Raw genomic sequence first — 448,995 nt, forward strand, 5'->3', positions numbered from 1 at the left:
CAAGAACTTATCCACACCGTGAGCCACCAGGCTCGCAAAGAGGGTGGGTCAATATTGGATGGAAATGCCGGGTCAGGATTGCATGGAACTCAACAGTCTCGCTCTCGCACCGTCGATCGAGATCGCTCGATCGTTGCGACCATTGCGGCGCCCACTACATTCAAGAATCACGCAGAGCTTACCGCGTGTCACCATGGCGTACAGGCGACCCTGCGTTTGCAGAAGCCAAGCACTTTCCGATTGCGCTCGCATATCCGCATCTGTGGTGGGATGGCATACGGGTATTGATCCAAGTGCTCTCACGCCGCCGAGTAGCGAAGAAACTATTGAACGCAGAACTTCCGCAAGTGGCGCGCGACGCGCTCGAACTGAGTTCTGCCAGTCGGTGTGAATTTGATTCGCAAGGAATTCAATATCGTCATGGGATGCTCGCTGCGATTGACTCGTTGCTCAATGAATGGCCCAAGCGCTTCGTCTCAGTGATGTCGAATGCTCGAATTACATTGTCCGACTTTCATGCCTGCGAAGTGTCCAGCCCCTACTGGTTGAGTGTGGTCTGCCGCACCGCGCTTGACCGAAAGGCATACCGCGTCAGCGCAATCGAAGTTGATGCAGCTGCTCGCGTTGCTACCGTGGGTGATTCCAATCCGTCGAAAGTTGCCGTCAAACGAGTATTGGGCGTTACTGAAGCCGTGACTCTGGACCGCGCGTTTCCGAGCTCGAACCGCCAACTGACCGACGCCCAGCTCATGACGATCGCGGAGATGCTTGATGCGGACATCGGATGCGCATCGGAGCGGCGCGATCATCGCGCAAGTCTTGTTCGCGATGCAGTTGTTATCGCTGCCGCAACCCAGCTACAGATCTCTTTCAGAAGAGCATGTCAACTCGAACTCAAAGACGGCAGTACTCTCTTGGCAAACTGGCGCGCGAGTGCTCCGATAGGGTGTTCGCGAGCCACTCTCTACGCAAATTGGTTGGACGAATACATTGACCGCACCCGAGTTCGCTTTGAAAGATTTGGCCGTCCGCAGAGAGCCTTGTTTCTCTCTAGGTTTGGCGAGCCCCTCCGCGGATCTAGTGTCGTGCCACGATTTGCAGATCTTCTTCGCCGCACGGGCGTGCAGCAGTGGGGGCGGGGGGCGAGGTTGCTGCAACCGCCCATCGGGACACAGGGTCGACGCATCGTAGGCTCTGAATTCAATCTATGTGGGCCGCAAGGAGGCGCGGATGGCAAAGACTTCAGTTTCCAAGGACAAGAGGGCCAAGCTCATCATGAGCGGAAGCAGCCAAGCCGTGCGCTTGCCCAAACAGTTTCAATTCGATGTTGATGAGATCTACGTCCGTCGCGACAAGAGCACAGGCGATGTCATTCTCTCTACTCGACCCGGTAGCAGCTGGCGTAGGTTCATGGAGCTTCGAGCAAAGCTCGGAGAGGCACCCCAGGACTTCGGAAGCGATCGCAAGCAAGGGGAAGCGCTACGCGACCCATTCGAGGGCTGGAAGGACCGTCTAGATGCTGAAGACATCTCCGCCAGCGCGAGCCCGTACGTCGCGGCACGCAGTTCGAATCTGCATCATCGCCGCGAACGGATTGAAGCGAACGACATGATCACGCCTCCCGAAGCGGCGCAACTCATCGGCACAAGCAGCGCCATGGTCAGATCATGGATCGACGTTGGCCGTTGCATCGGTGTGCCAAGTCTTGGTGGCGCCTTCAAGTTGCCTCGTTGGCAATTCGACCCGGCAATCTGGTCTGTCGTCGCACTCCTTGCGAAGGTCCTAGGTACTACTGACGGATGGCAGCTGCTGACGTTCTTCGAGTCACCCGCACCTGCGCTAGGCGGCGAGGCGCCCCGTGTCGCGTTGGAGCGCGGCGTGCCGGTCGAACGCATATTGGCATTGGCTGCTGCTTGGGCGCACTGAGTTCCAAGTTGTCGGCTTTGGCCCAGTCCTTGGCTCTTTCTCTCATGAGCTGTCGTTTCCCCTTGCGCCTGCAGACTGAGCGATTTGACGTTTTGACGCGCCGAGCATGCGGCGGTCTCTGTCGGCCTGAAGCAGCCGCTCCTTACCGACGGAATTCGTCGTCCGTTGAGCTAGTTTGACGGAAGTAGGCCGTGTGTTGCACGCTGAGGCATGTACCCACGAAAGCCCCTCCCGCACCGCGAGCAGCTAGCGCGCCTGAAAACCTACCTGGGACGCGCACGTACTGAACTGCGACGAAAGTACGACGAGTTTTTCAGCGCCACCAAAGGACGCCGCGACTGCCCGCTCGAGGTGCAGATCAGAAATCGCGCGATCGACAACGCTCTGATCACAGTGAAACTCCTGGAGGCCTGCGTTCAGGAAGTGCAGCGGCAGGAGGCGATGTTCTACGCCCCGTTCAAGCCTGGCGACCGCATCGAGGTCGAGCGTCATGAAGGAGGAGCATTTGAGGCCTATCTTGTCGTCGACGTTCTGCCAGACAAGAAGACCCTGTACTCCTACGAATGTGTCGCGTTGACGAAGAACGGCGCCATGTACAAGAGGGGCGGCAGCGCCAGGATCTGGCCAAGAGCATCTTCGACGATCCGAGCCTCAGAGGCGCCGCTGAATGCCGAGGGCATGTGGGAATCCGAGTATTTTCGGAGGTGCGCTGAAACGTCTCGCATCCTTGCCATGCGCAGGGGGGACGTGAGCCTTTTTGAAGCCCGAAAAACGCCTTTAGGGGTGATTCAGTATAGGAGGAAGGACTTCTTGGATCCGCCTCCTTCAGATTTTGGGGGCGAGTAGGTGAGAGCTCTGCCCCGTGGATGCTGGATCCATTGATAAAACGGTGTCCCGTCACTAGGCTGAGCAAACATTCCATGTGCGACGAGTGCGCGCTCTTCGTGTCATCGTTGTAGGGAAGGAAGTGCTGCAGTTATTCCTGTCATGGCGGTTGAGCCTTTGCAGGCCGATCGAGCGGAGCCTATTTGCAACCCTCGTGCGGAAGCACTTGGCCTATCACTTGCACCGGCCCGTGCAGAAGCACCTCCCACACGGGGTTGCCGAGCCCGGGTAGATCCGTGGGACCCGACTCGCCACGCCAGTAGTAGTGCACGAGCTGCGAGATGCGCACGCCCGAGGAGTCGCAGTGCAGCAAGCTCATGTTCGCCACGAACGCGTCGTGGGCCTGCACTTCGTAGATGGGCATCGAGGTGACGCCGCCGGGTTGAGCCGCGGCAAAGGTGCGCGCCTCCTCCAAGGTGCGCCAAGCGAAGGTGGACACTAGGCGCGAGGGTTGGTCGGGAAAGCAGCTGCGCCGCGCGAATTCCCAAATGAGCTCTTTCACGCGATCGGCCCATGGCGTGTTCGATCCCGGCGCAGTGAAATAGCGATGGCCATGGTCTGACAAGCCTGCGGGAAAGAGTTCGTCCAGGTGCGTGGCCAGGTCGACGGGCAGCTGCGACGCGGGCGGCAGGAGCCCGAGACGCTGCCCTGCTTCAAGGCGTTTGCGCCGATCGACGTGGAAGAACGTAGGCATAAGAAGGCTGGCAGTGAGATTGCAGCGATCCTACTCAATAGCTATGCAAAAAAATCTCGCGTCTCCGGGCGACGGCCTCCGGCGCACGCACGCGACGCATGCGCTCCTGGGACGTTCTTCAACCGAGACGTTTGGCCTTAAGGGTAACGCCGAGATGTTCGCAGAGTGGAGATGGACGGGTAATCTCAATTGGGCCGAATGTAGCCGGTCACCGCGATGCTGTCTGGTTCAGCAACTTTGATTGAAGGTGGGGGTCCGCGCAACAATTTTGATCAGCTCCGCCCAACTTCGGGTCAGAGTTGGTGCCCAAGTGCGTGATGGAGTTGAGGACACGCGATCAACAAATTTGACTCCCCACACAGGTCGCGCGCTACCAAGGGCGGCTGAGCGGCCCGCTGCTGGACCGCATCGACCTGCACATCGAAGTGCCCGCGATCCCCCCGCAGGAACTGCTGGAGGCGCCTGCGGGCGAGGCCAGCGCCGCCGTGCGCGAACGGGTAGCACGCGCGCGCCAGCGGGCCATCGAACGGCAGGGCCAGGCCAACCATGGCCTGGCCGGCTCGCAGATCGACCGCCATGCCGCGCTGGATGCGGCGGCAAGCCAACTGCTGCACAAGGCCGCATCCAAATTCGGCTGGTCGGCGCGAAGCACGCATCGCACGCTCAAGGTGGCGCGCACGATCGCCGACATGGCGGACAGCCCGGCCGTGGGCGCGACTCATGTGGCAGAGGCGATGCAGTACCGGCGTGCGCTGGCGGCCACGGCCTGAACGGCGATCCGGGCGGGCGCTGCAGGCGGCCCCGACTCAAAGCAGCTTTACCAGCCCCACGCAGACCGCGAGCAGCAGCACGACGTTGAGCACCATGCCCAGGATGTGGAGCTGGCGGAAGCGGTGGATCTGGTCGGCATCCGTGGCCGTCATCGTCGCGCGCAGCGCGTCCATGCGCGAAAGGATGTTGCGCCGGCTGAAGAAGGTGATCAGCACGATGGCCGCCATGCTGATGGCGATGCCCGGCCGGCCCGCCACGGCATTGGCCAGCGCGCCGGCCGACGCAGTGACCAGCACCGCCTTGTAGTAGATGTCGAACAGCCCGCGGATGAAGCGCGCGTCCAGCGGCGTGTCGTGCTTGAGGATCATCAGCGGCAGCGAGCTGAACATGAAGAAGCCCATCCATACCAGCAGGATCACGATGGTGGCGAAGGGGGCGATGACGTTGGTGAACATGGGCTTTTCTTTTTGATGGCCTGGCCCGGATCGATGCCGGTCGATCGCGCGGCAGGGCGAATGGTGTCACGCCGTCAGACGTCCTCCAATGGGGGTCAACCTGAGCGTCCGACCGCAGCCGCGGGAGGCCCGTCACACGGCCGTCATGCGCAGGCGCAAGGATCTTGCCGCGCCGGGCCCGCACGGGGCCTGAACACGGCCGACCGACCAGGCAGCCGCGCGCGAAAAAAACAGAAACGTACGGGGAGAAATCATGTCGACCCATCTCCGGTCCCTACAGGGCCTGGCTGCGTGCGCTTGCGCGCTTTTCATCTCCGCCTGCGGTGGCGGCTCGGACGCACCGGCGGCGCCGCCCGCCAGCCCGGCTTCCATGCCGACGGCGGCAGCCGCACCGCCGCCGCCAACACCTTTGCGCAAGGTGCTGGTCATCGGCCATCGGGGCGAGCCGGCAGCGCGGCCCGAACACACCCTGGCGTCCTATCGGCAGGCCATCGAGAGCGGCGCGGACTTCGTCGAACCCGACTTGGTGCCGACCAAGGACGGCGCCCTCGTCGCCAGGCACGAGAACGCCATCGCCATCGTCGACGCGAATGGCTTGGTCACCGAGGCCACCACCAACGTCGCCGAGGTGGCGAAGTTCGCGGACCGCAAGACCACCAGGACGATCGACGGCCGCTCGATCACCGGCTGGTTCACCGAGGACTTCACGCTGGCCGAGCTCAAGGAACTGCGGGCACGCGAACGCATACCCAGGATTCGACCGGCCAACGTCGCCTACGACGATCAGTTCGAGGTGCCGACCCTGGACGAGATCCTCCAGTTGGTCCAGGACGAATCGGGCCGAAGGGGCCGCGTGATCGGCATCTATCCCGAGACCAAGCACCCCACGTACTTCAAGTCGATCGGCCTGGCACTTGAAGACCGCCTGCTCGACACCCTGCAGAAGTGGGGGATGAACAGCGCCGAGTCACCGGTGTTCGTGCAGTCCTTCGAAACGGGCAATCTCCAGGAGATCCGCCGCAAGAGCCAGGTCCGGATCATCCAGCTGATCGACGGACAGGGCGCGCCCTACGACCTCGTCGTGCAGGGCGACAAGCGAAGCTATGCGGACCTGGTCAAGCCCGAGGGCCTGGCGCAGATCGCCACCTACGCGCAGGGCATCGGTCCGGCCAAGGGGCGCGTGGTGCCGGTGGCCGACGGCAAGCTGGCGGCACCGACCCCGCTGGTCCAGGACGCGCATGCCAAGAAGCTCCTCGTCCACGTCTTCACGCTGCGGCCCGAGAACAACTTCCTGCCCGACAGCCTGAAAAAGCCGCCCGTCACCGATCCGACCGTCCGCGGCGACACCGCGGCGGAAATCCGGGCCTTCCTGGACGCCGGCATCGACGGCTTCTTCGCAGACAGCGCCACCACCGCGGTGCCCGTCGTGCGCGACTACCTGGCCGCTGCTTCGCGCTGAGGCGGCTGCGACTGCAGCGTCGGCACTACCAGCTGCGCGAGCCAGTTCAGCATCGCCTGCACCCGCGGCGGCAGTTGGTGCCGGTGCGCGTACAGCAGCGACACGGGCAGCGCCGGTGCCTGGTAGCCGGGCAGCACCGCCACCAGCGCGCCCGCGTCGATCAGCGGCTGCACGCCGCGCAACGGCGCCTGGATGATGCCCAGCCCTGCCACGCAGGCGGCCTGGAAGGCGTCGGCGCTGTTGACGACGAGGGCGCTGCGCATCGGGTGCACCCGGCGCTCGCCGTCCTGCACGTACTCCAGCCCCGCGCCCTGCGTGTTTAAGCGTCCGGAGTAGTGCACGACGCGGTGCTGCGCCAGGTCGGCCAGCGTCAGCGGCGTGCCGTGCGCCTGCAGGTAGGCCGGGCTGGCCACGTTGGCCATCGCCATCTGCCCGAGCGGCCGCACGATCAGTTCCGAATCGGCCAGCGCACCCACGCGCAGCACGCAGTCGAAGCCCTCCTGCACGATGTCGACGAAGCGGTCGGTGGTGCTGATGGCCACCTCCAGCTGCGGATGGGCCGAGAGGAATTCCGGCAGCCGGGGAATGACCAGCTCGCGCGCCAGCGTGTTGGGCAGGTCGATGCGCAGGCGCCCGCGCAGGCCGCTGGCGGCCGGCTGGAACATGGACTGCAGCTGCTCGGCATCGGCCAGCAGCTCCCTGGCGCGGGCCAGGAACTGCTCGCCGTCGGAGGTGAGACGCACGCTGCGTGTGGTGCGCTGCAGAAGGCGCGTGCCCAACCGCGCTTCCAGCTGCTGGACGGCCGCCGAGACCCGGCCTTTCATCAGGCCCAGCTGCTCGGCTGCACGGGTGAAGCTGGCCAGCTCGGCGACGCGGACGAAGATGCGCAGGTCTTCCAGTTGCATGGGGGCATTGTCCGATCAGAAAGAACAGTTCGGATGATTCTCGGTGATTTATCTCCAACGCGAGAACAAACAAACTCCAGCCATCCCATCCAGACACGCAAGGAGTTCCCCATGACCGCCACCGCATCCCGCAACCGCATCGCCCTCGTTACCGGCGCCAGCCGGGGCCTCGGACGCCACAGCGCCCTGAAGCTGGCCGAAGAAGGCATCGACCTCATCCTCACCTACCAGCGCGGCGAAGCGCAGGCGCAGGAGGTGGTCCGCCAGGCCGAGGCCCTGGGCCGCCGCGCCCTCGCCCTGCAGTTGGACGTGGGCGACAGCCGCAGCTTCGACGCCTTCGCCGCCCGCGTGAAGAGCGCGCTCGCCAGCCACTGGCAGCGCCAGCAGTTCGACTACCTGGTGAACAACGCCGGCACCGGCCTGCATGCCAGCATCGCCGAGACCACCGAAGAACAATTCGACGCGCTGTTGAACATCCACCTCAAGGGCACCTTCTTCCTCACGCAGAAGCTGCTGCCGCTCATTGCCGACGGCGGCCGCATCCTCAACACCTCGTCCGGCCTGGCGCGCTTCAGCTTCCCGGGCTATGCGGCCTATGCCGCGATGAAGGGCGGCGTGGAAGTGCTGACCCGCTACCTGGCCAAGGAACTGGGCCCGCGCGGCATCAGCGTGAACACCGTGGCCCCGGGCGCCATCGCGACCGACTTCAACGGCGGCGCGGTGCGCGACACGGCGCAGGTCAATGCGCAGATTGCCGGCGTCACGGCGCTGGGCCGCGTGGGCCTGCCCGACGACATCGGCGCGGCGGTGGCTTCGCTGCTGGCCGAAGGCAACGGCTGGATCAACGGCCAGCGTATCGAGGTGTCCGGCGGGATGATGCTCTAGGCGGCCGCCTTGGCCGCAGCCGCGCCGGCGGCGGCGCGCTGCTGGTTCATCACCTGTGCGATGTCGCGCACGCCGGTGCCCCACTTGGCCATGGCGCTGAAGGCCTGCGTGAAGGGCACGTCGACGATGTGCACGCGCTGCGGCGGCATCAGCAGCACCGTGCCCGAGAAGGGCGTGGGCGAAGACGGCATGAAGACGGTGTAGTTGCCGTCCGCGTGCTCCTCCACCACGTAGCCCAGCGCGGTGTTGTCGTCGAACTCGATAAAGGCGACCTTGAACTCGGCCGACTTGTCGCCGAAGGTGCGCCCCAGCAGGCTGCGCATGAAGGTGTAGCCGGGGATGCGGTCCAGCAGGCCCTTGTCCAGCCAGCGCCCGAGCGGACGGCCGGGCCAGGTCTGCACCGCCAGGCCCACGACGAAGCAGGCGATGACCACCAGCGCCAGCGCGACGATGGCCTGGTGCTCCAGCCCCACCGGCAGCATGGCCACCAAGGGCTTGACCAACTGCGTCAGGCCCTTGATGCCCTTGGCGATCAGCAGGATCGCCAGGTAGGCCGGCAGCAGCACCAGAAGGCCGCCGATGAGGGTGCTCGAGATGAATTTCCAGATCGCCTTCATGTCGCCTCTCCTCCCGCAATGAACGAAAGACCCGGGTGGCTAGCTCAGCAGGCCCCGCTGCGCCAGGTTGCGCATCAGCGCGCCGATGCCGAAGCTCCAGCGCGCGGCCTGGTCCGAATGCAGCACGCGGTTGACCAGCGCCCCCAGTTCGGGCGCGGCGATCAGCACCTCGTCGCCCACCTCGTGGGTGAAGCCCTGGCCGGGGCCGTGGCGGTCCTGCGTGGGCGCGAACATGGTGCCCAGGAAGAGCATCAGCCCGTCCGGATAGTCGTGGTGCGCGCCGATGGCATGCGAGACGATGTCCAGCGGATCGCGGCTGATCTTGGTGAGCGAACTGGCGCCCTGCAGCGTGAAGCCATCGGTGCCGCGCACCGTCAGGCCCACCGTGATGCGCCGCACCTGGTCGATGCCGAAGTGCTCGTCGAACAGGCGGATGAAGGGGCCGATGGCGCACGAGGCGTTGTTGTCCTTCGCCTTGCCCAGCAGCAGCGCGCTGCGGCCCTCGAAGTCGCGCAGGTTGACGTCGTTGCCCAGCGCCGCGCCCACCGTCTTCCCACGGCTGTTCACGGCCAGCACCACCTCGGGCTCGGGGTTGTTCCACACCGACTTGGCATGGATGCCGATGTCCGCGCCCGTGCCCACGGACGAGAGCACCGGGCACTTGGTGAAGATCTCGGCGTCGGGGCCGATGCCCACCTCCAGGTACTGCGACCAGGCGCCCTGGGCGATCAGCACCTCCTTGACCTTCGTCGCCTGCGGCGAGCCGGGCACGATGCCCGCGAGGTTGTCGCCCAGCACGCCAGAGAGAGCCGCGCGGATCGACTCGGCCTTGGAGGCGTCGCCGCGGGCCTGCTCCTCGATCACCCGCTCCAGCAGGCTCTCGACGAAGGTGACGCCGCTGGCCTTGATGGCCTGCAGGTCGCAGGGCGCCAGCAGCCAGGCCTTGGCCTCGTCGCGGATGTCCTCCTGGCTGTTGGCCAGTGCGGCATCGAGCGCAGCGATGCGCGGTGCGCTGCCGTCGGCCAGCGCGGCACGCACGCGCGCTGCGACGTCGTCCAGTTCGAGCAGCTCGCTCGCGGTGGGCGCCATGCGCGACAGGTCGTGCAGGCCGCCGTGGTGCACAGCCACCAGCGTGGGGCCCACGCCCGGCTGCCACAGGCGTCCGACGAGGGTGGCGCGCTCGGCGTCGCGCGGAAGGGTCTTGGCAGGCGTGAGAAGGGTCGCGTCCATGGTGTCTCCGATGAAGGTCCGGCAGCGCGCATGGATCCACGGCGCGCCGCGAGCGAGGCGCCATCGTACGGGATGGCCGTGACGGCGTCCGGGGCGACGGGCGTTGCTGACACCACGTTGTCAGCAGCTGGCAACCATCATCCGTGCCACTCCTTGCCGACGAAAGAGGCGACCCCATGCCCGAATCCACCACCCCGGCCTACGAAGGCGGCTGCCAATGCGGCGCGGTGCGCTACCGGGCCAGCGGCGCGCCGCTGATGACCGCCATCTGCCACTGCCGCATGTGCCGCCGCGCGCACGCGGCGCCGGCCGTGGCCTGGGCCATGTTTTCCGAGGAGCAGGTGCGCATGGGCGGCGAGACCCAGGTCTATCCCTCGTCGGCCGAAGGGCGTCGCGGCTTCTGCCCGCGATGCGGCACGCAGATCTTCTTCCGGGCCGACTACATCCCGGGGCTGGTGGACCTCACCATCGGCAGCCTGGACCAGCCCGACACGCTGCCGCCGCAGTTCCACTACTGGCATGCGGAGCATCTGTCGTGGGTGGAATTCGCGGACGGCTTGCCGCGGCATGCGGCGTTCCCGCCGCAGGGCTGACGCGGCTCAGCGCGCCGCGTTCGCCGAATGCGAGCGCGCCTCGCGCACCTTCTGCGGCAGGTCCGTCCATGCCGGCTCCTGCGGCGCGAAGCGTGCGCGCATGTACTGCGCCAGCTCGGCGATCTGCCGGTCGTCCAGTGCATCGGCGAAAGACGGCATGAAGCCGATGTCCTTCGATGCCGGTTCGCGCACGCCTTCGAGGATGGTGCGCAGCAGGTTGTCGGGCCGGGCGCTCGTCAACTGGCTGTTGAGGGCCAGCGGCGTGTTCACGCCCAGCAGCGTGGGTCCGTTGCCGTCGTGGTGGCAGGCGGCGCAGGCGCCGTCGAAAAGGCGCTGCGCCATGCCGGGCTGCGGCTGCTTGAGTTGGGCGTGCGCGACGACGCGGCGCGCCTGCTCGTCGGCCTGCGCCTCGCTGGTCTCGCCCTGGAAGGACGAGAGATAGCGGGCCATGGCGCGGATGTCCGCGTCCGGCACCTGCCCCAGTTCGCGCACCACCTCCGCCATGGGTCCGCCGGCGATGCCGTGGCGCGGGCTGTGGCCGTTGCGCAGGTATTGGTAGAGCGACTCGGCGGTCCACGGCACGGCTGACTTGGCTGCTAGACCCGTGAGCGCCGGCGCTTCCCAGCCTTCGACCATCGCGCCCGACAGGTAGGCCGGCCCGCCCTGCTCCGCGCCCAGCGCATTGCGCGGCGTGTGGCAGGCGCCGCAATGACCCAGGCCATTGACCAGGTAGGCGCCGCGGTTCCATTCGGCGCTGCGCGCGGCGTCAGGCTGGTAGGGCACGGGATCGTGGAAGAGCGCGTTCCAGCCGGCCATGAGAGGACGCAGGCCGAAGGGGAACTTCATCTGCGGCTCTGGTGTGGCCGCATGCACCGCGGGCTGCGACATCAGGTAGGCGTAGAGCGCGTTCAGGTCGTCGTCGCTCACCTTGGCGAAGGCGGTGTACGGAAAGGCCGGGTACAGCCGATGCCCGTCGCGCGAGATGCCCTCGCGCATGGCGCGCTGGAAGGCGCTGAATGACCAGCGGCCCAGGCCAGTTTCCGCATCAGGGGTGAGATTGGTCGTGTAGACCGTGCCGAAGGGCGTCTCCATGGCCAGGCCGCCGGCATTGCGCGCGCCGCCCGGCGCGGTGTGGCACACGGCGCAGTCGCCCAGCGCAGCCAGTTGCCGGCCGCGCTCGATGGTGGCTTCGCTGTAGACCGGCGCGCTGCTGAGGTTCACCGGCGCGATGGCGGACCTCGCACCCATCAGCCCCGCGACGGCGCCGAGGCCACCGACCAGCAGCGCCGCGCCGGTCGCCCACAGCCCGCGGCGCCGCCGGGGCCACGGTGCGTCGGGCGGCGGGCGGCGCATGGCCAGGTCGCCGGCTCCCGCAGCGCCACCGGCATCGGCATCGGCAACGCCAGCCAACCCGCTAGGCGGCGGCAGCGGATTCAGCGCCGCCCGCACCACCTCCGGCGTGAAGGGCGGCGCGCGAAAGCGCACGCCCGTCGCATCGAAGATCGCGTTGGCGATGGCCGCGGTGCCGGGCACCGAGGCCGACTCGCCCGCGCCCATCGGCGCCTCGCCGGGGCGCGGCATCTGCAGCACCTCGATCACCGGCACTTCGCGGAAGTTGAGGATGGGGTAGCTGCCCCATTCGCGGCTGGCCACCACGCCGGCCGGACGCACGCCGGGCAGGTTCTGCGCCTGTTCCGCCTGCATCTGCGGCTGCGGCGCGAACTGCACCTTCTCCTTCAACGCCCGGCTGGTGGCCTGCAGAACGTTGCCGTGCACCTGGTGCGCCACGCCCGCCGGGTTGATGACCAGGCCGGCGTCATGCCCCACCACCACGCGGCGCACATGCACCTCGCCGGTCTTCGTGTTGACCTCTACGTCGGCCACCCACGCGGCCCAGGCGGCCCCGAAGCCCGGCCACTTGCTGTGCACGTAGCGGGCGTAGGCGAAGCCCTGGCCGAAGAGGATGTCGCCGCCCGGTCCCAGGCCGCCGTCCGCGTTCTCCTGCGGACCGCTGCGCATGCGCCAGCCGGCCTTCTGCGCGGTGGCCTGCACCAGTTCGACGGCACGCGGGTCGTGCAGGTGGCGCAGGCGGAAGGCGACCGGGTCTTCGCCGGCAGCGGTGGCCAGTTCGTCGATGTAGGACTCGTGCGCGAAGGCGTTGGGCAGCGCCGACACGCCGCGCAGCCACGAGGCGCGCACGATGGGCGCCATGTCGTTGACCTTGACCCGCAGGTTGTCGAAGTCGTAGGGCGGTCGCGCGGTGCGGTCGCCCATCTCGTAGGCCTGGGCGGAAGGCTCCACCGTTCGCGTCAGCAGCAGCGCCAGCGTGGGCGCGCCGTTGGACGGATAGGAGGTCTCGAAGTCGTAGGCGGCGACACTCCCGTCGGCCTGCAGCCCGCCCTGCACCTGCATCAGCTGCGCGGCGCCCTTGGGCTCCCAGGCGTGTTCCTGCTCGCGCGTGAGCTGCACCCGCACAGGCGCGCCGACGGCGCGCGAGAGCAGTGCGGCATCTGCCGCCACGTCGTCCGCGCCGTTGCGGCCGTAGCAGCCGGCGGCTTCCATGCGGACCACATCGACGGCCAGCTCGTCCAGCTCGGTCAGTTGCGCCAGGTCGCGGCGCAGGACGTGCGGGTTCTGCGTGCCGGCCCAGACGCGTAGTCGTGTGCCCCCACGCTCCCCCACTTCGTGTGGGTCGCTGCCCCCCGAGGGGGCGCTCGCCCTGGACCCCGGCGAAGCCGGGGCGGCCGGCCCCTCGGGCCGGGGGCTCGGAGCGGGGCTTTCATCCGGCGCCCAATGCGCCACCGCGCACGATGGCCCGATGGACGCATGCATCTGGTAGGGCCACACATAGGTGCGCGGCATGGGCTGGGCCATGGCCTGCAGCGCGCCGTCGACATCGCCCTCGTCCACCAGCAGGCGCTGCGTGGCGGGGTTGTCGCGCAGCGCGCCTTCCAGGTCCTCGACCGAGGGCATGCCGGGCCAGGGCTTCCAGCGCACGCGCAGTGCGCGCATGGCCTGCTCTGCCTCTTCCTCGCGCTCGGCCACCACGCCGACGAAGTCGCGCAGCACCACCACTGCGCGCACGCCGGGGATGTGGGCGATGGAGCTTTCATCCACCGATTCCAGCGTGTTGCCGATGAACTCGCCATGGTCCGCGCCCGCATAGGGCGGGCGCACCACTCGGCCATGCAGCATGCCGGGCAGGCGCATGTCGTGCACGAAGACCAGCTCGCCCGAGAGCTTGGCCGGAATGTCCACCCGCGGCACCGACTGGCCGACGATGCGGTAGTCCTGCGATGCCTTCAGAGGCGCATCGTGCGCCAGCTGCAGCACGGTGCGCGCACCGGCCACCAGGCGACCGAACTCGATCGAATGGCCCTCCCCCGCATGGATGCGCCCGTCGCGCACCTCCAGTAGCGAAGGCACCACGCCGAAGTGTTCCGCCGCCTGCGCCACCAGCCAGGCGCGCGCCTGCGCCGCCGCCCGGCGCAGCGGCGCCGAATGGATCTGGATGGAAGCGCTGGCGATGGTCGCGCCCTGGTTGGGCACGCGTGCGGTGTCGCCCAGCACCATGCGCACCTGCGACAGCGGCGCGTCCAGTTCCTCGGCCACGATCTGCGAGAGCGCGGTCGCCAGGCCGGTGCCCAGGTCCACGTGGCCGTTGAGGCCGGTGACGCCGCCGTCGTCCCACACCGCCAGCAGGATTTCCGAGCCTTCCGCAGGATTGCCCGGGACGGCCGCCGGCTGGCCCGGCACCGGGGGCGCCGCGGGCGGCGTTTCGCGCACCACCAGCAGCACGCCGTCGGCCGCGAGGAAGTCGGCGCGGGTCAGGGTCGCGTGGTCGCGGCGCGTGCTCACGCCGCCTCGTCCTTCCCGGTCGCCTGCGATGCGGCCAGCCGCACGGCTTCCAGGATCTCCACGTGCGTGCCGCAACGGCAGAGGTTGCCCGAGAGCTCGTCGCGGATGCGTTCTTCCGATGGATGCGGCTCGCGCGCCAGCAGCGCCGCGGCCTGCATCACCATGCCATTGAGGCAATAGCCGCACTGCGCCGCCTGCGCCTGCGCGAAGGCCTTCTGAACCGGATGCCAGCGCTCTCGCGGCGGCGCTGGGCCGCCCCGAGGCGCAGCAGGGCCCTCGGGGCGAAGCGAGGACACGAACGTGCCGAGCGCGGGGGCCACGTCCGCCAGCCCTTCGAGCGTGGTGATGCTGCGGCCGGCCACGCCATGCGCGGGAATCACGCAGGCCCGTGCCGCCATGCCATCCACCCACACGGTGCAGGCACCGCACTGGCCCAGGCCGCAGCCGTACTTGGGGCCGTTGAGCTGCAGGTCGTTGCGCAGCAGGTGCAGCAGGCTCGCCTCGCGCGGAATGTCGAGCTGGACTTCTCGCGCGTTGACGGTGAGCGCCAGTGCCGGCATCTGTGCGGTCGTGTGCCAGCTCAGGCGATGTCGGAGGACTGGATGCGCTTGACGCCCTTGGCGCTCATCTGCTTCCAGGCGGCGGCCAGCGAGCCGTTGAGGTCGATGGCGCGGGTGGCGTCCTCGATCACGTAGACCTGGAAGCCCAGCTTGCGCGCGTCCATTGCGGTCCAGGCCACGCAGAAGTCGGTGGCCAGGCCAGTGACATACACGGTGTTGATGCCGCGCTGCTTGAGGTAGCCCGCCAGGCCCGTGGGCGTCTTGCGGTCGGCTTCCTCGAAGGCCGAGTAGCTGTCGACGTCCTTGTGGAAGCCCTTGCGGATGATGACCTGCGCGGTGGGCAGCTTCAGGTCCTTGTGCAGGGCCGCGTCGTCCGAGCCCTGCACGCAGTGGTCGGGCCACAGCACCTGGTTGCCGTACTTCAGCTTGGTGGTCTCGAAGGGCTTCTTGCCGGCGTAGGTGCTGGCGAAGGAAGCATGGCCGGCCGTGTGCCAGTCCTGCGTGACCACGATGTTCTCGAAGGCGCCGGCCAGCTTGTTGATGACCGGCACCACGTCGGCGCCGCCCTTCACCGGCAGCGTGCCGCCGTCGATGAAGCAGTTCTGCACGTCCACCACGATGAGCGCCGACTTGGCGCCCGGCTTGACCTTGGCCTGCGCGAAGGCGCTGGGCGTGAGGCCCAGGCCGCCCATCATTCCCAGGGCGGCGCTGGCTTGGAGGAGGGAACGGCGTTGCAGTTGGCGCATGGTGGACTCCAGGTTTTGATTGAAAGAGTGAAAGGAATCAGACGCTCAGGTAGTTGCGGCGAACTTCGTCGTTGGCGGCCAGTTCGGCCATCGAGGCCTGGTAGCGGATCTGGCCTTTTTCCAGCACATAGGCGCGGTCCGACACCAGCTCGGCGAAGTGCATGTTCTGCTCCGACAGCAGGATGCTCACGCCCTGCGCCTTGAGCTCGATGATCATGTTGGCCATCTGCTCGACGATGACCGGCGCCACGCCCTCGGAGGGCTCGTCCAGCAGCACCAGGTAGGGGTTGCCCATCAGCGTGCGGGCCACCGTCAGCATCTGCTGCTCGCCGCCGCTCATGCGGCCGCCCGTCCGGTTGGGCATCTCGCCCAGGTTGGGAAAGAGCTTGTAGAGGCGCTCGGCCGTCCACAGCGGCGCGTCGCTGCCGTCGCTCCACTTGCGCGCGGCCTGGCGGCCCACTTCCAGGTTCTCGGTGACGGTCAGGTCGGTGAACACGCGCCGGTCCTCGGGCACGAAGCCCAGGCCCAGGCGCGCGGCCACGTGCGGCTCGCTTTTGCTGATGTCGTGGCCCAGGAAGCGCACCGCGCCGCGGCGCTTGGTGAGCATGCCGATGATGGCCTTGAGCGTGGTGGACTTGCCCGCGCCGTTGCGGCCCATCAGCGCCACCACCTCGCCGCGCCGCACCTGCAGGTCCACGTCATAGAGGATCTGCGCTGCGCCGTACCAGGCGCACAGGGCCTTGGTTTCCAGGAGGGTGTCCTGCTGCATCGTGCTGCTCATGCGGCGGCTCCTGCCTTTTCCTTGTCTTTCTCGAAAGTCTTGCCGGTGCCGAAGTAGACCTCCTGCACCTTGGGATGGTCGCGGATCTCCAGCGGCTTGCCCTGCGCGATGAGACGGCCGCGGGCCAGCACGATCATGCGGTCGGCATAGGCGAAGACCACGTCCATGCTGTGCTCGGTGAAGAGCACCGCCATGCCGCGGTCGATGACCAGCTGCTTGGTCAGCGCCATCAGCGAATTGCGCTCCTTGGGCGCCATGCCGGCGGTGGGCTCGTCCATGAGCAGCAGCTTGGGGCTGTTGGCCATGGCGATGGCCAGTTCCACCCGCTTGACGTCGCCGTAGGCCAGCACGCTGCAGGGCCGGTCGGCCTGCGACTTCATGCCGACCTGGTCGAGCAGCGCCAGTGCTTCGTCGCGCTTGTGGTCGGCCGCGCGGCGCCAGGTCGAGAACAGCAGGTGATCGTGCGAGAGCAGCGCCATCTGCACGTTCTCCACCACGGTAAGCGAAGCGAAGGTCTCGGCGATCTGGAAGGTGCGGCCCACGCCCTTGCGCCAGATCTCGCGCGGCTTCCTGCCGATGAGCTCGTCGCCCGAGAGCCTGATCGATCCCTGGTCCGCCCTCAGCTGGCCGTTGACCATGTTGAAGGTGGTGGACTTGCCCGCGCCGTTGGGCCCGATGAGGGCCAGCAGTTCGCCGGGCGCGAGGTCGAAGCTGATGCCGTCCACGGCCTTCACGCCGCCGAAGGACTTGCCCAGGTTGCTGACCTGCAAGAGAGGCGCACTAACGCTCATGGCGTCACCTCCTTCTGCGCGGCAGCGACGGCAGGCACGGCCGTGGTCTCCTTCAAATCGCGCTTGTAGCGCCGGTCGAAGAGCTGCTTGACGAAGCCGGCGATGCCCTGCGGGAACAGCAGCACCAGGATCAGGATGATGGCGCCCAGCATGGCGCGCCAGTAGTCGGTGTTGCGCGCTACCGCGTCGTGCAGCCAGGTGAAGGTGACCGCACCCACCACCGGGCCGGCCAGGGTCTGGATGCCGCCCAGCAGCACCATCACCAGGCCGTCGACCGACTTGCCCACGCTCAGCGACTCGGGCGAGATGCTGCCCTTGGAGAATGCGAAGAGCGCACCCGCCAGACCCGCCGCGATGCCGGCGATGACGAAGGCGGCCCACTGCATGCGCTTGACGTCGATGCCGATCGCGTCCGCGCGCAGGAAGGAATCGCGCCCCGCCCGCAGCGTGTAGCCGAAGGGCGAGAACAGGATGCGCCGCAGCCAAACGATGCCCACGATGACCAGCACCAGCGTCAGGTAGTAGTAGTTGGCCTTGTCCGAAAGCCACTGCGCGGGCCACACACCGGTGAGGCCGTTGCTGCCGCCGGTGAAGCTGTCCCACTGGTAGGTGACGGCCCAGGTGATCTGAGCGAAGGCCAGCGTGAGCATGGCCAGGTACACGCCCGAGAGCCGCACCGCGAACCAGCCGAAGACGATGGCGCCCACGGCCGCCACCAGCGGCGCCACGATGAGCGACAGCTCCATCGGCACCCCGGCGGCGCGCACCAGCAGCGCCGCGCCGTAGGCCCCCAGCCCGAAGTACGCCGCGTGGCCGAAGGAATGCATGCCCGCCGGGCCCATGATGAAGTGCAGGCTGGCGGCGAACAAGGCCGCGATCATCAGGTCGATGGCCAGCACCACGGTGTAGGGCGAATCGGCGGTGAAGGTCGGCAGCGCCACCAGCACCAGGGCCAGCACGGCGGCGGCGATGACATAGCCCCGGCTGGCCTTGCGCAACGGCTCCTCCTGCATGCCGACATACCGGCTGGGCGCCTGCGGCTTGCCGAACAGGCCCCAGGGCCGCACCACCAGCACCACCGCCATCACCAGGAATTCGACCACCAGCGTGAGCTTGGAAAAGGAGATGGCGATGCCGAAGACCTCCACCACGCCCAGCCAGATGCACAGCGCCTTGATCTCGGCGATGAGCAGCGCGGCCGCATACGCGCCGGGAATGGAGCCCATGCCGCCCACCACCACCACCACGAAGGCGGCGCCGATGGTGTTGAGGTCCATCTCCAGCGTGGCGGGTTCCCGCGGCAGCTGCAGCGCGCCGCCCAGTCCCGCCAGCAGCGCGCCCAGCGCGAACACCGCCGTGAAGAGCCAGGCCTGGTTCACGCCCAGGGCGCTGACCATTTCGCGGTCCTGCGTGGCGGCACGCACCAGGGTGCCGAAGCGGGTGCGCGTGAGCAGCATCCACAACAGGCCCAGCACCACCGGGCCCACCACGATCAGGAACAGGTCGTAGGCCGGGAACTGCCGCCCCAGGATCAGCACCGAGCCCGACAGCCCGGGCGCGCGCGGGCCCAGCAGCTCGTCCGGGCCCCAGAAATAAAGCACCCCGTCCTTGATGACCAGGACCAGCGCGAAGGTGGCCAGCAGCTGGAACAGCTCCGGCGCCTTGTAGATGCGGCGCAGCAGCACCATCTCGATCAGCGCACCCAGCACGCCCACCGCCACCGCCGCCAGCAGCAGGGCGGGCCAGAAGCCCAGCCCCGTGCCCAGCCGCTCGACCAGCGAGTAGGCGACGTAGATGCCGACCATGAAGAAGGAGCCGTGCGCGAAGTTGACGATGCGCGTCACGCCGAAGATCAGCGACAGCCCCGCCGCCACCAGGAACATCGACGATGCGCCGGCCAGCCCGTTGAGCAGCTGAACGATAAAGCCCGAGAAACTCACTGACGATCCTTCAAGAAAAGTGCGGCGCTGCGTTCGAAGGCGTGGCACGCGCAGCAAGCAGCGCGGCCAGATCGTGGGCACCCGCGGCACCGGCCCTGCCGGCCCGCCGGATGCGCCCCGGTATCGGGGCCAGAGGCTGCGGTTCGAGGTCCATGCCTTTCACCGCAGCGCAGGAGCTACATGAATGAAGAGAGCAGCGGCCGGACTCAGTCCGCGCGGCCCTTCTTGATCTCGGCTTCGCTCGGCTGGAACTTGGCGCCGTCCAGGTAGACGTAGTCGACCATCACGCCCTTGCCGTTGTCGTTCTTGGTCTTGCCCACGAAGGCGCCCATGGTGGACTGGTGGTCCTGGGCGCGGTATGTGATCTTGCCGAAGGGGGTGTCGACCTGCAGGCCCTTGAAGGCTTCGACCAGCTTGGCCGTGTCGGTGCTCTTGGCCTTGGCCGCGCCGGCGGCCACCGACTTGATCATGCTGTAGCCCACCACCGAGCCCAGGCGCGGGTAGTCCTTGAACTTCTCGTGGTAGGCCAGGAAGAAGGCCTTGTGCTCGGGCGTCTGGATGCCGTACCAGGGGTAGCCGGTCACGATCCAGCCGTTGGGCGTCTCGTCCTTGAGCGGGTCCAGGTACTCGGGCTCGCCGGTCAGCACGCTCACCACGGCGCGGTCCTTGAAGAGGCCCCGGGTGTTGCCTTCGCGCACGAACTTGGACAGGTCGGCGCCGAAGAGCACGTTGAAGATCGCGTCGGGCTTGGCATCGGCCAGGGCCTGCGCCACCGCGCCGGCATCGACCTTGCCCAGCGGCGGCGCCTGCTCCGCGACGAACTCCACGTCGGGCTGCGCCTGCTTGAGCAGCTGCTTGAAGGCCGCCACGGCCGACTGGCCGTATTCGTAGTTGGGGTACACGATCGCCCAGCGCTTGGCCTTGAGCTTGGCCGCCTCGGGCACCAGCATGGCGGCCTGCATGTAGGTGCCGGGGCGCAGGCGGTAGGTGTAGGCGTTGCCGCCCTGCCAGGTCATCTTGTCGGTGAGCGGCTCGCCGGCCAGGAAGAAGAACTTCTTCTGCTTGGCGAAGTCGGCCACCGCCAGGCCGGTGTTCGAGAGGAAGGTGCCGGTGAGCACGTCGATCTTCTCGCGCGCCACCAGCTCCTCGGCCACGCGCACCGCGTCGCCGGGGTTGGCGTTGTCGTCGCGCGTGATGAGCTCGAGCTTCTTGCCGTTGATGCCGCCCTTGGCGTTGATCTCCTCGACCGCCAGCTCCATGCCCTTCTTGTAGGGCTCCAGGAAGGCGGGCTGCGCCTTGTAGCTGTTGATCTCGCCGATCTTGATGACGCCCTGCGCATGGGCGACGGGCACGAGGGCGGCGGAAAGCGATGCGAGCGCGGCCGCACTGTAGACGACTTGACGCAGGTGCTTCATCGAAGGACTCCTAGGGTTCGAACTGGAAGAGTGGATCGGGGGTTTTTCAACGCGTGGCGGCGAAGAGGGCCATTGTCAGCGCAAGCCGTCTTCGCCCTTGATCTCGGAAACCTGCAGGCCGCCGATGCGCGGCAGCGGCCGGCCGCTGTCGGTGACGGCCACGGCCACGACGATCTCGTTGGCGCGCGGCGCGTCGGACACGCGGGCCTCGACGGCGTCGAAGTGGCTGCGCACGAAGGCGGCGTCCTTGTGGCCCAGCGGCACGTCGATGGCGGTGCCCAGCGTGCCGCGCTTCTTGGCCGAAGGCACCAGCGCGGCGCCCCTCTCCACCGCCACGCGCAGCGGCGCGCCCAGCTTGGGGTGCAGGATGGCGGCGGCATGCTCCAGCTCGCCGGCCTCGCCTACGATGGCGGCCTTGCCGTAGCTCTGTGCCTGGCCGGGCTCGATGCCGAGCGCAGCCACGCACTTCTGGCCGAGCAGGCCGCCGAGTTCCTCGCCGATGGCGATGAGATCGTCCAGCGACTCGCTGTAGCGGCCCGCGTAGGGGTTCTCGATGACCGCGATGGCCACCGCGCGGCGGGTGGGCGGATCGATGGCCTTACCCATTTCCTTGCGGGTCTCGTCGACCTGCACGATCAGCTTGCGGATGTTGGCGCTCATGGTGTGTGTTCCGTTGTCGATTCGTCGTTTTTGGATGCGCCAGATCAACGCAGCCCGTCCCACTTGGAAATGTTCTCGGCGCGCAGGCCGCCCACGCGCTCGTGCACGCGGTAGCCGGTGCTCATGGCGAGGATGAACACGATCTCGTCCGCGGCCGGTGCGCCGGGCACGCGCACCTCGATGGCATCGAACTGGCCGCGCACGTAGCTGGCGTTGATGTTGGTGAGCGGCACGTCCAGCGTGCTGCCCGCCGCGCCCACCTTCTTGGTGGAGGGCACGATGGACAGCGCATTGCCGGGCTGCCCCGTCTTCTCCTCGGCCTTGCCCTGGCGGTAGGCGTTGCGGTCGCCCTTCCAGCCCAGCAGCTCGCGCATGGCGTAGCCGCCCGGCACGTGCCACAGCGCACCGTGCTCCAGCTCGCCGGCGGCGCCGACGATGGCGCCCTTGCCGTAGGTGCTGATGTCTTCCACCGGCACGTCCATGGCGGCGCGCAGGCGCTGTGCCATCTCCAGGCCCACCGGGTCGAGCAGCGACATCATCGGAAGGATGTCGGCTTCGTAGCGGCCCGCGAAGGGATTGGTGAGCACCGCGCCGATGGCGCCGCGCACCAGCGGCTTCTCCGGCCGCGGCCCGAACTCGTGAAAGATGTGTTCGACCTGGGTGAACACGCGGCGTATGTCGATCATGGACTCTTCTTGCCTTGCTGCGTTTCGTTAAGCAAATACTGAACCAGTTGCGTGGCCCTGCATAGGCCTGGGCGGCAATGCCGCGCGATCGGCCGCAGGCAGGGAGCTTAGCGGCTGGACGATGCGCCATTGCCCCTGGCAAACGAGGGCCACAGACCAGATGAGGCCGGCGCGCTGCAGCACGCCGGCACGCAACGCGCCCGCGGCCAGTGCGTGCTGCACCTGCGTTGGCGCGAGCACTGCGACGTCGACGGTGACGGGCAGATCGCCCAGGTCGCTGTCGTCCTTGCATTCGCTTGCCGGCCGGCGCTGGATGGCCGCGTCTTCCACGTTGACCGCGTTGGCGATCAGCGTGGCGGCAGCGTCGGCCTGCGCGGCCGTTTGCGCCAGCACGGTGACGCTGTCGGCAATGCCCAGCGAGAAGCTGCGGCCGCGCCAGCCGCTGGTGGCGATGCCGCGCACGGGCGTCGATGCATGCACATCGAACTGGCCGTCGGTTTCCAGCGGGGCCTCGTGCTGCATCGGGTCGAAGCGCGCGAGGTCGGCGAACACGCCCACGCGCGCCGAGCGGCCGGGCGCCAGGTGCAGCGCGATGTCGCCGCCGTTGTTGACCCAGGCGCGCTCGATGCCGGGGCGCCTGTAGAAAGCAATGAGTTCCTGCGCCACCGAGCCGGCCACCGCCGCCATCGGCGTGATGAAGGGCGATCCGCAGGCGAGGCTGGCCTGCTCGCAGGCATTCCGCATGCGCTGCGCGATCTGCCCCTTCAATGTGTGCGCCGCCGAGACCGGCTGGCGCAGTCCGCGCAACTCGCCCACCAGCTCGTCGAGGATGCCGGCAAAGCGCTGCCAGGCGGCCTCGTGCGCCTGCGCGAGCACCGATGCATCGCCCTCGGCCTGCACCACGATGTCGATCGGGCCGTGCTGGAAATGCCAGCGGCCGCCGTCGAGTGGGGTGCGTTGTGCCGCCATGGTGGTGCTCAGCCCAGCATGGGCGCGTGGCCGATGGGCCAGGGATTGGCCGGGTCCAAGGCTTCCCAGCGGCGTGCCTGAGGCGCGCCGTCGTTGTGCCACGCGCCACGCTTGAGTGCCTCTTCCAGCGAGAAGACCTGCTCCGTGTGGCCGCCCAGCGCCGCGAAGTCGCTGGCCCGCATCGTGAACTCGATGGGCGCGACGATCGCCGGCGTGGGCACGGTGCCGAAGCTCATGTCGGGCATGCGCATGACGTCGGCCATCACCGTGATGCCGCCGCCCGGCCACACGTAGGCCGGCGCACCGCCCAGCGTGACGTTGACCAGCGCATTCTTGATGGCGCGCGTGAGCAGCACCGGGTTCTCGGTGACGCCGGCGCGCAGCGAGCCGCCCGCACCACCGAGGAACAGCACCGTGCACAGCGAGGGCTCGCAGTTCTCGCCGATGCGCTCGACCACGCGGCGCACCTCGGCGGGCATGTCCTGCTCCACCGGCTGCAGCGAATCGTCGAGCACGAACCACTGCGCGTGCTCGCCGGTGGTGGAGGTCATCAGCATGCGCAGGCCGGGCCGGGCCACGCCCTCTTCCCAGCCCTCGATGATCGACAGCGGATCGGCGATGTCGGTGCCACCCCAGCCGGTACCGGGGTTGGCCACCTGGAAGTAGCGCCCCGGCGTGGACTTGCGCCCGCGCATCTGGATGCCCGAGGGGCCCATGCCCAGGCAGCGGCCAGCCTGGTGCTCGGTGAGCACGCCGGTGATGTGGTCGTCCACCACCACCACCTCGTCGCACAGGTCGCGCAGCTGGCGCGCGAAGATGCCGATGGTCGCCGAGCCGCAGCCCACGCGCATGCGTTGCTCTTCCACGCCGCCGACGATGGGCGCCTTGCCGGCTTGCACCACCACGGTGGAGCCGCCGTCGATGGTGCATTCGGCCGGCTTCTTGTTGCCCAGGAGCTGCATCACCTCCAGCGTCATGCGCCCTTCCTTCTTGCTGCCGCCGGTGAGGTGGTGCACGCCGCCCAGCGAGAGCATCTGCGAACCGTACTCGGCCGTGGTGACGTGGCCCACCACCTCGCCCTTGTAGCGCACGTTGGCCTGCTCGGGGCCCAGGAAGCGGTCGGTGTCGATCTTCACCTTCAGGCTGCAGTAGCTGAAGATGCCCTCGGTGACCACGGTGACCATGTCCACGCCCTGCGCCTTGGAAGCCACGATGAAGGGCGCGGGCTTGTAGTCGGGGTAGGTGGTGGAGGCGCCCAGGCCGGTGACGAAGACCTCGTCGGCCAGCAGCAGGTCGCCGTTCCAGTCGGGCTGGGGCTCGGCCGCCGCTTCGGCGCCCGCGTCGGCGCCCTTGTCCGCGAAGGCCACCAGCGCAGGCTGTCCACCGGCCAGCTCGCGGCGCAGCAGCACCACCGGGTCGACGCGCACCAGCGCGCCGTTGCGGTTGGCGTAGCGGTCGCACGCGCCCGTGCGGCCGTCGGAGATCTGGCACAGCACCGGGCAGGCGTTGCACTCGATCTTGGCGGTGCTCATGCGCTCGCTGCGCGGCGCGCTTCGCAATTGCGCGTCGGCCAGCACCGGCATGTCGATGCCAGGCAGGCCGTCCGTCTTGGTGTGTTCGGTCATCGGGGCGATCTCGAAAAGGAACTCGATCCGCAGGCTTGCAAGAAGCAGGCCTCGCATGTAGCATTCGCTACACTTTCATGTTGCGTTCACTACATGAAATCAATGTAGCAAAGGGAGCGAGGCCTTGCAATGGTGTTTTTCCGACCTGTGGGCGAAGCGGCGACAATAGAGGGCTGGGGCCCGGTTCTCCGGGCGCCGGATGCGCTTCGCAGCCCACCGCCAGTCGAGCGCACCTTTTGCGGGCACGCAGCACGCGGCATGCGTCTTGCACCCGCCCATCCACCAACCGAATCGAGTTTCGTATGAGTGCATTCAGCGAAGAGCGTGTTCTCTCCGTCCACCACTGGACGGACCGCCTGTTCACCTTTACCACCACGCGCGACCCGGCGCTGCGTTTTTCCAACGGCCACTTCACCATGATCGGGCTGAAGGTCAACAACAAGCCATTGCTGCGCGCCTACAGCATCGTCAGCCCCAACTACGAGGAACACCTGGAATTCCTCTCGATCAAGGTGGAGGAAGGCCCCCTCACCTCGAGGCTGCAGCACATCCAGGTGGGCGACACCATCATCGTGGGCCGCAAGCCCACCGGCACGCTGCTCATCGACTACCTGCTGCCGGCCAAGCGCCTGTACCTGTTCGGCACCGGCACCGGCATGGCGCCCTTCATGAGCATCATCCGCGACCCGGAAACGTACGAGAAGTACGAGCAGGTCATCCTCGCGCACGGCGTGCGCCAGGTGGACGAGCTGGCCTACCACGACCTGGTGGTGGACCACCTGCCCAAGCACGAGATCCTGGGCGAGATGATCGAGAAGCAGCTGCTGTACTACCCCACGGTCACGCGTGAGGAGTTCCGCAACATGGGCCGCATCACCGACCTCATCTCCACCGACAAGCTCACCAACGACCTGGGCCTGCCCCCCATCAATCCCGAGGAAGACCGCGTGATGCTGTGCGGCAGCCCGGGGCTGCTGGTGGACCTGAAGCACATCCTGGAGGCGCGCGGCTTCAAGGAAGGCAACACGAGCACGCCAGGCGAATTTGTCGTAGAGCGCGCCTTCGCCGAAAAGTAAGCGGGGCATCCAGCACAAGATGGCCGAGGGCAAGTCCTCACGCGGCACGACGACCAAGGCGCCCACGCGCCGCACCGGCGTGCGCGAGGCGGCTGCCCAGGCCACCCGCGACAGCATCCTCAAGGCGGCGACCAAGGTGTTCGCCCGCTACGGCTACGACGGCGGCAGCGTCGAGAAGATCTCGAAGGCGGCCAACTCGTACGACCGGATGATCTACTACTACTTCGGCAGCAAGGAAGGCCTGTTCATCGCGGTGCTGGAAGGCATCTACCGCCGCATGGACGAGGCCGAGGCCGCCATCGAGCTGGACGAGACGCGGCCGGTGGAAGCGCTCACCGCCGTGATCCGCTTCGTGCTGGGCTACTACAGGCGCAACCCCGAGTTCGTCACGCTGCTCAACAGCGAGAACCTGCACAAGGGCAAGCACATCTCCAAGTCGCTGCGGGCGCGCGAGTATTCGTCGCATGCCATCGAGATCCTGCAGCGCATCGTCGAGGCCGGCGTCCAGCAGGGCCTGTTCCGCCCCGACGTGTCGGCGCGCGATCTCTACTTGCTGATCGCGGCCACCGGTTACTTCTACACCTCGAACCGCTACACGCTCAGTGCATTCCTGGGCGAGCCGCTCGAGAACCAGGACGCCGTCGCGCACTGGGAAGACTTCGTGATCGAGACGGTGCTGCGCACGGTGGACGTGGCCGGCAGCGCCGCCAACGACCCGCCACACAAAGACAGCAGATCCACCCACGAGGAACAGAAGTCATGGCAGAAGCAGCAGCAGCCGGCGGCAAGTCGGGCAAGGTAGTCATCCGCAACATCGGTCTTCTTCTTTCGGGCGACATCGACAAGCCCATCCTGGAAGCCGACACCATCGTGGTGAACGACGGGCTGATCGTGCAGGTCGGCAAGGAGAAGGACTGCAACACCGAGGGCGCCAAGACCGTCATCGACGCGAAGAAGACCTGCGTCGCCCCCGGCCTGATCGACAGCCACGTGCACCCGGTGGCCGGCGACTGGACGCCGCGCCAGAGCCAGCTCAACTGGATCGAGTCCAGCATGAACGGCGGCGTGACCACCATGATCTCCGCCGGCGAGGTGCACTACCCCGGCCGGCCCAAGGACATCGTGGGCCTGAAGGCGCTGGCCATCACCGCGCAGCGGGCCTTCGACGCCTTCCGTCCTGGCGGCGTGAAGGTGCTGGCAGGCGCGCCGGTGATCGAGAAGGGCATGGTCGAGAACGACTTCAAGGAGCTGGCCGAGGCCGGCGTGGGCCTGCTGGGCGAGGTGGGCCTGGGCTCGGTAAAGGCCGGCTACGAGGCCAAGGAGATGGTGGCCTGGGCACGCAAGTACGGCATCCAGAGCACCATCCACACTGGCGGCCCGTCGGTGCCGGGCTCGGGCTACATCGACAAGGACACGGTGCTGGAGGCGGACGCCGACATCATCGGCCACATCAACGGCGGCCACACCTCGCTGCCGCTCAAGCACGTGTGCGAGTTGTGCGAGCAGAGCACGCGCGGCATCGAGATCGTGCACAACGGCAACGAGAAGGTCGCGATCGGCGCGGCGCGCGCGGCGATCGAGCTCAAGTGCCCGCACCGCGTGATCCTGGGCACCGACGGGCCGGCCGGCTCGGGCGTGCAGCCGCTGGGCATCCTGCGCATGGTCTCGCTGATCTCGGCGCTGGCGGACATCCCGGCCGAGACCGTGTTCTGCTTCGCCACCGGCAACACGGCGCGCCTGCGCAAGCTCAACTGCGGCTTGATCGAAGCGGGCCGCGACGCCGACTTCGTCTTCATGGACAAGGCGCAGCACACGGCCGGCAAGACGCTGCTGGAGAGCGTGCAGTTGGGCGACATCCCCGGCGTGGGCATGGTGATGATCGACGGCATCGTGCGCTGCGGGCGCAGCAGGAATACGCCGCCGGCGACGGAGGTGGCGGTGGTGGTTTCGGGCGCGGCGCATTGACGCGCGCGCCAGCGCCCTACTTCGCCGCCGCCGCCTCCAGCTTCGCCACCATCGCCCCATAGCCGCGCGAGCGTGCGAGCTGCAGGGGCGTCTTGCCGTCCCGGTCGGCCAGTTGCGTGTTCGCCTTCGCATCCACCAGCAGCGCCAGCGTCTGCTGGTGCCGCGTGCCACCGTCGCCCAGCACGATGGATTCGATCAGCGCCGTCCAGTGCAGGTTGTTCACGTGGTCCAGCGGCGCACCGGCGGCGATCAGCTGGCGCACCACCTCGACATGGCCCAGGTGGGCGGCTGCGATGAGCGCGGTTCCGTCGTACGGGCTGGTGGTTTGCTTGGCACTGGCGCCGAGGGACAGGAGCAACGCCAGCGTTTCCGGATCGTCGGCCACCGAGGCGATGGTGACGGCGTCGTAGCGCTGCGAATCCATGGCGTCGAGCTTGGCGCCCGCACGCGCCAGCCGGCGGATCGCCTCGCGCTGCTTCGCATAGGTGGCGATCTGCAGGGGCGTGCGGCCGTGCGGATCGCGCACTTCCAGGTCCGCTTTGCTGCCTTGGGTCAGCAGCTTGTCCAGTGCCGGCAGGTCGCCGCGCCAGGCGGCCTGCTGCAGGCCTATGTAAGCGCGTTGCTCCGAAGCTGAAGGCATCTGCTGGGCGGATGCACCGTGAGCGCACAGAGCGGCAAGCGCCAATGCAGCGACGGCACCAAGCGGATGACGAAGAAGACGAGGCATGGCAAGGGCTCCTGCAGGTCGCACGGGCGGCGACTCTCTTGCCTGCACTCTAGGGCGCCGGCGGTCTTCGAACCATCCGGTCGATTGCGGCGGCACTCCGTAGTCCTACGGAGTCCGGCGCCCGACAATGCGCCGATGAGCATCGATGTCCCTGCCCCGCTGCTGGAAGCCCTGCGCTCCGCCCGCCGCATCGTCGCCTTCACCGGCGCCGGCATGTCGGCCGAGAGCGGCATCCCCACTTTCCGCGACCGAGGCACGGGCCTGTGGTCACGCTTCGACCCACAGACGCTGGCGACGCCCGAGGCCTTCATGCGCGACCCGGAGATGGTCTGGGCCTGGTACGAATGGCGGCGCAGGAAGGTCGCGCACGCCCGGCCGAACGCCGGGCACGAGGCACTGGCCCAACTCGCGGCCGCGCCACAGGTCGAGCGCCTGTCGATCGTGACCCAGAACGTGGATAACCTGCACGAGCGCGCCGGCTCGGCTTCAGTCGTGCACCTGCACGGCAGCATCTTCTCGCCGCGCTGCTTCGATTGCTCGGCCCCCTTTACCTTGCAGTCCGTTGGCGACTTCGACCCGCAACAACCGCCGGTCGAACGACTGGCACCACCACGCTGCCCGCATTGCGGCGGCCCCATCCGCCCCGGCGTGGTGTGGTTCGGCGAAATGCTCCCGGAGCAGGCCTGGACTGAGGCGCTTCAACTGGCGGCTGAGGCCGACCTGATGCTGGTGATCGGCACCTCCGGCCTGGTGCAGCCCGCGGCGAGCCTGCCAGCGGCGACGCGCGCGGAAGGGGGGCGCGTGGCGGTGATCAATCCCGATCCGGACGCACATGCCCATGCATCGGACCTGTACTGGCCAGTGACGGCCGCGACGGGCCTGCCGGCCCTGCTCACGCCAGCAGCTTCCCATTGAGCGCAATTTGCAGGGTGCGCAGCGTCAGCACCGCAAGCGCCAGGCTCAGCAGGCCCAGAAGCACCGCCGCGAGGCCCAGAAGCACCGCACTCTGCCGGAACTGCGCGTACTTCAGCGCGGCATTGACCAGTGCAGCCATGGGAAAGCCGATCGCCCACCACGCCGCAGAAAAGCTGGCGCCCCGGCGGAACACCTTCGGGGCGACCACTGCGAACATGAAGAGCGCAAAGTAGAAAAGCAATGCGGCGAAGCGATCGATACCGCCGGCGATGTTGACGTACGCGAGGAAGCCCACGGCAAATGGCGCGACGAGGATCATCAGGGACGGGGTCATCGCAGGCGCGAGCGGATCGCGATGCACCAGCCGGCTCACGATCATGGCGAACAGCACCAGTGCCAGCACCGCGCCGACCGCGCCCGCGAACAGGTTGATTTCCATGGCCCATTGCATCGGCATGTGGCCGCCGGTCACGGCGATGTCGAATGTCGCAACGCCCGGGATGAGCCACGCCGGCACCGCATGCGACGCATCCACCTGGCCCTTGAGCAGGCGCGAGACGGCGACGAAGCTGAGCGGGAAGGTCGTTGCCACGCCCAGCGTCCAGAGGGCGCGTGCCGCAGGCGCGCTATAGGGCTCGACGACGGCAGACAGCAGAAGCAGCGAGATCACGATGGTGCCGAAGAAGTTGCCGGCCACCGGATGAAGGAACTCCGCGCGCACGGCCTGCGGGTGCTTCGCCAGCTTCGCGAGATAGCCCAGTGAGACGAGCACGAAGACGGCCAGCGCGAACGCGGCGATCGCCTCGCCGACAAGAGAGGGTGCGCCCAGGCTGCCATGTGCAAGGCGCCACGCCAGTGCCAGCCCCGAAAGGCCCATGACCGAGGCGAACAGATTGACGGGCAGGTTGCGGATGGATGCTTGTGCGCGATGAGGCGCCCTCGAGGGGGACGGGGTCAGGGAAAGGCTTTGCATCGGTTTTGGCAGAATTTGCAGCTCGGGATAGTTTCTGCCAAGCTCGCCATCCTGTCTGCGACTCCTTGCGGCGATTTCTGCCAACTATCGGATCTTGTCAGCCATGCGCATCGCCATCCTCGCCTTCCCCCGCGTCCAGTCGCTCGACGTGGCCGGCCCCGCTGATGTGTTTGCCGAGGCATCACGCCAGCTGGGCGACCGGCGTGCGTACACGGTGCAGCTCGTCGGCACCCAGGAAGGCCTGCTCAAGTGCAGCAACGGCTTGTGCCTGGCGGTCGACACGACGATAGCGGCCTGCAGGGGTCCGATCGACACCCTGCTCGTGGCCGGCAGCCCCGGCATCGACAGGATGGCGATCGATGGAACGGTGCACGACTGGCTGCGACGCCAGGCTGGCAAGGTGCGGCGCTACGGCTCGGTGTGCAGCGGGGCCTTCGTGCTGGCGGCCGCCGGGCTTCTGGACGGAAAACGGGTGACCACGCACTGGAATTCCACCGGCCGCCTCGCGGCGTCGTATCCGAGTGCGTGCGTCGAGCCCGATGCCATCTACGTGAAGGACGGCAAGCTCTTCACTTCGGCCGGCGTCACTGCGGGCATGGACCTGGCCCTCGCGATGGTGGAGGAAGACCACGGCCGCGAACTCGCGCTGCGGGTGGCGCGCGAACTGGTCATGTTCCTCAAGCGTCCCGGCGGCCAGAGCCAGTTCAGTGCCCACCTGGCGGCGCAGACGGCCGATCGCTCCAGCATGCGCCTGGTTCAGGACCATGTCCTGGCGCATCTCAAGGACGACCTGTCGGTGCCGGCGCTGGCGTCGCGCGCCGGCATGAGTGAAAGAAGTTTTGCCCGGATCTTCCGCGGCGAGACTGGCACGACGCCTGCGGAGTTCGTCGAGAACGCGAGGATCGACGCCGCCCGACGCCTGGCCGAAGAGTCGGAGCTACCGGCCAAGCGGCTGGCCGATGCAGTGGGCTATGCCAGCGTGGACGGCTTCCGCCGTGCGTTCGCCCGCCGCCTCGGAGTCAGCCTGGTGGAGTACCGGCGCCGCTTCGCGCGCTAGGGCTTGGGACTTCGCGCGCCGCGACCGGCGTTCGTTGACTACAGGTTCGGCGCCAGCAAGCGCTCCAGCTCCGACTCGCTCGCACCACGCCGCGTGGCCTGGTCCATCAACTGGTCGTGCCCAATCTTGCCGACGTTGAAGTAGGTCGATTCCGGGTGGCTCAAGTAGAAGCCGCTCACGCTGGCGGCCGGCGTCATCGCCAGGCTTTCGGTGATGCCCATGCCGATCTCGTCGCACTGCAGCACCTCGAACATGGCGCGCTTCACGCTGTGGTCGGGGCAGGCGGGATAGCCGGGCGCGGGGCGGATGCCCTTGTACTTCTCGCCGATCATGTCTTCGTTGGAGAGCGCCTCGTCGGGCACGTAGCCCCACAGGTCGGTGCGCACGCGCTGGTGCATGGCTTCCGCGAAGGCCTCGGCCAGGCGGTCGGCCAGGGCCTTGAGCATGATCGCGGAGTAGTCGTCCAGGTCATCGAGGAAGAACTTCTCCTTCTTCTCCACGCCGATGCCGGCAGTGACGGCGAACATGCCCACGTAGTCCTTCAGGCCCGACTCGCGCGGCGCGACGAAGTCGGCCAGGCAGCGGCTGGGGCGCGTCACGCCGTCGATGACGTGCTTCTCGGTCTGCTGGCGCATGCCCCACCAGGTCAGCAGCTTGTGCTCGCGCGACTCGTCGGTGTAGAGCGTGATGTCGTCGTCGTTCTCGGTGTTGGCCGGCCAGAAGCCGATCACGCCGCTGGCGGTGAGCCAGCGGCCCTCGATCAGGCGCTTGAGCATGCGCTGGCCGTCGCCGAATACGCGCACCGCCTCGCTGCCCACCACCTCGTCCTTGAGGATGGCCGGGAAGGGGCCGGCCAGGTCCCAGGTCTGGAAGAAGGGACCCCAGTCGATGTACTTGGCCAGCTCGGCCAGGTCGTAGTTGCGGAACACGCGGCGGCCGATGAACTTGGGCGCCGGCGGCTGGTAGCCGGTCCAGTCGATGGGCGTCTTGTTGGCACGTGCCTTGGCCAGCGGCCACAGGGGGACCTGCTTCTTGTTGGCGTGCTGGTGGCGCACCTTCTCGTAGTCGGCGTTGATCTCGTCGATGTACTTCGCCGCCTGCTCGCTCAGCAGGCTCTGCGCCACGCTCACGCTGCGCGAGGCATCGGGCACGTAGACGACAGGGCCCTCGTAGTGCGGTGCGATCTTCACGGCGGTGTGCACGCGGCTGGTGGTGGCGCCGCCGATGAGCAGCGGGATCTTGCGCAGGCGGAAATGCTCGTCCTTCTGCATCTCGCCGGCCACGTACTGCATCTCTTCCAGGCTAGGCGTGATCAGGCCCGACAGGCCCACGATGTCCGCGCCCTCGACCTTGGCGCGCGCCAGGATCTCGTGGCAGGGCACCATCACGCCCATGTTCACCACTTCGAAGTTGTTGCACTGGAGCACGACGGTGACGATGTTCTTGCCGATGTCGTGCACGTCGCCCTTCACGGTGGCGATGATGATCTTGCCCTTGCTGCGCACGTCGCGGCCCGCGGCCTCGTCCTGGCGCTTCTCTTCCTCGATGTAGGGAATGAGGTGGGCCACGGCCTGCTTCATCACGCGGGCCGACTTCACCACCTGCGGCAGGAACATCTTGCCCTGGCCGAACAGGTCGCCCACGACGTTCATGCCGTCCATGAGCGGGCCTTCGATCACGTTGATCGGCCGGCCGCCGCCGGCGATGATGGCCTGGTAGGCCTCCTCGGTGTCCGGCACGATGAAGTCGGTGATGCCGTGCACCAGCGCATGCGCCAGGCGCTGGCCCACCGACACCGGCGCCTCGGGCGTGCCGCGCCAGTCGTTCTTGCGGCTGTCGTCCTTGGCCGCGCCCTTGGCCGATTCGGCCACTTCCACCAGGCGCTCGCCGGCATCGGGACGGCGGTTGAGCACCACGTCTTCCACCCGCTCGCGCAGGGTGGGCTCCAGGTCGTCGTACACGCCGACCATGCCGGCATTGACGATACCCATGTCCATGCCCGCCTGGATCGCGTGGTACAGGAACACGGTGTGGATGGCCTCGCGCACCGGGTCGTTGCCGCGGAAGGAAAAGCTCACGTTGCTGACACCGCCCGACACCTTGGCGCCCGGCAGGTTCTTCTTGATCCAGCCCGTGGCCTCGATGAAGTCCACGGCGTAGTTGTTGTGCTCCTCGATGCCGGTGGCCACCGCGAAGATGTTGGGGTCGAAGATGATGTCCTCGGGCGGGAAGCCCACCTCGTCGACCAGGATGCGATAGGCGCGCTCGCAGATCTCGATCTTGCGCGCGTAGGTGTCGGCCTGGCCCTGCTCGTCGAAGGCCATGACCACGGCGGCGGCGCCGTAGCGGCGAACCAGCGCGGCCTCGTGCTTGAACTTCTCGACGCCTTCCTTCATCGAGATGGAGTTGACGATGCCCTTGCCCTGCACGCAGCGCAGGCCGGCCTCGATCACCTCCCACTTGGAGCTGTCGATCATGATCGGCACGCGGGCGATGTCGGGCTCGCTGGCGATCAGGTTCAGAAAGCGCACCATGGCCGCCTTGCTGTCGAGCATGGCCTCGTCCATGTTCACGTCGATCACCTGCGCGCCGTTTTCCACCTGCTGCCGCGCCACGGCCAAGGCTTCCTCGAACTGGCCGTTGAGGATCATGCGGGCGAAGGCTTTGGAACCGGTGACGTTGGTGCGCTCCCCGATGTTCACGAAGAGCGTGCCCTCGCCGATGCGAACCGGCTCGAGGCCGGACAGCTTCATGGGAGGGACGGAGTGTTGGGTGTCGGACATGGGCTCACCTGCGAAGGCACGTACAGGCGAGCGTCGTTGCAAAAAAGCTGAGGCCCCAAGCCTGACGCTGCGCCGCCAGATGTGTGTGGCGGCGAGCGCTGCAACGCTCCTTGGGGAGGAGAATTTTACTCGACCAGCTATTCCCTGACAGGTCTCCAGCCAGACCGCAGGCTATTGCCGCTTGAGGTTCTTCAGCTTGGCTTCGGCGAGCAGGACGAGCTGTGAAGTCTGCATTCCCAACGCGGCGGCGAGTTTCGCAGCGCTGTACACGGTCAGGTTCCGCTGCCCCCGCTCAAGCAGGCTGACGTAGCTCACGCTCAGGTCGCAGGCTTCCGCCAGCATTTCCTGGCTGACCGCGAGTTCGTTGCGACGCTCGACGATCGCCTCGGCGAACGCACGCCTCAAGTCCTTCTGGGCGGGAGGATTAAGGCGGGAACTCTGCATCCACGAAGTGTTCGTGGACGTACCATAGTACGTCAGAGACTATAGTATGTGCATGCATCAATGTCGAAGCCAGCCTATGCGTCCGATGCGCGGCCTACTGAATCACCTGGGCCGCCTTTCCTTGGATGGGCAAGGCCAGTTCGACCTGAGTGCGTGCGAGGCGCCAGTTCTCGAGGCGATCGTTGAGGACGCCGAAACGACTCTGGCCGCCATCCACTCAGGCCTGAGCGCTATTGGTCATCTCCTCGCCCACTCTGCGGTCGTCATCGAAGATGGAACCGTCGGTGCGGACAGTCTGGAGAGCCTGGGCTTCCGTCCGTAAACGCGGTCGCACCTCACTATTGAAGAACGAAGGTGTAGACAAGGACACAGTGCAGCGGACCAAGCCAAGACCGGCCCAATGACACCCTCAGAGAAATCGGTCTTTGGCTGCTCGGGCCCCGTCGTGTCAAATCCCGGTGTCTGCTACTTCCAGGTTGCACTGCGCGAACGGTGCCTCTGATGAAACGCCTCTTGAAATCTTTGACGTGGTCGCTCGCTGCATTGACTGCGGCCGCGTGGCTCACGCGACTGGGAATGCAATCGATCATTCCCTTGCCGGTCAGCGATTCAATGCTCGAATGGGCGCTTGTCTTCTATCGCGCGCAGGACCAGGAAGAGGTCACCGACCTGCTCGCCGTGCTCGGGTTGCTGGTCTGGACACCAGTCGTGGCGCTCCTCCTGTGGGGCCTTCTGCGAGTCCGGCATGCGCGCTGCCGGGGCAGCGCTTCAAGCTAGGCCGGCTTCAGCGACGACGCCGGCAGCCCGAAAACAGCGTCGAACACCCAGTTGAACACGAAGGTGTAGACCAGGAAGAACACCACCAGGCCCAGGTCCATCAGCAGCGCGGCCCACAGCGACACGTCCAGCCACCAGGCCACCAGTGGCACCAGCATCAGCACCAGGCCGCCCTCGAAGCCCATGGCATGCGCCACGCGGCGGCCGACGCTGCGGCCCTTGACCGCCTGGCGCGACTCCCACATCTCGAACAGGTTGTTGAAGATCAGGTTCCAGCCCACCGCGATGACCGAGGCGGCCACCGACAGCGGCGCAGCGTGGCTGAGTTCCTGGCCCGACATGGCGGCAAAGCCGAAGCTGGCCACAACGATGGCGATGGCTTCGTACAGACCGACGTAGACGACTTTGCGCTTGATACCTTGCATGACCTTCCTTGGGGAGCCAAAACTGATTGCTTGACCTGGACTTTATGTGTTGTTGTCTGATATATAAAGTCATCTTCTTTCAGTTTTATTGAAAGGTCGGTCGCCCATGGGCCTTTCCAGCGACAACCTGCAGGTCTTCCTGGCCGTTCTTGATCACGGCTCCTTCTCGGCCGCCGCGCGGGCGCTCCGGCGCGTGCCGTCGGCGGTGAGCATGGCCATCGCCAACCTGGAAGCGGACCTGGACCTGCCGCTCTTCGACCGCAGCGGGCGCGAGCCCAAGCCGACCGCTGCCGCGCGCTCGCTGGAGCCACAGGCTCGGCTGGTGGATGCACAACTCAAGGCCCTGCAGGTGCAGGCGCTGGGACTCACGCAGGGCCTGGAATCGCGCCTGACGCTGGCGGTGGCGCCGGAACTGCTGGCGGCACCCTGGAGCAATGTGCTGGCCACCCTGGCGGCCGAGCATCCACTGCTGGAGTGCGAGGTGCTGGCCGCGCCGCAGGCCGACGCGCTGAGCATGCTGCACACCGGCCGGGCCCAACTCGCGCTGGTCTTCGAACGGCCCAGCCTGGACGGGCGCGAGGGCTTCCAGGAGGTAACGACCGAGACCCTGGCGATGATGGTCGCGCCCACGCACCCGGTGCTCCAGTCGGCGCGAAACGGCAAGCTGCGCGAGGAACACCTGCACAACACGCGGCAGATCGTGGTGGCCGGCCGCGACCGGGCCACCACCGACTCGCGCCTGGTCTTCGGCCGCCACACCTGGCGCACCGACAACGCGCTGGCGGCCCTGAGCATGATCAGCGCCGGCCTGGGCTGGGGCTGGCTGCCACGCAACCTGGCGCGGCCGCACGTTGCGGCCGGCACGCTGGTGGAGATCGTGTTCGAGAACCTCTCGAACGAACTGGACCTGTGGGTGGACGTGGTCTGGTCGAAGGAGCGCCCCCTGGGACTGGGGGCGCAGCGCTTCGTGGCGCTGATGGGCCGTCGCTAGCTGCGGCCGCCTGGTCCGCCCTGGCCGCCCTGCCCACCGGGCCCGCCACCGCCGCCGCCACCGCCACCCCGGTCCCCGCCACCTCCGCCACCGTGGTTGCCGCGATCGCCTCCGTGATTGCCGCGGTCACCCCCGTGGCTTCCGCGATCGCCCTGCGGGCCCTGCGGCCCGCCTGGCCCGCGACCGCCAGGATGCGCCTGCGGTCCGCCGCCAGGACCCCGGTCGCCCGGGCGCCCCTGGGGACCGCCCTGTCCGCGGCCGCCATGACTGTCCCACTGCCGCCCCTCGCCCAGGTTGGCCGGACGGCTGCTCATCGGTGGTCCTCCCGGAGGCCCGCCAGGCCCCGGCCGCGGTGGCCGCACGCCCGGGTCGTGCGGGGGCCGGACGTTGTTGTCGGGCCAGCCCGGCTGCTGCCAGGCCGGCGGGCGCGGCGGCCGGAAGTTCGGTGGCGGAGGTCCGGGGTGCGGCTGCCATGCGGGCCGTCCCGGGGGCGGCGGCCGCCAGCCCGGCGGCGGTGGTGGGGGCGGCCTTCCGCCCCACCAGCGGGGCTCGCCATACCAGGGCCGATCGCGGTAGTAGCGGCCCCAGTAGTTGCCCACGCTGAAGGTGATGATGGGCACGCCGATCACCGCGCCGTAGCCTGCCAGCGGCACCGGTGTGCCCTGGTAGGGGTACGCCAGTGCGTTGGCAAAGACCCAGCCGCGCAAGCCATCGGGCAGCATCACGTCGCACCAGCCATAGCCTTGGGTGCAGCCCATGACGTCCACCGGCTGGCCCTGGCCCAGCTCGGCCACGGCCGGGTAGCTGTTGCCGGGCCCGGCCATGAGCGTCACGCCGGCGCGGGTGACCGCCTGCTGGGCCATGGCGGCCAGAGGCAGCGCCAGCAGGCCGGCGACGACGGCTTGCCGGATGCGCCAGCGCAGCCACATTCGCGGACCTGCTTGTTGTTCTGTGTTGTTCATCAATGGCTCCGTGTTGTGCTCGACCCATGAGGCCGGCTGGCGCCGCGGCTGTCAATCAGCCAACGTCGCGTGCTCACCCAACGGCGGTGCGGGCTGCCCGGTGCACGGCCCTTACATCGGGTGGTCCGCTTTACCCGGCCTTCATCAAAGCAAAAGGGCGCCGCGGCGCCCCTTCGCACTTCATTGCAAGCACTCACTCAGGCAGCTTCGCGATAGAAGGCCTGGCGCTGCTGCACGCCGCGCGCCGCCACCGGCGACACCGCCGCGCCGATGGCCGCGATGTGGTCCGGCGTGGTGCCGCAGCAGCCGCCCACGATGTTCACGAGTCCTTCGGCCGCGAACTCGTACAGCAGGCGCGAGGTGACGTCAGGCGTCTCGTCGAAGCCCGTGTCGCTCATCGGGTTGGGCAGACCGGCGTTGGGGTAGCAGCTGATGAAGGTGTCTTCCGCCACCTTGGCCAGCTCCTGGATGTAGGGCCGCATCAGCGCCGCGCCCAGCGCGCAGTTCAGGCCAATGGCCAGCGGCTGCGCATGCCGCACGCTGTGCCAGAAGGCAGTGACGGTCTGCCCGCTCAGGATGCGGCCCGAGGCATCGGTGACGGTGCCGCTGATGATGATGGGCAGGCGCTCGCCGCTGTTCTCGAAGTACTCGTCGATGGCGAAGAGCGCAGCCTTGGCGTTGAGGGTGTCGAAGATGGTCTCGACCAGCAGCAGGTCGGCGCCGCCTTCCACCAGGGCTTCCACCTGCTCGTAGTACGAGGCACGCAGCTCCTCGAAGCCCACGTTGCGCGCGCCTGGGTCGTTCACGTCGGGGCTGATGCTGGCCGTCTTGGGCGTCGGGCCCAGGGCGCCGGCCACGAAGCGCGGCTTGTCGGGCGTGCTGTACTTGTCGCAGGCCTCGCGCGCAAGCCTGGCCGATTCGACGTTCATCTCGCGCGCCAGGTCGGCCATCTTGTAGTCCTCCTGCGCGATGCGGGTGGCGCCGAAGGTGTTGGTCTCGACGATGTCGGCGCCGGCCGCGAGGTAGCCCTCATGGATGTCGCGGATCACGTCGGGCCGCGTGAGCGAGAGCAGCTCGTTGTTGCCCTTGACGTCGCGTTCGAAGTCCTTGAAGCGCTCGCCGCGGTACTGCGCTTCGCCCAGCTTGAAGCGCTGGATCATGGTGCCCATGGCGCCATCGAGGATGGCGATGCGATTCGCGAGGATGCCGGGCAGGGCCTGGCCACGGGTGTAGGCGGTGGGCTTCATAAGGCTCGATTCTATGGACCGGCACTCGCGCGCGTTGTGTGCCTGCCTGAACCGCGGCCGACCTTCGGGTCGGTCTGATGCGTCCTCACAGCGCTCAGGGTGTCCTCGCATTGACGAGTGTTAGTAACGTGACTAACATACAGTTCAGGATCGGATTCCAGCCGATTGAAAGGGAACCAATCATGGGACACGCACAAATCAAAACCGTCACGAGCCGAGAGTTCGTGCACAACGTCAGCGCGGCGAAGCGCGTCGCCAGCGAAGGCGGCACAGTGATCATCACCGACCGCGGTGAGCCGTCCTTGGCGCTCATCCCGATCGCCGAGTACCGCCGCCTCACAAAGACAGACAAGAGCCTGGTCGAGCTGCTGCGCATGCCCGACGCCGACGCCATCGAATTCGACTTCGAACCGGTCGCCATCAAGGCAAGAGACATTGACGAATGAGCCCACCGCAGCAGGCAACCGCCAACGTTTTCGCTGTATCGCCAGGCATGGCAGGCGCGTCGTTGATTGGGCCGACTCGTCGGCGCATTGCCCTCATGTGATGAGCGGCGTACTCGTCGGACAGTGCGAGACATCATGATGTTCGTCCTGGACACGAACGTCGTTTCTGAAGCGCGCAAGAGCGCGTGCGACCCGAACGTGAAAGCCTGGCTCAGGGCGCAGGCGACCGACGCCCTCTGTATCTCCTCTATCACCGTACTGGAGCTGCAGCGTGGCATCACCCAGCTGGCGCAACGCGGTGACGAACCGCAGGCGGCGATTCTTGGCCGGTGGCTCGATGAGATGGTGCTGCCAGCGTTCGCAGGGCGAATCCTGCCAGTCGACCACCTGGTAGCACGCAAGGCCGCGAGCTTGCCGTGGTCAGATGCGCGTGACTACCGCGACCCTCTGATCGCTGCCACTTGCCTTGTCCATGGCGCCGCCGTGGTGACGCGCAACGTGCGGCACTTCGAACCGACGGGGGTGCCTTGCATCAACCCCTGGATGGCAAGCTAGTAGAGAAAGACTAGCGAGCTTGCATGGCCTGGTGTCCGACGATGCGCGGCTGATTCGCCGGTTTCAAGTGTTGGGAGCGCTGCTCATTTGCGCTCGACGAATTCCAGCACCGCCTCCAGCATGCGCCGCACATGCGGCTTCACGCCGGCGGCCACTTCGGGCAGGTAGTCGAAGGGCAAGGCCTCCTGCATGTAGCTGCTCTGGGTCATTTCCAGCTGCACCGCGTGCACGCCGGCGGCAGGATTGCCGTGCTGCCGCGTGATGTGGCCGCCCTTGAAGCGGCCGTTGAGCACGCCCGTGTAGCCAGTGGCGTCCTTCGCGATGCCCAGCAGCGTCTGCGCCAACTCCGGGTCGCAGCTGGCACCGTTGGCGGTACCCAGGTTCAGGTCGGGCAGCTTGCCTTCGAAGAAGCGCGGCAGCACCGAGCGGATGGAGTGCGCATCCCACAGCGCAGCGACACCGTGCGCTGCCTTGATGCGCGCCAATTCCTCGGCGAGCTTCGCGTGATAGGGCCGCCAGATGGCATCGCGCCGCCCGGCGATCTCTTCGTCTACCGGCAGGTCCTTTGGATCGGCGTACAGCGGCGTGTCGTCGAAGGTGTCGACGGGGCACAGGCCGGTCACGCTTTGGCCGGGGTACAGGCTCGCGCCATCCGGCGGGCGGTTCAGGTCGATGACGTAGCGCGAATGCGTGGCCACCAGCACCGAGGCGCCCAGTTCGTCGGCGAAGTCGTAGAGCTGCTCCAGGTGCCAGTCAGTGTCGGGCACGTGGCGCGCTTCTTCCGTCAGGCGCGCGGCCAGCGCGGGGGGCACGTGCGTGCCCACGTGCGGCATGGAGATGAGCAGCGGGCGCGTACCCTGGCGAAAGCGGAACGGCGGCTCGGTGGTGCTGAAGGCCATGGTGAAGATCAATCCTTGAGAAGTTGGCTGCGCGCCTGCACGAAGCCGCGCGCAGCCTCGTCGTGCAGTGCGTGGCGGCCGGCCGCGACGCGCGGCTTTCCGCCCACCCACACGGCGTCGATGGCCGAAGTGCGGTGGCTGGCGAAGACGTGGGCCGAGAGCATCTCGGGTGCGCCCAACCCCTGCAGCGCCAGGTGGTCTGCGTCGAGTATCACGAAGTCCGCCTGCTGCCCCGCTTCGAGTCCGCCGACGGCACGGCCGGATGCCTGCGCCCCGCCCTGCACCGCCGCAAGCGTGAGGGCCGTGGCCACCTGCGGCTGCGCGGCGCTCGCGCCCACGTTGCGCTGGCGCGTGGCCAGGCGCTGGCTGTATTCCAGCATCAGCAGTTCCTCGGCCGCATTCACCGTCGCGTGGCTGTCGGAGCCCAAGCCCCACGCGCCATGGTGGCGGCGCCAGCGCGGCAGGTCGAAGATGCCGTCACCCAGGTTGGCCTCGGTGGTGGGGCACAGGCCCGCCACCGCGCCGCTGGCCGCCGCGCGCTGGTATTCGGCGTCGCTCATGTGCGTGGCATGCACCAGGCACCAGCGCGCATCGACGGGCGCATGGTCCAGCAGCCATTCGACCGGGCGGCTGCCGCTCCAGGCGATGCAGTCCTCGACCTCCCGGGTCTGCTCGGCGATGTGGATGTGGATGGGCGCGCTGCGGTCGATGGCGTCGAGCCCGGCGATCGCCTCGCGCAGCGCATCGGGCGGCACGGCGCGCAGCGAATGCGGCGCCAGGCCCAGGCAGGCGCCCTGCGCGTCGCAGCGGGGCTTGAGCGATTCGAGCAGCGCCAGCATCGACTCGGTGGAGCGGATGAAGCGGCGCTGTCCCTCGTTGGGCGGCAGGCCACCGAAGCCGCTGGTTTGATAGAGCACCGGCAGCAGCGTGAAGCCGATGCCCACCTTCTGCGCGGCGCGCAGCAGCGCCAGGCTCAGCGTGGCATCGTCGGCATAGGGCCGGCCATCGTCCTGGTGGTGCACGTACTGGAACTCGCACACGCTGGTGTAGCCCGCCTCCAGCATCTCGGCATAGAGCCAGGTGGCGATGGCTTCCATGTGCTGCGGCGCGAGGCGTCCGGCGAAGCGGTACATCAGCGTTCGCCAGCTCCAGAAGCTGTCCTGCTCGCCGGCGCGGAATTCGGTGAGGCCGGCAAAGCCGCGCTGGAAGGCATGCGAATGCAGGTTGGGCATGCCGGGGACCAGCGGGCCCTTGGCGCTCTGCACGCCGGCAGGCGCGTGCGTACCGGCTTCGATCCGCGTCAGCTGCCCCGCATCGTTCCAGGCCAGCAGTACGTTCTTCGCCCAGCCCTCGGGCAGCAGCGCGTCGGCGGCGAAGAGGCGGCCTGCGGTCATTGGAGTTCCTTCGTGCTTCGCACCGCGGTGCGAGCTTGCTTGGGGCGGCCTGGCGCTGCGATCATGCGGCGGCCCCTGATGCGATGCGGCCCTGGCGGACCACGGTGCGCAGCGGCCGCTGGCCGAACCAGTAGGCCAGCTCGGCGCCCTCGCTCACGTCCCACAGCACGAAGTTCGCGGGCATGCCCGCAGCGATGCGTCCGTGCGTGTCCTGCAGGCCGAGCGCGCGAGCGGCATGCTGCGTGACGCCGGCCAGCGCCTCGGGCACGGTGAGCCTGAACAGCGTGCAAGCCATGTTGACCATCAGCAGCAGGCTCAGCGCGGGCGAGGTGCCCGGGTTGTGGTCGGTGGACACGGCCATCGGCACGCCCGCGGCGCGCAGTGCCTCGATGGGCGGCAGGTGCGTGTCGCGCAGCGTGTAGTAGGCGCCGGGCAGCAGCACGGCCACAGTGCCCGATTGCTTCATCGCGGCGATGCCCTTGGCCGACAGATGCTCGATGTGGTCGCAGGACAGCGCTCCGTAGCGTGCGGCCAGCGCGGCACCGTCCATGTCCGACAGTTGCTCGGCATGCAGCTTCACCGGAAGGCCCAGCGCCTGCGCCGCCTGGAAGACGCGCTCGGTCTCTTCCAGCGTGAAGGCGATGCGCTCGCAGAAGACGTCGACTGCGTCCACCAGGCCTTCGTCGGCGAGCGCGGGCAGCATCTCCTTGCAGACGAGGTCGATGTACTCGCTGTTGCGGCCCGCGTACTCGGGCGGCAGCGCGTGCGCGCCCAGGAAGGTGGTCTTGACTGTGACGCCGAAGGCCTCGCCCAGGCGGCGCGCCACGCGCAGCTGCTTGCGCTCATGCTCCAGCGACAGGCCATAGCCCGACTTGATCTCGATGGCGCATACGCCATCGGCCAGCAGGCTCTGCAGGCGTGCGGCGCCCGATTCGAAGAGTTCGTCCTCGCTGGCTTCGCGCGTGGCCCGCACGGTGGAGACGATGCCGCCGCCCGCCTTGGCCACTTCCTCATAACTCGCGCCGGCCAGGCGCATCGCGAACTCGTTGGCACGACGGCCGCCGTAGACCAGGTGCGTGTGGCAATCGACCAGGCCGGGCGTGACGAGCGCGCCACCGCCCTCGTGCACGTGCAAGCCGGCGAAGGCCGCGGGCACCTCGCTGCGCGCACCCACCCAGCGGATGGTGCCCTGCTGGACCACGATCGCGGCCTCGGCGTGCTCGGAAAGCGAAAGGTCGGGGGCAGCGCCGGAAGCGAGGCGCAAGCCGATCCACAGTCCATCGGCCGGAGGCAATTGCTTTGCGGGTTTCAACATCTCTTCGTTTCTCCTGCGGCTCACGGGTCAGGCCGGCACGATGCGCACGGCGGCCAGCCGCGCTTGCGGGCCGTCCGGCACCGCCTGCCACGCGTGCGGTTCGCCGGCCCAGCAGCGGCCCTCGCCCTCGCGGCAAAGCCCGTCATTGAGCCGCCAAGCACCGCGCAGCGCAAGCAGCACGCCGTGGGGCGCCGCGTCGATGCTCGTGGCATGCGACAGCACCTGCACGTCGGCGCGCCACTTGCCGCGCCGGGTCATCACGTTGAAGTCGTGCGATGCGCCGCCGAGCAGCGTGCAGTCGATGGCCTGGTCGCCGCTGAACGCAAAAGGCTGGTGCGCCACGTCAAGCTGGTGGTCGATGTCGCCATCTGCCGCAAACAGGCGTACACCGTCGCCTTCCAGCAGCATGATGCTCCGATCCACACCCGGGAACGCCGAGAAAGGCCCGGCCGCCGCGATGCAGGCAATGCTCACGCGCCAGCCGAAAGTCTCGATCCCTGCGCCGGGCGGCCAGCTCATGATCTGCTGCGTGGTGCCGCCGCCGTTCTTCCAGGGCGTGACCGGCAACGCGGCGCGCGAGAAGTCCGTCAGGCTCATCGCACCAGCCCGCCTTGGCGCAGCCGTTGCTCGAAGTGGCGCAGCACCAGCGTCATGGTTCCGGTGAGCACGAAGTACACGAGCGCGATGGCCAGGTACACCTCGAGCGAGCGGTACGAGACGCTGATGATCTTCTGGCCCTCGTGCATCACGTCGTGAATGGTCAGCAGGGAGACCAGTGCCGAGTTCTTGATGAGCGCGATGAACTCGTTGCCCAGCGGAGGAATCATCCGCACCACCGCCTGCGGCAGCACGATCTGGCGCATGGCCACCGCCGGCGTCATGCCCAGCGACAACGCGGCCATGGTCTGCCCCTTGTCGATGGACTGGATCGAGCCGCGCACGATCTCCGACACGTAGGCGCCCGAGTACACGCCCAGGCCCAGCACTCCGCAAAGGAAGGCCGGCAGCAGGATGCCGAAGTGCGGCAGCCCGAAGAACAGGATGAACAACTGCACCAGAAGCGGCGTGCCGCGGATGACCGCCACGTAGGCGGTGCAGATCCCGTAGAGCCAGCGCCGCTTGGGATTCAGCCGGCCGATGCCCACCAGCAGGCCAAGCACGCAGCCCAGCGCCAGGGCGCAGGCCGTGATCTCCACCGTGACCAGTGCGCCACGCAGCAGCGCGGACCAGCCGTCCCAGACGGGCGAGAAATCGAGGTCCATCCGTCAGTCCGTCCGGCGGCCGGTCGCCGGGCCGAGCCAAGCCAGTCGCGCCAGCCTGCTGCGTGATGGAGTTCCACGCGCGCAGCGCGTGAAAGGCCGGGGGGTCATCATTGCTTGAACCACTTGCTCACGATCTGGGCGTAGGTGCCGTCGGCCTTGAGCTTCTCGATGGCGCCATTGACTGCCTTGGTCAGTTCGGGCGTGTCCTTGCGGATGGCCATGCCGTATTCCTCCGTGGTGAGCTGCTCGGGCAGCACCTTGAGCCCGCCACGCGTGCGCACGTACTGGTAGGCGGCAGGCTTGCCGGTGACAGCGGCGTCGGCACGGCCGATGTCCACCAGGTTGAACATCTCCTGGTTCTTCTCGACCTCCAACAGTTGCACCTGCGGGAACTTCTCCTTGGTGAAGGCCACCGACTTGGTGCCCACCTGAACGCTGACCTTCTTGCCGTTGATGTCGGCCGGCGCCTTGATGGCGGTGTTGCCATCCTTGACCATGACCACCAGGCCCCCCGCGTAGTAGGGCACGGTGAAGTCCACCACCTTCTTGCGCTCGTCGGTGATGTAGATGCCCGAGACGGCCATGTCGAAGCGCTTGGACACCAGGCCCGGCACCAGGCCCTTGAAGTCGATGTCTATCCACTCGATCTTGCGGCCCAGGGCCTTGCCGACGGCCTCGACCAACTCGACGTCGAAGCCGGTGCGCTTGCCGTTCTCGACGAACTCCATCGGCGGGAAGGTGGCATCGGTGGCAACGCGCAACGGCTCGCCTTGCTGTGCCTGCGCAGCACCGGCAAGACCGAGGAAGGCGAGGCCGGACAGTGCGGCGGCGACGAGGGTGCGACGGGTGGTCATGGGCTAAGGGTCTTCCTTGTGGGTGATTGAGAAGGGGAAAGAAGAAAGCGCGCTACTGCAGTGCGCGCGAGATGCGAGCCGCCGTGACGACGGTCATGTGGAGCAATGCAGCTTCCATGCCTTGGACGCGCGAGAGCGGCGCCATGAGCGTGATGGCGCCTCGCAGCCGGCGGCCGGTGCCGAGCAATGGCGCGCTCACGCCCCATACCCCGGCATCCACCTCGCCTTGCGTGATGGCATGGCCAGCGGCGCGGATGGCGTCGAGTTCGGCGGCACGCCTGGCGCGCAGCGTTGCACTCTCGCGCACGGCGTCGAGCAAGGCATCGCGTTGCTCGGCCGGCATGTGCGCAAGAAGGCACTTGGCGCTGGCACCGTCGCGCGCCGGCACGCTGCGGCCGCGGTCGAAGGAGCAGCGCAGGGACTGCTCGCTGTCGATCATCTCCAGGCACACCACGCGGTCGTTGACGGCAGTGACCAGGGCCACGCTTTCGTGCGACTGCTCGGCCAGCGCGCGCATGTCGGGGCGCGCCGCCATCACCAGGTCGGAGTTGCCATCGAAGCCGCTGGCCAACTGCACGCTGACCGGGCCGGGCGAGTAGCGCCCCTCGGCCTCCATCACGAAACCCCAGCGCCGCAAGGTGGCGATCTGCCGGTACAGCGTGCTCTGCGACAGACCGGTGGCCTCGAGCATCTCGGCTGCCGTCATCGCCGTGCGGCTTTGCGCGAGCACCGACAGCAAGTGCAGCGCACGGTCGTTGTGGGCGGCTTCGGGCGGGGGCGTCATCTGGGCGGTGGTTCGCGCGTCGGAAGGTGGGATTCGGCAGGCAGTATCTGGCCCGCCGTCCCGGTTTCCAAGCAATGATTCCCACTGGGTGGGAATCGCATCGCCTTTCTTCCTTGTTCCTACTTCAGCATGGGCAGGTTCAGGCCCTGCTTCTTCGCCGTGTCGATGGCGATGTCGTAGCCCGCATCGGCATGGCGCATGACGCCGGTGGCCGGGTCGTTCCACAGCACGCGCTCGATGCGCTTGGCGGCCGCGTCGGTGCCGTCGCACACGATCACCACGCCCGAATGCTGCGAATAGCCCATGCCCACGCCGCCGCCATGGTGCAGGCTGACCCACGTGGCGCCGCCGGCGGTGTTCAGCAGCGCGTTGAGCAGCGGCCAGTCGCTCACTGCGTCCGTGCCGTCCTTCATGGACTCGGTCTCGCGGTTGGGGCTGGCCACCGAGCCGGTGTCCAGGTGGTCGCGGCCGATGACGATGGGTGCCTTCAGCTCGCCGCTCTTCACCATTTCGTTGAAGGCCAGGCCGGCCTTGTGGCGCTCGCCCAGGCCCAGCCAGCAGATGCGCGCCGGCAGGCCCTGGAAGGCGATGCGCTCGCGCGCCATGTCCAGCCAGCGATGCGTGTGCTTGTTCTCGGGGAACAGCTCCTTGATCTTGGCGTCGGTCTTGTAGATGTCTTCCGGATCGCCCGACAGCGCCACCCAGCGGAACGGGCCCTTGCCCTCGCAGAACAGCGGGCGGATGTAGGCCGGCACGAAGCCGGGGAAATCGAAGGCGTTCTTCACGCCCTCGTCGAAGGCCACTTGGCGGATGTTGTTGCCGTAGTCCACCGTGGGGATGCCCATGGCCTGGAAGTCCAGCATGGCCTGCACGTGCACCGCGCAGGACTTCGCGGCGGCGGCCTTGAGCTCGGCGTGTTGCGCTTCGTCCTTCATCGCGGCCTGCCACTTGGTCACGCTCCAGCCCATGGGCAGGTAGCCGTTGATCAGGTCGTGCGCCGAAGTCTGGTCGGTCACCAGGTCGGGCTTGAGGCCACCGGCCTTCGCGCGCTTCACCAGTTCCGGCAGGATCTCGGCGGCATTGCCCAGCAGCGCGATCGACACGGCTTCCTTCGCATCGCAGTGCTGCTTGATCAACTCGAAGGCGTGGTCGATGTCGCGCGCCTGCTTGTCCACGTAGCGCGTGCGCAGGCGGAAGTCGATGCTGCTCTGCTGGCATTCGATGTTGAGCGATACGGCGCCCGCCAGCGTGGCGGCCAGCGGCTGCGCGCCACCCATGCCGCCCAGGCCGGCGGTGAGGATCCACTTGCCCGACAGGTCGTTGGCGTAGTGCTGGCGGCCCGCTTCGACGAAGGTCTCGAAGGTGCCCTGCACGATGCCCTGGCTGCCGATGTAGATCCAGCTGCCGGCGGTCATCTGGCCGTACATGAACAGGCCCTTGCGGTCCAGCTCGTTGAAGTGCTCCCAGTTGCCCCACTTGGGCACCAGGTTGGAGTTGGCGATGAGCACGCGCGGCGCGTTCTCGTGCGTCTTGAACACGCCCACCGGCTTGCCCGACTGGATCAAGAGCGACTCGTCGTCGTTCAGTTCCTTCAGCGTCGCCAGGATCTGGTCGTAGCAGGCCCAGTTGCGCGCCGCGCGGCCGATGCCGCCGTACACCACCAGGTCCTGCGGGCGCTCGGCCACCTCGGCGTCCAGGTTGTTCTGCAGCATGCGGAACGGTGCCTCGGTGAGCCAGCTCTTGCAGTTGAGCTGGCTGCCGCGCGGCGCGCGGATCACACGCGTGGGGTCGTGGCGCGGGTCGGCCATCTGGGCGATGAGCTTGTTGTCGGGTGCGTTCATGGGTCAGACCTCCGAGGTGTGGCTGGGCAGGATGTGGAGCAGGACGTCGGGCAGCTGGGCGTTCATGGCCCACTGCCGCATGGATTCGATGTCGGGTGCGAGGTAGCGGTCGCGCTCGACGAAGGCGACCTTCTGGCGGATGGCGGCGAACTCGGCTTCGACCAAGGGCGAGCTTTTCAGGCCGCGCTTGAGCTCGATGCCTTGCGCAGCCGCCATGGCCTCGATGCCGACGACCACCGCCGTGTTGCCCACCATGTCGCCCAGGCGGCGCGCCGCATAGGTGGCCATGGAGACATGGTCCTCCTGGTTGGCCGAGGTGGGCAGGCTGTCCACGCTGCCGGGGTGGGCCAGCGACTTGTTCTCCGAGGCGAGCGCCGCAGCTGTGACCTGCGCGATCATGAAGCCGGAATTGAGTCCACCGTCCTTCACCAGGAAAGGCGGCAGGCCCGACAGGCCCGTGTCCAGCAGCAGCGCGGTGCGGCGCTCCGAGATGGCGCCCACTTCGGAAACCGCCAGCGCGATGATGTCGGCAGCGAAGGCCACCGGCTCGGCGTGGAAGTTGCCGCCCGAGATCACCTCGCCCGTGTCGGTGAAGACCAGCGGGTTGTCCGATGCCGCATTCGCCTCGATCACCAGCACGCGCGCGGCATGCGAGAGGTTGTCCAGGCAGGCGCCCATCACTTGCGGAATGCAGCGCACCGAATACGGGTCCTGCACGCGGCCGCAGTCGGCATGCGAAGGCACGATCTCGCTGCCTTCGAGCAGCGTACGCACCGCGGCGGCCACGGCGATCTGGCCGGGCTGGCCGCGCGCGGCATGGATGCGCGCGTCGAAGGGCTTGATGGAACCCTGGATGGCTTCCAGCGAGAGCGCGCCGGACATCAGCGCCGCCGCGAACACGTTCTCGGCACCGAAGAGTCCAGCCAACGCCAGCGAGGTCGAGACCTGCGTACCGTTGAGCAGCGCCAGCCCTTCCTTGGGGCCGAGCACGAAGGGATCGAGGCCGATGAGCTTCATCGCCTGCGCACCGCTCACCTTTTCGCCTTGGGCCGTGAAAGCCTCGCCTTCGCCGATCAGCACGCAGGCCAGGTGCGCCAGCGGCGCCAGGTCGCCCGAGGCGCCCACCGAGCCCTTGCAGGGAATCGCCGGCGTGATGCCCGCGTTGAAGAGTTGCAGCAACGCATGCGCCAGCGCGGGCCGCACGCCCGAGTGGCCGCGCGCCAGGCTCACCGCCTTGGTGGCCAGCACCAGGCGCACCACGGCGGCATCGAGCGGCGCCCCGGTGCCAACGCTGTGCGAGAGCACGAGGTTGCGCTGCAGTTCTGCCAGGTGGTCGTTGCCGATGCGCGTGCTGGCCAGCTTGCCGAAGCCGGTGTTGATGCCGTAGACCACCTCGTCGTGATCGACGATGCGCTGCACCGCGGCCCGCGCGGCGTCCATGCCGGCGGCGGTGCTGTCGGCCAGCTTCAATGCGATGCCGCCCGCGTGGATGCGGCGCAGCAGGGCCAGGTCCACCTGGCCCGGGTTCAGTGTGACAGTCTTTGTGTTCATGGTTGTAAGTTGTCTATACAAGTAGTTTCGTGCGTACGCTGCGACGGATGTGCCGATTCGTCAGCCGAAGCTGGGGTTGCCGTCCGCGCGGAAGCGGCTGCCTAGCCGGTACCTGGAGGCAGGGTGCAGGCAGCGCACCAGCGTGACCGGCACGCTGCGCGACCAGGTGCGGCGCGTGAGCAGCAGGCAGGGCTCGGCCGCGGGCATGGCCAGGCGCTGCGCCTGCTCGGCGGTCGGCAGCACCGCATCGACCAGGTGCTCGATCTGGTCGAAGGGCACGCTCTTCACGAGGTACTCGCTGGGCGGCGTGACTTTCAGGTTCTGCTCCAGAAAGTCCGGCACCACGCGGGGGTTCACGTAGCGGTCTTCCAGCTGCACCGGCACGCCGTCTTCCAGGTGCAGGCACACGCTGTGGAACACCGACTCGCCTGCGCGCAGGTCCAGCCAGGCGGCCACGTCGGCAGACGCCGCCACGCGCTCGCCCGACACCAGGCGGTAGCCGTAGTCGTGGCCGCGCGCGCGGATCTCGCTGGCGATGTTGGCGATCTGCAGCAGCGTGGACTGCGGCTTGTCCTCCGCCACGAAGCTGCCGACGCCGGCCACGCGCACGACGCGGCCCTGCTCCACCAGCTCGCGCAGCGCGCGGTTGACCGTCATGCGCGAGATGCCGAACTGCGCGACCAGCTCGTGCTCCGACGGCAGGCGGTGCCCCGCGGGCCAGGAGCCGTCCTGGATGCGGCGGGTGATGTGTTCCTTGACCTGCTCGTACAGCGCGAGCGCGGGCATGGCCGGCGCGGGGGCGGCGGCTTTTGCGGTGGTGCGCTTGTGCGGCTGGACGGGGCGGGTCTTGGACATCATCGAGTTCTTCTTCTTCGCGTCAGTGTTCGGCGGCTGCCATGGATTCGGCGCGGATCTCTTCCGTGAGGCGTGCCTTCAGGTCCATGAATTCTGGCGAAGTCTTGATGGTGTAGTGGCGCGGGTGCGGCAGGTCCACCGCGATCTCGCTCTTGATGCGGCCCGGACGCGCACTGAACACCGCCACGCGATTGGCCATGAAGATGGCCTCGTCGATGTCGTGCGTGACGAAGAGCACCGTCTTGCGCTCGGCCTCCCAGATGCCCAGCAGCAGTTCCTGCATGAGCACGCGGGTCTGGTTGTCCAGCGCGCCGAAGGGCTCGTCCATGAGCAGCATCTTCGGGTCGTTGGCCAGCGCGCGGGCGATGGCGGTGCGCTGCTGCATGCCGCCCGAGAGCTGCTTGGGAAAGTGGTGCTCGAAGCCGCGCAGGCCCACCTTGGCGATGAAGTAGGCGGCGCGCTCCTTCTGCTGCGCTTCGCTCACGCCACGCTCGCGCAGGCCGAAGCGGATGTTCTGCTCGATGTTGAGCCAGGGGAACAGGGTGTAGCTCTGGAACACCATGCCGCGGTCGGCACCCGGGCCCTCGACGGCCTGCCCGTCCAGCAGCACCTGGCCACCGGTGGGGTAGTCCAGGCCGGCGACGATGCGCAGCAGCGTGGACTTGCCGCAGCCCGAGGGGCCGAGGATGGTGACGAAGTCGTTCTCGCGCACTTCGAAATCCACCGGCAGCAGGGCCTGGGTCTTCTGGCCGCGCGCGCCTTCGAAGGTGCGCGAGACGCCACGGATCGACAGTTGATTGTTCATAGCGATGCCCACGCGAAGAGACGCTTGTTGATCGCCTTGAAGACGAAGTCGGAGATCAGGCCGATGACGCCGATCACGATGATCCCGAAGATGATCTGGCCGGTGTTCAGCAGCGCCTGGCTGTCGGTGATCATGTGGCCGATGCCCGACGAAGAGCCGATCAGCTCGGCCACGATCACGTAGGTCCAGGCCCAGCCCAGCACCAGGCGCAGCGTCTCCGCGATGCCGGGCGCGGCACCTGGAATGAGCACGCGCCGCACGATGCCGCGGCTGTCGGCACCCAGGGTGTAGGCGGCCTCCACCAGGTCCTTGCGGGCGCTGCCCACGGTGACGGCCACCATCAGGATGATCTGGAACACCGAGCCAATGAAGATCACCAGCAGCTTCTGCGTCTCGCCGATGCCCGCCCACAGGATCAGCAGCGGAATGAAGGCCGAGGCCGGCAGGTAGCGGCAGAAGGAGACGAAGGGCTCCAGGAAGGCCTCGACGGGCTTGTACGCGCCCATCGCGATGCCCAGGGGCACGGCGACGACGGCCGCCAGGATGAAGCCGCCGAACACCCGCCAAACGGTCATGCCGATGTCGTGGATGAAGTTGAACTCGGTGAAGAGCAGCCAGGCTTCCTTCACCATGGTGGCGGGGCTGGCCAGGAAGGTGGGCGACACCAGCCCGCCCAGCGTGACTGCGCCCCACACGAGAACGAAGAGCACGAAGAAGGCAACGCCCAGCACCCAGCGGCTGCGCGGGCTCACGGGCTCCAGCGGGGCCCAGGCGCGCGAGCGGCGCGCGGGCTTGGCAGCAACGGCCGGCAGGGGTGCCGGCGCGGCTGCATTGCGGATCGGGGACGCGGCTTGCATCGTGCTCATCCTGTTGCGCTCTGTGCTGCTGCTTTACTTGATGAAAGAAGCGTCGAATGTCGCGTTCAGGTCATCGGGCGCCTTGCGGATCACACCGGCCTCCAGCAGGATCGGCACCGACTCCCTCATGAACTGCATCAGCTCGCCCGCGAAGAACTTCTGGTTGGCCGCCTTGTCCTGCCAGCGCAGGTACTTCGACGATTCCGCGAACTTCTCGCCCGGCTGCTTCACCGCGGCGCCCATGATCTCGTTGGACTTGGCCGGGTCGGCCTTGATCATCTCCAGCGCCTCGAAGTAGGAGTTGGCCAGTGCCTGCGCGGCCTTGGCATTGGCCTTGAGCCAGGTGGGCGCGCAACCCACGGTGTCCATCACCATCGGGTAATCCAGCGTGGTGGCCAGGATCTTGCCGGCGGTGGGGTTGGAACGCACCGTCGACAGGTAGGGCTCGTAGGTCATGGCGGCGTCGTTCTGGCCGGCCACGAAGGCCTGGGCGGCGGGCTGCGGCTCCAGCGAGACCAGTTTCACGTCCTTCAGGCTCATGCCGTTCTTGCTGAGCATCCAGGCCAGGCCGAAATAGGGTGCGGTGCCTGGGGCGCTCACGCCGATGGCCTTGCCCTTGAGGTCGGCGAAGCCCTTGACGTCGTTGCGCACGGCCAGGCCGTCGGCGCCGTAGGACTTGTCCATCTGGAAGATCTGCGTGATGGGCACGCCGTTGGCGTTCCAGGCCACGTGCGTCTCCACCGTGGTGGCCGCGCACTGGATGGCGCCGGAGGCCAGGGCCAGGTGGCGGTCCTTCTGCGGAATCATCTTCAGTTCCACGTCCAGGCCGTTCTTCTTGAAGATGCCGGCCTTGTCGGCCAGCGTGAGCGGCGCGAACCCGGTCCAGCCGGACATGCCCAGCGCGAGCTTGGTTTCTTGCGCCTGCGCCGCGCCGCTGGCGAGGAGGCCTGCAGCGACGACGGTGGCAACTTGGACGACGAGCTTCTTGACCATGGAGACTCCTGGAGGAACGACAAACGTTTTTGGAAAGTAGGCGAATTTTGTGCGGATGCCTGTGCCTGTCTATACAGGTCAAACCCTGACGAGGCCCATTTCGGTGCGTTTTCCTCGATGGTAGCGCACCAGAATGCTGTCTATACAGGTCAGACTATCCGGGCGATATTGCTTGCAAGGGTCGTGCCAGTTGCTCGAGGGCGCGCTCCAGAAGCAATTCAGTGACGCTTCTGGCGGCGGTCTCGGCGAGGCTGAGACAATTGGAGCCCATGCGCCGCTCCAGGCGCATGCCTACCCTTGTAGCCCACCCGTGTCCGCCCTCCCCCAGCCCGACTCCGCCACCGCCATCCTCACGCACCAGATCCTGCAGGAGGTCTTCGGCTATACGGACTTTCGCGGTCCACAGGCCGGCATCGTCGAGCACGTGGGCGACGGCGGCGACGCGCTGGTGCTGATGCCCACCGGCGGCGGCAAGTCGCTGTGCTACCAGATCCCCGCCATCGCGCGCCAACGCACCGGGCATGGCGTGACGGTGGTGGTGTCGCCGCTCATCGCGCTCATGCACGACCAGGTGGGCGCGCTGCACGAAGCGGGCGTGGATGCGGCCTTCCTCAACTCCACCCTGGACTGGAACGAGACGCTCGACGTCGAGCGCCGCGTCGCGCGCGCCGAGATCACCCTGGTGTACGCAGCGCCCGAGCGCGTGACCACGCCGCGCTTCCTTGAAATGCTCGACGGCCTGCATGCACGCGGCAAGCTGAGCCTGTTCGCCATCGACGAGGCGCATTGCGTGAGCCAGTGGGGCCACGACTTCCGCCCCGAGTACCGCGCCCTCACCGTGCTGCACGAGCGCTTCAGCAGCGTGCCGCGCATCGCGCTCACCGCCACGGCCGATGCACTCACCCGCGCCGACATCGTCGAGCGGCTGCAGCTGCAGGAGGCGCGGCAGTTCGTCAGCAGCTTCGACCGGCCCAACATCCGCTACACCATCGTCGAGAAGAAGGACGCCACCACGCAGCTGCTGCGCTTCATCGAACGCGAGCACGAAGGCGAATCGGGCGTGGTGTACTGCCAGTCGCGCAAGCGCGTGGAAGAGGTGGCGAAGTTGCTGATGGACGCGGGCATCAACGCACTGCCCTACCACGCCGGCCTGGATGCGGCCGTGCGCCAGAAGCACCAGGACCGGTTCCTGCGCGACGAAGAGAGCGCCATCGTGATGGTGGCCACCATCGCTTTCGGCATGGGCATCGACAAGCCCGACGTGCGCTTCGTGGCGCACCTGGACATGCCCAAGAACATCGAAGGCTACTACCAGGAGACCGGCCGCGCCGGCCGCGACGGCCTGGCGGCCGATGCCTGGATGGCCTACGGCTTGCAGGACGTGGTGAACCAGCGCCGCATGATCGACGAGAGCCCCGCCACCGAGGATTTCAAGCAGGTGATGCGCGGCAAGCTCGATGCGCTGCTGGCGCTGGCCGAGGCCATCGATTGCCGGCGGGTGCGGCTGCTGGGCTACTTCGGCGAGAAGAGCACGCCCTGCGGCAACTGCGACAACTGCTTGAATCCACCGCAGGTGTGGGACGGCACGGATGCGGCGCGCAAGCTTCTCTCCACCATCTACCGCGTGCAGCAGCAAAGCGGCATCAGCTTCGGCGCCGGGCACATCATGGACATCCTGCGCGGCAAGAGCACCGAGAAGACCAAGCAGTACGGGCACGAGCGCCTCTCCACCTTCGGCCTGGGCGCGGAGTTCAGCGAGCCGCAGTTGCGTGGCGTGCTGCGCCAGCTCATCGCCACCGGCGCGCTGAGCGTGGATGCGCAGGCTTTCAACACGCTGCAGCTCACCGAAGCTTCGCGCGGCGTGCTGCGTGGCGAGGTGTCGGTGCAGCTGCGCGAGTCGGTCTCGCAGCCGGCATCGTCGCGCAGCGGTTCACGCAAGCGCAGCGGCAGCGGCGGCAGCAGTTCCAAGCCGGCTGCGGCGGCCGCCACGCTGGACGCCCACGGGCAGAAGCGCTTCGAGGCGCTCAAGGCCTGGCGCGCCGAGGTGGCGAAGGAGCACAACCTGCCGGCCTACGTGATCTTCCACGACGCCACGCTCGCCGCCATCGCCGAGCGCGCGCCGGCCACGCTGGACGACCTGCATGGCATCAGCGGCATCGGCGAGAAGAAGCTGCAGGCCTACGGCACCGAGGTGCTGCGGGTGTGCGCCGCCTTCTGAGCTCGACGCCGGCCCGGTGCCGTCTCAGCCTGCCGGCGGCAGCGCGACCGGCACCGGGCGCGTGAGCAGGTCCACGTACAGGTCCAGGAAGCGCGCGTTGTCGAAGCGCTTGACCACCTTCATCTTCTGCAGCTTCACGCCTTCGGGTGGCTGCGCGTAGCCGACCGAGCGGCCGTTCTGCGGATCGCCGGGTTTGGCGATCACGTCCACGTACTCCTCGTCGACCTGGGTGGCATAGCTGGGGTCGAGCAGGTAGGCGATGACCAGCGTGTCCCAGATGTTGCTGGTGTAGTTCGGGTCGCGGGCGAAGCGCCGGCTGAACCACTCCTGCGCATAGACGCGCGTCACGGCCGTGGGCGGGCTGGCCAGCGCGATGCGCTCGAAGGTGGCCTTGTTGAGCTGCACGGTGTTGGTCACGTCAAGCGGCACTACCACCTGCGGGATGGGCTGGCGCAGCACGAACTGCGCCGCCTCGGGGTCGAACCACCAGTTGAATTCCGCCGCCTTGGTGGTGTTGCCGGGCACGTGCACGGCACCGCCCATGTAGATGATCTGCTGGATGAGCGGCACGATCTCCGGGCTCTGGCGAATGGCGAGCGCGATGTTGGTCAGCGGGCCAACGGCCAGGAGGGTGATCTCGTGCGGATGGGCCTTGATGGTCTGGACGATGAAATCCACGGCACCCGTGGGTTGGACCTGGGTGCGCGTCGCAAAACCGTCCGGCGGACGCACCAGGTCAGCCGCGGACCTGGGCTCGGGCGTCTTCCACGCGCCCAGGTAGCCATCACCTCCCGCACCGGCCTTCAGCTCGGCCTGGATGGTGACGTAGTCATGGTTGAGCGGCAGGTTCGCGCCTGCATACACGCCGATGCGATCGCCAGCGCCCAGGCGCTCCATCGACATCAGCGCCTCGGCCACGCCTTGCTGCAGCCACTTGTTGCCCGAGACCACGGTGATGCCCATGACCTGCAGACGGCCCTGCGCCTGCAGCTGCACCGCCATGGCGCCCAGCTGGCCGTCGTCGCTCATGGTGTTGTAGTCGCTGTCGATGATGACCTTGGGTCCGCCCTGCGCCCGGCGCACACCGGCGCAGGCCGCGAGCGCGGCGGCAGACGCGGCCGACAGGAGCCAGGCTCTTCTCTTCATGTTGTGCATCTCCCTCGTGCTGCTTGCAGGATTTCGGTGCGCGCATTGTCACGCACCGATCACGGGGAGTCGTCGGCAGGGGGCGTTCAGACGATGCGGCTGGCGTGCCCCTGCCAGTAGGCGTCGCGCAGGTGCCGCTTGTAGAGCTTGCCGGTGGGCAGGCGCGGCAGCTGCCCGGTGAAGTCGATGGAGCGCGGGCACTTGATGTGCGCCAGGTGCTCGCGGCAGAAGCCGATCAGCTCCGCCTCCAGTTCCGGCGTGTGCGCGATGCCCGGCAGGGGCTGCACCACGGCCTTCACCTCCTCGCCCAGGTCGGCGTTGGGAATGCCGAACACCGCCGCGTCCGCCACCTTGGGATGCGTGATGAGCAGGTTCTCGCATTCCTGCGGGTAGATGTTCATGCCGCCCGAGATGATCATGAAGGTGGAGCGGTCGGTGAGGTGCAGGAAGCCGTCCTCGTCGAGGTAGCCCATGTCGCCCACCGTGGTCATGGTGCCGTCGGGCGAACGCGTGAGCGCGGTGCGCTCGGGGTCGTTGAAATACACGAAGGGCGAACCGGTCTTGAACCAGATCTCGCCGCTCTCGCCCTTGGGCACGGGCTGCATCTGCTCGTCGACGATGTGGATGTCGCCCAGCAGCACGCGGCCCACCGTGCCACGGTGCGCCAGCCACTCCTGGCTGTCGCAGGCGGTGAAGCCCAGGCCCTCGGTGGCGCCGTAGTACTCGTGGATGATCGGGCCCCACCAGTCGATCATCTGCTCCTTGATCTGCACCGGGCATGGCGCGGCGGCATGGATGACGATCTTCAGGCTGGAGGTGTCCGCCTTCGCGCGCTCCTCCGGCTCCAGCTTGAGCATGCGCGTGAACATGGTGGGCACCAACTGCGTGTGCGTGATGCGGTGCCTGGGCAGCAGCGCCAGGTAGTGCTGAGGATCGAAGTGCTCCATGATCACCGCCGTGCCGCCATTGCGGATGACCAGCGACACGTTGGCCAGCGGTGCCGAGTGGTACAGGGGCGCGGGCGAGAGGTACATCATCCCCTCCTCGCACTGCCACAGCTTGTTCAGGAAATGGAAGAGCGGCAGCGGCTCGCCGGGCGGGTTCTCCGGCAGGGGCCGCAGCACGCCCTTGGGGCGGCCGGTGGTGCCCGAGGAATAGAGCATGGCGGTGCCCAGCCACTCGTCGTCCACGGGCGTGTCCGCAAAGGCCGCCACGGCTTCATCGAAGTCGACCAGGCGCGCGGCGCCCGCATGCGCCTCGCCATCGAAGCCACCTGCCACCAGGCACAGCGTCACCTTGGGACACTCGGCCAGCGCCTGCCTCGCCACGGGCAGCTTCGCGATCGAGGTGATGAGCACCTGCGCCTCGCTGTTGTTGATGACGTAGGCCAGTTCCTCGTGCGCGAGGTAGGCGTTGATGCAGGTGTAGTACAGGCCGGTGCGCTCGCCCGCCACGCAGGACTCGATGAAGTGGCGGTTGTTCTCCATGAACACCGCGTAGTGGTCCAGGCGCTTGAGGCCCCGGGCCCGCAGCAGGTGCGCCAGCCGGTTGCTGCGCGCCTCCAGCTGCGCATAGCTCAGGGATTCGCCGCTGGTCGCCATGATGAAGGCGGGGCGGTCGGCATGCTGCTGCGCGTACTTGCCTGGGTACATGGCAGGTCTCCGGATGCTGCGGATGGGTGCTGCATTGTCCCGATTCGGCCCGCGCCGCCACGGCGGGTTTCTACCGGCGACTCCTGGCCGCCGTCATGGCAAAAGACGGAAGCCTCAGGGCCGGTGCGCCAGCATCTGAACCATGAACGCCGCCCACAACCCGGCCAGCAGCACCAGCCCCAAACCATAGGCCGTGAAGCGGTGCAGCACCCGGTTGTAGCTGCAGTGGATGGCGCTGTGCACGTAGCGCAGCAGCACGAAGCACCACGATCCCGCCACCAGCCAATCCGGCACCGGCGCCGTGGCCAGGGCCACGGCGACCAGCGTGTAGAACAGCACCGGCAACTCGAACAGGTTCCTGAAGTTGTCCGCGGCCTGCACCCTGTCCAGGCGCGACGCCACCTTCAGCGAGTCGGCGGCGGCCTGCGGATGGATGCGCTTGGCGCGCATCTCGTCCACGCGCACGGCGAACAGCCGCAGGCCGACGATGGCGACCAGCAGCACCATCGCGGCGCAGGCCGCGACCAGGTGCTGGGCGTTGCTCATCGTCCGCTCATCAGCCGGTCTTGCCGCCGGCCAGGTGGTGAGCCACCAGCGCGTTCGCGTGGCCATGGCCCATGCCGTGCTCGTCCTTCAGCCGCGCCACCATCTCCATGTGCTTGAGGCCCTTCATGCTGCCCAGCAGGCCCAGCCAGTGGGCGATGGGCTGGCCGTACTTCTTCTCGATGGAGGGGAAGTACGAGGCGGGTCCTTTCACTTTTTCTGCATCAGCCATGTCGCGGTTGTCTCCATGCGGTCGTTGTCGATCGAAGCGGAGGCCGACTTTAGAGCACGCGCTCAGGTCTGCGGCTGCATCAGCGGATCGATGCGCTTGATCTCGCGCATCGGATCGCGCCGCAGGTAGGGCGCTTCCACCAGCGTGCCGCCGGCCTTCTGCGAACCCGAGCCCGAGCCGGACGCCGCGGGGCAGGTGCCGCCGGCCCGCAGGTTCAGCGCCGCCGCCAGCCGCGCTTCCTGCGGATCGCCCAGCGCATGCTCGAAGTCGTCGGCCACAGCGCACTTGGGTGCCATGCCGTCGCCGTAGTCACCGAAGCCCTGCGCGTTCACCCCCTGGAAGTTGATGGCGAAATAGGTGGTGCCGCAGTTGCCTTGGGCGAAGAAGCCATAGGGCTTGCCGCAGGTGGTGTTGCCCACCAGGTCGACCTGCACGCCGACACCGCGCAGGCCGTTCACCACCGATTCGCTGGCCGAGCAGGTGTCGGGGCCGCTCAGCACCGTGACCTTGTTCAGTCCCAGGAAGGGCAGCGGCTGGCCGGCCGCCGTCGAATAGCCCAGCGCGGTGGACTGGAAGGGGTAGGTGGACTGCGCCGCGCTCATGCCGTAGGGGTTCTTGTGGTTGGTGACCAGGCGCTCGAAAGTCTTGCCTTGCGTGACGACCGGGCCGGCCACCATGTAGGCCAGTTCGCTGGCGACGCCCAGCAGGCCGCCGCCGTTGTAGCGCATGTCCAGCACCAGGTCGGTGACGCCCAGGGTCTTCAGTTGCTGGAAGGCCGCGACCAGTTGCGATTCAGCCAGCTCGGTGTGGTCGTTGAACTGCAGGTAGCCCACCGTGCTGCCGGCCACCGGCAGCGCCTTCACGTTCATCACCGGCGGCGTGCTGACCGACGCGGCGGTGAGCGTCACGCCGCGCGTGCCGCTGGCCGCGCTGGAGGCGACCATGCTGTGCACCTCGCCGGCGCGCTGCGGTGCCAGGGCGGCGTTGAGCGTCGTGGCGGAACCGGCGGCCACGTCCGCACCGTCGAGCGTCAGCAGCCGGTCGCCACGCGCCAGGCCGGCGAGCGCGGCCGGGCCACCCGGCGTGACGAAGGCCACGCGCACCTCGCGCGGCGGAGCGCTGCGCAGCACCGCCACCTCCATGCCGTAGCCGATGGTGGTCGAATCCGAAACGAAGGACTGGTAGGAGGCGGTGTCCTGCGTGAAGTGGAAGCGGTCCTTGGGCTGGCCCGACGCGGTCTTCGACGGCGTCTTCAGGTCCGCGAAATAGGCCTGGGGCGTGCCGTAGTCGGAAGCCTTCAGATCCGCGGGCACTTCGTCGTACCAGAGGTAGGTGTCGTCGATCCAGGCTCGCACCCACGACTTCTCGGTGTCGAGGCTGCCGGCGCGGTCTGTGAAGGCCCGGCCGGTGGCGGGATCGAGGCCACTGCGCGGGTTGGCGCAGAGACCGGCAACGCTGGCGGCCGAGGCGCCGCCCGAAGGGTTGAGGGGCGAGTTGTCGCTCCCACCGCCCCCGCCGCAGGCGGCGAGCACTGCGCTGGTCAGGGCAATGGAAAGAACACGGCAGGCGGATTTCATGGCCGGGCAGCGTAACAGCCCGCGCCCCGGGCGGTCGTTGCGCCGGCGCGACTCAGTGCATGAAGCCCATGCCGCGCGATTCCCGCACCTCGGGCTTCACGCGGTGCTCGGCCTCGAGCTGGTCCATGAATTCATCGGCCGAGAACTCTGCCGCGAGGATGTCGGTCTGCCGCTTCACCGCGGCGAAGTCGCCGGGGCAAAGCTGATCGAGCCGCGCCAGGCGCGTGCGCAACTCGGCGCCCATCTGCTGCGTGTCCCCCGCCAGGGCTTCGTTGACGAACATGCGCTCGCGCTGCGAGCCGGTGAGCGGCATGAATTTGATCTTGAAGGTGAAGCGGCGCAGCGCTGCCTGGTCGATGCGGTCCAGCAGGTTGGTGGTGCACACGAACACGCCGTTGAAATGCTCCATGCCCTGCAGCATCTCGTTGACCTCGGTCACCTCGTAGGTGCGCTGGGCGCCGCGCCGGTCCTGCAGGAAGCTGTCGGCCTCGTCCAGCAGCAGCACGGCCTTCTCGGCCTCGGCCTCGCGGAACATGGCGGCCATGTTCTGCTCGGTCTCGCCGACGTACTTGCTCATCAGGTCGCTGGCCTGCTTGACCAGCAAGGGCCGGCCGATGGCGCGCGCGATGTGCTCTGCCAATGCGGTCTTGCCGGTACCCGGTGGGCCGTAGAAGCACAGGGTGCCGTGGCCGCGCGCCTTGAGCGCGGTCACGACGCGCGGCACCTCGAAGCGCGTCTCCACGTTCAACATGTCCAGGTCGTAGGTGGTCACGCTTTGGCGCATGCCGCGCTCCTGCGCGAGATTGCCCAGCGCCTGGTCGGCATTGCGCAGCTGGCGCTCGATGAGGCTCTCGACCGAGGCCTCGCCCACTTGCGCCAGCCCTGCGAAGCGCACCGCGGTGCGGATCTGCGCCGGCGTGAGCCCCTTGCGCTCGGCCAGCTTGGCGGCGAAGGCGTCGGACACCGGCACGCCTTCCAGCGTCTTGCGCACCAGCTGCTCGCGCGCGCCGGGCGGCGGCGACTTCAATTCCAGGTGATATGCGAAGCGCCGGCGGAAGGCCGGATCGATCTGCTCGATGCGATTGGTGACCCACAGCGTGGGCACCGCGTTGGATTCGAGGATCTGGTTGACCCAGGCCTTGCCGCTCACGCTGCCGCTGGGTGCGGCGGCGATCTGCTCGGCGCGGGCCATGTACTGCGCGGCCTCGGTGCTGATGGGCGGGAAGACGTCTTCCACCTCGTCGAACAGCAAGGCCGCCTGCGCGCTGCCCTTGAGGAAGACCTGCGCGATCTGCAGCGAGCGATAGCGGTCGCGGCCACTGAGCGAGTTGCCGTCGCGGTCCGCGTATTCGACCTCGAACAGCTCCAGCCCCGCGGCCTGCGCCACCACCTTGGCCAGCTCGGTCTTGCCGGTGCCGGGCGGGCCGTACATCAGCACGTTCACGCCCGGCTCCTTGCGCGCCACGGCGGCGCGCAGCAGGGCGATGAGCATGTCCGCGTCCTCGCGAACGAAGGCGAAGTCCTCCACGCCCAGCGTGGACTTGGCCGAGGGCCGGGTGAACACCGCCATCAGCTCGTTGTGGTCGCGGTATTCGCGCATCAGCACCGGCGGCAGCTTCTCGCTGACCTTCATCAGGTCGGCCAGGTCGGTGATGTTGTGCTCGGAGATGAGGTTCTCCACCAGCCCGATGCGCTCCAGCCGCGAACCGGCGCGCAGCGCCTCGCCCACGTCGGTGGCGCTGACGCCGGCCACCTCGGCGATGGCGGCATAGGCCTCGGGCGCGTTGTTGACCTTGAACTCCACCAGCAGCGAGCGCAGGTCGCGCTGGTAGCGCGCGAGCGTCCCGTACAGCAGCAGCGCGCGCTCGGCCTTGTTGAGCTGCAAGAGGCCCGCCAGCGCATCGATGTTCTTTTCCACCAGCGTGGACTGCTTGCGCAGCGCGTGCGTGAGCCAGTCTCGCGTGACCGAGAGCACCGACAACAGGTCCTTGGGCTGGTCCTTGGCGTATTCGTCCAGGTAGAAGAAGAGCGTGCCTTCCTCATAAGGGCCGCGCCACACGCCGTGGCGCTCCAGCAGGGTGCGCGGCTCATAGCCCTCCACGCCGCTCCACACCTCGTTGCCCACGCAGCGGCGCGAGAGGAATTCACGCAGGCGCATCAGCACCGGCGCGGGCCACACCAGGTGGCGGCCGGTGAGCGAGAGCAGTCCGTTGAGGTCGCGACGCACGTTGAAGCGCGGGCCCTGCTTGGCCGCCAGGGTCAGCACGAAGTGCGAGCACATCAGTTCGAGCACCGGCGCCTCGCGCAGGCCAGGCGAGGGCAGCGACTGCGCCCGCGTGGCACCTGCGATGGGGTCGATCCCGGCGCGCCTGACCATGTTGAACTGCCTCCTCTCGATTGAGACGGCGCCGCATGGGCGCCAGTGGGTCGTATTGAGCGCGACCATAGCGCAGGTTTTTGGCTTCGTGAAGAGTTCGCCAGCGGATTAACCCTAGCGATCGCGCCGAAGCTGCTCCATTGCTGCGACACCGCCACCGCAGCAGTGCATTGCCGCCACAATCCCGCATGGTTTCCATCGAAGACATCCGCCTGGCGCAGGCGCGCATCGGCGGGCAGCTGCTGGCCACGCCCTTTCTCGAATCGCGCACGCTGTCGCAGATCGTGGGGGCGCAGGTCTTCCTCAAGTTCGAGAACCTGCAGTTCACCGCCTCTTTCAAGGAACGCGGCGCCTGCAACATGCTGATGCAACTGGCCCAGCAAGGGGTGCGCGGCGTGATTGCAATGTCGGCCGGCAACCATGCCCAGGGCGTGGCCTATCACGCGCAGCGGCTGGGGCTGGCGGCCACCATCGTCATGCCGCGCTTCACGCCGGCAGTGAAGATCGAGCGCACACGCAGCTTCGGTGCCGAGGTGGTGCTGCACGGCGACACCCTGGATGCCGCACGCGAGCACGCCTTCGAACTCGCGAAAAGCCGCGGCCTGAGCTTCGTGCATCCCTACGACGACGACGCCATCATCGCCGGCCAGGGCACCCTGGCGCTGGAGATGCTGGAAGAAGTCCCCGACCTCGACGCACTCGTGGTCGCGGTCGGCGGCGGGGGCCTGCTGGCCGGCATGGCCGTCGCGGCGCGCGCGATGGCGCCGACCCTGGAGATCGTGGGCGTGCAGACCACGCGCTTTCCGGCCATGTTCAACGCGGTCAAGAAGACGGCCCACGAGCCGGGCAGCAGCACCATTGCCGAAGGCATCGCGGTGGGCACGCCGGGCGTGCGCACGCTGGAAATCATCTCCGGCCTCGTCGACGACATGCTGCTGGTGGACGAGGGCGACATCGAGCAGGCGGTGCTGATGCTGCTGGAGATCGAAAAAACCCTGGTAGAAGGCGCCGGTGCCGCCGGACTGGCCGCGCTCCTGCGCCACCCCGACCGTTTTCGAGGCAAGCGGGTGGGGCTGGTGCTATCGGGCGGCAACATCGACCCGCTGCTCCTGGGCGCCATCATCGAGCGCGGCATGGTGCGGGCCGGCCGGCTCGCCCGGCTGCGCGTGAGCGCCCGCGACGTGCCGGGCATACTGGCCCGCATCACGGCGGTCGTGGCCGAAGCGGGCGCCAACATCGACGAGGTCCACCACCAGCGGGCCTTCACCATGCTGGCGGCGCAGAACGTGGAGATCGAGCTGGTGCTGCAGACCCGCGGACGCGAGCACCTGGCCTCGGTGCTTGCTGCCCTACGCCAAGCCGGGTTCCAGACTGACGGGGAAGCCTGAGGGCCTATATCGCTTGCCCTGAGTCCGCGCCAGGGAGCGCCGGGTAAAATCGTGTTCAGTCGAGACACTTCAGGATCAGAGCAATGTCCCACCCCGCTCCCGCCGATCACGGCCACGCTGCCGGCGTCGAACAAGACACCGTCGAATCGATCGTCCCCTTGATGCCCATCGTGCTGCCCCTGTGCGGCGGAGTGCTGATGCTGCTGCTGGCCTCCATCGCCATCTACCTGGCCTGACGCAGCGCCCCCAACGGCGCCCCCTGAACAGAGGGGCGCCATTTTTTTCTGCGTTCGGCACACTGAAAAAACCCGACAGGAAAGACGTTTTCTCAAACGACACTCGCCGCCCCGCGCGTTCCGAGACTCGTTCGAAAAGACCGTTTTTCAACTTAGGAGTTTTTCGATGAACGCACCCGTGATGAAGGGCCTGACCATTCAGGCGCCCTCGTATGTGAAGAATGCCCGGCTCATTGCCTGGGTGGCCGACATGGCGGCGCTGTGCAAGCCTGAGCGCGTGGAATGGTGCGACGGCAGCCAGGAGGAATACGACCGCCTTTGCCAACTGCTGGTCGACGGCGGCACCTTCAAGAAGCTCGACCCGGCCAAGCGCCCCAACTCCTTCCTCGCCAACTCCGACCCGAGCGACGTCGCCCGCGTGGAAGACCGCACCTTCATCTGCTCCGAGAAGAAGGAAGACGCCGGCCCGACCAACAACTGGGTCGCCCCGGCCGAGATGCGTGCCACCCTGCAGCCCCTGTTCGACGGCTGCATGAAGGGCCGCACCATGTACGTGGTGCCCTTCTCCATGGGGCCGCTGGGCTCGCCCATCGCGCACATCGGCATCGAGCTGTCCGACAGCCCTTACGTGGCGGTCAACATGAAGATCATGACCCGCATGGGCAAGGCGGTGTACGAGGTGCTGGGCACCGACGGCGAGTTCGTGCCCTGCGTGCACACCGTGGGCGCCCCGCTGGCCGCCGGCCAGAAGGACGTCAGCTGGCCCTGCAACAAGACCAAGTACATCGTCCACTACCCCGAGACGCGCGAGATTTGGAGCTACGGCTCGGGCTACGGCGGCAACGCGCTGCTGGGCAAGAAGTGCTTCGCGCTGCGAATCGCCTCGACCATGGGCCGCGACGAAGGCTGGCTGGCCGAGCACATGCTGATCCTGGGCGTGACCTCGCCCGAAGGCAAGAAATACCACGTGGCCGCCGCCTTCCCCTCGGCCTGCGGCAAGACCAACTTCTCGATGCTCGTGCCCCCAGCCGGCTTCGAGGGCTGGAAGGTCACCACCATCGGCGACGACATCGCCTGGATCAAGCCCGGCAAGGATGGCCGCATGTACGCCATCAACCCCGAGGCCGGCTACTTCGGCGTGGCCCCCGGCACCAACCTCAAGACCAATCCCAACTGCCTGCAGAGCCTGGACCGCGACGTGATCTTCACGAACGTGGCCCTGACCGACGACGGCGACGTGTGGTGGGAAGGCCTGGAAGACGACGTGCCCGGCAAGAAGCTGCCCGAGCACCTGATCGACTGGCAGGGCAACGACTGGACGCCGGCCATCGCCAAGGAAAAGGGCACCAAGGCCGCGCACCCGAACTCGCGCTTCACCGTGGCCGCCACCAACAACCCGGCGCTGGACCCGGCCTGGGACGACCCGGCCGGCGTGCCCATCGATGCCTTCATCTTCGGTGGCCGCCGCTCGACCACCGTGCCGCTGGTGACCGAGGGCCGCAACTGGACCGAAGGCGTCTACATGGCCGCCACCATGGGCTCCGAGACCACCGCCGCCATCGTGGGCCAGGTGGGCGTGGTGCGCCGCGACCCCTTCGCCATGCTGGCCTTCGCCGGCTACAACATGGCGGACTACATCCAGCACTGGCTGGACCTGGGCAAGAAGCTGGAGGCCTCGGGCACCAGGCAGCCGCGCATCTACACCACCAACTGGTTCCGCAAGGGCGCCGACGGCAAGTTCGTCTGGCCCGGCTACGGCGAGAACATGCGCGTTCTCAAGTGGATCATCGACCGCATCGAAGGCAAGGCCCAGGGCACGGACCACGTGTTCGGCGTGAGCCCCACCTATGAAGAGCTCAACTGGACCGGCCTGGACTTCAGCGCCGAGCAGTTCAAGAGCGTCTCCAGCATCGACAAGGCCGCCTGGGCGGCCGAGCTGAAGCTGCACGCCGAGCTCTTCGAGCAGCTCAAGGACCACCTGCCCAAGGAAATGCCGGAAACCAAGGACGCCATCGAGCGTCGCCTGGCCGCCTGACCGGCCTTGATCGACCTGCAGCCGCCCCGGCTGCAGGCAAAAAAAGCCGCCCTTGTGGGGCGGCTTTTTAATTGGCGCTGATTGGCTCAGTAGTAGTAGGCCATGCGCACGCGGCGCGTGGATTCGTACAGGCTGGGCAGCTCGGCGGCCAGCTTGCGCTGGGCGGCGACGGCAGCCGGCGCGGCTTCCGGGTTGGCCGACTCGTAGCGGGTGATGGCGGCTTGCAGCTCGTGCATCACGCGGGGGTCGAAGGCAGCGTAGGCCATGAACTGCGCGTCGGCGCGGGCGTTGGCGCGGCGCTCGGCGGCACGTTCCCAGGCGGCGGTCAGGCGGGCACCCAGCGGAAGCAGGGCATTCACACCCACCGACACGGCGACGAAGAACAGGGCGGAGATCACGGCCCACATGGCCAGCATCTCGCCGTCCTGCAGGTTGGCGGCCATGCGGTCCACCACCACCAGGATGGCGCCGACGACGGCGGCCAGCAGCAGGGCGGCCATGCCGCGCGCACCGTTCAGGCGGCCGCGAGCCATGCGCAGTTGGGAAACGACGGCCTCGGCGCGGGCGACGCCGGGGTGTTCGGTAGGTTGTTCGACGTGAACGAAGCTGTTGGTGGTCATGATGTTTTTCTCTCTCTCGATGTACGGCTTGTGGCCTGATGGGATGAATATTAGGGTTCTCCCTGATGTTTAGCAACTTTATCTTTGTGATGCTCGTCATTCACCACGCTTATGTCTGTCAACTTTCGCACGCTTGATCTCAACCTGCTGCGCGTCTTCGACGAGGTCATGGCCGAGCGCAACCTCACCCGGGCGGCGCGCAACCTGTCGATCACCCAGCCGGCGGTCAGCAACGCCCTGCGCCGCCTGCGTGATCTGCTGGGCGATGAACTGGTGCGCCGGGCCGGCAGCGGCGTGGAGCCCACGCCCCGCGCCCTGGCCCTGTGGCCGACGGTGCGCGAGGCCTTGCGCCAGCTGCAGCACACGCTGGCGCCCAGTGCCTTCGATCCGGGGCTGGCCCGGACGACCTTCGTGCTGGCCATGGCCGACGCCACCGCGGCCGAACTGATGCCGGGCCTGGTCCGCATCGGCGAGGCCGAGGCGCCGGGCATCTCGGTGCGCACGGTGCCGCTCACCACCCGCGACCCCCGGCCGCTGCTGGAAGAAGAAGCGGCCGACATGGCCATCGGCTACTTCCCGGCGCTGATGGCCAGCCTCACCGCGGCCGCCCAGTCGGGCGAGGCGCTGCCTTTCGAGTCCCAGCGCCTCTATGTCAGCCAGTACGTGTGCGCCATGCGGCACGACCACCCTCTGGCCCAGGTGCCGCTCACGCTGGACGAGTACTGCGCTGCGCGCCACCTGCTGGTGAGCTTCTCCGGCCGGCCCTTCGGCTTCGTCGACCAGACCCTGGGCGCGCTCGGGCGCGAGCGGCGCATCGTGGCCACGGTCAACCAGTTCTTCACCGCCGGCCGGGTGGTGGCCAGCTCCGACCTGCTGACGGTGCTGCCGCGGCACTTCATCGGCGTCACGGGCTTCCGGGAGCAGCTGGTGCTGCGCGACCTGCCCTTCGAACAGCCGCTGATGCACGTGGATGCGGTCTGGCACCGCCGCGCCCAGTACGGCCATGCCCACGAGTGGCTGCGCGAGGCGCTGGTGCGTTCGGCCGAAATGGCCTTCCCCCGCCCTGCCCGGCCGGACTGACCCGGCGCGCCCAACCCTGCTCACCGACATGGCCCACATTCCCAGCTTCGACCAGCTTCCCTTCCGGCGCCGCATCCAGGCGCTGCGGTGGGTGCGCATCCTCTGGTGGCCGCTGGTCCTGCTCATCGCCTGGGGCCTGCGCGCGCGGCTGGGCGGTGCGGTGCTGGCCCTGCTCTTCTTCGGCGTGGTGGGCTGGGCGGCGCTGTCGGGCTGGCTGGCCAGCCTGCGCCGGCAGTTCCTGCGCGAGGCGCAGCTGCCGTCCTTCCTCGCCGACAAGGTCCGCGAGGCCTATCCGCAGCTTCGGCCGCGCGACGCCGACCTGGTGCTGCACGGGCTGCGCCAGTTCTTCCTGGCCCATTCGCGCAGCAAGCACCAGTTCGTCGCCATGCCCTCGAAAATCGCGGACGCGGCCTGGCACGAGTTCATCCTGCACACGCGCGGCTATGCGCGCTGGTGCGACATCGCCTTCGGCCGCCTGCTGCACCACACGCCGGCCGAGGTGCTGGGCAAGAGCGCCAGGCGCAACGACGGCCTGCGGCGTAGCTGGTACTGGGCCTGCAAGGAAGAGAGCATCGACCCGCGCAAGCCCTCGCGCCTGCCGCTGCTCTTCGCGCTGGATGCCAAGTTCGCCGTGGCCGGCGGCTTTGCCTACGTGGCCGACTGCAGCGCTATCGACAAGGCGGCACGCTCGGACGTCTACTGCGGCAGCAGCTTCGGCAACGAGGGCGGTGGTGGAGGCGGTGGCTGCGGGGGCGACGCGCAGGGCTTCGGCGGCAGCGAGTCCTCGGGCGATGGCGGTGGCGACGGAGACGGCGGCTCGGGCTGTGGCGGCGACTGAGGGAGCGCTGCATCACGGACAGCCGGGCCGCGGCGCGCTTCGTGCTTGAAGCAAAACGTCCACAAACCTAATCTTTCAGACATGACCAAGCTCACCCGCCGCGGCGCCATCTGCGCCCTCGGGGCTGGCGCCGCCAGCCTTGCCTTGCCAGCCTTCGCCGCCTGGCCCGAGCGCCCGATCAAGATCATCGTGAGCTTCCCGGCCGGCGGCGCCAGCGACATCGTCGCCCGCGTGCTGGGCGAGCAGCTCGCGCGCAAGCTGGGGCAGCCGGTGGTGATCGACAACCGGCCCGGCGCCGGCGGCAGCGTGGGCGGGCTGGCGGTGGTGGGAGCGCCGGCCGACGGCTACACGCTGCTGATGGCCAATTCGACGCCGCTGTCCATCGGCCCCTTCGCGCTGGACAAGCAGCCCTACGACCCGGTGGAAGGCTTCACCCACATCGCGATGGTCGGCACGGCGCCTTGCGTGGTCATGGCCAACCCGCAGACTCCGATCAAGACCATGGCAGACATCGAGAAGCAGGCCAAGGCCACCGGCCGGCTGGATTTCGGCTCGGGCGGACCGGCCTCCATCGGTCACATCTATGGCGAGCTGATGCGCAAGGACATGAAGGCCGAGCTGGTGCACGTGCCCTATCGCGGCGGCGCGCCCATGACCACCGACCTGATCGCCGGCACCATTCCGCTGGGCATCGATGTGCTGACGGCCTTCGTGCCGTACTTCAAGGCGGGTCAGATCCGGCCGATCGCGGTCACGTCCAAGACGCGCTCTGCGCTGGTGCCGGACGTTCCGACGGTGGAGGAAGCGGGTTACCCGAAGCTGGTGCTGGAGAACTTCTTCGGCCTGTCGGGCCCGGCAAAGCTGCCGGCCGACGTGGTGGCACGGCTGAACACGGCCACCAACGAGGTGCTGCAGGACGCAGACTTCAAGAAGAAGATGGCGGAGCTGGGCATTGCCACCCTGGCGACCAGTGCGGCCGGCTTCACATCATTCGTGCGCGAACAGGTCACGCAGCTGGCCCCGGTCGTGAAGGGCTCCGGGGTCAAGCTCTAGCCAGCGTCAGTAGGCGCTGACTTCTACCACAACGCTCAGCGGACGACGCTAAGCCAGGCGCTGGCGGCAGCGCGCAGTTCCTGGGCGTGGCGGGCGTCGTAGCCGGCCATGCCGTCGGCTGCTTCCATCAGCGCCGAAGCGTGGCTGGGCTGGGCAGCGGAGGAACGGAAGAAATTCACCACTTGGGCGATCAAGCTAAGCATGATGTTGCGGGTCCTTGAGACCACGCCTCTGAGTTGTCGATGGGTCTACTTTAAGGGTTTTCCCTAGCCCTTGCTTGCCAAGGTTATGCGGGCTGCGCATAACCCGATGAGCGGAACCCTCGGATCTCGGCGTCGACAATGGCCCCATGAAGCTCCAACTCCTATCCGACCTGCACCTGGAATCGCATCCCAAGTTCGAGGTCGGGCCGGCGCCGGGCGCCGACCTGCTGGTGCTGGCCGGGGACATCGGCTCCTACCAGGCGGGCTCGCGGCTGGAGGACACGCTCTTCGGTCTGGAACGCTTCTCACCCAGGCACGGCTGGCCGGTGCCGGTGCTCTACGTGCCGGGCAACCACGAGTACGACAACGACGACTTCGACGCGGTCCACCTGCGCCTGCGCGAGGCCTGCGACGCACTGGGCATCCAGTGGCTGGAGTCGGAAACGCTGCTGATCGATGGCGTGCGCTTCATCGGCAGCACGCTGTGGGCCGACTTCGACGCGCTGGTGGATCCGGCGAAGGACTCGATGACCGAGCAGCTGAAGAAGCGCGGCAAGGCCATGCGCGCGGCCAACTACTACCTCAGGACCTGCGCGACCACGCGCAACGGCCAGCCCTTCCTGGCCGAGGAAGTGCGCGCCCAGAGCCTGGACAGCCAGGCCTGGCTGCGCGAGGCCTTGGCGCAGCCCTTCGACGGAACGACGGTGGTCGTCACGCATTTCGCGCCCAGCCTGGCCAGCGCCGATCCGCGCTACGGCCTCACGCCGGGCACGGCCGGCTTCTGCAATTCGCTGGACGAGCTGCTGCCCCAGGCGCAGCTGTGGCTGCATGGCCACCTGCATTGCGCCTTCGACTACGTCAAGGACGGCTGCCGCGTGGTGGCCAATCCGCTGGGCTATCGCAGCAAGGGCGAGCAGGAAGGCTTCAGGCCGCACTTGCTGATCGAGGTGCCGGCGCCGCGCTGAGCACGGCCAGGGCGCGCAGACTCAGCCCGCCATCACGCCGGCGCGTCCGTCTTCCACGACATAGAGGGCCTGCCGGCCCAGGGGCGCGTCCTTCAGGGCCGGATGTGGCGTGGCGCGGAACTCGCAGCGCGCCGCGCCGCGGTCGATGTCCAGGAAGGCATAGCCGCGCTCGTCGCCGCGGGCATGGGCGATGTCGGGGTTGTCCAGGCGCATCTTGTCCATGGCCGCCCGGCTGGCGCCGCGCGAGGTGACCGAGCCGCCGACGAACTCGCTGGCGACGACGGGCGAATCCGCCTCGTTGGGCCGAACGCGCAGGTCGGCCGCGATGAAGCGGTGCACGTCGCCCCCCAGCGTGACGGCATTGCGCAGCTTCGCATCGGCCATGGCCTGCAGCATGCGCTGGCGGGCCACCGGGTAGCCGTCCCACCCGTCGGTCCAGGTCTGGCGGCCTTGTGCGGTCTCGATGCTGGTGGCGCTGACCTGCGTGGACTGCGCGAGCAGCTTCCAGCGTGCCTTCGACGTGGCCACGCCTTCGGCCAGCCAGCGCTCCTGGGCCGTGCCGAGCATGGTGCGCGCGGGGTCGGCGAGCTCGGCGCAGTTGGTCAGCATGCGGCCGTGGTCCATCTGCGGATCGGCGCAGGCGTGGTGGCTGCGGTACTGGCGGCAGTCCAGGGTCCAGATGTCGGCCAGGTCGCCCCAGGCGAAGCGGTCGTGGATGCGCATGTCGGGGCCCTGCGGCGCCAGCGCCAGCGGCATGTGCTCGAAGTAGGCCCGGTAGGCGGCGGCGCGGCGCCGCAGGAACTGCTCGGTGCCGGTGGGCGCGGGCTCGCGGTCCGAAGCGTAGTCGTTGACCACCTCGTGGTCGTCCCAGGTCAGGATCCAGGGGTGCGCCGCATGCGCGGCCTGCAGGTCCGCATCGCGCTTGTAGTGGGCGTGGCGGGCGCGGTATTCGTCCAGCGTGAGCGGCACCGGCCCGTCGTGGCGGCGCTGCGCCAGCGATGGGCCGATGTGCCCTTCGTAGATGTAGTCGCCCACGAAGACCACTGCGTCGAGATCGCGCCCGGCGATCTCGCGGTGCGCGGCGTAGAAGCCGTATTCGTAGTGCTGGCAGGAAGCCAGCGCCAGCCGCAGGCGCGCCACCGCGGCACCGGCCGCCGGCGCGGTGCGCGTGCGGCCCACCGGGCTCGCTGCGTCGCCGCAGGTGAAGCGATACCAGTAGCTGCGCTGCGGCGCGAGCCCGTTCACCTGCACGTGCACGCTGAAGGCGCGCGCCGCATCGGTCACTTGCTCGCCGGCGGCGACGCGCTGGCGCAGCGCCTCGTCGGCGAAGACTTCCCAGCGCACCTGGCAAGGTGGACGCGCATCGCGCTCGGCGGATTCCTCGCCCAGGGGCGCGAGCCGGGTCCACAGCACCACGCTGCCTTCGCGCGGCATGCCGCTGGCCACGCCCAGCCCGAAGGGATCGCTGCGCCAGCGGGGCGCTTCCTGCCCGTTGGAAGGACGCGGCAGGGCCCACGCACCCAGCGCAATGCAAAGTGCAGCACGGTTCAGCTCTCGGCGATTCAGCATGGCGCGGATTGTGGCGCGGGATAGGCCACACTCCGGGCCCATGAAAGTCATTGTTCTTGGCGCCGGCATCATCGGCGTCAGCACCGCGTGGCATCTTCTGGAGCGCGGTCACGAAGTCACCCTGGTCGATCGACAGCCCGATGCAGCCCTCGAAACCAGCGCCGGCAATGCCGGGCAGATCTCCGTCAGCTACTGCGAGCCCTGGGCCTACAAGGGCGCGCCGCTGCAGATCCTGAAGTGGATGTTCCGCAAGGAAGCGCCCCTGCTGTTCAGGCCGCAGGCCGACTGGCAGCAGTGGCGCTGGGGCCTGGCCTTCCTGGGGCAGTGCAACGACAAGGCCTTCGCGCGCAACGTGGCGCAGCTGGTGGCCCTGGGCGCCTACAGCCACGAGGCACTGCGCGACGTGGTCAGCATGACCGGCATCGAGTACGACCGGATCGAACGCGGCATCGCCCACTACTTCACCAGCCGCAAGTCGCTCGACGAGGCGGCGCAGGCTGTCGAGCTGATGCGCGCGCACGGCGTGCAGCGCCAGGTGCTCACGCGCGACGAACTGCTGGCCATCGAGCCGGCCTTCCGCGGCTGGGGGGAGCAGCACATCGTGGGCGGCACCTACACGGCCAGCGATGAATCGGGCGACGCGCGCAGCTTCACGCAGGCGCTCGCGCGGCACTGCGCGCGGCTGGGCGCGCGCATGCTCTTCGGCCGCACGGTGCACGGCATCGAGGTGGAGGGCAACGAGGTCAAGGCGGTGCACGTGAGCGCGGGCAGCGGCGAGGACTCGGCCAGCAACGACGTCTCGCTGCAGGCCGATGCGGTGGTGGTGGCCTGCGGCTCCTACAGCGCACCGCTGCTGCGCAGCGTGGGCGTGGACCTGCCCATCTACCCCGGCAAGGGCTACTCGGCCACCTTCCGCATCCTGCAGCCCGAGGCCGCGCCCTGGATCAGCACCATCGACGACGAGGTGCAATGCGCCATGACGCGCATGGGCAGCCACCTGCGCGTGGCAGGCACCATCGAGCTGGCCGGCTTCGACACCTCGCTGGACACGCCCCTGGCACGCGCCCGCTGCGATCTGCTCAAGCGCCGCGTCGAAGAGGTGCTGCCCGGCGTGTGCGACACGCGCAGCGAGGCCGAGGGCGGCGAGCCGCACTACTGGACCGGCCTTCGCCCGGCCACGCCGACGAACATCCCCTTCATCGGCCAGACCCGCGTGAGCAAGCTGTGGGTGAACGCCGGCCACGGCACGCTGGGCTGGACCCATGGCGCCGGCTCGGGCAAGGCCATTGCCGCGCTCATCAGCGGCGACCGCCAGCCCATCGAAGGCTTCGGCTTCCTCGGCGCCGCCTGACAAGATCACGCCATGCTGAACGCGCTGTGGCTGGGCTTTTTCATCGCGGCGGCCATCGCCGGCTTCGCGCGCTGGCTGGGCGCGGGCGATGCGACGGTGTTCGCAGCCATGGTCGAGAGCCTCTTCGCGATGGCCAAGCTGGCGGTGGAGGTGATGGTTCTGCTCTTCGGCACGCTCACGCTGTGGCTGGGCTTCCTGCGCATTGCCGAGGCCGCCGGGCTGGTGAGCGCGCTGGCGCGCTGGCTGGGGCCGCTGTTCAAGCGGCTGATGCCTGAAGTGCCCGAGGGCCATCCGGCCCTGGGCCTGATCACGCTCAACTTCGCGGCCAATGCGCTGGGCCTGGACAACGCGGCCACGCCCATCGGCCTGAAGGCGATGCGCGAGCTGCAGGCGCTCAACCCCAGCCCGGTCAGCGCCAGCAACGCGCAGATCCTGTTCCTGGTGCTCAACGCGTCCTCGCTCACGCTGCTGCCGGTGAGCATCTTCATGTACCGCGCGCAGCAGGGCGCGGCCGACCCGACGCTGGTGTTCCTGCCGATCCTGCTGGCCACCAGCGCCTCGACGCTGGTGGGGCTGCTGACGGTGGCGGTGGCGCAGCGCCTGCGCCTGTGGGACCCGGTGGTGCTGGCCTACCTGCTGCCGCTGGCCCTGGGCCTGGGCGCCTTCATGGCCCTGCTGGCCAGCCTGAGCGCGGCGGCCCTGGCCTCGCTGTCCTCGCTGATGGGCAACCTGGTGCTCTTCGGGCTGATCCTGCTCTTCCTCGTGCTCGGCGCCATCAGGAAGGTGGGCGTGTACGAGCGCTTCATCGAGGGCGCGAAGGAAGGCTTCGACGTGGCGAAGAACCTGCTGCCCTACCTGGTGGCCATGCTGTGTGCCATCGGCGTGCTGCGGGCCTCGGGCGCGCTGGACCTGGTGCTGGACGGCATCCGCTGGGCCGTGGCGCAGACCGGCTGGGACACCCGCTTCGTCGACGCTCTGCCAACGGCGCTGGTGAAGCCTTTCTCGGGCAGCGCGGCGCGGGCCATGCTCATCGAGACCATGCAGAGCCACGGCGTGGACAGCTTCCCGGCCCTGGCCGCGGCCACCATCCAGGGCAGCACCGAGACCACCTTCTACGTGCTGGCGGTGTACTTCGGCGCAGTGGGCATCCAGCGCGCGCGGCACGCGGTGACCTGCGCGCTGCTGGCCGAGCTGGCCGGCGTGGTGGCGGCCATCGCCGTGAGCTACTGGTTCTTCGGCTGAGGGGCGCCGGCAAGGCCATGTCGCGCTTGCGCGGCGCGATCGCGCCCGTTCGGCCAGAATAGGCGCCCCGCCCCTGCCGGCGGCAGCACTTCCTGCCTTCCAACGTGAGTCCACCCCAACGGGCGCAAGCGCCCTCCTTCACCAACGACGAGTTCCGCGCCGCGCTGGGCAATTTCGCCACCGGCGTCACCATCGTCACGGCGCGCTCGTCCAACGGCAGCCTGGTGGGGCTCACGGCCAACTCCTTCAACTCGGTCTCGCTGTCGCCGCCGCTGGTGCTGTGGAGCCTGGCACGCAGCGCTGGATCGATGCCCGCATTGCGCACCGGCTCGCACTACGCCATCAACATCCTGGCGGCCAGCCAGAAGGACCTGGCGGAGCGCTTCGCCACCCGCAACGTGGACCGCTGGGCCGACGTGCAGTACAGCACCGGCATCGGCGGCGCGCCGGTGCTGGACGGCTGCGTGGCCAGCTTCGAGTGCTTCAACCGCAGCCGCTACGACGAGGGCGACCACGTCATCTTCGTGGGCGAGGTGGAGCGCTGCACGCACCGCCCGGGCGCGGCGCCGCTGCTGTTCCACGGCGGGCGCTTCTACACCGAGCATCCGCTGTGATGCCGGGCCACCCCATCGGAACCACCGCCTCTTCATGATCGCCCGCAAGGACCACCTCGACACCCTCGCCGTCTCGCTTCTCATCGCCTGCTGCGCCTTCTGGGGGCTTCAGCAGATCCTGATCAAGACCACGGTGGCCGAGGTGCCGCCGCTGTGGCAGGCATCGATCCGCATGTCGGGCGCGGTGGTGCTGCTGTGGGCCTGGTGCATGGCGCGGGGCGTGAAGCTGTTCGAGCGGGACGGCACCCTGTGGAGCGGCCTGCTGGCCGGCGCGCTGTTCGCGGCCGAGTTCACCTGCATCTACATCGGGCTGCAGCACACCAGCGCCTCGCGGCTCACGGTGTTCCTCTACACCTCGCCCTTCGTGGTGGCGCTGCTGCTGCCGCGCTTCGTGCCGGCCGAGCGCCTGCGCGGCGTGCAGTGGGTGGGGCTGGCCATTGCCTTCGCCGGCGTGGTCGTGGCCTTCAGCGAGAGCTTCGGCCACAGCTCCAGCTCGATGCTGCACGGCGACGCGCTGGCCCTGCTGGCCGGCGTGCTGTGGGGGCTGACTACGCTGGCCATCCGCACCACGAAGCTGGCCACGGCCAGCGCGGAGAAGACGCTCTTCTATCAGATCGCCGTCACCGCGGCGGTCTCGCCTTTCCTCTCACTGATGCTGGGCGAAAGCTGGAGCTTCTCGTACTCGGGCTATGCGTGGCTGTCGGTCGGCCTGCAGACCGTCATCGGCGCCTTCGCCAGCTACCTGGCGTGGATGTGGATGCTGCGGCACTACCCGGCCACGCGCATCTCCTCCTTCACCTTCCTCACGCCGCTGTTCGCGCTGGTCTTCGGCGTGGCGCTGCTCAAGGAGCCGCTCACGCTGCAGCTGGTGCTGGCGCTGGGCGGCGTGGGGCTGGGCATCCTGCTGGTGAACCGGCGCGCCTGAGGCGCGGCGTCTCCCTCAGCGCTTGCAAAGGCCCAGCACCATCTCCTGCTCGGTGCAGGCGCCGGTGCGAGGCGGCGTGCTCTGGTCGGCAGCGGCCGAGCTGCGCGGCTGCTGGCCGGCGGCGCAGTTGCGCAAGCGCCTTTCCACCGGCGCGTAGTAGCGCCAGTCGCGGCCCAGCGGCGGCAGCTCCATCTTCACCTGCTTCCACTTGGGATGGCCGCTGGCCTGCAGCTTGTCGAAGTTGGCGCACAGCGAGTCGGCAAAGCGGCCAAGGTTGACCACGGTGGACTGCAGGCCGTAGTCGTAGGTCACCAGGAAGGCCTTCACGGTGAGCGTGGGAATGTCGGCCGTGAGCCACGAGGGATAGCTGCTGGCGCGGATGGTGGCCGGGAAGTAGGTCTTGCGGGCGCGCGCGCTTTCCAGCGCCGACTCGTCCAGCTTGAGGATCTTGATGAACTTGCGCGCGTCGGGCTGCATGTCCGAGAAGAGCTTCGCGGGCTGGCCGGCCACGATGATGGCCACGTCGATGGTCTTGTCCACGGTGAGCTGGATGAGCGCTTCCTCGTTGCTGAGGTACCTGGCGTTCTCGGCGGGAATGGGCTCGTTGAACATCAGCTGGTAGAGCGTGCGTGCGCTCAGCGCGGTGCCGCTGCCGATGGGCCCCACGCTGATCTTCTTGTTCTTGATCTCGTGGATGGAACTCAAGGGCGCGTCTGCCCGCGCGACGAAATAGATCTCCTCGTCGTACAGCGGCATGATCACGCGCAGCGGCTTGATGATCTTGCCGGCCTCGGCGTTGCCGGCCTTGGCCTCGTCCAGGAAGGCCTGGAACACGTCGGACTGCACCAGCGACAGCTTCACGTCGGGCTCGAAGCGCATGCGCCGCACGTTCTCGGCCGATCCCTTGGACTCCAGCACCTCCAGCTCGATGCCCGCGGGCTCGGCCACGATCTTGGCCAGGTCGCGCCCGATCTGGACGTAGGTGCCGGTCTTGGAGGCCGTGACGATCTTGTATTGCACGAGGGGGGCCGCCGGCGCCGCCGCCGCGGGCGCACGGCCAGCGGGTGGGCGGGTGTTCTGCGCGGCCGCGGGTGCACCGAGCAGCGCGGCCACAGCCGCCATCAGCATCAACCGTGTCAGCATCGATCGGATCGGCATGGCAGCTCCTCGCGAGTGGTGGGTCATCGATTGGGGCACAGGGCCATCGCGGCCAGTGCCTCGGGACAGGGGGCCGTGCCCTGGGGCGCGGCGGCGGGTGCAGAAACAGGCCCGGCAACGCCGGGTGCTGATGCGGCAGGAGGCGCCGGCGGGGCCGTTGCGGGCGTCGCCGGAACAGGGCTCGAGATGGCGCTTTCGCGCGGCGCGGATGCCGTGGCGGCTTCCCTGGATGGCGTGGATGCAGCCGTCGTCGCAGCCGGTGCAGGTGCAGGTGCCGATGTCGGTGCCGGTGCCGGTGCCGGTGTTGCGGCGGCAGGTTGCACGTCGGTCGCCTTCACCACATCCCGCGCGGCGCCGCCCTGCTCCTTCCCCACGGCCGCGCGCAGGCGGTCGCGCTCGGCCGTGAGTTCCAGCACGCGGCGGTCGAAAGCCTGGCGCCGGGCTTTCACGTCGGGGTCGTTGGGATTCAGCGCGTCCAGGATGTCGAGCTTGAGCTGTACCTCGTTGAGGTCGCCGCGGGCCAGTGCCGACTCGACCTGCGAAAGTGCAGTACCCAACTCCGCGCGGCGGGTGGATTCGTCCTGTTCGCCGCGGTAGAGGTCGTGCAGCAGGTACGCGGCCAGCACCACCAGCACGACGGCGGCGATGCCCAGGATCCAGCGCGCCGGCGAAATGCCACCGCCCCGCGCCATGCCCGGCGCGAAGGCGGGGTCATCGAAGGGTGGTGACTGGAGAGCGCCCCTTCGCCCGGCCGGCGGCGCGGCCGTGGCGCGCGGCATGAAATCGGGCCCCAGCGAATCGGTGAGCGTGATGACCTCGGCGTCGGGGCTGATCTCCTGCTCGTGCCCGCAGAAGCGGCAGAAGCGGTCGCCTTCCTGCAGGAACTGCCCACAATGGCTGCAGCTCACCAGCGAGGCGGTATCGGAGAAGTCGGCCAGGGTCACCATGCTCTGACTCGCCGCAGATCGGTTCGCGTCGTGCCGCGTTGCCTACCGGGGCCTGAAGGCGCGGGAAGCCGTGCGGGCCCCTTCGCGCCACGCGGGGGGCACGAGACAGCGCCTGGCAAGCCTTGGCGAGTCCGGCTGTTCCTTCGATGCGGCCATCTGCGCTCCTCTCTTGGGCTGCCCTGGCGGCAGGCCCGGGCTTGTTCTGAGGAACATCCTAAGCCCGTCGGCGCGGGCCTGTCGAGGGCGACACCCCCAGGGTCGCGCTTATGGCGTAGGAGAGAAGCCTAGCGCAGGCCTTCCCACCAGTTGCGGTTCTCGCGCGCCTTGCCCACGGTGAGCACCTCGCCGATCTCGGGCGTGGCCAGGTTGATGCCGCGCTCCTTCGCCAGCGCCGCCACGCGCTCCAGCGGGTCGCGCCAGCCGTGGAAGGCCAGGTCGAAGGTGCTGTTGTGCACCAGGTAGAGCTGCCCTGCGCGCAGGTCCTGGAAGGCCTGCACCGTTTCCTCGGGCGTCATGTGCACCATGGGCCAGTAGCTGTCGTAGGCGCCGTTCTCCATCAGGGCCACGTCGATCTTCGGCAGGCGCTCTCCGATGGTCTTGAAGCCGCCGAAGTAGCCCGAGTCGCCCGAGTAGAAGATGTGGTCCTGCCCGCTGCGCAGCGACCAGGAAGCCCACAGGGTGCGGTTGCGGTCCCACAGCGTGCGGCCGGAGAAGTGCTGCGCTGGCGCGGCCGTGATCTTCACGCCGTTCCACTCGCGCTCCTGCCACCAGTCGAACTCCTCGATGCTCTCTGCCGGCACGCCCCAGTCGCGCAGGTGCTGCCCCACCCCCAGCGGCACGAAGTAGCGCTTGACCCGGCCCTTGAGCGCCTCGATGGTGGGCACGTCCAGGTGGTCGTAGTGGTCGTGCGAGAGGATCAGGCCCTCGATGGGCGGCACGTCTTCCAGCGCCAGCGGCGGCGGATGGAAGCGCTTGGGCCCGGCCCAGCTCACCGGCGAGGCGCGCGGGCCGAACACCGGGTCGATCAGCCACCACTTGCCTCGCAGTTTCAGCATGTGCGAGGAATGGCCCAGGCGGATGATGTGGTTGCTGCCGTTGTCCAGGCCGTCGAGCGTGGCCTTGTCCAGCATGCGCACCGGGATCGCATCGACCGGCACGGTGCCTTCCTTGCTCTGGAAGAAGAAGCGCGACCAGATGTCCCAGGTGCCGCGGTTGGGCTTGGCGTCGGGATTGGGCAGGTTCTGGAACCGGTGCTCCTGCACCACGTACTGCGGCGAGCGGGCCAGGTCGTCTTCGGTCACTTCGGCCTGGGCGCCGTTGGGCAGCAGCGCACTGAACAGGGGCAGCAGGCAGCCGCAGGTGAAGCGTTTCATGGCAGGCGACTTTCTTTCGCGCGGGAAGTGGCGGGCGCGAGCATAGTCCCGAACGCCACGGCCTGCGAGCCTGCAGGGGCAATGGCGGAGGGCGCGTGGCACCGTCCGCCATGCCCCGTCGCTTGCGTCAGATCACGTTGCCTTCGCGCAGCGATGCGATGCGCGCCGCATCCAGCCCCATCTCGGCCAGCACCTCGTCGGTGTGTTGACCCAGCGCAGGCGGCGCACGGCGCAGCACGGGCGGGGTGGCCTGCAGCCGCAGCGGGCTGGCCACGCTGCCCAACTGGCCGATGCCGTCGCCGGCGTCGCGCGGCAAGTAGACCGCTAGGCCGCGGGCCTTGACCTGCTCGTCCTCGAAGGCCTGGGCGATGTCGTTGATGGGACCGCAGGGCACGGCCTTGTCTTCCAAGAGCGCGATCCACTCGGCGGTGCTGCGCGTGCGGGTGACTTCCTCCATCAGCGGAATCAGCACCTCGCGGTGGCGAACCCGCAAGGGGTTGGTGAGGAAGCGCGGGTCCTTCGCCCATTCGCCGTGGCCGGCCGCCTCGCAGAAGCGCTCGAACTGGCCGTTGTTGCCGATGGCCAGCAGCACCGAGCCGTCGGCCGTGCGGAAGTCCTGGTAGGGCGCCAGGCTGGGGTGCGTGTTGCCCTGGCGCTGGGGAGCCACGCCGGTGTTGAGGAAGGCGCTGGCCTGGTTGGCCAGGATGGCCATGCCCACGTCGAGCAGGGCCATGTCGATGTGCTGGCCTTCGCCGGTCTGGTGGCGCACGTTGAGCGCGGCCAGGATGGCGCTGCTGGCGTACACGCCGGTGAACAGGTCGGTGAGCGCCACGCCCACCCGCAACGGGCCGCCGCCGGGCTCTTCGTCGGGACGGCCGGTGATGCTCATCATGCCGGTGGTGGCCTGGATCATCAGGTCGTAGCCGGCGCGCTGCGCATGCGGGCCGTCGTGGCCGAAACCAGTGACGCTGCAGTAGATGAGGCGCGGGTTGAGTTCGCGCAGCGACGCGTAGTCCAGCCCGTATTGCTTCAGCCCGCCGGTCTTGAAGTTCTCGACCAGGATGTCGGCCTCCTGCGCCATCTGCCGCAGCAGGGCCTGGCCCTCGGCGCTGGCCATGTCCATCGTCACCGAGCGCTTGTTGCGGTTGCAGCAGCTGAAGTAGCTGGCCTGGTCGGTGTCGCGGCCCTGGTCGTCCTTCAGGAAGGGCGGGCCCCAGTGCCGCGTGTCGTCGCCCACCTCGGGGCGCTCGATCTTGACCACGTCGGCGCCCAGGTCGGCCAGGATCTGGGTGCACCACGGCCCCGCGAGCACGCGGGACAAATCCAGCACCTTGATGCCGTCAAGCGCAGCGCGCGTGGCCATCAGAACGCTGCGATGCCGGTGATGGCGCGGCCCAGGATGAGCGCGTGGATGTCGTGCGTGCCTTCGTAGGTGTTCACCACTTCCAGGTTGACCAGGTGGCGGGCCACGCCGAACTCGTCGCTGATGCCGTTGCCGCCCATCATGTCGCGCGCCAGGCGCGCGATGTCCAGGGCCTTGCCGCAGTTGTTGCGCTTCATGATCGAGGTGACCTCGACCGAGGCGGTGCCCTCGTCCTTCATGCGGCCCAGGCGCAGGCTGCCCTGCAGGCCCAGCGTGATCTCGGTCTGCATGTCGGCCAGCTTCTTCTGGATGAGCTGGTTGGCCGCCAGGGGCTTGCCGAACTGCTTGCGGTCCAGCACGTACTGGCGGGCGCGGTGCCAGCAGTCTTCGGCGGCGCCCATCGCACCCCACGAGATGCCGTAGCGCGCGCTGTTCAGGCAGGTGAAGGGACCTTTCAGGCCCTGCACCTCGGGGAAGGCGTTCTCCTCGGGACAGAAGACGTTGTCCATCACCACCTCACCGGTGATGCTGGCGCGCAGGCCCACCTTGCCGTGGATGGCCGGGGCCGACAGGCCCTTCATGCCCTTTTCCAGCACGAAGCCGCGGATCGGGCCGACGGTGCCGGTCTCGCTCACTTCCTTGGCCCAGACGACGAACACGTCGGCGATCGGGCTGTTGCTGATCCACATCTTGGCGCCGCTGAGCGAGTAGCCGCCCGGCACCTTCTTGGCGCGGGTGACCATGCTGCCGGGGTCGGAGCCGTGGTCGGGCTCGGTCAGGCCGAAGCAGCCGATCCATTCGCCGGTGGCCAGCTTGGGCAGGTACTTCTGCTTCTGCGCCTCGGTGCCGAATTCGTTGATGGGCACCATCACCAGCGAGCTCTGCACGCTGGCCATCGAGCGGTAGCCCGAATCGACGCGCTCGACTTCGCGGGCGATCAGGCCGTAGGCCACGTAGTTCAGGCCGGGGCCGCCGTACTCCTCGGGAATGGTCGGGCCCAGCAGGCCCAGGGCGCCCATTTCGCGGAACACGGCCGGGTCGGTCTCGCCATTGCGAAAGCCCTCGAGCACGCGCGGTGCCAGGCGCTCCTGGCAGTAGGCGTTGGCGGCGTCGCGGATCATGCGCTCGTCGTCGGTGAGCTGCTGGTCGAGCAGGAAGGGGTCGTCCCAATGGAAGGCAGCTTTCTTGGTGGCCATGGCGGTCTCTCGTGTCGAAGTGATGGGGGATGCTGGGGGCGATCGTAGTCCTGCCAGCCGCACCGAGGCAACCGATTGTTCCGCACCCAGACATGCAGTCCAGGCATATCTGGACGGTCGAATTCTGGGAATCGTGCGAGCAAAACGCCCTGGCGAGTCATACACTCTGCGCATACATGCGACGCAAGATCCCGCCCATGCAGACCCTCGTCTGCTTCGACGCCGCTGCCCGGCACGAGAGCTACACCCGCGCCGCGCAGGAGCTGTCGCTGACGCAGAGCGCAGTGTCGCGCCAGATCGGCGCGCTGGAGTCCTTCCTGGGCGTGCCGCTGTTCAGGCGCACGCGCCACGGCGTGGCCCTCACGCAGAGCGGCGCAGCCTACGCGCGGCAGATCTCGCGCCGGCTGGAGGCCATGGAACGCGACACGCTGGATGCCATGGCGCGCCAGGGCGAAGGCGGCTCGCTGTCACTGGCGGCCGTTCCCACCTTCGCCACGCGCTGGCTGGTGCCGCGCCTGCCGGATTTTGCGAAGCGGCATCCCGACGTGGTGGTGCACATCGAGACCCGCACCCGGCCGTTCCTCTTCGCTGACGCCGAATTCGACGCCGCCCTGTACGCCGGCACGCCCGCGCAGGTGCAGAGCTGGGCCGGCACGCGCGCCCTGCTGCTGATGCACGAGGACGTGGTGCCGGTGTGCAGCCCCACCCTGCTGCCGCGCGGCAAGCCGGTGACGCCCGCGGCCGTCGCGAAGCTGCCGCTGCTGCAGCAGAGCACCCGCCCCGATGGCTGGCGCCAGTGGTTCGACGCGCAGCAGGTGGACGCGCCCAATGCCCGCGGCGGGCCGCGCTACGAGCTCTTCTCCATCCTCGCGGCCGCGGCATCGCACGGGCTGGGCGTGGCACTGATGCCCACCATGCTGGTGGAGGACGAACTGGCGCGAGGCGAACTCGTCGTGGCCTGCGCGCGGCCGCTCTCGGGCCGGCGCAACTACTACTTGGTGACGCCGGAGCGCGCCGATGCGGGCGCGCTGCTGCAGCTCTTCAGCGACTGGCTGGCGGCGCAAGCGCGGGCAGGCTGACGCGCCAGGAAACCCACGTCCGGAAATGGCCGACGAGGGCGCGGCTTTGCGGACACACTGGCCGCATGACTTCCGCTTCCGCCCGCGTGGCCGCCCTGCCCTGGCCGCGCATCGAGACCGAGCTGGCCACCCAGGGCTGCGCCACCACCGGGCCGCTCTTCACGCCCGATGAATGCGCCGCGCTCACCGCGCTCTACGGCCAGGACAAGCCCTTCCGCAGCCGCGTCGTGATGCAGCGCCACGGCTTCGGCCAGGGCGAATACAAGTACTTCGACTATCCGCTGCCCGTCACCTTGTCCGATTGGCGCGAAGCGCTCTACGAGCGCCTGGCGCCACTGGCCAATGCCTGGGCGCCCGCGCTGGGCGTGGACGCGCCCTACCCCCTGCGCCACGCCGAGTACATCGCCCGCTGCCACGCGGCAGGACAGACCCGGCCGACGCCACTGCTGCTGCGCTACGAGCCAGGCGACTACAACTGCCTGCACCAGGACCTGTACGGCGAGCTGCAGTTCCCCCTGCAGCTGACGGTGCTGCTGAGCCGCCCCGGCGAGGACTTCGGCGGCGGCGAGTTCGTGCTGACCGAGCAGCGGCCGCGCATGCAGTCGCGCGCCGAGGTGGTGCCGCTGCAGCAGGGCGAGGCGGTGATCTTTGCCGTCAACCAGCGGCCGGTGCAGGGCACGCGCGGCACCTACCGCGTGACCATGCGCCACGGCGTGAGCCGCGTGCGGTCCGGGCGGCGCATGACGCTGGGGTTGATCTTCCACGACGCCGCCTGAACGGCGCGCGCTACCCCGCCCCGCGCACCTCCGCCACCATCTGCTCCAGCTGTTCCACGTCGCACAGCAGCAGCGCCTTGCCCTCCTTGGCCAGCAGGCCGCGCTGCTGCAGCGCATTGAGTTCGCGCGTGACCTGCTCCCGGTTGGTGCTGACGCGGCTGGCCATCTCGGCATGCGTGGGCGCGGGATCCAGCCGCGCGCGGTTGCTCTCGCAGCCGGCCTCGCGTGCCAGGCGCAACAGTTCGGCATGCACGCGGTTCTGCACGCCCAGGGTACTGAGGTCGATGACGCGCTCGGAGATCTGCCGCACCAGGCGGCACAGCCCGCGCATCACGCGCTCGCCCACGCCGGGCTCCTCCTGCAGCAGGCGCAGGAAGTGCGATGCGCCCAGCGAGGCGATGAGGCTGGGGCGCAGCGTCAGCACGTCGGCCGAGCGCGGCTCGCCATCGATGGCGGCCAGCTCGCCGAAGTGGCCACCCGTGCCCACTTCGCGAAAGGTGAGCTGGCGCCCGTTGAGCGCGAAGATGGTCACGCGGATCTCGCCGTTGATGACGAAGTGCACGTCGCTCTCGCGCTCGGCGCGCTGAACCAGCAGGCGCCCGGCCGGCAGGCTGCGCCACTGGCAGGCCTGCGCGAGCGCGTCCAGCCGGTCCGGCGCAAGCCCCTCGAAGAGCTGCACCGAGCGCAGGCCCAGGCTGGAACGCGGCGGCAAGGCGGAGGAAGTCGACATTGGCATGCCCCAGCGCGACTGGCGCGGCCGGGTGCGCCATCGTCGCGAATGTGTGCGAAAGCGCACTGCCGGATCAGACCGGGAAGAGGACAGTCCGTTCCCGTGATGGCGCGATTCCCGCGGCCCACACTGCAAGACAGGAGATTCAATCATGAACCGCAAGCAAGCACTCGGGATCGCCGCGCTGATGTTGTCCGCTGCCGCTTCCGTCTCGGCACAAACCGTTCCGGCCGAACAATGGGTGGGCGCGCCCATCACCTTCAGCAGCAGCCAGAGCCGCGCTGAAGTCACGGCCGGTTACTACGCCTCGCCTTCCAGCGCGCCGCAGGAACTGCGCGTGGGCCCGGCCGATGCCGGCCCCGGCGCGATGGACCGTGCCACCGTGGCTGCCGAACGCAACCTGTGGCTGCGTGCCGGCTTGAACAACTATGGCGAGTACGCCTACATGGACCCGCTGTATTCACAGCGCCTGGCCAACTACAACCGCATGCGCGGCGGCCCCGAGTTCATGGCTGAACTCAATCGCATCGAAGCGGGCAAGTCGCGCAGCACCGCGATGAACGCCAGCGCCGCATCCGGCCAATGAGAGGGGGGGCTCCGAAGGGGGCGCTGCGGCGCCCCCTTTTTTCTTTTCCCGGCCGGCTTCAGCGCGGACCGGGGGCGGCGCGCACCAGCACCAGGTGCACCGTGTAGCCGCCACCCTGCGTGAGCACCGGGTAGGCGGTGTCGTTGATGAACAGCAGCTGTCCGCCCTGCTCCACGCGCGCCGCCACCGTGTAGCGCCTGTTCGGATCGACCTTGGCGGCGTCCACTGCCAGCTCGAAGGGAAGCGGCGGCTGGCGGCCGTCGGTGGTGAAGCGCTGCTCCGACATCACCACCGCCGGTGCATCCATGCGCGACACGTCCTGCAGCCGCACGGTGACGGTGGCGTCGGGCGGCACCGCCATGCGCTCGCGCCAGTTGATGGTGCCGGTGACCCGGGCCGTCTGCATCGTGCCCGGCGTGCTGTCGCCGGTGCCCAGGTTCCACAGCGTGCAGCCGGACAGCAGCAGGGCTGCGCCGGTGGCAACGGAGACGATGCAGGTGCGTCGAACGAGCTTCATGATCTCTCGCCTTCTGTTGGTTGTTGTTGCTGCGCTTTTGCCGCATGGCGCTGCGCGAGTTGCACGTACCAGTCGAGGCAGCCGGGATTGGCCATGGCCTCGCGGTTGACCACGCGCTCCAGCGGCTGGCCCAGGAGCAGCTTCTTGATGGGCAGCTCCTGCTTCTTGCCGGACAGGGTGCGCGGGACTTCCGCCACCTGGAAGATATCGTCTGGAACGAATCTGGGCGAGAGCTGGGTCTTGATGGCCTGGTTGATCTTCGCGCGCAGCGCGTCGTCCAGCACCACCTCCGGGCGCAGCACCACGAACAGCGGCATGTAGCTCGCGCGGCCCAGGTATTCCAGGTCCACCACCATCGAGTCGAGCACTTCGGGCAGGCCCTCGACCGCGCTGTAGATCTCGCTGGTGCCCATGCGCAGCCCCTGGCGGTTGATGGTGGCGTCGCTGCGGCCATAGATGACGCAGCCGCCGTCCTCGCCGACCTTGAGCCAGTCGCCATGCCGCCACACGCCCGGGTAGGTGTCGAAGTAGCTCGACAGGTAGCGCGCGTTGCCCTCGTCGTTCCAGAAGTACAGCGGCATCGAAGGCAGCGGCCGCGTGCAGACCAGCTCCCCCACCTGGCCGGTCACGGCCTGGCCGTTTTCGTCCCAGGCATAGACGGCGGCACCGAGGAAGCGGCATTGCATCTGGCCCGGCACCTCGGGCAGCTCGCGGTTGCCGCCCACGAAGGCGCCGCAGAAGTCGGTGCCGCCCGAGATGTTGCACCACCACACGGGTGCCCCCACGCTCGGCACTGACGTGTCCCCGCTGCCCCGCGAGGGGGCGCTCGCTTGCCTGGCGCGGCCCGGCGCTGCGCTCGGTCCGCGTGCGCCGCTGGCCGCCTGGACCAGGGCGGTCCCCCAGACCTGCACCTCGGCCGCCAGCGGTGAGCCGGTGCTGCCCAGGGTGCGAACGCGCGACAGGTCGCCCACGTCCTGAGCCCGCAGGCCGGCCTTCATGCAGTTGGCGAAGTAGGCGGCACCCGCACCGAAGAAGCTCACGCCGTGGCGCGAGGCGAAGCGCCACAGCACGCCCCAGTCGGGCTGGCCGGTGCTGCCCGCCGGATGGCCGTCGTAGATGCAGACGGTGGTGCCGAAGGCCAGGCCCGCGAGCTGCGCGTTCCACATCACCCAGCCGGTGGAACTGAACCAGTGGAAGCGCTCGCCGAAGTTGTTGGGCAGGTAGCTCGCGCCCAGGTCGTAGTGGATGCCCGAGAGCGCCATGCTCAGCAGGATGCCGCCCTGCCCGTGCACGATGGGCTTGGGCAGGCCGGTGGTGCCGCTGGAATACACGATCCAGATCGGGTGGTCGAAGGGCAGCCACTCGGGCTGGAAGGCCGCCACATCTGCATCGTCCTGCGCCACGGCATCGTGCCACTGCAGCTCGCAGGGCAGCTGCTGCACGGCATGGGGCGTGCGCACCAGCAGCAGCGACTGCACGGTGGGCAGCGCCTCGCGCAACTGCTGCACGACGGCGCTTCGGTCCAGCGCCTTGCCGCCGTAGTACACGCCGTCCACCGCGATCAGCAGCACCGGCTCGATCTGGCGCAGGCGGTCGGCCACCGCCGCCACGCCCATGTCGGGCGCGCACACGCTCCAGACCGCGCCGATGCTCGAGCAGGCCAGAAAGGCCACCATGGTCTCGGGGATGTTGGGCAGGTAGGCGGCCACGCGGTCGCCGCGCTTCACGCCCTGGCGGCGCAAGGCCAGCGCCAGCGAGGCGACCTGCCGACGCAGTTCGGGCCAGGAGGTCTCGCGCACCTCGCCCTGCTCGTTCTCGCTCACGATGGCCGGCAGGCCGGCCGCATGCGCGGCGTCCGCGTGGCGCAGCACCTCGGCGGCATAGTTCACCTGCGCGCCGGGGAACCACTGCGCGCCGGGCATCTTCTCCTGTGCGAGCACGGCGGTGTGCGGCGTGGGCGACTGGATGCCGCAGAAGTCCCAGATGCCCTGCCAGAAGGCATTGAGGTCGCTCACGGACCAGCGCCACAGCGCTTCGTAGCTGTCGAAGCTCAGGCCTCGCTGGTCGCGAAGCCAATCCTGGAAGAGTCGGATGCGGGGAACGTTGGGGGCACGGCTGCTGCTCATGCAGCAAGACTAACGCGCCGGCCTGGCGGGGGTGGCGGGGGATTGCCCGCTTGCCTTGGGCGCCCCGGGCTTCTCGTCGCCCCCGAACAGGCGCTCGACCTGCTGGCCGATGCGCGCGCCGATCGCGGTGCCCACGCCGGGCAGCACGGCCGTGCCCACCGCCGCGCCGGTGAGCGCGCCGCCGGTCATCGACAGCTCGGGCTTGTCCACTGTGCCGGAGACCTTCAAAGGGATGCCCACCACGCCGTCAACCAGGTCGATGGCCAGTTCGCCGTCGAGCTTGCGGCGCAGCAGCCGCACGTTGCCGCTGGCGCTGAGCACGCCCGAGCGTGCGGACAGCTTGGAATAGCGGAACTCCATGCCATTGGGCGTGTTCTGCGTGTCCAGCACGCCGCTGAGCTCGTCCAGCGGCGTCTGGCCGCTGTCGCTGGCGCCGGCGCTGCGCACCGTCTTCATCAGGTCGAAGCGGGTCAGGCGCGCGGGCTTGAGCATGAAGTGCGTGGTCGTATGCAGGCTGCGCAGCAGGCCGGCGGGCGTGCCGGCCTCGGCACTCAGCGTGGTCTTGCCGTTCATGCGGCCCGCCACGGCGCTGCGGCGGTGGAACACGCCCAGCAGCGCATCCACCTCGACGTTCTTCGGCTCCAGTTCGGCGCTCAGCTTGTAGAGCCCCTTGGGCGTACGGTCGAGCCGGGCCTGGCCGTTCCACGTGCCGCCCGGCACGTCGACAAGCACGCGCCAGCGCGGCTCGCTACCCTCACGCTCCAGCCGCAGCTGCGTGGGCGGGCTGCTGCCCGAGCGCATGATGCGCGCGTTTTGCGGCAGGCCGTCGGCATCGAGGTTGATCGATCCCTCATAGTCCAGCTCGATCGCGCGCCGGTCGATCCAGGTCAGCTCCCGGAAGCTCAGGCGCAGGTTGCCCGGCAAGGCGTCGAGGGCAGGCTTGGCGTCCTCCTTACCGCCATCGGGCGCGCGCAGTTGGCGCAGCGAATCCTGGGGCACGACCGCGCCGTCCAGGTGCACTTCGTCGAGTTGCGGCTGGCGGCGCAGCAACGAAGACCAGGTGCCCTGCAGCCGCAGGCTTTTCACCACGATCGGGCTGGCCTGTCGAGTGACCGCGTTGTCGATCACCAGCGTGGGCTGCGGCCACAGCGTCCATCGGACGTGCGCGAAATCCACCTGCACGCCAGTGCGCTCGCGAAAGGCGGTGGCCGCGCGCGTAGCCACTTCCTCCTGCGAGGGCAGCCAGGACCAGGCCACCACCAGCAGGACCACCGCGCCGGCGGCAAGCAGGCCACCCAGGCCATACAGCAGGGGTCGTGCGCGGGACATGGGGCAAGCTTAGGCCTGGCGTAGCCTTTCGCCCTGTAGGCCTCCGCGCCGCGCTCGCGACGGTGCGCCGCGGTTGCCGTCCCCCGTTTTCCACCCTCTTTCGGAGCCTTCCCATGCCCATCTGGCAAAAGCCCATTTCCCTGGACATCCTCAACCAATCTGCCGACACCGCGGTCGGCCACCTTGGCATCGAGTTCACGGAGATCGGCGACGACTACCTGCGCGCCCGTGTGCCGGTGGACCGCCGCACCATCCAGCCCTACGGCCTGCTGCATGGCGGCGTGTCGGTGGTGCTGGCCGAGACGCTGGGTTCCTCCGGCGCGCATTTCAGCTCGCCCGAAGGCCACCGCTGCGTGGGCCTGGACATCAACGCCAACCACCTGCGCGGCGTGACCAGCGGCTGGGTGACGGCCACCGCGCGGCCGGTGCACCGCGGCAAGACCACCCAGGTGTGGCAGATCGACCTCGTCAACGACGCCGGCGAGCTCACCTGCGTGTCGCGGTTGACCATGGCCATGCTCCTGCCACGACAATAGCGCCCGCCCGCCGGGGCATCCATTCCTGGCAACACATAGAAGAAAAGGACGGAGAAGATGAGCGATTCGCGAATGTTTGGATGGGACCTGGTCAAGCCAGCCACCGGCCAGGTGGTGGCCCCCACCGAGCGGCTGCCCTGGGCCCAGACCACCGCCATGGGCGTGCAGCACGTGATCGCGATGTTCGGCGCCACCGTGCTGGCGCCGCTGCTCATGGGCTTCGACCCCAACCTGGCGATCCTCATGAGCGGCATCGGCACGCTCATCTTCTTCGTGGTGACCGGCGGGCGCGTGCCCAGCTACCTGGGCTCCAGCTTCGCCTTCATCGGCGTGGTGATCGCGGCCACCGGCTACGCCGGCAAGGGCCCGAACGCCAACCTGGGCGTGGCGCTGGGCGGCATCATCGCCTGCGGCGCGCTCTACTTCATCATCGGCCTGATCGTCTCGGCCACCAACCGGCAGCAGCACCGCATTTCGCAGCCCGTCAAGGGCATGGAGGTGGACGAGATCGAGGACGGCGTTGCCACCCACTGGATCGAGCGCCTGATGCCCCCGGTGGTCACCGGCTCGGTGGTGGCCGTCATCGGCCTGAACCTGGCGCAGGTGCCCATCAAGAACATGGCGCCCACCGGTTTCGACACCTGGATGCAACTGGTCACCTTCCTCTCGGTGGGCCTGGTGGCGGTGTACACCCGCGGCATGGTGCAGCGCCTCCTGATCCTGGTGGGCCTGATCGTGGCCAGCCTGATCTACGCGCTGCTCACCAACGGCATGGGCCTGGGCAAGCCGATCGACGTGTCGGGCATCGTGGCGGCGCCCTGGTTCGGCCTGCCGGGCTTCGTGGCGCCGGTGTTCAAGGCCGACGCGATGCTGCTGATCGCGCCGGTGGCCATCATCCTGGTGGCCGAGAACCTGGGCCACCTCAAGGCCGTGGGCGCCATGACCGGCACCGACATGAACCCCTACATCGGCCGCGCCTTCATCGGCGACGGCCTGGCCACCATGGTCAGCGGCGCGGCCGGCGGCACGGGCGTGACCACCTATGCCGAGAACATCGGCGTGATGGCGGCCACCAAGATCTACTCCACCGCCATGTTCGTGGTGGCGGCCCTCATCGCCATCGTGCTGGGCTGCAGCCCCAAGTTCGGCGCCGTCATCCAGGCCATTCCGCTGGCGGTGATGGGCGGCGTGAGCATCGTGGTGTTCGGCCTGATCGCCATGGCCGGCGCCAAGATCTGGGTGGACAACCGGGTGGACTTCACCGACAACGCCAACCTGATCGTGGCGGCCATCACGCTGATCCTGGGCACCGGCGACTTCACGCTGAAGTTCGGCGGCCTGGCGCTCTCGGGCATCGGCACTGCCACCTTCGGCGCGATCCTGCTGTACGCGCTGCTGGGGCGACGCAGCTGAGCAGCCTTCGGACGTCCCAAGCGCGTCCCGGAAATCGCAGCGCGGCTTTTTGCATGGCGAACTCGCAGCACCCCTGGTGATGCAACAACATGCAAAAGGCAGTCGCCAGGCGCCTTCGGGAGCACCCGCGCCACGGGAAGAGGCCCCGCGCCCATTAGACTCGGACGCTTTTCGTACGTACGTTTGACATGGCCGAAGCTTCCGCCGCGCGGACCCGAGCGCTTTTCGAGTTCAAGAGCGCCACGCTGCCGCTCATCGCGGTGATCCTCAAGACCACCGACCTCGACCTCCTGGCCGAGGCGCTGGATGCCCAGCTGGCCGACTCGCCCGACTTCTTCGAGCAGGAGCCGGTGGTCATCGACCTCTCCCAGCTGGAAGAAGCCAGTGAAGGCGGTGGTGGCCAAGTGGGCGAGCTCGACTTCGAGCGCCTGCGCCAGTTGCTGGCACGCCACCAGACCCAGCCCATCGCCGTGCGCGGCGGCAGCGACGCGCAGCATGTGGCTGCCCGTGGCGCCGGCCTGTCGATCGCGGCCATGCCCGTGTCCCCGCCCGCCCGTGCGCCCGCACCGGCCGAGGCGCCCAGCCCCGCGCCGCAGATCGTGCGCGAGGTGCCGGTGCCGGCCAGCGGCACGCTGGTCATCGACCGGCCGCTGCGCTCGGGCCAGCAGGTCTACGCCCGCGGCGGCGACGTGATCGTGCTGGACGTGGTGAACTTCGGCGCCGAGGTCATCGCCGACGGCCATGTGCACGTGTACGCACCGCTGCGCGGCAAGGCGATTGCCGGCGCGCGCGGCAACACCGAGGCGCGCGTCTTCAGCACCTGCATGGAGGCGCAGCTGGTGGCCATCGCCGGCATCTACCGCACCTCCGAGGTGGCCCTGCCGGCGGATGTGCAGGGCAAGGCGGCGCAGGTCTGGCTGGACGACCAGAAGCTGGTGTTCGAAGCAATATGACGGCCCCCCGGCTTTGCACTTCGCTCCGCTACGTGTCATTCGCCACCCCCCGGGGGGGCGACCACACCTGCGGCCTGGCAAAGCCAGTTCCGCGGTGTGTGGCTGGCTTCGGTTGCGGGGTGCGGGCGGTGCGCCCTGATCAATGAATCTATTTGGAAAAGAAGGAAACGGACGAATGGCCAAAATTGTGGTGGTGACCTCGGGCAAGGGCGGCGTCGGGAAGACGACGACGAGCGCGAGCTTCGCTTCGGGGCTGGCCCTGGCCGGCAAGAAGACGGCGGTGATCGACTTCGACGTCGGGCTGCGCAACCTGGACCTCATCATGGGCTGCGAGCGGCGCGTGGTGTACGACCTCATCAACGTGATCCAGGGCGAGGCCAACCTGAACCAGGCCCTGATCAAGGACAAGCAGTGCGACAACCTGTTCGTGCTGGCCGCCTCGCAGACGCGCGACAAGGAAGCGCTCACACAGGACGGCGTGGAGAAGGTGCTCAAGGACCTGGCCGACCAGGACTTCGACTACATCGTGTGCGACTCGCCCGCCGGCATCGAGACCGGCGCGATGATGGCCATGCACTTCGCCGACGAGGCGCTGGTGGTGACCAACCCCGAGGTCTCCTCGGTGCGCGACTCCGACCGCATCCTGGGCATGCTCAGCAGCAAGACCAAGCGGGCCAAGGAAGGCGGCGACCCGATCAAGGAACACCTGCTCATCACCCGCTACAACCCCAACCGCGTGGCGGGCGGGCAGATGCTGTCCCTGGAAGACATCCAGGACATCCTGCGCATCAAGCTGATCGGCGTGATCCCCGAGTCGGAGTCGGTGCTGCAGGCTTCCAACCAGGGCATCCCGGCGATCCACGACAAGGACACCGAGGTGGCGCAGGCCTACTCGGACGTGGTGGCGCGCTTCCTGGGCGAGGACAAGCCCATGCGCTTCGTCGACGCGGAGAAGCCCGGCTTCTTCAAGCGCTTCTTCGGCGGGAGGTAAGCCATGTCCTTTTTCTCCTTTCTGCTCGGCGAGAAGAAGAAGACGGCCAGCGTCGCCAAGGAACGGCTGCAGATCATCCTGGCGCACGAGCGCTCGGGCCTGGGCAGCCGCCGGCCCGACTACCTGGCCGACCTGCAGCGCGAGCTGGTGGCGGTGATCGCCAAGTACGTGTCGATCAAGCCCGACGACATCAAGCTGCATCTGGAAAAGCAGGACGACCTGGAGGTGCTCGAAGTGAAGATCGAGCTGCCCGAGGGCATCCCGGCGCGGCCCTGAGCGCCCCTGAGTGCCCCTGAGCGCTCCTGAATGCCAAAGGCCCGGCCACTGCGCCGGGCCTTTTTCATTGGGGCGCTGCCATGGCCCGGGCGCCGCTTGGCGGCGGCAGGGCTTCCGGACGTTCACGAACGGGCCGCGAAGGCGTATCGTCTGCCGGTCTTCAACCCCGTCAGAAGCAAAGGAGACGATCAATGGCAACGAGCAGCAAGACCCCCGCCGGCAAGCAGCCGGCCGCGAAGAAGGCCGGCACGGCGGCAGGCAGCGGCAGCACCCGCGCGGCGGCAGGAAGCGATCCGCTGGAGAACATGCAGAACATGCAGAAGGCCTTCGCCAAGCCGCTGCAGGAGATGGGCGAGCGGCTGCAGAACCTCAACGCCTCGGGCGCGGCCAGCGCCATCGCCGCCAGTGGCCGCAAGGACCTGGAAGCGCTGATGAAGGCCAACCAGAAGAGCTACCAGGGCCTGCAGGCCGTGGTGCAGCGCCAGACCGAGATGCTGCGCGACTCGATCACCGCCTGGCAGGGCACGGTGAAGTCGATGCCTGGCAGCGACGCCAAGGAAGGCATCGCCAAGCTGGACGCGCTGGGCCGCGCCGCCTTCAAGCAGGCACTGGACGACATCCGCGAGCTGGCCGACATGGCGGCCAAGTCGCAGGCCGAGGCCTTCGAGATCGTGCGCGAGCGCATCGCCACGAACGTCGACGACGTCAAGAAGCTGTTGAAGAAGTAAGTTCGCGCGCGGGCGGCGCGGCAGCTACCGGTTCTCCAGCCGGTTGTAGTCCAGCAGGCCCGTCGCCAGCGGCTGCTCGCGCGCGTAGCTTGTGAGCAGCGCGTCGCTGAAGGCCCAGAAGCCGGGGTTGGTGCGGCGCACCGCGAAGCGCTCCGAGAAGGCCGCGTAGTCGGCCTCCGAGGCCAGCTTGCCCAACGCCTGGGTGAAGGCCGGCAGTTCGCCTGCCTGCACCCGGTAGAAGGCATTCGGATAGGCACCCAGCACGCCCGGCACCACGGTGAGCGTGTTCTCGTCGGGCCGCAGCTGCGCCTTCTCGCGCAGGAAGTAGGACACCGAGTTGTGGCCGGTGTCGCGCAGCAGGCTGAACCAGCGCGTGGGCTGGCCGGGCGATTCCACCGCCAGCACGCTGATCTCGTTGCCCCAGGAGAGCGAGGCGCCGCGCACCGCCGCCAGGCGCAGCAGCTGCGCGCGCAGGGCGGCATCGGGCTCTTGCCGCAGGGCTGGATATTGCGCGCTGGACAAGGGCGCCATGCGCTGCGTGAGCATGCCCAGCAGTTCGGTCTTCGCATCCTTGGTGCGGTAGCGGATGCTGCTGTCCTCGTCCAGCCGCGCCGCGCCGCCGTAGACCTGCTGGCGGGTCGAGAGGCTGTCGCCGCGGTACCAGGCGTCGCGCACCGCCTCGCGCTGGTCCTTGGGCAGCAGCACCAGGAAGTTGAACTCGCCTTCCATGCGCAGGAAGTCCATGTACAGGCGTGAGTTGAGCTGGTGGCCGACGTTGCCGTACACGTCGTACAGCGCCACCAGCAGGTAGTGGATGCGCTCGAGCAGCGGATAGCCGATCACCCAGGCCGTCTTGGGCATCTGCTCGCCCACCAGGCCCTTGACCACGCTGGCGCTGTCGAAGTGGCGCATCACGGTGAGGGAGGCATTCGGATTGCGCTCGCTGCCGCCGTCCCAGACCATGTTCAGGTCCAGCCGCCCGCCCGCCTTGGCCCGCTGCGCCAGGGCCTTCGACTTGGCCTCCAGGTAGCCCTTCTCGAGTTCGGCGTAGTGCACCCAGGGCGCGATGAGGCCGGTGTTGCTGCTGCCGGTGGGCAGGCGAAGCAGGTCGGCCTCGCGGGCCAGCTGGTGGGCCATGGCCTCGTCGTAGACTTTGGAGGGCGCCATGAAGAAGACCCAGAAGCGGTCGTCGATCACGTCCAGCGCCATCTGGCCGCGGCACACCGGGCCCTTGATGAAGCCCATGATGGTGAACTCCGCCTCGTCCAGCATGAAGCTGTAGCGCGCCGACACCGGCAGCGCCTCGAAGGTCTTGAAGGGATTGGCCGCGTCCTGCGCCTCGTAGCCGGGCAGGCGTTCCACGGTGTAGGCCGGCTGCAGGAAGAGCGAGCGCCAGCGCGCCATGCGGGCCGTGTCCAGCCGGTAGGGCATATGGGTCTTGGCGACGATGCTCTCGCGCTCGGGCACGAAGCGGTAGTACACGCGCGGCACCCCGGGCTCATCCACAGGGCGGCGCGTGGCGAGGTCGCGCACCGGCTGGCCGGGCGGCGTGCTGGATCGCACCAGCTTGAAGTACTGGCGCTGCGTGTCGTCGCCGAAGTAGAGGTGCGCCAGGAACAGGTGCTCGTAGGCGTAGCGGGCAAAGAGCTGCTCCTTCAGGCTGTCGCCGTTGAAGAAGCGCTCCCACTCCGTCACGCGCTGCAGCACCAGCGACGAGGGGCCGATCTCGGGCTCGGCGGGGGCGCCCTGCTCCAGCCAGCGCGTGAGCGTCTCGTGCTCGGCGCGCGTGAGCCCGGGCAGGCCGAAGGGCATGCCGCCCTGAGGATTGCGCTGCTCATAGGCGTCGATCTCGCCGCCGGCCGGGCAGCTCTGCGCACGCTCGAGGGAGAAGTCCAGCTCGGCCGATGCGGTGCCGCTGGTGGGCATGGGGTGCTGCTGCTTGAGGCTCAGCAGGCGGTGCATCAGCCCGGCCGTGCGGTTGGCCTCGGGCGTCTGGCTGGCCTGCTCGTTGAGCACCGGGAAGAAGCCCTTGTCGCGCCACTGCGAGGCCTTGTCCGCGTCCACGTACAGGCGTGTAGGCTCGCCCGCCCGCAGGCGCGTGGCGTCGTACACCTGCGCCTTGCTCGCGCCGCGCGCGATGCCTTCCCAGCTGGTCGTCTTCAGCTGGCAGGGCGCGTCGTAGCAGGCGTGGCAGACCACGCAGCGCTTGTCCAGGATGGGCTGGACGGCCTGGGTGTAGGAGATATCGTTGGGCGCGGGCGGCCTGCGCTGGTCGAAGCGCGTGGGCTGGGCCGGACCGAAGAGCTCGTCGAACTTGCCGCGGCTGGCCAGGGTGGCGCAGGCGCTCAGGAAAAGGACGATGACGGCAAGAAGGAGGGGCAGGCGTCGGCGCATGGAGGCCGAGTTTGGCATTGCCCATGCATGGGCAGGCCACCAGCCGCCGCCCGGCCGCCAATCGGCGCCGGGCTGTTGCGCGGGCGCCTCAGGGCGGCGTGCCCTGGTGGCCCCCGGCGGGCGGATTCGTGGTGGCGGGACCCAGCCCCAGCTTGCGGCCGATCGAATCGCCCAGATTGCGCACCGGGCGGCTGGCCGCGTCGGCGCCCTTGTTGATGCCGCTGCGCGTGGCCGAGTCGGCGCGCGAGATGCCGCGGCCTGCCGCGTCCGTGCCGTTCTGGATGCTGTTGCCCACGCGGTTCTGCGGCGCGGGCTTGATGGTCTGCGCCGGACGGGTTGTGTTGGGCTTGTCGGTGTTGGGCGCCTGGGCTGCGGCCGTGCTGGCCAGCATCAGCGCCGCGGCCAGCGCGACGCCCGTGCGCAGGAGGATCTTGGTCGTCTTCGTCATGTGGCAAACCTCGTGATGAGATGCGGCCTTCATCTTAGCCAGCCAGGGCCGCGGATGGCGTAGGCCGGGGTCGCCGGATCAGGATTCCTGCTGCTGGCGCGCCATGCGCTCGCTCTTCCAGTACACGTCGTCGCCGCCATCGATGCGGTTGAGCACGCGCGCCAGCACGAACATCAGGTCGCTGAGCCGGTTGAGGTAGCGGCGCGGCGTGTCGTTCACGGCATCGGTGGCGCCCAGCGCCACCACCACGCGCTCGGCGCGGCGCGCCACGGTGCGGCACACATGCGCCTGCGAAGCGGCGCGCGTACCGGCGGGCAGGATGAATTCCGCCAGGCGCGGCAGCGTGGCGTTGTGCTCGGCCAGCGCGTTGTCCAGCTGCAGCAGCGCCTCGGGCTTGAGCAGCGTGTAGCCCGGCATCGAGAGCTCGCCGCCGAGGTTGAAGAGCTGGTGCTGCACATCCACCAGCAGTTCGCGCACCGCGTCGGGCATGCTCTCGCACAGCAGCAGGCCGATGTGCGAATTCAGTTCGTCCACGTCGCCCATGGCGGCGACGCGCAGGTGGTTCTTGGGCACCCGGGTGGTGTCCCCGAGGCCGGTGCTGCCGTCGTCGCCGGTGCGGGTGGCGATCTGGGTGAGGCGGTTGCCCATTTGCATTTGCTCCTTCTTCAGGAGCCGCATTGTGCGCCGCCGAAGAAGCCCGTCAGTCCGGCAGGACCGCCGTCGCCTCGATCTCCACCTTGGCCCGGTCCTCGATCAGCGCCTTCACTTCCACCGCGGTCATGGCCGCGTTGTAGCTGCCGATGATCTCGCGGAAGGCCTGGCCCACCTCGCGGCCGGCGGCGAGGTACTCGCGCTTGTCGGTCACGTACCAGGTCATGCGCACGATGTGCTCGGGCTTGCCGCCGGCTTCGCGCAGCACGTCGGCGATGTTCTGCAGCGCCTGGCGCGCCTGCGCGCCGAAGTCGTCGCTGTGGAACACGCACTGCGCGTCCCAGCCGATCATGCCGGCGATGAACACCTGCGTGCCACGCGCCTTGACGCCGTTGGAATAGCCCTTGGGGCGCGGCCAGCCCTCGGGAAGAAGCACTTGCATTTCGGGGTCTCCTTGTCTTGTCTTGTCTTGTCTTGTCTTGCTGGATCAGTGCGAGGCCGGCGCGTGCGCCTTGAGCATCTCGCGGGCGATGATGAGTTGCTGCACCTCGGTGGCGCCTTCGTAGATGCGCAGCGAGCGGATCTCGCGGTACAGGCGTTCCACGGTCTGCTCGCTCACCACGCCCAGGCCGCCGAACATCTGCACGGCCGCATCGATGACCTGCTGCGCGCCTTCGGTGGCGGCCAGCTTGGCCATGGCGGCTTCGCGCGTGACGTTGCGGCCCTGGTCGCGCTGCCAGGCAGCGCGGTAGACGAGCAGCGCGGACGAGTCGATGGTCAGGGCCATCTGCGCCAGCTTGGTCTGCGTGATCTGGAAGTCGGCCAGCGTCTGGTTGAACATCTTGCGCGTGGTGGCGCGCTCCATCGCGGCGTCCATCGCGCAGCGCGCGAAGCCCAGCGCCGCGGCGGCGACGGAAGTGCGGAACACGTCCAGCGTGCGCATCGCCACCTTGAAGCCCTCGCCCGCCGCGCCCACGCGCTGCGTGAGCGGAATGCGGCAGTTGGAAAAGCGCAGGCGCGCCAGCGGATGCGGCGCGATTACGTTGATGCGCTCGGCGATCTCGAAGCCCGGCGTGCCGGCGTCGACGATGAAGGCCGAGATGCCGCGCGCGCCCGGCGCCTCGCCGCTGCGCGCGAACACCACGTAGAAGTCGGCGATGCCGCCGTTGGAGATCCAGGTCTTCTCGCCGTTGAGCACCACGTGCTCGCCCTCGACCTTCGCGCTGCACTGCATGGCGGCGACATCGGAGCCGGCCTCGGGTTCGGAAAGCGCGAAGGCGCTGATCGCCTCGCCGCGCGTCACGCGCGGCAGGTAGCGCTCGCGCTGCTCGGGCGTGCCGGCCAGGCTGATGGCGCCCGAGCCCAATCCCTGCATCGCGAAGGCGAAGTCGGCCAGGCCGGAATGGCGCCCAAGGGTTTCACGGATGATGCAGATGGCGCGCGTGTCCAGGCGATCGCCCACCGCGTGCTTCAACCATCCACCCTGCCCCAGCTTCTTCACCAGCGACTTGCATTCGGCATCCACGTCGGGGCCGTGGTCGTGCGGCACGTTGTCCTTCGCCCAGGCATCGAGTTCGCGCGCCAGCGTGCGGTGGCGCTCCTCGAAGAAGGGCCAGTCCAGGTATTGGGTGTCGCTCATGGCTTCAGTTCCCTTCGAATTGGGGCTTCTGCTTGGCCACGAAGGCGTGGTAGGCCCGCGAGAAGTCCTCGGTGAGCATGCAGATGGCCTGCGCCTGCGCCTCGGCCTCGATGGCCTGCTCGATGGTCATGGCCCACTCCTGGTGGAGCATGGTCTTGGTGATGCCGTTGGCGAAGGTCGGGCCCTGCGCCAGTTCGGCGGCCCAGGCCTGCGCGTTGGCCAGCAGCTCCTCGGACGCCACGATGCGGTTGTAGAAGCCCCAGCGCTCGCCCTCTTCGCCGCCCATGGCGCGGCCGGTGTAGAGCAGCTCGCTCGCACGCCCCTGGCCGATGATGCGCGGCAGGATGGCGCAGGCGCCCATGTCGCAGCCGGCCAGGCCCACGCGGTTGAACAGGAAGGCCGTCTTGCTGCGCGCGGTGCCCACGCGCAGGTCGGAGGACATGGCCACGATGGCGCCGGCGCCGGCGCACACGCCGTCCACCGCAGCGATGATGGGCTGCGGGCAGGCACGCATCGCCTTCACCAGGTCGCCGGTCATGCGGGTGAAGGCCAGCAGCTCGGGCGCCTTCAGGCGCACCAGCGGGCCGATGATCTCGTGCACGTCGCCGCCGGAGCAGAAGTTGCCGCCGGCGCCGGTGACGACCACCGCCTTCACGTCGCTCGCGTACTTCAGCTGGCCGAAGAAGTCGCGCAGTTCAGCGTACGACTCGAAGGTCAGCGGGTTCTTGCGCTCGGGGCGGTTGAGCGTGATGGTGGCCACGCCGCCTTCGACCTGCAGGGCGAAGTGCGTCGGCTGGTAGCCGGCCACGGTCTTGAAGTTGCCGGCCGCCAGGCCCGGGTCCACGCGCGGCGTGGTGGTGTCGGTGTTGTTGTTGCTCATTCCTTGTCCTGCGTCGCTTGGTCCTGTTGCATCAGGCGAACGCGAAGCTCACCCAGGTGCGCATGCACTTCGTTCATCGCCTTCTCGTCCATGCTGGCGAAGAGCTCGAGGATCCACCGCTCGTGCTCCGCAGCCATGGTCTCGAACAGGCGCCGGCCCTTGGGCGTGAGGCGCACGATCCAGGCGCGGCGGTCGGTGGGGCTGCTCTCGCGGGCCACCAGGCCTTCGCGCGAGAGTTCGTCGGTGAGGCCGGTGACGTTGCCGCCGGTCACCATCAGGTACTTGGACAGCGCGCGCATCTTCATGCCATCGCGTTGGCGGTAGAGCTGCGCCATGTAGTCGAAGCGGGCCAGCGAGATGTCGAACTGGTCGCGCAGGCGCCGGCGGATCTCCGACTCGATCTGCGTGGTGGTGGCCAGCATGCGCAGCCACAGCTTGAGGGCCGCATGGTCGCCGCTGTGGGCGCGGCCCTCGTGGCCGAGCTCCTGCGCCTCGCTCAGCAGCTCGTGTGAAGGATCGTTCTGTTTCATGGTTTTGCCTGTCCTTGTCGATTGGGTCCTCAGACACCCATCGCGCGGTTGGCCTGCTCCAGCGGCGATGCACCGGCGGCCTGCGACGCGATGGCACGCTCGCGCTCCAGGTTGCGCTCCAGCTGCATCTTGGCCGCACGGTACTGCTTGGGCCAGGCGACGTCGGGGAAACCGATCTTGGCCGATTCCATCAGCGTCCAGGCCGGGTTGGCCAGGTGCGGACGGGCCACGGCGCACAGGTCGGCACGGCCGGCGGCGATGATGCTGTTCACATGGTCGGCCTCGGAGATGGCGCCCACCGCGATGGTGGGAATGCCAGCCTCGTTGCGCACGCGGTCGGCAAAGGGCGTCTGGAACATGCGGCCGAAGACGGGCTGTTCCTTCTTGCTCACCTGGCCCGAGGAGCAGTCGATGAGGTCGGCGCCGGCTTCCTTGAAGATGCGCGCGATTTCCACCGCGTCGTCTGGCGTGATGCCGCCTTCGACCCAGTCGTGCGCCGAGATGCGCACCGACATCGGCAGGTCCTGCGGCCAGGCCTCGCGCACCGCGTGGAACACCTCCAGCGGATAGCGCAGGCGGTTGGCCAGCGAGCCGCCGTATTCGTCGGTGCGGCGGTTGGTGAGCGGCGAGATGAAAGAGGACAGCAGGTAGCCGTGCGCGCAGTGCAGCTCCAGCCAGTCGAAGCCGGCCTGCGCCGCGTAGCGGGTGGAGCGCACGAAGTCGTCGCGCACGCGGACCATGTCTTCGCGCGTCATCGCATGCGACCAGTCGCTCACGCCGTCCAGGTACTGCTGCGGCGAGGCCGAGAGCAGCGGCCAGTTGTCCGATGGCAGCGGCTGGTCGATGCCGTCCCAGGCCAGGCGCGTCGAGCCCTTGGCGCCGGCGTGGCCGATCTGCATGCCGATCTTCGCGTCGCTGTTGTCGTGCACGAAGTCGACGATGCGCTTCCAGCCGTCGCGCTGCGCCTCGTTCCACAGGCCCGGGCAGCCGGGGGTGATGCGGGCATCGGGCGAGGTGCAGGTCATCTCGGCCATCACCAGGCCGGCGCCGCCCATGGCGCGTGCGCCCAGGTGCACCAGGTGGTAGTCGGCGGGCAGGCCGTCCTCGCAGGAGTACTGCGCCATCGGCGAGACCACCACGCGGTTCTTCAGCGTGACGCCGCGGAGCCGGAAGGGCGTGAACATGGGCGGCACCGCCTGCTGCGTGCTGCCGCGCTGCGTGCCGGCGCGCCCGGCCAGCCAGTCCTCGAAGTCTTCCACGTAGTGCTTGTCGCGCAGGCGCAGGTTCTCGTGGCTGATGCGCTGGCTGCGCGTGAGCAGCGAATAGGCGAACTGCTCGGGCGGCAGGTTGACGTAGCGGTCCACATGCTCGAACCACTCGGTGGAGTTGCGCGCCGCGTTCTGGATGCGCAGCACTTCCACGCTGCGCACTTCCTCATAGTGCTGCAGGGCCTGCTGGAGATCGCCGGGCGTCTTGCCGATGCAGCGGGCCAGCTCGATGGCGTCTTCCAGCGCGAGCTTGGTGCCCGAGCCGATGGAGAAGTGCGCCGTGTGCGCCGCGTCGCCCATCAGCACCACCGGCGCGTTGCCGTCGTGATGCACCCAGCGCTTGCAGACCACGCGCGGGAAGCGGATCCACTGCGCCGAGCCGCGCAGGTGCGTGGCGTTGGAGACGAGCGGGTTGCCGTCCAGGTACTTGGCGAAGAGCTCCTCGCAGAAGGCGATGGCGTCTTCCTTCTCCATCTTGTCCAGGCCGGCGCGCTCCCACACGGCCTGCGGCGTTTCCACGATGAAGGTGGAGTGCGTGTCGTCGAAGCGGTAGGCATGGGCCTGGAACCAGCCGTGCTCGGTTTCCTCGAAGGCGAAGGTGAAGGCGTCGAAGAGCTTGGTGGTGCCCAGCCAGACGAAGCGGCAGTCGCGCATGTCGATGTCGGGCTGGTAGCTGTCGGCGTACTTGGTGCGCACGCGGCTGTTCAGGCCGTCGCTGGCGATGATCAGGTCGGCGTCGGCGTAGACGGTGTCGTCCTGCACGTCGGTCTCGAAGACCAGCTTCACGCCCACGTCCTCGCAGCGCCTCTGCAGGATGTTGAGCAGGCGCTTGCGGCCGATGCCGCAGAAGCCGTGGCCGCCCGAGGTCATCTTGTGGCCGCGGATGTTGACCTCGATGTCGTCCCAGTGGTTGAAGGCGTCCAGGATCTGGCCGGCGCTCACCGGGTCGGCCTGCTGCAGGTTGCCCAGCGTCTGGTCGGAGAAGACCACGCCCCAGCCGAAGGTGTCGTAGGGGCGGTTGCGCTCCACCACGGTGACCTGGTTGGACGGGTCCTGCTGCTTCATCAACAGGGCGAAATACAGTCCGGACGGGCCGCCGCCAATGCAGACGATGTTCATCGAGTATCTCCAGATGCACGGCGCCCGGGAGCGTCGGACAGTTTGTTAGCGGTTAAATGATTCAGTCCTAAACTATTTTAGCTGGATTGTTCTGGCTGTCCAGTCCCTGCCGTCCACAAAGGGTTTGGGCGACTGCGCCGGGCCCTCCCCCTTCGTAGAATGAAAGATTGCGCCGAACCGCCGCGCCCCCCTACTGGAGACAGCACGATGAACGCCCCCACCGCCGTCACGCACCTGGTGCCCGAATTCCATCAGCGCGAGGTGCCGCAGGCGCTGATCGAGGCGCTGCAGGCGCGCTTCGGCGCCCGGATGTCCACCGCGATGGCGGTGCGCGCGCAGCACGGGCGCGACGAGTCCTCCTTCGATGTGCCGCCGCCCGCCGCGGTCGTCTTTGCAGAAAGCACGCAGGACGTGGCCGATGCGGTGAAGCTGGCCAGCGAGCACGCGGTGCCGGTCATTCCCTTCGGCGTGGGATCCTCGCTGGAAGGCCACCTGCTGGCGGTGCAGGGCGGCATCAGCATCGACGTGTCGCGCATGAACACGGTGGTCTCGGTCAACGCCGACGACCTCACGGTGACGGTGCGGCCGGGCGTGACGCGCAAGCAGCTCAACGACGAGATCAAGAGCACGGGCCTGTTCTTTCCCATCGACCCGGGCGCCGACGCCTCCATCGGCGGCATGACCGCCACCCGCGCCAGCGGCACGAACGCGGTGCGCTACGGCACCATGCGCGAGAACGTGCTGGCGCTCGAAGTGGTGACGGCCAGTGGCGAGGTCATCCGCACGGGCACGCGCGCGAAGAAGTCATCGGCCGGCTACGACCTCACGCGCCTCTTCGTGGGCAGCGAGGGCACGCTGGGCGTGATCACCGAGATCACGCTGCGCATCTACCCGCTGCCCGAGGCGGTGTCGGCCGCGATCTGCTCCTTCCCGAGCATCGAGGACGCGGTGCGCACCACCATCCAGATCATCCAGCTGGGCGTTCCGATCGCGCGCGTGGAACTGATCGACCAGCACACGGTGCGCATGGTCAACGCGCATTCCAAGTTGGGCCTTCGCGAGGAACCCATGTTGCTGATGGAGTTTCACGGCTCCCCGGCCGGCGTGAAGGAGCAGGCCGAGACGGTGCAGGAACTGGCCAGCGAGCACGGCGGCAAGGCCTTCGAATGGGCCAGCACGCCGGAAGAGCGCACGCGCCTGTGGACGGCGCGGCACAACGCCTACTTCGCGGCGGTGCAGTCGCGCCCGGGCTGCCGGGTGATCTCCACCGACACCTGCGTGCCGATCTCGCGCCTGGCCGACTGCCTGCTCGATTCGGTGAAGGAAGCCGACGACAGCGGCATCCCCTACTTCCTGGTGGGCCACGTGGGCGACGGCAACTTCCACTTCGGCTACCTGCTGGACCCCAACGCGCCGGAAGAGCGGGTGAAGGCCGAGCAGCTGAACCACGCACTCGTGTCGCGTGCCCTGGCGCTGGAAGGCACCTGCACCGGCGAGCACGGCGTGGGCCTGCACAAGATGGGCTTCCTGGTGGACGAGGCCGGCGCCGGCGCGGTGGACATGATGCGCACCATCAAGCGCGCGCTCGATCCGAAGAACATCATGAATCCGGGGAAGATCTTCGCACTCTGATCCGCGCGAAGTCCTGGGCGCGTGACCGGCGCGCCCTGGTCGGGCGCCGTGGAAGATTGGACCCGGACAGGGCGGCGCGGCGACTTGATTCGATCCCGCGCAAGCCGCGCGGCTACTTCTTGGTTGTGCCGCCGGAGCTGCCGGTGCTGCTGCGCTTGGCCGGCGCGGCGCCCGGTGCCGAGGTCTGCTGCGGCGGCGCGGAGCCGTCCACCGTCAGGCGGCCACCACCGCCCAGCCCCTGCCCCTGCACCGTCTGCGCCTTGTACTGACGCAGCGATCGGACCATCTGGTTGTAGGCATCCATGAAGGCCGCGGCAATCACCTTGCCCTGCGCCGTGTTGGTGTAGCCGCCGATGCCGCCGGCCGCGCTGCCGCCGAAGGCGGCTCCGAAGGCGCCGAAGTCGGTCTTGGAAGCGCTGCCTTCCGACGCCGCCACCTGCACGCCGGAGCGGTTGTCGATCAGCGTGAGCATCGCTGCCGCCTCCTTGGTCTGCATGTTGCCGCCCACGGCCGAGAGCACGCCGCTGTAGCGCCCGCCCACAAGCCCACCGAGGGCCGCGCCTGCCCCGCCCGCGTTGCTGTTGTTGAACACGATCTCGGGCGACATCCCGTAGTCCGAGGCCACCATCTGTCCGGCGCCGAAGTTGCTGCCCTGGCGCATCTCGCCCGATGCCATCAGCTGGCGCTCGCGGCTCATCGCGTTCATGCCGGCGGCGCCGCGTTCCACGACGACGAAGCAGTTGGACTGCTGGATCAGAAGGCGCAGCAGGTTGGAGGTGGGCGGCAGCTTGTATTCGTTGCGCAGGATGGTGTACCAGCCGGCGCTCTGGTTTTCCACCAGCGAGACCGTGCCCATCGGCGAGGCGCAGCGCTCCAGCTGCGTGCTGGCGTTGTCGGTGGCCTCTCCCGCCGCACTGCCGGTGGCCATGGTCTTGGCCGAAGCGCTGCCCATCTGCATGTCGGTGGTGTTGCAGCCGCCCAGCAGAACCAGGGCGGCACCGGCGGCCGCGGCGAGCGGCAGTCTGGCGAACGAAGGCATGTGGAGCCCCTCCAAAACGAAGTCGTTGGTATTACAAGAACCTCGGGAAGGGTAGCGGCCGGCCGGACGGCCGCCTATCGCCCATGCGCCCAGGCGGCGCCGGCTTGTGGCGCTAGGCCGTTCGGCGGATTCGCTCGATCAGGCCGTTGAGCGCGTCGATCGATCCGAAGTGGATGGCCAGCTCGCCGCTCTCCTCCACCTTGCCGTTGCGGCGGCTTCGCTTCTTGACGCGGACCTCGACCTCGGAGGTGAGCAGGTCGGCCAGTTCTTCCTCGACGCGCAGCAGGTCGCGGGACTTCTCGCCGGCGCCTCGGGCGGCACGCGGGGAGGCGGTCAGGCTGAACTCGGCCGACAGGCGCTTGACCAGCGCCTCGGCCTCGCGCACCGACAGCTTGCGCGCGGCGATCTGGTTGGCAGCGGTGATCTGCGCGGCCTTGTCCAGCGACAGCAGCGCGCGGGCATGGCCCATGTCGATGTCGCCGGCCATGAGCATGTCCTGCGCCGGCGCAGTCAGGTTCAGCAGGCGCAGCAGGTTGCTGGCAGCGCTGCGGGAGCGGCCCACCGACTGGGCGGCCTGCTCGTGCGTGAGGCCGAACTCGTTCACCAGGCGCTGCAGGCCCTGCGCCTCTTCCAGCGGGTTCAGGTCCTCGCGCTGGATGTTCTCGATGAGCGACATCGCAGCGGCCGCTTCGTTGGGCACGTCGCGTACCAGCACCGGCACTTCGGCCAGGCCCGCCAGCCTCGCGGCGCGGAAGCGCCGCTCGCCCGCGATGATCTCGAACTCAGCGTTCTTGGCGCGGGCCGACTCTTCGTCCAGCCGGCGCACGAGGATGGGCTGCATGATGCCCTGCGCCTTGATGCTTTCGGCGAGCTCGTAGAGCGCGCCTTCGTCCATGCGCGTGCGCGGCTGGTAGACGCCGGCCACCATGCGGTCCAGCGCCAGGGTGCTGGGATTGGACGCCGCCTGGGCGCCCTCCTCCGACTTGTCGGCGGCGGCGCTGCCCATGGCCGGGCCCAGCAATGCTTCCAGGCCGCGGCCCAGTCCCTTGGGTTTTTTCGTAACCATCGTCTTCTTAGTCTTTCTTTGGCGTTTCCTGCAGCTCCTGCAGCCAACGGCGTCCATCGGGCCAATCACCCAGTTCGGATTCGGCGTTGATGTGGCCCAGCGGGCCCAGTTCGGTGAAGCGGGCGCCCCAGTCTGCAGCCATCTGCCGCGAGCGGGCGAGTTCGCAGTACGGATCGTTATCGGCGGCGACAAGATGCGCGGCGAACGGCAGGCGCTGGCGGGCGATCGGCGCCCAGCCGGGAATGGCCTGGCGCAGGTCCTCGCGCTCGACGTCGCCCGGCGCCACCAGGAGGGCGCCACGCACCTTGTGCGTGTTCCGTGAGTAGTGCGCCCACCACGCGACCAGGATGCAGCCCAGGCTGTGGGCGGCCAGGACCACGGGGCGGTCGGCCGCGAGCATCGCTTCTTCCAGCTGGATCTGCCAGTCGCCGCGCAGGGGGCGCATCCAGTCGTGCTGCTCGACCCGCTTGTCGCCGTAGCGGGCTTCCCAGCGGCTCTGCCAGTGCTCGGGGCCGCTATTCTGCCAGCCGGGCAGGAGCAGGACTTGGGTTTCGTTCATTCGTTTGCTATGAAATCAATAGCTAGATAGCTCAGCGTGGCAATGGCTGGCGTCTATTCCTGCTTGGCTTCCGCCGGGCCAGCAGCCTGTATAGCCGGGCCGGTGGATTCAACCTCGGCCGCCACCGCGTGAACCTCCGGCGCGGAAGGCGGCTCCGGCGCCGCTGCCGACGCGGGCAATGCCGGCGGCATCTTCCGGATCATTTCCTCGGCAAATGCGACGAAGGCCTGGCTGCCCTTGGCCGGCGGATCGAAGACCACGCCTGGCAATCCGTAGCTGGGCGCTTCGGCCAGGCGCACGTTGCGCGGGATGACGGTGTCGAACACCTTCTCGCCGAAGTGCGCCTTGAGCTGGTCGCTGACCTGCTGCTGCAGGGTGATGCGCGGGTCGAACATGACTCGCAGCAGGCCGATGATCTGCAGGTTCTTGTTGAGGTTGGCGTGCACCTGCTTGATGGTGTTGACCAGGTCGGTCAGGCCTTCGAGTGCGAAGTACTCGCACTGCATGGGCACGATCACGCCGTGGGCGGCGCACAGCCCGTTGAGGGTCAGCAGGCTCAGGCTGGGCGGGCAGTCGATGAGGATGAAGTCGTACTCGGCGCCGACCGCGGCCAGCGCGGTGCGCAGCCGCTTCTCTCGCCGGTCCAGGCTGACCATCTCGACCTCGGCACCCGCCAGCTCGCGGTTGGCGCCCAGGACGTCGTAGGCAAAGCCGCCTTCGGCGAGGCGCTCGGGCTTGACGCGGGCTTCGGCCACCGAGGCCGATTCCAGCAGAACGTCATAGACCGTCACCTCGAGCTGCCGTTTGTCGACGCCCGACCCCATTGTGGCGTTGCCCTGCGGGTCCAGGTCGATCATCAGGACACGCTGGCCCAGCTTGGCCAGGCCCGCGGCCAGATTGACGGTGGTGGTGGTCTTGCCGACGCCGCCTTTCTGGTTGGCGATGCAGAAGATTCTTGCCATGTGCCCCTGTCAGTTGGAGATGGCCAGCTTGACGCCGAAGCCCAGGAGGAAGACACCTGCCAGCTTTTCCAGCGCGCCCGAAAGCTTCGGATTGGCGCGGATGCGCTCGGCCAGGAAGTGCGTCAGCAGCACCATGGTCAGGCAATAGGCAAAGGTGAGCGCAGCGATGGTCAGGGCCATGACGCCGAAGGTGGTCAGGCCCTGGTGCTGCGTCGGACTGATGACGAGCGGGAAAAAGGCCATGTAGAAGACGATGGCCTTGGGGTTCAGCAGGGTGATGAAGAAGGCCTGGCGGAGGTAGTGCCCGGGGCGGATGTTGAGGATGGGCGCGGCACCCGGTTTGGCGCGCATCATCTTGAAGCCCAGCCAGGCCAGGTAGGCGGCGCCCAGCCACTGGACAGCGTGGAAGGCGGCCGGGTAGGCACCCAGCAAGGCGGCCACGCCAGCGACGGCGGCCCACAGAAGGCACTGGTCACCCAGGATCAGGCCCAGCGCGGCGCCCATTCCGCCCCTGATTCCGCCCTTCCCCGTCGAGGTGATCAGCGCCAGGTTGCCCGGACCGGGAATCATGAGAAAGACGATGATGGCGGCCACAAAGGCGCCGTAGTCAGCAATGCCGAACATGGTGGGACCAGGAAATTAGGGAGTGCTTCGAGTCTACGCGAGGCACTCCCCCGCAGGTGGGCTGGGCGCCCGGGAACGGTGGTTCAGGCCGCGCTTTTTCGCGCCCAAACGACGCAGCGTTCGGCGTCCAGGCCCGGAACCTGGAGTTGTTCCACGTGAAACACCGAAGCCAGATCCGCCGGGAGCGCCTCGATCTCTTCGCTTGGCAGCTTGCCCTTCATCGCCATCCACACGCCTTTGGACGCCAGCAACTGACGCGAGCCGACGAAGAAATCTGCCAGCGAGGCAAAGGCCCGGGAGCTGATGACGTCGTAGCTGCCGCCCATGCTTTCCACCCGGGTGTGCATGCCGTTGAGGTTGCGCAGGCCCAGCTCAGCCGACACCTGCCGCAGGAAGGCGGCCTTCTTGGCAACCGCATCCACGCAGGTGACGGACAGTTCCGGCCGCATGATGGCGATCACCGCACCTGGCAGCCCGGCACCCGAACCCACGTCCAGCAAGCGCGTGGCTGCCGGGCATTGGCGCTGCAACGGCGGGACAACGGACAGGCTGTCCAGCAGATGGTGCGTCAGCACCTGCGCCGGATCGCGCAGCGCGGTCAGGTTGTAGACCTTGTTCCACTTCAGGATCAGTTCGCCGTAGGCCAGCAGGGTGTCGCTCTGGGCATCGCTCAGGCTGAGCCCCATCGCCTGCGCGCCCTCACGCAGGATGGCTTCGCGGGCGGCGCTCATTCCGCGGCAGCCGCGGCTGGAGTCTTCTCGGCCGGCGCAGCAAAAGCGCGGTAGCCGCCCTTCCGCAGGTGGATCAGCAGCAGCGAGATGGCCGCAGGCGTGATTCCCGAAATGCGCGACGCCTGGCCCAGCGTTTCCGGCCGATGCTTACTCAGTTTCTGTCGCGCCTCGATGCTCAGCGCCGAAACCTGCGAGTAGTCCAGCTCGGCTGGCAGCTTCAGCGTCTCGAAGTGGGCTGAGCGCTCCACCTCGTCGTGCTGGCGATTGATGTAGCCGGAATACTTGGCGCTGATTTCCAGTTGCTCGACTTCGGTCGGCCCCAAAGCTGCACCCTCCCCGGCCGCGTACTTGCCGCCGTCCAACGACATCAGCGAGCCGTAGCTCACGTCCGGGCGGCGCAGCAGGTCGGCCAGGTTGTATTCGCGCTCGATCACCTTGCCCAACACCCGTTCCGACTCAGCCGCCGGCAGGTTGCGCGGATTCACCCAAATGGATTTGAGCCGCTCTGTTTCACGTGAAACAGCGTCGCGCTTGCGTGAGAAGGCGTCCCAGCGCGCGTCGTCCACAAGGCCCAACTTGCGGCCAATCTCGGTGAGGCGCATATCCGCATTGTCCTCACGCAGCTGCAGCCGGAACTCGGCCCGGCTGGTGAACATGCGGTAGGGCTCCGTCACGCCCTTGGTGATCAGGTCGTCGACCAGCACGCCCAAGTAGGCCTCGTCGCGGCGCGGCAGCCAGGCCTGTTCCCCCCGGCACTGCAACGCCGCATTGATGCCGGCGAACAGGCCCTGCGCCGCCGCCTCTTCATAGCCCGTGGTGCCGTTGATCTGCCCAGCGAAGAACAAGCCCTTGATCACTCGCGTCTCGAAGCTGCTGAGCAGCCCGCGCGGGTCGAAGTAGTCGTACTCGATGGCATAGCCCGGCCGCAGGATGTTCGCGTTCTCCAACCCCGGCATCGAACGCACCAGAGCGTACTGGATGTCGAAAGGCAGGCTCGTGGAGATCCCGTTCGGGTAGTACTCGTTGGTCGTCAGTCCCTCGGGCTCCAGGAAGATCTGGTGGCTGTCCTTGTCCGCGAAGCGATTGATCTTGTCTTCCACGCTGGGGCAGTAACGCGGCCCGACCCCCTCGATCTTGCCCGTGAACATCGGGCTGCGGTCGAAGCCGGAGCGGATGATGTCGTGCGTGCGCTCGTTGGTGTGGGTGATCCAGCACGGCATCTGCTGCGGGTGCATGTCGGCCCGCCCCATGAAGCTGAACACCGGCATGTGCTCCGTCGCGCCGCCCGCCACGCCGTCGCCAGGCTGCTCGGTGCACTTCGAGAAATCGATGGTGCGGCCGTCCAGCCGCGGCGGGGTGCCAGTCTTCAGGCGGCCTTGCGGCAGCTTCAGCTCTTTCAGGCGCGCCGACAGGCTCACCGCCGGCGGATCCCCCGCGCGGCCGGCCTGGTAATTTTCCAGGCCGACATGGATGCGGCCGTCGAGGAAGGTGCCTGCCGTCAGCACGACGGTGCGGGCACGGAAGGAGAGGCCCACCTGCGTGACGGCGCCCACCACCCGATCGCCCTCCACCATCAGGTCATCGACCGCCTGCTGGAAGATCTGCAGATTGGGCTGGTTCTCCAGGCGGCGGCGGATGGCGGCCTTGTAGAGAATACGGTCCGCTTGCGCGCGCGTCGCCCGCACGGCCGGCCCCTTGCTCGAATTGAGGATGCGGAACTGGATGCCCGCCTCGTCGGTGGCAATCGCCATCGCACCGCCCAGTGCGTCGACCTCCTTCACCAGGTGGCCCTTGCCGATGCCACCGATGGAAGGGTTGCAGCTCATCTGACCCAGGGTCTCGATGTTGTGGGTGAGGAGCAGCGTGCGCGCGCCCATGCGCGCCGAGGCCAGGGCGGCCTCGGTGCCGGCATGGCCACCGCCAACGACGATGACATCGAATTCTTCGGGATACAGCATTGGAAAGGGGGCGCAAATGTCGCTTGCGCTGCGGGTCGGGGGTAACCCGCAATTTTAATTGCTACGCGTCAATCGCGCAGCCCCTTTCCCGCTCAACCCCGATGGCCGAAAAGCCTTGCGAAGGCTCGCTGAAGTGCTATTAAAACCATAGCAAACCCGCTCGCGCGCGCCAACCCTCGTCGAACTCAGTCGTTCGCGGCACGGGCGCAGGAGCCGGCGCCCAGTACCTCGCGCGGCTTCTTGCGCCGCCCGCCCGGAACGACCGGCCAGTTCGCCCGCGTGACCTGCAGCACGCGGACCGCGCGCTGGGCCGGCGTCGGCCAGCCCAGGGACACTGCGCTGCGCCCGCCGCTGCGCAACCAGCGAGTGGATAGCGGAGGCATGGTCAGTCGATCGCTTTCTTCACTGCGCCTACGCCCAGGGCGGCAAGCACCAGGAAGATCACGGCCAGCACCAGGAACAGGCCGAACAGGAACTTGGCGATGCCCGCCGAGGCGACGGCCACGCCGGTGAATCCCAGCGCGCCGGCGACGAGCGCGATGACTGCAAAGATGATGGCGTACTTCAGCATGAAAAATCTCCTTTGGGGTGGAGTCGCGGCCCAGCGGCCGGTTTGGATTTCCACGTGCGCACAGCGTAGGCAGGCCTGGTCATGCACCGAATCGGCGCGCCGCCCAAGGCCCCGTAGGACAAGCCCGCGCAGCGAAACCGCTACGATTCGCATGGTTTTTCTTCAGCCCAACCAGGAGATCGAATGAAGCTTTATTACTCCCCCGGCGCGTGCTCGCTGTCACCCCATATCGCCCTGCACGAGGCGGGCCTGGCCTTCGAGCCCGTGCTGGCCAGCACCAAGAGCCACAAGCTTCAGGACGGCACCGACTACTACACGATCAACCCGCTGGGCTACGTGCCGCTGCTGGAACTGGACGACGGCACCCTGCTGCGCGAAGGCCCGGCCATCGTGCAGTACATCGCCGACCTGGCGCCCACCAAGAACCTCGCCCCGGCCGCCGGCACGCTGCAGCGCTATCGCCTGCAGGAGTGGCTGACCTTCATCGGCACCGAGATCCACAAGGGCTTCAGCCCCCTGTTCAACCCGGCCACGCCCGACGAATACAAGACCATTGCCCGCGACAAGCTCGCCTCGCGCCTGAAGTGGCTTGACGGCCAGCTGGAAGGCAAGCAGTACCTGATGGGCGAGCACTTCGGCGTCGCCGACGGCTACCTGTTCACCGTGACCAACTGGGCCAAGCCCACCGGCGTGGACATCAGCGGCCTGCCCAACCTGCTGGCTTATCGCGAACGCGTGGCAGCCCGCCCCGGCGTGCAGGCGGCCATGAAGGCCGAAGGGCTTGCAAAGTAGGTGACAGCGCGGTGACGGTCAAGGGTTTACCCTTAACCTTTCCGTACACCGCACCACTCCCACATGAGCACTCTTTTCGACCCGGTCCAGGCGGGTGACCTCCGCCTGGCCAATCGCATCGTCATGGCCCCCCTCACGCGCAACCGCTCGCCCGAGGCGGTTCCGCAGGAGATGACCGAGACTTACTACGCCCAGCGCGCCACTGCCGGCCTGCTGATCAGCGAAGCCACCGCCATCAGCCACCAGGGCCAGGGCTACGCCGACGTGCCCGGCCTCTACGCGCCCGAGCAGCTGCTCGCCTGGAAGCGGGTGACCGATGCCGTGCACGCCCAGGGCGGCAAGATCGTCACCCAGCTCTGGCACGTGGGCCGCGTATCGCACAACGAACTGCAGCCCGCCGGCGGCCAGCCGGTGGCTCCCTCGGCCATCACCGCGAAGACCAAGACGGTGCTGATCAAGGATGGCGTGCCCACCTTCGTCGACACCTCCGCGCCACGCGCCCTGCAGCTGTCCGAGCTGCCCGGCATCGTGCACGACTACGAGCGTGCCGCCCGCTACGCGGTGCAGAGCGCCGGCTTCGACGGCGTGGAGATCCACGCGGCGAACGGCTACCTTCTGGACCAGTTCCTCAAGACCGGCAGCAACCACCGCGAAGACGCCTACGGCGGCAGCATTGAGAACCGCGCGCGCCTGCTGATCGAGGTGACCCGCGCCGTGGTGCAGGCAGTGGGCGGTGGCCGCACCGGCATCCGCCTCTCGCCCGTCACGCCGGCCAACGACGTGATCGACACGGACCCGCAGCCGCTCTTCGAGTACGTGCTGCGCGAACTGGCTTCGCTGGGCCTGGCCTACGTGCACGTGATCGAGGGCGCCACCGGCGGGCCGCGCGAGATCGCCGAGCGTCCCTTCGACTACCCTGCCCTCAAGGCGGCGTATCGCGAAGCCGGCGGCCAGGGCGCCTGGATGGTGAACAACGGCTACGACAAGGTGCTGGCCGAGAAGGCGCTGGCCGATGGTGCCGACCTGGTGGCCTTCGGCAAGGCCTTCATCTCCAACCCGGACCTGGTGCGCCGCCTGCGCGAGGACGCACCGCTCAACGCCTGGGACAAGACCACCTTCTACGGTGGCGGCGCCAAGGGCTACATCGACTACCCGGCGCTGGCCTGAAGCCAGCCAGTTGGGCGATGTTCGCGGCCGATCGGCCGCGGATGCAAGCGGCGGGACCGGCAACGGTGCCCGCCGCTTTTCTTTGGGCCGCCTCAGCGCTGTGAAGGGCGCCAGCGCCGCAGCAGCAGCGCATTGGCCATCACGCTCACGCTGGACAGCGCCATCGCCGCACCCGCCACCACGGGGCTGAGCAGGCCCATGGCGGCGAGCGGGATGCCGGCCACGTTGTAGGCAAAAGCCCAGAACAGGTTCTGCCGGATCTTGGCCACCGTGCGCGCCGAGACCTCGAAGGCATCGGCCACCAGCGACACGTCGCCACGCATCAGCGTGATGCCGGCGGCTTCCATCGCCACGTCGGTGCCGTGGGCCATGGCGATGCCCACGTCGGCCGCGGCGAGCGCAGGTGCGTCGTTGGCGCCGTCGCCCACCATGGCCACGACGCGGCCCTCGCCGCGCAGGGCCTGCACGGCGGCCGCCTTGTCGCCGGGCAGCACCTCGGCACGCACGTCCTCGGGCGCGATGCCCACGCGCGCGGCCATGGCCTGCGCGGCACGGCGGTTGTCGCCGGAGATCATCACCACTCGCAGGCCGCGCTCGCGCAGCCGGGCGACCGCTCGCGCCGCCTCGGGCTTGGGTTCGTCGGCGAAGGCCAGCAGGGCCATGGCGCGTGCTGCACCGCCTGCGTCTTCCTTGTCGAAGCGCAGCAGGGCCGACAGCGTCGCGCCCTGGGCCTGCAAGGGCTGGAGCGCTGCGGGGTCGATCACCACGCCCAGTTCCTCGCACCAGCGCAGGCTGGCCAACGCCCACAGCCGCCCATCGGCCAGGCGCCCCTGCATGCCGCGGCCGTCGACCGCTCGAAGTTCACGCGCCGCAGCAGCGTCGGGCGCAACGCCCTGTTCGGTGGCGGCATCGAGCACCGCCCGCGCCAGCGGATGTGCGCTGCCGCTCTGCAAGGCGGCTGCGGCGGCCAGCAGTGCGCGTTCATCCCCGCCCATGCCGGACAGCGCGACGAGCCGCGTCAGCGTGGGCTTGCCCACGGTCAGCGTGCCGGTCTTGTCGAAGGCCACGGAGTCGACCTTGTGCGCCACTTCCAGCGCCCGTGCGTCCTTGATCAGGATGCCGCGCCGCGCCGCCACACCGGTGCCCGCCATCACCGCCACCGGCGTCGCCAGGCCCAGGGCGCAGGGGCAGGCGATCACGAGCACGGCCACCGCATGGATGAGCGCAGATTCGATGTCCGACCCCCACGCCAGCCAGCCCAGCAGCGTGGCCAACGCGATCACCAGCACCACCGGCACGAACACGGCGGCCACCCGGTCGACCAGGCGCTGGATCGGCGCCTTGGCCGCCTGCGCGTCTTCCACCAGCCGGATGATCCGCGCGAGCACGCTCTCCGCGCCCACGGCGCGCACCTCCAACAGCAGCCGGCCCTCGCCGTTGACCGAACCGCCGGTCAGGCCCTGCCCTGCTTCCTTGGCCACAGGCAGCGGCTCGCCGGTGAGCATCGATTCGTCGACCGAGGAGCGGCCCTCCAGCACCGTGCCGTCGGCCGGCACCCGCTCGCCCGCGCGCACCGACAGACGGTCGCCCGGCAGCAGTTCGGCCACGGGCACGTCGCTCTCCTTGCCGTTCTTCGCGTCGATCAGGTGGGCGATCTCCGGCCGCAGCGCCTGCAGGGCGCGAATGGCCGAGGTCACCTGCCGCTTGGCGCGCGCCTCCAACCACTTGCCCAACAGGATCAGCGTGATGACCACGGCCGCCGCCTCGAAGTAAAGGTGCGGCGTGTGGCCGGCCGGAGAGCGCCACCACAGCCACAGCGACAAGCCGAAGGCCGCGCTGGTGCCCAGGGCCACCAGCAGGTCCATGTTGCCGGTGCCGGCGCGCAGCGCATGCCAGCCGGCCCGGTAAAAACGCGCGCCCAGCCAGAACTGCACCGGCGCGGCCAGCAGGAACTGCAGCCACGCGGGCAGCATCCAGTGCACGCCGAAAGGCTCCAGCAGCATGGGCGCCACCAGCGGCGCCGACAGCAGCAGGCCCACCGCCACCGGCGTGAAACCGGCCCAGGGCGAGGAGGACTGCGCCGCCTCGGCCGCGGCTTCGCGCGGCTCGTAGCCGGCCTGGCGCACGGCGCGGCGCAGGCGCGCGTCCAGGTCGGGCGCGGGTGCGGCCACGACCCGCGCCGACTCGGTCGCCAGGTTCACCGTGGCCTCGGTCACGCCCGGCACGCGACGCAGGGCGCGCTCCACGCGGTTCACGCAGGAAGCGCAGGTCATGCCACCGACCAGCAGGTCGGTGCTCATGGAAGACGATGGCGTGGTACTGCTCATGGATCAAAGGCTAGGCCTTCACATCATGTGAAGGTCAACCCCTGATTTTCTATGGGTACCGCTTGACCTTGACATGGTGTCATGCGCGAAACTTTTCCCCATCTACCAGGAGCGCATCGTGATCCATCATCAATTCCAGGTCGGCGGCATGAGTTGCGGCCATTGCATCGGCGCCGTCGAGGAAGCCTTGCAGGCGCTGGACCCGCAAGCCAGGGTGCAGGTCGAGCTGGCGCAGGGCAAGGTGCAGGTCGAGAGCGACCAGCCGCGCGAAGCCCTGGCGGCGGCCATCACCGACGCCGGCTACACGGTGCAATGAGCAGCACGGCGGTGCCCGTCAACATCGGCGAGGCGGCGCGCCTGTCGGGCATCTCGGCCCGCATGGTCCGCCACTACGAAAGCCTGGGCCTGCTGGGCGAGGTGCACCGCACCGACAGCGGCTACCGCCAGTACAGCCCGGCCGACGTGCACACCTTGCGCTTCATCAAGCGCTCGCGCGACATGGGCTTCTCGATGGAGCAGGTGGGCGAACTGGTGGGCCTGTGGCACAACCGCCGCCGCACCAGCGCCAGCGTGAAACGCATCGCGAAGAGCCACCTCGAAGAACTGGAGCAGCGCATCGCCGCCATGCAGGGCATGCAGCGCACGCTGGCCCACCTGGTGCATTGCTGCCAGGGCGACCACCGGCCCGACTGCCCCATCCTCGACGACCTGGCCGGGCTGGACGACGACAGCCCGGCCACCCACGCCTGAAGGAACGCGCGATGAGCCTGCGCAACGTCGCCGCCAAGGCCGCCGACCACCTGCTGCCGCTGCCCATGCGCGCGGCATTGCACAGGCGGCGCTTCTTCGGCGCGCGCGAGTGGCGCAATCTCCATTGGGGCGTGTTCGATTCCTTCGAGGCCGCCAACGCCTTTGCGCAGCAGCACGGAGCGCCGCCGCGCTTCGACATGGACCAGCGGCGCTGGCTGTCGGACCGGCAGAAGCTGCTGGCGCACGACTACCCCATGCTCTTCTGGCTGGAGCGCCTGTTCACCTCGGACGAAGGCCGGCAGTTCACGCGGCTGTGCGACCTGGGCGGCAGCGTGGGCGTGTCTTACATGGCGCTCGGCCCCTACCTGAGCCTGCCGCCGCAGCTGCAGTGGGAGGTGTGCGAGCTGCCCGAGGTGGCGGACTTCGGCCGCCAGGTGGCGCGCGAGCGCGAGCTGGGTCCGCAGCTGGGCTTCAGCTCCGACCTGGACGCAGCGCTCGACGGCGCGGATGTGCTCTTCACCGCCGGCGCCATCCAGTACATCGACCGGCCGCTCGAACAGATGCTCGGCAGCGCCGGCCGTGCGCCCCGGCATGTGTTCATCAACCGCCTGCCGCTCACCGGCGGCAGCAGCTTCGTGACGCTGCAGAACAGCGGCCTGGCCATCCACCCCTACCGCATCCGCAACGATGCGCAGTTCGTCGATGCACTGTCAGGCATCGGCTGGGGCGTGGTCGACCGCTGGACCTGCCTGCAGAACTCCACCCACATCCCGCTGCATCCCGAGCGCACGCTGGATCATTTCCACGGCTTCTACCTGCGCCGCGACTGAAGCCGGGCCGATGCGCAGCGCGCTCGCCGCTACCATCGCGTCCATGTCCTTCCAGCAGCAACGCGTCCTGATCGCCGAAGACGAGTCCGGCATCGCGGACACCCTGCAGTACGTGCTCAAGAGCGACGGCTTCGTGCCCGTGTGGTGCGCCACCGCGCAGGAGGCGCTGGCCCAGTTCGCAGCGCAGCCGCCGGCCATCGTCATCCTGGACATCGGCCTGCCCGACATGAACGGCTTCGAGCTGTTCAAGCGCCTGCAGGCGCTCAGCCGCGCCGGCGGCGGACCGGACGTGCCCATGCTCTTCCTGACCGCGCGCAACGACGAGATCGACCGCGTGGTGGGCCTGGAGCTGGGCGCGGACGACTACATCGCCAAGCCCTTCTCGCCGCGCGAGCTGGTGGCGCGGGTGCGCACCATCCTGCGCCGAAGCGGCGCGGTGGCGGTGGCCGCGCCCTCGCCCGCCACCACAGCGGCCGCTGCGCCCGCGACCCGCCAGCCCTTCGCGCTGGACAGCGAGCGCATGCAGATCCGCTACTACGGCCGCCTGCTCGAGCTCTCGCGCTACGAGTACGGCCTGCTGCGCCTCATGGTGCAGCGCCCGGGCCGCGTGTTCACGCGCGAGGAGCTGCTGCAGCTGGTGTGGGACAACGACAGCGAAAGCTTCGACCGCACGGTGGACGCCCACGTGAAGACGCTGCGCGCCAAGCTGCGCGAAGTCGCGCCGCAGGTGGAGGCCATCCGCACCCTGCGCGGCACCGGCTACGCGCTCAACGAAGACCTGCCGCCCGCGCCGCAGCAATGAAAGCCGACCCGCCCGGCGCATCCCGGCGCGCGCGCCAGCCGGCCGGCAACCGGGGCGCCGTCTCGCGCCGCACGCGCATCTTCATCGGCGTGCTGCTGATCTACTTCGCGGGCATCGCCTTCCTGCTGTACCGCGTGGTGGGCGACATCGACCCGCGCTACCGCGAGTCGGCCGAGGAATCGCTGATGGAGATCTCGCAGCTGATGGCCAGCCTGGTGGAGCAGGACGTGATCGCCGGCGCCATCAACACGCAGCGGCTGGAGCCGCTGTTCCGCTCGGTCTATGCACGCGAGTTCTCGGCGCAGATCTACAACCTGCACAAGACGCGGGTCGAGATGCGCGTGTACGTCACCGACGAGCGGGGCCGCGTCATCTTCGACTCCACGGGTCGCGACCTCAATGCCGACTACGCGCGCTGGAGCGACGTGAGCCGCGCGCTGGCCGGCCAGTACGGCGCACGCACCACGCGCGACATCCCGGGCGACCCGCTCACCTCGGTGATGTATGCGGCCGCGCCCATCCGCTGGGGCAGCGAGATCGTCGGCGTGGTCAGCGTGGGCAAGCCGGTGCAGAGCTTCGGCCAGTTCGTGCAGGACGCGCGGGCCCGCACGCTGTGGGTGGGCATGGGCTCGGCGCTGGCCTTGCTGCTGCTGACCGTCATCGTCTCGGTCTGGCTGGTGCGGCCCTTCGGCCTGATGTCGGACTACTGGCGCTGGCTGCGCCAGCAGCGCAGCTGGAGCCTGTCGCGCATGCTGCGCCGCGCGGTCGACACCGTGCGCGGCGGACTGCGCGAGATGCGCGACGCCCTCACCGGGCGCAGCTACGTGGCCGACTACGTTCAGACCTTCACGCACGAGATCAAGAGCCCGCTCTCGGCCATCCGCGGCGCGGCCGAGCTGCTGCAGGAGCCCTCGATGCCGCAGGCCGAGCGAGACCACTTCCTGGCCAACATCGCCGGCGAGACGCAGCGCATCCAGGAGATCGTCGACCGCATGATGGAGCTCACCGCGCTGGAGACGCAGCGCGCGCTGGAGCGCAGCGAGACGGTGTCGCTCGCACCGCTGCTGCACGAGGTGGCGGCCAGCGCCGAGAACGCGGCGGCAGCGCGGCAGGTGCGCCTGCACGTGGGCATCGACAGCAATGCCAGGGTGGAAGGCGACCCCTTCCTGCTGCGGCGCGCGGTGAGCAACCTGCTGGACAACGCGATCGATTTCTCACCGCCCGGCGCCGAGGTGGCGCTGGCCCTGCACGTGGGTCCGCGCGAGGCGCGCATCACGGTGCGCGACCACGGCCAGGGCATTCCGGACTACGCGCGCGAGCAGGTCTTCGAGAAGTTCTACTCGCTGGCGCGGCCGCACAGCCAGAAGAAGAGCACCGGCCTGGGACTGGCCTTCGTGAAGGAAATCGCGGGGCTGCACCGCGGCCGCATCGCGCTGGAGAACGCGCCGCGCGGCGGGGCGATCGCGACCTTGAGCCTGCCGCTGGTGTCGCACTAGGACCGTCGCGCCCGCCCTTCTTGCACGCAGCCTTCAGGCCGCGATCAACGCCTGAACAGATCCAGGATCCAGTTGCGATCCTGCGTCTGCGCGGGCTGCTTCGGCGCCTGCCCCTGCGTTCCTCCCGCCTCCGCAGGTGGGCTGCTGCCGAAGCCCGGGACCGCACCCGCGGGCACGCCACCAGGGGGAATGCTGCCCAGGGCCGGCGCCGTGTCCACGTCCAGCCCGGCGACCGCGGTGCCGGGCGGGTAGTCGTCGTAGTACCACTCGCCTTCGGCCAGCAACACGCCCTTGGGCACGGTGGACTTCTCCACCGGCACGCCCTTGAGAACCTTCTGCATGTAGGCGGTCCACACCGGCAGGCTCAGGCTGCCGCCGGTCTCGCCGCGCACGCCCAGCTGGCGCGGCGTGTCGTAGCCGATCCAGACGATGCCCACGCGGCTGGGCTGGAAGCCGGCGAACCAGGTGTCGTAGGAATCGTTGGTGGTGCCGGTCTTGCCGTAGATGTCGTCGCGGCGCAGCGCCTGGTAGGCGCGCGCTGCCGTGCCGTTCTTCACCACGCTCTGCAGCAGCGTGCGCATCACGTAGGCATTGCGCTCCGGGATGGCGCGCGTGCTGTCGTCCAGCACCGGCGGTGCGGCCTCGAACAGCACCTTGTCGCCGCGCTCCACCACCTTGCTGACCAGCGCGGGCTTGACCAGGTAGCCGCCGTTGGCGAACACGCCGTAGGCGGTGGCCATCTGCATCGGCGTGACCGAGCCGGCGCCCAGCGCCATGGGCAGGTAGGGCGGCTGCTTGTCGGCGTCCAGGCCGAAGCGGCCGGACCATTCCTGCGCGTAGTTGGTGCCGATGGACTGCAGCACGCGGATGGTCACCATGTTCTTGGACTTCTGCAGTGCGGTCCGGATGGTCATGGGGCCTTCGAAGTTGCCGTCGGAATTCTTCGGCTCCCAGGGCTGGCCGCCGGTGGTGCCGCGGTCGAAGAAGAGCGGGCCGTCGTTGACCATGGTGGCGGGCGCAAAGCCCTTCTCCAGTGCCGCCGAGTAGATGAAGGGCTTGAAGCTGGAACCCGGCTGGCGCCAGGCCTGGGTCACGTGGTTGAACTGGTTCTGGCCGAAGTCGAAGCCGCCCACGAGCGACTTGATGGCACCGTCGCGCGGATCCAGGCTGACGAAGGCGCCCTCCACTTCCGGCAGCTGCACGACTTCCCAGGCGCCCTTGGCGTTCTTCGTCACGCGCAGCACCGCGCCGCGCGCCACGCGCTGGCGGGCATCGGCACGCGTGGACAGACCCGTCTGGATCAGGCGCAGGCCATCGCCGCCGAGCTTGATCTCCTCGCCGTCGCGGCCCACGGCCGTCACCTGCTTGGGCGAGGCCTCCAGCACCACCACCGCGAGCACCTCGCCGTCGTCGGGGCGGGTGGCCAGCGCATCGTCGATGGCATCGTCCTGCGCGGCGGCGTCTTCCGGCACCTTCACCGTGGCCTCGGGGCCGCGCCAGGGCTGGCGGCGCTCGTAGTCCAGGATGCCGCGGCGCAGCGCCTGGTAGGCGGCGGCCTGGTCGGCGGCGACCAGGCTGGTGGTCACCGTGAGGCCGCGCACATAGGCGCTGTCGCCGTACTGCGCCACCATCTGCTGGCGCACCATCTCGGCCACGTACTCGGCATGCAGGCGATCGGGGTTGTTCACGCCGCGCAGTGCGAGTTGTTCCTCCTTGGCCTTGCCCACCTGCTCGGCGGTGGCGAAGCCCAGCGACTGCATGCGGTCCAGCACGTAGAGCTGCCGCGCCCGCGCGCGCCGTGGATTGGCCACCGGGTTGTTCGCGCCCGGCGCCTTGGGCAGGCCAGCCAGCATCGCGGCCTCGGCCAGCGTGATGTCCTTGAGCGGCTTGCCGAAGTAGGCCTCCGACGCAGCGGCGAAGCCGTAGGCGCGCTGGCCCAGGTAGATCTGGTTGAGGTAGATCTCCAGGATCTGGTCCTTGGAGAGTTCCTGCTCCAGCCGCAGCGCGATCAACGCCTCCTTCAGCTTGCGGCTGAAGGTGCGCTCTGACGACAGGTACACGTTGCGCGCCACCTGCTGCGTGATGGTGGAGGCGCCCTGGCGCATGCCGTGCATCAGGTTCGAGACCATGGCACGCGTGATGCCGACGGTGTCGAGGCCGCCGTGCTCGTAGAAGCGCGCGTCCTCGACCGCGATGACCGCGTCCTTCATGGACTTCGGTATTTGCGCCAGCGGCACCAGCTGCCGGCGTTCGTCGCCGAACTCGCCGATCACCACGCCATCGGATGTGAGCACACGCAGCGGCAGCTTGGGCTGGTAGTCGGCCAGCTGCTTCACGTCGGGCAGGCTGGGCGCCACCAGCGCCACCGCCACGCCGGCCACCAGCAGCACGGCCAGCACCACGCCGCCCAGCACGAGGGCGGCCCATTTCAAGAGGGCTTTCTTGTTGTTGATCAAGGTCGAATCTTTGGAGTTGGAGTTTTGCCCGGGCACAGCGTGGATCCTCGCCGAATGACGATGGGCTCGATGTTCGCCTGCTGGCCTGAAGCGGGTGTGAAGTCCTGCAACAGCCGGCTTCACATGGACTTCACACAAGGATAAGTCGTTTCAAGAAGCCTTCCTACGGGCTTCGAATCCGCGTTCCAAAGTGGCGTCGCCGCGCAATCCGCGCGGTTTCCATCTCAAGAACAAGAGGACGACGACATGGAACAAGACGAGCGCCGCGCCCGCCGGCTGTGGCTGGGCACCCTGCTGATGGCCAGCCTGTGCTTCCTGATGCTGCTGGCCAACCCGGTAGAGGCGCAGGAGCGACAGCCGCGCCAGAAGACCGAGAGCCCCTATTTCTTCGTCAAGAGCGACGACCCCTCGGTGGACCAGCTGCCGCTCAAGGCCACCGCGGTGGACGTGAAGATCGCCGGCGTGATCGCCGACGTGCGCGTCACCCAGACCTACCGCAACGAAGGCACGCGGCCCATCGAGGCCAGCTACGTCTTCCCGGGCTCCACCCGCGCCGCGGTGAACGGCCTCACGGTGCGCCTGGCCGAGCGCGTGATCGAGGCGCAGATCCGCGAGAAGCAGAAGGCGCGGCAGGAATACGACCAGGCGAAGCAGGAAGGAAAGACCGCGGCCCTGCTGGAGCAGCACCTGCCCAACGTGTTCCAGATGAAGGTGGCCAACATCCTGCCCGGCGACGAGGTGCAGGTGGAGCTGCGCTACAACGAGCTGCTGGTGCCCCAGGCCGGCAGCTACCAGTTCGTCTTCCCGACGGTGGTGGGCCCGCGCTACAACAGCCCGCGCTCGGAACAGGCACAGGCCGCCTGGGTGTCGCAGCCCACGCTGCGCGCCGGCGTGGCATCGAGCGCCGCCTTCTCGATGAAGCTCGCCATCGACACGCCCATCGCCATCCGCGAACTGCGCTCGGCCACGCATGCCATCGACGTCACGCAAGGCGATGAAGGCCGGCATGCGCAGGTCGCGCTGGCCCGCAGCGGCGAGCCGGCCAACGACCGCGACTTCGTGCTGGACTTTCGATTGGCCGGCGAGCACATCGAGTCGGGCCTGATGCTCTACCCGGGCCAGGGCCCGAACGCGGAGAACTTCTTCCTGGCCATGGTGCAGCCGCCGCGCTCGGTACCTGCCGAGGCCGTCTCGCCGCGCGACTACATCTTCGTGGTGGACATCTCCGGCTCCATGCACGGCTTTCCGCTGGACACCGCCAAGGCCATGCTGCAGCGGCTGCTGAGCGGCCTGCGGCCCAGCGATACCTTCAACGTGCTGTTCTTCTCGGGCAGCAACAGGATGCTGTCGCCGCACCCGGTGCCGGCCAGCCGCGCCAACATCGAGCAGGCGCTGGAAGTCATCAAGAGCTATTCGGGCAGCGGCAGCACCGAGCTCATCCCTGCCCTTCGCCGCGTGTACGAGGAGCCCAAAGCGGAGAAGGTCTCCCGCACCGTGGTGGTGGTGACCGACGGCTACGTCACGGTGGAGCGCGAGGCCTTCGAGCTGGTGCGCAGGAACTTGTCGAAGGCCAACCTGTTTGCTTTCGGCATCGGCAGCTCGGTGAATCGCGAGCTCATCGAGGGCCTGGCCCGCGCCGGCATGGGCGAGCCCTTCGTCATCACCGACCCGATGCAGGCCGCGCGCGAGGCGGCTCGCTTTCGCCGCATGATCGAATCGCCGGTGCTCACCCAGGTGCACGCACGCTTCGAGGGCCTCGATGCCTACGACGTGGAGCCCCATGCCCTGCCCGACGTGCTGGGCGAGCGCCCGGTGGTGATCTTCGGAAAGTGGCGCGGCCAGCCCAAGGGCCGCCTGGTGGTGCAAGGGCAGAGCGCCGAAGGCCCGTGGCACCAGGCTTTGCCAGCGGATTCGAAGAGCCTTCGGCCCGACGCCGTGGCGCTGCGCAGCCTCTGGGCGCGCCACCGCATCGCCGCGCTGCAGGACCAGGAATCGCTGGAAGGCAGCGGCTCGCTGCGCGAGGACATCACCGCACTGGGCCTGCGCTACGGCCTGCTCACGCAATACACCAGCTTCATCGCTGTCGACCAGGTGGTGCGCAATACCACGCCGGGCGCCAGCACGCGCGTCGACCAGCCGCAGCCGCTGCCCAAGGGCGTGAGCGAACTCGCGCTGGCCCAGCCGGCGAGCAGCGGCGCCGAGGTGCCCGGCACGCCTGAGCCCGAGACGCTGGGCGCCATCGCGGTGGTGCTGTCGATGCTGGCCATGCTGCGCCGGCGCGCCCGCCGCAACGACGGCCGCCGCCTGACCAGCTGAGCCTTTGACAACGCAACGAAAGAAATCCGACATGACACTCAGCGCACTGGCCCAGCGCCATCCACGGCTGTTCGATGAACTGATCCGCATCGACCGCATTCCCGCCTTCGGCTGGCTCGCGCTGCAGGCCGCGGCGCTCATGCCCACCTGGTGGTGGATGGGCCGCCGGCTGGTGGATGGCTCCGACGATCCGATGGGCGTGCTCGCGCTAGGCGCACTGGCCGTGCTGGTCTGGCAGGTGCGCCACGAACTGCGCTGCGCGCCGCGCCTGGGCTGGCTTGCACTGGCAGGCGCTGGCACCATCCTCGCCACCCTGCTGCGCACCGGCCTCGGACCCATGCACGCGTTGCCACCGCTGCTGGCTTCGCTGGTTGCGCTGCTGGCCCTGGCGGCCAGCCTGGTGGCGCTGATGCCGCGCCGCGTGGCATCGGCGCCGGTGCTGGGTCTGGCGGTGCTGGCCCTGCCCGTCCTGTCCTCGATGCAGTTCTATGCCGGCTATCCGCTGCGTGTGATCACCGCCGAGGCCAGCCGCTGGATGCTTTCGCCCTTCTTCACCGAGGTACAGCGCGAGGCCGCGAGCCTGCTCGTCGACGGCCACCTGGTGATCGTGGATGCGCCCTGCTCCGGCGTGCAGATGGCGTGGTGCGGTTATTTCGTCGCCTGCGTGGTGGCGCTGTGGGTGGGCCGCAGCAATCGCGGCTTTCTCACGCACCTGCCCTGGGTGGGCCTGGTGGTGCTGGGCGCCAACGTACTGCGCAACAGCGTGCTGGTGGCCTTCGAAGGCGCGGGCCTGCCGCTGGGCGATGCATGGCACCAGGCCATCGGCCTCGCGGTGCTGGCGGCTGCTTGCGTGGAAATCGCCTGGCTGATGGCGCCGCTGCGCCGCAATCGCAAGAAGGCCCGGACCGACGCCATGCACATCCACGCCACGCCGGCGCATTGAGAAAGAAGAGAGCCAGTCACCATGAAGCCCTTCCTGCAGTTCTTCGACAACCGCTTCATCAACCGCATCGGCCACAAGTCCGCCTTCGGCGTGGCCATGCTGGCCTGCATCGCCTGGTCGGCCGCGCAGGCCGTGCTCGCGCCGGCCGATGCGCAGCAGTCGCAAGCGCCGCGCTTCCAGGAGTGGCCATCGCAATGGGAAGGCGAGCCGCTGCGGCCGCTGGCGCTCAGCGCGGTGGAGCAACGCTTCGCGCAGCACTTTCCCGGCGCCATCGCACGCCTGACCGACGGCCGGCAGACGTTGGTGCTGCGCCGGGTCGATACGCCCACGCGCATGCTGCATCCGGCCACTGACTGCTACCGCGCACTGGGTTACCGCATCGAGCAGGCCAGGCTCGTGAAGGACGCCGAGCAGCGCATGTGGCGCTGCTTCGTCGCCGCGCGCGGCAGCGAGCCGCAGCTGAAGGTGTGCGAGCGCATCGTCGATGCCCGCGGCAACGCGTTCACCGACAGCTCGGCCTGGTACTGGGCGGCGGTGGCCGGCCAGTCCAGCGGGTCCTGGCAGGCCGTGACGGTGGCGCAGCCGCTTCAGTGAAGCGCAAGGCCGCGTTCAGCGCGGCAGCGCCAGCGTGACCAGCAGCCCGATCAGCGCACACGCACCCAGCAGCGGCATCACGCCCAACTTGAAGCGGAACAGCGCCACCGCTGCAGCGACGGCGATGAGCGCCGCCACCACGTCGAAGCGTCCGCCCGCGCCCTGCGGCCACAGCACGTGCCAGCAGAAGAAGAGCGCCAGGTTGAGGATCACGCCCACCACCGCCGCGGTGATCGCCGACAGCGGCGCGGTGAAGCCCAGCTTGCCGTGCGTGGCCTCCACCAGCGGCCCGCCGATGAGGATGAAGAGGAAGGAGGGCAGGAAAGTGAAGAAGGTCACCACCGTCGCGGCCAGCGCGCCACCGAGGAAGAGCGCGTCCGGCCCCAGCACCTGCTTGATCCAGCCGCCGACGAAGCCGACGAAGGCCACGACCATGATGAGCGGCCCCGGCGTGGTCTCGCCCAGCGCCAGGCCGTCGATCATCTGCGCACCGCTGAGCCAGTGGTGCTGCTCCACCGCGCCCTGGTAGACATAGGGCAGCACGGCATACGCGCCGCCGAAGGTGAGCATCGCCGCCTTGGTGAAGAACCAGCCCATCTGCGTGAGCGTGCCTTGCCAGCCCTGGGCGACCAGCAGCGCGCCCATGGCGGCGCCCCACAGCCCGAGGCCGGCCAGCACCAGCCGCACCAGACGTGCGCGCGAGAAGCGCGCATGCGCCGGCGTGGGCGTGTGGTCGTCGATCAGCGCTGCGCCGTAGCTGGCCTGCCCGTTCGACTTTCCGCCGCCGAGCGCGAACACCTGAGGCGCCCAGCGTGCGCCGAAGAAGCCGATCAGCCCCGCCGCCAGCACGATGGCCGGAAAGGGCAGGTCGAAGGCGAAGATGGCCACGAAGGCCGCCGCCGCGATGCACCACATATAAGCGTTGCGCAGCGCCCGCGTGCCGATGCGGTGCGCCGCATGCAGCACCAGCGCCGTCACGGCCGGCTTGATGCCGTAGAAGATGCCCGCCACCAGCGGCACGTCGCCGAAGCGCAGGTAGATCCACGACAGCGCGATCAGGATGAACAGCGAGGGCAGCACGAACAGCGCCCCCGCCACGATGCCGCCCCAGGTGCGGTGCATGAGCCAGCCGATGTAGGTGGCCAGCTGCTGCGCCTCGGGCCCGGGCAGCAGCATGCAGTAGTTCAGCGCATGCAGGAAGCGCTTCTCGCTGATCCACCGGCGCCGCTCCACCAGTTCGCTGTGCATGATCGCGATCTGCCCCGCCGGTCCGCCGAAGCTGATGAAACCCAGCTTGAGCCAGAAGCGCAAAGCCTCGCCGAATGGCACGGGCTGTGGCGCGCCAGCGGGATCGATGCCCGACGTCGAAGAGTGGGCGGGTGAAGTCGAAGAGTGGGCAGGTGAAGGATCGGCGCGGTCGTTCATGGCCCGAGTATCGCCAGCCGCGATGACCTCCGCATGGCCGGCAGCTCAGGCGTGATCCAGCCCCACGCGCCGCCTGAACTCGCTCGGGCTGCCACCGGTCTCCTGCTTGAACACCCGGCTGAAGTGCGAGAGGTTGTTGAAGCCCGAGGCCATCGCGATGTCGGTGATGCCCAGCCGCGCATGGGCCGGGTCCTGCAGCGCGCGCATGCAGGCCGCCAGGCGCTGGCGCAGGATGTAGGCATTGAGCGTGTCGTCCTCGTCGGCGAAGGCGTTGTGCAGGTGGCGCTTGCTGCAGTGCAGGGCCACGGCGATGCTGTCGATGGACAGCTGCGGGTCGCGCAGGTGCGCGGCCACGTGGGCACGGATGCGGTCCTTCAGTGCCTCGCGTTGCGTCAGCGCCGTCTCCTGCCCCGCCAGCTCCATCAGCGACAGGCGCACCAGCTGCACGATCAGCTCGCCCGCGCCGCGCGCCGCCGCCTCGCTCATGTTGGGCAGCTCCTGGTAGGTGTTGCGCATGGCCTCCAGCGCCACGCGCGAGATGCCGCCGGCGCCACCCACGCGGCGCGCCATCAGGCGGTCCAGCGGCAACCCCGCAGTCGCCAGCTGCGACTTGGGCACCATCACGATCAGGTGGTCGGTGCGCTCGGGGTTGGCCACGGTGTAGGCACCGGTGGTGTCGTAGATGGTCCAGGCACCGTTGCGCACCGCGGCCTCGCGGCCCTTCTGCTCCACCGCGGCGCTGCCCTGCCAGGGCGCCACGATCTTCAGGTAGCCCCCATCGCTGTGGCGCGCCATCTGGTCGCTGCGCAGCACGCGGTGGCGGTTGGCCTCCAGCCGGGTGAGGATCACCTCGCCGGCGCGCGACGCGGCGATGTGGCCATCGAACTCGGTGTCGCCGTACAGGTCGGACTCCAGCCCGCCGAAGTGCTGCCAGACCCACTCGCGCCACTGCGGCGCGCGCTCGCGCGGCGGGACGACATCGGTGCTCAACATGGTGGATGCCGCCATCGGCCCCGACTCCTCTTGGTTCAAGTGCGCGATTGTGTTGCCGCGCCGAATACCCCTTCGGACAGGGTTAACCCCGAGCGCCGTGCGCGCTGGGACAAGCGCTTTGTGCGCCAGCGGCACAGCAGCGCAGGCGGGCCCTTCCTACGATCGCCTCACGCGGCCGCTTGAGCCGCCAACGAGGAGACACGCCATGACCTACCCCACCCGCCGCCGCTGGATCCAGGGCGCCGCCACCACCCTGGGCGCTGCCGCCGTCGCGCCGCAGCTGTTCGCGCAGAGCGGCCCGGTGAAGATCGGCTACGCCATCGCTCGCACGGGACCTTGGGCGGCCGGCGCGCAGGTCAGCCAGGAGCCCAACTACCTCCTGTGGGCCGAGCAGGTGAACGCCGCGGGCGGGCTCGACGTGAAGGGTGCCAAGCGGCAGATCGAGCTGATCGGCTACGACGACCGCAGCGAGACCGAGACCTGCGTGCGCACCTACGAGAAGCTGATGGGCAGCGACAAGGTCGACCTGATCCTGCCGCCCTGGGGCTCGGGCGCCAACTTCGCCATCGCGCCGCTGGCCAACCGCTTCGGCTACCCGCTGCTCGCGCCCACCGCGCTGTCGCGCAAGCTGATCGACATGAACCTGCCCTACTTCTTCTCGCTCTTGCAGCAGCCCGACAAGATGATGGGCGCGCTGGTGGACATGCTGGTGGCCCAGCAGGTGAAGACCGTCGCCATCGTCTACATGGACGACCTGTTCGGCCTGGAGAACTTCGCGGCCATCAACAACGCGCTGAAGAAGACCGGCATCCAGGTGGTGGAGCGCAAGAGCTACCCGTTGGGCGTGAAGGACCTGGCACCGGTGCTGCGCGGCATCAAGGACCTGAACCCCGACGCCTTCATCGGCATCACCTACCCGCCGGACACGCTGCTGGTGAGCCGCCAGTCGCGCGAGATCGGCTTCAACCCCAAGTATTTCTACGCCTCGGTGGGCACCGCCTTCCAGCTCTACAAGAACGTCATGCAGGCCAACACCGAGGGCGTGATCGGCATGGGCTCGTGGAACGTGAAGACCAGCCCCGGCGCCAAGGCCTACTTCGATGCACACGTGAAGAAGTTCAACAAGGAACCCGACCGCTGGGCCAGCGGCCATGCCTGGGCCGGCCTGGAGATCATGCAGCAGGCCGTGGCACGCGCGGGCCTGGACCGCAAGGCGCTGCGCGAGGTGATCGCCAGGAACGAATTCAAGACCATCCTGGGCCCGATCCGCTTCGAGCGTGGCGAGAACGCCTCCATCCCCGGCACCGTGAGCCAGTGGCAGGGCGCGGACTTCGAGGTGGTGTGGCCGCTGGACCGCGCCACCGCCAAGCTGGTCACGCCCAAGCCGGCGTGGAAGTGACGCACTGAACCGAAGGAAGGCATCGCTCCCGTGTCCCTCGTATCCTGGGCCGAGCTGCTGGCAGGCGGTCTCATCACCGGCGGCATCTATGCGCTGGTGGCCATCGGGCTGAACCTGCAGTACGGCCTCATGCGCATCATGAACATCTCGCACGGCGAGTTCCTGATGCTCGGTGCCTTCATCACCTGGTGGGCCCACACCAGCTTCGGCATCTCGCCATTCGTGCTGATGCCGCTGGCCTTCGTGCTGCTCGGCGCCCTGGGCATGCTGATCCACGTGCTGTGTTTCCGCGGGATCGCGGCGCGCGCGCCCAACGTCGACGTGTTCGAGGCGCGCAGCCTCATGGTGGGCTTCGGCCTCATGTTCGCGGTGCAGAACGCGGCCCTGATCATCTGGGGCGGCGACCTGCGCGGCTACGAGTACCTGGCGCAGCCGGTGGAACTCGCGGGCATGCGCTTCACCGAAAACAAGCTGGTGATCTTCGCGGTCGCGCTGGCGCTGAGCCTGGGCTTCGTCGCGCTGCTGAAGTTCACGCTGCTGGGCAAGGCGGTGCGCGCGCTGATGCAGTCGCCCACCGGCGCGCAGCTGGTGGGCATCAACACGAAGCGCCTGCATCCGCTGATGTTCGGCGTGGGCCTGGGCCTGTCGGGCGTGGCCGGTGCGCTGCTGTCGATGACCTACGAGATCACGCCCTCGATGGGCGAGCCCTACACCGTCACCGCGCTCATCGTCATCACCCTGGGCGGCTTCGGCTCCATCGCGGGCAGCCTGGCCGGCGGCCTGCTGCTGGGCCTGGTCGAGGCGCTGGGCATGCACTTCTCCAGCCCCTCGCTGAAGATGCTGCTGTCCTACGGTGTGTTCATCGCCGTGCTGCTTTGGCGGCCCAACGGCCTCTTCTCCCGAAAGTAAAAGTGAAGTCGCGCATCCTCATCGCCGCGGCCGTGCTGCTGGCCGCCGGCGCCGTGCCCTGGGTGGCCTCGGATTTCCTGCAGTCGCTGGCCCTGGCCTGCCTCATGTACATCGCGCTGGCCACCAGCTGGTCGATGTTCTGCGGGGCCACCCGCTACCTCTCGCTGGCCACATCGGCCTTCTTCGGCGTCGGTGCCTATACGAGCGCCGTGCTGCTGGACGTGCTGCCCTGGCCGCTGGTGGTGGCCTGCGGCGCGCTGGTGGCAGCCATCGTCGCCGCCGTGATGGGCGCGGCCGTGCTGCACCTGCGCGGCACCTACTTCGCGGTGCTCACCTTCGGCATGACGGAGCTGATCCGCCACGCCATCACCTATGTCGAGAAGCAGGTCTCGGGCACCGTGGGCCGCGTGCTGGCGGTGGTGCCCGAGAACCATGTCGTCTACCTCACGCTGCTGCTGATCGCCGCCCTGGCCATCGGCACCGCGCTGTGGGTGAAGAAGAGCCGCTTCGGCCTGGCGCTGGCCGGCATCGGCGCGGACGAGCAGCGCGCGCAGACGTTGGGCGTGGACACGCGACGCATGAAGATCTTCGGCTTCGCGCTCTCGGCCCTTTTCGCCGGCGCCGTGGGCGCGGCGATGGCGGTGCGCTGGACCTACATCGAGCCCTCGGCCGTGTTCAATCCCTTCATCGGCTTCCAGACGGTGCTGATCGCGCTGATCGGCGGCGCGGCCAGCCTCGGCGGGCCCATCGCCGCGGCCATCGTCTTCAGCCTGCTGGCCGAGACGCTGCGCCTGCAACTGCCCTACGGCTACATGCTGGTGCTGGGCCTCCTGCTGGTGCTGTGCGTGATGTACCTGCCCAACGGCCTCGCGTCGCTGTGGCAACGCAAGCAAGGGGGAAAGGCATGAACGCACAACGCCTCCTCGATATCCAGCAACTCAGCGTGCGCTTCGGCGGCCTTACCGCCGTCGACTCGGTCAACGCCACGCTCGACGCGGGCGAGCTGGTGGGCATCATCGGTCCCAACGGCGCCGGCAAGACCACCTTCTTCAACGCCATCTCCGGCGTGGTGCTGCCCACCTCGGGCCGCCTGCTGGTGGCGGGCGACGACCTCACCGGCCACGCGCCGCACCACTTCGCCGCGCACGGCATCGCACGCACCTTCCAGACGCCGCGCGTGTTTCCCGACATGAGCGTGGCGGACAACGTGCGCTTCGGCATGCAGTTCGCCGGGCGCCATCGCGAAGGGCCGCAAGGGCTGCGATCGGTCGAGGAGATTCTCTCGATGCTCGGCCTCGAAACGCTCGCGGCGCAGACGGCCGGCGCCATCACGCCCTCGCAACAGCGCCTGCTGGAGATCGGCATGGCGCTGGGCACGCGTCCGCGCGTGCTGCTGCTGGACGAAGTGGCCGCCGGCCTGACCGAGGCGGAGGTCGACGCAATGGCACGCCGCATCCGGCGGCTGCGCGACGAGTGGCAGCTGTCGGTGGTGTGGATCGAGCACGCCGTGGCCACGCTCCTGAAGTACGTGGAGCGCGTGATGGTGCTGCACCAGGGACGCAAGATCGCCGACGGCACACCCGCAGAGGTGGTGCGCGATGCACAGGTCATCGAGGCCTACCTGGGCGACGAGCTGCAGGAGGCCGCGGCATGAGCCCCCGCGCGGCCGCTCCGAAGGGCGCTTCCACCGCAGCCCGAAGGGCGGAGGTATCCGAATGAGCGCACAAGCCCACCTGCAAGTTAAGAGTCTCGGCGCCGGCTACAGCGGCTTCTCCGTGCTGCGCGACATCGACATCGAGGTGCGCCCGGGCATCACCGTCATCCTCGGCCCCAACGGCGCTGGCAAGACCACCCTGCTGCGCGCACTGGCCGGCCTGATGCCGCGCCATGGCGAGGTGCTGCTGGACGGCGCATTGCTGCCCCCGCAGGACGCCACCACCTGCGTGCGCCGCGGCCTCGCACTGGTGGCAGAAGGCCGCCAGCTCTTCCCCCAGATGACGGTGCGCGAGAACCTGGAGCTGGGCGGCTGGCTGGTGCCCGCCGGAGAGCGCCCGCGCCGCCTCGCGCAGGCCTTCGAGGACTTCCCGCGCCTGAAGGAACGCAACCAGCAGCTGGCCGGCACCATGAGCGGCGGCGAGCAGCAGATGGTGGCGGTGGCCCGCGCCATGATGAGCGCCCCGCGCCTGCTGATGCTGGACGAGCCTTCGCTTGGCCTGGCGCCGCGCATGGTCGACGAGCTGCTGGCCATCGTGCAGCGCATCGCGCGCCAGCAGGGCGTGACGGTGCTCATGGTCGAGCAGAACGTGCGCAAGGCGCTCTCGGTGGCCGACCGCGGCTACGTGCTGGAGCGCGGCCGCATCGTCGCCGCCGACGGCGCCAAGGAGCTGCTTGCTTCCGATGCCATCCGCCGCGCCTACCTGGGCACGGCCTGAATCATTTCCTTGTTCCTTCTGGAGAAAACCGCATGACCGCCATTTCGATGCTGATCGACGGCCGCACCGTGGCCGCGCGCGACGGTGCCGTGTTCGAGCGCCGCAACCCGCTGGACGGCAGCGTGGCCACCACCGCGCCCGCCGCCACGCCAGACGATGCACGCGCCGCCGTCGACGCCGCCGCCAAGGCCTTCCCCGCCTGGTCGGCCCTGGGCCCCGGTGCGCGCCGCGCGCTGCTGCTCAAGGCCGCCCATGCGCTGGAGGCCAAGGCCGAGGCGTTCGCCGCCGCCATGGCGCGCGAGACCGGCGCTTCGGGCCTGTGGGCCGGCTTCAACGTGCACCTGGCCGCGGGCATGCTGACCGAGGCCGCCTCGCTCACCACGCAGATCGACGGCCAGGTGATTCCCTCCGACGTGCCCGGCAGCCTGTCGATGGCGATGCGCCAGCCGGCCGGCGTGGTGCTGGGCATCGCGCCGTGGAACGCGCCCGTCATCCTCGGCGTGCGCGCCGTGGCGGTGCCGCTGGCCTGCGGCAACACGGTGGTGCTCAAGGGCTCGGAGATCAGCCCGGCCACGCACGGCCTGATCATCGAGGCGCTGCAGGAAGCCGGCCTGCCGCCGGGCGTCGTCAACTTCGTGACCAACGCGCCGCAGGACGCGGCCGCCGTGGTCGAGGCCATGGTGGCGCACCCTGCCGTGCGCCGGGTCAACTTCACCGGCTCCACCCGCGTGGGCAAGCTGGTCGCGCAGACCTGCGCCACGCACCTCAAGCAGGTGGTGCTCGAACTCGGCGGCAAGGCGCCGCTGATCGTGCTGGACGATGCCGACATCGACGCGGCAGTGAACGGCGCGGCCTTCGGCGCCTTCGCCAACTCGGGGCAGATCTGCATGTCCACCGAGCGCATCGTGGTGGACCACAAGGTCGCCGACGAGTTCGTCGCCCGCCTCGCCTCCAAGGCCTCGGCACTGCCGCTGGGCGATCCGCGCAAGGGCCCGGTGGTGCTGGGCTCGGTGGTCGACATGGCCACGGTGGAGCGCTGCAACGCGCTCATCGACGATGCGCTGGCCAAGGGTGCCAAGCTGGTCATCGGCGGCCGTGCCGACAGCACGCTGATGGCGGCCACCCTGGTCGACCGCGTCACGCCCGAGATGCGCATCTACCACGAGGAAACCTTCGCCCCGGTGAAGGCCATCGTGCGCGTACGTGGCGAGGACGAAGCGGTGCGCGTGGCCAACGACAACGAGTTCGGCCTGTCGGCCGCGGTGTTCGGGCGCGACACGGCGCGCGCCATGAACGTGGCGCGCCGCATCGAATCGGGCATCTGCCATGTCAACGGCCCCACGGTGCACGACGAGGCGCAGATGCCCTTCGGCGGCGTCAAGGGCTCGGGCTGGGGGCGCTTCGGCGGCCGCGCCGGCATCGACGCCTTCACCGAACTGCGCTGGATCACGGTGCAGACCACCGAACGGCACTATCCCTTCTGACATAGCCCTGTAGGAGGCGGGCCAAAAGTCCGCTTTCTGAGGCGCCGGCACAACGCCGCCACCTGCTCGATCGCGCACACTCGGGGCCTGGAAGTTCCGAGGGAGCGATTCTTGAAAGTTGTGCTGCGCTTCGTGCTGTACGTGTTGGCGGCCCTGGGCGTGACGGCCGCCATCGCGATCGCGCTCATCGTCAAGCTGGCGCTGGCGCCGGCGCAGGGGGAGTGGTCGCAGCGCGTCAGCGTCGGCCCGGTCGGCTTCGATGTGGGCGTGCCCACCGTGCTGCGGCTGGTCACCGCCTCCTGGTTCGCGCCGCAGATGGCCGGCCGCACCTTCGACACCCGCTACGGCAAGGTGCGCTTCGGCTGGACCGAAGCCAACGTGCAGGAAGTGAGCTGCGAGCCCTGCAGCCTGAACGTGCCCGAGCTGGGCGACAAGCCGGTGCAGGTGGAGCGCCTGCTGCTCACCGCGCGGCGCGACGTCGATGCCCTGTTCGGCAACCTGCGCATCACCCCCGCCGGCGCCACCGCCAGCGAGCTGCGCGGCCGCTGGAACGGCCGGCTCACGCAGAAGACGCTGAGCCTGTCCGCCGACATCGACGACGCGCCCATCGGCCAGTGGTACCAGGTGCTGGTGCCCGCCCTGCCCGAGCTGCAGCGCGCGCGCATCGGCGGCACCGCTTCCCTGCGCGCCACGCTCATGCTGCCCGAGGGCAGCTTCAGCGTGCAGCCGCGCCTGGTGATGTTCAGCGTCGACGGGCTGGGCGCCGAGGGCCTGCTCGAATCGCGCGCCGGCAGCTGCGGCGTTTCGGCCAGGCTGGCCGGCGACGCCTGGCTCATGCGCGGCGCGGTGGCCGCGCTGGACGCCGACTTCTTCCAGCACGCCGGCTACGAATCCGCCACCCTGGCGCGCAGCCAGGCCCCCGCGACACCCACCGTGGCGCAACCGAGCGGCGTCAAGGCCGAGAAAGTCAGCGCGATGCGCACTCTGGCCACCCCGACGCAGGCCGCGCCCACGCTGAACGAACAGGTGGCCCGCCTGATCCTCCCGCCCCTGCCCCACCCGGCCGCCCAGCAGCTGCGCGACATGCTCTACGCGGTCGAGCTCGAACGCGCGCCCGGCAAGCAGCGCCTGCTGCAGGCCTACCTGGACATGGCACCCTGGGGCGAAGGGCTGTGCGGGGCCGAGGCCGCCGCGCGCCGCTACTTCAAGCGCCCCGCCCGGCAGCTGGAACCCGCCCAGGCGATCTGGATGGCCACGATGCTGCGCGACCCCGACGCCACGCTGCAGAAGTGGCGCGGCGAAGGCCAGATCGACAAGCCCCGCGCCCGCCACGTGGCCGAGCAGGTGCGCGAGATCACCAACGGCCAGCGCGTGGCGCTGCTGCGCGGGGTGGCCAACGCCCGCTTCACGGCGCCGGCCGCGCCATGACGGCCGCGCCGCGGCTGCCAGCCGCGGACACCGAGGCCATCGAGCGCGCCACCTTGCAGGCCGTCGCGCCGCAATGGGTGGAGGCGCTGGAGGCGGGGCACTGGCTGCTGCCCATGGACCCCGGCACGGTCGGCCGTGCCAGGAGCGCCGTGCCGCTGCGCCACGAGGCGCCACGCGACCCGGCCGGCCTGCTCGATCGCATCGCCGAGCGTTATGAAGCCCGCGGCTTGCCGATGCAGTTGCGGGTGGCCGATGCCGCCTGCTTCGACGGCATGGCGGAGGCGATGGCCGCACGCGGGCTGGCCGGCGCCAGGCCGACCCACACCCAGGTCGGCAGCCTGCGCACCATGCGCAGCGTCAGCCAGGGCCAGCCGGCCGAGGTGAGCGCGGCGCCCGATGGCGGCTGGACCGGCGTCTTCCTCGGCCCCGGCTTCGACCCGGTGGATGGCGCCTGCCGCGTCCAGTCGCTGACCCGGGCCAGCGGCAACCTCTTCGCCAGCGTGCGCGACGAGAACGGCGCCACCCTGGCCGCCGGCGCCGTCTCGCTGGGCCACGGATGGGCGGGCGTGCACGGCATGCGCACCGAGCAGTCGGCCCGCGGCCGCGGCCTGGCCGGCCGGGTGCTGGCCGGTCTGGCGCAGGCCGCGCTGGACCGGGGTTACGAGCGCGTCTTCCTCCAGGTGGAGGCCGGCAATGAAGCGGCCCTGGCGCTGTACCGGCGCGCCGGCTTCCAGCCGGCCTGGACCTACCGGTACTGGCAGCCCCGCGCACCGCGCTGAACCCCGCCGCGCACCAGCGAGGTGCGTCGGCGGTGGCACATGTCTTGCGATGCCGTCCCCATGGACGCAGCAGCCAACACCGCGGTCGAGATCGTCGCGCTGACCAAGCAATATTCGGTCGACATTCCGCCCGCCGTCGACCAGATCGACCTGCGCATCGCCAGCGGCAGCTACTGCTGCCTGCTGGGTCCTTCGGGCTGCGGCAAGAGCACCACGCTGCGCATGATCGCCGGGCACGAGACGGTGACGCACGGCGACATCCTGCTGGAAAACCGCAACATCACCCGCCTGGCGGCCGCCGCCCGCGGCACGGCCATGATGTTCCAGAGCTTCGCCCTCTTCCCGCACCTCTCGGCGCTGGACAACGTGGCCTTCAGCCTGAAGATGAAAGGCGTGGCCAAGGCCGAGCGCCACCGCCGCGCGGCCGAGCTGCTGGAGCGCGTGGCCATGGGCCACCTGGCGCAGCGAAAGCCGGGCGAACTGTCCGGCGGCCAACAGCAGCGCGTGGCGCTGGCCCGCGCCCTCATCACCGAGCCCCGGGTCCTGTTGCTGGACGAGCCCCTTTCGGCCCTGGACCCCTTCCTGCGCGTGCAGATGCGCGCCGAGCTGCGCCGCTGGCAGAAGGAGCTGGGCCTGACCTTCATCCACGTCACCCATTCGCAGGAAGAGGCCATGGCACTGGCCGACACCATGGTGGTGATGAACCACGGCCTGATCGAGCAGGTGGGCTCGCCGCACGAGGTCTACAACTTCCCGGGCAGCGAGTTCGTCGCCCGCTTCATGGGCGGCCACAACGTGCTGCAGACGGCCGCCGGCCCGATCGCGGTGCGCAACGACCACATGAAGATCGCGCCCGCCGAGCAGGCCGGCGCCAGCGGCCTTGCCGCCACGATCACCGACGTCGAGTACCAGGGCACCTACGTGCTGCTGGGCCTGCAACTGGCCGAGGCGCCACCCGGGACGAAGTCGGTCGCCGTGCTGCTGCACGAGAGCGACTTCCTGGCCCGTCCCTTCGTGCTGGACCAGCAGGTGCTGCTGTCCTGGGACGAGGCCCACGCGCGCGTGCTTCGCCCCGGTGCGCAGCGCCCGGCACCACGCAAGGCGCAGCCACCCAAAACGCGCCGCGACGAACTGGCCGCCATGGCCGGTTGATTCAAAACCATCACCACAACCCGAACCATCAACCCGAGGGGGCTTCTTCCATGTCCGACGACACCCTTGTTGACCATTCCGGCATCCAGCGCCGCCGCCTGCTGCAGGGCACGGCCGGCATCCTGGCCACCGGCATCGCTCCCTTCGTGCATGCGCAGGAAAAGATCGTGCTGCGCTACCTGGGCACGGCGGTGAACCAGGACAAGGCCATCGCCGACAAGTTCAAGGCCGACACCGGCATCGAGATCCAGTACGTGGCCGTCACCACCGACGACGTCACCAAGCGCGCCGTCACTGCCCCCAACAGCTTCGACCTGATCGACACCGAGTACTTCTCGCTCAAGAAGATCGTGCCCACCGGCAACCTCAAGGGCATCGACACGAAGAAGATCAAGAACGCCGACAAGATCACCCCGCTGTTCACCAAGGGCGAAGTCGCGGGCAAGAAGGTGGGCGACCAGGGCACCGCGCCCAAGAAGGTGATCTTCCTGGAAGGCGAGAAGAGCAAGAAGTTCTCCGCCACGCCCACGCAGTTCATGACGCTGATTCCCACCGTCTACAACGCCGACACGCTGGGCATCCGCCCCGACCTGATCAAGCGCCCGATCAACTCATGGGCCGAGTTGCTCAACCCCGAGTTCAAGGGCAAGACCGCCATCCTGAACATCCCGTCCATCGGCATCATGGACGCGGCCATGGTGGTGGAGGCCAAGGGCATCCACAAGTACGCCGACAAGGGCAACATGACCAAGGCGGAGATCGACCTGACGATCAAGACCCTGATCGAGGCCAAGAAGGCCGGCCAGTTCCGCGCGCTGTGGAAGGACTTCAACGAGTCGGTCAACCTGATGGCCTCGGGCGAGGTGGTGATCCAGTCGATGTGGAGCCCGGCCGTCACCGCCGTGCGCACCAAGGGCATCGACTGCACGTTCCAGCCGCTCAAGGAAGGCTATCGCGCCTGGGCCGCCGGCTTCGGCGTGCCGGCCACGCTGTCGGGCAAGAAGCTGGACGGCGCCTACGAGTTCATCAACTGGTTCCTGGACGGCTGGGCCGGCGCCTACCTCAATCGCCAGGGCTACTACAGCGCCGTGCTCGACACCGCCAAGGCCAAGATGGAAGCCTACGAGTGGGCCTACTGGATGGAAGGCAAGCCGGCCAGCCAGGACATCAAGAGCCCCAACGGCGACCTGCTGGCCAAGGCCGGCGCGGTGCGCGACGGCGGCAGCTACGAGCAGCGCATGGGCGGCATCGCCTGCTGGAACGCGGTGATGGACGAGAACGAGTACATGGTCCGCAAGTGGAATGAGTTCGTAGCGGCTTGAGGACTCCCTTAATCAAGAGCGCTCCGCTTTGCCCATGCCGACTGGGCACGTGGACCCGAGTGCTCTTCTTCGCGGGCCCCCGGATCGGCTGCGCGCTCGATTCTGCGCGGGCTCCTTCCTATTCGCCGCCTCGATACACGACTACGACAACATAGGCGAGAACCAAACCGGCTATAGCAGCAATCCAAATCACGCCCAAGTAGGCTGCAAAGCCTAGCGCCTTTCCCATCGTAAATGGTCGATAGGAAAAGCTCTTGCCGAATATCACGAGGGCCCAAACCGACATTCCCAGCAGAAATAGGAAAAGCTCCGATTCGCCAATGTGGATTTTTTCTTCTCTTGCAAGCCACGCGTCCAACAACGCAAAAACGGGAATCGAGAGAAGCCAAACCCCCACATGGAGAAGCGCGATCGAGATCTTCTTCATCGCAGTGCCTCCCCTTTGAAGTACGCAGCAGGAATCGGCGTCTCCCAGCCTGGTGTCTGGTATTGAGGAGTAGAAATTTCGGGGACGTACCCCATCACGCTTTGCAATAGTCCAGCGATGTACGAACTGCTGTTGTAGGTTCCCTCGACCATGACTTCGCCAACAAGTTTCTTTGGCGCGGAATACGGTAGCGTGAAGCTCGCGAAGTTGTGGGCAGCCTGTATCAGCCTTTGCGCAAACAACTGTTTTGACATGCCGGGCGGCGGCTCCATCGGTATTTGAACAACGACATCCTCGGGCAAGATGTCTCTATAGAAGAGGGTCTTTATTCGGGTCATCCTCGCAATCGAATCGCCAGGCCGCGCGAGATTGATTTGGCTCGCGTCGGTGAAGGTAGGCTGACCGTCGAAACCGAAGATTCCAGAATACACATCGTCTACGACCAACGTGAAGTGCAGATCAGGCTTCCCGCCCCGCCCAAGCTTCCCGACATAACCGACGCTCTTGCCGGCAATGCGCCCCATCAAGGTAACGTTGGATTCCGAATGCTGAATCCTGGCAACTGAACCGACCTGCTGGTTACCCCGCTCAAGGGATGGCCCGCAGTGTTCACCAACTGGATCTGTTCGTTGTACGGTTGGGTCTCGGCGTCGGCCAGGGCTTCCACTGCAAGGAGTACGTTTGCTGGCGCAGCCGTCGCTATCAGCACGGCACCGCATTCTGTGGTGTCGCCTGCACGAGGAACGGGTACACCCCAGTCGCAGACCGTAGAGTCCGCTGTTGAAATCGGAAAGAAATGGGGTTTGCATCGCGGGCAGAATGTTTGATCCCCCAGTCGTGCATTTGCCTTTCCGTCGGCTTTGCTGGAGTGACCCGACGCGCCAATGACGACTCCGCCATGGGAGGTCAGATCTCCCTGGTAAATCTGGCCCCGAGCTGTTCCGTCTTTGCTGTTGACAATGCGTCCAAGATCGCTCATCTCTCCTCCTGTCTTCCAATGGTTCCATGGAATTCTCATCGCGGTAGCGACTAGCAAGAAGGGAACAATTCCGAAAGGTGTTCGGATGGCACGCATGTTGCTCAGGCCAATTCCTCACCGTTCCGAGAAGCGCACTTGAACGCAAATCACCACCCAGCGCCGACATCGACTGGGGATCAGAAGCAGGCTGTCGCGGCCTGGTGGCAGGCCGCGCCCTTCGCGCTGGTGTTCTTCCTCTTCTTCCTGGTTCCGCTGGGGCTGATCGCCATGGTCAGCCTGTGGAACTTCAACGAGTACGAGCTGATTCCCGCGCTCACGCTGCGCAACTACCTGAGCATCTTCGAAGGCTGCTCGCAGCTCACCGACAACGGCGACTTCTGCGTCACGCTGTCGACCTACCTGAGCACGCTCAAGTTCTGCCTGCTGGTGTGGGCCATCACGCTGGTGCTGGGCTTCGCGGTGGCCTACTTCCTGGCCTTCCACATCCGCTCGGCCACGGTGCAGACGGCGCTCTTCGTGCTGTGCACCGTGCCCTTCTGGACCTCCAACGTGATCCGCATGATCTCGTGGGTGCCGCTCCTGGGCCGCAACGGGCTGGTGAACCAGGGGCTGATGGGCGTGGGCCTGGTCGACCAGCCGGTGGAGTGGCTGCTGTTCTCCGACTTCTCGGTGGTGCTGGCCTTCGTGCACCTCTACACCATGTTCATGATCGTGCCGATCTTCAACAGCATGATGCGCATCGACCGCTCGTTGCTCGAAGCGGCCAGCGACGCCGGCGCCAGCGCCTTGCAGACGCTGTGGAGCGTGATCGTGCCCCTGTGCAAGTCGGGCATCGTGATCGGCTCCATCTTCGTCATCACCATCGTCATGGGCGACTTCGTGACCATCGGCGTGATGGGCGGCCAGCAGATCGCCTCGGTGGGCAAGATCATCCAGGTGCAGACCTCCTACCTGCAGTTCCCGCTGGCGGCGGCCAATGCGGTGATCCTGCTGGCGGTGGTGCTGATGATCATCTGGGGACTCACGCGGCTGGTGGACATCCGCAAGGAACTATGAGCCTGCTCAAGCCCCATCACCTGCGCGATCCGCGGCCGGCCGGGTTCTGGCTGCTTGCCATCGTGTTCGGCCTGTTCCTGCTCTTCCTCTACGGGCCGATGATCACCATCGTCGTGCTCAGCTTCCAGGGTCCCGAGGGCGGCCTGACCTTCCCGCTGCGCGGCGTGTCGCTGCACTGGTTCCACAAGCTGGCCGAAGGGCTGGGCACGGTGGACATCGGCGCGGCCTTCAGGCGCTCGCTGATGCTGGGCACGGTGGTGATGGGCTTCACCGTGGTGCTGTCTGTGCTGGCGGGCCTGGCTTTCCGCAAGAAGCTGCGCGGCGGCGATGCGCTCTTCTACATCGCGGTGGCCAGCCTGATCATGCCGTCCATCATCGTGTCGCTGGGCATCGGGCTGCAGTTCCGGCTGATCGACACCGGCATGAAGGAACTGCTGGGCGCGCTCGGCGCCGAGAACCTGCTGGAAGGCTACGGCACCGCGCTGGGGCTGCTCACATCGGCGCTGGGTGCGCACCTCACCTGGACGCTGCCCTTCGGCCTCCTGATCATGTTCGCGGTGTTCAACCGCTTCAACCCGGCGTACGAGGAAGCGGCGCGCGATCTGGGCGCCACGCCCTGGCAAGGCTTTGCGCACGTGGTGCTGCCGCTGATCGGCCCGTCCATCGTGGGCATCGGCATGTTCGGCTTCACGCTCAGCTGGGACGAGATCGCCCGCACCTCGCAGGCCATCGGCGACGTCAACACGCTGCCGCTGGAACTGCAGGGCCTGACCTCCACGGTGACCACGCCGGCCATCTACGCGCTGGGCACGGTCACCACCGTCGTCTCGCTGCTGGTGATGGGACTGGCGCTGGGCACCGCCGCGCTGTTGGGACGGCGCGCCAAGGCGCGACACCACTGAACGGGCCACCGCATGCCGTCGCTGCTGGTCATCAACCCCAACACCTCGGCGTCGATCAGCGCCTTGCTGCAATCAGAGGTGCGCCGGGCCGTGGGCAGTGCGGCACAGGTGCACACGCTGGGCGCGCGCTTCGGCGCCGCCTACATCGCTTCCGAGGCCACTTATGCGGTGGCCCAGCATGCCGTACTCGATGCCTGGGCGGTGGCGCTGTCCAAGGGCGAGCGGCCCGATGCGGTGCTGATCGGCTGCTTCGGCGACCCCGGGCTCTTCGCGCTGCAGGAAGGCGCGGGCGTGCCGGTGGGCGGCCTGGCACAGGCTTCCTTCGAGGCGGCTTCGGCGCACGGCCGCTTTGCCATCGTCACCGGTGGGGAGCGCTGGCGGCCCATGCTCACGCGCCTGGCCGGCGTCCTGGGCCACGGGGAATCGCTGGCCGGCATTCACACGGTGGCACCCAGCGGCGCGGAACTGGCGGCCGATCCACAGGGCGCGCGGGTGCTGCTGGCCCAGGCTTGTCGCGAGGCGGCGGAGCGCTTCGGCGCGCAGGCCGTGGTGCTGGGTGGCGCGGGCCTGGCCGGCATGGCGGCGGACATCGAGGGCCAGGTTCCGGTCCCGCTCGTCGACAGCGTGCAGGCGGGTGCCCGCTGGGCCGTGCAGGCCCTGGGCCAGGCGCCCGGGACGGCTGCTGTGCAGGCACGCTTCGGCGTCGCCTGGGAAAACCTTTCCTGGGAAATGGGCGCCCTGCGCTGATCGGAACCCACGCCGCGGGCGCGGTCGGCCCAACGGTGCCACCATGGCACCCCATGACCAGCCCACACCACCCCACCCACGTCTCGCTTCCCGCCCTGGCGCAGCCGCGCGGCATCGACCACATCGTGGCGGGCGTGTCCACCAGCGACGGCGACGGCGTCAAGCTCACCCGGGTCCTGCAGCAGACGCTGCAGCAGCGCCTGGACCCCTTCCTGATGCTGGACGCCTTCGGCAGCGACAACCCCGGCGACTACATCGGCGGCTTTCCCAACCACCCGCACCGCGGCTTCGAGACGGTGACCTACATGATCGCCGGCCGGATGCGGCACCGCGACAGCGCGGGCCATGAAGGCCTGCTGCAGAACGGCGGCGTGCAGTGGATGACCGCCGGCCGCGGCCTGGTGCACAGCGAGCTGCCCGAGCAGGAGGAGGGCCGCATGGAGGGCTTCCAGCTGTGGCTGAACCTGCCGGCCAGGGACAAGATGCGCGAGCCCTGGTATCGCGACATCCAGAGCGCGGAGATCCCCGAATACGGAACGGAGAACGGCGTGCAGGTTCGCGTGATCGCCGGCAGCAGCAATGGCGTGGCGGGTGCGATGCAGCGCGAGCACACCGAACCGCTGTACCTGGACATCACCCTGCCACCCGGCACCGAGTTCGCGCAGCCGCTTGCGCACGATCGCAACGCGCTGATCTACGTCTTTCGCGAGTCGGTGTTCATCGGCAGCAGCGAGGTGCCCACCAAGCGCATGGCCATCCTGGCCAACGAGCCCGACAGCGACGGCGTGCTGCTGCGCGCGCCGCGCACCAACCACAGCCCGGCGCGGGCGCTGCTCATCGCGGGCAAACCATTGCACGAACCCATCGCGCAATACGGCCCCTTCGTGATGAACACGCGTGAGCAGGTGACCCAGGCGGTGCACGACTTCCAGAGCGGCAAGCTGCGCTAGCAGGCGCGGCGACCGCATGCCGATCCTGGAGGTGCAGGCCTACGACGATGCGGCTTGCACGCCCCTCGCGGCAGGCGGGGGATGCGGTCTAGATTGGGCGGATGCCAACCGTCCGAAAGGGCCAGGCGCCCCCCCATCTGTCGCGCGCCGAATTCCACGAGCGATTCATCGCGTCCTTCCGCGATCCGGCTTTTCACAAGGAAGCGGATGCCCTCTCGCGCATCGAATTGATCGCCTGGGAGGCCTACGAGGACGGTCGCAAGGCGCCCGTCACGCGCCCAGCCGGCGCCGGCTTTGCCGACCCGGGCTACGAGCTCTCGGTGGAATGGCTGGAAAGCCGCGAGCGCATCCGCGCCACGCAAGCCGCCTGGAACGAGCCCGGAACGCCTTCGCGCGTACTTCTCATCAACGGCTCGGCGCGAAATGACGGCACCTGCCCCGGCGAGATCTCCAAGACCTTTCGCCTGACGCAGCTGGCCCGCAAGGAGATCGAGGCGGCCGGCATCCAGGCCGACGTCCTGGACCTGAGCCTGCTGACTTCCAGCTACGAACTGCGAATCCACCCCTGCAAGGCCTGCGTCTCCACCGCCATGCCGCTGTGCCACTGGCCCTGCAGTTGCTACCCCAACCATTCGCTGGGCCAGACCGGCGACTGGATGGCGGAAATCTACGAGCGCTGGGTGGGGGCGCACGGCGTGATCATCCTCACTCCCACGTACTGGTACCAGGCTACCAGCCCGCTCAAGCTGATGATCGACCGCCTGGTCTGCGCCGACGGCGGCAATCCAGACCCCACCTCCACACACGGCAAGAAGGTGGAGGAGGCCAAGGCACTGGAGCTGGAAGGCTGGCCCTACCCCAAGCACCTGCAAGGCCGGGTGTACGGCGTCGCAGTGCATGGCGATGTAGCCGGCGTGGAAGACCTGCGCCGCAACCTGTGCGACTGGCTGGACTGGATGGGCCTCGTCGACGCCGGTGCCCAGGCCCGGCTGGACCGCTACATCGGTTACTACGAGTCTTACGCGAGCAGCCATGAAGTGCTGGATGGCGACACCGGTGTGCAGGAAGAGGTTCGCAACGTGGCCCGCTCGGTGGCCAAGGCGGTACAGCTGCTGCGCGAAGGCCGGCTGACCGTGGCAGACAGCGGCCTGAAGAAGCCGCGGCCCAAATAGAGGCAAGACCGCTGGCCGGCCCTTCACGCATCTTTACGCACGCTCATCGCCCGCTCACAGTCCGTATACGGGAGCACCCCACACTTGCCTTCACCTGCTGCCCATCGGCAGCGGTATTCAAGGAAGGAAGCCTTTTCATGATCTCCACCAAGAAGACCCGCCAGATTGTCTGGGCCGGCCTGCTTGCAGGTGCCGCCTTCGCCGCCTCGGCACAGACGTCGCCACCCCCGGCGCCCAGCGCCCCTGCGGCCGCAAGCGCTCCACGCGCAGAACGCGGCGATCCCGCCAAGCGCTTCGAGCAGATGCAGCAGCGCCGCGCCCAGCGCATGTCCGCGCTCAAGGGCAAGCTGAACCTGGACGCTTCGCAGGAATCGGCCTGGAACAGCTTCACGGCTGCCCAGCAGCCGCCCGCGCCGCCGGCCCAGCGGCCCAGCCGGGATGACATCGCCAAGCTGAGCACCCCGCAGCGCCTGGACCTGATGCAGCAGCACCAGGCCGAACGCTCGGCTGCCTTTGCCAAGCGCGCGGACGCCACACGCACCTTCTATGCGGCGCTCAAGCCCGAGCAGCAGAAGACCTTCGACGCAGAGACCTTGCGCATGGGCCCGCGAGGCGAGCGCCACCACGGTCCGCATTTCGGCCAGCCCCCGGCTCCTGCCAAGAGCTAAGCCTGCGTTCCAGCAAAAAGCCCGCCATCTGGCGGGCTTTTTGTTGCCTGTTCAGGCGCTTACTTGGGAGTGGCCATCTTCCCCACCGGGTTGGTGGGAATGCCGGTCTTCTCGCCAATTTCACCGAACTGCGGCTTCTTCGGCATGACCTCGGCTCGCACTTCCGCGCGCGACTTGTCGCTGGGGGGCACCGGCTGCATGTTCGGCTGGTTGTTGGTCATGGTGCTTGCCTCGCCCGCAGCCGAAGGCACGCTGGTGTTCGCCGTATTGCGGGTCGCGGCGCGAGCCTCTGCCTTCACGGCGTCGCGCGAGTTGGGCATCTGGCCGGTTTCGACCGTCTTGTCCGGCTTCTGGGCCAGGGCGGCGCCGCCACTGACGGTCAGGGCCACGGCCAGCATCAGGCTCTTCAGGCAGGTATCAGACTTCATGACAAGGTTCCTTTCGGTGGTGTCGTTTACGTCTGGATGACGCATGAGTCCATGCTAGGCAGCCAGCGTCCCGGGGGCTGTAGTGGTGGCCTGCCATCGGGCGTAGGAACAGGCCATGGCTGTGCGAAGGGCATGAATGGGAAACTCGGTGCCTGTCCTACAGGCGCAACGCCCGCGGCGCGCCGAGAATTCCAGGGTGCAGAACACCGATGCATCCCCCCTGGCCGCCCCGCGGACCGCCCCTGTCTCACTCAAGGTGATGACGGTCAACACCCACAAGGGATTTGCGGCGCTCAACCGCCGTTTCATCCTGCCTGAGCTGCGCGATGCCGTGCGCACGGTTGGTGCCGACCTAGTCTTCCTGCAGGAGGTGCTGGGGACTCACTCGCGCCACTCGCGCACCATCCAGAACTGGCCGCAGGCGCCGCACTACGAGTTCCTGGCGGACACCATGTGGCCGCAGTTCGCCTACGGGCGCAATGCCGTCTATCCGCGGGGGCACCACGGCAATGCGCTGCTGTCGAAGTTTCCGATCGTGCACTACCGCAACCATGACGTGTCGCTGCATGGCGTGGAAAAGCGCGGCCTGCTGCATTGCGTGCTGAGGCTGCCGGGCCGCGCGGTGGAGGTGCACGCGATCTGCGCTCACCTGGGCCTGTCCGAGATCCAGCGCGACCAGCAGCTCGAACTGCTGTGCCACATCGTTCGCGACGAGGTGCCCAAGGATGCACCCCTGATCGTGGCCGGCGACTTCAACGACTGGCGCGGTCGCGCGCACCGGGTGCTGGAACAAGGCGCCTCGCTGCACGAGGTGTTCGTGCACGCACACGGCCGTGCCGCGCGTACTTTCCCGGCCCGCTTCCCCGTGCTACCGCTGGACCGCATCTACGTGCGCAATGCCGGCGTGCACGCCCCGGTGGTGCTGCCGCGCCGGCCCTGGGCCCATCTTTCTGACCATACCCCGCTGGTAGCGGAGATCCAGCTATGAGCCACTCGACCCGACAGCGCTGGGTGCCCGGCAATGAGATCCACCTGCTGGAAAACGGCGAGGCCTTCTATCCGCGCGTGTTCGAATGCATCGCGAAGGCCGAGCGTGAAGTCATCATCGAGACCTTCATCCTCTTCGAAGATGAAGTGGGCTTGCAGTTGCGCGACGTGCTCGTCGAAGCTGCCGGGCGCGGCGTGCGCGTGGATCTCATGGTGGACGGCTTCGGCTCGCCGAACCTCTCGGACGACTTCGTGCTGTCGCTCACCCGCGTGGGTGTGAAGCTGCGCGTGTTCGATCCGGGCAGACAGGTGTGGGGCCAGCGGATCAACCTGATCCGGCGCATGCACCGCAAGATCATCGTCATCGACGGGCATCGCGCCTTCGTGGGCGGCATCAACTTCTCGCACGACCACATCCGCAGCTTCGGCCCCATGGCCAAGCAGGACTACGCGGTGGAAGTGGTGGGACCGGTGGTACCTCAGATCCATCGCTTCGTGCTGCGCGCCATCGCGCTGGGCAAGAAGGCGCCTGGATGGTTCCGCCACCGGGTGCGCGACTTCGAGCCGCCCTCGGCCCTCGAGGACGTGCGCGGCAGCGCGGAGGTGATGTTCGTCTCGCGCGACAACCGCCGGCACCCGGAAGACATCGAGCGCCACTACCGCGCAGCCATCCGCAGCGCGCGGCACCGCATCGTCATTGCCAACGCCTACTTCTTTCCAGGCTATCGCCTCATCAAGGAGATGCGGCGGGCCGCGCGACGCGGCGTGGACGTGCGTCTCATTCTGCAAGGCGAGCCCGACATGCCCATCGTGAAGACCGCGGCGAGCATGCTCTATCACCACCTGCTGCATGCCGGCGTGAAGATCTACGAATACTGCGAGCGCCCGCTGCACGGCAAGGTCGCGCTGGTGGACGACAGCTGGAGCACGGTGGGATCGAGCAACCTCGACCCGCTGAGCCTGTCGCTGAACCTGGAGGCCAACGTCATCATCCGCGACAAGGCCTTCAACAGCGCGCTGATGGAACGCCTGGATCACCTGATGTGCAAGGCCTGCAAGAAGATCGACACGGCCGAACTCAGCGAATGGAGCGGCTGGCGCCTGGTGCGCAGCTTCTTCGTCTTCCACTTCCTGCGCTGGTACCCGCGCTGGGCCAGCTGGCTGCCGCGCCATGCGCCGCGGCTGCAGCCGGCCGAGACGCTGCTGCAGCACGGTCGAACGCAATTGCCATGACCACCGCCGCCGCCCCCCTCGCCCACCGGCCATGGTGGCCTTGGGCGAAGCGTGCGGTCGTGGTGGTGTTCCTCGGCTGCGTGGCGGCGCTGGTGGTGAAGCAGGCGCGCACCATCGACTGGTCGGAAGTTGTCGATGCGATCCAGGAACTGCCGCGCTGGACCTTGCTCGCCGCGGCGGCCCTGGCCGCTTGCAGCCACCTGCTCTACAGCTGCTACGACCTGCTGGGCCGTCACCTGACGCGGCACAAGCTGGGCACCGGCACGGTGATGGGCGTGACCTTCATCAGCTATGCCTTCAACCTGAACCTGGGCTCGATGGTGGGCGGCTTCGGCTTCCGCTTCCGCCTCTATTCGCGGCTGGGGATCAAGTACGACGACATCACGCGAATCGTCGCCTGCAGCCTGCTCACCAATTGGACCGGCTACCTGCTGGTGGCCGGCGTGGCCTTCATGTTCTGGCCGCCCCAGCTGCCGCCGGACTGGAAGCTGGACAGCGGCGGGCTGCGCGTCGTGGGCGCCATCTGCCTGGCGGCGGCGGCTGGCTACGTGGCCTTCTGCATCTGGGCGCACGAGCGGCGGTGGTCCATCCGGGGGCATCGCATCGAGCCTCCCAAGGCGCGCATGGCGCTTCTGCAACTGGCCATGTCGGGTTTGAACTGGTCGTTGATCGCCGCCGTGATCTGGGTGCTGCTGCAGGGCCGGGTGGACTACCCGCATGTGCTGACCGTGCTCCTGACCTCCGTGATGGCGACACTGATCGTGCGCGTTCCGGGTGGCCTTGGGGTGCTGGAGACGGTGTTCGTCGCCCTGCTGGGCTTCCAGGTGCCCCAGGGGCAGTTGCTGGCCGCCTTGTTGGCCTACCGGGGGCTCTATTACCTGATGCCGCTGCTGCTGGCCGCCGTGGCCTACGCGGTCACCGAGATCCGGGCCCGGCGGCTGCGCGTTCCGACCTCCGGAACGCGTGCCCGTCGGGCAAAGTGCCACGTGTAACGGGCTCTATTCCGACTTGGAATTTATGCTGCAGTGCAGCAAAATCGAAGCTGTCCAGCCCGATTTCTCTTTTGCTCCAGAACGACCACCATGGCTTCCCGCTTCTTCAATCCCCTCGCCCTGTGGACCGACGTGGCCGCCAAGACGGGAAACATGCTCCTGTCGTCCAGCACCGTCGTCCAGATCCGCACCCAGCGCATCTTGAACAGCGCCTTTTCCCCCAGCGAGTCCGATCTGGCGGAACTGGGCCTCATGGGCCAGGAAAAGCTGGCTGCCGTGAGCGAATCGGGCAGCGCCATGGCAAGCCAGATGCATGCCACGCATTTCGCGCTCACCCACCGTGCGATGCGCCAGACGCTACAAACGGTGGATGCGCTGGCCGGATTGATGCTGAGCATCTCGCCGTCGAACACCGCGGCTCAGGCACAGCGGCTGATCAAGGCGGCGAACCGGACGGCCGCCACCGCCAGCCAGCTCTCTTCGGCCTCGGCCCGCATCGCGCAGCGCGGGCTGCGGCCTATCTACGGCCGCGCCACCTCGAATGCCCAGCGGCTGACGCTCACGGAGCGTTTACCAGACGCAGCAGCGTGATCTCGGAGGGGGCACCGAAGCGCTTGGGCGGCCCCCAGTAGCCGGTGCCCCGGCTCACGTAGATCCACATGTCGTGCAGCCGGTGCAGGCCCGCAGTGAAGGGCTGCTGCAGCGGCACGAAAAGATTCCAGGGAAAGAACTGGCCGCCATGCGTGTGGCCGGAGATCTGCAGCTGGTAGCCCGCCTGCGCTGCGGCAATGGCGCTGCGCGGCTGGTGCGCGAGCAGCAGCCGGGTGTGCACCTGCGGCGGGGCGTCGCGCACGGCACCCTCCGGGTCGCTCGCGTGGCTCGCGTCGAAGTGGGCCGCCGTGTAGTCGGTAACGCCGGCCACCACCAGCGAGCTCTCGTGCACTTCCTCGTCGGTCTGCGCACCGCTCACGTTGCGGGTCTGCAGCACCACGTGCTCGTTCATCAGCACCCGCAGGCCCAGCCGGCGAAGTTCATCGACCCAGTCGTGTGCGCCGGCGTAGTACTCATGGTTGCCCGTCACCACGAAGGTTCCGTGGCGCGCCTTCAGCCGTGCCAGCGGCGCGACATGCGAACGAAGCTCGGGCACGGTGCCGTCGACCAGGTCGCCTGTGATAGCCACCATGTCCGCCCCCAGGCGGTTCACCGCGCTCACGATGCGTTCGATGTATCGCACCCGGATTGTCGGACCCACGTGGATGTCGCTGAGCTGCGCAATGGTGAAGCCTTCCAGCTGGCTGGGCAGGCTCGCAATGGGGATGTCCACCCGCCGCACCCGCGCGGTGCGCCGCGCATTGAAGAAGCCCACCAGCGTGATCAGGCTGGCCAGCAGCGGTACCACCAGAGCGCTCGTGGTGCGCCAGGTGGGATCAGCCGCGCTGCCGGCGATGCCTGCCAGCGCCCACTGCACCAGCAGAAGCACATCGCGCAGCACGCTCAGCACGAAGAGCGAGGAGAACCAGCCCATGCTAACCAACCCCACCCACTTCAGCCACGCCGGCACCCGCCAGCTGCGGCGGGAAAGAAAGGGAAGCGGCATGCTCGCCGCGGAAACCACCAGCAGCACGGCCAGCACCGGCCAGGCCGGCGTGCGCTCCGCCAGCGCTGGCAGCAGGCGAAGTGCGAGCAACGCATGCAGCAGCGTGACGAGGGTGGTGAGCGGGAGAAGCGCCATTCACTTGAGTATGCTGCAGCGCATCAAAGAATGCTTGCGAAGCGCATGACAACACCCGTCACAAGGTGTCATCCGTCTCGAAATCGAGCGGGAATTTTCTCGATCAGGAACGGGCGCTCTTCGTGTCGGTGCCCTGCGGCCACTCGAAGACGTTGCGGGTCGACGTGCCGGCACCGCCGACGGTGATCTCGCGCACGATCGCGGCGCCGCCCAGCACGGCTTCCGCAGAGTACTTGCCGGGGTCCAGGCGGGCGACCAGGTAGGGGCCGCTCGCACGGACGTGGTCCAGGACCACCCGACCCTGCGCATCGCGCACCGTGAGCAGCACGTCGGCCGCAAAGGCGGCGCCCTGGCCATCCTTGACCGCGAACTCGAACACCGCGGACCAGCGAGGTTCCACGGTGCGCATCAACTCGGCTTCTTCGGACCCGATACCGCCGCTCATGTACTCGATGCCCTGGGACAAGAGGATGGGCGGGTTGTAGACGGCCGCCTGGGCAGTCATGCACGCCAATGCCAGGATCGCGCCTGCACACAGCGCCGCGGGCCCGGCAGGGGCCTTCCTCGTCATGTCCGGATGGAAGCTCATGGAAGTCCTTTCTAGATCCTGGAGACGTGGCCTGTGCTGCGGATGGAGGCAAGCGCCACGCGAAGGGACTCTGCGCCGGACGCCTTACGAGCTTCTTAAGGCGATGGCGGCGGCGCTACTTCAGCGCTGCCTGCGTCTGGTCCGGCGTGCTCAGGTTCGAAGGCCAGACGAACGTCGCCTTGGCCCCCCTGCCCTGCACCACGACGAGCGGCTGGATCAGCGTCAGGCCATCCAGCGTGGCTTCCACGGTGTAGCTACCCGGCGCAAGCCGCGCCAGCAGGTGCGGCGAATCGGCCATCACGCCCAGCGCCTGGTAGCCGTTGTAGGCGTCCCGAACCACCAGTTTGACGCCTGCCACGCGATTGCGGCCGTTCCCTGATTCGTTCATGGCGAACTGGAAGCTCGCCGCCCAGCGCGGCGACACCATGTCCATGAAAGCAGCCTCGGCCTGGCCGCTGCCGCCGCACATGTATTCCGTGCCTTCCGGCGCCAGGCGGATCGGCGGGTTGGCCAGGACGGCCGCATGGGCCTGCGCGAAGGAAATGCCCAGCAGGAGGGCGAGGCCAAGGGGGCGCAGCGATTTCATGATGGAACTCTGGAACGGCGAAGGCATGGGACTGAAAGGCTCCGACAGGGAAGGAGGTGCTTCATGCGTCCTAGCAAGACTGATGCACACCGGATCCGACCCGTCCGGGGCTGGCCAGGGAGTGCGCTGGACAGGCAGTCCTGGTTTGTAGCCCGCACGGCTCGCATTCCCGAGAGGGCAAACCCCCTGGAACGGCGAGCACTGTTCATCCAGTACCCACTTGCTCGCGGGCGCGGCACCCGTGACGCAACGCATACAGCTGTGGCGTGTTTTCCAAGGCGACAAAACCGGCCCACGGGGCGCGGCTGTTCCTGCTATCTCTTCTTATTTCTTCTATTTCAAATTAGTAGTAGTAGTAGGAGATTGCCTGCACCTGTGGAAAGCCTGCTTTTCTCCATGGCCATCAAGGACTTGCATGCGCTCGACCACTGTGCGCAGCTGCGCTTCGCAACTGCTTCGCCAAACTGAACAAGATCGGCGAATTCGCCCGGCCTGTGGACAAGCACCTTCTTGTGCGAAAAATTTCCCCAGAGTTGTGCTTTGACAGCGAGTCGTCCAAGCGGTAAAGAAAGAATCCGGCGCAAAAAATCGCCTGCCCACTAAATAAGCAGACTGTTGTTTATCCTTTGCAATCAACCACTTGCGACGGCCTTACACAGTAGTCCGAGAGTTGTTCACAGACTTGCCCAAGTTTTCTGGGGAGAAACTTGATGACGCGTTGATGACCAGTACAGCTGGACGGAGTGCGAATTCGCCTGCCTGATTTTTAAGCAGGCAGGGGTCTGGCTGATCACGGACGCCAGAAAGCAAAACGCCACCCGAAGGTGGCGTTTGTGCGAGAAGACGCGAAAGCGTCTCAGACGTCGATATTGGCCGCCCGCAGCGCGTTCTGCTCGATGAATTCCCGTCGCGGTTCGACTTCGTCGCCCATCAGCATGGTGAACACGCGGTCGGCCTCGATGGCGTCGTCGATCTGCACCCTGAGCAGGCGGCGCACGTTCGGGTCCATGGTGGTCTCCCAGAGCTGTTCCGGGTTCATCTCGCCCAGGCCCTTGTAGCGCTGGCGCGCGGTGGCGCTTTCAGCCTGGGCGATGAGCCAGCGCATGGCGGTGCGGAAGTCGCCCACCTTCTCTTCCTTGGCCCGCTCGCCTTCGCCGCGGCGAACCACCGAGTCTTCGGACAGCAGGTTGCGGAAGGTGTTGGCGGCCTCGGCCAGGGCAGCGTAGTCGGCGCCGTGGACGAAGTCCTGCGTCAGCACGCTGCTCTTGATGTTGCCGTGGTGGCGCCGGCTGATGCGCAGCAGCGGCTTGTCGGAACGGGCGTCGAATTCGCTGGCCACCTCGGCCGGAATGCCGGTGGTGTTGAGCTCGCGCAGCTTGGTCTGCAGGGCCACGGCCGAAGCCTCGGCCGATGCGGTGGTGTCCAGGTCCAGCGACACGCCGTCGGCGATGGCGCGAAGTGCCTCGGCGTCCATGAAGCCGCCCAGCCGCGCGATGACCGCCTCGGCCAGCTGGTGCTTGCGGGCCAGCTCGCCCAGCGTCTCGCCGCTGATCACCGTGGGGTTGGTGCCGCCGGTGGAAATGCTTGCGTCCTTGAGGGCCACCTTGAGCAGGAAGGCATCCAGCGCGCCGGCGTCCTTCAGGTACTGCTCTTCCTTGCCGACCTTGACCTTGTACAGCGGCGGCTGCGCGATGTAGATATGGCCGCGCTCCACCAGCTCGGGCATCTGGCGGTAGAAGAAGGTGAGCAGCAGCGTGCGGATGTGCGCGCCGTCCACGTCCGCGTCGGTCATGATGATGATGCGGTGGTAGCGCAGCTTGCTCACGTCGAAGTCGTCCGCACCGGCCACGCCGCTGTCGTTGGCCCGGCCGATGCCGGTGCCCAGGGCGGTGATCATGGTCAGGATTTCGTTGCTGGTCAGCAGCTTCTCGTAGCGCGCCTTCTCCACGTTCAGGATCTTGCCGCGCAGCGGCAGGATGGCCTGGAACTTCCGGTCGCGGCCCTGCTTGGCCGAACCGCCGGCGGAGTCGCCCTCCACCAGGTAGACCTCGCACATGGCCGGGTCCTTCTCCTGGCAGTCCGCCAGCTTGCCCGGCAGGCCCATGCCGTCGAGCACGCCCTTGCGGCGCGTCATCTCGCGGGCCTTGCGGGCCGCTTCGCGGGCGCGGGCGGCCTCGACGATCTTGCCGCAAATGATCTTCGCGTCCTGCGGGCGTTCCTGCAGGTAGTCGCTCAGCAGCCGCCCGACGATGTCTTCCACCGGTGCGCGCACTTCGCTGGAGACCAGCTTGTCCTTGGTCTGGCTGGAGAACTTGGGTTCCGGCACCTTCACGCTCATCACGCAGCACAGGCCTTCGCGCATGTCGTCGCCGGTGACTTCCACCTTGGCCTTCTTGGCCAGTTCGTGTTCTTCGATGTACTTGTTGATGACCCGCGTCATTGCGGCGCGCAGGCCGGTGAGGTGGGTGCCGCCATCACGCTGCGGGATGTTGTTGGTGAAGCACAGCACCTGCTCGTTGTAGCCCGAGTTCCACTGCATCGCCACTTCCACGCCGATGTGCGTGCCGGGGATGCCACCGTAGGTGTCGGCCGGCCGCTCGCCCGAGGCGTAGAACACGTTCGGGTGCAGCACCTGCTTGCCCTTGTTGATGAACTCCACGAAGCCGCGCACGCCGTTCGCGCCCGAGAAGTCGTCTTCCTTGCCGCTGCGCTCGTCCACCAGGCGGATGCGCACGCCGTTGTTCAGGAAGCTCAGCTCGCGCAGGCGCTTGCTGAGGATCTCGTAGTGGAAATCGTTGTTTTCCTTGAAGATCTCGGTGTCGGGCAGGAAGTGCACCTCGGTGCCGCGCTTCTCCGTCTCGCCGGTGATCTTCATCGGCGACACCTCGACGCCGTTCACGTTCTCCACGATGCGGTTCTGCACGAAGCCGCGGCTGAATTCGAGCACGTGCACCTTGCCGTCGCGGCGCACCGTGAGGCGCAGCATCTTCGACAGCGCGTTCACGCAGGACACGCCCACGCCGTGCAGGCCGCCCGAGACCTTGTAGCTGTTCTGGTTGAACTTGCCGCCGGCGTGCAGCTCGGTCAGGGCGATCTCGGCGGCCGAGCGCTTGGGCTCGTGCTTGTCGTCCATCTTGATGCCGGTGGGAATGCCGCGGCCGTTGTCCACCACCGAGATGGAGTTGTCGGTGTGGATGGTGACGACGATGTCGTCGCAGAAGCCCGCCAGCGCCTCGTCGATGGAGTTGTCCACCACCTCGAACACCAGGTGGTGAAGGCCCGTGCCGTCGGAGGTGTCGCCGATGTACATGCCGGGGCGCTTGCGCACCGCCTCCAGGCCTTCGAGGATGGTGATCGACCCTTCGCCGTAGTTGTCGGCCGAGGGCGGCGAGATTTCCACGGGAATGGCGTTGTCGATATCAGCCTCGTAGACCGGTTCGGTGTGCGGTACTTCCGGCTTGATTTCTTCGCTGCTCATCAATTTTCCTCAAACTCTCCGGGGCGAGCCGACAGGGCTGGCGCCGCCATTCATCTCTGCCACGTCTTGCAATCTTGAAAGGCTGCACCGCGGCCCGGGCACCGGCCGCGTGCAGTGGCCCCTGCGCAAGGCAGGGGTGGTGCGGAGCTCAGATCCGCATGGGCATCACGACGTACTTGAAGGTCGCGTTCTCGGGGATGGTGACCAGCGCCGAGCTGTTGGAATCGGCCAGGTCGATGCGCACCATGTCCTGGCCCATGTTGGCCAGGGCTTCGATGAGATAGGTGACGTTGAAGCCGATCTCGATGGCGTCGCCGCCGTAGTCGATGTCCAGTTCGTCCTGCGCCTCTTCCTGCTCCGCGTTGTTGGACGCGATGCGCAGGGTGCCCGGCTCGATGTTCAGCCGCACGCCCTTGAACTTCTCGGACGTCAGGATGGCGGTGCGCTGCAGGCTGGCCAGCAGCGGGGCGCGGCCCAGCGTCACGCTGTTCTTGTGCCCCTTGGGGATCACGCGGTTGTAGTCGGGGAACTTGCCCTCGACCAGCTTGGTGACGAACTCCATGCCGCCGAAGCTGAACTTGGCCTGGTTGTTCGCGAACTGCATCTCGATGGCGCCTTCGGCGTCGGACAGCAGTCGCTGCATCTCCAGCACCGTCTTGCGCGGCAGGATCACTTCCTGGCGCGGCACCTCGACGTCCAGCGTGGCGGAAGCGAAGGCCAGGCGGTGGCCGTCGGTGGCCACCAGGCTCAGCTGCTTGCCCTCGGCCACGAACAGGATGCCGTTGAGGTAGTAGCGGATGTCATGCACCGCCATGGCGAAGGACACCTGCGAGAGCAGGTCCTTCAGGGTCTTCTGCGGCACGCTGAAGGCGGGACCGAAGTTGGCCGATTCCTGCACCAGCGGGAAGTCCTCGGCCGGCAGGCTCTGCAGCGTGAAGCGGCTCTTGCCACCCTTGAGCACCAGCTTGTTCTGGCTCGATTCGAGGCTGACGGTCTGGTCGGCCGGCATGGTCCGCAGGATGTCCACCAGCTTGCGAGCACCCACGGTGGTGGTGAAGGCGCCTTCGTCCCCACCCAGCTCGGCCGTGGTGCGGATCTGGATCTCCAGGTCGCTGGTCGTCAGCTGGATCTGGCCGCCGGCCTTGCGGATCAGCACATTGGCCAGGATCGGAAGCGTATGCCGGCGCTCCACGATGCCTGCCACCGACTGCAGCGCGGCAAGGATTTTGTCTTGTGTTGCCTTCAGGACGATCATGTGTACCTCTTCTCTTCCTTCGGTTTCTTCTTCAGATTCGGTTCAACGGCCGCGCAGCACGACGGCACGCCAGCGCGGACAAACAGGCGACGGTAACGCACGGGCGGGGCAAGCGCATGTCGAGCGGGGCTTGCGCCATCAGCCCTTGAGCGTCTGCTCGAGCACGTGCAGCTGCTGGTTGAGTTCGGTCAGCTGCTGGCGCTCGCCCGAGATCTTGCGCACCGCATGCAGCACGGTGGTGTGGTCGCGCCCGCCGAAGAGCTCGCCGATCTCGGGCAGGCTCTTCTGCGTGAGTTCCTTGGCCAGGTACATCGCGATCTGGCGCGGCCGTGCGATCGAGGCCGGGCGCTTCTTGCTGTACATGTCGGCGACCTTGATCTTGTAGTAGTCGGCCACCGTCTTCTGGATGTTTTCCACCGAGATCTGCCGGTTCTGGATCGACAGCAGGTCGCGCAGGGCCTCGCGCGCCAGCACGATCGAGATCTCTTTCTGGTTGAAGCGCGAATACGCCAGGATCTTGCGCAGCGCGCCTTCGAGTTCGCGCACGTTGGAGCGCACGTTCTTGGCCACGAAGAAAGCCACTTCCTCGGGCATCTCGGTGCCCTCGGCGCGCGCCTTGTTGATCAGGATGGCCACGCGCATCTCCAGCTCGGGCGGCTCGATGGCCACCGTGAGACCGGAGTCGAAGCGCGAGACCAGCCGCTCGTGGATGTCCGCCAGGCCCTTGGGGTAGGTGTCGCTGGTCATCACGATGTGCGACTTCTTGGCCAGCAGGGCTTCGAAGGCGTTGAAGAATTCTTCCTGGGTGCGGTCCTTGTTGGCGAAGAACTGCACGTCGTCGATGAGCAGCAGGTCCAGCGAGTGGTAGCGCTCCTTGAACTCGTCGAAGGTCTTGCGCTGATAGGCCTTGACCACATCCGAGACGAACTGCTCGGCATGGATGTAGAGAACTTTGGCGTCCGACCGGTCGGCGAGCAGGCGGTTACCCACAGCGTGCATCAGGTGGGTCTTGCCCAGACCGACGCCGCCGTAGATGAAAAGCGGGTTGTAAAGGTGCCCCGGCATGCCGGCCACGTGCATGGCCGCGGCACGCGCCATGCGGTTGGCGGTGCCTTCCACCAGGGTATCGAAGGTGAGGCTGGCGTTGAGCCGGTTCTTGAAGCCGGCAGCCGCCGGCTCCTCGCCCAGGCCGCCGACTTCGCGCGGGACGTCGGTTTCCACCAAGGCAGCCACAGGTGCAGGCCGGACGGGAATTTCTCGAGGAGCAAGCGCTAACTCAATGATCACGGGCTGGCCGTAGAGCTTCTCGGCCAGGGCTGCGATCTTGCCGGCGTACTGGGCCCGGATCCAGTCGAGCTTGAAGCGGTTCGCGACGAAGACGGTGACGCGCGAGAGGTCGTCCGCGACCTGTGCGGTCAGCGGCTTGATCCAGGTGTTGAACTGCTGCTCGGACAGTTCCTGCGCGAGCTGGTCGACGCAGGCCTGCCAGAGGCTGTCGCCGATTCCGTCACTCGACATGGGCAGGGGAAACCGGGTGGTGGCGCAGGGTTTGTCCCTCGGTCATTTTCGTTCTGGATTTGTGGATAGTTGCTTGCGCCATGCGCCCGGCATTCTAACTTGTCAAAACCTTATCCACACCGTCCGGCAGGGGGTGGGAAAGCCCGAGAAAAGTGCTGTGCATTGTCTCCCGGGCAAATGTTTGCGATAATCGCGGGTTTCCCTCTAGGCCAGAGTCAGCGGGTGCGCTCGTGGATCACTTTTGACAAGTGGATACCGCCTTCGCACCGGGGCGCCTTGCGCGCAAGGCAAGGCTTGGGGAGAAGAACCGAAGAAATCGGCCAGGCAGCCCGTCCCCGCATGAAGCGGGGGCACGGTCACGCCGCGAGCGGCTGCCGGGGCGTCCTGCTGAATCAAGCCGGGGCCGCGGTCGTCCGCGAGCAAAAGAGCCACGAGATTTGGCAAGGCGTCCGTGCAGTTCATGAACTGGGGCCGTCGCCAAGGCAATCAGGAAAATCATCATGAAACGCACGTATCAAGCATCCAAAGTCCGCCGCGCCCGTACCCACGGCTTTCTGGTCCGCATGAAGACCCGCGGCGGCCGCGCCGTCATCAACGCTCGCCGCGCCAAGGGCCGCAAGCGCCTGGCCGTCTAAGCGGCCCGCCGGGTCCAACGCGACGGATCCACGCACCGACGCTGGCCGCCAGACTGCCAGTTGCCTCGTTGCCGCCGACCGTCGACTTGCGCCCGGACTTCATGCAGCGGCTCCAGACCCGCGCGCAATTCCAGGCTGTTCTTGCAGGCTCCACTGTGGCGCGCACTCCCCACTTCGCGTTGCACCGATGTGCACTCGAAGCGCCTGTGCGCGCCGGTGAAACGCCGGCAACAGCCCTGTTCGAACCGCCGGCCACCTGGCTCGGCGCCATGGTGCCCAAGCGCTGGGCCCGGCGTGCCGTCACCCGCAACGCCATCAAGCGCCAGATCTACACCGTGAGCGCAAGCTTCGAAGGCGGTCTGCCGCAGGCTGCCTACCTGGTGCGCCTGCGTTCGGGCTTCGATCGCAAGGTCTTTCCCAGCGCCACTTCGGTGGCGCTGAAGGCGGCCGTGCGCGCCGAGTTGCTGCGGCTCTTCGAACGCCTGGACGGCCGCAAGGGAGTCGCGTCGTGAGCAGCATGCCGGCCGATGGCGCCGCCACCTCGCCGTCGCTGGCCGCGCGTGCCCTCGTCTTCCTGGTTAAGGGCTACCGCCTGCTGCTGAGCCCCTGGCTGGGCTCGGCCTGCCGCTTCTCGCCCACCTGCTCCGTGTATTCCATCGAGGCCCTGCAGACGCACGGCGCGATGCACGGCAGCTACCTCACCCTTCGCCGCCTGGCGCGCTGCCATCCGTGGTGCGACGGCGGCCACGACCCGGTGCCCGCCAAGGGCCGGAACGGCGCGTCCCCTGCGGGCGGGCTGTTCTCACATCTCTCTTCCGACAAGAAGTCATCTCCATGAACGATATCCGCCGAACCATCCTCTGGGTGATCTTTGGTTTCTCGCTGGTGTTGCTGTGGGACCAGTGGCAGGTCTACAACGGCCGCAAGCCCACCTTCATGCCCTCGGCCCAGGTGGCCCATGAAGACGCCAAGAAGCAGCCGGTGGCGCCGGCGGGCAACGACGTGCCCAGTGCCGCCGCGAGCGGCAGCGGCTCCGCAGGCGCCGCCGCGTCCAGCGTGCCGGCCCAGCCGGCCACTGCCGCACCGGTGGCCCAGAAGGTCGAGGTGAAGACCGACGTCTTCCGCGCGGTCATCAACAGCGACGGCGGCACCCTGTCCCGCCTCGAACTCTCCCAGTACCTGGACCAGACCAGCCAGCACGGCCTGGTGGAATGGTTCAAGCGCCTGATCGGCCAGCCGGTGCCGCCCGCCGAGGAGCGCCCCGTCACACTGATGGAGGACGGCTCGCCCGCCACCCGCTACGTGGCGCAGACCGGCCTGCTCAACCCCGATGACAAGGGCCCGCACTTCCCCACCCACCTCACGCCCATGCGCCTGAAGGAAGGTCCGCTGACCCTGGCCGACGGCCAGGACACGCTGGAGGTGAGCTTCGAGTCCGAGCCGCAGGGCGGCCTGAAGTACGTCAAGACCTACGTGTTCAAGCGCGGCGACTATTCCATCCGCGTGCGCCACCAGGTGGTCAACGTGAGCGACCAGCCCCAGGAGGCGCAGCTGTACCTGCAACTGGTGCGCCACGGCACCGTGCCCGGCACCACCATGTTCGGCACCAACACCTTCACCGGCCCGGCCTTCTATACCAACGAGAAGAAGTTCCACAAGGTCAGCTTCGAGGACATCGCCAAGAAGAAGGCCGAGGTGCCGCCGGCAGCCGACAACGGCTGGGTGGCCATGGTGCAGCACTACTTCGCCTCGGCCTGGCTGCTGAACGTGCCGGGCAGCGAAGACCTCAAGCGCGAGTTCCGCGTCGCCGACCTGGGCAACAACCTGTTCTCGGCGGCCATGGTGGTGAACCTGCCCAAGCTGGCACCGGGCGCGACCAAGGTGCTGGAAAGCAACCTGTTCGCCGGCCCTGAAGAAGAGAAGAAGCTCGAGGCCCTCGCCCCCGGCCTGGACCTGGTCAAGGACTACGGCATCTTCGCCATCATCTCCAAGCCGCTGTACTGGTTGCTCAACAAGCTGCACGGCATCCTGGGCAACTGGGGCTGGTCCATCGTGGCGCTGGTGGTGCTGCTCAAGGCCGCTTTCTACTGGCTCAACGCCAAGGCCTACGGCAGCATGGCCAAGATGAAGGCGATCAATCCCAAGATCATGGAGATGCGCGAGCGCCTGAAGGACAAGCCGCAGGAGATGCAGCAGGAGATGATGCGCATCTACCGCGAGGAGAAGGTCAACCCGATGGGCGGCTGCTTCCCCATCGTGATCCAGATCCCGGTGTTCATCGCCCTGTACTGGGTGCTGCTCTCGTCGGTGGAAATGCGCCACGCGCCCTGGATCCTGTGGATCCACGACCTGTCGGCACCCGACCCGTGGTTCATCCTGCCGGTCATCATGACCGCCACCTCGCTGGTGCAGACCTGGCTGAACCCCACGCCGCCCGATCCGATGCAGGCTCGCCTGATGTGGATCATGCCGCTGGCCTTCAGCGTGATGTTCATCTTCTTCCCGGCCGGCCTGGTGCTGTACTGGATCACGAACAACGCGCTGTCGATCCTGCAGCAGTGGTTCATCAACAAGCGCCTGGGCGTGCTGGGCGAACCGAAGAAGAAGTAAACGCAGCCCCCCGCTGCAGACCAGGGCCGCGAAAGCGGCCCTTTTTGCTGGAAGAATCCCTCATGCTCGCCCGCAACGCCGATCCCATCGTGGCCATCGCAACCGCGCCCGGTCGCGGGGCGGTGGGCATCGTGCGGGTGTCCGGCGCCGACCTGTCGCCGCTGGTGCGGGCGCTGTGCGGGCGCAGCCTGCGTCCGCGCGAGGCGCACTACCTGCCCTTCCTGGATGCCCAGGGCGGTGCGGTGGACCATGGCCTGGCGATCCACTTTCCCTCGCCCAACTCTTTCACCGGCGAGGACGTGCTGGAGTTGCAGGCGCACGGCGGCCCGGTGGTGCTTCAGCTGCTGCTGGCGCGCTGCCTTGAAGCAGCCGCCGAGCCCGATCCCATGACCGGCGCGGCGTGCGTGCCGGACCTGCGCGTGGCGCAGCCGGGCGAGTTCAGCCAGCGCGCCTTCCTCAACGGCAAGATGGACCTGGCGCAGGCCGAAGCCATCGCCGACCTGATCGATGCCAGCACCGAGGCCGCGGCGCGCAGCGCCAGCCGCTCGCTGTCGGGCGAGTTCTCGCGCGAAATCCACGGCCTGCGCGATGCGCTCATCCATCTGCGCATGCTGGTCGAAGCCACGCTGGACTTTCCCGAGGAAGAGATCGATTTCCTGCAGAAGGCCGATGCCGTCGGCCAACTGGCCCGCCTTCGCGACATGCTGGCCGCGGTGCAGCGCCGGGCGCGCCAGGGCGCCTTGTTGCGCGAGGGCATCAAGGTGGTGATCGCCGGGCAGCCCAATGCGGGCAAGAGCTCGCTGCTCAATGCGTTGGCCGGCGCCGAACTGGCCATCGTGAGCAGCGTGGCCGGCACCACGCGCGACGTGGTCGCCCAGACCATCCAGATCCACGGGGTGCCGGTGCACGTGGCCGACACGGCCGGCCTGCGCGACAGCAGCGACGAGGTCGAGAGAATCGGCATCGAACGCGCGTGGGGCCAGATCGAGAGCGCCGACGCGATTCTCTTCCTGCACGACCTTACGCGCGCCCACACCTCCGACTACGCCACCGGCGACGCCGACATTGCCCGCCTGCTGGCGCAAAAGCTGCCAGCCAAGGTGCCGGTGTTGCATATCTGGAACAAGAGCGATGCGGTGCCAGCCGAGCGGCTGGCGGCGCATGCAGGCGACGGCATTGCGCTGTCGGCGAGAAATGGCCAAGGGCTGGAAGCGCTGCGCGACCGGCTGCTGGAACTGGCCGGCTGGCAGTCGGTGCCCGAAGGGGTCTACCTCGCCCGCGCGCGTCATGTGCAAGCGCTGGCGCGGGTCGGCGAGCACCTGGATGGGGCCGCCGCCCACCTGGCCATGCGTGATCAGATGCTGGACTTGCTGGCCGAAGAGTTGCGTTTGGCGCAGATGGCGCTCAACGAAATCACAGGCGAATTCGGGGCCGACGACCTGCTGGGCGTGATTTTTTCCCGTTTCTGTATCGGCAAATAGACAAACGCAATAGCACAATCTGGTTACTGTTGTTGCATTTGTGAGCGTTTACCCTCCGCATCGCTCATACTGGCGGGTCTCGCAAGGAATCCGACATGTCTTCCACGATCCAGGATCTGTGCCGCGCGATCTCGCAAAACACCAGCTACGACGCCTTTGCGCCCTCGCTGAGCGCGCAGCAATGGGAGATGCTGGGCACCTACCTGCAGCCGCTCCCGCTGCCGCCGGGCCAGATGCTGATCGACCAGGGTGCGCAGGACCGCACCGTCTACTTCATTCAAAGCGGCACGCTCAGCGTGCACGTCATCGGCTCATCGGGACAGATGCAGCTGGCCATCCTCAACGCCGGCTCGGTGGTAGGCGAAGGCGCCTTCTTTTCCCGCCTGCCCCGCTCGGCCAACGTGATCGCCACCGGTCCGGCGATGCTCTGGCGCATGACCTCCATCCGTTTTGCCGAGATGGCCAATCGTCAGCCGGCACTCGCGCTGGAGGTCACTTTGGCCCTGGGCGCCGTGATCGCCAAGCGGATGGTGAACAAGCCCAAACGGGTCGCGGTGACCTGAAGGAGAGCGGGCCATGACCGTGCTGTGCGGCGCCTGCAACGCCGAGAACCGCGACGCTGCCAAGTTCTGCAAGGGCTGCGGCCGCAAGATTGCCCAGGCCTGGCCACAGGCCATCACCCCGCTGGCCGTTGGCGCGGCCGACGCCAACATCTTGCTGGGCGCGGCTGCTGCGGCCCCTGTGTCGAAGCCTGCCGCCGCCCCCGCGAGTGCGGTCGAGGAAATCCAGCCCGTACTGGCGTTTGAACGCCCACGCATCGGCAACGGCCGATGGATCGCCGGCCTGGGTCTTGCCGTGGTGCTGCTGGTGCTCGTGGCCGCCTGGTGGGGTCACAAGAACAGGAGCCAGGAAATCGCGGAGCCGTCGTCACCGCCGGCAGCGGCGTCGCCGGCCCCGATTCCAGCGGCGATCCCCGAGACCGAGCTCACGCCCGCTGCCACGCAAGCCATGGCGCCCGCGCCGACGCCTGTGGCAGACGGCGCCCCGCTCATCGAAGGGGCGGATGCATCCCTTCATCCCGCGCCGGCCGCGGATGCCGCCGTGCAGAAGCCGCGCAAGCAGCTTGCCAAGAAGCAGGCTCCAGCGACAGCCCCGGCGCCGGTGGTGGAAGCCGTGGCGCCCATGCCGCCGCCCCCCGCGCCCGAACCCGTGCGCATTCCGACCCCGCAGGAGGCGTGCGCCGGCCGCAACTTCGTCGCCCGGGCGCAGTGCATGGCCGCGCAGTGTGCCCGGCCGGAGGTGGCCGGCCATGCGCAATGCGAGGCGGTGCGCCGCCAGCAGCAGATCGAGGAAGAAAGGCGCAATCCGACGATGTCGGGCGCCGGCTGACGGTTCCCGCCTTCCGGCGCGTCAGCCTTGCTGCAGCCGGTTGATGGCCACTGCCAGCGCGGCGGGCTTGCCGGAGAGCACCAGCGTGTCGCCGTCCGCCAGCAGGGTGTCCTCGGCCAGGTCGCAGCGCTGGCCGTTGCGTCGGCGCAGGCTGGCCACCCGCACGCCCATCGCTTCCAGTTCCAGCATGGCGATGGTGCTCCCCACGGCCTGCGCGTCCTCGCTCAAGGTGAAGCTGTTGAAGCGCTCGTGGTCGATCTCGTCGGCGTGGTCGTCGTCGGCACCGTGGAAATAGCCGCGCAGCAGGTCGTAGCGTGCATCGCGCTGGTCCTGCACCACCCGGATCACCCGCCGCATCGGCACGCCCACCAGCGCCAGCGCGTGGCTGGCCAGCATCAGCGAGCCCTCGATGGCCTCGGGCACCACCTCGGCGGCACCGGCGGCCTGCAGCTTCTCCAGGTCGCGGTCGTCCTGGGTGCGCACGATCACCGGCACCTGCGGCGCATGGGCCCGCGTGTTGGCCAATACCTTGAGCGCGCCGGGAATGTCCAGGTAGGTCACCACCACGGCGCTGGCGCGCGCCAGGCCCGCGGCCATCAGCGCCTGCAGGCGCGCTGCATCGCCGAACACGACCGAGTCGCCGGCTGCGGCTGCCTGGCGGACCCGGTCGGGGTCCAGGTCCAGCGCCATGTAGGGAATGCCTTCGCGCTCCAGGATGCGCGCCAGGTTCTGGCCGCAGCGGCCGTAGCCGCAGATGATCACGTGCTGCGCGGTGTTGATGGTCTTGCGCGCGATGGTGGTCATCTGCAGCGACTGCTGCAGCCAGTCGCTGGCCACCAGCTTGCGCACGATGGCGTTGCTGTACAGGATGATGAAGGGCGTGGCCAGCATCGACAGCACCATCGAGGCCAGCACCGGGTTGATCAGCCACTCGGGCATCAGCATGCCCTTGCCCGCCAGGCTCAGCAGCACGAAGCCGAACTCGCCCGCCTGCGCCAGGTACAGGCCGGTGCGCAATGACACGCCGGCCGTGGCGCCCAGCCCGCGCGCCAGCAGCGTCACCAGCCCCAGCTTGAAGGCCAGCGGCAGGACCAGCAGCACGCCCACCAGGCGCCAGCGCTCCACCACCACGTGCCAGTCCAGCGACATGCCGATGGTGATGAAGAACAGGCCCAGCAGCACGTCGTGGAAGGGGCGGATGTCCGTCTCCACCTGGTGCTTGAACTCGGTCTCCGACACCAGCATGCCGGCGATGAAGGCGCCCAGGGCCAGGCTCAGGCCTGCCAGGTCGGTCAGCCAGGCCAGGCCCAGCGTGATCAGCAGCAGGTTGAGCATGAAGAGCTCCTCGCTGCGTCGGCGCGCCACCAGCGTGAGCCACCAGCGCATCACGCGCGGGCCGCCATAGAGCAGCAGGGTGACCAGCAGGCCGGCCTTCAGCAAGGCCACGCTCAGCGCCTTGAGCAGCTGCTCGGGCGGCGCGCCCAGGGCGGGGATCAGCACCAGCAGCGGCACCACCGCCAGGTCCTGGAACAGCAGCACGCCCATGACGCGCTTGCCGTGTTCGCTCTCGAGTTCCAGGCGGTCGGCCATCAGCTTGACCACGATCGCCGTGCTGCTCATGGTCAATGCGCCCGACAGCGCCAGCGCGGTCTGCCAGGTGAAGCGCCAGTGCGGGGGCAGCAGGCGTGCCAGCAGCAGCGCACCGCCGGTGGCGATCACCATGGTGAGCACCACCTGCAGCAGCCCCAGCCCGAACACGTGGTTGCGCATGGCCCGCAGCTTGGGGAGGTTGAACTCCAGCCCGATGGCGAACATCAGGAAGACCACGCCGAACTCGCCCAGGTGCCGCATCGCCTCCGAGTCCTGCGCCAGGGCCAGCGCGTGCGGGCCGATCAGCACGCCCGCCACCAGGTAGCCGAGCATGGGCGGCAGCTTCAGCGACCGGCAGGCCACCACGCCGATGACCGCGGCCAGCAGGTACAACAGCGTGAGGTCAAAGGACGACATGGTCCGATCCTATTCGAGAGCTCCCATCGTTTCGCCCGGGGTCTACACGAAAAGCGAAGCCCGGCGCGCTCGGGCGCGAAGCGGCGCGCGCCTAAAATCCGCGCGATGAGCACGCCCACGCCCGACACCCCCCCGGCCTTCGAACCCGAAGCGATGCTGGCTCGCGCCCGCGCCACCTTCGACATCGAGGGGCAGGCCGTGCTGGGCCTGAAGGCCCGCGTGGGCGCCAGCTTCGTCGAGGCCGTGCGGCGGATTCTGGTCGTGCGCGGCCGCGTCGTGGTGATGGGCATGGGCAAGAGCGGGCACGTGGGGCGCAAGATCGCCGCCACCCTCGCCTCCACCGGCACGCCGGCCATGTTCGTCCACCCGGCCGAGGCCAGCCACGGCGACCTGGGCATGATCAAGGCGGTCGACCTGGTGCTGGCCATTTCCAACAGCGGCGAGGTCGAGGAACTCACCACCATCCTGCCGGTGGTCAAGCGCCAGGGCGTGCCGCTCATCGCCATGACCGGCCGCACCGATTCCACGCTTGCCCAGCACGCCGACATCGTGCTGGACAGCGGCGTCGAGAAGGAGGCCTGCCCGCTCAACCTCGCGCCCACCGCCAGCACCACCGCCCAGATGGCCATGGGCGATGCGCTGGCCGTTGCGCTGCTGGACGCCCGCGGCTTCGGCACCGAGGACTTCGCGCGCTCGCACCCGGGAGGCGCCCTGGGCCGCAAGCTGCTCACCCACGTGAGCGACGTCATGCGCTCGGACGACCAGGTGCCGCTGGCCACGCCGGCTGCCACGGTGAGCGAGCTGATGCGCGCCATGAGCACCGGCGGCTTCGGCGCCGCCGCCATCGTGGAGCCCGACGGCCATGCCAGCGGCGTCTTCACCGACGGCGACCTGCGCCGCCTGATCGAGGCCGGCGTGGACCTGCGAACCGCCCGGGCGCAGGAAGTGATGCACCGCGGCCTGCGCACCATCCGCGTCGACGCCCTGGCGGTGGAAGCCGCGGAGCTGATGGAGCAGCACGGCATCACGCGGCTGTTCGTGGTGGATGCGAAGGACAAGGTCGTCGGCGCGCTCAACACCAACGACCTGATGCGCGCGAAGGTCATCTGATGGCCGCGCAGCCCTTCAAGACCGAGACCCTGCTGCTCGCGCAGGACCTGCGCGTGGCCTTCTTCGATGTCGACGGCGTCCTGACCGACGGCGGCGTGTACTTCAGCGAGCACGGCGAGACGCTCAAGCGCTTCTCCATCCTCGACGGCTACGGCCTCAAGCTGCTGCGGCGCGCCGGCATCACGCCGGTGGTGATCACCGGGCGCGACTCCAAGCCGCTGCGCGTGCGCCTGGAGGCGCTGGGCCTGGAACATGTTCGCTATGGCACCGAGGACAAACTGCCGGCCGCGCAAGCCCTGCTCGCCCAGTTGGGCCTGGACTGGTCCCAGGCCGCCGCCATCGGCGACGACTGGCCCGACCTGCCGGTGCTGGCGCGCGTGGCGCTGGCGGTGGCACCGCCCAATGCACACCTGGAAGTGCGCAACATCGCCCACCACGTGACCAGCGCGCGCGGCGGCGAGGGCGCGGCGCGCGAGTTCTGCGACCTGCTCCTCACCGCCGGCGGCCACTACCGCCGCATGCTCGATGCCGCACGAGGGCCGCTGACTTGAGTCGCCTGCTGCATTGGCTTCGGATCGGCCTCGATCGCGTCTCGATCTACCTGCCGATCATCCTGGCCGCGGGACTTGCGCTGGGCACCTACTGGCTGGTGCGCAACGCGCCCAAGCTGCTGGAGCCGCGCGCGGCGGTGCCGGTAACCCACGATCCGGATTACTTCATGCGCGACTTCGTGGTGAAGCGATTCTTCCCCAATGGCGAACTGCGCAGCGAACTGCGCGGCAAGGAAGGCCGCCACTATCCGGACACCGACACGCTGGAAGTCGACGAAGTCCGGGTGCGCACCGTGTCGCCGCAAGGCCTGGTGACGCACGCCACCGCCAATCGCGGGCTTTCCAATTCCGATGCCAGCGAGGTCCAGTTGTTCGGCAATGCCATCGTCGTGCGCGACGCGGCCCGCAGCCCGGACGGCGAGGAGACCCCGCGTCTGGAATTCCGGGGCGAATTCCTGCATGCCTTCACCGACAGCGAGCGCGTCACCTCCAACAAGCCGGTGACCCTGACGCGGGGCGAGGACCGCTTCACTGCCGATTCCATGGACTACGACAAGATTTCCGGCGTGGCCAACCTCAAAGGCCGCGTGCGCGGCGTGATCCAGCCGGCCCGCACGACGCCGGCCAAGAAGCCATGAGCGACCGCGCGATTGCGCCGCTGGTGTTCATCACCGGAGCGTCCAGCGGCATCGGCCAGGCGCTGGCAGCGCGCTACTACGCCGCCGGCTATCGCTTGGCGCTGAGTGCGCGGCGCACGAACGAGATCGAGGCCTGGGCGGCAGCGCTCGGGCTGGAGCGCAGCCGCGTGCAGGTCTACGGCGCCGACGTCGCGCAGGTCGACAGTATCGTGAGCGCCGGACGGGACTGCATCGGCAGGCAGGGCGTGCCGGACGTGGTGATTGCCAATGCGGGCATCAGCGTGGGCATGGACACCGAGCAGCGCGAAGACCTGGACGTGATGGCGCAGACCTTTGCGATCAACAACCTGGGACTGGCCGCCACCTTCCACCCTTTCGTGGCGCCCATGCGCACGCGCGGCAGCGGACGTCTTGTGGGCATCGGCAGCGTGGCGGCGATCCGCGGCCTGCCCGGCCACGGTGCCTACTGCGCCAGCAAGGCGGGCGTGGTCAGCTATTGCGAGAGCCTGCGCGGCGAGTTGCGCAGCAGCGGCGTGAAGGTGGTGACGATCTGCCCCGGCTACATCGACACGCCGCTCACGCAAGGCAATCGCTACGGCATGCCCTTCCTTCTGCAACCGGGCGAATTCGCGGACCGGGCCTTCCGCGCCATCGAGGCCGGCAGCAGCTACCGCGTCATTCCCTGGCAGATGGGCGTGGTGGCCAAGCTTCTGCGCATCGTGCCGAATGCCCTGTTCGACAGAGGCGCGCAGGGGCGCGGGCGCAAGAAGCGCCGTGGCGAGCAGTAGGCAAGGCGGTAGACCCCCAATGAAAAAGGCTCCCAAGGGAGCCTTTGTTCATTGATTCTTCAGGAATCAGTAGCCGCTGTTGCCGCCGCTGCCACCGCCGAAGCCGCCGCGACCACCGCCGCCGCCACCACGCGGGCCAGCGCCGTAGGGGCTGCGGAAGCCGCCGTCGTTGCCGCCGCCGCCACTGCGGCCACCGCCGCCGTAGCCGCCGCCACCACCGCCGCCGTAACCGCCGCCACCGCTGCGACCACCGCCACCGCCGCCGTAACCGCCGCCACCACCACCACCGTAGCCGCCACCACCACCGCCGTAGCCGCCGCCACCACTACGGGGCGGGCGTGCTTCCATGGGGCGCGCTTCGTTCACGACAACGCTACGGCCGCCGAGCGGCTGGCCGTTCATGCCGTTGATTGCGGCTTGCGCTTCCGCGTCGCTACCCATCTCGACAAAACCGAAGCCCTTGGAACGGCCAGTATCGCGTTCCATCATGACCTTGGCGCTGGTCACGGAACCAAATTGGCCGAAGGCCTGTTCCAAGTCACCGTCACGCACCGAGTAAGGCAGGTTGCCGACGTAGAGTTTGTTGCCCATCAAGGGACTCCTATAAACACATCAATAAAAGCGATGGAGTCCCGAGAGCGTGACTTTCACCTGGGGTGAAAAGCCTCGAAAAACTGTCCGATCACCGATAGCCGCCCGTGCGAAATTCCGACGGTGGGCTCGCGCATTATGGGTGATTTATAGAAATTGCAAGCGCTTTTTTGACGTTTACGTCACGGTTCATCTGGAAAAAAGACGAAAGTATGTGCTTGCCAACCAGGCGGTTGCGTGGGCAGGAGCGGCTATACTCGAAGGTTGTCATTGGGGAGTAGCCGCCTTCCGATCTGCGAGAAGGGCCCGCGTCAACAGACTTGTCCTGCCCCACCGGGACATGGCGCGTGCAGTGAATACCTGGCGAGACCATTGACTGTGCAACTTCGGGAAGATGGCCGAAGGGTTGCATGGTCAATTGCGTCCTTCGGCCAGGAGCATTTATTTCATGGAAGCATTTTCCGTCGCCACCGGCATCGTCGCCCTGGCGGAGATGGGCGACAAGACCCAACTACTCGCACTCGTTCTTGCCTCTCGCTTTCGCGGCCGTGCCTGGTCCATCGTGGCCGGCATCTTCGTCGCGACGATCGTCAATCACGCACTGGCCGGCGCCGTCGGCAACTACATCACGCATTGGCTCGGTCCGACGGCCCTTCGCTGGATCCTGGGCGGCTCTTTCCTGGCCATGGCGGTGTGGATGATGATCCCCGACAAGCTCGACGAGGAAGACAGCCAGACGCGGGGCCACTTCGGCGTGTTCGGCACCACGGTGCTGGCCTTCTTCCTGGCCGAGATGGGCGACAAGACGCAGATCGCCACCGTGATGCTCGCCGCACGCTTCGTCAACGACTACATCTGGGTCGTGGCCGGTACCACGCTGGGCATGATGCTGGCCAATGCGCCGGTGGTCTTCCTGGGCGAGCGCATCATGCGGCGCGTGCCCATCAAGTGGGTGCATGGCGTCTCGGCCGCGATCTTCGCGGTGCTGGGCGTGCTGATGATCGTCGGCTGAACGTACGGCGGCGCGGGGCTATACTCGTCCCGCGCCGATTTGCTCCAGCTTGCGGGCGCGTAACAAGTTCAGCTAAAGACGGATGCCCGCAACCCGGCTCGTTTTTGGCGAGGCCGGGTTTTTCTTTTTCCACATGTCTTCCTTCGAAGTCACGCCGCAGTCGATGTTCTTCGCAGAGCCCCTGGCCCTGCGAAGCGGCACATCGATTGCCGGCTACTCGCTCGCCTACGAGACCTACGGCACGCTCAACGCCGACCGCAGCAATGCGGTGCTGGTGTGCCACGCGCTCAACGCATCGCACCACGTGGCCGGCACCTACGCGGGCCAGCCCAAGTCGCAGGGCTGGTGGGACAACATGATCGGCCCGGGCAAGCCGGTGGACACCGATCGCTTCTTCGTGATCGGCGTCAACAACCTGGGCTCCTGCTTCGGCTCCACCGGCCCGATGGACGTGAACGCGCAAACCGGGCGGGTGTGGGGCGCGGACTTTCCCGTCGTCACGGTCGAGGACTGGGTCGACGCGCAGGCGCGCCTGCTCGACGCGCTGGGCATCGACACCCTGGCCGCGGTGATGGGCGGCAGCCTGGGCGGCATGCAGGCGCTGTCGTGGACGCTGCAGTTTCCCGATCGCGTGAAGCATGCGGTGGTGGTGGCCAGCGCGCCCAACCTCACGGCAGAGAACATTGCCTTCAACGAGGTGGCGCGCCGCGCCATCGTGACCGATCCCGACTTCCACGGCGGCCACTTCTACGAGCACGGCGTGCTGCCCAAGCGGGGCCTGCGCATCGCCCGCATGATCGGCCACATCACCTACCTCAGCGACGACGTGATGAACGAGAAGTTCGGCCGCCAGTTGCGCGACGCGGCGGCGTCCGGCGCGGCGTACCGCTACTCGACACAGGAGGTCGAGTTCCAGATCGAGAGCTACCTGCGCCACCAGGGCGACAAGTTCAGCGAATACTTCGACGCCAACACCTACCTGCTCATCACCCGCGCGCTCGACTACTTCGACCCGGCGCGCGAGCACGGCGGCAACCTGAGCGTCGCGCTGGCGCAGGCCAAGGCCAAGTTCCTTCTCGTGAGCTTCACCACCGACTGGCGCTTTTCGCCCCAGCGCAGCCGCGAGATCGTCAATGCGCTCTTGGACAACCGCTTCAGCGTGAGCTACGCCGAGATCGACGCGCCGCACGGCCACGACGCCTTCCTGCTGGACGACGTGCGCTACACCGGCGTGGTGCGTTCCTACTTCGAACGCATCGCCCTGGAGCTGGCGCCATGAGCGACGAAAGCACCCAACGCCTGATCGCGAAGCTGGTGCCGCCCGGCTCGCGCGTGCTCGACCTGGGCTGCGGCGACGGCGCCCTGCTGGACCTGCTGCAGCGCGAGCGCGGCTGCACCGGGTACGGCGTGGAGATTGCCGACGGCAACGTGCTCAAGTGCATCCGCCGCGGCGTGGACGTGATCCAGCTCAACCTGGACGAGGGCCTGTCGCTGTTCCAGGACGCCTCCTTCGACGTGGTGCTGCAGATCGACACGCTGCAACACCTGCGCAATGCCGAGGTCATGCTGCGCGAGACGGTGCGCGTGGGCCGCATCGGCATCGTGGCCTTTCCCAACTTCGCGCACTGGCCGAACCGCATCAGCATCGCGCGCGGCCGCATGCCCGTGACGCGACGCCTGCCCTACCAGTGGTACGACACGCCCAACATCCGCGTGGGCACCTTCAAGGACTTCGAGGTGCTCGCGCACAAGAACAGCCTGCGGGTGCTCGATGCCTTCGGCGTGCAAGGCGAGCGCGAGGTGCGCTGGCTGCCCAATGCGCGGGCGGGCACGGCGGTCTTCAAGTTCGAGCGCAACGGCACTTGAGACCCCGGCAGGCCGCGCATGGCCTTCACGCTTGAACGCCCCGTCCACAGCGAGCTCCTGATCAAGAAGAGCCGCTTCATCGGTTGCGTGCAGCCGGTGGCCGGGCGAGCGCAGGCGCAGGCGGTGGTGGATGCACTGCGGGCCGCGCATCCCGGTGCCGCGCACGTGTGCTGGGCGCTCATGGCCGGCGGACAGTCCGCCGCCAACGATGACGGCGAGCCTGGCGGCACTGCTGGCCGCCCCATGCTGGAAGTGCTGCGCCACCAGCAGCTCGAAGGCGTGCTAGCGACCGTGGTCCGCTATTTCGGCGGCGTGAAGCTGGGCGCCGGCGGCCTGGTTCGCGCCTACACCGACGCCGTGGCGCAGGCGCTGGTCGACGCGCCCCTTCAGCAGGTCGTCGCGCGCGCCGAGTTGCGCTGCGCCGTGCCGTATGACGCGGAAGGCATCGTGCGCCGCGAACTCGCCGCCGCGTCCGCGACGCTCGATGAGGTGCGGCATGAATCTCTGGTGCACTTCGTGTTTGGCTTGGCGGCAGATCGGGTGTCCGAATTGAAGCGCCGGATCCAGGACGCGACGCAAGGCCGCGTCGTGTGGCAGGAAGTACGCAATTGATGCTTTCTTCTAGCCGTATTCAGATGAAAGTATGCGAAGTGAGCGAGCCCAGCCTTATTTGGTTACGTCTCTTGCGTAATGAAGTCGGACCCGGCACGCATGCGCTCCTACCATGCCCGTTTTCAGGAGTTCACATTGGCATCTCAGTCACCCTTCTTCGGTAAGCGCGATCGCGAACCCGAATCGCTCACCTCCCGTCCCGCACCGTTGATGGGCGCCGGTACCAATCTCTCCGGATCGCCTGTCAGCAACCCCGCCACCACCACGTCCGTGCCTCCTTCGGTCGCCAACACTGCGGCGAACGCAGCCAAGGAAAGCGGCGCCAAGCTGACCGTCGGTCCCAACATCAAGCTCAAGGGCGTCGAGATCACCGATTGCGACACCCTGGTGGTCGAAGGCCTGGTCGAGGCCACCATGGATTCGCGCGTGATGCAGATTGCCGAAACCGGCGCCTTCAAGGGCTCGGCGGGCATCGACATCGCCGAGATCCGCGGCGTCTTCGACGGCAGCCTGACCGTTCGCGAGAAGCTCGTGATCCACGCCACCGGCAAGGTCAGCGGCAAGATCCGCTACGGCAAGCTGGTGATCGAGGAAGGCGGCCAGTTGTCCGGCGAAGTCAGCGTCGGCACTTCCGGCGAAAAGCCGGCTGCCAAGCCGGCCGCCACGAGTACGCCGCTGCAAGCGGCGGCCTGAGCGCGCCAGGCGCTTTGAGTTTCAGTCGGGCGCCGGCGACCAGCCGAGCCGCTCGAGCAAGGCACCGGCGGCTGCCGGTGCCTTTTCTTTTGCCCCGTTGATGAAAAAGACGAAGGTGTCGCGCTTGGCGGCCCAGGTCTTGGCGCGCTTCGTCCATTCGTCCAGCGACTTGGACGGGTAGCCCGTGGCCTCGTCGGCCTGCGCCATCATCAGCCGCGCATAGGCCACCGGGCCGTCGGGCTCCTCGAAAGACGGGTACTTGTCGGAATCGGTGAAGACGGTGGACACGCCGTGCTTCTTCGCCATCGCCTGGTATTCGGGCACGACGAAGCTCGGATGCCGCACGTCCATCACGTGGCGCAGCACATGGCTGCCCTCCTTCTTGGGCAGCAACTCGAGGAAGGCCTCGAAGTCCTCCGGCTCGAACTTCTTGGTGGGCATGAACTGCCAGACGATGGGGCCCAGGCGGTCGCCCATTTCCGTTGGGCCGCTGTCGATGAAGCGCTTGATCGAATCGCCGGCCGTGGCCAGCAGCTTGCGGTTGGTGGCAAAGCGCGTGGCCTTCATCGAGAACACGAAGCCCTCGGGCGCCTCGCCCGCCCACTTGCGGAAGTGCTCGGGCTTGAAGCCGCTGTAGTAGGTGCCGTTGATCTCGATGGCCGTCAGGTGCCGGGCGGCGTAGGCCAGCTCGCGCGCATGCGCCAGGCCCTTGGGATAGAAGTTGTCGCGCCAGGGCTCGAAGGTCCAGCCGCCCACGCCGACGTGAATGCCGTTCTTGCTGCTCACGAGATGCACCTTTGCTCGAGTTTCGCGCGCACTCTACGCGCGCTGCGCGGCAGGCGCAAAATGTTCGCTTTGACGCCTTTCCCGGAGAACCCACGATGAACGCCCCCCTGCACCGCGAAATCGGCCGCGACGCGCCGGCCGCCTTCCTCGACGCCGAACGTGCCCTGTCCGATGTCACCCGCCAATGGGACGGCGACATCGTGCGCCAGCTCACCGACTACATCGCCATCCCGGCCAAGTCGCCCGGCTTCGACAAGGAATGGGCCGCCAACGGCTACCTGGAGACGGTGCTGCGCAATGCGGCCACCTGGGTCGAGGCGCAGAAGGTGGAGGGCCTCAAGCTGGAGGTCGTGCGCCTGCCCGGCCGCACCCCGGTGCTCTTCTTCGAGGTACCGGCAACGGGTACCGACATGAAGGAAACCGTGCTGATGTACGGCCACCTGGACAAGCAGCCCGAATTCACCGGCTGGCGCAACGACCTGGGCCCCTGGACGCCCAAGTACGAGAACGGCCTGCTCTACGGCCGCGGCGGCGCGGACGACGGCTACGCGGTCTACGCCAGCACGGCGGCCATCCAGGCGCTGAAGGCGCAAGGTGCGTCGCATCCGCGCATCGTGGGCATCGTCGAGACCTGCGAGGAATCGGGCTCCTACGACCTGCTGCCCTATGTCGACGCCCTGCGCGAACGCCTGGGCGACGTCGGCCTGGTGATCTGCCTGGATTCAGGCGCAGGCAACTACGAGCAGCTGTGGCTCACCACCTCGCTGCGCGGCATGGCCAGCGGCACGCTGAAGGTCGAGGTGCTGACCGAGGGCGTGCATTCGGGCGACGCCTCGGGCCTGGTGCCCTCGAGCTTCCGCATCATGCGCCAGGTACTCGACCGCCTCGAAGACAGCAAGACCGGCCGCCTGCTGCCCGAGAGCTTCCATTGCGAGGTGCCGGCCGAGCGCGTCGCGCAGGCCCGGGCCACGGCCGCCATCCTGGGCGAGGAGGTCTACAAGCGCTTCCCCTGGGCCCACTACGACTGCGGCGGTTCCACCAGCTTCGCGTTGCCCGTGACCACCGAGCCGGTCGAGGCCCTGCTCAATCGCACCTGGAAGCCCACGCTGAGCGTGACCGGCGCCGAGGGCTTCCCGGCGCTGAAGGACGCGGGCAACGTGCTGCGCCCCTACACCGCCTTCAAGCTCTCGCTGCGCCTGCCGCCCCTGGTGGATGCGGGCAGCGCGGTGCAGGAACTCAAGACCCTGCTGGAAGACAACGCGCCCTACCAGGCCCGTGTCACCTTCGACTCCAACGGCGGCGCCACGGGCTGGAACGCGCCCACCACCGCGCCGTGGTTCGAGCGCGCGCTCAATGCCGCTTCGCAGGCCCACTTCGGCGCGCCTTGCGGCTACATCGGCCAGGGCGGCACCATCCCGCTCATGAACATGCTCAGCCAGGGCTTTCCCAAGGCGCAGATGATGGTCTGCGGCGTGCTGGGCCCCAAGAGCAACGCGCACGGCCCGAACGAGTTCCTGCACGTGCCGTATGCCAAGAAGCTCACCGCCGCGGTGGCCGAGGTGATCGCCGCCTTGCCGGTGGCGCACGCTGCCGAGCAACAGCAAGCCGCCGCCGCGTGAGTGCGGGCACCAGCCGGACGCTGCGCAGCGCCGGCGGCGAGACGCTGGCCCTTCGCGAATGGTTGGCGACGCCCGCTTCGCCGCGGGGCGTGGTGCACATCACCCACGGCCTGGGCGAGCACGCGGGCCGCTATGCGCACGTGGCGCACAGGCTCAATGCGCTGGGCTTCGCGGTGCGTGCGCACGACCACTTCGGACACGGGCAGTCCAGCGGCGCGCGCGGCGGATTGCCGCACGGCCTGCGGCTGAACGAGGACCTGGCGCTGGTGGTCGACGACGCGCGCGCCGCCTTCCCGGGCCTGCCGCTGGTGCTCCTGGGGCACAGCATGGGCGGCCTGGTGGCGGCCAGCTTCGTCGCACGCGGCGTGCGGCCGGTGGACGCGCTGGTGCTCTCATCGCCGGCCCTGTCACCCACGCTGAGCGCGGCGCAGAAGGGGCTGATTGCGGTGCTCTCTCGTGTCGCGCCCGGCCTGCGCATGGGCAACGGCCTTGACGCGCAGGATCTCTCGCATGACCCCGCAGTGGCCACTGCCTACACCGGCGATCCGCTCAACCATGACCGCATCGGCGCGCGACTGGCGCGCTACCTCGCCGACGAAGGTGCGCAGGTGATGGCGATGGCGCCGCGCTGGCCGGTGCCCACGCTGCTTCTTTATGCGGGGGCCGACCGGCTGGTGCGCCCCGAGGGCAGCCGCGCCTTCGCAGCGGCCTCGGCCTCGAGCGGGCAGGTGCAGGCCGTGGCCTTCGAGCGGCATTTCCACGAGATCTTCAACGAGCTGGATGCACAACCGGTGTTCGAGGCGCTGGAGCGCTGGCTGGGCGAGCGCTTCGGCCTCGGCGGCGACGCGGCTGCCCGCGCCTGAGGCCAGCCGGCCGGGGCAAGTTGCCGGGTCAGGCGACCTTCGGTGCCAGCCGTTGCACGCGTGCCAGCCACAGCAGGCCCGCTGCGGTCAGCGCCACCGGCAGGAGCGAGCCCAGGTTGAGCCATTGCCAGCCCTGGGTCGTGACCAGCACCCCCGAGGCGAGCGAGCTCACAGCCAGCGTGGCGAAGATGCAGAAGTTGAGCGCACCCTGCGCCCGGTCGCGCTCCTGCGCGGTGTAGGCGGTGAGCGAGAGCGTGGTGCTGCCGGTGAAAAGGAAGTTCCAGCCCACGCCCAGGAGGAAGAGCCCGGCCAGGAAGTGGTGCAACTCCACGCCCGACAGCGCCACCAGGATGCAGCCGAGGTTCAGCAAGAGCCCTGCGGCCATCACCGGCAACGCGCCAAAGCGCCGGATCAGGTGCCCGGTGAAGAAGCCCGGCGCGAACATGCCGATGACATGCCATTCCAGCACCCACGCCACATCCTCGAAGGGAAAGCTGCACACCTGCATGGCCAGTGGCGTCGCCGCCATCAGCAGGTTCATCACGCCGAATCCCAGTGCGCCCGCCATCGCAGCGAAGATGAAGACCGGCTGCCGCATGATTTCCGACAGCGGGCGGCCGCCCTGTCCCGCCTGCGCGGAAGGTGGCGGGGGAAAACGGATGAACTGCATCAGCACGGCCGACAGCACCGCAACGGCAGCGAGCGCCACGTAGGCGCCCGCGAAAGGCGCGGCCAGCCACTGTCGTGTGAGCGATGCGAGGTTCGGGCCGGCCACCGCGCCGATGAGGCCACCGGCCATCACCAGCGAGACCGCCTTCTCGCGCCACGAGGGCGCCGCCAGCTCGGCCGCGGCAAAGCGGTAGAGCGTGGCGTTGGCGTTGTAGTAGCCCGCCACCACCGTGGCGGCGCACAGCAGCCAGAAGGCGTGCATCAGCACCGCGGCGGCGCAGGCCAGGGCGGAGACGAAAGCCACCGCCAGCCCGACCTGGAAGGAAACGCGCCGGCCGAAGCGCCGCTGCGTGCGCGCCACCAGGCCAGTGGACAGCGCGCCGCCCACCACGTAGGCCATCACCGGAAAAGTCGCCATCCAGTGCTGCGGCGCCAGCGAGAGGCCCACCAGCCCGTTGATTGCCATGAAGGCGACGTTGTTCGTGAGAACCAGGCCCTGGCAAGCCGTCAGCAGCAGCAGGTGGCGATTCATGCGGTGCTTCGGCGCCTCTCGCTTCGTGGCCGGATCAGCCGCGCAGCAGGCTGCTCAGCGACGCCATCAGGTCCTGCTGGTTGCCTACGCCCTGCTCCGGCACCTTGCCCTGCGGCGTGAGCTGGTTGATCAGCAGCGGCAGCACGCTGGCCAGCAGCGGCAGCAGGGTCTGCGCGTTGATGCCCAGCTTGGAAGCCATGCCGGCGATCGCATCGCTGCCCAGCGCGCCCTGCACCTGGTCCGGCGAGACCTGCTGGTTCTGCCCGGTGCCGACCCAGGAGCCGACCGCGTCGCCCATGCCCGCCTGCTCGAACTTGGAGACCAGGCCGCCCAGGCCACCCATCTGGCCGTCGTTGGCCAGCAGGCCGCCCAGGACGTCGGCCAGGCCGCCGCCTCCCGCTGCACCGCCAGCGGCGCCGGCGTTGCCGGCGTTGCCGCCTCCCAGCAGCGCATCGAGCCCACCCATGCCGGCCAGTGCGCTGAGGCCCTCCAGGCCGCCTGCGCCGCCGCCCGGCTGTTGCTGCGCCTGCGCGCCACCCATGACCTGACCAAGAACCGAATCCAGCAATCCCATGATGTGCTCCTCGAAGTTGAGCTGACCGAGGCGGGCATTGTGCAGGAGCTTCGGCGAAACGAGGGTGAACAAAGGATTCGGCACGCCATGCGCGGCGGGCCTGCCCGAACCGGAATCAGCCCGCGAGCAGCACCAGCGCGGCAAGGGCCGCCGTCTCGGCGCGCAGCACGCGCGTGCCCAGCGTCACCGCGGCGAAGCCTGCCGCGCGCGCCTGCTGGTCTTCCTCGCGGCTCAGGCCTCCTTCCGGGCCACTGAGCACCAGGACGCCTTCATCGACCGGCGCGGCGGCTTGCGCCAATGGGCGTGTGCCTTCCGCCAGGCTCAGCACCAGCCGATGCGGGGCGAAGGAGGATTGCTCCAGCCATTTGGAGAAAGGCATCACCGGATGCACCTCAGGCACACGGTTGCGACCACATTGCTCGCATGCCGCGGCGGCGATGGCTTCCCAGTGCGCGCGCTTCTTGTCGGCGCGCTCGCCGGTCAGGCGGAGCACCGCATGCGCCGTCATCAAGGGCTGGATGCTGGCCACGCCCAGCTCGGTGGCCTTTTCCACCAGCCAGTCCATGCGCTCGTTGGCCGGCATGCCCAGCGCCAGGTGAACGGCGCGCGGCGCCTCGCGCTCGAGGGCTGCGTGTTCCTTGACCGTCACCAGCACGTCGCTGCGGCCCATGCGTTCGACGGTGGCGCGCCACTCGCCGCCCTCGCCATTGAACAGCGTGATGTCGTCGCCTGGCTGCAGCCGCAGCACCTGCACATGGCGCGCGGCGCTTTGTGGCAGGTCCAGCGTGTGTCCGGCCTGCAGGGCGCCGGGGACGTGGAATCGCGGCATGTGCGCGGCTCGGGTCAGACGCGGCCGAAGGCGTAGCCGCTGGCCGCCTGGATGCCTTCGATCTGGTCCGCCGCGCGCAGCAGCGGCGCCAGTTCGCGGTACCGCCCGGCGGTGGCACGGATGTAGCCGATGAAGCGCGGCGCATCGGCCAGGTAGCGCGGCTTGCCGTCGCGCAGGGTCAGGCGCGCGAAGATGCCCGCCACCTTGAGATGGCGCTGCAGGCCCATCCATTCCACCGCGCGGTAGAAGGCGCCGAAGTCCTCGTCCACCGGCAGGCCAGCCTTGCGGGCCTTCTCCCAGTAGCGCACCGTCATGTCGATGACGAACTCTTCCTCCCAGCTGAGGAAGGCGTCGCGCATCAGGCTGGCGATGTCGTAGGTGATGGGGCCATGGACCGCGTCCTGGAAGTCGAGCACGCCCAGGGCGCCGCTGTCCGGATGGACCATGAGGTTGCGCGGCATGAAGTCGCGGTGCACGTACACGCTGGGCGAGGCCAGGTTGTTCTGCACGATCTGATCGAAGCTGCGCGCCAGCGTCTGGGCCAGCGGGCCCTCGATCGCGATGCCGCGGTGCTGGGCCACGTACCAGTCGGGGAACAGGGCCAGTTCGCGGCGCAGCAGGGCTTCGTCATAGGCCGGCAGCACGCCGGCCCTGGAAGAGAGCTGCCAGCGCACCAGGGCGTCGATGGCGGCGTCGTACAGCGGCCGCGCGGCCTCGGGCTGGGCCGGGTCGATCACGTCCAGCATGGTCTGGCGGCCCAGGTCGTCCAGCAGCAGGAAGCCCTGCGCGCGGTCCCACTCCAGCACCTGCGGCGCGCTGACGCCGGCCTGTGCCATCAGCTGGGCCACCTTCACGAAAGGCTCGCTGTTTTCCTTGTCGGGCGGCGCGTCCATCACGATCCGGGTGGTGCCGCCGCTGGCGTCCACGCGGAAGTAGCGCCGGAAGCTGGCGTCGGCCGATGCCAGGCGCACCGTACCGGCTTCAAGACCGTGCAGTGGCGCCACGAGCGCCAGCCAGCCGGCGAAGGCCTGTTCGCGTCGTGCGTCGCTCCAGGAGATGGGGGTGGACGCGGCGGCGCCGGGAGGCAGGGTCGAAGGTGCTGTCATGGATAATCAATTCTACAAATCCGCCCCGTGGGCAGCCCTTCGCAGCAGGCCGCCGGGACCTGCGCAAAGACGCTGGCCCCGGTGCCGAGCCCCTGTTCCGTCGCACATCAAAGTACCCTCACCTGCCGATGCTTGAATTGTCCCGTGCCACTCGGCGTCGGTGCCGCCCGCCTTTGCCGCTGGCGCTGCTCACCATCGCGCTGCTGCACGCGCAAGCCGCCATGGCACAGGATGCGCCTACCGGCGCGGCGCCCGACCCGCTTTCGGGGCCGCTGCAGTTGCGCCCCACGCCCCAGCTGACCGAAGCCCCGCCGCGCGGCGGAAGCGGCGAGCTGCCCAGCTTCATCACCGGCGACAAGATTTCCGGTCGGCCCGACCTCGACACCGTCATCGAAGGCCACGCGCAGCTGCGCAAGGGCGACACCGTCATCAACGCCGACCGCCTCGAATACGACCAGGCCACGGACGTCGCCAAGGCCACGGGCGATGTCCGCATCAACCAGGCCGGCAACGTCTACGAAGGGCCGGCGGTGCAGCTGAAGCTCGAAACCTTCGAGGGCTTCTTCGATCGGGTGCGCTACCAGTTCCTGGCCACCGGAGGCCATGGCGATGCGAGCCGCATCGACTTCATCGACGAGAACATCTCGGTGGCCCACAACGCCACCTACACCACCTGCCGGCGCGAGGACTACCCGGGCTGGACCCCGGACTGGCTGCTCACCGCAGCCACCTTTCGCGCCGACAAGGAAGAAGACGTGGGCACCGCCACCGACGCGCGGCTGAGCTTCATGGGTTTTTCCACGCCGGCCTTCCCGTCGCTGAGCTTTCCGCTGTCGGGCAACCGCAAGAGTGGCCTCCTGCCGCCGATCATCGGCCTGGACAACACCAACGGGCTGGAACTCACGCTGCCCTACTACTGGAACATCGCACCCAACCGCGACCTGACGCTGGTGCCCACGCTGATGAGCAAGCGCGGCGTCAACCTGGGCACCGAGTTCCGCTACCTCGAAGGCACCTACAGCGGCAGCGCACGAGTCGACTTCATGCCCAACGACCGCCTGCGCGATGGCGAGGACCGCTGGGGCATCTGGACGCAGCACCAGCAGAGCTTCGATGCCAAGAGCCTGGGCCTGGACTTCCTCTCGGGCAGCCTGGGCATCAACCGAGTCAGCGACGACAACTACTGGAGCGACTTCAACCGCACGCCCTCCGTCACGCAGCGCCTGCTGGCTTCGGACGCAGCGCTGTACTGGGGCAAGGGCGACTTCTCCGGCAAGGTGCGCGCGCTGTCCTACCAGACGCTGCAGGCGCAGGACTCGATCATCGTGCCGCCGTACGACCGGCTGCCGCAGATGACGATCAACTACACCAAGTACAGCCTGCCGGGCGGATTCGACTTCACCTTCGACGGCGACTACACGCGCTTCCATGGCGACCCGGCGCTGCAGGCCCTGCTGTACCCCGGCCGGCCCCAGCAGCCCGACGCCGAGCGCATCTTCGCGGTGGGGGCGATCAGCCGCCCCTTCCTCACGCCCGGCAGCTTCGTGATTCCGAAGCTGATGCTCAACGGCACCGCCTACCAGTTCGATACCGATTACTTCGGCCGTGCCAGCGCCACCCGGGTCCTTCCCACCTTCAGCCTGGACTCGGGCCTGATCTTCGAGCGCGATACCAGCTTCTTCGGCCGGGCCTTCACCCAGACGCTGGAGCCGCGGGCCTTCTACACCTACACGCCGTTCAAGGACCAGAACCAGCTGCCGATCTACGACACGGCGCAGAACGATTTCAACTTCGCGACGATCTATACCGAGAACGTCTACTCGGGAAATGACCGCATCGCAGACAACAACATGGCCACCGTGGGCGTGACCTCGCGCCTGATCGACCCGGACACCGGCGCAGAAGCGGCGCGGGTGGGCATCGCCCAGCGCATCCGCTTCAAGGACCAGGAAGTGGTGCTGCCCGGCCAGGCGCCCGTCACCGACCGCTTCAGCGACATCCTGCTGGGCGGCTCGATCAACTGGACGCCCCAGTGGAGCACCGAAGGCACGATCCAGTACAACCCCGACACCCAGCGCTCCAACCGCACCACGCTGGGCGGGCGCTACCAGCCGGGGCCCTACCGCTCGCTGTACGCCGCCTACCGCTACCAGGCCGAGAGCACGCCGCAGGCCAATGACGGCAGCAAGTCCATCGACCTCGCATGGCAGTGGCCGCTGAACGACCTTTGGGGCGACAAGGGCCAGGACCTCGGCCCGGGCCGTGGCCAGGGCGGCGGGCGCTGGTATGCCGTTGGCCGGCTGAACTACAGCATGGAGGACAATAAGCTCACGGATGGCATCATCGGGCTGGAATACGATGCATGCTGCTGGATCGGCCGGGTTGTGGTCGAGCGCCTGACCACCGGGCTGGCGACGGCCAACACCCGGATCATGTTCCAACTGGAGTTCGTCGGTTTCGCCGCCGTGGGCACAAGCCCGCTGCGCAGCCTGCAAAGCAACATCCGCGCATACCAGCCACTGCGTCAACGGCTCGAGTCGCCGAGCCGATTCACCCAATACGACTGATTTCTCCCTGAAGAAGGCCAGCCATGAGCCAATCCCGAATTCTCTACAGCGCCATCTTTCTCGCCGCCCTGGGCGCTGCAGGCATTGCACAGGCGCAAAGCAGCACCCGCTCGGGCGCCACCGCGAGCCCGGCGCCCCGCGGCATCACGGACATCATGCGCGCCGGGCCGCAGAAGCAGTTGCCGCCCGCCGTGGCGGCTACACCGGTTCCGACGCCTGCGCCGACCACCACGCCCAGCGGGCAGCGCGTGGCCGAGTACATCGTGGCGCTGGTCAACTCCGAGCCGATCACCAATACCGAGGTGCTCTCGCGCGTGCAACGCGCCCTGCGCCAGGGCGGCTCCGAGGTCGAGCGCGTGCCGCGCCCCGAACTCAACCGCATGGCGCTGGAACGCATCATCGTCGAGAAGGCGCAGCTGCAGCAGGCCAAGGAACTGGGCATCAAGATCGACGACCTCGCGGTCGACCAGGCCGAGGAAGGCGTGGCCCGCCAGAACCAGATGACGGTCACGGAGCTGGGCCGCCGCCTGGCGCAGGAAGGCATCTCGCGCGACGCCTACCGTCAGGAACTGCGCACCCAGATCACGATGATGCGGCTGCGCGAGCGCGAGGTCGAGCCGAGGGTCAAGGTGAGTGACCTGGAGGTGGACCAATACCTGCGCGACCAGCGCAGCAGCTCGGCCGCGAAGGCCGCGCCGGACGTGAACATCGCCCACGTCCTGGTCACCGTGCCCGAGAATGCTTCGGACGCCAAGGTGGCCGAGCTGCAGCAGAAGGCGCAAGGCATCGCGCAGCGCGCGCGTTCCGGCGAGGATTTCAGTGCTCTGGCGCGCGATCTGTCGGACGCGCCTGACCGCCTCAACGGCGGCGCCCTGGGCGTACGCAGCGCCGACCGCTATCCACCCCTGTTCATGGAGGCGACACAGAACACGCCCGTGGGCGGCATCGCCGGGCCGATCCGCTCCGGCGCAGGCTTCCACGTGCTGAAGGTGCTGAGCAAGTCGCAGCCCGGCGAAGCCTCGGCCACCGTCTCTCAGACCAAGGTGCGCCACATCCTGCTGCGCGTGGACGACAAGGCCAACACCGCTCAGGCAGCGCAGAAACTGGCCGAGTTCAAGAAGCAGATCGATGCCGGCACGGCCACCTTCGCGGGCCTGGCGCGCGACAACTCGCAGGACGGCAGCGCCAAGGACGGAGGCGAGCTCGGCTGGTCGCGTCCCGGCATGTTCGTGCCCGAGTTCGAGGAAGCGATGAATCGGCTGCAGCCCGGCCAAGTGAGCGATCCGGTCGTCTCGCGCTTCGGCGTGCACCTGATCCAGGTCGAGGAGCGCCGTGAGGCCAAGCTGTCGCAGGCCGAGCAGCGCGAGGCCGCGCGTGCCGTGCTGCGCGAGAAGCGCATGGAAGAGGCCTACAACACCTGGGCGCAGGAAGTGCGCGGCCGCGCCTACGTCGAATTCCGCGAGGCGCCGCAGTCCTGATGGCTTCCCGCCGGGCCGCAGCGCGGCACGCCGCGCCATGAAGCACATCCCGCGCAAGCGCTTCGGGCAGCATTTCCTCTCGGACGGAGGAATCATCGATGCCATCGTGCAGGCGATCGCGCCGCGACCGGGCGACGCCATGGTGGAAATCGGCCCGGGCCTGGCCGCGCTCACGCAGCCGCTGGTGGAGCGTCTGGGCCGCCTGACCGTGATCGAACTGGACCGCGACCTGGCGGCGCGGCTGCGCAACCACGGGCAGCTGGCCGTCATCGAGTCGGACGTCCTCAAGGTGGATTTCGGCGCGCTGGCGCAGGAACTGGCGCCGGACCAGCCGGCGGCGTTGCGGGTGGTGGGCAACCTCCCCTACAACATCTCCACCCCCATCCTCTTCCACCTGCTGGAGTTCGCCGGCCGCATTGCCGACCAGCACTTCATGCTGCAAAAGGAAGTGATCGACCGCATGGTGGCGCAGCCCGCCACCTCCGACTACGGGCGCCTGAGCGTGATGCTGCAGTGGCGCTACGCCATGGAGAACGTGCTCTTCGTGCCGCCCGAAAGCTTCGATCCGCCGCCGCGGGTGGACAGCGCCGTGGTGCGCATGGTGCCGCGCGCCGAATTCGCGCCTGTCGATGCCAGGCTGTTCGAGCAGTTGGTGCAGACCGCCTTCAGCCAGCGCCGCAAGCTGCTGCGCCACACCCTGGGCAAGTGGCTGGAGGCGATGGCCTTCGACGGCGAATTCGACACCCAGCGGCGCGCCGAGGAGGTGGCCGTCGAGGAATACGTGGCGCTGGCCCTGGCGCTGAAGAAGTAGAAGCAGCCAGCAACCGCCGCAGAAACGAAAAAGACCCGCCGAAGCGGGTCTTTTTTTGTACCGGTCGGCAGGGCCTCAGGCGGCCGCGAGCCAGTAGCCGGCGTTGAAGGGGCTGCTCATTCGCAGCGCCAGGGGCGACACGTCCAGGAGCTTGTCCGTGGGCATCTTCTCGGCGTTCGGATCTTCGGGGACCTCGGTGGCGGGTGCGGCGGCGACCGTGGCGGCGCCGTTGTTAGCCTCGTTCGCCCGTTCTGCTTGGCTGGCTTGTGCAGAACGGGCTACAGAAAAGAATAGAAGCACCGGAAGGGGATCTTGCGATCACCCCAGTAGTCCGAGGTGTCTCGGAAGATGTCCAGCAACTGCTCGCGTGCTTCCTTGTCGAACTTGCCGTTGGCCGGGATCTGCTCGAGCACCACCACGAAGCCGGGCTGCGGGCCCGACTTGTGCAGCGGGTCGGTCATGCAGTCGTACAGCGCGTCGAAGTTCTTGCCGAAGTGCTGCGGGAACATGAACTGCTGGGCGATGAGGTCGAGCACGTCCTGCTTGCTCTGGGCATTGCCCAGGTTGGCATACAGGAAATGCTGCCCCGCCGACTGCGCCGCCTCCTGCAGGTCGCTCACGCGGAATGCGCGGATCGACTGCACGATGTTCGGGCGTACGCCGCGAAAGGTTACGTTCATCTCCGGTGGTCTTTCCATAGTCGTCAACATGTCGTCGTCAGGCGCGTAGGGACGCCTCTCCAATGCCTTTAGTTTCCAGATCCCTGGTTCACGGGACGATGCGGCGAAAGCTCGCATAGTGGTCCGCGCTGTACCAGCAGGTCGAAGGCGCCTTCAGCGCACCACCACACACGATTCGCCGCGCGCCGCGGTTGCGGGCACCTGGGGTGGCGACCGTGTATTCGCGGTAGTGCCCGCGCGCTTCGCGTGGCAGGAGGCGTTCGCGATTGCCGAACACGCTGCCGTCCTTCTCGTACCGAAACGGGCCACCATCGAAAATGGCCTGGTAGGTTCGCTGTCCCTCCGCCGGAAGTTCAGTCAGGGCGACCGTGGTCGCCTGCTGACGGCTCGTGGTCCCGGGCCATTCGAAGCCCTGGGCCCCGGTCGAAAGCGCCGTGAGCACAAGCCCGGTGAGCGCAAGTTTCGAAACGACAGACCTGAGGAAGGCGAACGCCACGATGGGACAACGCGAACTGAAAAAGCGGGAGGGCCAGTGAAGCCCAGTGAACTGGATCCGGCGGAAAACCGGGTTTCGGCAGCGCCGAAAGCCTGGGGTTTACCCTCGAATTCAAGCCCGCCAGTGTGCACCAGACGCGCGCAAATAGCAAGCACCTGCCCAATTTCTGAGCAGGCGCCCCGGAGGCGGTCGCACTTGGAAGTTAGCGGCCGCTTTCTTGCAAAACGTTAACGGTCGGCGTTTGCGTCGGCCACGGTGAGGGCCGTCATGTTGACGATGCGCCGAACCGTCGCGCTGGCGGTCAGGATGTGCACCGGCTTGGCCGCACCCAGCAGGACGGGGCCGATGGCGATGTTGCCACCGGCCGCCGTCTTGAGCAGGTTGTAAGAAATGTTTGCGGCGTCGATGTTGGGGAAGACCAGCAGGTTGGCGTCACCGGCCAGCGCGCTGTGCGGCATGACCTGCGCGCGCTGCTTGCCGTCCAGCGCCACGTCGCCGTGCATCTCGCCGTCCACTTCCAGCCAGGGCGCCTGCTCGCGAAGCAGGGCCAGGACCTCGCGCATCTTCACGGCGCTCGGGTTCTCGCTGCTGCCGAAGTTGGAGTGCGAGAGCAGCGCCGCCTTGGGCTTGAGGCCGAAGCGCATCATCTCCTCGGCCGCCATGGTGGTGATCTCGGCCAGCTCGACCGCGCTGGGGTCGTAGTTGACGTGCGTGTCCACCAGGAAGACCTGGCGGTCGGGCAGCAGCAGGCCGTTCATGCAGGCGTAGATCGGCACGTCCTGCGGCGTGCTGGCGCAGCCGCCGGGGCGCTTGCCGATCACCTGGTCGATGTAGCGCAGGTGAAGCGCGGTGGTGCCCCAGGTGCCACAGATCATGCCGTCCACGTCGCCCTTGTGCAGCAGCATGGAGCCGATCAGCGTCAGGCGCCGGCGCATCTCGATCTTGGCCACCTGCACCGTGATGCCCTTGCGCTCGGTCATGCGGTGGTAGGTCTGCCAGAAGTCGCGGTAGCGGTGGTCGAAATCGGTGTTGACCACGTCGTAGTCCAGCTCCTCGCGCAGGCGCAGGCCGAACTTCTGCACGCGCTGGGCGATGATGGCCGGGCGGCCGATGAGCGTGGGGCGGGCAATGCCTTCGTCGACCACGATCTGCGCGGCCCGCAGCACGCGCTCTTCCTCGCCCTCGCAGTAGGCCACGCGCTTCTTCGGGGCGCGGCGGGCCGCGTCGAAGATCGGCTTCATCGTCGTGCCCGAGGCGTAGACGAAGTTCTGCAGCCTGTCCCGGTAGGCGTCCATGTCCTTGATCGGGCGCAGGGCCACGCCGCTGTCGGCCGCCGCCTGGGCCACCGCCGGCGCGATCTTGATCATCAGGCGCGGGTCGAAGGGCTTGGGGATCAGGTACTCAGGGCCGAAGCTCAGCTTCTCGCCCACGTAGGCGGCAGCCACGCGCTCGCTCTGCTCGGCCTGTGCCAGCTCCGCGATGGCATGCACCGCGGCGATTTCCATCTCGTCGGTGATGGTGGTGGCGCCGGAGTCGAGCGCGCCACGGAAGATGTAGGGGAAGCACAGGACGTTGTTGACCTGGTTCGGGTAGTCGGTGCGGCCAGTGGCCATCACCACGTCCTCGCGCACCGAACGCGCGTCTTCCGGGGTGATTTCCGGGTTCGGGTTGGCCAGGGCGAAGATCACCGGCTTGGCGGCCATCCCGGCCACCATGTCGGGCTTGAGCACGCCGCCAGCCGACAGGCCCAGGAACACGTCCGCGCCTTCCATCACTTCGCCGAGCTTGCGCGCCGAGGTCTTCTGCGCGAAGCGGGCCTTGTCCTCGTCCATCAGCTCGGTGCGGCCTTCGTAGACCACGCCGGCCAGGTCGGTGACGAACACGTTCTCGCGCTTGAGGCCCACCTTGAGCAGCAGGTTCAGGCAGGCCAGCGCGGCGGCGCCGGCGCCCGAGGCCACCAGCTTCACTTCGCCGATGTCCTTGCCCACCACCTTCAGGGCGTTGAGCATGGCGGCAGCCACGGTGATGGCGGTGCCGTGTTGGTCGTCGTGAAAGACCGGGATCTTCATGCGCTTGCGCAACTCGCGCTCGACGTAGAAGCAGTCCGGGGCCTTGATGTCTTCCAGGTTGATGGCGCCGAAGGTGGGCTCCAGCGCGGCGATCACCTCGACCAGCTTGGCCGGGTCCTTCTCGTCGATCTCGATGTCGAACACGTCGACGCCTGCGAACTTCTTGAACAGGACGCCCTTGCCCTCCATCACCGGCTTGGACGCCAGCGCGCCGATGTCGCCCAGCCCCAGCACGGCGGTGCCGTTGGTGATGACGGCCACCAGGTTGCCGCGAGCGGTGTACTTGAAGGCGTTGACCGGGTCCTTGACGATCTCTTCGCAGGGCGCGGCGACCCCGGGCGAGTAGGCCAGCGAGAGGTCGCGCTGGTTGAGCACCTGCTTGGTCGCAGTGATCGCGATCTTCCCGGGAATGGGATGCTCGTGGTACTCCAGCGCGGCGCGTCGCAGTTGTGCTTGCCGGTCTTCGGCGCTCAAGGGACTGGCCGCCGGATTGCTGGTGGGAGTGGGATCGGACATGGACGAGTTGACTCCTGCTGCCGCTGATGCACGTTCGGGCCCACGGCTTCGTTGTAAGGGGCGCCGATTGTAGACCTCGCCTGTGCGGGCCGCCGCGCCATGCCGGGTCGCCGCACTGCGGCGCTATGGCAAACTTCCAGGCGGAGGCCCGAACCACCCGAGCAACACGAGGAGAGAAGCGCCATGGCACTGATGGATTTCATCAAGAAACAGTTCATCGACATCATCCAGTGGACCGAGACCGGCGACGGCACGCTGGCCTGGCGCTTCCCGATGGCGGAGATGGAAATCCAGAACGGGGCCTCGCTCACCGTTCGCGAATCGCAGATGGCGGTCTTCGTCAACGAAGGCCAGGTGGCCGACGTCTTCGGCCCCGGCATGTACAAGCTGACGACGCAGACGCTGCCGGTGCTCACCTACCTGAAGAACTGGGACAAGCTCTTCGAGTCCCCATTCAAGAGCGACGTCTACTTCTTCAGCACCCGCCAGCAGGTGGACCAGAAGTGGGGCACGCCCCAGCCCATCAGCATCCGCGACAAGGACTTCGGCGCGGTGCGCCTGCGTGCCTTCGGCAACTACGCCTATCGCGTCGCCGACCCGAAGAAGTTCCACACCGAGATCTCCGGCACGCGCGACATCTATTCGGTGCAGGACCTGGACGGCCAGCTGCGCGGCCTGGTGCTGCAGAACATCAGCAACGCCATTGCCGCCAGCGGCGTGCCCTTCCTGGACCTGGCGGCCAACCAGATCCAGTTCGCGCAGGCGCTGGCCAGCCAGCTCGCGCCGGAGTTCGCCAAGATCGGGCTGCAGCTGGACGGCATGACGGTGCAGAGCATCTCGCTGCCGGAAGAGCTGCAGAAGATCCTCGACCAGAAGATCGGCATGGGCATGGTCGGCAACGACATGGGCAGGTTCATGCAGTACCAGACGGCGCAGGCCATCCCCAAGTTCGCCGAGGGCGCCTCGCAGGGCGGCGGGGTGGCGGGCGACGCCATGGGCCTGGGCGCCGGCGTGGCGCTGGGCCAGGTGCTGGCGCAGAACCTGGCGCAAGGCCTGCAGGGCAATCCCGGTGGTGCCGGTGCGCCGGCCGCCGCGCCGGCGGTGGCCGCCATCAGCCCGGCGGAGGTCATGGCGACGCTGGAGAAGCTGGGCGAACTCAAGTCCAAGGGCATCCTCACGCAGGAAGAATTCGACGCCAAGAAGACCGAACTGCTCAAGAAGCTGGTCTGAGCCGCGCCGCTTTCCAGATGACGCCGTCGTCGTCGAATGGCTGAGGGCGCCGGCAGCCCCCAGCGTGCCTACCGGGCCCCCTGCCCGGGCTGCGGCGCGCCGGTCGAGTTCCGCTCGGCCCAGTCCACCCATGCCGTCTGCGCCTACTGCCAGAGCACGGTCGTGCGCCAGGGCGACACGCTCTCGCGCATCGGCAAGATGGCCGAGCTCTTCGACGACTTCAGCCCGCTGCAGCTCTTTGCCGCAGGAAGCATGCAGGGGCATGGCTTCACCATCGTCGGGCGGCTGCAGTACCAGTACGAGGGCGGCCACTGGACCGAGTGGATCGCCGCGCTGGACGATGGCCGCATCGGCGTGCTGGCCGAGGACAACGGCGCCTATGTCTTCGCCCTGCCCTACGAGCTGAAGCGTGAAGCGCCCTCCGCGGACACGCTGCGGCTGGGCCTGACCACCGCCATCGACGGGCGGCCCTTCACCGTCAGCTCGAACCAGCAGGTGAGCTTGATCTCGGCGCAGGGCGAGCTGCCGCGCCTGCCCACGCTCGGCCAGCCTTTCACCGTGGTGGAACTGCGCAACGAGCAAGGCCTGGTGCTCAGCCTGGAGTACGAGACCCCGGCGCCCACCGCCTACCTCGGCCGCAGCGCTTCGCTGGACGAGCTGAAGCTCACCGGCCTGCGCAGCGAATCGGCGAAGGAAGAAAAAGGCCGCAGCTTCGCCTGCCCCAATTGCGGCGCGTCGGTGACGCCGGTGCTGGCCGAGAGCAAGTCCATCGCCTGCAAGAGCTGCGGCACCCTCATCGACCTGAGCGAGGGCATCGGCGGCGAACTGAGGCATACCACCCAGGACGAGCCGGTGCGCCCGCTGATCGCGCTGGGCCGCACCGGCCAGTTGCAGGGCGTGTCGTGGCAGGTGGTGGGCTTCCAGCACCGCATGGGCGAGGTGCCGGGCGAGGACGAGCATTTCGGCTGGAGCGAATACCTGCTCTACAACCAGCAGCGTGGCTTTTCCTTCCTGGTGGATTCTGAGGAAGGCTGGAGCCTGGTGCGGCCGCTGACCGGTGGCGCCACCCTGTCCAAGGACGGCCGCTTCGCCACCGCGCAGGGCAAGCAGTACCCGCTGCAGTACAGCTACAACGCGAGCACCAGCTACGTGTCCGGCGAGTTCTACTGGCGCGTCGAGCGCGGCCAGCAGACCTTCAACCGCGACTTCGCAGCGGGCCGCGACCTGCTGTCGCTGGAGCAGTCGCGCAGCGAGCAGACCTGGTCGGGCGGCTCCAAGCTCGACAGCGCCACCGTGGCCGCGGCCTTCAAGCTGGATGACCAGAAGGCGCTCTTCAAGCGCAGCGACGCCGCGCCGCTGAGCACGGCGCCGCGCCTGGGCTGCGGCACGGTGATCCTCATCCTTTTCCTGCTCATCGTGCTGCTCGGCATCCTGAGCACCTGCAGTTCGCGATGCGATCCGCGCTACGAGAACTGCTCTTCCTCTTCCCGCACCTCGGGTGGCTCCTACGGGGGTTATTCGAGCGGCGGCGGCCACAAGTAGAGAATCGTTTCAACAGGAGGTCTGCATCATGGGAATCGAATGGTTGAAGCCGGCGGTCGTGCTGGGCTCCCTGGTCTACGCCCTCATCGGCGTGGTGGTGTTCTGGGTGTGCTTCGTCGTCATCGACAAGCTCACGCCCTACAACCTGTGGAACGAGATCGTCGAGAAGCAGAACCGCGCGCTCGCGCTGGTGGTGGCGGCCATGTGCCTGGGCATCTCCATCATCGTGGCGGCCGCGATCCACTGAGCCCTCGGCCTGCTGAAATGAGCGCGGACTATCGGCCGCGAAGCCTCCCTTGACCTCTGCGATTCCTTCCGAGCCGGCGCTGGCCTCCGAGACGTCCGATGCCGCAGCAGCGCAAGCGCGCCGCCCCGGCCCTGTCGACGTGGCCCTGCTGGCCAGCGTCTTCGTGGTGGCCGCCTGCGGCCTGGTGTACGAACTCAGCGCCGCGGCGCTCAGTTCCTATCTGCTGGGCGACTCGATCCTGCAGTTCAGCACCGTCATCGGCACCTATCTCTTCGCGATGGGGCTGGGCTCCTGGCTGTCGCGCTTCCTGGACCGGCAACTGCCGGCGCACTTCCTGCGCATTGAGCTGCTCGTGGCCTGCATCGGCGGCCTGATGCCGGCACTGCTCTTCCTGGCCAACGCCTGGGTGCCGGGCGCCTTCCGGCTGCTGCTCTACGGCCTGGTGGTCGTGGTGGGCACGCTGGTGGGGCTGGAGATCCCGCTGGTGATGCGCATCCTGCGCCGGCACGTTCAGCTCAAGGAACTCGTCTCGCAGGTGCTCACCTTCGACTACCTGGGCGCGCTGGCGGTGTCGGTGGCCTTCCCGCTGCTGCTGGTGCCGCACCTGGGAATGATCCGCACGGGGCTGCTGTTCGGCTGGATGAATGCGGCGGTGGCGGTCTGGGCGCTGTGGCTGTTCCGGCATGAACTGCGGCGCTTCGCGGCCCATGCCGTGGCCTGCGCCGCGGCCCTGCTGCTGCTGACGCTCGCCTTCGTCGGGGCCGACCGCATCACCAGCGTGGCCGAGGACCGCTTCTACCAGGACCGCATCGTCTTCAGCGCCACCTCGCCCTACCAGCGCATCGTGGTCACGCGCGGCGCCGCAGGCCACCGGCTCTACCTGAACGGCAACCTGCAGTTCGCCGAGCGCGACGAGTACCGCTACCACGAGGCGCTGGTGCACCCGGTGATGGCCGCGCACGGCGCACCGAAGAAGGTGGCGGTGCTCGGTGGCGGCGACGGCATGGCGGTTCGCGAGATCCTCAAGTACCCCTCGGTGGAGCAGGTCACGCTGGTCGAGCTCGATCCCAACATGACGCAGCTCTTCGGCAGCCACGAGACACTGGCGGCGCTGAATGGCCATTCGCTGGGTTCGCCCAAGCTGCGCATCGTCAACACCGATGCCTTCCAGTGGCTGCAGCAGGACCTGGACGAGGTGTACGACGTGATCGTGGTGGACTTCCCCGATCCGACCAACTTCGCCATCGGCAAGCTCTACACGAACTCCTTCTACGCGCTGCTGGACAAGCGTTTGTCGGCCAGTGGCTACGCGGTGGTGCAGACCACCTCGCCGCTGATCGCGCGCAAGAGCTTCTGGACGGTGGCCGCCACCATCGAGTCGGTGGGCCTCAGGGCCACGCCCTACCACGCGCATGTGCCCAGCTTCGGCGAATGGGGCTTCATCGTCGCGAGCCATCGGCCGTGGCGCATGCCAGAGGCCCTGCCGGCCGGGCTGCGATTTCTCACGCCGGAGGCGCTGCCGCTGCTCTTCGCCTTTCCGCCCGACATGGCGAAGGTGCCGGCGCCGGTGAACCGGCTGTCGAACCAGGTGCTGGTCACCACCTACGAGCACGAGTGGGGCAAGCCATGATCGGCCGGCGCCGCTTCCTGGGCGCCGCGGCGGGCAGCCTGGCGCTTGCCGCCTGCGAAGCGCCGTCCGCTGTCTCGCACATCGAGGGCGGCTTCACGGGTGTCGACGTCGAACGGGGCCATGCGCTGCGCGACGGCAGCCTGGCCGGCAAGGCGCCGGATGAGACGCGCCGCACCCGCGTGCTGATCGCCGGCGGCGGCGTGGCCGGCCTCGCGGCGGCGCGTGCGCTGCGGCTGGGCGGGGTGGAGGACTTCGTCCTGTTCGAACTGGAGGACGAGCCGGGCGGCAACAGCCGCGGCACCGCGGTGCAGGGCCTGCCCTGCCCCATGGGCGCCCACTACCTGCCCGTGCCCGGCGACGATGCGCCCGAGGTGCAGGACCTCTTGGAAGAACTGGGCCTGCGCCGGCGCGTGGCCGGCCGCTGGGAATACGACGAGCGCCACCTGTGCCACAGCCCGCAGGAGCGCCTGTTCTTCCAGGGCGAATGGCAGGAGGGCTTGCTGCCGGTCCAGGGCGTGCCGGCGCGCAGCTTCGAACAGTACCGACGTTTCGACGAACGGGTGGACGCGCTGCGCCGGCGCGAACGCTTCACCATTCCCATGGCGCGCAGCACGCCCGGGCCGGAGCAACTGGCGCTGGACGCCCAGACCTTCGACGCCTGGCTGACCGCCCAGGGCCTGGACGATCCGCACCTGCGCTGGTACCTGGACTACTGCTGCCGCGACGACTACGGTGCCGGCAGCGGCGAAGTCTCCGCCTGGGCCGGCATCCACTATTTCGCCAGCCGCCACGGCTTCCACGCGCCCGGCCACGCCGCGGACGACTCGGAGGAGCGCGAGGCGGTGCTGACCTGGCCCGAGGGCAATGGCTGGCTCTCGCGCAAGCTGGCCACGCCCCTGGGCCCGGAGCGACTGCAGGCCGGCCAGGTGGTGACGCGCATCGCGCAGACCCGCGCGGGCGTCGAGCTGGACGCCTTCGACGTCCGCCAGCGCAAGCTGGTGCGCTGGCAGGCGGAGCGCTGCATCGTCGCCCTGCCCGTCTTCGTGGCGGGGCGCGTGGTGCAAAGCCCGCCGGAATTCCTGCGCCGCACCGCCGCCGCGCTGCGGCACGCGCCCTGGCTGGTCGCCAACGTGCACCTTAGCGCCCCCCTGGCCGACCGGCCGGGCGCGGCCCCCAGCTGGGACAACGTGCTCTACGGGACGCGCGGCCTGGGCTACGTGGACGCCGGCCACCAGCGGCTGGACCCGACCCCGCGCGAGACGGTGATCAGTTGGTACCGACCCCTGGGCCCCAGCCGCCACGACGCCGGCATCGACGGCCGCCGCCTGCTGCTGGACCGGGCCTGGACTTTCTGGCGCGACGAACTGCTGGCCGAGCTGTCGGTGGCGCACCCCGACCTCCCGCGGCTGGCGACCCGCATGCAGCTCACCCGCTACGGACATGCCATGGCGATCCCGTCGCCGGGCCTGCTGGCGCAACTGGACGGGGGTCAGAAAGGGGTGCGCGAGGGCCGCCTGGCCTTCGCGCATGCCGACTGGTCGGGCTATTCCATCTTCGAGGAGGCCTTCAGCCGCGGCCACTGGGCCGGTGCGGCCGTCGCCGGCCTGCGGCCCGAGGCGTAGCGCGCGGCCTTTCTCAGGCCTTCATCAGGGCCTCGATCTCGTCGGCCTTCACCGGCACGCCGCGGCTGATGAGCTCGCAACCGGTCTCGGTGACCACAGCGTCGTCCTCGATGCGGATGCCCAGGTTCCAGAATTCCTCGGGCACGCCTTCGGTCGGCCGTACGTAAAGGCCCGGTTCGATGGTCAGCACCATGCCCGGCCGCAGGATGCGGCTGGGGCGGTTGGTGATGGTCTCGCCGGAAAGCGGGTCCTTGCGCTCGCTCGTCTCGCCGACCTGGCTGGGCTCCACGTAGCTGCCGCAGTCGTGCACGTCCATGCCCAGCCAATGGCCGGTGCGATGCATGTAGAAGGGAAAGTAGGCGCGCTGCTCGATCACGTCCTGCGCGCTGCCCGCCTTGGCGGCATCCAGGATCTTCAGGTCCAGCAGCCCCTGCGCAAGTACCGCCACCGTGGCCTCGTGCGGGTCGGTGAAGCGGGCGCCGGCCTTGGTCGCGGCGACTGCTGCATCCTGGCTGGCCAACACCAGGTCGTACAACGCGCGCTGCGGCCCGGTGAACTTGCCGTTCGCCGGGAAGGTCCGCGTGATGTCGCTCGCATAGCCGTCCAGCTCGCAGCCTGCATCGATCAAGACCAGTTCGCCGTCGCGAATCGGCGCCACGTCGGCGCGGTAATGCAGCACGCAGGCGTTCGCGCCAGCTGCCACGATGGACCCATATGCGGGGTATTGCGAACCGTTGAGGCGGAATTCGTGCAGCAACTCGGCATCAAGGTGGTACTCGCGCACGTCGTGGCCTTCGCGCAACATCCTTGCTGACAATTGCATGGCCCGGATGTGCGCCTTGGCACTGATCGCTGCAGCCTTTCGCATTACTTCTAACTCGTGTGCGTCCTTGACAAGCCGCATTTCGTCAAGTGGACCGCACAAATCGCGCTGCTCTTCCGGACAAATTGCGCCATAGCGCGCCCGTGCCCTTACTCGCTGTAACCAGGTGTCTACCTGGGACTCGAGCCCCTTGTGAGTAGCAAAGTTGTACCAGACGGTAGAACGGTTTTCGAGCAGGCGCGGCATTTGCTTTTCAAGCTCATCGACGGACCAGGCTGCGTCGACGCCAAGCGCTTGCGGCGCGGCGTCAGGGCCCAGCCGGTACCCGTCCCAGATCTCGCGCTCGAGATCCTTGGGGGCGCAGAAGAGGGTGCTGCGCCCGTTTCCCTCGAGCACCAGCCACGCGTTGGGCTCGGAGAAGCCTGTCAGATAGAAGAAGTAGCTGTCATGTCGGAACAGGAAGTCGCTGTCACGATTTCTCTGACGTTCCGGGGCAGTGGGGATGACCGCGATGCCACCTGCGCCCAACTGTGCGGCGAGGCGGGCTCTGCGATCAGTGTAAGGGGATGTGTTTGTCATAGGGATCACGATGCCATACGTCTGTAACAGGTGCTTGTTGCAGGCCAACCGACAGTGCAAAGGTTTGAAAGAACATTTGCCTGAGCAGGGACCCAACAGGTCCAATTGGTTATTTCAACCAGAGGATTCGGTCTTGAAAGTTATTAAGAATTCGGCATTACTCACAATGCTGGTGGCGCTGAGCGCCTGTGGTGGTGGCGGTGGTGGAACGAGTGGCCAGGCTACCGGTTCGAACGGTTCCGTTGCCGGAGATTCCAGTCCCGTAGCGCAGGATGATGCCGCATCGCTGGAAAAGCGGTGGGGTCGTCCGTCTGCGCCGGCCCCCGCACCGGCGGCTCCTGCGCCCGCCCCCGCACCGTCCGCCCCGGCACCCGCTCCGGCGGCTCCGGCTCCTGCACCCGCTGCGCCTGCGCCCGCACCCAGTGCTCCGGCACTCGCTCCGGCCCCTGCCACCGTCCCGGTGGGCTCGTCCGGCACCGCCCTCAGCGGTGACGTGGTCGACGCCAGCGGCCGCATCGACCCCGCCGCCTACGTGGCCATGGCCGGCAAGATGAGCAGTGCCGAAGGCATCGCCTACCGCTACGGCGCCGCATCGAGCGCCGCCAAGTCCGGCACCACCTGGCATGCCCGCTCCAACAACGCGCGCATCTACGCCAGCGATGGCGGCGACTGGCAGGTCGGCGGTCCGGACACCCAGGATCCGGGCGACTACTTCGCCAACTTCGGCAATGCGGTCTATGTCCCCGATGCACCCACCACCCGCGTCGGCGTGGCGGACATCCAGGTCATCGCGCAGTCGTTCAACACCTTCACGCAGCGTCCGCAACCCGCGCCGCTGTGGGCTGGCAAGAACCCGAACATGAACAGCTTCGAAGGCCTGGACGACGACCACGGCAACAGCATCGGCGCCCGCAACCCGGTCGCCGCGGCACGTGCCTATGGCCGCCCGGGCTGGGGCCTGGAGTCGGTGGTGGCCTACCAGAACGGCCGCCTGTCGACCGCCGTGGGCAGCAACACCTCCAGCAACTTCGCCAATGCCCAGCTGGGTGCCAACAAGGTGCCCACCGGCATCGTGCAGACCAACAGCGCCGAGTTCGCGCTGGTCACGGTGTGGGACACCGCCGCGCTGAAGGGCCAGATCGCCGTGGTGGCGCTGGCGGGCCTGTGCAACGGCTGCACCACCTCCCAGCCCAACCAGGGCGACGTGGGCTGGGGCGAGTGGAACACGGTGAACCCTGGCCTGGCCAATCGCGGCAACATCGGCTTCATGAAGGTGCTGGGCTACGTGGACCTGCCTGACGGCATGCGCGCACCCACCGAGATCACGGCCACCACCGGCTGGAATCCGTGGACGGGCCGCCCGACCGACGCCTCCGGCAACTTCACCACCGAGTACGCCATGGCGCTGGCGAACGAGACCAACCGCCAGACCTTCATCAGCGGCCGCAACACCGGCTCGTATGCGAAGGGTGGCATGGCCATCGTGGTGTCCAAGTCGGAGAAGCGCGCTGCCTTCGTCGACCTGAAGCCCCTGTTCGACTACTACCGCCGCATGTACTTCGGCGCGCGTGCCGACTTCGACAAGACCACCTCGGTGGGCATGGCCGACAACCAGTGGCCCTTTGCCTTCTCGCAGATGGCCGACAGCGACAAGCCGAGGGTCGTGCAGACCGTCGACCTGGGCGCCAAGCCGACGGCCGTCAAAGCCACCCTGTGGGGCAGCAACCTGCGCGGCTGGGTCGCCACCGAAGACGGCAACATGCGCATCTTCGACCTGGGCGGCTACGGCAACGGCAGCGGCACGGGCTCGCTGAGCCAGGTGGGCAACGTCGCCGTGGGTGCCAACCCCACGAGCATCGCCTACTACCGCGGTTCGGCCAACGACACCGGCAACGCCATCAACGATTCGATCATGGTGCTCTCGCGTGGTGAACGCGCCGTGCGCTGGGTGGACTTCGCGTCCAACCACAACAGCGGCACCGTGCGCCAGGCGGTCCTGACCGACTCGCGACTGGTCGACCCGGTGATGATCGAGGACAACGAGAACCACGGCACCGAAGGCTGGGTGCTGTCGGTGGCCGACTTCGGCGGCAAGGCGATCCGCAACTACCGCTACGGTTCGGTCATCTTCTGGACCAACCAGGGCTCGGGCATGGCCTGCAAGCCGAACGCCGGTTGCGGCCTCGGCCCCAACAACCAGGCGCCTTCGCAGTACCCCTTCGAGTACGGCGGCGACATGAGCCTGCCGGGCAAGCCCTTCATCATCACCAGCGCCAACGTGCCATGATGACCTTCCGGTGAGCCTGGCTCATCCGGAATCCAAGGCCAGCGGTTCATCGCCGCTGGCCTTTTTTGTTTTTCGCGACGGATCAGTTCGAAGCGTTCAGGGCTGCCAGGCGCTCGGGCGTGCCCACGTCGGTCCACGGGCCTTCGTAGAGTTCGGCGCTGACAAGGCCCTGGGCCATGGCGGCTCGCAGCATGGGTGCCAGGGCGGCCTTGATGCCGCCGGCGTTGCCGGGGGCGATGTCGCAGCGCGGCGCAGCGAAGAACGCGGCGCGGTAGAGCGCAACGGTCGAGAAGGTGTAGCTGGGCTGGCTGTCCCCAGGGCGCGAGACCGCGAGCCCCTCTGCGGAGATGCCGAAGTCGCCCTTGGGGTTGTGCGCCGGATTGGGCACCAACCACAGGTGCGCCAGGCGCCCGCTGGACGCGAAGCGGTCCACGGCCTGCTGCGTGAACTCGAACTGCGGTGCGAACACGTCGCCCGCCGCCACCCAGAACACATCCGCCAGGCCCGGCAGCGCGCGGACGACGCCGCCGGCGGTTTCCAGTGCGTCGCCGAAGTCCTGTCCCTCATGCGAATACGACAGTGTCAGCGTGCCGAAGCGATCGCCGAAATGCGCGGGGATCTGCTCGCCCAGCCAGGCGGTGTTCAGCAGCACGTCATGGAAGCCACCGCGCGCGAGCGCCTCCAGCGTCCACTGCATGAGCGGCTTGCCCTGCACCGGAAGCAGCGGCTTGGGCGTGTGGTCGGTGAGCGGGCGCATGCGCTCGCCGCGACCGGCGGCCAGCACCATCGCCTGGGCGGGCGCGTTCATCAGCGTGCGATCGGCGCGGTGGCCGTGTCGTGTTCCGCGGCCAGCGCGCCGCGCTGCAGCGCATGGCGCTCGCTGCGCTGCGGCTCGAAGAGCGACACCAGGCAGTCCATCAGCGCGTGCGCGGCCGGCGAATGATCCGCCCCCACGTTGCACACGTACACGTCGAGCGTCGCGGCGCGCAGCTCGGGCCAGGTGTGCACGCACAGGTGCGACTCGGCCAGCAGTACCGTGGCCGTGACACCCCCGGGGCCGTTGACCGTGGCGGGGAAGCTCTGGAACAGCTCGCCCACCGGCTGCAGCCCCGCGGCGGTCGCGGCCTTGCGGCACACGGCCCCCAGTGCCTTGGCGTCCACGAGCCATTGGCTGGCGCATCGACAGTCGTGCAAATCGGCGGTGAGGTGCAGGCCATGCATAGGCCGTCGACTCTAGCAGTCGGCCATGCCCGTTAAAATTACGGGTTCCCCCCAACCTCTCCCCCCAGAAAGCCACGAAACATGGCCAACCAAGCCTTGATGGCCAACGCGATCCGCGCGCTGGCGATGGACGCCGTTCAACTCGCCAACTCCGGCCACCCGGGCGCGCCGATGGGCATGGCCGACATGGCCGTCGCACTGTGGGGCGACCACCTTCGCCACAACCCGCTGAACCCGCAGTGGTTCGACCGCGACCGTTTCGTGCTCTCCAACGGCCATGCGTCGATGCTGATCTATTCGGTGCTTCACCTCACCGGCTACGACCTGCCCGTCCAGGAACTGAAGAACTTCCGCCAGCTGCACAGCAAGACCGCAGGCCACCCCGAGGCGGGCATCACCCCCGGCGTGGAAACCACCACCGGCCCGCTGGGCCAGGGCATCACCAACGCGGTGGGCTTCGCGCTGGCCGAGAAGCTGATGGCGGCCGAGTTCAACCGTGACGGCCACAGCATCGTCGACCACCACACCTATGTGTTCCTGGGCGACGGCTGCCTCATGGAAGGCATCAGCCACGAGGCCTGCGCCCTGGCCGGCGCCTGGAAGCTCTCCAAGCTGATCGCCCTGTACGACGACAACGGCATCTCCATCGACGGCCCGGTCAAGCCCTGGTTCGTCGACAACACGGCCGAGCGCTTCAAGGCCTACGGCTGGAACGTGATCGGCCCGGTGGACGGGCATGACGCGCCCGAAGTGTCCAAGGCCATCGCCGAAGCCAAGGCGCAGAACGACAAGCCCACGCTGGTCATCTGCAAGACGCAGATCGGCAAGGGCAGCCCCAACCGCGCCAACACCGCCAAGGCCCACGGCGAGCCCCTGGGCGCCGACGAGATCGGCCTGACCCGCAGTGCGCTGAACTGGCCGCACGCCCCCTTCGAGCTGCCCACCGCCGTGTACGACGAGTGGGACGCGAAGAAGGCCGGCGCCAAGACCGAAGCGGCCTGGAACGAGAAGTTCGCCGCCTATGCCAAGGCCTTCCCCGACCTGGCGGCCGAATTCACCCGCCGCATGAAGGGCGAGCTGCCGAAGAACTTCCACCAGACCGCCTTCGACGCGGTGGTGGCAGCCCACACCAAGGCCGAGACCGTGGCCAGCCGCAAGGCCTCGCAGCTGGCGCTGGAAGCCTTCACCGCCGCCCTGCCCGAACTGCTGGGCGGCAGCGCCGACCTGACCGGCTCCAACCTCACCAATACCAAGAGCACGCCCGCGCTGCGCTTCGGCAGCCAGGGCGAGGTGCTGCGCGCCGAGGGCAACGAGCAGAACTCCGACGGCCTCATCGGCCGCCACATCAACTACGGCGTGCGCGAGTTCGGCATGGCCGCCATCATGAACGGCGTGGCGCTGCACGGCGGCTACATCCCCTATGGCGGCACCTTCCTGACCTTCAGCGACTACAGCCGCAATGCCATCCGCATGGCCGCGCTGATGAAGCAGCGCGTGGTGCACGTGTTCACGCACGACTCCATCGGCCTGGGCGAAGACGGCCCCACGCACCAGTCGATCGAGCATGCGGCCTCGCTGCGCCTGATCCCCAATCTGGACGTCTGGCGTCCGGGCGACACGGCCGAGACCGCCGTGTCCTGGGCCGTCGCGCTGCAGAACACCACCCGCCCGACCGCGCTGCTGCTGTCGCGCCAGAACCTGCCCTACTCGCCCAAGAGCGACCTCTCGGACATCAGCAAGGGCGCCTACGTCCTGGCCGAGCCGGAGCGCGTGGGCCTGAAGAACAAGAAGACGGCGGCGGTGATCATCGCCACCGGCTCGGAAGTCCAGCTGGCGCTCAAGGCGCAGGAACTGCTGGCTGCGAAGAAGATCGCGGTGCGCGTGGTCTCCATGCCTTCCACCACCACCTTCGACCGCCAGGACGTGGCCTACAAGAAGAGCGTGCTGCCCAAGGGCATCAAGCGCGTCGCGGTCGAGATGGGCGCCACCGACGGCTGGTGGAAGTACGGCGTCTCGGCGGTGGTGGGCATCGACACCTACGGCGAGTCGGCACCCGCAGGCGTGCTCTTCAAGCACTTCGGCTTCACGGCGGAGAACGTTGCCGCCACGGTGGAAGCGGCGCTCAAGCGCTGAAGCATCCGCCTTCCCAGTTTTTTCAACTATCCCAGGAGCAGACAGATGGCTATCAAGATCGGTATCAACGGCTTCGGCCGCATCGGACGCAACGTGCTGCGCGCCGCCGTGCAGAACTTCAAGAACGAGATCGAGATCGTCGGCATCAACGACCTGCTCGAGCCCGACTACCTGGCCTACATGCTCCAGTACGACTCGGTGCACGGCCGCTTCAAGGGCGAAGTCGCCGTCGACGGCAACACCCTGATCGTCAACGGCAAGCCCATCCGTCTCACGCAGGAACGCGACCCGGCCAACCTCAAGTGGAACGAGATCGGCGCCGACGTGGTGCTGGAATCCACCGGCCTGTTCCTGACCAAGGAAACCTGCGAGAAGCACCTGGCCGCCGGCGCCAGGAAGGTGATCATGTCGGCGCCCTCCAAGGACGACACCCCCATGTTCGTCTACGGCGTGAACGACAAGACCTACAAGGGCGAGGCGATCATCTCCAACGCCAGCTGCACCACCAACTGCCTGGCGCCGCTGGCCAAGGTGCTCAACGACAAGTGGGGCATCAAGCGCGGCCTGATGACCACCGTGCACGCCGCCACCGCCACGCAGAAGACCGTGGACGGCCCGAGCAACAAGGACTGGCGCGGCGGCCGCGGCATCCTCGAGAACATCATCCCCTCCAGCACCGGCGCGGCCAAGGCGGTGGGCGTGGTGATCCCCGAGCTGAACAAGAAGCTGACGGGCATGAGCTTCCGCGTGCCGACCTCCGACGTGTCGGTGGTCGACCTGACGGTCGAGTTGAACAAGGAAGCCAGCTACAAGGAAATCTGTGCCGAGTTCAAGGCGCAAAGCGAAGGCGCGCTCAAGGGCGTGCTGGGCTACACGGAAGACAAGGTGGTGGCCACCGACTTCCGCGGCGACCCGCGCACCTCGATCTTCGATGCCGAAGCCGGCATTGCGCTGGACAGCACCTTCGTCAAGCTGGTGAGCTGGTACGACAACGAGTGGGGCTATTCGAACAAGTGCCTGGAGATGGTCCGCGTCGTCGCCAAGTAAGCGAACGGGCTTTCCCCGAAAGACAAAAGGCGCGCCTCAGGGCGCGCCTTTTTCATTGGGCGGCCGGCGAAAGGCTCAGGCCACCGGCTCCAGCACGTGGATCACGCGGCTGGCCAGCAGGTCCTTGGTCTTCTCGCCATAGGCCTTCATGTGCGGCGCCACCGCGTGGGCCTGCAGGGCAGGCAGCGTGGCCCACTTCTCGACCACCACGAAGGTGTCCTCGCCGAAGGTGCCCTTGGAAGCCGGCATGCCCTTGGCGTCGACCGTGGCCTGGTACTCGATGCAGCCGTCCTCGGCCAGCACGGCCGGAACGTTGGCCTGGAAGGCTTCCAGCACGGCAGCCCGCTGGCCGGGCTTGGCGGTGATGACGGCGACGACATGGATCATGAACAGGTCTCCAGTAAGAGTGGGGTTGGCGAAGGCCCGAGCCTAAGCAATTTGCGGCGGGCCTGCCGTCGCCTGTGCATCAGTCGCCTTCCCGCCCCGCCAGTTGACGTGCCAGCGCGATGGTGCTGCGGTCTTCAAGGAAGGGGCCGATGATCTGCACGCCCAGCGGCAGGCCTTCCGCGTCGCGTGCCATCGGTGCCACGGTGGCGGGCAGCCCGGCCATCGAGGCAATGGTCGACCAGGCGCCCTGTGCGCCGTAAGGGGTGGGCTGGCCGTCGATGAGCAGCGAGCGGCTGTCGAAGTCCGGGTTCTCGTCGTGCGGGAAGGCCGCGCTGCCCGATGGCGGGCACAGCAGCGCGTCGAATTCCTCGAAGAAGGCGCGCCACTGCACGCGGTAGCGGTCGCGCTGGCCCATCAGCCGGATCCAGTCGTGGGCGCTCATCGTGGTGCTGCCGCCCGGCTCCCACGCGCCTAGAAAGGTGGTGACCAGGGTGGTGTAGCCCTCGGCGATGAGCTTCAGGTCGGGCAGCTTGTCGCTGCTGCGCGAGACCTTGGCGCCGGACTGCTCCAGTTGCCGGGCCGACGCCTCCAGCGCGCTGCGCATCGCCGACGAGGTGGCGCAAACGGGGTGCTGGTCCAGCACCAGCACGCGCCAGTCGCGCAGCCGGGCATGGCGAGGCGGCGGCAGCGCGAGCCGGTAGGCCTTCGCATCGGGCTGGTCGGGGCCGGCGATGGCATCCAGCACGCGGTCCAGGTCGTCGGCGCTGCGCGCCAGCGGGCCGATCACGGCGGGCCGGTCGCCGGGCTCCACCTGCGTGCCGGGAAAGTCGTGGCCGCGCGTGGGCAGCACGCCGACGCTGGGCTTGTGGCCGTACAGGCCGCAGAAGTGCGCCGGCACGCGAATCGAGCCGAAGAGGTCCGAGCCCATCTCCAGCGCCACCATGCCAGCGGCCAGTGCCGCGGCGCCGCCACCGCTGGAGCCGCCGGGCGTGCGCGTGGCATCGTTCGGGTTCACCGTGCGGCCGTACACGGGGTTGGCGCTCTGCCAGTCGCCCAGCGCGGCCGCCACGTTGGTCTTGCCCAGGATCACCGCGCCCGCGGCCTTCAGGCGCTGCACCGCGACCGCGTCCTGCGCCGGCCGGAAGTCGCGGAAGGGCGGCAGGCCCCAGGAGGTGGGCAGGCCGGCGACGTTGAAGGATTCCTTCACCGTCATCGGCACCCCCAGCAAGGGCAGACGTTCGCCGCGCGCACGGGCGGCGTCGGCGGCGCGGGCCTGCTCGCGAGCGCGCTCGAAGTCGCGCAGCACCACGGCGTGGATGGCGCCGTCGAGGGACTCGATCCGGCCGATGGCGGCGTCACACAGGTCCAGCGCACTGGCCTGGCCGTCGGCGACGGCTTGGGCGCAGGCGACCGCGCCGCGGGCGATCAGGGCTTCGAGCTCGGGCTGGCTCATCGGGTTCACTCCATGGGAAGGTAAAGCTCGGTGCGCAAGTGGTCGGGCGGCGTGTCGCGCGGGTCGTTCAGGTACAGGTCGAAGCCCGGCACGTCGCGCAGGCGGTAGCCGGTGGCCGGCACCCAGTGGCGGTAGATGGTCTTCCACAGGTCGTGCAGGCCGTCGTAGGCGCCCACGTGGGTGAACACCGCGTAGCGGCCGGCGGGCCAGTGCTGCCAGTGGAGCTGCGCCTGCCGCAGCGGGATGGGCGGGCGCAGCGAGTGTCCCGTCGAGCCGGACAGCGAGAGGCCGAAGATCGCGCCGTTCCACATGCGGCAATGCGGGTCGTCCGGGCCCTGCGGCTCCTCGGGCATGGCGGAGATCAGATGCGTCATCTGCTGCATGAGGCCTGCCTCCTGGAGCGCCGGCAGCAGCCGGCCGAGCCCCTCGCCTGCCGCGCGAACCATGGTGCCGCCCTGCATGCCTTGGCCGGTGGCGCACAACGCGTCGAAGGCGGGCGCCGCGCTCCAGCGCGGGTGCAGCGGCGGGGCGGTCTCGCCGGCGGCGGGGGCGGCATCGGGAATCCTGCGCCGGCGGAAGTAGGCGTCCCAGTCAGGCTCCGCGCCCGCGCGCACGGCGCTGGGCGTGGTGCCCAGTTCGCGCCGCATGGCCTTGGCCAGCGCCTGGGCCGAGGCGAAGCCGACGGACTGGGCCACGTCCAGCACCGGCGCCCCGCCGGGCTCGCCCAGCAGCTCGCAGGCGCGGCGCAGCCGCCGCCAGCCCAGGTAGCCACCCACGGTCAGGCCGAAGTAGGCGTGGAAGATGCGATGGAAATGGTGGCGCGACATGGCCGCGCGCTGCGCGAGTTCCTGCGCGTCGAGTTCGGCATCCAGGTGCGCGTCCACATGGATGGCGGCGCGCGACAGCAGTTCCAGGTAGCGCAGCGGCGAGCGGAGGTGGTGCGGGGTGGCACGCGCATTCATGCCGCCATTCTGTCCAAGCGCTGCGCCGGACGCGTGTCCCGTTGTGCTCGGATGGGTGGATCGAAGGGTGGCGGCGCGGGAAAGGGACAGCCGCCGGCATCGGGGTACCGACCGCGTCGGCCGGCTGCCGAGGCAACCCCTACCAGCGCCGTGCGACTGTCTTGCTGAAGCTTAGTTCGCCTGAATGAACAGAGCGTGACCCGCGCCGGGAAACCTCGGCGCCCGCGCGGGTCAGCCCAGCGTCACGCCGGCGGCAGGCAGCGGCCGTTCCTCGCGGCCGTCGGGATGGCGCGCGAAGCGCTCCGGCTCGCGGCCGTGCACCGGCGCGCCGTCCGGCCAGGGCCAGCCCCCGAACTGCGTGCGGCGGTAGTCGGCCATGGCCTGCGCGATCTCGGCCTGCGTGTTCATCACGAAGGGCCCGTACTGGGCGACCGGCTCGGCGATCGGCCGGCCTTGCAGCACCAGGAATTCGCCGGCCGCGTCACCGTTGACCAGTTCCACGTTCTCGCCGGCCGCCAGTTCGATGGCGGCATGGCCGTCGATGCGGCGGCCACCCACCTGCACAGAAGCGCCCTGGAAGAAATACAGCATCCGTCGCGTGCCCTGGCCGGCGGCTGCGGGCAGCGTCCAGCGCGCGCCGGGCGCCATGCGCAGGGTCCAGATCGCGACGTCGGCGCCGTCCTGGGCGGCCCAGGAGGCGGGCGGCGGAGCCAGCGGCTCCAGCTCGCCGGCGCCCGCGCCCACGCCGGCATCCAGCGGCAGGCGGCCGGCCACGCAGGCCAGCTCGGTCTCGCAGCCCTCGGCGTCCAGCGCGCGCAGGCGCGGAATGTCCTCGGACCAGAACATGGTGAAGTGCGGCGCCGCCATCTTGTTGCGCGCCGGCAGGTTCAGCCAGATCTGGAACAGCTCCAGGGGATTGGCCTCTTGCGACTTCAGCAGCGGGAACATCTCCGAATGCACGATGCCCGCACCGGCGGTGAGCCACTGCACGTCGCCGCCGCCGAAGCGCGCGGCCGCGCCCAGCGAGTCGGAATGATCGATGAGGCCCTGGCGCACGATGGTCACGGTCTCGAAGCCGCGGTGCGGGTGGCCCGGGAAGCCCGGCACGGTCTCGCCGTGGTACATGCTCCAGCCGTCCTGGCGGCTGAAATCCTGGCCGATCTGGCGGCCGGCCAGGAGCGACGCATCCGGGCCCATCTGCGCGTTGCCGCGCGGGTAGGCGTCATCGTGATGGACGCAGAACAGGAAGGGGTCGATGGTGGGCCAGGGGAAGCCCAGGGGCTGGACCTTCAGGACGGGATCGGCGGACACGGCGTGTTTCCTTTCGAGGGCGTTCGCAGGCGATGGGCTGCGATCCATCGCAGATGGGGACGCCGTGCCGGCTTGAAAAGCGCTGCCCGCGCGACAGTGCGGCCCAGCGCTGGAGCGAATGGCCCCGGATGCTTCAGTGGTGGTGGCCGTGCTCGCCGTGCACATGGCGGTGCTCGATCTCCTCGGGCAGCGCGGCGCGCACGCCCGTGACCTTCACGGTGAACTTCAGCGGAATGCCGGCCCAGGGATGGTTGCCGTCCAGAAGCACCTTGTCGCCCTTGATCTTCATCACCCAGAAGATGTGCGGCTGGCCGTCGTCGAGCGTGCCCTGCAGCTGGCCGCCGACCTTCACGCCCGGGGGGAACTCCGACTTGGGGATGGTGCGCGCCAGCGATTCGTCGCGCACGCCGAAGGCGTCTTCCGGCGCCAGCGCCAGGGTGGTCTGGAAGCCCACGGACTGGCCTTCCAGCGCGGCCTCGATCTTGGGCAGCGTGTTCTCGTAGCCGCCGTGCAGGTAGACCATCGGGTCCTTGCTCTGCTCCATCAGCTTGCCGGCGGCATCGGTCACCTTGAACTGCAGGGTGACGACGGTGTCTTTGGTGATTTGCATGATGGGCGCGATTCTCCCAGAGCCGCGCCGGCCGCGCCGATCGAGGCGAAACTACCCGCCGATGTATCGACTGCCCCGCACCGCCACCGCCCCCTTCTGCCCCTCCGAGGTCCGGGGCAGCGTGGCCATCCCGGCCGAATGGCCCTTCTGGCGCAAGCTGATGCGCTACGCCGGCCCGGGCCTGCTGGTGTCGGTGGGCTACATGGACCCGGGCAACTGGGCCACCGACATCGAGTCGGGCTCGCGCTTCGGCTATGGCCTGCTTTTCGTGGTGCTGCTGGCGAGCCTGGCGGCCATGCTGCTGCAGACCCTGTGCGTGCGCCTGGGCGTGGTGGCGAAGAAAGACCTGGCGCAGGGCTGCCGCTCGCACTATTCGCGGGCGATGAGCCGCTTCCTGTGGCTGGGGGCGGAGCTGGCCATCGTGGCCTGCGACCTGGCCGAGGTGCTGGGCAGCGCGTTGGCCATCCACCTGCTCTTCGGCGTGTCCATCACCACCGGCATCGCCATAACAGCCTTCGACACGCTGCTGGTGCTGGGACTGCAGGGCGCCGGCTTCCGGCGGGTGGAGGCCATCGTGCTGGGCCTGGTGGGCACCATCACCGCCTGCTTCGTCGTGGAACTGGCCATGTCGCAGCCGAACTGGCTGGGCGTGGCGGTGGGCTTCGTGCCCAGCCTGGAGCGGCTGCAGCAGCCGGGCGCGCTCTACCTGGCCATCGGCATCGTGGGCGCCACGGTGATGCCGCACAACCTGTACCTGCACTCGTCCATCGTGCAGACGCGGGTGGTGTCCGACACGCCCGCTGGCCGGCGTGAGGCCATCCGCTTCTGCACCATCGACACCGTGGCCTCGCTGTCGCTGGCGCTGCTGGTGAACGCGGCGATCATGATCCTGGCGGCCAGCGCCTTCCACGGCAACGGCCACACCGAGGTGGCCGACATCGCCGATGCCCATCGCCTCATCGAGCCGCTGGTGGGCAGCGCGCTGGCGGCGCTGCTGTTCGGCGTGGCGCTGCTGGCCTCGGGCCAGAGCTCCACCTTCACCGGCACCATTGCGGGCCAGATCATCATGGAAGGCTTCCTCGACCTGAAGATCCCCTGCTGGCAACGCCGCCTGCTCACCCGCGCGCTGGCGCTGGTGCCGGCCTTCGTGGGCGTGTGGATCTTCGGCGACGCGGGCATCGGCAAGATGCTGGTGCTCAGCCAGGTGATCCTGAGCTTCCAGCTGCCCTTCGCGATCTGGCCGCTGCTGCGCTTCACCGGCGACCGCGCGCTGATGGGCGAGTTTGCGACCGGCCCGATCGTGAAGGCGCTCGCGTGGACGCTGTTCGGCGTGATCAGCGCGGCCAACGTGTGGCTGGTGGGCAGCGCACTCTTCGGCTGAGCGGCCGCTTCAGCCGTGCGGCTGCGGCGCCAGGCTCTTGAGATACAGGTAGAGCGCGCGCACGTCGACCTCGTTCATCTCGCGCAGCGAGCCGAAGGGCATCACCTTGATGGCCTGGCCGTCGGGGCGCTCGCCGGTCTTGAACATCTTCGCGAAGCTCTGCGCATCGGGGTAGCGCGGCATGGCCGAACCGGCGCCGGGCGTGAGGTTGGCGGCAGCCGGCCAGTCGGGCGGCCCGCCCGGCACCTTGCCGCCGGCCAGCTTCGCGCCATGGCAGCCCAGGCACATGTTGGCCACGTAGGCGCCATGCTCCAGGGTCACGGCGTCGGGCACCGGCTTCTCGGGCGCCTTCGCGTGGTCGATGCGGCCGGCCGCGTCGTGGATCAGGCCGAAGCCGTACATCGCGCGCACCGGCAGCGGCAGGTCCAGCACCGGGCCACCGCCCTCGGCCGGCGGCATGTGGCGGACGTAGGCCACCAGGGCGGCCAGGTCCTCGTCGGTGAAGCGGTTGTAGTCCTCGCTGGGCATGATCATCAACGCGCGGCCCTGCGGGTTCACGCCGTGGCGGATGGCGCGCACCCAGTCCACCGGCTGGTAGGCTTTCACCACGCTGCCCGGGCCGGGGCTGATGTTGGGGCCGGCGATGCGCATGCCCTTGCCGTCGTCCAGGAACATGTTCCCGTTGCCCTTGGCGCCGTGGCAGTCCACGCAGCCGCGCGAGGAGAACAGGTAGCGCCCGCGCTCGATGGCCGCGGCATCGTCCTTGTAGGCCACGGGCTGCACGGCGATCTCCACGTGCCGCTGCATCTTGCGCCTGGCCAGCTGGTCGCCCGCGAAGATCGCCACGGCGGCCAGTGCAATCAGGACCAGCAGCGCGATGAGGATGCGTCGGGTCCAGCGCCCGGCGCGGCTCATCGCAGTACCTCCGCGCTTCGTGCTGCACTGCAAGCTTGCGCGTGGCGGCCCGGCGCGGCGCTCACGCCCGCTGCGCCGGCCGCCTGCCGGCCCTGCGGCTTGCGCCGACCGAACAGCTTGCGCACCAGCAGGTGCCGCGCCATGTTCAGCTGCAGGCGAAGCCGCGGCTTGTGGCCCCAGCTGCTGGTGAGCTGCGTGTGCTGCACCTGCCAGCCCTGCGGGTCGATGTCGTGCGTGCCGGCGCCGATCTCGAAGTCGAAGCCCGAGGGCGTGGCGCCGTAGAAGGAGAAGGTGCCGTCCGGGTCGGGGTGCTGCCCCAGGCCCAGGCTCATCGGCACCTTGTTGCGCTCGGCCCGCTCGAAGGCGATGCCGATGTCGGCCAGCCGCGCGGCCTGCAGCATGAAGTGATGCATGCGCTTGGGCAGCGGCAGGTCGAACAGCGCAATGGAATGGTGGCGCGCGTTGCAGTGCATGAAGGTGCCGCGCACGTCGATGGGCCCCACGCGCGTGGCCAGCCGCTCGGTCACGCCGAAGCCCAGCACGCCTTCGTAGAAGGCTTCCATGGCCGGCAGGTCGGCCGAGACCAGCACCGCGTGGCCCATGCCCAGCTCGCCGGTGCGAAAGCCTTCGGGAAAAGCCTCGGACGCGAAGGGGCGCTCGGCCTCGTCCGGGTCGACGTACAGCTCCACCGCATTGCCCGCCGGATCGGTGGTGCGCACCAGGCGGTGCACGCGGCGGGCGGTGCACTGGCGCGGATTGCCCTCCTCCAGTTCCAGCCCGGCCTGGCGGATGCGCGCCGCCAACGCCTCCAGCACCTGCTCGCTGGCGCAATGCAGGCCCAGCGCGACCACGTCGTCCGAGGGGCCTTCCTGCACGATCAGGCGCTGGGCCTGGCTGTCCAGCTGCCAGCCGCGGCTCCCGTCGGGGTTGATCAGGGGCGCGGGCAGTCCCAGGGTACGCTGGCAGAAATCGATCCAGCGCTGAAGGCGCCTGGCCTCGAAAACCAGATATCCGAGACGAAGATCGGGGCTTGTCGCATCACGCATGGCTGAACTCATTAAAATTGATGAGAAACTTAAAATTGAACGCGTCACTCAAAAATGGATGTTAGTTTCAAGGCTTTGTCACCGTCAATCGAACCTTTGCCCATAGCGCTTTCGGCCGGCCTGCTCAGCCTGCCGCCCGGCCTGCCCAAGCGCGAGCGCACCCGGGCGCAGCTGGTCGATTCCGCCATCAAGGTGTTCTCGGTGCGCGGCGTGGCCGCCGGCACCATCCAGGAGATCGCCGACGTGGCCGGCATGACCACCGGCACCGTCTACAACCATTTCAAGACCAAGGAAGAAGTGCTGAGCGACGTGGCGCTGCGCTTGGCCACCACGCTGTGCACCCGCATCACCGAGAGCCAGCAAGGCGTGAAGGAAGGCGCCGAGCGCATGGCCATCGGCGGCCGGCGCTACGCCTGGCTGGCCGAGGTGGCGCCGCAGTGGGCCCTGCTGATGCTGGACGTGGCGGCAGCCGCGCCCGAGCTGCTGGTCCACATCCGCGAGTACGTGCTGGCCGACCTGCGCCTGGGCGTGAAGCAGAAGGCCTTCCGCATTGCCAGCGAGGAAGCTGCGATGGACCTGATCAACGGCACCGGCACGCATGCCATGCGCACCATCGCCCTGGGCCTGGCGCCGCCCACGCACGGCGCCGACGTGGCCGCCTGCGTGCTGCGCGGGCTGGGCGTGCCGCACGAGAAGGCCGAGGAGATCGCGCGCCGGCCGCTGCCGGACTTTCCGGCGCCTGGCGTGGCCGCAGCCGCTGCTTCCCGCAAGACGGCGCCCCGGCGCGCACCTTCCGCATGAGCCGCCTGGCCAACATCGACTTCGGCGCCGACGCCCCCGAAGTGGCGCGCCGGCTCATCGGCGTCACCGTGCTCGTGGACGGCGTGGGCGGCGTCATCGTCGAGACCGAGGCCTACGACCGCGCCGACCCGGCCTCGCACACCTTCCCCGGCCCGACCAAGCGCAACGCGGTGATGTTCGGCCCGCCGGCGCGCAGCTACGTGTACCGCTCCTACGGCATCCACTGGTGCCTGAACTTCGTGTGCCGCGAGGACGGGCACGGCGCCGGGGTGCTGATCCGCGCCATCGAGCCCACCGAGGGCCTCGCACGCATGCGCGAGCGCCGGGGCCTGGAAGACCCGCGCCTGCTGTGCTCGGGGCCGGGACGCGTGGGGCAGGCGCTGGGCATCGACGGCAGCTTCGGCGGGCACCGGCTGGACCGGCCGCCTTTCAAGCTGCTCGCGGCGCCCGACGATGAAGAGATCGAGTTGCTGGTCGGTCCCCGCATCGGCATCTCAAAGGCCATGGACCTGCCCTGGCGCTTCGGCCTCAAGGGCTCGCGCTTCCTGAGCAAGCCCTTTCCGATGCTGCAGCGCTAGGCGCGCCCCCTGCTGCCGGGTTCAGTACACGCGCGGCGGCTTCGGCAGCCAGGCGAAGCCGGCAACCCCGGCCGACAACAGCACCGCGATGGTGGCCAGCACGGCGGCGAAGGGGTCGACGCCGTGGGCGGAGGCCATCGAGGCCACCGCGCCGGTGAACCACTGCATGAAGGCCACGCCCAGGAACATGGCCATGGTGAACAGCGCCATGGCGCGCCCGGTCATCTCGGGCGGGTAGGCGCCGCGGGTGTCGGCGTACTGCAGCACGATGAAGCCCGACAGCAGGCCGGTGGCCAGCATCACCGCCACGTCGATGCCCGCGCTGGGCGCAAAAGCCATCAGGAAGAAGCCGGCCGCGACCAGCACGGTGCAGACGGTGATGCGCTGGCGCCGCTTGGCCGGGCCGGGATCGAGGCGGCCGAACAGCGGCGGCCCGAACATGCCCACCACCGAAACGGCCAGCGCGATGTTGCCGCTCTGCACCAGCGAGAAGCCGTGCCGCTCCACCAGCAGCGGCCCCAGCCACAGCCCGCGCAGCGAGATGAAGGAGGCGTAGGTCACCGAGGCCAGCATCAGGATGCCCAGCGTGTGCGGCAGCCGGAACAGCGCGCCGTAGCTGAGCATGGCCTGCCACATCGACAGCTTGGCCTGCGCGCGCGCGGCGCTGCCAGGCTGAGTCGGCTCGTGCACCTTCCAGGCCATCAGCAGCCAGGCGGCAACCGACAGCACGGCCAGCGCGACGAAGCCCGCGCGCCACGAGGCGGCCTCCACCAGCCAGGCCAGCGGCGTGCCGGTGAGCAGCATGCCCACGGAGCCCAGCCCCAGCACCAGCCCCGACACGGGCGCAAAGCGCTCCGGCGGGAAGTGCCGCGCGATGAACACGGTGCACACCAGGAAGGCCGGCGCGCAGCCGATGCCGATCAGCACCTGCCCCACCAGCAGCAGGCCGAACTGCTGCGAGAAGGCCGAGATCAGCGCGCCCGCGACGGCACAGGGAAAGGCGACCAGCACCGTGCGCCGCAGCCCGTACACGTCGATGCCCATGCCCATGAAGAACTGCAGCGCCCCGAAGGCGAAGTGAAAGGCCCCGGCGAACAGGCCCAGCTGCTGGGCCGACAGCGTGAACTCGCGCTGCAGCGGCGGCGCCAGGATGGCCGCCATGGTGCGGAAGGACTGGCTCAGCGCAAAGGCGCTGCAAAGTGCAGCCAGCATCACCCAGGCGGGTGGGCTGCGGCGGGCGCCGAGGGTGGCGCTCACTCCGCCTCGAGCAGGCGCACCTTCACGCTCCTGCCCTTGACCCGGCCGCTGGACAGGCGCCGCAACGCCTCCTGCGCGATGCGCCGGTCGACCGCGACGTAGGTCGAGAATTCGTTGATGTTGATCTTGCCGATCTGGTCCTTGGCGAAACCGGCCTCGCCGGTGAGCGCACCCAGCACGTCGCCGGCGCGGATCTTCTCCTTGCGGCCGCCGGCGATCTGCAGCGTCATCATGGGCGGGCGCAGCGGCTCCCCGCCGGCGCTGGTCAGCTCGGCCAGCGGATGCCAGTCGGACTCGCGGCCCTGCAGCTGCTCGATCTTGCCGACGCTTCCCATCTCGTCCATGGCCGCGAGGTTGAGCGCCAGGCCCTGCGCGTCGCCCCGGCCGGTGCGGCCGATGCGGTGGATGTGCACCTCGGGGTCGGGGCTCACGTCGACGTTGATCACGGCCGCCAGCTGGGCGATGTCCAGCCCGCGCGCCGCCACGTCGGTGGCCACCAGCACGGAACAGCTGCGGTTGGCGAACTGCACCAGCACCTGGTCGCGCTCGCGCTGCTCCAGTTCGCCGAATAGCGCCATCGCGCTGTAGCCCTGGGCGACGAGCACCTGCACCAGGTCGCGGCACTGCTGCTTGGTGTTGCAGAAGGCCAGCGTGCTTTCGGGGCGGAAGTGGTCCAGCAGCTGCGAGACGGCATGCAGGCGCTGCCGCTCGGTGACTTCGTACCAGCGCTGCTCGATCTTGCCCTCGGCGTGCTGCGCCTCCACCGTCACCTGCCGAGGCTCGCGCATGAAGCGCTGGGCCAAAGAGGCGATGCCTTCGGGATAGGTGGCGGAGAACAGCAAGGTCTGGCGCTGCGCCGGGCACTGGCGCAGCACCTGGGCGATGTCCTCGGCGAAGCCCATGTCCAGCATGCGGTCGGCTTCGTCCAGCACCAGGGTGTTCAGGGCGGACAGGTCCAGGTTGCCGCGCTCCAGGTGGTCCAGGATGCGCCCGGGCGTGCCGACCACGATGTGGGCGCCGTGGCCCAGGCTGGCGGTCTGCCCGCGCAGCGCGACGCCGCCGCAGAGGGTGACCAGCTTGATGTTTTCCTCGGCCCGGGCCAGGCGCCGGATCTCGGTGCTGACCTGGTCGGCCAGCTCGCGCGTGGGGCACAGCACCAGCGACTGGACGGCGAAGCGGCGGGAATTGAGATTGGCCAGCAGGGCCAGGGCGAAGGCGGCGGTCTTGCCGCTGCCGGTCTTGGCCTGCGCGATCAGGTCCTTGCCGAGCAAGGCCGCGGGCAGGCTGGCCGCCTGGATGGCCGTCATTCGGACGTAGCCGAGGCTGGCCAGGTTGGCCAGCATCTGGGGCGCCAGCGGCAGCGTCTCGAAGCTGTCGGCTGCCGCGGCGGGGGTTGCGCTCGCGCTCATCGGGCCGACAAGACGAGAGGCTTAGCGGCGCTGCGAGCCGGGAGCCGGGCCCGAGCCGGGCGGACGGCGTTCCAGGTGACGGAAGGTGATGCGACCCTTCGTCAGGTCATAGGGCGAGAGCTCCAGCGACACCTTGTCGCCGGCCAGGATGCGGATGTGGTGCTTGCGCATCTTGCCGCCGCTGTACGCGATCAGCTGGTGACCGTTGTCCAGCGTCACCCGGTAGCGGGAGTCCGGCAGGACTTCCGTCACCGAGCCGCTCATTTCAATCAGTTCTTCCTTTGGCATTCAGTACCTTCTGCGAATTTGGCGGGGCTGCGATGCCCACGCCCGTTGGATTCAATCAAAAACTGGTCGTTCTCGCCGACAGCCGGCCCAGTGTGGGCGCGGCGGTGGACATGGCCATGACAGGCGGCTCGAACGGGACAGGGCCGGCCTGCCCCGGGCCGCGCCTTGGCGTCCAACCCTTCGCAAAATCGCGGTGGCCTGCCACGGCCCCGTCGAAAAGCGAACCCTCGATTGTAACTTGACTGGCATGAGTGTTGCTGTGGGCGGCCAGAAAAGGCTTTCCATGCCAGCGGCGACCAGCGGGGCGCGGCGGGATCGTTGCGAAGCCGAACGCGAAAGTGCACGATCAGGCCTCCGTTGCTGCCGACGGCAAGGAGCGCCCCATGCGAGTCCTCGGTTTCGGTCTTGCGCCGCGTGCGAGGCGCGCATGGCGGGTGCTGCCCATGCTGCTGCTGGCGCTCGCCGTCCTCGGCTCGAGCGGGCGGGCCGAAGCGGCCAACACCGTTCGCAAGCAGGCGCCTTCCAGCAAGGCCCCCGCGGATGCCCCGCCGGCCAGCGACGCCCAGATCGCCGCCCTGCGCCGCGCCCTGAACGCGGTGGTGACCGTGCGCGTCAGCGCCACCGAAGGCGCCCGCACCGCGCGCAGCCTGGGCGAGGAACGCAGCGGCACCGGCGTGGTCATCGACGGCGACGGGCTCATCCTCACCATCGGCTACCTGCTGCTGGAGGCCCAGACCATCGAGGTGGTCACCCAGGACGATCGCCGCATGCCGGCGCGCCAGGTGGCCTACGACCAGGCCACCGGCTTCGGCCTGCTGCAGCCGCTGATTCCGCTGCGCACGCGCATCGAGCCGGTGCCCATGGGCAGCGTGTCGGCGCTGGCGGCAGGCGAGGCGCTGATGGTTTCCAGCGCCGGCAAGAGCGGTGCCGAGGTGGGCGTGGTGCGCCTGGTCGACCGCCGCGCCTTCTCGGGCTATTGGGAATACCACATCGACCAGGCCTTGTTCACCGCGCCGCCGGTGCCCAACCACAGCGGCGCGGCCGTGTTCAACCGCAACGGCGAGTTGCTGGGCATCGGCAGCCTGTTCGTGTCGGATTCGCAGGCCAACGGCGGCGCACTGCCGGGCAACATGTTCGTGCCGGTGGACCTGCTGGCGCCGGTCCTGCCGGAGATGCGCAGCACCGGCAGCACCCGGGCCAGCCACCGGCCCTGGCTGGGCGTGTCCTCGCAGCTGCAGGACGGCAAGGTGCGCATCGTGCGGGTGGAGCGCGACGGCCCGGCGCAGCGCGCTGGCGTCGGCGTGGGCGACGAGGTGCTGGAGGTGGACGGCGCGCCGGTGGATTCGCTCGAGAGCTTCTACAAGAAGGTCTGGACCCGCGCCACGCCCGACGACGAGGTCGAGCTCACCCTGCGCCAGGGCGACGAGGTGCGCAAGCTGCGCGTGCAGGCGATGGACCGCATGGACACCTTGCGCAAGCCGCAGGGCATCTGAGCAGCGAGCTCGCCGCCCATCAGGGCTTCATCTCTTCGCGAAGCACGGCGTACAGCCGCTGGAAGCGCGCATGCCGATCTGCGAATGCGGCGTGCCGCGCCGCATCGGGCTCGAAGCTGTCGGTGAGGGGCGGCGCCACGCAGACCTCGGCCACCGCCTCGCCCGTGCGCGCCAGCCGCGCGAGGCGCGCCGCGCCCAGGGCGGCGCCCACCTCGGAGCCGCTGCGCCGGTCCATCCGCCGGCCCAGCACGTCGGCCAGCAGCTGCGCCCAGTAGGCGCTGCGCGAGCCGCCACCGACCAGCGTCACGCTGTCGATGCGCGCGCCGCCCTGCAGCAGCGCCTGCTGGCCATCGAGGAAGGCCAGCGCCACGCCTTCGAGCACCGCGCGCGCCAGGTGGCCGCGGCCGTGCGCATGCGTGAGGCCGAAGAACACGCCGCTGGCATGCGGGTCGTTGTGCGGCGTGCGCTCGCCCGAGAGGTAGGGCAGGAACATCGGAGTCGCCGCGTCGGGCGGCAGCGCCTGCGCCTCGGCCACCAGTTGCGCCTCGCTGTCGGCGCCGGTCAGGCCGCGCAGCCAGCGCAGGCAGCTGGCGGCCGCCAGCATCACCGTCATCTGGTGCCAGGTGCCCGGGAAGGCGTGGCAGAAGGCATGCACCGCCCCTGCGGGGTTGGGCGAGAAGGCCTCGTTGGCCACGAAGTACACGCCCGAGGTGCCCAGCGAAAGAAAGGCCGTGCCCGGCGCCGCCACCCCGATGCCGGCTGCGCTGGCCGCGTTGTCGCCCCCGCCGCCGGCCACCACCACGTCGCGCGGCAGGCCGAGCAGGTCGGCCACCTCGTCGCGCAGCGTCCCGCCGGGCTGGCTGCCTTCCACCAGCCGCGGCATGTGGCCGGGCGTGAGGTGGGTGGCGGCCAGCATCTCGTCGGACCAGCGGCGCGCGCCCACGTCCAGCCACAGCGTGCCGGAGGCGTCGGACATGTCGGAGACCGCTTCGCCGGTGAGCGTGAGCCGCAGGTGGTCCTTGGGCAGCAGCACCAGCGCGGTCCGGCGGAAGACTTCGGGCTCGTGCTGCTCCACCCACATGAGCTTGGGGGCGGTGAAGCCCGGCATGGCGATGTTGCCGGTGATGCGGCGGCTGTGCGGCGCGCGCTCGCGCTCCAGCTGCTCGCACTGCGCGTGGCTGCGGCCGTCGTTCCAGAGGATGCAGGGGCGCAGCACGCGATGCTGCGCATCGAGCAGGGTGGCGCCGTGCATCTGGCCCGACAGGCCGATGCCGCGCACCGCGCCGTAGGCGGCCCCGTGCTTCTCGCGCAGCTCGCCCAGCGCGGCCTGCGTGCCCTGCCACCAGGCGGCAGGGTCCTGTTCCGACCACAAGGGATGCGGCCGCGATACCGTCAGCGCCCGGCTCGCTTGGCCGAGCACGCGGCCCGCGTCGTCCACCAGCACCACCTTCACTTCCGAGGTGCCCAGGTCGATGCCCACATCCATGTTTCTTCTTCCCTGATTCGTTCGTTGTTGTTCTTGAAAAGCGCCCTCAGCCGATGCCCAGGATTCTCCGGTTGGCCGCGCTGTTCACCCCGCCGCCCGCGAAGTCGTCGAAGGCGCGGTCGGCCACGCGGATGATGTGGTCGGCGATGAAGAGCGCGCCCTCGCGTGCGCCGTCCTCGGGGTGCTTGATGCAGCACTCCCACTCCAGCACCGCCCAGCCCGGGAAGTCGTAGGCCGCCATCTTGGAGAAGATGGCGCCGAAGTCCACCTGCCCATCGCCCAGCGAACGGAAGCGCCCGGCCCGGTTGATCCAGCTCTGGAAGCCGCCGTACACGCCCTGCTTGCCGGTCGGGTTGAACTCGGCGTCCTTCACGTGAAAGATCTTGATGCGCTCGTGGTAGTGGTCGATGTAGGCCAGGTAATCCAGCTGCTGCAGCACGAAGTGGCTCGGGTCGTAGAGCAGGCAGGCGCGCGGATGGTTGTTCACCCGCTCCAGGAACATCTCGTAGCTCACGCCGTCGTGCAGGTCCTCGCCGGGATGGATCTCGTAGCCCACGTCCACGCCCACCTGGTCGAAGGCATCGAGGATGGGCTTCCAGCGCCGCGCCAGCTCGTCGAAGGCTTCCTCGATCAGGCCCGCCGGCCGCGGCGGCCACGAGTACAGGTAGGGCCAGGCCAGCGCGCCCGAGAAGGTCGCATGCGCCGTCAGCCCCAGGTTGGCCGAGGCCTGCGCCGCATAGTGCAGCTGCTGCACCGCCCAGGCCTGCCGCGCGGCCGGGTTGCCGCGCACCTCCGGCGCCGCAAAGCCGTCGAAGCCTGCGTCGTAGGCCGGGTGCACCGCGACCAGCTGGCCCTGCAGGTGGGTGGACAGCTCGGTGATCGACAGGCCGTGCCGTGCCAGCGTGCCCTTGACCTCCTCGCAATAGGTCTTGCTCTCGGCGGCCTTCTTCAGGTCGAAGAGGCGCGCGTCCCAGCTGGGGATCTGCACGCCCTTGTAGCCCAGCCCGGCGGCCCAGCCGCCGATGGCATCGAGCGAGTTGAACGGTGCCTGGTCGCCCGCGAACTGGGCCAGGAAGATGGCCGGGCCGTGGATGGTCTTCATGGTGGGTGTCTCCTGTGGAAGCCGCAATGCTAGTGGTACTTGCGCAACTATGTGGTCCTGTCCGACGCCGTCATTCACCGGCGGTTGCAGCAAGGCGTCGCGCAACGCGCCACAATGTTCCGTCATGTAGGACTTCAGGCGCCGTCCTGTTGGGGCGGGCCCAGCCAGGGATGACACAAACCGTCGCCAACCGCCTCAAGATCGGCCTGTCGGCCTGCTTCCAGCACGCCGACCCCAGCCGCTCGCTGTTCACCAACAAGACGCTGCAGTACGTCGAGCAGTCCATCGCGCACTGGCTCATGTCCTCCGGCGCGCTGGTGGTGATGGTGCCCTGCCCTACGGGCGAGACCGCGCGCGGCGACGCCAACCTGTCGCACTACGCCGAGTGGCTCGATGGGGTGGTCATGCACGGCGGCGCAGACGTCTGGCCCGGCAGCTACGGCGAGATGCCGCTGCGCGAGGCCTGGGTGGGCGACCGCATCCGCGACCTGTACGACCTGGCGCTGGTCGAGGCCTTCGAGCAGGCCGGCAAGCCCATCTTCGGCGTGTGCCGCGGGCTGCAGCTCATCAACGTGGCTTTCGGCGGCACGCTCTACCAGGACATCGCCACGCAGCACCCCAACGCGCTGCAGCACCGCGACCCGGTCAGCTACGACCAGAACTACCACGACATCGTGCTCGTGGAAGGCACGCGGCTTTCGCAGATGTATCCGGAGCTGGTGCATGCGCGGGTCAACAGCATCCACCACCAGGGCATCAAGCACCTGGCGCCGGGCTTCGAGGTGGAGGCCTGGAGCTATCCGGACCGCGTGCCCGAGGCGATCCGCCGCGCGCCCGCGCCGGGGCGCGGCTACATCGCGGCGACGCAGTGGCACCCGGAATTCCACCGCCCCGGCTCACCCATCAACACGGTGGACGACACGGCCATCCTGCACGACTTCCTCGACGCCTGCACGGCCACGCGCGCCCGTTCGCGCCCGCCGGTGCACACCACGCCGGGCAAGATCCGCGACCGCGCCTCGCGCCTGCTGCGCCAGGCCCTGCTGCGCAACTAGGCGCCTAGGCGCCGGCGCCTTCGAGCAGCTGGCCGAAGCGCTTCAGGTCCACGTTGCCGCCGCTCACGATCACGCCGATGCGCTGGCCCGGCTCCGCGAGCCGGCGCGCGGCCGCGAAGGCCAGGCAGCCGGTGGGCTCCACCAGCATCTTCATGCGCTCGGCGAAGAAGCGCATGCCCTCCACCAGCTCACCGTCGGTGGCGGTGAAGACGTCGTCCGCGTCGCGGCGGATGACGGCGAAGGTGTGCTCGCCCAGGTGCTGCGTCTGCGCGCCGTCGGCGATGGTGCGCGGCGTGTCGATGTGCACGATGCGGCCTTCGCGGAAGGACTGCTGGCCGTCGTTGCCGGCCTCGGGCTCCACGCCGTAGACCTTGCATTGCGGCGCCAGGGCCCGTGCCGACAGCGCCGAGCCCGACAGCAGCCCGCCGCCGCCCAGGCAGACGTAGAGCGCGTCCAGCGGCCCGGTGTCCTCCAGCAGCTCCAGCGCGGCGGTGCCCTGCCCGGCGATCACGTGCGGATGGTCGTAGGGCGGAATCAGCGTCATGCCGCGCTTGTCGGCCAGCTCGCGCGCCAGCGCCTCGCGGTCCTGCGTGTAGCGGTCGTAGAGCACCACCTCGCCGCCGTAGCCGCGGGTGGCCGCCACCTTCATCGCCGGCGCGTCCGTGGGCATGAGGATGGTGGCCGGAATGCCCAGGATCTGCGCCGCCAGCGCGATCGCCTGCGCATGGTTGCCCGAGGAAAAGGCCGCCACGCCGGCGCGCCGCTGCGCCGCGTCGAAGTACGACAGCGCATTGAAGGCGCCGCGGAACTTGAAGGCGCCCATGCGCTGGAAGTTCTCGCACTTGAAGAAGAACTGCGCGCCGGTGGCCGCGTCCACGGTGCGCGAGCGCATCACCGGCGTGCGGTGCGCTTGGCCCGCGAGCCTCGCGGCGGCGGCCTTCACATCCTCGAATCCCGGAGTCTGCAAAGCGCTCATCGCCGCGCCTCCTTCTTCAGTTCAACCCAGGTGCTTGCCGACGATGCCGGCCAGCTCGAACATGGTGACCTGGTCCTTGCCGAACACTGGCCGCAGCTTGTCGTCGGCGTTGATCGATCGCTTGTCCTTGGCGTCCTGCAGGCCGTTGGCCTTGATGTAGTCCCACAGCTTCTTCACGACCTCGGTGCGTGCGACCGGATCGCCGCCGATCACCGCGGCCAGTTCGGCGCTGGGCTTGAGGCCGGCGGCCGGCTTGCGCGGTGCCTTGGGCGCCTTGGGCGCGGCCGGGGCCGCGGCCTTCTTGGCCGCAGGCGCCTTCTTTGCGGCGGCCTTCTTCGCCGCGGTCACCGTGGGCGTCTTGGTCGTCGCCAGCGTCTTGCGCGGCGGGAACTTGGAGGTGCGCGGCTCGAACTCGAAAGTCACCTTGCCCTCTTCCTTGTTCCACACCAGGAAGGCCTTGAAGGCCCGGCGCGTGCGCATCGAGACGAACTTGTCCAGCAGGTCGGTCTTGCCTTCCGCCAAAAGCTTTTGCACCTGCTCGGGCGGCACCGGCTGCTGCAGGATGATCTTGCCGGACTTGAAGTCGCAGGTGGGCGTGGTCTGCTCGGCCGTGGGCACCGATTTCTCGCACACGTAGTTGCTGCCGAACTCGAACACGCGGCTGCCGCACTTGGGGCAAGGGCCCAGCGAGGTCTGGCCGCTGAAGTCGACGATCTCGCCGGTCTCTGCCGGGTCCTTCTCGTCGCCGAAGTCGAACTCCAGCTTGTAGTTCTTCGCCTCTTCGTCGTACTTGATCACGATCTCCGAGACGAAGGGCCAGCCCGCCTTGGAGCGGAAGCCCTCCAGCGGGCCGATGTGCTTGTCGCGCAGCAGCGCCTCGGCCTCGGCCACCTCGAAGGTGCGGCCGGCCGGCGACTTGGTGAAGGAGAAGCCGCAGGCGTCGGTGCCGGTGCCGCTCTTGCCGGTGCAGGCATAGCGGCGGTAGTTCTCGCGCACGATGCCGCCGCAGTTGGGGCAGGGCGTGGCCAGGGTGGCGTAGTCGCCGGGCACGGTGTCGCGGTCGTATTCCTTGGCCTTCTTGACGATGTGTTCCGTCATCTGCGCGATCTCGCGCATGAAGGCCTCGCGGCTCAGCTGGCCGTGCTCCATTTGCGAGAGCTTGTATTCCCACTCGCCGGTGAGCTCGGCCTTGGAGAGTTCCTCCACGCCCAGGCCGCGCAGCAGCGTCATGAGCTGGAAGGCCTTGGCGGTGGGAATGAGTTCGCGGCCCTCGCGGTACATGTACTTCTCGGCCAGCAGGCCTTCGATGATGGCCGCGCGCGTGGCTGGCGTGCCCAGGCCCTTTTCCTGCATGGCCTCGCGCAGTTCGTCGTCGTCGATCAGCTTGCCGGCGCCTTCCATGGCGCCCAGCAGCGTGGCTTCGGAATAGCGCGCCGGCGGGCGGGTCTTCAGGCCCTTGGCGTCGCAGGATTCGGTCAGCACCTTCTCGCCGGGCTTCACCGGCACCAGGTTCTTGCCGTCCTTCTCGTCCTCGTCGCTCACCGCTTCCTTGCCGTAGATGGCCAGCCAGCCCGGCCGCACCAGCACCTTGCCGTCGGAGCGGAAGGCGTAGTCCTTGCCTTCTTGCGTGACGGTGCTGATGCGGGTCGTGACCTGGTATTCGGCGCTGGGGAAGAACACCGACAGAAAGCGGCGCACCACGAAGTCGTACAGGCGCTGCTCGGCCTCGGACAGGCCCGTGGGCGCCTGCAGCGTCGGGATGATCGCGAAGTGGTCCGACACCTTGGCGTTGTCGAAGATGCGCTTGCTGGGCTTGACGTAGTTGTTGTCGATGGCCTGCCGCGCGAAGGGCGCCAGGTGCTTCATGCCGCTGTTGGCCAGCATGCCCAGGGTGTCCTTGACCACCGGCAGGTAGTCTTCGGGCAGAGCGCGCGAATCGGTACGCGGGTAGGTCAGCGCCTTGTGGCGCTCGTACAGGCTCTGGGCCAGCGCCAGCGTGGTCTTGGCCGAGTAGCCGAAGCGGCTGTTGGCTTCGCGCTGCAGCGAGGTCAGGTCGAACAGCAGCGGCGAAGCCTGCGTGCTGGGCTTGCTCTCCTCGGTGACGCTGGCGGGCTTGCCGCGCGCCGCGTTGGCGATGGCCAGGGCGTCGCGCTCGTTCCAGACGCGGTCGGCGCGTTGCTCGGCATCGGGCTCGCCGCTGGGCAGCAGGGGCGCGTTGGCCTTCTTCCAGCTGGGGTCGAACCACTTGCCCGGATACTGGCCGGCCTCGGCCTGGAAGCTCGCGTGGATCTCCCAGTAGTCGCGGCTCACGAACTTGCGGATCTGCTCCTCGCGCTCCACCACCACCGACAGGGTGGGCGTCTGCACCCGGCCCACGGTGGTCAGGAAGAAGCCGCCGTCGCGCGAATTGAAGGCGGTCATGGCGCGGGTGCCGTTGATGCCCACCAGCCAGTCGGCCTCCGAGCGCGAGCGTGCCGCGTCGGCCAGGCCCTGCATCTGCTTCTCGCTGCGCAGGCTGCCGAAGCCGTCGCGGATGGCCTGCGGCGTCATCGACTGCAGCCACAGCCGTTGCACCGGCTTGCCCAGCGGCTTGGCGCCGCCGGCGTACTGCTCGATCAGGCGGAAGATCAGTTCGCCCTCGCGCCCCGCGTCGCAGGCGTTCACCAGGGCGGACACGTCCTTGCGCTTGGCCTGCTTGACCACCGCGTTCAGGCGGGTCTTGGTCTTGTCGACCGGCTTGAGGTCGAAGCGCGGCGGAATCACCGGCAGGTTGGCAAAGCTCCACTTGCCGCGCTTCACGTCGAATTCCTCGGGGGCCTGGATCTCCACCAGGTGGCCCACGGCGCTGGTCACGACGTACTTCTCGTTCTCGAAGTGTTCGTCGTGCTTGTCGAACTTGCCGGCCACCGGCGTGAGCGCCCGCACGATGTCCTGAGCCACCGAGGGCTTCTCTGCAATCACCAATGTCTTCGTCATCACGGGTCTCTCTACATACAATCTGGCGCTTCTCACGCGTGCGTACGTACGTACGTGTACGCGCACACACGCGCATGTGTGCCTATTCAAACTAACAGACTTTGGCGATGCCTTCCATTTCAACCCCGATCAGCGGTCGCCGCATCCAGACGCGGCGCTCCGGCGTCCACGGTAACGGCGTGTTCGCCGTGCAGGACATTGCCGAAGGCGAGACCCTGGTCGAATACAAGGGTGAGGTCATCACCTGGAAAGAGGCGCTGCGCCGCCACCCGCACGACCCCTCGCAGCCCAACCATACTTTTTACTTCCACATCGATGACGGGCGCGTGATCGACGGCAGGGTCAACGGCAATTCGGCGCGCTGGATCAACCATTCCTGTGCTCCCAACTGCGAGGCGGACGAGCAGGACGGCCGCGTCTTCATCAAGGCCCTTCGCGACATCAAGGCCGGCGAAGAGCTGAACTACGACTACGGCCTGATCATCGACGAAGAGTACACGCCCAAGCTGCTGTCCGAATTCCCCTGCTGGTGCGGGGCCGAAACCTGCCGCGGCACCCTGCTCACGCCGCGCGACGGCGACGAGGGCGCCAAGGTCAAGAAGTCCAAGAAGAAGAAAAAGAGCAAGAAGGCCAAGGACAAGAAAAAGGGCAAGAAGAAGGATTGAGCGCCGCCATGCCCTCCGGTTCTGCCTGGCCCCTCGCCGAGATCTCCGCGCAACTCGATGCCCTGCTGCCGGGCTGCCGCGTGGAACTGGTGGAGGAGATCGATTCCACCAACACCGAACTCATGCGCCGCGCCCGCGCCGGACGCGCGCACGAGCCGGTGCTGCTGGTGGCCCTGCGCCAGAGCGCCGGCCGCGGACGCCTGGGCCGTCCCTGGCAGAGCCAGCTGGGCGAAGACGACGTGGCCCCCACCCTCACCTTCTCGCTGGGCCTGCCGCTGGCGCCGCGCGACTGGTCCGGCCTGTCGCTGGCCGTGGGCGTCGCGGTGGCCGAGGCACTGGACCCGCAAGCCAGCGCCGGCGTGGGCCTGAAGTGGCCCAACGACCTGTGGCGCCAGGACCGCAAGCTCGCCGGCATCCTGATCGAGACCGCCACCGTGCCAGGCGATGCGCTGCCGGGCCAGCGCTACGTGGTGATCGGCGTGGGCATCAACATCGGGCCGCGCGACGCGCAGGGCATGAACACCCCGCCCGCCCACGTGCGCGAATGGCAGCCTGATGCCACGGCGCCGTGGGCGCTGGCGCAGATTGCGGCGCCTTTGCTTCGCACTGTGCTGGCCTTCGCCGACCAGTGCTTCGCGCCGCTGGTCGAGCGCTTCGCCGCCCGCGACGTGCTGCGCGGGCGCGAGGTGCAGCTGAGCGACGGCACCGCCGGCCTGTGCCAGGGCGTGGGCCCGACGGGCGAACTGCTCGTGCATACTGCGTCGGGCGTAGCCGCCATCACCAGCTCCGAAGTGAGCGTGCGGCCGTGCGCCGGCTAGCTCCCTCACACCAAAGAATCACACCTTGCGCATCCTGCTGCTCGCCCTCGTCCTGGCCAACGGCCTGTACTTCGCCTGGAGCCAGGGCGCGCTGGCGGTGTTCGGGCTGCTGCCGGCCTCCCACAGCGAGCGCGAACCGCAGCGCCTGGCGCAGCAGGTGCGCCCGAACGCCCTGCAGGTCAAGCCGGGCGCTTCTTCCTCGGCTTCGCCTCAAAGCGCACGCTGAAGCGCGAGCCCGGCGGCTTCCTGCCCGGGTGCGCGTCCTCCAGCGAGACGGTGGCGTCGTGCTGGCGCGCGATCTCGATCACGATCGGCAGGCCCAGCCCGGAGCCGTCCGCATCGTTGCCCAGCACGCGGTAGAAGGGCTCGAACACCAGCTCGCGGTCGGCCTCGGAGATGCCGGGCCCCGAGTCCTCCACCTGCAGCACCACCACCTGGCCGAAAGGATCGCCCAGCACCCGCAGTGTGACCACGCCCGGCTTCTCGGCCGACGAGGGCGTGTAGGCGATCGCGTTGTCCAGCAGGTTGCGGATCAGCTCCTTGAGCAGCGTCGGGTAGCCCTCCAGCTGCACGCCCGGCGCGCCGGGCTGGTGGCCGTCGTAGCCCAGGTCGATGCGCTTGTCCATGGCGCGCGGCACCGCCTCGCGCACCACCTCGATGGCCAGGCGCGCGAGGTCGCAGTTCTGCGGCGCCAATGAACCGCCGCCCACCTCGGCCCGCGCCAGGGCGAGCAGCTGGTTCACGGTGTGTGTGGCGCGCATGCTGGAGCGGCGAATCTGCTTGAGCGACTGCTTCAGGTCCTCGGCGTTGGCGCCGTCGCGCTGCGCCAGGTCCGCCTGCATGCGCAGGCCCGCCAGCGGCGTCTTGAGCTGATGCGCCGCATCGGCCAGGAAGCGCTTCTGCGTGGCCAGCGAATCCTTCAGCCGCATCAGCAGCCCATTGACCGAGCCCACCAGCGGCGCCACCTCCACCGGCACGCTGCTGTCGTCCAGCGGGCTCAGGTCGTCCGAACGCCGCTCGCGGATGCGGTCCTCCAGCTCCGACAACGGCTTGATGCCGCGCACCAGTGCCAGCCAGATCAGCAGCACCGCCAGCGGCAGGATGGCGAACTGCGGCAGCAGTACGCCCTTGATGATCTCGGCCGCCAGCAGCTGCTGCTTCTCGCGCGTCTCGGCGATCTGCACCATCACGCGCATGGGCGGCCCGCTGGCCTGCGGAATCTCGATCCAGGTGCTGGCGATGCGCACCGGCAGCCCGCGCAGCTTGTCGTCGCGCAGCAGCACCTCGCCCGGCGGCTCCTCGTCGTCGGGCATGGGCACCTCCGCATCGCCGGCCAGCAGGTGCTTGTTCGCGCCCAGCACCTGGTAGTAGACGCTGTCGGTGCCGTCGGCACGCAGGATCTCGCTAGCCGCCTCGGGCAACTGGAAGTGCAGCTCGCCCTCGCGCATGCCGACCATCTTGGCCAGGGTGCGCGCGTTGAACTCCAGCGCGCGGTCGAAGGGCCGGTTGGCAATGCCCTGCGCCACCAGCCAGGTCACGCCGATGCTCACCGGCACCAGCAGCAGCAGGGGCGTGAGCATCCAGTCGAGGATCTCGCCGAAGAGGGAGCGCTGGCCGCGTTGGAAGAGTCTCAAGGCTTGGGGATCCTGAAGAAGTAAGAATTCCGCTTTTGAAGCGGAATTCTCCGCCGGCTTATGACGAATTCGTCCGCGAGCGGACGCAAGGGTCATCCCTATTCTTCTTGGTTTGCTTCAAACAAGGAGAGAGGGAGTGAGTCCAATGAAGAAATGTGTTTCTCGGGTTAGTGTCGCGCGGGCGTTGGCGGTCGTCGCCGCGGGCGCCTTGTGTGCCGTGCTGACGGCCTGTGGTGGTGGCGGTGGTGGCGAGCCCATTGACGGGAGCGCAGGCGCATCGAGCACGGCGGCTCCGCCGTATGTTCCTCCCGCCACGCCGTCGCAGGTTCCCCCATCCCTGCCACCCAGCACGCCGCGGGCGGATCCTTACGCGCCCGTTGCCGGCAGCGAGCCGCGGCCGGACCTCCTGGCGCCGCAGCCGGGGTCCACCGCTGCGGTGGGCAACGGGAGCGAAGGCATCTATGGGTCGATTGCAGGAGATGTCGCGCTGATCGGCGCCAGTGGCAAGCTCCTTCGAAAATCCTCGGGGGATTGGATCATCGGCTCGATCACCACGACGGGCCTCAACTGGGTGTTCAATCCCGAGACCATCCAATTCATGTTTTCCGACCCGGTGACGGGCTCCGGCACCTTCAGCCCGCTCAAGTCAATGGACGGCACCTTTTCCGCGGGAGGCCGCAGCAGCACTCCCTGGGGCCCATTGACCTATTCGGTGGAAAACGCCCTGGCGGTGAATCAACTCAGCGTGCAGGGCAGCTGGCAGTCGGACGGCGCCGTGGGGCTGTCGCTTGCCATCGATTCCCAGGGCAAGTTCACGGGCACGACGAACGGCTACTCCGTTGGCAACTGCGCCATCACCGGTACGCTGACCCAAGCGGAGCCAAGCACCTCCAAGAACATGTTCGCCGTGCACATCGATGTCCCGAACAACAGTGCGACCCAAGGACAGATGGCATGCACCCTGGGTACTTCGCCTTTGGACGGCCTGGCGGCCATTGTCTTGACGCCTGCGGGCACGTACGTGGGCAATGGCTACTTCCGGTCGATCGTCATGACCGTCTCGTCTCCACAGACCGCCTTCACCGCGGTGCCTGACAAGGTGCGCTAGCGTGTGCGGCAGCCATCGGCCGGGCTCAGTTCTGGATCTTCTCCAGGCAGTACCCCAGCCCGCGCACGGTGGCGATACGGATCGGGCCCTTCTCGATCTTCTTGCGCAGGCGATGGATGTAGACCTCGATGGCGTTGAGGCTCACTTCCTCGCCCCATTCGCACAAGCGCTCCACCAACTGGTCCTTGCTGACCAGCCGGCCGGCGCGCTGCAGCAGCACCTCGAGCAGGCCCAGTTCGCGCGCGGACAGCTCGACCATCTTGCCGTCGATGGTCGCCACGCGGCCGGCCTGGTCGTACAGCAGCGGGCCGTGCTTGATGGCGTTGCTGGTGGCGCCCATGCCGCGGCGCGTGAGGGCGCGCACGCGCGCCTCCAGCTCCTGCAGCGAGAAGGGCTTGGCCATGTAGTCGTCGGCGCCGTAGTCCAGGCCCTTGACCCGCTCGTCCACGCTGTCGGCGGCGGTGAGCACCAGCACCGGCATCTGCTGGCCGCGGGCGCGCAGGCGCTTGAGGATCTCCAGCCCGTGCAGGCCGGGCAGGCCCAGGTCCAGGATCAGCAGGTCGAACTCGCTGTTGGTCATGAGCGCCGTGTCGGCCTGGGTGCCGGTGGCCACGTGATCGACCGCCGCGCCGGAGGTGCGCAGGCTGCGCAGCAGGGCGTCGGCCAGCACCTGGTCGTCTTCGGCAATCAGAATGCGCATCGCGGGTGTCTCCTGGAGGAGATTCTAGGTTTGCGCGGCAACGATCGTGTCTAACCATTGCCTGATCAGGCCGGCCCGGCGGTTTCTCCTGCATAGGCTTCCAGGCCCAGCGCGACCACGGTGGCGACCTCGTTGCCGACCGCCGCGCGGAATTCCCCTTCGGCCTGCGCCACGGCGCGCCGGAAGGCCGCCTGCCAGGCCAGGCCGTCGGCGGTGAACTGCACCTGGCGCGCACGCGCGTCGAGCGGATCGGGGCCGCGCGTCACCAGCCCCCAAGCCTCGCACTGGTCGACCAGCGCGCCCATGGCCTGCTTGCTCATGTCGGCGCGCTCGGCCAGCTCCGTGAGGCGCGAGCCGCCGCGCGCCAGGTGGCGGGTGATGTGGATGTGGGCAGCGCTCACTTGCGCCCGGGCGGCCAGGTTGGACAGGGCCAGCGGCACCTCGGCGTCGTGCGCCATGAGCGAGAGCACGCGTTCGTCGAAGCGGCGCATGGCATGGCCCAGCAGGCGGCCCAGGTGGGTCTGGCGCCAGGCGTCGTCGTCGGGGTGGTCGGGCATGGCGGGAGATGGTAAGGCAAATTGACCAAATAATGACTTTACTGGCTTGTACAGCCCCGTACACTACTGTTCAAGCATCCAGCCTGTGCATCGAGACAGGTGGCCAAGCAACAACCAACCTGTTGAATTTCAAGGAGTTTTCATGGACGCAGTCGTCAAGGGCGCAAACATTGCCGGTTCCGGTGCCAACAGCGAAAAGGCCAAGGCCTTGCAGGCCGCCCTGGCCCAGATCGAGAAGCAGTTCGGCAAGGGCACCATCATGCGTCTGGGCGAAGGCGAGCAGATCGAGGACATCCAGGTCGTCTCCACCGGCTCGCTGGGCCTGGACATCGCCCTGGGCGTCGGCGGCCTGCCGCGCGGCCGCGTCGTGGAAATCTACGGCCCGGAATCCTCCGGCAAGACCACCCTGACCCTGCAGGCCATCGCCAACATGCAGAAGCTGGGCGGCACCTGCGCCTTCGTCGACGCCGAGCATGCCCTGGACGTGCAGTACGCCAGCAAGCTGGGCGTGAACCTGCCCGACCTGCTCATCAGCCAGCCCGACACCGGCGAGCAGGCGCTCGAGATCGTCGACAGCCTGGTTCGCTCCGGCGCGCTGGACCTGATCGTCATCGACTCGGTGGCCGCGCTCACGCCCAAGGCCGAAATCGAAGGCGAAATGGGCGACTCCCTGCCCGGCCTGCAGGCCCGCCTGATGAGCCAGGCGCTGCGCAAGCTCACCGCCACGATCAAGAAGACCAACTGCATGGTCATCTTCATCAACCAGATCCGCATGAAGATCGGCGTGATGTTCGGCTCGCCCGAAACCACCACCGGCGGCAACGCGCTGAAGTTCTACGCCTCGGTGCGCCTGGACATCCGCCGCATCGGCACCATCAAGAAGGGTGAGGAGGCCATCGGCAACGAGACCCGCGTCAAGGTGGTGAAGAACAAGGTCAGCCCGCCCTTCAAGACGGCCGAGTTCGACATCCTGTTCGGCGAGGGCATCTCGCGCGAGGGCGAGATCATCGATCTGGGCGTGAACAACCGCATCGTCGAGAAGTCCGGCGCCTGGTACGCCTACAACGGCGAGAAGATCGGCCAGGGCCGCGACAACTCGCGCGAGTTCCTGCGCGAGAACCCGGAGCTGGCGCGCGAGATCGAGAACAAGGTGCGTGACGCGCTGGGCATCCCGCTGCTGCCGCCTGCCGAGGGCGCCGAGGAAGCGGCTGCGCCGAGCGCCAAGGCATCGAAGGCATCCAAGGTCGAAAAAGCCGACAAGGCCGACAAGGCAATCGAGGGCGACAAGTAGGCCGCTGAGCATCGGCGCCGGGCCGTCGTGATGGTCGGCGGCACCGGCGCAGCTATCCATGGCTTTCGACGCACCTTCCCTCAAGGGCCGGGCCTTGCGCCTGCTCTCCCAGCGCGAGCACTCGCGCCTGGAACTGGAGCGCAAGCTGGCCAAGTACGAGGAAGAACCAGGCACGCTGGCCAAGGCGCTCGATGAACTCACCGCGCGTGACTTCCTGAGCGAAACGCGCGTGGTGCAGTCGGTGCTGCACCAGCGCGCGGGGCGCATGGGCGCCCTGCGGGTCAAGCAGGAACTGCAGCTCAAGGGCATCGGCGCGGAGGCCATCGCCGGTGCCATGGCGCAGCTCAAGAGCACCGAGCTGGAGCGCGCCCGCGAGGTCTGGCGCCGCCGCTTCGGCCAGCCGCCGGCCGACGCGTCCGAACGGGCGAAGCAGACGCGCTTCCTGCTGGCGCGCGGCTTCTCGGGCGAGGTCGTGCGCCGCGTCCTGTCGCTCTCCGACGACTTCTGATTGGGACCCGGCTGAGGTCCGGGCACACCTCTTGCGACGCGGATGATCAAAAATTTTCAGGAAGCGCTTATATTTGTAAGCGCATTTACCTCGAATCCCCGACAGTGCAAGCATCAACCCCCCAGGCCGGCAGCGGCAACACGCTCGTGGCGCGCCGCATCGCGCAGGAGCTGCCGCGCCTGACGCGCGCGCACCAGCGCGTGGCCGACCATGTGCTGGCGCACCCGCTGCAGGTGGCCACCCAGCCGATCGACGAGCTGGCGGCCAGCATCGGGGTGTCGGTGGCCACGGCCAACCGTTTCGCGCGCGCCCTGGGATTCGACGGCTATGCCGCCTTCCGCGCCGAGCTGGTGCGCGGCTTCGAGCCGCTGCTGGCGCCGGTGCAGGAATTGCGCGACAACCTGGCGCAGCCGGGAACCGTGGCGGAGGTCTTCATGTCGGCGCTGGACGAGAGCCAGCGCAACATCGACGCCACCCGCCGCTCGCTGGACCACACGGCCTGCGAGGACGCGGTCCAGCGCGTGCTCGCGGCCCGCACCACCGCCATCGTCGGCTTCGGCGCCAGCGCCTGGCTGGCCGGCCTGCTGCACCACGGGCTGGAGTCGTACTGCGCCGATGTGCGGCTGCTGGCCGGCCCCGGCGGCGTCAGCCAGGCCGCGCGCGCGCTGGCGCGCCGCGGGGCGGACGACCTGCTGATCGTGCTGGGCTTCCCGCGCTACCTCAACGACACCGTCACCCTGGCACGCGAGGCTCGCTCGCGCGGCGTGCAGGTCCTGGCCCTCACCGACCGGCCCAGCTCGCCCCTGGCGCCGCTGGCCGACGTGGTGCTTTATGCCCAGACCGCCACCCGCTACCGCCCCAACTGCGAGACCGGCGCGCTGGCGCTGATCGAAGCCCTGAGCAGCGCCGTCGCCCTGCGCGCACCCGGCGCCTACCAGCTGGCGGGCCGGCTGGTCGACTCGGTGGCGCCCTGGCTGCACGGCGGCCCGGGCCGCCAGCCGCAGGCGCTGGGCGCCGCGTCCACTTCTTCTTCCAAGCGACCCCGATGAGTTCCATTCCTCCCGTCATTGCCATCCACGGCGGCGCCGGCACCATCAGCGCCGCCACGCTCGCGCCCGATGCCGCGCGTGGCTACCACGAGGCGCTGCACGCGATCACGCTGGCCGCACAGAGGCTGCTGCTGTCCGGCGGCTCGGCGCTCGACGCCACCTGCCTGGCAGTGGAGATGCTCGAGGACTGCCCACTCTTCAACGCCGGCCATGGCGCCGTCTTCACCCATGAGGAAACCCACGAGCTGGACGCCGCCGTGATGGATGGCGCCGACCTGCGCGCCGGCGCGGTGGCGGGCCTGAGCCACGTTCGCCGCCCGGTACGCGCCGCCCGCGCCGTGATGGAAGACGGCGCGCATGTGCTGCTGGCCGGCGCCGGCGCCGAGGCCTTCGCGCGCGAGCGCGGCCTGGAAATGGTCGAGCCTGCCTACTTCTCCACCGATGCCCGCCGCGCCCAGCTGCACCGCGTGCGCGATGCGGGCCGGGTGGCGCTGGACCACGACGCCGCCGCCCTCGCCTTCAACTTCCAGCGCGAACAGGCGCCGCTCGACGAGGACAGGAAGATGGGCACCGTCGGCGCCGTCGCGCTCGACATGCACGGCCACCTCGCGGCCGCCACCTCCACCGGCGGCATGACCAACAAGCGCGTCGGCCGGGTGGGCGACTCGCCGCTCATCGGCGCCGGCACCTACGCCGACGACCGCACCGCCGCCGTGTCCTGCACCGGCAGCGGCGAGATGTTCATCCGCGTGGCTGCCGCCTACGATGTGTGCGCGCGCATGCGCTATGCCAACCAGTCGCTGGCCGAAGCCTGCGACGCGGTGGTCATGCACAGCCTGCCGGCCATCGGCGGCAACGGCGGCCTGATCGCCGTCGACCGCCAGGGCCACCTGAGCCTGGCCTTCAACACCGAAGGCATGTACCGTGCACATGCCCGCGGCGCCGAGGCGCCCGTGACCGCCATCCATCGCTGAGCCTTCATGTCTGCCGTCCTGCGAGCGCAAGCCGCCATCTCCCCCGCCGCACTGCAACTGCCCGAGCAGCAGGTGCTGGCCGTCGACGACCTCACCGTGCGCTTCGCCACGTCCGAGCGCACGGTGGATGCCGTGCGCAAGCTCTCCTTCCACGTCGAGCGCGGCGAGACGCTGGCCATCGTGGGCGAGTCGGGCTCGGGCAAGTCGGTCACCTCGCTGTCGGTGATGCGGCTGGTCGAGTGGGGCGGCGGGCGCATACCGGAGGGCCGCATGGTCTTCCGCCGGCGCAGCGGCGAGGTGCTGGACCTGGCCCGGGCATCGAACGCGACCATGCGCAGCATCCGCGGCGCCGACATCGCGATGATCTTCCAGGAGCCGATGACATCGCTCAACCCGGTGTTCACGGCGGGCGACCAGATCGCCGAGGCAGTGTCCATCCACCAGGGCAAGGACCGCAGCGCCGCCCGTGCCGAGGCGCTGCGCATGCTCGAGCTGGTGCGCATCCCCGAGGCGCGCAGCGTGCTGTCGCGCTATCCCCACCAGCTCTCGGGCGGCATGCGACAGCGGGTGATGATCGCCATGGCGCTGTCGTGCCGGCCCTCGCTGCTCATCGCCGACGAGCCGACCACGGCGCTGGACGTCACCATCCAGGCGCAGATCCTGCACCTCATCCGCGAGCTGCAGCGCGAGATGAACATGGGCGTGGTCTTCATCACCCATGACATGGGCGTGGTAGCCGAGGTGGCCGACCGCGTGCTGGTGATGTACCGCGGCAGCCAGGTGGAAGAGGCGCCTTCCGCTCAGATCTTTGCGGCGCCCTCGCATCCCTACACGCGCGCGCTTTTGTCCGCCGTGCCGCGCCTGGGCGCCATGCGCGGCACCGACCTGCCGGCCAAGTTCGAGCTGCTGCGCGTCGATTCGCAGTCGAGCGCTGAAGAAGCCGCGCCGGTGGTCGATACCGTCCGCCGCGACTTGCCGCCGGTGCTGCGCGTGCAGGACCTGGTGACACGCTTTCCCTTGCGCGAGGGCTTCTTCGGTCGCGTGACGCGCGAGGTGCACGCGGTGGAGAAGGTGAGCTTCGAGCTGCGCGCCGGCGAGACGCTGGCGCTGGTGGGCGAATCTGGCTGCGGCAAGTCGACCACCGGGCGCTCGCTGCTTCGCCTGGTCGACAGCCAGCGCGGGCGCATCGAATTCGGTGGCCGCGACATCCTCGCCCTGTCGGAGGGCGAGGTTCGCACCTTGCGGCGCGACATCCAGTTCATCTTCCAGGACCCTTTCGCCTCGCTCGACCCGCGGGTGACGGTGGGCTTCTCGATCATGGAGCCGCTGCTGGTGCACGGCGTGGCCGATGGCGATAAGGCGCGCGAGCGCGTGCGCTGGCTGCTCGACAAGGTGGGCCTGCCGGCGGAGTACGCGCAGCGCTATCCGCACGAGTTCTCCGGCGGCCAGCGCCAGCGCATCGCCATCGCCCGCGCGCTGGCGCTCAACCCGAAGGTGGTGGTGGCGGACGAGTCGGTGTCGGCGCTGGACGTGTCGATCCAGGCCCAGATCGTCAACCTCATGCTGGACCTGCAGCGCGAGCTGGGCGTGGCCTTTCTCTTCATCTCGCACGACATGGCCGTGGTGGAGCGCATCAGCCATCGCGTGGCCGTGATGTACCTGGGGCAGATCGTCGAGATCGGCCCGCGCCGCGCCGTGTTCGAGAACCCGCAGCATGCCTACACGCGCCGCCTGATGGCGGCCGTGCCGGTGGCCGATCCGTCGCGCCGCCACCTGGAACGCACGCTGCTGCAGGGCGAGATCCCCAGTGCGATGCATCCCGCGGGCTACGAGCCCGATCCGCCGCCGCTGGTGGAGGTGGGCCCGGGCCATTTCGTGGCACGGCATGCCATCGCGGGCGGCTTCTGATTTTTCTTTTTCAACGACAACTCACCCAACGACCTCGAAGGAGTCATTGCATGAACAAGCGTCTTACCCGAATCGCCCTGGCGCTCTCGCTGGCCGGCCTCGCCCTCTCGGCCCAGGCGGCCGGCAAGGACCTGGTGGTGGCGGTGCAGTCCAACTTCACCACCACCGACCCGTACGACGCCAACGACACGCTGTCGCAGGCGGTCGCCAAGTCCTTCTACCAGGGCCTGTACGGCTTCGACCACACCATGAAGATGGTGCCGGTGCTGGCCGACAGCTACACCGTGAGCAAGGACGGCCTGGTCTACACCTTCAAGCTCAAGACCGGCATCAAGTTCCATGACGGCACCGACTTCAATGCGCAGGCGGTGAAGGCCAACTTCGACCGCGTCACCAATCCCGACAACAAGCTCAAGCGCTACAACCTCTACAAGAACATCGACAAGACCGAGGCGGTGGACGCGACCACGGTGCGCTTCACGCTGAAGGAGCCCTTCTCGCCCTTCATCAACTCGCTGGCGCACCCCTCGGCGGTGATGATCTCGCCCGCCGCGCTGGCCAAGTTCGGCAGCAAGGGCATCGCCCAGAACCCGGTGGGCACCGGCCCCTACAAGTTCGTCGAGTGGAAGAGCACCGACTACCTGAAGGTCGCCAAGTGGGAAGGCTACTGGCGCAAGGGCTATCCCAAGCTGGACACCATCACCTGGCGCCCCGTGGTGGACAACAACACCCGCGCCGCGATGATGCAGACCAACGAGGCGCATTTCGCCTTCCCGATGCCGCCCGAGGCCGCGCAGACGCTGATGAACAAGCCCAGCCTGGAAGTGACCAGCGCGCCGTCCATCATCCATCGCTACATCTCGATGAACGTGCAGCAGAAGCCCTTCGACAACCCGAAGGTGCGCGAGGCGATCAACTACGCGATCAACAAGGAAGCGCTGGCCAAGGTGGCCTTCTCCGGCTATGCGATTCCCGCCGAGGGCGTGGTGCCCAAGGGCGTGGAATACAACACCAAGCTGGGCCCCTGGCCCTATGACCCGAAGAAGGCGCGCGAGCTGCTCAAGGAAGCGGGCTACCCCAACGGCTTCGAGAGCCAGCTGTGGAGCGCCTACAACTACAGCACCGCGCAGAAGGTGATCCAGTTCGTGCAGCAGCAGCTCGGCCAGGTGGGCATCAAGGTGCAGGTGCAGGCCCTGGAAGCCGGCCAGCGCGTCGAGCGCGTCGAAAGCGCGCCGGACCCGGCCACCGCCCCGGTGCGCATGTACTACGTGGGCTGGTCCTCGTCCACCGGTGAAGCCGACTGGGCGCTGCGCCCGCTGCTGGCTTCCGAGAGCTATCCGCCCAAGCTCTTCAACACGGCCTACTACAAGAACGCCGAGGTCGATGCCGACATCGCCAAGGCGCTGACGGTGACCGACAGCGCCCAGAAGGCCAAGCTCTACGCCGATGCGCAGCAGCGCATCTGGAAGGACGCGCCCTGGGCCTTCCTGGTGACCGAGCAGCTGCTGTCGGTGCGCGCGAAGAACCTGGCCGGCTTCTACGTGATCCCCGACGGCAGCTTCAACTTCGACGAAGCGGACCTCAAGTGATCCTGCGCGCGCGCCAGCCGGCATCGGGCCTTCTTGACCTCGCGGGGTGCCGGGCATGATCCAGTACGTGATCAAGCGCCTGCTGGGCCTGCTGCCCACGCTGCTGATCGTCTCGCTGCTGGTGTTCCTGTTCGTGCACATGCTGCCCGGTGATCCGGCGCGGCTGGCCGCGGGGCCCGAGGCGGGGCCGGAGACGGTGGCGCTGGTGCGCCAGGAGCTGGGGCTGGACAAGCCGCTGCCGCAGCAGTTCCTGAACTTCTTCGGGAACATGCTGCAGGGCGACTTCGGCACCTCGCTGCGCTCGCGCCGGCCGGTGGCCACCGAGATCGCCGACCGCTTCATGCCCACGCTGATGCTCACGATCACCAGCATGGCCTGGGCGGTGCTGTTCGGCATGACCATCGGCATCGTCTCGGCGGTCTATCGCAACCAGTGGCCCGACCGGCTGGGCATGACGCTGGCCGTCTCGGGCATCTCCTTTCCGGCCTTCGCGCTGGGCATGCTGCTGATGCAGCTGTTCTCGGTGCAGCTGGGCTGGCTGCCCACGGTGGGCGCCGACACCTGGAAGCACTACATCCTGCCCTCGCTCACGCTGGGCGCCGCGGTGGCGGCGGTGATGGCGCGCTTCACCCGCGCCTCCTTCGTGGAAGTGATCCAGGAGGATTTCGTGCGCACGGCGCGCGCCAAGGGCGTGTCGGAGAAATGGGTGGTGCTCAAGCACTGCCTGCGCAACGCGCTGATCCCGGTGGTCACCATGATGGGCCTGCAGTTCGGCTTCCTCTTGGGCGGCTCCATCGTGGTGGAGGCGGTGTTCAACTGGCCAGGCCTGGGCCGCCTGCTGGTGGAAGCGGTGGACATGCGCGACTACCCGGTGATCCAGACGCTGGTGCTGCTGTTCTCGCTGGAGTTCATCCTGATCAACCTGGTGGTGGACGTGCTCTACGGCTTCATCAACCCCACCATCCGCTACAGCTGAGTTTTTCCCCGCGATGAACGACGAGACCCTCTCTACCTCGCAAGACGCGCCGGCGCCGGTCGCCCCCGCGCAGGCCGATTCGCGCGTGCGCACGCCGTGGACCGAGTTCTGGCGCAAGTTCCGCATGCAGCACGTGGCGCTGGGCGCCGGCGTGTTCGTGCTGCTGCTGGTGCTGGTGGCGGTGCTGGCGCCATGGATCACGCCCTACGACGCCGAGAATTTCTTCGACTACGACCGCATCAACACGGGGCCCTCGGCGGCGCACTGGTTCGGCGTCGACCCGCTGGGCCGCGACATCTTCAGCCGCATCCTGATGGGCGCCCGCGTCTCGCTCGCGGCCGGCTTCCTGTCCGTGGTGATGGGCGCCATCATCGGCACCGCGCTGGGCCTGCTGGCCGGCTACTACGGCGGCTGGTGGGACCGCATCGTGATGCGCATCTCCGATGTGCTGTTCGCCTTCCCGGGCATCCTGCTGGCGATCGGCGTGGTGGCCATCCTGGGCAGCAGCATGACCAACGTGGTGGTGGCGGTGTCGGTGTTCAGCGTGCCGGCCTTCGCGCGCCTGGTGCGCGGCAACACGCTGGTGCTGAAGAACCTCACCTACATCGAGGCCACGCGCAGCATCGGCGCGCGCGACCGGACCATCCTGCTGCGGCACATCCTGCCGGGCACCATCTCCTCGATCGTCGTGTACTTCACCATGCGGATCGGCACCTCGATCATCACGGCGGCGAGCCTGTCCTTCCTGGGCATGGGCGCGCAGCCGCCCACGCCCGAATGGGGCGCCATGCTCAACGAGGCGCGGGCCGACATGGTCAACGCGCCGCATGTGGCGCTGTTCCCGGCCATCGCCATCTTCCTCACGGTGCTGGCCTTCAACCTGCTGGGCGACGGGCTGCGCGACGCGCTCGATCCCAAGATCGACCGGCTCTGATGCACCCGCTGCCGCCGCGCATCGGCGCGCTGCCTTCCGGTCCGCGCGATGCCATCACCGACCTCGCAGGCGTGTCCGTCGGCCATGCCACGCTGAGCGATGGCGCCGTGCAGACCGGGGTGACGGTGGTGCGTCCGCATGCCGGCGATCCCTACCTGCAGCGCGTCCCAGCGGGCGTGTCGGTGATCAACGGCTTCGGCAAGAGCGTGGGCCTGGTGCAGGTGGAGGAACTCGGCGTGCTCGAAACGCCCATCGCCCTGACCAACACCTTCTCGGTGCCCGAGGTGGCGCGGGCGCAGATCCGCCAGTGCGTCGCGGCGAACCCCGAGTGCGGGCGCGGCCTGCCCACGGTGAACCCGCTGGTCTTCGAGTGCAACGACGGCTACCTCAACGACATCCAGCGCATGGCCGTGCGCGAGGCCGACTACCTTGCCGCGTGGTCCGCGGCCGGCGAGCCGGTGGCGCAGGGCGCGGTGGGCGCGGGGCGCGGCATGTCCTGTTTCGGGCTCAAGGGCGGCATCGGCACGGCCTCGCGGCGCGTGGAGGGCCAGGGCTTCACCGTCGGCGCGCTGGTGCTGGCGAACTTCGGGCGCCTGCCCCAGCTGGTGCTGGCGGGCCGGCCGGTCGGACGCGAGCTGGCCGCGCGCCTCGATGCGGGCAGCGCAGGACCCGAGAAGGGCTCGATCATCGTGCTGGTGGCCACCGATGCGTCGCTGGACGCGCGCCAGCTCGGCAGGCTTGCCGTGCGCGCAGGCGCAGGCATCGCGCGGACCGGGTCGGTGTTCGGCCACGGCAGTGGTGACATCGCGCTGGCCTTTTCCACCGCCTACACCGTGCCGCTGTCTCCCGACGTGCCCATGCCGGCCGTCGCGATGCTGCACGACGCACGCCTGGACGGCCTTTTCCAGGCCGTGGCCGACGGTGTCGAGCAGGCCATCGTGCACGCGCTGTGGCATGCCGAGCCTGTGGCAGGGCGCGACGGCCACGCGCGCCAGGCCCTGCGCGATCTGCTGGCGGATGCCGCCGTCCCCACCAACGACAAACCCACATGAAGATCCTGATTTCCGTCGACATCGAAGGCGTGGCCGGCGTCTATCACGCCCAGCAGGTGCGCGCCGGCAACCCCGAGTACGAGCGCGCCCGTCGCCTGATGACCGAAGAGGCCAATGCGGCCATTGCCGGTGCCTTCGACACCGGCGCCGGCGAGGTGCTGGTGAACGACTCGCACGGCGATTTCCGCAACCTGCTGCCCGACGTGCTCGACCCGCGGGCGCAAGTCATCCAGGGAAAGCCGCGCTACCTGAGCATGGCCGCCGGCGCCGAGCTGGGCGTGGCCGGCATGTGCATGGTGGGCTACCACTCCAGGGCGGGCGGGCGCGGCATCCTGGCGCACACCATCAACAGCTTCGCCTTTGCGCGCATCGAATTCAACGGCGAGCCGATGAGCGAGGCCGGCCTGTACGGTGCCCTGGCCGGCGAATACGGCGTGCCGGTACTCATGGCCAGCGGTGACGACGTGTTCATCGAGGAAAACCGCGCGCTGTTTCCCCAGGCCGTGTTCGTGCAGACCAAGCAGGCCACCGGCCAGAACAGCGGCGTGTCGCTCTCCCCGGCGAAGGCCTGCGAGGCCATCCGCAAGGGCGTGGCCGCGGGCGTCGGCCAGCGTGCGGGAGCGAAGCCATTGCGCATCGAGGCTCCCCTGCAGGTGACGCTGCACACGCAGACGCCGGCCCTGGCCGATCTGTTCTGCCAATGGCCCACGTTCCAGCGCCTGGACGCCATGGTGCTCGGCTTTGGAGCGCCTTCGGTCGAGGCGGCGGTGCGCATGCTCAATTGCTGCTCGGCCATGTCGGCCATGCTGCGCTGACCAGGCGGTGCCCTCAGCCGCCGCGCGGCGACTTCGGATTCTTCTTTCTCTTCAGCAGCACGGCGACCAGCTCTTCCACCACCGCCTGCTGCTCGGCATCCAGCCGTGCAAAGTCCGCGGCCAGTCGCGCCGCGCGTTCCGCCGCGTAGGGTGAGGCGGCCGGCTCGGCAGTCTTCAGCGGAAGCCTGGCGCCCGCAGCCCCGAAAGCTGCCCCTTCGCCGAATCGCAGCCAGTGCGCCGACACCTCCAGCCAGCGGGCGATTTCCTGCAGGTTGTCCTGCGCCGGGATGGCGTCGCCCAGCAGCCACTTGCGCGTCGCATGGACCGTCACCGGCGCGCACTTTGCCCGCGCATTGAATTCGCGCGCCAGTGCCGTGGCGCCGATCGAGCGCCAGCCGGCGGCGTCCAGCGCCGAGCGCAGGCGCTCGCTGAAGGCATGGCGTTCATCGGCCGGGGTCATTCCGGCGATGGTTCCAGGGCGCGTACTGAAAGTCAGTCATAAAAAGTTGACTGTCGGTACGCGCGCCAACAAAATGCCTGCCAAACAGTCCTGGCGCAAATGCGAACGGGGTAGGGAGGATAAAGATGAAGCTGCAAATCTGCGATGCGGCCGTTGGCGCATGGACGCCTGGCATTGCGCCTTGAAATTGGCCGACGCCGCCTGGCACGAGGTGGTCGTCGTCTACACATTGGTGCGCGCCCTGGGCGTGGCGGGATGCGCGCTGGGCGTCGCCGCTGGCCTGCAGGTGGCCCGTTGGGGCCTGTACCTCACGACCGATGAGCCGGACGAGACCGCGGCCCGGCCGCGTGCGCGCCGGGCGGCGCTCGGGCAACTGCTTCAGGTCTGCGGCAGCGCGTTCTGCGCGATCGCCATGGTCGCGCTGGTGCGCCAACTCGTGCGCTGACCAGGAGCGGCCTGGCGCCGGCCGCCAGGCCCGGTGGGCATCAAAGCCCCAGCATCAGCTTCAGGTTCTGCACCGCGGCGCCGCTGGCGCCCTTGCCCAGGTTGTCCAGCCGCGCAATGACGACCGCATGGCGGTGGTCTTCGTTGGGGAACACGCGGATCTCCAGCACGTTGGTGTCGTTCAGGCCCAGCGGGTCGAGCTTGCCGTCTTCCGTGGGCGGCAGCACCTTCACGAACTGCTCGGGCGTGTTGCTCTTGGCATAGTGCGTGGCCAGGGCGTCCTGCAGGTCACCGGCCTTGGGTTTGCCGGGCAGCAGGTCCAGGTGCAGCGGCAGGTTCACCAGCATGCCCTGCTTGAAGTTGCCCACCGAGGGGATGAACACCGGGCGCGTCGTGAGGCCGGTGTACTTCATGATCTCGGGGATGTGCTTGTGCTTCAGGCCCAGCGCGTAGGTCTCGTAAGCCGGAGCACCGCCGGCTTCGTAGGCCTCGATCATGGTGCGGCCGCCGCCCGAGTAACCGCTCACCGAGGGAAGGCTGATCGGGGAGTCGGCCGGCAGGATGCCGGCGTCCACCAGGGGCCGCACGATGGCGATGGCGCCGGTCGCATAGCAGCCGGGGTTGGCCACGCGGGCGGCGGTGGCCACCGACTTCGCATGGCCTTCGACGAGTTCGGGAAAGCCGAAGATCCAGCCCGGTGCCACGCGATGCGCGGTCGATGCATCGATGATCTTGGGCTTCCTGCCTTCCAGTTGGTCGATGAGCGCGACCGACTCGCGCGCCGCATCGTCGTGCAGGCACAGCACCACCAGGTCCACGCCGGCCATCAGCTCGCGCTTGGCATTCACGTCCTTGCGCAGCTCGGGCGCGATGCTCACGAGCTCGACCTCGCCGCGCATCTTCTCGAGACGCTCGCGGATCTGAAGGCCGGTGGTGCCGGCTTCGCCGTCGATGAAGACCTTGGCCATGGCTGTCGCTTTCGTGTGATGTTCGGGCGCGAATCGCTACGTGGTTGCCGCAGCTGCCGCCCTGGGTTGGTGCACCGCAACATGATACAGTCAACGATTGTCCTCCGCCCACGCCCCATCTGCGCAGTGGCCCCGTGGACAACGGCTCAACACCGCTCACCTGTCCAACCTCCGCCCGAGAGAGATTTCCTCATGAAGATTCACGAGTACCAAGGCAAGGAAATTCTTGCCAAGTTCGGCGTGCCCGTTCCGCGTGGCATCCCGGCATTCACGGTTCAGGAGGCGGTCGAGGCCGCCCAGAAGCTCGGCGGCCCCGTGTGGGTCGTCAAGGCCCAGATCCACGCCGGTGGCCGTGGCAAGGGCGGCGGCGTGAAGGTCGCCAAGAGCATCGAGGACGTCAAGAAGCTGGCCGGCGAAATCCTCGGCATGCAGCTCAAGACGCACCAGACCGGCCCCGAAGGCCAGAAGGTCCGCCGCCTGTACATCGAGGACGGCGCCGACATCAAGAACGAACTCTACGTGTCGCTGGTCACCGACCGCGCCACGCAGAAGGTCGCCATGATCGCTTCCAGCGAAGGCGGCATGGACATCGAGGAAGTGGCCCATTCCACGCCCGAGAAGATCATCACCGAGATGATCGATCCGCTGGCCGGCATGACCGCCGAGCAGAGCAAGAAGATCGCTGCCGCCATCGGCCTGTCGGGCGCTTCGGTGGACCAGGCCGTGGACCTGTTCGCCAAGCTCTACAAGTGCTACATGGACACGGACGCCTCGCTGGTCGAGATCAACCCGCTGAACTGCGACTCCAAGGGCAACCTGGTCGCCCTGGACGCGAAGTTCAACTTCGACTCCAACGCCCTCTTCCGCCATCCCGAGATCGTCGCCCTGCGCGACCTGGATGAAGAAGACCCGGCCGAAGTGGAAGCCAGCAAGTTCGACCTGGCCTACATCAGCCTGGACGGCAATATCGGCTGCCTGGTCAACGGTGCGGGCCTGGCCATGGCCACCATGGACACCATCAAGCTGTTCGGCGGCGAGCCGGCCAACTTCCTGGACGTGGGCGGCGGTGCCACCCCCGAGAAGGTCACCGAGGCCTTCAAGATCATGCTGAAGAACAAGAACGTCCAGGGCATCCTGGTCAACATCTTCGGCGGCATCATGAAGTGCGACACCATCGCCACCGGCGTGATCGCAGCCTGCAAGGCGGTGAACCTGAGCGTGCCGCTGGTGGTGCGCATGAAGGGCACCAACGAAGAGCTGGGCAAGAAGATGCTGGCCGAATCGGGCCTGCCAATCATCAGCGCAGACACCATGGCGGAAGCGGCCCAGAAGGTCGTGGCGGCCGTCAAGTAAGGAAGAGTCATGTCGATCTACATCAACAAAGACACCAAGGTCATCACCCAAGGCATCACCGGCAAGACCGGTCAGTTCCACACGGAAAAGTGCCAGGAATACGCGAACGGCAAGAACTGCTTCGTCGCGGGCGTGAACCCGAAGAAGGCCGGCGAGTCGATCTTCAACATCCCGATCTTCGGCTCGGTGAAGGACGCTGCCCAGCAGACCGGCGCCACCGTGTCGGTGATCTACGTGCCGCCGGCAGGCGCTGCCGCCGCGATCTGGGAAGCCGTCGAGGCCGACCTGGACCTGGCCATCTGCATCACCGAAGGCATTCCGGTTCGCGACATGCTGGAAGTGCGCAACAAGATGAAAGCCAAGGAAGCCAAGGGCGGCAAGAAGACGCTGCTGCTGGGCCCCAACTGCCCCGGCCTGATCACGCCCGACGAGATCAAGATCGGCATCATGCCCGGCCACATCCACCGCAAGGGCCGCATCGGCGTCGTGTCCCGCTCGGGCACGCTGACGTATGAAGCCGTGGCGCAACTCACCGAAATCGGCCTGGGCCAGTCCAGCGCCGTGGGCATCGGCGGCGACCCGATCAACGGCCTGAAGCACATCGACGTGATGAAGGCCTTCAACGACGATCCGGACACCGACGCCGTGATCATGATCGGCGAGATCGGCGGCCCCGACGAGGCCGACGCTGCCCGCTGGTGCAAGGACAACATGAAGAAGCCGGTCGTGGGCTTCATCGCCGGCGTCACCGCGCCTCCCGGCAAGCGCATGGGCCACGCCGGCGCGCTGATCTCCGGCGGTGCCGACACGGCCGAGGCCAAGCTGGCCATCATGGAAGAGTGCGGGTTCACCATCACCCGCAACTTCTCCGAGCTGGGCAAACTCCTGAAGTCGCGCCTGTAATCAGGCTCGGCCTCGGCCTCGACAAGAGCGCTCGCACTGAAAGGTCGCGAGCGCTTTTTCGTTCGGCGCCCCGTTTCGATGTAAGCGCCAACCCAATCGCCCAGAAAGTGAGTGCATGGAGCTGCTGCAGAGTCCGCTGTTCTGGATCGGCCTGGCGAAGATCATCTGGATCAACGTCATCCTGTCCGGCGACAACGCGGTCGTGATCGCGCTGTCGGCGCGCTCGCTGCCGTCGCACCAGCAGAAGAAGGCGGTGTTCCTGGGCTCGGCGGCCGCGGTGGTTCTGCGCGTTCTCCTGACGGTGGTAGCGGCCAGGCTGATGGCGCTGCGCTTCGTGCAGATCGTCGGCGGCCTGCTGCTGCTGTGGATCGGCGTGCAGCTGTTCGGCGGCGAAGAGGACGGTGGCGGTTCCGAGGACGAGAAGGCAGGTGGCCTGATGGCCGCCGTGCGCACCATCCTGCTGGCCGACCTGGTCATGAGCCTGGACAACGTCATTGCCGTAGCCGCCGCGGCGCAGGGCGACCTCGTGCTGCTGGTGCTGGGCCTGGCGCTGAGCATCCCGCTGGTCATCTTCGGCAGCGCGCTCATGATCAGGCTCATGGAGCGCTTCCCCATCATCGTGCTGCTGGGCGCGGCGCTGATCGGCTGGGTGGCGGGCGAGACCATCGTGAGCGATGTCTCGCTGGGCGAGGTGCTGGCCGCCCGGCCGTGGCTGCATTACGCTGCCGCCGTGGTCTGTGCGATGCTCGTCGTCCTCCTCGGGCGTCACATGCAGGCCCGCTCCCGGCATTCCTCCACAAACTGAGCCGAAGTAGCGAAGAAGTTCTATGGCAAGCTCTGGAGACACCCTTATTCACACCGGATCCGTCTTGCAGCAGCCCTGGGATTTCGTCGCGCTTTCCGATGCCGGACGCGTCCGCGCCAACAATGAAGATGCCGTCGCCTTCGACGCGCCACTGGGCCTGGCCCTGCTCGCCGACGGAATGGGCGGCTACAACGGCGGCGAAGTCGCCAGCGGCATGGCGATCGCGCTGCTGCAGGCCAACATCGGCCGCTGGCTCGCGCATGCCGGCTCCCAGGCCAACAGCCGGGGCGTGCGCCGTGCCATGCAGGCGGGTGTCGACGAGGCCAACCTGGCCATCCTCGAAGCCGGGGTTGCCAACGAGCAGCTGCAGGGCATGGGCACCACGCTCGTCCTGGCCGTGTTCGGGCCGCAACGCGTGGTGGTGGGACACATCGGCGATTCGCGCTGCTACCGGCTGCGCGGCCAGAACCTGGAGCAACTCACGCGCGACCATTCGCTCCTGCAGGAGCAACTCGACGCGGGCGTGATCACGCTCGAGCAGGCGGCCCGCTCCCCGATCCGCAACCTCGTGACCCGCGCCGTCGGCATCGAGCGCCAGGTTCTTCTTGAAATGCACGAGTACGAGTGCCGTCCCGGCGACCTGTATCTTTTGTGCTCCGACGGCCTCAGCGAGATGGTCCGCGACGAGGACCTTTTCACAGTTTTGTTACAAGATATCGAACTTTCTCAAAAAGCAACACTTTTGGTTTCACTTGCAAACGACAATGGCGGCAAGGACAACATTTCTGTTGTACTTGCGCAAGCCGCTGGAGTTTCAGTGCCTGGCGTTGTAGAAGAGCAGGTTTAGAGTTTCCGGCGACAGCCTTTCCTGAGTCGCCAGGAAACAACAAAAACTACTATCTCGTTGGAATTGAGGAGCGGGTCATGCCCAGATTGATCGTCTCGATTGACGGAGTCGTCATCAAAGAGGTGACGCTCGCGAAGGACCGCACCACGCTCGGGCGGCGGCCTTACAACGACATCGTGATCGACAATCTCGCGGTCAGCGGCGAACATGCCGTGCTGCACATGATCGGCGGCGATGTCTACATCGAGGACCTGCACAGTACCAACGGAACCTACGTCAACGCCACGGCCGTCAAGAAGCAGGCGCTGGAGCACCACGATCTCATCGAGGTCGGCAAGTACAAGATTCGCTACCTGGTGCGCGGCACCTCCAGCGAGCCGGTGGATTCCTCCTACGTCGGCGAGCCGCAGCTCACGCCTTCGGGCAACGTCCCCCTGTCGGTCGCACCCACGGCGCAGATGCCACTGCCAGGCGCCACGGGCGCAGCCGTGCTGCGCGTCCTCTCGGGCGCAGGCGCGGGCCGCGAAGTCGCGCTGCAGAAGGTGGTCACCACCATTGGCAAGCCGGGCGTGGCGGTCGCCGCGGTCACGCGGCGGCTGCAAGGCTACGTGGTGGCGCCGGTGGACGGCGGCACCCTGCTCAACGGCGAGCCGCTGGGCGCCGAGGCCGTCGCGCTGCAGGACGGCGACACGCTCGAGCTGGGCGGCACCCGGATGCAGTTCGTCTACAGCTGAGCGAAAGGCACCATGCCGGCCATGCTGAGGCACTGGCCGCGCATTCTCATCACCTTCGTTCCGGTGGTGCTGATGCTGGTGTACGTGGGCGCCACCACGCGGCGGCCCATGATCGATGGGCTGGATCTCGCCATTTACGACTGGCGCCTGCGTCTTACCCTGCCCGAGCGCTTCGACCCCCGGATCGTCATCGTCGACATCGACGACACCAGCCTGCAGGCCGTGGGCCAATGGCCCTGGAGCCGGGAAAAGCTGGCCCGCATGACCACCGAACTCATGGAGCGCCAGCAGGCGGCCGTGCTGGGCTTCGACATGGTGTTCGCCGAGGAGGACCGCAGCTCCGGCCTGGCGGCGCTGCGCGAACTGGCCAAGGGGCCGCTGCGCGACCAGCCATCCCTGCAGGCCGAACTGGACCGCCTCGCCCCATCGCTGGACAACGACGGCGGATTCGCACGTGCCATGCAGGGGCACCGCGTGGCACTTGGCTTCTACCTGACGCAAAGCGATGCGCCCCTGACCAAGGGACGTCTTCCACCACCGGTGCTTCCGCCCACCGCCCTGCCCGCGGGCGTCGGCATCTACACCACCCACTGGAACGGCTTCGGCGGCAACGTCGAAACACTGGCCAACGCGGCAGCGGGCGCCGGCTTCATCAACGCGGTGATCAGCGCGCGCAGCGACGGCCTTCTGCGTGCCGCGCCCTTGCTGGCCTACTACGAAGGCGCCGAAGGGCAGAACGGCTACTACGAATCGCTGAGCCTGGCGATGTTCAGGCTTGCCGCCGGTTATGACACCCTGAGCCCGGTTCTGGCGAACGCGCCCGGCAACATGGCGCCGCCGGTCGAGGCGCTGATGCTGCGCAAGCCCAATGCGCCCCCGATGCGCGTGCCACTGAGCCTGCGCACCAGCCTGCTCGTGCCCTTCATCGGCACCGGCGGGGCGCAGGCCGGCAACTTCAGGTACATCCCGGCCGTCGATGTTCTCTCCGGCGCCCTGCCACCCGGGGAGCTCAAGGACAAGATCGTGCTCATGGGCACCACGGCACCGGGCCTGCAGGATTTGCGTGCCACGCCGGTGAGCGCCAGCTTTCCGGGCGTCGAAGTGCATGCCAACGTCATCTCCGCCCTGCTCGACCGGCGTTTCATCATCGTGCCGGACTATGTGCCCGGCTACGAGGTCGTCGTGCTGGCGCTCGTGGGCGTCATGCTGGCAGTGGGCCTGTCGCTGCTGCCGGCGCTGCAGGCCACGCTGTTCTTCGGCGCGGTGGGTGCGGCCGTCGTCGGGCTCAACACCTGGCTCTTCAAGGCGCACGGCCTCATGCTGCCGATGGGCTCCGCCCTCATCCTGATGGTCGTTGCCTTCGTGCTCAACATCGGCTGGGGCTACTTCGTCGAGTCGAGCAAGCGCCGGGGCCTCGCCAAGCTTTTCGGCACCTACGTGCCGCCGCAACTGGTCGAGAAGATGCTCGAGGAGCCCGAGCGCTACAGCATGCGCGCGGAAAGCAAGGAGCTCACCGCCCTCTTCTGCGACCTGCGCGGCTTCACGCGCCTGTCGGAGGGACTGGCGCCGCTGGAGCTGCAGGGCTTCCTGAACGACATCTTCAGTCGCCTCACGGAAATCATCAGCTGGCATGGCGGCACGGTGGACAAGTACATGGGGGACAGCGTCATGGCTTTCTGGGGCGCGCCGGTCGACAACCCGCAGCATGCGAGCCACGCCGTGCGCGCCGCGCTGGAAATGAAAGCCTCCATGGAAGCGCTTTGTGACTCCAATCGTGCATCGGGATTGCCTGAAGTGAGCGTTGGCATCGGGTTGAATACCGGTCTCATGAGCGTGGGCGACATGGGCTCGGCCCTGCGCCGCAGCTACACCGTCATTGGCGATGCGGTGAACCTTGCCTCGCGGCTGGAGGGGGTGAGCTCGGTCTATGGGGTGGCCATCGTGGCCAGCGAGGCGACGGCCAGCGCCGCCAGCGAATATGCGTGGCAGGAATTGGACCTCGTGTGCGTCAAGGGACGGCAACAAGCCGTCACCATCTTCACGCCACTGGGGCTGCGCGACAAGCTACAACCCGTCGACGCCGAGATGCTCGAGCGCTGGCGCGCTATCCTGTCGGGCTATCGCGCGCAGCAGGCGGCACAAGTAAAACCTTTGCTGGACGACCTCCTGGCGCAGGATGCCAAAAAAGTCCTTTACCGCCTGTATGCGGAACGTTTAGCCTCGATGACGTCGCACCCATTCGACCCAGAGTGGGACGGCGCCACCCGGTTCGAATCCAAGTAGTCCTCTCAAAGCAGATAGAAAAAAGGGCGCAGCCAAATGCAGGTGCGTGTGTTGGGGTGCTCCGGCGCCATTGCCAAGGATTGCCGGACGACATCCTTTCTCATCGATCACGATCTTTTGGTCGACGCGGGCACGGGCGTGGGCGACCTTTCGCTGCGCGAGATGATCGAGATCGACGACGTGCTGCTCACGCATTCGCATCTGGACCACATCGCCGCCCTGCCCCTGATGCTCGACGCCGTGGCCAGCCGGCGCAGCAAGCCGCTGCGCGTGCATGCCTTGCCGGAGACGATTGCGGCGCTGCGCACCCACGTCTTCAACAACGTGATCTGGCCCGACTTCGCGGCCATCCCGAGCCGTGACGCGCCCTTCGTCGTGTTCCACGAAATCACCATCGGCCAGACCTTGCGGCTGGGCACTCAGAACGCGAAGAACATCGAGGTGCTGCCCGCCTTTCACACCGTGCCAGCCTGCGGCTTTGCCGTCAGCTGCGCCAACGGCAGCCGCCAGTGGGTTTTCAGCGGCGACACCGAGCGCAACCAGCATTTCTGGAACCGCGTCAACCAGCTCGACGTGGGCGCACTGGTCATCGAAACGGCGTTCAGCAACCGCGAACAGGCCCTGGCCCAACGCAGCCGCCACCTGTCTCCCGCCACCTTGCTCGAAGAGCTGGGCCGCATCGAGGCCGACAAGCACTATCCGATCTACATCACGCACACGAAGCCGGCCGAGACGGCGGAGATCATGAGCCAGATCGGCGGCAGCGTGGCCCAGCACGACATCCGTTGGCTGGAAGCCGACGACATCCTGGTCCTGTGATCCGACAATTCGCGCCCCGGGTTGACAAGTTTGGTCACCCGGGTCGACAGAGTTGTAACGGGAAATGTCACCAGCTGTAACCGGAACGTGAACAAGTTTGCACTTAAAGCCGCCTCCAAACGCGATAGCGGGGCTGGCACAGATGGTGCGGTTACATGATCGGCTCCGGGGAGGTTCCCGGGCTTAGCTTCCAACTAAACTGAACCAACCTGGAGTTTTGAAATGAACCGTCGTTCCATCGCACGCAATGTGCAAAAGGGTTTCACCCTGATTGAATTGATGATCGTTGTGGCGATCATCGGTATTCTGGCTGCCGTGGCTCTGCCGGCTTATCAGGACTACACGGTCCGTGCCCGCGTGTCTGAAGCCCTGGTTCTCGCGTCCGGCGCAAAGGCAACGATTTCTGAGAACGCAGCGAATACCGCATCGCAACTCAACGTTGGCGTGGACTCGATCTCGGTCGGCAGTGGCAATACCAAGAACGTTGACAGCATGACGGTTGATGGCGCCAACGGTGCTATCACGATGGTCACTAGCGCTTCGGCTGGTACGGTCACGTTGGTTCTGACGCCGAGTAGCGGTGCCGGGCCGTTGGCCGCAAACACGGTTCCTAGCGGCTCGATCAGCTGGAAGTGCACTGTTGCTGATGCGACGAAATACAAGTTCGTTCCTGCGGAATGCCGCAAGGCCACCTAAGCGCCTTAGCGAAGTGACAAAGCCGCCTGAGGGCGGCTTTTTTCTTCACATTCTCGAAGTACTGAATCGATGAGTCGGCTGTCCCAGATTTCGCTTGCGCCGGTTTGGGTGGCGCTCGCCGCCGCGCTGATCGCATTGTGTTGGTTGCTCCCCAATCATTCGGACCCGTGGACTTCATTTCATTCCGACGCTTGGCTTGCTGCAGTGCTGGCGATCATTGGACTGGTGGTCTTGGTGCGGGGCCGGCAGGACTTCGCCTGGCATGGGCTGGTGCTGCCGGTCGCGCTCTTTCTGCCGTTGCCCTTCCTGCAGAATGCTTTTGGCCTTCTGCCATTCGCCGGTCAAGCCTGGACCGCGACCGCCTACATCCTCGCTTTGTTGTTGGCCATGCTGATCGGTCAGCAATGGCAAGCGTGGCGGCCGAACTGGATGGGCGACATTCTGTTCTCGGGTATCGGCATCGCCGCGTTGGCGTCGGTGGCACTGCAGATTCAGCAATGGCTGGGCTCGGCGGATGCACAAACCTTGAATATCTGGGCTGTCGGCTCGAACGGCGTGCGTCCTGCCGCTAACCTGGCCCAGGCCAATCAACTCGCAACCTTGTTGCTCTGGGGGCTGCTCGCGTGCGGATGGGGCGTGTGGCGCAAGCAGTTGGGGGCTGCAGTGGCCACGCTTGCGGCCGCGTTCCTCTTGCTTGGTCTGGCAATGACGCAGTCCCGATCGGGGATGCTCGGCTTGTTCGTCATGATTCTGGGTGGATGGTGGTGGCGTCGGCTATGGGCGGCAAAGAACGTGGCCTGGCATGTGGGGGGCTTGACAGTCTTCTATGCCTTGGCCGTGATGGCGCTGCCAACCCTTCGCCGGGTGCTGCTGCTCGATGCGCCCGGCTCGATGGTTCGCGGCCTCGGCTATGAGTTGCGCCCCGAGTTGTGGCGTACCCTGATCGATGCGGCATGGCAGAGGCCCTGGTTCGGCTATGGCTGGCAGCAAGTGTTCCCGGCCCAAGTGGCGGCGACAGAGCGGCATGCCCCGCTGCACCATCCCTTCATGCAGTCGCACAACCTGTTCCTCGACTTCGTCCTGTGGTTTGGAATCCCTCTGGGCTTGCTGTTGACGGGCTGCATCCTGGCTTGGCTGATTGCCGCTGCGCGCCGGGTGCGCGGGCCGGCGGACGCTCTGTTCTTCTTGTTCGTGCTGGTGATCGGGGTGCACGCGATGCTGGAGTTTCCGTTGCACTACGGCTACTTCCTATTGCCGACCGGACTGGTGCTGGGAGCCTTGAACTGGCGCCTGAAGATTTGGCCACTAGCGCTGCCATCGCTATTGACTGGACGCCCCATGCTGCTCGGGATCTGGTGCGTCGGGGCCGCACTACTCGGACTAATAGCACGCGACTACTTCCAGGTGGAGGAGCGCTACGTCAGCCTGCAGTTGGAACGGTCCCAGATTCAGGGCAGCCACCCGGCGGAGCCGCCAGACGTGCTTCTTTTGACGCAACTCCGAGAAGCACAGCGCTTCATGAAATACCAGCCCACCGCCGGAGTTGGCGTAGATGAGCTCCAGTGGGCGCGAGACGCAATGCTCGTATGGCCCAGTTCCCGAAGTTTCATGACACTGGCGATAGTGATGGGCCTGAACCACCGCCCCTACGAGGCGCGCGAATGGCTGGTCAAGATGTGCTCCATCGTCCCGCGGGACCAATGCGAAGCGGGCCCGGCCAGATGGGCGCAGGCGCAAAAACTGCATCCGGAACTGACCGCCATCGAATGGCCCCTCGGCGCTGCGGTGCCGAAGCCGCTTCCGTAGTGCTCGTGACCTAGGCGTGCCGTGGCGGTGTAATCCCAACGAAGTCAGCAAAAAAGTGCAAGAGACTATCCTCGCCTGGCCCCGTTCCCGCAAGCAGCTTGTCGTGCTTGGGCTGGATTTCTGTCTGGCGCTGATCGCGACCTGGCTCGCCTTCACGTTGCGGCTCGATACCTGGCATCGGCCTGTGGGGATGGAGTGGGCCGTGTATGTCATCGCACCGGTCCTGGCCATCCCAGTCTTCGTGAAGTTCGGTCTCTATCGAGCGATCTTTCGCTACACCGGCCTCTCCGCGATCCTTGCAACCGGAAAGGCCGTCGCGACGTATGGCCTCCTCTTTCTTCCGGCGGTGATCGTGCTGTACCTGTGGGAAGGCATACCCCGCAGCCTGAGCGTTCTCCAGCCGCTGCTTCTGCTCCTGTTCGTCACCGGCAGCCGGGCGTTGGCCTGGCATTGGCTGGCCGCCAGCATCACCCGAACCACGAGCCGCCTGCTGATCTACGGTGCGGGGAGCGCCGGCGCACAGACGGCCGCCGCCCTTGGCAACGCGCTGCAGTACACCTTGCTGGGCTTCATCGACGACGATGCGCGCAAGGCGGGCCGCACCATCAACCGCCTGCCGGTCATGGCTCCCACCGAAGTGCAGAGCTTTGTCGGCAAGTTCGCTGTCACCGACATCCTGCTGGCACTGCCCAGCGCCAGTCGCCAAAGGCGCAACGAAATCATCGAGCATTTGTCCGCGCTGCCGGTCCGTATTCGCACATTGCCGGGCTTGGCAGACCTGGCCAGTGGCCGGGTCACCGTGCAGGACTTTCGAGACCTTGACGTCGAAGATTTGCTGGGCCGCCCGGCCGTCGCGCCTGATGCGGAGTTGCTGGGACGCAAGCTTGCGAACAAAGTCGTGCTGGTCACGGGTGCAGGCGGAAGCATCGGCAGCGAGCTGTGCCGCCAGATCGTGCTGCAGGGGCCGAGCCGGATCCTGCTCGTGGACCACAGCGAGTTCGCGCTGTATCGAATCCACCAGGAACTCGAGCTTCTCATTGGACGCGGCCGCCTCGCGGTACGCACCGTTCCCCTGCTCGCGAACGTGTGCAACTTCGATCGCATCTCGGATATTTGCCAGACGTACAAGCCCGCCTCGATCTATCACGCTGCCGCCTACAAGCACGTGCCCATCGTCGAATCCAACCCGGGCGAAGGCGTGCTCAACAACGTCTTCGGAACGCTCAGCGTGGCGCGCGCGGCCCTGGCTGCCAACGTCGATCACTTCGTCTTGATCTCCACCGACAAGGCGGTCCGTCCGACCAACGTGATGGGCGCCACAAAACGCGTCGCAGAGCTGGTGCTGCAGGCGTTGGCAGGCTGCGGCGAGGCATTGCTCGACGAGATCCGCAGGGCGGACGGCAGCGCTTCCCTTCCGGCCACCCGTCTGTCGATGGTGCGCTTCGGCAACGTCCTGGGATCGAGCGGGAGCGTCGTGCCGCTCTTCCGTTCCCAGATTGCAGAGAAGGGGCCGGTCACTGTGACTCACCCCGAAGTGACGCGCTACTTCATGACGATCCCGGAAGCCGCCCAACTGGTTCTGCACGCGGGCGCCATGGCGGAGAACGGCGACTTGTTCGTTCTCGACATGGGTTCGCCGGTGAAGATCCTCGATCTCGCAAAACGGATGATCGCCCTGGCTGGATTGACCATCCGCAGCGAGACGCGTCCCACCGGCGACATCGACATCGTATTCACCGGGCTGCGCCCTGGTGAAAAACTGTATGAGGAGCTGCTCATCGGTGAGAATCCGCTTCCCACCAGCCATCCCCGCATCATCCGCGCCCGAGAAGACTTCATGGCCTGGCCCGAACTCAAGGTTCACCTGCAGACATTGATGAGCGCTGCGCGCGACGACAACAGTGCGGCAATGAAGAGTCTCTTGCGCCAGCTGGCGCCGGGGTACTCGCCAGACGCGGCATTGACTGAAAAAACCCCATGAATGCTGCAGAAATCAAACTAGCCATCATCGGACTCGGGTACGTCGGCCTTCCACTGGCCGTGGAATTCGGCAAGCTGATGCCCGTCGTCGGGTTCGACACCAATGCCCGACGCATCGAGGAACTCCAGCGTGGGCACGACAGAACGCTGGAGACCGATCCCGCAGACTTGCGCGACGCGAGCCGGCTGACCTACAGCGCCGATCCGGCCGATATTCGCGGCTGCAATGTTTTCATCGTGACGGTGCCGACACCGGTCGACAGCGCCAACCGCCCTGATCTTGCGCCGTTGCTGAGCGCCAGCGAAACCGTGGCGAAGGCGATGCCTGACGGTGCCGTGGTCATCTACGAATCGACGGTCTATCCAGGCGCAACGGAGGAGGTCTGCGTGCCGGTGCTGGAGAAGTTCTCGGGCAAGACCTTCAACGACACTTTCTTTTGCGGCTACAGCCCGGAGCGGGTGAACCCCGGCGACAAGGTCAACACGCTGACCAGGATCAAGAAGATCACGAGCGGTAGCACTTCCGCGGCGGCAGAGTTGGTTGACGAACTCTACAACCGCATCGTGACGGCGGGCACCTACAGGGCGGGCAGCATCAAGGTGGCCGAGGCGGCGAAGGTGATCGAGAACACGCAGCGCGACCTGAACATCGCGTTGATGAACGAACTTTCAGTCCTGTTCGAGCGGCTGGACATCGACACGATCGAGGTGTTGGAGGCCGCCGGCAGCAAGTGGAACTTTCTACCCTTCAGGCCAGGTCTTGTTGGCGGCCACTGCATTGGCGTCGATCCGTACTACCTGACCTTCAAGGCCGAACAGGTCGGCTACATCCCCCAGATCATCCTGGCGGGCCGCCGAATCAACGACAACATGGCGCGCTACGCGGCGCGCAACACCATCAAGCTGATGCTCCAGGCGGGCATGGACGTTCCGCGTTGCAAGGTGGGCGTGATGGGCATCACCTTCAAGGAGAACTGCCCCGACATCCGCAACAGCAAGGTGGTCGACCTGGTGCGGGAACTCCAGAGCTGGGGCGCTCAGGTGGTGGTGGCGGACCCATGGGCCGATGCCGAAGAGGTCTGGCGCGAATACGGTATCGAGCTGCAGTCCATCGACGAGCGCAATCCGGTCGATTCGCTCGTGGTGGCCGTGGGGCACGCCGAGTACCGCAACCTTTCGCCTGCGGTCCTGCGGCAAAGCTGCCGCCATCCCAGCCCGGTGCTGACGGACGTCAAATCCCTCTATGACCGCCATGAGTCGGCGAGCGCAGGCTTTGCCGTATTCAGGCTCTGACGACGACATGAAGAACTTCGCTTTGATCGGCGCCGCCGGCTACATTGCCCCCAGGCACATGCGCGCCATACGCGACACGGGCAACAACCTTTCGGTGGCCTATGACGTCAACGACTCCGTCGGCGTGATCGACAGCATCGCGCCCGCTGCCGAGTTCTTCACCGAGTTCGAGACTTTCTACGAACGCGGACACCAGCTCAGGCGGGTGGCATCAACGGCACTCGACTACGTGGCGATCTGCTCGCCCAACTATCTTCACCATCCGCACATCGCCGCTGGCTTGCGGCTCGGATGCGACGTGATCTGCGAGAAGCCGCTCGTATCCTCGCCGGATGCACTCGACGAACTGGCACTGATCGAACGCGAGACCGGCAAGCGGGTGTCCACGATCCTGCAGCTGCGGCACCACGACGCAATCCTCACCCTGCGCGAGAAGGTTGCACGCGCGGCGGCTGACACCAAGTTCGACGTCGACCTGACCTACATCACCTCGCGGGGCCGCTGGTATGCCGCGAGCTGGAAGGCCGATCCGCGCAAGGCCTTTGGCGTCGCGACCAACATCGGTGTGCACTTCTTCGACATGCTGGGCTTCATCTTCGGGGATCTGCAGCAAAGCGTTGTGCACTACTCGGCCAACGACAAGGCTGCGGGCTTCCTGGAGTACCAGCGAGCGCGGGTGCGCTGGTTCCTCTCCATCGACGCCGCCGACTTGCCCCCGGACGTCCAAGGCAAGAAGGCGACCTATCGGTCGATCACGGTGAATGGTGAGGAGCTGGAGTTCTCGGAAGGCTTCACCGACCTGCACACGGTGAGCTACCGGGAGATTCTGAATGGCAGAGGCTATGGCCTGGCCGACGCGCGGCCCGCCGTGGAGGCGGTCCACGCCATTCGCACGGCGAGGTCCGACCTGACGCGTGGGGAGCAGCACCCTTTCGTCCGGAGCCTGGTTTCATGAAGGCGGAAGTGCACGACACGGCCATTGTCGACGCCGGCGCCCGCATTGGCGCCGACACCCGGGTGTGGCACTGGGTCCATGTGAGCTCGGGCGCCGAGATTGGAGAGCGCTGTTCGCTGGGGCAGAACGTGTACGTAGGCAACGACGTGCGCATCGGCCACAACGTGAAGATTCAGAACAACGTGAGCGTGTACGACGCGGTCACGCTGGAGGATGACGTGTTCTGCGGCCCCAGCATGGTCTTCACCAACGTGTACAACCCGCGCTCGGCTGTCAACCGCAAGGGCGAGTACCGGCGCACGCTGGTGCGCCAGGGTGCCACGCTGGGCGCCAACTGCACCATCGTGTGTGGGGTGACGGTGGGGCGCTACGCCTTTGTCGGCGCCGGGGCCGTGGTCAACCGCGATGTGCCCGCTTTCGCGCTGATGCTCGGCGTGCCTGCGCGCCAGGCGGGTTGGATGAGCCGGCACGGTGAGCGGCTCGAATTTGCGCAAGGGCGGGCAACTTGCCCTGCCACCGGCGAGAAGTACGTGCTGCGAGGGGACGCTTGCATGCCTGAAAGCGAGATGCCATCGTGAAGGAGAAGATGGAGTTCGTCGATCTCAAGGCGCAGTACCGGTCACTCAAGGCCGGGATTGACGAGCGGATTCACCGGGTGCTGGACCATGGCCAGTACATCATGGGCCCCGAGGTCCGCGAGCTGGAAGAAAAGCTGGCGGCTTATACGGGTGCTCGGCACTGCATCACCGTGGCCAGCGGGACCGAGGCGTTGCTCATCGCGCTGATGGCGATCGACCTCGAGCCGGGCGACGAGGTCATCACCACACCGTTCACTTTCGCAGCCACCGCCGAGATGATCGTGTTGCTGGGCGGTGTGCCGGTGTTCGTGGACATCGAACCAGACACCTGCAATATCGACGCGAGCCTGATCGAGGCCAAGGTGACATCACGCACGCGCGCCGTCATGCCCGTGAGCTTGTACGGCCAATGCGCGGACATGGACGTCATCAATGCCATTGCTGCGCGGCATGGACTGGCCGTCATCGAAGACGCCGCGCAGAGTTTCGGCGCCGCCTACAAAGGCCGCAAGAGCTGCAACCTGAGCACCATCGGCTGCACGAGCTTCTTTCCCAGCAAGCCGCTGGGCTGCTATGGCGATGGGGGGGCGATGTTCACCAACGATGATGCGCTGGCGCAGGCGTGTCGCGAGATCCGGGTGCATGGGCAGAGCGCGAGGTACACGCACACGCGCGTGGGCGTCGGTGGTCGCATGGATACGCTGCAGTGCGCGGTGGTGTTGGCCAAACTGGATCGCTTCGAATGGGAGCTGCAGCGCCGTAGCGAGCTCGGCGCCCGATACGGGATGCTGCTGGCCGGCACGGGTGTCGAACCGCTTGCGGTGCGGACCGGCCGCGAATGCGTGTGGGGCCAGTACACCGTGTTCGTCGACGATCGGGCGGCTCTTCAGGCGTCACTTATCGAGCAGGGTATTCCGACTGCCGTCCACTACCCCCGGCCATTGCATCTGCAACCGGCCTACGCTCAATTCGGCAGCGACGATGGGTGTCCGCTGAGCGTGCGGGCCAGTCAGCGGGTGATGAGCCTGCCCATGAGCGCCGACTTGAGGGACGCGGAGCAGGACCGCGTCGTGAAAGCCTTGGTCGACTCCATTCGGCCATGAGCCCTGGGTCTGCGCACGTGCACGCCCCATCCTTACGCCCACGACCCACCTGAGCGAGATGGCTTCGACCCTGCGCGTAGACACGTTGGCTTACGGCTCGGCCATGCTGGTCGATCGGCTGTTGGGCTTTTTCTTGCTACCCCTGCTCACGCGTGCCATCGTGCCGGCCGACTATGGTGCGTGGACGCAGACGGCCGTGGCCGCCGGTGTGCTGATGCCGTTGGTCTTGTTTGCTTCGTCGACTGCCGTAGTGCGCTACTTCTCGGCTGCGGTGAGCGCGCACGATCGCCGGCGAGCCTTTGCCCAGCTTGGCGGTGTGGCCCTGTTGCTGTTCGCGCTTTGCATTGCATTCGTATGGGCTTTCTCGACCCCGCTGGCCTCTCTTGTCTACGGAGGGCCGGAATACAGGGGCCTGATGCCGGCGCTGCTGGTCCTCCTGGCAGCGGACGCCGTCACCGAGTTCAGCGTCGCCTGGTTGCGGGCAGCCGGACACATCGGGAGGGTGGCCATTGCGTTGGTGATGCGCAGCGCGGTGCGCTACGGGGCTGTGCTGCTGCTGGTGAGTGGTGCTGCCCTGCCGCTGGTCGACTGGCTCGTTCGCTATGCGGCTTCGCAGCTTGCCCTGGCGATGGGCGTGCTGGGTGCGACGCTTTGGGTGTTGTGGCGCACGCCCTCCCCCGCCCGCCCCGTGGCATCGCCGTCGCTGCGTGAACTGCTGGCCTTCTCCGCACCGCTGGTGGCCCTTGCGCTGTTCACGTCCTTGAATGGACTTCTAGATCGCTTCGTGCTGGTGCAGTTGCTGGGGCTCGACGATGTGGCTGTGTACGCCGCCGCTGTGTCCTTGTGCGCCATTCCCGCAGCCTTCTATAGCGTGCTGGGCTTCACCTTGTTTCCTGTGCTGGCGCGACATTGGCAGGCGCCCCGCCTCGATGAGGCGTCGCGCCTGATGACGTTGGCGTTGCGCGTCTTCCTGTTCTTGTGCATCCCGGTCGCCGCACTCCTGGCCGTTGCGGGCCAGTGGGTGTTGCCCCTGCTGACCACTGGCGCCTATGTTGCGCCGACGGCAGTGTTCTTCTTGCTCGGGCTGTCTGTCAGTGCCGCGGGGACCTATCAGATTCTTCTGTACGCTCTTCTTCTTGACGGGCGAAGCCGCCAGGTCCTGGGAATCATCGTTCTGGCGACGGTCATCAACCTGACGCTGAATCTGTGGCTCGCACGCGGCTTGGGCGTGGTGGGCGCTGCCGCTGCGGCGGCGGTATCGAACCTGGTCATGGTCGGCGTGTCCGCGAGGCTGGTGGGCCGTGTGCTGCACTGGAATTTTCCTTGGTCGTGGCTGTGGACGACCGTGGGTCACGCTGTGCTGGCCATGCTGCCGTTGGGTCTGCTTTTGGCATGGGGCGAACTGTCGCTGCCGCTGGCGGCAGCAGCAACGACGTTCGGCGCGCTGGTCTACCTGGCGCTGGACTGGCGTCGCGCAGAATCGATCTTCCGAATTGCGGTCGGCCGCTTGGCCTTGCACGAGAAATCACCCGATGAATCTTCACGCCTTCGATAAGCAGTTCGACATCACTCATCGCGACCATATGGCTGGTCTGGACATGGTGACCTGGTTGCGCCACTACCACGTGGTTCGCGACCTGCTTGCCAGTGCACCCGAGTGCGTTCTGGAGATCGGCTCGGGTGACGGCGTGGTGCGCCGCTGCGCGCAGCCCTTTGTGCCGGCCTATTCGGTATTCGACATCAACGCCCGGCTCCAGCCCGACTACGTGGGCGACCTGAAGGTGGGCGATATCAGCCTGACAGGCCGCTTCGATGCCGTGGTCGCCACGGAGGTCATGGAGCACCTGCCCTTTGCCGACCTCCCGGCATGCCTGGCCAATCTGAGTGGGTGGTTGAAGCCTGGCGGCAGAGCCTTCGTGTCGCTGCCGCATCGAAAGAGCAGCGTCGCTGTGCTGTCGCCGCGACAGAAGCTGAGGACCTGGCGTTTTCCGAACGGTCTGTTGAGCCTGAGCGAAGCGTACAACCGCTTCGTGCGCGGCCGCATCTGGATCGACCCCAACCATTGCTGGGAAATCGGCGACGGCCATGTGACGCGGGCCGATGTGGAGCGGCTGTTTGCTCGGGCAGGACTGACCTCGACCAAGTACTTGGCACTGCCCTACTGTGACTACTGGGTGCTGTCCAAAGCAGGACCGGATTCCGCGTGAGCGAGCGAGCCGCAATGCGGGTACTGATGCTTGCATACTTCTATCCACCCCTTGGCGGCGCGGGAGTGCAGCGCTCGCTCAAGTTCAGCAAGTATCTGCCCGAGTTCGGCATCACGCCCAGCATCATCAGCGCGGACAGCAGTGCCTATACACAGGACAGCAGTCTTCTTGCGGAAGTGCCAGCGGGGTTAGAGGTGCTCCGCTTGCGGCATACGCCGATGATGGCACGACTGCTATCGCTGGCGCGTCGGCACGCTCGCGCACGGGCACCAACTGCGACGCCTGGAGCCGTTAAATCTGGCGGAGGTCCCGCGGCGGGGCGTTGGCGTGACCGGGCGCTCCGAGTAGTTGGCGCACTGCAGTTTCCTGATGACAAGGTTGCGTGGTCGCGCCAGGTTGTGCCCGCGGCGCAGAGCCTGATGCGCCGGGCGCCGATCGACCTTGTGTATTCGAGCGCACCGCCAGTGTCGGCGCATCTTGCCGCGATGAAGGTGGCGCGTCGGGCACGGGTGCCATGGGTGGCGGACTTTCGCGACCTCTGGACGGAGAATCCCGACTACAGCGCACCTCACTGGCGGCGCGTGCTTGACCGCCGCCTCGAAAGTCGACTACTGGCCGCCGCAGATGGCATCGTTACCGTGTCCGAGCAGATGGCAGCCACGTTGGCCGGACGGGTCAGGCCGGGTGTGCCAGTGCTAAGCATACCCAACGGATACGACGAGGCCGACTTCGCGGATGCAACTGCGCGCGAGCGTTCGCCTGGAGAATTCCGCATCGTGCATGCCGGTACCTTCTATGGCAATCGGTCGCCGGACAGTTTCCTCCGCGGTGTGGAGCAGTTGTTCCAGAACGAGCCGCAGGCGCGCCAGCGCTTACGTATCCGGCTCGTCGGCAATGTGGGCTCGCGCTTTGAATCTCTTTTGTCATCCTTCGAAAGTCGACTGCCTGGTGTGTTGGAGCGCACGGGCTACGTCGAGCACCACCGGGCGCTTGCGGAGATCCTGGCCGCTGATGCATTGCTGCTGGTGATTGGCGGGGACAGCGAGGGTGCCGCCGGCGTGATGACCGGCAAGCTCTTCGAGTATCTGCGCGCTGGCCGGCCCATCCTGCTACTGGGTGCGCCTAGTGGTGAAGCAGCGCAGCTGCTTCGAAAGACCGGCGCTGGCGATGCGCTAGACCACAACGAGCCCTCGCAGGTCGCTGCGCTGCTGTCCCGCTGGATGGCCGGTGCCGCGCCGCGTCCCGTGCCGGAATCCGCTGCTGCCTACGAGCGCCGAGCGCTCGCCGGGCGGCTTGGGGAGTTCCTGGGCGCCGTGCATGATCGCTTCCATGGACGAAATTGAACGCATCCAGCGGCGCTACGAAGAGCGCGACGCGAGCGCTGCGCTGACCGGCTTCTGGTCGCTGGGCAGCCCAGCAGTTCTGCATGCCGCGCAGGAGCGCGAGCGCGTTGTCCTGGCCGCGCTGAAGGCACGCGCCATCGACCTGCGCGCGCTGCGCGTACTTGACGTCGGCTGCGGTCTCGGGGTCGAGTTCCCGAACTACCTGCGCTGGGGTTCGGCAGCGGCGAATCTAGTGGGCGTCGATCTGAGCCATGCGCGCTTGCTTCATGCCGCACGCCGCTTCGGCGTTCCGGTGGTGCAAGCCTCGGGCGCAGCATTGCCATTCGCGGATGCCAGCTTCGATCTCGTGGTGCAGAACGTGGTGTTCAGTTCGATCGTGGACGACTCGATGCGCCGAAAAACAGCTGCCGAGATGCTGCGCGTGCTGCGGCCCGGTGGCCATTTGCTGTGGTACGACGCCTTCCGCACCCGCTCGAGCGATCCGCACTTTCGTACTGTGCCGCGCGCCGAGATATGCGGTCTGTTCGAAAGCGTCGACTGGTCGTTCGACACGCTGACCAGTGATCTGGGTATCACCGTCCGTGCGCAGCGCTGGCTGGGCGATTGGTCGCTGCCGCTGCTCGATGGTTGCCGGGTGCTGCGAACTCATCTGCTCGGGCTTGGGGTCAAGCGATGACTCTGCACCTTTGTCTGATCGGCGACGCTGCGAGCATCCACCTGAGGCGCTGGGCTGAGGCCATGGTCGAGCGCGGCTTTCGCGTCAGCGTAGTCAGCACGACGGCGCAGGAGATCGAAGGCGCGCGCGTCATCGCGATGGGACCGGTACGGCACGGCCATCAATGGTTCCTGAGGCTGCCTGCGCTGCGTCGCGTCATTCGTGCACTGGCGCCCGACATCGTGCACGCGCACTACATCACCAGCTACGGCATGTGGGGCGCTGCCTGTGGACGTCGGCCGCTGGTGTTGACAGCCTGGGGTACCGACATTCTCGTGACGCCGCATCGCAACACCGTGTTGAAAGCGCTGACGGGCTGGACGCTGGCGCGTGCCGCGCTCATCACGGCGGACTCTCGTGACGTGCTTGCCGAGATCCGTGGATACAAGCCCCGCGCCGATCTGGAGGAAATCTTCTGGGGTGCCGATACGGAACGCTTCCGCCCGCGCGAACGCTTGCGGGGTCCAGGCTTCCACATCGCGAGCCTGCGTGCCTGGGAGCCCAACTACTGCATCGACGTGGTGGTGCGCGCCTTCGCGCAGTTCGTCGAGGAGCGCCCGGCCAGCGGTGCGATGCTGCACTTGTTTGGCGGGGGCAGCCAGGCGGCGATGTTGCGCGAGCTGGCTTCACATCTGGGAGTCACCGGCCAGGTGATGTGGCACGGCTGGCTTGCGCCGGAGGTTCTGGCCGAACGTCTTGCGGCATGTGATCTGTCGGTGACCGTGCCGGAGAGCGACGCAACGTCGGTGTCGCTCCTCGAGTCCATGGCCTGTGGCCTGCCGGTCATCGCTTCCGATCTTCCCGCCAACCGGCAGTGGGTTGACGCGGGCGGTGGCCATCTTGTGGCGGCCGGCGACGCAGGCGCCTTGGCCATGGCGATGTGCACCGAGTTCGACGACGCATCGATGCGTCGTCGACAGGGAGCGTTCAACCGCATGCGAATCGAAGAACTGGGCTCAACCCGAAGTCAGATGGATCGCATGGCCGAGCTGTACCGCGCGATTCGGAGCGCGCCTTTGCAGACAGTAGCTCTCACCAACACATGAACGTCATCACCATCGTCGGAGCGCGCCCCCAGTTCATCAAGGCTGCTGCCTTGAGTGCCGAACTGCGGCGATCCACGGGCATACAAGAGCGCTTGCTCCATACCGGTCAGCACTTCGACGAAAACATGTCGAATGTCTTCTTTCGAGAGCTTGGGATCCCCGCTCCAGATTGGAACCTCGGCATCAGCGGCGGCCTCCACGGCGCGATGACCGGAGCCCAGCTTGCTGGCATCGAGAAAGTGCTGGCGAGCGAGAAGCCGGATGCCGTCCTCCTGTACGGCGACACCAATTCGACGCTGGCCGGCGCGTTGGCTGCCGCAAAGCTGCACATTCCCGTGGCACATGTCGAAGCAGGCCTGCGCTCGTTCAATCGGCGCATGCCCGAGGAAGTCAACCGTGTGCTGACCGATCACGTGTCGCATTGGTTGTTCGCGCCGACGGCGATGGCCGTGGCCAACCTGGAGCGCGAGGGCATCGCTGGTGGGCAGGTCCACCAGGTGGGAGACGTGATGTACGACGCTGCGCTGTACTTCTGCGCAGTGGCGTCCGCTCGAGGCGAGCGCCCGTTGGCGCTTCGTGCACTTGCTGGGCGTCCGTTCGTGGTGGCGACCATTCACCGTGCGGAGAATACGGACGACCCGGCGCGCCTTCGCGCGATCGCGAGTGCGTTGATGGCCCTGTCCGGCGAGATCGATGTGGTCTTCCCGTGCCATCCGCGCACGAGAGACGTGCTTTCGCGACTCGGCCTGGACGTCAAATCCGCAAGAGGGCTGCACTACGTCGAGCCGCTGGGCTATCTCGACATGATCGAGATGGAGCAATCGGCGCAGATGGTGGTCACTGATTCAGGCGGTGTCCAGAAAGAGGCCTTCTTCTTTTCCAAGCCGTGCGTGACCCTGCGCGATGAGACCGAATGGGTGGAGCTGGTCGAATCGGGCTGGAACAGGCTGGCACCGCCGACGTCGTCCGACAGCTTGCTCAGCGCTTTTCGTACTGCGCTAGGCACGACAGGGGCCCCGATCCAGCCTTACGGGGAAGGAGATGCTGCAGACCGCATTGCTCGAATACTCTCAGGTGCGGGTGCATGAGGATTCTGCTAATCAATCACTATGCCGGCTCGTTGGCGCATGGCATGGAGTACCGACCCTACTACCTGGCCAGGGAATGGGTGCGGCAGGGCCACGATGTGCAGATCGTTGCAGCAACACAGTCGCACGTGCGTACTGTCCAGCCGCGGGCGTCCGGCGGGGCGATGCGCGAGGAGGTCGACGGCATCGACTATCTGTGGCTTTCCACGCCGTCTTATCAGGGAAACGGCGTGGGGCGCGTGCTCAACATCGCTTCCTTTTGCTGTCGCCTCGCGCTGAACGCGCGGCGAATTGCGAGCGAGTTTCGGCCGGACGTGGTGGTCGCATCGAGTACCTATCCGATGGACATCTGGCCGGCTTCCCTTCTGGCGCGTGCAGCCCATGCCAAGCTGGTCCATGAAATTCACGACCTATGGCCGCTGTCACCCATCGAGTTGGGCGGCATGTCGCCCCATCATCCATTCATCCGCCTCTGCCAGGCCGCGGAGAACTTTGCATGCCGGCATGCCGATGTGGTCGTCTCGATGCTGCCACGCGTTCAAGAGCACTTGAGTGCGCATGGCTTGGACCTGCGAAAGCTTCACATCGTGCCGAACGGTGTGCTCACTGAAGAATGGGAGCGCCCCGGCGAGCCCCTGGACCCGGAACTGGCCGGGCACATTGCCGATGCCCGTGGACGCGGATGCTTCGTCGTGGCGTACGCAGGAGCCCACGGCATCGCCAATGCACTCGATTCCCTCCTTGACGCGGCCAAGTGCCTCGCGAATTCGCCCTTCGCCTTCGTGCTGGTGGGAGATGGACCCGAGCGCGCCCGGCTTTTGCGACGCGTGGAAGACGAATCACTGGCCAACGTCCGCATGTTCGGTCCGATTGCCAAGAAACAGATTCCCAGTCTGCTGGCACGTGTCGATGCGGGCTACATCGGATTGCAGCGCGAACCCATCTTTCGTTTTGGCATTGCGCCCAACAAGCTGATGGACTACATGATGGCTGGTTGCCCCGTGCTGAGCGCCATCGAGGCCGGAAATGACCCCGTGAGCGAGGCAGGGTGCGGCGTGACGGTCCAGGCGGAGTCGCCGCTGGCCATTGCCGAGGGGCTTCGCTATCTGGCAAGCCTCTCCCCCGATGAGCGTGCTGCCATGGGAACACGCGGCCGGACATTTGTTCGGGAGCACCACACGTGGCCCGTGCTCGCCGATCGTTTCGTTGCGGCGGTTTCATCATGAGTGAAGATCCAGCAGAACTCGCGTCCATACGGGAGCGCTACCTGCGTCGCCAGGCGCCCTCGGCGGACCGGCGCTATCACATGCTCAATCCTGCGGTCTGGCAATCCGTGCAAGAGCGGCAGCGGGCCATGCTTCGTCTTCTGGCTCGAGAGGCGGCGCGAAGTGATCTCTCCAAGCTGCGATTGGTGGAGGTGGGGTGCGGGAGCGGGGGCAATCTGCTGGAGCTTCTCAGGTTCGGATTCGATGCCACCAATCTAGAGGGCCTCGAGTTGCTGGAAGACCGCTTTCTCCAGGCGAAGCATGCCCTGCCCGCGGAGCTCAAATTGGCGTTGGGCGACGCCAGCGCGGCAGAACTTCCGGCCGGGAGCTTCGATATCGTGTTCCAGTCCACCGTGTTCTCCTCGCTGCTCGACGACGCTTTCCAGCAGCGCCTGGCCGATGCGATGTGGCGCTGGGTCAAGCCGGGCGGGGGCGTTCTCTGGTATGACTTCACCGTGAACAACCCGCGCAATTCCGATGTGCGCGGCGTACCGATGCGTCGGGTCCGTGCGCTTTTTCCCCAAGGGCGTGTCCAGTTCGAGCGCGTCACCCTGGCACCGCCGATCGCGCGGGCGGTTACGCGGCTGCATCCCTCGCTCTACACTTTGTTCAACGCCTTTTCACCGCTTCGCACGCACGTCCTCGCGTGGATTTCCAAACCCTGAAACTCGAACATGTCGACACCCCCGGAGTTCCTGCCATTCGCCTTGCCCGATACGGGCGAGGAAGAGATTGCCGAAGTCACTGCGGCGATCCGCTCGGGCTGGGTGACGACCGGCCCGAGAACAAAACGCTTCGAGGAGGAGTTCGCCCAGTTCCTCGGAGACCCGTCGTTGCATTGCATGGCGGTCAACTCGGCCACGGCGGGTCTGCACCTTGCGCTCGAAGCGCTGGGCATCGGCCCCGGCGATGAAGTCATCACCACAACGCACACGTTCACAGCCACTGCCGAAGTCGTTCGCTATCTGGGGGCTGATGTCGTTCTGGTTGACGCCGACCCGGCGACGCTGTGCATCGACGTGCGAAAGATCGAAGCGGCGATTTCGCCCAGGACCAAGGCAATCATTCCCGTGCACTATGCCGGGCTGGCCGCGGATATGCCGGCGTTGCTGGCGTTGGCAAGTGCGCATGGATTGAAGGTTGTCGAGGATGCCGCGCATGCGTTGCCCACCACCTGCCAGGGCCAGTTGATCGGAACCTTGCAGTCCGAAGCGACGGTATTCAGCTTCTACGCGAACAAGACCATGACGACCGGCGAAGGTGGCATGGTCGTCACGCGGAATCCGGAGTTGGCTGCACGCATCAAGACCATGCGATTGCACGGGATCAACCGTGATGCGTTCGACAGATTTCGGTCGAGAACGCCTGCCTGGTACTACGAGGTCGTTGCGCCGGGCTTCAAGTACAACTTGACAGATATAGCGGCAGCGATGGGGTCCGCGCAGCTTGCCAAGCTTCCGCGGTTCCTGGCGCGGCGGCAGCATTTGGCGTCACGCTACAAGGACGGGCTTTCTTCATTGCCTCTGGTGCTGCCTGTGGATGCGCCGCCTGATGACGTGCACGCGTGGCACCTGTATGTGATCCGCCTGGATCCGTCGGCTCGCTTGACTCGCGACGACCTTATTCAAGAATTGTCGGACCGCGGGATCGGCACCAGCGTTCACTATGTGCCATTGCACCGACAGCCCTATTGGCGTGATCGCTATGGGTTGCGGCCGGAGATGTTCCCCTGTTCCGAATCGGCCTACCAGTCGATGGTGAGCATTCCTCTGTTCACTGCCATGCGTGATTCGGATCAAGACAGGGTCATCCATGCACTGCATGAAATTCTGGATTGAAGGTGCTCAAGCGGTGCTTTGATCTGACGCTTGCCTGCGGCGCGCTGCTGGTACTTGCGCCGGTGATGCTGCTTGCCGCGTTGTGGATCAAGATGGATTCCCGCGGGCCGGTGCTGTTTCGCCAGGATCGTGTTGGCTTGAATGGCCGGTTGTTTGCCATCCTCAAGTTCCGGACCATGGTGGCTGACTCCGAGCCGGCGCGCCCGTCCGGCATCACGGTAGGTGCCGATCCGCGCATTACTCGTGCAGGATCATTGCTGCGCAAGTACAAGCTGGATGAACTGCCCCAGTTCATCAACGTGCTGCGAGGGGACATGAGCGTGGTCGGTCCTCGGCCCGAAGTGCCGCAGTACGTCGCGACGTACCCTCCGGAAACGAGGGATCAAGTCTTGAGTGTCCGTCCTGGCATCACTGACTTGGCCTCGATCGCCTATCGAAACGAGAGCGAGCTGCTCGGCAGCGCTGAAAACCCGGAGGCTTTCTACGTCCAGGAGATTCTTCCGAAGAAGCTCGACTTCTGCTTGCAATACGTTGCCACGCGAAGCCTCTGGCTGGACATGACCATCATCTGGCGCACGGTCCTGGTGATACTCAGTCGCCGGTGAGTAGCGGCGACCCCGGACGAGGCGTTACTGCAGTGGCTTCGTCACCAGGTCCACCGCGGGGAACGAGGCTTCAAAGCTTGCTTCGATTCGCAGTCTCGACTTGACCGGCCGGCCATCGATCTGCCCGGGTTCGAACTGCGCACCCTTGAACGCCGCCCGCGCGGCTTCCTGGAGCGCAGGCGAAAGCGCAGGCTCGCCAGACTCGATGTGCTGAACTCGGCCTTCCTCGTCGATGAACAACGAGAGGACCCCGGTCTGCCGGGTCGCGATCACTTCGCCTGCAGGCGTTTCGAGAACGATGGCCGTGATGGGCTTGGGCCCGATGCTGAGCTGTGGCCTGGGCACGTAGTCACCCCGCTCACCCGGTTGCGGCAGCGGAGCTGCTGCCGCCGGATTGGGTTCCGGCTTCGGCGATGCTTCTGATGCTCTGGCGATCGGTGCCGCTTCCGGTGCCGACGTCCGTCGTGCAGGGCTTGGAGCGGGCAAGCTCGCCCGGGGAAGGCTGGTGGACGGAAGAGTTGTGGAGTCGACGGGCGCCCGCTCCGGGATTTCCGGGCGCGCCATAGCCGCAGGCACGAGTCTCAATTGCAGGGAACGCGCGCCCGAGGCGTCGGTTGCACCGGCCGGGCGACGCTGTGGGGCACTTTCAAGCGTGAGCAATGCCGCATGCATCGCGATCGAAAGCGCTGCGCAAGCCGCCAGCACTGGCCACTGGCGCTCCATGCCGGGCAACTCACGCAGGGACGGCCCACCGGCCAAGATCCCCTGCGTAGCCATGTGCATCAGTCCGCCAACTCTCGCCAGGAGTTCCGGTGGGGGACGCCAGCGCCGCCGCCACCGCCCGGCGGGCGTTCGGCGCGAATCGAGCCGTCGCTGTTCTGGCGCAGGATCCGGGTCTCTCCGTTCTCGAGCTTGACCCAGCTCTGACCCACGATCAGCGAATTGGCACTCCACAGTTCGCCTGCGGGGTTGTCCAGGGCGTTGCCGTTCGAGGCGTTCAAGTAGTAGCGCCAGGACGACCCGCCCGAACTGCAGGCATCCCCGCTCGGGATTGCCGTAGCCAGCGACAGTGTGCCGAACTGCAGGGCCATGTCGGTGTTCACACGCTCACCCGTGTGCGGCAAGTCGACCCACCAACCGTCCTGCGTGGCCCAGTTCACCTGGTTGCTGGAGATCGACGCGCTGTTTCCGGTCACGGTAAAAGTCTGTCGGACCATGGTGTTGCTTGCGCGCGCGTCACCCAGCCCCGTGTTGGTCAGGGGGTCCTTCACCGCGTAGATGCTCTGCTGTGTGCTGTCCTCGACGTCAGCGGTGCCCAGGTAGCGGCCCGTAGCGACGATGACGACGGACTTGCCAGAAATCTCGATGGTCTCGGGACGGACCGTGATCGGCTGCGGCGTCGAAGCGTCGATCTGGAACGTGGCGAGCTTCAAGGCCTGCTGGTGGGGCTCGACCAGATTGTCAACGTCGAAGCGCCACAGGTTGCCCTTGAGGTCGCCACCATAAAAGCGCTTGGACGTATTGTTTGAACTGTCTTCGATCCAGGCGTTGATCTTCGCCATTCCGATCGGATCGCTGGTCGTTCCGGCGGTCGTCGGAATGTCGAGCAGCCTTTCGCCAGTGTTGGCGTTGATGACGAACAGGTGTCCCTTGCCGTCGCCGCCACTGACGTTGTTGTTGTAGCCGGAGCCGAAGACCACCACCCATGTGCCGTCAGCGCGCTTGGTGACGATCGGATTGCCGAAGGTCAGGCCAAGGTTCGAGTCCTTGAATTCCCACAAGGCCTTCGGGTCCTCGGGATTCGTGACATCGAGGGCGTAGTAGGAGCGCCCGCCTTTGTTCATGCCGCCGACCAGAATGGTCTTCCAGGTGGTGCCTACCCGGATGTCGGCGATGACCGGGGCGCCGTCGACGAAGTAGCGGTGCCTGGATTCGTAGCCCTTGTCGGCAAGGCGGTACATCTCCGGCATCGCGTCCGCAGGCACGTAGGCCCACAACTCGGTGCCGCCATCGGCGGTTGCCCCTGAGAAGGCATGCAGCATGCCGTCGTTCGCAGCGACGTACAGCACGGGCTTGCGCGTGCGGTTGCTGGTCACGAACTGGCTGTAACCGGTGTCGGAATAGGTGAAGGGGGGCGAACTGACATAGATCGGTGCGCCGTTGATGATGTCGCCTAGTACGCCAGCACGCGCGCGGTACAGCGGTTGCGTGGTGCTGTCCGCAGCACTGGCGGATTCGAAGGTCCGCACGCCGCGAAGGAAGTTCACCAGGTTGCTTCCGGTGTTGGCGAGGTTGGCCTCGGCAGTCGAGAGATTCGCGCACTGCGTGGGAATCATCGATTTCGAACACAGGTTCGTGAAGTTGCCCCCGTAGCCGTCGGTGTTCAGGTTGTCCCAGTTGAAGGCGCGCAAGGCCACCGTCGCGGGCTGCTTGTAGTAGATCTTTCGATTTGCCGGCACGGTCTGCGTGGTCAGCTTGCTCTGCGCCGACCAGATCTCGCGCGTGCCGATCTCGCCGGTGTCTCCATTCAGGGAGAACGCCTGCAGATCTCCGATCCATTTCTTGGTCGTGTAGCTGGCCTTGTAGACTTGGTTGTTGTCGCCGGCAACCAGTTCCAGCGCGCTGGTGGCTGCTGCCGCTGCCGCACCATCCTTTTCCTCGATCGTGCTGACCACGCTGTTGATGGCCTCGCTCAGGGCGCTGGCGTTGAGCGCGGAGTAGTACTGGCCGCGACCGTTCACGGCGGCATGCCAGAGGTCGTCGATGTTCGTGGCGCCTCGGTCGGAGCCAGGGACAGGCCAATTGGCCGTTCCGGCCTTCAGGTTCGCATAGTCCCCCGCTGACTGGGTCAGGTAGTTGCGGTCGTAGGCCAGGGTTCCGTTCACGCCCAGGCCGATCGTGAACGTGGTCATGTGCTGGTGAGGCGCAGTGTCCAGGCCGCTCGACGGCACGTTGTTGCTGCAGACGTTCTGTTGGGTGCCGGATGCCGTCGAACTGCAGTTGTTCAGCGCGGTCGTGCGCAGGTCGGTCTTGTAGTAGTACTCCGCCACGTCAGCCAGCGAATCGGTAGCGCCCCCCGTCGTTTCAACCGATTCGGTCGAAGCACCGCCAAAGCTCGTCCCCGCGACCGAAGACACAGCCTTGCCGTCGACGGTTGCCGTGCCTTGCGAGCAGTTGTTGGATGCGCCGCCATCGTTTGTCCAGGCGCCCGAGACGAACACCTGCGGCTGGGTATCCACGGAATAGCGGTTGGTGTTGTTGCGTCGGCACGAACCCAGAATCCCGACGGTGTAGTAGTTGCGAGAAACCTTGGTCGTTGTCGCCGTGCCGTCGTACATCGGGCGATCCTCGGTGCCGTCCTGGTTCCCCACGTTGGTGGTGCCATCGAGCTTGTCCGGGCCGTAGCTTGAGGACTCCGATCCGGTGTTCCAGTAGCCGTCCGTGGAGAGCAGCGTGTAGTTGCGCTGGCACGAGTACTGGACGGGATCTGTCTGGCCAGTGAACTGCTTGGCGTAGTAGCGACCTGCCTTCGAGAGAGCGGCTCGCAGCGGCGTACTGCCGTTCGCGGTCGCAGCATAGAGCTTGCTGTAGAGGGTCGTCTTCTGCGACGGGGTGAAATCCGCGACGTCCTGAAATCCGTCCCCGTTCGTCGCGGTTGTCGTGTTGATGGTGGTGAAACCCACGCGGTAGTTGTCGTTCAGCGCGTTGAAGGCGCGGCCGACGGCCGTGCGCATCAGGAATGTGCGCTTGCGATAGAAGGAGTACCAGTTGGCGTATTTCTGCTTGAGGGCTGTGTCTTGGTCCCGGATGTAGACCTTGGTGAAGACGCCGCTGCCGGGCGAACTGCCGATGTCACTCATGCACTCCTGGTAGAAGGTCGTGCCGGTGTTGACGCCCCCGTCGCTGCCGTAGGTCCAGCCCATCGCGGTTTGCCGCGTGGTCGCCGTGTAGGTGTAGTAGTAGCGGGAGCCAACCGTCACCGTCTGTGCGATTGTCCAGCTGTTGTACGTGTTGCTACCGCTGGATGCGCTGACCGTCATGGTCAAGGTCCCTGTGGAGGAGTTCCAGCCGGTCACCGTGCCGGACATGAATCTGCCGGTGTTGCTAGTCGATGTTGCCGTCACCGTGCTGCCGACGACGAAGGTGTCCGTCGCGTTCGTGCCGGAGACCACGAACGATTTCGTGCCGCTGCTGGTGACGGAGTTGCTGGAACTGCTCGAGCGGGTCGTCGTCACCTGTTCGGTGGCGCTCAGATCCACCGAGCCGGTGCCTGCGAAGCCGTCTGACTTGGCTGCTGTGAAGCTGGCCGCGACGAAGGACGTGCCGTCCGCATTAAGCGGCGGATCATATGGCAGCGTCGGGTCGAACGCCGTGCCGTTGCATTGGGATGACCAGTAGCCGTACTTTCCAGTGTACGGCTCGTCCGTCGCGTTCTGCGAGCGGCCCAACTGGTCCGGCATGTAGCTCCAGTTCATCGAGCCGGAGTCATCCAGCACGAAGAGCATGTTCGGCTTGGCCCTGAACTCGGCGGATCGCGTGATCAGCGGTTCATCCAGGATGAACGTGTCGGCGCTGGCCACGGTGGCCCAGCTGGCCAGGCAGGCCGCCAGGCTGCTCGCGAGCGCGACGCCGGTCGAGCCGTGCCGAAGCGCCTGGCCCGATTTCTTCTTCTTGAGTTTTTCTTGCATGGCTGAGGACTCCTGGTGCTGCACGGCGCGCACTATTGGAAATGCATGATGGTTTCGATGAAGGCGGTCGTGTTGCGGGCGCCGAGCACGCGAACGACGATGCGGTAGTAGGGGCCGGTCGCCGCTTCGAAGCGCTTCCCGCCGTAGCCGAGGGAGCCTCGTCCAGACGCGCCGCTTCCGCTTGTCAAGGGTTTGGCGCAGCTGTTGTTGATCTCGTCATTCGAGTCGCCCGCCACGTCGCACAGACGGAAAATGACGTAGCGGGTCCGGTTCCCGTTGATCGTTCCGCCGTCGGCGGTCAGCAAAGCGCAGCTGGCGAACGTGCCTCCGGGCGCGAAGTTGCATTCCGTGTCTCCGTCCCAGTCGATCAGCTTGCGTGAGTTGTTGGTGACCTGCTGCTGCCCCGTGACGTCCACAGGCGTCACGGTGGAGTTCGCGTTGCGCTCCTTGGTGCTGGCGTAGTAGCCGCTGTTGGCAAGGTCGGCGTCCAGTGTCGCGGCGTTGGTCTTGAGCCATTCGATCGCCCGGCGCGTCGCCTGGTCGCCTGCGACTGCCGCGTCTTGCTTGAAGCCAATGTTCCCCATCACGAGCGCACCCGTGTCGATGTTGCGTACCAGTCCTAGCGTGGCCAGCGACAGCGCAACCAATGCAAGGAGCGCAAACAGGAGGGACACGCCGCGCTGATCGCGGCTTGGGCTGATGTGGTTCATGGGGCGGCTGTCGCAGAGTTCCAAAGCACGTTTCGCAACGGGACGATGGTGTCGTAGACCTTGTAGCGGTAATGCTTCCATTCGGGGACGTGGTCGATCTTGATGCGCAGGCATTTGCTTGTTCCGCAGTTTTCGGTTCCTGCAATGGCGGAGCCTGCCCCGACATCCCACAAGGGCGCGGACTGGGTGACTTCGTCCTTTTCGTATTGCCCGCTGCGTGCCACTACCGCGAGGCGAATCGACAGGACCTGCTGCCACTCCAAGGCGTTAGCAGGCGTGGTGGTGTCGTAGGTGTCGACTTGCCCATCTAGGGTCGTGTCCTTCCCGTACATCGCCTGCAGGTTCACGATCTGGGGGTAGAGCGCGGTGGACGCACTGGCGGCGGCGCCTGCGGTGCGGGACATGGCAATGAGGTTGAATGCGCCGTCGACCGAGTACGTGTTGTGGGCCATGGTGCCGAGGTTCAGCAGGTAGCTGTTCTTCTCGTACCTGTCAGGGAAGAGCTCACTGTGATTCCAGGCGCTCGTCCCGGAGGTATGCGGCACGCGCTTCGGCCCCAGCGTCGTGTCCGTTCCGGGCGCTGCAGCCCCGTCGTCCGTCACGCTGAAGACAGTGCACCAGTTGGTCGAACTCCACGCATTGTCCGCAGGAACAACAATCATCAGATCGCCTGCGGCGGCGCCGAATGACGACTTGACGATGAAGAAGTCATTCGTCTTGAGATGCGGGCTCATGACCAACATCGGCGCAGAGAACGAGGACTTGCGGCCCTGCATGATGGTGAGCGTGTCCGGCATGCCGTTCGCGCCGTCCGTGATCACTACGGGCGCGAGCACGGGATTGAACGCGACCCCAGGGGTTTCCTCCGGTACGCCCGGCTCCTTGTACTCGCCCTTGATCGGGCAACCCATGGCACCGGGGTCGTTGATGGCGCCGTAGCCGGACATCTGGATCTCACGCTGGATCGTGTAGAGCGATAGCGAGCCATTCACCTGCGCATCGGTGCCCATGGTGAGAGTCCGCTTCTTGCTATCCGTGAGGACGACCACCTGAGTGATGACCAGGGTGGTCAGCAGGCCCAGCGCCAGGGCGATCATGAGCTCGACGAGGGTGAAGCCTCTTGCGGGGAACGCACGCATATCGGGAAGGCGAAAGGGAAGTGTCGTTTGCATGTCAGCCCGCCGCCTTGGAGAGGATGGTGGTGAGGGTCTGGTACTTGTGGCTCCCCCCCTTGGGCGTGGTCCACGTGAGCGTTATGGAAACGTCGCCCGAGGCTTCATCGACCGTGATTGCGGCGCCGCCGCTCGGCAGGATCTTGGCGACCTTCGCGCGCCACTCGGTGCAGCTGGCGGCGCTGCAGTTGGCGTCGCCGGCGTAGCCCGTCAGGTTGTTCATGTCGGACCACATGCGGCCGACAGCTTCAGTGGCGAGGTAAGCCGCATCCGCGCGGATCTTGGAATCCGTCTGGGTGGCGGTCATCACGCCGTGCAGTCCGATCAGTCCAAGGAGGCCAAGCATGAAGATCAGCAGCGCGACCAAGACTTCGAGCAGCGCCATGCCACGGATGTGCGCCCGTGCGTGACTGGCGCGCGAAGTGACTGGACGGTGTGTGGCAATTGCGCTCATGGCGTCGGGTTGCTGGTGCATTTGCGTGGGTCGTTGCCGTCGGTGATCTTGGGATCGCACATGCGGACGGCGCCTGCTGAGGTGATCTCGACCCAAAGGTTGCGATAGGTCGCATTGGGGTCGGTGCCGGTGACCTGGATCTGCGCGATGGGCGTGGTGTTCGTCACTCGTCCGAAGCCGTTGAAGGTGACGGTATTAGCGGCGGTCGCGCCGTCGGCCTGCAGCCCGCTGACCGCGACCCGGCCGCCGGCATCGTTCAACGTGCGCGTAGCAGTAATCTGGAGTGCACCCACATTGGATGGGGCGGTGGCGCATCTCAGCGCTGGAGAGCTGGCGGCGACGACCCACGACCCGCTGGTGCTGGACAGTGCGCAGCTGTTGTCCATCGCGCCTGGGTTGGTCAGTGAAACCAGGTAGAACGACATCGCCTGGTTCCGCCGTACGGCCTCGGCTCTGGCCATCTGCAAGCCTTCCTGCAGCGCCTGTGCGGTGTTGCGGATGCGCGTGTTGTCCATCCACGTGCCGATGCTGGGCCCGGCGGCCATCAGAATCATCCCGAGGACCGCGAGGGTGACGACAATCTCGATGATTGAGAAGCCGCGTTGCCGTTGCATGCGCATGATGGGCGGCACCTCGTCAGCAGGTGGCGTCTCGGGTGAGCCAGCAGTCTTGCGCAACAGCGTTCCCCCTGAACCGCGTCGTCCTCCGCGAGCCTAGTTGGTTGACGGTGTAGGTATGGCCAACCGCTTGGCCACTGTTGCCTATGGCGGTGAGGGTGTAAGTCTGGGCGTTGTTGGCAGCGACGCATTCGTAGCGAAAATGAGCCGTCGCCGTGAAGTCATGCCAGCTATTGGCGGTTGCGTCGTCCGCGCAGGTCGCGCCGGCGCCGTAATTGCGGTTGTCCTGGTAGTACTGCTCCATCTTCATCCGGAAATCCGCGAGCGCGCTGAACGCCTCCGGCAACTGGCCACGACGAACGTAGTCGGAGTAGGCGGGCACGCCGATGGAAGCCAGGATCGCGATGATCGCGACCACGATCATGACTTCGATCAGGGTGAAACCGCGCGAATGCTGGCCGCGTCGGAGGCTCGCTTTGGCAGGGGCATGGATGGAGCAGAGCATAGGCAAGGTCTTGCAAATTGATACAAATGACTGTTACACATGAGTGACGTTTGGAAACAACCGTCTATCGACGGATTCGGACCGCCGATCGGCGAGATGCCGGCAGATGTGAACTAATGCGTTCGGGGCGCCGCTCGCAGCGTTCGGTGCCGGCTGGCGCCCCGTGCGGGAAACGCTGGTGCGGTCAGTCGCGGGCGACTTCGCGCCACATCACGCGCGTCGGTGCAGTGGAAGCGGGCACCTGTACTCCGAAGGTGCGTGTCCCACCCTCCGAGGTTCTCACCAGAATCTTGGTGCCCCCGCCCGGCAGCCCGATCGGCTGCACCCGGCTCGCCAGCACATCCCCCACATACCGGCTCGCCAGCATGGGAATGGCGCCACCGTTGCTGTAGTTCAGGAAGTACAGGTTGCTGCTGCCCCCCGGCTTGCACGGATCAGCCGAAGGCGTGTTGGTCGTAAAACTCAGCACCCCACCAAACAGCACCGGGCTGGTGGCGCTCCGCTCACCCGACGGCGAAGGCGCGAAATCCAGCACCCACCCCCGCTTGGTGGCGAAGTTCACCGGGTTGGTCGTGATGTTGATCTCGCCGTTGGGCGCCGGCGTGGCGCTCTGGGCCACCAGTTGGCCGCGCAGCGGCGCAGCGATGGGCGCGCCGGACATGTCGTCCATCAGGCCGTAGAAGGACTGCTGCTGCGTCGCGCTGGCGCTGGCACCGGGTGCGCCCGGCACGTCGCTGGGGCCCAGGTAGCGGCCGGTGCCCACGTACACGACGCGCTTGCCGTTCACCACGCCCAGCTCGGGCGCGGCGGTGACGGGCTGGGGCACGCCGCTCTTGTCGACCAGGGTGGCCAGCAGGGTGACGTTCCAGCTTCCGGTGGTCGCGCCCGACAGGTCGAATCTCCACACGTTGCCCAGCAGGTCGCCGCCGTAGACGAAGTCCACCGTGTCGTCGCTGCCGGGGTTGACCAGGAAGGCGCTCATGCGCGCCAGGCCGCTGGGAGTGGTGGGCGTGCCGGCGCTGGTCTGCAGGTCGCGCACGACCTGGCCGTTGGCGGTGTCCAGCACGAACAGGTGGCCTTGCCCGTCGCCGCCCGTGCCGTCGCCATTGTTGTAGCCCGAACTCACCAGCGTGACCCAGCCGGCCGCGCGCGTCTTCACGTTCAGCGGCACGCCGTAGCTGAAGCCGATGTTGTTGCGCGTGGTGGCGCTGGTGCCCGCGTTCGGAAACTCCCACAGCAGCTTGGCGGCCACCTCGGCGTCGTTGCCGGCGGCGGGGTCGGTCACGTTCAGCGCGTAATAGCCGCGCCCGCCCTTGGCCAAGCCGCCCACCAGGAGCGTCGCCCATCGAGGCGAGGGCGGCGCGGGCTGGTTGAGCGCGGTGTTGGACAAATCCACATCGGTGGCCGTCGGCGTGCCATCCACATAGAAGCGGTGCTGGAACAGCCCCTGCTGGGTCAGGCCCACCAGTGCGCTGGTGCCCGGCCGCGCACTCGACAGCGGCGCATCGACCAGCGCGCCCGGCACGTAGGCCCACAGCTCCTCGCCGCTCGCGGCATCGAAGGCGTGCAGCATGCCGTCGTTGGCGCCCTGGTAGACCACCTTGGCACGGCTGGCCGCCGGGCCGGTCTTGAAGTCGCCATAGCCCGGGTCGGTGTAGTTGGCGCGCGGCGCGGTGACGTAGACCGGCTCGGCATCCACCACGTCGCCCAGCACATGGGCGCGGCCGCGGTAGGGCCGCGAGGTGCTGCCGGCGACGGCCTCGCCGCTGCGGTCGCCGCGAAGGTAGGCGATCACCGCGGCGTTGTCCGATGGGCCGGGCGGCACGCCGGGCGAGTTCAGGCGCGCGGCCTTGCCTGCGCCCAGGCCCGTCGCGGTGAAGGGCACCCCGGCTGTGCCGTTGAAGCTGGCGACGTAGCGATTGGCCGACGGCTTCGCATCCAGCCGCGCCTGCGCCGACCACAGCGGCGTGGCCGACAGCACGCCGGTCTGCAGGTCGACCGGAAATGCCTCCAGGTCGCCGAACCAGGCACCCGAGTTGAAGCTGGCGGCAAATGCCAGGTTGTTGCCGGGCAGCAGGCTGGGGTTGCTCACCGACACCGCGCTCGCCGAGCCGGTGCGGTTGACGATGTCGTCCAGGATGCTGCCCAGCGAGGTGCGCAGGCGCTCCGGGTCGGAGGAATTGAAGTACTGCCCGTGGCCGTTCAGTGCCGCATGCCAGAGGTCGTCGATGGCGGTGGCCGTGCCGGGCTGCGGCACGGGCCAGGTGCTACCGGCGGCCGGGGGCGCGCTCAGGGTGCCGGTGGCGCCAAGGCCGATGCTGTACGTGACCATGTGCTGCCAGGTGGCCGGATCGCCCGGCGTGGCCTGCACCTTGCCCGCCGAGTTGCCGGTCATGTCGCGGATCCAGTAGCGCATGGCGACGTCGGCCAGCGAGTCAGAGGTGCCTGTGCCATCGAAGAAGGGCGCAGGAAAGTCCTGCCCGGCCACCAGTGGCACGCCGGCGATCGGGTCGTTGCGGGCAGCGCCGGTCGCCGGGTCGGCGTACACGTTGGCGGGCAGGTCGGGCACCGTACGGTCGGTGTCGCCCACCGACACACTGCCGCGCGAGGTCCAGTAGCCGTCGGTGGACAGGATGGTGTAGTTGGGCGTGCAGCTCAGGGGAACCGTGTCGCTGCGCGACGCGGCACCGGCCGCGCCGGGCATGCTGCCGCTGGTGTAGTAGCGGCCCGCGCGGTCCAGCGCCGGCACCAGGGGCGTGCCACCCGTCGGGCGGATGCCGTAGAGCTGGTCGTACCAGCGCTGCTTCTGGGCGCTGTCGAAATCGGCCAGCGGCACGAAGTTGGCGCCGCTGTCGTTGTCCTGGCCCGCGTTGTTGTTGATGGTCGAGAAGCCCACGCGCGACTTCGCGTCCAGCGCGGAGAAAGCCAGGCCCAGCGCGGTCTTGGCGCTCTGCATGCGGGTGCGGTAGTAGCTGAACCAGTTGGCGAAGTTCTGGCTCTCCTGCGCAAAGCTGCAGCTCGTGGCCGACGCGTTGCCGCAGTCGGTGCGCGTCGCGGCCTTGGGGTAGGTGCTGGTGCTGCTGCGGATCTCGACGCGGTCGTAGTTGCTGTCCGAGTCCTGCGCCGCGCTGCCGTCCTCGGTGCCGACGCCGCGCCAGCGGTAGAAGAAGGAATAGCGCTGGTACTCGGTGTTGCGCACCACGTCGGGCGCGTTGGCGCAACTGCCGTTTTGCGTGAAGTCGCCGGCGTTGAAACGCGGAAGGGCTGGTGGCGTCGAGCTGCTCCAGCACGCTTCGGTCAGGTCGAGCAGCCGCGCATCCAGGTAGGCATCGATGCGTGCCGCGGCGGGCAGGCTGTCGCCCATGGCGGACAGGAAGCCCGGCGCGCCGCCGTCGAACTCCACCGGCGCCAGGTAGGTAATGGCGGGGTTGTAGTACTGCCGGTTGTAGCTGGGCGAATAGTAGGCGCGCCGGTTCTTCGCGCCGGTGGTGCTCCGCATGCCGGGCGACTGCCCCGCGCGCACCGCGTCGTCGTAGGGCGAGGTGTATTCGCCGTGCGCGTCGCTCCCGGTGATGGAGCCCCAGCCCATGCTGCCGGAGTTGTCCAGCGTGAACAGCACGTTCGGCTTGACGCCGGTCTGCACCAGCAGCGGCACGTCGGCCAAGTCGGTCGATGCCGCGTGCGCCCGGAGCGGCTGCAGCAGCATCGCGCCCGATGCGATCAGGACGATGGCTCGCTGGAGGGCCTTGCGCCTGGCGGTCGATTCCTGCTGCATGAGGGCGCTCCTGGTCCGTCCATCAGCCAAATGGCAACTCCACCACCGTCTGCACCGTGCTCGCGGTGTTGCGCGGCCCCTGCACACGCACCGTCACCCGGTAGTGGATGGTGGGCCGCAGCGGCGAGACGCCGCCGGCGCCGCCGAACACATGCGTGGTCTGCGCATGGCTGCTGTTGTCGGCGCCCGCCCCGCCGGCGCTGGCGAAGGGCGCACCCGACACGCACTTGGCCGCCAGCGTCGCAGCCGCCTCGCCCGGCGTGGGCACGACTGTGCACAAGCGCTCGATGACGTACTGCACGCGGTAGCTCGCCGCGTCGGTGCAGGAGACCGGGGTCGCTGTGCCGGTGGCGCCCCAGCACGGCACGCTGGACCAGTCGACCGTGCTGGGCACGCCGTTCGCATCCACCGCCTGCATCAGGCGGTAATACTTGCCCGGCACGTCCGCGTCGGCAGATGCCAGGGCAGGCAGTTCGCTGAAGGCGCGCTCGGCGCCGGTGTCGGCGGCGCCGGTGGTCGCCTGCTTGAAGGCCAGGTTGCCGGCGATCACGCCGGCGGTGTCCGAGGTGCGCAGCAGGGCCAGCGCCGCCAGCGACAGGATCAGCAGCGCGATCAGCGCGATGTAGACGATGAAGCCGCGCTGGGCGGCATGGGAGGGTGCGCGTCTCATGACAGGTTCGCCCACAGCACGTTGCGCAGCGGCACCACCGTCTCGAAGCTGCGATATCGGTAGCAGCGCCAGTCGGGGTCGCTGCTCAGGTCGATGGCCGGGCCGTCCGGCCAGGTCGCGGGTGCGGTGCTGGTGATGTTGCAGGTTCCGGTGGCCGGGTCGGGCCTTTCCCGCAGCGGGCTGCGCACCACCACCGCGAGCCGGATCGCCTTGATGCGCTTGGCATCGGCAGGCGTGGGCAGCGCCCAGTTGCCCGCCGGGCCCAGCGTGGCGCTCACCCACTGTGTCACCACCTGGCTGCCCGCGTCGCTGATGCCGTAGCGCGCCTTCAGCCCCACCACGTGGCTTGCCACCTGCACCAGCGCGCCGTTGCTGAAGCGGTCCTGCGCCATCAGCGACCCGTTGGCCACCCGGTAGCTGCGTTGCATGAGCGCGCCCGCGTCGTGGATGCGCGGGTTGGTGTCGAAGACGGCCGGCCAGGCCAGCGCGCCCATGGCACCGTCCGGGGGGTTGTAGTTGGCCTGCGATGCCGTGCCCGCGACCGGGTCGTGCGAGAGGATCACTGTATCCGGGCTCGCGGGATTGGCCACGCTGGCGGTGATGCGCACCAGCGCGCAGTCGTTGCGGTCGTCGGTCAGCCAGGCGAAGCCCCCGACCGTGGACTGTCCCACCGCGCTCACCGGATAGAGCTTGGCCGGGTCGCCGTTGGGCACGGCGGTCACGGTCTGCAGGAGCGGATTGCGCACGTTGGCGCGCACCGAACTGCCCCACAGCACCACGATGCCGTCCGATGCGCCGGGGGCGCTGCCTCCGTCCACGATGCGAACCGGCGCGCCGGTGAAATCGGGCACCGCGCCGCTGCCCGATCCATCGTCGTAGTAGCTGAAGTAGCGCGCGCAAGGCATCACGTCGGCGGTGGGCATGCCCCAGCCGGCGGCGCGCACGTCGCGCTCGATGGTGGACAGGCTGAACATGCCGTTCTGCTGGATGTCGGCGCCGGCGGTGGTGGTGCGCTTCAGCGCCTCGTTGGTCGACACCACCTGGTAGATGATGATCGCCACCACCAGGCCCACGACCATGCCCACCATGATCTCGACCAGGCTGAAGCCCCGGTGGCAGGCGGCGCGGTAGTGGTGGATGCGTTGCGCGTGCATGGCATGTGCCCGTTCAGCCCTGGATCTGCGTCGTCAGGGTGAAGTTGTGCGGCGCGGCGTCCTGCGGGGCCTGCCAGCACAGGGTGAGGGAGACGGTGTTGTCCGCGCTCACGAGGATCTTCTGCCGCAACTGCGCGGCGCCGGGCAGGGCGCCCGGGTTGTCGGCGCTGCCCAGGCTGTCCAGCCATTCGTTCACCGCCGGGTTGGCGCTGCTGTTGCTGCCTGACGGGCAAGTGCTCGTGACGTCGGCATTGAGCGCATAGGTGGGCACGTTGTAGCGGTCCACCCACATGCGGCCCACCAGTTGGTTGGCGAACAGGCTGGCCTTGGCGCGGTAGTCGGCGTCGCGCACCGCCCGGATGGCGGTGGCCTGCAGCCCCACGATGCCCAGGATGGCGAAGGAGAAGATGGCGATGGCCACCAGCGCCTCGATCAGCATCACGCCGCGCTGGGTCCGCGAAGGGGCATGGCGGCGGCGATTCATGCGCACCCCTGCGGGTTGATGGCAATGGACAGCGCCGGGTCGCACAGCCGGATGTCGCCGCCGGGGTCGAGCACGATGCGCAGCGGCCGTGTCTGGCCCGGGCCGGTGACGTCGATCTGCCGCACCGCTGTTCCGATGCTCAGCCGCCCGATGCCGGTGAAGGCGATGTTCGCCGGGAGGCCGGCACCGGGCGCCGCGCTCGCCGCGCCGGCCGTGCTGCCCACGCCGGCACGGGCCAGCGAACTGCTGGAGTCCTCCTGGCGCGCCTGCACCACCTGGTCGAACACCGTCGGCGTCTCCGGCAGGGCCACCAGCACCGACCAGTCGGTGCCGCCCGGCACGGCGGCGCCATGCAGCGTGTTGTGCAGCCGGAACTCCACCACCTCGTTGCGACGGATCGATTCGGCGCGCGCCAGCTGCAGGCCGCTCATCACCGATTCGGCCGACGCGCGGATCTGGCCGTTCTGGATGAAGCTGGAGAAGCTCGGATAGGCCAGCGTGGCCAGGATGCCGACCAGCACCACGGTCACCATCAGTTCCACCAGCGTGAAGCCGGCGGCGCGCCGGCGCGGGCTCAGGGCTTGCGCAGCACCCAGGTGCCCTGCACGCCGCTGAAGTTCCAGGCGCAGCCGGTGCAGGTGCTGCTGCGGTTGCCCAGCTGGTCGATGCTGTAGGCCAGCCCTGTCACCAGCCGCTGCGCACCCGTGGCCGTGGCGGTGTAGGCCTGGCCGCCGCCCGAGATGCTGCAGCTGTAGCTGAAATACTCCGTCTCCGGGGTCGTCGGCACCGGCACCGCGCAGGCCGCGCCGTTCGCATAGCTGCGGTTGTCGTGGTAGTACTGCTCCATCTTCGCCCGGTAGGCCAGCAACGTTCCCGGCGCCTCCTGCGCATGCCCGCGGCGCAGGTAGTCGGTGTAGCTGGGGTAGGCGATCGTCGACAGGAGCGCCACGATGGCGACCACGATCATCACTTCGACCAGCGTGAAGCCGCGGCTCGCTGCCGCAGCCCGACCGAAGCACCTGGAAACAACTGCCATGCGTCGACATCCCTTGGGGGCGTTGCGAGCGCCATGCACTGACGATTCGCAAAGAATGTCACTGCAGCACCCGTGACTCAACCGCCACTCGGCGAGGGGAGGGGCCCGTTCGTCAGGTGTCGTTGACGTGCGCCCGCTCGAGGGGCCCGGCATCGCTTCAGTCGGCGACGAAACTGCCCGACTTGCCGCCATGCTTTTCCAGCACGCGCACGCCGGTGATGGTCATGCCGCGGTCCACCGCCTTGACCATGTCGTACACCGTGAGCAGGGCGACCTGCACGGCGGTGAGGGCCTCCATTTCTACCCCGGTGGGCCCCACGGTTTCCACCGTGGCCATGCACAGCACCTGCGGCAGCGAGCCGGCCGCCTCGTCGCCGGGCTGGGTCGCGAATTCGATCGCCACGCGGGTCAGCGCCAGGGGGTGGCACAGGGGAATCAGGTCGCTGGTCTTCTTGGCCGCCTGGATGCCCGCGATGCGGGCGACGCCCAGAACATCGCCCTTCTTGGCGCTGCCCGATTCGATCAGGGCAAGGGTATCGGGCAACATCTCGATGCGGCCGGTGGCAATGGCTATGCGGTGGGTGGCGGGCTTGGCCGCGACGTCGACCATGTGGGCCTGGCCGTGTTCGTCAAAGTGGGTGAGGGAACTCATGGATGCGGGATGGACACGAAAGTCGATCATACGTTCCGCAAGGCGGACACTCCCGCCGATGGGCGATGATCCGAACATGCCGCGCACGACCTTGATTTCCTGCTGCAAGACCCTGCTGGCCGCATTGCTGGTGCTCGCCCAGCTGCTGCTGCCGCCCGTGGCGCGCGCCCAGCTTCCCGGCATGGGCGACGGCGGCGAGATGACCATCTCGGCCGAGCGCCAGCTCGGTGATCGCATCGGCCGTGAGCTGTACCGCGACAACGCCTACATCGACGACCCGGTGCTGCAGGAATACGTGCAGTCCATCTTCCAGAAGCTGATGGCTGCCGCCCGCACCCGCGGCGAGCTCTCACCCGAGATGGAGGAGCGCTTTGCCTGGCGCGTGGTGCTGATGCGCGACCGCGACATCAACGCCTTCGCGCTGCCCGGCGGCTACATGGGCATCAACCTGGGCCTGATCGCGGTGGTGGGCAGCCGCGACGAGCTGGCCACCGTGATGGGCCACGAGCTCTCGCACATCACCCAGCGCCATATCGCGCGCATGCTGGACAAGCAGTCGCGCCAGACGCCCTGGATGCTGGCCGGCATGATCCTGGGTGCCATTGCCGCCAGCCGCAGCGGTGGCCGCAGCGGCGGCGACCTGGGCCAGGCCATGATCATGGGCACCCAGGCCTACGCCATGAACTCGCAGCTGAGCTTCTCCCGCGACATGGAGCGCGAGGCCGACCGCGTGGGCTTCGGCGTCATGACGCAGGCAGGCTACGCGCCCCAGGGTGCGGCCGCGATGTTCGAGAAGCTGCAGTACGCCTCGCGCCTGAACGACAACGGCTCCTATCCCTACCTTCGCAGCCACCCGCTGACCTCCGAGCGCATTGCAGACATGCAGGCCCGCTCCCAGCTCGGCGCGGGCAACCATGCCGCGCTTCCGCTGGTCATGGACCACGCCATGATCTCGGCCCGCGCCCGCGTGCTGGCGCGCGGCGGCGTGGACCAGCTTCGGCTGTGGGTCGACGCGGCGGGCAGCACCGACTTCGACAAGGGCTCGCCCGCGCAGCAGGCCGGCACCCTGTATGCGGCGTCCCTGTCGGCGGCGCAGCTGCGCGACTTCGAGCAGGCTCGAGCGCTGGCCGCACGGCTGGTGACCCGCACGAACGGCGATGCGTCCGCCTCTCGCCTGGCACGCCTGCTGTCGGCGGAAGTGGAACTGATCGCCGGAACGCCCGCCCGCGCCACCCCCTGGATCGACACCAAGGCCAAGGAACGCCCAGAGCAGTTCCAGGCCGCACAGTGGGCGGTGGCGACCCGGCAGACCCCGGCGCAGCAGGCCCCGGTCGTGCAGGGCCTGCGCGACCGGGTGGCGCGCGACCCGCGCGACGCCGGCGCCTGGCGCCTGCTGTCCAACCTGTACAACGCGCAGAACGAGCCCTTGCGCGCGCTGCGCGCCGAGGCCGAGTCCAACGTGGCCATGCTCGACTACCCGGCCGCGCGCGACCGCTTCAAGGCCGCCCAGGACCTGGCGCGGCAGATGGCCGAAGGCAAGCCGGGGCTGCCGCCGCTGGATCACTACGAGGCGTCGATCATCGACAGCCGCGAGCGCGAGATCGAGGGCTTGATCCGCCAGCAGATGCAGGACGAGCGCGGCCAGCCCCGATGAGGCCGGCCCGACGGGCGAAGCTCAGCCGGGTGACTTGGACAGCGCCGCGTCGATGATCAGCCCCAGGGCCGAATAGATCAGCGAGCCCAGCAGGGCGGCCCAGAAGCCGTTCACGTGAAAGCCGCTGAGCAGGCCCGAGGCGGACCAGAACATCAGCGCGTTGATCACGAAGAGGAAGAGGCCCAGCGTGACGATGCTCACCGGCAGGGTGAGGATCACGAGCACCGGCCTGAGCACCGCGTTAAGCAGGCCGATGACCGCCGCCGCGATCAGGGCCGAGGTGAAGCTGCTGACCTGCACGCCGCTGTAGACGTAGGCCACCGCGAGCAGCGCGACGGCGCTGAGGAGCCACTTGAGGATGAGTCGCATCGGCGCAGGATAGCACCGGTGCGTGAGCGGCCGGCGTCAGCCGGCCGGGCGCTTCACTCGCCGAACTGCAGCGCCAGCACGAAGAGGGCGCCGATGCCTCCCATGCCGCCCAGCGCGCCTTTCCAGCGCGCCGGTGCGGAGGCGGAAGGGCTGGCTGCCGGCGCCGGCGCCAATGGCTCCAGCGGCACGCCCACCTTGGGCCGGCGGGCATCGACCACCGTGGCGGCCGCGCCGTGGCGCAGCTTGAGTTCGCGGGTCAGCTCGTTCAGCGGGCCCTTGGCCAGCACCGGCGTGACCTGGCTGCCGGCCAGGCTCAGCAGGGGCACGATCTGCTCCTGCGTCTTGGCGAACCACTTGGCACGCCAGTTCTCGCGCGCGCTGTGGCTCACCCACTTGCTGATGCGGTGCGTCATGCGCGGCGCACAGGCGACCAGCACCCAGTGCACCTCGCCGGTCGGCGCCGGGTCGGTCGGCACGTGCTGCCTCAGCTGATCGCGGGCGTAGGCTGCATCGTCGACGAACAGGATGATGGTTTCCAAGGCGTTCTTTCGTTGGCGTGGGGATCAATGCTCGCGCGACGGCTCCTGCGCGGCGGCAGCGGCGATCTGGGCGGGCTCTTCACGCTGCGGCTTCCTGCGCGTGGCCAGCCAGGCCAGACCCAGAACCAGCACGATACAGCCAGCTTCCACTGCGTAGCGCACCATCGTGGCAGGGTTTTCCTTGGTGCCGAACACGTCGGACAGCCAGGGCTCGGACACGATCATCTTGGCAGCCGTGAAGGCCAGCACCGCGGCGCCGATGTACATGATGGCCGGGAAGCGGTCCACCAGCTTGAGCACCATGGAGCTGCCGAACACCACGATCGGCACGCTGATCAGCAGGCCGATCACCACCAGGTCGAAGGCGCCGTGGGCCGCACCGGCCACGCCCAGCACGTTGTCCACACCCATCAGCGCGTCGGCCACGATGATGGTCTTCATGGCGCCCCAGAAGGTGGTGGCGCCCACGCCGTGTTCTTCATGGTCGCCGCCGTCGGCGATGAGCTTGTAGGCGATCCACAGCAGGCCCAGGCCACCCACCAGCAGGAGCCCGGGGACCTTGAGCAGCCAGACGACGCCGATGGTCATCACGGAGCGCACGACGATCGCGCCGACCGTGCCCCAGACGATGGCCTTTTTCTGGAGATGCTTGGGAAGGCTGCGTGCGGCCAGGGCGATGACGATGGCGTTGTCGCCGGCCAGCACCAGGTCGATGAGGATGATGGCCAGAAGGGCAGACCACCAGGGGGCGCTCATGAATTCCATGAAAGAAAACTCCGTTTGTAGTGACTTGACGAGATGCTTTTCGGTTCTGCGCCGGGTCGACTGGAGTGATCGCCGTAAAGCCACCGGATGAAAATTCGGTGGCTTCGAAAGGGCAGCACTTCGACCAAACCTGGCGCAGGTTCAAATCGAAGGTCTCGCTCGGTCTCCCGCCAATGTGCGGCCAACCCAGCAGGCCGGGAGCGCAACGCTCCGTATTGACGACCTGCCGATATCCGTTGCCTTCATGCTCGAAGGCCCCGGACGGGAGCTACTCCCCTTCGGAAGAATGGATTAGAGCATCGGAAAAGCGGGCGCGCAAGAAATAAAATCAGCCGGATTCAAGAAAAAGGCTTTCGAAACCCGCGCCAGCACTGGCATTGCCGCTATTGATTCAGGAGCAACAAGTTTCGGGGCAGCCGCTCGACTTATCATTCGCGCCCAGCTTTTCTTCTCCACATGGCCGCCATCCACATCACCGACATCGAGGCCGCCATCAATTACTGGCGCGAGCGCAAACCCTCGCCCGACGGCGTCACCCTGGCCGCGGAGATCCGCGCATTGGCCGAGGTGTACGCGCTCATGGTCTTCCACCACGAGGACGAGGCCGACGAATCCGGCTTTCCCGCCAAGGCCTGGGAGGCCTGGGAGACCTGGTACCACACCACCCCCGACACGCCCTGCATCGCCATCTGCTCCACCAGCCAGGGCGACGACGAATGCAAGGGTTGCGGCCGCAGCTTCGACGAAGTCCAGCACTGGCCCGCCATGTCGCCCACCGAGAAGCGCGCCACCTGGCGGCGCATCACCATGGAAGACACGGCCTGGCGCTTCAACCGATATGCCGAGCGAGCGCGCGAGTCCGACCGGCTGGGCGCCCAGCCGTCCCCGGACTGAAGGGCATCCCGTGCGGCGACTGGACCAAGCTCCCAACCTGGCGATCGCTACGCTCTGGGCGGATGCGCTGCGCAGCCAGGGCATTGCCGCCTCGGTGCAGCGCGAGTTCCTTGCGGCCGCGGCCGGCCAGCTGCCGCCCGACCAGTGCCTGCCGGAAATCTGGATCGACGATGACGAGCACCTGCCGCAGGCCGAGGCGCTGCTGGCCGAACTGCGCCAGCCGCCCCAGCACCGCTGGCAATGCGCATGCGGCGAACTGGTGGAGGGCGGCTTCGAGCAATGCTGGCACTGCGGCGCCATGATGCCCGCCGACTGAGGCAGGCGCCGGATTACTTCCAGCGCAGCGGTTCGACGTCGATGCTGCGCTGGCCGTTGCCCAGCATCAGCACGCCTTCCTGGATCGTGGCCTGCAGCTGCATGCTGCGCTCGGCCAGCTGGCCCAGGGCCTGCGCGGTTTCGCTGGGCACGCGCCAGACCTGCAGGTTGGACAGGCGCGTGAGCTTGGTCTCGATGCCGCGCCACCACACTTCGGCCGAGTGGCTGAAGGCGTAGAGCAGCACCTCGTCGGCCTTGCGGCAGGCCTTGGTGAGCGGCGTCTCCTCGGGCTGGCCGACCTCGATCCACACCCGCATGCGCTCGGTGAAGTCGCGCAGGAAGACGTCCGGGTCGTCCGGATTCGACAGGCCCGCGCCGAAGCCCAGCGTGCCGTCGCCCGCGCACACGCTCTGCAGCTTGTGCGCGTTGAAGGCCATGGCCACCAGGCGCAGCATCATCCGCTCGTCGGTCTCGCTGGGGTGGCGGGCCAGGGTCAGCGCATGGTCCGCGTAGTAGGCATTGTCGATGTCGGCGACTGCGAGGTTCGCCTTGAAGATGGTGGACTTGAGGGCCATGGGGCGGCAGGGCGTGGCGCCCAAAATGAAAAAGGGAGGAGGGCGCGCGGGCTTTCGCTCGGCGCGCCGCCGTGCAGCTGGCTTAATTCGAGCCGTCGATCCGACGGGCCAGCTCGGCCGCCTTGCCGATGTAGCTGCCCGGCGTCATGGCCAGCAGCCGGTCCTTCTCGGCCTGGGGAATTTCCAGCGAGCGGATCAGCCCGTGCAGCGCCTCGGCCGTCACCCGCTTGCCGCGCGTGACTTCCTTGAGCTGCTCGTAGGCGCCCTGCACGCCGAAGCGGCGCATCACGGTCTGGATGGGCTCGGCCAGCACTTCCCACGAGGCGTCCAGGTCGTCGGCCAGCGCTTCCTGGTTGAGTTCCAGCTTGCCCAGGCCGGTGGCCAGGCTGGCGTAGGCCAGGGTGGCGTAGCCGAAGGCCACGCCGATGTTGCGCAGCACGGTGCTGTCCGTCAGGTCACGCTGCCAGCGGCTGATCGGCAGCTTCTCGCTCAGGTGGCGCAGCACCGCGTTGGCCAGGCCCAGGTTGCCTTCGGCGTTCTCGAAGTCGATCGGGTTGACCTTGTGCGGCATCGTGCTGGAGCCGATCTCGCCCTCCTTCAGGCGCTGCTTGAAGTAGCCCAGGCTCACGTAGCCCCAGATGTCGCGCGAGAAGTCGACCAGGATGGTGTTGGCGCGCGCCACGGCATCGAAGAGCTCGGCCATGTAGTCGTGCGGCTCGATCTGGATGCTGTAGGGCTGGAAAGTCAGGCCCAGGCCTAGCGGCGCGGGCGTCTCGATCACCTTGCGGCTGAAGCCTTCCCAGTCGAAGTCGGGCCAGGCGGCGATGTGGGCGTTGTAGTTGCCCACCGCGCCGTTCATCTTGCCCAGCAGCTGCACCGAGGCGATCTGCTCGCGCGCCTTGGCCAGGCGCACCGCCACGTTGGCGATTTCCTTGCCCACGGTCGTGGGGCTGGCCGTCTGGCCGTGGGTGCGCGAGAGCATGGGCACGGCGGCGAAGTCGCGCGCCATGGTGCGCAGGGTGGCCAGGATGCCGTCCAGCGCGGGCAGGATCACGCTCTCGCGCGCCGCCTTGATCTGCAGGGCGTGGCTGGTGTTGTTGATGTCCTCGCTGGTGCAGGCGAAGTGCACGAACTCGGCCGCCGATTCCAGCTCGGGCCGGGCCTCGAACTTGGACTTGATCCAATACTCCACCGCCTTCACGTCGTGGTTGGTGGTCTTCTCGATCTCCTTGATGGCCTTGGCGTCGGCCTCGGAGAAATTGGCCACCAGGCCCAGCAGGTACTTGCGGGCGCCGCCGGACAAAGGCTTGAACTCGTCGAAGCCGGCGTCGGACAGGGCGATGAACCAGGCCACCTCCACCTGGACCCGACGGTGCATGTAGCCCTGCTCACTCATGAAAGGCCGCAGGGCGGCGAGCTTGGCGGCGTAGCGGCCGTCGAGGGGAGACAGGGCGGAAACAGTGGACAGACTCATCCCCCAATTTTAAGTTGCGGGCCCGGCATCCGGCGTTCCCCCTAGAATCAAAGCGCTAAAGAGACGTACCGGAGAGAAGAGAACCCGCATGAAACTGATCGGATCCACCGCCAGCCCCTATGTACGCAAAGTCCGCGTCGTGATGGCCGAAAAGCGCCTGGACTACCAGTTCATCCTCGAAGACGTCTGGTCCGACGAGACCACCATCGGCCACTCCAACCCGCTGGGCAAGGTGCCATGCCTGGTCATGGAGGGGTCCGAGGCCATGTTCGACTCGCGCGTCATCGTCGAGTACCTGGACACCCTGTCGCCGGTGGGCAAGCTCATTCCCTCCCAGGGCCGCGAGCGCGCCGAGGTCAAGACCTGGGAAGCCCTGGCCGACGGCGTGATGGACGCCGGCATCCTCTGGCGAATGGAAGCCACCTGGCCCAAGCGGGCCGACGGCGAGCGCAGCCAAGCCTGGATCGACCGCCAGCGCGCCAAGGTGCTGGGCGGCATCGGCGCCATGTCCAAGGGATTGGGCGACAAGCCCTTTTGCAGCGGCATCCACCTGAGCCTCTCGGACATCGCCGTGGGCTGCGCCCTGGGCTGGGTCTCGTTCCGCTTCCCGCAGATCGACTGGCGCGAGGAATACCCGAACCTCGGCCGCCTCCACGACAAGCTGCTGCAGCGCCCCAGCTTCGCCGACACCCAGCCGAGCTGAAGCCGTCCGCACGCAAAAAGCAAAAGGCGCCGCAAGGCGCCTTTTTCATTGCCGGCCTATGGAAGGCCATGGATACAAAAGTGCCGCGAAGCGCCCCGAAACGAAGGAGGGAGGGAGGGAGGAGGAGAAGAGTCGCCTCAGGATTTCGACCGGGCGAAAATGGCCCAGAAGACTTCGCGGCACGAAAACCGTGCGCAGACTTGCTGCTTGCTAGTATGAGGCAGCAATCTTTTGACGGTTCCCGATTGGCTGGTAAGCAATTGATACTTGATTGTCAGTTGGCGAATGCTTACTTGCATCCGGTTACTGTGGATTCGCGGCAAGCTGCTTCTGCAAGGTGGCCAGCAGGTCGCGGTCATCCGGCTCGGTCAGGCTGGAATAGGCCGCTACCACCTTGCCGTCGCGGCCCACCATGTACTTGTAGAAGTTCCACTTGGGCGTGGTGCCGGTCTGGCGCGCCAATGCCTGGAACAGCGGGTTGGCGTCGCGCCCTCGGACGGACGATTTGACGAACATCGGAAACTTCACGCCGAAGGTGTTCTCGCAGAAATCCGCCACTTCCTTGTTGCTGCCCGACTCCTGCGAGAAGTCGTTGGACGGAAAGCCCAGCACCACCAGGCCCTTGGCGCGGTATTTCCGGTCCAGGGCTTCCAGCCCCTCGTATTGACGGGTGAAGCCGCAGAAGCTGGCGGTGTTCACCACCAGCAGCACCTTGCCGGCGTACTGACACAGCGACTGCGGCTTCTCGTCCTGCAACCGGTCGTAGCTTTGGCGCAGCAGCGGCGGGCAGCCGGCGGGGTAGGCTGCCGACGAGGCGGCCGGGTTGGCAGGCGAGGCAGGCTGCTGGCCATGAGCCAGGCCTGCGACGCCGGCCAGCCCCACCAGGGAGGCGGCGAGGAAAAGGCGAAATGAAGATCTCATGACTGTGTCTCCTGCCCGTCATGCGCAATGCACCTCAAATTCGGGTGCCCTCTGCAGGCGGGACAAATGCGGCAGTTTAGAATCCGTTGGCTTAAGAAAGAACCAAAATGCTGTACCCGGAACTCTTCAGGCAACTCGAATCCGTCCGTTGGGACATGGATCGGGATATCCCCTGGCAGTCCTTCGACGCCAGCCGCCTGACCGAAGAGCAGGCCCAGACCATCAAGATGAACGCCATCACCGAGTGGGCGGCGCTGCCGGCCACCGAGATGTTCCTGCGCGACAACCGGCACGACAGCGATTTTTCCGCTTTCATGTCCATCTGGTTCTTCGAGGAGCAAAAGCACTCGCTGGTCCTGATGGAATACCTCAAGCGCTTCGCCCCGCAGCATGCGCCCACCGAGCAGGAATTGCACGAGGTGCGCTTTGACTTCGACCCGGCCCCGCCGCTGGAAACGTTGATGCTGCACTTCTGCGGCGAGATCCGCCTGAACCACTGGTACCGCCGGGCGGCCGAATGGCACACCGAGCCGGTCATCAAGCACATCTACACCACGCTGAGCCAGGACGAAGCCCGCCACGGCGGCGCTTACCTGCGCTACATGAAGCGCGCCATGGAGAAGTTCGGCGACGAGGCCCGCGCCGCCTTCACCAAGGTGGGCGTGCTCATGGCCAGCGCCCGCCGCACGGCCCAGGCGCTGCACCCGACCAACCTGCACGTCAACAAGGCGCTGTTCCCCAACGACACGATCCAGAGCCGCATGCCCGACCCCGACTGGCTCGAGCACTGGCTGGACAAGCAGATCAAGTTCGATGCTGTGTGGGAAACCAAGGTCGGCGACCGCATCCTGCACAACCTGAGCCTGCTGATGAACCGCAGCTTCAAGACGGTGCAGGAACTCAATCGCTACCGCAAGGAGATCACGGCGAACCTGGCGCCGAAGACGGCCTACCAGGGCGCCTGATCGCCCGGGGCTTCGTGCCCTGTCACAAAGCGGCATCCCCGGACGTCTTGCACGCATGGATGCCGCCACCCAGACCTTCGATCGCCTGCGCCCACGCCTGATGGGCATCGCCTACCGCATGCTTGGCTCCGTCGCCGAGGCGGAGGAAGTGGTGCAGGACGCCTGGCTGCGCTGGCACGAAAGCGCCACCGACGCGCTGCAGAGTGCCGAGGCCTGGCTGGTCTCGGTGGTCACCCGGCTGTCCATCGACCGGCTGCGCGCGGCCAAGGTGAGGCGCGAACACTACGTCGGCACCTGGCTGCCCGAACCCCTGGTGAGCGACTCGCCGGATTCGCCCGAGCAGCTGCTCGAGCGCGCCGACAACCTGTCGGTCGCCTTTCTCGCGCTCATGGAACGCCTCACGCCCGAGGCGCGCGCCGCCTTCCTGCTGCGCGAGGTCTTCGACGCGGAGTACGACGAGGTCGCGCGCGTGCTGGTCAAGAGCGAGGCCGCCTGCCGCCAGCTGGTGCACCGCGCGAAAGAGCAGCTGCGCGACGAGCGCCCGCGCTTTCCGGTCGACCGCGCGACGCACGAGCGCCTGCTGCAAAGCTTCGCGCAGGCCGCGATGAAGGGCGACCTCAAGGAGATCAAGGCCCTGCTGTCCGAGCAGGTCGAGCTGGTGGGCGACGGCGGCGGCAAGGTGCCCAACTTCGGCAAGGTGCTGCGCGGGCGCGACCGGCTGGCGCACCTCTACTACGCGGTGGCGCGGCGCGCCGAAGGCTCGCTGCAGATGGTGCTGGCCGAGGTCAACGGCGTGCCCGGCCTGCTGCGCTACGTGGACGGCGTGCTCGAATCCGTGCAGTCCTTCGAGACCGACGGGCAGCGCATCCTGCGCATCCACTCGCAGCGAAACCCGGACAAGTTGCTGCACGTCCGGCCGCTCTGAGCCGGCCCGTTGTCACAACGCGCACCGCTGGGCCGTCTTGTGGATGTCAACGAAAGAAAGGACATCCATCATGACCAACGAGATCAACACCAAGGCACGCCTGCCCTGGAACCAGCTGGCCCCGCAGGCCTACAAGGCCATGGGCGGCGTGGCCGCGGCCCTGGCGGATTCGACGCTGGGGAAGAAGCTCATCGACCTGGTACAGCTGCGCGTGTCGCAGATCAACGGCTGCGCCTACTGCGTGGACATGCACGCGCGCGACCTGCTCAAGATGGGCGAGGACCTGCAGCGCGTCAACAGCCTGAGCACCTGGCACGAGGTGGGCCTGTACGACGCGCGCGAGCGCGCCGCGCTGCAGTGGGCCGAGAGCCTCACCCAGGTGGCCGACACCCACGCACCCGACGCCGACTTCGAGCAGCTGAAGGCGCACTTCGACGACCGCGAGATCGCCGAGCTGAGCCTGGTGGTGTCGCTGATGAACGCCTGGAACCGCATGGGCGTGGGCATGCGCATGCCCGTGGTGCCCAGGGCGCTGCAGCCCGCCTGAGCGCGCCGTACGCTTTCAGCGGCGCTCGAGCACCATCGGCGAAAGCTGCAGGCTGGCACGCAGCTGGTCGGCCGTGCCCTGGGCTGCCTCGCGCGACGCGAAGGGCCCGGCCTGCACGCGGTAGAGGCCGCGCTCGTTGAACACCTTGAGCTGCGGGCCGAGCGAGGGCAGGCCGCGCGAGGCCTGCTCGCGCAGGCCGCTGGCACCGGACGGCTGGCTGAAGGCACCCAGCTGCACCCAGAAGCCGGTGCTCGGCAAGTCGCCGGCCGCGCCGGCTTGCGCCGAGGACGCGGCGACGGGTGGGAGCGGTGCGAGCGCTGGCAGGGCCGTGGCCTCTGGCTGCGCTGCGGCCACCACGGGCGCCGTCGACACCGCAGGCACCACCATTGCGCCAGGCACGGCGACCGCGTTGGCGCTCGCGGCGCCTGCACTCGAAGGCATCGGCGCCCCGGTCGACGCGGAAACGGCCCCGTCGTACGCGGCGGCGGAACCGGCACTTGCCACAGGGGCCGGCTGCGCGGGCAGGGGCCGCGGCGCGACGGCGAACACGCTGTCCTGCGATCCGTTGCGCTGCCAGTTGCCGGCGCGGATGTCGTCGTTGGTGAGCCGCTCGATTTCCACCGGCGCCACGCCGCGCAGCAAATCAAGCTTGTAGGCGGCGGCGTAGCTCAGGTCGATGATGCGGCCGTCGTGGAAGGGGCCGCGGTCATTCACCCGCACGATGGCCTCGCGCCCGTTGGCCGGGTTGCGCACGCGCACGTAGCTGGGCAGCGGCAGCGTCTTGTGCGCCGCCGTCATCGCATACATGTCGTAGGGCTCGCCGCTGGCGGTGGACTGGGCGTGGAACTTGGTGCCGTACCAGGAGGCCAGTCCCGCTTCGCGAAACGGTCGGTCGTCGGTGATGGGCACGTAGCTGCGGCCGAGCACCGTGTAGGGCTTGGCGGTGCCGCCGCCGCTGCGCACCGGCTCGACCCGCGGCGTGGCGTCCTGCAATTGGGAAAGATCGGCCGGCGGCTGCGAAGGCCCGCCGTCGCGTCCGCCGCGCGGGCCGCTGGCGCAGCCGGCGAGAAGCACACCCAGCGCGAGCGCGAATCCCGCGGCCGCACCGAGTGCGCGCCCTTCAGCCAAACACGGCCTTCCACAGGGCCAGCATGGCCGCCCGCTCGCTCGCCGCTGCGGCCAGCGGCAGCTGCGTCGATTCCTCGTTGAGCCGCAGGCGGTGCTGCATGCGGCGCAGCTCGCGGTAGGCCGCGCCCGCCTGCCGGCCCACGCCGGCGGGCAGCAGGCCCGCCTGCTCGGCACGCTGCAGCAGCGCGATGTTGCCCACGTTGGGAACGAGCGATGGATGGCTCGCGGACTGCGACAGCACCAGGAACTGCACCGCGAACTCCGCGTCCACCATCCCGCCGGGGCTGTGCTTGACGTCGAAGCGATCGGCTTTCACCGGCCGCGCATCGCGCACCTTCTGGCGCATCGCCACGATCTCGGCCTTGAGCGAATCGACGTCGCGCGGCGCGGTGATGACGGCCTCGCGCACCTTGTCGAAGCGCTCGCCTAGCTGCGGATCGCCCAGCACGAAGCGGGCGCGTGTCATGGCCTGGTGCTCCCAGGTCCACGCGGTGTTGCTGCCGCGGCCCAGCTGGTACTTCTCGTAGGCCTCGAAGCTGGTGGTCAGCAGGCCGGAGTTGCCGTTGGGCCGCAGCGCGGTGTCGATCTCGAAGAGATCGCCCTCGCGCAGCTTCACCGTGAGCCAGTTGATGAGCTTGCGCACGAAGGCCGGGTAGACCTCGGGGGCGCGCTCGTCCTCGTCGTCGTAGACGAAGACGATGTCCAGGTCGCTGCCGTAGCCCAGCTCCTTCCCGCCCAGCTTGCCGTAGCCGATGATGGCGAACTGCGGCGATTCGCGGTGGCGGCTCTTCAGATGCTCCCAGCACCAGCGTGCCGTGACGCGCAGCACCGCATCGGCCAGGGCGCTGAGGTCGTCGGCCACCTCCTCCACCGTGATGCGGCCTTCGACGTCGCGCGCCAGCGTGCGGAACACCTCGGCATGGTGGGCGCGGCGCAGCATGTTCATCTGCTCTTCCTCGTCGGCCTCGTTGGTGCTGTGCAGGGCGCTGCGGCGCTGCTCCAGCTCGGCCTCGAACTCGGCGGCGTTGAAGCGGCTGGTCAGCATCTCGTCGCTGGCCAGCTCGTCGATCACGCCGGGGTGCTTGATGAGATAGCGCGCCGGCCACTTGGCCGCGCCCAGGATGCGCAGCAGCCGCTCCTGCACCGCGGGCCGCTCCACCAGCAAGGCCAGGTAGCTCTCGCGCCGGAACAGCGGCTCGAGCCAGTCGGCCCAGCGCAGCGCAGCGTCCACGTGGTTGGGCGTCTGGCCCTCGGCGTCGCCGTCGGGCTCGGCCAGCCACTGGCCGGTGCGGCGCACCAGTTGGCGCAGCCGTGCCTGCCCTTCCTCGCGCATGGCCAGCACGCGCGGGTGGGTGCACCAGGGCTTGACGCGCTCGGCGAAGGCCGGCGGCAGCTCGTCGAGCAGCTCCGCCAGGTCTTCGGGCGCGGGCGCGCTCTGCCTGCCGCTGCTGCAGCGCTTGCCGCTGCACTTGCCGTTGCTCTTCTCGTTGCCGCCCAGCAGCTTGTCGAACTCCTGCGCCACGAACTCGCGGTGCGTGTCCAGCTGGCTGAGGAAGTCGCAGCAGTCCATGTAGCCCAGGGTGGCGGAGATCCAGTGCTGGTCTTCGTCGCTGACTGGCAGCACGTGCGTCTGCTGGTCGTCCAGGTACTGGATGCGGTGTTCCACGCGGCGCAGGAACACGTAGGCCGCGGCCAGCGCGTCGGCGGTTGCCTGAGGCATGAGGCCGGCGGCTGTGAGTCGCTGCAGCGCGTCGAGCGTGGGGCGGGTGCGCAGCTCGGGGAACTGGCCGCCGCGCACCACCTGCAGCAGCTGCACGATGAACTCGATCTCGCGGATGCCGCCGCGCGAGAGCTTCACGTCGTTGGCCCGCTCGGGCCGGCCGGCGCTGCGGCGCGCGGCCTGGTCGCGGATCTGCCGGTGCAGCGTGCGCAGCGAATCGAACACGCTGTAGTCGAGGTAGCGCCTGAAAACGAAGGGCAGCACCACCGAGCGCAGGCCCTGGGCCGACGCGTCCTTGATGTGGGCCTGCGGCGCCACGATGCGGCTCTTGAGCCAGGCGAAGCGCTCCCACTCGCGGCCTTGCACCTGCAGGTACTCTTCGAGCGCGTCGAGCGACACCACCGGCGGGCCCGAGTTGCCATTGGGCCGCAATGCGAGGTCGACGCGGAACACGAAGCCGTGCTCGGTCGTGTCGCCCACCAGCGCATAGATGCGCTTGACCACCGCGGCGAAGAACTCCTGGTTGCTCACGCGGTTCATGCCGTGCGCGTTGCCCGACGTTTCGCCGCCCTGGTCGAACACGTAGATGAGGTCGATGTCGCTGGACACGTTGAGCTCGCGCGCGCCCAGCTTGCCCATGCCGATGATCCACAGGCGCGCCCGCTGCCCGTCGGCGCCCACGGGTGCGCCGTGCACCGCCTCGAGTTCTTCCTCGGCCTGGCGGCAGGCGACGTCGAGCGCGAACTCGGCCAGGTGCGTGACGGCGCAGGTCACCACCGACAGCGCGGCCTGCCCGTCGCAGTCCAGCGTGACCAGCCGCTCCATGACCAGCTGCCGTGCAATGCGCAGCGCATCGCCCACCGCGTAGCCGCGCTCGCGCAGTGCCGCGTAGGCCTGCTCGATCTGGGGACGTTCGGGCGCGCCGGCCGGCAGCAGGGGCAGCTCGCCGGCGTAGCGCCGGCGCAGCCGCTGGACGAATCGGGAATAGGAGGACAGTGGCGGCGGCGCCTTGCGGGATGCGGATTCGGCGGAACCCGCGGGTGCGCCGCCGGTCATAATTCCAGGCACAGCGCGGTCCTCAATGAATGTCACGGCGTCTCCCCCTTCGCATCTGCTCAAGATCACCGCTGTGACAGCGCGCTGGGCGCTGGGTCTGCTGGTGGCAGCATGGCTGTTGTTCGCACTTGTGGTCCTGGTCCTACACGCTTGGATTGTGCCGCGAATCGGCGAATACCGTGGGGTGCTGGAAGCCCAGGCCTCACGGTCCATCGGGGTAGAGGTTCGCATTGGTTCAATCCATGCGCAGGCTGAGGGTTTTCACGGTCTTTTGTTTCCCACCTTCGAGCTGCGCGATGTGGCGCTGCTCGACGCGCAGAAGCGCGAGGGACTCAAGCTCGCGCGCGTGGTCGCCACCGTCTCGCCGCGCTCGCTGTTCCGCCTGAGCTTCGAGCGGCTGTATGTCGAGCGGCCCGAGGTCGATGTGCGCCTGGATGCGCTGGGCAAGTTCCACGTGGCCGGCCTGTCGATGGGCACGTCCGAGACCAGCGGCGAATCTCGATCGGCCGACTGGGTCTTCTCGCAGCGCGAGGTCGCGATCGAGGGTGGCACGGTACGCTGGACCGACGAGCGCCGCGGCGCGCCGCCGCTGGTGCTGACCGACGTCAACTTCTTCGCCCGCAACAGCGCCCGCCGCCATGCGCTGGGGCTGGACGCGACGCCGCCCGAGGGCTGGGGCGACCGCTTCTCGCTGCGCGGCCAGTTCCGCCAGCCGCTGCTGTCTACCCGCAGCGGCAACTGGCATGAATGGGACGGGCAGGTCTATGCGGACCTGCCGCGCATCGACGTCAGCCGCATCGGCCGCTACGTGTCGCTGGACTTCAGCGTGCGCGAAGGCAATGGCGCGCTGCGTGTCTGGGGCGACGTGAGGAACGGGCAGCTCGTGGGCGGCACGCTGGACATGGGGCTGGACAGCGTGGACGTGACGCTGCAGCCCGCGCTGCAGCCCCTGGTACTGCGATCGCTCACCGGCCGCATCGCGCTGCGCCAGAGCCCGGACGACCGCACGGTGGAGCTGTCCACCACCAAGCTCGCCTTCGAGACGCGCGACGGCGTGATCTGGCCGGGCGGCAACCTGTGGCTGTCGCACACGCCTCCCACCGGCCGCGACGCGGGCCGTGGCGCCATCAAGGCCGACCGCCTGGACCTGGCCATGCTGGCGCAGATCGCAGACCGCCTGCCCCTGGGCGAGAAGCTTCACCAGGCGCTGGCGCGGCGCGCGCCGCAGGGCCTGGTGGACCGGCTGGATGCCGAATGGGACGGGCCCCTGGAGTCTCCGCGCCGCTACCAGGCACGCGGCCGTCTGAGCAAGTTCGCCGTGGCCTCGGAGCCAGCGGCCCAGGCCGACCACGCGGGCGCACCGGGCCTCTCGGGCGCCACCATCGACTTCGACGCCACGCAGGCGGGCGGCTCGGCCAGCATCGGGATCGCACGCGGCACGCTGGATTTCCCGGGCGTGTTCGAAGACCCGCTGGTGCCCATCGACGAACTCACCACCCGTGCCACCTGGAAGATCGACGGCCCGCGCGTCCAGGTGCAGCTGGCCGGCCTGCGCTTCGCCAATGCCGACGCCCAGGGCGACGCGCGCCTGTCCTGGCAGACCAGCGACCCGGCCACCTCCGCGAGCCATAGCCGCTTCCCCGGCGTGCTCGACCTCGAAGGCAAGCTGACCCGCGCCGACGGCACCAAGGTGCATCGCTACCTGCCGCTGCACATCCCCAAGGAGACGCGCGACTACGTGCGCGACGCGGTGACCGCCGGCGTGGCCAGCACCGTGGACTTCAAGGTGAAGGGCGACCTGTGGGACATGCCCTTTCCCGAGGCGAAGCAGGGCGAGTTCCGCATTGCCGCCAAGCTGGCCGACGTGCACTACGCCTACGTGCCGCCGCCGCGTGCCGACCAGCGCCGCGGCACGGGTAGCGGCGTTGCTGCAAGCAGCAGCAGTAGCAGCAGCAGTGCAAGCGGCAACGGCGAGCCCGTCTGGCCTGCCCTGACCGCAACCAGCGGCGAGCTGATCTTCGAGCGCATCGGCATGAAGGTGCGCAATGCGCGCGGCCGCCTGGCCGGCGCGCCCGGCATCGAGATGACGCGCGGCGAGGCCGAGATCGCCGACCTCATGCACCACGCGCCCGTGCTCAAGGTCAATGCGCAGGCGGCGGGCCCGCTGCCCGAGCTGCTGAAGGCGGCGACCCCATTGGCCGGCCCGGCGCGCGATTTCGCGTCGCAGGTGCGCGCCGGCGGCCGCGCCGACTACAAGCTGCAGCTGGAGATGCCGCTGTCGGCGATGGACAAGACCAAGGTGCAGGCCAGCATCGGACTGCTCGACAACGAACTGCAGATCACGCCCGACACGCCGGCCTTCAGCCAGGCGCGCGGCCAGCTCAGCTTCACCGAGAACGGCTTCAGCCTGGCCAACGTGCGCGCCCGCGTGCTCGGTGGCGACACGCGCGTGGAGGGCAAGGGCCGCTACGGGGGCACGGGCCACGACATGAGCTTTCGCGCGCAGGGCGTGATCACGGCAGAGGGCCTGCGCAGCCAGCGGGAGATGGGCTGGCTGGCCGACCTGGGCCGCAGGATGAGCGGCAGCACCGCCTACCAGCTGGACTGGGGCATGCGCGACGGCGTGGCCGAGATGGCGCTGTCAAGCAACCTGCAGGGCCTGGGCATGCAGCTGCCGTCCCCGCTGGCCAAGGCCGCCGAGGACAGCCTGGCCTTCTCGGTGGAGAAGAAGGTGGTGATGCGCGACGCGGCCACCCGGGGCAATGGGGCGCCGCGCATGCAGGACCGCATCGGCATCGGCATGGGCCGCATCGCCACGGCGACCTGGCTGCGCGACATCTCGGGCGCGGAACCCAAGGTGATCAACGGCGGCATCGCCGTGGGGCTGCCCGCGGGCGAGAGCGTGGTGGCGCCCGAGAGCGGCGTGCTGGCCAATCTGAATTTCGGCAAGTTCGACATCGATGCCTGGCAGGCCCTGTTCAAGGATGCCGCCGGCGCGGCGTCGGCAGCGGCACCGGGCACCGGCGGTGCGGCCGAGGCCGAAGCTTCTCCTTACCTCCCCAACGTGATCGCGCTGCGCGCGCAGGAGCTGCGCTTCGGCGGTCGGCGCCTGTCCAACATCGTGCTGGGCGGCAGCCGCGACGGACCGCTGTGGCGCGCCAACGTGGACTCGGACGAGCTCAGCGGCTATGTCGAATACAACCAGGCGCAGGCCGGCCGCGTCATGGCACGCCTGGCGCGCCTGAGGATCGCGCGCAGCGAAGCCAGCGAGGTCGAGTCGCTGCTGGACCAGCAGGCCAGCTCGCTGCCGGCGCTGGACATCGTGGTGGAAGACTTCGAGCTCTACGGGCGGCGCCTGGGCCGCGCCGAGGTCGAAGCCGTGAACCGTGGCAGCGGCGGCACGCGCGAATGGCGGCTCAACCGCCTGAAACTCGTCACGCCCGAAGCCACCTTCGCCGCGCAGGGCAGCTGGGCCGCCCTGCGCGGCGAGACGGGGCGGCGCACCAGCATGAGCTTCAAGCTGGACATCGAAGATGCCGGCGCGCTGCTCAACCGCTTCGGCATGCAGGAGGTGCTGCGGCGCGGCCGCGGCTCGCTGGAAGGCGACGTGGCCTGGCGCGGCTCGCCCTTCTCCATCGACTACCCCAGCATGGACGGCAAGCTGCACCTGGACGTCGCGCAGGGCCAGTTCCTCAAGGCCGAGCCGGGCATTGCCAAGCTGCTGGGCGTGCTGAGCCTGCAGGCGCTGCCGCGCCGCTTCACGCTGGATTTCCGCGACATCTTCAGCCAGGGCTTCGCCTTCGACTTCATCCGCGGCGATGCCAGTATCGCCAAGGGCGTGGCCAGCACCAACAACCTGCAGATGAAGGGCGTGAACGCCGCCGTGCTCATGGACGGCTCGGCCGACCTCGCGCACGAGACCACCAACCTGCGCGTGGTGGTGGTGCCCGAGATCAACGCCGGCACCGCCGCCTTGGTGGCCACCGCCATCAACCCGGCCATCGGCCTGGCCACCTTCCTGGCCCAGTACGCGCTCAGCAAGCCGCTGTCGGCGGCGGCCACGCAGGAGTTCCAGATCGAGGGCAGCTGGGCCGACCCCAAGATCACCAAGGTGCCGCGCCGGCAGGCGCAGACGGAGAACAAGCCATGAAAGTCGCAGCCATCCAGATGGTCTCGGCCGTCGCGCGCGAAGCCAACCTCGCGCGCGCGCACCGCCTGCTGGCCCAGGCGGCGGAGGCGGGCGCCGAGCTGGCGGTGCTGCCCGAGTACTTCTGCGTGATGGGCCAGCGCGACACCGACAAGCTCGCGCTGCGCGAGAGCGCCGAGGGCGGCATGGTGCAGGGCTTCCTGGGCGACGCGGCCCGCGAGTTCGGCATGTGGATCGTGGGCGGCACCCTGCCGCTGGAGAGCGAGGAGGAAGACCATGTCTTCAACAGCTCGCTGGCCTTCTCGCCCGAGGGCGAGTGCGTGGCGCGCTACGACAAGATCCATCTCTTCTACTTCGACAACGGCGTGGAGCGCTACGACGAGCGCCGCGTCATCACGCCCGGCATCCATCCGGTTGTGTTCGAGCTGCCTTCGCGCGACGGCCACACCTGGACCGTGGGGCTGAGCGTCTGCTATGACCTGCGCTTTCCGGAGCTCTACCGCGCATTGGCGCGCCACGGCGCCGAGCTGATGCTGGTGCCCAGCGCCTTCACCCGCACCACCGGCGCCGCGCACTGGGAGGCGCTGCTGCGCGCCCGCGCCATCGAGAACCTCTCGTGGGTGGTGGCGCCGGCGCAGGGCGGCGTGCACGAGAACGGCCGCCAGACCTGGGGCCACTCCATGGTCGTCGACCCCTGGGGCGCCGTGCTGGCACAGCAGGATGTGGGCGAGGGCGTGGTGCTGTGCGAGCTGGACGCCAACCAGATCGAGCGCGTCCGCCAGCAGCTGCCAGCACTGTCTCACCGGGTCCTGTAGCCGACCGACGTGAGCACGCACCAGCCTTCACCCATCGCGCCGCTGCAAGCGGCCGACCACGACGACCTCGATGCGCTGGGCGTGCTGCCGGCGCACCTGGCACGGCCGCTCTCGCGGCTGCGTTCGGCCTGGCAGCGCTGGTTCCTGTGGGTGATCCTGGCGGCGCTGGTGCTGGCACTGGTGGGGACGGTGGTCTGGCTGGCAGGGCGGCACGAGGTGCAGCAGGTGCAGGAGCAGCTGGACCGCGACACCCTCGATGCCGTGGCCGACCTGCGCAACGGCCTGCAGCGCAATGCGCAGAGCCTGCGCGCCCTGCAGGCCGAGCCGCTGGTGCCGGCCCAGTGGGAGGAGCGGGCGCGCGAGCTGCTGCGCGCGCACCGCGAGTGGGTGCGCATCGAGTGGCGCGATCCCAGCATGCGCGTGATGGCCTCGGCCGACACGCCCTACCGCGCGCCCATGTTCGAGAAGATCTCCCGCCTGTCGGTGGACCAGGCCGATGTCACCCTGGCCTGCACCAGCGCACGCAAGCTCAGTGGCGCCGCCTACTCGCCCAGCCACTTCGTGCCGCTGGCCGAGGGCGGCGGCATGGAAGTGGTGGAGATGTGCCTGCAACTGGACAAGGGCGGCTACCTGGTAGCCGCCTATTCGCTGCGCGACACGCTGATCGAGCTGGTCACGCCCAGCCTGCGGCGCGGCCAGGAAGTGGCGCTGATGGAGGTGGACGGCACCCGCCTGGCGGCCGTGGGCGCGCAGCGGCGCAGCGGCACGCGGGTGTTCAGCTCCCTGCAGCCCATCGACCTGCCGGGCTTTGCCGTGATGCTGCGCATCGACGGCTGGCGCGCCGAGCCCGACCTCTTTCCCAACGTGCTCACCGGCCTGGTCACGTTCATCTCGATCGCGCTGGTGTCGGTGCTGATCCTGCTGGCACGCGACACCAAGCGGCGCATCAAGGCCGAGCGCGACCTGGCCGATTCGCTGGCCTTCCGCAAGGCGATGGAAGACTCGGTGGTCACCGGCCTGCGCGCGCGCGACCTCGATGGGCGCATCACCTATGTGAACCCTGCCTTCTGCAAGATGGTGGGCTTCTCCGCCGAGGAGCTGATGGACAGCGACACCGCGCAGGCGCCCTACTGGCCCACCGAGCTGGCGCCCGAGTACCAGCAGCGCCATGCCGCGCGCCTGGCCGGCGGCATACCCTCGCGCGACGGCTTCGAGTCGGTTTTCATGCGCAAGGACGGCACGCGTTTCCCGGTGCTGATCTTCGAAGCGCCGCTCATCGTCGCCGACAAGGTGCAGACCGGCTGGATGAGCGCCTTCGTCGACCTGAGCGAGCAACGACGCATCGAGGAGCAGACGCGCGCCGCGCAGGAGCGGCTGCAGGCCAGCGCGCGCCTGGCGACCGTGGGCGAGATGGCCTCGCTGCTCAGCCATGAGCTCACCCAGCCCCTGGCCGCCATTTCCAGCTATGCCAATGGCTCGCTCAACCTGCTGGAGCAGGACGATGCCGCGCAAGCGTCCGTGGCGGTGCAAAGCCAGGCCCTTGGCGACCTGCGCATGGCGCTGGCGCGCATTGCCGAGCAGGCCGGCCGCGCCGGCCGCGTGATCCGCAGCGTCCACGACGTCGTGCGCCGGCGCGAACGCACCCGCGAAAGCGTGCATGCGCAGGAATTGTTCGATGCGGTGCTGCCGCTGGTGCAGCTGCAGGCGCGCAAGCTGGGCGTGCGCATCGAGCTGCATGTGGCGCCCGGCCTGCCGCCCGTGCAGTGCGACCGCACGCTGGTCGAGCAGGTGCTGCTCAACCTGGCGCGCAATGCCATGCAGTCGATGGATCTGCCGCAGATCACACGCCGCGAACTGACCCTGCGCGCGTCACGCACACCGGCCAGCAAGGTGGCCGCCGGTGCGGAGGCCCGGCGCTGGGTCGAGTTCTCGGTGGCCGACGTGGGCCTGGGCATCGACACCGAGGTGGCCGAGCGCCTGTTCACGCCCTTCTTCACCACCCGCAGCGAAGGCATGGGGCTGGGCCTGAGCCTGTGCCGCACAGTGGTGGAGCAGCATGGGGGCGTGCTGGCCTACGAGCCCAACCGACCGCGCGGCACGCTCTTCCGATTCACCCTGCCGGCCGCGCAAGGCGCAACGGCCCCCTGAACGCCTGACTTCGAACCATGCAACCCCTCATCGACGGCCTGATCTTCATCGTGGACGACGACGCCAGCGTGCGCGAGGCCCTGGCCTGGCTGCTGCGCTCGCGCCGCCTGCAGAGCGAGCATTTCGGCAGCGCCGAGGACTTCGAGGCGCGCCTGGCGGGCGAGGCGGCCCCGGCCACGCCCAGCCAACCTCGCTGCCTGCTGCTGGACGTGCGCATGCCCGGCACCAGCGGCCTGGTGCTCTACGAACGCCTGGCCGAACGTGGCTGGCTGGCCGCCATGCCGGTGATCTTTCTCACCGGCCATGCCGACGTGCCCACCGCGGTGGACCTGGTCAAGCGCGGCGCCTTCGACTTCTGCGAAAAGCCCTTTTCCGACAACGCGCTGGTGGACCGGATCGAGCACGCATTGAGCGCCTCCTCGCGCGCGATCGCCCTGCAGGGCGAGCGCGCAGCCATCTCGGCGCGTGTGGCCGAGCTCACCGAGCGCGAGCGTCTGGTGATGCAGCGCGTGGTCGAGGGGCTGCCGAACAAGCTGATTGCCGATCAGCTGTGCATCAGCGTGCGCACGGTGGAAGTGCACCGTGCGCGCGTGTTCGAGAAGATGGATGTGAAGTCGGCCGTGGAGTTGGCCAACCTGCTGCGCGGTAGCTGGTCCGCTTAGCCTGCCGCCGCCCGCGATGAGCGGCAGAGCCTGGCGAAATGCCTCAGCCTTGGGGTGGGCGCTCGCCGACGAAGATTTCCACGCGGCGGTTCTGCCCGCGGCCGGCGGGTGTGCTGTTGTCGGCGATCGGCTGGCGCGAGCCCATGCCGTCGATCTTGAAGGCGTTGGAGCGTACGCCGCGGGCGATCAGGTAGTCGCGCGTGCTGGCGGCGCGCTCGATCGACAGCGGGTTGTTGATGGCGTCGGTGCCGGTGTTGTCGGTGTGGCCGATGATGCGCACTTCGGCGTTCGGGTTGTTGCGCAGGCCCGAGGCGAACTGGTCCAGGATGGGCTGGAAGTTCGGCTTGATGGCGGCCTTGCCCGTGTCGAAGGACACGTCGCTGGGGATCTGCAGCTTCAGCTCGTTGTTGGCCGTCTGCGTCACCGCCACGCCGGTGCCCTGGGTGGCCTGCTCCATCTGCTTCTTCTGGTTCTCCATGCGCTGCGACCACATGTAGCCGCCCGCCGCACCGGCCAGCGCGCCGATGGCCGCACCCGCGCCGATGGCGCCGCGGTCACCGCCCGTCAGCGAGCCGATGGCCGCGCCGGCCAACGCGCCCGCGCCGGCACCCATGCCGGTGGTCTTCTGGGTCTGGCTCATGTCGGCGCACCCGCCGATCAGGAAGGCTGCGGCGCAGGTGCTCAGAACGATCTTCTTCATATGGTGTTTTCCTCTTGTGACAGAACTTTGGTTGCGCCGATTATGTTGAGCGAAACAGGGGTGCCCTGTCAGCGGAGCTAGCTGTTTCTCTTCGTTTCATCCGACGTGCTGTCAGTCTTGTCCTGCACGTCGGCCTCGGGCTCGCCGCCCTTGCGGCCCGAGAACATGGTCCACCACACGATGAGCACGAGCACCACGAGAGCGCCTAGCGCTTCGAGCAAAATCAGAGCCATATGAAAAGAGGATTCCTTGCGCTGTGCGGGGCCGTGATCGTAGCAACGCTGGCCGGCTGTGCCAGCCGCTCGCTGCCACCGCCCGATGCAGCGCCACCGGCATCGCCGCCGCAGACACGCCCCGAGACGCTGCCGCCGCTGACCGGCTCGCTCAACCATCCCAAGAGCCGCTGGGTGCCCGTCAACTGGACCGAACTGCCCGGCTTCGGCGACGACGCACTGCATGAAGCCTGGATCGCGCTGGTGGCCAACTGCGCGCGCCCCAACGCGGCCTTCGCCCCGCTGTGCGGCGAGGTGCGCCAGCTGGCCCTGGCCGATGCCGACGGCCAGCGCGGCTGGATGATGCAGCGCCTGCAACCCTACCGCGTGGAATCGCTCGCCGGCCAGAGCGAAGGCAAGCTCACCAGCTACTTCGAGCCGATCTACGACGCCACGCGCCGCCCCACCGCCACCAACACCATCGCCGTCTACCAGCCACCGGCCGGCCTGGCACCGCGCCGCGCCTGGTACACGCGCCAGGAGATCGATACGCTGCCCGAGGCGCAGGCCGCGCTGCGTGGCCGCGAGATCGCGTGGATGAGCGACCCCATCGACGTGCTGATGCTGCAGATCCAGGGCTCGGGCCGCCTGCGCATCACCGAGCCCGACGGCAGCCGCCGGGTGGTGCGCCTGGCCTTCGCCGGCTCCAACGAGCAGCCCTACCGCAGCGTCAACCAGTGGCTGCTGAGCCAGGGCGTGACGCGCATCAACCCCTGGCCGGACGCCACCAAGGACTGGGTGGCGCAGAACCCGCAGCGACTGCCGCAACTGCTGTGGAGCAACCCGCGCTACGTCTTCTTCCGCGAGGAGACGATGAACGAGGTGGATGCCGCCTTCGGCCCGCGCGGCGCGCAGGGCGTGCCGCTCACCGCCGGCCGCTCCATCGCGGTCGATCGCGAGAGCATTCCCTACGGCACGCCGGTGTGGCTGGCCTCCACCGGTCCGGTCGCGCAATTGCAGAAGCTGGTGGTGGCGCAGGACACCGGCAGCGCCATCGTCGGCGCGGTGCGGGCCGACTACTTCGCCGGCACCGGGCCCGACGCCGGCCGGCTGGCGTCGCGCATGGACCAGTCGCTGCGCCTGTGGGCGCTCTGGCCGCGGCAACTGGCCGCGCCCTGAGCCCTTCTTCCTGATCCTTCACGGCGTGCGCGTCTGGCGGCGCGCGTGTCACGGCATTGTCATCGGCGCTGCACGGATTCGTCATCCCAGGTCCCTAAGGTCTCGCACCTGAAGCGGAACCGGTTGCAGGTTTCGTGCATTCCAACCCCACGATCCTGGAAAACCCGATGACCGATTCGAACAAGGCGCCCAACGCCTCCCGTCGCCACGCCTTGCGCATGCTCGGCGCAGCGCCCATGCTGCCCCTGGGCGGCATGGCTTTCCTGACCGCCTGCGGCGGCGGCAGCGACAACTCCGTCGCCGCCCCGGCGCCGGCTCCGGCCCCCGCGCCCGCACCGGCCGCCAACTACGTGTCGACCGAGTTCACCGCCATGGCCGCCCCCACGCTGGCGGACGCCGCCGCCATGGCCACCACCAGCGTCGGCTCGACGATGAAGGTGGCCTTCGACAACGGCAGCTCCACCGAATACAAGCTGGCCTACCAGCCCTTCTTCCTGACCGGCGACATGGTGCCGGACGGCAAGGGCGGCAAGGTGCTGGCCGGTGGCTACGTCGACATCCAGAACAAGCCGATCGTCGACGCCTCCGTGCCCGGCAGCGAGCGCCAGTTCTTCTCGGACAGCCCGGACGGCACTTCGCTGCTGACCGTGCCGGGCGCCAAGGTCGACGGCGTCAAGGGCAAGCCCGTGTTTGCCGTGGTGCAGTTCGAATACACCACCCGCAACCTGGCCGGTGCCAGCACTTACGGCACGCTGCCCTCGCCCATCGCGGTGCTCACGCTCGACCAGGACCAGACCACCGGCAAGCTCAGCCTGGTGAAGTACCACAACGTCGACATGTCCAGCGCGCACGGCCTGTGGATCACCTGCGGCGCAAGCCTCTCGCCCTGGGGCACCCACCTGTCGAGCGAAGAGTACGAGCCCGACGCCGCCAGCATCGCCACCAACACCATGTTCAAGGCCTACAGCCAGAACGTGTTCGGCGACCCGGCCAAGGCCAACCCCTACCACTACGGCCACCTGCCTGAAGTGACGGTGAACCCCGACGGCACCGGCAGCGTGAAGAAGCACTACTGCCTGGGCCGCATCTCGCACGAGCTGATCCAGGTCATGCCCGACATGCGCACCGCCATCATGGGTGACGACTACACCAACGGCGGCTTCTTCATGTTCGTGGCCGACAAGGAGAAGGACCTGTCGGCCGGCACGCTGTACGTGGCCAAGTACGACGCGGGCTACAACATCGACCCGGCGGGCGCCGCCACCAGGATGAGCTGGATCAACCTGGGCCACGCCACCAGCGCAGAGATCGAGGCGCTGGCCAACACGCTCAAGTCGACGGACATCGTCGACGTGGTGTATGCCGTCCAGAACGGTTCCAACGACGCCACGCCGCTGACGCCGAACGGCACGATCGACGGCACCTACACGCTGATGTACTGCGACGGCAAGGCCAACTGGGTGCGCGTGAAGACGGGCATGGAAAAGGCCGCTGCCTTCCTGGAGACCCACCGCTACGCCAACCTCAAGGGTGCCAGCATGGCCTTCACCAAGATGGAAGGCACGACGGTCAACATCAAGGACAAGATCGGCTACTCCGCGCTGCAGAACATCCAGGACTCGATGGTCAGCGGCGGCAAGGGCTGGACGGCCGGCACGAACATCGCGCTGGCCAAGAAGCTCACCGCCGGCGGCGTGATGCAGCACAACCTGGGCGGCGGCCAGAAGGACAGCGACGGCACCGCCATCAACAGCGAGTGGGTGCCGATGCAGACCAAGGCCCTGCTGGTGGGCGAGGACATCACGGCCGACGCGCTGGGCAACACCTCCAACCCCGAGAAGGTGGGCAACCCCGACAACGTCAAGTTCTCGGAAAAGATGCGCACCCTCTTCATCGGCGAGGACAGCAGCAGCCACGTCAACAACTTCCTGTGGGCCTACAACGTGGACACCAGGAAGCTGTCGCGCGTGATGTCGATCCCCGCCGGCGGCGAGTCCACCGGCCTGCACGCCGTGGACGAGATCAATGGCTGGACCTACATCATGAGCAACTTCCAGCACGCCGGTGACTGGGGCAGCATCCACTCGAAAGTGCAGACCACGCTGGACCCGCTGGTGCGCGCCAACTACAAGGACCGCTACGCCGCGGCCGTCGGCTACCTCACGGCCGACCCGGTGCAGCCCAAGCTGGCCAAGTAAGTCGTCGTCAGGACCGCGCGGCCGCAGGCAGCGGCAGCGCGGTCTTGTAGCGCACCTGCTTGAGTGCAAAGCTCGAGCGGATCTTCTCGATGCCCGCGATGGGCGTCAGCTGCTCCAGGATGAACTTCTCCAGGGCGGCGATGTCGGCCACGGCGACCCGGATCAGGTAGTCGCTGTCGCCGGTCATCAGGTAGCACTCCATCACCTCGTCGTGCTCGGCGATGCGCTGCTCGAAGGCGGCCAGGCTGGCCTTGTTCTGCGAAGTCAGGCTGATCGAGATGAACACGTTCAACCCCAGGCCCAGCGCCTGCGCGCTCGCGATGGCCACGTAGCGGTCGATCACGCCAGCCGATTCCAGGGCCTTCACCCGCGCCAGGCAGGGCGAGGGCGAGAGCTGCACCCGGCGCGCCAGCTCCACATTGGAGAGCGCGCCGTCGCGTTGCAGCTCGTCCAGGATGCGCAGGTCGATGGCGTCGAGTTTCATGCCAGAAGATTCCGTGGCGTGGTGTTGGTGCGGCAGATTATGCTGCGCTGTCTGTCAACATCACGATGAATCGGCACCTCATTCCGGGCCTTGCCGCCTAAAGTGCGGCAACATGAACGCCCCTCTGCACCCCGAGCACCTGCGCGCACTCCTGGCCATGTCCACCGCCGACCACGATCCCGATCCCGAGGAAAGCGCCGAATGGCGCGAGGCCTTCCTGGCGCTGGCGGGCTCGCAGGGCCCGGAGCGCGCCCGCTTCATGCTCGACGAGCTGGCGCGCCTGGCGCGCAAGCAGCAGATCGGCTGGCAGCCCGATCTCAACACGCCCTACTTCAACACCATTCCAGTGGAGTCACAGCCTGCCTTCCCGGGCGACCTGGCGATGGAAGAGCGCCTCGGCTCGCTGATGCGCTGGAACGCGCTGGCGATGGTGGTGCGCGCCAACCAGGCCTACGGCGAGCTGGGCGGCCACATCGCCAGCTATGCCAGCGCGGCGGACCTGTTCGAGGTGGGCTTCAACCATTTCTTCCATGCGCGAGACCCGCAGCATCGCGGCGACCTGGTGTTCTTCCAGCCGCACAGTGCGCCGGGCGTCTATGCGCGCGCGTATCTGGAAGGGCGCCTGTCCGAGCAGGACCTGACGCACTACCGTCAGGAGATCGAAGTGGAAGATGGCGCACGCGGCCTGTGCAGCTACCCGCACCCCTGGCTGATGCCGGATTTCTGGCAGTTCCCCACCGGCTCCATGGGCATCGGCCCCATCAGCTCGATCTACCACGCGCGCTTCATGCGCTACCTCACGCACCGCAAGCTGCTGAACTGCGAAGGCCGCAAGGTGTGGGGCGTGTTCGGCGACGGCGAGATGGACGAGCCCGAGTCGATGAGCGCCCTCACGCTTGCCGCACGCGAGAAGCTGGACAACCTGGTGTGGGTGGTCAACTGCAACCTGCAGCGCCTGGACGGCCCGGTGCGCGGCAACGGCCGCATCATCGACGAGTTGGAGAAGCTCTTCGCCGGCGCCGGCTGGAACGTCATCAAGTTGGTGTGGGGCAGCGACTGGGACGGCCTCTTTGCCCGCGACCTGACGGGTGCACTCACCCGCGCCTTCGCCGAGACGGTGGATGGCCAGATGCAGACCTTCGCTGCCAAGGACGGCCGCTTCAACCGCGAGCATTTCTTCGGCCAGAACGATTCGCTCGCGCGCCTGGCGCAGGGCATGACCGACGAGCAGATCGACCGCCTCAAGCGCGGCGGCCACGACATCGTGAAGATCCATGCCGCCTATGCCGCCGCGGCCGCGCACCGCGGCCAGCCCACGGTGATCCTGGCCCACACCAAGAAGGGCTACGGCATGGGCACGGCCGGCCAGGGCAAGATGACCACGCACTCGCAGAAGAAGCTGGACGAGAGCGAGCTGTTGGCCTTCCGCAACCGCTTCAACCTGCCGTTGAGCGACGAGCAGGCGACCACGCTGGCCTTCTACAAGCCGGCCGGGGACAGCGCCGAGATGCGCTACCTCAAGGACCGCCGCACCGCGCTCGGCGGCGCCATGCCGCGACGCGAGACGGCGTGCGACACGGTGCCGGTGCCCGACCTGGCCAACTACGCGCAGTTCGCGACCGGCGCGGCCGGCAAGGAGATGAGCACCACCATGGCCTTCGTGCGCATGCTGGGCAACCTGATGAAGGATTCGCAGCTGGGCCCGCGCATCGTGCCCATCGTGGCCGACGAGGCGCGCACCTTCGGCATGGCCAACCTGTTCAAGCAGGTGGGCATCTATTCCAGCGTGGGCCAGCGCTATGCGCCCGAGGACATCGGCTCGGTGCTGAGCTACCGCGAGGCCACCGATGGGCAGATCCTGGAAGAGGGCATCAGCGAGGCCGGCGCCATCGCCAGCTGGACGGCCGCGGCCACCAGCTATAGCGTGCACGGGCTGGCGATGCTGCCCTTCTACATCTACTACTCGATGTTCGGCTTCCAGCGCGTGGGCGATGCGATCTGGGCCGCCGCGGACCAGCGCTCCCGTGGCTTCCTGCTGGGCGCGACCTCGGGCCGCACCACACTGGGCGGCGAGGGCCTGCAGCACCAGGACGGCAGCAGCCACCTGGTGGCCGCGACCATTCCCAACTGCAAGGCCTACGACCCGGCCTTTGCGGGCGAGATGGCGGTGATCGTGGACGCGGGCATGCGCGAGATGCTGGTGGAGCAACGCGATGTTTTCTACTACATCACGCTGATGAACGAGAACTACGCGCAGCCCGACTTGCCGGTGGATGCACACGCGGACGTGCTGCGCGGCTGCTACCGCTTCGGCAGCTACGGCCCCGCGGATGCGAAGCAGAAGGTCACGCTGATGGGTTCCGGCGCGATCTTCACCGAGGTGCTGAAGGCGGCGCAGGTCCTGGCCGACGAAGGCATTGCGTCGGAGGTGTTCAGCGTCACGAGTTGGAGCGAGCTGGCGCGTGATGGACAAGCGCGCGATGCGGATGACGCGCAGCCTTTCGTGGCGCAGAAGTTGTACGGCGGGCAGGGGCCCGTGATCGCGGCGACCGACTATGTCCGGGCCGTGCCGGAGAGCATCCGCGCCTACCTGCCGTCGGATCGGCGCTATGTGACGCTCGGGACCGACGGGTTCGGGCGCAGCGATACGCGGGCTGCGTTGCGGCGCTTTTTCGGGGTGGACGCTTCGAGCATTGCCGTGGCTGCTCGGCGCGCTTTGGGTCGCTGACCTCTGTTCTGGTTTGGAGCGCACGGGGCGCGGCAGGCGGACAGGGCCGGGGGGCTCATCCGGGCCGGTCTCGCGAGCAGCGCAGGGCAGGGCAGTCGGCGCGATGCGCCGGCCGCCCGAGTGGCGTGCTGCGCACACAGCGGCACACAGGCTTTTGACCCGCCCGGAATCAGCGGAATTAATGCTTGGCGGCGTCGATGTTGCGCGCCGTCCCCAGCAAGGTCGCGCACAGCTGCTCCTTGCCCTCGTCATCCACCGCGAACACCTCCGCCGCGCAGACCGTCAGCAGGCGGCTCGCATCCACCACCCGCCCGCGCGCCAGCAGGTGCTTGCCGCGCGCAGGTGCCAGCAGCTTCAGCGTGCCGTCGATGGTCGCGTTGATCCACCCGGGCGGCAGCAGCGTGCCGGCCGCGGACACCGCAGCAAAGTCGGCGACCGCGAACACGGCCGTCGCCTGAAGCTGGCCGGGGCGGAAGCAGAAGGCGTCGAGCACCGGCATCTCGATCTCCGTCTCGCCCGGCTCGATGCGGCGGAAGGACAACTGAAGGGTCTTGGCCATCGGCATCGACAGCACGGCACTGCGAACCTGCTCGGGCATCGGGGTCGTCGTCATGCAAGCTCCTCGGCGTATGAAAGGGAATGACCGTCGCCAGCGTCTCACTCCGCAAGGGGTCGATGCAATCACTTCGGTGACGCAGCCGCTCGCGATGCCGCAGAATCGCCCCTTGTCCGAGTGAGCCTCGCGCCTGCGTGGCGTCCCGTCGGTGACATCCCATGAGCCAAGAAGCCACACCACGTCTTCCCCATCGCGGCCGATGCCTGTGCGGCGCCGTCCAGTACGAGCTGAACGGCGAGATCCGCTTCGCCTCGCACTGCCACTGCGGCATGTGCCGCAAGGCGCACGGCGCGGCCTTCGGGAGCTACGGCGGCGTGTCGGCGGGGAAATTTCGCATCACCCAGGGCCAGGAGGTGCTGCATGAGTTCGAGTCCTCGCCCGGCGTCACGCGCAGCTTCTGCAGCCGCTGCGGCTCGCCGATCACCTGGACCAGCGACGAACATCCCGAGCACGTGGCTTTCACCCTCGGCACACTGGAAGCGCCGCCGGCCGAACTGCCAGGCATGCGCCACATCCACGTGGCGTCCAAGGCGCCCTGGTACGACATCTGCGACTCGGTGCCCCGATTCGAGGGCAACGGCTGAGCGACAAGAACGGCTAGAAAAGAAAGGAAGACCTGTGGAGACAACATCGACGAGCGACAAGACCGCCGGCCTCATCGGCCTGGGCGCCATGGGGGCCGGCATCGCCGCCACCCTGCGGCGCGCCGGCTACCAGATGCATGTGTGCGACGCCCGCCCGGGCGCAGCACAGGCCTTTGCCCAGGAAGGCGGCACCGCCCACGGCAGCCCTGCCGAGGTGGCGGCGCAGTGCGAGCGGATCGTCAGCGTGGTGGTCAACGCGCAGCAGACCGAAGAGGTGCTCTTCGGCCCCGACGGCGCGGCGGCGGCGATGAAGCCGGGCAGCGTGTTCGTCATGTGCTCCACCGTCGACCCCAACTGGTCCATCGGGCTGGAAAAGCGCCTGGGCGAACTGGGCATCCACTACGTCGACGCACCCATCTCCGGCGGCGCGGCCAAGGCGGCCAGCGGGCAGATGACGGTGATGTCTTCCGCCAAACCCGAGGCCTATGCCAAGGCCGGCGCGATGCTCGACGCCATGGCCGGCAAGGTCTACCGCCTGGGCGACCGGGCCGGCGCGGGCAGCAAGGTCAAGATCATCAACCAGCTGCTGGCCGGCGTGCACATCGCCGCGGCGGCCGAGGCGATGGCGCTGGGCCTGCGCGAAGGCGTGGCGCCCGATGCGCTGTATGAGGTCATCACCCACAGCGCCGGCAACAGCTGGATGTTCGAGAACCGCATGGCCCACGTGCTGGCCGGCGACTACACGCCGCTGTCGGCGGTGGACATTTTCGTGAAGGACCTGGGCCTGGTGCTGGACACCGCGCGCGCGACCAAGTTTCCGCTGCCGCTCGCGTCCACCGCGCACCAGATGTTCATGCAGGCCTCCACCGCCGGCTTCGCCAAGGAAGACGACAGCGCGGTCATCAAGATCTTTCCGGGAATCGAGATTCCCAAGGCAAAGGACAAGGCATGAGATTGCTCCTGGGTTGCATTGCCGACGATTTCACCGGCGCGACCGACCTCGCCAACAACCTCGTTCGCGCTGGCATGCGCGTGGTGCAGACCATCGGCGTGCCGGCCGCGCCGCCGGCGGCTGAAGTCGATGCCATCGTGGTCGCGCTCAAGTCGCGCACCATCGCGCCGGCCGAGGCCATCGCGCAGTCGCTGGCCGCACTGAAGTGGCTCAGGGACCGGGGCGCGCAGCAGATCTACTTCAAGTACTGCTCCACCTTCGACAGCACGCCAGAAGGCAACATCGGCCCGGTGACCGAGGCGTTGATGGATGCGCTGGGCACCGGCTTCACCATTGCCACGCCGGCCTTTCCGGACAACCACCGCACGGTGTTCAAGGGCTATCTCTTCGCGGGCGACGTGCTGCTCAACGAGAGCGGCATGCAGAAGCACCCGCTCACGCCCATGACCGACGCGAACCTGGTGCGCGTGATGCAGGCGCAGACGAAGCGCAAGGTCGGCCTGGTCGACTACCGCGTGGTGGCGCGCGGCGCGGACGCGATCCGCGAGCGCTTCGAGCAGCTGCGTGCCGACGGCGTGGGCGTGGCGATCGTCGACGCCGTATCGAACGAGGACCTGGTCCGCCTCGGCCCCGCGCTGAAGGACATGCCGCTGGTCACCGCCGGCTCCGGCGTGGCCATCGGCCTCCCCGCCAACTTCGGGCTGGCCCCTTCGTCCACCGCCAGTGCGCTGCCGCCGGCGCCCGGGCTGCAGGCGGTGGTGTCGGGCAGCTGTTCGCTCGCCACGAACCGGCAGGTGAAGCACTTCATCGACACCTCGCGCCGCCCGGCGCTGGCGCTGGATCCGCTGCGCATCGCGGACCAGGGCGCCGAAGCCGTGGCGAAGCAGGCCCTCGATTGGGCGCGGCCATTGTTGAAGGACGGCCCGGTGCTGGTCTATTCCACCGCCGAGAGTGATGCGGTGAAGGCCGTTCAGGGCCGGCTGGGCGTGGACGAGGCCGGCAGCCTGGTCGAGCATTGCGTCGCCGCCATCGCCCGTGGCCTGGTGGCGGACCTGGGCGTGCGCCAGCTGGTGGTCGCGGGCGGCGAGACCTCGGGCGCCTGCGTGCAGGCGCTGGGCATCGCGCAGATGCAGATCGGCGCGCAGATCGACCCAGGCGTTCCCTGGTGCCATGCGAAGGCCGCGGCCGCGGGCGATGCGGGGCTTCGTATCGCGCTGAAGTCCGGCAACTTCGGCACCGACGACTTCTTCACCAAGGCCTTCACGGCGCAGGACTGAAGCGGTGAACGAGAACCTGCTTCGCGAAGAGATCGTCCGCGTCGGCCGCAGCCTGTTCGAGCGTGGCTACGTGCATGCCACGGCCGGCAACATCAGCGTGCGGCTGGCGGACGGCGGCTACCTCATCACCCCCACCGACGCCAGCCTGGGCAACCTGGACCCGGCGCGCCTCGCGCGGCTCGATGCGAGCATGCAGCAGCTGGAGGGCGACCGCGCCAGCAAGACCATCGCGCTGCACAGCCGCATCTACGCCGCCGCCTCGCGCGTGGCGGCCACGGCCGGCACGGGTTGCGTGATCCACACGCATTCCACCCACTGCGTGGCCCTCACGCTCGATGCGAACGAAGGCGACGAGCTGCTGCCGCCCATCACGCCCTACTTCGTGATGAAGGTGGGCCACGTGCCGCGCATCCCCTACCACCGCCCGGGTGCGCCCGAGGCCGCCGAGGCGGTGGCGCGGGCCATCGCGCGCTACGGCGAGCGGGGCACGCCCATCCGCGCCGTGATGCTGGAGCGCCTGGGCCCGAACGTCTGGCACGACTCGCCCGCGGCCGCGATGGCCGTGCTGGAGGAGTTGGAGGAAACTGCGAGGCTCTGGTGGATGAGCCGCGACCGCGCGCAGGGTGCGCCGGCGCCGCTGTCCGAGGACCGCATCGACGAACTGCGCCGCCAGTTCGGTGCCCACTGGTAAGAACGCATCGCATCGCATCGCAAGGAAGCCAAGAAAGACCATGCCCCAATTCGCCGCCAACCTGTCCATGCTCTATCCCGAGCTCGATTTTCTCGACCGCTTCGAAGCCGCCGCGCGCGATGGCTTTCGCGCCGTCGAGTACCTCTTCCCCTATGCGTACGAGCCCGGCGAGCTGAAGGCGCGGCTCGCGGCCAACGGCCTGCAGCAGGTGCTGTTCAATGCGCCGCCCGGCGACTGGGACGGCGGCGAGCGCGGCCTGGCCTGCCTGTCCGGGCGCGAGGCGGAGTTCCGCGAAGGCGTGAAGAAGGCCATCGACTACGCCGTGGCGCTGGACTGCCCGCGCATCCACCTCATGGCCGGCCTGCTGCCCGCGGGGAAGGAGCGTGAGGACGTGCAGCCCACCTACATCGCCAACCTGCAGTGGGCCGCGGCCGAGGCCGCGAAGGCCGAGCGCGACGTGCTCATCGAGCCCATCAACACGCGCGACATCCCGCGCTTCTTCCTCAACCGCCAGGACCACGCGCACGAGATCGTGGCGGCGGTGGGCACGCCCAACATCAAGGTGCAGATGGACCTCTACCACTGCCAGATCGTCGAGGGCGACGTGGCGATGAAAATCCGCAAGTACCTGCCCACCGGCAAGGTCGGCCACATCCAGATCGCCGGGGTGCCGCAACGCTTCGAGCCCGACCTGGGCGAGCTCAACCACGACTACCTGTTCGAGGTGATCGACGAGGTGTCGGCGGCCAGCAACTGGCAGGGCTGGATCGGCTGCGAATACCGCCCCGCGCGCGGTGCCGTGAAGAACGGCAGCTCCGAAGGCCTGGGCTGGCTGCGCAGGGCGCAGGGCCGCTCGGCACGATGAAGCTGAGTTCGCTTCGCATCCCGCGCGGGATGCGCGGGTTCGAGTCCGGCCTGGCCGAGGTCTTCGATGTCACGCTGTCCGACGGCCGCGTGGCCTCCGTCGAGCCGGCACTCGATGCCTCAACGCTGCGCGGCACGCTCATCAGCTGCCCGGTGGATGCGCATGTGCACATCGACAAGAACTACACGGTGCGAGAGGTCGGCCCGGCCAGCGGCGACCTCTTCGCCGCGATCGGCCGCATGGAAAGGCACCGGGCGCTCTGGAGCGTGGAGGACATCGCCGCGCGCATGGAGCGCGCGCTGCAGCAGGCGTGGCGCAGCGGCACGCGCGCGCTGCGCACGCACCTGGACTGGCCCGGCCCCGAGGCGCCGCGCGCCCTGGCCGCCTTCGAGCAGGCGCGCGAGCGCTGGCGCGGCCGGCTGGAGCTTCAGTTCGTCTCGCTCACGCCGCTGGACGTCTTTGCCGATGCACAGGCGGGCGAGCGCATCGCCCAGGCGGTGCGGCGCGCCGGCGGCGTGCTGGGCGCCTTCGTCTATCGCAACGAGGGGCTGGTGCACAAGCTGGGCCGCGTGTTCGACCTGGCGCAGGAGCATGGCCTGGCACTGGACTTCCACGTGGACGAAGGCCTGGACGCCGATGCCACCGGCCTGCGCGCGATCGCGCAGCTGACGATTTCGCGCGGTGCCCGACGCCCGCGCGTGGTCTGCGGGCATGCCTGCTCGCTCTCGGTGCAGCCGCCCGAGCAGGCGCACAGCACCCTGCAGCTGTGCGCCGAGGCCGGCATCGGCCTGGTGGCGCTGCCCACCACCAACCTGTATTTGCAGGGCGCCTGGGATTCGACCCCCGTGCCGCGCGGCATCACGCGCCTGCGCGAGGCCGCGGCCGCTGGCGTGCGCCCCATGCTGGCCACCGACAACGTGCAGGACGCCTTCTATCCCTACGGCGGCTACGACCTGCTGGAGACCTTCGGCCTGGGCGTGCAGATGGCGCACCTGGCGCCTGCGGCCGACTGGCTGGACGCCATCACCACCCACGCCGCCGCTGCACTCGGCCTGGGCTGGGACGGCCGCATCGCCGCCGGCTGCCCGGCCGACCTGGTGCTGCTGGCCGCCCGCGACGAATACGAACTGCTGGACCCCCAGGGCCGCGCGCGCACCGTGATCCGCGCCGGGCGCGACCTGGAAGAACAAGACACCGAACTCGAGGAGCCACAACGATGAGCACCATGGGCCAGCCGATGGCCAAGTACGCCGCCGCCAAGCGCATCGGCGACTTCGTCTTCATGAGCGGCGTGGTGGCGGTGGACCCGGCCACGCGCCGCGCGGTCTCCAGCTACGAGATGCTGACCGACAGCGCCCGCAGCGCGCTGCAGGGCCTGGGCTACTGCACCGGCCAGATGTCGGTGGACGTGTTCGAGGCGCCCGCCGTGGCCCAGAGCTGGTTCGTGCTGGAGCGCATCCGCCAACTGGCGGCCGAGCACGGCGGCACCATGGAGGACGTGGTGAAGCTGGTGCAGTATTTCCGCCGCCTGGAGCACTACGCGCCCTACAACCGCGTGCGCGGTCTGTTCTATCCCGGCGAGCCGCCGGTGAGCACCGTGGTCGAGGTCTCGCGCTTCCTGCCGGGCGACGAGGTGCTGGTGGAGGTCGAAGCCACCATGTACCTGCCGCAGAAGGCGGCCTGAGTCGGCGGAGGATTCCGCACATGCCGGCCGCCGCCGCCACCAGGGACTGCGAGGTGCTGGTGATCGGCGCCGGCCCCGCCGGCAGCGCCTGCGCGCAGATGCTGGCGCGCGCCGGGCTGGACGTTCTGCTGTGCGACCGGCACGTGTTCCCGCGCGACAAGGTCTGCGGTGATGGCCTCATTCCCGATGCGCACCAGGCCCTCGCCTGCCTGGGCCTGGCGGACGCGGTGCTCGCCCGTGCGGCATGTGCCACCCGGGTGGAGTGCTTTGCGCCGCGCGGCGGGCAGGTCGCCGTGCCCGCGCAACTGGCCGTGCTGCCGCGCCGCGAGCTGGACGAGATGCTGCGCCAGGCGGCACTGGCCGCCGGCGCCCGCTGGCTGGCACCCCTTCGCTTCGAGGCGCTGCTGCACGACGCCGACGGCCGCGTGGCTGGCGCTCGCTTTCGCGAAGGCGAGTCCACGCGCGAGCTGCGCGCCCGCTGGACCGTGCTGGCGACCGGCGCCGACGCCCGGGCATTGGAGCTGGCCGGCGTGTGCGAGCGCCGCGCGCCCAGCGGCATGGCGCTGCGCGGCTATGTGCGGCACCCGGGCATGGGCGCGGCCATCGGCGGGTTGCAGGTGGTCTGGCACCGGGCGCTGCAAGGTGGCTACGGCTGGATCTTTCCGGCCGGCGGGGGGCGCTTCAACCTTGGCGTGGGCTACCTCCATCGGCAGGGCGCAGAAGTGCCGCAGCATGCACCGAAGCTGCGCCAACTGCTCGATGCCTTCGCCCAGGTGCACGAGCCGGCGCGCGAGCTGATGCAAGGCGGCGCGCCAGCCGGCGAGTTCAAGGGCGCGCCGCTTCGCTGCTCGCTGGCCGGCGCCCGCTTCGCGCGGCCGGGCCTGCTGGTGACCGGCGAGGCGGCCGGGAGCACCTACCTCTTCACCGGCGAGGGCATCGGAAAAGCCATGGAAAGCGGGCTGGCTGCCGCGCAGGTCCTGACGCACGGTCGACGTGGGAGCGACGAAGAAGTGAGCGCAACCTACCAGGCCGCGCTGGCCGCGCTCCAGCCGCGCTTTGCCGCCTATGAACTGGCCAACCGCTTCAACGAGCACCCGTGGATGGTGGACTTCGTCACCTGGCGCGCGCGCCGCAGTCCGGCGGTGCTGGCGCGCCTGGCCGGCGTGCTCGACGAGAGCCAGGACCCGGGCCGCCTGGCCAGCGCGCAGGGCCTGCTGCGCATTCTGTTGCCGATGGGCTGAGCATGGGCTTGGGCCGGGTGGCTTGCCACGCGACCCACGGTGGCCTATAAGTAACAGCAGTAGTTTTCCTTTGCCGGCTCCCCGCGAGAGGAGCAAAGGAGGGCGCATGAGGCGACGCATCTACTGGCTCATGCCCGACCTGGCGAGCGCCAGGCAGGCCATGCATGATCTGCTCGAGGCAGGCGTGGAGAGTGCGCGCATTCACTTTGCCGCGGGCGAGGGCGCCGACCTGGCGGACCTGCACGAAGCCAACCTCTGGCAGACCTCCGACGTGGTGCGCGCGGCCAGGAACGGCCTGCTGATCGGCTGCGCGCTGGGCGCCTTCGTGGGCCTGCTGGCCGCAACCCTCTTCCCGCTCGAGGAAGACGACATCACCTGGGCGCTGAGCACCCTGCTGGCGCTGATGGGTGGGTTCATGGGAGCCTGGTCGGCCAGCATGATCGGCATCTCCATTCCCAGCCAGCGGCTGCAACGCTTCGCAGGCGCGCTGGCCGCCGGACAACTGCTGCTGATGGTCGACCTGACGCGCGAGCGCGTGCGGCCCATCGAGGCCCTGCTGGCCAGCAAGCATCCCGAAGCGCACTTCGAGGGCGAAGACGCCCTGCCGGCGTTCTGACGACGATGCGCAAAGGACGGCACCATGATCATTGCCTGGGTGCTGTTCGCCATCGTCATCGGCTCGGTGCTGTTCCACATCTTCAATCCCTGGTGGGTGACGCCGCTGGCATCCAACTGGCAGGCGATGGACGACACGCTGACCATCACGGTGGTCATCACGGGCCTGTTCTTCGTCGCCATCAACCTCTTCGTGGTCTACGCGCTGCTGCGCTTCCGCCACCGTGAGGGCAACCCGCACGCGCAGGCCGAACCGGACAACAAGAAGCTGGAGCGCTGGCTGATCGCGGGCACCAGCGTGGGCGTGGCCGCACTGCTGGCGCCCGGCCTGCTGGTGTATGCCAAGTACGTGAACGAGCCGCACGACGCGCTCATGCTGGAGGTACTGAGCCAGCAATGGCAGTGGCACTACCGCCTGCCCGGGCCGGACGGCAAGCTGGGGGCGAGCGACGCGCGCTTCTTCTCCGCCACCAACCCCTTCGGCCTGGACCCGCAGGACCCGCGCGGGCAGGACGACCTGCTGGTGATGGGCAACGAGGTGCACCTGCCGCTGGGCAAGCCGGTGGTGGTGGTGCTGCGCTCGCACGACGTGCTGCATGACTTCTTCGTGCCGCAGTTCCGCGCGCGCATGAACACGGTGCCGGGCCAGGTCAGCCGCTTCTGGTTCACGCCGACGGTGCCCGGCCGCTACGAGGCGCTGTGCGCGCAGCTGTGCGGTGTCGGGCATCCGGACATGCGCGGCTTCGTGGTGGTGGAGGAGCCTGCGAAGTACGCCGCCTGGCAGCAGGAGCTGGTGAGCTTCGCGGTGGCGAGCAGGCCCGCGGCGGCGCCGTCGGTGGCGGCCAGCCCGCTGGTCGAGAAGGGCCGGCAATTGGCCGATGCCAGGGGCTGCATGGCCTGCCACACCATCGACGGCTCGCCGCGTGTCGGCCCGACCTGGAAGGGCCTCTACGGCAAGAGCGAGACCATGGCCGATGGCTCCACCGAGAAGGTGGATGAGGCCTACCTGCGCGGATTCATCCTGGACCCGCAGGCCAAGAAGGTGAAGGGCTTCCCGCCGGTGATGCCCAAGCTGCCGCTGTCCGACGAGGAGGTCTCGGCCCTCGTCGCCTACATCCAGACCCTGGGCGAAGCGCCCGCCGGGGAGCAGAAGGCCCAGCGCTGACGAAGGACACCCCATGGCCCATGCCGACAGCTTCGACGCCCCTGCGCACGACGCGCATCCGCAGAGCTTCTGGACCCGCTATGTCTGGAGCCAGGACCACAAGGTGATCGCGGTGCAGTACACCTGCGTCGCCATCGCGGTGGGGGTGGTGGGCGTGCTGCTGTCCAACCTCATGCGGCTGCAGCTGGGCTTTCCGGGCGTGTTCGAGTTCATCAATGCCCAGCGCTACTACCAGTTCATCACCATGCACGGGATGATCATGGTGATCTACCTGCTCACGGCGCTCTTTCTCGGCGGCTTCGGCAACTACATGATCCCGCTCATGGTGGGCGCGCGGGACATGGTGTTCCCCTACATGAACATGCTGAGCTTCTGGGTCTACCTGCTCTCGGTGGTGGTACTCATGGCCAGCTTCTTCGTGGATGGTGGCCCCACCGGCGCCGGCTGGACGCTGTATCCACCGCAGTCCATCCTGCCAGGCACGCCGGGGTATGCCGGCGGCATCGTGCTGATGCTGGTGTCGCTGGTGATCTTCATCGTGGCCACCACCATGGGAGGCCTGAACTACGTGACCACCGTCCTGCAGGCGCGCTGCCGGGGCATGACGCTGCTGCGCATGCCGCTGACCGTGTGGGGCATCTTCATCGCCACCATCCTCGCGCTGATCGGCTTTCCGGCGCTGTTCGTGAGCGGCGTGATGCTGCTGCTGGACCGCACGCTGGGCACCAGCTTCTTCATGCCGGCGCTGGTGTCGATGGGGCAGGTGAGCGGCTACAGGGGCGGCAGCCCGCTGCTGTTCCAGCACCTGTTCTGGTTCTTCGGGCATCCGGAGGTGTACATCGTGGCGCTGCCGGCCTTCGGCATCGTTTCCGATCTCATCAGCGTGCACGCGCGCAAGAGCATCTTCGGCTACCGGATGATGGTGTGGGCCATCGTGGCCATCGGCCTCTTGAGCGTGGTGGTGTGGGCGCACCACATGTTCGTCGCGGGGATGAACCCCTGGTTCGCCTTCTTCTTCGCCACCACCACGCTGATCATCGCGGTGCCCACGGCGATCAAGGTCTACAACTGGGTGCTCACGCTGTGGCGCGGCGACATACACCTCACGGTGCCGATGCTGTTCGCCATCGCCTTCCTGTGCACCTTCGTCATCGGCGGGCTCACCGGCCTGTTCCTGGGCAACGTGAGCGTGGACATCCCGCTCTCTGGCACCTACTTCGTGGTGGCGCACTTCCACATGGTGATGGGCGTGGCGCCGCTGCTGGTGATCTTCGGCGGCATCTACCACTGGTACCCCAAGGTGACCGGCCGCATGCTGGACGACCGCATGGGCCAGATCCATTTCTGGGTGACCTTCATCGGCACCTACCTGATCTTCTTTCCCATGCATTACCTGGGCGTGCTGGGCATGCCGCGGCGCTACCACCACTTCGAGGGCTATGCCTTCATCCCGCCCTCGGCGCACCTGCTCAATGAGTGGATCACCGTGATGGCGCTGGTGGTGGCCACGGCGCAGTTCCTCTTCATCTTCAACCTGGCCTGGAGCTACAAGCGAGGCCGCGTCGCCGGCCCCAACCCCTGGCGCGCCGCTTCGCTGGAATGGCAGACGCCGCAGACCCCGCCGGTGCATGGCAACTGGGGCGAGCAACTGCCGGTGGTGTACCGCTGGGCCTATGCCTACGGTGCCAACGGCGGGCCGGATGATTTCGTCGCCCAGAACGCGCCGCCGGAGGCCGGTGGTATCGAGCCCGACCACCGGGGGCACGCCGGACAGGGAGTGGCCGCATGAGTACCCGCACGGCCGCTGCGAAAGGTGCTCGCACCGCAGCCCGCGGGGCGGAGGTTGTGCAATGAGTGCCGTCATCCGTGCCCCGGCGACGCTGCCCCGCGTGGCCACCGGCGGACCGCCGCCGCCGCGGCCGGGCGCGCGTGCCGGCAGCATCGGCCTGTGGGTCTTCATGGGCGTGGCGACTTCGCTCTTCCTGCTCTTCGCCTGGGCCTATGTCATGCGCATGAGCGCCGGCGACGCCGTGGCACTCGACCTGCCGCCGCAACTGATGCTGAGCAGCGCCTTGCTGCTCGCCGGCAGCGTGTCGCTTGCGTTGGCCGCGGCCGCGGCGCGCGACTGCGAGATGGCGCCCACCGCCGCCAACCTGGCGCGCGCGCAGCGGCTGCTGCTCGCCGGCGGGCTGTGCGCCGTGGCCTTCCTCGCCTCGCAACTGTGGGCCTGGCAGACCCTGTTGTCGGCGCAGGTGGGACCGGCCTCGCATCCGGCCGGCAGCTTCTTCTACCTGCTCACCGCCATGCACGGGCTGCACCTGATGGGCGGGCTCGTCGGCTGGTGCTGGGCAGCGGCGGTGGCATGGAAGCAGCCTGCGTCGGGCGCCTGGCGAATCGGGCTTTGCGCGCGCTACTGGCACTTCATGCTGGCGGTGTGGCTGGCGATCTATGCACTGCTGCGCTGGATGACGCCGGAGGCGGCGCGCTTCATCTGCGGCGTCGGCTGAGCGAACAAGAAGAAGGAGTCGCCATGACCAGCAGCACCACCACAGCCGTTGCCGCCACACCGCACGCCGGCGCGCCCCTGAGCGGGCTGCGCGGGCTTGTCGCCGACTGGTCCGGCGACCGCGAGACCTTCCACGTCGCCTGGGGCAAGGCGATGATGTGGATCTTCCTGCTGTCGGACACCTTCATCTTCAGCTGCTTCCTCACCGGCTACATGACGGTGCGGGTGTCCACCACCGTGGCCTGGCCCAACCCCAGCGAGGTGTTCGCCTTGCACGTGGGCGGGGCCGAAGTGCCGCTGCTGCTCATCGCCATCATGACCTTCGTGCTCATCAGCAGCAGCGGAACCATGGCGATGGCCGTCAACTGCGCCTACCGGCGCGACCGGGTCAACGCCGCCACGCTGATGATCGTCACGGCCACCCTGGGCGAGGTCTTCGTGGGCATGCAGGCCTTCGAATGGTCCAAGCTGATCCTGGAAGAAGGGATCCGGCCCTGGGGCAACCCGATGGGGGCGGCGCAGTTCGGCTCGGCCTTCTTCATGATCACCGGCTTCCACGGCCTGCACGTGACCGGCGGGGTGATCTACCTCTTCATCGTCGCCTTCCGGCTGATGCGCGGCGACTACGAGAAATCGGGCAATTACCAGATCGTGGAGATCGCCGGGCTCTACTGGCACTTCGTGGACCTGGTGTGGGTCTTCATCTTCGCCCTGTTCTACCTGTGGTGAAAGGCGCGGCCATGCAACAGCAAGAACTGAAGAAGGACAGCGGTCACCAGGAGCACCCGATCAAGCTCTACCTGATGGTGTGGGGCCTGCTCTTCGTGCTCAGCACCTTCTCGTACCTGGTGGACTACTTCCAGTTCCACGGGCTGTTGCGCTGGGGGCTGATCATCGCCTTCATGCTGCTCAAGGCCGGGCTCATCGTGGCCGTGTTCATGCACATGGCCTGGGAGCGGCTGGCGCTGGTCTACGCGATCCTGCTGCCGCCGCTGGCTCTGTTGGTGCTGGTGGGTCTGATGGCGCTGGAGGGCGGGCACACCTTCCTGACGCGCATGCTGTTCTTCCACTAGCCGGCGCTACTTGACGCCGGCCCCACGCAGCAGGAACTCCGTCACCTGCGCGATGAGGTATTCGCGTTCCTTGGGGTCGTCCAGCGACGCGCTGTCGCGGAAGAAGTTCACCTGTTCCGCATGGTCCGCGTAGAACTGCGTCACCGCCCAGAGGTGGAAGAGGAAGAGCAGCGGATCGACCGGCCCCATCTGCCCCTCGTTCATCCAGTTGCGGATGACGGCCACGGCCTGCTCGGTGCGGCGCTTGCTCTGCAGCTCCATCATGGGCCGCAGCACGGGCGCACCGCGCATCATCTCGGCGGCGAAGATGCGCGAGCGCAGCGGCTGCTCGAAGGAGAAGAGCATCTTGCGGCGGATCAGGTCCGACAGCACGCGGCGCGCGCCGAAGGCCTCGTCGGCAAAACCGAACACGCCGATCCAGTCGTCGATGATGTCCAGCAGCACCTGGCGGTACAGCGCGTCCTTGCTCTCGATGTAGTAGTGCAACTGCGCCTTCGACAGGCCCGCCTTGTCGGCGATGGCCTGCGTGGTGGCGCCTTGAGGCCCGTCGGCCGCGAAGACCTCGATGGCGGACTGGTTGATGACCGCCAGCACCTGCGTGTACTTGCGCGAGCGCCCACGGGTGGGCGAGGCCGGGGTCTCGGCCTCGTCCGTCGCCTGGGAGCTGATGTTGTCGGTGCTCATCGAATCCGCATGGTGCCAGAGCAGGCTCAGAGATGGATCACCAGCTCCTGCTCGCTGGCCCGCGAGCAGCACAGCGCGACCTTGGTGCGGCGCTCGGCAGTGGTCAGGCAGAAGTCGCGGTGCTCCGCGCCGGCACCCTCGGCCGGCACCACGCAGGTGCCGCACAGGCCCTGCTGGCAGGAGACGGGAATGTCGATGCCGAAGTCGTGCAGCGCATCCACCGCGCTCTGGTCGGCCGCCACCGGCACGCTGAAGCCGCGCTGCGTGAGGCGCAGGCTGAAGGCCCGGCCCGCGGGCACGCTGCTGTCGCCGGGGGCGGCGAAATACTCGGCGTGCACGGCGTCTTCGGGCCAATGCGAGGCGGCCTTGCGCACCGCGCCCATGAAGCCGGCCGGGCCGCACATGTAGAGGTGCGTGCCCTGCGCGTGCTCGCGCAGGAGCGCGGGCAGGTCGATCTTCTCGCTGCCGTCGTCGAAGTGCAGGCGCACGTGCGGCGCGAGTTCAGGCGCGGCGAGCGCATCGGCAAAGGCCAGGTGCTCGCGGCTGCGCGCGAACACGCACAGCGCGAAGTCGGCGCCCTCGCGCGCCAGGCTCTGCGCCATGGCCAGCAGCGGCGTCATGCCGATGCCGCCGGCCATCAGCAGGTGGCGCCGTCCGCCGGTCTTCACCGGAAAGGTGTTGCGCGGCGCGCTGATGGGCAGCAGGTCGCCCTCGCGCACCCGCTCGTGCATGCTGGCCGAGCCGCCGCGGCTGGCGCCCTCGCGCTTCACGCCGATCAGGTAGCGTTCGTCCTTGCCCGAGGCGCCCGGCGCCCGCGCCAGCGAATACTGGCGCGCGAAGCCGCCGGGCATGTTCACGTCGATGTGCGCGCCCGCCTCGAAGCCGGGCAGGGCGCGGCCCCAGGGGTGCGCCAGCTCGAAGGAAAGGATCTCCGGTGTCTCGCGGCGGATGCGCGCGACTCGCACGGTCAGGGTGCGCTCGACCATCGCCGCGCCCTCAGTTCTTGGTGAGCGACTTGCGCAGGTCCACGCCGGTGCCCTTGTTCACGAACTGCAGCGTGTAGGCCTGGCGGTAGTCGAAGTCGGTGGGCTTGTACAGGCCCGCGGCCAGGGTCTTCTCGTAGAAGTCCTTCATGCGCGCGTCGCTCATGGCGCCGATGCCCAGGGTCTGCGCATCGCCCACGTCGATGTGCGCGCGCAGGATCGGGATGGACTTCTCGACGTAGTCCTCGCTGATGTCCGGGTTGATCTTGCGGATCATCTCGTCGGCCGCCTTGCGGTCGCCGTAGAGGTAGTTCACCCAGCCGATGTTGGTCGCCTCGACGAAGCGGCGCACCACCTCGGGCTTGGTCTTCACCAGGTCCTGGCGCGTCTCGATCACCATGCCGTAGGTGGACCAGCCGGCGTCGGCGAGGCTCAGCACCACCGGCTTGAAGCCGGCTTGCTTCTCCACCGCCAGCGGCTCGGAGGTGGCATAGGCCTGCTGCACCGATTGCTTGTCTGCCAGGAACTGCGACAGGCTGTAGTTGTAGGGGCGCACCTGCTCGTCGCGAACGCCGTAGGCCTTCTTCATCCACTGCCAGTAGCTGATCTGGCCGTCCTTGGCCAGCAGCACCGTCTTGGCCTTGGCGATGTCGGCGAACTTGTCGATGCCCTGGCCGGGGTGCGCGATGATGGCCTGCGGGTCGCGCTGGAAGTAGGCCGCGACCACCACGGTGGGCACCTTCTGCTTGATGTTGTCGAAGGCCATCAGCATGTTGCCGGTCATCAGGAAGTCGACCTTGCCGGCCGGCAGCATGGGCCGGTTGTTGACCTGCGGGCCGCCCTGCTGGATCTCCACGTCCAGGCCGTACTTCTTGTAGGTGCCGTCGGCCAGCGCCTGGTAGAAGCCGCCGTGGCCGGGCTGGGCGCGCCAGTTGGTGGCCATCACGACCTTGTCCTGCGCGATGGCGGCGAAGGCGGTGCCGGCCAGCAGCGCGGCCAGCAGGCCGCGGGCGGCGAAGGGGGCGGAGAGTTTCATGGCTTGTCTTCCTTGGGATGGATTCGTTGAAAGTGGGTCAGGCTTCTCGCGCCATCTCTGGCGTCCAGCCGCGGGTCTTGCCGGGGTTCATCAGGCCCATCGGGTCGCTCTTTTTCTTGAACTCGATCTGCGCGTCGTCGATGGTCTTCATGCCGCCGTCCTCGATGGTGAACACATGCGGGTTGAAGACCTGGCAGCCGCCTTGCGACTCCAGCTCGCGGATCACCTCGTACTGATGGGCCTCTCCTTTCCAGCGGACCAGCAGGATGCCGAAGGTGCCGGCCGCGTCGCCGGCGCGGGCGAAGTCCTGGTGCTGCAGTACCTCGTCGCCGAAGATGGCCAGGTGCCGCTCGACCACCGCCGGATCGAAAGGCTGCGCGTAGGCGATCTGCAGGTAGGTCCAGCTGCGGTCCAGCTTGAGGGCTTGCAGCGTGGTGTGGTTGAAGGCGCACTCGTAGGCGGGCGGCAGGCCCTGGGCCAGCAATTCGTCCTCGGTGCCGGCCACGGAGATCGTGCCGCCGTGCCGCGCGGCGAGGGCGCGGAAGGCGTCCATCGATTCGGGCGCCACCATCGCGAAGGCCGCATGCCGGTCGGCCGGGAAGCGGTCGCCCATGGTGGTGTAGTAGGGCGAGAAGCGCGCCTCCACCGTGGTGAAGAGGAAGAGGTCCAGCTCGGGCGAGGCCGCGTCGATGCCGAAGTCCAGCGCCTGTCGGTACTGCGGGAAGAGCACGGTGCAATGCACCCAGTCCACCGCTGGCGAGAGCGCCACCTCCACCTCCAGGATGATCCCGTTGGTGCCGAAGGCATGCTGCACCTGCTGGATCTCGTCGCCGTGCAATTCGACGATGCGCGGCTCGCGCTCCACGGTCATCACGCGGGCGTGCAGCAGGTTGCCGGTGTCGCGCAGGATGCCGTGCCGGAAGGACCCGATGCCCCCGAAGCCGCCGGCGATGAATCCGCCGATGGTGGCCACGTGCCAGGTCGATGGCCACATGCGCAGCGCCTGCCCCGTCTCGCGCGCGGCGAGGTCGATGTCGTGCATGCGCGCGCCGGCCTGCACGCGGATGCGGCCTTCGGCCAGGTCCAGCACGCGGCTCATGGCCGTCACGTCCATCACCAGGCCGCCTTCCAGAGGCACGCACTGGCCGTAGTTGCCGGTGCCGCCGCCGCGAACGGTGAGCGGCAGCTTCCACTTCGCGGCGGTGGCCGCCACCTGGCGCACGTCGTCTTCGGTGGAGACCTTGACCACCAGCTCGGCGATGCAGTCATCCAGCTGCGCGCTGAGGATGGGGCTGTACCAGTAGAAGTCGCGCGAGAGCTGCTTGCGCTGGCCGCGGGCCTCGATCAGGTTCAGGCCGTGCAGGTCGCGGCGCACCGCGTCCCAGTCCACGATCGCGCCAGATGGCGCGGCTTTGGGCAGGGCGCTCATCGCTCAGCGCTCCTTCTTCATCTCGCTCTCGTGCCAGTGGCCGAGAACCATGCGCGAGAGGCCGGCGAACACCAGGAAGATCACGATGCCCAGCAGCGACACCAGGAACAGCGCCGCGAACATCATCGGGATCTCGGTGCGGAAGCTCGACTCCAGGATGCGCGAGGCCAGGCCCGTCTCGCGGCCCGCGGTGCCGGCGGTGAACTCGGCCACCACCGCGCCGATCAGGCTCAGGCCGCCGGCGATCTTCAGGCCCGCCATGAAGTAGGGCAGGGCGCTGGGCACCAGCAGGTAGCGGAAGGTCTGCCAGGGCGAGGCCTTGTAGAGCGTGAACAGGTCGCGCAGGTTGCTGTCGGCGCTCTTCAGCCCGATGACGGTGTTCGACAGGATCGGGAAGAAGGCCACGATCCAGGCGCACAGCAGCAGCGCCGCCGTGGTGCTCGACACGTAGATCAGGATCAGCGGCGCGATCGCGATGATGGGCGTCACCTGCAGGATCACCGCGATCGGGAACAGGCCGATCTCCACCCACTTGAACAGGGCGAAGGCAATGGCCAGCAGCACGCCGCCCGCGATGGCCGCGAACAGGGCGAGCAGCGTGAGCTTGACGGTGAACCACAGCGCGGGCGCCAGCGTCTGCCAGTTCTCCAGCAGCGTGCTGAAGATGAGCGAGGGCGCGGGCAGGATGTAGTGCGGGATCTGGTAGATGCGCACCATCGCCTCCCACAGCACCAGCAGGCCGCAGATGACGGCAGCAGGAACGGCCACGCGCAGCAGCGTGTCGCGGCGCTGCAGGGCGTCGTCGCGGGCCTTGAGCTCCTCGGTGGTGGGGGCGCGGTCGGGCTCCGGCACGGCGGCGGTTGCGGCTGTGGCTTCAGTGATCGACGTCATGCAGGGCTCCATGCAGGGCTTGCGACACCGACTGGCAGTGCGCGTTGTAGCGGCTGGAAGTGCGAAAGGCCTCGCCGCGCGGATAAGGCTCGTCGATGCGGATCTCGTCGATCACTCGGCCCGGGCGCGCGGCCATCACCACGATGCGGTTGGACAGGTACACCGACTCGTAGACGCTGTGCGTGACGAAGATCACCGAGAAGCGGTGCTCGCGCCAGATGGCCAGCAGGTCGTTGTTGAGCTTGATGCGCGTCATCTCGTCCAGCGCGGCGAAGGGCTCGTCCATCAGCAGCAGGCGCGGCCGCGTGACCAGCGCGCGGGCGATGGACACGCGCATCTTCATGCCGCCCGACAGCTCGCGCGGGTACACGTCGGCGAAGCGCGACAGGCCCACCATCTCCAGCGCCTGCGCCACCACCGGCGCGGCGGCGTCGCGGGAAACGCCGGTGAGCTTGAGCGGCAGCCACACGTTGTCGAAGACCTTGGCCCAGGGCATGAGCGTGGGCTCCTGGAACACGAAGCCCAGGTCGCGGTCGATCTTGCCGGCGCTGCCGCTCGAAGGGCTGGTGGACCAGCGCATGTCGCCCGAGCTGATGCGGGTGAGCCCGGCGATCAGGCGCAGCGCGGTGCTCTTGCCGCAGCCCGAGGGGCCCAGGAAGCTGATGAAGTCGTGCTCGCCGCAGTCCAGCGACATACCCTGCAGTGCGAGCGTGCCGTTGGCAAAGCGCTTGCTGACGTTGCGCAGGCTGACCAGCGGGGCGGCGGAGGTTTCGGTGGTGATCACGGCGGCCTTCCTTTTGCGCTCAGCGCCAGGCCGGCTCGTTGGCCAGGCGCTCCATCGGGAAGCGGTCCACTTCCTGCAGCAGCTCGACGAAGCGCTGTCCCACGTGGTCGAGCACCGCCTTGCCCTTCTCGCCGCTCGCGCGGGTGGCATCACCGGCGGCGCCCTGCGGGTTGATGTCGTGCATCTGCCAGCCCAGCTTGCCGCTGGGCGTGATCGACAGGAACTTGTTCTCGGCCGCCAGGTCCTCGGTCATCGAGCGGAAGTTGCGGAACTGGTCGCGCCGCACGTAGTCGGGCGTCAGGTGCAGCATCACCGAGCTTTCCAGGTCGCCGGCGTGCACCCCGTGCCTGCCTTCGTGCGCGGTGAACAGGCCCTCGGGCAGGCCCAAGGTGTACCAGTTGGCGGCCACCACCATCATCCCGTGCGCCTCGCGCAGGTCGCGGGCCACGATGTCCATCACGCTCATCTGGCCGCCGTGGCTGTTGTAGAGCACCAGCTTCTTCACGCCGGCGCGGGCCACGCATTCGCCGATGTCCTTCCACATGGAGATCAGCGTGTTTGCCGACACGGTGAGGGTGCCGGGGTAGCGCGAATGCTCGTTGCTCTTGCCGTAGGGCACGGTGGGCAGGAAGACCACCGGCAGGTCGTCGGGCAGGTGCGGCAGGCTCGCGGCCACCATGCCGTCGATGGTGGCGGTGTCCGTGGACATGGGCAGGTGCGGGCCGTGCTGCTCGGTGGCACCTACCGGCAGCACCGCGATCAGGCGCGAGCGGTCGAGGCGGGAGAATTCTTCGCTGGTCAGGTCGGACCAGAAGCGGCTGCGGAGGCGGGGCGGATTCATCAGGCAACCTTTCGCGGTGTGGGGCGAGGAAGCTAAATTATCCATATGGTCAAAAAAGAGTGTTCGGTGTTTACCCCCAGGCTGCCGTGAGGATTTGAAAGCGAACGTGAGCCGGCGCCCAGGGCGCCAGCCTGCCTTGATCGACTGGTAAGGGTTGGGTGCAGCGCGATCAGCGCTGCACGATGAAGCGGTTCACCACCGGCGCGCCTTCGCCCACGTGGAAGGCCAGGCGCCGCTCGCGCAGGGTGATGTCGGCCGCGGTGGCCCGGCCGAAGCGGCGAAGGTGTTCCGTCCAGGACTCGTCCACGATCTGCTCCACGAAGCGGCTGGGCTCGCTCACGTGGTGCAGCAGCGCCCACTCGATGGCGCCCTGGCTCAGGCGCACGCGCCGGGTTTCCTCCATGACCCGCTTGAAGGCCTCGGTGCGCGCCGGGTCGATGTGGTACTCGATAGTGATCACCACGCGGCCTTCCTCGTCGGGGCGCGTGGCCGGCGGACCGGAGGCCCAGCCTTCATGGGCGGGGCTCACGTCGTCCTCGTCCTGCGGGTCGTTCACGAAGCGCAGCGCCAGCAGCATCATCAGCACGCCGCTCACGGTGGCGATCAGCAGGCTGGTGCGCAGGCTGGAGATGGTCGCCACCTGCCCCCACAGCGCCGCGCCGAAGGCACTCGCGCCCATGATGGCCATCTGGTAGGTGGCCATGCCGCGCGCACGCACCCAGTTGGGCAACGAGAGCTGCGCCGACACCGACAGCGAGTTGGCCGTGGTGATCCAGGCCATGCCGCCCATGAACATGGCCGGCACCGCCACCCAGGCATTGGGCGCCACCGACATCACCGCGGTGGCAGCCGCCTGCACGCAGGCCCCACGCAGCACCAGCGCATCGCGGCCCATGGCCTGGCGCAGGCGCGGCAGCAGCAGCACCGCCACGATGGCACCCGCGCCCATGGCGGCCAGCAGCAGCGTGAAGGTGCCGGCGTCGCCGCCCTTGAGGCCCACGGCCAGCAGCGGCAGCAGGGCCAGCAGCGCGGTGGAGTGAAGGAAGAAGATGGCGACGCGCAGCAGCACCGCCCGCATGCGCTGCGACTGCCAGACGAACTGCACGCCCACGCGCATCGCGCTGATGAGCCGCTCGCGGCCCAGCGGATTGGGCGTGTGCTCGCGCTGCCAGCGCAGCACCACGAAGCCCGAGACCACCGACAGCACCGCGTTGAGCGCGAACACCCAGATGCTGCCGGCGCTGGCGATGAGCAGGCCCGCCACCAGCGGGCCGATGATGCGCGAGGCATTCATCGCGATGCCGTTCAGCCCCAGGGCGGCCGGCAGGTGCGTGCGCGGCACCAGCTCCGGCACGATGGCCGAGAACACCGGCCAGCGCATCGCCAGCCCGATGCCGTTGGCGAAGGTCAGCAGCAGCAGGAGCGGCGCGGTAATCATGTCCAGCGCGATGGCGCCGCACAGCACGATGGCGGTGCCGGCCAGCCAGAACTGGGTGACCACCAGCCAGCGACGCCGGTCGAGGATGTCGGCCAGCGCGCCGCTGGGCAGGCCCAGCAGGAACACCGGCAGCGTGGAGGCCGACTGCACCAGCGCCACCCAGATCGGCGAGTTGTTCAGCGTGGTCATCATCCACGCCGCCGCCACGTCGTTCATCCACATGCACACGTTGGCGATCAGCCAGGTGCTCCACAGCATGCGGAACACCGGGATGCTCAGCGGTTCGAGGGCGCCGACGCGCACGGGCGGGGCGATGACGGGCGATTCTTCTGTCGAGATCGGTGGCATGTGCCGCTATTGTCGCGCCGCCCCGCGAGTGGACCTATCCCCGGTCGCTGCGGGCCAGGTGGTGCTCGAGCCTGCGCAGCCCCGTGGTGAGCAGCAGCGTCATGACCCAGTAGACCACCGAGATCGCCAGGTAGGGCTCCCAGTAGCGTGCATAGGCGCCCGCCACCGTGCGTGCCGCGTAGGCCAGTTCGGCCAGGCCGATGGCCGAGACCAGCGAGGTGTCCTTGAGCAGCGCGATGGCGTTGTTGCCCAGGGGCGGCAGCATGCGCCTGAAGGCCTGCGGCAGCACCACGTAGCGCATCACCTGCATGGGCGTGAAGCCCAGCGATCGGCCGGCGTCGGACTGGCCGCGCGAGATCGACTGGATGCCGGCGCGGAACACCTCCGAGATGTAGGCCGCCGAGTTCAGCGTGAGCGCCACCACGCCCGAGATCAGCGCGCCGTGTTCCTGCTTGAGCGTTCGCGCCAGGTCGCCGTCGATCAGCAGGCCCGAGCTCGGGTGGATGAACACCGGCATCACGGCGAAGTGGATCAGCAGGATCTGCACGAACAGCGGCGTGCCGCGGAAGAAGCTCACGTACACCGTGGCCGGCCAGCGCAGCAGGAAGCGCGCGACCCAGGTCCACGGCGCATGCCGGGGGTGCGCGAGCCGCGCCAGCGCCAGGCACAGGCCCCAGCTCGCGCCCAGCAGCACGCAGACCACCGTCATGCGCAGGGTCATCCAGGCGCCCTGCCAGAACAGGTCCTTGTATTCGACCAGGATGTCCCAGCGGAACCATCCGAACAGCAGCACTGGTTGTTCCATGCGCACCCCCTCGATAGATGTCGATCAGCGGAAAACGAAACGGCCGCGCGTTGCGGCCGTGTCCGGACGTGTTGCCGTGCGGCTCAGCGCACGATGGGGTCCTTGTTGAACCACTTCTTGTAGATGGTGTCGTAGCTGCCGTCGGCGCGGATGGCCGCGAGGCCGGCCGAGAGCTTGTCCAGCAGCGCCTTGTCGCCCTTCTTCACGACGATGCCGAAGCCTTCCTCGGGGAAGGACTTGTCGTCGACCGTCTTGAGCTCGGGGTTCTGCGCCACGCGGTAGGCGATCACGCCGTTGTCGCCCATGGCGGCATCGACGCCGCCGCCGGCCAGTTCGGAAATGATCAGGGGCGTGCTTTCGAATCGGCGGATGTCGGGGCTGGTCTTGCCGAACTCGCGCGAGGCGATGTCGTCGGCGGTGGAGGCGCTGACCACGGCGATCTTCTTGCCGGTGAGGTCCTTGAGCGAGCTGACCTTGCTGTTCTTGGGCACCGCGATCAGCTGGCGCGCCGCGAAGTAGGGCGGCGTGAAGTCGTAGCTCTGCTTGCGCTTGTCGTTGATCGTCACGCCGGAGATCACCAGGTCGATGTCGCCGTTGTTGAGCGCGCCGAAGATGCCGGTGAAGGGCGTGTTCACGATCTTGATCTTCAGGCCCTGCTGCCTGGCGATGGCATTGATGATGTCGATGTCGAAGCCGACGATCTGCTTGTCCTTGTTCTCGAAGGCGAAGGGCGCATAGGTGGCGCTGGAGCCCACGGTGAGTTCGCGGTTCTGGGCGTGCACGCCGAAGGCGATGGTGGTGGCGGCAAGGCCGAGGGCCAGGGCGCGGCGGAGGATGTTCATTGGAAGTCCTTGGGGTTGCCCTGCGGTGCAGGTCGCGGAGGGCGTGGGCAGGGATTCTAGGCCTGCGCCGCTTGCGTCATGGCTTGCCGCTTTCGGCGTCGGCGAAGCGCAGGTAGTAATGCTCGTTGAAGAAGGTGAAGGGAGTGGCTGTCACAACTGCACCTTCATGGCAGCTTGGCGCGCAGACGGTCTAGCCATGAAGGCGGCAAATCGATGAACGCGCCCTCGCTGCTGTTTCCGACAATGACCTTGTTGGTATCCCAGTAGACGTCGGACAGACTTGGGTCGCGAAACTCCGCCTCGGCGAGGACGGTGCCGTCCTTTGCCAAGCGAAGCCGTGCAAGGCCATAGAGGTAGGCGTCCTGTCCTCTGCCGCCCATGTAGCAGACTTCCATCTTGTAGAGGCCGCCGGGTGAGCGTCCCCCTTCGACGGTGCAATCGCGGCGAGAGAGGGTTCGAATCACCATGCCTTCAGCGACGTAGAGAACGATCATGATCAGCAGCCATCGCCCGATCTTCTTGGCGCGTGCGATGGAGCGTTCCTTGCGGCCATCCAGCCGCCTGAAGATGATCCACGGCGACGTGAAGAGCATCCACGCGATCACGGGCACGCAAAGCAGCCAGAAACCGAAGCGCAGGCAGTACACCTCATTGAAGTAGCTGAGGGGTTGCGCCGTCACCGTTGCACCTTCACGGCAGCTTGGCACGCAGGCGGGCCAGCCATGAAGGCGGCAAGTTGATGGACGCGGACCCGCTGCCGATCCCGACAACGACCTTGTCCGCATTCCAAGAGACCCAAGTGATCCTTGGGTTGTGAACATCGGCCTCGGCGAGAATAGTGCCGTCCTTTGCTGAGCGAAGCCGTACAAGGCCATCGAACTCGCCATCTTGAGCGTTGCCGGCCATGTAGCAGACTTCCATTTCGTACAGGCCATCGGGAGAGCGTGGTTCATCTGCTGAATCGCAGTCGCGGGCTAAAGTCCGGCCGAGCGCGCCTTCAGCGACGTATACGACGATCATGATCACCAGCCATCGGCCGACCTTCTTGGCGCGTGCGATGGCGCGCTCCTCGCACCCATCCAGTCGGCTGAAGATGATCCACGGCGACGCAAAGAGCATCCACGCGATCACGGGCACGCAAAGCAGCCAGAAACCGAAGCGCAGGTAGTACACCTCGTTGAGAAGGTGAAGGGGGACGCCGTCACAGGTGCACCTTGATCGGTCGAATCCAGACTTTCTTCGTGTCCGAGTAGGCAATGAAGTCGCCGCCCTGGCCATGCCTGTCGCGCCAGTCGCGAAAGCTCTTGTTCATCACCGGCTACATCACTGCGCCTTTTTCGTAGATGCTTTTGTCGATGTCCACCAACGGTGCGCTGATCGCTCGGAGTGCCGTGCTATCGCCCTGCAATGGCAGGGGCGCGAGGTAGACGCCGTTCTGGTTCCAGTGGCCCAGATACTGGGACGCGCCCAACGCATCCGCCACACGAGCCAGCAGATCATTTGGATCGCCAGAATCGCGCCGCGCATCCCTTCCTGTCCTTTGCCGCGCATGCAACCCAGGTGGTCCATAGAAGCCAATTGACCTTGTAGTACGTGATCGGCGTGTCCGACTTGCTCAGGATCACTTTGCCGTTCTTGCCGAACTCGAATCGGCCGACCTCCCTGTAGGTCGTCTCGCTCATCTTCATTTCTCCCTGCCGCTTTATTGTCGACAGAGCCTATCAGTGAGAGTGCGGCGACCGGCGAAGGTCGCTGCGATCAGGGAAATTTCGACAGGTGTTCGAGCGGCAGCGCGTGGCTGGCCTTGACCTCGCCCAGCGAGAAGCTGGTGTGCAGGTCCTTCACGTTGGGCAGGCTCATCAGGCTGTGGCGCGCGAAGCGCGAGAAGCCGTCCAGGTCGGGCGCCACCACCTGCAGCTCGAAGGTGCCGGTGCCGCTGATGTAGTGGCAGGCCACCACCTCGGGCAGCTTTCGGATCGCATCCTCCAGCTTGCTGGTGGCGTCGGCCGAGACGCGCTCGGTGTCCACCCGCACGAAGGCCAGAACGCCCAGGCCGATCTTGTGGCGGTCGATCTCGGCGTGGTAGCCGCGGATGATGCCGGCCGCCTCAAGCGCCCGCACCCGTCGCCAGCAGGGCGCGGCCGACAGGCCCACGCGCTGCGCCAGCTCGGCGTTGGTGAGCCGCGCATCGGCCTGTAACTCTTGCAGGATCGCGAGGTCAAACTTGTCGATGCTTTCCATTTCGCCCCATTGTAGGAAAGATCCTTTCCAGAATGGGTGTTTTACGGGCATAGAACGCAAACACCTATCAACGCAGCAGGCATACACTTTGCGTGCAATCATGGCGGGGCCGCCCGACCCGGACGCCCATTTAGTGCACGCCATGCCCACAAGGCAAAGCCAACACGGAGACTGAACATATGAACGCCCCGCTGCCCGAGCACATCCGCAAGGCGCTAGAGACCGTCACCCTCGACGACAAGTACAGCCTGGATTACGGCCGAGCCTTCATGAGCGGCGTGCAGGCGCTGGTCAAGCTGCCCATGCTGCAGCGCCAGCGCGATGCCCTGGTCGGCAAGAACACGGCGGGCTTCATCAGCGGCTACCGCGGCTCGCCGCTCGGCGGCTACGACCAGGCGCTGTGGAAGGCCAGCAAGTTCCTCAAGGGCCAGAACATCGTGTTCCAGCCCGGCGTGAACGAGGAACTGGCCGCCACCGCACTGTGGGGCACCCAGCAGCTGGGCTTCGCGCCGCCCGGCACCAACAAGTTCGACGGCGTCTTCGGCATCTGGTACGGCAAGGGCCCCGGCGTGGACCGCTGCTCGGACGTCTTCAAGCACGCCAACATGGCCGGCACCACCGCCTGGGGCGGCGTGATCGCGGTGGCCGGCGACGACCACATTTCCAAGAGTTCCACCGCCGCGCACCAGAGCGACCACATCTTCAAGGCCTGCGGCTCGCCGGTGTTCTTCCCGGCCGACGTGCAGGAAATCCTCGACCTGGGCATCCACGCCTTCGCCATGAGCCGCTTCTCGGGCATCTGGTCGGGCATGAAGACCATCCAGGAAATCGTCGAATCGAGCGCCACCGCCATGATCGACCCCGAGCGGGTCGACATCGTGATCCCCACCGACTTCGAGATGCCGCCAGGCGGCCTGCACATCCGCTGGCCCGACCATGCGCTGGAGCAGGAAGCGCGCCTCATGCACTACAAGTGGTATGCGGCGCTGGCGTACATCCGCGCCAACAAGCTCAACCGCAACGTCATCGAAGGCCCCAACGACCGCTTCGGCATCATGGCCAGCGGCAAGGCCTACAACGACACCCGCCAGGCCCTGATCGACCTGGGCCTGGACGACGCCACCTGCCGCCAGCTGGGCATCCGGGTGCACAAGGTGGGCGTGGTGTGGCCGCTGGAAGCGCAGCTCACCCGCGAGTTCGCCACCGGCCTGCAGGAAATCCTGGTGGTGGAGGAAAAGCGCCAGGTCATCGAGTACCAGCTCAAGGAAGAGCTCTACAACTGGCGCGCCGACGTACGCCCCAACGTGCTGGGCAAGTTCAACGAGATGGAGGGTGACTACTCCGGCGGCGAGTGGGCCATGCCCAACCCGACGGCCAACACCCTGCTACGCGCCAACGCCGACCTGAACCCGGCGCTGATCGCCAAGGCCATCGTGCAGCGTCTGAAGAAGACCGGCATCCTGGCGGCCGCCGGCGCCGACATGGTGGCGCGGGTCGAGGCGCAGATGGCCATCCTGGAAGCCAAGGAGCGCGCCATGCAGGTGATCCAGGCCGGCGGCGTCACCGACGCGCGCATGCCCTGGTTCTGCTCGGGCTGCCCGCACAACACCAGCACCGTCGTGCCCGAGGGCTCGCGCGCCATGGGCGGCATCGGCTGCCACTTCATGGCCACCTGGATGGACCGCTCCACCATCGGCTTCACGCAGATGGGCGGCGAGGGCGTGCCATGGGTGGGCCAGCAGCCCTTCACCACCGACAAGCACATCTTCGCCAACCTGGGCGACGGCACCTACTTCCACAGCGGCCTGCTGGCGATCCGCCAGAGCATCGCCGCGGGCGTGAACATCACCTACAAGATCCTCTACAACGACGCGGTGGCCATGACCGGCGGCCAGCAGGTGGGCGAGCGCCCCGAGGGCCACTCGGTGCTGCAGATCGCCGAGAGCCTTCATGCCGAAGGCGCGAAGAAGGTGGTGATCGTCACCGACGAGCCTGAGAAGTACGACGGCGTCAGCATTCCCGGCAGCTATGACGGCCAGAAGGTCGCCATCCGCCACCGCGACGAGCTGGACGACATCCAGCGCGAGTTCCGCGAGATCGCCGGCACCACCGCCATCATCTACGACCAGACCTGCGCCACCGAGAAGCGCCGCCGCCGCAAGCGCGGCACCATGGTCGATCCGGCCGTGCGCGTGGTCATCAACGACCTGGTGTGCGAAGGATGTGGCGACTGCAGCGTGAAAAGCAACTGCCTGTCGGTGGAGCCGCTGGAGACCGAGTTCGGCCGCAAGCGCACCATCAACCAGAGCAGCTGCAACAAGGACAGGAGCTGCCTGAAGGGCTTCTGCCCCAGCTTCGTCACCGTGGAGGGCGCCAAGCTGCGCAAGAAGGACAAGGCCAAGGTGCCCGATCCCTTCTCGCTGGGCGCGCTGCCCGAGCCCCGCGTGCCGGCCCTGGCCGTCGCCCAGGTGTGGGGCACGGTGGTGGCCGGCGTGGGCGGCACCGGCGTCATCACCATCGGCCAACTGCTGGGCATGGCGGCGCACATCGAAGGCAAGGGCATCGTCACGCAGGACGCGGCGGGCCTGGCCCAGAAGGGCGGCGCCACCTGGAGCCACGTGCTCATTGGCGCCACCCAGGACGACATCCGCACCACCCGCGTGGGCACGGCGGCGGCCGACCTGATCCTGGCCTGCGACCCGCTGGTGGCCGTCAACGCCGAGACGCTGGCGCGCATGCGCGAGGGCCGCACCCACGTTGCGCTCAACAGCCACGGCGCGCCCACGGCCGCCTTCGTGCGCAACGCCAACTGGCAGAACCCGCAGGACGCCTGCGCCGAGGAAATCGAGCGCGCCGTCGGTGCGCAGGGCCTGGGCGTGTTCGATGCCGACGCGCTGTCGACCGCGCTGATGGGCGACACCATCTACGTCAACCCGATGATCCTGGGCTACGCCTGGCAGAAGGGCTGGCTGCCGCTGCAGCACGAGTCGCTCATGCGCGCCATCGAGCTCAACGCCGTGGCCGTGGACAACAACAAGGCCGCCTTCGAGTGGGGCCGCCGCGCCGCGCACGACCTGGCCTCGCTGAACAAGATCGCCTCGCCCGGCCAGGTGATCGAGTTCAAGAAGCGCGACAGCCTGCAGAGCCTGGTGACGCGCCGCGTGGAGTTCCTCACCGGCTACCAGAATGCCGCCTACGCCGAGCAGTACAGCGCCTTCGTCGAGAAGGTGCGCGAAGCCGAGGCGCAGGCCACCGGCAAGAGCAGCCTGGCCGAGGCCGTGGCGCGCTACCTGTTCAAGCTGATGGCCTACAAGGACGAGTACGAGGTGGCCCGCCTGCACACCGACACGGCTTTCCTGACCAAGGTGAGCGGCATGTTCGAGGGCGAGATGGGCAAGGACTTCCAGCTCAACTACCACCTGGCGCCGCCCATGATCGCCAAGCACAACAGCAAGGGCGAGCTGCAGAAGCAGAAGTTCGGCCCGTCCATGCTCAAGGGCTTCCGCATCCTGGCGAAGCTCAAGGGCCTGCGCGGCACGCCGCTGGACATCTTCGGCCGCACGGAAGAGCGCAAGACCGAGCGCGCCCTGATCGGCGAGTACCGCGCAGCCATCGAGGAAGTGCTGGGCAAGCTGGGCGCCGGCAACCACGCGGTGGCGGTGGAAATCGCCAGCCTGCCCGAGCAGATCCGCGGCTACGGCCACGTGAAGGAGCGCAACCTGGTGGCCGCCCGCCTGCGCTGGAAGGCGCTGATGGAGAAGTGGCGCCACCCCGAGGCGGCGGACCGCGCCGCGGCCTGATCGCTACGTGCGCACCGGCCCGCCCGGCCGGTGCGCGAGCCGGGCTTGCAGCAGCACCACGGCCAGCAGGAAGCCGCCACGCACGACGGTCTGCCAGTACGAGCCCAGCGACAGGTGCGGCCCGCTGGTGTAGCCGTTCTCGAAGTTGATCAGGTTCAGGATCACGGCCAGCAGCAGCACGCCGGTGAGCGTGTTCAATACCGAGCCCTGGCCGCCCGACAGCCGCGTGCCGCCCACCACGACGGCGGCGATGGCCACCAGCTCCCAGCCGGTGCCTTCGGTCGGCGATCCGGAAGTCTGCGCCGCGAGGATCGCGCCGGCCAAGCCGGCCAGCGCGCCCGACAGGGCATACACGGCCATCTTCACGCGGGCCGCCGGCACGCCCATGAGGCGGGCCGCCTCCTCGTTGCCGCCCACCGCCAGCACCGCGCGCCCGAAGCGGCTGTAGCGCAGCATGAGCGCGCCGAGGGCGAAGGCCGCCAGCATGATCCAGGTGGGCAGCGTCAGGCCGAGCCAGGCGGATTCGGCCAGCTGGTCGTAGCCCGCCTCGTAGCTGATCGACACCGTCTCGCGTCCCGACACGACCAGCGCCAGGCCCCGCGCTGCCATGAAGGTGCACAGGGTCACGACGAAGGGCATCAGCCGGAATCGCGCGATGACGAAGCCGTTCACCAGCCCGAAGGCGAGGCCGACCGCGACCGCGCCTGCGATGGCCGGTGCGATGCCGTGCGGAGACAGCTGGGCCGCCACCACGCTGGCCAGCACCGCGACGGTTCCCACGGACAGGTCGATGCCGCCCGAGAGGATGACGAAGGCCATGCCGATTGCCAGCAGGCCGAACTTGGCCGTGCTGCCCAGGAGAAAGCCCGCGTTCTCCGCCCCGAGGAAGTGGTCGTAGCGCAAGGCGCCGAAGACCAGCACCAGCAGGAGCGCGATCAGTGCGCCCTGCGAGCGAAGGACCGGGCCGACGATGCGCTTGCGCGGGTCTGCGGCGATCGAGGGGGCGTCGTGAGCCATGCGTTCTTTCAGGCGCCGCGGCGCTGCAGGCCGACGGCCAGCAGGATCACTGCGGCCTTGAGCATCAGGGCGTACTCGTCGGAAATGCCATGGGCCAGCAGCGTGTATTCGAGCAACTGGATCACCAGGGCGCCGATCAGCGTGCCGCCCACGCGAGCGCGGCCGCCCGCCAGCGAGGTGCCGCCGACGGCGACGGCTGCAATCGCGTTGAGCTCCAGGTTCAGCCCGATCTTCGCGGGATCGGCGGCCGAGATCATGGCCACGCTCATCACGCCGGCCAGGCCCGCCAGCGCGGCGCATGCGAGGTACGCGACGGCCTTCACGCGCGTGACCGGGATACCTGCCAGCCAGGCGGCGCGCTCGTTCCCGCCGGTGGCCAGCAGCCGGCGGCCGAACACCGTGGCACCGACCAGCCACGCCGTGAAGAGCACCACCGCCGCCATCACGACCCCTTCCACCGGCAGGAAGCCGATGCGCGCGCGCAGCCAGTCGAGCTGGCCGCCCGGGAAGGTGCGGAGGTTGCCGTCGGTCAGCATCTCGGCCAGGCCCCGGCCCGCGATGAAAAGCACCAGCGTGGCCACGATGGGCTGGATGCGGTAGCGGGCCACCATCGTCGCGTTGAGCAGCCCGAAGGCGCAGGCCGCGGCAATGGCCAGCGCGATCGCCAGGGCGGCGGCAAATGCCGGCGGCGCCATGCCGGCCCAGGCGGACGCCAGCACCACCGCCGCGAGCGTGCCGGCAAAGGAAGCGGTCGCGCCCACCGACAGGTCGATGCCGCCGGTGGCGATGACCAGGGTCATGCCCATGGCCACGATCACCACCTGCGCCACCTGCGACAGGTTCACGCTGAGCGTCTGCGCCGAGAGGAAGTCCCGCGTGAAGGCGGCGTTGAACACGAGCAGGGCGGCCAGGGCCAGGGCGGCCCCGTGCCCGGACAGGCGGCGCAGCCCGAAGGCATGGGACACCGCCGAGCGGCCGGCGAAGTTGTGAAGTGGCGGGGTCATGGCATCGAGACAGAAAGTGCAGGCGCATCGCCATGGGCCATGGCCTGCATCACATGGGCCTGGGTCATGGCCGGGCCGCTCAGCTCGGCGACCGTGCGGCCGTCGCGCAGCACCACGATGCGGTCGCTGTTGTCCACCAGTTCCTCCAGTTCGCTGGCGATCATCAGCACCGCCATGCCCTCGGTCTCGCAGAGCTTGCGGATCAGCGAGAGGATCTCGGCGCGCGCCCCGATGTCGATGCCGCGCGTGGGCTCGTCCAGCAGCAACAGGTCGATGCGCGCCGCCAGCCAGCGCGCCAGCAGCACCTTCTGCTGGTTGCCACCGGACAGCTCGCTGATGCGCTGCTCCGGCCCGGCGCAGCGGATGCCCAGGCTGCGGATGAAGTCCCGGGCGATCTCCGACTCGCGCCGCCGGTCGATCACCCCCAGCCTCGCGAGGCCAGGCAGCACGGCCAGCGTGATGTTCTCGCGGATCGAGAGCTCGGGCACGATGCCTTCGGCGCGGCGGTCTTCCGACAGGTAGGCGATGCCGGCGCGAAGTGCCTGCGCCGGTTCGCCGAAGCGCACGCGCTGGCCCTTGAAGTGCATGTCGCCGCGATCCAGGGCGTCGGCGCCGAAGAGGGTGCGGGCCAGCTCCGTGCGACCCGAGCCCAGCAGGCCGGCGAGCCCCAGCGTCTCGCCGCGCCGGATCGTCAGGCTGGCGTCCTGCACCCTCGATCCGCTGGCGGCGTGCTGCAGGGCCAGGAGATCGGCACCCTCCTTCCGTTTTCCGCCCGCGGCCGCAGCGCCCGTCGTGATGTCCTTGCCGAGCATGCAGGCGACCAGTTCGAGCTTGCCGAAGCCGGCCATCTCGCGCGCGGCGACGGTCTGCCCGTCGCGCAGCACGGTGATGCGCTCGCACACCGCGTAGAGCTCGTCCAGCCGGTGGCTGACGAGGATCACGGCGATGCCGTCGGCCTTCAGGCGCCGGATGACGCCAAACAGGATCTCGACCTCGCGTTCGTCGAGCGAGGAGGTCGGCTCGTCCATGATGACCAGCCGCGCCCTGGCACTCACCGCCCTCGCGATGGCCGCCATCTGCTGCGTGGCCGTGTTGACGCTGCCCAGCGCGCGGGTCACGTCGACCTCGATGCCGAGGTCGCGCAGGATGCGGCGGCTCTCGGTCTCGATGCGCTTCCAATCGATCAGCCCGAAGCGCCGGGGCTCGCGGCCTAGGAAGACGTTCTCGGCCAGCGAAAGCGTGGGCACCAGGTTGAGCTCCTGGTAGATGGTCGCGATGCCGGCGGCCTGCGCCTCGCCTGGCGAGCGGAAGCTCACCTCTTCTCCGGCGAAGCGGATGCTGCCTGCGTCCTTCGCATAGGCGCCGGTCAGGATCTTGATGAGGGTCGACTTGCCCGCGCCGTTCTGGCCGATCAGCGCATGCACCTCGCCCGGCCCCACGCGGAGGTCGGCGCCGCGCAGGGCAGGATGGCCCGCGAAGGCTTTCGCGATGCCGTGCATCTCCAGGACAGCAGAGCTCATCGTGCGGATGGTTTGTCTTGATGCGAATCGGCGGGCGCTGCGCCATGAGCGCCGGCCGATGGGGGACCGAGAGGCGGCGGTCAGTAGCCGTTGGCCATCATGGCCTGGGCGTTCGACTTGTCGTAGAACTTGTCCTCGACCTTCACCCAGGCGGGAATGGCGTCGCCCTTCGTATAGCGCCGGGCCGTCTCGCAGGCGATCGGGCCGAAGAAGGGGCTGGACTGCACCGTGGCGCCCAGTTTGCCGGCCACGATGGCCTTGAGCGCGTCGGCCGTGCCGTCGACGGAGACCACGGTCACGTCGCTTCCGGGCTTCTTGCCGGCGGCCTCCAGCGCGGTGATGGCGCCGACGGCCATCTCGTCGTTGTGCGCGTACACCGCGCTCACGTCAGGGTGCGCCTGCAGGAGCGTCTGCATCACCTGCCGGCCCTTGTCGCGGGAGAAGTCGGCGCTTTGCGAGGCCACGATGCGCAGGCCCGGCGCCTTGGCGACCGCCCCGTCGAAGCCCTTCTTGCGGTCGTTGGCGGGCGAGGAGCCGGTGGTGCCTTCCAGCTCGACGATGGTTCCCTTGCCGCCGGTCGCCTGCACCAGCCACTCGCCGGCGCGCCGGCCCTGGTCGACGAAATCGGAGCCGATGAACGTGACGTAGTCGCGGCCGGCCTGCGCCACCTTCTGGTCGATGTTGCGGTCGATCAGGATCACCGGGATGCCGGCACGCCTGGCCTTCATGACGGCCGGCACCAAGGGCTTTTCCTCGCGCGGCGCCAGCACGATCAGGTCGACCTTCTGCGCGATCATGTTCTCGACATCGGCCACCTGCTTGGCGGACGAGCCGTTGGCGTCGGCATAGACCAGCGTCCAGTTGCAGCCGGCCGCCGCGTCCTGCATGGATTTGGTCTCGGCGATCCGCCAGGGGTTGTTGTTCTCGGTCTGCGAGAAGCCGACCTTGTAGCCAGCCTTTTGCGGCAGTGGCGGGACCTGTGCGAGGACAGGCAGGCTGGCCGTGGCGACGGCCAGGACGATGGACGACAAAGCTTTTTTCATGGTGGCTCCCTGGGCCTGGAACAGAAGACCGCCGGAAGCCTCCCCGGTAGCCAAGGCACGCCTTTGCGGCGTTGCGCTCGGGATCGATTCTCCCGATGCCTATGACTAATAAAACTGGGGAAAACGCCGAGAAATCAATTCATATTTGTTTCCCGGCGCGCGGCGCTGCGCCGACGGACTGGCGCTCGACCAGGGGGCACTCCATCTTGATCTGGCGTGGTGGCGGCGGGGTGTGGGCAGCCGCCTCTTCGATCACGCGCTCGACGGCCCATTGGCCCATGGCGAAGTTCGGCAGCAGCACCGTCGTGAGCGGCGGGTGCGCGTGCCGGGCCACTTCCACATCGTCGTAGCCGACGATGGAGACCTGGCTTGGGACCGCCTTGCCGAACTGCTTCATGGCGTCCAGCGCGCCCAGGGCCATCATGTCGTTGGCGCACAGGATGGCCGAGGGCGGGCGCGCCAGCTGCATGAGCGCCAGTGCGTGCTCGAAGCCGCTGCTGCTCATCCAGTCGCCCTCGCGCACCAGCTCCCCGTCGAAGGGCAGGTCGGCGGTCGCGAGCGCCTGGCGATAGCCCTTGAGCCGGTCGCGCGCGGCGTCCATCCACGGCTCGCCGTTGATGAAGCCGATGCGGGCGTGGCCCTGGGCAATGAGGTGTTCGGTGGCAGCGTAGCCACCGCTCACTTCCGCTGGAATGACGCTGGACAGCGCCCGGTCCGTGCTGGTGCAGTTGAGCAGGACCAGCGGTTTGCCGGCCTCCCGAAGTGCGCCCAGCGCCGGCGAGGCCTCGATGCCGCGGGTGATGATGGTCGCGTAGATGACGCCGAGCACCGAGGCGTCGGCGCGTGCGCTGTCCAGGATGGATTCTTCGAGTTCCCGGTCGCCGCCTGTGACGTGGATGGCAAGCAGCAGGCTGTTTTCCCACGCCAACGTGCGCGCGCCGTCCATGGTGACGGCAGGGTGCGGCGAGGTGGCGATCTCGTCCGTCAGGTACAGGATCCGCTGGCGCGGCGACGGCGCGGCGCTTCTTGCCGAATGGACTGCAGCCGTCGAGCGTCGAGTCGGCAAGCGATAGCCCATCGCCTCGGCGGTCGCGATGACGCGCTGGCGCGTTTCCGCGGAGAGCTTGGCACCGGGCATCCGGTTGAGCACCAGGGACACCGTTGATTGAGATACGCCCACCGCCTTGGCAATGTCGGTCATCGTGGGCCTCGGGCGAGGGCTGGCGTCCGGTTGCCGGGGCGGCTTGATGGGGGAGGTCACGGCGCATTATGACTTCGCGGTCGCCGCAGCAGCGGCTCCAAAATCGGCGGAACTGCGTTGACCGGTTGCGGCTCAATGAATAATATTAGTAATAAAATTCATCAGGCCAATGCGCCACTTCCGGAGACTCCAATGCCCCGTCCCGCCCGTTACTCCTCAGCCCAGCACGACGCCTTCGCCCAGGCCTTCGACCGTGACAGCCTGGTGGTTCTGCGCGACCACCTACCGCTCGAGAAGCTGGCTGCCTGGCGCGAGGCCTTCGAGCCCCTTCTGGCTGCCCAGATCGCCAGGGAGAAGGACGACCCCAACCGCGGCGCGCAGCGCTTCTATGTGAGCCTTCCTTTCGCCGCGCCTTTTTGCGACCCCGACTTCTTCGAGGACGAGGACATCCTGGCGATCGTCGAGCGCGTGGCCGGGCCGCAGCCGGTGATGTGCCAGCTGGCCAGCGACACGCCACTGAAGGGTTCCGACTACCAGGCCTGGCATGCCGACACGCCGGCGCTGTTTCCGGGCGTGCACGGCAACGACACGCCGTCCTTCCAGCTGGCCGTCAATTTCCCGTTGTGCGACGTCACCGACGACAACGGACCCTTCGAGACCACGCTGGGCACCCATCGCATGGACCGGCACGACGCCATGGAGGGCCTCGCCAATGGAAGCATCGCCCAGCACCGCTACAAGATGAAGCTGGGCGACGTCATGATCCGGGACGTGCGCGCCATCCACCGCGGCACCCCCAACCGGACGGACGAGCCGCGCCCGATGGTCGTCATCGGCTACAGCCGGCGCTGGCTGTTCCGGCCGGAAGTCAGCATCCGGGTCCCGGCTTCGCAATGGCAGCAGCTCTCGCCGCGCGCGCAGCAGTTGCTCCGCTTCAACCCTGTGGTGCCGGACGAGCAGGCCGCAAACGGAGACGTGGAGAGCTACCGCGCCTTCGCCTTCTGAAGGCGCTGCAGCCCGGTCCCAGTGAAAACCCGTGCTCTGGCGCCGGGTTCGGCGGCGAGGGCCCCCGGCCCGCGCCCTACAATGCGCGGTTGACGTGCGCGGGCTCCGGCCTGCGCCGCGCGGCCGCGAATACTCGATCACATGCGGCCGCCCTGCCGGCCCGGGCTTGCCCCGGGTCCTCACGAATCCTGTTGGAGAACCCCTTGTTCATCTCTTCCGCCTTCGCACAGACCGCTCCCGCCGCAGGTGGCGGCGACATGATGTCTTCCATCGGCAGCATGCTGCCGCTGCTGCTGATGTTCGTGGTGCTGTACTTCGTCATGATCCGCCCGCAGATGAAGCGCCAGAAGGAGACCCGCAACATGCTGTCCGCCCTGGCCAAGGGTGACGAAGTGGCAACGGCCGGCGGCGTGCTGGGCAAGATCACCGAACTGGGCGACCAGTACATGACCCTCGAAATCGCCAGCGGCGTGAACGTGCGCGTGCAGCGCAGCGCCGTGGTCCAGGTGCTGCCCAAGGGCACCGTCAAGTAATCACCTGTTGTCTTCATTCTGAGGCGGCGGCCTCAAGCGCCGCCGTTCAAGCGCGATCATGAACCGATACCCGGTCTGGAAGTACGCGATCATCGTGATCGTGCTGCTCGTGGGGCTCATCTACGCCCTGCCCAATTTCTTCGGCGAAGCACCGGCGGTGCAGGTGTCCAGCGCCAAGTCCACCATCCGGGTGGACGAGAGCACGCGCACCCGCGTCGAGGCGGCGCTGAAGGCGGCCAGCCTGCAGCCCGACATGCTCACGCTCGACGGCGCTTCCGTGCGGGCCCGCTTCGCCACCACCGACGACCAGTTGAAGGCCCGCGACGTGCTGCAGCACGCCCTGGTGCCGGACCCCAGCGACCCGCCCTACGTGGTGGCGCTGAACCTGGTGTCGCGATCGCCCGCCTGGCTGACCGCGCTGCATGCCCACCCGATGTACCTGGGCCTGGACCTGCGCGGCGGCGTGCACTTCATGCTCCAGGTGGACATGAAGGGCGCCCTGGACAAGAAGGCCGAGACCATGGCCAGCGACCTGCGCCAGGCGCTGCGCGACAAGAGCCTGCGCGGCACCTCGGTCAGCCGCAACGGCCAGACCGTGGAAGTGCGTTTTCGCGACCAGCCCAGCCTGGAAGCCACCCAGCGCATCATCCAGGACCAGTTCACCGACCTGACCGCCACCGCCAGCCAGGAAGGCAGCGAGTGGAAGCTCACGGCCACCTTCAAGCCCGAGGCGGCCCGCCGCCTGCAGGACGCGGCGCTCAAGCAGAACATCACCACCCTGCACAACCGGATCAACGAACTGGGCGTGGCCGAGCCGGTGATCCAGCAGCAGGGCGTGGACCGCATCGTGGTGCAGCTGCCCGGCGTGCAGGACACGGCCAAGGCCAAGGACATCCTGGGCCGCACCGCCACGCTGGAACTGCGCATGGTCGACGAGAGCGCCGAGGCGCGCGCGGCCGAGACCGGCAGCGGGCCGGTGCCCTTCGGCTCCGAGAAATTCCTGGAGCGCGACGGCCGCCCGATCATCGTCAAGAAGCAGGTGATCATCACCGGCGAGAACCTGAGCGACGCCCAGCCCGGCTTCGACCAGCAGACCCAGCAGCCCAAGGTCGACCTGACCGTGGACGCCAAGGGCGGTCGCATCATGCGCGACATCAGCCGCGACAACATCGGCAAGCGCATGGCCATCCTGCTCTTCGAGAAGGGCAAGGGCGAGGTGCTGACGGCGCCGGCGATCCGCGGCGAGCTGGGCACCCGTTTCCAGATCTCCGGCTCGATGAATGTGGTGGAGGCCAGCGACCTGGCCCTGCTGCTGCGTGCCGGCTCGCTGGCCGCGCCCATGGAGATCATCGAGGAAAGCACCATCGGCCCGAGCCTGGGTGCCGACAACATCGAGAAGGGCTTCAAGAGCGTTGCCTACGGCTTCCTGGCGATCATGGTCTTCATGTGCGCCTACTACGCGCTGTTCGGCCTGTTCTCCTCCATCGCGCTGGCGGTCAACCTGCTCCTGCTGGTGGCCATCCTGTCGATGCTGCAGGCCACGCTCACGCTGCCGGGCATCGCCGCCATGGCGCTGGCCATCGGCGTGGCGATCGACTCCAACGTGCTGATCAACGAGCGCGTGCGCGAGGAACTGCGCAACGGCGCCTCGCCGCAGGCGGCCATCCATGCCGGCTACGACCGCGCCTGGAACACCATCCTGGACTCCAACGTCACCACCCTCATCGCCGGCATCGCGCTGCTCGCCTTCGGCTCGGGGCCGGTGCGCGGCTTCGCGGTGGTGCACTGCATCGGCATCGTCACCTCGATGTTCTCGGCCGTGTTCTTCTCGCGCGGCCTGGTGAACTTCTGGTACGGGCGCAAGAAGAAGCTCAAGGGCGTGTCCATCGGCACCGTGTGGCGCCCGGATACCGCAGTGGCGGACAACAAGTAAGAAGAGCAGGGACCCGCCATGGAGTTTTTCCGCATCCACCGCACCATCCCGTTCATGCGCCACGCGCTGGTGCTGAACGCCATCTCGGTCATCACCTTCCTGCTGGCCGTGTTCTTCCTGTTCAGCCGCGGGCTGCACCTGTCGGTCGAATTCACCGGCGGCACGGTGATGGAAGTGGCCTACACGCAGACCGCCGACCTGGGCAAGGTCCGCGAGGCCATCGCCAAGCTGGGCTTCCAGGACGTGCAGGTGCAGAACTTCGGCACCTCGCGCGACGTCATGATCCGGCTGCCGGCGCAAAAGGGCGTGAACGCGGCCCAGCAGAGCACCCAGGTCCTCGACGCCCTCAAGTCGGTCGACCCCTCGGTACAGCTGCGCCGCAACGATTTCGTCGGTCCGCAGGTGGGCGACGAGCTCACCACCAACGGCCTGAAGGCGCTCGCCATGGTGGTGGTGGGCATCATGGTCTACCTGGCCTTCCGCTTCGAGTGGAAGTTCGCCCTGGCCACGGTGCTGGCCAACCTGCACGACGTGGTCATCATCTTGGGCTTCTTCGCCTTCTTCCAGTGGGAGTTCTCGCTGGCGGTGCTGGCGGCGGTGCTGGCGGTGCTGGGCTACTCGGTCAACGAGTCGGTGGTGATCTTCGACCGCATCCGCGAGAACTTCAGGCGCTACCGCAAGATGAGCACCGTGGAGATCATCGACAACGCGATCACCTCCACCATCAGCCGGACCATCATCACCCACGGCTCCACCCAGTTGGTGGTGCTGTCGATGTTCTTCTTCGGCGGCCCCACGCTGCACTACTTCGCGCTGGCGCTGACCATCGGCATCCTGTTCGGCATCTACTCCTCGGCCTTCGTAGCCGCCGCCATCGCCATGTGGCTGGGCGTGAAGCGGGAGGACCTGGTCAAGGGTCCCGTAAAGCGGGACGGCGATCCGGACGACCCGAACTCCGGCGCGGTGGTCTGACTTGGTCGCCGTGGACAGGATGCCACGTTGGGGTTGCCGAGCATGCTGCGATACTTGTGCGGACGCCGCCTACAGGGCAAGCTTTGAGCTGCCGGCGGTTACCATCCGTCTCGCCCCCCAATGAGCAGCACAGAGCGTCCCAACGCATCGTCCGTCCAGCTTGCGCGTGAAACGCGCGAGCGCTTCGTCGCCGCCACCGAGGGTGTGATCGCGCCGACGGCGCAAGCCATCCGCGAGCGCCTGAACGCCCTGGCCGGCCAGACCGGCAACGCCCGGGAAATGCACCAGCACCGCGACGACTTCGTCGCCTTCGTCGAGCACGAGTCGCGCTGGGTCAACCTGTCGCAATCGGGCTGGCGCAAGGCGCTGCACAGCATGGGCACCGGCGCGTCGGGCCTGCAGTCGCTGGGCAGCCTGGAGCTGATCGGCGACGAGGTCGTCGAGAACAACATCCTGTCCTCGCGCCTGGCCCTGGTGATCCAGGACAAGGCCAGCTTCGAGCTCAACGACGTGCGCCTGCGCATGCAGCATCTGGAGAACACCACCGAGCTCAGCAGCAAGGACGTGCTGCGGCCCGAAGTGCTCGCCAAGCTGCTGGTCGACCAGTGGCTGGCCGCGGGCCTCACCCGCGCCATGTGGACCAAGGTGCAGGACGTGGTCCAGCAGCACATGCTGGAGGTGATCCTCAAGGCCTACAAGGACGCCAACGCCTTCCTGATCTCCCGCGGCGTGATGCCCGAGATCGACCTCAAGGGCTTCGTCAAGCGCGCACACGGCGCGCCCTCCTCGGCGCCCATGGGATTCTCCGGCATGGGCGGCCGCGGCCAAACCGTCGATGCGCCCTTGGGCGCCGGCGGCTTTGCGCCGGCCGCCATCGGCGTGCAAAGCCCGGCAGGCCGCTATGGCGTGGCCGGAGCCGGCCAGGCGGGCGGCGTCGACTTTCCGCTGGTGGGGGGCGGCTCGCCGCTGATCGTCGCCCGCCAGCGCGCGCAGGGCGTGCTGAGCAGCCTCAAGCGCTTCGTCACCGCGCGCATCGGCTCCGATTTCGTCGGGGGCAGCCGGGCCATGGCTGCCTCCAGCCATGTCGGCTCGGTCGGTGGCGTGGGCCCGGGTGCCATGGCGCCCGGCGTCGGCTCGCCGGTCTTCGTGCAGGCCATCATGGACGCCGAAGTGGCCTACCGCGCCGCCTCCTCCCAGTACGTGGTGGGCGACGAGGCCACGGCCATCCAGCAAAGCGCCGTCGACATGCGCCGGCGCACGGCCGAGCTGAAGAAGAAGGCCCCCACCACCGCCGACAAGGCCACGGTGGAAATCGTGGCCCTGATGTTCCAGGCCATCCTGGCCGAGGAGCGCATTCCCTTCTCGGCGCGCGTCTGGTTCGCGCGCCTGCAGATGCCAGTGCTGCGCGTGGCCATCGCCGAGCCCGAGTTCTTCGGCACCCTGCAGCACCCCGCCCGCATGCTGATCGACCGCATGGGCTCCTGCGTGATGGGCTTCGACGCCGCCGCCATTTCCGGCAGCGCGCTCGAGGGCGAGATCCGCCGCGTGGTGCAGGTGATCGAGCAGTACCCCGAGACCGGCCAGCGCGTGTTCAAGCTGGTGTACGACGAATTCGTCGCCTTCCTCTCCAAGTACCTCACGCAGAGCGACGCCACCCAGCGCCTCATGAGCGTGGCGCAGCAGGTGGAGCAGAAGGAGACGATGGCGATCCAGTACACCATCGAGCTGCGCAAGATGCTCAATGACATCCCGGTTCGCGAAGAGATCCGGGAATTCCTGTTCAAGGTCTGGGCCGAAGTGCTGGCGCTGGCCGCATTGCGCTACGGCGCGCAGGACCAGCAGACCGTCACCCTCAAGCGTGCCGCCGCCGACCTGGTGTGGGCCGCCAGCGCCAAGCCCAACCGCAACGACCGCACCCGCGTCATCCAGGACCTGCCCAACCTGTTGCAGCGCCTGCGCCAGGGCATGGCCCTGCTGGGCATCGAGGGCGATCCGCAGGAGCAGCACATCAAGGTGATCGGCCAGACCCTGGCCGACGCCTTCATGTCCAAGACCGACGCCATCCCTTCCACGCAGATCGACGCCATGGCCAAGCGCCTGGCCAACCTGGAAGACTTCGTCAGCGACGAGAGCGCCACCGACCTGCCGCTGGACGCTGCCAGCATCGAACTGCTGCTGGGGGTGGACGCCGCCTCCATCGAGGTCGTGCCCGACACCGGCGCCAAGGTGAGCGACGAGATGCTGGCCTGGGCGCACGACCTGCAGGTGGGCAACTGGTTCATGCTGGACCACAACAACCGCCCCACCCAGGTCCAGTTCGTCTGGCGCAGCGACCGCAAGCAGCTGCACCTCTTCGCCGCCCCTGGCGGCCGCAGCTTCCTCATCCAGGCCGGCCGCCTGGCCTCCTACCTGCAGGCCGGCCTGCTGGTCCCGGCGGAAGAGGAAACGCTGACCGTGCGCGCGACGCGCGAAGCGCTGGCCAAGCTCGACGCGAACCCCGAGCGCCTGCTGGACTGAGCCCGGCCGGCCCGTCCCCTTTCTTCACCAGCCACGCGCCGCGGAACTGGCTTTGCCAGGCCGCAGGCGTGGTCCCCTCCTCGGGAGGTGGCGAACTACACGCAGCGAAGCGGAGTGAGAAGCCGGGATGCCTCAGTACGCGCCGCGGAACTGGCTATGCCAGGCCGCAGGCGGGGCCTCCCCCTCGGGGGGTGGCGAATTACACGCAGCGAAGCGAAGTGAAAAGCCGGGGGGCCTCTTAATGCGCGATGCGGTCTTCAGGATCGTCGCAGAGCTCGTCCAGCACCAGCGCATCGGGCTCGATGCCGGTGCTCCAGTGCACCATCAGCACGATGATCTTCAGCTCTTCCAGCGACACCGGGTCGCCGGGGGCGGCCATGGCGCGCTCGATGATCACCTCGCGCAGGCCAGCGGGCAGGGCCTGGGCGCTGTCGAGAAAGCTGAGGAAGCCCAGGCATTGCGCACCCAGGTGGTTCTGCTCGGCGGTCGAGTAGACACGCATGGCATGGGCAGAAGGCTCCAGGGCCAGCTCGAAGCCCTGGATGGGCTCGCCGACCGTGATGCTGTCTTCATCGTCCTCGTTGCGCGTGAGGATGATGCCCTGGGTGGCGAGCGTCAGGCCGTCGAGCCACTGGAGGGCGTCGCGTATCTCGTCTTCCTCGAAGCCGTTGGCACTGAGCTTGCGGCCCAGCAGTTCGGGCTCGGGGCAGGCATCGCCGCGCCAGTAGTTTTCGTAAACGAACACGAGCACGTCATACATGGGCCCAATATAGCGGAGTGCGGTTTCAAGGCAATCGGAATCAGGCGTGACCGATGCGCTGAAACAACCCTCCGGGCAGGCGAGCCACCTCGCCCGCGAGCTCGAGTTCGAGCAGTTGCGCCTGCAGTTGCGCCGCCGGAGAACCGGTGCGCGCGATCAACGCGTCGAGGCTCACGGGGTCGTGACCCAGGGCGGCCAGCAAGGGCGGCGCGTCCTGATCATCCGGGGCGGCGGCGGCCGGCTGCACCGGCGGTGAAGATTCGGTGCGCAGGTCCAGGTCCTCGAAGATGTCCTTCACTGTCTCCACCAGCTTGGCACCCTGGCGGATCAGCGCATGGCAGCCGCGCGACTGCGGCGAGTGGATCGAGCCCGGGATCGCGAACACCTCCTTGCCCTGCTCCACCGCCAGCCGCGCGGTGATGAGCGAGCCCGACTGCAGCGCGGCCTCCACCACCAGCGTGCCGCGGGTGAGGCCCGCGATGATGCGGTTGCGCTTGGGAAAGTTCTGGGTAAGCGGCGGCGTGCCCAGCGGCAGCTCGCTCACCAGCAGCCCCTGCTGGGCGATGCGATGCGCCAACTGTCGGTGCCGGGCGGGGTAGACCCGGTCCAGCCCGGTGCCCACCACCGCCACCGTGGCAAGGCGATGCGTGTTGCCGACGGCTTCCAGCGCACCCTCGTGAGCCGCGCCGTCGATGCCCAGGGCCAGACCGGACACCACGGCCACGCCCGCCTCGCCGAGCGCCCGGCCGAAGGCCTTCGCGTTGCTGGCGCCCTGGGGCGTGGGATTGCGGCTGCCCACGACGGCCAGGCTGCGCCCCAGCTGGGTCAGGTCGAAGTCGGCTGGCCCGACCAGGTGCAGTAGCAGCGGCGGATCGGCCGTCTGCAGCAAGGAGGCGGGGTAGCCGTCATCGGCCAGCGTGAGGATGCGGTGCCGCTCAGGGTCGGCCTGCAGCCACTGCCAGGTCTGGTCGGCAAGGGCCTCGAGTTCGGGCGGCTGCTGCACAAGCGCCCGGGCCTGCGCCTGCGAGACCACCTGCAGCAGGGCCGACTGCGGCTGAGCGAAGATGGCGTCCGGCAGTCCGAAGGCCGCCAGCAGCTTGCGCGAAGTGCCATCGCCGACCCCGGGGGTCAGCGACAGTCTCAGCCAGTGATGAAGTTCTTCGCGCTCGAAACCCAAGGAAAAGTGAACGAATGTGCTTTACGGATTGACCAGCAGGTCACCGGCTTTCGGCACATCGCTGATCTCGAGGATCAGAGCGTACGACACCTTTTCGAATGGGCGGAACACCATCAGCAAACCGATGCGCTCGTTCGGCAATTTCATCGTTTCCTTCGTCCCGTTGGTGCGGTCCGTGATGACTTCGCCGTTCTTCAGGATGGCCAGCACGTCGCCGCTGGCGATGCCGTCGCGCAGGCCTTTGTTGATGGACACCACCTGGTTCTGCGCGGCGAAGGTCACGGCATTGCCGTACACCGAGACGATGCGCCCGCCATCGACGGGGCCCGCCGGGGCGCGGGGCGCGTAGCTGGTGAGCTGGCGCGGCGGCTCGGGCAGCAGGCGGTCGCCGGCGCGGACTTCTTCCTTGGCGGCGATCAGGTCGATGGTGGCCGGCACCACGTTGGTGACCATCTTGCCGTCCTGCATCTGCGTTTCGGCGCCTTGGCTGCGCTGCAGCTGGGCGCGGCCCAGGTACTGCGCCTCGTAGCCCAGGACCTCGCCGGTGCCCGGATCGACCAGCGGCGTGGCGTTGCGGAAGATGCGGAACTGCTTGATCGGGCCGGGCTGCTCGACCAGCTCCATGTCCCCATTGCCCAGGGCGTAGGCGCGGTCGCCGCGGGCCAGCAGGACGTGGTTGTCGTTGCCGGCCACGATGCGCGGCGCATTGGCCAGCGTGTTCTGGTCCACCACGATCGGCTCGCTCAGGAAGGGCTCGATCAGGCTGGGCTTGAGCGTGGGCAGGGCCATGCCGGCCAGCGACTCGTAACGGGTGCGGGGCGAGAGCTTGATGGTGCCGCCCGAGCCGCTGCCGGAACGGGTCGACAGGCGCGCGCGGCCGTCGGTCTTGTCCAGGAACAGCACCTGGCCCGGGTAGATCAGGTGCGGATTCTTGATGTCCGACATGTTCATGCCCCACAGCTCCGGCCAGCGCCAGGGGCTGCGCAGGTACATGCGCGAGATGGCCCACAGCGTGTCGCCGGGCTTGATGGTGTATTCGTCCGGGGCGCCGGGGACCAGCTCGCTCACCGGGATGCCGGCCTGCGCCGTCGCCTGGGCGGTGGCGCGTTGCTGGGGGGTGATCGGGTAGTTGCCCTGTGCATTCGCCAGCGACGCGCCGGTGCCAAGCACTGCGAGCGCTGCCAGGCTGGCCAGCAGGTTCGGGCGGAAGAGGCGGCGGTGGCCGGTCTGGAATGTCTTCATGTCTGGATGATGCATGCGCAGGGCAGAAGCGCCCATCGAACAAATCCTCACAATTTGCAACGAATTCTGCGCTGAAGCCCTTGAGGGGGCAACGTTTATCCCCCCCCGGAAGCGCGTCAACCCCCGGAAGTGGCGAAAATAGCCACAACTGGCAGTTTTTCCATGGCGAAACGAAACATTCTTAGTTACCCCGACCCGCGCTTGCACACGGTGGCCAAGCCCGTGCAGGCGGTCGACGATCGCATCAAGGCGCTCGTGGCCGACATGCTCGAAACCATGTACGACGCCAACGGCATCGGCCTGGCGGCCACGCAGATCGACGTGCACGAGCGCGTTGTCGTCATCGACGTCTCGGAAGAGCGCGACGCGCCCATGGTGCTGATCAACCCGGAGATCACCTGGGCCAGCGCCGAGAAGGTGATCAACGAGGAGGGCTGCCTCTCGGTGCCCGGCATCTATGACGGTGTGGAGCGTTCCACGGCCGTGAAGGTGCAGGCGATGGACGCCGATGGCCAGTCGCGCACCATCGAGGCCGAGGGGCTGCTCGCCGTGTGCGTGCAGCACGAGTTGGACCACCTCATGGGCAAGGTGTTCGTGGAATACCTCTCGCCCCTCAAGCGCAACCGCATCAAGGGCAAGCTGCAGAAGCAGCAGCGCGAAGACCAGCGCGAGGCGCAGCAGCGCGCCCGCCGCGCCTGACAGCCATCATGAACCGCCTGCCGCTTGCGTTTCGCCTGGCCATCGCCGCCTTGGTGGTGGCGCTGGCAGGCTGTGCGAGCGACCCGGTGAACCTGCAGCCGGGCATGGCCCGCACCGACGTGCTGCAGCGCGTGGGCGCACCCACCGCCACCTACCCGCTGGCGGGCGGCGGCGAGCGCCTGCAGTACTCGCGTGCGCCCATGGGCTTCGAGGTGACCAACGTGGACCTCGATGCCAGCGGCCGCGTGAGTTCCGTAGTCCAGGAAATGGACGAGCGATACTTCTCGCAAATCCAGGTCGACCAGTGGCGCGTCGAAGACGTGCTTCGAACCTACGGTCGGCCCTACGAAATCTCCCAAGTGAGTTCCTTCAACGGCAACGTCTGGTCCTGGCGCTACCTGCAGGTCAACAACCCGCGCTTCCTCTACATCTACGTCGATCCGCAAGGGGTCGTGCGTCGCTACCACGTCGGTGACGACCTGCGCTACGACGAACGCCGGTTCCGCTGGTGAGAGTCGTCTTCGCAGGCACGCCGGAGTTCGCACGCACGGCGCTGGAAGCCATTGCCGCTGCAGGCGACGATTTCGAGGTCGTGCTGGTGCTCACCCAGCCCGACCGCCCTGCCGGCCGCGGCATGAAGCTGCAGGCCTCGCCGGTCAAGCAATGCGCCATGGCCCACGGCTGGCCCGTGGCCCAGCCGCGCAGCCTGCGGCTGGACGGCAAGTACCCCGATGACGCCGCCGCCGCTCGCGAGGCCCTGCTGGCGGCGCGCGCCGACGTGATGGTGGTGGCCGCCTACGGCCTGATCCTGCCGCAGTGGGTGCTGGACACGCCGCGCCTGGGCTGCCTGAATATCCATGCCTCGCTGCTGCCACGCTGGCGCGGCGCCGCACCCATCCACCGCGCCATCGAGGCGGGAGACAGCGAGACGGGCGTGACCATCATGCAGATGGACGCCGGCCTGGACACCGGCGACATGCTGATCGAGGAGCGCCTGGCCATCGGCGAGGACAGCACCGCGCGCCTGCATGACCGCCTGGCCGAGATGGGCGGGCGGCTCATTGTCGATGCGCTGCGCCTGGCGCAGGCCGGTCGCTTGCAGCCGGTCAAGCAGCCCGCCGAGGGCATCACCTACGCCCACAAGATCGAGAAGCATGAGGCGAAGATCGACTGGTCGCAGCCGGCAGAGGTGCTGGCCCGGCGCATGCGCGCCTTCGATCCATTCCCAGGCGCCAGCAGCACGGTGGACGGAGAGGTCGTCAAAGTATGGGCGGCCCGTGCCGAGCCGGGCGAAGCGGCCGAAGCCCCTGGCACGGTGCTGGAGGCCTCGCCGCAAGGCATCGTGATCGCCACCGGCGCTGGCCGGCTGGTCGCCACCGAACTGCAGCGCCCCGGCGGCAAGCGCCTGCCGGCGGCCGACTTCCTGCGTGGCTTCGACCTGAAGGCCGGCCAGGTCTTCGACCGCTGAAGCCGGCGCATGTTCTTTCTTCCCTCCATCCGGCGCGAGCCGACCTTCGGCAAGGGCCTGCGCGACATGGCGCCGGTGGCCCTTGGCATCGGCGCCTGGGGCCTGATGACCGGCGTGGCCATGGTCAAGTCGGGCATGAGCGTGATCGAGGCGGTGGCCATGACGCTGCTGGTCTATGCCGGCAGCTCGCAGCTGGCGGCCATTCCGCTGCTGGTGGCCGGCGCGCCCTTCTGGGTGGTGCTGGCCACGGGCTTCTGCGTGAACCTGCGCTTCGTGGTCTTCAGCCTGCACCTGCGGCCCTATCTCATGCACATGCCCAGGTGGCGCCGCATGATGCACGGCTACCTCACGGCCGACATGAGCTACGCCATGTTCACCAGCCACTATCCCGAACCCGCCAGCACCGACGAGCAGCGCCGCGCGCAGGAGGCCTACCTCACCGGCGGCTACTGCGTCACTTGGTTCTCGTGGATGGCGATGAGCCTCATCGGCATCGCGCTGGGCAACCTCGTTCCGCAGAGCTGGGGCCTCGGCTTCGCGGGCGTCCTGAGCCTGGTGGGCATCCTTTGCTCGATGGCGACTTCGCGCCTGCGCGTGATGGCGGGCCTGATCGCCGGCGCCACGGCGGTGGCCGCCTATGCGCTGCCGCTCAAGCTCAACATCGTGGTGGCCATCGGCGCGGCGGTGCTGCTGTGCTTCTGGATCGAGAAGGGCTTCGTGCCGAACCCGGCGGCGGAGGACGACGTATGAGCCTGCGCTCGGCCGCTCCGCAGAAGGCTCGCACCGCAGGGCGAAGCGAGGAGGTCACGTCATGACCGGTGCCAACACCGTGGCTGGCAGCACCGACTGGTGGACGCTGGGCGTGATCGTCGGCCTGGCCGGCATCACGGTGCTCACGCGCTGCTTCTTCTTCATCCTCGACCGGCCCTGGGGCCTGCCCGACTGGGCGCACCGCGCGCTGCACTACGCTCCGATCGCGGCGCTGGCGGCCGTGGTCATTCCCGAGATCGTGATGACCGGCGGCCACCTGGTGCCCAACCTGCACGACGCGCGCATCTACGCGGCAGTGGTCGGCGCCGCCTACTACTTCTGGCGGCGCGGGGTGTTGGGGACCATGCTGGTGGGCATGGCCGTGTACTTGCCGCTGCACCTGGGCCTGGCCTGGTAACTGACGCCTCCCGGCTTTTCACTCCGCTTCGCTGCGTGTAGTTCGCCACCCCCCGTGGAGGGGGCCTCACCTGCGGCCCGGCCAAGCCGGTTCCGCGGTGTGGGACTGGTCGAGCGCCCCAAAAAAGCGATGTACGGCTCAGTCCAGCTGCACGCCGGCGGTCTTGATGACCTTGCCCCAGCGATCGCTCTCGGCGCGAGAGAGCTTGTAGAAGTCCTGGGGCGTGCCGGGCAGCGCCTCGAAGCCGAACTCGGCGAAGAGCTTTGCCACCTTGGGCGCCTGCATCGCCTTCTTCAGCTCGCCGTTCAGGCTCGTCACCACTTCCGGGGGCATGCCGGCCGGGCCGATCAGGCCGTGGAAGGCGTAGGCGTTGACGTCCTGGTAGCCCAGCTCTACGAAGGTGGGCACTTCCGGCAGGGCGCTCGCGCGCTGCGGCAGCGCGATGGCCAGCACCCGCACCTTGCCCGACTTGATGATGGGCAGGCCCGAGGCCAGGTCCAGCATCATCGTCGGCACCTGACCGCCCATCACGTCCGTCATGGCCGGTGCTGCGCCCTTGTAGGGCACGTGCTGGATGCTGATGCCGGCCTTCTGCTTGAACAGCTCCATGGCCATGTGGTGCGGCGAGCCGTTGCCCGGCGAGGCATAGCTGACCTTGTCCGGGTGCGCCTTCACGTAGCTCACGAACTCCGCCACCGTCTTGGCCGGGAAGTCCGGATGCACCACCAGCGCCACCGGGAAGCGGCCGATGGTGCCGATGTAGGTGAAGTCGGTGGCCGGCTTGTAGGGCAGCTTGGCGAACATGTGCTCGTTGAAGAGCAGCGCCGCGTTCTCCGCCTGCATGATGGTGTAGCCATCGGGCTTGGCCTGCATCAGCACCGACACGCCGATGTTGGTGGAAGCGCCCGGCCGGTTGTCGATGACGATGGGCTGGCCCAGCGAAGGCGTCATCGCCTCGGCCAGCGAACGCGCCAGGTTGTCGGTGCCACCACCCGCGACGTAGGGCACGATCCAGCGCACGGGCTGACTGGGGTAGGCGCCCTGTGCGGATGCATGGGATGCGGCGGCCAGCGCCAAGCCGGCGGCCAGCAGCTTCAGGAATCGCTTCATTCGAGTGTCTCCAAGTGGTTTGAAATAAGAGGGAATGCAATGCGTGAAACACCGCGGAACCGGCTTTGCCGGGCCGCAGGTGTTGCCCCGGAAGGGGGGTGGCGAAGCGCACGAAGTGCGCGCAGCCTGGGGGAGGGCTCAGTTCTTCAGGACCTGCCAGAGCTCGCGATCGCGCTCGGCGGTCCAGACGCGCGGATGCTCGATGCCGTTTAGCTCGTCGAAGGCCCGCGCCACGTCGAAGGGCAGCACATGCTGGAACACCGGCCACTGGCCGAAGCGCGGCGCCATCGCGGCCTCGGCGCGCTGGAAGCAGCCGCGCAGGCCTTCGCCGTCTGCCTTGGCCTCGCGCACGCTGGCCAGCAGCGTGGAGAGAAAGTCCTTCGTGAGCGCGATGGCCTCGGCGCAGGCCGGCTCGCCCAGCACCACCGCGCCGCGGCCGGGGACCAGCACGCGGGGCTTCAGCGCGGTCACCGCGTCCAGCGTGCCGGCCCAGTCCTGGATGTAGGCATCGCCCGCATAGACGCCGCAGCGGTTCTCCACCACGTCGCCCGAGAAGAGCACGCCGCAGTCGGGCAGCCAGGCCACCGTGTCGCCGCCCGAATGGCCGCGGCCCAGGCACTGCAGGCGCACTTCTCGCCCTCCCAGCCACAGGCTCATCTCTCGCTCGAAGGCGATGTGCGGAACGGTCAGGCCGGGCACCTCCTCCACGCCGGCGAACAGGCGCGGGAAGCGGCCCACTTCCGAATCGAAGTCCGCCTGTCCGCGCTCCTGCACCCAGTCGAAGGTGCCGCGGCTGGCGACGATGGTGGGCTTGTCCTCGAAGGCGCTGGCGCCCATCACCCGCACCGCGTGGTAGTGCGTGAGCACGATGGTGCGCACCGGCTTGCCGGTCACCGTGCGGATGTCGGCCAGGAAGTCGCGCGCCATGCGCGGCGTGGGGCGCGTGTCGATCAGAGCCACCTGGTCGTCGCCGACGATGAAGCCGCAGTTGGGATCGAAGTCGCTGATGTAGCCGTAGACGTTGGGCGCGAGTTCCTGCACGCGCGGCTTCTGCTCGCGGGTGTCGGAGGCCGAGGCGAAAGAGACCGTGGCGCTCATTGGAGTACCTTCGTGCTTCGCACTGCGGTGCGAGCTTGCTTGGGGCGGCCCGGCGCGGCGCTCATGCCCGGCCTCCAGGCGCAGCGGCCGCTGCGGCGATGCAGTCCAGCAGCACGGCCTGGCTGCCGCACTGGTTGGCCAGCAGCAGCACCAGGCGTGCGTTGAGGTCGGCACTCTGCGAATCGTCCAGGCCTTCGTGGGCCTGCAGCCACGCGGCGTAGAAGCCGTCGGCGTCGGGGATGTGGGGCTGGGTAATCATCTTTTGTTGGTGAGGGAAAGGTTCAGAGCAGCGGCATGGCCAAGCGCAGGTGCGATGCGATGACCGCGGCGTCGGGCGCATCCAGGCAGGCGGCGCGGTAGGCATCGGGACGCACCAGCACCAGGCTGCCGGCGGCCGGATCGCCCAGGTGGCGAGCCAGCGTCTCGCTGGGCTGCAGGGTAGGCAGGCCACCGTCGCCGCCGACGGCGACGAGGCGCAGCGGCAAGGCGGGTGGCAGTTCCACCGAAGCCTGCGTGCGCGTCGGCGAGAACCACAGGCCCAGCCAGTCGCTGCCGCCTTCGCCCAGCAGTTCCACCAGGCTGGTCGGCCGTCCGTCCTGCCAGGCCAGCGCCACGTTCTGCACCGTGCGCGCGCCCTCGGGCAGATGGGGCGCGGCGGGATAGTCGTTGGCCACCGACATGCGGCCGGTGTTCACCAGTGCACGAGCAAAGGGAAAGCGCGCCGCCAGTTCCACCACGGCCCGTCGCAAGGTGTGCTCGGCGTTGCTTCGCGGCGCGAGGAAGCGGGCCGAGCGGCTGGTCACGCGCAGGTTCTCGGCGGCGGCGGGGCGGCGCTCGGCGTGGTAGCTGTCCAGCAGCGAATCGCCGGCGCGGCCCTGGGTCACCAGTGCCAGCTTCCACGCCAGGTTGGCGGCGTCCTGGATGCCGGTGTTGCCGCCGCGTGCGCCGAAGGGGCTCACCACGTGCGCCGCGTCGCCGATGAAGAGGACGCGGCCGTGGCGGAACTCGTCCAGCAGGTGGTCGCGGTAGCCGTAGGGGCCGATCCACACGAACTCGAACTCGACGTCCGGCCCCAGCTGCTCGCGCAGCCGCGCCCCGGCCACCTCGGGGCGGCTGATGTGCTCGGCGTCGCAGTCCTCGGGCATCTGGTAGTCGATGCGCCACACGCCATCGGCCATCAGGTGCTGCCACACGCCGCGGCCCTCGTTGAAGGGCGCGTCCACCCAGGTCCAGCGCTCCACCGGCAAGGGCTTCTTGAAGCGCACGTCGCTGATGCACCAGCGGTCGGTGCTGCGCGAGGCCGGGGCCTCGATGCCCAGCTGCGTGCGGATGGGGCTGTTGGCGCCGGTGGCGTCCACCAGGTGGTCCGCCTCGATGGTGTAGCGGCCCGCGGGCGTTTCCACCTCGACGCGCACGCCGTCGGCCAGGGGCGTGACCTGCACGACCTTGTTCTTCCAGCGCAGGTCGGTGTGGGCCAGCGCGAGGATGCGGTCCACCAGGAACCACTCCACGTAGAACTGCTGCAGGTTGATGAAGGGCGGCTGCTTCGAGACCGAGTCGGTCTTCAGGTTGAAGCTGTAGACCTCGCGCTCGCCCGAGAAGGTGCGGCCGAAGGACCAGGTGATGCCCTTGTCCGCCACGCGCTCGTAGATGCCCAGGCGCGCGAAGATCTCCAGGCTCTTCTGCGCATAGCAGATGCCGCGCGAGGAGGCGCCGCGCACGCCCACGGTGTCGTCCTCGTCCAGCAGCACCGCGGCCACGCCGCGCGAGGCGAGGTCGCAGGCCAGCGTCAGGCCCGCGGGGCCGGCGCCGACGATGACGATCGGGTGGCGCAGCGTCCTGCCGGGCGCCTGAAGTTCCGGCGGGGGCACGAAGGGCCAGCGCGGCAGCTCGTAGGCTGGCGCGAAGGTGTAGGTTTCGCTCATCGTTCTTGAAATATCTTGTTCAGAGCGCATGCGCCCATTGCGCGATGGCTTCGGCGGCCTGCGGCACCAGTTCGGGCTGGCCGGCCAGGTAGTGGTTGCCGCCCACGATGTCCACGTTGCGGATGCGATTGCCGCCCGCCGCCAGCCACGCGTCGCGCGTGCTCGGGAAGGTCGACTGGTCGGCCGTGTAGCTCAGCAGCAGCAGCGGCACCGAGGTGCGCGCCAGGTTGTCCGGCCCGTCGGCCTGCGAGCGCGAGGACCACTGCGACAGGAAGGCGGTGAGCGAGGTGGTGCGGCCCATCGCGTTGCACGAGTAGTTCACCGTGCGCGCATCGCCCCACACGCTGCCGGGCGCGCGGTCGTTCACGTCCAGCGACAGGTCCACGCAGCGCGGGTCGGCATGGGTGCGGTAGACGATGAAGCTCTGGTCGCGCGGCGCGCCTGGCGTGCTGCGCAGCAGGGCCAGCCGCTCCAGCGCCCAGTGCTCGATGCGGTCCAGCCGCGCCTTCTGCGCGGCCGAGAAGCGCGCGAGGAAATCGGCGTCGTAGGGCACGCGGTGGCGCGGGTCGTACATGTCCAGCGCCGGGTCCACGGAGAGCGGGTCGTGCTCATCCGTCACCGAGGGGTCGATCCAGTCGCGCAGCAGGCGCGAGCGGCCCAGGTGCGCGGCGCACAGCGCGATGCCGTCCACCGGCGGCAGGTCGGAGGGATGCAGGTGCGTGGGGTCGCCGTCCGCGAAATGCGTGGCCGTCAGTTTCTCGGCCTGCGCCTGGTAGAAGCTCGCCAGCGCCGCGCCGCCGGAGTTGCCGACCAGGAAGACCTTCTCGTAGCCCTGGCTGCGCAGGTGCTGCACGCCGGAGCCCAGGTCCTGGATGGCGCGCTCCATGAGCAGCACCGTGTCGTTGCCCGCGTAGCGCGAGTTCAGGCCCATGCAGCAGATGCCGCGCTCGGCCAGCGGCGCGATCAGGTAGTGCCCCATGAAGTTGCTGGTGGGGTGCATCACGATGCAGGCGACTTTCTTCGGCCCGCTCGGCGCGCGGTACGCGCCGTAGATGCGCGGGCGCAGCATCTGCAGGCCCGACTGGCTTTCCAGCACGGCGCCCGGCTTCACGTCGATGACGGCCAGTTGCAGCTCAGCCATGCCGGGGCGCCTTTTCGTCGGCGATCAGCTTCGCCTTGTCCTGCGTCCATTGCGCCAGTTCGCCGTGCGCGCGCAGCGCATGGGCGTCCATCGTGGCCTTGGGCACCGTGGGCGTGGTCAGTTCCAGCCGGATGCCGTTGGGGTCGAAGAAGTAGATCGACTCGATGATGTGGTGGTCGGTGATGCCCAGCACCTCCACGCCCGCCGCCTCCAGCCGCGCCTTGGCTGCCAGCAGCGCGTAGACCGAGTCCACGCGCAGGGCCAGGTGGTTCACCCAGGCAGGCGTGTTGGGCGATGGCTCGGCGCCGACGTTGTCGCCCAGGTCGAAGAAGGCCACGTAGGAGCCGTCGGCCATCTGGAAGAAGATGTGGACGTAGGGGCAGTACTCGCCGGTGCTGGGCACATGGTCCGACTTGATCACGTGCACCAGCGGCAGGCCCAGCAGGTCTTCGTAGAAGTGCCGGGTCTCCTCGGCGTCGCGGCAGCGCCAGGCGAAGTGGTGCAGGCCGCGCACCGGCACCGGGCTGGGAGTGGGGGTGTTCATGGGCGGCATTGGACGGCGATGTGGCTCATGAATCAAACGAAATCGATTCATGAATTCATAAAAAATCCATATGGATCGCGCCAATGGCACTGGGCCAAGGCCGGATTGGTTACGCCCGAAGCCTCAAACCTAAAATCAGGGTTGTCTTTCTCTTGCAGGGCCTTGCGCCCGCCCCTCACAACATGAACGTCATCCGCTTCACCGATCTGTGTGCCCAGGGCAAAGTCGCCGGGCAACGCGTGTTCATCCGCGCCGACCTCAACGTGCCGCAGGACGACACCGGCCGCATCACCGAGGACACGCGCATCCGCGCCTCGGTGCCCTGCATCCGCCAGGCGCTGGACGCCGGCGCGGCGGTGATGGTCACCTCGCACCTGGGCCGTCCCACCGAGGGCGAGTTCAAGCTGGCGGATTCGCTGGCGCCCGTGGCCACCCGCCTGGGCGAGTTGCTGGGCCGCGAGGTGCCGCTGGTCTCCAACTGGGTGGAAAACGGCGTGGACGTGAAGCCCGGCCAGGTGGTGCTGCTGGAGAACTGCCGCCTGAACAAGGGCGAGAAGAAGAACGACCCGGCGCTGGCGCAGAAGATGGCCGCCCTGTGCGACATCTTCGTGCATGACGCCTTCGGCACCGCGCACCGTGCCGAGGCCTCCACCTACGGCATCGCGCAGTACGCCAAGCTGGCCTGCGCCGGCCCGCTGCTGGCGGCCGAGATCGACGCCGTGACCCGCGCCCTGACCGACCCCAAGCGCCCGCTGGTGGCCATCGTGGCCGGCTCCAAGGTCAGCACCAAGCTCACCATCCTCACCAGCCTGGCCGACAAGGTGGACCAGCTCATCGTGGGCGGCGGCATCGCCAACACCTTCATGCTGGCCGCGGGCCTGCCCATCGGCAAGTCGCTGGCCGAGCCCGACCTGCTCGACCAGGCCAAGGCGGTGATCGAGGCCATGCGCGCACGCGGCGCGGCGGTGCCGATCCCGGTGGACGTGGTCTGCGCTAAGACCTTCGCCGCCGACGCGCCCGCCACGGTGAAGGACGCGACGGACGTGACCGAGGACGACCTGATCCTGGACATCGGTCCCAGGACGGCTGAAATGCTGGCCGCGCAACTGCGCCAGGCCGGCACCATCGTGTGGAACGGCCCGGTGGGCGTGTTCGAGTTCGACGCCTTCGCCAAGGGCACCGAGGCCATCGCCCGTGCCATTGCCGAGAGCAGCGCCTTCTCCATCGCCGGCGGCGGCGACACCCTGGCTGCCATCGCCAAGTACGGCATCGAGGACAAGGTGGGCTATATCTCCACCGGCGGCGGCGCCTTCCTGGAAGTGCTGGAGGGCAAGACGCTCCCGGCCTTCGAGATCCTGAGCCGCCGCGCGCAGGAGCAGTGAAGAAGTCCCGGGCCGTGCGCCTCGTTCCGCAGGAAGAATCGCGCCCGGGCCGGAGCCTATTCGGTCCCGGAATTTCAGTTATTCGTCACGAATATCACATGGTGCAATGATATATTCCCATGTGAGATAAGCATAACGACTCACCCAGGAGACCCTGCACCATGGCCGCTGTCCGCCTTCCCCGCCACGCCACCAAGATCGTCGCCACCCTCGGCCCGGCGACCAACACGATGGAAATCATCGAGCAGATGATCCATCACAAGGTGAGCTGCATGCGGCTGAACTTCAGCCACGGCACCGCGCAGGACCACATCGACCGCGCCGCCATGGTCCGCGAGGCCTCGCGCCGCGCCGGCCGCGAGATCGCCATCATGGCCGACCTGCAGGGGCCCAAGATCCGCGTGGGCAAGTTCGCCGAAGGCCGGGTGCAGCTGGACGCGGGCGCCAAGTTCGTCCTGGATGCCGCCCGCACCGAGCTGGGCGACATCAGCGCCGTGGGCCTGGACTACAAGGACCTGCCGCGCGACGTGAAGCCGGGCGACCGCCTGCTGCTCAACGACGGCCTGATCGTGCTGAGCGTGGATGCGGTGCGCGGCGACGCGGTGCACACCACCGTTCGCCTGGGCGGCGTGCTGTCCAACAACAAGGGCATCAACAAGCAGGGCGGCGGCCTGACGGCCCCGGCGCTGACGGCCAAGGACATGGAGGACATCAAGACCGCCATGAGCTTCCAGGCCGACTACGTGGCCGTGAGCTTTCCCAAGAGCGCCACCGACATGGAGATGGCCCGCCAGCTGTGCAACGTGGCGGCGGCCGAGTTCGGCCACCGTCCCGCGCTCATCGCCAAGATCGAACGCGCCGAGGCCATTCCCAAGCTGGAAGAAATCCTGCGCGCCAGCGACGGCATCATGGTCGCGCGCGGCGACCTGGCGGTGGAGGTGGGCAACGCGGCCGTTCCGGCGCTGCAGAAGAAGATGATCCGCATGGCGCGCGAGATGGACAAGGTCGTCATCACCGCCACGCAGATGATGGAATCCATGATCAGCAACCCGGTGCCCACCCGCGCCGAGGTGAGCGACGTGGCCAACGCGGTGCTGGACGGCACCGACGCCGTCATGACCTCGGCCGAGACCGCCTCGGGCAAGTATCCGCTGGAGACGGTGCAGGAGATGAGCCGCATCTGCGAAGCCGCCGAACTCGCCGAGGACAAGCGCCTGGACGCCGACTTCAGCGGCCAGGACTACAGCCGCATCGACCAGTCCATTGCCATGGGCGCGCTCTTCGTGGCGCACCACCTGGGCGCCAAGGCCATCGTGGCGCTGACCGAATCGGGCTCCACTCCGCTGTGGATGAGCCGCCACCGCGCCCACATCCCCATGTACGCGCTGACCTCGCGCCTGGCGACGCAGCGCAAGATGGCGCTGTACCGCAACGTGCGCCCGCTGCTGATGGACACCGAGACCGATCGCGACACCGCCCTGGCGCAGGCCGAGGCGCACCTGAAGCGCCGGGGCATCGTGCAGAGCGGCGACGTCTACGCCATCACCTGCGGCGAGCCGATGGGCGAGCCGGGCGGCACCAACATGCTGAAGATCTGCAAGGTGGCCTGAGGGCCACGCCTGCGGCGTCCTGCTCAGCCGTTGCGGAACAGGAAGCTGTAGGCGTTCAGGGCGGGCACGCCGCCCAGGTGTGCATACAGCACCTTCGAGCCGGGCGGGAATTCGCCCAGGCGCACCTTCTCGATCATCCCGTGCATCGACTTGCCCTCGTACACGGGGTCGGTCAGCATGCCCTCAAAGCGCGCGCTCAGGCGGATCGCCTCCAGCGTGCCCTCGTTGGGCAGCCCGTACTCGGGGCCGCCGAAGCGGGTGTCCAGGACCACGTCCTTTGCGGTGATGTCCTGCTCCAGCTCCACCAGTCCGGCCGTGTTCTTCGCGATGCGCATGCCGATCAACTGCTTTACCTGCCCGGCGTGCGGCAGATCCGGACCTTCGTGGTGCTCAAGGAAGTGCTGTCGACCACGCAGTTGCCGCTTTAGACCACTCAGGGCGTGGGTCTTTGGAGGCTTGACAGGGGTCCAGTCCTACGCCCCCCCTCGGTAGAATCGAGACAGTTTTTCACCGTCTCCCCACTATTCCCGCGAGGTAATCCCATGGCTCTCGTCTCGATGCGCGAACTGCTCGACCATGCCGCCGCCAACGGCTACGGCATCCCGGCCTTCAACGTCAACAACCTCGAACAGGTGCAGGCCGTGATGGAAGCGGCCAAGGAAACCGGCGCGCCGGTGATCCTGCAAGCCAGCGCGGGCGCCCGCAAGTACGCCGGCGAAGCCTTCATCAAGCACCTGATCCAGGCGGCCGTCGAGATGTACCCCCAGATTCCGCTGGTGATGCACCAGGACCACGGCCAGACCCCCGAGATCTGCCAGGGCGCGATCGACCTGGGCTTCGGCTCGGTGATGATGGACGGCTCGCTGCGGGCGGACGGCAAGACGCCGGCCGATTTCGCCTACAACGTCGACGTCACCCGCCGCGTGGTCGACATGGCCCACAAGGTGGGCGTCACCGTCGAGGGCGAACTGGGCTGCCTGGGCAACCTCGAGACCGGCGACGCCGGCGAGGAAGACGGCATTGGCGCCGAGGGCAAGCTCAGCCACGACCAGATGCTGACCGACCCCGAGGAAGCGGCGCAGTTCGTCAAGGCCACCCAGCTGGACGCGCTGGCCATCGCCATCGGCACCAGCCACGGCGCCTACAAGTTCAGCCGCAAGCCCACCGGCGACATCCTGGCGATCTCGCGCGTGAAGGAAATCCACAAGCGCATCCCCAACACCCACCTGGTGATGCACGGCTCCTCGTCGGTGCCGCAGGAACTGCTGGCCATCATCAACCAGTACGGCGGCAAGATGAAGGAAACCTACGGCGTTCCCGTCGAGGAGATCCAGGAAGCCATCAAGTACGGCGTGCGCAAGATCAACATCGACACCGACATCCGCCTGGCCATGACCGGCGCGGTGCGCAAGTTCCTGGCCGAGAACCCCGACAAGTTCGACGCGCGCGAATGGCTCAAGCCGGCGCGCGAGGCCGCCAAGCAGGTCTGCAAGGCGCGCTACATCGAGTTCGGCTGCGAAGGCCAGGCCGGCAAGATCAAGGGCGAGAGCCTGCAGGTCGTCGCCGCCAAGTACGCCAAGGGCGAACTGGCGCAGGAAGTGGTCTGAGCCCCTCGCCTGATTCCGCCTGAGTTCACCCAGCCACCGTTCGCGGTGGCTTTTTTCCGCGCGCACAATCCGCATTCCCGCCTGTCACACGTTCCAGCCCCATGACCACTGTCCACACCTCCTCCATCCAGAGCCTGCCCCTCCTTGCGCGCGGCAAGGTGCGCGACAACTACGCGGTGGGCAACGACCGCATCCTGATGGTGGCGAGCGACCGCCTCTCGGCCTTCGACGTGATCATGGGCGAGCCGATTCCCGGCAAGGGCGAGATCCTGACGAAGATGGCGCTGTGGTGGTTCGACCGCCTGGGCCACCTGTGCCCCAACCACCTGACCGGCGAGGCGCCCGAGAGCGTGGTCACGCCCGCCGAGGTGCCGCAGGTGCAGGGCCGCTCCATGCTGGTCAAAAGGCTGCGCCCCGTGCCGGTGGAGGCGGTGGTGCGCGGCTACCTGGCCGGCAGCGGCTGGAAGGAATACCAGGACAGCCGCTCGGTGTGCGGCGTGCCCCTGCCCGAGGGCCTGACCAACGCGGCCAAGCTGCCGCGCCCGATCTTCACGCCGGCGGCCAAGGCCCAGGCCGGCGAGCACGACGAGAACATTCCCTATGAGCGCGTGGTCGAGATCGTCGGCCCGGCGATGGCCCAGCAGATCCGCGAGACCAGCATCGCCATCTACGAGACGGCGGCGGCCATCGCCCTGCAGAAGGGCATGATCATTGCCGACACCAAGTTCGAGTTCGGCCTGGACGAGAACGACCAGCTGGTGCTGATGGACGAGGTGCTCACGCCCGACAGTTCGCGCTACTGGCCGGTGGAGGGCTACGAGCAGGCCCTGGCCAACGGCGAGAACCCGCCCAGCTACGACAAGCAGTTCGTGCGCGATTGGCTGGAGGCGGTGCGCATCCACGGCAAGCCCTGGGACAAGACGCCGCCGGCGCCGCGCCTGCCGGCCGAGGTGATCGAGAAGACGGCAGCCAAGTACCGCGAGGCCCTGGAGCGGCTGACCGCCTGATCCGCCTGGGGCGGCGGCCCGGGGAAGCGGCCAGGGCCCGGGAACGGGCCCACCGCGGCGCTCGCGGAATGTGAATAGATCACAAAACTCGCGGCAATACTCACTGCCTACTAGAACAGCAAATTTCCATACTTGCCTCATCTGGATGGATGAGGAGTACGAGATGGAAATGAACAGCGTGATCGAGGTTTCACGTGCTGCTTTCGGCCTCGGCAGGGTCAGCGCGCCGCCTCCCGACAGCCTGCAGGCCGCCATGCTGGCCCGCGTGCTCGACGAGATCGACCATGGCCTGATCCTGGTCGACCTCACCGGCCGCATCCTGCATGTGAACCATCCGGCGCGCTGCGAGCTGGGCTCGGCCCAGGCCTTGTGCGAGCGCGACGGCATGCTGTGGGGCAGCGACGACAACCGCCATCGCCAGGTCCGCCAGGCGCTCAAGGACGCTGCCCATGACGGCCGCAGCATCGTCGAGCTGGAGCACCAGGACACTTCGCTGTCGCTCGCCTTCATTCCCATGGCCTCGCTGCCCGGCGGGCGCGTCGACACGGTGCTGATCATGTGCAGCAAGCGCCAGAACTGCGCCACGCTGACCATGCAGATGTTCGCCCGCGCCAACCGCCTGACCCGCGCCGAGCAGAACGTGCTGCGCCAGCTGTGCGACGGCCACCGCGCCGAGGAGATCGCCGGCCTGCAGGGCATCCGCGTGTCCACGGTGCGCACCCACATCAAGAGCGTGCGGGAGAAGACCGGCTCCAACAGCGTGCGCGAGATCGTGCACCGCCTGGCACGCATGCCGCAGGTGGTGTCGGCCGTGCGCATGGGCGTGCACGAGCAGGCCTGAGACGTGACGGCCGCCGGCGCGACAGCGCCGTGCAAGGCATGGGCCTTATAGTCGGGCGCATGCCGTCGTCCGCCTTGCGTCGTCCGGCGCCGAATCCGCCGGCGCACCTCACCCTCCTCACCCCCGCGGTCGACCGGCTCGCGGCATTGGGCACCCAGCGCCGCTACCGCAAGAACACGGTGCTGATCGAGGAGGGCGACTCCGGCGACTCGATATACATCGTCCTGTCCGGGCAGCTGCGCGCCTATGTTTCCGACTCGCGTGGCCGCGAGATCACGCTGGGCCTTCACGGCCCCGGCGAATACGTGGGCGAGATGTCGCTCGATGGCGGCCTGCGCTCGGCCAGCGTTCAGGCGGTAGAGCCCACGGTGTGCGCCGTGGTGACGCGCGAAACGGTGATGCGCCACATCGCCGACGACCCCGATTTCACTCAGGCGCTCATCCAGCGGCTGATCCGCCGCGCGCGCCTGGCCACCGAGAGCGCGCGCAGCATTGCCCTGCTCGATGTCTACAGCCGCCTTCGCGCCATGCTCGAGCGCCGCGCCCAACCCCAGGGCGACGGCACCCGCCAGATCGCCGAGCGCCTGACGCACCAGGCCATCGCCAGCGAGATCGGCTGCTCGCGCGAGATGGTGAGCCGCCTCCTCAAGGACCTGGAGGAGGGCGGCTACCTGGCCGTGATCGACCGCCACCTGGTGCTGATGCGCGACCTGCCGGCGCGCTGGTAGCCTCAAGAAAAGCCCGGCCTGCCGCTCAGGCCGGTGAAGGCGAAGCGCATCAGGTCGCCGATCGCGCCGGCGCTGAATGCCCCGCACGACACCCCGCCGGCCAGGGACAGGCCTAGCTCGAAAGTCGTGCTCGCCGTGCCTGTCTCGTCAGAGGCACCTGCGCTCAAGGCTGGCTTGCGCGGACAATCGACCATCTGGCATTCTTGTGGCTATTTGAAACAATTTACCTAGGCCCGAGTATCTGTTGGCACCGGCCTTGCGGGAACAAGAAGAACATGAAGAATCCGGTGCCCATCCTGTGCTCACACGGCGCCCATCCAAGGATCAGGCCTTGAGCTCCTGCCCCAATTGCGGCGCCCCGCGCGAGGCGAACCACCGCTTTTGCCCTAGCTGTGGCGCGCGACTGGATGCGCAGCGTGAACTCAAGCAGGTGACGGTGCTGCTGGCCGACCTGTGCGGCTCCACCGAGCAGGTGGTGCGCACCGACGCCGAGGGCGGGCAGGCCTACCTGGACCAGGCGCTGCGCCTCATGTCCGAGGCCGTGAGCGCCTACGGCGGCACGCAGGTGCAGTGGCGCGGCGACGAGCTGCTGGCGCTGTTCGGCGCGCCGGTGGCGCAGGAAGACCACGCGCTGCGCGCTTGCCTGGCTGCTGTTGCCATGATCGATGCGATGAAGGCACGGAGCTCGCCCGACTCGCCCATGGCGGTGCGCATCGGCATCGATTCGGGCGAGGTGATTGCCGGCCCGGGCAGCGGCGACCTGGCCACCAGCTACCGCGTCGACGGTGCACCAGTGCACCTGGCCTCACGCCTGGAGAAGCTGGCGCCGCCAGCCAGCGCCTACATCAGCGGCAACACCCAGCAGATGGTGCGCGGCCAGGTCGACGCGCGGGCGCTGGGCGAGCGCGTGCTGCGCGGCTTCAGCACGCCGGTGGAGCTGTTCGAGCTTGCCGGCGGCCTGCAGGATTCGGCCGCCGGTCCGCTGGCGCGGCGGCGCTTCCTGGGTCCGATGGTCGGGCGCACGCGCGACTTCGACGCGCTGGCCCGGCTGGCCGACGAGGTGCGCCGCACCGGCCTGCGCACGGTGGGCGTGCGCGGCGACGCCGGCATCGGCAAGTCGCGGCTGCTGGCCGAATTGCTGGCCCAGCTGGGCCAGACGGGCTTCACCACCGTGTCGGTGACGGCGCGCAGCTACGCCAGCCAGGCGCCCTACAGCCTGGTGGCCGACATCGTTCGCGCGCTGCAGGCCACGGTGCCCGCTGGCGCCGGGGCCTCCCAGACAGCCACCGATGCAGCCGTCAGCGATCCTCAGGCCGACGCCCTGCATGCGGCCGCCCTGGCCGACCTGCTGGGCACCGGCCAGTCCGGCGAAGCCTGGAAGACGCTCACGCCCAACCAGCGCCGCGAGCACCTGGCCAGCACCTTCGTGCGTCTGGTCCATGCCAGCGTGGGCGGTGCGCCGGCGGTGCTGCTGCTGGAGGACATCTTCCTGGCCGATTCGAGCAGCCTGCGCTTGCTCGAATCGCTGCCGCGCCGCCTGAAGGCCCAGCCCCTGCTGATCCTGATGAGTTACCGCCCCGACTTCAGCCACCGCTGGAACGAGGCGCCCTGGTTCGTCGAGCATTGCGTCGCGCCGCTGGCGGCCGCCGACCTGTCCAGCCTGGCCGACGAGTTGCTGGGCGGCGACCCCAGCCTGGCCGACACCCGGGCCGCGCTGCTGGAGCGCGCCGGGGGCAACCCGCTCTTCCTGGAACAGCTGGTGATGACGCTGGTGGATGCCGGCAGCCTGCTGGGATCGCCCGGCGCCTACCGCCGTGCGCCTGCGGAGGTGCTGCTGCGCGTGCCGGCCTCCATCCAGACCATCATCGGCGCGCGGGTCGATCGCCTGCCCGAAGGAGTCAAGGCGAGCCTGGAGGCGGCCGCGGTCATCGGCGAGCCCATCGATGCAGACCTGGTGGCCGCGGTGCGCGACGTTCCGCGGGCCGATGCCGAGCGTCACCTGCGCCACGCCATGTCCGGCGGGCTGGTGGCCAGCGATGCCTCGGGCAGCGACTACGCCTTTCGCCACGGGCTGGTGCAGGAATCGGTGCTGGCCAGCCTGACGCGCATCCGCCGCCGCCAGCTGCACCAGTCGGCCTTCGAGGCCTACCAGGGCCGCGCCACTGCGCAGGCGCCGGTGCAGGCCGCGGTGCTGGCCCACCATGCCTTCCACGGCGAGCAGTGGCAGCCGGCGGCCGAGTACGCGCTGCGGGCGATGGCGCGCTCCATCGAGCGCTCGGAGAACAAGGATGCGTTGCGCGTGTTCGAGCTGGGCCTGGACGCCGCGCGCCGCATCGAGGCCGAGGACACCATGCTGTCCTGCGAACTGGCACTGCGCGTGGAAGCGCTGGGCGCGCAGATGGCGCTGGGCCAGTTCGACGCCATCGTCTCCAACCTGGAGCGTGCCGAGAGCATCACGCTGGCGCTGGGCGATACGCGCCGGCAGGCGGCGGTGTCGCTGCAGCTGGCGGTCACGCTGTGGGCTCGCGGCAGCTACGAGCAGGGCCTGTCGGTGGCCACGCAGGCCGGCCAGGCAGCCGAGGCGGCCGGCAGCCGCAGCCTGCACATGGCCGCCACGCAGGCGCGCATGATGCTGCACCACGGGCTGGGCCGTTATGTCGAAGCCACCGAGGACGCAATGGCGGTGGCGCGCGACTTCGAGGTCGAGCTGCAGGCCCGGCGCCTGTTCCCCGGCTGGGCCGTGATGGCCTCCACCAACCTGCACGCCTTCATCGCCGACATCATGACGCTGCGCGGCGATTTGAAGGCGGCGCAGATGTCCTGCGATGCGGGCTATGCCGAGCTGGAGGAGCAGGACCACCCCTTCTCCCGCGTGCTGCTCGACTTCTCGCAAGGCGAACTGCTGTTGGCTGCAAAGCGCCCGGCCGAGGCCGCTGCCCTCTTCCAGACCGCGCTGGAGATGTGCCGCACGCACGAGATCTCCAACATGTATCCCGCCATCCTGGCCCACCTGGGCGGCGCGCTCGCCTTGGCCGGCCGCCCGGCCGAGGCGCTGGCGCTGCTGGAGCCCGCGGTGGCGCAGAAGCTCTCGCGCGCGGGCGGGCGCTACAACGAGTACTACTTCCCCTATTTCCACGGCATCGCCCTGCAGGCGGCGGGTCGCCTCGACGAGGCGCTGGCGGCGGCGCGGCAGGCCTGCGAAGCGGCGGCCTCCTTCAAGCAGCGCGGCCACGAGGCGCGCTCGCTGCTGCTGCTGGCCACGCTGGAGCAGCGCACCGGCCGCGAGCACGAATCACAGCAGCACCTGGCGCAGGCGCTGGCGCTGGCCCGGGCCTGCGGCATGGAGGACTTCATGGACCAGGCGGCGCAGGCCCACCATGCGTGAGCGCTGCCCCATGCGGGCCCTGGGCGCGCGCCTGCGCTACCGCGGCGTCGCCGCCATCATCCACCAGCCCGACCTGCTGCGGCTGCTGGCCTGGGTGGCCCGCAAGCAGCCCTGGTTCGGCCGCCTCATCCAGGCGGCGGCGACCCGCGCCGACGTGGTCAGCACCTTCGAGCGCTCGCTGGCCTTTTCCAGCGTCTCGCACCGCCCCAACCTGATCGCGGGCGACTTCGTCATCGGCATGGAGACCGGCGTGCGCCACGCTGCGGAGCGGGCGCTGCTGCAGGCGCAGTTTCCGCCCGCGCAGGACTTCGGCGCGCATGCCGCGGCCGAGGCGCGACGGCGCAGCGACGCGCTGCTGGCCGGCCCGGCGCGCGTCTTCGACCTGATCGACGACTACATGGTGCCGCTGGCGTGGCAGGGGATCAGCGGCGCCTTCGGCGCGCGGCTGCCGCACCTGGAACCCGGCGACCCGATGCTGATGAACCTGCGCTACCTGGGCGCGCATCTCATCGTCGGCCCGGTGGCCACCGAGGCGGTGCAGAAGCGCGCGCGAGAAAGTGCCGCCGAGGTCAACGCCTGGGTGCGTTGGCACATCGAGCCGCTGCGCGAGGCGTGGACGCACGACGGCTTCGCGCCGGACCGCGAGGCGGTGGCGCGCAACGTCGTGGGCATGCTGTGGGTCGGGCACCCGGCCACGACGCAGAGCGGGGCCCTGGTCATGCAGGAGCTGCTGCCGCGCTGGCGCCATCCGGAGGTGGCCGAGTTCGTGGAACGCGTGCGCCGCCACGACGACCCCTGGAGCGATCCCTCGCTGCGCCAGCAGGCCAGGGACCAGGTGCTCGAAGCCCTGCGCATGCGGCCGCCCTTTCCCATCCTCACCCGCGCCGTGAAGCGCGACACCCTCACCGGCGCCCACGGCGAAGGCAGTGCGAAAGGCGGCGGGCGCTACACCGTGATGGGCATCGGCGCCATGTCCGACCCGGCCGCTATGCAGGACCCGGAAGCCTTCCGCCCCGGCCGCCAGTTCAAGGACCCGCGCGACCGCTTCCTCATGTTCGGCTGGGGCGCGCGGCAGTGCCCGGGCCGCGACCCGGTGGTGGAGATCCTGGCCAGCGCGCTGCTGGGCATCGTGCGCTTGCCGGGCCTGGACTGGGCCGATCCGCCGTGGCGACGCGTGCAGTTCGACGGGCCGATCATCTCGGGCCTGCGGCTGCGCTTGCGCCCCGGGAAAGGCTGAGCACGCCATGGCCATCCAGCAGATGATCTGCTTCGTCACGCCCGACGCACCGCCGCAGGTGCCCCGGAGCGTGACGCGCCGCATCGACGCCATGTGCACGGCGATCGGCCGCATCCACTTCGCCACGCTGGCCTTGCTGCCGCCCGCGCCCGGCGCCTCGGCCCTGGCGCCGGGCTCGCTGATGCTGGAGATCGTGGTCGACGAGGACCTGCTGCTGCCCGACCTGGTGGACCTGATGCTGGACCACGCCTTCGGCGCCCTGTGGCAGGTCTACAAGGGCGGCTGGAGCGGCCCGCCGCAGGCCGACCCGGGCACCAAGAGAACATGGCTGAAGGCCTTCCTGCTCGACCATGCCTACGTGGCGGACGGCGGTTTCGTCGGCGCGCGCGACCGCAGCGTGGCGCAGGTGCTTGCCGAAGACGAGCTGTTCAGGGCCGCGCGCAAGGACCTGCATGCCTTGCCGACAGCCGAGCGGCCCGGCGATGCGCGCGCGCTGGGCGAGCGCATGGCGCGCTGGGCCCGCGACAAGGGCTTCAAGTGGGTGGCCGGCCCGGCGCCGCGCTCGCGCTGGCGCAAGGGGCCCGGATTCGGCGCGGCGGACTGGGTGTCGCTCATGGTGCGCCTAGTGGTGCCGGTGTTCGCGCTGCTGGGCTTCCTGTATGCGCTGGGCTGGGCCACGCTGTTCTCGGCCGACCTGCTGCACGGCATGGGCCTGTCGATGCCGCGCGAGCTTTCGTCGGCGGTGGTGCTGGCCGGCATCACCATCGTGCTGGCGCTGGTGCCGCTGCTGGCTGCGCTGCTCACCGGCAGCGGCATCGTCGCCCTGGCGGGGCTGTTCGCCGGCTACGCGGTGGTTGCGGTGTGGATCCTGGTGTCGGGCACCTTCAAGGCCATCGGCGAGGGCAACCTGCTGTGGCCCACCTGCTCGACCAACCAGGGCCTGCTGGGCTTCCTGGGGGTGCTGGCCTTCGCCTTGTCGGCGGCGATGGTGGCGCTAGTGCCGGTGCTGCTGAAATTGCGCGCGCCGCCCTTCTTCCCCTGGCTGGCGACGGGCGTCGCCATACTGGTGCTGCTGGTCCTGTCGTGGGCCTCCAGCCAGCTCATGTTCGGCGCCATGGAGGCCTACCGCAGCTGCAACGGCCAGCCCGCGCAATGGCAGCTGGTGCGGGACGCATCGACCTCCGCCCGGCTGGCCTGGTCGCTGGTCGCGCTGCTGCTGGTGGTTGGCGTGTCGGGCCTGATCCTGGTCTTCGCGACGCGGCTGGGACCCTGGCTGCTGCGCCGCTCCGACAGCCTGAACCGCCCCGGTCCGCTGCCGCCGCTGCCCGCTCACCAGGTGCATCCCAGCATCCAGGAATGCGAGGCGGCGCTGGCGGCGAAGACCAGCCACATGATCAGCCTGACCGAGATCCGCCGGCCCTACTGGCTGTTCCGCTGGGTGCTGCGCTTCTGGCTGTGGTTCTTCAGCGTGCTGGGCGACCTGGTGTTCACCGAAGGCGTGCTGGGCCGGGCGCACGGCATCAAGTTCGGCCACTGGCACATCATCGACGACGGGCGGCGGCTGCTGTTCTGCAGCAACTTCGACAGCGCCTTCGGCGGCTACCTGGACGAGTTCATCCAGGGCGCGACCGAGGGCGTGAACCTGATCTGGCGCAACAGCGAGCTGCGCCCGCGCGAGGCAGCGCGCGAAGACCAGCCGACGGTGGAGCTCGCACGCAGCTTCCCGCCCACGCGCCTGGGCATCTTCCGCGGCTGCAAGGCCGAGCAGGCCTTCAAGGCCTACACGCGGGCCAGCATGCTGCCGCACCTGCACCGCTTCGAGGCCTACACCCTGTCCAACCAGGACATCGAGCGCGCCACCCGCCTGCACGAGGCGCTGCGCGGCACCCGCACCGCGCTCAAGGACGACCAGATCGCGAGGGCACTGGAATCATGATGATGCTGACGACGAAGAAGGACGAGGCGCAGGAAAGCTTCCGGCAGGGCTTCGACGACATCCCGGCCATCGTGGGCACCGGGCTGCCGCAGCTGCGCCGGGCGCGCTACCTGCTGGTGCAGGTGCAGGAAGCGCGCGCGGCTCGCCAGTGGCTGCGCGAGCTGATGAACAGCGCCGTCGTGCACAGCCTGGCGCGCGTGCGCGCCCGCGCGGCGCCGCGCAGGAAGCCCAAGGAAGGCCCCGGTCCCAAGCCTTCGCGCGACGTGCGCGAGATGGTCACGCTGGCCTTCAGCCACGCCGGCCTGGGCGTGCTGGGCCTGAAGGAGGACAAGCGCTTTCCCTTCCCCACCGCCTTCGCGGCCGGCGGCGCCAGCGCGCTGCGGCGACGCCTGCTGGGCGACGCGCAGGAGCCGGCCTGGCAGTGGGGCGACGTGGCCTCGGACGCTGCCTTCCAGGCCCACATCTTCGTGGCCCACTACTGGAGCGAGACGGATGTGCCTCAGCCGCTGGCGTTGCTCGACCCGGCGCGCCTGCCGGCTGGCCTGCGTGCCCTGAGCGTGGCCAGCTGTCCCAGCTACATTGCCGCACCCAGCGCGGATCCGGCCGTGTTCGAGCCCTTCGGCTTTCGCGACGGCATCGGCCAGCCGGTGATCGAGGGCATGGGGCTTTCGCGGGCGGAGAAGAAGGCCCGGGACGAGTCCGCCGGGCTCTTCGACGACCGGCTGATCCAGCCCGGCGAGTTCGTGCTCGGCCAGGTCAACGAATACGGCGAGCGTGCCTACTGCCCCAACGTGGAAGGCTGGCCGCGCAGCGCCTCGGCCGAGTCGGGCTTCGCCCGCAACGGCACCTACCTGGCGGTGCGCCAGATCGAGCAGCACGTGGCGGTGTTCAACCGCTTCACCGCCGATCATTCGGTGCCCATGATCGGCAACCTGATGGTGGGCCGGCGCAAGCCGGACGCGAGCTGCCCGCACGAGGCCGGCTACTCGGTGCTGGGCAGCACGGTGCCGCCTTCGGAGATCGACGCCTTCCGCTACCTCACGCTGGACGCCAACGGCCTGGAGTGCCCGCGCGGCGCCCATGCGCGGCGCGCCAACCCGCGCGACGCGCTGGGCCTGCGGGTGGAAGACGGCATCGCCGGGGCCAAGCTGCATCGGCTGCTGCGGCGCGGGCGCGTGTACTCCGAAGGCTGCACGCAGGCTTCGGGCGCCGATGCCTGCGAAGGACACCCGGCGGGCCGCGAAGGCGACACGCCCTGCGGCCGCGGCCTGATGTTCGTGGCGCTCAACACCGATTTCGAGCGGCAGTTCGAGTTCGTGCAGAAGAGCTGGCTCGCCGGCTCGCGCTTCGGCGACCTGTCCGACGAGCAGGACCCGCTGCTGGGCACCGACCCGCAGCGCAGCTTCAGCGTGCAGGGCTGCCCGGTGGGCGAGCGCATCGGCCCGCTGCCGCGCTTCACCACCGTGCGTGGCGGCGGCTACTTCTTCGCGCCCAGCCTCACGGCCCTGCGCTGGATGGTGCAAGAGAAGGAAATGGCGGCGCTGCAGCCCGCCTGAAGGCGTGCGCCGGCTGCGCTACTTGTTGCTGCCGTCCAGCTTGGCCAGGGTCTGGCCTCGGGCATCGAGCAGGATCAGTTCATTGCCTGCCAGGCTGTAGCTGGCAGTGGCCTGGAGCGCGGCGAGGAAACGGGTCTCCAACTGGCCACGCGAGGGGTCCAGGCAGGCCATGCGGGTGGAGGCCAGTGGCCCGATCTTCAGCTGGGTGCCGCTGCGCTGGAAGCTGCCCGAGATGCGGTTGCAGCCGCCCGAGCCGCTCACACGCTGGCTGCCGCCGTCGAACATCACCTGCACCGCCTGCCGCGGGTCATCGCTGGGGATCACCGGCTGCGAGTCGATGCTCGCCAGCTTCCAGGTGCGCGCCTCGATCGGCTGGTCCAGGCTCACGCTGGCGCATCCGGTGGCCGCGACTGCCAGCAACACAAGGGGCAGGGCCAGCCGGCCGGCGGCAAGTCGCGCAAGAAATCGCATGGCGGGTCCTCGGTCCAAAGTTGGGCCGATGGTAGCCGCACTCCGTGCAGCGGCGCGCGGGGCCTCAGCTCAGGACGACGCTCGACAGGCGGCGGCGGTAGGTGGCCACCGTCGGATCGTCCGGCGGGATCTGGCCGTCGGCCACCTTGGGCCTGGGCGGCTCGATGATCTCCAGGATCGCGATGTAGGTCTTGCGCGCCAGGTCCTCGTTCCAGGCCTTGTCGCGCATCAGGATTTCCAGCAGCTCGTCCATGGCCTCGGTCCAATGCTGCTGCGCCATCAGCACCTGGGCGCGGCCGAAGCGGGCCTCGAAGTCGCGCTTGGCGGCGGCGATCTTCGCGTCGAAGTCCGCCAGCTGCGGGGCCTTGCCGGCCGGCGGCTGCGCGAAGTCGATGGCGTTCATCCAGCGCTGCAGCGCGTCCAGGCGGCGCACGCCGGGGGCCTTGGCGATCACCGGCGCGAAAGCCACCTTGGCGTCGTCGCTGCGGCCCTGCTGGAGCAGGAGCTTGATGTAGTCGAAGCGGGCGTCGTCGTTGGCCGGGTCGGTGGCCACGGCGTGCTGGAGCTTTTCCAGCGCGCCTTCGGTGTCGCCCTCGGCCAGGGCGGCACTGGCTTCCTCCTCGCTCTGCGCTGCTTCGGCCTCTTCGGCGCCGGGCACGTGCTTGTCCAGGAACTGGCGGATCTGGTCGGCCGGAATGGCGCCGACGAAGCCGTCCACCGGCTGGCCGCCGGAGAACATCACGCAGAAGGGGATGCTGCGCACGCCGAACATCTGCGAGAGCTGCTGCGAGATCTGCGGCACCTTGTCGGCGTCCAGCTTGGCCAGGGTGAAGCGGCCGGCGTACTCCACCTCGAGCTTCTCGAGCACCGGGCCGAGCTGCTTGCAGGGGCCGCACCACTCCGCCCAGATGTCCAGCAGGACCGGCTGGTTCATGGAGGCGTCGATGAGATCGGCCTGGAAGTTGTCGAGGGTGATGTCGATCATCTGATGAAGCTGAAGAGCGAAACGTAAAATTCGAGCATGAACCAACTGATTCAGGTCGGCGTCGTGATGGGCTCGAACTCCGATTGGGAGACGATGCGCCACGCGGTCGAGATTCTCCAGCAATTCGGTATCGCCCACGAAGCACGGGTGGTGTCGGCCCACCGCATGCCCGACGATCTCTTCGCCTACGCCGAAAACGCCGCCCCGCGCGGCCTGGCCGCGATCATCGCCGGCGCAGGGGGCGCGGCCCACCTGCCGGGCATGCTGGCGTCCAAGACGCCGGTGCCGGTGCTGGGCGTTCCGGTGGCCAGCCGCCACCTGCAGGGCGTGGATTCGCTCTACAGCATCGTGCAGATGCCCAAGGGCGTGCCGGTCGCCACCTTCGCCATCGGCAACGCCGGCGCGGCCAACGCGGCCCTGTTCGCGGTGGCCATGCTGGCGGTCAACAACCCCGGCCTGCGCCGCCAGCTCGACGAGTTCCGCGCCCGCCAGACCGAGGCCGCCCGCTCCATGGTGCTGCCGCCGCCCGCCGAGGGCGAGGCGCAGCCGCCGGTATCGCCCTTCACGCCCCAGGGCGGAGGCGCGCTGTGAGCGCTGCCACCGTCCGCAAGGCCCTGCTGCCCGGCGCCACGCTGGGCGTGATGGGCGGCGGCCAGCTGGGCCGCATGTTCGTCCACGCCGCCCAGCAGGCCGGCTACTTCACCGCCGTGCTGGACCCGGACGCCGACAGCCCGGCCGGCCGCGTGAGCCACCACCACGTGCATGCGGACTACCTCGACGGAGACGGGCTGGCCCGGCTGTCGCGCCTGGCCGACGCCATCACCACCGAATTCGAGAACGTGCCCGCCCGCGCCCTGGCCTCGCTGGCCGGCGACCGGCCGGTGGCCCCGGGGGCCGACGCCGTGTCCATCGCCCAGGACCGCATCCGAGAGAAGGCGCATTTCGTGAGCTGCGGCGTGGCCTGCGCCCCTTACGCCGTCATCGAGACGGCGGAGCAGCTCGCGGCGGTGGGCGACTACCTGCTGCCCGGCATCCTCAAGACCGCCAGCCTGGGCTACGACGGCAAGGGCCAGCAGCGCGTGACCACCCGCGGCGAACTGGGCGCCGCCTGGGCGGCCGCCGGCCAGGTGCCCTGCGTGCTCGAGAAGAAACTGGACCTGGCTTTCGAATGCTCGGTGATCGTGGCGCGCGGCCAGGACGGCAGCGCCGTCCACTTCCAGCCGCAGCGCAACCTGCACCGCGACGGCATCCTGGCCGTGACCGAGGCGCACGACGAGGCGCTGCCGGCGCCGGCCGCGCAGCAGGCCGTGGCCTCGGCGCTGGCCATTGCGCATGGCCTGAAGTACGTGGGCGTGCTGTGCGTGGAGTTCTTCGTGCTGCAGGACGGCTCGCTGGTGGTCAACGAGATGGCGCCGCGCCCGCACAACAGCGGCCACTGCACCATCGACGCCTGCGATTTCTCGCAGTTCGACCTGCAGGTGCGCACCCTGGCCGGCCTGCCGCTGGTCACGCCGCGCCAGCACAGCCCGGCCATCATGCTCAACCTGCTGGGCGAGCTGTGGCTCACCCGCGGCGCCAAGCCGGTCGAGCCCGACTGGCCCGCGGTGCTGGCACTGCCGGGGGCGCAGCTGCACCTGTACGGCAAGCTGGAGGCGCGTGCCGGTCGCAAGATGGGCCACCTCAACATCACCGGCCCCAGCGTGGCGGCGGTGCGCGACACCGCCGCCAAGGCGGCCGCCGTGCTGGGCCTGCCCTCGCCCTTCGCCGCATGATCCTGGACGGACATTCGCGCGAGGCGATCGAGGAGGCCGCCACCCGGCTGCGCGCCGGCCAGCTGGTGGCCTTCCCGACCGAGACGGTCTACGGCCTGGGCGCGGACGCGGCCAACGACGACGCCGTGGCGGGCATCTTCGCCGCCAAGGGCCGGCCGGCGGACCACCCGCTGATCGTCCACGTCTGCGCCGGCACCAAGGGCGACGAGGCGCTGTCGCGCTTCGCCCTGCCGCTGCCCGAGTTCGCGATGAAGCTGGTGCATGCCTTCTGGCCCGGCCCGCTCACGCTGATCGCGCCGCGCCAGCCCGGCGTGGCGAGCGCCGCCGCCGGCGGTCAGGACACCATCGGCCTGCGCTGCCCCTCGCACCCCGTGGCGCAGGCGCTGCTGACGGCCTGCGCCGAGCACGGCGTCGCCGGCCTGGCCGGCCCCAGCGCCAACCGCTTCGGCCGCGTGAGCCCCACGACTGCGCAGCATGTGCAGGGCGAATTCGACGACGCGCTGCTCATCATCGACGGCGGGGCCTGCGAGGTGGGCATCGAATCGACCATCGTCGACTGCAGCCGCGGCGTGCCGGTGCTGCTGCGCCCCGGCGTGATCACCCGCGCGCAGATCGAGGCCGCCTGCGGCGAGAAGCTGCGCGACCGGCACGACCTGTCCGCCCCCGACCCGCGCGCCTCGGGCACGCTGGAGGCGCACTACGCGCCCAGCGCCAAGGTGCGGCTGATGGACGCCAAGGCGATCCGGACCGCGCTGGAGCTGCTGGGCGCGGACGCGGCGCACATCGCCGTGTGGTCGCGCACCGAGCTGAAGAGCCGCTCCTCGAAGGTGCTGCTGCGCCGCATGCCCGACGACGCGGCCGCCACCGCGCAGCTGCTCTTCGCCACGCTGCGCGACTTCGATGCCCAGGGCGTGAAGCTGATCTGGGTGGAGACGCCGCCGGACGACCACGACTGGGAAGGCGTGCGCGACCGCCTGCAGCGGGCCGCTGCCTCCTGAGCCGCGCGGCGCCGCCTCAGTCCTGCGCCGTCCAGTCCACCAGCGCGTCGAAGGCGGCGCGTGCCGCCGCGGCATTGGCATGGTTGGCGATGGCCACCAGCACGTAGCGCCGGCCGCTGGCGCCGTCCACGTAGCCCGCGAGGCCGGCCACGCCGTACTCGGGCATGGTCCCCGACTTGAGGTGCGCCGCCGCGCCCGAGCGCAGCTGGCGCCGGCGCAGCGTGCCGTCCACGCCGGCGATGGGCAGCGACGACATCAGCTCCGGCATCACCGGCGAACGCCAGGCCACCTGCAGCATGCGGCCCAGCCCCGCGGCGGTGACGCGCGCCTCCATCGACAGGCCCGAGCCGTTGTCGAAGACCGGCTGGCCCTCGCCGGTGCCGATGCGCTCGTTCCACCACTGGCGCATGGTGGCGCGGGCGTTGGGGAAGCTGCCGCGGCGCTTCTGCACGAGGCCCAGCGTGAGGAAGAGCTGATCCGCCATCACGTTGTTGCTGTACTTGTTGATGTCGCGGATCACCTCGGCCAGCGGCGGCGAGGGCAACTCGAAGGCCGGCGCCAGGCCCGCAGGCACACGGCCCTCGCGCACCGTGCCCTGCAGCTGCCCGCCCATCTGCGCCCACAGCCCGGCAATGGCGCGGGCGGCGAAGCTGTCGGGGTCGGGGTAGGCCACGATCCACGTGCCTTCGCCGCAGCCGGCCGGATAGGCGCCGCCGAAGCTGAATTGCGTGGCCTGGAAGTCGCCGCGCATCGGCGTGCGCCAGTCGCCGCAGGCCTTGCCCTCGCCGCCCAGCGGCACCGACGTCGGGATGGCCACGCCGGCCAGCGGCGGCATCACGTCGATGCGCGCGACCTGGTTTGCCGTGTCGGGCGTGAAGCTCAGCTGCACCGACTTGAAGTTGACCAGCAGCGCATCGGCACCCGCGTTGTAGGCCCGCAGCGGCCGGCCGTCGAATGCGCCCGGGTCGTGCGCGCCGGTGTCGAAGGCACTGCGGTCCAGCACGATGTCGCCGGCGATGCGCTGGATGCCCAGCGCCTGCACCTTGCGCAGCAGCAGCCACAGGCGCTCGATCACCAGCTTGGGGTCGCCCTGGCCCTGGATGTAGAGGTTGCCCTCCAGCACGTTGCCGCGCACGGCGCCGTCGGTGTAGACCGGCGTGCTCCAGGTGAAGGCCGGGCCCAGGATGTCCAGTCCGGCGTAGGTGGTGACCAGTTTCATCACCGAGGCCGGGTTCACCGGCTCCTGGCTGCGCCAGGCCAGCCGCGGCGGGCGCTGGCCCTCGGCGTCGGCCACCAGCAGGGTCACGGCCTCGCGCGGCACCTTGGCGCGCACCAGGGCGGCCTCGACTTCGCGGGGCAGCGTGCCGTCGCCGGGCGCCGCGACGGCGGCCAGCGAGACGGAGAGAAGAAGGGGGGCGAGAAGCGCGGCCATGCGGCGCGCAGCGGTCTGAAAGGCCGTGGGCATGCCCCGAATTATCCGGCCCTGGATAATCCGGCCCATGTCCCCGCCTGCCGTGCCCGCCCATCCGCCACCTCGTTTCTCTCCCCGGGCGATGGGCATGACGGCAGCCGTCGTCACGGTGACAGTGTGGACGGCCTTCATCATCATCGCCCGGGCCTCCGCAGGGCGCTCGCTCACGCCCTTCGACATCACGCTGGCCCGCATCCTGGGCGCGAGCGTGGTGCTGGTGCCGTGGGGCGCCTGGCTGGTGGCCAAGGCACGGCGTGGCGGCAAGCGCGATTTCGGCTCTCTCTTCGGCCTGTCGCCGCTGCCGCTTCGCATCACGGCGCTGATCGGCGTCTTCGCGGGCGTCGCCTACGCCACGCTGGCCTACGCCGGCTTCTTCTACGCGCCGGCGGCCCATGCCTCGGTGCTGATGCCCGGTAGCCTGCCGCTGTGGACCGCGCTGCTGGCCGCCTGGGTGCTTCGCGATCGCATCACGCCGCTGCGCGCGGCCGGCCTGGCGCTGATCGTGGCCGGCGACCTGCTGGTGGGCGGGCGCAGCCTGCTGCATGCCTGGAGCGGCGGCAGCGAGGTGTGGAAGGGCGACCTGCTCTTCATGAGCGCCGCCTTCTGCTGGGGCTGCTACAGCGTGGTGGCCCGCAAGCACGGGCTCGACGCGGTGCGCGCCACCATCGCGCTCACCGTGTTCGCCTTCATGAGCTTCGTGCCGGTGTACGGGCTGCTGTGCCTGGCCGGCTGGGTGCACTCCAACATCGGCACCGCGCCCTGGGGCGAGTTCGCCTTCCAGATGCTGTTCCAGGGCCTGGGCTCGGTCGTGATCTCGGGCATCAGCTTCACCCGCATGGTCCAGCACTTCGGGCCGGTGCGCACCACCATGATCACGGCGCTGGTGCCGGGCCTGTCGGCATTGGGCGCGGTGCTGTTCCTGAACGAGCCGCTGTACTGGAACCTGATCGCCGGCCTGCTGCTGGTGACGGCCGGCATCCTCTTCGGCGTGCAGCGCACGGCGGCGGCCCGGCCGCAGGCGCCGGTGGCGGCGCGCGGGGCCTCGGGCGCATGATGGCCCGCCTGCTTGCCTTCGACACCAGCACCGAGACGCTCTCGGTGGCCGTGCGCCACGGCGACGCGCTGCTCGAGCGCAGCGGCGAGGGCGGGGCGCAGGCTTCATCCACGCTCATCCCGCTGATCCAGTCGCTGCTGGCCGAGGCCGGCCTCACGCTGCGCGAACTCGACGCCATCGCCTTCGGCCGCGGGCCGGGCTCCTTCACCGGGCTGCGCACCGCCTGCTCGGTGGCGCAGGGCCTGGGCTTCGGCGCCGGCGTGCCGCTGCTGCCGGTGGACACGCTGCTGGCCGTGGCCGAGGAAGCGCGCGAGCGCTTCGGCGCGCAGCAGGTGCTGGCGGTGCTGGACGCGCGCATGGAGCAGGTCTACAGCGCCGCCTACGACTTCGCCGCCAGCCCCGCCCCCGAGGTCGAGCCGCAGCTGACGGCGCCTGAAGAACTGGTGCTGACGCCCGGCTACGTGCTGGCCGGCAACGCCTTCGATGCCTATGGCGAGCGGCTGCCAGCCGGGGCCGCACGCCACCCGGCGCTGCCGACCGCGGCCGCCATGCTGCGCCTCGCCCCCACCATGCTGGCGGCGGGTCGCACGGTGTCGCCGGCGGACGCGTGGCCGCTCTACGTTCGCGATAAAGTGGCGCAGACCACGGCCGAACGGGCCGCGGCCAAGCAAGCCAACTGACACCCTTCCTTTTCTCATGAGCGCGGTACTGCATTCCTTCGAAGCGCGGCTGGAGCCCCTCACGCCCGAGTGGGTGGATGCGGTCGTGGCCGTGGAGCAGCGCGCCTACACGCATCCCTGGACGCGCGGCAACTTCATCGATTCGCTGGCCGTGGGCTACCACTGCCAGATGCTGGTGGCGGGCCATACGCTGCTGGGCTACTTCGTGGCCATGAAGGGCGTGGACGAGGTGCACCTGCTCAACATCACCGTGGCGCCGGAGTACCAGCGCCAGGGCTGGGCGCCGCTGATGCTGGAGGCGCTGTGCGGCTGGTCGCGCGGCCAGGGCGCGCAGTGGCTGTGGCTGGAAGTGCGTGCGAGCAACCAGCGCGCCATGGACGTCTACGCCCGCAAGGGCTTCCGCCGCGTGGGCGTGCGCAAGGGCTACTACCCGGCATTCGACAACCGGCGCGAGGACGCCATCGTCATGAGCCTGCGCCTGGACGAGAGCGACACCGCCTGGGGCGGCGTCCACGCATTGAAATGAACGACGCCGTGGCCGACGACGACATCGACGACAGCGCCCAGGCGCGCGAGGTGCTGCAGCTGGACGCCCGCCGGCGCGAGATGCTGGAGCTGATGGGCGTGCGCCTGTGGTGGCCCGAACCCAAGGCGGCGCCGCCGTCCGGGGCTGCGGTCAGGGCGTCGATGCGCGAGGCCGCGCCGAGCGCGGCGCCCGCCCGTTCCGCACCTCCACGAAGCACCGCGGCCGCCACCGACGGCTTGCTGGCCGATCTCCCGCGGCGCCTCTTCGGCGGGGAAGCCGCCACCGGCGGCTGGCTGATCGTGGCCGACCTGCCGCCCGACATGCTGGGCGGCTACGGCGATGCGCTGGCCGGCGACGAAGGCCGGCTGCTGGCGAACATGCTGCGCGCCCTGCGCGTGGACGGCGGCGAAGTGCCGGTCCACCTGGTGCGCGTGCACCGCGGCGGCAGCGTGCAGTCCGGCGAGGGGATGCCGCGCCCGCTCGATGAGGTGCTTGGCAATGGATGCGCGCCGTTGGCGCCACGCATCGTCCTGACGCTCGGCCCGCTGGCCGCCCAGGCGCTGCTGCGCCGCGCCGGCCCCATCGGCAAGCTGCGCGGGCAGGCCCAGTCGCTGCCGGAGGACGGCCCGATGGCCGGTGCGCCCGCCCTGGCCAGCTATCCGCTCACCTACCTGCTGCGCAACGGCGCCGAGAAGGCCAAGGCCTGGGCCGACCTCTGCCAGGCCGCTGCACTGGCCGCCGGCCGGTAACGCCCCTGGGCGGCGGGGCGGCCCAACTAAAATCCAGCCCCATGACTTTCCTCGACCAGCTGCAAAGGGCGGCCCGGACAAACCGCTCGCTGCTGTGCGTGGGCCTCGACCCCGAACCCAAGCGCTTCCCCGGCGCCATGCAGGGTGACGCAAGCCGCATCTACGACTTCTGCGCCCGCATCGTCGACGCCACGGCCGACCTGGCCATCGCCTTCAAGCCGCAGATCGCCTACTTCGCCGCCCACCGTGCCGAGGACCAGCTGGAAAAGCTGATGGAGCACATGCGCCGCAACGCGCCCCACGTGCCCACCATCCTGGACGCCAAGCGCGGCGACATCGGCTCCACCGCCGAGCAGTACGCGGTGGAGGCCTTCGAGCGCTACGGCGCCGATTCGGTGACGCTGTCGCCCTTCATGGGCTTCGATTCGGTGTCGCCCTACCTGCAGTACCACGGCAAGGGCGCCTTCCTGCTGTGCCGAACCAGCAACCCCGGCGGCGACGACCTGCAAGCGCAGCGCCTGGCCAGTGTCGACGGTGAGCCGCTGCTGTACGAGCACGTGGCGCGCCTGGCCCAGGGGCCGTGGAACCTCAACGGCCAGCTGGGCCTGGTGGTGGGCGCCACCTACCCGGCCGAGATCGAGCGGGTGCGCGCCCTGGCGCCCACCGTGCCGCTGCTGATCCCCGGCGTGGGCGCCCAAGGCGGCGATGCGGTGGCCACCGTCAAGGCCGGCTGGCGCGAGGACGCGCCGATCATCGTCAACTCCTCGCGGGCCATCTGCTACGCCTCTTCGGGCGACGACTTCGAGGCCGCGGCGCGCCGCGTGGCCACCCAGACGCGCGACGCGCTGGAGCAGGCCAAGGGCTGATCCGCTGGCCCGCCGACGCGGCCAATGGATCGGATTGGGCCTGAAGCTCCGCAAGGCGCTTCGACAATTCCTGTCAGTCCGCTGGCCCACTTGTGCCCGCAAAAGCCATAAAAAGTCACACTTTTCGGGCCCAGCGCATACCTTCTTCCGTCATTTGAGCTGCCGGCCTGCCGCGCGGCGGTGCGGCATGGGGCTTGCCTTCCATGCCCCAGGCGCGCCTGCGCCGAGGAGCGAGGAAACATGGTCGAAGAAGAAATCATGGCCGGCCCGGCGGGCTTGGCCGAGCAAGCCGTGCCCGCCCGCACGGCAGCCACTGCGGCAACTGCTGCGTCTGCGGCCACACCGGACGCCACCGGCGCGACCGGGCCCGCAGCCGCTGCGGCCCTCGCTGCCGCTGCCCTGCTGGCCGCCTGCGGAGGTGGTGGCGGAGGCAGCGACAACGGCGGCGGCGCAGCGCCCGGCGGCAGCACGTCCGGCTCGCTGGCGCCGCTGGCGAATTCGCCCACTGGCAGCAGCTATGCCTACACCAGCGCCAAGAGCGATGCCGAGGCGGCGCGCTTCCTGATCCAGGCGCAGGGCTACGCCACCGACAGCGACATCGCGGCCGTGCGCTCGCAGGGCTACCTGCCCTGGCTTGCCGGGCAGTTCGATGCCGCGCCCACGCAAAGCGGCTGGGACTGGTTCAACGGCAAGTACCAGGCCGTGACCAACCTGAGCTTCGACAACATGATCTGGGCGCAGCTCATGGGCTCGAGCGACGGCATGCGCAAGCGCATGGCGCTGGCGCTGTCGGAGATCTTCGTGGTCTCGGGCAACGACATCGGCTCCAGCTTTCCCCATCACATGATGGCGCAGTACTGGGACACGCTGGTAGCCGGCGTCACCGGCAACTTCCGCACCCTGCTGGAGGACATCAGCCTCAACCCGGCGATGGGCCACTACCTCAACACCAAGGGCAACCAGAAGGAGAACAGCCAGGGCCGGCAGCCGGACGAGAACTATGCGCGCGAGGTCATGCAGCTCATGACCATCGGCCTGGTGCAACTTGACAGCAAGGGCCAGCCGAAGACCGCCGGTGACGGCACCCGGTTGGACTCCTACACGCAGGACGACGTGACCAACCTGGCGCGCGTCTTCACCGGCTACGACCTGAACGTGGCGGCCGGCGAGGAGAACGCAGGCGTCAGCACCCTGTGGACCACGCGGCCGATGGCGCTGTTCGCGGCGCGCCACTCGACGATGGCGGCCAACTTCCTGGGCGCCTCGGTGCCGGGCGGCACCGACGGCAAGGCGGCGCTGAAGATCGCGCTGGACACGCTGCACGGCCATCCCAATGTCGGCCCCTTCATCGGCAAGCAGCTGATCCAGCGCCTGGTCACCAGCAACCCCAGCCCCGACTACGTGGGCCGCGTGACCGCGGTGTTCGAGAACAACGGTGCCGGCGTGCGCGGCGACATGCGCAGCGTGTTCGCCGCCGTGGTGCTGGACAACGAGGCACGCGGCCCGGCAGGCCTGTCGGACGCCAACTTCGGACGGCTGCGCGAGCCGATGCTGCGGCTGGTGCAATGGGGCCGCACCTTCGGCATCGGTTCCGCGCTGGGCACCTGGGGCATCGGCAACACGAGCGACAACGCGAACGGCCTGGGCCAGAGCCCGCTGCGCTCGCCCTCTGTGTTCAACTTCTTCAGGCCGGGCTACGTGCCGCCTTCCACCGCGATCGCCGGCAACGGCATGGTGGCGCCGGAGTTCCAGCTGGTGAACGAGACCACGGTCGGTGGCTACCTCAACTTCCTGCAGAACCGCATCTCGATCGGCAGCGGCTTCAACAAGGACGTGATCGCCAGCTACAACAGCGAGAAGGCCATCGTGCTCGACGCCTCGGCGCTGGTGGATCGGCTCAATCTGCTGATGTGCGGCGGCCAGCTCTCCAAGGCCAGCACCGACCTCATGAAGGGCGCGCTGGCCACGCCGGCCCTGACCGCAGCCAGCACCGACGCCAACAAGATGAACCGCATCTACGCAGCGGTCCTGATGGTGATGGGCTGCCCCGAATACCTCGTCCAGAAATAAGGCGGCCCACATGCACTACATCGATCCCAAGGGCCACACCCGCCGCGCCTTCCTGCGACGTTCCGGCGCGCTGGCCATGGCCGGCACCGCCACGCCCTTCGCGCTGAGCCTGTCGGCCATGAGCGATGCCGCCGCGCAGACGGCCACCGACTACAAGGCGCTGGTCTGCGTCTTCCTGTATGGCGGCTGCGACTATTCCAACACCGTCATTCCCTACGACGACCTGAGCTACAACCAGTACAGCACCATCCGCGTGCCGCAGGCCTCGGGCGGCATCGCCATCGCCAAGGACACGGCGCTGGCCGCCACGGCGCTCAATCCGACCGTGGCCCTTCCCAATGGGCGGCAATTCGCGCTGCACCCGCAGATGACCGCGCTCAAGGGCCTGTTCGATGCCGGCACGGCGGCCGTGCAGCTCAACGTGGGCCCGCTGGTGGTTCCGCTGTCGCGCGCGCTCTACAACAACAGCAACAAGAAGCTGTACCCGGCGCCGCCCAAGCTCTTCTCGCACAACGACCAGCAGTCGACCTGGCAGTCGTCCTCGCCCGAGGGCTCCACCATCGGCTGGGGCGGCAACATCGGCGACCTGGTGATGGGCGGCAACGGCAACTCGCTGTTCACCTGCATCTCGGTGTCGGGCAACGCCGTCTTCCTGTCGGGCGACAACGCGCTGCAATACCAGGTGAGCACCGGCGGTGCGGTGAAGATCAACAGCGTGAGCGGCACCGGCAGCGTGTTCGGCTCCAACACGGTGAAATCCGCCATGGCGCAGCTCGCGCAGCAGGCGCGCAGCCACAACCTGGAGAACGAATACAACAAGGTGACAAAGCGCGCGGTGGACGCCGAAGGCCAGATCACCAGTGCCATCAGCGGTGTCACCTATCCCATCAACAACACCGGCGCAGCCGGCTCCTTTCCCGACACGGGCCTGGGCCGCCAGCTGGCGATGGTGGCGCGCCTGATCCGCGGACAGGGCGCGCTGGGTGCCAGGCGGCAGGTGTTCTTCGTCTCCATGGGCGGCTTCGACCTGCACGACAACCTTATCGGCAGCCAGGGGCCGCTGCTCAAGCAGCTCAGCGATGCGATGTCGGCCTTCCAGGGCGCCATGGCCACCGCCGGCCTGGGCGACAAGGTCACGACCTTCACTGCCTCCGACTTCGGCCGCACGCTGGCGTCGAACGGCGACGGCACCGACCACGGCTGGGGCAACCACCACTTCATGGTGGGCGGCGCGGTCAAGGGCAACGCCATCTACGGCTACGCGCCGCCGGTGAGCATCATCAACGACAGCAAGCTCGCGGGCTACGAGGGCCACGTGGGCCAGGGCCGCCTTATTCCCACCACCTCGGTGGACCAGTACGGCGCCACCATGGGCAAGTGGTTCGGCCTGAACGACGCGCAGCTGGCCGAGATCCTGCCCAACCTGAAGAACTTCGGCGGTTCGCTGACGGCGAACGAAACCGCGGGCGCCAGCGTGACCTACGACTATCCGAAGGACGTGGGGTTCATGAAGCCGGCCTGACGGCCAGCGCCCCGAGCCGCTGCGAGACCTCGCTGGCGCAGCCCGACAGGGCACGCGCCAGCGGGCCATCCCAGGCCGTGTCCAGCACGCCCGCCGGACCGATCACCGTGAGCGCCAGCACGATCGCCCCGGTGTGGTCGAACACCGGCGCCGACATCGCATTGATGCCCGGGATGACCTCGCCCTCGGAGCGGCTGAGGCCGTGCTTGCGCACCTCGTCCAGGCTGGCCTCGAACTCGTTCCAGGGCGGAACCGCCGGGGCCGGCGGCATGCCGGGCTCGTCGCCGGCACCGCCTCGACGGCGCTCTTCCTCCAGCATCTTCTTCACCACCTCGCTGGCCAGGTAGGCACCGAAGATCCGGCCCGACGCGGTGCTGGTGAGCGAGAACACCGTGCCGTGCCGCATGTTCACATGCACCGGCGAGGGCGACTCCGCCACCCGAACGATGGTCGAGCCGCGCGCCCCCCACACCGCGATCGCCACCGTCTGCCCGATCTGCTGCGACAGCTCGGCGATCAGCGGCGTGGCCACGTGCACCGGGTTGGCCTGCTGCAGGCTGATCAGCCCCAGCTGCAGCGCCAAGGGCCCAAGCTGATAGTGGCCATTGCTGCGGTCTTGCTCGATGAGCCCCAGCCGACCGAAACTGACCATGTACGGGTGCGCCTTGGCGGGCGCCATGTCGGCCTCGCGGGCCAGGTCCTTGAGCGCCATGGGGCGGCCGTGGTGCACCAGCGCCTTCAAGAGCTGGCCGCCCACCTCGATGCTCTGGATGCCGCGCTGGTTGGAGTCAGTGGCCACGGTATTCGCCCCTCAGGAGAAATTCGTTGATACAAAAAGCATTAGACATTATCTGATTGCGGTCCTACACTCCGGCAAAATTCGTTCAATGCGAATTCGTTTACCTTAGACGAACAGGAGACACACGATGAGCCAGCAGCCCACCAAGGCATTCGCCAGCCAGGCCGACCTCGAAGAGAAGAAGGTCACGTTCAGCCAGATCTCGGAGCACGCCTGGGCGTACACCGCCGAGGGCGACCCGAACACCGGCATCATCATCGGCGACGACGCCGTGCTGGTGGCCGACACGCAGGCCACGCCGGCCATGGCCGCGGACGTGATCCGCCGCATCCGCGAGGTCACCGACAAGCCCATCAAGTACGTCGTCCTGACGCACTACCACGCGGTGCGCGTGCTGGGCGCCAGCGCCTACCAGCCCCAGCAGATCATCGCCAGCCAGGACACCTACGACCTGATCGTGGAGCGCGGCGAGCAGGACAAGGCCAGCGAGATCGGCCGCTTCCCGCGTCTGTTCTCCAACGTGGAGACGGTGCCCCCGGGGATGACCTGGCCCACCATGACCTTCACCGGCAAGATGACGCTGTGGCTGGGCAAGCTGGAAGTGCAGCTGCTGCAGCTGGGCCGCGGCCATACCAAGGGCGACACCATCGTGTGGCTGCCCGGCGAGAAGGCCCTGCTGTCGGGCGACCTGGTGGAGTTCGGTGCCACGCCCTACGCGGGCGACGCCTACTTCAAGGACTGGCCGCAGACGCTGGACAACCTCGCCGCGCTCAAGCCAAAAGTGCTGGTGCCCGGCCGTGGCGCGGCGTTGACCACGCCGGAGGAAGTGAGCAAGGGCCTGAGCGAAACGCGCGACTTCATCGCCGACATGCACGCCTCGGTGAAGGCCGGCGTGGCCGCGGGCAAGGACCTGAACGCGGTCTACAAGGACACCTACGCGGCGCTCAAGCCCAAGTACGGCCACTGGGTCATCTTCGACCACTGCCTGCCCTTCGACGTGACGCGCTGCTACGACGAGTCGACGAAGCACGTCGACCCGCGCATCTGGACGGCCGAGCGCGACGTGGAGATGTGGAAGGCGCTGGAAAACTGAGTCGAGGCGGGAAGGCCGCATCGCCATGAACCTGAAGGACTTCGCCGCCGCTGCCGCCGCCGACGCGGCCGGCCCACTCGACTATCAGCAAGTCGCGTTCGACTACGTTCGCCACGCCGACCAGGACGCCGCCGTGCCGGGGCGCCGCCCGGTGGTCGTGGTGGGCGCCGGCCCGGTGGGCCTGGCCCTGGCCATCGACCTGGCGCAGAAGAAGGTGCCGGTGCTGGTGCTGGAAGGCGGCAGTGCGCTGTCCACCGGCTCGCGGGCCATCTGCTTCGCCAAGCGCACGCTGGAGGTCTTCGACCGGCTGGGCTGCGCCGACCGCATGGTGGACAAGGGCGTGTCGTGGAAGGTGGGCCGGGTCTACTTCGGCACCGAGGAGGTGTACCGCTTCGACCTGCTGCCCGAGGCAGGCCACGAGCGCCCGGCCTTCATCAACCTGCAGCAGTACTACGTCGAAGGCTACCTGGTGCAGCAGGCGGCACAGCTTCCAAACATCGAGCTGCGCTGGCACAACAAGGTGACCGGCCTGGTGCAGCAGGACGACGGCGTGCGCCTGACCATCGAGACGCCCGAGGGCCGCTACGAGCTGGACGCCGACTACGTGGCGGCCTGTGACGGCTCGCGCTCGCAGCTGCGGGCGCTGCTGGGACAGGAGGCCAAGGGCCGCGTGTTCCGCGACCGCTTCCTGATCGCCGACATCTCGATGGACGTGGAACTGCCGACCGAGCGCCGCTTCTGGTTCGCGCCGCCCTTCCATCCTGGCCAGAGCGTGCTGCTGCACAGGCAGGCCGACGGCATGTGGCGCGTGGACTTCCAGCTCGGCTGGGACGCCGACCCGGTGGCCGAGCGCCAGCATGAGCGCATCCGGCCGCGGGTGCGGGCCCTGCTCGACAGCATCGGCCACCCGCAGGCGCAGTTCGAGATCGGCTGGGCGAGCGTCTACACCTTCGCCTGCCAGCGCATGGAGCGCTTCCGCCACGGCCGCGTGCTCTTCGCCGGCGACAGCGCGCACGGCGTGTCGCCCTTCGGTGCGCGCGGCGCCAACTCGGGCGTGCAGGACGCGGAGAACCTGGCGTGGAAGCTCGCCGCCGTGCTGCGCGGCGAGGCCCCGCCCACGCTGCTGGACAGCTACGGCAGCGAGCGCGAATACGCGGCCGACGAGAACATCCGCCACTCGACCCGTGCCACCGACTTCATCACGCCCAAGAGCGAGGTGAGCCGGCTGTACCGCGACGCGGTGCTGGCGCTGTCGAACAAGCATGTGTTCGCGCGCACGCTGGTCAACAGCGGACGGCTCTCGACCGCCACCGTGCTGCGTGGCTCGCCGCTGAGCGCGCCGGATGCGGATGCCTTCGCCGGCGCCATGGTCCCCGGCGCCTCGGCCGCCGATGCGCCGGTGCTGCGCGCCGATGGCAGCACGGGCTGGCTGCTGCGCTCGCTCGCGCCGCACCAGTTCAACCTGCTGGTCTTCGGCGAGGGCGATGGCAAGACGCGCGTGGACGCGCTGGGTGCCCAGGTGAACGTGGTGCGGATTCCGCTCGACGAGGCCCACACGGTCGCCGCTCAGCGCTTCGACGCGCAGCCCGGCACCGCCTACCTGCTGCGCCCCGACCAGCACGTGTGCGCGCGCTGGCGCCATGCCGATGCACAGGCGATCGGCGCCGCACTGGAGCGCGCGCTGGGCCGCGTGCCCGCGCCCGAGCGCGCAGCCGCTTGAAGGACATCGAGATGAGCAGCACCCAGCACCTGATCACCGACGCGCACCTGGAGTCGCCCGACGACTTCTACGAGGCATTGATCGAGGCCCACCAGGGCCTGAGCACCGAGCAGAGCCATGCGCTCAACGCGCGCCTGGTGCTCCTTCTGGCCAACCACATCGGCGCGCTGCCGGTCCTGCGCGAGGCGCTGGCCGCCGCGCGCGAGGCCTGAATCCATCATCCATTCGACGACGAGAGCACCGCCATGAGTTCTTCCCACACCACGGAGCGCCGCTACCAGAGCGGCTTCGGCAACGAGTACGCCACCGAGGCGGTGGCCGGTGCGCTGCCGCAGGGCCGCAACAGCCCGCAGCGCGCGCCCTTCGACCTGTACCCCGAGCTGATCTCCGGCACTGCCTTCACCGCGCCGCGGCACGAGAACCGCCGCAGCTGGGTGTACCGCCGCCAGCCCTCGGTGGTGGCCGGCCGCTACAAGCCTTATGCGCAAGCGAGCTGGCGCACCGGCGGCGACCGCGAGGTGGCCGTGCCGCCCGAGCCGATGCGCTGGCACCCGGCGCCGCTGCCGGCCAATGTCGCCGACATCGACTTCGTCGACGGCGTGCACACGCTGGCCGCCAACGGTGATGCCGACGCGCAGCTGGGCATCGCGGTCCACATGTACCTGGCCGGCCGCTCGATGGAGAAGCGCGCCTTCGTCAATGCCGACGGCGAGATCCTCTTCGTGCCGCAGCAGGGCCGCCTGGTCATCACCAGCGAGATGGGCGTGCTGGAGGTGAAGCCGGGCGAGATCGCCCTGGTGCCGCGCGGCGTCGTGTTCAAGGTGGCGCTGCCCGACGGCCCCTCGCGCGGCTACCTGTGCGAGAACTACGGCGCGCAGTTCCGCCTGCCGGAGCTGGGCCCCATCGGCTCCAACGGCCTGGCCAACGCACGCGACTTCCAGGCGCCCGTGGCCGCCTACGAGCACGAGGGCGAGGTCGCCTACGAACTGGTGAAGAAGTTCGGCGGCCGCTTCTGGACCGCGCCCACCAGCCACTCGCCTTTCAACGTGGTGGCCTGGCACGGCAACCTCTCGCCGGTGAAGTACGACACGGTCAACTTCATGACCATCGGCTCGATCAGCTTCGACCATCCCGATCCGTCCATCTTCACCGTGCTCACCTCGCCCAGCGACACGCCCGGCACGGCCAACTGCGACTTCGTCATCTTCCCGCCGCGCTGGCTGGTGATGGAGAACACCTTCCGTCCGCCCTGGTACCACCGCAACGTGATGAGCGAGTTCATGGGCCTGGTGTATGGCGAGTACGACGCCAAGCCGGGCGGCTTCAAGCCCGGCGGCGCCAGCCTGCACAACGCCATGGTGCCGCACGGCCCCGACGAGGAAGCCTTCGACAAGGCCAGCCACATGGACCTCAAGCCGCAGAAGCTGGACAACACGCTGGCCTTCATGTTCGAGAGCCGCTATCGCTTCATTCCCACCGAGGCCGCGCTGAACAGCCCGGTGCTCGACGACGACTACGCCGACTGCTGGGCTGGCCTCAAGGACCAGTTCAAGCCCGCCTGAGCCAGAGCCTGCCCAACACGAAGAGATCCACATGTACGACATCGACGCCACCCACGACCCCGAGCTCAAGAGCTGGGTTGCCTCCGCCAACGAGACCGGCGCGGAATTCCCCATCCAGAACCTGCCCTTCGGGCGTTTCCGTCCGGCCGGCAGCAACGGCGGCTGGCGCATCGGCGTGGCCATCGGCGACCAGGTGCTGGACCTGCGCGTGGCCGGCGTGATCGACACCGACGACATGAACGCCCTGATGGCGGCGAAGCCCGAGGAGCGCCAGGCCCTGCGCCGTCGCATCTCCGAAGGCCTGCGTGAAGGCAGCGGCGACAAGGCTGCCTGGTCCGAGGCGCTGCTGGCGCAGGCCCAGTGCGAGTTCACCGTGCCCTGCAAGGTCGGCGACTACACCGACTTCTACACCGGCATCCACCACGCCACCACCATCGGCAAGCTCTTCCGCCCCGACCAGCCGCTGATGCCCAACTACAAATGGGTGCCCATCGGCTACCACGGCCGCGCCAGCTCCATCGTGGTGAGCGGCCAGGACTTCAAGCGCCCCAAGGGCCAGACCAAGGCGCCTGACGCAGCCGAGCCCAGCTACGGCCCCTGCAAGCGCCTGGACTACGAGCTGGAGCTGGCCTTCTACGTCGGCGCCGGCAACGCGCTGGGCGAGCCGGTGCCCATGGCCGAGGCCGAGTCGCACCTGTTCGGCGTGGGCCTGATCAACGACTGGTCGGCGCGCGACATCCAGGCCTGGGAATACCAGCCGCTGGGCCCCTTCCTGTCGAAGAATTTCGCCTCCACCGTGTCGCCCTGGATCGTGACCATGGAAGCGCTCGCTCCCTTCCGTTCCGCTTTCACGCGCGCCGAAGGTGATCCGCAGCCGCTGCCCTACCTCGACTCGCCCGGCAACCGCGAGCGCGGCCAGCTGGACATCACGGTCGAGGTGCTGCTGCAGACCGCGAAGATGCGCGAAGCAGGCACGGCCCCGCATCGGCTGACCAAGGGCAGCGTCGCCGAGGCGGCCTACTGGACCGCCGCGCAGCTGGTGGCGCACCACACGGTGAACGGTTGCAACCTGCAGCCGGGCGACCTGCTGGGCTCGGGCACGCTGTCGGGCCCCACGCCGGATGCCTGCGGCTCGCTGATCGAACTCACGCTGGGCGGCAAGCAGTCCATCGAATTGCCCAACGGCGAGAAGCGCACCTTCCTGGAAGACGGCGACACGCTCATCCTGCGCGGCTGGTGCGAGCGCGACGGCGCGGTGCGCATCGGCTTCGGCGAAGCGCGCGGCACGGTTCGCGAATAAGCCGCCCGATAGTCGCCGTCAGCGGGGCTAACCCTAGCTGGCTGCGACTTCCTTCACACTATATAAAACTGGCGGCGAGCCTTTCGCAGCCGGCTTGTTGGTCAGTGCTCCTGCTGCGGTCAGAACAACCCCAAGACTTTGGTCAGGAGACATCGATGCAAGTTCGAGCGTTCGTGCGGCGCGCGCGCCGCCTGCTGCCGCTGGCCGCGCTGGTCGCGGTTCCCGCCCTGTCGCTGGCCGCAGGCGTCAGCGTGAAGATGGACTTCGACAGCCCGTCCACCAGCCCCTTCCCCAGCGACCGCTTCACGGTGCCGGACTGGACGCAGAACACCTTCCGGCGCGTGAAGCTGCCCAAGCCGGACTGCGCGGTGCGCGTGTCCGACTGCCAGGACATCGACGTCATCAACACGCTGGACGGCTTCAACACCCAGCCGCGCATCACCGTCCCCTTCACCGGCGACATCGACCCGGCCACCGTCAACAGCGACACGCTGTACCTGCTGAACCTGGGCGACACGCTCTCGGGCCGCGGCTTCGGGCAGGAGGTGGGCATCAACCAGGTGTCGTGGGACGTGGCGAGCAAGACGCTGGTGGCGGAATCGGACGAGCTGCTGCAGGAGCACACCCGCTACGTGCTGGTGATCACCAACGGCATCCGCGACGCACAGGGCAAGCGCATCGAGGGTGGCCGCTACGGCAACCTGGGCAAGGACAACGACCGCGACCGCGATCGCGATCACGACCGTGACCGCGACACCATGGACTACCGCCGGCAGCTGCAGGAGGCCGACCGCTGGGTCCGCCCCGAGCGCAACGCCGTGGTGGGCCTGAGCCTGTTCACCACGCAGAGCATCAGCGCGGACCTGCGCAAGATCCGCGACCAGATCCGCCGCTCCAACCCCGCGCCGCTGAACTTCATGATCGGCAACTCGGGCAGCGTGCGCGCGGTGTTCCCGGTGGCCGGCCTCACCGGCATCCAATGGAACCGCCAGACCGGCACGGCGCCGGCCTTCACGTCGTCCTTCGTGCCGACGCCGGCGCTGCAGGTGGTGCCGGGGGCCGTCGGCCGCGTGGCCTTCGCCACCTTCCGTTCGCCCGACTACATGAACGCGGAGCGGGTCATCCCCGCCACCGGCACCCTGCTCGGGCAGCCTTCGCCGCAAGGCAGCAACGACCTGCTGGTCGAGATCTTCCTGCCCAGCGGCGCGCGCCCGGCGGGCGGCTGGCCAGTGGCGCTCTTCGGCCACGGCTTCACCGACAGCATGTACGGCGCGCCGTGGACGGTGGCCTCGGTCTTCGCCTCGCGCGGCATCGCCACCATGGCGATCAGCGTGGTGGGCCACGGCGGCGGCGCGCAGGGCACGCTCAACGTGCTGCCGACCGGGGGCGCGCCGGTGGTGCTGCCTTCGGGTGGCCGCGGCTTCGACCAGGACGGCAACGGCACCATCGATTCCACCGAGGGCGTGGGCGCGGTGGGCGCGCAGACCATCGTCTCCAGCCGCGACGGCCTGCGCCAGACGGTGGTGGACCTGATGCAGCTGGTGCGCCAGATCCAGGCGGGCATCGACGTGGAGGGCGACGGTTCGGTGGACATCGACCGCAACCGCATCTACTACGCGGGCCAGTCCTTCGGCGGCATCTACGGCACCATCTTCCTGGGCGTGGAAGGCGCGGTGCGTGCCGGCGTGCCCAACGTGCCGGGTGGCTCCATCACCGAGGTGGCGCGCCTGGGCGCCTTCCGGCCGCTGACCGGCCTGGCGCTGGCCACGCGCCAGCCGCAGCTGCTGAACCTGCCGCCGACGCAGGCGCTGCCGATCCCGGTGAATTTCAACGAGAACATCCCGCTGCGCAATGTGCCGCCGCTGGTCAACAACGTGCCGGGCGCGGCCGCGATCCAGCTGGTGCTGGAGAACAACGAGTGGGTGCAGCAGACCGGCAACCCGGTGAGCTACGCGCCCTACATCCGCAAGCAGCCGCTGCCGGGAAACGTGGCCAAGCCGGTGATCCTGCAGTTCGCCAAGGGTGACCAGACGGTGCCCAACCCGACCACCACCGCGATCCTGCGGGCGGGGCAGCTGCAGGACCGGGCGCTGTTCTATCGCAACGACCTGGCCTTCGCGGCCAACGCAGGGATTCCGAAGAACCCGCACACCTTCCTGACCAACATCGGTGTCGCGGCGGCTGCGCCGCTGGCGGTGGCGGCGCAGACGCAGATTGCGCTGTTCTTCGCGACCGATGGCGCGACGGTGATCGACCCGGATGCAGCCGGCCCGCTGTTCGAGATGCCGGTCGTGCCGCCGCTGCCGGAGACGCTGAACTTCCTGCCTTGATCAGGCCTGCTTGAGGAAGCGCTCGGCCAGCAGCACCCAGTAGGCTGCCCCGAGCGCGACGTTGTCGTCATTGAAGTCGTAGCCGGGGTTGTGCACCATGCAAGCGCCGGCACTGTCGCCGTCGCCGTTGCCGATCAGCAGGTAGCTGCCCGGCACCTTCTCCAGCATGAAGGCGAAGTCCTCGCTGCCGGTGAGCGGCGGGCCCTGCAGCGTGACGCGCTCGGCGCCCACCAGTTCCAGCGCCACCTCGCGCGCGAAGGCGGTTTCCTGCGGCGTGTTGACCAGCACCGCGTAGCCCTTGCGCCAGTCGATCTCCGCCTCGCAGCCGAAGCTCTCGGCCTGCGCGGCGATGATGGCCTTGATCCGCTGCTCCAGCAGGGCGCGCACATCGCGGTCGAGCGCGCGCAGGCTGATCTCCAGCGTGGCGCTGGCCGGAATCACGTTGTTGGCCTTGCCCGCGTGGATGGCGCCTACCGTGACCACCGCCATCTGCAGCGGATCGATGTTGCGCGAGACCACGCTCTGCAATGCCATCACGGTGCTGGCAGCGGCCACCACCGGGTCGGCGGTGCGGTGCGGCATGGCGCCGTGGCCGCCGACCCCGCGGATGGTGACGGTGGCGTAGTCCGACGAGGCCATGGCCGCGCCCTCGCGCAGCGAGAAGCGGCCCTGCGGGATGCCGGGCATGTTGTGCATGGCGAAGACCGCTTCGCAGGGGTACTTGTCGAACAGGCCGTCGTCGATCATGCGCACGGCGCCGCCCCCGCCTTCCTCGGCCGGCTGGAAGATCAGGTTGAGCGTGCCGGTGAAGCGCCCGCGCGTGGCCAGGTGGTGCGCGGCGGCCAGCAGCATGGCGGTGTGGCCGTCGTGGCCGCAGGCGTGCATCACGCCATGGTGGCAGCTGGCATAGGGCAGGCCGGTGGCCTCGTCGATGGGCAGGGCGTCCATGTCGGCGCGGATGCCCAGGTGCCGCTTGCCGTCGCCGCGCACCAGGCGGCCCACCACGCCGGTGCCGCCCAGGCCGGTCTCCACCTGGTAGCCCCAGGCCTCGAGCTTCTGGGCCACCAGCGCCGCGGTGCGGTGCTCGCCGAAGGCCAGCTCGGGGTGGCGATGGATGTCGCGGCGGATGCCGATGAATTCCGCGGACTGCTGCTGCAGGTCTTCAAGCAGGGTGCTCATCATTCGATCGATGCCTATTGGGGTTGCAGGTTGATGGATCTCGCGATGTCACGGTAGCGGGCGGTCTCGTTCTCGAAGAACTTCTGCGCCTCTTCCAGCGACATGGGGGCCGATGCCAGCTGCGTCTGCGCAGCCAGTTGCGAGCGTACCCCAGGGTCCGCCAGCGTGGCGCCGATGGCCTTGTGCAGGCGCTGCACCGCTTCCTCGGGCGTCTTGCGGGGCACCATCAGGCCGCTCCAGGTCTTGTAGTCGAAGTCCTTGAGCTCCCTGGTCTCGCTCATCGCAGGCACGTTCTTCAGCAGCTCCGAGCGCTTCGCGCCCAGCTGGCCGATCACCTTCAGGCGCCCCTGCTCGGCCATGGTGCCCATGGCGGTGCTGTAGACCAGCACCGCGAAGTCGACCTGGCCGCCGGCGATGTCCTGCAGCAGCGGGGCGTTGCCCTTGTAGGGCGCGTGGTTGAGCTTGATGCCCGTCTGCAACTGCACCTTCTCCAGCAGCAGGTGGTAGAGCGAGCCGATGCCCACGCTGCCATAGTTCAGCGGCGCGGCCGGATTCTTGCGTGCCAGGGCGACGAGTTCGTCCACGCTGTTGGCCGGCAGGTCCTTGCGCGTGACGAAGACCATCACCGCCTCGGCCACCGGCGCCACCAGCCGGAAGTCCTCGGCCTTGAGCTTCACCGCCGCGTTGGCCAGCGGCGAGAGGATCACCTCGTTGGGCGAGCCCTGGAACAGGTAGTGACCGTCGGCCGGCGCGGCCAGCACCTTCTGGGCCGCGATGGCGCCGCTGGCGCCGCCCAGGTTCTCCACGATCAGCGGCTGGCCCAGCTCCCGGCCCAGCGGCGTGGCGAAGATGCGCCCGATGGCATCGGAGGGACCGCCGGCCGGGTAGGGAACCATCAGGCTGACCGGCTTGGCGCCGGAGATCTGCTGGGCGGACGCCACGCCGGCCGCGGCCAGCAGGCCGCAGGCGAGAAGGGCGCGCCTGCGCAGGAACAAGGACTTCGTCATGGGTCGGTCGCTTTCCGTGGGTTGTGAGCGCGCCGCATGGGTGAATAGGAAGTGGGCGCCGTTTCATCGTAGGAGCGGCCCAACAGGCCGTCCAATGCATTGTTCTATGCATTAGCATGAGTCGAACTCATCCGAACCGACGCCATGACCCTGGTGCAGATCCGCCACTTGATCTCGCTGGCCACCACCGGCTCCTTCAGCGCCTCGGCGCAGGCCATGCACCTGACGCAGCCCGCGCTCAGCCGCAGCATCCGCGCGCTGGAGGACGAACTGGGCGTGCCGCTGTTCGACCGCATCGGCCGGCGCAACGAGCTGACGCCCTTCGGCAGGCAGGTGCTGGAGCGTGCCCGGCAGCTGGCGCTGGATGCCGACGAACTTCACGACAGCGCACGCCTCATGGGCCAGGCCGAGGGCGGCGAGCTGCGCGTGGGCATGGGCTCGGGGCCGGGCGCCATGCTGATGACCCCACTGCTGATGCGCATGGCCGAGCGCCATGCCCGGGTGAAGGTGGTGGTGGCGCGCGGCCAGACCGATCTGCTGCTGCAGGCCCTTCGGGCGCGCACGCTGGACGCGCTGGTGGTGGACGCGCTCTCGCTCAAGCCCGCTCCCGACCTGAAGATGGACACGGTGCGCGAGATGCGCGGCGTGTTCATGTGCCGGCCCGGGCATCCGCTCGCGCGCAAGCGCAGCGGCGTGCGCTTTGCCGACGTGCAGCGCTATCCCATCGCCTCCACGCCGCTGAGCGACCAGGTCGCCGGCGCCCTCGTCGAAGCCTATGGGCCGCAGGCGCACCCGGATGCCTGCGTCACCCTGCAATGCGAGGAGCTGCAAAGCCTGGTGGACGTGGCCCGCCGAAGCGATGCCGTGCTGTTGGCCATCCGCGCCGCCGCGCCAGAGCTGGTCGAACTCGACATGCGCCCGGCCCTCAAGCGCGTGGCGCGCTTCGCGCTGGTCACGCTGGCGCGGCGCACCGAGGCGCCCTCGCTGCGCATCCTGCGCGCGCTGATGGACGAGCAGCTGCGCGATTGAAGCGTACTAGGGAGAGTTCGATCGGCTGGCCGCGAGGTGGGCCCGCACCCGCTCGGCCAGCGCCATGGCGTGCGGCGTCTCCGGCGTGAAGGTGTCTACCGGCACCGGCTTGCCCTCGGCGTCGACCGCGACGAAGACGATCAGGCATTCGGTGGTCTTCTGCAGCTCGGCGCCGGACTTCATGTCGCCGCTGCGCACCTCCACCGAGATGTTCATGCTGGTGCTGCCGGTGAAGACCAGCCGGGCCTCCACTTCGACCAACTCGCCGATGTGGATCGGCCGGTGGAAGCGGATGCTGCCGATGAACACGGTGACGCAGTAGCGCTTGGACCAGCTGGTGGCGCAGGCGTAGCCGGCCTCGTCGATCCATTTCATGACGGTGCCGCCGTGCACCTTGCCGCCGAAGTTGACGGTGCTGGGCTCGGCCAGGAAGCGCAGGATGATGCTGGACATGGCGAAGAACTCCTCCGAAAGGCGGGCTGTGGTTTTTCCAGGGATTATGAGAGCGCCCCGGCGCCTGGGAACTATCAGATTTGTCAGCCACCGCCAAACAGCTGCGCCATCGTCCGGCGCAGCCACGCGTTGCCGGCGTCGGCATGGAAGCGCTCGTGCCAGTGCTGCTTGACGGCGTAGCTGGGCAGGGCGAAGGGCGGCTCCACCATCTTCACCGCCTCCTGCGTCGCCAGCACCTCGCCCAGCACGCGCGGCACGATCACCAGGAGCTCGGTGCGCGCCACGATCCGCGCCACGCCCAGGAAGCTCGAAAGGTGCGCCACCACCCGCCGCTCGATGCCCTGGCGGGCGATGGTCTTGTCCACGATGGCATGCCCCGTGCCCGACGAGCTGACCACCGCATGCGCCTCGGCCGAGAAGCGCTTGACCGTCATGCGTCCGCCGGTAATGCGCGGATGGTCCCTGGCCACCAGGCAGACGAAGTTCTGCTTGAACAAGGTCTGCTGATAGAAGCCGGCGTCCAGCTGCGGCATGAAGCCCACCGCCAGGTCCACCTCGCCATCCTCCAGCCGTCGCGCGCTGGCGGTGGAGACGATCTCGGTCTCGATGCGCACGCCCGGCGCGGCCTGCCGCAGGTGGCCCAGCAGGGCGGGCAGCAGCACCACCTCGCTGATGTCGGTCAGGCAGATGCGGAAGCTGCGCTGCGCCGTCGCCGGGTCGAAGGCCACGCGGCTGCCGCGGGCGATCTCCAGCTGGGCCAGCACCTCGCGCAGGGCGGGGTAGAGCTCCTGCGCCCGCGGCGTGGGCAGCATGCCCTGGGCGGTGCGGGTGAACAGGCGGTCGTCGAAATGCAGGCGCAGCTTGTTCAACGCCGTGCTGGCCGCCGACTGCGCCAGGCCCAGGCGCTCGGCTGCCTTGGAGACGCTGCCGCCCTGGTAGACCTCGTCGAATACATGGATCCAGTCCAGGTCCAGTCCGGCCATGGCGCACTCCTTCTGCTTGGGAATGCCATTATCCGAAAACGAGATTTGGCTTATTGGACAACTCGTCTTGAGGAAATAGTGGGGGAGGCGAACAATCCGCCCAACCCCGCCAAGGAGACACGCCATGAGCAGCACTGCCAGCCTGCAGAAGAAGAGTCCGGCCCACAGCAGCGACGAGCGCGCCGCCTACTACGAGCGCATCCGCCCGCTGAACCTTGCACCGCTGTGGGAGTCGCTGCACGCCCTTGTGCCGCGCGAGCCGCAGACGCCTTGCGTACCCGCTTTGTGGCGCTACGACGAGGTCGTCAAGCCGCTGCTGATGCAGTCGGCCGATCTCATCACAGCGGAAGAGGCGGTGCGCCGCGTGCTGGTGCTGGAGAACCCGGCGCTGCCCGGCCGCGCCAGCATCACGCAGTCGCTCTACGCGGGCCTGCAGCTGATCATGCCGGGCGAGGTGGCGCCTTCGCACCGCCACGTGCAGTCGGCGCTGCGCTTCATCGTGGACGGCCGCGGCGCCTACACCACGGTGGAAGGCGAGCGCACCACCATGTCCCCCGGCGACTTCATCATCACGCCCTCCTGGGCCTGGCACGACCACGGCAACGAGGGCATCGAGGGCGTGAGCGAACCGGTGGTGTGGCTGGACGGCCTGGACATCCCCATGCTGCGCTTCTTCGATGCCGGCTTCGCCGAGAACGACGAGAAGCGGGTGCAGACCGTGGCCCGCCCCGAGGGCAACAGCTTCGCCCGCTTCGGCCACAACATGGTGCCGGTGCGGCATGACCACGGCACGCCCACCTCGCCCATCTTCAGCTACCCCTATGCCCGCAGCCGCGAGGCGCTGGCGGCGCTGCAGCGGCAGGAGGCGCCCGATGCGTGGACCGGCCACAAGCTGCGCTACACCAACCCGCTGACCGGCGGCGCACCCATGCCCACCATCGCCACCTTCCTGCAGCTGCTGCCCAAGGGCTTCGCGGGCAAGGTGCATCGCGGCACGGACGGCAGCGTCTACAGCGTGGTCGAAGGCCGCGGCACCGCGCACATCGGCGGCGAGGCCTTCGAGTTCGGTCCGCGCGACACCTTCGTCGTGCCCTCGTGGGCGCCGCTGCGCCTGGATGCGAGCGAGGACGCGGTGCTGTTCAGCTTCTCCGACCGGCCCGTGCAGCAGGCCATGGGCGTGCTGCGCGAAGCCTTTCTCTGAATTCCTTTTGACCCCGATGAGCCGCGGCTGAACAAGCGCGGCAGGAGACTTCCATGGCCTATGTCGTCGACCCGCCGAAAGTGGTGGGCCTTCCCGTGGTCGGCAGTGCCGACCAGTTCCCGGTGCGCCGCGTGTACTGCGTGGGCCGCAACTATGCGGCGCATGCCCGCGAGATGGGCTTCGACCCCGACCGCGAGCCGCCGTTCTTCTTCTGCAAGCCCAATGACGATGCATCCGTCGTGCCGGTGGCTGCGGGCGAGACGGCCACCATTCCCTACCCGGGCCTGACCAGCAACTACCACTTCGAGGCCGAGCTGGTGGTGGCCATCGGCAAGGGCGGCAAGGACATCGCCGCCGAGGCCGCGGCCAATCACATCTACGGCTATGCCGTGGGCCTGGACATGACCCGCCGCGACCTGCAGATCAAGATGCGCGAGCAGGGCCGGCCGTGGGAGATCGGCAAGGCCTTCGACCATTCCGCGCCCATCGGCCCGGTGCGCCGCCGCGCCGACATCGGCGAGCTGAACCACGGCGCCATCACGCTGGCCGTGGACGGGCAGACGAAGCAGAAGAGCGACATCACGCACCTGATCTGGTCGGTCGACGAAGTCATCGCCAACCTGTCGACCCTGTTCGAGCTGCAGCCCGGCGACCTGATCTTCACCGGCACGCCCGAAGGCGTGGGCGCGGTGCAGCGCGGCCAGCAGATCGAGGTGCGCGTGGACGGCCTCGACGCGCTGTCCGTGCGCATCGCCTGAAGCAAGGGAGCAAGGCCATGAACACGCCTTCCTCATCGACTTCCGTCCTGCTGGTGGGCGGCGGCATCGGCGGCCTGGCCTCGGCCCTGGCGCTGGCGCGCCTGGGCATCCAGGTCGAGCTGCTGGAGCAGAGCGCCCACATCGGCGAGATCGGCGCCGGCCTGCAGCTGGGCCCCAATGCCTTCGCAGCGCTGGACGCACTGGGCGTGGGCGAGGCGGTGCGCAGCAAGGCGGTGTTCACCGAGCGCTTGGTGATGATGGACGCGGTGGACTGCAGCGAGGTCGCCTCGGTCGAGGTGGGCGAGGAATTCCGCCAGCGCTTCGCCAACCCCTATGCGGTGAGCCATCGCGCCGACCTGCACGGCGCCATCTTCGATGCGGTGAAGCAGCATCCGCTGATCCGCTTCCACACCTCCGCCGCCGTCGAGCACCTGGAGATCGGCGAGGACGGCGTGCTGGCCGTGACCCGCGACGGCCGCCAGTTCCGTGCGCAGGCCGTGGTGGGCTGCGACGGCGTGAAGTCGGTGGTGCGCGCGGAGTTGCTGGGCGATGCGCCGCGCGTCTCGGGCCACGTGGTGTATCGCGCCGTCGTGCCGGCCGAGCAGATGCCTGCCGACCTGCGCTGGAACGCGCCGGTGGTCTGGGCCGGCCCCAACTGCCACCTGGTGCACTACCCGCTGCGCGGTGGCGAGCAGTACAACCTGGTCGTCACCTTCCACAGCCGCGACAAGGAAGAGTGGGGCGTGAGCGAGGGCAGCCAGGAAGAGGTGCTCTCGTACTTCGAGGGCATCCACGAGTGCCCGCGCCAGCTGCTGAGCCTGCCCACTTCTTGGCGCCGCTGGAGCACCGCCGACCGCGACCCGGTCGAGCAGTGGGGCCGCGGCCCCGCCACGCTGCTGGGCGATGCGGCCCATCCGATGATGCAGTACCTGGCGCAGGGTGCCTGCATGGCGCTGGAAGACGCGGTGACGCTGGGCGAGGCGATCGGGCGATGCCGCCGCGAGGACGGCAGCCACGACCTGCCGCGTGCCTTCCGCCTGTACGAGTCGGCCCGCGTGGCGCGCACGGCCCGCGTGGTGCTGTCGGTGCGCGAGATGGGGCGCATCTACCACGCCAAGGGCGTGGAGCGCCTGGTGCGCAACAGCCTGTGGCCGGGCCGCTCGCAGCAGCGCTTCTACGATGCGGTGGAATGGCTCTACGCCTGGCGCCCCGAACATTGCCTGGACGACGCGCGCGCCCCGGCCTGAACACCCATCCAAACCGAAGAGAAAGACGGAGACAAAGACCATGAACGCATGCCATCTCGCCGCCGGCCTTGCTGCCGCGCTGTCCCTGGGCACCGCCTGGGCGCAAAGCCCCGCCGCCTACCCGACCCGGCCGGTGACCATCGTCACGCCCTTCGCAGCGGGCAGCGGGCCGGACGCCGTGCTGCGCCTGGTCAGCGACAAGCTGGGCAAGCTGTGGGGCCAGACGGTCACCATCGACAACAAGCCGGGTGGCGGCGGCTTCATCGCCATCGACCAGGCCAGGAGAGCGGCGCCCGACGGCTACGTCCTGCTGCAGCTGGACAGCGAGCACGTGGCCGCGCTGCCGCACCTGTACAAGTCGAAGAACTTCAAGACCCTGGACCACTTCGACCCGGTCGCCTCGCTCTTTCGCACGCCCTTCTTCGTGGCGGTGAGCAGCCAGTCGAAGTGGAACAACATGAGCGACCTGATCGCCGCCGCCAAGGCCAGGCCGGGGCAGGTGAGCTACGGCTCCTGGGGCGTGGGGAGCCCGGGCCACCTGGGCGGGCAACAGCTGGACGCGCTGTCCGGCCTGCAGATGAACCACATCCCCTACCGCGAGGTCTCGCAACTCTACGCCCACGTGGGCACGGGCGAGGTGGACTGGGCCTTTGCCAGCATTCCTTCCAGCCAGGGCATCTACAAGGCGGGCAAGCTGAAGTACCTGGCGGTGGCCGCGGCCAAGCGCGTGCCGCAGATGCCCGACGTGCCCACCATGGCGGAGGCCGGCGGTCCTGCGGCGCTGGAAGTGAATTCCTTCGTGTCGCTATTGACCCCCAAGGGCGTGCCGGCCGCGATCAAGGCGAAAATCAACGCCGATGTCGCCAAGGTGATCGCCGACCCGGAGATCCGCGCCCGCTTCGATACCTTCGCGTTCGAACCGCTGGCCTGGTCGCCCGATGAGATCACTCGCAACGCCGAAGCCAAGTCCAGGATCTATGGCGAGCTGGTGCAGCGGGGCAACATCAGCCTTGACTGATTCCATTACCAACTACCACCACATGCGAACCAACAAGACCAAGAGAGCCCTTCTTCTTTCCGCCCTCGGCCTGGCCGCCGGCACCCTGGTGCCCGCGACCGGTGCCTTCGCGCAGCAGGCGGCCTGGCCGACCAAGCCTTTGCGCATCCTGGTGGGCTTCCCGGGCGGCTCCACGCCCGACATCGCGGCCCGCACCATCGCCGAGCCGCTGTCCAGGGCGCTGGGGCAGCCGGTGGTCATCGACAACAAGCCGGGTGCCTCGGGCAACATCGCGGCCGACACGGTGGCCAAGGCCACCGACGATCACACGCTGGGCGTGGTCATCAACGGCAACCTGACCTCGTCGAAGATGCTCTACCCCAACCTGCCCTACGACCCGGCCAAGGACTTCACCTACCTGTCGCTCCTGACCACCGCGCCGCTGATCCTGGTGACGCCGGCCAACGAGCCCTCGGGCGCCGCCTTCCTCGACGCGGCGAAGAAGGCTGGCGACAAGTGGAACTATGGCTCGGTGGGCGTGGGCTCGGTGGGCCACCTGGGCATGGAGCAGCTGCAGGGCCGCGTGAGCGGCATGGCCTCGCAGCACATCCCCTACCAGGGCAATCCGCAGGTGGTCACCGCCATGATCGGCGGCCAGGTGCAGATGGCGCTGATCCCGCCGGGCGTGGCCATGCCGCAGATCAAGGCCGGCAAGCTCAAGGCCGTGGGCCTGACCAGCGGCCGCAGCACGCTGGTGCCCGAGATCCCCTCGCTGGGCGACGTGGGCGTGAAGGACTTCAACCTGGAGGTGTGGACCGCGCTGCTGGGCCCGGCCAATCTCTCGAAGGCCGCGCAGGACCGCATCGCCAAGGAGCTGGCCATCATCATGAAGGACCCTGCCGTGCGCCAGCGCCTCTTCGACCAGGGCTGGCAGGCGGTGGGCACCTCGCCCGAGGGCATGCGCACGCGCGTGAAGGAGGAGTCGGCCATCATGTCCAGGATCATCTCCACCAAGGGCATCAAGCTGCAGTAAGCCTGCCCTCGCGCCGCCGGTCTTCGCGGGCCGGCGGCTTTTCTTTTTTCGTTTCACGGATGAAAGCGTTCCAGAACATGAGTGAGCAACTGATCGAGCCAGCCCGCCCCTTGCCGGTGTTCGGTGAATTCGACGTGGTGGTCATCGGCGGCGGGCCGGCGGGCATCGCGGCCGCGCTGAGCGCCGCGCGCCACGGTGCGCGCACGCTGCTGGTGGAGCGCTACGGCTTCCTGGGCGGCATGGGCACGGCCGGCGGCGTGACCAACTTCGCCGGCCTGTACGGCCGCGTGAAGGGCGAGATGCGCCAGGTGGTTCATGGCGTGGTCGACGAACTGCTCGAGCGGCTCGAAGCGGCCGGCGGCCTCAACAAGCCGCAGGACGGCATGGGCGGGCGCATCCGCGTGCGCTCCTACGACATCTCGGCGTACAAGTGCGCCGTTGATCCGCTGCTGATCGAGAGCGGCGTGCACCTGCTCTTCCACGCCTGGGCTGCGTCGGTGATCCGCGAAGGCTCGCGCATCAGCGCGCTGGTGGTGGAGACCAAGTCGGGCCGCCAGGCGATCCGCGCCAATGCCGTCATCGACTGCTCGGGCGACGCCGACGTGGCCGCCTTCGCCGGCGTGCCCTTCGAAGTGGGCGACGGCCAGGGCAGCGGCCTCTTTCCCACCACCATGTTCCGCGTCGGCCAGGTGGACGCGCCGCGCGCCCTGGCGGCGGTGGGCGAGTTCAAGGCCATCAACGACCTCATGGACCGCGCGCGCCAGGAACGTCCCGGCGCGTACGACTTCCCCCGGGAAGGCGCCATCCTGCGGCCGCAGATCGACCCGCGCGAATGGCGCGCCAACGTCACGCAGATCCGCAACGCCAAGGGCGGCGCGATGAACGGTGTGGACGCGCAGGAACTGAGCGACGGCGAGATCGAGGGCCGGCGCCAGATCCGCGAGTACTTCCGCTTCCTCAAGGCCGAGGTGCCGGGCTTCGAGCAATCCTCCATCGTGGACATCGCGCCGCAGGTGGGCATCCGCGAGACGCGGCGCATCCACGGCCTGTATGCGCTGACGGGCGAGGACATCCTGTCTTCCGCCCGCTTCGACGACCGCATCGGCGTCAACGCCTGGCCGATGGAGCTGCATGCCGACGGCCGCATCGACTGGGGTTTCCCGCGCGATGCGGACAATGCCATCAACGAACTGCCCTGGCGCATGCTCGTGCCGCAAGCCGTGGACAACCTGCTGGTGGCCGGCCGCTGCGCCTCGATGACGCACGAAGGCCAATCGGCCGCGCGCGCGAGCGGCGGCTGCTTCGTGATGGGGCAGGCCGCCGGCACCGCGGCCGCGACGCTGGGCAACGCCCGCTTCGCCAATGTGGACGTGAAGGCATTGCAGAAGACGCTGGTCGCCGACGGCGTGTGGCTGGGCGAGGCCAGGCCGGACTGAGTCCAGCGGAGATTTCAGTCCGCGCGGCAGACCTGCGGCATTGACCGTCCGCGTTGCGGGGGGCAGATTCATTCCCGATCAACAGGGAGAACTGCCGCATGCTCTACGTCTACCGCTATCTGTTTCCGGCCTTGTGGTTCGGCTGGGCCGCCTACTGGTGGGCGCGCTCGCGCGACGTCAAGGCGACGGTACGCCAGGAGCCGGTCCTTTCCCGGGTCCTGCACATCGGCCCGTTGGCGCTGGCCATGGCGCTGGTGTGGGCGCCAAGCGTTCCGTGGATTCCAGCGTTGCAGCTGCGCCTGCTCCCGCGTGGCCCCGCGGCCTTCTTCGCGGGCGCTGCGCTCACCTTGGCGGGCCTGCTCTTCACCGTGTGGGCGCGCGGCTACCTGGGCCGCAACTGGAGCGGTACGGTCACGCTGAAGTCGGATCACGAACTCGTCACCACCGGCCCCTACGCCATCGTGCGCCATCCGATCTACACGGGACTGCTGCTGGCATTCGTTGGCGGCGCCGTGGGCCGGGGCACGCTGGCCGGCGTGCTGTCGGTGCTGGTCGCCGTGCTGGCGCTGTGGCGCAAGCTGCGCATGGAAGAGCGCTGGATGCGCGAGCAGTTCGGCGAGACGTACGTGGCCTACAGCCGGCACGTGCCGGCATTGATTCCGTTCCTTCCCTGAGCCGGTGACTGGGGCGCTCGCTCGTCAAACGCCCGTGCGGTGGCTACCATGGCCGACTCCCCTGGAGCCGAACACCATGAACTCTCCCAGTGGCGATCGCGTGTTTTCCGGATCCATTGCGCAGCTGTACGAGCAGTACATGGTCCCCATGATCTTCGAGCCCTATGCCATCGACCTGGCCGGGCGGGTCGCTGCGGTGCAGCCGTCTTCGGTGCTGGAGATCGCAGCGGGAACAGGTGCGGTCACACGTCATCTTGCGAACCGGCTCCCCGCGGACGTCCCCATCACGGCGACCGACCTCAACCAGGCCATGATCGACCATGCCGCGGGCATCGGCACCAGCCGCCCGGTGACGTGGCGCCAGGCCGACGCCATGCGCCTGCCCTTGGAGGACGGCAGCTTCGATGCCGTGGTGTGCCAGTTCGGCAGCATGTTCTTTCCGGACCGCGTGGCGGGCTATGCCGAGGCGAGGCGGGTGCTGCGTGAAGGCGGGACGCTGCTGTTCAATGTCTGGGACCGGATCGAGGACAACGAATTCGCCGACGTCGTGACCCAGGCCATGGCGCGCTTGTTCCCGGACGACCCACCGCGCTTTCTCGCGCGGCTGCCGCACGGCTACCACGACAGGGCCGCCATCACGGACGATCTGCTTCGCGCCGGATTCGCCGGAGCCAACCGGATCGACACGCTTGCGATGCAGAGTCGGGCCGACTCGGCCCGCACCGTGGCGATCGCCTACGTCCAGGGCACGCCGCTTCGCAACGAGATCGAGGCACGCGACGCCAGCCGCCTGGACGAGGCCACGGGGGCCGCCACTGCAGCCCTCGAGCAGCGCTACGGCATAGGCCCGGTCAGCGCGAGGATCCAGGCCCACGTGATCGTCGCGCCGCGCGGCTGATCCAGGGCCGGAAAAACGCACGCAGGTCAACGCCGGAGCCTGCAAGCGCGCCATTCGTCTTTTCCGAGTAATCCCAAAGTTCGCTTAGTGCAAGCGCGCAACGCCACTGCATTTCCAAGTAACAGGACGTGTGTTGAAATCGCTGCCCCGCTTCCGATGGAGCATGAGCAACGATGGGCAGAAAGCTGGCGCTTCTCGTCTGTGCGACGGCGCTGATTGGCGGTTGTGCCACCCCGCCGGCCACCACGCCGGGCACGGGGTCGGGCGCGGCCTACCTGCCGCTGGTCGACATGCAGGGCGTGGACCCGCACGCGCTCGCTGCCGACGTCGCGGCCTGCCGCGACACGGCTTCCAGCGTGCAGGTGATTCCCATCAAGGGCGAAAGCAGCGATGTCACGGACGCCCTGGTGCTCGGCGTCGGGCTGGTGGTGCCCTTCGGCTTCGTCGGCATGGCGGTGATCTCCGGCATCGCCTCGGGCATCGTCGACCCGAACAGGCCGCGCCTGGCCGATGACCCGCTGCAGCAGAAGACCCTGGTCAACTGCATGGCCCGCAAGGGCTACCGCAACCTCGACCCCAACGTGAGCGTGGCCTACGCGGCCCGCCTGGCCGAGCCCGTGGCTGCGCCGCGCAACGGCCGCGACACCTACATGGCCGAGAGCTTTGCCAAGGCGAACATGTGCGAGGGATCGGTGCGCACCGTGCTGGAAGGCAAGGGCCCGGGCTTCGAGCGATACAGCGTGGCCTGCGGCAACGGCAAGCGCTTCATGCTGCGCTGCGAATTCGGCAACTGTGCGCCTGAATCGCTGGCGGTGGCTTCCGGCGAATGACGCAGGACGGGGCGCTTCAGCGGCCGCCGGTGCCGGTCCAGTTGGCGGCCTCCGTGGGCGCCATGAGTTCTTCCAGCCGCTCGCGAGGCAACGCGGCTTCCGGCGTCATCGCCAGCTGCTGAAAGCACTCGCCCACCTCTCTTCGCACATGCGGCGGCAGCCGCATCAGCGCACTGGCCAGCGCTTCGAGCTGGTCGGAGACGGTGGGCCGTGCGCCGTCGTGGCCCAGAGCCGGGTGAAGCAGCTTCCACGGCACCACGCCGAAGACTTCGGCCAAGGCTTCCAGGTGGGCGAGGGTGGGATTGCCTGCGCCGCCGGCATAGCGGCCGATGCTGGTGCGGCCGATGCTCAGGTTCTTGGCGTCGGCCGCGCGTTCCACCGCCAGTGCGGTCGCAGGGCCCTTTTCGCGCATCAGGCGATTGAGGTTCGAAGAGAAGGTTTGGAGCGATCGATGTGTCATGTCCCGTCGACGAGCCGCATGGCGATTTCGCCGTCGTCTCTCGCAAGCATTCCATGGCGGCAAGCATCCGGCGGGTAGGAAAGCTTCCCGGCGCATTGGAAGAAGGCACCGCCAATCCGGGCGCCTTCACACGATGGTTTTCAACCCGAATCGAACGGGTCCACGTTGCGTCGAGTAGCGCCCCGGCTACCCCGAGCGGCGCAGCGTGAACAGCGGCGAACTCCCGCCGGCCAGCGCCAGCTCGTGCGCCGCCTGCAGCAGCGGGCGACCCAGCTCCTGCATGCGCAGCGCGCTCAGGCGCAGCAGCGGCCCGGCGATGGTGATGACGGCGATGGTGCCCTGGTGCCGGCGTGTCACCGGCGCGGCCATGGCGGTCATGCCGGGCGCGTAGGACTCCACGATCATGCTGAAGCCGCGCTTGCGATCCTCCTCCAGCGTCTTCATCAGTGCCTTGAAGGTGGTGGGCGCCTTGGGGCCGAACTGCGCCGGCTGGCCGAAGCCCTGGCGCGCCACCAGCTCGGTGGCGCGCTCCTCGTCCAGCGTCATCAGCCAGGCATGGCCCCCCGCGCTGCAGGACAGCCGCACGTCGATGCCCATGTCCGGGTCGTAGCGCAGCCCGGTCCGCGCGCCCTGCGCCTTGGCCACGAAGATCAGGCTGTCCCCATCGACCAGCGCCAGGCGCACCAGCTCGCCCGAGACCTCGGCCAGCCGGTCGATGATGGGCTGCGCGATGTCGACGATGCCCGCGCCGCCCAGGAAGTTCAGGCCCAGCGCGGGCATCTTCGTGGTCAGCGCGTAGTCGCCCTGCTCGCGCAGCTGGCGCACGTAGCCGCAACGTGAAAGCTCGGCCAGCAGGCGGTGGCAGGCGCTGCGCGGCAGGGCCAGTTCGTCCGCCAGCTCGCCCAGGGCGATGCCCTCGGGCTGGTGCGCGAGGCATTCGAGAATGGCCAGCACGCGCTCCACGGTGCCGCTGGGTGTGACGGGGGACGGTGTCTTGTTCTTCTGCATGGTGGAATGAGATTCCAGGCTGGAATGGTGTTCTGGCTTGCTTCCTATCATGCCGCAGCACGTTCTCTCGAACGCCAGCCGATCATCAACAAGGAGACAAGCCAGTGAAGACTTTCATGCGCAGCGCCATCGTGAGCGCCGCCCTCGCCACCGCCACCTGCCTGGCGTTCGCGCAAGACGTGCAGGAGCGCGTCATCAAGTTCGGCCACCTCAACAACACCGATCACCCGGTGAGCATGGGCGTGAAGAAGTTCGCCGAGCTGCTCGCGGCCAAGAGCGGCGGCAAGCTGAAGGTGCAGGAATTCCCGTCCAACCAGCTGGGCAACGAACTGCAGCAGCAGTCGGCGCTGCAAGGCGGCGTGCAGGAGATGTCGGCACCGGCTACCACCTCGCTGGCCGGCATCGTCAAGGAGTTCGGCCTGGTCGACTTCCCCTTCTCGGTGAGCAACTATGCGCAGGCCGATGCGCTGCTCGACGGCCCGCTGGGCCAGGCGCTGATCGCCAGGCTGCCCGAGAAGGGCCTGGTCGCGCTGGGCTACTGGGACCTGGGCTTTCGCAACGTCACCAACAGCCGCCGCCCCATCACCAAGGCCGAGGACCTGGACGGCCTGAAGATCCGCGTCATTCCCAACCCCGTGTTCCTCGACACCTTCAAGGCCTTCAAGGCCAACCCGGTGCCCATGCCCTTCGCCGAGCTGTACGGCGCGCTGGAGTCGAAGGCGGTGGACGGCCAGGAGAACCCCTTCGCGGTGATCCTGTCGAACAAGTTCTTCGAGGTGAACAAGTTCGTGAGCGCCACCAACCACGTGTACGCGGCCAACATCGTGCTGGTCAGCAAGCGCTTCTGGGACAAGCTCTCGCCCGCCGAGCAGAAGATGATGCACGAGGCCGCCGACGAGGCGCGCGGCTACCAGCGCAAGGTCAGCCGCGAGGCCGCGGCCAAGGCGGTGGGCGAGCTGCAGGCCAAGGGCATGCAGTACAACGAGGTGTCGCCGGCCGAGCAGGCCCGCATGCGCACCGTGGCCAAGCCGGTCACCGAGAAGTTCGCCGCGGCCTACGACCCGGCCATCGTGAAGCTCTACAACGACGAGCTGGCGCGTCTGTCGAAATGAGCGGTTCCATGACGAAGATCCTGGTCCTGCACGGACCCAACCTCAACCTCTTCGGCCGCCGCGAGCCGCACATCTACGGCACCACCACGCTGGCGCAGATCAACGAGCGGCTGGGCGTGCTGGCAAACGAGCTGCAGGTGGAACTGGAGATCTTCCAGTCCAACCACGAAGGCGCGCTGATCGACAAGTTCCACGAGAACATCGACATCGCCGCCGGCGCGCTGCTCAACCCCGCCGGGCTCACGCAGCACGGCGTGCCGCTGCACGACGCGATCAAGGCCATGCCCTTCCCGGTGCTGGAGATCCACATGTCCAACATCGCGGCGCGCGAGACCTGGCGGGCGCACTCCATCATCTCGCCGGCGGTGAAGGCCACCATCCAGGGCCTGGGCTGGCGCTCGTACACCGCGGGCCTGCGCGCGCTGGTGGAGACGGTGCGCGAGGACAAAGCCGCGGCCTGAAGAAGTCCGGACGCCGCAAGGCTCCTATACTTCATGAATGAACGAACTGGTACACGCCGGCACGCGCAAGAAGGTCGGACGCAGCGCCGCGCCTGCGCGCAAGGCGCCGGGCCGCACCAACGACCCGGAACGCACCCAGGCCAACATCCTGGAAGTGGCCGAGGCGGAGTTCGGCGAGAAGGGCCTGGCCGGCGCGCGCATCGACGAGATCGCAGAGGCGACCAAGACCAGCAAGCGCATGATCTACTACTACTTCGGCAGCAAGGAGGGCTTGTACCTCGCGGTGCTGGAGGAGTCGTACCGGCGCGTGCGCGACGTGGAGTCCGAACTCAACCTGCAGGACCTGGAGCCCGAGGACGCCCTGCGGCGCCTGGTGGCCTTCACCTTCGACCACCACCTGCACCACGAGAACTACATCCGCCTGGTGATGTCCGAGAACATCAATCGCGGCCAGTACATGGCGCAGAGCCAGCGCATCCAGGACCTGAACGTGCCGGCCATCGCGGCCATACGCAACCTGTACGAGCGCGGCGTCAAGTCCGGCGCGTTCCGCAAGGGCCTGGACCCGGTGGACATCCACGCCTCGATCTCGGCGCTGAGCTTCTTCAACGTGTCCAACCGCCACACCTTCGGCACCATCTTCAAGCTGGACATGCTCTCGCCCATCTACATCGCACAGCGCCGCGCCAACGTCACCGAGATGGTGGCGCGCTTCGTGCGCAAGTAGAAGCCGCCTCGCGGCTCCTTTCGGAAACACCCGCTGCAGTCTTCGGACGGCGGGCATGGGTTTTCCCGAAATTGAAAAACTAACCAGTCCGTACAAAATTTATATAACAGGAGACTTTCCCGTGATACAGCGCTTGATCGACGGCATCTGCCGTTTGTTTGTCGTCCTGATGGTCGTGAGCCTGGGGCTCATGGTCGTGATGGTGTTCGGCAACGTCGTGCTTCGCTACGGCTTCAATTCCGGCATCACCGTGTCGGAGGAGCTGTCGCGCTGGATGTTCGTGTGGATGACCTTCCTGGGTTCGGTGGTGGCGCTGCGCAACCACGCGCACCTGGGCACCGACACGCTGATCAAGCGCCTGCCGGTCGCGGGCCGCAAGGCCTGCTTCGTGATGTCGCACCTGCTCATGCTGTTCATCTGCTGGCTGATGTTCCGTGGCGCATGGGAGCAGACGCTCATCAACTACGGCACCACCAGCGCGGTGATGGAGGCCTCGATGGCCTGGTTCTACGTCAGCGGCGTCGTGTTCGCCGTACTGGCGGCGCTGATCATTGCGCACAACCTCTGGAAGCTGCTCACCGGCAAGCTGGCCGAAAGCGATCTCGTCACGGTTTCCGAGTCGGAAGACGACGTGCCCCACCAACAACAAGCCCCCGCCGCCGCGAAGGAGCAGGCATGACCATCACCATCTTCCTGGGCGCGCTGCTGGGCGCCATGGCGCTGGGCGTGCCGATTGCCTTCTCGCTGCTCATCTGCGGTGCCGCGCTCATGTGGCACATGAACATGTTCGACGCGCAGATCCTGGCGCAGAACACCATCGAGGGCGCCAACAGCTTCCCGCTGCTGGCCGTGCCCTTCTTCATGCTGGCCGGCGAAATCATGAACGCCGGCGGCCTGTCCAAGCGCATCGTCAACTTCGCGATGACGCTGGTGGGCCACATCAAGGGCGGCCTGGGCTACGTGGGCATCATGGCGGCCGTCATCATGGCCGCCCTGTCGGGCTCGGCCGTGGCCGACGCTGCCGCGCTGGCCGCGCTGCTGCTGCCCATGATGAACCGCGCCGGCTACGACACCGCGCGCTCGGCCGGCCTGCTGGCCTCCGCCTCCATCATCGCGCCCATCATCCCGCCGAGCATCGGCTTCGTGATCTTCGGCGTGGCCGCCAACGTGTCGATCTCCAAGCTCTTCCTGGCCGGCATCGCCCCGGGCCTGATGCTGGGCGGCGCCCTGTGGCTCACCTGGTGGTGGCTGGTGCGCAAGGAGAAGATCGAGGCCGCCCCGCGCGCCAGCCGCGCGGAGGTGCTGCGCTCGCTGAAGGACGCCGCCTTCGCGCTGGTGCTGCCGCTCATCGTGGTGGTGGGCCTGAAGTTCGGCGTGTTCACGCCGACCGAGGCGGCGGTGGTGGCCGCGGTGTATGCGCTGTTCGTGTCCACCGTGATCTACGGCGAGCTCAAGCTCAACCAGCTCTTCGGCCTGTTCGCCTCGGCGGCGCAGACCTCGGCGGTGATCATGTTCCTGGTGGCCGCGGCCATGGTCTCGGCCTGGATGATCACCGTCGCCAACCTGCCGGCAGAGATCGTCACGCTGCTCAAGCCGCTGCTGGACAACCCCACGATGCTCATGTTCGCCATCATGGTCATCACCATGCTGGTGGGCACCGCGATGGACATGACGCCCACCATCCTGATCCTCACGCCGGTGTTCATGCCGCTCGTCAAGGCCGCCGGCATCGACCCGGTGTACTTCGGTGTGCTGTTCATGATCAACAACGCCATCGGCCTCATCACCCCGCCGGTGGGCACCGTGCTCAGCACCGTGGCCGGCGTCGGCAAGGTCAGCATGGACGACGTGACCAAGGGCGTGTGGCCCTTCATGGTCGCGCAGTTCCTGCTCATGTTCCTGCTGGTGTTCTTCCCCAGCCTGGTGACCGTGCCCGCGCGCTGGCTGGCCGGCTGAGCACCCAACCGCTTTTCAACGACGACAACGACGAAACGGAGACCCACCATGAAACGCCTCTTCCTCAAGTCCGTGCTGGCGGCCGCGGCCCTGTGCACCCTGGGCGGCATCGCCCAGGCGCAGCAGGCGCGCACCATCAAGTTCGCCAACCAGAACGCCGAGGGCCACCCCATCGTGCTGGGCATGCAGAAGTTCGCGCAGATCGTCGAGGCCAAGTCGGGCGGCAAGATGAAGGTCAACGTCTACCCCGGCGGCGCGCTGGGCAGCGACCAGGCCAACGTGTCGGCCCTGCAGGGCGGCACGCTGGAGATGGCCTCGATGAACTCGGGCATCTTCGCCAGCATCGTCAAGGACTTCGCCATCTACGACTTCCCCTTCCTTTTCGGCAACGCGAAGGAAGCGGATGCGGTGGTCGACGGCCCCTTCGGCGCCGGCCTGCACAAGAAGCTGGAAGACAAGGGCCTGGTGGGCCTGACCTACTACGAGCTGGGCTTTCGCCAGCTGACCAACAGCAAGCGCCCGGTGGCCAAGGTGGAGGACATCGCCGGCCTGAAGCTGCGCGTGATCCCCAACCCGATCAACGTGGACTGGGTGAACGCCCTGGGCGCCAACCCCACGCCACTGCCCTTCCCCGAGCTGTACGCCGCGCTGGAGCAGAAGGCGGTGGATGGCCAGGAGAACCCGGTGGCCACCATCCGCGGCGCCAAGCTGTACGAGGTGCAGAAGTACATGACGCTGACCAACCACCAGTACAACCCGCAGTCGGTGGTCATCAGCAAGCGCTTCTGGGACTCGCTCTCGGCCGACGAGCAGAAGGTCCTGCAGGACGCCGCCGTCGAATCCGCGAAGTACGAGCGCGAGCAGTCGCGCGCGCAGGCCGCCAGCATCATGGACGAGCTGAAGAAGAGCGGCATGCAGGTCACCGAGCTGACTCCGGCCGAGGTGACCAAGCTGCGCGACAAGATGAAGCCGGTCATCGCCAAGCACAGCGCCTCGGTGGGCGAAGCCACCGTCACGGCCGTGATGGCCGAGCTGGAAAAAGCCCGCAAGTAAAGGAAGCGCGCACGTGCAGATCGATGGCCGGACCGAGGTGATCGCGCACCTCGGCTACCCCACCCATGCCTTCAAGGCACCGATGATCTACAACCCGTACTTCGAGGCGGACGGGATCAACGCGGTGGTGGTGCCCTTCGCCTGCCGTGCGGAGCACTTCGCGGACAGCCTGCGCACGCTGTTCAGGATGGACAACGTGCGCGGCGCGCTCGTCACCATGCCGCACAAGGTCAGCGTGGTCGAGTTGCTGGACGAGGTCACGCCGACCGTGCGCGTGGCGGGCGCCTGCAACGCCGTGCGGCGGCTGCCCGACGGGCGCCTGGTGGGCGACCAGTTCGACGGCGCCGGCTTCGTGCGCGGCATGCAACGCAAGGGCCTGCAGCTGGCGACCACTCGCGCGCTGGTGGTCGGCTCGGGCGGCGTGGGCTGCGCCATCGCGGCCTCGCTGGCGCAGGCCGGCATCGCCGAACTGGCCCTGTACGACGTGAACGATGCCGCCGCCCGGGCCCTGGCTGGGCGCCTGCGGCAGGAATACCCGCAGCTGCCGGTGGGCACCGGCAGCGCCGACCCGAAGGGCTTCGGCCTGGTGGTGAACGCCACGCCGCTGGGCATGAACCCGGGCGATCCGCTGCCCTTCGACGTCGAGCGCCTGGACGAAGGCGCAATGGTGGGCGAGGTGGTGATGCGCAGCGAGACCACCGCGCTGCTCGCCGCCGCCCAGGCCCGCGGATGCCGGGTGCAGGTGGGCACGGACATGCTCTTCGAGATGATCCCGGCCTACCTGGAGTTCTTCGGCCTGCCGAGCACCACGGCCGAGCGGCTGCGCTCTCTCGCGCGGCTGCAGTACTGAGCCGCCCGGCAAGAAGCAGCCGCGGGCCCAGCGGCTGACCGCCGCGGGACAGGGGCAGGGCGCAGGATTTGCTATGTTCCTGCGTTCCCCTTCCCGCGATGCCCGCCCCATGAACTCCACGCCCAACCCCACCCCCGATGCCGCCACGGCGGCGCGCCATGTCACCGACCTGGTCGCCCTGATGAAGCTGGAGGCCACCGGCGAAGACCGATTCCGCGGCCAGAGCGAGAACATCGGCACGCCGGCGGTGTTCGGCGGCCAGGTGCTGGGCCAGGCCCTGGTGGCCGCCAGCCTCACGGTGCCGGCGGACCGCCCGGTGCATTCCATGCACGCCTATTTCCTGCTGCCGGGCAAGCATGCGCCCATCGACTACACCGTGCACCGTGCGCGCGACGGCCGCAGCTTCACCACCCGCCATGTCATCGCCAGGCAGGAAGGCCGTGAGATCTTCGAGATGGCGGCCTCCTTCCAGACGCTGGACGAAGGCATCGACCACCAGGACGCCATGCCGCAGGCATCCGATCCGCTGTCGCAGCCCAGTGAACTTGAGCGCCGCATCGCGCTGGGCGAGCGCGTGCCGGCCGACTACCGCTTCCGCGGCCTGATCTCGCCGGGGCTGGAGGTGCGGGTGATGGATGCGCCCGACCTGCTCTCGCCCCAGCCCAGCCCGCCACAGTCGATGATCTGGCTGCGCGCCATCGCGCCGCTGCCCGACGATCCGATGGTGCACCGCGCCCTGCTGGCCTACGCCTCGGACAACGGCCTGCTGCGCGCCGCGATGAACCCGCACGGACTGACCTTCTTCAGCACCCGGTTGCGCGCCGCCAGCCTGGACCATGCCATGTGGTTCCACCGCGATTTCCGACTGGACGACTGGCTGCTCTATGTCGTGGATTCGCCCAGTGCCCAGGGCGCCCGCGCGCTGTGCCGCGGCAGCATCTTCACGCGCGACGGCCGCCTGGTGGCCTCGACCGCGCAAGAGGGCATGCTGCGGGTCAAGACCTGAAAGGAGCCACTGGATGAAGTCCGCAGTGACCGCGCTGTCCCTTTCCCTGCTGCTTGCCGGCGCCGCGCATGCCGAGCGCGTGGGCGCCGTCGACACCGTCTTCAAGCTCATCGGGCCGGACCACAAGGTGGTGGTCGACGCCTACGACGACCCGAAGGTGCAGGGCGTGTCCTGCTACGTGTCGCGTGCCGTCACCGGCGGCGTGTCCGGTGCGCTGGGCCTGGCCGAGGACAAGGCCGAGGCCGCCATCGCCTGCCGCCAGGTGGGCCCGATCCGCATCGCGCAGCCGCTGCCGCGTCAGGAAGAGGTGTTCAGCGAGCGGCAGTCCATCCTCTTCAAGCGCCTGCGCGTGGTCCGCATGGTCGACAGCAAGCGCAACACGCTGGTCTACCTGAGCTACTCCGACAAGCTGATCGAGGGCTCGCCGCAGAACGCCGTGGCGGCCGTGTCGGTGGACGCGGCTTCGCCGATTCCGCTCAAGCCGTGAACGGCCGCGCCCGGCGGATGCGGCGTCCATTGGCACGGCCTGCGCGCGGTTTCTTCTGAGACGAGGCGCGACCCGGCATGGCCTCGCCCCTTCCCCTGCAGACCCCCGAACTCCTGCGCCGCCTGCTGCGCGCGAAGGACCGCATGGACGCCGCCTCGCACGAGGACTGGCCGGTGGAGCGCCTGGCGCGCGTGAGCCACGTGTCGGAGGCGCATTTCGCGCGCTCCTTCAAGCAGGCCTTCGGCATTCCGCCGCACCGCTACCTGCTCACGCGGCGCATCGAGCGGGCCAAGACGCTGCTGCGCGACACGGATCTCCCGATCACCGACATCGCCTTCCAGACCGGCTGGGCCAGCCTGGGCACCTTCGGCCGCACCTTCCGCGACATCACCGGCGAGAGCCCCGGCAGCCTGCGCGAGCGCGAGCAGGCCGTGGCGAGCCAGCTGGGTCGCGTGCCCGCCTGCTTCCTGAGCGCGGCCGAGCGCCCGAAGCTCACCAGCGCAGTTTCGGAGAAGCGCCGCCGCGCCTCGGACGATACAAACGAGACCCGATGAACAAAGGAGTTTCGATGACCCAGAAGCAAGGTGTGGAAATGATCGGCCTGTACGTGCGCGACCAGGACGAGGCGCTGGCCTTCTACGTGGACAAGCTCGGCTTCAAGGTGCACACGGATGTGCGCAACGGCGACTTCCGCTGGCTGACGGTGCAGCATCCCGAGCAGCCCTCGTTCCAGCTCGGCCTCTTCGTGCCCGGCCCGCCCACGCTGGACGCGCAGTCGGCGCAGGCGCTCAAGGCGCTGGTCGCCAAGGGCGCAATGCCGCCGATGCTGCTGACGGTGACGGACTGCCGCGCGGCCTACGAGCGCATGCGCGCCCTCGGCGTGGAGTTCACGCAGGAGCCGGCGGAGCGCTATGGCTCGGTGGACGCGAACTTCCGCGATCCTTCCGGCAACGGCTGGAAGATGTCCCAGCCGCGCGGTTGAACGCCGCCGCTTCGGTTGCGGCTCAGCCGCCGAAGGGGTTCGCGGTGGCGAACCACAGCGCGATGCCGGTGGCGATGATGAAGGCGCCGTCGGTCACGCCGGCGGCCAGGAAGAAGGTGGTCTGCAGCTGGTCCTTCAGCTCCGGCTGACGGGCCGTGCCTTCCAGCAGCTTGCCGCCCAGGTTGCCGATGCCCAGGCAGGAGCCCAGCGCGGCAATGCCGATGAGCAGCGCCACGGCGAGGGGAAGGATGTCGAAGCCGGTCATGATGTCTTTCCATGCGAGGGGCCGTCATGCGTGGCGGCCCGGTTGCTGCCGTCACCCCCTTGGTTCCGGCTGGCTCCACTGTCGCCGCCGCACCGCATGGCGTCCATGACCTCCCAGGTCATGAAAGCAGTGGCGCCTGCTGCGGTGCCAACGGGGTGCCGGCAAGCGCCGCCCGCATGCCGCCGAAGCGCCGCCGGTACTGCGCCGGCGAGAGGTTCACGCTGCGCTTGAACAGGCGGCTGAAGAAGGCCGCGTCGTCGTAGCCCACTTCCTCTGCCACGGCTTCCACCGGCTCTTCGGTGGTCTCCAGCAGGTGCTTGGCTTCCTCGATGCGCAGGGTCTGCGTGTACTCCATCGGCGTCATCCCGGTGGCCAGCTTGAAGCGGCGCTGGAAGGAGCGCTCGGCCAGGCCGCTGAACTGTGTCATCGCCGACACGGGCGCAGGGTGGGTGTAGTGCTCGGCCACCCAGGCCTGGCAGCGGCCGATGACGGCGTCTTCCACCTGGCGCGAGCGGGCCATGCGGGCAAAGGGCTGCTGGCCGACGTGGTGCCAGTCGATCAGGTTCAGGCGCGCCACCTGCATCGCCGCCTCGATGCTGGTCAGCCGCGCGATCAGGTACAGCGCCAGGTCCATCCATGAGCTGCCGCCGCCGGCCATCACCAGGCGCTGGCCTTCGCCGGCCGTGACCATGGCGCGCTGCGGCCGCACGCGCGCCAGCGGATAGCGTTGCTGCAGCATGTCGCAGAAGGCCCAGTGCGTGGTGGCGTCCTCGCCGTCGAGCAGGCCGGCCTCGCCCAGCAGCAGGGCGCCGGAGCAGGCGGTGGCCAGCAGCGCGCCCTGCGCGTGGCAGCGGCGCAGCCACGCCACTTCGGCGCGGTACAAGCCGTCGATCGGCCTGGCCGGCGACACCATCAGCTCGGGCACGCACACGGCGGTGGGCGCGCCCAGTTGTTCGAGCGAGCAATGCGCCTCGATGGGCACTTCGTTGGCCACGCGCACCACACCCGCTCGCGTGCTGACGATCACCGGCTCGAGCAAGGCAGGCCCCGGGTCGCCGCCTTCGACCATCGGCCAGTCGCGGCCCGCGCACTTGAACAGGTCGTACATGCCATAGACCACCGACGCAGCGGTTTCCTGCGTGACCAGGATGGCAAGGACGGGGAGCGACGGGCGGCTGGACATCGGCGGCCTCCGTGGGGATGGAGTGGGGCTGGCGGAATCGTCAGGCTTGTTGCGAAAATGGCTGCGGCCCGGCGAACCGGGCGAACTTACGCTTTCCGGACGGCCCGTTCAAGGAGAGTCCCCATGAGCTTGCAAGACGCCCGCGGCGAGGTCCTGTCCACCGACCAGGATGCGGTGCTCGCCATCTACGAGCAATCGCTCGATCTGTTCAACAGCCTTCGAATGGATCCGGTGGCCACGCTGCAGCCTGCCCTGGAGATGGACCCGGACTTCATCTCCGGCCACCTGCTGATGGCCGGACTGATGCTCAGTGCCATCGACGCGCAGGCACTGCCTCAGGCGCGTGACAGTCTGGCCGCAGCGGCCCACAGCCGCCGCCAGCCCACGGTGCGCGAGCAGTCGCTGCTGGCCGCACTGCGGCCCTGGGCCGAAGGCGACATGGGCCGCGCCAACCGGCTGCTGGGGCGGCACCTCATCGATCATCCGCGCGACCTGTTCGCGCTTCAGCTCACCCACATGTGCGACCTGGTGCTGGGCCAGCCCACGCTGCTGCGCGACCGCGTCGGCCGCGCCCTGTCGCACTGGAGCGCGGCGGACGGCGGCTACGGCTACGTGCTGGGCATGCATGCCTTCGGCCTGGAGGAATGCAACGAGTACGACCGGGCCCAGGCGGCCGGCGAAGCGGCGCTGGAGCGCAACCCCTGGGATGCCTGGGCGGTGCATGCGCTGGCGCATGTGCACGAGATGCGCGGCGATGCCGAGGCCGGCATCCGCTGGCTCGACGAAGGCAACACGCACTGGCAGCAGGACAACATGCTGGCCGTGCACAACTGGTGGCACCTGGCGTTGCAGCACCTGCGCATGGACGACACGGCGTCGGCGCTGGCGGTGTACGACCGCATCATCGCGCCCCAGCCCGCGTCGATGGCGCTGGACCTGGTGGACGGCAGTGCGCTGCTGTGGCGGCTCATGCTTCGCGGCGTGGACGTGGGCGATCGCTGGCAGGCCCTGGCGGCGCGCTGGCGCGAGTGGGCGCAGCCCGGCTGGTCCACCTTCAACGACATGCATGCGCTGCTGGCACAGGTCGGCGACGGCTCGGCCGCAGGCATCGCGGCGCTGCGCGCGGCCATGGATGCGGTGCCGGTGGATGTCGCGCCTTCCCCCTGGTGGCGCGAGGCATCGGCGGCGGCCGATGCGATGCAGGCCTTCGGCGAAGGCCGCTACCAGCACTGTGCGGACCGGTTGCTGCCGCTACTGCATGCCAACCTGGGCTATGGCGGCAGCCAGGCGCAGCGGGGCATCTTCCACCTCACGGCCTGCGAGGCGGCGCGGCGCGCGGGCGACGAGGCCCTGCACGCGGCGCTGCTGGGCGAGGCGGCGGCGCGCACCTCGCTTCGCGCTACAGCAGCCGCTTGAGGTAACGGCCGGTGTGGCTGGCCTCGTTCGCGGCCAGCTTTTCCGGCGTGCCTTCGCCCACCACGGTGCCGCCGCCGGCGCCACCCTCGGGGCCCATGTCGATCAGCCAGTCGGCGGTCTTGATGACGTCCAGGTTGTGCTCGATCACCACGATGGTGTTGCCCGCGTCGCGCAGCTGGTGCAGCACCTTCAGCAGCAGTTCGATGTCGGCGAAGTGCAGGCCGGTGGTGGGCTCGTCCAGGATGTAGAGGGTGCGGCCGGTGTCGCGCTTGGACAGTTCCAGCGCGAGCTTGACGCGCTGCGCTTCGCCGCCCGAGAGCGTGGTCGCGGCCTGGCCCAGCTTGATGTAGGACAGGCCCACGTCCAGCAGCGTGTGCAGCTTGCGCTCGATGGTGGGCACCGCCTTCAGGAACTCGTGCGCGGCTTCCACCGTCATGTCGAGGATCTGGGCGATGTTCTTTCCCTTGTACTGCACCTCCAGCGTCTCGCGGTTGTAGCGCTGGCCGTGGCAGACCTCGCAGGGCACGTACACGTCGGGCAGGAAGTGCATCTCCACCTTCACCACGCCGTCCCCCTGGCAGGCCTCGCAACGGCCACCGGCCACGTTGAAGCTGAAGCGACCGGGGCCGTAGCCGCGCTCGCGCGCGGTGTTGGTCTCGGCCATCAGTTCGCGGATGGGCGTGAACAGGCCCGTGTAGGTGGCCGGGTTGCTGCGCGGCGTGCGGCCGATGGGCGACTGGTCGACGTTGATGACCTTGTCGAAGTACTCGATGCCTTCCACCGCCTCGTGCGCGGCCGGCTCCTCGTGCGCGCGGTAGAGCGTGCGCGCCACCGCGGCGTAGAGCGTGTCGTTCACCAGCGTGGACTTGCCCGAGCCCGACACGCCGGTCACGCAGGTCAGCAGTCCCACCGGGAAGGCCACGCTGACGTTCTTCAGGTTGTTGCCGGTGGCGCCCAGCACGCGGATCTCCTGCAGCGCGCTCTGCGTGGCCAGGTGCTGCGCCTCGCGTGCGGCCCGGCGCTCGGCGGCGGGGCTCATGGGGAAGCGCGAGGCGGGCTTCTTCTTCTCTTCCTCGCCGGCCTTCTTCATCACCGGCAGCCAGGGCGTGCGCCGTGCCGGCACCGCGATCTTGCGGCGGCCCGAGAGGTACTGGCCGGTGAGCGAATCCTCGTTGTCGGCCACCTGCTGGTAGTCGCCCTGCGCCATCACCTGGCCGCCGTGCACGCCGGCACCGGGGCCCATGTCGATGATGTGGTCGGCCGCGTGGATCATGTCCTCGTCGTGCTCGACCACGATCACGCTGTTGCCGATGTCGCGCAGGTGCTTCAGCGTGCCGATCAGGCGGTCGTTGTCGCGCTGGTGCAGGCCGATGCTGGGCTCGTCCAGCACGTACATCACGCCGGTCAGGCCCGAGCCGATCTGCGAGGCCAGGCGGATGCGCTGTGCCTCGCCGCCCGAGAGCGTGTCGGCGCTGCGGTCCAGGCTCAGGTAGTTCAGCCCCACGTCGTTGAGGAACTTCAGGCGCAGCCCGACTTCGCGCACCACCTTGTCGGCGATGTCGGCCTTGGCGCCGCGCAGGTGCAGGTGCTGGAAGTACTCCAGGCTCTCGCGCAGCGTGAGGTGGCTGATCTCGAAGATGGCCATGCGCCGGGGCTCGGCGCCGGCCTCGCCGGGCTCGTCCACCAGGAACACGTTGCGCGCCTCGGGCCGCAGCCGCGAGCCGCCGCAGTCGGGGCAGGGCTGCACGTTGCGGTAGCGGGCCAGCTCCTCGCGCACCATGGCCGAGTCGGTCTCGCGGTAGCGCCGCACCATGTTCGGGATGATCCCCTCGAAGGGATGCTTCTTCACCAGCTTCTTGCCGGCCGAGGCGCCCGATTCCATGGTGTAGCTGAACTTGATCTCCTCGCTGGCCGAGCCGTTGAGCAGCACCTGCTGCACGCTGGCCGGCAGCGTCTCGAAGGGCGCGTCGACGTCGAACTTGTAGTGCTTGGCCACGCTTTCCAGCATGGAGAAGTAGTAGCCGTTGCGACGGTCCCAGCCCTTGATGGCGCCGCTGCCCAGCGACAGCGAGGGGAAGCCCACCACGCGCGTCGGATCGAAGAACTCGCGGTGCCCCAGGCCGTCGCAGGCCGGGCAGGCGCCCACCGGCGAGTTGAAGGAGAACAGGCGCGGCTCCAGCTCGGCGATGGAGTAGTGGCAGATCGGGCAGGCGAACTTGGCGTTGAACAGGTGTTCCTTGTCCTCCTTGCCTTCGCCGCCCAGTTCCAGCGCGATGGCGCGGCTGTTGGCCAGGCGCAGCGCGGCCTCGAAGCTCTCGGCCAGGCGCTGCTGCATGTCGGGGCGTGCGCGCAGCCGGTCGATCACCACGTCGATGTCGTGCTTCTCGGTCTTCTTGAGCTGTGGCAGGTCGTTGTATTCGTAGGTCTGGCCGTCGACGCGGAAGCGCACGTAGCCGGCGGCCTGCATCTCGGTGAACAGCTCGGTGAACTCGCCCTTCTTCTCGCGCGCCACCGGCGCCAGGATCATCAGGCGCGGCTCGTCCGGAATGGCCAGCACCGCATCGACCATCTGCGACACCGTCTGCGACTGCAGCGCCAGGTGGTGGTCGGGGCAGTAGGGCGTGCCGGCGCGGGCGTAGAGCAGGCGCAGGTAGTCGTGGATCTCGGTCACCGTGCCCACGGTGGAGCGCGGGTTGTGGCTGGTGGCCTTCTGCTCGATGCTGATCGCGGGCGACAGGCCTTCGATCATGTCCACGTCGGGCTTGTCCATCAGCTGCAGGAACTGCCGGGCATAGGCCGACAGGCTCTCGACATAGCGGCGCTGGCCTTCGGCATACAGCGTGTCGAAGGCCAGGCTGGACTTGCCCGAGCCCGACAGGCCGGTGATCACCACCAGCTTGTTGCGCGGGATGTCCAGGTCGATGTTCTTGAGGTTGTGCGTCCGGGCGCCGCGGATGCTGATGCGCTGCTGTGCCAGCACGGCGCCGAGGTAGGCTTCTTTTTCCAGTGGGGCGTTCACGTTGGCGGCTCTTTCGGGCAACCGAGCATGATAGACGCCCGGGGAATTCATCGCTTGGGGGCGTTTTCCGGCGGATTCGCCGGGTCCGGCGGCGCGGCGAGGATCCGGGCCACCATGTGGTCGGCCAGCGCCTCGTACAGCGGCCGGCTGATCATCCGCGACACCAGGCTGGCCAGCATGGCCGAGGCCATCAGGCTGAGCACCATCGAGTGGCCGTCCACCATCTCCATCACGATCAGGAAGGCGGTGAGCGGCGCCTGCGTCACGGCCGCCAGGAAGGCAGCCATGCCCATGGCGATCAGGGCCGGCGCCAAACCGGGGTCGATCACCGCCGCCAGGCTGTGGCCGATGCCGGCGCCCACCGACAGCGAAGGCGCGAAGATGCCGCCCGGCACGCCGCACCAGGCCGTGATCCAGGTGGCGGCGGCCTTGAGCAGGGCGTACAAACCGGTCTGCTCCATCTCGCCGGCCAGCATGCGCTTGACCGCCTCGGAGCCTGCGCCGAAGGTCTGGCCTTCGCTCGCCAGGCCGATCACCGCCACCATCAGCCCGCCCGCGGCGGCGAAGCGCAGCGGCCAGCGGGCGCGCCAGCGGTTGAAGCGGTCCGGGGCGCCGGTCAGCGACATGGCCAGCAGGCGCGAGAACAGCCCACCCGCCGTGCCGCCCACCAGTGCCACCAGCAGGCCGGGCCAGAGCAGGTCCCAGTTCAGGTCGGGCACCCGGATCACGCCGAAGTAGCTGACGTTGCCGAAGGCCGAGACGGCCACCATGCCGGCCAGCACGATGGCGGTGATGATCAGGCCGCTGGAGCGCGCCTCCAGCCGGCCGGTCAGTTCCTCGATGGCGAAGACCACGCCCGCCAGCGGCGCGTTGAAGGCGGCGGCGATGCCTGCCGCCCCGCCGGCCACCAGCAGGGCTCGCGCATCGATGGTGCTGCCCGGCGAAAGCCAGCGCCGCGCATGCTGCATGACGCCCGCCGCCACCTGCACCGAAGGGCCCTCGCGGCCGATCGACAGGCCCGCCGCGAAGCCGCCCACCCCCAGCACGATCTTGGCGAAAGTCAGCCGCAGCGAGGCGAAGGCGCCGATCTTCTCGGGCGGCAGGGCCGGATGCAGGGCGGCCCGGATCTGGGGGATGCCCGAGCCCGAGGCGCCCGGAAACCATTTGTGCGTGGCCCAGACCAGAAGGGCGGTCAGCGCGGGGATCCACAGCAGCACCACCCAGGCGTTCCAGTGGTAGAGGCGCTGGAAAAGGGAGAAGGCGCGGTCCGCCGCCATGGTGAAGCCGACCACGAACAGGCCCGAAGCGAGCGCATACCCCAGCACGATGGCCCGGTCCACCCAGGTGCGCCAGCCCGAGAGCTCGGCGCGCAGGTTCTGCAGGAAGTCGGGGTCGCGGCGGTGGTGGGGGTCTTGCTGCGTCATTGCGAGGCGCGCTCATTGTGACAGTGGGGCCAGGGCCGGCCGGCGCCGTGCGGGCCATTTTCCGGCGCAGCGCCCGACCGCCTGCCGAAGCGTCTTGCGCCCGGTTGGCCGACGTCGGCAGAAATTGGCGTGCTTTCGCGTCGTCCCGGGGATGCCGGGCGGGCGGAGACGGGTAGACTCATCGACATGCCGGGCGGTCCCGGCGTTTTCTCTCTCCAAGGCAATTCCATGGCATCGGTCAACAAAGTCATCCTCGTCGGCAACCTCGGCCGCGACCCCGAAACCCGCACCTTCCCCAGTGGCGACCAGGTGTGCAACGTGACCCTGGCGACCACCGACAAGTGGAAGGACAAGCAGAGCGGCGAAATGCGCGAAGCCACCGAGTGGCACCGCCTGGTCTTCAACGGCCGCCTGGCCGAAATCGCCGCCCAGTACCTGCGCAAGGGCTCGCAGATCTACGTCGAAGGCCAGATCCGCACCCGCAAGTACAACGACAAGGACGGCGTGGAGAAGTACGCCACCGACATCCGCGTCGACCAGATGCAGATGCTGGGCAGCCGCCAGGGCCAGGGCGGCCCCTCGGGCGGTGGCGATGACGAAGGCTACGGCGGTGGTGGCGGCGGTGGCGGTGGTGGTTACGGCGGTGGCGGCGGCGGATCTCGCGCCCCGGCTGCGGCCCCCCGCGCCCCGGCGCCCGCGCCGCGCCAGGCGCCCGCCCGCTCTTCCTCGGGTTTTGACGACATGGACGACGACATTCCGTTCTAAAACGGAAATGTGTAAACAAGGGCCCGCAGTGCCAGTCGCTGCGGGCTTTTTTGTTTGTTTTCGCCGATCTAGCGACTTCGACGCCCCTGCCTGCAGCGGACTTCTTGGACCAGTACGGAAGGACCTGCCCTGAAGTGAGTCACTACCACGATGGACTGGGGCCCCAAAAGGCTCACCCACCAAGGTCGCGTTTATCCAGCGACTTTCGAGCGAACGGGCGATTTGACGGTGCCGTGACAGCGCTCACGAGGACGTTCAGAATGGCGTTCACCTACCGAACGAGGAATTGGCCCTACCAACGGCGCCGCGCGACATGCTGCGGCTCACATGCCGCGACGCCTACCGGAGTCGCTCGTGACGAAACGTAAGAACGGCGAAACGCCGTCGCGCTCGGCGTGCCGGCCTTTCGAGCGGCAGGCGCAAGCCTCGCTGCGCGAGCACGCCGACCTGCTGAATCTCACGCATGACGCCATGGTCGTGCGCGACATGGAGGCAGTGATCAAGTACTGGAACCGCGGCGCCGAGGAGATGTATGGATGGACGGCTGAAGAGGCGCTCGGCAAGTCCGCGCCCGAGCTGCTGAAGACCATCTCCACCGTGCCGCTCGAGCAGATCGAACTGCAGGTGCTGAGCACCGGACGTTGGGAAGGCGAACTGGTGCATCACAGACGGAACGGAACACCGGTGGTGGTGGCGAGCCGCCTGGCCTTGCAGCGAGACGAGCAGGGCCAGCCGATGGCGATCCTGGCGACCAATACCGACATCACGCAGCGCAAGCGGGCCGAGGAGGCTCGGCAGGAACTCGAAGAGCAATGGAGAGCTGCCTTCGAAGCGAATCCCACGATGTACTTCATCATCGACGCGGCCGGCATGATCCTGTCGGTGAATCCCGTCGGCGCTGAGCAGTTGGGTTGGCGCGTGAGCCAGTTGATCGGCCAACCGGTGCTGAATGTTTTCTACGAACCCGATCGTGCGTTCGTCCAGGAAAGCGCCGAGCAGGCTTTCAGACAGCCGGGCCGCGTGATGCGCTGGATGGCGCGCAAGGTCCGCAAGGACGGCTCGGTGCGGTGGGTCCGGGAGTCGGCAAATGCAGTCGTGCTGAAGGGCGGGCCAGTGTTGCTCGTGGCGTGCGAGGACATCACCGAGCGCAAGCATGCCGAGGAGGCGTTGCGCGAGAGCGAGGAGCGCTTTCGCACGCTCGTGAAGTTCTCTTTCGACGTGTATTGGGAGAGCGATGCCCAGCATCGCTTCACCCGGCAGGAATATTCCGCACAGTTCGACCGCGCGCCGGCGCCCGGAGCGGAGATCGGCAAGACGCGATGGGAAGTGCCCCACCTGGAGCCGGACGAGGAGGCTTGGCGCCAGCACCGCGCAGCGCTCGATGCCCATGTCCCGTTCCGCGACTTCGAACTCGCCCGGGCCACGCCCGACGGCGGTATACGTCACGTGTCGGTATCCGGGCTGCCGATGTTCGACGATGCGGGGCGCTTCACAGGCTACCGGGGCGTCGGACGGGACATCACCGAGCGCAAACGGGCCGAGTACTTGACGCGGCAGATGTTCGAGAGCGCCTCCGATGGCGTGGCCGTGATCGGGCGGGATCACCGCTTTCAAAGGGTCAATGCAGTCTACGAGCGCAATTGGAGGATGCCGGCCGGGAAGATCGCCGGCATGCATGTCGCCGATGTCCTGGGGGCCGACGTCTTCGACCGCACCGTGAAGCCGAATCTCGACCGCTGTCTCGCCGGAGAACAGTTCACGTTCGCTGAATGGTTCACGACCGAACTTGGGCGCCTCTACCTGTCGGTGTCCTACTCGCCGCTGCGGCTCGATTCGGAGCGTCTGGAGGCAGCGCTTGTGATCACGCGCGATCTCACCGACCACGTCCTCGCGTCGGAAGCCCTGCGAGAGGCGCAGGCGGCGCTTGCGCGAGTCAACCGCGTGACCACCCTCGGCGTGCTCGCAGCCTCGATCGCGCACGAGGTCAACCAGCCGCTCGGAGCCATGGTCGCGAGCGCCGGATCTTGCGCGCGCTGGCTCGCGGCCCAGCCGCCCGAGTTCGAAAAGGCGCAGCGCTCGCTCGAACGCATTGCCAGGGATGGCAAGCGCGCGGGCGAAGTCATCGACCGCATCCGGGCATTGGTCATGCGCCAGCCGCCGCGGCGGGACCGCGTCGACGTCAACCAATTCATCCAGGGCGTGCTTGCGCTCACGCGTGACCAGATGCGCCGCAATGACATTGCGCTCGAGAAGTCGCTTGCCGACGGCCTGTCGCCCGTCTGGGGCGACAGGGTACAACTCCAGCAGGTGCTCCTCAATCTGATCGTCAACGCCATCGAGGCCATGAGCGCACCCGGCAATCGCCCGCGACAGATGGTCGTCGGGTCCAGCGAAGCGCGGGGCAGCGTGTGCATCGAGGTGCGCGACTCGGGCCCCGGCATCGCGCCGGCAATCGCGAACAAGCTCTTCGAGCCCTTCCATACTTCCAAGGCGCAGGGCATCGGCATGGGGCTTTCGATCAGCCGGTCGATCATCGAGTCCCACGGCGGCCAGCTCTGGACCGCGCCGAACCTGCCCCACGGCGCGGTGTTCCGGTTTTCGCTGCCGGTCGGACAACGGGAGCCGTAGTGGCACCCGAGCGGCCCGTCGTCTTCGTGGTCGACGACGACCTGGCCATGCGCGAGGCGCTCCAGGATCTCCTGGCCTCCGTCGGAATGGACGTGCGCGTTTTCGCCTCGACGCAGGACTTCATGCAGGCGCAGCGCCCGGACGCGCCTGGCTGCTTGGTGCTCGACGTGCGGCTGCCCGGCGCAAGTGGTTTGAGCTTTCAGGAAGAACTCCCGCGAGCGGGCGTCGATCTGCCGGTGATCTTCATCACCGGGCACGGCGACATTCCGATGACGGTGCGCGCCATGAAGGCCGGCGCAGTCGAGTTCCTGAGCAAGCCCTTCCGTGACCAGGAGCTTCTCGATGCGATCGATGCCGCGGTCGTGCGGCACCGCGCGCGGCGCCACGCGACGGCGCTCGTTGTGGAGCTCCAGCAACGCTTCGCCGCGCTCACTCAGCGTGAGCGTGAAGTCATGGCACTGGTGAGCGTCGGGCGCGTGAACAAGCAGATCGCGGCCGAGCTGGGCATCAGCGAGGCCACCGTCAAGGTCCACCGGGGGCAGATCATGCGCAAGATGCAGTCGAAGTCCTTGGCGCAGCTCGTGCGCATCGCGGACACGCTCGGCCTTTCCAATCCAAAGCCTTAGGCGCCTAAACCAAAGTCGTAGAGCGCGCGTCGCTCGTGCAATGGTCTTGCGCGCGTCATCGGCCTAGTCTTGCATCAACGTTCAAGAAGGCCTGCAAGGAGATCCTAGTGCGCGACAAGGCAACCGTTGCGATCGTGGACGACGATGGATCGGTTCGAGAGACCACGAAGGACCTGCTCGACTCGGCGGGCTTGTCCGCCGCCACCTTCGCCTCGGCCGAGAGCTTCCTGCAATCGAAGGAGACATGCGCCATCCAATGCCTCATCGCCGACATGCGCATGCCGGGAATGACGGGTCTCGAGCTGCACGGCCGCCTGGCTGCCGCCGGCACTCCGATTCCCACGGTCCTCATCACCGCCTACCCCGACGAGCGAGAGCGCGTACGCGCCTTGGAAGCAGGGGTCATCTGCTTTCTCGCAAAGCCGTTCACTGCTGATGACCTACTTGCCTGCGTCGTGAGCGCCCTGCACGGACCCGATCTCGCGTGAGGCGCACGACCATGCTTCCTGGAACCACTTTACTGCAATGAAATCGGAAGACTCCCCTCTGGACGCCGCCTCCAACTCATCCGCCGCACCATCCACCTTCGAGCTGCGGTTTCCATCGCTGCGCAGCACGGGGCGCGCACTGTCATTTCCCTGCGATGCCAGCGGCTCAGTGCAAATGGACAAGTTGAGCACGCGCGCGCTGAATAACTACCTTCTCGCGCGCGCACTGATGGGGCGCGACTACGGGTGGCCCAGCGTGCAGGCCTTTTGCGAGGGGCAATCCTGAAGCAAGGAACCAGGGGCATGGGCGATTGATCTGCCGAAATCCCGGGCAAATTGGCGGTGACGATCGGCACGGTCAAGCTTGGCCGCGCCCAAGTGTCGGAGAAATCATGTCGAATGAGACCTTGAAGGGCGACTTGAACTTGATCAGGGAGGCGCGAGCCTTCTTCGATCATTTGCTGGCACGGCTGCAGGCGTTGGATGCGGAGCACGCTTCGAGCCAACTGCATCGGCAGCATGCTGCGGGAGACTCCCCGAATAGTCCGTGGGACACCTCTTCCTCTCTGAGACACGTCGAGTCCGAAGCGTTGAAGCTCTACCTCGCATCGGTCGGCGCATTGCTGAAGGCAAGCGAGGCACTCATCGACACGCGGTCAAGAGTACCGGCTCCCAACCGCGCAGCCAGGTTGGCAGAGCTGGTCGATCAAACCAAGGAGGCCTGTCGAATCGCCTATCGAGCTGCGCTCCTCGTCACGGACAGTTAGGCAAGACCCCCTCCGAACGTGGGTCGCGGATAGGCTGAGCGGTTCAGGGCCGGGGACGCCGGCGCCGCCCCCAGCCGTACCAGAAGCAGATGAAGGTCGGGATGCCCAGCGCAATCCAGGCCAGCATGTCGCCCGGGCCACCGTCGCTGAACAATGCCGAGATCAGCCCCAAGCTGGTCATCAGGCCCAGCACGACGGGCCAGCCCCACAGTCGCCAGAAGTGCGAGGGGTGTCGTTGCTGCGGTTCCTTGCTCATGTCGACGTCAAGGCCTTGGCGGCGGCGGGTTGCGGGGTGGGCGTGAGCGCGTCGCCTTGCGCACCAGCCGTCCTGGCCTCGTCCTTCGACTTGCTGTGCTCGTGCACCGGGTTGCCGCGCTTGAGCCACAGGTACAGGCCGCTGCCCAGAACGATGATGGTGGCGATGTCCAGCAGCGCCCAGATGATCTGCATGGGCATGCCGCCGTAGTCGCCGAAGTGCAGCGGCTGCGACACCAGCAGGGCCGTCAGGTACCACGGCAGGTGCGGACTGGCGGTGATCTCGGTGGTCTTGGCGTCCACCAGCACCGGTTGCAGCAGCTTCGAGGTGATCGGCGTGTTGCCGCGCAGGAAGACAGTGGTGTGATGGGGGCTTGAGAAGGCCGTGCCTGGGAAGGCGATGAAGGACAGCTTGTTGCCCGGCGCGCTCTGCACCGCCACTTCCAGCGAGCGCTGGACCGAGCCGCGCTCCGCCACCGGCACCAGCGGCTGGCCCTGGTAGGGCGCCAGCAGGTGGCTGAGCTGGTCGTACTGCCAGTACTTGATGATCAGGTCGGCCCAGGTGTTGATCATGCCGGTGGCGCCCACGGTGAAGGCCCACACCAGCGTGACGACGCCCAGCAGGTTGTGCAGGTCCAGCCACTTCAGGCGCGGCCGGCGCTCGCGGCGCACCGTGCCGAACTCCAGCTTGCGCATGAAGGGCGAATACAGCACCACGCCGCTGACGATGGCCACCAGCAGCAAGAGGCCCATGAAGCCCAGGAACAGCTTGCCCGCCAGGCCCGCGAACAGGTCCACGTGCAGCTTGAACATCACGTACATGAAGCCCTCGTCGAACTTGGGCTGGGCCAGCAGTTGGCCGGTGCGTGCGTCGATCGCCACCGACTTGAAGTCGTCGGTGGGTGCCGGCGTGGGCGTCATGGTGACGAACCAGATCTTGTCGCTGTCCTCCTCCTGCGAGACGAACTGCACCACGCGGTCGGGGTGCAGGGACTTCGCGGTCGTGAGGACATCGTCCAGGCTCACGCGCTGCTTCGCCCGGTCGGCGGGCAGCTCGGGCGCCTCGACCTCGGTGCCCAGCAGGTGGCCGATCTCGTGGTGGAAGATCAGCGGCAGCCCCGTCAGGCAAAGCAGCAGCATGAAGACGGTGCAGACCAGGCTGCTCCACTTGTGGACCCAGGTCCAGGTCTTGATGCGTCGAGTGTTCATGGCAGTCATGCCGGCCCGGAGGCCGGCGGAAAGGGCGTTGGCTTAGAAGCGGTAGGTGGCACTGGCGACGACGTTGCGGCGGGCGCCGTACCAGCAATCACCCCGCGACAGGCAGGTGCTGAAATAGGTCTTGTCGGTGAGGTTGTTGACGTTGAGCGCAAGGCGCCACTGCGCATTTTCCCAGGAGATCATGGCGTCGACCAAGGTCTGGCTGGGCACCTCCGGACCAATGCCGTAGGAGATGTCGCGGAAGGAGCTCATCCACCGCACGCCCGCGCCCACGGCGAAGCCGGGCATGCCCGCGATCTGGAAGCGGTACTTGGCCCAGATGCTGGCCATGTTCTCAGGCAGGCCCTCAAGAATCGGGTCGACGTCGGTGTAGGTGTAGTTGGCGATCACGTCCAGGGCCGCGGTAACGCGTCCGCGGGCCTCCAGTTCCACGCCCTTGGTCTTGGTGTCCGGCAGTTGATCGACGACGTTGGGCATGGGCGAGGTGGTCCGGTCCTTTTCGCGCAGGTCGTACACCGCGGCATTGAAGGCCAGCGCACGATCCTTGGGCTCGTACTTCAGGCCGGCTTCCCACTGTTCGCCGCGCAGCGGCCGCAGCACCTGGCCATTGAATGGCGCCTGCGGCGTGAACGATTCGGCGTAGCTGACATACGGCGACCAGCCGCTCGGGAACGCATAGAGCAGACCAAAGCGCTTGGTCGTGGCGTCATCCTTCTGGTCGGGCGAGCCCTCGGCGCCCGAGGTGGTCCAGTCGCGGCGAAGGCCGGCCAGGAAGACCCAGTTGTCCAGCTTCATCTGGTC

At 68.1% G+C, this 448,995-nt stretch carries 422 protein-coding genes, 4 pseudogenes and 2 riboswitches (1 of these 428 only partly in view); of the genes and pseudogenes, 235 read left to right on the forward strand and 191 right to left on the reverse strand.

Going from position 1 to position 448,995, the window contains the following annotated elements; genetic code table 11:
* Positions 1-1,230: 1,230 nt before the first annotated feature.
* Positions 1,231-1,926, forward strand: coding sequence for an antitoxin (locus tag BM345_RS30850; protein WP_368086478.1), 696 nt, complete (start codon positions 1,231-1,233; stop codon positions 1,924-1,926).
* A gap of 210 nt (positions 1,927-2,136) precedes the next feature.
* Positions 2,137-2,772 (forward strand): hypothetical protein, encoded by a 636-nt coding sequence (locus BM345_RS07425; RefSeq protein WP_093377384.1) that lies wholly within the window; start codon positions 2,137-2,139, stop codon positions 2,770-2,772.
* 178 nt (positions 2,773-2,950) lie between these two features.
* On the opposite strand, the gene BM345_RS07430 is transcribed toward BM345_RS07425, so the two are convergent.
* Positions 2,951-3,505 (reverse strand): hypothetical protein, encoded by a 555-nt coding sequence (locus BM345_RS07430; RefSeq protein WP_093377387.1) that lies wholly within the window; start codon positions 3,503-3,505, stop codon positions 2,951-2,953.
* A 359-nt stretch (positions 3,506-3,864) separates the two neighbouring features.
* Between BM345_RS07430 and BM345_RS07435 the strand changes: the two are divergent.
* A pseudogene (locus BM345_RS07435) lies at positions 3,865-4,275 on the forward strand (ATP-binding protein); the annotation flags it as partial.
* A gap of 36 nt (positions 4,276-4,311) precedes the next feature.
* Here BM345_RS07435 and BM345_RS07440 read toward each other — a convergent pair.
* Complete coding sequence (locus tag BM345_RS07440) at positions 4,312-4,731, reverse strand: hypothetical protein (RefSeq protein WP_093377392.1); 420 nt, start codon at positions 4,729-4,731, stop codon at positions 4,312-4,314.
* A 253-nt stretch (positions 4,732-4,984) separates the two neighbouring features.
* On the opposite strand from BM345_RS07440, the gene BM345_RS07445 reads away from it, so the two are divergent.
* The gene (locus BM345_RS07445) at positions 4,985-6,190 is read left to right on the forward strand and encodes a glycerophosphodiester phosphodiesterase (RefSeq protein ID WP_093377394.1); all 1,206 of its coding nucleotides are present in this window, start codon (positions 4,985-4,987) and stop codon (positions 6,188-6,190) included.
* On the opposite strand, the gene BM345_RS07450 is transcribed toward BM345_RS07445, so the two are convergent.
* Positions 6,166-7,095: a LysR family transcriptional regulator gene (locus BM345_RS07450; RefSeq protein WP_093377397.1), complete on the reverse strand. Its 930-nt coding sequence runs from the start codon at positions 7,093-7,095 to the stop codon at positions 6,166-6,168. The genes BM345_RS07445 and BM345_RS07450 overlap by 25 nt on opposite strands.
* Before the next feature lie 111 nt (positions 7,096-7,206).
* On the opposite strand from BM345_RS07450, the gene BM345_RS07455 reads away from it, so the two are divergent.
* Positions 7,207-7,980 (forward strand): SDR family NAD(P)-dependent oxidoreductase, encoded by a 774-nt coding sequence (locus BM345_RS07455; protein WP_093377400.1) that lies wholly within the window; start codon positions 7,207-7,209, stop codon positions 7,978-7,980.
* Here BM345_RS07455 and BM345_RS07460 read toward each other — a convergent pair.
* Entirely contained in the window at positions 7,977-8,597 is a 621-nt protein-coding gene (locus tag BM345_RS07460) for a DUF502 domain-containing protein (RefSeq protein WP_093377402.1), read from the reverse strand. The genes BM345_RS07455 and BM345_RS07460 overlap by 4 nt on opposite strands.
* 39 nt (positions 8,598-8,636) lie before the next feature.
* Complete coding sequence (locus tag BM345_RS07465) at positions 8,637-9,827, reverse strand: fumarylacetoacetate hydrolase family protein (protein ID WP_093377405.1); 1,191 nt, start codon at positions 9,825-9,827, stop codon at positions 8,637-8,639.
* 176 nt (positions 9,828-10,003) lie between these two features.
* Between BM345_RS07465 and BM345_RS07470 the strand changes: the two genes are divergently transcribed.
* Positions 10,004-10,420: a GFA family protein gene (locus BM345_RS07470; protein WP_217653971.1), complete on the forward strand. Its 417-nt coding sequence runs from the start codon at positions 10,004-10,006 to the stop codon at positions 10,418-10,420.
* Positions 10,421-10,426: 6 nt separating this feature from the next.
* On the opposite strand, the gene BM345_RS07475 is transcribed toward BM345_RS07470, so the two are convergent.
* The 11 genes from BM345_RS07475 to BM345_RS07525 form a co-directional block, all read right to left on the reverse strand.
* Positions 10,427-14,278: a molybdopterin cofactor-binding domain-containing protein gene (locus BM345_RS07475; protein WP_175544932.1), complete on the reverse strand. Its 3,852-nt coding sequence runs from the start codon at positions 14,276-14,278 to the stop codon at positions 10,427-10,429.
* The gene (locus BM345_RS07480) at positions 14,275-14,838 is read right to left on the reverse strand and encodes a (2Fe-2S)-binding protein (protein ID WP_093377407.1); all 564 of its coding nucleotides are present in this window, start codon (positions 14,836-14,838) and stop codon (positions 14,275-14,277) included. The genes BM345_RS07475 and BM345_RS07480 overlap by 4 nt, the downstream gene beginning before the upstream one ends.
* A 20-nt stretch (positions 14,839-14,858) precedes the next feature.
* Positions 14,859-15,584: a bifunctional nicotinamidase/pyrazinamidase gene (pncA, locus tag BM345_RS07485; protein WP_175544933.1), complete on the reverse strand. Its 726-nt coding sequence runs from the start codon at positions 15,582-15,584 to the stop codon at positions 14,859-14,861.
* 37 nt (positions 15,585-15,621) lie between these two features.
* Entirely contained in the window at positions 15,622-16,365 is a 744-nt protein-coding gene (locus BM345_RS07490; RefSeq protein ID WP_175544934.1) for an ABC transporter ATP-binding protein, read from the reverse strand.
* Entirely contained in the window at positions 16,362-17,156 is a 795-nt protein-coding gene (locus BM345_RS07495) for an ABC transporter ATP-binding protein (RefSeq protein ID WP_093377410.1), read from the reverse strand. The genes BM345_RS07490 and BM345_RS07495 overlap by 4 nt, the downstream gene beginning before the upstream one ends.
* The gene (locus BM345_RS07500; protein ID WP_093377412.1) at positions 17,153-19,096 is read right to left on the reverse strand and encodes an ABC transporter permease; all 1,944 of its coding nucleotides are present in this window, start codon (positions 19,094-19,096) and stop codon (positions 17,153-17,155) included. Before BM345_RS07500 ends, BM345_RS07495 begins: the two co-directional genes overlap by 4 nt.
* A gap of 206 nt (positions 19,097-19,302) precedes the next feature.
* Positions 19,303-20,511, reverse strand: coding sequence for an ABC transporter substrate-binding protein (locus tag BM345_RS07505; protein WP_093377415.1), 1,209 nt, complete (start codon positions 20,509-20,511; stop codon positions 19,303-19,305).
* A gap of 75 nt (positions 20,512-20,586) precedes the next feature.
* Entirely contained in the window at positions 20,587-21,171 is a 585-nt protein-coding gene (locus BM345_RS07510) for an amino acid synthesis family protein (RefSeq protein WP_093377417.1), read from the reverse strand.
* Positions 21,172-21,215: 44 nt separating this feature from the next.
* Positions 21,216-21,857: an amino acid synthesis family protein gene (locus BM345_RS07515; RefSeq protein WP_093377420.1), complete on the reverse strand. Its 642-nt coding sequence runs from the start codon at positions 21,855-21,857 to the stop codon at positions 21,216-21,218.
* A gap of 27 nt (positions 21,858-21,884) precedes the next feature.
* The gene (locus BM345_RS07520) at positions 21,885-22,826 is read right to left on the reverse strand and encodes a UPF0280 family protein (RefSeq protein ID WP_093377422.1); all 942 of its coding nucleotides are present in this window, start codon (positions 22,824-22,826) and stop codon (positions 21,885-21,887) included.
* Positions 22,827-22,834: 8 nt separating this feature from the next.
* A complete protein-coding gene (locus tag BM345_RS07525) occupies positions 22,835-24,451 on the reverse strand; it encodes a 6-hydroxynicotinate reductase (RefSeq protein WP_093378355.1) in 1,617 nt (538 codons plus the stop codon).
* Between the two features lie 302 nt (positions 24,452-24,753).
* On the opposite strand from BM345_RS07525, the gene BM345_RS07530 reads away from it, so the two are divergent.
* The 3 genes from BM345_RS07530 to BM345_RS07540 are packed head-to-tail and all read left to right on the forward strand — an operon-like array spanning position 24,754 to position 27,492.
* A complete protein-coding gene (locus BM345_RS07530) occupies positions 24,754-25,527 on the forward strand; it encodes a ferredoxin--NADP reductase (RefSeq protein WP_093377425.1) in 774 nt (257 codons plus the stop codon).
* 19 nt (positions 25,528-25,546) lie between these two features.
* Positions 25,547-26,329 carry a TetR/AcrR family transcriptional regulator gene (locus BM345_RS07535; RefSeq protein ID WP_093377427.1) on the forward strand — a complete coding sequence of 261 codons (783 nt, stop codon included), beginning with the start codon at positions 25,547-25,549 and terminating at the stop codon, positions 26,327-26,329.
* Positions 26,287-27,492 (forward strand): amidohydrolase family protein, encoded by a 1,206-nt coding sequence (locus BM345_RS07540; protein WP_093377430.1) that lies wholly within the window; start codon positions 26,287-26,289, stop codon positions 27,490-27,492. The genes BM345_RS07535 and BM345_RS07540 overlap by 43 nt, the downstream gene beginning before the upstream one ends.
* Positions 27,493-27,508: 16 nt before the next feature.
* Here the strand turns inward: BM345_RS07540 and BM345_RS07545 are convergent, their stop codons facing one another.
* Positions 27,509-28,132 carry an ankyrin repeat domain-containing protein gene (locus BM345_RS07545; RefSeq protein ID WP_254789639.1) on the reverse strand — a complete coding sequence of 208 codons (624 nt, stop codon included), beginning with the start codon at positions 28,130-28,132 and terminating at the stop codon, positions 27,509-27,511.
* Between the two features lie 222 nt (positions 28,133-28,354).
* On the opposite strand from BM345_RS07545, the gene BM345_RS07550 reads away from it, so the two are divergent.
* Positions 28,355-29,134, forward strand: coding sequence for an SIR2 family NAD-dependent protein deacylase (locus tag BM345_RS07550; protein WP_093377435.1), 780 nt, complete (start codon positions 28,355-28,357; stop codon positions 29,132-29,134).
* On the opposite strand, the gene BM345_RS07555 is transcribed toward BM345_RS07550, so the two are convergent.
* Positions 29,112-30,107 (reverse strand): SLAC1 anion channel family protein, encoded by a 996-nt coding sequence (locus tag BM345_RS07555; RefSeq protein ID WP_093377438.1) that lies wholly within the window; start codon positions 30,105-30,107, stop codon positions 29,112-29,114. The two genes, BM345_RS07550 and BM345_RS07555, sit on opposite strands and share 23 nt — an antisense overlap.
* A gap of 103 nt (positions 30,108-30,210) precedes the next feature.
* Here BM345_RS07555 and BM345_RS07560 point away from each other — a divergent pair, with 103 nt between their 5' ends.
* Positions 30,211-31,164, forward strand: a complete 954-nt coding sequence (locus tag BM345_RS07560) for a GlxA family transcriptional regulator (RefSeq protein ID WP_093377440.1) — start codon at positions 30,211-30,213, stop codon at positions 31,162-31,164.
* 38 nt (positions 31,165-31,202) lie between these two features.
* On the opposite strand, the gene metH is transcribed toward BM345_RS07560, so the two are convergent.
* Together metH and BM345_RS07570 are read right to left on the reverse strand one after the other, a co-directional pair.
* Complete coding sequence (gene metH / locus BM345_RS07565; RefSeq protein WP_093377443.1) at positions 31,203-33,947, reverse strand: methionine synthase; 2,745 nt, start codon at positions 33,945-33,947, stop codon at positions 31,203-31,205.
* Positions 33,948-33,968: 21 nt separating this feature from the next.
* Positions 33,969-34,065, reverse strand: a riboswitch (S-adenosyl-L-homocysteine riboswitch).
* Between the two features lie 53 nt (positions 34,066-34,118).
* Positions 34,119-34,391: a helix-turn-helix domain-containing protein gene (locus BM345_RS07570; protein ID WP_093377445.1), complete on the reverse strand. Its 273-nt coding sequence runs from the start codon at positions 34,389-34,391 to the stop codon at positions 34,119-34,121.
* A gap of 85 nt (positions 34,392-34,476) precedes the next feature.
* On the opposite strand from BM345_RS07570, the gene BM345_RS07575 reads away from it, so the two are divergent.
* Together BM345_RS07575 and BM345_RS07580 are read left to right on the forward strand one after the other, a co-directional pair.
* Positions 34,477-34,713 carry a hypothetical protein gene (locus tag BM345_RS07575; protein ID WP_093377448.1) on the forward strand — a complete coding sequence of 79 codons (237 nt, stop codon included), beginning with the start codon at positions 34,477-34,479 and terminating at the stop codon, positions 34,711-34,713.
* A 179-nt stretch (positions 34,714-34,892) separates the two neighbouring features.
* Entirely contained in the window at positions 34,893-35,168 is a 276-nt protein-coding gene (locus BM345_RS07580) for a hypothetical protein (RefSeq protein WP_139237476.1), read from the forward strand.
* Here BM345_RS07580 and BM345_RS07585 read toward each other — a convergent pair.
* The gene (locus BM345_RS07585; RefSeq protein ID WP_093377453.1) at positions 35,165-35,593 is read right to left on the reverse strand and encodes a PACE efflux transporter; all 429 of its coding nucleotides are present in this window, start codon (positions 35,591-35,593) and stop codon (positions 35,165-35,167) included. The genes BM345_RS07580 and BM345_RS07585 overlap by 4 nt on opposite strands.
* A 106-nt stretch (positions 35,594-35,699) precedes the next feature.
* On the opposite strand from BM345_RS07585, the gene BM345_RS07590 reads away from it, so the two are divergent.
* Positions 35,700-36,584 (forward strand): LysR family transcriptional regulator, encoded by an 885-nt coding sequence (locus tag BM345_RS07590; RefSeq protein ID WP_093377455.1) that lies wholly within the window; start codon positions 35,700-35,702, stop codon positions 36,582-36,584.
* Here BM345_RS07590 and BM345_RS07595 read toward each other — a convergent pair.
* Both BM345_RS07595 and BM345_RS07600 read right to left on the reverse strand, forming a co-directional pair.
* Positions 36,581-37,546 carry an SH3 domain-containing protein gene (locus BM345_RS07595; RefSeq protein WP_254789641.1) on the reverse strand — a complete coding sequence of 322 codons (966 nt, stop codon included), beginning with the start codon at positions 37,544-37,546 and terminating at the stop codon, positions 36,581-36,583. The two genes, BM345_RS07590 and BM345_RS07595, sit on opposite strands and share 4 nt — an antisense overlap.
* Positions 37,547-37,743: 197 nt before the next feature.
* Entirely contained in the window at positions 37,744-38,793 is a 1,050-nt protein-coding gene (locus BM345_RS07600) for a homocysteine S-methyltransferase family protein (RefSeq protein ID WP_093377460.1), read from the reverse strand.
* A 182-nt stretch (positions 38,794-38,975) separates the two neighbouring features.
* Between BM345_RS07600 and BM345_RS07605 the strand changes: the two genes are divergently transcribed.
* Together BM345_RS07605 and BM345_RS07610 are read left to right on the forward strand one after the other, a co-directional pair.
* Positions 38,976-39,239 (forward strand): type II toxin-antitoxin system prevent-host-death family antitoxin, encoded by a 264-nt coding sequence (locus tag BM345_RS07605; RefSeq protein WP_093377463.1) that lies wholly within the window; start codon positions 38,976-38,978, stop codon positions 39,237-39,239.
* Between the two features lie 135 nt (positions 39,240-39,374).
* Positions 39,375-39,794, forward strand: coding sequence for a type II toxin-antitoxin system VapC family toxin (locus BM345_RS07610; protein WP_093377465.1), 420 nt, complete (start codon positions 39,375-39,377; stop codon positions 39,792-39,794).
* Positions 39,795-39,877: 83 nt separating this feature from the next.
* Here the strand turns inward: BM345_RS07610 and hutG are convergent, their stop codons facing one another.
* The 13 genes from hutG to BM345_RS07675 all read right to left on the reverse strand — a co-directional run bounded on the left by hutG (position 39,878) and on the right by BM345_RS07675 (position 53,204).
* Entirely contained in the window at positions 39,878-40,693 is an 816-nt protein-coding gene (gene hutG, locus BM345_RS07615) for an N-formylglutamate deformylase (RefSeq protein ID WP_093378357.1), read from the reverse strand.
* Positions 40,694-40,701: 8 nt separating this feature from the next.
* Entirely contained in the window at positions 40,702-42,087 is a 1,386-nt protein-coding gene (locus BM345_RS07620; protein ID WP_093377468.1) for a formimidoylglutamate deiminase, read from the reverse strand.
* Positions 42,088-42,148: 61 nt separating this feature from the next.
* Complete coding sequence (gene hutI, locus BM345_RS07625) at positions 42,149-43,402, reverse strand: imidazolonepropionase (protein WP_093377470.1); 1,254 nt, start codon at positions 43,400-43,402, stop codon at positions 42,149-42,151.
* A gap of 27 nt (positions 43,403-43,429) precedes the next feature.
* Positions 43,430-43,999, reverse strand: a complete 570-nt coding sequence (locus BM345_RS07630; protein ID WP_093377473.1) for a HutD/Ves family protein — start codon at positions 43,997-43,999, stop codon at positions 43,430-43,432.
* Positions 43,996-44,664: an amino acid ABC transporter permease gene (locus BM345_RS07635; RefSeq protein ID WP_093377475.1), complete on the reverse strand. Its 669-nt coding sequence runs from the start codon at positions 44,662-44,664 to the stop codon at positions 43,996-43,998. The genes BM345_RS07630 and BM345_RS07635 overlap by 4 nt, the downstream gene beginning before the upstream one ends.
* Before the next feature lie 107 nt (positions 44,665-44,771).
* Positions 44,772-45,518, reverse strand: a complete 747-nt coding sequence (locus BM345_RS07640) for a transporter substrate-binding domain-containing protein (RefSeq protein WP_093377478.1) — start codon at positions 45,516-45,518, stop codon at positions 44,772-44,774.
* A gap of 52 nt (positions 45,519-45,570) precedes the next feature.
* Positions 45,571-46,302, reverse strand: coding sequence for an IclR family transcriptional regulator (locus BM345_RS07645; protein WP_093377480.1), 732 nt, complete (start codon positions 46,300-46,302; stop codon positions 45,571-45,573).
* Positions 46,303-46,421: 119 nt separating this feature from the next.
* Positions 46,422-48,143, reverse strand: a complete 1,722-nt coding sequence (gene hutU / locus BM345_RS07650; protein ID WP_093377483.1) for a urocanate hydratase — start codon at positions 48,141-48,143, stop codon at positions 46,422-46,424.
* Between the two features lie 3 nt (positions 48,144-48,146).
* Positions 48,147-49,694 (reverse strand): histidine ammonia-lyase, encoded by a 1,548-nt coding sequence (gene hutH / locus BM345_RS07655; RefSeq protein ID WP_093377485.1) that lies wholly within the window; start codon positions 49,692-49,694, stop codon positions 48,147-48,149.
* Positions 49,695-49,754: 60 nt separating this feature from the next.
* Positions 49,755-50,480, reverse strand: coding sequence for a histidine utilization repressor (hutC, locus tag BM345_RS07660; protein ID WP_254789661.1), 726 nt, complete (start codon positions 50,478-50,480; stop codon positions 49,755-49,757).
* Between the two features lie 91 nt (positions 50,481-50,571).
* Entirely contained in the window at positions 50,572-51,354 is a 783-nt protein-coding gene (locus BM345_RS07665; protein ID WP_093377488.1) for an ABC transporter ATP-binding protein, read from the reverse strand.
* On the reverse strand, positions 51,351-52,211 hold the full coding sequence (locus BM345_RS07670) for an ABC transporter permease (RefSeq protein WP_093377490.1): 861 nt from the start codon (positions 52,209-52,211) through the stop codon (positions 51,351-51,353). The genes BM345_RS07665 and BM345_RS07670 overlap by 4 nt, the downstream gene beginning before the upstream one ends.
* A gap of 33 nt (positions 52,212-52,244) precedes the next feature.
* Positions 52,245-53,204: an ABC transporter substrate-binding protein gene (locus tag BM345_RS07675; protein ID WP_093377493.1), complete on the reverse strand. Its 960-nt coding sequence runs from the start codon at positions 53,202-53,204 to the stop codon at positions 52,245-52,247.
* A 310-nt stretch (positions 53,205-53,514) separates the two neighbouring features.
* Between BM345_RS07675 and recQ the strand changes: the two genes are divergently transcribed.
* A complete protein-coding gene (gene recQ / locus BM345_RS07680) occupies positions 53,515-55,422 on the forward strand; it encodes a DNA helicase RecQ (protein ID WP_093377495.1) in 1,908 nt (635 codons plus the stop codon).
* Positions 55,423-55,446: 24 nt separating this feature from the next.
* Here the strand turns inward: recQ and BM345_RS07685 are convergent, their stop codons facing one another.
* From BM345_RS07685 to BM345_RS07710, 6 genes are all read right to left on the reverse strand, one after another.
* Positions 55,447-56,568, reverse strand: coding sequence for a nucleoside hydrolase (locus tag BM345_RS07685; RefSeq protein WP_093378362.1), 1,122 nt, complete (start codon positions 56,566-56,568; stop codon positions 55,447-55,449).
* Positions 56,569-56,654: 86 nt separating this feature from the next.
* Complete coding sequence (locus BM345_RS07690; protein WP_093377497.1) at positions 56,655-58,220, reverse strand: AMP-binding protein; 1,566 nt, start codon at positions 58,218-58,220, stop codon at positions 56,655-56,657.
* A 114-nt stretch (positions 58,221-58,334) separates the two neighbouring features.
* Positions 58,335-58,766 (reverse strand): MAPEG family protein, encoded by a 432-nt coding sequence (locus BM345_RS07695; protein WP_175544935.1) that lies wholly within the window; start codon positions 58,764-58,766, stop codon positions 58,335-58,337.
* 10 nt (positions 58,767-58,776) lie between these two features.
* The gene (locus BM345_RS07700; RefSeq protein ID WP_093377500.1) at positions 58,777-58,995 is read right to left on the reverse strand and encodes a DUF4287 domain-containing protein; all 219 of its coding nucleotides are present in this window, start codon (positions 58,993-58,995) and stop codon (positions 58,777-58,779) included.
* Between the two features lie 62 nt (positions 58,996-59,057).
* A complete protein-coding gene (locus BM345_RS07705; RefSeq protein WP_093377502.1) occupies positions 59,058-60,572 on the reverse strand; it encodes a S41 family peptidase in 1,515 nt (504 codons plus the stop codon).
* A gap of 52 nt (positions 60,573-60,624) precedes the next feature.
* A complete protein-coding gene (locus BM345_RS07710; protein WP_093377505.1) occupies positions 60,625-62,949 on the reverse strand; it encodes an ATP-binding protein in 2,325 nt (774 codons plus the stop codon).
* Between the two features lie 188 nt (positions 62,950-63,137).
* Here BM345_RS07710 and BM345_RS07715 point away from each other — a divergent pair, with 188 nt between their 5' ends.
* From BM345_RS07715 to BM345_RS07720, 3 genes are all read left to right on the forward strand, one after another.
* On the forward strand, positions 63,138-64,337 hold the full coding sequence (locus tag BM345_RS07715; protein ID WP_093377507.1) for a threonine ammonia-lyase: 1,200 nt from the start codon (positions 63,138-63,140) through the stop codon (positions 64,335-64,337).
* An 83-nt stretch (positions 64,338-64,420) separates the two neighbouring features.
* Positions 64,421-64,573 carry a hypothetical protein gene (locus tag BM345_RS30060; RefSeq protein WP_175544936.1) on the forward strand — a complete coding sequence of 51 codons (153 nt, stop codon included), beginning with the start codon at positions 64,421-64,423 and terminating at the stop codon, positions 64,571-64,573.
* Positions 64,574-64,739: 166 nt separating this feature from the next.
* Entirely contained in the window at positions 64,740-66,608 is a 1,869-nt protein-coding gene (locus BM345_RS07720) for a phosphoenolpyruvate carboxykinase (GTP) (RefSeq protein WP_093377510.1), read from the forward strand.
* A gap of 86 nt (positions 66,609-66,694) precedes the next feature.
* Here BM345_RS07720 and BM345_RS30065 read toward each other — a convergent pair whose 3' ends face one another.
* Positions 66,695-67,228, reverse strand: a complete 534-nt coding sequence (locus tag BM345_RS30065) for a hypothetical protein (RefSeq protein ID WP_093377512.1) — start codon at positions 67,226-67,228, stop codon at positions 66,695-66,697.
* Between the two features lie 111 nt (positions 67,229-67,339).
* Between BM345_RS30065 and BM345_RS07730 the strand changes: the two genes are divergently transcribed.
* From BM345_RS07730 to BM345_RS07740, 3 genes are all read left to right on the forward strand, one after another.
* Positions 67,340-68,308 (forward strand): LysR family transcriptional regulator, encoded by a 969-nt coding sequence (locus tag BM345_RS07730; RefSeq protein ID WP_093377515.1) that lies wholly within the window; start codon positions 67,340-67,342, stop codon positions 68,306-68,308.
* A 28-nt stretch (positions 68,309-68,336) separates the two neighbouring features.
* Positions 68,337-69,146 (forward strand): glycine-rich domain-containing protein, encoded by an 810-nt coding sequence (locus BM345_RS07735; protein ID WP_093377517.1) that lies wholly within the window; start codon positions 68,337-68,339, stop codon positions 69,144-69,146.
* 81 nt (positions 69,147-69,227) lie between these two features.
* Positions 69,228-70,199: a Bug family tripartite tricarboxylate transporter substrate binding protein gene (locus BM345_RS07740; protein ID WP_093377520.1), complete on the forward strand. Its 972-nt coding sequence runs from the start codon at positions 69,228-69,230 to the stop codon at positions 70,197-70,199.
* 35 nt (positions 70,200-70,234) lie between these two features.
* Here the strand turns inward: BM345_RS07740 and BM345_RS30070 are convergent, their stop codons facing one another.
* A complete protein-coding gene (locus BM345_RS30070; protein WP_175544937.1) occupies positions 70,235-70,402 on the reverse strand; it encodes a hypothetical protein in 168 nt (55 codons plus the stop codon).
* A gap of 146 nt (positions 70,403-70,548) precedes the next feature.
* On the opposite strand from BM345_RS30070, the gene BM345_RS07745 reads away from it, so the two are divergent.
* Positions 70,549-71,367, forward strand: coding sequence for a metallophosphoesterase (locus BM345_RS07745; protein WP_093377522.1), 819 nt, complete (start codon positions 70,549-70,551; stop codon positions 71,365-71,367).
* A gap of 21 nt (positions 71,368-71,388) precedes the next feature.
* Here BM345_RS07745 and BM345_RS07750 read toward each other — a convergent pair whose 3' ends face one another.
* Positions 71,389-72,936 (reverse strand): alkaline phosphatase D family protein, encoded by a 1,548-nt coding sequence (locus BM345_RS07750; protein WP_254789642.1) that lies wholly within the window; start codon positions 72,934-72,936, stop codon positions 71,389-71,391.
* Between BM345_RS07750 and BM345_RS07755 the strand changes: the two genes are divergently transcribed.
* From BM345_RS07755 to BM345_RS07770, 4 genes are all read left to right on the forward strand, one after another.
* On the forward strand, positions 72,935-74,287 hold the full coding sequence (locus tag BM345_RS07755; protein ID WP_254789643.1) for a D-amino acid dehydrogenase: 1,353 nt from the start codon (positions 72,935-72,937) through the stop codon (positions 74,285-74,287). The genes BM345_RS07750 and BM345_RS07755 overlap by 2 nt on opposite strands.
* Before the next feature lie 12 nt (positions 74,288-74,299).
* Positions 74,300-75,529, forward strand: coding sequence for a nucleoside recognition domain-containing protein (locus tag BM345_RS07760; protein WP_093377529.1), 1,230 nt, complete (start codon positions 74,300-74,302; stop codon positions 75,527-75,529).
* Positions 75,530-75,633: 104 nt separating this feature from the next.
* The gene (locus tag BM345_RS07765) at positions 75,634-76,143 is read left to right on the forward strand and encodes a flavin reductase family protein (protein ID WP_093377532.1); all 510 of its coding nucleotides are present in this window, start codon (positions 75,634-75,636) and stop codon (positions 76,141-76,143) included.
* Positions 76,144-76,177: 34 nt separating this feature from the next.
* Positions 76,178-77,068 carry a DMT family transporter gene (locus tag BM345_RS07770; protein ID WP_093377534.1) on the forward strand — a complete coding sequence of 297 codons (891 nt, stop codon included), beginning with the start codon at positions 76,178-76,180 and terminating at the stop codon, positions 77,066-77,068.
* Between the two features lie 15 nt (positions 77,069-77,083).
* Here BM345_RS07770 and BM345_RS07775 read toward each other — a convergent pair whose 3' ends face one another.
* The 5 genes from BM345_RS07775 to BM345_RS07795 form a co-directional block, all read right to left on the reverse strand.
* The gene (locus BM345_RS07775; protein ID WP_254789644.1) at positions 77,084-78,226 is read right to left on the reverse strand and encodes a TAXI family TRAP transporter solute-binding subunit; all 1,143 of its coding nucleotides are present in this window, start codon (positions 78,224-78,226) and stop codon (positions 77,084-77,086) included.
* 23 nt (positions 78,227-78,249) lie between these two features.
* Complete coding sequence (locus BM345_RS07780; protein ID WP_093377537.1) at positions 78,250-79,173, reverse strand: zinc ribbon domain-containing protein; 924 nt, start codon at positions 79,171-79,173, stop codon at positions 78,250-78,252.
* A 284-nt stretch (positions 79,174-79,457) separates the two neighbouring features.
* Positions 79,458-80,546, reverse strand: a complete 1,089-nt coding sequence (locus tag BM345_RS07785) for an MBL fold metallo-hydrolase (RefSeq protein ID WP_093377539.1) — start codon at positions 80,544-80,546, stop codon at positions 79,458-79,460.
* 127 nt (positions 80,547-80,673) lie between these two features.
* Positions 80,674-81,909: a CaiB/BaiF CoA transferase family protein gene (locus BM345_RS07790; RefSeq protein WP_093377542.1), complete on the reverse strand. Its 1,236-nt coding sequence runs from the start codon at positions 81,907-81,909 to the stop codon at positions 80,674-80,676.
* A complete protein-coding gene (locus BM345_RS07795; protein WP_093377544.1) occupies positions 81,909-83,105 on the reverse strand; it encodes an acyl-CoA dehydrogenase in 1,197 nt (398 codons plus the stop codon). The genes BM345_RS07790 and BM345_RS07795 overlap by 1 nt, the downstream gene beginning before the upstream one ends.
* A 176-nt stretch (positions 83,106-83,281) precedes the next feature.
* On the opposite strand from BM345_RS07795, the gene BM345_RS07800 reads away from it, so the two are divergent.
* Together BM345_RS07800 and BM345_RS07805 are read left to right on the forward strand one after the other, a co-directional pair.
* A complete protein-coding gene (locus BM345_RS07800) occupies positions 83,282-84,184 on the forward strand; it encodes a LysR substrate-binding domain-containing protein (RefSeq protein ID WP_093377547.1) in 903 nt (300 codons plus the stop codon).
* 65 nt (positions 84,185-84,249) lie between these two features.
* The gene (locus tag BM345_RS07805; RefSeq protein ID WP_093377549.1) at positions 84,250-84,960 is read left to right on the forward strand and encodes a 2OG-Fe(II) oxygenase; all 711 of its coding nucleotides are present in this window, start codon (positions 84,250-84,252) and stop codon (positions 84,958-84,960) included.
* Between the two features lie 10 nt (positions 84,961-84,970).
* Here the strand turns inward: BM345_RS07805 and BM345_RS07810 are convergent, their stop codons facing one another.
* Positions 84,971-85,690 carry a Crp/Fnr family transcriptional regulator gene (locus BM345_RS07810; RefSeq protein ID WP_093377552.1) on the reverse strand — a complete coding sequence of 240 codons (720 nt, stop codon included), beginning with the start codon at positions 85,688-85,690 and terminating at the stop codon, positions 84,971-84,973.
* A 151-nt stretch (positions 85,691-85,841) separates the two neighbouring features.
* Between BM345_RS07810 and BM345_RS07815 the strand changes: the two genes are divergently transcribed.
* Positions 85,842-86,276 carry a hypothetical protein gene (locus tag BM345_RS07815; protein WP_093377554.1) on the forward strand — a complete coding sequence of 145 codons (435 nt, stop codon included), beginning with the start codon at positions 85,842-85,844 and terminating at the stop codon, positions 86,274-86,276.
* A 58-nt stretch (positions 86,277-86,334) separates the two neighbouring features.
* On the opposite strand, the gene BM345_RS07820 is transcribed toward BM345_RS07815, so the two are convergent.
* The 3 genes from BM345_RS07820 to BM345_RS07830 are packed head-to-tail and all read right to left on the reverse strand — an operon-like array spanning position 86,335 to position 90,248.
* A complete protein-coding gene (locus BM345_RS07820; RefSeq protein WP_093377557.1) occupies positions 86,335-86,793 on the reverse strand; it encodes a YbaY family lipoprotein in 459 nt (152 codons plus the stop codon).
* Positions 86,790-88,919: an acetoacetate--CoA ligase gene (locus tag BM345_RS07825; RefSeq protein WP_093377560.1), complete on the reverse strand. Its 2,130-nt coding sequence runs from the start codon at positions 88,917-88,919 to the stop codon at positions 86,790-86,792. Before BM345_RS07825 ends, BM345_RS07820 begins: the two co-directional genes overlap by 4 nt.
* 9 nt (positions 88,920-88,928) lie before the next feature.
* The gene (locus BM345_RS07830; protein ID WP_093377562.1) at positions 88,929-90,248 is read right to left on the reverse strand and encodes a hypothetical protein; all 1,320 of its coding nucleotides are present in this window, start codon (positions 90,246-90,248) and stop codon (positions 88,929-88,931) included.
* Between the two features lie 113 nt (positions 90,249-90,361).
* On the opposite strand from BM345_RS07830, the gene BM345_RS07835 reads away from it, so the two are divergent.
* The 6 genes from BM345_RS07835 to phaP all read left to right on the forward strand — a co-directional run bounded on the left by BM345_RS07835 (position 90,362) and on the right by phaP (position 95,145).
* The gene (locus BM345_RS07835; RefSeq protein ID WP_093377565.1) at positions 90,362-90,784 is read left to right on the forward strand and encodes a hotdog fold thioesterase; all 423 of its coding nucleotides are present in this window, start codon (positions 90,362-90,364) and stop codon (positions 90,782-90,784) included.
* 57 nt (positions 90,785-90,841) lie between these two features.
* A complete protein-coding gene (locus BM345_RS07840; protein WP_254789645.1) occupies positions 90,842-92,197 on the forward strand; it encodes a solute carrier family 23 protein in 1,356 nt (451 codons plus the stop codon).
* A gap of 188 nt (positions 92,198-92,385) precedes the next feature.
* Positions 92,386-93,150 (forward strand): septum site-determining protein MinC, encoded by a 765-nt coding sequence (gene minC / locus BM345_RS07845; RefSeq protein WP_093377570.1) that lies wholly within the window; start codon positions 92,386-92,388, stop codon positions 93,148-93,150.
* 175 nt (positions 93,151-93,325) lie between these two features.
* A complete protein-coding gene (gene minD, locus BM345_RS07850; RefSeq protein ID WP_093377572.1) occupies positions 93,326-94,141 on the forward strand; it encodes a septum site-determining protein MinD in 816 nt (271 codons plus the stop codon).
* Between the two features lie 3 nt (positions 94,142-94,144).
* On the forward strand, positions 94,145-94,417 hold the full coding sequence (gene minE, locus BM345_RS07855; RefSeq protein ID WP_093377575.1) for a cell division topological specificity factor MinE: 273 nt from the start codon (positions 94,145-94,147) through the stop codon (positions 94,415-94,417).
* Positions 94,418-94,608: 191 nt separating this feature from the next.
* The gene (gene phaP / locus BM345_RS07860; protein ID WP_093377578.1) at positions 94,609-95,145 is read left to right on the forward strand and encodes a TIGR01841 family phasin; all 537 of its coding nucleotides are present in this window, start codon (positions 94,609-94,611) and stop codon (positions 95,143-95,145) included.
* Positions 95,146-95,169: 24 nt separating this feature from the next.
* Here phaP and BM345_RS07865 read toward each other — a convergent pair whose 3' ends face one another.
* From BM345_RS07865 to BM345_RS07900, 8 genes are all read right to left on the reverse strand, one after another.
* Entirely contained in the window at positions 95,170-97,557 is a 2,388-nt protein-coding gene (locus tag BM345_RS07865) for a fatty acid cis/trans isomerase (RefSeq protein WP_254789646.1), read from the reverse strand.
* A 70-nt stretch (positions 97,558-97,627) separates the two neighbouring features.
* Complete coding sequence (locus tag BM345_RS07870; RefSeq protein ID WP_093377580.1) at positions 97,628-97,987, reverse strand: hypothetical protein; 360 nt, start codon at positions 97,985-97,987, stop codon at positions 97,628-97,630.
* Positions 97,988-98,065: 78 nt separating this feature from the next.
* The gene (locus BM345_RS07875; protein ID WP_093377583.1) at positions 98,066-98,635 is read right to left on the reverse strand and encodes a cob(I)yrinic acid a,c-diamide adenosyltransferase; all 570 of its coding nucleotides are present in this window, start codon (positions 98,633-98,635) and stop codon (positions 98,066-98,068) included.
* A 52-nt stretch (positions 98,636-98,687) separates the two neighbouring features.
* Positions 98,688-99,080 carry a RidA family protein gene (locus tag BM345_RS07880; protein ID WP_093377585.1) on the reverse strand — a complete coding sequence of 131 codons (393 nt, stop codon included), beginning with the start codon at positions 99,078-99,080 and terminating at the stop codon, positions 98,688-98,690.
* A 45-nt stretch (positions 99,081-99,125) separates the two neighbouring features.
* Positions 99,126-100,277, reverse strand: a complete 1,152-nt coding sequence (locus BM345_RS07885) for an acyl-CoA dehydrogenase family protein (protein ID WP_093377588.1) — start codon at positions 100,275-100,277, stop codon at positions 99,126-99,128.
* 4 nt (positions 100,278-100,281) lie between these two features.
* On the reverse strand, positions 100,282-101,157 hold the full coding sequence (locus BM345_RS07890; RefSeq protein ID WP_093377590.1) for an enoyl-CoA hydratase family protein: 876 nt from the start codon (positions 101,155-101,157) through the stop codon (positions 100,282-100,284).
* A complete protein-coding gene (locus BM345_RS07895) occupies positions 101,154-101,687 on the reverse strand; it encodes a MarR family winged helix-turn-helix transcriptional regulator (protein ID WP_093377593.1) in 534 nt (177 codons plus the stop codon). The genes BM345_RS07890 and BM345_RS07895 overlap by 4 nt, the downstream gene beginning before the upstream one ends.
* Positions 101,688-101,716: 29 nt before the next feature.
* Entirely contained in the window at positions 101,717-104,074 is a 2,358-nt protein-coding gene (locus BM345_RS07900; protein ID WP_093377595.1) for a bifunctional salicylyl-CoA 5-hydroxylase/oxidoreductase, read from the reverse strand.
* A gap of 207 nt (positions 104,075-104,281) precedes the next feature.
* On the opposite strand from BM345_RS07900, the gene BM345_RS07905 reads away from it, so the two are divergent.
* Positions 104,282-105,706, forward strand: coding sequence for an FAD-binding oxidoreductase (locus BM345_RS07905; protein ID WP_093377598.1), 1,425 nt, complete (start codon positions 104,282-104,284; stop codon positions 105,704-105,706).
* Positions 105,707-105,818: 112 nt separating this feature from the next.
* Here the strand turns inward: BM345_RS07905 and BM345_RS07910 are convergent, their stop codons facing one another.
* The 9 genes from BM345_RS07910 to BM345_RS07950 all read right to left on the reverse strand — a co-directional run bounded on the left by BM345_RS07910 (position 105,819) and on the right by BM345_RS07950 (position 113,216).
* A complete protein-coding gene (locus BM345_RS07910; RefSeq protein ID WP_093377600.1) occupies positions 105,819-106,745 on the reverse strand; it encodes a CsgG/HfaB family protein in 927 nt (308 codons plus the stop codon).
* Between the two features lie 112 nt (positions 106,746-106,857).
* The gene (locus tag BM345_RS07915) at positions 106,858-107,811 is read right to left on the reverse strand and encodes a ParB/RepB/Spo0J family partition protein (RefSeq protein WP_093377603.1); all 954 of its coding nucleotides are present in this window, start codon (positions 107,809-107,811) and stop codon (positions 106,858-106,860) included.
* A 7-nt stretch (positions 107,812-107,818) separates the two neighbouring features.
* The gene (locus tag BM345_RS07920) at positions 107,819-108,370 is read right to left on the reverse strand and encodes an RBBP9/YdeN family alpha/beta hydrolase (protein WP_093377605.1); all 552 of its coding nucleotides are present in this window, start codon (positions 108,368-108,370) and stop codon (positions 107,819-107,821) included.
* A gap of 53 nt (positions 108,371-108,423) precedes the next feature.
* Positions 108,424-109,332, reverse strand: a complete 909-nt coding sequence (locus BM345_RS07925) for a ParA family protein (RefSeq protein WP_093377608.1) — start codon at positions 109,330-109,332, stop codon at positions 108,424-108,426.
* A 9-nt stretch (positions 109,333-109,341) separates the two neighbouring features.
* Positions 109,342-109,956: a LysE family transporter gene (locus BM345_RS07930; RefSeq protein WP_093377610.1), complete on the reverse strand. Its 615-nt coding sequence runs from the start codon at positions 109,954-109,956 to the stop codon at positions 109,342-109,344.
* An 83-nt stretch (positions 109,957-110,039) separates the two neighbouring features.
* A complete protein-coding gene (gene rsmG / locus BM345_RS07935; RefSeq protein WP_093377613.1) occupies positions 110,040-110,687 on the reverse strand; it encodes a 16S rRNA (guanine(527)-N(7))-methyltransferase RsmG in 648 nt (215 codons plus the stop codon).
* Positions 110,684-112,645 carry a tRNA uridine-5-carboxymethylaminomethyl(34) synthesis enzyme MnmG gene (mnmG, locus tag BM345_RS07940; RefSeq protein WP_093377615.1) on the reverse strand — a complete coding sequence of 654 codons (1,962 nt, stop codon included), beginning with the start codon at positions 112,643-112,645 and terminating at the stop codon, positions 110,684-110,686. Before mnmG ends, rsmG begins: the two co-directional genes overlap by 4 nt.
* Positions 112,646-112,830: 185 nt before the next feature.
* A complete protein-coding gene (locus BM345_RS07945) occupies positions 112,831-113,028 on the reverse strand; it encodes a hypothetical protein (RefSeq protein WP_093377618.1) in 198 nt (65 codons plus the stop codon).
* Between the two features lie 2 nt (positions 113,029-113,030).
* The gene (locus BM345_RS07950) at positions 113,031-113,216 is read right to left on the reverse strand and encodes a DUF1328 domain-containing protein (protein ID WP_093377620.1); all 186 of its coding nucleotides are present in this window, start codon (positions 113,214-113,216) and stop codon (positions 113,031-113,033) included.
* Between the two features lie 183 nt (positions 113,217-113,399).
* On the opposite strand from BM345_RS07950, the gene gstA reads away from it, so the two are divergent.
* Together gstA and BM345_RS07960 are read left to right on the forward strand one after the other, a co-directional pair.
* The gene (gstA, locus tag BM345_RS07955) at positions 113,400-114,008 is read left to right on the forward strand and encodes a glutathione transferase GstA (RefSeq protein WP_093377623.1); all 609 of its coding nucleotides are present in this window, start codon (positions 113,400-113,402) and stop codon (positions 114,006-114,008) included.
* A gap of 63 nt (positions 114,009-114,071) precedes the next feature.
* Positions 114,072-115,175: an alkene reductase gene (locus BM345_RS07960; RefSeq protein ID WP_093377625.1), complete on the forward strand. Its 1,104-nt coding sequence runs from the start codon at positions 114,072-114,074 to the stop codon at positions 115,173-115,175.
* A 92-nt stretch (positions 115,176-115,267) separates the two neighbouring features.
* Here the strand turns inward: BM345_RS07960 and BM345_RS07965 are convergent, their stop codons facing one another.
* A complete protein-coding gene (locus BM345_RS07965; RefSeq protein ID WP_302847500.1) occupies positions 115,268-117,475 on the reverse strand; it encodes a heavy metal translocating P-type ATPase in 2,208 nt (735 codons plus the stop codon).
* 148 nt (positions 117,476-117,623) lie between these two features.
* Here BM345_RS07965 and BM345_RS07970 point away from each other — a divergent pair, with 148 nt between their 5' ends.
* Genes BM345_RS07970 through creC form a run of 5 tightly spaced genes read left to right on the forward strand, consistent with a single transcriptional unit; the run spans position 117,624 to position 121,380 of the window.
* Entirely contained in the window at positions 117,624-117,818 is a 195-nt protein-coding gene (locus tag BM345_RS07970; protein ID WP_093378370.1) for a heavy-metal-associated domain-containing protein, read from the forward strand.
* A complete protein-coding gene (gene cueR, locus BM345_RS07975; RefSeq protein WP_093377630.1) occupies positions 117,815-118,252 on the forward strand; it encodes a Cu(I)-responsive transcriptional regulator in 438 nt (145 codons plus the stop codon). The genes BM345_RS07970 and cueR overlap by 4 nt, the downstream gene beginning before the upstream one ends.
* Positions 118,253-118,263: 11 nt before the next feature.
* The gene (locus tag BM345_RS07980; RefSeq protein WP_093377633.1) at positions 118,264-119,082 is read left to right on the forward strand and encodes a methyltransferase, TIGR04325 family; all 819 of its coding nucleotides are present in this window, start codon (positions 118,264-118,266) and stop codon (positions 119,080-119,082) included.
* A 43-nt stretch (positions 119,083-119,125) separates the two neighbouring features.
* Positions 119,126-119,884: a two-component system response regulator CreB gene (gene creB, locus BM345_RS07985; RefSeq protein ID WP_093378372.1), complete on the forward strand. Its 759-nt coding sequence runs from the start codon at positions 119,126-119,128 to the stop codon at positions 119,882-119,884.
* Positions 119,881-121,380, forward strand: a complete 1,500-nt coding sequence (gene creC, locus BM345_RS07990) for a two-component system sensor histidine kinase CreC (protein ID WP_093377635.1) — start codon at positions 119,881-119,883, stop codon at positions 121,378-121,380. The genes creB and creC overlap by 4 nt, the downstream gene beginning before the upstream one ends.
* A gap of 44 nt (positions 121,381-121,424) precedes the next feature.
* On the opposite strand, the gene BM345_RS07995 is transcribed toward creC, so the two are convergent.
* Positions 121,425-123,836, reverse strand: a complete 2,412-nt coding sequence (locus BM345_RS07995; protein WP_254789647.1) for a penicillin-binding protein 1A — start codon at positions 123,834-123,836, stop codon at positions 121,425-121,427.
* A 246-nt stretch (positions 123,837-124,082) separates the two neighbouring features.
* On the opposite strand from BM345_RS07995, the gene BM345_RS08000 reads away from it, so the two are divergent.
* From BM345_RS08000 to BM345_RS08010, 3 genes are read left to right on the forward strand one after another with little or no spacing between them, the layout of a single operon-like run.
* Positions 124,083-126,152 (forward strand): VIT and vWA domain-containing protein, encoded by a 2,070-nt coding sequence (locus BM345_RS08000; RefSeq protein WP_093377640.1) that lies wholly within the window; start codon positions 124,083-124,085, stop codon positions 126,150-126,152.
* 31 nt (positions 126,153-126,183) lie between these two features.
* On the forward strand, positions 126,184-127,095 hold the full coding sequence (xrtQ, locus tag BM345_RS08005) for an exosortase Q (RefSeq protein ID WP_093377643.1): 912 nt from the start codon (positions 126,184-126,186) through the stop codon (positions 127,093-127,095).
* A 21-nt stretch (positions 127,096-127,116) separates the two neighbouring features.
* On the forward strand, positions 127,117-127,689 hold the full coding sequence (locus BM345_RS08010; RefSeq protein ID WP_093377645.1) for a hypothetical protein: 573 nt from the start codon (positions 127,117-127,119) through the stop codon (positions 127,687-127,689).
* Positions 127,690-127,704: 15 nt separating this feature from the next.
* Here the strand turns inward: BM345_RS08010 and chrA are convergent, their stop codons facing one another.
* Both chrA and BM345_RS08020 read right to left on the reverse strand, forming a co-directional pair.
* Positions 127,705-129,114 carry a chromate efflux transporter gene (gene chrA, locus BM345_RS08015; RefSeq protein ID WP_093377648.1) on the reverse strand — a complete coding sequence of 470 codons (1,410 nt, stop codon included), beginning with the start codon at positions 129,112-129,114 and terminating at the stop codon, positions 127,705-127,707.
* 45 nt (positions 129,115-129,159) lie between these two features.
* A complete protein-coding gene (locus BM345_RS08020; RefSeq protein WP_093377650.1) occupies positions 129,160-130,122 on the reverse strand; it encodes an AraC-like ligand-binding domain-containing protein in 963 nt (320 codons plus the stop codon).
* Between the two features lie 190 nt (positions 130,123-130,312).
* Between BM345_RS08020 and BM345_RS08025 the strand changes: the two genes are divergently transcribed.
* The 10 genes from BM345_RS08025 (at position 130,313) to BM345_RS08070 (ending at position 141,012) form a co-directional block, all read left to right on the forward strand.
* Positions 130,313-131,506 (forward strand): amino acid ABC transporter substrate-binding protein, encoded by a 1,194-nt coding sequence (locus BM345_RS08025; protein WP_093377653.1) that lies wholly within the window; start codon positions 130,313-130,315, stop codon positions 131,504-131,506.
* A 30-nt stretch (positions 131,507-131,536) separates the two neighbouring features.
* Positions 131,537-132,415 (forward strand): branched-chain amino acid ABC transporter permease, encoded by an 879-nt coding sequence (locus BM345_RS08030; RefSeq protein ID WP_093377655.1) that lies wholly within the window; start codon positions 131,537-131,539, stop codon positions 132,413-132,415.
* Positions 132,416-132,417: 2 nt separating this feature from the next.
* Positions 132,418-133,323: a branched-chain amino acid ABC transporter permease gene (locus tag BM345_RS08035; RefSeq protein WP_093377658.1), complete on the forward strand. Its 906-nt coding sequence runs from the start codon at positions 132,418-132,420 to the stop codon at positions 133,321-133,323.
* A complete protein-coding gene (locus BM345_RS08040) occupies positions 133,320-134,069 on the forward strand; it encodes an ABC transporter ATP-binding protein (RefSeq protein WP_093377660.1) in 750 nt (249 codons plus the stop codon). The genes BM345_RS08035 and BM345_RS08040 overlap by 4 nt, the downstream gene beginning before the upstream one ends.
* A 61-nt stretch (positions 134,070-134,130) precedes the next feature.
* Positions 134,131-134,847, forward strand: coding sequence for an ABC transporter ATP-binding protein (locus BM345_RS08045; RefSeq protein WP_093377663.1), 717 nt, complete (start codon positions 134,131-134,133; stop codon positions 134,845-134,847).
* A gap of 32 nt (positions 134,848-134,879) precedes the next feature.
* Entirely contained in the window at positions 134,880-136,331 is a 1,452-nt protein-coding gene (locus BM345_RS08050) for an aldehyde dehydrogenase (RefSeq protein WP_093377665.1), read from the forward strand.
* Positions 136,332-136,451: 120 nt separating this feature from the next.
* Positions 136,452-137,759: a transglycosylase domain-containing protein gene (locus BM345_RS08055; protein ID WP_254789662.1), complete on the forward strand. Its 1,308-nt coding sequence runs from the start codon at positions 136,452-136,454 to the stop codon at positions 137,757-137,759.
* Positions 137,756-138,538, forward strand: coding sequence for a GNAT family N-acetyltransferase (locus tag BM345_RS08060; RefSeq protein WP_093377670.1), 783 nt, complete (start codon positions 137,756-137,758; stop codon positions 138,536-138,538). Before BM345_RS08055 ends, BM345_RS08060 begins: the two co-directional genes overlap by 4 nt.
* Positions 138,539-138,598: 60 nt before the next feature.
* Positions 138,599-139,690 carry an ABC transporter ATP-binding protein gene (locus BM345_RS08065; RefSeq protein WP_093377673.1) on the forward strand — a complete coding sequence of 364 codons (1,092 nt, stop codon included), beginning with the start codon at positions 138,599-138,601 and terminating at the stop codon, positions 139,688-139,690.
* A 50-nt stretch (positions 139,691-139,740) separates the two neighbouring features.
* Positions 139,741-141,012: an ABC transporter substrate-binding protein gene (locus tag BM345_RS08070; protein ID WP_093377675.1), complete on the forward strand. Its 1,272-nt coding sequence runs from the start codon at positions 139,741-139,743 to the stop codon at positions 141,010-141,012.
* Positions 141,013-141,130: 118 nt separating this feature from the next.
* Here the strand turns inward: BM345_RS08070 and BM345_RS08075 are convergent, their stop codons facing one another.
* Genes BM345_RS08075 through BM345_RS08085 form a run of 3 tightly spaced genes read right to left on the reverse strand, consistent with a single transcriptional unit; the run spans position 141,131 to position 142,418 of the window.
* The gene (locus tag BM345_RS08075; protein WP_093377678.1) at positions 141,131-141,439 is read right to left on the reverse strand and encodes a hypothetical protein; all 309 of its coding nucleotides are present in this window, start codon (positions 141,437-141,439) and stop codon (positions 141,131-141,133) included.
* Positions 141,436-141,963, reverse strand: a complete 528-nt coding sequence (locus BM345_RS08080; RefSeq protein ID WP_093377680.1) for a hypothetical protein — start codon at positions 141,961-141,963, stop codon at positions 141,436-141,438. The genes BM345_RS08075 and BM345_RS08080 overlap by 4 nt, the downstream gene beginning before the upstream one ends.
* Positions 141,963-142,418, reverse strand: a complete 456-nt coding sequence (locus BM345_RS08085; protein ID WP_093377683.1) for a PAAR domain-containing protein — start codon at positions 142,416-142,418, stop codon at positions 141,963-141,965. The genes BM345_RS08080 and BM345_RS08085 overlap by 1 nt, the downstream gene beginning before the upstream one ends.
* Positions 142,419-142,553: 135 nt before the next feature.
* Here BM345_RS08085 and BM345_RS08090 point away from each other — a divergent pair, with 135 nt between their 5' ends.
* From BM345_RS08090 to BM345_RS08115, 6 genes are all read left to right on the forward strand, one after another.
* On the forward strand, positions 142,554-143,474 hold the full coding sequence (locus tag BM345_RS08090) for an ABC transporter permease (protein ID WP_093377685.1): 921 nt from the start codon (positions 142,554-142,556) through the stop codon (positions 143,472-143,474).
* The gene (locus BM345_RS08095; protein WP_093377688.1) at positions 143,471-144,376 is read left to right on the forward strand and encodes an ABC transporter permease; all 906 of its coding nucleotides are present in this window, start codon (positions 143,471-143,473) and stop codon (positions 144,374-144,376) included. Before BM345_RS08090 ends, BM345_RS08095 begins: the two co-directional genes overlap by 4 nt.
* A gap of 12 nt (positions 144,377-144,388) precedes the next feature.
* Positions 144,389-145,123 carry an aspartate/glutamate racemase family protein gene (locus BM345_RS08100; protein WP_093377690.1) on the forward strand — a complete coding sequence of 245 codons (735 nt, stop codon included), beginning with the start codon at positions 144,389-144,391 and terminating at the stop codon, positions 145,121-145,123.
* A 53-nt stretch (positions 145,124-145,176) separates the two neighbouring features.
* A complete protein-coding gene (locus BM345_RS08105) occupies positions 145,177-146,073 on the forward strand; it encodes a pirin family protein (RefSeq protein WP_093377693.1) in 897 nt (298 codons plus the stop codon).
* A gap of 101 nt (positions 146,074-146,174) precedes the next feature.
* Positions 146,175-147,245, forward strand: a complete 1,071-nt coding sequence (locus BM345_RS08110) for a flavodoxin family protein (protein ID WP_093377695.1) — start codon at positions 146,175-146,177, stop codon at positions 147,243-147,245.
* A 137-nt stretch (positions 147,246-147,382) separates the two neighbouring features.
* Positions 147,383-147,913, forward strand: a complete 531-nt coding sequence (locus BM345_RS08115; RefSeq protein ID WP_093377697.1) for a Spy/CpxP family protein refolding chaperone — start codon at positions 147,383-147,385, stop codon at positions 147,911-147,913.
* Positions 147,914-147,972: 59 nt separating this feature from the next.
* Here BM345_RS08115 and BM345_RS08120 read toward each other — a convergent pair whose 3' ends face one another.
* Positions 147,973-148,341, reverse strand: coding sequence for a hypothetical protein (locus BM345_RS08120; RefSeq protein WP_093377699.1), 369 nt, complete (start codon positions 148,339-148,341; stop codon positions 147,973-147,975).
* A 259-nt stretch (positions 148,342-148,600) separates the two neighbouring features.
* Between BM345_RS08120 and BM345_RS08125 the strand changes: the two genes are divergently transcribed.
* The 4 genes from BM345_RS08125 to BM345_RS08140 all read left to right on the forward strand — a co-directional run bounded on the left by BM345_RS08125 (position 148,601) and on the right by BM345_RS08140 (position 152,144).
* Entirely contained in the window at positions 148,601-149,329 is a 729-nt protein-coding gene (locus tag BM345_RS08125) for an endonuclease/exonuclease/phosphatase family protein (RefSeq protein ID WP_254789648.1), read from the forward strand.
* Complete coding sequence (clsB, locus tag BM345_RS08130) at positions 149,326-150,561, forward strand: cardiolipin synthase ClsB (protein WP_093377704.1); 1,236 nt, start codon at positions 149,326-149,328, stop codon at positions 150,559-150,561. The genes BM345_RS08125 and clsB overlap by 4 nt, the downstream gene beginning before the upstream one ends.
* Positions 150,558-151,553: a lysylphosphatidylglycerol synthase domain-containing protein gene (locus BM345_RS08135; RefSeq protein WP_093377707.1), complete on the forward strand. Its 996-nt coding sequence runs from the start codon at positions 150,558-150,560 to the stop codon at positions 151,551-151,553. The genes clsB and BM345_RS08135 overlap by 4 nt, the downstream gene beginning before the upstream one ends.
* Before the next feature lie 90 nt (positions 151,554-151,643).
* Entirely contained in the window at positions 151,644-152,144 is a 501-nt protein-coding gene (locus tag BM345_RS08140) for a polyhydroxyalkanoate granule-associated phasin (protein ID WP_093377710.1), read from the forward strand.
* On the opposite strand, the gene BM345_RS08145 is transcribed toward BM345_RS08140, so the two are convergent.
* The 6 genes from BM345_RS08145 to dnaA all read right to left on the reverse strand — a co-directional run bounded on the left by BM345_RS08145 (position 152,113) and on the right by dnaA (position 160,711).
* A complete protein-coding gene (locus BM345_RS08145; RefSeq protein ID WP_093377712.1) occupies positions 152,113-153,285 on the reverse strand; it encodes a metallophosphoesterase in 1,173 nt (390 codons plus the stop codon). The genes BM345_RS08140 and BM345_RS08145 overlap by 32 nt on opposite strands.
* 103 nt (positions 153,286-153,388) lie before the next feature.
* Positions 153,389-153,874 (reverse strand): hypothetical protein, encoded by a 486-nt coding sequence (locus BM345_RS08150; RefSeq protein ID WP_093377715.1) that lies wholly within the window; start codon positions 153,872-153,874, stop codon positions 153,389-153,391.
* Between the two features lie 115 nt (positions 153,875-153,989).
* On the reverse strand, positions 153,990-154,460 hold the full coding sequence (locus BM345_RS08155) for a hypothetical protein (protein WP_139237479.1): 471 nt from the start codon (positions 154,458-154,460) through the stop codon (positions 153,990-153,992).
* Between the two features lie 856 nt (positions 154,461-155,316).
* Positions 155,317-157,938 carry a DNA topoisomerase (ATP-hydrolyzing) subunit B gene (gene gyrB, locus BM345_RS08160; protein WP_093377720.1) on the reverse strand — a complete coding sequence of 874 codons (2,622 nt, stop codon included), beginning with the start codon at positions 157,936-157,938 and terminating at the stop codon, positions 155,317-155,319.
* 148 nt (positions 157,939-158,086) lie between these two features.
* A complete protein-coding gene (gene dnaN, locus BM345_RS08165; RefSeq protein ID WP_093377722.1) occupies positions 158,087-159,193 on the reverse strand; it encodes a DNA polymerase III subunit beta in 1,107 nt (368 codons plus the stop codon).
* Positions 159,194-159,331: 138 nt separating this feature from the next.
* Positions 159,332-160,711: a chromosomal replication initiator protein DnaA gene (gene dnaA / locus BM345_RS08170; protein WP_093377725.1), complete on the reverse strand. Its 1,380-nt coding sequence runs from the start codon at positions 160,709-160,711 to the stop codon at positions 159,332-159,334.
* A 500-nt stretch (positions 160,712-161,211) separates the two neighbouring features.
* On the opposite strand from dnaA, the gene rpmH reads away from it, so the two are divergent.
* The 7 genes from rpmH to BM345_RS08205 all read left to right on the forward strand — a co-directional run bounded on the left by rpmH (position 161,212) and on the right by BM345_RS08205 (position 166,826).
* Positions 161,212-161,346 carry a 50S ribosomal protein L34 gene (gene rpmH / locus BM345_RS08175; RefSeq protein ID WP_007834827.1) on the forward strand — a complete coding sequence of 45 codons (135 nt, stop codon included), beginning with the start codon at positions 161,212-161,214 and terminating at the stop codon, positions 161,344-161,346.
* 101 nt (positions 161,347-161,447) lie between these two features.
* A complete protein-coding gene (locus BM345_RS08180; RefSeq protein WP_093378376.1) occupies positions 161,448-161,858 on the forward strand; it encodes a ribonuclease P protein component in 411 nt (136 codons plus the stop codon).
* Positions 161,859-161,863: 5 nt separating this feature from the next.
* Entirely contained in the window at positions 161,864-162,184 is a 321-nt protein-coding gene (yidD, locus tag BM345_RS08185) for a membrane protein insertion efficiency factor YidD (RefSeq protein ID WP_093378379.1), read from the forward strand.
* Positions 162,181-163,956 carry a membrane protein insertase YidC gene (gene yidC, locus BM345_RS08190; RefSeq protein ID WP_093377727.1) on the forward strand — a complete coding sequence of 592 codons (1,776 nt, stop codon included), beginning with the start codon at positions 162,181-162,183 and terminating at the stop codon, positions 163,954-163,956. Before yidD ends, yidC begins: the two co-directional genes overlap by 4 nt.
* Before the next feature lie 62 nt (positions 163,957-164,018).
* Positions 164,019-165,437 carry a tRNA uridine-5-carboxymethylaminomethyl(34) synthesis GTPase MnmE gene (gene mnmE, locus BM345_RS08195; RefSeq protein ID WP_093377730.1) on the forward strand — a complete coding sequence of 473 codons (1,419 nt, stop codon included), beginning with the start codon at positions 164,019-164,021 and terminating at the stop codon, positions 165,435-165,437.
* A gap of 95 nt (positions 165,438-165,532) precedes the next feature.
* Positions 165,533-166,000: a Crp/Fnr family transcriptional regulator gene (locus BM345_RS08200; protein ID WP_093377732.1), complete on the forward strand. Its 468-nt coding sequence runs from the start codon at positions 165,533-165,535 to the stop codon at positions 165,998-166,000.
* 13 nt (positions 166,001-166,013) lie between these two features.
* Positions 166,014-166,826 carry a hypothetical protein gene (locus BM345_RS08205; RefSeq protein WP_093377735.1) on the forward strand — a complete coding sequence of 271 codons (813 nt, stop codon included), beginning with the start codon at positions 166,014-166,016 and terminating at the stop codon, positions 166,824-166,826.
* 21 nt (positions 166,827-166,847) lie between these two features.
* On the opposite strand, the gene BM345_RS08210 is transcribed toward BM345_RS08205, so the two are convergent.
* Positions 166,848-168,833, reverse strand: coding sequence for a monovalent cation:proton antiporter family protein (locus tag BM345_RS08210; protein ID WP_093377738.1), 1,986 nt, complete (start codon positions 168,831-168,833; stop codon positions 166,848-166,850).
* A 105-nt stretch (positions 168,834-168,938) separates the two neighbouring features.
* Between BM345_RS08210 and BM345_RS08215 the strand changes: the two genes are divergently transcribed.
* Genes BM345_RS08215 through BM345_RS08230 form a run of 4 tightly spaced genes read left to right on the forward strand, consistent with a single transcriptional unit; the run spans position 168,939 to position 171,920 of the window.
* Positions 168,939-169,943: a KpsF/GutQ family sugar-phosphate isomerase gene (locus BM345_RS08215; RefSeq protein ID WP_093377740.1), complete on the forward strand. Its 1,005-nt coding sequence runs from the start codon at positions 168,939-168,941 to the stop codon at positions 169,941-169,943.
* Positions 169,943-170,494: a KdsC family phosphatase gene (locus tag BM345_RS08220; RefSeq protein WP_093377743.1), complete on the forward strand. Its 552-nt coding sequence runs from the start codon at positions 169,943-169,945 to the stop codon at positions 170,492-170,494. Before BM345_RS08215 ends, BM345_RS08220 begins: the two co-directional genes overlap by 1 nt.
* Positions 170,491-171,132 carry an LPS export ABC transporter periplasmic protein LptC gene (lptC, locus tag BM345_RS08225; RefSeq protein WP_093377745.1) on the forward strand — a complete coding sequence of 214 codons (642 nt, stop codon included), beginning with the start codon at positions 170,491-170,493 and terminating at the stop codon, positions 171,130-171,132. Before BM345_RS08220 ends, lptC begins: the two co-directional genes overlap by 4 nt.
* On the forward strand, positions 171,129-171,920 hold the full coding sequence (locus BM345_RS08230; protein WP_093377748.1) for an SDR family oxidoreductase: 792 nt from the start codon (positions 171,129-171,131) through the stop codon (positions 171,918-171,920). Before lptC ends, BM345_RS08230 begins: the two co-directional genes overlap by 4 nt.
* Before the next feature lie 66 nt (positions 171,921-171,986).
* Here the strand turns inward: BM345_RS08230 and BM345_RS08235 are convergent, their stop codons facing one another.
* Positions 171,987-172,511 carry an RNA recognition motif domain-containing protein gene (locus BM345_RS08235; RefSeq protein ID WP_093377750.1) on the reverse strand — a complete coding sequence of 175 codons (525 nt, stop codon included), beginning with the start codon at positions 172,509-172,511 and terminating at the stop codon, positions 171,987-171,989.
* A 260-nt stretch (positions 172,512-172,771) separates the two neighbouring features.
* Positions 172,772-172,953, forward strand: a riboswitch (yybP-ykoY riboswitch).
* Positions 172,954-172,959: 6 nt separating this feature from the next.
* Between BM345_RS08235 and BM345_RS08240 the strand changes: the two genes are divergently transcribed.
* The 5 genes from BM345_RS08240 to BM345_RS08260 all read left to right on the forward strand — a co-directional run bounded on the left by BM345_RS08240 (position 172,960) and on the right by BM345_RS08260 (position 176,694).
* Entirely contained in the window at positions 172,960-173,523 is a 564-nt protein-coding gene (locus BM345_RS08240) for a TMEM165/GDT1 family protein (RefSeq protein ID WP_093377753.1), read from the forward strand.
* Between the two features lie 133 nt (positions 173,524-173,656).
* Positions 173,657-174,802 (forward strand): homoserine O-succinyltransferase MetX, encoded by a 1,146-nt coding sequence (locus tag BM345_RS08245; RefSeq protein WP_093377756.1) that lies wholly within the window; start codon positions 173,657-173,659, stop codon positions 174,800-174,802.
* Positions 174,799-175,389 (forward strand): methionine biosynthesis protein MetW, encoded by a 591-nt coding sequence (metW, locus tag BM345_RS08250; protein WP_093377758.1) that lies wholly within the window; start codon positions 174,799-174,801, stop codon positions 175,387-175,389. Before BM345_RS08245 ends, metW begins: the two co-directional genes overlap by 4 nt.
* Before the next feature lie 18 nt (positions 175,390-175,407).
* Positions 175,408-176,001: an IMPACT family protein gene (locus BM345_RS08255; RefSeq protein WP_093377761.1), complete on the forward strand. Its 594-nt coding sequence runs from the start codon at positions 175,408-175,410 to the stop codon at positions 175,999-176,001.
* Between the two features lie 135 nt (positions 176,002-176,136).
* Positions 176,137-176,694: a bactofilin family protein gene (locus tag BM345_RS08260; RefSeq protein ID WP_093378381.1), complete on the forward strand. Its 558-nt coding sequence runs from the start codon at positions 176,137-176,139 to the stop codon at positions 176,692-176,694.
* Between the two features lie 21 nt (positions 176,695-176,715).
* Here BM345_RS08260 and BM345_RS08265 read toward each other — a convergent pair whose 3' ends face one another.
* Positions 176,716-177,480, reverse strand: coding sequence for a DUF72 domain-containing protein (locus BM345_RS08265; protein WP_093378384.1), 765 nt, complete (start codon positions 177,478-177,480; stop codon positions 176,716-176,718).
* 95 nt (positions 177,481-177,575) lie between these two features.
* Here BM345_RS08265 and BM345_RS08270 point away from each other — a divergent pair, with 95 nt between their 5' ends.
* Together BM345_RS08270 and BM345_RS08275 are read left to right on the forward strand one after the other, a co-directional pair.
* Complete coding sequence (locus tag BM345_RS08270; protein ID WP_093377763.1) at positions 177,576-179,099, forward strand: M20 family metallopeptidase; 1,524 nt, start codon at positions 177,576-177,578, stop codon at positions 179,097-179,099.
* A complete protein-coding gene (locus tag BM345_RS08275) occupies positions 179,096-179,962 on the forward strand; it encodes an alpha/beta hydrolase (RefSeq protein WP_093377766.1) in 867 nt (288 codons plus the stop codon). Before BM345_RS08270 ends, BM345_RS08275 begins: the two co-directional genes overlap by 4 nt.
* Positions 179,963-179,990: 28 nt before the next feature.
* On the opposite strand, the gene BM345_RS08280 is transcribed toward BM345_RS08275, so the two are convergent.
* The 4 genes from BM345_RS08280 to BM345_RS08295 all read right to left on the reverse strand — a co-directional run bounded on the left by BM345_RS08280 (position 179,991) and on the right by BM345_RS08295 (position 183,672).
* Positions 179,991-181,163: an MFS transporter gene (locus BM345_RS08280; protein WP_093377768.1), complete on the reverse strand. Its 1,173-nt coding sequence runs from the start codon at positions 181,161-181,163 to the stop codon at positions 179,991-179,993.
* A gap of 34 nt (positions 181,164-181,197) precedes the next feature.
* Complete coding sequence (locus BM345_RS08285) at positions 181,198-181,737, reverse strand: YidB family protein (protein ID WP_093378386.1); 540 nt, start codon at positions 181,735-181,737, stop codon at positions 181,198-181,200.
* A gap of 115 nt (positions 181,738-181,852) precedes the next feature.
* Positions 181,853-182,566, reverse strand: a complete 714-nt coding sequence (locus BM345_RS08290) for a 16S rRNA (uracil(1498)-N(3))-methyltransferase (RefSeq protein WP_093377771.1) — start codon at positions 182,564-182,566, stop codon at positions 181,853-181,855.
* 14 nt (positions 182,567-182,580) lie between these two features.
* Positions 182,581-183,672 carry an aminoglycoside phosphotransferase family protein gene (locus tag BM345_RS08295; RefSeq protein WP_093377773.1) on the reverse strand — a complete coding sequence of 364 codons (1,092 nt, stop codon included), beginning with the start codon at positions 183,670-183,672 and terminating at the stop codon, positions 182,581-182,583.
* Positions 183,673-183,800: 128 nt separating this feature from the next.
* On the opposite strand from BM345_RS08295, the gene BM345_RS08300 reads away from it, so the two are divergent.
* Genes BM345_RS08300 through rsmA form a run of 3 tightly spaced genes read left to right on the forward strand, consistent with a single transcriptional unit; the run spans position 183,801 to position 188,528 of the window.
* The gene (locus tag BM345_RS08300) at positions 183,801-186,239 is read left to right on the forward strand and encodes an LPS-assembly protein LptD (protein ID WP_093377776.1); all 2,439 of its coding nucleotides are present in this window, start codon (positions 183,801-183,803) and stop codon (positions 186,237-186,239) included.
* 23 nt (positions 186,240-186,262) lie between these two features.
* A complete protein-coding gene (locus tag BM345_RS08305; RefSeq protein WP_093377779.1) occupies positions 186,263-187,717 on the forward strand; it encodes a peptidylprolyl isomerase in 1,455 nt (484 codons plus the stop codon).
* A gap of 37 nt (positions 187,718-187,754) precedes the next feature.
* Positions 187,755-188,528, forward strand: coding sequence for a 16S rRNA (adenine(1518)-N(6)/adenine(1519)-N(6))-dimethyltransferase RsmA (gene rsmA, locus BM345_RS08310; RefSeq protein ID WP_093377780.1), 774 nt, complete (start codon positions 187,755-187,757; stop codon positions 188,526-188,528).
* Positions 188,529-188,806: 278 nt separating this feature from the next.
* Here the strand turns inward: rsmA and BM345_RS08315 are convergent, their stop codons facing one another.
* The 3 genes from BM345_RS08315 to BM345_RS08325 all read right to left on the reverse strand — a co-directional run bounded on the left by BM345_RS08315 (position 188,807) and on the right by BM345_RS08325 (position 192,289).
* On the reverse strand, positions 188,807-189,208 hold the full coding sequence (locus tag BM345_RS08315) for a barstar family protein (protein ID WP_254789649.1): 402 nt from the start codon (positions 189,206-189,208) through the stop codon (positions 188,807-188,809).
* An 88-nt stretch (positions 189,209-189,296) separates the two neighbouring features.
* Positions 189,297-189,707 (reverse strand): guanyl-specific ribonuclease, encoded by a 411-nt coding sequence (locus tag BM345_RS08320; protein ID WP_093377785.1) that lies wholly within the window; start codon positions 189,705-189,707, stop codon positions 189,297-189,299.
* 224 nt (positions 189,708-189,931) lie between these two features.
* On the reverse strand, positions 189,932-192,289 hold the full coding sequence (locus BM345_RS08325; RefSeq protein WP_093377787.1) for an NADP-dependent malic enzyme: 2,358 nt from the start codon (positions 192,287-192,289) through the stop codon (positions 189,932-189,934).
* A gap of 183 nt (positions 192,290-192,472) precedes the next feature.
* Here BM345_RS08325 and BM345_RS08330 point away from each other — a divergent pair, with 183 nt between their 5' ends.
* The 5 genes from BM345_RS08330 (at position 192,473) to BM345_RS08350 (ending at position 198,560) form a co-directional block, all read left to right on the forward strand.
* The gene (locus BM345_RS08330) at positions 192,473-193,519 is read left to right on the forward strand and encodes an SPFH domain-containing protein (protein WP_093377790.1); all 1,047 of its coding nucleotides are present in this window, start codon (positions 192,473-192,475) and stop codon (positions 193,517-193,519) included.
* Between the two features lie 36 nt (positions 193,520-193,555).
* A complete protein-coding gene (locus BM345_RS08335) occupies positions 193,556-195,061 on the forward strand; it encodes a DUF4178 domain-containing protein (RefSeq protein ID WP_093377792.1) in 1,506 nt (501 codons plus the stop codon).
* Positions 195,062-195,089: 28 nt separating this feature from the next.
* Positions 195,090-195,308 carry a DUF350 domain-containing protein gene (locus BM345_RS08340; RefSeq protein ID WP_093377794.1) on the forward strand — a complete coding sequence of 73 codons (219 nt, stop codon included), beginning with the start codon at positions 195,090-195,092 and terminating at the stop codon, positions 195,306-195,308.
* Between the two features lie 79 nt (positions 195,309-195,387).
* Positions 195,388-196,938 carry a polyamine aminopropyltransferase gene (locus tag BM345_RS08345; RefSeq protein ID WP_093378389.1) on the forward strand — a complete coding sequence of 517 codons (1,551 nt, stop codon included), beginning with the start codon at positions 195,388-195,390 and terminating at the stop codon, positions 196,936-196,938.
* Entirely contained in the window at positions 196,935-198,560 is a 1,626-nt protein-coding gene (locus tag BM345_RS08350) for an FAD-dependent oxidoreductase (RefSeq protein WP_093377797.1), read from the forward strand. The genes BM345_RS08345 and BM345_RS08350 overlap by 4 nt, the downstream gene beginning before the upstream one ends.
* A gap of 13 nt (positions 198,561-198,573) precedes the next feature.
* On the opposite strand, the gene BM345_RS08355 is transcribed toward BM345_RS08350, so the two are convergent.
* The gene (locus tag BM345_RS08355; RefSeq protein ID WP_093378392.1) at positions 198,574-199,962 is read right to left on the reverse strand and encodes an aminopeptidase P N-terminal domain-containing protein; all 1,389 of its coding nucleotides are present in this window, start codon (positions 199,960-199,962) and stop codon (positions 198,574-198,576) included.
* 460 nt (positions 199,963-200,422) lie between these two features.
* On the opposite strand from BM345_RS08355, the gene BM345_RS08365 reads away from it, so the two are divergent.
* Positions 200,423-202,249 carry a hypothetical protein gene (locus BM345_RS08365; RefSeq protein ID WP_139237480.1) on the forward strand — a complete coding sequence of 609 codons (1,827 nt, stop codon included), beginning with the start codon at positions 200,423-200,425 and terminating at the stop codon, positions 202,247-202,249.
* Positions 202,250-202,331: 82 nt separating this feature from the next.
* On the opposite strand, the gene BM345_RS08370 is transcribed toward BM345_RS08365, so the two are convergent.
* Positions 202,332-203,036 (reverse strand): nucleotidyltransferase family protein, encoded by a 705-nt coding sequence (locus tag BM345_RS08370; protein WP_093378394.1) that lies wholly within the window; start codon positions 203,034-203,036, stop codon positions 202,332-202,334.
* Positions 203,037-203,056: 20 nt separating this feature from the next.
* Complete coding sequence (locus BM345_RS08375) at positions 203,057-203,470, reverse strand: S-adenosylmethionine decarboxylase family protein (RefSeq protein WP_093377804.1); 414 nt, start codon at positions 203,468-203,470, stop codon at positions 203,057-203,059.
* A gap of 81 nt (positions 203,471-203,551) precedes the next feature.
* Here BM345_RS08375 and tkt point away from each other — a divergent pair, with 81 nt between their 5' ends.
* The gene (tkt, locus tag BM345_RS08380; protein ID WP_093377807.1) at positions 203,552-205,603 is read left to right on the forward strand and encodes a transketolase; all 2,052 of its coding nucleotides are present in this window, start codon (positions 203,552-203,554) and stop codon (positions 205,601-205,603) included.
* 45 nt (positions 205,604-205,648) lie between these two features.
* Positions 205,649-206,650 carry a type I glyceraldehyde-3-phosphate dehydrogenase gene (gene gap / locus BM345_RS08385; RefSeq protein WP_093377809.1) on the forward strand — a complete coding sequence of 334 codons (1,002 nt, stop codon included), beginning with the start codon at positions 205,649-205,651 and terminating at the stop codon, positions 206,648-206,650.
* A 75-nt stretch (positions 206,651-206,725) separates the two neighbouring features.
* Here the strand turns inward: gap and BM345_RS08390 are convergent, their stop codons facing one another.
* The 5 genes from BM345_RS08390 to BM345_RS08410 all read right to left on the reverse strand — a co-directional run bounded on the left by BM345_RS08390 (position 206,726) and on the right by BM345_RS08410 (position 211,373).
* The gene (locus BM345_RS08390; protein WP_093377812.1) at positions 206,726-207,037 is read right to left on the reverse strand and encodes a putative quinol monooxygenase; all 312 of its coding nucleotides are present in this window, start codon (positions 207,035-207,037) and stop codon (positions 206,726-206,728) included.
* Between the two features lie 79 nt (positions 207,038-207,116).
* Positions 207,117-208,490 (reverse strand): amidase family protein, encoded by a 1,374-nt coding sequence (locus tag BM345_RS08395; protein WP_093377815.1) that lies wholly within the window; start codon positions 208,488-208,490, stop codon positions 207,117-207,119.
* A gap of 5 nt (positions 208,491-208,495) precedes the next feature.
* A complete protein-coding gene (locus tag BM345_RS08400) occupies positions 208,496-209,452 on the reverse strand; it encodes an AraC family transcriptional regulator (protein ID WP_093377817.1) in 957 nt (318 codons plus the stop codon).
* A gap of 231 nt (positions 209,453-209,683) precedes the next feature.
* Complete coding sequence (locus BM345_RS08405) at positions 209,684-210,811, reverse strand: pirin family protein (protein WP_093377820.1); 1,128 nt, start codon at positions 210,809-210,811, stop codon at positions 209,684-209,686.
* 85 nt (positions 210,812-210,896) lie between these two features.
* Positions 210,897-211,373 (reverse strand): FKBP-type peptidyl-prolyl cis-trans isomerase, encoded by a 477-nt coding sequence (locus BM345_RS08410; protein WP_093377822.1) that lies wholly within the window; start codon positions 211,371-211,373, stop codon positions 210,897-210,899.
* Positions 211,374-211,434: 61 nt separating this feature from the next.
* On the opposite strand from BM345_RS08410, the gene BM345_RS08415 reads away from it, so the two are divergent.
* Positions 211,435-212,754, forward strand: coding sequence for an Nramp family divalent metal transporter (locus BM345_RS08415; protein WP_093377824.1), 1,320 nt, complete (start codon positions 211,435-211,437; stop codon positions 212,752-212,754).
* A 9-nt stretch (positions 212,755-212,763) separates the two neighbouring features.
* On the opposite strand, the gene BM345_RS08420 is transcribed toward BM345_RS08415, so the two are convergent.
* Positions 212,764-213,669 carry a c-type cytochrome gene (locus BM345_RS08420; protein WP_093377827.1) on the reverse strand — a complete coding sequence of 302 codons (906 nt, stop codon included), beginning with the start codon at positions 213,667-213,669 and terminating at the stop codon, positions 212,764-212,766.
* Positions 213,666-214,715, reverse strand: a complete 1,050-nt coding sequence (locus BM345_RS08425) for a VOC family protein (RefSeq protein WP_093377829.1) — start codon at positions 214,713-214,715, stop codon at positions 213,666-213,668. The genes BM345_RS08420 and BM345_RS08425 overlap by 4 nt, the downstream gene beginning before the upstream one ends.
* A gap of 96 nt (positions 214,716-214,811) precedes the next feature.
* Here BM345_RS08425 and BM345_RS08430 point away from each other — a divergent pair, with 96 nt between their 5' ends.
* Both BM345_RS08430 and BM345_RS08435 read left to right on the forward strand, forming a co-directional pair.
* Positions 214,812-215,516: a TetR/AcrR family transcriptional regulator gene (locus BM345_RS08430; RefSeq protein ID WP_175544939.1), complete on the forward strand. Its 705-nt coding sequence runs from the start codon at positions 214,812-214,814 to the stop codon at positions 215,514-215,516.
* On the forward strand, positions 215,513-216,094 hold the full coding sequence (locus BM345_RS08435; RefSeq protein ID WP_093377834.1) for a DNA-3-methyladenine glycosylase: 582 nt from the start codon (positions 215,513-215,515) through the stop codon (positions 216,092-216,094). The genes BM345_RS08430 and BM345_RS08435 overlap by 4 nt, the downstream gene beginning before the upstream one ends.
* A 21-nt stretch (positions 216,095-216,115) precedes the next feature.
* On the opposite strand, the gene BM345_RS08440 is transcribed toward BM345_RS08435, so the two are convergent.
* From BM345_RS08440 to infA, 3 genes are read right to left on the reverse strand one after another with little or no spacing between them, the layout of a single operon-like run.
* A complete protein-coding gene (locus BM345_RS08440; protein WP_093378397.1) occupies positions 216,116-217,306 on the reverse strand; it encodes an MFS transporter in 1,191 nt (396 codons plus the stop codon).
* A gap of 41 nt (positions 217,307-217,347) precedes the next feature.
* On the reverse strand, positions 217,348-218,760 hold the full coding sequence (gene dbpA / locus BM345_RS08445; RefSeq protein ID WP_093377837.1) for an ATP-dependent RNA helicase DbpA: 1,413 nt from the start codon (positions 218,758-218,760) through the stop codon (positions 217,348-217,350).
* A gap of 21 nt (positions 218,761-218,781) precedes the next feature.
* Positions 218,782-219,048, reverse strand: coding sequence for a translation initiation factor IF-1 (infA, locus tag BM345_RS08450; protein ID WP_093377839.1), 267 nt, complete (start codon positions 219,046-219,048; stop codon positions 218,782-218,784).
* Positions 219,049-219,431: 383 nt separating this feature from the next.
* Here infA and BM345_RS08455 point away from each other — a divergent pair, with 383 nt between their 5' ends.
* Positions 219,432-220,541 (forward strand): S1C family serine protease, encoded by a 1,110-nt coding sequence (locus BM345_RS08455; protein WP_254789650.1) that lies wholly within the window; start codon positions 219,432-219,434, stop codon positions 220,539-220,541.
* Between the two features lie 19 nt (positions 220,542-220,560).
* Here the strand turns inward: BM345_RS08455 and xylB are convergent, their stop codons facing one another.
* A complete protein-coding gene (gene xylB, locus BM345_RS08460) occupies positions 220,561-222,027 on the reverse strand; it encodes a xylulokinase (protein WP_093377844.1) in 1,467 nt (488 codons plus the stop codon).
* Between the two features lie 46 nt (positions 222,028-222,073).
* Positions 222,074-223,129: a sugar phosphate isomerase/epimerase family protein gene (locus BM345_RS08465; protein ID WP_093377847.1), complete on the reverse strand. Its 1,056-nt coding sequence runs from the start codon at positions 223,127-223,129 to the stop codon at positions 222,074-222,076.
* Positions 223,130-223,299: 170 nt separating this feature from the next.
* Here BM345_RS08465 and BM345_RS08470 point away from each other — a divergent pair, with 170 nt between their 5' ends.
* The gene (locus BM345_RS08470; RefSeq protein WP_093377849.1) at positions 223,300-224,184 is read left to right on the forward strand and encodes a gamma-glutamyl-gamma-aminobutyrate hydrolase family protein; all 885 of its coding nucleotides are present in this window, start codon (positions 223,300-223,302) and stop codon (positions 224,182-224,184) included.
* Between the two features lie 4 nt (positions 224,185-224,188).
* Here the strand turns inward: BM345_RS08470 and BM345_RS08475 are convergent, their stop codons facing one another.
* On the reverse strand, positions 224,189-225,160 hold the full coding sequence (locus BM345_RS08475; protein ID WP_175544940.1) for a threo-3-hydroxy-L-aspartate ammonia-lyase: 972 nt from the start codon (positions 225,158-225,160) through the stop codon (positions 224,189-224,191).
* Between the two features lie 21 nt (positions 225,161-225,181).
* Positions 225,182-228,136 carry a DNA topoisomerase III gene (locus tag BM345_RS08480; RefSeq protein ID WP_093377852.1) on the reverse strand — a complete coding sequence of 985 codons (2,955 nt, stop codon included), beginning with the start codon at positions 228,134-228,136 and terminating at the stop codon, positions 225,182-225,184.
* A gap of 107 nt (positions 228,137-228,243) precedes the next feature.
* On the opposite strand from BM345_RS08480, the gene BM345_RS08485 reads away from it, so the two are divergent.
* Genes BM345_RS08485 through BM345_RS08495 form a run of 3 tightly spaced genes read left to right on the forward strand, consistent with a single transcriptional unit; the run spans position 228,244 to position 229,845 of the window.
* Positions 228,244-228,801 (forward strand): SET domain-containing protein, encoded by a 558-nt coding sequence (locus BM345_RS08485; RefSeq protein ID WP_093377854.1) that lies wholly within the window; start codon positions 228,244-228,246, stop codon positions 228,799-228,801.
* 8 nt (positions 228,802-228,809) lie between these two features.
* Positions 228,810-229,619: a biotin--[acetyl-CoA-carboxylase] ligase gene (locus tag BM345_RS08490; RefSeq protein ID WP_093377857.1), complete on the forward strand. Its 810-nt coding sequence runs from the start codon at positions 228,810-228,812 to the stop codon at positions 229,617-229,619.
* Between the two features lie 25 nt (positions 229,620-229,644).
* Positions 229,645-229,845, forward strand: coding sequence for a sporulation protein (locus BM345_RS08495; protein WP_093377859.1), 201 nt, complete (start codon positions 229,645-229,647; stop codon positions 229,843-229,845).
* Here BM345_RS08495 and BM345_RS08500 read toward each other — a convergent pair.
* A complete protein-coding gene (locus BM345_RS08500; protein ID WP_093377862.1) occupies positions 229,799-231,253 on the reverse strand; it encodes a sensor histidine kinase in 1,455 nt (484 codons plus the stop codon). The two genes, BM345_RS08495 and BM345_RS08500, sit on opposite strands and share 47 nt — an antisense overlap.
* 136 nt (positions 231,254-231,389) lie before the next feature.
* Here BM345_RS08500 and BM345_RS08505 point away from each other — a divergent pair, with 136 nt between their 5' ends.
* On the forward strand, positions 231,390-232,361 hold the full coding sequence (locus BM345_RS08505; RefSeq protein ID WP_139237481.1) for a hypothetical protein: 972 nt from the start codon (positions 231,390-231,392) through the stop codon (positions 232,359-232,361).
* Between the two features lie 25 nt (positions 232,362-232,386).
* Here BM345_RS08505 and BM345_RS08510 read toward each other — a convergent pair whose 3' ends face one another.
* Both BM345_RS08510 and BM345_RS08515 read right to left on the reverse strand, forming a co-directional pair.
* Positions 232,387-233,061, reverse strand: coding sequence for a response regulator (locus tag BM345_RS08510; protein WP_093377867.1), 675 nt, complete (start codon positions 233,059-233,061; stop codon positions 232,387-232,389).
* A gap of 65 nt (positions 233,062-233,126) precedes the next feature.
* Positions 233,127-233,618 (reverse strand): MarR family winged helix-turn-helix transcriptional regulator, encoded by a 492-nt coding sequence (locus BM345_RS08515; protein WP_093377869.1) that lies wholly within the window; start codon positions 233,616-233,618, stop codon positions 233,127-233,129.
* Between the two features lie 142 nt (positions 233,619-233,760).
* Here BM345_RS08515 and recA point away from each other — a divergent pair, with 142 nt between their 5' ends.
* The 10 genes from recA (at position 233,761) to BM345_RS08565 (ending at position 244,714) form a co-directional block, all read left to right on the forward strand.
* A complete protein-coding gene (gene recA, locus BM345_RS08520; RefSeq protein WP_093377872.1) occupies positions 233,761-234,909 on the forward strand; it encodes a recombinase RecA in 1,149 nt (382 codons plus the stop codon).
* A gap of 58 nt (positions 234,910-234,967) precedes the next feature.
* Entirely contained in the window at positions 234,968-235,417 is a 450-nt protein-coding gene (recX, locus tag BM345_RS08525; RefSeq protein ID WP_093377874.1) for a recombination regulator RecX, read from the forward strand.
* A 104-nt stretch (positions 235,418-235,521) separates the two neighbouring features.
* Positions 235,522-236,466, forward strand: coding sequence for a MurR/RpiR family transcriptional regulator (locus BM345_RS08530; protein WP_175544941.1), 945 nt, complete (start codon positions 235,522-235,524; stop codon positions 236,464-236,466).
* Positions 236,463-237,440 (forward strand): isoaspartyl peptidase/L-asparaginase family protein, encoded by a 978-nt coding sequence (locus BM345_RS08535; RefSeq protein WP_093377877.1) that lies wholly within the window; start codon positions 236,463-236,465, stop codon positions 237,438-237,440. Before BM345_RS08530 ends, BM345_RS08535 begins: the two co-directional genes overlap by 4 nt.
* A gap of 6 nt (positions 237,441-237,446) precedes the next feature.
* Complete coding sequence (locus tag BM345_RS08540; protein ID WP_175544942.1) at positions 237,447-239,348, forward strand: dipeptide ABC transporter ATP-binding protein; 1,902 nt, start codon at positions 237,447-237,449, stop codon at positions 239,346-239,348.
* A 50-nt stretch (positions 239,349-239,398) separates the two neighbouring features.
* Positions 239,399-240,937, forward strand: coding sequence for a glutathione ABC transporter substrate-binding protein GsiB (gsiB, locus tag BM345_RS08545; RefSeq protein WP_093377879.1), 1,539 nt, complete (start codon positions 239,399-239,401; stop codon positions 240,935-240,937).
* A gap of 55 nt (positions 240,938-240,992) precedes the next feature.
* Positions 240,993-241,913: a glutathione ABC transporter permease GsiC gene (gene gsiC, locus BM345_RS08550; protein ID WP_093377882.1), complete on the forward strand. Its 921-nt coding sequence runs from the start codon at positions 240,993-240,995 to the stop codon at positions 241,911-241,913.
* A 13-nt stretch (positions 241,914-241,926) separates the two neighbouring features.
* On the forward strand, positions 241,927-242,847 hold the full coding sequence (gene gsiD, locus BM345_RS08555; protein WP_093377884.1) for a glutathione ABC transporter permease GsiD: 921 nt from the start codon (positions 241,927-241,929) through the stop codon (positions 242,845-242,847).
* Positions 242,847-243,899, forward strand: coding sequence for a DmpA family aminopeptidase (locus tag BM345_RS08560; protein ID WP_093377887.1), 1,053 nt, complete (start codon positions 242,847-242,849; stop codon positions 243,897-243,899). The genes gsiD and BM345_RS08560 overlap by 1 nt, the downstream gene beginning before the upstream one ends.
* The gene (locus BM345_RS08565) at positions 243,896-244,714 is read left to right on the forward strand and encodes a M55 family metallopeptidase (protein ID WP_093377889.1); all 819 of its coding nucleotides are present in this window, start codon (positions 243,896-243,898) and stop codon (positions 244,712-244,714) included. Before BM345_RS08560 ends, BM345_RS08565 begins: the two co-directional genes overlap by 4 nt.
* A gap of 13 nt (positions 244,715-244,727) precedes the next feature.
* Here the strand turns inward: BM345_RS08565 and BM345_RS08570 are convergent, their stop codons facing one another.
* The gene (locus BM345_RS08570) at positions 244,728-245,174 is read right to left on the reverse strand and encodes a hypothetical protein (protein ID WP_093377892.1); all 447 of its coding nucleotides are present in this window, start codon (positions 245,172-245,174) and stop codon (positions 244,728-244,730) included.
* A 181-nt stretch (positions 245,175-245,355) separates the two neighbouring features.
* Between BM345_RS08570 and BM345_RS08575 the strand changes: the two genes are divergently transcribed.
* A complete protein-coding gene (locus BM345_RS08575) occupies positions 245,356-245,619 on the forward strand; it encodes a hypothetical protein (protein ID WP_139237482.1) in 264 nt (87 codons plus the stop codon).
* 40 nt (positions 245,620-245,659) lie between these two features.
* On the opposite strand, the gene argC is transcribed toward BM345_RS08575, so the two are convergent.
* Complete coding sequence (gene argC / locus BM345_RS08580) at positions 245,660-246,586, reverse strand: N-acetyl-gamma-glutamyl-phosphate reductase (protein WP_093377897.1); 927 nt, start codon at positions 246,584-246,586, stop codon at positions 245,660-245,662.
* Positions 246,587-246,778: 192 nt separating this feature from the next.
* Between argC and sucC the strand changes: the two genes are divergently transcribed.
* The 24 genes from sucC to BM345_RS08700 all read left to right on the forward strand — a co-directional run bounded on the left by sucC (position 246,779) and on the right by BM345_RS08700 (position 272,848).
* Positions 246,779-247,939 (forward strand): ADP-forming succinate--CoA ligase subunit beta, encoded by a 1,161-nt coding sequence (sucC, locus tag BM345_RS08585; RefSeq protein ID WP_093377899.1) that lies wholly within the window; start codon positions 246,779-246,781, stop codon positions 247,937-247,939.
* Between the two features lie 9 nt (positions 247,940-247,948).
* A complete protein-coding gene (gene sucD, locus BM345_RS08590) occupies positions 247,949-248,842 on the forward strand; it encodes a succinate--CoA ligase subunit alpha (protein ID WP_093377902.1) in 894 nt (297 codons plus the stop codon).
* Between the two features lie 115 nt (positions 248,843-248,957).
* Positions 248,958-249,647: a TerC family protein gene (locus tag BM345_RS08595; protein ID WP_093377904.1), complete on the forward strand. Its 690-nt coding sequence runs from the start codon at positions 248,958-248,960 to the stop codon at positions 249,645-249,647.
* Between the two features lie 22 nt (positions 249,648-249,669).
* Entirely contained in the window at positions 249,670-250,494 is an 825-nt protein-coding gene (locus tag BM345_RS08600; RefSeq protein ID WP_093377907.1) for a Stp1/IreP family PP2C-type Ser/Thr phosphatase, read from the forward strand.
* Positions 250,495-250,571: 77 nt separating this feature from the next.
* On the forward strand, positions 250,572-251,228 hold the full coding sequence (locus tag BM345_RS08605; protein WP_093377909.1) for an FHA domain-containing protein: 657 nt from the start codon (positions 250,572-250,574) through the stop codon (positions 251,226-251,228).
* A gap of 21 nt (positions 251,229-251,249) precedes the next feature.
* A complete protein-coding gene (locus BM345_RS08610; protein ID WP_368086479.1) occupies positions 251,250-253,511 on the forward strand; it encodes a CHASE2 domain-containing protein in 2,262 nt (753 codons plus the stop codon).
* Between the two features lie 36 nt (positions 253,512-253,547).
* Complete coding sequence (locus BM345_RS08615) at positions 253,548-254,330, forward strand: 3',5'-cyclic-nucleotide phosphodiesterase (protein WP_093377914.1); 783 nt, start codon at positions 253,548-253,550, stop codon at positions 254,328-254,330.
* A gap of 222 nt (positions 254,331-254,552) precedes the next feature.
* Entirely contained in the window at positions 254,553-255,026 is a 474-nt protein-coding gene (locus BM345_RS08620) for a pilin (protein WP_093377917.1), read from the forward strand.
* Between the two features lie 69 nt (positions 255,027-255,095).
* Entirely contained in the window at positions 255,096-256,832 is a 1,737-nt protein-coding gene (locus BM345_RS08625; protein ID WP_093377919.1) for a PglL family O-oligosaccharyltransferase, read from the forward strand.
* Positions 256,833-256,887: 55 nt separating this feature from the next.
* Positions 256,888-258,813 carry a polysaccharide biosynthesis protein gene (locus tag BM345_RS08630; RefSeq protein WP_093377922.1) on the forward strand — a complete coding sequence of 642 codons (1,926 nt, stop codon included), beginning with the start codon at positions 256,888-256,890 and terminating at the stop codon, positions 258,811-258,813.
* Positions 258,810-260,105 (forward strand): nucleotide sugar dehydrogenase, encoded by a 1,296-nt coding sequence (locus BM345_RS08635; RefSeq protein ID WP_093377924.1) that lies wholly within the window; start codon positions 258,810-258,812, stop codon positions 260,103-260,105. Before BM345_RS08630 ends, BM345_RS08635 begins: the two co-directional genes overlap by 4 nt.
* A 7-nt stretch (positions 260,106-260,112) precedes the next feature.
* Positions 260,113-261,060, forward strand: coding sequence for a Gfo/Idh/MocA family protein (locus tag BM345_RS08640; protein WP_093377927.1), 948 nt, complete (start codon positions 260,113-260,115; stop codon positions 261,058-261,060).
* Positions 261,057-261,638, forward strand: coding sequence for an acyltransferase (locus BM345_RS08645; RefSeq protein ID WP_093377929.1), 582 nt, complete (start codon positions 261,057-261,059; stop codon positions 261,636-261,638). The genes BM345_RS08640 and BM345_RS08645 overlap by 4 nt, the downstream gene beginning before the upstream one ends.
* An 8-nt stretch (positions 261,639-261,646) precedes the next feature.
* On the forward strand, positions 261,647-262,741 hold the full coding sequence (locus tag BM345_RS08650; RefSeq protein ID WP_093377932.1) for a DegT/DnrJ/EryC1/StrS family aminotransferase: 1,095 nt from the start codon (positions 261,647-261,649) through the stop codon (positions 262,739-262,741).
* 58 nt (positions 262,742-262,799) lie between these two features.
* Positions 262,800-264,296: a lipopolysaccharide biosynthesis protein gene (locus BM345_RS08655; RefSeq protein ID WP_093377934.1), complete on the forward strand. Its 1,497-nt coding sequence runs from the start codon at positions 262,800-262,802 to the stop codon at positions 264,294-264,296.
* Positions 264,274-264,948 (forward strand): class I SAM-dependent methyltransferase, encoded by a 675-nt coding sequence (locus BM345_RS08660; protein WP_093377937.1) that lies wholly within the window; start codon positions 264,274-264,276, stop codon positions 264,946-264,948. The genes BM345_RS08655 and BM345_RS08660 overlap by 23 nt, the downstream gene beginning before the upstream one ends.
* 26 nt (positions 264,949-264,974) lie before the next feature.
* Entirely contained in the window at positions 264,975-266,291 is a 1,317-nt protein-coding gene (locus BM345_RS08665; protein ID WP_175544943.1) for a glycosyltransferase, read from the forward strand.
* Positions 266,278-266,967, forward strand: coding sequence for a class I SAM-dependent methyltransferase (locus tag BM345_RS08670; RefSeq protein ID WP_175544944.1), 690 nt, complete (start codon positions 266,278-266,280; stop codon positions 266,965-266,967). The genes BM345_RS08665 and BM345_RS08670 overlap by 14 nt, the downstream gene beginning before the upstream one ends.
* Positions 266,964-268,052, forward strand: a complete 1,089-nt coding sequence (locus tag BM345_RS08675; RefSeq protein WP_093377944.1) for a glycosyltransferase — start codon at positions 266,964-266,966, stop codon at positions 268,050-268,052. The genes BM345_RS08670 and BM345_RS08675 overlap by 4 nt, the downstream gene beginning before the upstream one ends.
* Positions 268,049-269,140: a non-hydrolyzing UDP-N-acetylglucosamine 2-epimerase gene (gene wecB, locus BM345_RS08680; protein WP_093377947.1), complete on the forward strand. Its 1,092-nt coding sequence runs from the start codon at positions 268,049-268,051 to the stop codon at positions 269,138-269,140. The genes BM345_RS08675 and wecB overlap by 4 nt, the downstream gene beginning before the upstream one ends.
* On the forward strand, positions 269,137-270,366 hold the full coding sequence (locus BM345_RS08685; RefSeq protein ID WP_093377949.1) for a glycosyltransferase family 4 protein: 1,230 nt from the start codon (positions 269,137-269,139) through the stop codon (positions 270,364-270,366). The genes wecB and BM345_RS08685 overlap by 4 nt, the downstream gene beginning before the upstream one ends.
* Positions 270,363-271,070: a class I SAM-dependent methyltransferase gene (locus BM345_RS08690; protein ID WP_093377952.1), complete on the forward strand. Its 708-nt coding sequence runs from the start codon at positions 270,363-270,365 to the stop codon at positions 271,068-271,070. Before BM345_RS08685 ends, BM345_RS08690 begins: the two co-directional genes overlap by 4 nt.
* Positions 271,071-271,079: 9 nt before the next feature.
* Positions 271,080-272,243, forward strand: coding sequence for a DegT/DnrJ/EryC1/StrS family aminotransferase (locus BM345_RS08695; protein WP_093377954.1), 1,164 nt, complete (start codon positions 271,080-271,082; stop codon positions 272,241-272,243).
* A gap of 2 nt (positions 272,244-272,245) precedes the next feature.
* Positions 272,246-272,848 (forward strand): sugar transferase, encoded by a 603-nt coding sequence (locus BM345_RS08700; protein WP_093378407.1) that lies wholly within the window; start codon positions 272,246-272,248, stop codon positions 272,846-272,848.
* Positions 272,849-272,872: 24 nt separating this feature from the next.
* Here BM345_RS08700 and BM345_RS29650 read toward each other — a convergent pair whose 3' ends face one another.
* The 14 genes from BM345_RS29650 to moaC all read right to left on the reverse strand — a co-directional run bounded on the left by BM345_RS29650 (position 272,873) and on the right by moaC (position 288,765).
* On the reverse strand, positions 272,873-273,571 hold the full coding sequence (locus BM345_RS29650) for an energy transducer TonB (RefSeq protein ID WP_175544946.1): 699 nt from the start codon (positions 273,569-273,571) through the stop codon (positions 272,873-272,875).
* 59 nt (positions 273,572-273,630) lie between these two features.
* The gene (locus BM345_RS08710; protein ID WP_093377959.1) at positions 273,631-277,536 is read right to left on the reverse strand and encodes a pilus assembly protein; all 3,906 of its coding nucleotides are present in this window, start codon (positions 277,534-277,536) and stop codon (positions 273,631-273,633) included.
* Between the two features lie 32 nt (positions 277,537-277,568).
* Positions 277,569-278,246: a hypothetical protein gene (locus tag BM345_RS08715; RefSeq protein ID WP_093377961.1), complete on the reverse strand. Its 678-nt coding sequence runs from the start codon at positions 278,244-278,246 to the stop codon at positions 277,569-277,571.
* The gene (locus BM345_RS08720; protein ID WP_093377963.1) at positions 278,243-279,418 is read right to left on the reverse strand and encodes a PilW family protein; all 1,176 of its coding nucleotides are present in this window, start codon (positions 279,416-279,418) and stop codon (positions 278,243-278,245) included. The genes BM345_RS08715 and BM345_RS08720 overlap by 4 nt, the downstream gene beginning before the upstream one ends.
* Before the next feature lies 1 nt (position 279,419).
* Complete coding sequence (locus BM345_RS08725) at positions 279,420-279,872, reverse strand: pilus assembly protein PilV (RefSeq protein WP_254789651.1); 453 nt, start codon at positions 279,870-279,872, stop codon at positions 279,420-279,422.
* Complete coding sequence (locus BM345_RS08730; protein WP_175544947.1) at positions 279,869-280,504, reverse strand: GspH/FimT family pseudopilin; 636 nt, start codon at positions 280,502-280,504, stop codon at positions 279,869-279,871. Before BM345_RS08730 ends, BM345_RS08725 begins: the two co-directional genes overlap by 4 nt.
* A gap of 4 nt (positions 280,505-280,508) precedes the next feature.
* A complete protein-coding gene (locus BM345_RS08735; protein ID WP_093377971.1) occupies positions 280,509-280,994 on the reverse strand; it encodes a type IV pilin protein in 486 nt (161 codons plus the stop codon).
* Positions 280,995-281,178: 184 nt separating this feature from the next.
* Complete coding sequence (locus tag BM345_RS08740) at positions 281,179-284,769, reverse strand: pilus assembly protein (RefSeq protein WP_093377973.1); 3,591 nt, start codon at positions 284,767-284,769, stop codon at positions 281,179-281,181.
* Between the two features lie 22 nt (positions 284,770-284,791).
* Complete coding sequence (locus BM345_RS08745) at positions 284,792-285,439, reverse strand: pilus assembly PilX family protein (protein WP_093377975.1); 648 nt, start codon at positions 285,437-285,439, stop codon at positions 284,792-284,794.
* Positions 285,436-286,593: a PilW family protein gene (locus tag BM345_RS08750; RefSeq protein WP_093377977.1), complete on the reverse strand. Its 1,158-nt coding sequence runs from the start codon at positions 286,591-286,593 to the stop codon at positions 285,436-285,438. The genes BM345_RS08745 and BM345_RS08750 overlap by 4 nt, the downstream gene beginning before the upstream one ends.
* 13 nt (positions 286,594-286,606) lie before the next feature.
* The gene (locus BM345_RS08755; RefSeq protein ID WP_093377980.1) at positions 286,607-287,077 is read right to left on the reverse strand and encodes a type IV pilus modification PilV family protein; all 471 of its coding nucleotides are present in this window, start codon (positions 287,075-287,077) and stop codon (positions 286,607-286,609) included.
* On the reverse strand, positions 287,074-287,715 hold the full coding sequence (locus BM345_RS30075; protein ID WP_302847506.1) for a GspH/FimT family pseudopilin: 642 nt from the start codon (positions 287,713-287,715) through the stop codon (positions 287,074-287,076). The genes BM345_RS08755 and BM345_RS30075 overlap by 4 nt, the downstream gene beginning before the upstream one ends.
* Positions 287,652-288,113, reverse strand: a complete 462-nt coding sequence (locus BM345_RS30730; protein ID WP_093377985.1) for a type IV pilin protein — start codon at positions 288,111-288,113, stop codon at positions 287,652-287,654. Before BM345_RS30730 ends, BM345_RS30075 begins: the two co-directional genes overlap by 64 nt.
* A gap of 157 nt (positions 288,114-288,270) precedes the next feature.
* Entirely contained in the window at positions 288,271-288,765 is a 495-nt protein-coding gene (moaC, locus tag BM345_RS08770; RefSeq protein WP_093378409.1) for a cyclic pyranopterin monophosphate synthase MoaC, read from the reverse strand.
* A gap of 76 nt (positions 288,766-288,841) precedes the next feature.
* Here moaC and BM345_RS08775 point away from each other — a divergent pair, with 76 nt between their 5' ends.
* On the forward strand, positions 288,842-290,419 hold the full coding sequence (locus BM345_RS08775; protein WP_175544948.1) for a M48 family metalloprotease: 1,578 nt from the start codon (positions 288,842-288,844) through the stop codon (positions 290,417-290,419).
* A gap of 21 nt (positions 290,420-290,440) precedes the next feature.
* Here BM345_RS08775 and BM345_RS08780 read toward each other — a convergent pair whose 3' ends face one another.
* The 3 genes from BM345_RS08780 to BM345_RS08790 are packed head-to-tail and all read right to left on the reverse strand — an operon-like array spanning position 290,441 to position 292,092.
* Positions 290,441-290,788 carry a phage holin family protein gene (locus BM345_RS08780; protein ID WP_093377990.1) on the reverse strand — a complete coding sequence of 116 codons (348 nt, stop codon included), beginning with the start codon at positions 290,786-290,788 and terminating at the stop codon, positions 290,441-290,443.
* A gap of 53 nt (positions 290,789-290,841) precedes the next feature.
* Entirely contained in the window at positions 290,842-291,327 is a 486-nt protein-coding gene (locus BM345_RS08785) for a hypothetical protein (protein ID WP_093377993.1), read from the reverse strand.
* Between the two features lie 24 nt (positions 291,328-291,351).
* Positions 291,352-292,092, reverse strand: a complete 741-nt coding sequence (locus tag BM345_RS08790) for a TerC family protein (RefSeq protein WP_093377995.1) — start codon at positions 292,090-292,092, stop codon at positions 291,352-291,354.
* 456 nt (positions 292,093-292,548) lie between these two features.
* Here BM345_RS08790 and BM345_RS08795 point away from each other — a divergent pair, with 456 nt between their 5' ends.
* Entirely contained in the window at positions 292,549-292,986 is a 438-nt protein-coding gene (locus tag BM345_RS08795) for a DUF3717 domain-containing protein (protein ID WP_093377998.1), read from the forward strand.
* Between the two features lie 10 nt (positions 292,987-292,996).
* Entirely contained in the window at positions 292,997-293,302 is a 306-nt protein-coding gene (locus BM345_RS08800; RefSeq protein ID WP_093378002.1) for a putative signal transducing protein, read from the forward strand.
* Between the two features lie 13 nt (positions 293,303-293,315).
* On the opposite strand, the gene BM345_RS08805 is transcribed toward BM345_RS08800, so the two are convergent.
* The gene (locus tag BM345_RS08805; RefSeq protein ID WP_093378004.1) at positions 293,316-293,876 is read right to left on the reverse strand and encodes a YaeQ family protein; all 561 of its coding nucleotides are present in this window, start codon (positions 293,874-293,876) and stop codon (positions 293,316-293,318) included.
* An 82-nt stretch (positions 293,877-293,958) separates the two neighbouring features.
* Entirely contained in the window at positions 293,959-295,350 is a 1,392-nt protein-coding gene (gene purB, locus BM345_RS08810) for an adenylosuccinate lyase (protein ID WP_093378007.1), read from the reverse strand.
* A gap of 88 nt (positions 295,351-295,438) precedes the next feature.
* Here purB and BM345_RS08815 point away from each other — a divergent pair, with 88 nt between their 5' ends.
* A complete protein-coding gene (locus BM345_RS08815; RefSeq protein WP_093378009.1) occupies positions 295,439-296,053 on the forward strand; it encodes a glutathione S-transferase N-terminal domain-containing protein in 615 nt (204 codons plus the stop codon).
* A gap of 303 nt (positions 296,054-296,356) precedes the next feature.
* Here the strand turns inward: BM345_RS08815 and BM345_RS08820 are convergent, their stop codons facing one another.
* On the reverse strand, positions 296,357-296,974 hold the full coding sequence (locus tag BM345_RS08820; protein WP_093378012.1) for a glutathione peroxidase: 618 nt from the start codon (positions 296,972-296,974) through the stop codon (positions 296,357-296,359).
* Between the two features lie 107 nt (positions 296,975-297,081).
* On the opposite strand from BM345_RS08820, the gene BM345_RS08825 reads away from it, so the two are divergent.
* The 3 genes from BM345_RS08825 (at position 297,082) to BM345_RS08835 (ending at position 299,411) form a co-directional block, all read left to right on the forward strand.
* The gene (locus BM345_RS08825) at positions 297,082-297,939 is read left to right on the forward strand and encodes a ferritin family protein (RefSeq protein ID WP_093378014.1); all 858 of its coding nucleotides are present in this window, start codon (positions 297,082-297,084) and stop codon (positions 297,937-297,939) included.
* A 55-nt stretch (positions 297,940-297,994) separates the two neighbouring features.
* Positions 297,995-298,864 carry an RNA polymerase sigma-70 factor gene (locus BM345_RS08830; RefSeq protein WP_093378017.1) on the forward strand — a complete coding sequence of 290 codons (870 nt, stop codon included), beginning with the start codon at positions 297,995-297,997 and terminating at the stop codon, positions 298,862-298,864.
* Between the two features lie 70 nt (positions 298,865-298,934).
* Entirely contained in the window at positions 298,935-299,411 is a 477-nt protein-coding gene (locus BM345_RS08835; RefSeq protein ID WP_093378019.1) for a carboxymuconolactone decarboxylase family protein, read from the forward strand.
* A gap of 15 nt (positions 299,412-299,426) precedes the next feature.
* Here the strand turns inward: BM345_RS08835 and BM345_RS08840 are convergent, their stop codons facing one another.
* Both BM345_RS08840 and glnE read right to left on the reverse strand, forming a co-directional pair.
* Positions 299,427-300,539, reverse strand: coding sequence for a septal ring lytic transglycosylase RlpA family protein (locus BM345_RS08840; protein ID WP_093378021.1), 1,113 nt, complete (start codon positions 300,537-300,539; stop codon positions 299,427-299,429).
* Positions 300,532-303,315: a bifunctional [glutamate--ammonia ligase]-adenylyl-L-tyrosine phosphorylase/[glutamate--ammonia-ligase] adenylyltransferase gene (glnE, locus tag BM345_RS08845; protein ID WP_093378023.1), complete on the reverse strand. Its 2,784-nt coding sequence runs from the start codon at positions 303,313-303,315 to the stop codon at positions 300,532-300,534. Before glnE ends, BM345_RS08840 begins: the two co-directional genes overlap by 8 nt.
* Positions 303,316-303,340: 25 nt before the next feature.
* Between glnE and BM345_RS08850 the strand changes: the two genes are divergently transcribed.
* The 4 genes from BM345_RS08850 (at position 303,341) to BM345_RS08865 (ending at position 311,087) form a co-directional block, all read left to right on the forward strand.
* Entirely contained in the window at positions 303,341-307,465 is a 4,125-nt protein-coding gene (locus tag BM345_RS08850) for a YhdP family protein (RefSeq protein WP_093378025.1), read from the forward strand.
* On the forward strand, positions 307,462-308,277 hold the full coding sequence (locus BM345_RS08855; protein WP_093378027.1) for a carbon-nitrogen hydrolase family protein: 816 nt from the start codon (positions 307,462-307,464) through the stop codon (positions 308,275-308,277). The genes BM345_RS08850 and BM345_RS08855 overlap by 4 nt, the downstream gene beginning before the upstream one ends.
* Positions 308,278-308,358: 81 nt before the next feature.
* A complete protein-coding gene (locus BM345_RS08860) occupies positions 308,359-310,425 on the forward strand; it encodes a two-component system sensor histidine kinase NtrB (RefSeq protein ID WP_254789665.1) in 2,067 nt (688 codons plus the stop codon).
* A gap of 17 nt (positions 310,426-310,442) precedes the next feature.
* Positions 310,443-311,087 carry a response regulator transcription factor gene (locus tag BM345_RS08865; RefSeq protein WP_093378031.1) on the forward strand — a complete coding sequence of 215 codons (645 nt, stop codon included), beginning with the start codon at positions 310,443-310,445 and terminating at the stop codon, positions 311,085-311,087.
* Positions 311,088-311,130: 43 nt separating this feature from the next.
* On the opposite strand, the gene BM345_RS08870 is transcribed toward BM345_RS08865, so the two are convergent.
* Positions 311,131-311,787, reverse strand: coding sequence for a YiaD family glycine zipper/OmpA-like lipoprotein (locus tag BM345_RS08870; protein ID WP_093378033.1), 657 nt, complete (start codon positions 311,785-311,787; stop codon positions 311,131-311,133).
* 77 nt (positions 311,788-311,864) lie between these two features.
* Positions 311,865-312,020, reverse strand: coding sequence for a hypothetical protein (locus BM345_RS30080; RefSeq protein WP_175544949.1), 156 nt, complete (start codon positions 312,018-312,020; stop codon positions 311,865-311,867).
* Here BM345_RS30080 and BM345_RS08875 point away from each other — a divergent pair, their 5' ends adjacent.
* Together BM345_RS08875 and BM345_RS08880 are read left to right on the forward strand one after the other, a co-directional pair.
* The gene (locus BM345_RS08875; RefSeq protein WP_093378035.1) at positions 312,021-313,178 is read left to right on the forward strand and encodes a murein transglycosylase A; all 1,158 of its coding nucleotides are present in this window, start codon (positions 312,021-312,023) and stop codon (positions 313,176-313,178) included.
* A gap of 167 nt (positions 313,179-313,345) precedes the next feature.
* The gene (locus BM345_RS08880) at positions 313,346-315,376 is read left to right on the forward strand and encodes a PhoX family protein (RefSeq protein ID WP_093378038.1); all 2,031 of its coding nucleotides are present in this window, start codon (positions 313,346-313,348) and stop codon (positions 315,374-315,376) included.
* Positions 315,377-315,383: 7 nt separating this feature from the next.
* Here BM345_RS08880 and BM345_RS08885 read toward each other — a convergent pair whose 3' ends face one another.
* Positions 315,384-315,860, reverse strand: coding sequence for an Lrp/AsnC family transcriptional regulator (locus BM345_RS08885; protein WP_093378040.1), 477 nt, complete (start codon positions 315,858-315,860; stop codon positions 315,384-315,386).
* A 112-nt stretch (positions 315,861-315,972) separates the two neighbouring features.
* Between BM345_RS08885 and mdeB the strand changes: the two genes are divergently transcribed.
* A complete protein-coding gene (mdeB, locus tag BM345_RS08890) occupies positions 315,973-318,588 on the forward strand; it encodes an alpha-ketoglutarate dehydrogenase (RefSeq protein WP_093378043.1) in 2,616 nt (871 codons plus the stop codon).
* 178 nt (positions 318,589-318,766) lie between these two features.
* Here the strand turns inward: mdeB and BM345_RS08895 are convergent, their stop codons facing one another.
* On the reverse strand, positions 318,767-319,201 hold the full coding sequence (locus tag BM345_RS08895; RefSeq protein ID WP_093378045.1) for a PaaI family thioesterase: 435 nt from the start codon (positions 319,199-319,201) through the stop codon (positions 318,767-318,769).
* Between the two features lie 161 nt (positions 319,202-319,362).
* On the opposite strand from BM345_RS08895, the pseudogene BM345_RS08900 reads away from it, so the two are divergent.
* From BM345_RS08900 to BM345_RS08965, 14 genes and pseudogenes are all read left to right on the forward strand, one after another.
* Positions 319,363-319,707, forward strand: a pseudogene (locus BM345_RS08900) (GFA family protein); the annotation flags it as partial.
* The gene (gene ltnD, locus BM345_RS08905; protein ID WP_302847507.1) at positions 319,646-320,740 is read left to right on the forward strand and encodes an L-threonate dehydrogenase; all 1,095 of its coding nucleotides are present in this window, start codon (positions 319,646-319,648) and stop codon (positions 320,738-320,740) included. The pseudogene BM345_RS08900 and the gene ltnD, both read left to right, overlap by 62 nt.
* The gene (gene otnK, locus BM345_RS08910) at positions 320,737-322,017 is read left to right on the forward strand and encodes a 3-oxo-tetronate kinase (RefSeq protein ID WP_093378050.1); all 1,281 of its coding nucleotides are present in this window, start codon (positions 320,737-320,739) and stop codon (positions 322,015-322,017) included. The genes ltnD and otnK overlap by 4 nt, the downstream gene beginning before the upstream one ends.
* 4 nt (positions 322,018-322,021) lie before the next feature.
* Positions 322,022-322,708, forward strand: coding sequence for a class II aldolase/adducin family protein (locus BM345_RS08915; RefSeq protein ID WP_093378053.1), 687 nt, complete (start codon positions 322,022-322,024; stop codon positions 322,706-322,708).
* Positions 322,709-322,748: 40 nt separating this feature from the next.
* Positions 322,749-323,573, forward strand: coding sequence for a 2-oxo-tetronate isomerase (gene otnI / locus BM345_RS08920; protein WP_093378055.1), 825 nt, complete (start codon positions 322,749-322,751; stop codon positions 323,571-323,573).
* Entirely contained in the window at positions 323,570-324,793 is a 1,224-nt protein-coding gene (locus BM345_RS08925; protein ID WP_093378058.1) for an amidohydrolase family protein, read from the forward strand. Before otnI ends, BM345_RS08925 begins: the two co-directional genes overlap by 4 nt.
* Positions 324,790-325,257, forward strand: coding sequence for a RidA family protein (locus BM345_RS08930; protein WP_093378060.1), 468 nt, complete (start codon positions 324,790-324,792; stop codon positions 325,255-325,257). Before BM345_RS08925 ends, BM345_RS08930 begins: the two co-directional genes overlap by 4 nt.
* A 20-nt stretch (positions 325,258-325,277) precedes the next feature.
* Complete coding sequence (locus BM345_RS08935; RefSeq protein WP_093378063.1) at positions 325,278-326,498, forward strand: NAD(P)/FAD-dependent oxidoreductase; 1,221 nt, start codon at positions 325,278-325,280, stop codon at positions 326,496-326,498.
* Between the two features lie 106 nt (positions 326,499-326,604).
* A complete protein-coding gene (locus BM345_RS08940) occupies positions 326,605-327,114 on the forward strand; it encodes a DUF1269 domain-containing protein (RefSeq protein WP_093378065.1) in 510 nt (169 codons plus the stop codon).
* Between the two features lie 24 nt (positions 327,115-327,138).
* Positions 327,139-328,278, forward strand: coding sequence for a cytochrome c oxidase subunit II (locus tag BM345_RS08945; RefSeq protein ID WP_093378068.1), 1,140 nt, complete (start codon positions 327,139-327,141; stop codon positions 328,276-328,278).
* 13 nt (positions 328,279-328,291) lie between these two features.
* A complete protein-coding gene (locus BM345_RS08950; protein WP_093378070.1) occupies positions 328,292-330,067 on the forward strand; it encodes a cytochrome c oxidase subunit I in 1,776 nt (591 codons plus the stop codon).
* A gap of 61 nt (positions 330,068-330,128) precedes the next feature.
* A complete protein-coding gene (locus BM345_RS08955; RefSeq protein ID WP_254789653.1) occupies positions 330,129-330,785 on the forward strand; it encodes a cytochrome c oxidase subunit 3 family protein in 657 nt (218 codons plus the stop codon).
* Positions 330,786-330,808: 23 nt separating this feature from the next.
* Positions 330,809-331,513: a heme-copper oxidase subunit III family protein gene (locus BM345_RS08960; RefSeq protein WP_093378073.1), complete on the forward strand. Its 705-nt coding sequence runs from the start codon at positions 330,809-330,811 to the stop codon at positions 331,511-331,513.
* 11 nt (positions 331,514-331,524) lie between these two features.
* A complete protein-coding gene (locus BM345_RS08965) occupies positions 331,525-331,857 on the forward strand; it encodes a cytochrome C oxidase subunit IV family protein (RefSeq protein ID WP_175544950.1) in 333 nt (110 codons plus the stop codon).
* 6 nt (positions 331,858-331,863) lie between these two features.
* On the opposite strand, the gene BM345_RS08970 is transcribed toward BM345_RS08965, so the two are convergent.
* From BM345_RS08970 to BM345_RS09035, 15 genes are all read right to left on the reverse strand, one after another.
* Positions 331,864-332,541, reverse strand: a complete 678-nt coding sequence (locus BM345_RS08970; RefSeq protein ID WP_093378076.1) for a TetR family transcriptional regulator C-terminal domain-containing protein — start codon at positions 332,539-332,541, stop codon at positions 331,864-331,866.
* Positions 332,542-332,567: 26 nt separating this feature from the next.
* Positions 332,568-333,527, reverse strand: coding sequence for a PDR/VanB family oxidoreductase (locus BM345_RS08975; protein WP_093378078.1), 960 nt, complete (start codon positions 333,525-333,527; stop codon positions 332,568-332,570).
* Between the two features lie 10 nt (positions 333,528-333,537).
* Positions 333,538-334,560, reverse strand: coding sequence for an ABC transporter substrate-binding protein (locus tag BM345_RS08980; RefSeq protein ID WP_093378081.1), 1,023 nt, complete (start codon positions 334,558-334,560; stop codon positions 333,538-333,540).
* Between the two features lie 37 nt (positions 334,561-334,597).
* A complete protein-coding gene (locus BM345_RS08985; protein WP_093378083.1) occupies positions 334,598-335,989 on the reverse strand; it encodes an FAD-binding oxidoreductase in 1,392 nt (463 codons plus the stop codon).
* Positions 335,990-335,992: 3 nt separating this feature from the next.
* Complete coding sequence (locus BM345_RS08990; RefSeq protein ID WP_093378086.1) at positions 335,993-336,880, reverse strand: ABC transporter permease; 888 nt, start codon at positions 336,878-336,880, stop codon at positions 335,993-335,995.
* A complete protein-coding gene (locus BM345_RS08995; protein WP_093378088.1) occupies positions 336,864-337,664 on the reverse strand; it encodes an ABC transporter ATP-binding protein in 801 nt (266 codons plus the stop codon). The genes BM345_RS08990 and BM345_RS08995 overlap by 17 nt, the downstream gene beginning before the upstream one ends.
* 19 nt (positions 337,665-337,683) lie before the next feature.
* Complete coding sequence (locus BM345_RS09000; protein WP_093378091.1) at positions 337,684-338,505, reverse strand: creatininase family protein; 822 nt, start codon at positions 338,503-338,505, stop codon at positions 337,684-337,686.
* A gap of 169 nt (positions 338,506-338,674) precedes the next feature.
* A complete protein-coding gene (locus BM345_RS09005; RefSeq protein ID WP_093378093.1) occupies positions 338,675-340,291 on the reverse strand; it encodes an MFS transporter in 1,617 nt (538 codons plus the stop codon).
* A 34-nt stretch (positions 340,292-340,325) separates the two neighbouring features.
* Positions 340,326-341,096: an amino acid ABC transporter permease gene (locus BM345_RS09010; protein ID WP_093378096.1), complete on the reverse strand. Its 771-nt coding sequence runs from the start codon at positions 341,094-341,096 to the stop codon at positions 340,326-340,328.
* A gap of 83 nt (positions 341,097-341,179) precedes the next feature.
* Complete coding sequence (locus tag BM345_RS09015; RefSeq protein ID WP_093378098.1) at positions 341,180-341,938, reverse strand: basic amino acid ABC transporter substrate-binding protein; 759 nt, start codon at positions 341,936-341,938, stop codon at positions 341,180-341,182.
* A 164-nt stretch (positions 341,939-342,102) separates the two neighbouring features.
* The gene (locus BM345_RS09020) at positions 342,103-342,618 is read right to left on the reverse strand and encodes a hypothetical protein (protein ID WP_093378101.1); all 516 of its coding nucleotides are present in this window, start codon (positions 342,616-342,618) and stop codon (positions 342,103-342,105) included.
* Between the two features lie 10 nt (positions 342,619-342,628).
* Positions 342,629-343,111 carry a hypothetical protein gene (locus BM345_RS09025; protein WP_093378103.1) on the reverse strand — a complete coding sequence of 161 codons (483 nt, stop codon included), beginning with the start codon at positions 343,109-343,111 and terminating at the stop codon, positions 342,629-342,631.
* Positions 343,112-343,139: 28 nt separating this feature from the next.
* A complete protein-coding gene (locus tag BM345_RS30515; protein ID WP_254789654.1) occupies positions 343,140-343,250 on the reverse strand; it encodes a DUF6402 family protein in 111 nt (36 codons plus the stop codon).
* Between the two features lie 184 nt (positions 343,251-343,434).
* Entirely contained in the window at positions 343,435-343,620 is a 186-nt protein-coding gene (locus BM345_RS09030; protein ID WP_139237486.1) for a copper resistance protein NlpE, read from the reverse strand.
* A gap of 76 nt (positions 343,621-343,696) precedes the next feature.
* Positions 343,697-344,179, reverse strand: a complete 483-nt coding sequence (locus tag BM345_RS09035; protein ID WP_093378109.1) for an Lrp/AsnC family transcriptional regulator — start codon at positions 344,177-344,179, stop codon at positions 343,697-343,699.
* 179 nt (positions 344,180-344,358) lie between these two features.
* Here BM345_RS09035 and BM345_RS09040 point away from each other — a divergent pair, with 179 nt between their 5' ends.
* Positions 344,359-347,979, forward strand: a complete 3,621-nt coding sequence (locus tag BM345_RS09040) for an indolepyruvate ferredoxin oxidoreductase family protein (RefSeq protein ID WP_093378111.1) — start codon at positions 344,359-344,361, stop codon at positions 347,977-347,979.
* A 3-nt stretch (positions 347,980-347,982) separates the two neighbouring features.
* On the opposite strand, the gene BM345_RS09045 is transcribed toward BM345_RS09040, so the two are convergent.
* The 5 genes from BM345_RS09045 to BM345_RS09065 form a co-directional block, all read right to left on the reverse strand.
* Positions 347,983-348,996: an ABC transporter permease gene (locus tag BM345_RS09045; protein ID WP_093378114.1), complete on the reverse strand. Its 1,014-nt coding sequence runs from the start codon at positions 348,994-348,996 to the stop codon at positions 347,983-347,985.
* An 8-nt stretch (positions 348,997-349,004) separates the two neighbouring features.
* The gene (locus BM345_RS09050) at positions 349,005-350,000 is read right to left on the reverse strand and encodes an ABC transporter permease (RefSeq protein WP_093378116.1); all 996 of its coding nucleotides are present in this window, start codon (positions 349,998-350,000) and stop codon (positions 349,005-349,007) included.
* The gene (locus BM345_RS09055) at positions 349,997-351,520 is read right to left on the reverse strand and encodes a sugar ABC transporter ATP-binding protein (RefSeq protein WP_093378119.1); all 1,524 of its coding nucleotides are present in this window, start codon (positions 351,518-351,520) and stop codon (positions 349,997-349,999) included. Before BM345_RS09055 ends, BM345_RS09050 begins: the two co-directional genes overlap by 4 nt.
* Positions 351,521-351,600: 80 nt before the next feature.
* Positions 351,601-352,563 (reverse strand): ABC transporter substrate-binding protein, encoded by a 963-nt coding sequence (locus BM345_RS09060; protein WP_093378121.1) that lies wholly within the window; start codon positions 352,561-352,563, stop codon positions 351,601-351,603.
* 139 nt (positions 352,564-352,702) lie between these two features.
* A complete protein-coding gene (locus tag BM345_RS09065; protein WP_093378124.1) occupies positions 352,703-353,764 on the reverse strand; it encodes a LacI family DNA-binding transcriptional regulator in 1,062 nt (353 codons plus the stop codon).
* 192 nt (positions 353,765-353,956) lie between these two features.
* On the opposite strand from BM345_RS09065, the gene BM345_RS09070 reads away from it, so the two are divergent.
* The 5 genes from BM345_RS09070 (at position 353,957) to BM345_RS09090 (ending at position 360,724) form a co-directional block, all read left to right on the forward strand.
* Complete coding sequence (locus tag BM345_RS09070; RefSeq protein ID WP_093378126.1) at positions 353,957-354,769, forward strand: phytanoyl-CoA dioxygenase family protein; 813 nt, start codon at positions 353,957-353,959, stop codon at positions 354,767-354,769.
* A gap of 203 nt (positions 354,770-354,972) precedes the next feature.
* Positions 354,973-355,302, forward strand: a complete 330-nt coding sequence (yajC, locus tag BM345_RS09075) for a preprotein translocase subunit YajC (RefSeq protein ID WP_093378417.1) — start codon at positions 354,973-354,975, stop codon at positions 355,300-355,302.
* 58 nt (positions 355,303-355,360) lie between these two features.
* The gene (secD, locus tag BM345_RS09080) at positions 355,361-357,235 is read left to right on the forward strand and encodes a protein translocase subunit SecD (protein ID WP_093378129.1); all 1,875 of its coding nucleotides are present in this window, start codon (positions 355,361-355,363) and stop codon (positions 357,233-357,235) included.
* Between the two features lie 18 nt (positions 357,236-357,253).
* Positions 357,254-358,207 (forward strand): protein translocase subunit SecF, encoded by a 954-nt coding sequence (gene secF / locus BM345_RS09085; RefSeq protein ID WP_093378131.1) that lies wholly within the window; start codon positions 357,254-357,256, stop codon positions 358,205-358,207.
* Positions 358,208-358,327: 120 nt separating this feature from the next.
* Positions 358,328-360,724 carry a DUF1631 family protein gene (locus BM345_RS09090; protein WP_093378133.1) on the forward strand — a complete coding sequence of 799 codons (2,397 nt, stop codon included), beginning with the start codon at positions 358,328-358,330 and terminating at the stop codon, positions 360,722-360,724.
* A 238-nt stretch (positions 360,725-360,962) separates the two neighbouring features.
* Here the strand turns inward: BM345_RS09090 and BM345_RS09095 are convergent, their stop codons facing one another.
* Genes BM345_RS09095 through BM345_RS09105 form a run of 3 tightly spaced genes read right to left on the reverse strand, consistent with a single transcriptional unit; the run spans position 360,963 to position 363,903 of the window.
* Entirely contained in the window at positions 360,963-361,484 is a 522-nt protein-coding gene (locus BM345_RS09095; RefSeq protein ID WP_093378136.1) for a Smg family protein, read from the reverse strand.
* Between the two features lie 40 nt (positions 361,485-361,524).
* Positions 361,525-362,661: a DNA-processing protein DprA gene (gene dprA / locus BM345_RS09100; protein WP_254789655.1), complete on the reverse strand. Its 1,137-nt coding sequence runs from the start codon at positions 362,659-362,661 to the stop codon at positions 361,525-361,527.
* Between the two features lie 21 nt (positions 362,662-362,682).
* On the reverse strand, positions 362,683-363,903 hold the full coding sequence (locus BM345_RS09105; protein ID WP_093378423.1) for a LysM peptidoglycan-binding domain-containing protein: 1,221 nt from the start codon (positions 363,901-363,903) through the stop codon (positions 362,683-362,685).
* A 162-nt stretch (positions 363,904-364,065) separates the two neighbouring features.
* Between BM345_RS09105 and def the strand changes: the two genes are divergently transcribed.
* The 5 genes from def to BM345_RS09130 all read left to right on the forward strand — a co-directional run bounded on the left by def (position 364,066) and on the right by BM345_RS09130 (position 367,238).
* A complete protein-coding gene (gene def, locus BM345_RS09110; protein ID WP_093378137.1) occupies positions 364,066-364,602 on the forward strand; it encodes a peptide deformylase in 537 nt (178 codons plus the stop codon).
* A gap of 8 nt (positions 364,603-364,610) precedes the next feature.
* Positions 364,611-365,114: a hypothetical protein gene (locus tag BM345_RS09115; RefSeq protein WP_093378140.1), complete on the forward strand. Its 504-nt coding sequence runs from the start codon at positions 364,611-364,613 to the stop codon at positions 365,112-365,114.
* Positions 365,111-366,070, forward strand: a complete 960-nt coding sequence (gene fmt / locus BM345_RS09120; RefSeq protein WP_093378142.1) for a methionyl-tRNA formyltransferase — start codon at positions 365,111-365,113, stop codon at positions 366,068-366,070. The genes BM345_RS09115 and fmt overlap by 4 nt, the downstream gene beginning before the upstream one ends.
* A 9-nt stretch (positions 366,071-366,079) precedes the next feature.
* Positions 366,080-366,820: an AzlC family ABC transporter permease gene (locus BM345_RS09125; protein ID WP_093378145.1), complete on the forward strand. Its 741-nt coding sequence runs from the start codon at positions 366,080-366,082 to the stop codon at positions 366,818-366,820.
* Between the two features lie 61 nt (positions 366,821-366,881).
* Complete coding sequence (locus tag BM345_RS09130; RefSeq protein WP_093378147.1) at positions 366,882-367,238, forward strand: AzlD domain-containing protein; 357 nt, start codon at positions 366,882-366,884, stop codon at positions 367,236-367,238.
* A 138-nt stretch (positions 367,239-367,376) separates the two neighbouring features.
* Here BM345_RS09130 and BM345_RS09135 read toward each other — a convergent pair whose 3' ends face one another.
* The 6 genes from BM345_RS09135 to BM345_RS09160 all read right to left on the reverse strand — a co-directional run bounded on the left by BM345_RS09135 (position 367,377) and on the right by BM345_RS09160 (position 373,056).
* Positions 367,377-368,348 carry a Bug family tripartite tricarboxylate transporter substrate binding protein gene (locus BM345_RS09135; RefSeq protein WP_093378150.1) on the reverse strand — a complete coding sequence of 324 codons (972 nt, stop codon included), beginning with the start codon at positions 368,346-368,348 and terminating at the stop codon, positions 367,377-367,379.
* Positions 368,349-368,486: 138 nt separating this feature from the next.
* Entirely contained in the window at positions 368,487-369,446 is a 960-nt protein-coding gene (locus tag BM345_RS09140) for an MBL fold metallo-hydrolase (protein ID WP_093378153.1), read from the reverse strand.
* Between the two features lie 61 nt (positions 369,447-369,507).
* The gene (locus tag BM345_RS09145; protein ID WP_093378155.1) at positions 369,508-369,705 is read right to left on the reverse strand and encodes a DUF2783 domain-containing protein; all 198 of its coding nucleotides are present in this window, start codon (positions 369,703-369,705) and stop codon (positions 369,508-369,510) included.
* Positions 369,706-369,727: 22 nt separating this feature from the next.
* A complete protein-coding gene (locus tag BM345_RS09150; protein ID WP_093378158.1) occupies positions 369,728-371,371 on the reverse strand; it encodes an FAD-dependent monooxygenase in 1,644 nt (547 codons plus the stop codon).
* A gap of 19 nt (positions 371,372-371,390) precedes the next feature.
* Entirely contained in the window at positions 371,391-372,512 is a 1,122-nt protein-coding gene (locus BM345_RS09155; RefSeq protein WP_093378162.1) for an alpha/beta fold hydrolase, read from the reverse strand.
* The gene (locus tag BM345_RS09160) at positions 372,505-373,056 is read right to left on the reverse strand and encodes a VOC family protein (RefSeq protein WP_093378426.1); all 552 of its coding nucleotides are present in this window, start codon (positions 373,054-373,056) and stop codon (positions 372,505-372,507) included. Before BM345_RS09160 ends, BM345_RS09155 begins: the two co-directional genes overlap by 8 nt.
* Before the next feature lie 182 nt (positions 373,057-373,238).
* On the opposite strand from BM345_RS09160, the gene BM345_RS09165 reads away from it, so the two are divergent.
* Together BM345_RS09165 and pyk are read left to right on the forward strand one after the other, a co-directional pair.
* Positions 373,239-374,438 (forward strand): phosphoglycerate kinase, encoded by a 1,200-nt coding sequence (locus BM345_RS09165; protein ID WP_093378164.1) that lies wholly within the window; start codon positions 373,239-373,241, stop codon positions 374,436-374,438.
* A 161-nt stretch (positions 374,439-374,599) separates the two neighbouring features.
* A complete protein-coding gene (pyk, locus tag BM345_RS09170) occupies positions 374,600-376,048 on the forward strand; it encodes a pyruvate kinase (RefSeq protein ID WP_093378167.1) in 1,449 nt (482 codons plus the stop codon).
* A gap of 23 nt (positions 376,049-376,071) precedes the next feature.
* Here the strand turns inward: pyk and BM345_RS09175 are convergent.
* Positions 376,072-376,383: pseudogene (locus BM345_RS09175) on the reverse strand (aminocyclopropane-1-carboxylate deaminase/D-cysteine desulfhydrase family protein); the annotation flags it as partial.
* Between BM345_RS09175 and BM345_RS30085 the strand changes: the two are divergent.
* The 5 genes and pseudogenes from BM345_RS30085 to BM345_RS09195 form a co-directional block, all read left to right on the forward strand.
* Positions 376,381-376,476: pseudogene (locus BM345_RS30085) on the forward strand (Lrp/AsnC family transcriptional regulator); the annotation flags it as partial. The pseudogenes BM345_RS09175 and BM345_RS30085 overlap by 3 nt on opposite strands.
* Positions 376,477-376,590: 114 nt before the next feature.
* A complete protein-coding gene (gene fba / locus BM345_RS09180) occupies positions 376,591-377,655 on the forward strand; it encodes a class II fructose-bisphosphate aldolase (protein ID WP_093378170.1) in 1,065 nt (354 codons plus the stop codon).
* Between the two features lie 101 nt (positions 377,656-377,756).
* The gene (locus BM345_RS09185; protein ID WP_093378172.1) at positions 377,757-378,662 is read left to right on the forward strand and encodes a phosphoribosylaminoimidazolesuccinocarboxamide synthase; all 906 of its coding nucleotides are present in this window, start codon (positions 377,757-377,759) and stop codon (positions 378,660-378,662) included.
* 163 nt (positions 378,663-378,825) lie between these two features.
* Positions 378,826-379,503, forward strand: a complete 678-nt coding sequence (locus BM345_RS09190; RefSeq protein WP_175544951.1) for a helix-turn-helix transcriptional regulator — start codon at positions 378,826-378,828, stop codon at positions 379,501-379,503.
* A gap of 59 nt (positions 379,504-379,562) precedes the next feature.
* Complete coding sequence (locus BM345_RS09195; protein WP_093378177.1) at positions 379,563-380,231, forward strand: Crp/Fnr family transcriptional regulator; 669 nt, start codon at positions 379,563-379,565, stop codon at positions 380,229-380,231.
* A 2-nt stretch (positions 380,232-380,233) separates the two neighbouring features.
* On the opposite strand, the gene BM345_RS09200 is transcribed toward BM345_RS09195, so the two are convergent.
* Positions 380,234-380,425, reverse strand: a complete 192-nt coding sequence (locus BM345_RS09200) for a hypothetical protein (RefSeq protein WP_093378180.1) — start codon at positions 380,423-380,425, stop codon at positions 380,234-380,236.
* 137 nt (positions 380,426-380,562) lie between these two features.
* Here BM345_RS09200 and BM345_RS09205 point away from each other — a divergent pair, with 137 nt between their 5' ends.
* From BM345_RS09205 to BM345_RS09220, 4 genes are read left to right on the forward strand one after another with little or no spacing between them, the layout of a single operon-like run.
* Entirely contained in the window at positions 380,563-383,616 is a 3,054-nt protein-coding gene (locus BM345_RS09205) for an ATP-binding protein (protein ID WP_139237487.1), read from the forward strand.
* Positions 383,609-384,853, forward strand: coding sequence for a cytochrome P450 (locus tag BM345_RS09210; RefSeq protein WP_093378185.1), 1,245 nt, complete (start codon positions 383,609-383,611; stop codon positions 384,851-384,853). The genes BM345_RS09205 and BM345_RS09210 overlap by 8 nt, the downstream gene beginning before the upstream one ends.
* A gap of 7 nt (positions 384,854-384,860) precedes the next feature.
* Positions 384,861-386,789, forward strand: coding sequence for a hypothetical protein (locus BM345_RS30090; protein ID WP_093378187.1), 1,929 nt, complete (start codon positions 384,861-384,863; stop codon positions 386,787-386,789).
* Between the two features lie 2 nt (positions 386,790-386,791).
* A complete protein-coding gene (locus tag BM345_RS09220; RefSeq protein ID WP_175544952.1) occupies positions 386,792-388,345 on the forward strand; it encodes a Dyp-type peroxidase in 1,554 nt (517 codons plus the stop codon).
* 18 nt (positions 388,346-388,363) lie between these two features.
* Here BM345_RS09220 and BM345_RS09225 read toward each other — a convergent pair whose 3' ends face one another.
* Entirely contained in the window at positions 388,364-388,816 is a 453-nt protein-coding gene (locus BM345_RS09225; RefSeq protein WP_093378192.1) for an META domain-containing protein, read from the reverse strand.
* A gap of 64 nt (positions 388,817-388,880) precedes the next feature.
* A complete protein-coding gene (locus BM345_RS09230) occupies positions 388,881-389,801 on the reverse strand; it encodes a tetratricopeptide repeat protein (protein WP_093378195.1) in 921 nt (306 codons plus the stop codon).
* 36 nt (positions 389,802-389,837) lie between these two features.
* Between BM345_RS09230 and purE the strand changes: the two genes are divergently transcribed.
* From purE to BM345_RS09245, 3 genes are read left to right on the forward strand one after another with little or no spacing between them, the layout of a single operon-like run.
* Positions 389,838-390,392 (forward strand): 5-(carboxyamino)imidazole ribonucleotide mutase, encoded by a 555-nt coding sequence (gene purE / locus BM345_RS09235; RefSeq protein WP_093378197.1) that lies wholly within the window; start codon positions 389,838-389,840, stop codon positions 390,390-390,392.
* Positions 390,389-391,573 carry a 5-(carboxyamino)imidazole ribonucleotide synthase gene (locus tag BM345_RS09240; RefSeq protein ID WP_302847503.1) on the forward strand — a complete coding sequence of 395 codons (1,185 nt, stop codon included), beginning with the start codon at positions 390,389-390,391 and terminating at the stop codon, positions 391,571-391,573. The genes purE and BM345_RS09240 overlap by 4 nt, the downstream gene beginning before the upstream one ends.
* Positions 391,570-392,571, forward strand: a complete 1,002-nt coding sequence (locus BM345_RS09245) for an L-threonylcarbamoyladenylate synthase (protein ID WP_093378200.1) — start codon at positions 391,570-391,572, stop codon at positions 392,569-392,571. The genes BM345_RS09240 and BM345_RS09245 overlap by 4 nt, the downstream gene beginning before the upstream one ends.
* Positions 392,572-392,587: 16 nt before the next feature.
* On the opposite strand, the gene dacB is transcribed toward BM345_RS09245, so the two are convergent.
* The gene (gene dacB / locus BM345_RS09250; protein ID WP_254789656.1) at positions 392,588-394,036 is read right to left on the reverse strand and encodes a D-alanyl-D-alanine carboxypeptidase/D-alanyl-D-alanine endopeptidase; all 1,449 of its coding nucleotides are present in this window, start codon (positions 394,034-394,036) and stop codon (positions 392,588-392,590) included.
* 34 nt (positions 394,037-394,070) lie between these two features.
* Between dacB and BM345_RS09255 the strand changes: the two genes are divergently transcribed.
* The 7 genes from BM345_RS09255 (at position 394,071) to BM345_RS09285 (ending at position 401,509) form a co-directional block, all read left to right on the forward strand.
* On the forward strand, positions 394,071-395,096 hold the full coding sequence (locus BM345_RS09255) for a DMT family transporter (protein WP_254789657.1): 1,026 nt from the start codon (positions 394,071-394,073) through the stop codon (positions 395,094-395,096).
* Positions 395,096-395,776 carry a tRNA (adenosine(37)-N6)-threonylcarbamoyltransferase complex dimerization subunit type 1 TsaB gene (gene tsaB / locus BM345_RS09260; RefSeq protein WP_093378433.1) on the forward strand — a complete coding sequence of 227 codons (681 nt, stop codon included), beginning with the start codon at positions 395,096-395,098 and terminating at the stop codon, positions 395,774-395,776. Before BM345_RS09255 ends, tsaB begins: the two co-directional genes overlap by 1 nt.
* A 16-nt stretch (positions 395,777-395,792) precedes the next feature.
* The gene (gene rimI, locus BM345_RS09265; protein ID WP_093378203.1) at positions 395,793-396,302 is read left to right on the forward strand and encodes a ribosomal protein S18-alanine N-acetyltransferase; all 510 of its coding nucleotides are present in this window, start codon (positions 395,793-395,795) and stop codon (positions 396,300-396,302) included.
* Positions 396,299-397,051, forward strand: coding sequence for a uracil-DNA glycosylase family protein (locus BM345_RS09270; RefSeq protein ID WP_093378205.1), 753 nt, complete (start codon positions 396,299-396,301; stop codon positions 397,049-397,051). The genes rimI and BM345_RS09270 overlap by 4 nt, the downstream gene beginning before the upstream one ends.
* Before the next feature lie 41 nt (positions 397,052-397,092).
* Complete coding sequence (gene pyrF / locus BM345_RS09275) at positions 397,093-397,917, forward strand: orotidine-5'-phosphate decarboxylase (RefSeq protein WP_093378208.1); 825 nt, start codon at positions 397,093-397,095, stop codon at positions 397,915-397,917.
* A gap of 240 nt (positions 397,918-398,157) precedes the next feature.
* Complete coding sequence (locus tag BM345_RS09280) at positions 398,158-399,987, forward strand: DUF1800 domain-containing protein (protein ID WP_093378212.1); 1,830 nt, start codon at positions 398,158-398,160, stop codon at positions 399,985-399,987.
* Between the two features lie 10 nt (positions 399,988-399,997).
* On the forward strand, positions 399,998-401,509 hold the full coding sequence (locus BM345_RS09285; protein WP_093378215.1) for a DUF1501 domain-containing protein: 1,512 nt from the start codon (positions 399,998-400,000) through the stop codon (positions 401,507-401,509).
* Here BM345_RS09285 and BM345_RS09290 read toward each other — a convergent pair.
* Positions 401,493-402,308 (reverse strand): IclR family transcriptional regulator, encoded by an 816-nt coding sequence (locus BM345_RS09290; protein ID WP_254789658.1) that lies wholly within the window; start codon positions 402,306-402,308, stop codon positions 401,493-401,495. The genes BM345_RS09285 and BM345_RS09290 overlap by 17 nt on opposite strands.
* A gap of 127 nt (positions 402,309-402,435) precedes the next feature.
* Here BM345_RS09290 and BM345_RS09295 point away from each other — a divergent pair, with 127 nt between their 5' ends.
* From BM345_RS09295 to BM345_RS09320, 6 genes are all read left to right on the forward strand, one after another.
* Positions 402,436-403,401, forward strand: a complete 966-nt coding sequence (locus tag BM345_RS09295) for an MBL fold metallo-hydrolase (RefSeq protein ID WP_093378217.1) — start codon at positions 402,436-402,438, stop codon at positions 403,399-403,401.
* Positions 403,402-403,426: 25 nt separating this feature from the next.
* Positions 403,427-405,121, forward strand: coding sequence for an FAD-dependent oxidoreductase (locus tag BM345_RS09300; RefSeq protein WP_093378220.1), 1,695 nt, complete (start codon positions 403,427-403,429; stop codon positions 405,119-405,121).
* Positions 405,122-405,132: 11 nt separating this feature from the next.
* Positions 405,133-405,333 carry a DUF2783 domain-containing protein gene (locus BM345_RS09305; RefSeq protein WP_093378438.1) on the forward strand — a complete coding sequence of 67 codons (201 nt, stop codon included), beginning with the start codon at positions 405,133-405,135 and terminating at the stop codon, positions 405,331-405,333.
* 33 nt (positions 405,334-405,366) lie between these two features.
* The gene (gene hmgA / locus BM345_RS09310) at positions 405,367-406,683 is read left to right on the forward strand and encodes a homogentisate 1,2-dioxygenase (protein WP_093378223.1); all 1,317 of its coding nucleotides are present in this window, start codon (positions 405,367-405,369) and stop codon (positions 406,681-406,683) included.
* 31 nt (positions 406,684-406,714) lie between these two features.
* On the forward strand, positions 406,715-407,983 hold the full coding sequence (fahA, locus tag BM345_RS09315) for a fumarylacetoacetase (protein ID WP_093378225.1): 1,269 nt from the start codon (positions 406,715-406,717) through the stop codon (positions 407,981-407,983).
* 155 nt (positions 407,984-408,138) lie between these two features.
* Positions 408,139-410,313: an Ig-like domain-containing domain gene (locus BM345_RS09320; protein WP_093378228.1), complete on the forward strand. Its 2,175-nt coding sequence runs from the start codon at positions 408,139-408,141 to the stop codon at positions 410,311-410,313.
* On the opposite strand, the gene BM345_RS09325 is transcribed toward BM345_RS09320, so the two are convergent.
* Both BM345_RS09325 and BM345_RS09330 read right to left on the reverse strand, forming a co-directional pair.
* Positions 410,314-411,492, reverse strand: a complete 1,179-nt coding sequence (locus tag BM345_RS09325; protein WP_093378441.1) for a M20 aminoacylase family protein — start codon at positions 411,490-411,492, stop codon at positions 410,314-410,316.
* A gap of 14 nt (positions 411,493-411,506) precedes the next feature.
* Positions 411,507-412,499 carry a tripartite tricarboxylate transporter substrate binding protein gene (locus BM345_RS09330; RefSeq protein WP_093378231.1) on the reverse strand — a complete coding sequence of 331 codons (993 nt, stop codon included), beginning with the start codon at positions 412,497-412,499 and terminating at the stop codon, positions 411,507-411,509.
* A gap of 144 nt (positions 412,500-412,643) precedes the next feature.
* On the opposite strand from BM345_RS09330, the gene BM345_RS09335 reads away from it, so the two are divergent.
* The gene (locus BM345_RS09335; RefSeq protein ID WP_093378233.1) at positions 412,644-413,528 is read left to right on the forward strand and encodes a LysR family transcriptional regulator; all 885 of its coding nucleotides are present in this window, start codon (positions 412,644-412,646) and stop codon (positions 413,526-413,528) included.
* A 6-nt stretch (positions 413,529-413,534) separates the two neighbouring features.
* Here the strand turns inward: BM345_RS09335 and BM345_RS09340 are convergent, their stop codons facing one another.
* Both BM345_RS09340 and BM345_RS09345 read right to left on the reverse strand, forming a co-directional pair.
* Positions 413,535-413,981 carry an acyl-CoA thioesterase gene (locus BM345_RS09340; protein WP_093378236.1) on the reverse strand — a complete coding sequence of 149 codons (447 nt, stop codon included), beginning with the start codon at positions 413,979-413,981 and terminating at the stop codon, positions 413,535-413,537.
* Positions 413,982-414,064: 83 nt separating this feature from the next.
* Entirely contained in the window at positions 414,065-414,964 is a 900-nt protein-coding gene (locus BM345_RS09345; RefSeq protein WP_093378238.1) for a LysR family transcriptional regulator, read from the reverse strand.
* Between the two features lie 124 nt (positions 414,965-415,088).
* Here BM345_RS09345 and gtdA point away from each other — a divergent pair, with 124 nt between their 5' ends.
* The 9 genes from gtdA (at position 415,089) to BM345_RS09390 (ending at position 424,038) form a co-directional block, all read left to right on the forward strand.
* Positions 415,089-416,165 (forward strand): gentisate 1,2-dioxygenase, encoded by a 1,077-nt coding sequence (gene gtdA, locus BM345_RS09350; RefSeq protein ID WP_093378241.1) that lies wholly within the window; start codon positions 415,089-415,091, stop codon positions 416,163-416,165.
* A gap of 53 nt (positions 416,166-416,218) precedes the next feature.
* Positions 416,219-416,923 carry a fumarylacetoacetate hydrolase family protein gene (locus BM345_RS09355; protein WP_093378243.1) on the forward strand — a complete coding sequence of 235 codons (705 nt, stop codon included), beginning with the start codon at positions 416,219-416,221 and terminating at the stop codon, positions 416,921-416,923.
* A 17-nt stretch (positions 416,924-416,940) separates the two neighbouring features.
* The gene (locus BM345_RS09360; protein WP_093378246.1) at positions 416,941-418,170 is read left to right on the forward strand and encodes a 3-hydroxybenzoate 6-monooxygenase; all 1,230 of its coding nucleotides are present in this window, start codon (positions 416,941-416,943) and stop codon (positions 418,168-418,170) included.
* Between the two features lie 40 nt (positions 418,171-418,210).
* A complete protein-coding gene (locus BM345_RS09365) occupies positions 418,211-419,188 on the forward strand; it encodes a Bug family tripartite tricarboxylate transporter substrate binding protein (protein WP_093378248.1) in 978 nt (325 codons plus the stop codon).
* Positions 419,189-419,210: 22 nt separating this feature from the next.
* Positions 419,211-420,200 carry a Bug family tripartite tricarboxylate transporter substrate binding protein gene (locus BM345_RS09370; RefSeq protein WP_093378250.1) on the forward strand — a complete coding sequence of 330 codons (990 nt, stop codon included), beginning with the start codon at positions 419,211-419,213 and terminating at the stop codon, positions 420,198-420,200.
* Between the two features lie 77 nt (positions 420,201-420,277).
* Complete coding sequence (locus tag BM345_RS09375; protein WP_254789659.1) at positions 420,278-421,636, forward strand: FAD-dependent oxidoreductase; 1,359 nt, start codon at positions 420,278-420,280, stop codon at positions 421,634-421,636.
* Between the two features lie 98 nt (positions 421,637-421,734).
* A complete protein-coding gene (locus BM345_RS09380; protein WP_093378255.1) occupies positions 421,735-422,310 on the forward strand; it encodes a methyltransferase family protein in 576 nt (191 codons plus the stop codon).
* 76 nt (positions 422,311-422,386) lie between these two features.
* Positions 422,387-423,208, forward strand: coding sequence for a class I SAM-dependent methyltransferase (locus BM345_RS09385; RefSeq protein ID WP_093378257.1), 822 nt, complete (start codon positions 422,387-422,389; stop codon positions 423,206-423,208).
* A gap of 173 nt (positions 423,209-423,381) precedes the next feature.
* A complete protein-coding gene (locus BM345_RS09390; RefSeq protein WP_093378260.1) occupies positions 423,382-424,038 on the forward strand; it encodes a hypothetical protein in 657 nt (218 codons plus the stop codon).
* A 16-nt stretch (positions 424,039-424,054) separates the two neighbouring features.
* Here the strand turns inward: BM345_RS09390 and BM345_RS09395 are convergent, their stop codons facing one another.
* Both BM345_RS09395 and BM345_RS09400 read right to left on the reverse strand, forming a co-directional pair.
* Positions 424,055-424,450 (reverse strand): helix-turn-helix domain-containing protein, encoded by a 396-nt coding sequence (locus tag BM345_RS09395; protein WP_139237489.1) that lies wholly within the window; start codon positions 424,448-424,450, stop codon positions 424,055-424,057.
* Between the two features lie 234 nt (positions 424,451-424,684).
* The gene (locus BM345_RS09400; protein WP_093378265.1) at positions 424,685-425,506 is read right to left on the reverse strand and encodes an IclR family transcriptional regulator; all 822 of its coding nucleotides are present in this window, start codon (positions 425,504-425,506) and stop codon (positions 424,685-424,687) included.
* 116 nt (positions 425,507-425,622) lie between these two features.
* Between BM345_RS09400 and BM345_RS09405 the strand changes: the two genes are divergently transcribed.
* The 11 genes from BM345_RS09405 to BM345_RS09455 all read left to right on the forward strand — a co-directional run bounded on the left by BM345_RS09405 (position 425,623) and on the right by BM345_RS09455 (position 434,140).
* Positions 425,623-426,618, forward strand: a complete 996-nt coding sequence (locus BM345_RS09405; protein WP_093378444.1) for a TRAP transporter substrate-binding protein — start codon at positions 425,623-425,625, stop codon at positions 426,616-426,618.
* A gap of 8 nt (positions 426,619-426,626) precedes the next feature.
* Positions 426,627-427,079: a type II 3-dehydroquinate dehydratase gene (locus BM345_RS09410; RefSeq protein ID WP_093378267.1), complete on the forward strand. Its 453-nt coding sequence runs from the start codon at positions 426,627-426,629 to the stop codon at positions 427,077-427,079.
* Positions 427,080-427,116: 37 nt separating this feature from the next.
* Positions 427,117-427,806, forward strand: coding sequence for a TetR/AcrR family transcriptional regulator (locus BM345_RS09415; RefSeq protein ID WP_093378270.1), 690 nt, complete (start codon positions 427,117-427,119; stop codon positions 427,804-427,806).
* Positions 427,807-427,927: 121 nt separating this feature from the next.
* On the forward strand, positions 427,928-428,485 hold the full coding sequence (locus BM345_RS09420) for a TRAP transporter small permease (protein WP_175544953.1): 558 nt from the start codon (positions 427,928-427,930) through the stop codon (positions 428,483-428,485).
* Positions 428,482-429,762: a TRAP transporter large permease subunit gene (locus BM345_RS09425; protein WP_093378273.1), complete on the forward strand. Its 1,281-nt coding sequence runs from the start codon at positions 428,482-428,484 to the stop codon at positions 429,760-429,762. Before BM345_RS09420 ends, BM345_RS09425 begins: the two co-directional genes overlap by 4 nt.
* A gap of 48 nt (positions 429,763-429,810) precedes the next feature.
* On the forward strand, positions 429,811-430,815 hold the full coding sequence (locus BM345_RS09430; protein WP_093378275.1) for a TRAP transporter substrate-binding protein: 1,005 nt from the start codon (positions 429,811-429,813) through the stop codon (positions 430,813-430,815).
* A gap of 13 nt (positions 430,816-430,828) precedes the next feature.
* Complete coding sequence (locus BM345_RS09435; protein WP_217653973.1) at positions 430,829-431,665, forward strand: shikimate dehydrogenase family protein; 837 nt, start codon at positions 430,829-430,831, stop codon at positions 431,663-431,665.
* Positions 431,666-431,738: 73 nt separating this feature from the next.
* Complete coding sequence (locus tag BM345_RS09440; RefSeq protein ID WP_254789660.1) at positions 431,739-432,671, forward strand: acyl-CoA thioesterase; 933 nt, start codon at positions 431,739-431,741, stop codon at positions 432,669-432,671.
* A gap of 13 nt (positions 432,672-432,684) precedes the next feature.
* Positions 432,685-433,158, forward strand: coding sequence for a CreA family protein (locus tag BM345_RS09445; protein WP_093378278.1), 474 nt, complete (start codon positions 432,685-432,687; stop codon positions 433,156-433,158).
* A gap of 77 nt (positions 433,159-433,235) precedes the next feature.
* Positions 433,236-433,712, forward strand: coding sequence for a helix-turn-helix domain-containing protein (locus tag BM345_RS09450; RefSeq protein ID WP_093378281.1), 477 nt, complete (start codon positions 433,236-433,238; stop codon positions 433,710-433,712).
* A 14-nt stretch (positions 433,713-433,726) separates the two neighbouring features.
* The gene (locus BM345_RS09455) at positions 433,727-434,140 is read left to right on the forward strand and encodes a VOC family protein (RefSeq protein WP_093378284.1); all 414 of its coding nucleotides are present in this window, start codon (positions 433,727-433,729) and stop codon (positions 434,138-434,140) included.
* A 22-nt stretch (positions 434,141-434,162) separates the two neighbouring features.
* Here the strand turns inward: BM345_RS09455 and atpE are convergent, their stop codons facing one another.
* Both atpE and BM345_RS09465 read right to left on the reverse strand, forming a co-directional pair.
* Positions 434,163-434,405, reverse strand: coding sequence for a F0F1 ATP synthase subunit C (gene atpE, locus BM345_RS09460; protein WP_093378287.1), 243 nt, complete (start codon positions 434,403-434,405; stop codon positions 434,163-434,165).
* Between the two features lie 118 nt (positions 434,406-434,523).
* Positions 434,524-435,588 (reverse strand): GlxA family transcriptional regulator, encoded by a 1,065-nt coding sequence (locus BM345_RS09465; protein WP_093378289.1) that lies wholly within the window; start codon positions 435,586-435,588, stop codon positions 434,524-434,526.
* Between the two features lie 123 nt (positions 435,589-435,711).
* On the opposite strand from BM345_RS09465, the gene BM345_RS09470 reads away from it, so the two are divergent.
* A complete protein-coding gene (locus BM345_RS09470; protein WP_093378292.1) occupies positions 435,712-437,004 on the forward strand; it encodes a tetratricopeptide repeat protein in 1,293 nt (430 codons plus the stop codon).
* Here the strand turns inward: BM345_RS09470 and uvrA are convergent.
* Both uvrA and BM345_RS09480 read right to left on the reverse strand, forming a co-directional pair.
* Positions 436,988-440,023, reverse strand: coding sequence for an excinuclease ABC subunit UvrA (gene uvrA, locus BM345_RS09475; RefSeq protein WP_093378294.1), 3,036 nt, complete (start codon positions 440,021-440,023; stop codon positions 436,988-436,990). The two genes, BM345_RS09470 and uvrA, sit on opposite strands and share 17 nt — an antisense overlap.
* Before the next feature lie 47 nt (positions 440,024-440,070).
* A complete protein-coding gene (locus BM345_RS09480; protein WP_093378297.1) occupies positions 440,071-441,447 on the reverse strand; it encodes a chloride channel protein in 1,377 nt (458 codons plus the stop codon).
* 228 nt (positions 441,448-441,675) lie between these two features.
* Between BM345_RS09480 and ssb the strand changes: the two genes are divergently transcribed.
* From ssb to BM345_RS09510, 6 genes are all read left to right on the forward strand, one after another.
* Positions 441,676-442,212: a single-stranded DNA-binding protein gene (gene ssb / locus BM345_RS09485; RefSeq protein ID WP_093378299.1), complete on the forward strand. Its 537-nt coding sequence runs from the start codon at positions 441,676-441,678 to the stop codon at positions 442,210-442,212.
* A 354-nt stretch (positions 442,213-442,566) separates the two neighbouring features.
* Positions 442,567-444,840, forward strand: coding sequence for a PAS domain-containing sensor histidine kinase (locus tag BM345_RS09490; RefSeq protein ID WP_175544954.1), 2,274 nt, complete (start codon positions 442,567-442,569; stop codon positions 444,838-444,840).
* A complete protein-coding gene (locus BM345_RS09495) occupies positions 444,840-445,466 on the forward strand; it encodes a response regulator transcription factor (protein WP_093378304.1) in 627 nt (208 codons plus the stop codon). The genes BM345_RS09490 and BM345_RS09495 overlap by 1 nt, the downstream gene beginning before the upstream one ends.
* A 107-nt stretch (positions 445,467-445,573) precedes the next feature.
* Positions 445,574-445,954: a response regulator transcription factor gene (locus BM345_RS09500; RefSeq protein WP_093378307.1), complete on the forward strand. Its 381-nt coding sequence runs from the start codon at positions 445,574-445,576 to the stop codon at positions 445,952-445,954.
* A 37-nt stretch (positions 445,955-445,991) separates the two neighbouring features.
* Positions 445,992-446,240: a hypothetical protein gene (locus BM345_RS09505; RefSeq protein WP_093378309.1), complete on the forward strand. Its 249-nt coding sequence runs from the start codon at positions 445,992-445,994 to the stop codon at positions 446,238-446,240.
* Between the two features lie 106 nt (positions 446,241-446,346).
* The gene (locus BM345_RS09510; protein WP_093378312.1) at positions 446,347-446,721 is read left to right on the forward strand and encodes a hypothetical protein; all 375 of its coding nucleotides are present in this window, start codon (positions 446,347-446,349) and stop codon (positions 446,719-446,721) included.
* A 43-nt stretch (positions 446,722-446,764) separates the two neighbouring features.
* On the opposite strand, the gene BM345_RS09515 is transcribed toward BM345_RS09510, so the two are convergent.
* The 3 genes in view from BM345_RS09515 to BM345_RS09525 are tightly spaced (at most 42 nt apart) and all read right to left on the reverse strand, a layout consistent with a single transcriptional unit that may run on beyond the window.
* Complete coding sequence (locus BM345_RS09515) at positions 446,765-446,977, reverse strand: hypothetical protein (RefSeq protein ID WP_093378314.1); 213 nt, start codon at positions 446,975-446,977, stop codon at positions 446,765-446,767.
* Positions 446,974-448,185 carry a PepSY-associated TM helix domain-containing protein gene (locus BM345_RS09520; protein ID WP_093378318.1) on the reverse strand — a complete coding sequence of 404 codons (1,212 nt, stop codon included), beginning with the start codon at positions 448,183-448,185 and terminating at the stop codon, positions 446,974-446,976. The genes BM345_RS09515 and BM345_RS09520 overlap by 4 nt, the downstream gene beginning before the upstream one ends.
* 42 nt (positions 448,186-448,227) lie before the next feature.
* Positions 448,228-448,995 carry the 3' portion of a TonB-dependent siderophore receptor gene (locus tag BM345_RS09525; RefSeq protein WP_093378321.1) on the reverse strand. The gene runs 1,338 nt beyond the window's last position, so 768 of the gene's 2,106 nt are visible here — the last part of the coding sequence; its start codon lies beyond the right edge, outside the window; the stop codon is at positions 448,228-448,230.

Source organism: Variovorax sp. OV329, from assembly GCF_900114785.1.
Classification (GTDB): domain Bacteria; phylum Pseudomonadota; class Gammaproteobacteria; order Burkholderiales; family Burkholderiaceae_C; genus Variovorax.

Excerpts from the sequence above, each read along its gene's own strand:
- BM345_RS30850 (WP_368086478.1), top strand. The coding sequence starts at position 1,231 with ATGGCAAAGACTTCAGTTTCCAAGGACAAGAGGGCCAAGCTCATCATG.
- BM345_RS07425 (WP_093377384.1), top strand. The coding sequence starts at position 2,137 with ATGTACCCACGAAAGCCCCTCCCGCACCGCGAGCAGCTAGCGCGCCTG.
- BM345_RS07430 (WP_093377387.1), bottom strand. The coding sequence starts at position 3,505 with ATGCCTACGTTCTTCCACGTCGATCGGCGCAAACGCCTTGAAGCAGGG.
- BM345_RS07440 (WP_093377392.1), bottom strand. The coding sequence starts at position 4,731 with ATGTTCACCAACGTCATCGCCCCCTTCGCCACCATCGTGATCCTGCTG.
- BM345_RS07445 (WP_093377394.1), top strand. The coding sequence starts at position 4,985 with ATGTCGACCCATCTCCGGTCCCTACAGGGCCTGGCTGCGTGCGCTTGC.
- BM345_RS07450 (WP_093377397.1), bottom strand. The coding sequence starts at position 7,095 with ATGCAACTGGAAGACCTGCGCATCTTCGTCCGCGTCGCCGAGCTGGCC.
- BM345_RS07455 (WP_093377400.1), top strand. The coding sequence starts at position 7,207 with ATGACCGCCACCGCATCCCGCAACCGCATCGCCCTCGTTACCGGCGCC.
- BM345_RS07460 (WP_093377402.1), bottom strand. The coding sequence starts at position 8,597 with ATGAAGGCGATCTGGAAATTCATCTCGAGCACCCTCATCGGCGGCCTT.
- BM345_RS07465 (WP_093377405.1), bottom strand. The coding sequence starts at position 9,827 with ATGGACGCGACCCTTCTCACGCCTGCCAAGACCCTTCCGCGCGACGCC.
- BM345_RS07470 (WP_217653971.1), top strand. The coding sequence starts at position 10,004 with ATGCCCGAATCCACCACCCCGGCCTACGAAGGCGGCTGCCAATGCGGC.
- BM345_RS07480 (WP_093377407.1), bottom strand. The coding sequence starts at position 14,838 with ATGCCGGCACTGGCGCTCACCGTCAACGCGCGAGAAGTCCAGCTCGAC.
- pncA (WP_175544933.1), bottom strand. The coding sequence starts at position 15,584 with ATGCGCCAACTGCAACGCCGTTCCCTCCTCCAAGCCAGCGCCGCCCTG.
- BM345_RS07490 (WP_175544934.1), bottom strand. The coding sequence starts at position 16,365 with ATGAGCAGCACGATGCAGCAGGACACCCTCCTGGAAACCAAGGCCCTG.
- BM345_RS07495 (WP_093377410.1), bottom strand. The coding sequence starts at position 17,156 with ATGAGCGTTAGTGCGCCTCTCTTGCAGGTCAGCAACCTGGGCAAGTCC.
- BM345_RS07505 (WP_093377415.1), bottom strand. The coding sequence starts at position 20,511 with ATGAAGCACCTGCGTCAAGTCGTCTACAGTGCGGCCGCGCTCGCATCG.
- BM345_RS07510 (WP_093377417.1), bottom strand. The coding sequence starts at position 21,171 with ATGAGCGCCAACATCCGCAAGCTGATCGTGCAGGTCGACGAGACCCGC.
- BM345_RS07515 (WP_093377420.1), bottom strand. The coding sequence starts at position 21,857 with ATGATCGACATACGCCGCGTGTTCACCCAGGTCGAACACATCTTTCAC.
- BM345_RS07520 (WP_093377422.1), bottom strand. The coding sequence starts at position 22,826 with ATGGCGGCACAACGCACCCCACTCGACGGCGGCCGCTGGCATTTCCAG.
- BM345_RS07525 (WP_093378355.1), bottom strand. The coding sequence starts at position 24,451 with ATGACCGAACACACCAAGACGGACGGCCTGCCTGGCATCGACATGCCG.
- BM345_RS07530 (WP_093377425.1), top strand. The coding sequence starts at position 24,754 with ATGAGTGCATTCAGCGAAGAGCGTGTTCTCTCCGTCCACCACTGGACG.
- BM345_RS07535 (WP_093377427.1), top strand. The coding sequence starts at position 25,547 with ATGGCCGAGGGCAAGTCCTCACGCGGCACGACGACCAAGGCGCCCACG.
- BM345_RS07540 (WP_093377430.1), top strand. The coding sequence starts at position 26,287 with ATGGCAGAAGCAGCAGCAGCCGGCGGCAAGTCGGGCAAGGTAGTCATC.
- BM345_RS07545 (WP_254789639.1), bottom strand. The coding sequence starts at position 28,132 with ATGCCTTCAGCTTCGGAGCAACGCGCTTACATAGGCCTGCAGCAGGCC.
- BM345_RS07550 (WP_093377435.1), top strand. The coding sequence starts at position 28,355 with ATGAGCATCGATGTCCCTGCCCCGCTGCTGGAAGCCCTGCGCTCCGCC.
- BM345_RS07555 (WP_093377438.1), bottom strand. The coding sequence starts at position 30,107 with ATGCAAAGCCTTTCCCTGACCCCGTCCCCCTCGAGGGCGCCTCATCGC.
- BM345_RS07560 (WP_093377440.1), top strand. The coding sequence starts at position 30,211 with ATGCGCATCGCCATCCTCGCCTTCCCCCGCGTCCAGTCGCTCGACGTG.
- metH (WP_093377443.1), bottom strand. The coding sequence starts at position 33,947 with ATGTCCGACACCCAACACTCCGTCCCTCCCATGAAGCTGTCCGGCCTC.
- BM345_RS07570 (WP_093377445.1), bottom strand. The coding sequence starts at position 34,391 with ATGCAGAGTTCCCGCCTTAATCCTCCCGCCCAGAAGGACTTGAGGCGT.
- BM345_RS07575 (WP_093377448.1), top strand. The coding sequence starts at position 34,477 with ATGCGCGGCCTACTGAATCACCTGGGCCGCCTTTCCTTGGATGGGCAA.
- BM345_RS07580 (WP_139237476.1), top strand. The coding sequence starts at position 34,893 with ATGAAACGCCTCTTGAAATCTTTGACGTGGTCGCTCGCTGCATTGACT.
- BM345_RS07585 (WP_093377453.1), bottom strand. The coding sequence starts at position 35,593 with ATGCAAGGTATCAAGCGCAAAGTCGTCTACGTCGGTCTGTACGAAGCC.
- BM345_RS07590 (WP_093377455.1), top strand. The coding sequence starts at position 35,700 with ATGGGCCTTTCCAGCGACAACCTGCAGGTCTTCCTGGCCGTTCTTGAT.
- BM345_RS07595 (WP_254789641.1), bottom strand. The coding sequence starts at position 37,546 with ATGAACAACACAGAACAACAAGCAGGTCCGCGAATGTGGCTGCGCTGG.
- BM345_RS07600 (WP_093377460.1), bottom strand. The coding sequence starts at position 38,793 with ATGAAGCCCACCGCCTACACCCGTGGCCAGGCCCTGCCCGGCATCCTC.
- BM345_RS07605 (WP_093377463.1), top strand. The coding sequence starts at position 38,976 with ATGGGACACGCACAAATCAAAACCGTCACGAGCCGAGAGTTCGTGCAC.
- BM345_RS07610 (WP_093377465.1), top strand. The coding sequence starts at position 39,375 with ATGATGTTCGTCCTGGACACGAACGTCGTTTCTGAAGCGCGCAAGAGC.
- hutG (WP_093378357.1), bottom strand. The coding sequence starts at position 40,693 with ATGGCCTTCAGCACCACCGAGCCGCCGTTCCGCTTTCGCCAGGGTACG.
- BM345_RS07620 (WP_093377468.1), bottom strand. The coding sequence starts at position 42,087 with ATGACCGCAGGCCGCCTCTTCGCCGCCGACGCGCTGCTGCCCGAGGGC.
- hutI (WP_093377470.1), bottom strand. The coding sequence starts at position 43,402 with ATGTTGAAACCCGCAAAGCAATTGCCTCCGGCCGATGGACTGTGGATC.
- BM345_RS07630 (WP_093377473.1), bottom strand. The coding sequence starts at position 43,999 with ATGAGCCTGACGGACTTCTCGCGCGCCGCGTTGCCGGTCACGCCCTGG.
- BM345_RS07635 (WP_093377475.1), bottom strand. The coding sequence starts at position 44,664 with ATGGACCTCGATTTCTCGCCCGTCTGGGACGGCTGGTCCGCGCTGCTG.
- BM345_RS07640 (WP_093377478.1), bottom strand. The coding sequence starts at position 45,518 with ATGACCACCCGTCGCACCCTCGTCGCCGCCGCACTGTCCGGCCTCGCC.
- BM345_RS07645 (WP_093377480.1), bottom strand. The coding sequence starts at position 46,302 with ATGACGCCCCCGCCCGAAGCCGCCCACAACGACCGTGCGCTGCACTTG.
- hutU (WP_093377483.1), bottom strand. The coding sequence starts at position 48,143 with ATGAACGCACCCGACAACAAGCTCATCGCCCAGATGGCCGACCCGCGC.
- hutH (WP_093377485.1), bottom strand. The coding sequence starts at position 49,694 with ATGAACACAAAGACTGTCACACTGAACCCGGGCCAGGTGGACCTGGCC.
- hutC (WP_254789661.1), bottom strand. The coding sequence starts at position 50,480 with ATGCCCGCGCTCGCGCTGTACGAGCAGGTCAAGGAACACATCACCCGC.
- BM345_RS07665 (WP_093377488.1), bottom strand. The coding sequence starts at position 51,354 with ATGAACAATCAACTGTCGATCCGTGGCGTCTCGCGCACCTTCGAAGGC.
- BM345_RS07670 (WP_093377490.1), bottom strand. The coding sequence starts at position 52,211 with ATGCAAGCCGCGTCCCCGATCCGCAATGCAGCCGCGCCGGCACCCCTG.
- BM345_RS07675 (WP_093377493.1), bottom strand. The coding sequence starts at position 53,204 with ATGGTCAAGAAGCTCGTCGTCCAAGTTGCCACCGTCGTCGCTGCAGGC.
- BM345_RS07685 (WP_093378362.1), bottom strand. The coding sequence starts at position 56,568 with ATGAAGAGAAGAGCCTGGCTCCTGTCGGCCGCGTCTGCCGCCGCGCTC.
- BM345_RS07690 (WP_093377497.1), bottom strand. The coding sequence starts at position 58,220 with ATGTACCCAGGCAAGTACGCGCAGCAGCATGCCGACCGCCCCGCCTTC.
- BM345_RS07695 (WP_175544935.1), bottom strand. The coding sequence starts at position 58,766 with ATGAGCAACGCCCAGCACCTGGTCGCGGCCTGCGCCGCGATGGTGCTG.
- BM345_RS07700 (WP_093377500.1), bottom strand. The coding sequence starts at position 58,995 with ATGGCTGATGCAGAAAAAGTGAAAGGACCCGCCTCGTACTTCCCCTCC.
- BM345_RS07705 (WP_093377502.1), bottom strand. The coding sequence starts at position 60,572 with ATGAAATCCGCCTGCCGTGTTCTTTCCATTGCCCTGACCAGCGCAGTG.
- BM345_RS07710 (WP_093377505.1), bottom strand. The coding sequence starts at position 62,949 with ATGGTCAGGCGCGCCGGGATCGACCCCATCGCAGGTGCCACGCGGGCG.
- BM345_RS07715 (WP_093377507.1), top strand. The coding sequence starts at position 63,138 with ATGGTTTCCATCGAAGACATCCGCCTGGCGCAGGCGCGCATCGGCGGG.
- BM345_RS30060 (WP_175544936.1), top strand. The coding sequence starts at position 64,421 with ATGTCCCACCCCGCTCCCGCCGATCACGGCCACGCTGCCGGCGTCGAA.
- BM345_RS07720 (WP_093377510.1), top strand. The coding sequence starts at position 64,740 with ATGAACGCACCCGTGATGAAGGGCCTGACCATTCAGGCGCCCTCGTAT.
- BM345_RS30065 (WP_093377512.1), bottom strand. The coding sequence starts at position 67,228 with ATGACCACCAACAGCTTCGTTCACGTCGAACAACCTACCGAACACCCC.
- BM345_RS07730 (WP_093377515.1), top strand. The coding sequence starts at position 67,340 with ATGTCTGTCAACTTTCGCACGCTTGATCTCAACCTGCTGCGCGTCTTC.
- BM345_RS07735 (WP_093377517.1), top strand. The coding sequence starts at position 68,337 with ATGGCCCACATTCCCAGCTTCGACCAGCTTCCCTTCCGGCGCCGCATC.
- BM345_RS07740 (WP_093377520.1), top strand. The coding sequence starts at position 69,228 with ATGACCAAGCTCACCCGCCGCGGCGCCATCTGCGCCCTCGGGGCTGGC.
- BM345_RS30070 (WP_175544937.1), bottom strand. The coding sequence starts at position 70,402 with ATGCTTAGCTTGATCGCCCAAGTGGTGAATTTCTTCCGTTCCTCCGCT.
- BM345_RS07745 (WP_093377522.1), top strand. The coding sequence starts at position 70,549 with ATGAAGCTCCAACTCCTATCCGACCTGCACCTGGAATCGCATCCCAAG.
- BM345_RS07755 (WP_254789643.1), top strand. The coding sequence starts at position 72,935 with ATGGCGCGGATTGTGGCGCGGGATAGGCCACACTCCGGGCCCATGAAA.
- BM345_RS07750 (WP_254789642.1), bottom strand. The coding sequence starts at position 72,936 with ATGCTGAATCGCCGAGAGCTGAACCGTGCTGCACTTTGCATTGCGCTG.
- BM345_RS07760 (WP_093377529.1), top strand. The coding sequence starts at position 74,300 with ATGCTGAACGCGCTGTGGCTGGGCTTTTTCATCGCGGCGGCCATCGCC.
- BM345_RS07770 (WP_093377534.1), top strand. The coding sequence starts at position 76,178 with ATGATCGCCCGCAAGGACCACCTCGACACCCTCGCCGTCTCGCTTCTC.
- BM345_RS07775 (WP_254789644.1), bottom strand. The coding sequence starts at position 78,226 with ATGCCGATCCGATCGATGCTGACACGGTTGATGCTGATGGCGGCTGTG.
- BM345_RS07780 (WP_093377537.1), bottom strand. The coding sequence starts at position 79,173 with ATGGTGACCCTGGCCGACTTCTCCGATACCGCCTCGCTGGTGAGCTGC.
- BM345_RS07785 (WP_093377539.1), bottom strand. The coding sequence starts at position 80,546 with ATGAAACGCTTCACCTGCGGCTGCCTGCTGCCCCTGTTCAGTGCGCTG.
- BM345_RS07790 (WP_093377542.1), bottom strand. The coding sequence starts at position 81,909 with ATGGCCACGCGCGCTGCGCTTGACGGCATCAAGGTGCTGGATTTGTCC.
- BM345_RS07795 (WP_093377544.1), bottom strand. The coding sequence starts at position 83,105 with ATGGCCACCAAGAAAGCTGCCTTCCATTGGGACGACCCCTTCCTGCTC.
- BM345_RS07800 (WP_093377547.1), top strand. The coding sequence starts at position 83,282 with ATGCGACGCAAGATCCCGCCCATGCAGACCCTCGTCTGCTTCGACGCC.
- BM345_RS07805 (WP_093377549.1), top strand. The coding sequence starts at position 84,250 with ATGACTTCCGCTTCCGCCCGCGTGGCCGCCCTGCCCTGGCCGCGCATC.
- BM345_RS07810 (WP_093377552.1), bottom strand. The coding sequence starts at position 85,690 with ATGTCGACTTCCTCCGCCTTGCCGCCGCGTTCCAGCCTGGGCCTGCGC.
- BM345_RS07815 (WP_093377554.1), top strand. The coding sequence starts at position 85,842 with ATGAACCGCAAGCAAGCACTCGGGATCGCCGCGCTGATGTTGTCCGCT.
- BM345_RS07820 (WP_093377557.1), bottom strand. The coding sequence starts at position 86,793 with ATGAAGCTCGTTCGACGCACCTGCATCGTCTCCGTTGCCACCGGCGCA.
- BM345_RS07825 (WP_093377560.1), bottom strand. The coding sequence starts at position 88,919 with ATGAGCAGCAGCCGTGCCCCCAACGTTCCCCGCATCCGACTCTTCCAG.
- BM345_RS07830 (WP_093377562.1), bottom strand. The coding sequence starts at position 90,248 with ATGTCCCGCGCACGACCCCTGCTGTATGGCCTGGGTGGCCTGCTTGCC.
- BM345_RS07835 (WP_093377565.1), top strand. The coding sequence starts at position 90,362 with ATGCCCATCTGGCAAAAGCCCATTTCCCTGGACATCCTCAACCAATCT.
- BM345_RS07840 (WP_254789645.1), top strand. The coding sequence starts at position 90,842 with ATGAGCGATTCGCGAATGTTTGGATGGGACCTGGTCAAGCCAGCCACC.
- minC (WP_093377570.1), top strand. The coding sequence starts at position 92,386 with ATGGCCGAAGCTTCCGCCGCGCGGACCCGAGCGCTTTTCGAGTTCAAG.
- minD (WP_093377572.1), top strand. The coding sequence starts at position 93,326 with ATGGCCAAAATTGTGGTGGTGACCTCGGGCAAGGGCGGCGTCGGGAAG.
- minE (WP_093377575.1), top strand. The coding sequence starts at position 94,145 with ATGTCCTTTTTCTCCTTTCTGCTCGGCGAGAAGAAGAAGACGGCCAGC.
- phaP (WP_093377578.1), top strand. The coding sequence starts at position 94,609 with ATGGCAACGAGCAGCAAGACCCCCGCCGGCAAGCAGCCGGCCGCGAAG.
- BM345_RS07865 (WP_254789646.1), bottom strand. The coding sequence starts at position 97,557 with ATGCCAAACTCGGCCTCCATGCGCCGACGCCTGCCCCTCCTTCTTGCC.
- BM345_RS07870 (WP_093377580.1), bottom strand. The coding sequence starts at position 97,987 with ATGACGAAGACGACCAAGATCCTCCTGCGCACGGGCGTCGCGCTGGCC.
- BM345_RS07875 (WP_093377583.1), bottom strand. The coding sequence starts at position 98,635 with ATGGGCAACCGCCTCACCCAGATCGCCACCCGCACCGGCGACGACGGC.
- BM345_RS07880 (WP_093377585.1), bottom strand. The coding sequence starts at position 99,080 with ATGCAAGTGCTTCTTCCCGAGGGCTGGCCGCGCCCCAAGGGCTATTCC.
- BM345_RS07885 (WP_093377588.1), bottom strand. The coding sequence starts at position 100,277 with ATGAGCGACACCCAATACCTGGACTGGCCCTTCTTCGAGGAGCGCCAC.
- BM345_RS07890 (WP_093377590.1), bottom strand. The coding sequence starts at position 101,157 with ATGAGCAACAACAACACCGACACCACCACGCCGCGCGTGGACCCGGGC.
- BM345_RS07895 (WP_093377593.1), bottom strand. The coding sequence starts at position 101,687 with ATGAAACAGAACGATCCTTCACACGAGCTGCTGAGCGAGGCGCAGGAG.
- BM345_RS07900 (WP_093377595.1), bottom strand. The coding sequence starts at position 104,074 with ATGAACATCGTCTGCATTGGCGGCGGCCCGTCCGGACTGTATTTCGCC.
- BM345_RS07905 (WP_093377598.1), top strand. The coding sequence starts at position 104,282 with ATGAACGCCCCCACCGCCGTCACGCACCTGGTGCCCGAATTCCATCAG.
- BM345_RS07910 (WP_093377600.1), bottom strand. The coding sequence starts at position 106,745 with ATGCCTTCGTTCGCCAGACTGCCGCTCGCCGCGGCCGCCGGTGCCGCC.
- BM345_RS07915 (WP_093377603.1), bottom strand. The coding sequence starts at position 107,811 with ATGGTTACGAAAAAACCCAAGGGACTGGGCCGCGGCCTGGAAGCATTG.
- BM345_RS07920 (WP_093377605.1), bottom strand. The coding sequence starts at position 108,370 with ATGAACGAAACCCAAGTCCTGCTCCTGCCCGGCTGGCAGAATAGCGGC.
- BM345_RS07925 (WP_093377608.1), bottom strand. The coding sequence starts at position 109,332 with ATGGCAAGAATCTTCTGCATCGCCAACCAGAAAGGCGGCGTCGGCAAG.
- BM345_RS07930 (WP_093377610.1), bottom strand. The coding sequence starts at position 109,956 with ATGTTCGGCATTGCTGACTACGGCGCCTTTGTGGCCGCCATCATCGTC.
- rsmG (WP_093377613.1), bottom strand. The coding sequence starts at position 110,687 with ATGAGCGCCGCCCGCGAAGCCATCCTGCGTGAGGGCGCGCAGGCGATG.
- mnmG (WP_093377615.1), bottom strand. The coding sequence starts at position 112,645 with ATGCTGTATCCCGAAGAATTCGATGTCATCGTCGTTGGCGGTGGCCAT.
- BM345_RS07945 (WP_093377618.1), bottom strand. The coding sequence starts at position 113,028 with ATGCCTCCGCTATCCACTCGCTGGTTGCGCAGCGGCGGGCGCAGCGCA.
- BM345_RS07950 (WP_093377620.1), bottom strand. The coding sequence starts at position 113,216 with ATGCTGAAGTACGCCATCATCTTTGCAGTCATCGCGCTCGTCGCCGGC.
- gstA (WP_093377623.1), top strand. The coding sequence starts at position 113,400 with ATGAAGCTTTATTACTCCCCCGGCGCGTGCTCGCTGTCACCCCATATC.
- BM345_RS07960 (WP_093377625.1), top strand. The coding sequence starts at position 114,072 with ATGAGCACTCTTTTCGACCCGGTCCAGGCGGGTGACCTCCGCCTGGCC.
- BM345_RS07965 (WP_302847500.1), bottom strand. The coding sequence starts at position 117,475 with ATGAGCACCGACCTGCTGGTCGGTGGCATGACCTGCGCTTCCTGCGTG.
- cueR (WP_093377630.1), top strand. The coding sequence starts at position 117,815 with ATGAGCAGCACGGCGGTGCCCGTCAACATCGGCGAGGCGGCGCGCCTG.
- BM345_RS07980 (WP_093377633.1), top strand. The coding sequence starts at position 118,264 with ATGAGCCTGCGCAACGTCGCCGCCAAGGCCGCCGACCACCTGCTGCCG.
- creB (WP_093378372.1), top strand. The coding sequence starts at position 119,126 with ATGTCCTTCCAGCAGCAACGCGTCCTGATCGCCGAAGACGAGTCCGGC.
- creC (WP_093377635.1), top strand. The coding sequence starts at position 119,881 with ATGAAAGCCGACCCGCCCGGCGCATCCCGGCGCGCGCGCCAGCCGGCC.
- BM345_RS08000 (WP_093377640.1), top strand. The coding sequence starts at position 124,083 with ATGGAACAAGACGAGCGCCGCGCCCGCCGGCTGTGGCTGGGCACCCTG.
- xrtQ (WP_093377643.1), top strand. The coding sequence starts at position 126,184 with ATGACACTCAGCGCACTGGCCCAGCGCCATCCACGGCTGTTCGATGAA.
- BM345_RS08010 (WP_093377645.1), top strand. The coding sequence starts at position 127,117 with ATGAAGCCCTTCCTGCAGTTCTTCGACAACCGCTTCATCAACCGCATC.
- chrA (WP_093377648.1), bottom strand. The coding sequence starts at position 129,114 with ATGAACGACCGCGCCGATCCTTCACCTGCCCACTCTTCGACTTCACCC.
- BM345_RS08020 (WP_093377650.1), bottom strand. The coding sequence starts at position 130,122 with ATGGCGGCATCCACCATGTTGAGCACCGATGTCGTCCCGCCGCGCGAG.
- BM345_RS08025 (WP_093377653.1), top strand. The coding sequence starts at position 130,313 with ATGACCTACCCCACCCGCCGCCGCTGGATCCAGGGCGCCGCCACCACC.
- BM345_RS08040 (WP_093377660.1), top strand. The coding sequence starts at position 133,320 with ATGAACGCACAACGCCTCCTCGATATCCAGCAACTCAGCGTGCGCTTC.
- BM345_RS08045 (WP_093377663.1), top strand. The coding sequence starts at position 134,131 with ATGAGCGCACAAGCCCACCTGCAAGTTAAGAGTCTCGGCGCCGGCTAC.
- BM345_RS08050 (WP_093377665.1), top strand. The coding sequence starts at position 134,880 with ATGACCGCCATTTCGATGCTGATCGACGGCCGCACCGTGGCCGCGCGC.
- BM345_RS08060 (WP_093377670.1), top strand. The coding sequence starts at position 137,756 with ATGACGGCCGCGCCGCGGCTGCCAGCCGCGGACACCGAGGCCATCGAG.
- BM345_RS08065 (WP_093377673.1), top strand. The coding sequence starts at position 138,599 with ATGGACGCAGCAGCCAACACCGCGGTCGAGATCGTCGCGCTGACCAAG.
- BM345_RS08070 (WP_093377675.1), top strand. The coding sequence starts at position 139,741 with ATGTCCGACGACACCCTTGTTGACCATTCCGGCATCCAGCGCCGCCGC.
- BM345_RS08075 (WP_093377678.1), bottom strand. The coding sequence starts at position 141,439 with ATGAAGAAGATCTCGATCGCGCTTCTCCATGTGGGGGTTTGGCTTCTC.
- BM345_RS08080 (WP_093377680.1), bottom strand. The coding sequence starts at position 141,963 with ATGGGGCGCATTGCCGGCAAGAGCGTCGGTTATGTCGGGAAGCTTGGG.
- BM345_RS08085 (WP_093377683.1), bottom strand. The coding sequence starts at position 142,418 with ATGAGCGATCTTGGACGCATTGTCAACAGCAAAGACGGAACAGCTCGG.
- BM345_RS08095 (WP_093377688.1), top strand. The coding sequence starts at position 143,471 with ATGAGCCTGCTCAAGCCCCATCACCTGCGCGATCCGCGGCCGGCCGGG.
- BM345_RS08100 (WP_093377690.1), top strand. The coding sequence starts at position 144,389 with ATGCCGTCGCTGCTGGTCATCAACCCCAACACCTCGGCGTCGATCAGC.
- BM345_RS08105 (WP_093377693.1), top strand. The coding sequence starts at position 145,177 with ATGACCAGCCCACACCACCCCACCCACGTCTCGCTTCCCGCCCTGGCG.
- BM345_RS08110 (WP_093377695.1), top strand. The coding sequence starts at position 146,175 with ATGCCAACCGTCCGAAAGGGCCAGGCGCCCCCCCATCTGTCGCGCGCC.
- BM345_RS08115 (WP_093377697.1), top strand. The coding sequence starts at position 147,383 with ATGATCTCCACCAAGAAGACCCGCCAGATTGTCTGGGCCGGCCTGCTT.
- BM345_RS08120 (WP_093377699.1), bottom strand. The coding sequence starts at position 148,341 with ATGAAGTCTGATACCTGCCTGAAGAGCCTGATGCTGGCCGTGGCCCTG.
- BM345_RS08125 (WP_254789648.1), top strand. The coding sequence starts at position 148,601 with ATGACGGTCAACACCCACAAGGGATTTGCGGCGCTCAACCGCCGTTTC.
- clsB (WP_093377704.1), top strand. The coding sequence starts at position 149,326 with ATGAGCCACTCGACCCGACAGCGCTGGGTGCCCGGCAATGAGATCCAC.
- BM345_RS08135 (WP_093377707.1), top strand. The coding sequence starts at position 150,558 with ATGACCACCGCCGCCGCCCCCCTCGCCCACCGGCCATGGTGGCCTTGG.
- BM345_RS08140 (WP_093377710.1), top strand. The coding sequence starts at position 151,644 with ATGGCTTCCCGCTTCTTCAATCCCCTCGCCCTGTGGACCGACGTGGCC.
- BM345_RS08145 (WP_093377712.1), bottom strand. The coding sequence starts at position 153,285 with ATGGCGCTTCTCCCGCTCACCACCCTCGTCACGCTGCTGCATGCGTTG.
- BM345_RS08150 (WP_093377715.1), bottom strand. The coding sequence starts at position 153,874 with ATGAGCTTCCATCCGGACATGACGAGGAAGGCCCCTGCCGGGCCCGCG.
- BM345_RS08155 (WP_139237479.1), bottom strand. The coding sequence starts at position 154,460 with ATGAAATCGCTGCGCCCCCTTGGCCTCGCCCTCCTGCTGGGCATTTCC.
- gyrB (WP_093377720.1), bottom strand. The coding sequence starts at position 157,938 with ATGAGCAGCGAAGAAATCAAGCCGGAAGTACCGCACACCGAACCGGTC.
- dnaN (WP_093377722.1), bottom strand. The coding sequence starts at position 159,193 with ATGATCGTCCTGAAGGCAACACAAGACAAAATCCTTGCCGCGCTGCAG.
- dnaA (WP_093377725.1), bottom strand. The coding sequence starts at position 160,711 with ATGTCGAGTGACGGAATCGGCGACAGCCTCTGGCAGGCCTGCGTCGAC.
- rpmH (WP_007834827.1), top strand. The coding sequence starts at position 161,212 with ATGAAACGCACGTATCAAGCATCCAAAGTCCGCCGCGCCCGTACCCAC.
- BM345_RS08180 (WP_093378376.1), top strand. The coding sequence starts at position 161,448 with ATGCAGCGGCTCCAGACCCGCGCGCAATTCCAGGCTGTTCTTGCAGGC.
- yidD (WP_093378379.1), top strand. The coding sequence starts at position 161,864 with ATGCCGGCCGATGGCGCCGCCACCTCGCCGTCGCTGGCCGCGCGTGCC.
- yidC (WP_093377727.1), top strand. The coding sequence starts at position 162,181 with ATGAACGATATCCGCCGAACCATCCTCTGGGTGATCTTTGGTTTCTCG.
- mnmE (WP_093377730.1), top strand. The coding sequence starts at position 164,019 with ATGCTCGCCCGCAACGCCGATCCCATCGTGGCCATCGCAACCGCGCCC.
- BM345_RS08200 (WP_093377732.1), top strand. The coding sequence starts at position 165,533 with ATGTCTTCCACGATCCAGGATCTGTGCCGCGCGATCTCGCAAAACACC.
- BM345_RS08205 (WP_093377735.1), top strand. The coding sequence starts at position 166,014 with ATGACCGTGCTGTGCGGCGCCTGCAACGCCGAGAACCGCGACGCTGCC.
- BM345_RS08210 (WP_093377738.1), bottom strand. The coding sequence starts at position 168,833 with ATGTCGTCCTTTGACCTCACGCTGTTGTACCTGCTGGCCGCGGTCATC.
- BM345_RS08215 (WP_093377740.1), top strand. The coding sequence starts at position 168,939 with ATGAGCACGCCCACGCCCGACACCCCCCCGGCCTTCGAACCCGAAGCG.
- BM345_RS08220 (WP_093377743.1), top strand. The coding sequence starts at position 169,943 with ATGGCCGCGCAGCCCTTCAAGACCGAGACCCTGCTGCTCGCGCAGGAC.
- BM345_RS08230 (WP_093377748.1), top strand. The coding sequence starts at position 171,129 with ATGAGCGACCGCGCGATTGCGCCGCTGGTGTTCATCACCGGAGCGTCC.
- BM345_RS08235 (WP_093377750.1), bottom strand. The coding sequence starts at position 172,511 with ATGGGCAACAAACTCTACGTCGGCAACCTGCCTTACTCGGTGCGTGAC.
- BM345_RS08240 (WP_093377753.1), top strand. The coding sequence starts at position 172,960 with ATGGAAGCATTTTCCGTCGCCACCGGCATCGTCGCCCTGGCGGAGATG.
- BM345_RS08245 (WP_093377756.1), top strand. The coding sequence starts at position 173,657 with ATGTCTTCCTTCGAAGTCACGCCGCAGTCGATGTTCTTCGCAGAGCCC.
- metW (WP_093377758.1), top strand. The coding sequence starts at position 174,799 with ATGAGCGACGAAAGCACCCAACGCCTGATCGCGAAGCTGGTGCCGCCC.
- BM345_RS08255 (WP_093377761.1), top strand. The coding sequence starts at position 175,408 with ATGGCCTTCACGCTTGAACGCCCCGTCCACAGCGAGCTCCTGATCAAG.
- BM345_RS08270 (WP_093377763.1), top strand. The coding sequence starts at position 177,576 with ATGAACGCCCCCCTGCACCGCGAAATCGGCCGCGACGCGCCGGCCGCC.
- BM345_RS08280 (WP_093377768.1), bottom strand. The coding sequence starts at position 181,163 with ATGAATCGCCACCTGCTGCTGCTGACGGCTTGCCAGGGCCTGGTTCTC.
- BM345_RS08285 (WP_093378386.1), bottom strand. The coding sequence starts at position 181,737 with ATGGGATTGCTGGATTCGGTTCTTGGTCAGGTCATGGGTGGCGCGCAG.
- BM345_RS08290 (WP_093377771.1), bottom strand. The coding sequence starts at position 182,566 with ATGCCGCGATTCCACGTCCCCGGCGCCCTGCAGGCCGGACACACGCTG.
- BM345_RS08295 (WP_093377773.1), bottom strand. The coding sequence starts at position 183,672 with ATGACAGCACCTTCGACCCTGCCTCCCGGCGCCGCCGCGTCCACCCCC.
- BM345_RS08300 (WP_093377776.1), top strand. The coding sequence starts at position 183,801 with ATGCTTGAATTGTCCCGTGCCACTCGGCGTCGGTGCCGCCCGCCTTTG.
- BM345_RS08305 (WP_093377779.1), top strand. The coding sequence starts at position 186,263 with ATGAGCCAATCCCGAATTCTCTACAGCGCCATCTTTCTCGCCGCCCTG.
- rsmA (WP_093377780.1), top strand. The coding sequence starts at position 187,755 with ATGAAGCACATCCCGCGCAAGCGCTTCGGGCAGCATTTCCTCTCGGAC.
- BM345_RS08315 (WP_254789649.1), bottom strand. The coding sequence starts at position 189,208 with ATGAACGTAACCTTTCGCGGCGTACGCCCGAACATCGTGCAGTCGATC.
- BM345_RS08325 (WP_093377787.1), bottom strand. The coding sequence starts at position 192,289 with ATGTCCGATCCCACTCCCACCAGCAATCCGGCGGCCAGTCCCTTGAGC.
- BM345_RS08330 (WP_093377790.1), top strand. The coding sequence starts at position 192,473 with ATGGCACTGATGGATTTCATCAAGAAACAGTTCATCGACATCATCCAG.
- BM345_RS08335 (WP_093377792.1), top strand. The coding sequence starts at position 193,556 with ATGGCTGAGGGCGCCGGCAGCCCCCAGCGTGCCTACCGGGCCCCCTGC.
- BM345_RS08340 (WP_093377794.1), top strand. The coding sequence starts at position 195,090 with ATGGGAATCGAATGGTTGAAGCCGGCGGTCGTGCTGGGCTCCCTGGTC.
- BM345_RS08350 (WP_093377797.1), top strand. The coding sequence starts at position 196,935 with ATGATCGGCCGGCGCCGCTTCCTGGGCGCCGCGGCGGGCAGCCTGGCG.
- BM345_RS08355 (WP_093378392.1), bottom strand. The coding sequence starts at position 199,962 with ATGACAAACACATCCCCTTACACTGATCGCAGAGCCCGCCTCGCCGCA.
- BM345_RS08370 (WP_093378394.1), bottom strand. The coding sequence starts at position 203,036 with ATGGTGCTGGCCGCCGGTCGCGGCGAGCGCATGCGCCCGCTCACCGAC.
- BM345_RS08375 (WP_093377804.1), bottom strand. The coding sequence starts at position 203,470 with ATGCATGGCCTGCACCTCACCGCCGATTTGCACGACTGTCGATGCGCC.
- tkt (WP_093377807.1), top strand. The coding sequence starts at position 203,552 with ATGGCCAACCAAGCCTTGATGGCCAACGCGATCCGCGCGCTGGCGATG.
- gap (WP_093377809.1), top strand. The coding sequence starts at position 205,649 with ATGGCTATCAAGATCGGTATCAACGGCTTCGGCCGCATCGGACGCAAC.
- BM345_RS08390 (WP_093377812.1), bottom strand. The coding sequence starts at position 207,037 with ATGATCCATGTCGTCGCCGTCATCACCGCCAAGCCCGGCCAGCGGGCT.
- BM345_RS08395 (WP_093377815.1), bottom strand. The coding sequence starts at position 208,490 with ATGAGCCAGCCCGAGCTCGAAGCCCTGATCGCCCGCGGCGCGGTCGCC.
- BM345_RS08400 (WP_093377817.1), bottom strand. The coding sequence starts at position 209,452 with ATGAATGCGCGTGCCACCCCGCACCACCTCCGCTCGCCGCTGCGCTAC.
- BM345_RS08405 (WP_093377820.1), bottom strand. The coding sequence starts at position 210,811 with ATGGATCGCAGCCCATCGCCTGCGAACGCCCTCGAAAGGAAACACGCC.
- BM345_RS08410 (WP_093377822.1), bottom strand. The coding sequence starts at position 211,373 with ATGCAAATCACCAAAGACACCGTCGTCACCCTGCAGTTCAAGGTGACC.
- BM345_RS08415 (WP_093377824.1), top strand. The coding sequence starts at position 211,435 with ATGTATCGACTGCCCCGCACCGCCACCGCCCCCTTCTGCCCCTCCGAG.
- BM345_RS08420 (WP_093377827.1), bottom strand. The coding sequence starts at position 213,669 with ATGAGCCGCGCCGGGCGCTGGACCCGACGCATCCTCATCGCGCTGCTG.
- BM345_RS08425 (WP_093377829.1), bottom strand. The coding sequence starts at position 214,715 with ATGCGTGATGCGACAAGCCCCGATCTTCGTCTCGGATATCTGGTTTTC.
- BM345_RS08435 (WP_093377834.1), top strand. The coding sequence starts at position 215,513 with ATGAGCCGCCTGGCCAACATCGACTTCGGCGCCGACGCCCCCGAAGTG.
- BM345_RS08440 (WP_093378397.1), bottom strand. The coding sequence starts at position 217,306 with ATGCTGGCTGCACTTTGCAGCGCCTTTGCGCTGAGCCAGTCCTTCCGC.
- dbpA (WP_093377837.1), bottom strand. The coding sequence starts at position 218,760 with ATGAGCGCGAGCGCAACCCCCGCCGCGGCAGCCGACAGCTTCGAGACG.
- infA (WP_093377839.1), bottom strand. The coding sequence starts at position 219,048 with ATGCCAAAGGAAGAACTGATTGAAATGAGCGGCTCGGTGACGGAAGTC.
- BM345_RS08455 (WP_254789650.1), top strand. The coding sequence starts at position 219,432 with ATGCGAGTCCTCGGTTTCGGTCTTGCGCCGCGTGCGAGGCGCGCATGG.
- xylB (WP_093377844.1), bottom strand. The coding sequence starts at position 222,027 with ATGGATGTGGGCATCGACCTGGGCACCTCGGAAGTGAAGGTGGTGCTG.
- BM345_RS08465 (WP_093377847.1), bottom strand. The coding sequence starts at position 223,129 with ATGAAGACCATCCACGGCCCGGCCATCTTCCTGGCCCAGTTCGCGGGC.
- BM345_RS08470 (WP_093377849.1), top strand. The coding sequence starts at position 223,300 with ATGACACAAACCGTCGCCAACCGCCTCAAGATCGGCCTGTCGGCCTGC.
- BM345_RS08475 (WP_175544940.1), bottom strand. The coding sequence starts at position 225,160 with ATGAGCGCTTTGCAGACTCCGGGATTCGAGGATGTGAAGGCCGCCGCC.
- BM345_RS08480 (WP_093377852.1), bottom strand. The coding sequence starts at position 228,136 with ATGACGAAGACATTGGTGATTGCAGAGAAGCCCTCGGTGGCTCAGGAC.
- BM345_RS08485 (WP_093377854.1), top strand. The coding sequence starts at position 228,244 with ATGCCTTCCATTTCAACCCCGATCAGCGGTCGCCGCATCCAGACGCGG.
- BM345_RS08490 (WP_093377857.1), top strand. The coding sequence starts at position 228,810 with ATGCCCTCCGGTTCTGCCTGGCCCCTCGCCGAGATCTCCGCGCAACTC.
- BM345_RS08510 (WP_093377867.1), bottom strand. The coding sequence starts at position 233,061 with ATGCGCATTCTGATTGCCGAAGACGACCAGGTGCTGGCCGACGCCCTG.
- BM345_RS08515 (WP_093377869.1), bottom strand. The coding sequence starts at position 233,618 with ATGCCCGACCACCCCGACGACGACGCCTGGCGCCAGACCCACCTGGGC.
- recA (WP_093377872.1), top strand. The coding sequence starts at position 233,761 with ATGGACGCAGTCGTCAAGGGCGCAAACATTGCCGGTTCCGGTGCCAAC.
- recX (WP_093377874.1), top strand. The coding sequence starts at position 234,968 with ATGGCTTTCGACGCACCTTCCCTCAAGGGCCGGGCCTTGCGCCTGCTC.
- BM345_RS08535 (WP_093377877.1), top strand. The coding sequence starts at position 236,463 with ATGAGTTCCATTCCTCCCGTCATTGCCATCCACGGCGGCGCCGGCACC.
- BM345_RS08540 (WP_175544942.1), top strand. The coding sequence starts at position 237,447 with ATGTCTGCCGTCCTGCGAGCGCAAGCCGCCATCTCCCCCGCCGCACTG.
- gsiB (WP_093377879.1), top strand. The coding sequence starts at position 239,399 with ATGAACAAGCGTCTTACCCGAATCGCCCTGGCGCTCTCGCTGGCCGGC.
- gsiC (WP_093377882.1), top strand. The coding sequence starts at position 240,993 with ATGATCCAGTACGTGATCAAGCGCCTGCTGGGCCTGCTGCCCACGCTG.
- gsiD (WP_093377884.1), top strand. The coding sequence starts at position 241,927 with ATGAACGACGAGACCCTCTCTACCTCGCAAGACGCGCCGGCGCCGGTC.
- BM345_RS08560 (WP_093377887.1), top strand. The coding sequence starts at position 242,847 with ATGCACCCGCTGCCGCCGCGCATCGGCGCGCTGCCTTCCGGTCCGCGC.
- BM345_RS08565 (WP_093377889.1), top strand. The coding sequence starts at position 243,896 with ATGAAGATCCTGATTTCCGTCGACATCGAAGGCGTGGCCGGCGTCTAT.
- BM345_RS08570 (WP_093377892.1), bottom strand. The coding sequence starts at position 245,174 with ATGACCCCGGCCGATGAACGCCATGCCTTCAGCGAGCGCCTGCGCTCG.
- argC (WP_093377897.1), bottom strand. The coding sequence starts at position 246,586 with ATGGCCAAGGTCTTCATCGACGGCGAAGCCGGCACCACCGGCCTTCAG.
- sucC (WP_093377899.1), top strand. The coding sequence starts at position 246,779 with ATGAAGATTCACGAGTACCAAGGCAAGGAAATTCTTGCCAAGTTCGGC.
- sucD (WP_093377902.1), top strand. The coding sequence starts at position 247,949 with ATGTCGATCTACATCAACAAAGACACCAAGGTCATCACCCAAGGCATC.
- BM345_RS08595 (WP_093377904.1), top strand. The coding sequence starts at position 248,958 with ATGGAGCTGCTGCAGAGTCCGCTGTTCTGGATCGGCCTGGCGAAGATC.
- BM345_RS08600 (WP_093377907.1), top strand. The coding sequence starts at position 249,670 with ATGGCAAGCTCTGGAGACACCCTTATTCACACCGGATCCGTCTTGCAG.
- BM345_RS08605 (WP_093377909.1), top strand. The coding sequence starts at position 250,572 with ATGCCCAGATTGATCGTCTCGATTGACGGAGTCGTCATCAAAGAGGTG.
- BM345_RS08610 (WP_368086479.1), top strand. The coding sequence starts at position 251,250 with ATGCTGAGGCACTGGCCGCGCATTCTCATCACCTTCGTTCCGGTGGTG.
- BM345_RS08615 (WP_093377914.1), top strand. The coding sequence starts at position 253,548 with ATGCAGGTGCGTGTGTTGGGGTGCTCCGGCGCCATTGCCAAGGATTGC.
- BM345_RS08620 (WP_093377917.1), top strand. The coding sequence starts at position 254,553 with ATGAACCGTCGTTCCATCGCACGCAATGTGCAAAAGGGTTTCACCCTG.
- BM345_RS08625 (WP_093377919.1), top strand. The coding sequence starts at position 255,096 with ATGAGTCGGCTGTCCCAGATTTCGCTTGCGCCGGTTTGGGTGGCGCTC.
- BM345_RS08635 (WP_093377924.1), top strand. The coding sequence starts at position 258,810 with ATGAATGCTGCAGAAATCAAACTAGCCATCATCGGACTCGGGTACGTC.
- BM345_RS08640 (WP_093377927.1), top strand. The coding sequence starts at position 260,113 with ATGAAGAACTTCGCTTTGATCGGCGCCGCCGGCTACATTGCCCCCAGG.
- BM345_RS08645 (WP_093377929.1), top strand. The coding sequence starts at position 261,057 with ATGAAGGCGGAAGTGCACGACACGGCCATTGTCGACGCCGGCGCCCGC.
- BM345_RS08650 (WP_093377932.1), top strand. The coding sequence starts at position 261,647 with ATGGAGTTCGTCGATCTCAAGGCGCAGTACCGGTCACTCAAGGCCGGG.
- BM345_RS08655 (WP_093377934.1), top strand. The coding sequence starts at position 262,800 with ATGGCTTCGACCCTGCGCGTAGACACGTTGGCTTACGGCTCGGCCATG.
- BM345_RS08660 (WP_093377937.1), top strand. The coding sequence starts at position 264,274 with ATGAATCTTCACGCCTTCGATAAGCAGTTCGACATCACTCATCGCGAC.
- BM345_RS08665 (WP_175544943.1), top strand. The coding sequence starts at position 264,975 with ATGCTTGCATACTTCTATCCACCCCTTGGCGGCGCGGGAGTGCAGCGC.
- BM345_RS08670 (WP_175544944.1), top strand. The coding sequence starts at position 266,278 with ATGGACGAAATTGAACGCATCCAGCGGCGCTACGAAGAGCGCGACGCG.
- BM345_RS08675 (WP_093377944.1), top strand. The coding sequence starts at position 266,964 with ATGACTCTGCACCTTTGTCTGATCGGCGACGCTGCGAGCATCCACCTG.
- wecB (WP_093377947.1), top strand. The coding sequence starts at position 268,049 with ATGAACGTCATCACCATCGTCGGAGCGCGCCCCCAGTTCATCAAGGCT.
- BM345_RS08685 (WP_093377949.1), top strand. The coding sequence starts at position 269,137 with ATGAGGATTCTGCTAATCAATCACTATGCCGGCTCGTTGGCGCATGGC.
- BM345_RS08690 (WP_093377952.1), top strand. The coding sequence starts at position 270,363 with ATGAGTGAAGATCCAGCAGAACTCGCGTCCATACGGGAGCGCTACCTG.
- BM345_RS08695 (WP_093377954.1), top strand. The coding sequence starts at position 271,080 with ATGTCGACACCCCCGGAGTTCCTGCCATTCGCCTTGCCCGATACGGGC.
- BM345_RS29650 (WP_175544946.1), bottom strand. The coding sequence starts at position 273,571 with ATGGAGCGCCAGTGGCCAGTGCTGGCGGCTTGCGCAGCGCTTTCGATC.
- BM345_RS08710 (WP_093377959.1), bottom strand. The coding sequence starts at position 277,536 with ATGCAAGAAAAACTCAAGAAGAAGAAATCGGGCCAGGCGCTTCGGCAC.
- BM345_RS08715 (WP_093377961.1), bottom strand. The coding sequence starts at position 278,246 with ATGAACCACATCAGCCCAAGCCGCGATCAGCGCGGCGTGTCCCTCCTG.
- BM345_RS08720 (WP_093377963.1), bottom strand. The coding sequence starts at position 279,418 with ATGCAAACGACACTTCCCTTTCGCCTTCCCGATATGCGTGCGTTCCCC.
- BM345_RS08725 (WP_254789651.1), bottom strand. The coding sequence starts at position 279,872 with ATGAGCGCAATTGCCACACACCGTCCAGTCACTTCGCGCGCCAGTCAC.
- BM345_RS08735 (WP_093377971.1), bottom strand. The coding sequence starts at position 280,994 with ATGCTCTGCTCCATCCATGCCCCTGCCAAAGCGAGCCTCCGACGCGGC.
- BM345_RS08740 (WP_093377973.1), bottom strand. The coding sequence starts at position 284,769 with ATGCAGCAGGAATCGACCGCCAGGCGCAAGGCCCTCCAGCGAGCCATC.
- BM345_RS08745 (WP_093377975.1), bottom strand. The coding sequence starts at position 285,439 with ATGAGACGCGCACCCTCCCATGCCGCCCAGCGCGGCTTCATCGTCTAC.
- BM345_RS08750 (WP_093377977.1), bottom strand. The coding sequence starts at position 286,593 with ATGCACGCGCAACGCATCCACCACTACCGCGCCGCCTGCCACCGGGGC.
- BM345_RS08755 (WP_093377980.1), bottom strand. The coding sequence starts at position 287,077 with ATGAATCGCCGCCGCCATGCCCCTTCGCGGACCCAGCGCGGCGTGATG.
- BM345_RS30730 (WP_093377985.1), bottom strand. The coding sequence starts at position 288,113 with ATGGCAGTTGTTTCCAGGTGCTTCGGTCGGGCTGCGGCAGCGAGCCGC.
- moaC (WP_093378409.1), bottom strand. The coding sequence starts at position 288,765 with ATGAGTTCCCTCACCCACTTTGACGAACACGGCCAGGCCCACATGGTC.
- BM345_RS08775 (WP_175544948.1), top strand. The coding sequence starts at position 288,842 with ATGCCGCGCACGACCTTGATTTCCTGCTGCAAGACCCTGCTGGCCGCA.
- BM345_RS08780 (WP_093377990.1), bottom strand. The coding sequence starts at position 290,788 with ATGCGACTCATCCTCAAGTGGCTCCTCAGCGCCGTCGCGCTGCTCGCG.
- BM345_RS08790 (WP_093377995.1), bottom strand. The coding sequence starts at position 292,092 with ATGGAATTCATGAGCGCCCCCTGGTGGTCTGCCCTTCTGGCCATCATC.
- BM345_RS08795 (WP_093377998.1), top strand. The coding sequence starts at position 292,549 with ATGGCCGCCATCCACATCACCGACATCGAGGCCGCCATCAATTACTGG.
- BM345_RS08805 (WP_093378004.1), bottom strand. The coding sequence starts at position 293,876 with ATGGCCCTCAAGTCCACCATCTTCAAGGCGAACCTCGCAGTCGCCGAC.
- purB (WP_093378007.1), bottom strand. The coding sequence starts at position 295,350 with ATGAGTCTGTCCACTGTTTCCGCCCTGTCTCCCCTCGACGGCCGCTAC.
- BM345_RS08815 (WP_093378009.1), top strand. The coding sequence starts at position 295,439 with ATGAAACTGATCGGATCCACCGCCAGCCCCTATGTACGCAAAGTCCGC.
- BM345_RS08820 (WP_093378012.1), bottom strand. The coding sequence starts at position 296,974 with ATGAGATCTTCATTTCGCCTTTTCCTCGCCGCCTCCCTGGTGGGGCTG.
- BM345_RS08825 (WP_093378014.1), top strand. The coding sequence starts at position 297,082 with ATGCTGTACCCGGAACTCTTCAGGCAACTCGAATCCGTCCGTTGGGAC.
- BM345_RS08830 (WP_093378017.1), top strand. The coding sequence starts at position 297,995 with ATGGATGCCGCCACCCAGACCTTCGATCGCCTGCGCCCACGCCTGATG.
- BM345_RS08835 (WP_093378019.1), top strand. The coding sequence starts at position 298,935 with ATGACCAACGAGATCAACACCAAGGCACGCCTGCCCTGGAACCAGCTG.
- glnE (WP_093378023.1), bottom strand. The coding sequence starts at position 303,315 with ATGACCGGCGGCGCACCCGCGGGTTCCGCCGAATCCGCATCCCGCAAG.
- BM345_RS08850 (WP_093378025.1), top strand. The coding sequence starts at position 303,341 with ATGAATGTCACGGCGTCTCCCCCTTCGCATCTGCTCAAGATCACCGCT.
- BM345_RS08855 (WP_093378027.1), top strand. The coding sequence starts at position 307,462 with ATGAAAGTCGCAGCCATCCAGATGGTCTCGGCCGTCGCGCGCGAAGCC.
- BM345_RS08865 (WP_093378031.1), top strand. The coding sequence starts at position 310,443 with ATGCAACCCCTCATCGACGGCCTGATCTTCATCGTGGACGACGACGCC.
- BM345_RS08870 (WP_093378033.1), bottom strand. The coding sequence starts at position 311,787 with ATGAAGAAGATCGTTCTGAGCACCTGCGCCGCAGCCTTCCTGATCGGC.
- BM345_RS30080 (WP_175544949.1), bottom strand. The coding sequence starts at position 312,020 with ATGGCTCTGATTTTGCTCGAAGCGCTAGGCGCTCTCGTGGTGCTCGTG.
- BM345_RS08875 (WP_093378035.1), top strand. The coding sequence starts at position 312,021 with ATGAAAAGAGGATTCCTTGCGCTGTGCGGGGCCGTGATCGTAGCAACG.
- BM345_RS08880 (WP_093378038.1), top strand. The coding sequence starts at position 313,346 with ATGACCGATTCGAACAAGGCGCCCAACGCCTCCCGTCGCCACGCCTTG.
- BM345_RS08885 (WP_093378040.1), bottom strand. The coding sequence starts at position 315,860 with ATGAAACTCGACGCCATCGACCTGCGCATCCTGGACGAGCTGCAACGC.
- mdeB (WP_093378043.1), top strand. The coding sequence starts at position 315,973 with ATGAACGCCCCTCTGCACCCCGAGCACCTGCGCGCACTCCTGGCCATG.
- BM345_RS08895 (WP_093378045.1), bottom strand. The coding sequence starts at position 319,201 with ATGACGACGACCCCGATGCCCGAGCAGGTTCGCAGTGCCGTGCTGTCG.
- otnK (WP_093378050.1), top strand. The coding sequence starts at position 320,737 with ATGAGATTGCTCCTGGGTTGCATTGCCGACGATTTCACCGGCGCGACC.
- otnI (WP_093378055.1), top strand. The coding sequence starts at position 322,749 with ATGCCCCAATTCGCCGCCAACCTGTCCATGCTCTATCCCGAGCTCGAT.
- BM345_RS08925 (WP_093378058.1), top strand. The coding sequence starts at position 323,570 with ATGAAGCTGAGTTCGCTTCGCATCCCGCGCGGGATGCGCGGGTTCGAG.
- BM345_RS08930 (WP_093378060.1), top strand. The coding sequence starts at position 324,790 with ATGAGCACCATGGGCCAGCCGATGGCCAAGTACGCCGCCGCCAAGCGC.
- BM345_RS08935 (WP_093378063.1), top strand. The coding sequence starts at position 325,278 with ATGCCGGCCGCCGCCGCCACCAGGGACTGCGAGGTGCTGGTGATCGGC.
- BM345_RS08940 (WP_093378065.1), top strand. The coding sequence starts at position 326,605 with ATGAGGCGACGCATCTACTGGCTCATGCCCGACCTGGCGAGCGCCAGG.
- BM345_RS08945 (WP_093378068.1), top strand. The coding sequence starts at position 327,139 with ATGATCATTGCCTGGGTGCTGTTCGCCATCGTCATCGGCTCGGTGCTG.
- BM345_RS08950 (WP_093378070.1), top strand. The coding sequence starts at position 328,292 with ATGGCCCATGCCGACAGCTTCGACGCCCCTGCGCACGACGCGCATCCG.
- BM345_RS08955 (WP_254789653.1), top strand. The coding sequence starts at position 330,129 with ATGAGTGCCGTCATCCGTGCCCCGGCGACGCTGCCCCGCGTGGCCACC.
- BM345_RS08960 (WP_093378073.1), top strand. The coding sequence starts at position 330,809 with ATGACCAGCAGCACCACCACAGCCGTTGCCGCCACACCGCACGCCGGC.
- BM345_RS08965 (WP_175544950.1), top strand. The coding sequence starts at position 331,525 with ATGCAACAGCAAGAACTGAAGAAGGACAGCGGTCACCAGGAGCACCCG.
- BM345_RS08970 (WP_093378076.1), bottom strand. The coding sequence starts at position 332,541 with ATGAGCACCGACAACATCAGCTCCCAGGCGACGGACGAGGCCGAGACC.
- BM345_RS08975 (WP_093378078.1), bottom strand. The coding sequence starts at position 333,527 with ATGGTCGAGCGCACCCTGACCGTGCGAGTCGCGCGCATCCGCCGCGAG.
- BM345_RS08980 (WP_093378081.1), bottom strand. The coding sequence starts at position 334,560 with ATGAAACTCTCCGCCCCCTTCGCCGCCCGCGGCCTGCTGGCCGCGCTG.
- BM345_RS08985 (WP_093378083.1), bottom strand. The coding sequence starts at position 335,989 with ATGAGCGCCCTGCCCAAAGCCGCGCCATCTGGCGCGATCGTGGACTGG.
- BM345_RS08990 (WP_093378086.1), bottom strand. The coding sequence starts at position 336,880 with ATGACGTCGATCACTGAAGCCACAGCCGCAACCGCCGCCGTGCCGGAG.
- BM345_RS09000 (WP_093378091.1), bottom strand. The coding sequence starts at position 338,505 with ATGAATCCGCCCCGCCTCCGCAGCCGCTTCTGGTCCGACCTGACCAGC.
- BM345_RS09005 (WP_093378093.1), bottom strand. The coding sequence starts at position 340,291 with ATGCCACCGATCTCGACAGAAGAATCGCCCGTCATCGCCCCGCCCGTG.
- BM345_RS09010 (WP_093378096.1), bottom strand. The coding sequence starts at position 341,096 with ATGGAACAACCAGTGCTGCTGTTCGGATGGTTCCGCTGGGACATCCTG.
- BM345_RS09015 (WP_093378098.1), bottom strand. The coding sequence starts at position 341,938 with ATGAACATCCTCCGCCGCGCCCTGGCCCTCGGCCTTGCCGCCACCACC.
- BM345_RS30515 (WP_254789654.1), bottom strand. The coding sequence starts at position 343,250 with ATGAACAAGAGCTTTCGCGACTGGCGCGACAGGCATGGCCAGGGCGGC.
- BM345_RS09030 (WP_139237486.1), bottom strand. The coding sequence starts at position 343,620 with ATGAGCGAGACGACCTACAGGGAGGTCGGCCGATTCGAGTTCGGCAAG.
- BM345_RS09035 (WP_093378109.1), bottom strand. The coding sequence starts at position 344,179 with ATGGAAAGCATCGACAAGTTTGACCTCGCGATCCTGCAAGAGTTACAG.
- BM345_RS09040 (WP_093378111.1), top strand. The coding sequence starts at position 344,359 with ATGAACGCCCCGCTGCCCGAGCACATCCGCAAGGCGCTAGAGACCGTC.
- BM345_RS09045 (WP_093378114.1), bottom strand. The coding sequence starts at position 348,996 with ATGGCTCACGACGCCCCCTCGATCGCCGCAGACCCGCGCAAGCGCATC.
- BM345_RS09050 (WP_093378116.1), bottom strand. The coding sequence starts at position 350,000 with ATGACCCCGCCACTTCACAACTTCGCCGGCCGCTCGGCGGTGTCCCAT.
- BM345_RS09055 (WP_093378119.1), bottom strand. The coding sequence starts at position 351,520 with ATGAGCTCTGCTGTCCTGGAGATGCACGGCATCGCGAAAGCCTTCGCG.
- BM345_RS09060 (WP_093378121.1), bottom strand. The coding sequence starts at position 352,563 with ATGAAAAAAGCTTTGTCGTCCATCGTCCTGGCCGTCGCCACGGCCAGC.
- BM345_RS09065 (WP_093378124.1), bottom strand. The coding sequence starts at position 353,764 with ATGACCGACATTGCCAAGGCGGTGGGCGTATCTCAATCAACGGTGTCC.
- BM345_RS09070 (WP_093378126.1), top strand. The coding sequence starts at position 353,957 with ATGCCCCGTCCCGCCCGTTACTCCTCAGCCCAGCACGACGCCTTCGCC.
- secD (WP_093378129.1), top strand. The coding sequence starts at position 355,361 with ATGAACCGATACCCGGTCTGGAAGTACGCGATCATCGTGATCGTGCTG.
- secF (WP_093378131.1), top strand. The coding sequence starts at position 357,254 with ATGGAGTTTTTCCGCATCCACCGCACCATCCCGTTCATGCGCCACGCG.
- BM345_RS09090 (WP_093378133.1), top strand. The coding sequence starts at position 358,328 with ATGAGCAGCACAGAGCGTCCCAACGCATCGTCCGTCCAGCTTGCGCGT.
- BM345_RS09095 (WP_093378136.1), bottom strand. The coding sequence starts at position 361,484 with ATGTATGACGTGCTCGTGTTCGTTTACGAAAACTACTGGCGCGGCGAT.
- BM345_RS09105 (WP_093378423.1), bottom strand. The coding sequence starts at position 363,903 with ATGAAGACATTCCAGACCGGCCACCGCCGCCTCTTCCGCCCGAACCTG.
- def (WP_093378137.1), top strand. The coding sequence starts at position 364,066 with ATGGCGAAACGAAACATTCTTAGTTACCCCGACCCGCGCTTGCACACG.
- BM345_RS09115 (WP_093378140.1), top strand. The coding sequence starts at position 364,611 with ATGAACCGCCTGCCGCTTGCGTTTCGCCTGGCCATCGCCGCCTTGGTG.
- BM345_RS09125 (WP_093378145.1), top strand. The coding sequence starts at position 366,080 with ATGTTCTTTCTTCCCTCCATCCGGCGCGAGCCGACCTTCGGCAAGGGC.
- BM345_RS09130 (WP_093378147.1), top strand. The coding sequence starts at position 366,882 with ATGACCGGTGCCAACACCGTGGCTGGCAGCACCGACTGGTGGACGCTG.
- BM345_RS09135 (WP_093378150.1), bottom strand. The coding sequence starts at position 368,348 with ATGAAGCGATTCCTGAAGCTGCTGGCCGCCGGCTTGGCGCTGGCCGCC.
- BM345_RS09140 (WP_093378153.1), bottom strand. The coding sequence starts at position 369,446 with ATGAGCGCCACGGTCTCTTTCGCCTCGGCCTCCGACACCCGCGAGCAG.
- BM345_RS09145 (WP_093378155.1), bottom strand. The coding sequence starts at position 369,705 with ATGATTACCCAGCCCCACATCCCCGACGCCGACGGCTTCTACGCCGCG.
- BM345_RS09150 (WP_093378158.1), bottom strand. The coding sequence starts at position 371,371 with ATGAGCGAAACCTACACCTTCGCGCCAGCCTACGAGCTGCCGCGCTGG.
- BM345_RS09155 (WP_093378162.1), bottom strand. The coding sequence starts at position 372,512 with ATGGCTGAGCTGCAACTGGCCGTCATCGACGTGAAGCCGGGCGCCGTG.
- BM345_RS09160 (WP_093378426.1), bottom strand. The coding sequence starts at position 373,056 with ATGAACACCCCCACTCCCAGCCCGGTGCCGGTGCGCGGCCTGCACCAC.
- BM345_RS09165 (WP_093378164.1), top strand. The coding sequence starts at position 373,239 with ATGAACGTCATCCGCTTCACCGATCTGTGTGCCCAGGGCAAAGTCGCC.
- pyk (WP_093378167.1), top strand. The coding sequence starts at position 374,600 with ATGGCCGCTGTCCGCCTTCCCCGCCACGCCACCAAGATCGTCGCCACC.
- fba (WP_093378170.1), top strand. The coding sequence starts at position 376,591 with ATGGCTCTCGTCTCGATGCGCGAACTGCTCGACCATGCCGCCGCCAAC.
- BM345_RS09185 (WP_093378172.1), top strand. The coding sequence starts at position 377,757 with ATGACCACTGTCCACACCTCCTCCATCCAGAGCCTGCCCCTCCTTGCG.
- BM345_RS09190 (WP_175544951.1), top strand. The coding sequence starts at position 378,826 with ATGGAAATGAACAGCGTGATCGAGGTTTCACGTGCTGCTTTCGGCCTC.
- BM345_RS09195 (WP_093378177.1), top strand. The coding sequence starts at position 379,563 with ATGCCGTCGTCCGCCTTGCGTCGTCCGGCGCCGAATCCGCCGGCGCAC.
- BM345_RS09200 (WP_093378180.1), bottom strand. The coding sequence starts at position 380,425 with ATGGTCGATTGTCCGCGCAAGCCAGCCTTGAGCGCAGGTGCCTCTGAC.
- BM345_RS09210 (WP_093378185.1), top strand. The coding sequence starts at position 383,609 with ATGCGTGAGCGCTGCCCCATGCGGGCCCTGGGCGCGCGCCTGCGCTAC.
- BM345_RS30090 (WP_093378187.1), top strand. The coding sequence starts at position 384,861 with ATGGCCATCCAGCAGATGATCTGCTTCGTCACGCCCGACGCACCGCCG.
- BM345_RS09220 (WP_175544952.1), top strand. The coding sequence starts at position 386,792 with ATGCTGACGACGAAGAAGGACGAGGCGCAGGAAAGCTTCCGGCAGGGC.
- BM345_RS09225 (WP_093378192.1), bottom strand. The coding sequence starts at position 388,816 with ATGCGATTTCTTGCGCGACTTGCCGCCGGCCGGCTGGCCCTGCCCCTT.
- BM345_RS09230 (WP_093378195.1), bottom strand. The coding sequence starts at position 389,801 with ATGATCGACATCACCCTCGACAACTTCCAGGCCGATCTCATCGACGCC.
- purE (WP_093378197.1), top strand. The coding sequence starts at position 389,838 with ATGAACCAACTGATTCAGGTCGGCGTCGTGATGGGCTCGAACTCCGAT.
- BM345_RS09245 (WP_093378200.1), top strand. The coding sequence starts at position 391,570 with ATGATCCTGGACGGACATTCGCGCGAGGCGATCGAGGAGGCCGCCACC.
- dacB (WP_254789656.1), bottom strand. The coding sequence starts at position 394,036 with ATGCCCACGGCCTTTCAGACCGCTGCGCGCCGCATGGCCGCGCTTCTC.
- BM345_RS09255 (WP_254789657.1), top strand. The coding sequence starts at position 394,071 with ATGTCCCCGCCTGCCGTGCCCGCCCATCCGCCACCTCGTTTCTCTCCC.
- tsaB (WP_093378433.1), top strand. The coding sequence starts at position 395,096 with ATGGCCCGCCTGCTTGCCTTCGACACCAGCACCGAGACGCTCTCGGTG.
- rimI (WP_093378203.1), top strand. The coding sequence starts at position 395,793 with ATGAGCGCGGTACTGCATTCCTTCGAAGCGCGGCTGGAGCCCCTCACG.
- BM345_RS09270 (WP_093378205.1), top strand. The coding sequence starts at position 396,299 with ATGAACGACGCCGTGGCCGACGACGACATCGACGACAGCGCCCAGGCG.
- pyrF (WP_093378208.1), top strand. The coding sequence starts at position 397,093 with ATGACTTTCCTCGACCAGCTGCAAAGGGCGGCCCGGACAAACCGCTCG.
- BM345_RS09280 (WP_093378212.1), top strand. The coding sequence starts at position 398,158 with ATGGTCGAAGAAGAAATCATGGCCGGCCCGGCGGGCTTGGCCGAGCAA.
- BM345_RS09285 (WP_093378215.1), top strand. The coding sequence starts at position 399,998 with ATGCACTACATCGATCCCAAGGGCCACACCCGCCGCGCCTTCCTGCGA.
- BM345_RS09295 (WP_093378217.1), top strand. The coding sequence starts at position 402,436 with ATGAGCCAGCAGCCCACCAAGGCATTCGCCAGCCAGGCCGACCTCGAA.
- BM345_RS09300 (WP_093378220.1), top strand. The coding sequence starts at position 403,427 with ATGAACCTGAAGGACTTCGCCGCCGCTGCCGCCGCCGACGCGGCCGGC.
- BM345_RS09305 (WP_093378438.1), top strand. The coding sequence starts at position 405,133 with ATGAGCAGCACCCAGCACCTGATCACCGACGCGCACCTGGAGTCGCCC.
- hmgA (WP_093378223.1), top strand. The coding sequence starts at position 405,367 with ATGAGTTCTTCCCACACCACGGAGCGCCGCTACCAGAGCGGCTTCGGC.
- fahA (WP_093378225.1), top strand. The coding sequence starts at position 406,715 with ATGTACGACATCGACGCCACCCACGACCCCGAGCTCAAGAGCTGGGTT.
- BM345_RS09320 (WP_093378228.1), top strand. The coding sequence starts at position 408,139 with ATGCAAGTTCGAGCGTTCGTGCGGCGCGCGCGCCGCCTGCTGCCGCTG.
- BM345_RS09325 (WP_093378441.1), bottom strand. The coding sequence starts at position 411,492 with ATGAGCACCCTGCTTGAAGACCTGCAGCAGCAGTCCGCGGAATTCATC.
- BM345_RS09330 (WP_093378231.1), bottom strand. The coding sequence starts at position 412,499 with ATGACGAAGTCCTTGTTCCTGCGCAGGCGCGCCCTTCTCGCCTGCGGC.
- BM345_RS09335 (WP_093378233.1), top strand. The coding sequence starts at position 412,644 with ATGACCCTGGTGCAGATCCGCCACTTGATCTCGCTGGCCACCACCGGC.
- BM345_RS09340 (WP_093378236.1), bottom strand. The coding sequence starts at position 413,981 with ATGTCCAGCATCATCCTGCGCTTCCTGGCCGAGCCCAGCACCGTCAAC.
- BM345_RS09345 (WP_093378238.1), bottom strand. The coding sequence starts at position 414,964 with ATGGCCGGACTGGACCTGGACTGGATCCATGTATTCGACGAGGTCTAC.
- gtdA (WP_093378241.1), top strand. The coding sequence starts at position 415,089 with ATGAGCAGCACTGCCAGCCTGCAGAAGAAGAGTCCGGCCCACAGCAGC.
- BM345_RS09355 (WP_093378243.1), top strand. The coding sequence starts at position 416,219 with ATGGCCTATGTCGTCGACCCGCCGAAAGTGGTGGGCCTTCCCGTGGTC.
- BM345_RS09360 (WP_093378246.1), top strand. The coding sequence starts at position 416,941 with ATGAACACGCCTTCCTCATCGACTTCCGTCCTGCTGGTGGGCGGCGGC.
- BM345_RS09365 (WP_093378248.1), top strand. The coding sequence starts at position 418,211 with ATGAACGCATGCCATCTCGCCGCCGGCCTTGCTGCCGCGCTGTCCCTG.
- BM345_RS09370 (WP_093378250.1), top strand. The coding sequence starts at position 419,211 with ATGCGAACCAACAAGACCAAGAGAGCCCTTCTTCTTTCCGCCCTCGGC.
- BM345_RS09375 (WP_254789659.1), top strand. The coding sequence starts at position 420,278 with ATGAGTGAGCAACTGATCGAGCCAGCCCGCCCCTTGCCGGTGTTCGGT.
- BM345_RS09380 (WP_093378255.1), top strand. The coding sequence starts at position 421,735 with ATGCTCTACGTCTACCGCTATCTGTTTCCGGCCTTGTGGTTCGGCTGG.
- BM345_RS09385 (WP_093378257.1), top strand. The coding sequence starts at position 422,387 with ATGAACTCTCCCAGTGGCGATCGCGTGTTTTCCGGATCCATTGCGCAG.
- BM345_RS09390 (WP_093378260.1), top strand. The coding sequence starts at position 423,382 with ATGGGCAGAAAGCTGGCGCTTCTCGTCTGTGCGACGGCGCTGATTGGC.
- BM345_RS09395 (WP_139237489.1), bottom strand. The coding sequence starts at position 424,450 with ATGCGCGAAAAGGGCCCTGCGACCGCACTGGCGGTGGAACGCGCGGCC.
- BM345_RS09400 (WP_093378265.1), bottom strand. The coding sequence starts at position 425,506 with ATGCAGAAGAACAAGACACCGTCCCCCGTCACACCCAGCGGCACCGTG.
- BM345_RS09405 (WP_093378444.1), top strand. The coding sequence starts at position 425,623 with ATGCGCAGCGCCATCGTGAGCGCCGCCCTCGCCACCGCCACCTGCCTG.
- BM345_RS09410 (WP_093378267.1), top strand. The coding sequence starts at position 426,627 with ATGACGAAGATCCTGGTCCTGCACGGACCCAACCTCAACCTCTTCGGC.
- BM345_RS09415 (WP_093378270.1), top strand. The coding sequence starts at position 427,117 with ATGAACGAACTGGTACACGCCGGCACGCGCAAGAAGGTCGGACGCAGC.
- BM345_RS09425 (WP_093378273.1), top strand. The coding sequence starts at position 428,482 with ATGACCATCACCATCTTCCTGGGCGCGCTGCTGGGCGCCATGGCGCTG.
- BM345_RS09430 (WP_093378275.1), top strand. The coding sequence starts at position 429,811 with ATGAAACGCCTCTTCCTCAAGTCCGTGCTGGCGGCCGCGGCCCTGTGC.
- BM345_RS09440 (WP_254789660.1), top strand. The coding sequence starts at position 431,739 with ATGTTCCTGCGTTCCCCTTCCCGCGATGCCCGCCCCATGAACTCCACG.
- BM345_RS09445 (WP_093378278.1), top strand. The coding sequence starts at position 432,685 with ATGAAGTCCGCAGTGACCGCGCTGTCCCTTTCCCTGCTGCTTGCCGGC.
- BM345_RS09450 (WP_093378281.1), top strand. The coding sequence starts at position 433,236 with ATGGCCTCGCCCCTTCCCCTGCAGACCCCCGAACTCCTGCGCCGCCTG.
- BM345_RS09455 (WP_093378284.1), top strand. The coding sequence starts at position 433,727 with ATGACCCAGAAGCAAGGTGTGGAAATGATCGGCCTGTACGTGCGCGAC.
- atpE (WP_093378287.1), bottom strand. The coding sequence starts at position 434,405 with ATGACCGGCTTCGACATCCTTCCCCTCGCCGTGGCGCTGCTCATCGGC.
- BM345_RS09465 (WP_093378289.1), bottom strand. The coding sequence starts at position 435,588 with ATGTCCAGCCGCCCGTCGCTCCCCGTCCTTGCCATCCTGGTCACGCAG.
- BM345_RS09470 (WP_093378292.1), top strand. The coding sequence starts at position 435,712 with ATGAGCTTGCAAGACGCCCGCGGCGAGGTCCTGTCCACCGACCAGGAT.
- BM345_RS09480 (WP_093378297.1), bottom strand. The coding sequence starts at position 441,447 with ATGACGCAGCAAGACCCCCACCACCGCCGCGACCCCGACTTCCTGCAG.
- ssb (WP_093378299.1), top strand. The coding sequence starts at position 441,676 with ATGGCATCGGTCAACAAAGTCATCCTCGTCGGCAACCTCGGCCGCGAC.
- BM345_RS09505 (WP_093378309.1), top strand. The coding sequence starts at position 445,992 with ATGAAATCGGAAGACTCCCCTCTGGACGCCGCCTCCAACTCATCCGCC.
- BM345_RS09510 (WP_093378312.1), top strand. The coding sequence starts at position 446,347 with ATGTCGAATGAGACCTTGAAGGGCGACTTGAACTTGATCAGGGAGGCG.
- BM345_RS09515 (WP_093378314.1), bottom strand. The coding sequence starts at position 446,977 with ATGAGCAAGGAACCGCAGCAACGACACCCCTCGCACTTCTGGCGACTG.
- BM345_RS09520 (WP_093378318.1), bottom strand. The coding sequence starts at position 448,185 with ATGAACACTCGACGCATCAAGACCTGGACCTGGGTCCACAAGTGGAGC.